This window comes from Bradyrhizobium embrapense (genome assembly GCF_001189235.2).
GTDB lineage: Bacteria > Pseudomonadota > Alphaproteobacteria > Rhizobiales > Xanthobacteraceae > Bradyrhizobium > Bradyrhizobium embrapense.
The window spans coordinates 114064-565560 of the sequence record NZ_LFIP02000004.1 but is presented as its reverse complement, the minus strand read 5'-3'; the positions used below and the strand labels follow the sequence as shown (position 1 = coordinate 565560).

432 protein-coding genes, 8 tRNA genes and 6 pseudogenes (2 of these 446 cut by a window edge) are annotated in these 451497 nt (G+C 64.8%); 278 read left to right on the top strand and 168 right to left on the bottom strand.

Going from position 1 to position 451497, the window contains the following annotated elements:
• The 3 genes from mgtE to AKN83_RS21510 all read left to right on the top strand — a co-directional run.
• On the top strand, positions 1–550 hold the end of the coding sequence (gene mgtE, locus AKN83_RS21520) for a magnesium transporter (protein WP_050399806.1). It extends 872 nt beyond the left edge of the window; 550 of the gene's 1422 nt are visible here — the last part of the coding sequence; its start codon lies off the left edge, out of view; its stop codon occupies positions 548–550.
• A gap of 96 nt (positions 551–646) precedes the next feature.
• Positions 647–967: a helix-turn-helix domain-containing protein gene (locus AKN83_RS21515; RefSeq protein WP_050399805.1), complete on the top strand. Its 321-nt coding sequence runs from the start codon at positions 647–649 to the stop codon at positions 965–967.
• A 238-nt stretch (positions 968–1205) separates the two neighbouring features.
• Positions 1206–1415 (top strand): hypothetical protein, encoded by a 210-nt coding sequence (locus AKN83_RS21510; RefSeq protein ID WP_050399827.1) that lies wholly within the window; start codon positions 1206–1208, stop codon positions 1413–1415.
• 56 nt (positions 1416–1471) lie between these two features.
• On the opposite strand, the gene AKN83_RS21505 is transcribed toward AKN83_RS21510, so the two are convergent.
• Positions 1472–1999 (bottom strand): DUF6428 family protein, encoded by a 528-nt coding sequence (locus AKN83_RS21505; RefSeq protein WP_050399804.1) that lies wholly within the window; start codon positions 1997–1999, stop codon positions 1472–1474.
• Between the two features lie 49 nt (positions 2000–2048).
• Here AKN83_RS21505 and AKN83_RS21500 point away from each other — a divergent pair, with 49 nt between their 5' ends.
• Genes AKN83_RS21500 through AKN83_RS21485 form a run of 4 tightly spaced genes read left to right on the top strand, consistent with a single transcriptional unit; the run spans position 2049 to position 4676 of the window.
• Positions 2049–2405 carry an ArsR/SmtB family transcription factor gene (locus AKN83_RS21500; protein ID WP_050399803.1) on the top strand — a complete coding sequence of 119 codons (357 nt, stop codon included), beginning with the start codon at positions 2049–2051 and terminating at the stop codon, positions 2403–2405.
• Positions 2405–3091, top strand: coding sequence for an aquaporin (locus AKN83_RS21495; protein ID WP_050399826.1), 687 nt, complete (start codon positions 2405–2407; stop codon positions 3089–3091). The genes AKN83_RS21500 and AKN83_RS21495 overlap by 1 nt, the downstream gene beginning before the upstream one ends.
• On the top strand, positions 3088–3513 hold the full coding sequence (gene arsC, locus AKN83_RS21490) for an arsenate reductase (glutaredoxin) (protein WP_050399802.1): 426 nt from the start codon (positions 3088–3090) through the stop codon (positions 3511–3513). The genes AKN83_RS21495 and arsC overlap by 4 nt, the downstream gene beginning before the upstream one ends.
• Positions 3510–4676: an MFS transporter gene (locus tag AKN83_RS21485; protein ID WP_050399801.1), complete on the top strand. Its 1167-nt coding sequence runs from the start codon at positions 3510–3512 to the stop codon at positions 4674–4676. Before arsC ends, AKN83_RS21485 begins: the two co-directional genes overlap by 4 nt.
• Here AKN83_RS21485 and AKN83_RS21480 read toward each other — a convergent pair.
• Positions 4645–5553 carry a LysR substrate-binding domain-containing protein gene (locus tag AKN83_RS21480; RefSeq protein ID WP_050399800.1) on the bottom strand — a complete coding sequence of 303 codons (909 nt, stop codon included), beginning with the start codon at positions 5551–5553 and terminating at the stop codon, positions 4645–4647. The genes AKN83_RS21485 and AKN83_RS21480 overlap by 32 nt on opposite strands.
• An 80-nt stretch (positions 5554–5633) precedes the next feature.
• Here AKN83_RS21480 and psrA point away from each other — a divergent pair, with 80 nt between their 5' ends.
• From psrA to AKN83_RS21415, 13 genes are all read left to right on the top strand, one after another.
• The gene (psrA, locus tag AKN83_RS21475; protein WP_050399825.1) at positions 5634–6764 is read left to right on the top strand and encodes an iron-containing alcohol dehydrogenase PsrA; all 1131 of its coding nucleotides are present in this window, start codon (positions 5634–5636) and stop codon (positions 6762–6764) included.
• 25 nt (positions 6765–6789) lie between these two features.
• Positions 6790–8037 carry a phosphonoacetate hydrolase gene (phnA, locus tag AKN83_RS21470; protein ID WP_206600807.1) on the top strand — a complete coding sequence of 416 codons (1248 nt, stop codon included), beginning with the start codon at positions 6790–6792 and terminating at the stop codon, positions 8035–8037.
• 23 nt (positions 8038–8060) lie between these two features.
• Positions 8061–9509 (top strand): phosphonoacetaldehyde dehydrogenase, encoded by a 1449-nt coding sequence (gene phnY, locus AKN83_RS21465; protein ID WP_050399798.1) that lies wholly within the window; start codon positions 8061–8063, stop codon positions 9507–9509.
• 95 nt (positions 9510–9604) lie between these two features.
• Complete coding sequence (locus AKN83_RS21460; RefSeq protein ID WP_050399797.1) at positions 9605–10921, top strand: MFS transporter; 1317 nt, start codon at positions 9605–9607, stop codon at positions 10919–10921.
• Between the two features lie 428 nt (positions 10922–11349).
• On the top strand, positions 11350–12654 hold the full coding sequence (locus tag AKN83_RS21455; protein ID WP_050399796.1) for an MFS transporter: 1305 nt from the start codon (positions 11350–11352) through the stop codon (positions 12652–12654).
• A 54-nt stretch (positions 12655–12708) separates the two neighbouring features.
• Entirely contained in the window at positions 12709–13485 is a 777-nt protein-coding gene (locus AKN83_RS21450; protein ID WP_050399795.1) for a maleate cis-trans isomerase family protein, read from the top strand.
• Positions 13482–14285 carry a GntR family transcriptional regulator gene (locus tag AKN83_RS21445; protein WP_050399794.1) on the top strand — a complete coding sequence of 268 codons (804 nt, stop codon included), beginning with the start codon at positions 13482–13484 and terminating at the stop codon, positions 14283–14285. The genes AKN83_RS21450 and AKN83_RS21445 overlap by 4 nt, the downstream gene beginning before the upstream one ends.
• Positions 14282–15046, top strand: coding sequence for an aspartate/glutamate racemase family protein (locus tag AKN83_RS21440; protein WP_050399793.1), 765 nt, complete (start codon positions 14282–14284; stop codon positions 15044–15046). Before AKN83_RS21445 ends, AKN83_RS21440 begins: the two co-directional genes overlap by 4 nt.
• Complete coding sequence (hydA, locus tag AKN83_RS21435) at positions 15046–16458, top strand: dihydropyrimidinase (protein ID WP_157113492.1); 1413 nt, start codon at positions 15046–15048, stop codon at positions 16456–16458. Before AKN83_RS21440 ends, hydA begins: the two co-directional genes overlap by 1 nt.
• Before the next feature lie 45 nt (positions 16459–16503).
• A complete protein-coding gene (locus tag AKN83_RS21430) occupies positions 16504–17388 on the top strand; it encodes an alpha/beta fold hydrolase (protein WP_050399792.1) in 885 nt (294 codons plus the stop codon).
• 475 nt (positions 17389–17863) lie between these two features.
• Positions 17864–18058 carry a hypothetical protein gene (locus AKN83_RS41275; RefSeq protein WP_050399791.1) on the top strand — a complete coding sequence of 65 codons (195 nt, stop codon included), beginning with the start codon at positions 17864–17866 and terminating at the stop codon, positions 18056–18058.
• A 72-nt stretch (positions 18059–18130) separates the two neighbouring features.
• The gene (locus tag AKN83_RS21420) at positions 18131–18913 is read left to right on the top strand and encodes an aldo/keto reductase (RefSeq protein ID WP_050399790.1); all 783 of its coding nucleotides are present in this window, start codon (positions 18131–18133) and stop codon (positions 18911–18913) included.
• Between the two features lie 205 nt (positions 18914–19118).
• Entirely contained in the window at positions 19119–20033 is a 915-nt protein-coding gene (locus AKN83_RS21415) for a hypothetical protein (protein WP_050399789.1), read from the top strand.
• A gap of 13 nt (positions 20034–20046) precedes the next feature.
• On the opposite strand, the gene AKN83_RS21410 is transcribed toward AKN83_RS21415, so the two are convergent.
• Positions 20047–20724 carry a DUF599 domain-containing protein gene (locus AKN83_RS21410; protein WP_050399788.1) on the bottom strand — a complete coding sequence of 226 codons (678 nt, stop codon included), beginning with the start codon at positions 20722–20724 and terminating at the stop codon, positions 20047–20049.
• Positions 20725–20840: 116 nt separating this feature from the next.
• On the opposite strand from AKN83_RS21410, the gene AKN83_RS21405 reads away from it, so the two are divergent.
• The 5 genes from AKN83_RS21405 to AKN83_RS21385 all read left to right on the top strand — a co-directional run bounded on the left by AKN83_RS21405 (position 20841) and on the right by AKN83_RS21385 (position 24128).
• Positions 20841–21494: a glutathione S-transferase family protein gene (locus AKN83_RS21405; protein WP_050399787.1), complete on the top strand. Its 654-nt coding sequence runs from the start codon at positions 20841–20843 to the stop codon at positions 21492–21494.
• A gap of 176 nt (positions 21495–21670) precedes the next feature.
• The gene (locus AKN83_RS21400) at positions 21671–22039 is read left to right on the top strand and encodes a YidB family protein (RefSeq protein ID WP_050399786.1); all 369 of its coding nucleotides are present in this window, start codon (positions 21671–21673) and stop codon (positions 22037–22039) included.
• Positions 22040–22255: 216 nt separating this feature from the next.
• Positions 22256–22459 (top strand): hypothetical protein, encoded by a 204-nt coding sequence (locus AKN83_RS21395; protein ID WP_092114848.1) that lies wholly within the window; start codon positions 22256–22258, stop codon positions 22457–22459.
• Positions 22460–22605: 146 nt separating this feature from the next.
• A complete protein-coding gene (locus AKN83_RS21390) occupies positions 22606–23556 on the top strand; it encodes a hypothetical protein (RefSeq protein ID WP_050399785.1) in 951 nt (316 codons plus the stop codon).
• Positions 23557–23687: 131 nt separating this feature from the next.
• Positions 23688–24128, top strand: a complete 441-nt coding sequence (locus AKN83_RS21385; RefSeq protein ID WP_050399784.1) for a DUF1489 family protein — start codon at positions 23688–23690, stop codon at positions 24126–24128.
• Between the two features lie 74 nt (positions 24129–24202).
• On the opposite strand, the gene panC is transcribed toward AKN83_RS21385, so the two are convergent.
• Complete coding sequence (gene panC / locus AKN83_RS21380; RefSeq protein ID WP_050399783.1) at positions 24203–25054, bottom strand: pantoate--beta-alanine ligase; 852 nt, start codon at positions 25052–25054, stop codon at positions 24203–24205.
• Positions 25055–25361: 307 nt separating this feature from the next.
• Between panC and AKN83_RS21375 the strand changes: the two genes are divergently transcribed.
• The 3 genes from AKN83_RS21375 to AKN83_RS21365 all read left to right on the top strand — a co-directional run bounded on the left by AKN83_RS21375 (position 25362) and on the right by AKN83_RS21365 (position 28689).
• Positions 25362–26285 carry a division plane positioning ATPase MipZ gene (locus tag AKN83_RS21375; protein ID WP_050399782.1) on the top strand — a complete coding sequence of 308 codons (924 nt, stop codon included), beginning with the start codon at positions 25362–25364 and terminating at the stop codon, positions 26283–26285.
• Positions 26286–26353: 68 nt separating this feature from the next.
• Positions 26354–27436: an AraC family transcriptional regulator gene (locus AKN83_RS21370; protein WP_063695452.1), complete on the top strand. Its 1083-nt coding sequence runs from the start codon at positions 26354–26356 to the stop codon at positions 27434–27436.
• A gap of 98 nt (positions 27437–27534) precedes the next feature.
• Entirely contained in the window at positions 27535–28689 is a 1155-nt protein-coding gene (locus AKN83_RS21365; RefSeq protein ID WP_050399781.1) for a serine hydrolase domain-containing protein, read from the top strand.
• Here the strand turns inward: AKN83_RS21365 and AKN83_RS38425 are convergent.
• A pseudogene (locus AKN83_RS38425) lies at positions 28686–28914 on the bottom strand (alcohol dehydrogenase); the annotation flags it as partial. The gene AKN83_RS21365 and the pseudogene AKN83_RS38425 overlap by 4 nt on opposite strands.
• A 5-nt stretch (positions 28915–28919) precedes the next feature.
• Here AKN83_RS38425 and AKN83_RS21360 point away from each other — a divergent pair.
• The 3 genes from AKN83_RS21360 (at position 28920) to AKN83_RS21350 (ending at position 31771) form a co-directional block, all read left to right on the top strand.
• Positions 28920–29660 (top strand): helix-turn-helix transcriptional regulator, encoded by a 741-nt coding sequence (locus tag AKN83_RS21360; protein WP_050399780.1) that lies wholly within the window; start codon positions 28920–28922, stop codon positions 29658–29660.
• A gap of 330 nt (positions 29661–29990) precedes the next feature.
• Positions 29991–30932 carry an alpha/beta hydrolase family protein gene (locus AKN83_RS21355; protein WP_050399779.1) on the top strand — a complete coding sequence of 314 codons (942 nt, stop codon included), beginning with the start codon at positions 29991–29993 and terminating at the stop codon, positions 30930–30932.
• 98 nt (positions 30933–31030) lie between these two features.
• Positions 31031–31771: a vWA domain-containing protein gene (locus AKN83_RS21350; RefSeq protein ID WP_050399778.1), complete on the top strand. Its 741-nt coding sequence runs from the start codon at positions 31031–31033 to the stop codon at positions 31769–31771.
• 12 nt (positions 31772–31783) lie between these two features.
• On the opposite strand, the gene AKN83_RS21345 is transcribed toward AKN83_RS21350, so the two are convergent.
• Entirely contained in the window at positions 31784–32191 is a 408-nt protein-coding gene (locus AKN83_RS21345; protein ID WP_050399777.1) for a DUF302 domain-containing protein, read from the bottom strand.
• A gap of 129 nt (positions 32192–32320) precedes the next feature.
• Between AKN83_RS21345 and AKN83_RS21340 the strand changes: the two genes are divergently transcribed.
• Complete coding sequence (locus AKN83_RS21340) at positions 32321–33040, top strand: DnaJ domain-containing protein (protein WP_050399776.1); 720 nt, start codon at positions 32321–32323, stop codon at positions 33038–33040.
• Between the two features lie 235 nt (positions 33041–33275).
• Here the strand turns inward: AKN83_RS21340 and AKN83_RS21335 are convergent, their stop codons facing one another.
• Positions 33276–35069 (bottom strand): D-alanyl-D-alanine carboxypeptidase, encoded by a 1794-nt coding sequence (locus AKN83_RS21335; protein ID WP_050399775.1) that lies wholly within the window; start codon positions 35067–35069, stop codon positions 33276–33278.
• A 423-nt stretch (positions 35070–35492) separates the two neighbouring features.
• On the opposite strand from AKN83_RS21335, the gene AKN83_RS21330 reads away from it, so the two are divergent.
• A complete protein-coding gene (locus AKN83_RS21330; protein ID WP_050399774.1) occupies positions 35493–35831 on the top strand; it encodes a phasin family protein in 339 nt (112 codons plus the stop codon).
• A 74-nt stretch (positions 35832–35905) separates the two neighbouring features.
• Here the strand turns inward: AKN83_RS21330 and AKN83_RS21325 are convergent, their stop codons facing one another.
• The gene (locus tag AKN83_RS21325) at positions 35906–37795 is read right to left on the bottom strand and encodes a TadE/TadG family type IV pilus assembly protein (RefSeq protein WP_050399773.1); all 1890 of its coding nucleotides are present in this window, start codon (positions 37793–37795) and stop codon (positions 35906–35908) included.
• 508 nt (positions 37796–38303) lie between these two features.
• On the opposite strand from AKN83_RS21325, the gene clpS reads away from it, so the two are divergent.
• Both clpS and clpA read left to right on the top strand, forming a co-directional pair.
• Entirely contained in the window at positions 38304–38636 is a 333-nt protein-coding gene (gene clpS, locus AKN83_RS21320) for an ATP-dependent Clp protease adapter ClpS (RefSeq protein ID WP_050399822.1), read from the top strand.
• Positions 38637–38895: 259 nt separating this feature from the next.
• A complete protein-coding gene (gene clpA / locus AKN83_RS21315; protein WP_050399772.1) occupies positions 38896–41304 on the top strand; it encodes an ATP-dependent Clp protease ATP-binding subunit ClpA in 2409 nt (802 codons plus the stop codon).
• A gap of 90 nt (positions 41305–41394) precedes the next feature.
• Here clpA and AKN83_RS21310 read toward each other — a convergent pair whose 3' ends face one another.
• The 3 genes from AKN83_RS21310 to AKN83_RS21300 all read right to left on the bottom strand — a co-directional run bounded on the left by AKN83_RS21310 (position 41395) and on the right by AKN83_RS21300 (position 44409).
• On the bottom strand, positions 41395–42816 hold the full coding sequence (locus AKN83_RS21310; RefSeq protein WP_063695450.1) for an MFS transporter: 1422 nt from the start codon (positions 42814–42816) through the stop codon (positions 41395–41397).
• Between the two features lie 131 nt (positions 42817–42947).
• Positions 42948–43301 carry a PilZ domain-containing protein gene (locus AKN83_RS21305; protein ID WP_050404823.1) on the bottom strand — a complete coding sequence of 118 codons (354 nt, stop codon included), beginning with the start codon at positions 43299–43301 and terminating at the stop codon, positions 42948–42950.
• Between the two features lie 151 nt (positions 43302–43452).
• Positions 43453–44409, bottom strand: a complete 957-nt coding sequence (locus tag AKN83_RS21300; RefSeq protein ID WP_050404824.1) for an AraC-like ligand-binding domain-containing protein — start codon at positions 44407–44409, stop codon at positions 43453–43455.
• 221 nt (positions 44410–44630) lie between these two features.
• On the opposite strand from AKN83_RS21300, the gene AKN83_RS21295 reads away from it, so the two are divergent.
• Entirely contained in the window at positions 44631–45638 is a 1008-nt protein-coding gene (locus AKN83_RS21295; RefSeq protein WP_050404825.1) for a carbon-nitrogen hydrolase family protein, read from the top strand.
• A gap of 35 nt (positions 45639–45673) precedes the next feature.
• Positions 45674–46726 carry a phenylacetaldoxime dehydratase family protein gene (locus AKN83_RS21290; RefSeq protein ID WP_050404826.1) on the top strand — a complete coding sequence of 351 codons (1053 nt, stop codon included), beginning with the start codon at positions 45674–45676 and terminating at the stop codon, positions 46724–46726.
• Positions 46727–46931: 205 nt separating this feature from the next.
• On the opposite strand, the gene AKN83_RS21285 is transcribed toward AKN83_RS21290, so the two are convergent.
• The gene (locus tag AKN83_RS21285) at positions 46932–47783 is read right to left on the bottom strand and encodes a LysR family transcriptional regulator (RefSeq protein ID WP_050404827.1); all 852 of its coding nucleotides are present in this window, start codon (positions 47781–47783) and stop codon (positions 46932–46934) included.
• Positions 47784–47903: 120 nt separating this feature from the next.
• Here AKN83_RS21285 and AKN83_RS21280 point away from each other — a divergent pair, with 120 nt between their 5' ends.
• Entirely contained in the window at positions 47904–48893 is a 990-nt protein-coding gene (locus tag AKN83_RS21280) for a bile acid:sodium symporter family protein (RefSeq protein WP_430641569.1), read from the top strand.
• Positions 48894–49032: 139 nt separating this feature from the next.
• On the opposite strand, the gene AKN83_RS21275 is transcribed toward AKN83_RS21280, so the two are convergent.
• Entirely contained in the window at positions 49033–49962 is a 930-nt protein-coding gene (locus AKN83_RS21275; protein ID WP_050404828.1) for a glycine/sarcosine/betaine reductase selenoprotein B family protein, read from the bottom strand.
• A gap of 121 nt (positions 49963–50083) precedes the next feature.
• Between AKN83_RS21275 and AKN83_RS21270 the strand changes: the two genes are divergently transcribed.
• The 5 genes from AKN83_RS21270 (at position 50084) to tsaA (ending at position 53992) form a co-directional block, all read left to right on the top strand.
• Positions 50084–51172, top strand: a complete 1089-nt coding sequence (locus AKN83_RS21270) for a lytic transglycosylase domain-containing protein (protein ID WP_050404829.1) — start codon at positions 50084–50086, stop codon at positions 51170–51172.
• Between the two features lie 188 nt (positions 51173–51360).
• Positions 51361–52113 carry an AzlC family ABC transporter permease gene (locus AKN83_RS21265; protein WP_050404830.1) on the top strand — a complete coding sequence of 251 codons (753 nt, stop codon included), beginning with the start codon at positions 51361–51363 and terminating at the stop codon, positions 52111–52113.
• Positions 52110–52454, top strand: a complete 345-nt coding sequence (locus AKN83_RS21260) for an AzlD domain-containing protein (protein WP_050404831.1) — start codon at positions 52110–52112, stop codon at positions 52452–52454. The genes AKN83_RS21265 and AKN83_RS21260 overlap by 4 nt, the downstream gene beginning before the upstream one ends.
• A gap of 62 nt (positions 52455–52516) precedes the next feature.
• Positions 52517–53497: a Bug family tripartite tricarboxylate transporter substrate binding protein gene (locus AKN83_RS21255; RefSeq protein WP_063695449.1), complete on the top strand. Its 981-nt coding sequence runs from the start codon at positions 52517–52519 to the stop codon at positions 53495–53497.
• Between the two features lie 3 nt (positions 53498–53500).
• Positions 53501–53992, top strand: a complete 492-nt coding sequence (gene tsaA, locus AKN83_RS21250; protein ID WP_050404832.1) for a tRNA (N6-threonylcarbamoyladenosine(37)-N6)-methyltransferase TrmO — start codon at positions 53501–53503, stop codon at positions 53990–53992.
• A 117-nt stretch (positions 53993–54109) separates the two neighbouring features.
• Here tsaA and AKN83_RS21245 read toward each other — a convergent pair whose 3' ends face one another.
• From AKN83_RS21245 to AKN83_RS21230, 4 genes are all read right to left on the bottom strand, one after another.
• Positions 54110–54535 (bottom strand): HIT domain-containing protein, encoded by a 426-nt coding sequence (locus AKN83_RS21245; protein ID WP_050404833.1) that lies wholly within the window; start codon positions 54533–54535, stop codon positions 54110–54112.
• Positions 54536–54588: 53 nt separating this feature from the next.
• Entirely contained in the window at positions 54589–55836 is a 1248-nt protein-coding gene (locus AKN83_RS21240) for a GNAT family N-acetyltransferase (protein WP_050404834.1), read from the bottom strand.
• A 155-nt stretch (positions 55837–55991) separates the two neighbouring features.
• Positions 55992–56744, bottom strand: a complete 753-nt coding sequence (locus tag AKN83_RS21235) for a glycerophosphodiester phosphodiesterase (RefSeq protein ID WP_050404835.1) — start codon at positions 56742–56744, stop codon at positions 55992–55994.
• Between the two features lie 3 nt (positions 56745–56747).
• A complete protein-coding gene (locus AKN83_RS21230) occupies positions 56748–57215 on the bottom strand; it encodes a RidA family protein (RefSeq protein ID WP_050404836.1) in 468 nt (155 codons plus the stop codon).
• 266 nt (positions 57216–57481) lie between these two features.
• Here AKN83_RS21230 and AKN83_RS21225 point away from each other — a divergent pair, with 266 nt between their 5' ends.
• Together AKN83_RS21225 and AKN83_RS21220 are read left to right on the top strand one after the other, a co-directional pair.
• Entirely contained in the window at positions 57482–58348 is an 867-nt protein-coding gene (locus AKN83_RS21225; protein ID WP_050404837.1) for a cell envelope integrity EipB family protein, read from the top strand.
• A 158-nt stretch (positions 58349–58506) separates the two neighbouring features.
• On the top strand, positions 58507–58908 hold the full coding sequence (locus AKN83_RS21220) for a RidA family protein (protein ID WP_050404838.1): 402 nt from the start codon (positions 58507–58509) through the stop codon (positions 58906–58908).
• A 115-nt stretch (positions 58909–59023) separates the two neighbouring features.
• On the opposite strand, the gene AKN83_RS21215 is transcribed toward AKN83_RS21220, so the two are convergent.
• Both AKN83_RS21215 and AKN83_RS21210 read right to left on the bottom strand, forming a co-directional pair.
• On the bottom strand, positions 59024–60340 hold the full coding sequence (locus tag AKN83_RS21215; protein WP_050404839.1) for a DNA polymerase IV: 1317 nt from the start codon (positions 60338–60340) through the stop codon (positions 59024–59026).
• On the bottom strand, positions 60319–60618 hold the full coding sequence (locus AKN83_RS21210; RefSeq protein WP_050404840.1) for a DUF3572 domain-containing protein: 300 nt from the start codon (positions 60616–60618) through the stop codon (positions 60319–60321). The genes AKN83_RS21215 and AKN83_RS21210 overlap by 22 nt, the downstream gene beginning before the upstream one ends.
• A gap of 228 nt (positions 60619–60846) precedes the next feature.
• Here AKN83_RS21210 and AKN83_RS21205 point away from each other — a divergent pair, with 228 nt between their 5' ends.
• Positions 60847–61212 carry a response regulator gene (locus tag AKN83_RS21205; RefSeq protein WP_016845968.1) on the top strand — a complete coding sequence of 122 codons (366 nt, stop codon included), beginning with the start codon at positions 60847–60849 and terminating at the stop codon, positions 61210–61212.
• 15 nt (positions 61213–61227) lie between these two features.
• Positions 61228–62601, top strand: a complete 1374-nt coding sequence (locus AKN83_RS21200; RefSeq protein WP_050404841.1) for a PleD family two-component system response regulator — start codon at positions 61228–61230, stop codon at positions 62599–62601.
• Positions 62602–62704: 103 nt separating this feature from the next.
• Here AKN83_RS21200 and AKN83_RS21195 read toward each other — a convergent pair whose 3' ends face one another.
• Positions 62705–63910 carry a serine hydrolase domain-containing protein gene (locus tag AKN83_RS21195; RefSeq protein WP_244522037.1) on the bottom strand — a complete coding sequence of 402 codons (1206 nt, stop codon included), beginning with the start codon at positions 63908–63910 and terminating at the stop codon, positions 62705–62707.
• 132 nt (positions 63911–64042) lie between these two features.
• Positions 64043–64645 (bottom strand): TetR/AcrR family transcriptional regulator, encoded by a 603-nt coding sequence (locus tag AKN83_RS21190; RefSeq protein ID WP_050404842.1) that lies wholly within the window; start codon positions 64643–64645, stop codon positions 64043–64045.
• Between the two features lie 132 nt (positions 64646–64777).
• Between AKN83_RS21190 and AKN83_RS21185 the strand changes: the two genes are divergently transcribed.
• The 3 genes from AKN83_RS21185 to AKN83_RS21175 all read left to right on the top strand — a co-directional run bounded on the left by AKN83_RS21185 (position 64778) and on the right by AKN83_RS21175 (position 68040).
• The gene (locus AKN83_RS21185) at positions 64778–66010 is read left to right on the top strand and encodes an MFS transporter (RefSeq protein WP_050404843.1); all 1233 of its coding nucleotides are present in this window, start codon (positions 64778–64780) and stop codon (positions 66008–66010) included.
• A gap of 432 nt (positions 66011–66442) precedes the next feature.
• Complete coding sequence (locus AKN83_RS21180) at positions 66443–67840, top strand: ammonium transporter (RefSeq protein WP_050404844.1); 1398 nt, start codon at positions 66443–66445, stop codon at positions 67838–67840.
• Positions 67841–67911: 71 nt separating this feature from the next.
• The gene (locus AKN83_RS21175) at positions 67912–68040 is read left to right on the top strand and encodes an inositol phosphorylceramide synthase regulatory subunit KEI1 (RefSeq protein ID WP_244522036.1); all 129 of its coding nucleotides are present in this window, start codon (positions 67912–67914) and stop codon (positions 68038–68040) included.
• On the opposite strand, the gene AKN83_RS21170 is transcribed toward AKN83_RS21175, so the two are convergent.
• The 7 genes from AKN83_RS21170 to topA form a co-directional block, all read right to left on the bottom strand.
• The gene (locus AKN83_RS21170) at positions 68037–68567 is read right to left on the bottom strand and encodes a hypothetical protein (protein ID WP_050404846.1); all 531 of its coding nucleotides are present in this window, start codon (positions 68565–68567) and stop codon (positions 68037–68039) included. The genes AKN83_RS21175 and AKN83_RS21170 overlap by 4 nt on opposite strands.
• Positions 68568–68679: 112 nt before the next feature.
• Complete coding sequence (gene rpmG / locus AKN83_RS21165) at positions 68680–68847, bottom strand: 50S ribosomal protein L33 (RefSeq protein WP_018271988.1); 168 nt, start codon at positions 68845–68847, stop codon at positions 68680–68682.
• Positions 68848–68975: 128 nt separating this feature from the next.
• Positions 68976–70301 (bottom strand): LLM class flavin-dependent oxidoreductase, encoded by a 1326-nt coding sequence (locus AKN83_RS21160; protein WP_050404847.1) that lies wholly within the window; start codon positions 70299–70301, stop codon positions 68976–68978.
• Positions 70302–70576: 275 nt separating this feature from the next.
• Positions 70577–71326, bottom strand: a complete 750-nt coding sequence (locus tag AKN83_RS21155) for an NUDIX hydrolase (protein ID WP_050404848.1) — start codon at positions 71324–71326, stop codon at positions 70577–70579.
• Between the two features lie 36 nt (positions 71327–71362).
• Positions 71363–71800, bottom strand: coding sequence for a DUF983 domain-containing protein (locus AKN83_RS21150; protein ID WP_050404849.1), 438 nt, complete (start codon positions 71798–71800; stop codon positions 71363–71365).
• The gene (rnr, locus tag AKN83_RS21145) at positions 71791–74154 is read right to left on the bottom strand and encodes a ribonuclease R (protein WP_050404850.1); all 2364 of its coding nucleotides are present in this window, start codon (positions 74152–74154) and stop codon (positions 71791–71793) included. The genes AKN83_RS21150 and rnr overlap by 10 nt, the downstream gene beginning before the upstream one ends.
• Positions 74155–76929: a type I DNA topoisomerase gene (topA, locus tag AKN83_RS21140; RefSeq protein WP_050404851.1), complete on the bottom strand. Its 2775-nt coding sequence runs from the start codon at positions 76927–76929 to the stop codon at positions 74155–74157. It abuts the gene before it with no gap.
• Positions 76930–77158: 229 nt separating this feature from the next.
• On the opposite strand from topA, the gene AKN83_RS38420 reads away from it, so the two are divergent.
• Complete coding sequence (locus AKN83_RS38420) at positions 77159–77398, top strand: hypothetical protein (protein WP_157113490.1); 240 nt, start codon at positions 77159–77161, stop codon at positions 77396–77398.
• 109 nt (positions 77399–77507) lie between these two features.
• Here the strand turns inward: AKN83_RS38420 and AKN83_RS21135 are convergent, their stop codons facing one another.
• Entirely contained in the window at positions 77508–77981 is a 474-nt protein-coding gene (locus tag AKN83_RS21135; RefSeq protein WP_050399760.1) for a winged helix-turn-helix transcriptional regulator, read from the bottom strand.
• A 109-nt stretch (positions 77982–78090) separates the two neighbouring features.
• On the opposite strand from AKN83_RS21135, the gene AKN83_RS21130 reads away from it, so the two are divergent.
• Together AKN83_RS21130 and AKN83_RS40625 are read left to right on the top strand one after the other, a co-directional pair.
• Complete coding sequence (locus AKN83_RS21130; protein WP_050399759.1) at positions 78091–78864, top strand: SDR family NAD(P)-dependent oxidoreductase; 774 nt, start codon at positions 78091–78093, stop codon at positions 78862–78864.
• A gap of 158 nt (positions 78865–79022) precedes the next feature.
• Positions 79023–79187: a hypothetical protein gene (locus AKN83_RS40625; protein ID WP_172803587.1), complete on the top strand. Its 165-nt coding sequence runs from the start codon at positions 79023–79025 to the stop codon at positions 79185–79187.
• 188 nt (positions 79188–79375) lie between these two features.
• Here the strand turns inward: AKN83_RS40625 and AKN83_RS21125 are convergent, their stop codons facing one another.
• Entirely contained in the window at positions 79376–79984 is a 609-nt protein-coding gene (locus AKN83_RS21125; RefSeq protein WP_050399758.1) for an FMN-dependent NADH-azoreductase, read from the bottom strand.
• A 99-nt stretch (positions 79985–80083) separates the two neighbouring features.
• Between AKN83_RS21125 and AKN83_RS21120 the strand changes: the two genes are divergently transcribed.
• Positions 80084–80491, top strand: coding sequence for a winged helix-turn-helix transcriptional regulator (locus tag AKN83_RS21120; RefSeq protein WP_050399757.1), 408 nt, complete (start codon positions 80084–80086; stop codon positions 80489–80491).
• Positions 80492–80656: 165 nt separating this feature from the next.
• Here the strand turns inward: AKN83_RS21120 and dprA are convergent, their stop codons facing one another.
• Complete coding sequence (gene dprA, locus AKN83_RS21115) at positions 80657–81772, bottom strand: DNA-processing protein DprA (RefSeq protein WP_050399756.1); 1116 nt, start codon at positions 81770–81772, stop codon at positions 80657–80659.
• Between the two features lie 101 nt (positions 81773–81873).
• Here dprA and AKN83_RS21110 point away from each other — a divergent pair, with 101 nt between their 5' ends.
• Positions 81874–83112 carry an amidase gene (locus tag AKN83_RS21110; RefSeq protein ID WP_050399755.1) on the top strand — a complete coding sequence of 413 codons (1239 nt, stop codon included), beginning with the start codon at positions 81874–81876 and terminating at the stop codon, positions 83110–83112.
• 7 nt (positions 83113–83119) lie between these two features.
• Here AKN83_RS21110 and plsY read toward each other — a convergent pair whose 3' ends face one another.
• From plsY to AKN83_RS21095, 3 genes are all read right to left on the bottom strand, one after another.
• Entirely contained in the window at positions 83120–83716 is a 597-nt protein-coding gene (gene plsY, locus AKN83_RS21105) for a glycerol-3-phosphate 1-O-acyltransferase PlsY (RefSeq protein ID WP_050399754.1), read from the bottom strand.
• Between the two features lie 226 nt (positions 83717–83942).
• The gene (locus AKN83_RS21100; RefSeq protein WP_050399753.1) at positions 83943–85244 is read right to left on the bottom strand and encodes a dihydroorotase; all 1302 of its coding nucleotides are present in this window, start codon (positions 85242–85244) and stop codon (positions 83943–83945) included.
• Positions 85245–85248: 4 nt separating this feature from the next.
• Positions 85249–86202: an aspartate carbamoyltransferase catalytic subunit gene (locus AKN83_RS21095; RefSeq protein WP_050399752.1), complete on the bottom strand. Its 954-nt coding sequence runs from the start codon at positions 86200–86202 to the stop codon at positions 85249–85251.
• A gap of 207 nt (positions 86203–86409) precedes the next feature.
• On the opposite strand from AKN83_RS21095, the gene AKN83_RS21090 reads away from it, so the two are divergent.
• The 3 genes from AKN83_RS21090 to AKN83_RS21080 all read left to right on the top strand — a co-directional run bounded on the left by AKN83_RS21090 (position 86410) and on the right by AKN83_RS21080 (position 88234).
• Positions 86410–87156 (top strand): M15 family metallopeptidase, encoded by a 747-nt coding sequence (locus AKN83_RS21090; protein WP_050399751.1) that lies wholly within the window; start codon positions 86410–86412, stop codon positions 87154–87156.
• A 131-nt stretch (positions 87157–87287) separates the two neighbouring features.
• The gene (locus AKN83_RS21085) at positions 87288–87698 is read left to right on the top strand and encodes a hypothetical protein (RefSeq protein ID WP_050399750.1); all 411 of its coding nucleotides are present in this window, start codon (positions 87288–87290) and stop codon (positions 87696–87698) included.
• 35 nt (positions 87699–87733) lie between these two features.
• Entirely contained in the window at positions 87734–88234 is a 501-nt protein-coding gene (locus AKN83_RS21080; protein WP_244522035.1) for a hypothetical protein, read from the top strand.
• Here the strand turns inward: AKN83_RS21080 and AKN83_RS21075 are convergent.
• The 3 genes from AKN83_RS21075 to AKN83_RS21065 are packed head-to-tail and all read right to left on the bottom strand — an operon-like array spanning position 88231 to position 93022.
• The gene (locus tag AKN83_RS21075; RefSeq protein WP_050399749.1) at positions 88231–90207 is read right to left on the bottom strand and encodes a glycosyltransferase family 2 protein; all 1977 of its coding nucleotides are present in this window, start codon (positions 90205–90207) and stop codon (positions 88231–88233) included. The two genes, AKN83_RS21080 and AKN83_RS21075, sit on opposite strands and share 4 nt — an antisense overlap.
• Complete coding sequence (locus AKN83_RS21070) at positions 90207–91427, bottom strand: hypothetical protein (protein ID WP_050399748.1); 1221 nt, start codon at positions 91425–91427, stop codon at positions 90207–90209. Before AKN83_RS21070 ends, AKN83_RS21075 begins: the two co-directional genes overlap by 1 nt.
• The gene (locus tag AKN83_RS21065) at positions 91424–93022 is read right to left on the bottom strand and encodes an HlyD family secretion protein (RefSeq protein WP_244522034.1); all 1599 of its coding nucleotides are present in this window, start codon (positions 93020–93022) and stop codon (positions 91424–91426) included. Before AKN83_RS21065 ends, AKN83_RS21070 begins: the two co-directional genes overlap by 4 nt.
• A gap of 316 nt (positions 93023–93338) precedes the next feature.
• Between AKN83_RS21065 and AKN83_RS21060 the strand changes: the two genes are divergently transcribed.
• Positions 93339–94982, top strand: a complete 1644-nt coding sequence (locus tag AKN83_RS21060) for an acyl-CoA dehydrogenase family protein (RefSeq protein WP_050399762.1) — start codon at positions 93339–93341, stop codon at positions 94980–94982.
• 10 nt (positions 94983–94992) lie between these two features.
• The gene (locus AKN83_RS21055) at positions 94993–95763 is read left to right on the top strand and encodes a CPBP family intramembrane glutamic endopeptidase (RefSeq protein ID WP_050399761.1); all 771 of its coding nucleotides are present in this window, start codon (positions 94993–94995) and stop codon (positions 95761–95763) included.
• A gap of 5 nt (positions 95764–95768) precedes the next feature.
• On the opposite strand, the gene AKN83_RS21050 is transcribed toward AKN83_RS21055, so the two are convergent.
• Positions 95769–96443: a hypothetical protein gene (locus AKN83_RS21050; RefSeq protein WP_157113489.1), complete on the bottom strand. Its 675-nt coding sequence runs from the start codon at positions 96441–96443 to the stop codon at positions 95769–95771.
• 313 nt (positions 96444–96756) lie between these two features.
• Here AKN83_RS21050 and AKN83_RS21045 point away from each other — a divergent pair, with 313 nt between their 5' ends.
• Complete coding sequence (locus AKN83_RS21045) at positions 96757–97968, top strand: ABC transporter substrate-binding protein (RefSeq protein WP_063695448.1); 1212 nt, start codon at positions 96757–96759, stop codon at positions 97966–97968.
• A 46-nt stretch (positions 97969–98014) separates the two neighbouring features.
• On the opposite strand, the gene AKN83_RS21040 is transcribed toward AKN83_RS21045, so the two are convergent.
• From AKN83_RS21040 to AKN83_RS21030, 3 genes are all read right to left on the bottom strand, one after another.
• On the bottom strand, positions 98015–98941 hold the full coding sequence (locus tag AKN83_RS21040; protein ID WP_050400991.1) for an AEC family transporter: 927 nt from the start codon (positions 98939–98941) through the stop codon (positions 98015–98017).
• A 2-nt stretch (positions 98942–98943) separates the two neighbouring features.
• Positions 98944–99426, bottom strand: coding sequence for a Holliday junction resolvase RuvX (gene ruvX / locus AKN83_RS21035; protein ID WP_050400990.1), 483 nt, complete (start codon positions 99424–99426; stop codon positions 98944–98946).
• Between the two features lie 185 nt (positions 99427–99611).
• Positions 99612–100505 carry a LysR family transcriptional regulator gene (locus AKN83_RS21030; RefSeq protein WP_050400989.1) on the bottom strand — a complete coding sequence of 298 codons (894 nt, stop codon included), beginning with the start codon at positions 100503–100505 and terminating at the stop codon, positions 99612–99614.
• 116 nt (positions 100506–100621) lie between these two features.
• Between AKN83_RS21030 and AKN83_RS21025 the strand changes: the two genes are divergently transcribed.
• Positions 100622–101602, top strand: coding sequence for an NAD(P)H-dependent flavin oxidoreductase (locus AKN83_RS21025; protein ID WP_050400988.1), 981 nt, complete (start codon positions 100622–100624; stop codon positions 101600–101602).
• Positions 101603–101620: 18 nt separating this feature from the next.
• Positions 101621–102700, top strand: coding sequence for an NAD(P)H-dependent flavin oxidoreductase (locus tag AKN83_RS21020; protein ID WP_050400987.1), 1080 nt, complete (start codon positions 101621–101623; stop codon positions 102698–102700).
• On the opposite strand, the gene AKN83_RS39810 is transcribed toward AKN83_RS21020, so the two are convergent.
• On the bottom strand, positions 102691–102861 hold the full coding sequence (locus AKN83_RS39810) for a hypothetical protein (RefSeq protein WP_157113488.1): 171 nt from the start codon (positions 102859–102861) through the stop codon (positions 102691–102693). The two genes, AKN83_RS21020 and AKN83_RS39810, sit on opposite strands and share 10 nt — an antisense overlap.
• Positions 102862–103240: 379 nt before the next feature.
• Here AKN83_RS39810 and gatC point away from each other — a divergent pair, with 379 nt between their 5' ends.
• The 8 genes from gatC (at position 103241) to AKN83_RS20985 (ending at position 110480) form a co-directional block, all read left to right on the top strand.
• A complete protein-coding gene (gatC, locus tag AKN83_RS21015; protein ID WP_050400986.1) occupies positions 103241–103528 on the top strand; it encodes an Asp-tRNA(Asn)/Glu-tRNA(Gln) amidotransferase subunit GatC in 288 nt (95 codons plus the stop codon).
• Between the two features lie 24 nt (positions 103529–103552).
• Positions 103553–103795 carry a hypothetical protein gene (locus AKN83_RS21010; protein WP_050400985.1) on the top strand — a complete coding sequence of 81 codons (243 nt, stop codon included), beginning with the start codon at positions 103553–103555 and terminating at the stop codon, positions 103793–103795.
• Positions 103792–105267 carry an Asp-tRNA(Asn)/Glu-tRNA(Gln) amidotransferase subunit GatA gene (gene gatA / locus AKN83_RS21005; protein WP_050400984.1) on the top strand — a complete coding sequence of 492 codons (1476 nt, stop codon included), beginning with the start codon at positions 103792–103794 and terminating at the stop codon, positions 105265–105267. Before AKN83_RS21010 ends, gatA begins: the two co-directional genes overlap by 4 nt.
• Before the next feature lie 3 nt (positions 105268–105270).
• A complete protein-coding gene (locus AKN83_RS21000) occupies positions 105271–105552 on the top strand; it encodes a hypothetical protein (protein WP_050400983.1) in 282 nt (93 codons plus the stop codon).
• A 166-nt stretch (positions 105553–105718) separates the two neighbouring features.
• Entirely contained in the window at positions 105719–107080 is a 1362-nt protein-coding gene (locus AKN83_RS20995; RefSeq protein ID WP_083992149.1) for a patatin-like phospholipase family protein, read from the top strand.
• 116 nt (positions 107081–107196) lie between these two features.
• The gene (gatB, locus tag AKN83_RS20990) at positions 107197–108684 is read left to right on the top strand and encodes an Asp-tRNA(Asn)/Glu-tRNA(Gln) amidotransferase subunit GatB (RefSeq protein WP_050400982.1); all 1488 of its coding nucleotides are present in this window, start codon (positions 107197–107199) and stop codon (positions 108682–108684) included.
• 185 nt (positions 108685–108869) lie between these two features.
• Positions 108870–109178 (top strand): hypothetical protein, encoded by a 309-nt coding sequence (locus AKN83_RS39805; RefSeq protein ID WP_157113487.1) that lies wholly within the window; start codon positions 108870–108872, stop codon positions 109176–109178.
• Between the two features lie 1035 nt (positions 109179–110213).
• Positions 110214–110480, top strand: a complete 267-nt coding sequence (locus AKN83_RS20985) for a hypothetical protein (protein WP_021078341.1) — start codon at positions 110214–110216, stop codon at positions 110478–110480.
• A gap of 49 nt (positions 110481–110529) precedes the next feature.
• Here AKN83_RS20985 and AKN83_RS20980 read toward each other — a convergent pair whose 3' ends face one another.
• The 4 genes from AKN83_RS20980 to AKN83_RS20965 form a co-directional block, all read right to left on the bottom strand.
• Positions 110530–111291 carry a sulfite exporter TauE/SafE family protein gene (locus AKN83_RS20980; protein ID WP_050401004.1) on the bottom strand — a complete coding sequence of 254 codons (762 nt, stop codon included), beginning with the start codon at positions 111289–111291 and terminating at the stop codon, positions 110530–110532.
• A gap of 72 nt (positions 111292–111363) precedes the next feature.
• A complete protein-coding gene (locus AKN83_RS20975; RefSeq protein ID WP_157113486.1) occupies positions 111364–112125 on the bottom strand; it encodes an AraC family transcriptional regulator in 762 nt (253 codons plus the stop codon).
• Positions 112126–112140: 15 nt separating this feature from the next.
• On the bottom strand, positions 112141–113388 hold the full coding sequence (locus AKN83_RS20970; protein WP_083992148.1) for an MFS transporter: 1248 nt from the start codon (positions 113386–113388) through the stop codon (positions 112141–112143).
• A gap of 11 nt (positions 113389–113399) precedes the next feature.
• Positions 113400–113906, bottom strand: a complete 507-nt coding sequence (locus AKN83_RS20965; protein WP_083992147.1) for a PaaI family thioesterase — start codon at positions 113904–113906, stop codon at positions 113400–113402.
• A 195-nt stretch (positions 113907–114101) separates the two neighbouring features.
• Between AKN83_RS20965 and gcvA the strand changes: the two genes are divergently transcribed.
• The gene (gene gcvA, locus AKN83_RS20960; protein WP_050400979.1) at positions 114102–115019 is read left to right on the top strand and encodes a transcriptional regulator GcvA; all 918 of its coding nucleotides are present in this window, start codon (positions 114102–114104) and stop codon (positions 115017–115019) included.
• Here the strand turns inward: gcvA and AKN83_RS20955 are convergent.
• Positions 115010–115798: an AraC family transcriptional regulator gene (locus tag AKN83_RS20955; protein WP_050400978.1), complete on the bottom strand. Its 789-nt coding sequence runs from the start codon at positions 115796–115798 to the stop codon at positions 115010–115012. The genes gcvA and AKN83_RS20955 overlap by 10 nt on opposite strands.
• Before the next feature lie 96 nt (positions 115799–115894).
• Here AKN83_RS20955 and AKN83_RS20950 point away from each other — a divergent pair, with 96 nt between their 5' ends.
• Positions 115895–116803 carry a DMT family transporter gene (locus AKN83_RS20950; RefSeq protein ID WP_050401002.1) on the top strand — a complete coding sequence of 303 codons (909 nt, stop codon included), beginning with the start codon at positions 115895–115897 and terminating at the stop codon, positions 116801–116803.
• A gap of 483 nt (positions 116804–117286) precedes the next feature.
• On the opposite strand, the gene AKN83_RS20945 is transcribed toward AKN83_RS20950, so the two are convergent.
• The 5 genes from AKN83_RS20945 to AKN83_RS20925 form a co-directional block, all read right to left on the bottom strand.
• A complete protein-coding gene (locus tag AKN83_RS20945; RefSeq protein ID WP_063695446.1) occupies positions 117287–117580 on the bottom strand; it encodes a hypothetical protein in 294 nt (97 codons plus the stop codon).
• 126 nt (positions 117581–117706) lie between these two features.
• Positions 117707–118408: a hypothetical protein gene (locus AKN83_RS20940; protein ID WP_050400977.1), complete on the bottom strand. Its 702-nt coding sequence runs from the start codon at positions 118406–118408 to the stop codon at positions 117707–117709.
• 195 nt (positions 118409–118603) lie between these two features.
• A complete protein-coding gene (locus tag AKN83_RS20935; protein ID WP_050400976.1) occupies positions 118604–118885 on the bottom strand; it encodes a hypothetical protein in 282 nt (93 codons plus the stop codon).
• 220 nt (positions 118886–119105) lie between these two features.
• Positions 119106–119198, bottom strand: a tRNA-Ser gene (locus AKN83_RS20930).
• A 216-nt stretch (positions 119199–119414) separates the two neighbouring features.
• On the bottom strand, positions 119415–121919 hold the full coding sequence (locus AKN83_RS20925; RefSeq protein ID WP_430641567.1) for a transglycosylase SLT domain-containing protein: 2505 nt from the start codon (positions 121917–121919) through the stop codon (positions 119415–119417).
• A 307-nt stretch (positions 121920–122226) separates the two neighbouring features.
• Between AKN83_RS20925 and dapA the strand changes: the two genes are divergently transcribed.
• Genes dapA through AKN83_RS20905 form a run of 4 tightly spaced genes read left to right on the top strand, consistent with a single transcriptional unit; the run spans position 122227 to position 124698 of the window.
• Positions 122227–123117 (top strand): 4-hydroxy-tetrahydrodipicolinate synthase, encoded by an 891-nt coding sequence (gene dapA / locus AKN83_RS20920; protein WP_050400975.1) that lies wholly within the window; start codon positions 122227–122229, stop codon positions 123115–123117.
• Between the two features lie 59 nt (positions 123118–123176).
• The gene (gene mscL, locus AKN83_RS20915) at positions 123177–123593 is read left to right on the top strand and encodes a large conductance mechanosensitive channel protein MscL (RefSeq protein WP_050401000.1); all 417 of its coding nucleotides are present in this window, start codon (positions 123177–123179) and stop codon (positions 123591–123593) included.
• A gap of 1 nt (position 123594) precedes the next feature.
• Positions 123595–124068, top strand: a complete 474-nt coding sequence (gene smpB / locus AKN83_RS20910) for an SsrA-binding protein SmpB (RefSeq protein ID WP_050400974.1) — start codon at positions 123595–123597, stop codon at positions 124066–124068.
• Positions 124069–124116: 48 nt separating this feature from the next.
• The gene (locus AKN83_RS20905) at positions 124117–124698 is read left to right on the top strand and encodes a peroxiredoxin (RefSeq protein WP_050400999.1); all 582 of its coding nucleotides are present in this window, start codon (positions 124117–124119) and stop codon (positions 124696–124698) included.
• Positions 124699–124869: 171 nt separating this feature from the next.
• On the opposite strand, the gene AKN83_RS20900 is transcribed toward AKN83_RS20905, so the two are convergent.
• Positions 124870–125529, bottom strand: coding sequence for a uracil-DNA glycosylase (locus AKN83_RS20900; protein WP_050400973.1), 660 nt, complete (start codon positions 125527–125529; stop codon positions 124870–124872).
• Entirely contained in the window at positions 125510–126142 is a 633-nt protein-coding gene (locus tag AKN83_RS20895) for a LabA-like NYN domain-containing protein (protein ID WP_050400972.1), read from the bottom strand. The genes AKN83_RS20900 and AKN83_RS20895 overlap by 20 nt, the downstream gene beginning before the upstream one ends.
• 360 nt (positions 126143–126502) lie before the next feature.
• On the opposite strand from AKN83_RS20895, the gene rpoZ reads away from it, so the two are divergent.
• From rpoZ to AKN83_RS20840, 11 genes are all read left to right on the top strand, one after another.
• Positions 126503–126895 carry a DNA-directed RNA polymerase subunit omega gene (gene rpoZ, locus AKN83_RS20890; protein WP_016844003.1) on the top strand — a complete coding sequence of 131 codons (393 nt, stop codon included), beginning with the start codon at positions 126503–126505 and terminating at the stop codon, positions 126893–126895.
• 215 nt (positions 126896–127110) lie between these two features.
• Positions 127111–129402: a RelA/SpoT family protein gene (locus tag AKN83_RS20885; RefSeq protein ID WP_050400971.1), complete on the top strand. Its 2292-nt coding sequence runs from the start codon at positions 127111–127113 to the stop codon at positions 129400–129402.
• 91 nt (positions 129403–129493) lie between these two features.
• Positions 129494–130255 (top strand): pyridoxine 5'-phosphate synthase, encoded by a 762-nt coding sequence (locus AKN83_RS20880; protein ID WP_050400970.1) that lies wholly within the window; start codon positions 129494–129496, stop codon positions 130253–130255.
• On the top strand, positions 130252–130668 hold the full coding sequence (gene acpS / locus AKN83_RS20875; protein WP_050400969.1) for a holo-ACP synthase: 417 nt from the start codon (positions 130252–130254) through the stop codon (positions 130666–130668). Before AKN83_RS20880 ends, acpS begins: the two co-directional genes overlap by 4 nt.
• A gap of 282 nt (positions 130669–130950) precedes the next feature.
• Positions 130951–131712, top strand: coding sequence for a signal peptidase I (lepB, locus tag AKN83_RS20870; RefSeq protein WP_050400968.1), 762 nt, complete (start codon positions 130951–130953; stop codon positions 131710–131712).
• Complete coding sequence (gene rnc / locus AKN83_RS20865) at positions 131709–132530, top strand: ribonuclease III (RefSeq protein WP_050400967.1); 822 nt, start codon at positions 131709–131711, stop codon at positions 132528–132530. Before lepB ends, rnc begins: the two co-directional genes overlap by 4 nt.
• Positions 132523–133446 carry a GTPase Era gene (era, locus tag AKN83_RS20860; RefSeq protein WP_050400966.1) on the top strand — a complete coding sequence of 308 codons (924 nt, stop codon included), beginning with the start codon at positions 132523–132525 and terminating at the stop codon, positions 133444–133446. The genes rnc and era overlap by 8 nt, the downstream gene beginning before the upstream one ends.
• A gap of 13 nt (positions 133447–133459) precedes the next feature.
• Positions 133460–133840, top strand: coding sequence for a hypothetical protein (locus AKN83_RS20855; protein WP_050400965.1), 381 nt, complete (start codon positions 133460–133462; stop codon positions 133838–133840).
• A gap of 105 nt (positions 133841–133945) precedes the next feature.
• Positions 133946–134695: a DNA repair protein RecO gene (gene recO / locus AKN83_RS20850; RefSeq protein ID WP_050400964.1), complete on the top strand. Its 750-nt coding sequence runs from the start codon at positions 133946–133948 to the stop codon at positions 134693–134695.
• Between the two features lie 73 nt (positions 134696–134768).
• Positions 134769–137024 (top strand): DNA topoisomerase IV subunit A, encoded by a 2256-nt coding sequence (gene parC / locus AKN83_RS20845; RefSeq protein WP_050400963.1) that lies wholly within the window; start codon positions 134769–134771, stop codon positions 137022–137024.
• 115 nt (positions 137025–137139) lie between these two features.
• Positions 137140–138132, top strand: coding sequence for a cation diffusion facilitator family transporter (locus tag AKN83_RS20840; protein ID WP_050400962.1), 993 nt, complete (start codon positions 137140–137142; stop codon positions 138130–138132).
• 100 nt (positions 138133–138232) lie between these two features.
• Here AKN83_RS20840 and AKN83_RS20835 read toward each other — a convergent pair whose 3' ends face one another.
• Positions 138233–138424 (bottom strand): hypothetical protein, encoded by a 192-nt coding sequence (locus AKN83_RS20835; protein ID WP_050400961.1) that lies wholly within the window; start codon positions 138422–138424, stop codon positions 138233–138235.
• A gap of 174 nt (positions 138425–138598) precedes the next feature.
• Between AKN83_RS20835 and AKN83_RS20830 the strand changes: the two genes are divergently transcribed.
• Positions 138599–139852: an adenylate/guanylate cyclase domain-containing protein gene (locus AKN83_RS20830; protein ID WP_050400998.1), complete on the top strand. Its 1254-nt coding sequence runs from the start codon at positions 138599–138601 to the stop codon at positions 139850–139852.
• 110 nt (positions 139853–139962) lie between these two features.
• Here the strand turns inward: AKN83_RS20830 and AKN83_RS20825 are convergent, their stop codons facing one another.
• The 4 genes from AKN83_RS20825 to AKN83_RS20810 form a co-directional block, all read right to left on the bottom strand.
• The gene (locus AKN83_RS20825) at positions 139963–141204 is read right to left on the bottom strand and encodes an MFS transporter (RefSeq protein ID WP_050400960.1); all 1242 of its coding nucleotides are present in this window, start codon (positions 141202–141204) and stop codon (positions 139963–139965) included.
• 138 nt (positions 141205–141342) lie between these two features.
• Positions 141343–143103: a flotillin family protein gene (locus AKN83_RS20820; protein WP_050400959.1), complete on the bottom strand. Its 1761-nt coding sequence runs from the start codon at positions 143101–143103 to the stop codon at positions 141343–141345.
• A gap of 3 nt (positions 143104–143106) precedes the next feature.
• A complete protein-coding gene (locus AKN83_RS20815) occupies positions 143107–143769 on the bottom strand; it encodes an OB-fold-containig protein (protein WP_050400958.1) in 663 nt (220 codons plus the stop codon).
• The gene (locus AKN83_RS20810; RefSeq protein ID WP_050400957.1) at positions 143766–144896 is read right to left on the bottom strand and encodes a PspA/IM30 family protein; all 1131 of its coding nucleotides are present in this window, start codon (positions 144894–144896) and stop codon (positions 143766–143768) included. Before AKN83_RS20810 ends, AKN83_RS20815 begins: the two co-directional genes overlap by 4 nt.
• Before the next feature lie 121 nt (positions 144897–145017).
• On the opposite strand from AKN83_RS20810, the gene AKN83_RS20805 reads away from it, so the two are divergent.
• Complete coding sequence (locus AKN83_RS20805) at positions 145018–146391, top strand: Nramp family divalent metal transporter (protein ID WP_050400956.1); 1374 nt, start codon at positions 145018–145020, stop codon at positions 146389–146391.
• Positions 146392–146410: 19 nt separating this feature from the next.
• Here the strand turns inward: AKN83_RS20805 and AKN83_RS20800 are convergent, their stop codons facing one another.
• From AKN83_RS20800 to hemB, 3 genes are all read right to left on the bottom strand, one after another.
• Positions 146411–147187 carry an arginyltransferase gene (locus tag AKN83_RS20800; protein ID WP_050400955.1) on the bottom strand — a complete coding sequence of 259 codons (777 nt, stop codon included), beginning with the start codon at positions 147185–147187 and terminating at the stop codon, positions 146411–146413.
• 86 nt (positions 147188–147273) lie between these two features.
• Positions 147274–147831 carry an RDD family protein gene (locus AKN83_RS20795; protein ID WP_050400954.1) on the bottom strand — a complete coding sequence of 186 codons (558 nt, stop codon included), beginning with the start codon at positions 147829–147831 and terminating at the stop codon, positions 147274–147276.
• Positions 147832–148017: 186 nt separating this feature from the next.
• Positions 148018–149082, bottom strand: coding sequence for a porphobilinogen synthase (gene hemB, locus AKN83_RS20790; RefSeq protein WP_050400953.1), 1065 nt, complete (start codon positions 149080–149082; stop codon positions 148018–148020).
• A gap of 197 nt (positions 149083–149279) precedes the next feature.
• On the opposite strand from hemB, the gene AKN83_RS20785 reads away from it, so the two are divergent.
• The 4 genes from AKN83_RS20785 to AKN83_RS20770 all read left to right on the top strand — a co-directional run bounded on the left by AKN83_RS20785 (position 149280) and on the right by AKN83_RS20770 (position 151610).
• Positions 149280–149741, top strand: coding sequence for a DUF6163 family protein (locus tag AKN83_RS20785; RefSeq protein ID WP_029081124.1), 462 nt, complete (start codon positions 149280–149282; stop codon positions 149739–149741).
• A gap of 659 nt (positions 149742–150400) precedes the next feature.
• Positions 150401–150919, top strand: a complete 519-nt coding sequence (ldtR, locus tag AKN83_RS20780; RefSeq protein ID WP_018271925.1) for a transcriptional regulator LdtR — start codon at positions 150401–150403, stop codon at positions 150917–150919.
• A 218-nt stretch (positions 150920–151137) separates the two neighbouring features.
• Positions 151138–151368 (top strand): hypothetical protein, encoded by a 231-nt coding sequence (locus tag AKN83_RS20775; RefSeq protein WP_050400952.1) that lies wholly within the window; start codon positions 151138–151140, stop codon positions 151366–151368.
• A 20-nt stretch (positions 151369–151388) separates the two neighbouring features.
• A complete protein-coding gene (locus tag AKN83_RS20770) occupies positions 151389–151610 on the top strand; it encodes a hypothetical protein (protein ID WP_050400951.1) in 222 nt (73 codons plus the stop codon).
• A 217-nt stretch (positions 151611–151827) separates the two neighbouring features.
• On the opposite strand, the gene AKN83_RS39800 is transcribed toward AKN83_RS20770, so the two are convergent.
• The 6 genes from AKN83_RS39800 to AKN83_RS20745 all read right to left on the bottom strand — a co-directional run bounded on the left by AKN83_RS39800 (position 151828) and on the right by AKN83_RS20745 (position 154281).
• A complete protein-coding gene (locus AKN83_RS39800) occupies positions 151828–151968 on the bottom strand; it encodes a hypothetical protein (protein WP_157113484.1) in 141 nt (46 codons plus the stop codon).
• 185 nt (positions 151969–152153) lie between these two features.
• A complete protein-coding gene (locus tag AKN83_RS20765; RefSeq protein WP_050400950.1) occupies positions 152154–152534 on the bottom strand; it encodes a hypothetical protein in 381 nt (126 codons plus the stop codon).
• 31 nt (positions 152535–152565) lie between these two features.
• On the bottom strand, positions 152566–152796 hold the full coding sequence (locus AKN83_RS20760; RefSeq protein ID WP_050400949.1) for a DUF6894 family protein: 231 nt from the start codon (positions 152794–152796) through the stop codon (positions 152566–152568).
• Between the two features lie 54 nt (positions 152797–152850).
• A complete protein-coding gene (locus AKN83_RS20755; protein ID WP_050400948.1) occupies positions 152851–153051 on the bottom strand; it encodes a hypothetical protein in 201 nt (66 codons plus the stop codon).
• 497 nt (positions 153052–153548) lie between these two features.
• On the bottom strand, positions 153549–153938 hold the full coding sequence (locus AKN83_RS20750; RefSeq protein ID WP_050400947.1) for a PRC-barrel domain-containing protein: 390 nt from the start codon (positions 153936–153938) through the stop codon (positions 153549–153551).
• Positions 153939–154047: 109 nt separating this feature from the next.
• Entirely contained in the window at positions 154048–154281 is a 234-nt protein-coding gene (locus AKN83_RS20745) for a hypothetical protein (protein ID WP_050400946.1), read from the bottom strand.
• Positions 154282–154684: 403 nt separating this feature from the next.
• On the opposite strand from AKN83_RS20745, the gene AKN83_RS20740 reads away from it, so the two are divergent.
• The 6 genes and pseudogenes from AKN83_RS20740 to AKN83_RS20715 all read left to right on the top strand — a co-directional run bounded on the left by AKN83_RS20740 (position 154685) and on the right by AKN83_RS20715 (position 160851).
• A complete protein-coding gene (locus tag AKN83_RS20740; protein ID WP_050400945.1) occupies positions 154685–155653 on the top strand; it encodes a Bug family tripartite tricarboxylate transporter substrate binding protein in 969 nt (322 codons plus the stop codon).
• A complete protein-coding gene (locus AKN83_RS20735) occupies positions 155650–156150 on the top strand; it encodes a tripartite tricarboxylate transporter TctB family protein (protein ID WP_050400944.1) in 501 nt (166 codons plus the stop codon). Before AKN83_RS20740 ends, AKN83_RS20735 begins: the two co-directional genes overlap by 4 nt.
• Positions 156150–157649 carry a tripartite tricarboxylate transporter permease gene (locus AKN83_RS20730; RefSeq protein ID WP_050400943.1) on the top strand — a complete coding sequence of 500 codons (1500 nt, stop codon included), beginning with the start codon at positions 156150–156152 and terminating at the stop codon, positions 157647–157649. The genes AKN83_RS20735 and AKN83_RS20730 overlap by 1 nt, the downstream gene beginning before the upstream one ends.
• A gap of 139 nt (positions 157650–157788) precedes the next feature.
• Positions 157789–158070: a hypothetical protein gene (locus tag AKN83_RS20725; RefSeq protein ID WP_050400942.1), complete on the top strand. Its 282-nt coding sequence runs from the start codon at positions 157789–157791 to the stop codon at positions 158068–158070.
• 131 nt (positions 158071–158201) lie between these two features.
• The gene (locus AKN83_RS20720) at positions 158202–158585 is read left to right on the top strand and encodes a DUF2946 domain-containing protein (RefSeq protein WP_063695444.1); all 384 of its coding nucleotides are present in this window, start codon (positions 158202–158204) and stop codon (positions 158583–158585) included.
• A gap of 53 nt (positions 158586–158638) precedes the next feature.
• Positions 158639–160851, top strand: a pseudogene (locus AKN83_RS20715) (TonB-dependent receptor family protein).
• 228 nt (positions 160852–161079) lie between these two features.
• Here AKN83_RS20715 and AKN83_RS20710 read toward each other — a convergent pair.
• Positions 161080–163359, bottom strand: coding sequence for a TonB-dependent siderophore receptor (locus AKN83_RS20710; RefSeq protein WP_050400940.1), 2280 nt, complete (start codon positions 163357–163359; stop codon positions 161080–161082).
• A gap of 627 nt (positions 163360–163986) precedes the next feature.
• On the opposite strand from AKN83_RS20710, the gene glyA reads away from it, so the two are divergent.
• From glyA to AKN83_RS40620, 9 genes are all read left to right on the top strand, one after another.
• A complete protein-coding gene (gene glyA / locus AKN83_RS20705; protein ID WP_050400939.1) occupies positions 163987–165288 on the top strand; it encodes a serine hydroxymethyltransferase in 1302 nt (433 codons plus the stop codon).
• A gap of 21 nt (positions 165289–165309) precedes the next feature.
• Positions 165310–165792, top strand: coding sequence for a transcriptional regulator NrdR (gene nrdR / locus AKN83_RS20700; protein WP_050400938.1), 483 nt, complete (start codon positions 165310–165312; stop codon positions 165790–165792).
• Complete coding sequence (gene ribD, locus AKN83_RS20695; protein WP_050400937.1) at positions 165789–166961, top strand: bifunctional diaminohydroxyphosphoribosylaminopyrimidine deaminase/5-amino-6-(5-phosphoribosylamino)uracil reductase RibD; 1173 nt, start codon at positions 165789–165791, stop codon at positions 166959–166961. Before nrdR ends, ribD begins: the two co-directional genes overlap by 4 nt.
• A complete protein-coding gene (locus tag AKN83_RS20690; RefSeq protein ID WP_050400936.1) occupies positions 166961–167569 on the top strand; it encodes a riboflavin synthase in 609 nt (202 codons plus the stop codon). The genes ribD and AKN83_RS20690 overlap by 1 nt, the downstream gene beginning before the upstream one ends.
• A gap of 213 nt (positions 167570–167782) precedes the next feature.
• The gene (gene ribH / locus AKN83_RS20685; RefSeq protein ID WP_050400935.1) at positions 167783–168274 is read left to right on the top strand and encodes a 6,7-dimethyl-8-ribityllumazine synthase; all 492 of its coding nucleotides are present in this window, start codon (positions 167783–167785) and stop codon (positions 168272–168274) included.
• Between the two features lie 2 nt (positions 168275–168276).
• Positions 168277–168771, top strand: coding sequence for a transcription antitermination factor NusB (nusB, locus tag AKN83_RS20680; RefSeq protein ID WP_050400934.1), 495 nt, complete (start codon positions 168277–168279; stop codon positions 168769–168771).
• A 138-nt stretch (positions 168772–168909) separates the two neighbouring features.
• Positions 168910–169911 (top strand): thiamine-phosphate kinase, encoded by a 1002-nt coding sequence (gene thiL, locus AKN83_RS20675; protein WP_050400933.1) that lies wholly within the window; start codon positions 168910–168912, stop codon positions 169909–169911.
• A gap of 222 nt (positions 169912–170133) precedes the next feature.
• Complete coding sequence (locus AKN83_RS20670; RefSeq protein ID WP_050400932.1) at positions 170134–172254, top strand: sodium-translocating pyrophosphatase; 2121 nt, start codon at positions 170134–170136, stop codon at positions 172252–172254.
• A gap of 136 nt (positions 172255–172390) precedes the next feature.
• Positions 172391–172546, top strand: a complete 156-nt coding sequence (locus AKN83_RS40620; RefSeq protein ID WP_172803586.1) for a hypothetical protein — start codon at positions 172391–172393, stop codon at positions 172544–172546.
• Positions 172547–172566: 20 nt separating this feature from the next.
• On the opposite strand, the gene AKN83_RS20665 is transcribed toward AKN83_RS40620, so the two are convergent.
• Positions 172567–173574, bottom strand: coding sequence for a Bug family tripartite tricarboxylate transporter substrate binding protein (locus AKN83_RS20665; RefSeq protein WP_050400931.1), 1008 nt, complete (start codon positions 173572–173574; stop codon positions 172567–172569).
• Positions 173575–173730: 156 nt separating this feature from the next.
• Positions 173731–174210 carry an outer membrane protein assembly factor BamE gene (locus AKN83_RS20660; protein WP_050400997.1) on the bottom strand — a complete coding sequence of 160 codons (480 nt, stop codon included), beginning with the start codon at positions 174208–174210 and terminating at the stop codon, positions 173731–173733.
• A 136-nt stretch (positions 174211–174346) separates the two neighbouring features.
• Between AKN83_RS20660 and AKN83_RS20655 the strand changes: the two genes are divergently transcribed.
• The 7 genes from AKN83_RS20655 (at position 174347) to AKN83_RS20625 (ending at position 179113) form a co-directional block, all read left to right on the top strand.
• A complete protein-coding gene (locus AKN83_RS20655; RefSeq protein ID WP_050400930.1) occupies positions 174347–174898 on the top strand; it encodes a ubiquinol-cytochrome C chaperone family protein in 552 nt (183 codons plus the stop codon).
• Positions 174895–175488: a YceD family protein gene (locus AKN83_RS20650; protein WP_050400996.1), complete on the top strand. Its 594-nt coding sequence runs from the start codon at positions 174895–174897 to the stop codon at positions 175486–175488. Before AKN83_RS20655 ends, AKN83_RS20650 begins: the two co-directional genes overlap by 4 nt.
• Before the next feature lie 311 nt (positions 175489–175799).
• Complete coding sequence (plsX, locus tag AKN83_RS20645; RefSeq protein WP_050400929.1) at positions 175800–176861, top strand: phosphate acyltransferase PlsX; 1062 nt, start codon at positions 175800–175802, stop codon at positions 176859–176861.
• Positions 176858–177835 carry a beta-ketoacyl-ACP synthase III gene (locus AKN83_RS20640; RefSeq protein ID WP_050400928.1) on the top strand — a complete coding sequence of 326 codons (978 nt, stop codon included), beginning with the start codon at positions 176858–176860 and terminating at the stop codon, positions 177833–177835. Before plsX ends, AKN83_RS20640 begins: the two co-directional genes overlap by 4 nt.
• 130 nt (positions 177836–177965) lie before the next feature.
• Positions 177966–178301: an integration host factor subunit alpha gene (locus AKN83_RS20635; RefSeq protein ID WP_021079083.1), complete on the top strand. Its 336-nt coding sequence runs from the start codon at positions 177966–177968 to the stop codon at positions 178299–178301.
• A gap of 28 nt (positions 178302–178329) precedes the next feature.
• Positions 178330–178926, top strand: coding sequence for a MerR family transcriptional regulator (locus AKN83_RS20630; RefSeq protein WP_050400927.1), 597 nt, complete (start codon positions 178330–178332; stop codon positions 178924–178926).
• Positions 178927–179035: 109 nt separating this feature from the next.
• A tRNA-Pro gene (locus AKN83_RS20625) sits at positions 179036–179113 on the top strand.
• Positions 179114–179177: 64 nt separating this feature from the next.
• On the opposite strand, the gene AKN83_RS20620 is transcribed toward AKN83_RS20625, so the two are convergent.
• Positions 179178–179690, bottom strand: coding sequence for a MarR family winged helix-turn-helix transcriptional regulator (locus AKN83_RS20620; RefSeq protein ID WP_050400926.1), 513 nt, complete (start codon positions 179688–179690; stop codon positions 179178–179180).
• Between the two features lie 452 nt (positions 179691–180142).
• On the opposite strand from AKN83_RS20620, the gene AKN83_RS20615 reads away from it, so the two are divergent.
• The 3 genes from AKN83_RS20615 to AKN83_RS20605 all read left to right on the top strand — a co-directional run bounded on the left by AKN83_RS20615 (position 180143) and on the right by AKN83_RS20605 (position 183593).
• Complete coding sequence (locus tag AKN83_RS20615; RefSeq protein ID WP_050400925.1) at positions 180143–181681, top strand: porin; 1539 nt, start codon at positions 180143–180145, stop codon at positions 181679–181681.
• A 409-nt stretch (positions 181682–182090) separates the two neighbouring features.
• Positions 182091–182303: a hypothetical protein gene (locus AKN83_RS20610; protein WP_050400924.1), complete on the top strand. Its 213-nt coding sequence runs from the start codon at positions 182091–182093 to the stop codon at positions 182301–182303.
• Between the two features lie 327 nt (positions 182304–182630).
• A complete protein-coding gene (locus AKN83_RS20605; RefSeq protein WP_050400923.1) occupies positions 182631–183593 on the top strand; it encodes an SDR family oxidoreductase in 963 nt (320 codons plus the stop codon).
• A 74-nt stretch (positions 183594–183667) separates the two neighbouring features.
• Here the strand turns inward: AKN83_RS20605 and AKN83_RS20600 are convergent, their stop codons facing one another.
• The 4 genes from AKN83_RS20600 to AKN83_RS20585 form a co-directional block, all read right to left on the bottom strand.
• Positions 183668–184135, bottom strand: a complete 468-nt coding sequence (locus AKN83_RS20600; protein WP_050400922.1) for a GcrA family cell cycle regulator — start codon at positions 184133–184135, stop codon at positions 183668–183670.
• A 104-nt stretch (positions 184136–184239) separates the two neighbouring features.
• Positions 184240–184440, bottom strand: coding sequence for a hypothetical protein (locus AKN83_RS20595; RefSeq protein ID WP_016844973.1), 201 nt, complete (start codon positions 184438–184440; stop codon positions 184240–184242).
• Between the two features lie 173 nt (positions 184441–184613).
• On the bottom strand, positions 184614–186440 hold the full coding sequence (locus tag AKN83_RS20590; protein ID WP_050400921.1) for an AMP-binding protein: 1827 nt from the start codon (positions 186438–186440) through the stop codon (positions 184614–184616).
• Positions 186441–186526: 86 nt separating this feature from the next.
• Complete coding sequence (locus AKN83_RS20585; protein ID WP_050400920.1) at positions 186527–187468, bottom strand: acetamidase/formamidase family protein; 942 nt, start codon at positions 187466–187468, stop codon at positions 186527–186529.
• A 66-nt stretch (positions 187469–187534) separates the two neighbouring features.
• Between AKN83_RS20585 and AKN83_RS20580 the strand changes: the two genes are divergently transcribed.
• The 3 genes from AKN83_RS20580 (at position 187535) to AKN83_RS20570 (ending at position 190476) form a co-directional block, all read left to right on the top strand.
• Positions 187535–188329, top strand: a complete 795-nt coding sequence (locus AKN83_RS20580) for a YdcF family protein (RefSeq protein ID WP_083992145.1) — start codon at positions 187535–187537, stop codon at positions 188327–188329.
• Positions 188330–188421: 92 nt separating this feature from the next.
• Positions 188422–189207 (top strand): DUF169 domain-containing protein, encoded by a 786-nt coding sequence (locus AKN83_RS20575; protein WP_050400994.1) that lies wholly within the window; start codon positions 188422–188424, stop codon positions 189205–189207.
• 93 nt (positions 189208–189300) lie between these two features.
• Positions 189301–190476, top strand: coding sequence for a saccharopine dehydrogenase family protein (locus AKN83_RS20570; protein ID WP_050400919.1), 1176 nt, complete (start codon positions 189301–189303; stop codon positions 190474–190476).
• Positions 190477–190605: 129 nt separating this feature from the next.
• Here AKN83_RS20570 and AKN83_RS20565 read toward each other — a convergent pair whose 3' ends face one another.
• The gene (locus AKN83_RS20565) at positions 190606–191805 is read right to left on the bottom strand and encodes an FAD-dependent monooxygenase (protein WP_050400993.1); all 1200 of its coding nucleotides are present in this window, start codon (positions 191803–191805) and stop codon (positions 190606–190608) included.
• Positions 191806–191928: 123 nt separating this feature from the next.
• Here AKN83_RS20565 and AKN83_RS20560 point away from each other — a divergent pair, with 123 nt between their 5' ends.
• Entirely contained in the window at positions 191929–192423 is a 495-nt protein-coding gene (locus tag AKN83_RS20560; protein ID WP_172803595.1) for a MarR family winged helix-turn-helix transcriptional regulator, read from the top strand.
• On the opposite strand, the gene AKN83_RS20555 is transcribed toward AKN83_RS20560, so the two are convergent.
• From AKN83_RS20555 to AKN83_RS20540, 4 genes are all read right to left on the bottom strand, one after another.
• Complete coding sequence (locus AKN83_RS20555; RefSeq protein ID WP_050400918.1) at positions 192395–193663, bottom strand: O-antigen ligase family protein; 1269 nt, start codon at positions 193661–193663, stop codon at positions 192395–192397. The genes AKN83_RS20560 and AKN83_RS20555 overlap by 29 nt on opposite strands.
• A 131-nt stretch (positions 193664–193794) precedes the next feature.
• Positions 193795–195336, bottom strand: coding sequence for an undecaprenyl-phosphate glucose phosphotransferase (locus tag AKN83_RS20550; protein WP_050400917.1), 1542 nt, complete (start codon positions 195334–195336; stop codon positions 193795–193797).
• A gap of 115 nt (positions 195337–195451) precedes the next feature.
• A complete protein-coding gene (locus AKN83_RS20545; protein ID WP_050400916.1) occupies positions 195452–196591 on the bottom strand; it encodes a glycosyltransferase family 4 protein in 1140 nt (379 codons plus the stop codon).
• Positions 196592–196594: 3 nt separating this feature from the next.
• Complete coding sequence (locus AKN83_RS20540; RefSeq protein WP_050400915.1) at positions 196595–197233, bottom strand: polysaccharide biosynthesis/export family protein; 639 nt, start codon at positions 197231–197233, stop codon at positions 196595–196597.
• Positions 197234–197410: 177 nt separating this feature from the next.
• Here AKN83_RS20540 and AKN83_RS20535 point away from each other — a divergent pair, with 177 nt between their 5' ends.
• Positions 197411–199744, top strand: coding sequence for a GumC family protein (locus AKN83_RS20535; protein WP_050400914.1), 2334 nt, complete (start codon positions 197411–197413; stop codon positions 199742–199744).
• An 85-nt stretch (positions 199745–199829) separates the two neighbouring features.
• Here the strand turns inward: AKN83_RS20535 and AKN83_RS20530 are convergent, their stop codons facing one another.
• Positions 199830–201167 (bottom strand): MFS transporter, encoded by a 1338-nt coding sequence (locus AKN83_RS20530; protein WP_050400913.1) that lies wholly within the window; start codon positions 201165–201167, stop codon positions 199830–199832.
• Positions 201168–201499: 332 nt separating this feature from the next.
• Here AKN83_RS20530 and AKN83_RS20525 point away from each other — a divergent pair, with 332 nt between their 5' ends.
• The gene (locus AKN83_RS20525) at positions 201500–202438 is read left to right on the top strand and encodes a LysR family transcriptional regulator (RefSeq protein WP_050400912.1); all 939 of its coding nucleotides are present in this window, start codon (positions 201500–201502) and stop codon (positions 202436–202438) included.
• Positions 202439–202457: 19 nt separating this feature from the next.
• Here the strand turns inward: AKN83_RS20525 and AKN83_RS20520 are convergent, their stop codons facing one another.
• Positions 202458–203651, bottom strand: coding sequence for a GNAT family N-acetyltransferase (locus AKN83_RS20520; RefSeq protein WP_050400911.1), 1194 nt, complete (start codon positions 203649–203651; stop codon positions 202458–202460).
• Between the two features lie 145 nt (positions 203652–203796).
• Here AKN83_RS20520 and AKN83_RS20515 point away from each other — a divergent pair, with 145 nt between their 5' ends.
• Positions 203797–204861, top strand: a complete 1065-nt coding sequence (locus AKN83_RS20515) for a polysaccharide deacetylase family protein (protein ID WP_172803594.1) — start codon at positions 203797–203799, stop codon at positions 204859–204861.
• Here AKN83_RS20515 and AKN83_RS20510 read toward each other — a convergent pair.
• The gene (locus AKN83_RS20510; protein WP_050400909.1) at positions 204858–205067 is read right to left on the bottom strand and encodes a DUF2842 domain-containing protein; all 210 of its coding nucleotides are present in this window, start codon (positions 205065–205067) and stop codon (positions 204858–204860) included. The two genes, AKN83_RS20515 and AKN83_RS20510, sit on opposite strands and share 4 nt — an antisense overlap.
• A 97-nt stretch (positions 205068–205164) precedes the next feature.
• On the opposite strand from AKN83_RS20510, the gene AKN83_RS20505 reads away from it, so the two are divergent.
• Positions 205165–206250, top strand: coding sequence for a COX15/CtaA family protein (locus tag AKN83_RS20505; RefSeq protein ID WP_050400908.1), 1086 nt, complete (start codon positions 205165–205167; stop codon positions 206248–206250).
• A gap of 9 nt (positions 206251–206259) precedes the next feature.
• Here the strand turns inward: AKN83_RS20505 and nadC are convergent, their stop codons facing one another.
• The 8 genes from nadC to AKN83_RS20465 form a co-directional block, all read right to left on the bottom strand.
• Entirely contained in the window at positions 206260–207111 is an 852-nt protein-coding gene (gene nadC, locus AKN83_RS20500) for a carboxylating nicotinate-nucleotide diphosphorylase (RefSeq protein WP_050400907.1), read from the bottom strand.
• Positions 207108–208658, bottom strand: a complete 1551-nt coding sequence (locus AKN83_RS20495) for an L-aspartate oxidase (RefSeq protein WP_050400906.1) — start codon at positions 208656–208658, stop codon at positions 207108–207110. The genes nadC and AKN83_RS20495 overlap by 4 nt, the downstream gene beginning before the upstream one ends.
• Positions 208655–209641, bottom strand: a complete 987-nt coding sequence (nadA, locus tag AKN83_RS20490; RefSeq protein WP_050400905.1) for a quinolinate synthase NadA — start codon at positions 209639–209641, stop codon at positions 208655–208657. The genes AKN83_RS20495 and nadA overlap by 4 nt, the downstream gene beginning before the upstream one ends.
• A 54-nt stretch (positions 209642–209695) precedes the next feature.
• On the bottom strand, positions 209696–210655 hold the full coding sequence (locus AKN83_RS20485) for an NUDIX hydrolase (RefSeq protein ID WP_050400904.1): 960 nt from the start codon (positions 210653–210655) through the stop codon (positions 209696–209698).
• Between the two features lie 15 nt (positions 210656–210670).
• A complete protein-coding gene (locus tag AKN83_RS20480) occupies positions 210671–211075 on the bottom strand; it encodes a hypothetical protein (RefSeq protein ID WP_063695443.1) in 405 nt (134 codons plus the stop codon).
• Between the two features lie 156 nt (positions 211076–211231).
• Positions 211232–212512: an O-acetylhomoserine aminocarboxypropyltransferase gene (locus AKN83_RS20475; protein WP_063695442.1), complete on the bottom strand. Its 1281-nt coding sequence runs from the start codon at positions 212510–212512 to the stop codon at positions 211232–211234.
• A 148-nt stretch (positions 212513–212660) separates the two neighbouring features.
• Positions 212661–213245 carry a CoA-binding protein gene (locus AKN83_RS20470; RefSeq protein ID WP_050405660.1) on the bottom strand — a complete coding sequence of 195 codons (585 nt, stop codon included), beginning with the start codon at positions 213243–213245 and terminating at the stop codon, positions 212661–212663.
• 111 nt (positions 213246–213356) lie between these two features.
• A complete protein-coding gene (locus AKN83_RS20465) occupies positions 213357–214184 on the bottom strand; it encodes an enoyl-CoA hydratase (protein WP_050405659.1) in 828 nt (275 codons plus the stop codon).
• Positions 214185–214253: 69 nt separating this feature from the next.
• Between AKN83_RS20465 and AKN83_RS20460 the strand changes: the two genes are divergently transcribed.
• From AKN83_RS20460 to AKN83_RS20440, 5 genes are all read left to right on the top strand, one after another.
• A complete protein-coding gene (locus tag AKN83_RS20460) occupies positions 214254–214682 on the top strand; it encodes a PaaI family thioesterase (protein WP_050405658.1) in 429 nt (142 codons plus the stop codon).
• Between the two features lie 152 nt (positions 214683–214834).
• The gene (gene rplM / locus AKN83_RS20455) at positions 214835–215299 is read left to right on the top strand and encodes a 50S ribosomal protein L13 (protein WP_050405657.1); all 465 of its coding nucleotides are present in this window, start codon (positions 214835–214837) and stop codon (positions 215297–215299) included.
• Positions 215299–215775, top strand: a complete 477-nt coding sequence (rpsI, locus tag AKN83_RS20450; protein WP_050405656.1) for a 30S ribosomal protein S9 — start codon at positions 215299–215301, stop codon at positions 215773–215775. The genes rplM and rpsI overlap by 1 nt, the downstream gene beginning before the upstream one ends.
• A gap of 238 nt (positions 215776–216013) precedes the next feature.
• Positions 216014–217231, top strand: a complete 1218-nt coding sequence (locus AKN83_RS20445) for a GGDEF domain-containing protein (protein WP_050405655.1) — start codon at positions 216014–216016, stop codon at positions 217229–217231.
• Between the two features lie 44 nt (positions 217232–217275).
• Positions 217276–217512 (top strand): hypothetical protein, encoded by a 237-nt coding sequence (locus AKN83_RS20440; RefSeq protein ID WP_050405665.1) that lies wholly within the window; start codon positions 217276–217278, stop codon positions 217510–217512.
• On the opposite strand, the gene AKN83_RS20435 is transcribed toward AKN83_RS20440, so the two are convergent.
• The gene (locus tag AKN83_RS20435; RefSeq protein ID WP_050405654.1) at positions 217505–218671 is read right to left on the bottom strand and encodes an AI-2E family transporter; all 1167 of its coding nucleotides are present in this window, start codon (positions 218669–218671) and stop codon (positions 217505–217507) included. The genes AKN83_RS20440 and AKN83_RS20435 overlap by 8 nt on opposite strands.
• Before the next feature lie 277 nt (positions 218672–218948).
• On the opposite strand from AKN83_RS20435, the gene AKN83_RS20430 reads away from it, so the two are divergent.
• Positions 218949–219719: a gamma-glutamyl-gamma-aminobutyrate hydrolase family protein gene (locus AKN83_RS20430; RefSeq protein WP_050405653.1), complete on the top strand. Its 771-nt coding sequence runs from the start codon at positions 218949–218951 to the stop codon at positions 219717–219719.
• 803 nt (positions 219720–220522) lie between these two features.
• On the opposite strand, the gene AKN83_RS20425 is transcribed toward AKN83_RS20430, so the two are convergent.
• The gene (locus AKN83_RS20425) at positions 220523–221557 is read right to left on the bottom strand and encodes an aldo/keto reductase (protein ID WP_083992173.1); all 1035 of its coding nucleotides are present in this window, start codon (positions 221555–221557) and stop codon (positions 220523–220525) included.
• Positions 221558–221835: 278 nt separating this feature from the next.
• On the opposite strand from AKN83_RS20425, the gene AKN83_RS20420 reads away from it, so the two are divergent.
• The 8 genes from AKN83_RS20420 (at position 221836) to AKN83_RS20385 (ending at position 231661) form a co-directional block, all read left to right on the top strand.
• A complete protein-coding gene (locus AKN83_RS20420) occupies positions 221836–222558 on the top strand; it encodes an ABC transporter permease (protein WP_206600798.1) in 723 nt (240 codons plus the stop codon).
• Between the two features lie 50 nt (positions 222559–222608).
• Entirely contained in the window at positions 222609–223607 is a 999-nt protein-coding gene (locus AKN83_RS20415; protein WP_083992143.1) for an ABC transporter substrate-binding protein, read from the top strand.
• The gene (locus AKN83_RS20410) at positions 223604–224407 is read left to right on the top strand and encodes an ABC transporter ATP-binding protein (protein WP_206600797.1); all 804 of its coding nucleotides are present in this window, start codon (positions 223604–223606) and stop codon (positions 224405–224407) included. Before AKN83_RS20415 ends, AKN83_RS20410 begins: the two co-directional genes overlap by 4 nt.
• A 16-nt stretch (positions 224408–224423) precedes the next feature.
• The gene (locus AKN83_RS20405; protein ID WP_063695440.1) at positions 224424–225515 is read left to right on the top strand and encodes an LLM class flavin-dependent oxidoreductase; all 1092 of its coding nucleotides are present in this window, start codon (positions 224424–224426) and stop codon (positions 225513–225515) included.
• Positions 225516–225537: 22 nt separating this feature from the next.
• Positions 225538–226893, top strand: coding sequence for an LLM class flavin-dependent oxidoreductase (locus AKN83_RS20400; protein WP_050405650.1), 1356 nt, complete (start codon positions 225538–225540; stop codon positions 226891–226893).
• Between the two features lie 363 nt (positions 226894–227256).
• Positions 227257–229530, top strand: coding sequence for a hybrid sensor histidine kinase/response regulator (locus AKN83_RS20395; protein ID WP_172803585.1), 2274 nt, complete (start codon positions 227257–227259; stop codon positions 229528–229530).
• A gap of 112 nt (positions 229531–229642) precedes the next feature.
• Entirely contained in the window at positions 229643–230710 is a 1068-nt protein-coding gene (locus AKN83_RS20390) for an ABC transporter substrate-binding protein (RefSeq protein WP_050405648.1), read from the top strand.
• A gap of 54 nt (positions 230711–230764) precedes the next feature.
• Entirely contained in the window at positions 230765–231661 is an 897-nt protein-coding gene (locus AKN83_RS20385; RefSeq protein ID WP_050405647.1) for a haloalkane dehalogenase, read from the top strand.
• Between the two features lie 92 nt (positions 231662–231753).
• Here the strand turns inward: AKN83_RS20385 and AKN83_RS38410 are convergent.
• The 3 genes and pseudogenes from AKN83_RS38410 to AKN83_RS20375 all read right to left on the bottom strand — a co-directional run.
• A pseudogene (locus AKN83_RS38410) lies at positions 231754–231915 on the bottom strand (helix-turn-helix domain-containing protein); the annotation flags it as partial.
• Positions 231916–232032: 117 nt separating this feature from the next.
• Positions 232033–233442 carry a type I glutamate--ammonia ligase gene (gene glnA / locus AKN83_RS20380; RefSeq protein WP_050405646.1) on the bottom strand — a complete coding sequence of 470 codons (1410 nt, stop codon included), beginning with the start codon at positions 233440–233442 and terminating at the stop codon, positions 232033–232035.
• A gap of 151 nt (positions 233443–233593) precedes the next feature.
• Positions 233594–233932 carry a P-II family nitrogen regulator gene (locus tag AKN83_RS20375; protein ID WP_011441447.1) on the bottom strand — a complete coding sequence of 113 codons (339 nt, stop codon included), beginning with the start codon at positions 233930–233932 and terminating at the stop codon, positions 233594–233596.
• 354 nt (positions 233933–234286) lie between these two features.
• Between AKN83_RS20375 and AKN83_RS20370 the strand changes: the two genes are divergently transcribed.
• A complete protein-coding gene (locus AKN83_RS20370; protein ID WP_050405645.1) occupies positions 234287–235786 on the top strand; it encodes a bifunctional ADP-dependent NAD(P)H-hydrate dehydratase/NAD(P)H-hydrate epimerase in 1500 nt (499 codons plus the stop codon).
• Positions 235761–236228, top strand: a pseudogene (locus tag AKN83_RS20365) (GNAT family N-acetyltransferase). Before AKN83_RS20370 ends, AKN83_RS20365 begins: the two are co-directional and overlap by 26 nt.
• 57 nt (positions 236229–236285) lie before the next feature.
• Here the strand turns inward: AKN83_RS20365 and AKN83_RS20360 are convergent.
• On the bottom strand, positions 236286–237113 hold the full coding sequence (locus tag AKN83_RS20360) for an oxidoreductase (RefSeq protein ID WP_050405644.1): 828 nt from the start codon (positions 237111–237113) through the stop codon (positions 236286–236288).
• A 102-nt stretch (positions 237114–237215) separates the two neighbouring features.
• Between AKN83_RS20360 and AKN83_RS20355 the strand changes: the two genes are divergently transcribed.
• Entirely contained in the window at positions 237216–238181 is a 966-nt protein-coding gene (locus AKN83_RS20355) for a LysR family transcriptional regulator (RefSeq protein ID WP_050405643.1), read from the top strand.
• Positions 238182–238385: 204 nt separating this feature from the next.
• On the opposite strand, the gene AKN83_RS20350 is transcribed toward AKN83_RS20355, so the two are convergent.
• A complete protein-coding gene (locus AKN83_RS20350; RefSeq protein ID WP_050405642.1) occupies positions 238386–239717 on the bottom strand; it encodes a multicopper oxidase family protein in 1332 nt (443 codons plus the stop codon).
• Positions 239718–239852: 135 nt separating this feature from the next.
• Here AKN83_RS20350 and AKN83_RS20345 point away from each other — a divergent pair.
• The 5 genes from AKN83_RS20345 (at position 239853) to lon (ending at position 246813) form a co-directional block, all read left to right on the top strand.
• Positions 239853–239937: transfer RNA gene (locus AKN83_RS20345), tRNA-Leu, on the top strand.
• 164 nt (positions 239938–240101) lie between these two features.
• Positions 240102–241460 (top strand): trigger factor, encoded by a 1359-nt coding sequence (gene tig, locus AKN83_RS20340; protein ID WP_050405641.1) that lies wholly within the window; start codon positions 240102–240104, stop codon positions 241458–241460.
• A gap of 225 nt (positions 241461–241685) precedes the next feature.
• Positions 241686–242321 carry an ATP-dependent Clp protease proteolytic subunit gene (locus tag AKN83_RS20335; RefSeq protein WP_021079148.1) on the top strand — a complete coding sequence of 212 codons (636 nt, stop codon included), beginning with the start codon at positions 241686–241688 and terminating at the stop codon, positions 242319–242321.
• A 466-nt stretch (positions 242322–242787) separates the two neighbouring features.
• The gene (gene clpX / locus AKN83_RS20330) at positions 242788–244062 is read left to right on the top strand and encodes an ATP-dependent Clp protease ATP-binding subunit ClpX (protein ID WP_018271869.1); all 1275 of its coding nucleotides are present in this window, start codon (positions 242788–242790) and stop codon (positions 244060–244062) included.
• A gap of 321 nt (positions 244063–244383) precedes the next feature.
• Positions 244384–246813 carry an endopeptidase La gene (lon, locus tag AKN83_RS20325; RefSeq protein WP_050405640.1) on the top strand — a complete coding sequence of 810 codons (2430 nt, stop codon included), beginning with the start codon at positions 244384–244386 and terminating at the stop codon, positions 246811–246813.
• Between the two features lie 84 nt (positions 246814–246897).
• Here the strand turns inward: lon and AKN83_RS20320 are convergent, their stop codons facing one another.
• Positions 246898–248109: an MFS transporter gene (locus AKN83_RS20320; RefSeq protein ID WP_050405639.1), complete on the bottom strand. Its 1212-nt coding sequence runs from the start codon at positions 248107–248109 to the stop codon at positions 246898–246900.
• 1 nt (position 248110) lies between these two features.
• Positions 248111–248779 (bottom strand): GntR family transcriptional regulator, encoded by a 669-nt coding sequence (locus AKN83_RS20315; RefSeq protein ID WP_050405638.1) that lies wholly within the window; start codon positions 248777–248779, stop codon positions 248111–248113.
• 201 nt (positions 248780–248980) lie between these two features.
• On the opposite strand from AKN83_RS20315, the gene AKN83_RS20310 reads away from it, so the two are divergent.
• Both AKN83_RS20310 and AKN83_RS20305 read left to right on the top strand, forming a co-directional pair.
• On the top strand, positions 248981–249385 hold the full coding sequence (locus tag AKN83_RS20310) for a GFA family protein (protein ID WP_050405637.1): 405 nt from the start codon (positions 248981–248983) through the stop codon (positions 249383–249385).
• 120 nt (positions 249386–249505) lie between these two features.
• A tRNA-Val gene (locus tag AKN83_RS20305) sits at positions 249506–249580 on the top strand.
• 88 nt (positions 249581–249668) lie between these two features.
• Here AKN83_RS20305 and AKN83_RS20300 read toward each other — a convergent pair.
• Positions 249669–249917, bottom strand: a complete 249-nt coding sequence (locus tag AKN83_RS20300; RefSeq protein WP_050405636.1) for a hypothetical protein — start codon at positions 249915–249917, stop codon at positions 249669–249671.
• A 248-nt stretch (positions 249918–250165) separates the two neighbouring features.
• On the opposite strand from AKN83_RS20300, the gene AKN83_RS20295 reads away from it, so the two are divergent.
• The 3 genes from AKN83_RS20295 to AKN83_RS20285 are packed head-to-tail and all read left to right on the top strand — an operon-like array spanning position 250166 to position 251664.
• Entirely contained in the window at positions 250166–250459 is a 294-nt protein-coding gene (locus AKN83_RS20295; protein WP_063695439.1) for a hypothetical protein, read from the top strand.
• Positions 250460–250481: 22 nt separating this feature from the next.
• Complete coding sequence (locus AKN83_RS20290; RefSeq protein ID WP_050405635.1) at positions 250482–250787, top strand: YciI family protein; 306 nt, start codon at positions 250482–250484, stop codon at positions 250785–250787.
• A 25-nt stretch (positions 250788–250812) separates the two neighbouring features.
• Positions 250813–251664, top strand: a complete 852-nt coding sequence (locus AKN83_RS20285) for a class I SAM-dependent methyltransferase (RefSeq protein ID WP_050405634.1) — start codon at positions 250813–250815, stop codon at positions 251662–251664.
• On the opposite strand, the gene pepT is transcribed toward AKN83_RS20285, so the two are convergent.
• Together pepT and AKN83_RS20275 are read right to left on the bottom strand one after the other, a co-directional pair.
• Positions 251665–252921, bottom strand: a complete 1257-nt coding sequence (gene pepT, locus AKN83_RS20280) for a peptidase T (RefSeq protein ID WP_050405633.1) — start codon at positions 252919–252921, stop codon at positions 251665–251667. It lies immediately after the preceding gene.
• A gap of 157 nt (positions 252922–253078) precedes the next feature.
• Positions 253079–253402 (bottom strand): HU family DNA-binding protein, encoded by a 324-nt coding sequence (locus tag AKN83_RS20275; protein ID WP_224924859.1) that lies wholly within the window; start codon positions 253400–253402, stop codon positions 253079–253081.
• A 307-nt stretch (positions 253403–253709) separates the two neighbouring features.
• On the opposite strand from AKN83_RS20275, the gene AKN83_RS20270 reads away from it, so the two are divergent.
• Positions 253710–253786, top strand: a tRNA-Asp gene (locus tag AKN83_RS20270).
• A gap of 131 nt (positions 253787–253917) precedes the next feature.
• Here the strand turns inward: AKN83_RS20270 and AKN83_RS20265 are convergent.
• On the bottom strand, positions 253918–254103 hold the full coding sequence (locus AKN83_RS20265; RefSeq protein WP_050405632.1) for a hypothetical protein: 186 nt from the start codon (positions 254101–254103) through the stop codon (positions 253918–253920).
• A gap of 360 nt (positions 254104–254463) precedes the next feature.
• Here AKN83_RS20265 and AKN83_RS20260 point away from each other — a divergent pair, with 360 nt between their 5' ends.
• The gene (locus AKN83_RS20260; RefSeq protein ID WP_063695438.1) at positions 254464–255342 is read left to right on the top strand and encodes a class I SAM-dependent methyltransferase; all 879 of its coding nucleotides are present in this window, start codon (positions 254464–254466) and stop codon (positions 255340–255342) included.
• 118 nt (positions 255343–255460) lie between these two features.
• Here the strand turns inward: AKN83_RS20260 and AKN83_RS20255 are convergent, their stop codons facing one another.
• From AKN83_RS20255 to AKN83_RS20245, 3 genes are all read right to left on the bottom strand, one after another.
• Entirely contained in the window at positions 255461–255652 is a 192-nt protein-coding gene (locus tag AKN83_RS20255; protein WP_050405630.1) for a hypothetical protein, read from the bottom strand.
• Between the two features lie 14 nt (positions 255653–255666).
• Complete coding sequence (locus AKN83_RS20250) at positions 255667–255867, bottom strand: hypothetical protein (RefSeq protein ID WP_050405629.1); 201 nt, start codon at positions 255865–255867, stop codon at positions 255667–255669.
• Between the two features lie 199 nt (positions 255868–256066).
• Entirely contained in the window at positions 256067–256270 is a 204-nt protein-coding gene (locus tag AKN83_RS20245) for a hypothetical protein (protein WP_021079164.1), read from the bottom strand.
• Positions 256271–256525: 255 nt separating this feature from the next.
• Between AKN83_RS20245 and AKN83_RS20240 the strand changes: the two genes are divergently transcribed.
• The 23 genes from AKN83_RS20240 (at position 256526) to mtnK (ending at position 282935) form a co-directional block, all read left to right on the top strand.
• Entirely contained in the window at positions 256526–257482 is a 957-nt protein-coding gene (locus AKN83_RS20240) for a TRAP transporter substrate-binding protein (RefSeq protein WP_083992171.1), read from the top strand.
• A 205-nt stretch (positions 257483–257687) separates the two neighbouring features.
• Positions 257688–262088 (top strand): autotransporter domain-containing protein, encoded by a 4401-nt coding sequence (locus tag AKN83_RS20235; RefSeq protein WP_283807389.1) that lies wholly within the window; start codon positions 257688–257690, stop codon positions 262086–262088.
• 139 nt (positions 262089–262227) lie between these two features.
• Positions 262228–263046: an alpha/beta fold hydrolase gene (locus AKN83_RS20230; protein WP_050402389.1), complete on the top strand. Its 819-nt coding sequence runs from the start codon at positions 262228–262230 to the stop codon at positions 263044–263046.
• Between the two features lie 581 nt (positions 263047–263627).
• Positions 263628–263993 carry an NADH-quinone oxidoreductase subunit A gene (locus tag AKN83_RS20225; protein WP_018271860.1) on the top strand — a complete coding sequence of 122 codons (366 nt, stop codon included), beginning with the start codon at positions 263628–263630 and terminating at the stop codon, positions 263991–263993.
• Positions 263984–264574 carry a NuoB/complex I 20 kDa subunit family protein gene (locus AKN83_RS20220; protein ID WP_050402390.1) on the top strand — a complete coding sequence of 197 codons (591 nt, stop codon included), beginning with the start codon at positions 263984–263986 and terminating at the stop codon, positions 264572–264574. Before AKN83_RS20225 ends, AKN83_RS20220 begins: the two co-directional genes overlap by 10 nt.
• Before the next feature lie 10 nt (positions 264575–264584).
• The gene (locus AKN83_RS20215) at positions 264585–265202 is read left to right on the top strand and encodes an NADH-quinone oxidoreductase subunit C (RefSeq protein WP_050402391.1); all 618 of its coding nucleotides are present in this window, start codon (positions 264585–264587) and stop codon (positions 265200–265202) included.
• A complete protein-coding gene (locus AKN83_RS20210; protein ID WP_050402392.1) occupies positions 265199–266395 on the top strand; it encodes an NADH-quinone oxidoreductase subunit D in 1197 nt (398 codons plus the stop codon). Before AKN83_RS20215 ends, AKN83_RS20210 begins: the two co-directional genes overlap by 4 nt.
• A gap of 41 nt (positions 266396–266436) precedes the next feature.
• Positions 266437–267048 (top strand): NADH-quinone oxidoreductase subunit NuoE, encoded by a 612-nt coding sequence (gene nuoE / locus AKN83_RS20205; RefSeq protein WP_016847752.1) that lies wholly within the window; start codon positions 266437–266439, stop codon positions 267046–267048.
• Between the two features lie 45 nt (positions 267049–267093).
• Complete coding sequence (locus AKN83_RS40615; protein WP_172803584.1) at positions 267094–267258, top strand: hypothetical protein; 165 nt, start codon at positions 267094–267096, stop codon at positions 267256–267258.
• Positions 267259–267277: 19 nt separating this feature from the next.
• Complete coding sequence (gene nuoF / locus AKN83_RS20200) at positions 267278–268603, top strand: NADH-quinone oxidoreductase subunit NuoF (protein ID WP_050402393.1); 1326 nt, start codon at positions 267278–267280, stop codon at positions 268601–268603.
• A 9-nt stretch (positions 268604–268612) separates the two neighbouring features.
• On the top strand, positions 268613–270688 hold the full coding sequence (nuoG, locus tag AKN83_RS20195; RefSeq protein WP_050402394.1) for an NADH-quinone oxidoreductase subunit NuoG: 2076 nt from the start codon (positions 268613–268615) through the stop codon (positions 270686–270688).
• Between the two features lie 10 nt (positions 270689–270698).
• Positions 270699–271769, top strand: a complete 1071-nt coding sequence (gene nuoH, locus AKN83_RS20190; RefSeq protein WP_050402395.1) for an NADH-quinone oxidoreductase subunit NuoH — start codon at positions 270699–270701, stop codon at positions 271767–271769.
• A 7-nt stretch (positions 271770–271776) separates the two neighbouring features.
• A complete protein-coding gene (gene nuoI, locus AKN83_RS20185; RefSeq protein WP_050402396.1) occupies positions 271777–272271 on the top strand; it encodes an NADH-quinone oxidoreductase subunit NuoI in 495 nt (164 codons plus the stop codon).
• 9 nt (positions 272272–272280) lie between these two features.
• Positions 272281–272919 carry an NADH-quinone oxidoreductase subunit J gene (locus AKN83_RS20180; RefSeq protein ID WP_050402397.1) on the top strand — a complete coding sequence of 213 codons (639 nt, stop codon included), beginning with the start codon at positions 272281–272283 and terminating at the stop codon, positions 272917–272919.
• On the top strand, positions 272916–273224 hold the full coding sequence (gene nuoK / locus AKN83_RS20175) for an NADH-quinone oxidoreductase subunit NuoK (RefSeq protein ID WP_016841823.1): 309 nt from the start codon (positions 272916–272918) through the stop codon (positions 273222–273224). The genes AKN83_RS20180 and nuoK overlap by 4 nt, the downstream gene beginning before the upstream one ends.
• Positions 273225–273232: 8 nt before the next feature.
• Entirely contained in the window at positions 273233–275320 is a 2088-nt protein-coding gene (gene nuoL, locus AKN83_RS20170) for an NADH-quinone oxidoreductase subunit L (protein WP_050402398.1), read from the top strand.
• On the top strand, positions 275321–276835 hold the full coding sequence (locus tag AKN83_RS20165; protein WP_050402399.1) for an NADH-quinone oxidoreductase subunit M: 1515 nt from the start codon (positions 275321–275323) through the stop codon (positions 276833–276835).
• Between the two features lie 10 nt (positions 276836–276845).
• Positions 276846–278282, top strand: a complete 1437-nt coding sequence (gene nuoN / locus AKN83_RS20160; RefSeq protein ID WP_050402400.1) for an NADH-quinone oxidoreductase subunit NuoN — start codon at positions 276846–276848, stop codon at positions 278280–278282.
• Positions 278283–278340: 58 nt separating this feature from the next.
• Positions 278341–279147 carry a biotin--[acetyl-CoA-carboxylase] ligase gene (locus tag AKN83_RS20155; protein WP_050402401.1) on the top strand — a complete coding sequence of 269 codons (807 nt, stop codon included), beginning with the start codon at positions 278341–278343 and terminating at the stop codon, positions 279145–279147.
• Positions 279147–280817 carry a ribonuclease J gene (locus AKN83_RS20150; RefSeq protein WP_050402402.1) on the top strand — a complete coding sequence of 557 codons (1671 nt, stop codon included), beginning with the start codon at positions 279147–279149 and terminating at the stop codon, positions 280815–280817. Before AKN83_RS20155 ends, AKN83_RS20150 begins: the two co-directional genes overlap by 1 nt.
• A gap of 42 nt (positions 280818–280859) precedes the next feature.
• Positions 280860–281264 carry a methylmalonyl-CoA epimerase gene (gene mce / locus AKN83_RS20145; RefSeq protein ID WP_050402403.1) on the top strand — a complete coding sequence of 135 codons (405 nt, stop codon included), beginning with the start codon at positions 280860–280862 and terminating at the stop codon, positions 281262–281264.
• 4 nt (positions 281265–281268) lie between these two features.
• Positions 281269–281553: a DUF1467 family protein gene (locus tag AKN83_RS20140; RefSeq protein ID WP_050402404.1), complete on the top strand. Its 285-nt coding sequence runs from the start codon at positions 281269–281271 to the stop codon at positions 281551–281553.
• A gap of 77 nt (positions 281554–281630) precedes the next feature.
• A complete protein-coding gene (gene mtnK / locus AKN83_RS20135) occupies positions 281631–282935 on the top strand; it encodes an S-methyl-5-thioribose kinase (RefSeq protein WP_050402405.1) in 1305 nt (434 codons plus the stop codon).
• 148 nt (positions 282936–283083) lie between these two features.
• On the opposite strand, the gene AKN83_RS20130 is transcribed toward mtnK, so the two are convergent.
• From AKN83_RS20130 to AKN83_RS20115, 4 genes are all read right to left on the bottom strand, one after another.
• Complete coding sequence (locus AKN83_RS20130) at positions 283084–284121, bottom strand: ABC transporter permease (RefSeq protein ID WP_050402497.1); 1038 nt, start codon at positions 284119–284121, stop codon at positions 283084–283086.
• 102 nt (positions 284122–284223) lie between these two features.
• Positions 284224–285726 carry a sugar ABC transporter ATP-binding protein gene (locus AKN83_RS20125; RefSeq protein WP_050402406.1) on the bottom strand — a complete coding sequence of 501 codons (1503 nt, stop codon included), beginning with the start codon at positions 285724–285726 and terminating at the stop codon, positions 284224–284226.
• Between the two features lie 9 nt (positions 285727–285735).
• Positions 285736–286770, bottom strand: a complete 1035-nt coding sequence (locus AKN83_RS20120; RefSeq protein ID WP_050402407.1) for a sugar ABC transporter substrate-binding protein — start codon at positions 286768–286770, stop codon at positions 285736–285738.
• An 88-nt stretch (positions 286771–286858) separates the two neighbouring features.
• A complete protein-coding gene (locus AKN83_RS20115) occupies positions 286859–287284 on the bottom strand; it encodes a globin (RefSeq protein ID WP_050402408.1) in 426 nt (141 codons plus the stop codon).
• A 446-nt stretch (positions 287285–287730) separates the two neighbouring features.
• Between AKN83_RS20115 and AKN83_RS20110 the strand changes: the two genes are divergently transcribed.
• The 10 genes from AKN83_RS20110 (at position 287731) to AKN83_RS20065 (ending at position 298533) form a co-directional block, all read left to right on the top strand.
• Positions 287731–288111 carry a DUF2946 family protein gene (locus AKN83_RS20110; RefSeq protein WP_063695436.1) on the top strand — a complete coding sequence of 127 codons (381 nt, stop codon included), beginning with the start codon at positions 287731–287733 and terminating at the stop codon, positions 288109–288111.
• An 84-nt stretch (positions 288112–288195) separates the two neighbouring features.
• Positions 288196–290583 carry a TonB-dependent receptor family protein gene (locus tag AKN83_RS20105; protein WP_050402409.1) on the top strand — a complete coding sequence of 796 codons (2388 nt, stop codon included), beginning with the start codon at positions 288196–288198 and terminating at the stop codon, positions 290581–290583.
• Positions 290580–291821 carry a sialidase family protein gene (locus tag AKN83_RS20100; RefSeq protein WP_430641566.1) on the top strand — a complete coding sequence of 414 codons (1242 nt, stop codon included), beginning with the start codon at positions 290580–290582 and terminating at the stop codon, positions 291819–291821. The genes AKN83_RS20105 and AKN83_RS20100 overlap by 4 nt, the downstream gene beginning before the upstream one ends.
• Complete coding sequence (locus AKN83_RS20095) at positions 291818–292315, top strand: TlpA family protein disulfide reductase (RefSeq protein ID WP_050402410.1); 498 nt, start codon at positions 291818–291820, stop codon at positions 292313–292315. Before AKN83_RS20100 ends, AKN83_RS20095 begins: the two co-directional genes overlap by 4 nt.
• A gap of 34 nt (positions 292316–292349) precedes the next feature.
• Positions 292350–292877 carry a copper chaperone PCu(A)C gene (locus AKN83_RS20090; protein WP_050402411.1) on the top strand — a complete coding sequence of 176 codons (528 nt, stop codon included), beginning with the start codon at positions 292350–292352 and terminating at the stop codon, positions 292875–292877.
• Between the two features lie 7 nt (positions 292878–292884).
• On the top strand, positions 292885–293412 hold the full coding sequence (locus tag AKN83_RS20085; RefSeq protein ID WP_050402412.1) for a YcnI family copper-binding membrane protein: 528 nt from the start codon (positions 292885–292887) through the stop codon (positions 293410–293412).
• 3 nt (positions 293413–293415) lie between these two features.
• Positions 293416–294993 carry a copper resistance CopC/CopD family protein gene (locus AKN83_RS20080; RefSeq protein ID WP_050402413.1) on the top strand — a complete coding sequence of 526 codons (1578 nt, stop codon included), beginning with the start codon at positions 293416–293418 and terminating at the stop codon, positions 294991–294993.
• Between the two features lie 161 nt (positions 294994–295154).
• Positions 295155–296474: a proline--tRNA ligase gene (gene proS / locus AKN83_RS20075; RefSeq protein ID WP_050402414.1), complete on the top strand. Its 1320-nt coding sequence runs from the start codon at positions 295155–295157 to the stop codon at positions 296472–296474.
• A 71-nt stretch (positions 296475–296545) separates the two neighbouring features.
• The gene (locus AKN83_RS20070) at positions 296546–297826 is read left to right on the top strand and encodes a lipoprotein-releasing ABC transporter permease subunit (protein WP_050402415.1); all 1281 of its coding nucleotides are present in this window, start codon (positions 296546–296548) and stop codon (positions 297824–297826) included.
• Positions 297827–297834: 8 nt separating this feature from the next.
• The gene (locus AKN83_RS20065; RefSeq protein ID WP_050402416.1) at positions 297835–298533 is read left to right on the top strand and encodes an ABC transporter ATP-binding protein; all 699 of its coding nucleotides are present in this window, start codon (positions 297835–297837) and stop codon (positions 298531–298533) included.
• Positions 298534–298643: 110 nt separating this feature from the next.
• Here AKN83_RS20065 and AKN83_RS20060 read toward each other — a convergent pair whose 3' ends face one another.
• Positions 298644–298925 carry a DUF3551 domain-containing protein gene (locus AKN83_RS20060; protein WP_050402417.1) on the bottom strand — a complete coding sequence of 94 codons (282 nt, stop codon included), beginning with the start codon at positions 298923–298925 and terminating at the stop codon, positions 298644–298646.
• 117 nt (positions 298926–299042) lie between these two features.
• Positions 299043–299339 carry a DUF3551 domain-containing protein gene (locus AKN83_RS20055; RefSeq protein WP_244522032.1) on the bottom strand — a complete coding sequence of 99 codons (297 nt, stop codon included), beginning with the start codon at positions 299337–299339 and terminating at the stop codon, positions 299043–299045.
• Positions 299340–299635: 296 nt separating this feature from the next.
• Here AKN83_RS20055 and AKN83_RS20050 point away from each other — a divergent pair, with 296 nt between their 5' ends.
• Entirely contained in the window at positions 299636–300370 is a 735-nt protein-coding gene (locus AKN83_RS20050) for an outer membrane protein (RefSeq protein WP_050402419.1), read from the top strand.
• A 179-nt stretch (positions 300371–300549) separates the two neighbouring features.
• Here AKN83_RS20050 and AKN83_RS39795 read toward each other — a convergent pair whose 3' ends face one another.
• Positions 300550–300720, bottom strand: coding sequence for a hypothetical protein (locus tag AKN83_RS39795; RefSeq protein ID WP_157113479.1), 171 nt, complete (start codon positions 300718–300720; stop codon positions 300550–300552).
• 559 nt (positions 300721–301279) lie between these two features.
• Between AKN83_RS39795 and dnaE the strand changes: the two genes are divergently transcribed.
• The 13 genes from dnaE (at position 301280) to fabZ (ending at position 317468) form a co-directional block, all read left to right on the top strand.
• On the top strand, positions 301280–304804 hold the full coding sequence (gene dnaE, locus AKN83_RS20045; RefSeq protein ID WP_050402421.1) for a DNA polymerase III subunit alpha: 3525 nt from the start codon (positions 301280–301282) through the stop codon (positions 304802–304804).
• Positions 304805–304933: 129 nt separating this feature from the next.
• Positions 304934–305446 carry a DUF2846 domain-containing protein gene (locus AKN83_RS20040; RefSeq protein ID WP_244522031.1) on the top strand — a complete coding sequence of 171 codons (513 nt, stop codon included), beginning with the start codon at positions 304934–304936 and terminating at the stop codon, positions 305444–305446.
• Positions 305447–305640: 194 nt separating this feature from the next.
• Positions 305641–306633 (top strand): 30S ribosomal protein S2, encoded by a 993-nt coding sequence (locus AKN83_RS20035; protein WP_050402422.1) that lies wholly within the window; start codon positions 305641–305643, stop codon positions 306631–306633.
• Between the two features lie 127 nt (positions 306634–306760).
• Complete coding sequence (tsf, locus tag AKN83_RS20030) at positions 306761–307684, top strand: translation elongation factor Ts (protein WP_050402423.1); 924 nt, start codon at positions 306761–306763, stop codon at positions 307682–307684.
• Between the two features lie 70 nt (positions 307685–307754).
• Positions 307755–308471 carry a UMP kinase gene (gene pyrH, locus AKN83_RS20025; RefSeq protein WP_050402424.1) on the top strand — a complete coding sequence of 239 codons (717 nt, stop codon included), beginning with the start codon at positions 307755–307757 and terminating at the stop codon, positions 308469–308471.
• Positions 308472–308544: 73 nt separating this feature from the next.
• Positions 308545–309108, top strand: coding sequence for a ribosome recycling factor (frr, locus tag AKN83_RS20020; RefSeq protein ID WP_050402425.1), 564 nt, complete (start codon positions 308545–308547; stop codon positions 309106–309108).
• 20 nt (positions 309109–309128) lie between these two features.
• Positions 309129–309887 (top strand): isoprenyl transferase, encoded by a 759-nt coding sequence (locus AKN83_RS20015; protein WP_050402426.1) that lies wholly within the window; start codon positions 309129–309131, stop codon positions 309885–309887.
• A complete protein-coding gene (locus AKN83_RS20010; protein WP_050402427.1) occupies positions 309884–310768 on the top strand; it encodes a phosphatidate cytidylyltransferase in 885 nt (294 codons plus the stop codon). Before AKN83_RS20015 ends, AKN83_RS20010 begins: the two co-directional genes overlap by 4 nt.
• Before the next feature lie 4 nt (positions 310769–310772).
• Entirely contained in the window at positions 310773–311999 is a 1227-nt protein-coding gene (gene dxr / locus AKN83_RS20005; RefSeq protein WP_050402428.1) for a 1-deoxy-D-xylulose-5-phosphate reductoisomerase, read from the top strand.
• Between the two features lie 44 nt (positions 312000–312043).
• Entirely contained in the window at positions 312044–313195 is a 1152-nt protein-coding gene (gene rseP / locus AKN83_RS20000; RefSeq protein ID WP_050402429.1) for an RIP metalloprotease RseP, read from the top strand.
• A gap of 177 nt (positions 313196–313372) precedes the next feature.
• A complete protein-coding gene (gene bamA, locus AKN83_RS19995) occupies positions 313373–315916 on the top strand; it encodes an outer membrane protein assembly factor BamA (RefSeq protein ID WP_050402430.1) in 2544 nt (847 codons plus the stop codon).
• A gap of 32 nt (positions 315917–315948) precedes the next feature.
• Positions 315949–317010, top strand: coding sequence for a UDP-3-O-(3-hydroxymyristoyl)glucosamine N-acyltransferase (gene lpxD / locus AKN83_RS19990; RefSeq protein WP_050402431.1), 1062 nt, complete (start codon positions 315949–315951; stop codon positions 317008–317010).
• Complete coding sequence (gene fabZ, locus AKN83_RS19985; protein WP_050402432.1) at positions 317010–317468, top strand: 3-hydroxyacyl-ACP dehydratase FabZ; 459 nt, start codon at positions 317010–317012, stop codon at positions 317466–317468. The genes lpxD and fabZ overlap by 1 nt, the downstream gene beginning before the upstream one ends.
• A gap of 17 nt (positions 317469–317485) precedes the next feature.
• Here fabZ and AKN83_RS19980 read toward each other — a convergent pair whose 3' ends face one another.
• A complete protein-coding gene (locus AKN83_RS19980) occupies positions 317486–317809 on the bottom strand; it encodes a KTSC domain-containing protein (protein WP_050402433.1) in 324 nt (107 codons plus the stop codon).
• A 138-nt stretch (positions 317810–317947) separates the two neighbouring features.
• On the opposite strand from AKN83_RS19980, the gene lpxA reads away from it, so the two are divergent.
• From lpxA to AKN83_RS19960, 4 genes are all read left to right on the top strand, one after another.
• Entirely contained in the window at positions 317948–318742 is a 795-nt protein-coding gene (gene lpxA, locus AKN83_RS19975; RefSeq protein WP_050402434.1) for an acyl-ACP--UDP-N-acetylglucosamine O-acyltransferase, read from the top strand.
• Between the two features lie 19 nt (positions 318743–318761).
• Positions 318762–319619 (top strand): LpxI family protein, encoded by an 858-nt coding sequence (locus AKN83_RS19970; protein ID WP_050402501.1) that lies wholly within the window; start codon positions 318762–318764, stop codon positions 319617–319619.
• Positions 319619–320797, top strand: coding sequence for a lipid-A-disaccharide synthase (gene lpxB, locus AKN83_RS19965; protein ID WP_050402435.1), 1179 nt, complete (start codon positions 319619–319621; stop codon positions 320795–320797). Before AKN83_RS19970 ends, lpxB begins: the two co-directional genes overlap by 1 nt.
• A 170-nt stretch (positions 320798–320967) precedes the next feature.
• On the top strand, positions 320968–321174 hold the full coding sequence (locus AKN83_RS19960; protein WP_206600796.1) for a hypothetical protein: 207 nt from the start codon (positions 320968–320970) through the stop codon (positions 321172–321174).
• A 33-nt stretch (positions 321175–321207) separates the two neighbouring features.
• Here the strand turns inward: AKN83_RS19960 and gltA are convergent, their stop codons facing one another.
• The gene (gltA, locus tag AKN83_RS19955) at positions 321208–322509 is read right to left on the bottom strand and encodes a citrate synthase (protein WP_050402436.1); all 1302 of its coding nucleotides are present in this window, start codon (positions 322507–322509) and stop codon (positions 321208–321210) included.
• Positions 322510–322669: 160 nt separating this feature from the next.
• Positions 322670–324091 (bottom strand): glutamate--tRNA ligase, encoded by a 1422-nt coding sequence (gene gltX / locus AKN83_RS19950; RefSeq protein ID WP_050402437.1) that lies wholly within the window; start codon positions 324089–324091, stop codon positions 322670–322672.
• Positions 324092–324271: 180 nt separating this feature from the next.
• Here gltX and AKN83_RS19945 point away from each other — a divergent pair, with 180 nt between their 5' ends.
• From AKN83_RS19945 to AKN83_RS19935, 3 genes are all read left to right on the top strand, one after another.
• On the top strand, positions 324272–325948 hold the full coding sequence (locus tag AKN83_RS19945; RefSeq protein WP_050402438.1) for a glutamine--tRNA ligase/YqeY domain fusion protein: 1677 nt from the start codon (positions 324272–324274) through the stop codon (positions 325946–325948).
• 35 nt (positions 325949–325983) lie between these two features.
• A complete protein-coding gene (locus tag AKN83_RS19940; protein WP_050402439.1) occupies positions 325984–326370 on the top strand; it encodes a YybH family protein in 387 nt (128 codons plus the stop codon).
• A gap of 288 nt (positions 326371–326658) precedes the next feature.
• Positions 326659–328944 carry a ComEC/Rec2 family competence protein gene (locus AKN83_RS19935; RefSeq protein ID WP_050402440.1) on the top strand — a complete coding sequence of 762 codons (2286 nt, stop codon included), beginning with the start codon at positions 326659–326661 and terminating at the stop codon, positions 328942–328944.
• Here AKN83_RS19935 and AKN83_RS19930 read toward each other — a convergent pair.
• From AKN83_RS19930 to AKN83_RS19910, 5 genes are all read right to left on the bottom strand, one after another.
• A complete protein-coding gene (locus AKN83_RS19930) occupies positions 328941–329168 on the bottom strand; it encodes a hypothetical protein (protein WP_050402441.1) in 228 nt (75 codons plus the stop codon). The two genes, AKN83_RS19935 and AKN83_RS19930, sit on opposite strands and share 4 nt — an antisense overlap.
• 145 nt (positions 329169–329313) lie before the next feature.
• Entirely contained in the window at positions 329314–329742 is a 429-nt protein-coding gene (locus AKN83_RS19925; RefSeq protein ID WP_050402442.1) for a hypothetical protein, read from the bottom strand.
• Between the two features lie 256 nt (positions 329743–329998).
• Positions 329999–330703 carry a transcriptional repressor LexA gene (gene lexA / locus AKN83_RS19920; protein ID WP_050402443.1) on the bottom strand — a complete coding sequence of 235 codons (705 nt, stop codon included), beginning with the start codon at positions 330701–330703 and terminating at the stop codon, positions 329999–330001.
• Positions 330704–330947: 244 nt separating this feature from the next.
• Positions 330948–332159, bottom strand: a complete 1212-nt coding sequence (locus AKN83_RS19915) for a molybdopterin molybdotransferase MoeA (RefSeq protein ID WP_050402444.1) — start codon at positions 332157–332159, stop codon at positions 330948–330950.
• 23 nt (positions 332160–332182) lie between these two features.
• Entirely contained in the window at positions 332183–332809 is a 627-nt protein-coding gene (locus tag AKN83_RS19910; protein ID WP_050402445.1) for an HAD family hydrolase, read from the bottom strand.
• Between the two features lie 998 nt (positions 332810–333807).
• Here AKN83_RS19910 and AKN83_RS19905 point away from each other — a divergent pair.
• From AKN83_RS19905 to AKN83_RS39785, 3 genes are all read left to right on the top strand, one after another.
• Positions 333808–334719 (top strand): amino acid ABC transporter substrate-binding protein, encoded by a 912-nt coding sequence (locus AKN83_RS19905; protein ID WP_050402502.1) that lies wholly within the window; start codon positions 333808–333810, stop codon positions 334717–334719.
• Positions 334720–334880: 161 nt separating this feature from the next.
• Positions 334881–335894 carry an ABC transporter substrate-binding protein gene (locus AKN83_RS19900; protein WP_050402446.1) on the top strand — a complete coding sequence of 338 codons (1014 nt, stop codon included), beginning with the start codon at positions 334881–334883 and terminating at the stop codon, positions 335892–335894.
• A 409-nt stretch (positions 335895–336303) separates the two neighbouring features.
• On the top strand, positions 336304–336453 hold the full coding sequence (locus tag AKN83_RS39785; protein ID WP_157113477.1) for a hypothetical protein: 150 nt from the start codon (positions 336304–336306) through the stop codon (positions 336451–336453).
• Positions 336454–336544: 91 nt separating this feature from the next.
• Here AKN83_RS39785 and AKN83_RS41270 read toward each other — a convergent pair.
• Positions 336545–336730, bottom strand: a pseudogene (locus AKN83_RS41270) (hypothetical protein); the annotation flags it as partial.
• A 257-nt stretch (positions 336731–336987) separates the two neighbouring features.
• On the opposite strand from AKN83_RS41270, the gene AKN83_RS39780 reads away from it, so the two are divergent.
• The 3 genes from AKN83_RS39780 (at position 336988) to AKN83_RS19885 (ending at position 339882) form a co-directional block, all read left to right on the top strand.
• Positions 336988–337149, top strand: coding sequence for a hypothetical protein (locus tag AKN83_RS39780; protein WP_157113476.1), 162 nt, complete (start codon positions 336988–336990; stop codon positions 337147–337149).
• 12 nt (positions 337150–337161) lie between these two features.
• On the top strand, positions 337162–338349 hold the full coding sequence (locus AKN83_RS19890; protein WP_050402449.1) for an NADH:flavin oxidoreductase/NADH oxidase: 1188 nt from the start codon (positions 337162–337164) through the stop codon (positions 338347–338349).
• Positions 338350–338532: 183 nt separating this feature from the next.
• Positions 338533–339882 (top strand): S41 family peptidase, encoded by a 1350-nt coding sequence (locus AKN83_RS19885; RefSeq protein ID WP_050402450.1) that lies wholly within the window; start codon positions 338533–338535, stop codon positions 339880–339882.
• A gap of 105 nt (positions 339883–339987) precedes the next feature.
• On the opposite strand, the gene AKN83_RS19880 is transcribed toward AKN83_RS19885, so the two are convergent.
• On the bottom strand, positions 339988–342720 hold the full coding sequence (locus AKN83_RS19880) for a bifunctional diguanylate cyclase/phosphodiesterase (protein ID WP_050402451.1): 2733 nt from the start codon (positions 342718–342720) through the stop codon (positions 339988–339990).
• Between the two features lie 435 nt (positions 342721–343155).
• Here AKN83_RS19880 and AKN83_RS19875 point away from each other — a divergent pair, with 435 nt between their 5' ends.
• Positions 343156–343320 carry a Flp family type IVb pilin gene (locus AKN83_RS19875; protein ID WP_050402452.1) on the top strand — a complete coding sequence of 55 codons (165 nt, stop codon included), beginning with the start codon at positions 343156–343158 and terminating at the stop codon, positions 343318–343320.
• Between the two features lie 16 nt (positions 343321–343336).
• On the opposite strand, the gene moaC is transcribed toward AKN83_RS19875, so the two are convergent.
• From moaC to AKN83_RS19855, 4 genes are all read right to left on the bottom strand, one after another.
• On the bottom strand, positions 343337–343852 hold the full coding sequence (gene moaC / locus AKN83_RS19870) for a cyclic pyranopterin monophosphate synthase MoaC (RefSeq protein ID WP_050402453.1): 516 nt from the start codon (positions 343850–343852) through the stop codon (positions 343337–343339).
• Between the two features lie 4 nt (positions 343853–343856).
• Positions 343857–344678, bottom strand: a complete 822-nt coding sequence (trpC, locus tag AKN83_RS19865; RefSeq protein WP_050402454.1) for an indole-3-glycerol phosphate synthase TrpC — start codon at positions 344676–344678, stop codon at positions 343857–343859.
• 11 nt (positions 344679–344689) lie between these two features.
• On the bottom strand, positions 344690–345703 hold the full coding sequence (trpD, locus tag AKN83_RS19860; RefSeq protein WP_050402455.1) for an anthranilate phosphoribosyltransferase: 1014 nt from the start codon (positions 345701–345703) through the stop codon (positions 344690–344692).
• A 70-nt stretch (positions 345704–345773) separates the two neighbouring features.
• On the bottom strand, positions 345774–347675 hold the full coding sequence (locus AKN83_RS19855) for a peptidylprolyl isomerase (protein WP_050402456.1): 1902 nt from the start codon (positions 347673–347675) through the stop codon (positions 345774–345776).
• Positions 347676–347915: 240 nt separating this feature from the next.
• On the opposite strand from AKN83_RS19855, the gene tpiA reads away from it, so the two are divergent.
• Positions 347916–348668 carry a triose-phosphate isomerase gene (tpiA, locus tag AKN83_RS19850; RefSeq protein WP_050402457.1) on the top strand — a complete coding sequence of 251 codons (753 nt, stop codon included), beginning with the start codon at positions 347916–347918 and terminating at the stop codon, positions 348666–348668.
• 114 nt (positions 348669–348782) lie between these two features.
• Here the strand turns inward: tpiA and AKN83_RS19845 are convergent, their stop codons facing one another.
• Together AKN83_RS19845 and AKN83_RS19840 are read right to left on the bottom strand one after the other, a co-directional pair.
• Entirely contained in the window at positions 348783–349313 is a 531-nt protein-coding gene (locus AKN83_RS19845) for a GNAT family N-acetyltransferase (protein WP_050402458.1), read from the bottom strand.
• A gap of 3 nt (positions 349314–349316) precedes the next feature.
• Positions 349317–349883 carry a helix-turn-helix domain-containing protein gene (locus AKN83_RS19840; protein WP_050402459.1) on the bottom strand — a complete coding sequence of 189 codons (567 nt, stop codon included), beginning with the start codon at positions 349881–349883 and terminating at the stop codon, positions 349317–349319.
• A gap of 204 nt (positions 349884–350087) precedes the next feature.
• Between AKN83_RS19840 and secG the strand changes: the two genes are divergently transcribed.
• Together secG and pyrG are read left to right on the top strand one after the other, a co-directional pair.
• The gene (gene secG / locus AKN83_RS19835) at positions 350088–350468 is read left to right on the top strand and encodes a preprotein translocase subunit SecG (RefSeq protein ID WP_050402460.1); all 381 of its coding nucleotides are present in this window, start codon (positions 350088–350090) and stop codon (positions 350466–350468) included.
• A gap of 168 nt (positions 350469–350636) precedes the next feature.
• Positions 350637–352268, top strand: a complete 1632-nt coding sequence (gene pyrG / locus AKN83_RS19830; protein WP_050402461.1) for a CTP synthase — start codon at positions 350637–350639, stop codon at positions 352266–352268.
• 19 nt (positions 352269–352287) lie between these two features.
• On the opposite strand, the gene AKN83_RS19825 is transcribed toward pyrG, so the two are convergent.
• The 4 genes from AKN83_RS19825 to AKN83_RS19810 all read right to left on the bottom strand — a co-directional run bounded on the left by AKN83_RS19825 (position 352288) and on the right by AKN83_RS19810 (position 357994).
• Positions 352288–352950: a class I SAM-dependent methyltransferase gene (locus tag AKN83_RS19825; RefSeq protein WP_050402462.1), complete on the bottom strand. Its 663-nt coding sequence runs from the start codon at positions 352948–352950 to the stop codon at positions 352288–352290.
• A 103-nt stretch (positions 352951–353053) separates the two neighbouring features.
• Positions 353054–354433, bottom strand: a complete 1380-nt coding sequence (locus AKN83_RS19820; RefSeq protein ID WP_050402463.1) for a sensor histidine kinase — start codon at positions 354431–354433, stop codon at positions 353054–353056.
• Positions 354430–355104: a response regulator transcription factor gene (locus AKN83_RS19815; protein ID WP_050402464.1), complete on the bottom strand. Its 675-nt coding sequence runs from the start codon at positions 355102–355104 to the stop codon at positions 354430–354432. The genes AKN83_RS19820 and AKN83_RS19815 overlap by 4 nt, the downstream gene beginning before the upstream one ends.
• Before the next feature lie 130 nt (positions 355105–355234).
• Complete coding sequence (locus tag AKN83_RS19810) at positions 355235–357994, bottom strand: DUF3857 domain-containing protein (RefSeq protein WP_244522030.1); 2760 nt, start codon at positions 357992–357994, stop codon at positions 355235–355237.
• 314 nt (positions 357995–358308) lie between these two features.
• Between AKN83_RS19810 and AKN83_RS19805 the strand changes: the two genes are divergently transcribed.
• Entirely contained in the window at positions 358309–358635 is a 327-nt protein-coding gene (locus tag AKN83_RS19805) for an NIPSNAP family protein (protein ID WP_050402466.1), read from the top strand.
• A 49-nt stretch (positions 358636–358684) separates the two neighbouring features.
• Here the strand turns inward: AKN83_RS19805 and AKN83_RS19800 are convergent, their stop codons facing one another.
• The gene (locus tag AKN83_RS19800; RefSeq protein ID WP_050402503.1) at positions 358685–359020 is read right to left on the bottom strand and encodes a PAAR domain-containing protein; all 336 of its coding nucleotides are present in this window, start codon (positions 359018–359020) and stop codon (positions 358685–358687) included.
• A gap of 156 nt (positions 359021–359176) precedes the next feature.
• Here AKN83_RS19800 and kdsA point away from each other — a divergent pair, with 156 nt between their 5' ends.
• Entirely contained in the window at positions 359177–360040 is an 864-nt protein-coding gene (gene kdsA / locus AKN83_RS19795) for a 3-deoxy-8-phosphooctulonate synthase (protein WP_050402504.1), read from the top strand.
• A 15-nt stretch (positions 360041–360055) separates the two neighbouring features.
• Positions 360056–361264, top strand: a complete 1209-nt coding sequence (locus AKN83_RS19790; protein WP_050402467.1) for an MFS transporter — start codon at positions 360056–360058, stop codon at positions 361262–361264.
• Between the two features lies 1 nt (position 361265).
• Here the strand turns inward: AKN83_RS19790 and AKN83_RS19785 are convergent, their stop codons facing one another.
• Together AKN83_RS19785 and queF are read right to left on the bottom strand one after the other, a co-directional pair.
• Positions 361266–361934, bottom strand: coding sequence for a hypothetical protein (locus tag AKN83_RS19785; RefSeq protein WP_157113474.1), 669 nt, complete (start codon positions 361932–361934; stop codon positions 361266–361268).
• A 103-nt stretch (positions 361935–362037) separates the two neighbouring features.
• Positions 362038–362514 carry a preQ(1) synthase gene (gene queF / locus AKN83_RS19780; protein ID WP_050402469.1) on the bottom strand — a complete coding sequence of 159 codons (477 nt, stop codon included), beginning with the start codon at positions 362512–362514 and terminating at the stop codon, positions 362038–362040.
• A 122-nt stretch (positions 362515–362636) separates the two neighbouring features.
• Between queF and eno the strand changes: the two genes are divergently transcribed.
• Together eno and AKN83_RS19770 are read left to right on the top strand one after the other, a co-directional pair.
• Positions 362637–363920: a phosphopyruvate hydratase gene (gene eno / locus AKN83_RS19775; protein ID WP_050402471.1), complete on the top strand. Its 1284-nt coding sequence runs from the start codon at positions 362637–362639 to the stop codon at positions 363918–363920.
• A gap of 49 nt (positions 363921–363969) precedes the next feature.
• Positions 363970–365109: a zinc-binding dehydrogenase gene (locus AKN83_RS19770; protein ID WP_050402472.1), complete on the top strand. Its 1140-nt coding sequence runs from the start codon at positions 363970–363972 to the stop codon at positions 365107–365109.
• Between the two features lie 10 nt (positions 365110–365119).
• Here AKN83_RS19770 and AKN83_RS19765 read toward each other — a convergent pair whose 3' ends face one another.
• Positions 365120–366235 carry a D-alanine--D-alanine ligase family protein gene (locus tag AKN83_RS19765; RefSeq protein WP_050402473.1) on the bottom strand — a complete coding sequence of 372 codons (1116 nt, stop codon included), beginning with the start codon at positions 366233–366235 and terminating at the stop codon, positions 365120–365122.
• 283 nt (positions 366236–366518) lie between these two features.
• Between AKN83_RS19765 and AKN83_RS19760 the strand changes: the two genes are divergently transcribed.
• From AKN83_RS19760 to AKN83_RS19715, 11 genes are all read left to right on the top strand, one after another.
• Entirely contained in the window at positions 366519–367070 is a 552-nt protein-coding gene (locus AKN83_RS19760; protein ID WP_050402474.1) for an NADPH-dependent FMN reductase, read from the top strand.
• 45 nt (positions 367071–367115) lie between these two features.
• Entirely contained in the window at positions 367116–367433 is a 318-nt protein-coding gene (locus tag AKN83_RS19755) for an FtsB family cell division protein (protein WP_021079258.1), read from the top strand.
• 159 nt (positions 367434–367592) lie between these two features.
• Entirely contained in the window at positions 367593–368612 is a 1020-nt protein-coding gene (pdhA, locus tag AKN83_RS19750) for a pyruvate dehydrogenase (acetyl-transferring) E1 component subunit alpha (protein ID WP_050402475.1), read from the top strand.
• A gap of 44 nt (positions 368613–368656) precedes the next feature.
• Positions 368657–370051: a pyruvate dehydrogenase complex E1 component subunit beta gene (locus AKN83_RS19745; protein WP_050402476.1), complete on the top strand. Its 1395-nt coding sequence runs from the start codon at positions 368657–368659 to the stop codon at positions 370049–370051.
• A 5-nt stretch (positions 370052–370056) separates the two neighbouring features.
• Complete coding sequence (locus AKN83_RS19740; protein WP_050402477.1) at positions 370057–370362, top strand: DUF5076 domain-containing protein; 306 nt, start codon at positions 370057–370059, stop codon at positions 370360–370362.
• A gap of 2 nt (positions 370363–370364) precedes the next feature.
• Positions 370365–371747 carry a pyruvate dehydrogenase complex dihydrolipoamide acetyltransferase gene (locus AKN83_RS19735; protein ID WP_050402478.1) on the top strand — a complete coding sequence of 461 codons (1383 nt, stop codon included), beginning with the start codon at positions 370365–370367 and terminating at the stop codon, positions 371745–371747.
• Between the two features lie 12 nt (positions 371748–371759).
• Positions 371760–371936 (top strand): hypothetical protein, encoded by a 177-nt coding sequence (locus AKN83_RS40610; RefSeq protein WP_172803583.1) that lies wholly within the window; start codon positions 371760–371762, stop codon positions 371934–371936.
• On the top strand, positions 371937–372179 hold the full coding sequence (locus AKN83_RS19730) for a hypothetical protein (protein WP_050402479.1): 243 nt from the start codon (positions 371937–371939) through the stop codon (positions 372177–372179). It begins immediately after the preceding gene.
• 17 nt (positions 372180–372196) lie between these two features.
• The gene (lpdA, locus tag AKN83_RS19725; protein WP_050402480.1) at positions 372197–373618 is read left to right on the top strand and encodes a dihydrolipoyl dehydrogenase; all 1422 of its coding nucleotides are present in this window, start codon (positions 372197–372199) and stop codon (positions 373616–373618) included.
• 192 nt (positions 373619–373810) lie between these two features.
• Positions 373811–375052 (top strand): threonine synthase, encoded by a 1242-nt coding sequence (locus tag AKN83_RS19720; RefSeq protein WP_050402481.1) that lies wholly within the window; start codon positions 373811–373813, stop codon positions 375050–375052.
• 79 nt (positions 375053–375131) lie between these two features.
• Positions 375132–376100: a tripartite tricarboxylate transporter substrate binding protein BugD gene (locus tag AKN83_RS19715; RefSeq protein ID WP_050402482.1), complete on the top strand. Its 969-nt coding sequence runs from the start codon at positions 375132–375134 to the stop codon at positions 376098–376100.
• Positions 376101–376298: 198 nt separating this feature from the next.
• Here the strand turns inward: AKN83_RS19715 and AKN83_RS19710 are convergent, their stop codons facing one another.
• A complete protein-coding gene (locus AKN83_RS19710) occupies positions 376299–378527 on the bottom strand; it encodes a lytic transglycosylase domain-containing protein (protein WP_050402483.1) in 2229 nt (742 codons plus the stop codon).
• A gap of 265 nt (positions 378528–378792) precedes the next feature.
• On the opposite strand from AKN83_RS19710, the gene AKN83_RS19705 reads away from it, so the two are divergent.
• Positions 378793–379641 carry an SMP-30/gluconolactonase/LRE family protein gene (locus AKN83_RS19705; RefSeq protein ID WP_050402484.1) on the top strand — a complete coding sequence of 283 codons (849 nt, stop codon included), beginning with the start codon at positions 378793–378795 and terminating at the stop codon, positions 379639–379641.
• On the opposite strand, the gene AKN83_RS19700 is transcribed toward AKN83_RS19705, so the two are convergent.
• Positions 379638–379928 carry a hypothetical protein gene (locus tag AKN83_RS19700; RefSeq protein ID WP_063695435.1) on the bottom strand — a complete coding sequence of 97 codons (291 nt, stop codon included), beginning with the start codon at positions 379926–379928 and terminating at the stop codon, positions 379638–379640. The two genes, AKN83_RS19705 and AKN83_RS19700, sit on opposite strands and share 4 nt — an antisense overlap.
• Between AKN83_RS19700 and AKN83_RS39775 the strand changes: the two genes are divergently transcribed.
• Positions 379927–380064, top strand: a complete 138-nt coding sequence (locus AKN83_RS39775; RefSeq protein ID WP_157113473.1) for a hypothetical protein — start codon at positions 379927–379929, stop codon at positions 380062–380064. The two genes, AKN83_RS19700 and AKN83_RS39775, sit on opposite strands and share 2 nt — an antisense overlap.
• A 28-nt stretch (positions 380065–380092) precedes the next feature.
• Here the strand turns inward: AKN83_RS39775 and AKN83_RS19695 are convergent, their stop codons facing one another.
• From AKN83_RS19695 to AKN83_RS19685, 3 genes are read right to left on the bottom strand one after another with little or no spacing between them, the layout of a single operon-like run.
• Positions 380093–381451: a TRAP transporter large permease gene (locus tag AKN83_RS19695; RefSeq protein ID WP_050402485.1), complete on the bottom strand. Its 1359-nt coding sequence runs from the start codon at positions 381449–381451 to the stop codon at positions 380093–380095.
• On the bottom strand, positions 381448–382002 hold the full coding sequence (locus tag AKN83_RS19690) for a TRAP transporter small permease (protein ID WP_172803582.1): 555 nt from the start codon (positions 382000–382002) through the stop codon (positions 381448–381450). The genes AKN83_RS19695 and AKN83_RS19690 overlap by 4 nt, the downstream gene beginning before the upstream one ends.
• Positions 381999–383021, bottom strand: a complete 1023-nt coding sequence (locus tag AKN83_RS19685) for a TRAP transporter substrate-binding protein (RefSeq protein WP_050402486.1) — start codon at positions 383019–383021, stop codon at positions 381999–382001. The genes AKN83_RS19690 and AKN83_RS19685 overlap by 4 nt, the downstream gene beginning before the upstream one ends.
• Before the next feature lie 338 nt (positions 383022–383359).
• Between AKN83_RS19685 and AKN83_RS19680 the strand changes: the two genes are divergently transcribed.
• Positions 383360–383593, top strand: a complete 234-nt coding sequence (locus AKN83_RS19680) for a pentapeptide MXKDX repeat protein (protein WP_050402487.1) — start codon at positions 383360–383362, stop codon at positions 383591–383593.
• 56 nt (positions 383594–383649) lie between these two features.
• On the opposite strand, the gene AKN83_RS19675 is transcribed toward AKN83_RS19680, so the two are convergent.
• Positions 383650–384006 (bottom strand): DUF6481 family protein, encoded by a 357-nt coding sequence (locus AKN83_RS19675; RefSeq protein WP_050402488.1) that lies wholly within the window; start codon positions 384004–384006, stop codon positions 383650–383652.
• A 207-nt stretch (positions 384007–384213) separates the two neighbouring features.
• Positions 384214–384450, bottom strand: coding sequence for a hypothetical protein (locus AKN83_RS19670; protein WP_050402489.1), 237 nt, complete (start codon positions 384448–384450; stop codon positions 384214–384216).
• 122 nt (positions 384451–384572) lie between these two features.
• Between AKN83_RS19670 and AKN83_RS40605 the strand changes: the two are divergent.
• Together AKN83_RS40605 and AKN83_RS19665 are read left to right on the top strand one after the other, a co-directional pair.
• A pseudogene (locus tag AKN83_RS40605) lies at positions 384573–384814 on the top strand (hypothetical protein).
• 140 nt (positions 384815–384954) lie between these two features.
• Positions 384955–385242: a hypothetical protein gene (locus AKN83_RS19665; RefSeq protein WP_050402490.1), complete on the top strand. Its 288-nt coding sequence runs from the start codon at positions 384955–384957 to the stop codon at positions 385240–385242.
• Positions 385243–385323: 81 nt separating this feature from the next.
• On the opposite strand, the gene AKN83_RS40600 is transcribed toward AKN83_RS19665, so the two are convergent.
• Entirely contained in the window at positions 385324–385500 is a 177-nt protein-coding gene (locus tag AKN83_RS40600) for a hypothetical protein (RefSeq protein ID WP_172803581.1), read from the bottom strand.
• A gap of 206 nt (positions 385501–385706) precedes the next feature.
• On the opposite strand from AKN83_RS40600, the gene AKN83_RS38405 reads away from it, so the two are divergent.
• The 3 genes from AKN83_RS38405 (at position 385707) to AKN83_RS19650 (ending at position 387645) form a co-directional block, all read left to right on the top strand.
• Entirely contained in the window at positions 385707–385922 is a 216-nt protein-coding gene (locus AKN83_RS38405) for a hypothetical protein (protein WP_050402491.1), read from the top strand.
• 161 nt (positions 385923–386083) lie between these two features.
• Positions 386084–386998: a 2-dehydro-3-deoxygalactonokinase gene (locus tag AKN83_RS19655; protein ID WP_050402492.1), complete on the top strand. Its 915-nt coding sequence runs from the start codon at positions 386084–386086 to the stop codon at positions 386996–386998.
• Positions 386999–387009: 11 nt separating this feature from the next.
• Positions 387010–387645: a 2-dehydro-3-deoxy-6-phosphogalactonate aldolase gene (locus tag AKN83_RS19650; RefSeq protein WP_050402493.1), complete on the top strand. Its 636-nt coding sequence runs from the start codon at positions 387010–387012 to the stop codon at positions 387643–387645.
• Positions 387646–387671: 26 nt separating this feature from the next.
• Here AKN83_RS19650 and AKN83_RS19645 read toward each other — a convergent pair whose 3' ends face one another.
• The 4 genes from AKN83_RS19645 to AKN83_RS19630 all read right to left on the bottom strand — a co-directional run bounded on the left by AKN83_RS19645 (position 387672) and on the right by AKN83_RS19630 (position 390283).
• Positions 387672–387977: a hypothetical protein gene (locus AKN83_RS19645; protein ID WP_050402494.1), complete on the bottom strand. Its 306-nt coding sequence runs from the start codon at positions 387975–387977 to the stop codon at positions 387672–387674.
• A gap of 401 nt (positions 387978–388378) precedes the next feature.
• Positions 388379–388795, bottom strand: coding sequence for a hypothetical protein (locus AKN83_RS19640; RefSeq protein ID WP_347336834.1), 417 nt, complete (start codon positions 388793–388795; stop codon positions 388379–388381).
• Between the two features lie 396 nt (positions 388796–389191).
• Complete coding sequence (locus AKN83_RS19635; RefSeq protein ID WP_050402495.1) at positions 389192–389647, bottom strand: DUF992 domain-containing protein; 456 nt, start codon at positions 389645–389647, stop codon at positions 389192–389194.
• 559 nt (positions 389648–390206) lie between these two features.
• A tRNA-Arg gene (locus tag AKN83_RS19630) sits at positions 390207–390283 on the bottom strand.
• A gap of 290 nt (positions 390284–390573) precedes the next feature.
• Between AKN83_RS19630 and AKN83_RS19625 the strand changes: the two genes are divergently transcribed.
• The 7 genes from AKN83_RS19625 to AKN83_RS40870 all read left to right on the top strand — a co-directional run bounded on the left by AKN83_RS19625 (position 390574) and on the right by AKN83_RS40870 (position 403758).
• A complete protein-coding gene (locus AKN83_RS19625; protein ID WP_050402496.1) occupies positions 390574–395793 on the top strand; it encodes an alpha-2-macroglobulin family protein in 5220 nt (1739 codons plus the stop codon).
• Entirely contained in the window at positions 395790–397904 is a 2115-nt protein-coding gene (gene pbpC, locus AKN83_RS19620) for a penicillin-binding protein 1C (protein ID WP_063695433.1), read from the top strand. The genes AKN83_RS19625 and pbpC overlap by 4 nt, the downstream gene beginning before the upstream one ends.
• An 82-nt stretch (positions 397905–397986) precedes the next feature.
• Positions 397987–399732 (top strand): ArnT family glycosyltransferase, encoded by a 1746-nt coding sequence (locus tag AKN83_RS19615; RefSeq protein WP_050405695.1) that lies wholly within the window; start codon positions 397987–397989, stop codon positions 399730–399732.
• Position 399733: 1 nt separating this feature from the next.
• Entirely contained in the window at positions 399734–400579 is an 846-nt protein-coding gene (locus AKN83_RS19610) for a phosphatase PAP2 family protein (protein WP_050405696.1), read from the top strand.
• 70 nt (positions 400580–400649) lie between these two features.
• Complete coding sequence (locus AKN83_RS19605; protein WP_050405697.1) at positions 400650–401426, top strand: glycosyltransferase family 2 protein; 777 nt, start codon at positions 400650–400652, stop codon at positions 401424–401426.
• Positions 401426–401773, top strand: coding sequence for a lipid-A-disaccharide synthase N-terminal domain-containing protein (locus AKN83_RS19600; RefSeq protein WP_050405698.1), 348 nt, complete (start codon positions 401426–401428; stop codon positions 401771–401773). The genes AKN83_RS19605 and AKN83_RS19600 overlap by 1 nt, the downstream gene beginning before the upstream one ends.
• A 56-nt stretch (positions 401774–401829) precedes the next feature.
• Positions 401830–403758, top strand: a complete 1929-nt coding sequence (locus tag AKN83_RS40870; RefSeq protein ID WP_157113471.1) for a M23 family metallopeptidase — start codon at positions 401830–401832, stop codon at positions 403756–403758.
• A gap of 18 nt (positions 403759–403776) precedes the next feature.
• Here AKN83_RS40870 and AKN83_RS19590 read toward each other — a convergent pair whose 3' ends face one another.
• On the bottom strand, positions 403777–405459 hold the full coding sequence (locus AKN83_RS19590) for a Na/Pi cotransporter family protein (RefSeq protein ID WP_050405700.1): 1683 nt from the start codon (positions 405457–405459) through the stop codon (positions 403777–403779).
• 332 nt (positions 405460–405791) lie between these two features.
• Between AKN83_RS19590 and AKN83_RS19585 the strand changes: the two genes are divergently transcribed.
• Together AKN83_RS19585 and AKN83_RS19580 are read left to right on the top strand one after the other, a co-directional pair.
• Complete coding sequence (locus tag AKN83_RS19585) at positions 405792–406037, top strand: PilZ domain-containing protein (protein WP_050405701.1); 246 nt, start codon at positions 405792–405794, stop codon at positions 406035–406037.
• Positions 406038–406176: 139 nt separating this feature from the next.
• Complete coding sequence (locus tag AKN83_RS19580) at positions 406177–407001, top strand: tetratricopeptide repeat protein (protein ID WP_083992140.1); 825 nt, start codon at positions 406177–406179, stop codon at positions 406999–407001.
• A gap of 27 nt (positions 407002–407028) precedes the next feature.
• Here AKN83_RS19580 and AKN83_RS19575 read toward each other — a convergent pair whose 3' ends face one another.
• From AKN83_RS19575 to metC, 5 genes are all read right to left on the bottom strand, one after another.
• Positions 407029–408297 carry a CpaE/TadZ family protein gene (locus AKN83_RS19575; RefSeq protein WP_050405703.1) on the bottom strand — a complete coding sequence of 423 codons (1269 nt, stop codon included), beginning with the start codon at positions 408295–408297 and terminating at the stop codon, positions 407029–407031.
• Positions 408294–409034: a CpaD family pilus assembly protein gene (locus tag AKN83_RS19570; protein WP_050405717.1), complete on the bottom strand. Its 741-nt coding sequence runs from the start codon at positions 409032–409034 to the stop codon at positions 408294–408296. Before AKN83_RS19570 ends, AKN83_RS19575 begins: the two co-directional genes overlap by 4 nt.
• Positions 409035–409062: 28 nt before the next feature.
• Positions 409063–410532 carry a type II and III secretion system protein family protein gene (locus tag AKN83_RS19565; protein WP_063695432.1) on the bottom strand — a complete coding sequence of 490 codons (1470 nt, stop codon included), beginning with the start codon at positions 410530–410532 and terminating at the stop codon, positions 409063–409065.
• A 13-nt stretch (positions 410533–410545) separates the two neighbouring features.
• Positions 410546–411349, bottom strand: coding sequence for a Flp pilus assembly protein CpaB (gene cpaB / locus AKN83_RS19560; RefSeq protein ID WP_050405704.1), 804 nt, complete (start codon positions 411347–411349; stop codon positions 410546–410548).
• 294 nt (positions 411350–411643) lie between these two features.
• Positions 411644–412840: a cystathionine beta-lyase gene (gene metC, locus AKN83_RS19555; protein WP_050405705.1), complete on the bottom strand. Its 1197-nt coding sequence runs from the start codon at positions 412838–412840 to the stop codon at positions 411644–411646.
• Between the two features lie 328 nt (positions 412841–413168).
• Between metC and AKN83_RS19550 the strand changes: the two genes are divergently transcribed.
• The 4 genes from AKN83_RS19550 to AKN83_RS19535 are packed head-to-tail and all read left to right on the top strand — an operon-like array spanning position 413169 to position 417677.
• Positions 413169–414185 carry an amino acid ABC transporter substrate-binding protein gene (locus AKN83_RS19550; protein WP_050405706.1) on the top strand — a complete coding sequence of 339 codons (1017 nt, stop codon included), beginning with the start codon at positions 413169–413171 and terminating at the stop codon, positions 414183–414185.
• Between the two features lie 17 nt (positions 414186–414202).
• Positions 414203–415408 carry an amino acid ABC transporter permease gene (locus AKN83_RS19545; protein WP_050405707.1) on the top strand — a complete coding sequence of 402 codons (1206 nt, stop codon included), beginning with the start codon at positions 414203–414205 and terminating at the stop codon, positions 415406–415408.
• A complete protein-coding gene (locus AKN83_RS19540; RefSeq protein ID WP_050405708.1) occupies positions 415405–416925 on the top strand; it encodes an amino acid ABC transporter permease in 1521 nt (506 codons plus the stop codon). Before AKN83_RS19545 ends, AKN83_RS19540 begins: the two co-directional genes overlap by 4 nt.
• An 11-nt stretch (positions 416926–416936) precedes the next feature.
• Positions 416937–417677, top strand: a complete 741-nt coding sequence (locus AKN83_RS19535) for an amino acid ABC transporter ATP-binding protein (protein WP_050405709.1) — start codon at positions 416937–416939, stop codon at positions 417675–417677.
• Between the two features lie 110 nt (positions 417678–417787).
• On the opposite strand, the gene AKN83_RS19530 is transcribed toward AKN83_RS19535, so the two are convergent.
• The 4 genes from AKN83_RS19530 to AKN83_RS19515 all read right to left on the bottom strand — a co-directional run bounded on the left by AKN83_RS19530 (position 417788) and on the right by AKN83_RS19515 (position 422416).
• Positions 417788–418822 (bottom strand): cysteine synthase A, encoded by a 1035-nt coding sequence (locus AKN83_RS19530; protein ID WP_050405710.1) that lies wholly within the window; start codon positions 418820–418822, stop codon positions 417788–417790.
• Between the two features lie 207 nt (positions 418823–419029).
• Complete coding sequence (locus AKN83_RS19525) at positions 419030–420292, bottom strand: SAM-dependent methyltransferase (protein WP_083992139.1); 1263 nt, start codon at positions 420290–420292, stop codon at positions 419030–419032.
• Entirely contained in the window at positions 420282–421085 is an 804-nt protein-coding gene (locus AKN83_RS19520) for a DUF1365 domain-containing protein (RefSeq protein ID WP_050405711.1), read from the bottom strand. The genes AKN83_RS19525 and AKN83_RS19520 overlap by 11 nt, the downstream gene beginning before the upstream one ends.
• Positions 421082–422416, bottom strand: coding sequence for an NAD(P)/FAD-dependent oxidoreductase (locus AKN83_RS19515; RefSeq protein WP_206600795.1), 1335 nt, complete (start codon positions 422414–422416; stop codon positions 421082–421084). The genes AKN83_RS19520 and AKN83_RS19515 overlap by 4 nt, the downstream gene beginning before the upstream one ends.
• Positions 422417–422560: 144 nt before the next feature.
• On the opposite strand from AKN83_RS19515, the gene AKN83_RS19510 reads away from it, so the two are divergent.
• From AKN83_RS19510 to AKN83_RS19500, 3 genes are read left to right on the top strand one after another with little or no spacing between them, the layout of a single operon-like run.
• Entirely contained in the window at positions 422561–423256 is a 696-nt protein-coding gene (locus tag AKN83_RS19510) for a sigma-70 family RNA polymerase sigma factor (RefSeq protein WP_244522028.1), read from the top strand.
• Entirely contained in the window at positions 423253–423903 is a 651-nt protein-coding gene (locus AKN83_RS19505; protein WP_050405713.1) for a ChrR family anti-sigma-E factor, read from the top strand. Before AKN83_RS19510 ends, AKN83_RS19505 begins: the two co-directional genes overlap by 4 nt.
• 23 nt (positions 423904–423926) lie before the next feature.
• Positions 423927–424742, top strand: a complete 816-nt coding sequence (locus AKN83_RS19500; protein WP_050405714.1) for a DUF1295 domain-containing protein — start codon at positions 423927–423929, stop codon at positions 424740–424742.
• Here AKN83_RS19500 and AKN83_RS19495 read toward each other — a convergent pair.
• Entirely contained in the window at positions 424731–425132 is a 402-nt protein-coding gene (locus AKN83_RS19495) for a DUF2177 family protein (protein WP_050405715.1), read from the bottom strand. The genes AKN83_RS19500 and AKN83_RS19495 overlap by 12 nt on opposite strands.
• Positions 425133–425569: 437 nt before the next feature.
• On the opposite strand from AKN83_RS19495, the gene AKN83_RS19490 reads away from it, so the two are divergent.
• The 6 genes from AKN83_RS19490 (at position 425570) to AKN83_RS19465 (ending at position 435667) form a co-directional block, all read left to right on the top strand.
• Complete coding sequence (locus AKN83_RS19490; protein WP_063695431.1) at positions 425570–427039, top strand: efflux transporter outer membrane subunit; 1470 nt, start codon at positions 425570–425572, stop codon at positions 427037–427039.
• Positions 427029–428498 (top strand): efflux RND transporter periplasmic adaptor subunit, encoded by a 1470-nt coding sequence (locus AKN83_RS19485; protein ID WP_050405716.1) that lies wholly within the window; start codon positions 427029–427031, stop codon positions 428496–428498. Before AKN83_RS19490 ends, AKN83_RS19485 begins: the two co-directional genes overlap by 11 nt.
• 48 nt (positions 428499–428546) lie before the next feature.
• Positions 428547–431675, top strand: coding sequence for an efflux RND transporter permease subunit (locus AKN83_RS19480; protein ID WP_063695430.1), 3129 nt, complete (start codon positions 428547–428549; stop codon positions 431673–431675).
• Entirely contained in the window at positions 431672–434776 is a 3105-nt protein-coding gene (locus AKN83_RS19475; RefSeq protein WP_050404543.1) for an efflux RND transporter permease subunit, read from the top strand. The genes AKN83_RS19480 and AKN83_RS19475 overlap by 4 nt, the downstream gene beginning before the upstream one ends.
• Positions 434777–434813: 37 nt before the next feature.
• On the top strand, positions 434814–435539 hold the full coding sequence (locus tag AKN83_RS19470; protein WP_050404542.1) for a tRNA-uridine aminocarboxypropyltransferase: 726 nt from the start codon (positions 434814–434816) through the stop codon (positions 435537–435539).
• Positions 435540–435593: 54 nt separating this feature from the next.
• Positions 435594–435667 (top strand) — tRNA-Cys (locus tag AKN83_RS19465).
• Positions 435668–435710: 43 nt separating this feature from the next.
• On the opposite strand, the gene AKN83_RS19460 is transcribed toward AKN83_RS19465, so the two are convergent.
• Positions 435711–435893: a hypothetical protein gene (locus AKN83_RS19460; RefSeq protein WP_024584196.1), complete on the bottom strand. Its 183-nt coding sequence runs from the start codon at positions 435891–435893 to the stop codon at positions 435711–435713.
• A 282-nt stretch (positions 435894–436175) separates the two neighbouring features.
• A complete protein-coding gene (locus tag AKN83_RS19455) occupies positions 436176–436871 on the bottom strand; it encodes a TetR/AcrR family transcriptional regulator (protein WP_063695429.1) in 696 nt (231 codons plus the stop codon).
• 92 nt (positions 436872–436963) lie between these two features.
• Between AKN83_RS19455 and AKN83_RS19450 the strand changes: the two genes are divergently transcribed.
• The 7 genes from AKN83_RS19450 to AKN83_RS19420 all read left to right on the top strand — a co-directional run bounded on the left by AKN83_RS19450 (position 436964) and on the right by AKN83_RS19420 (position 444812).
• Positions 436964–437458: an anthrone oxygenase family protein gene (locus AKN83_RS19450; RefSeq protein ID WP_050404541.1), complete on the top strand. Its 495-nt coding sequence runs from the start codon at positions 436964–436966 to the stop codon at positions 437456–437458.
• A 436-nt stretch (positions 437459–437894) separates the two neighbouring features.
• Positions 437895–437969: transfer RNA gene (locus AKN83_RS19445), tRNA-Asn, on the top strand.
• A gap of 122 nt (positions 437970–438091) precedes the next feature.
• Complete coding sequence (locus AKN83_RS19440) at positions 438092–438271, top strand: hypothetical protein (RefSeq protein WP_050404540.1); 180 nt, start codon at positions 438092–438094, stop codon at positions 438269–438271.
• Positions 438272–438392: 121 nt separating this feature from the next.
• Positions 438393–439058 (top strand): protein-L-isoaspartate O-methyltransferase family protein, encoded by a 666-nt coding sequence (locus AKN83_RS19435; protein WP_050404539.1) that lies wholly within the window; start codon positions 438393–438395, stop codon positions 439056–439058.
• 215 nt (positions 439059–439273) lie between these two features.
• Positions 439274–440656 carry a TolC family outer membrane protein gene (locus tag AKN83_RS19430; RefSeq protein WP_050404538.1) on the top strand — a complete coding sequence of 461 codons (1383 nt, stop codon included), beginning with the start codon at positions 439274–439276 and terminating at the stop codon, positions 440654–440656.
• A gap of 334 nt (positions 440657–440990) precedes the next feature.
• Positions 440991–441725, top strand: a complete 735-nt coding sequence (locus tag AKN83_RS19425) for a PopZ family protein (protein ID WP_050404537.1) — start codon at positions 440991–440993, stop codon at positions 441723–441725.
• 219 nt (positions 441726–441944) lie between these two features.
• Positions 441945–444812 carry a valine--tRNA ligase gene (locus AKN83_RS19420; RefSeq protein WP_050404536.1) on the top strand — a complete coding sequence of 956 codons (2868 nt, stop codon included), beginning with the start codon at positions 441945–441947 and terminating at the stop codon, positions 444810–444812.
• 19 nt (positions 444813–444831) lie between these two features.
• Here the strand turns inward: AKN83_RS19420 and AKN83_RS19415 are convergent, their stop codons facing one another.
• Positions 444832–445437: a DNA-3-methyladenine glycosylase gene (locus AKN83_RS19415; protein WP_050404535.1), complete on the bottom strand. Its 606-nt coding sequence runs from the start codon at positions 445435–445437 to the stop codon at positions 444832–444834.
• A 134-nt stretch (positions 445438–445571) separates the two neighbouring features.
• Here AKN83_RS19415 and lipA point away from each other — a divergent pair, with 134 nt between their 5' ends.
• The 3 genes from lipA to AKN83_RS19400 all read left to right on the top strand — a co-directional run bounded on the left by lipA (position 445572) and on the right by AKN83_RS19400 (position 447613).
• Entirely contained in the window at positions 445572–446531 is a 960-nt protein-coding gene (gene lipA, locus AKN83_RS19410) for a lipoyl synthase (RefSeq protein ID WP_050404534.1), read from the top strand.
• Between the two features lie 75 nt (positions 446532–446606).
• Entirely contained in the window at positions 446607–447146 is a 540-nt protein-coding gene (locus AKN83_RS19405; protein ID WP_050404533.1) for a P-loop NTPase family protein, read from the top strand.
• Positions 447146–447613 (top strand): type II toxin-antitoxin system RatA family toxin, encoded by a 468-nt coding sequence (locus tag AKN83_RS19400; protein WP_050404532.1) that lies wholly within the window; start codon positions 447146–447148, stop codon positions 447611–447613. Before AKN83_RS19405 ends, AKN83_RS19400 begins: the two co-directional genes overlap by 1 nt.
• A gap of 85 nt (positions 447614–447698) precedes the next feature.
• On the opposite strand, the gene AKN83_RS19395 is transcribed toward AKN83_RS19400, so the two are convergent.
• The 3 genes from AKN83_RS19395 to AKN83_RS19385 form a co-directional block, all read right to left on the bottom strand.
• Positions 447699–448088 carry a BA14K family protein gene (locus AKN83_RS19395; protein WP_050404531.1) on the bottom strand — a complete coding sequence of 130 codons (390 nt, stop codon included), beginning with the start codon at positions 448086–448088 and terminating at the stop codon, positions 447699–447701.
• A 168-nt stretch (positions 448089–448256) separates the two neighbouring features.
• Positions 448257–448859 carry a CinA family protein gene (locus tag AKN83_RS19390; protein ID WP_050404530.1) on the bottom strand — a complete coding sequence of 201 codons (603 nt, stop codon included), beginning with the start codon at positions 448857–448859 and terminating at the stop codon, positions 448257–448259.
• 1 nt (position 448860) lies between these two features.
• Positions 448861–450057, bottom strand: a complete 1197-nt coding sequence (locus AKN83_RS19385; protein ID WP_050404529.1) for a bifunctional 2-C-methyl-D-erythritol 4-phosphate cytidylyltransferase/2-C-methyl-D-erythritol 2,4-cyclodiphosphate synthase — start codon at positions 450055–450057, stop codon at positions 448861–448863.
• Between the two features lie 286 nt (positions 450058–450343).
• Between AKN83_RS19385 and dusB the strand changes: the two genes are divergently transcribed.
• Positions 450344–451345: a tRNA dihydrouridine synthase DusB gene (gene dusB, locus AKN83_RS19380; protein WP_083992138.1), complete on the top strand. Its 1002-nt coding sequence runs from the start codon at positions 450344–450346 to the stop codon at positions 451343–451345.
• Positions 451342–451497, top strand: partial view of a two-component system sensor histidine kinase NtrB gene (locus AKN83_RS19375; protein WP_050404527.1) — the beginning only. It continues 1020 nt past the right edge of the window; the window shows 156 of its 1176 coding nt (coding positions 1–156); the start codon lies at positions 451342–451344; its stop codon lies beyond the right edge, outside the window. The genes dusB and AKN83_RS19375 overlap by 4 nt, the downstream gene beginning before the upstream one ends.

Sequence of the window (451497 nt, the reverse complement as noted above, 5' to 3'; positions counted from 1 at the left end):
CCATCCCGAAGAGCTGTCCGACACGGTCTGGACCATTGCCCGCGGGCGCTTCAACTGGCTCTTGGTCAATCTCGCCACCGCGTTCCTGGCTTCCTCGGTGCTCGGCCTGTTCGAGGGCCAGCTCGAGAAGATGGTGGCGCTCGCGGTGCTGGCGCCGATCGTGGCCAGCCAGGGCGGCAATGCCGCGACCCAGACCATGACGGTCGCGGTGCGCGCGCTCGCGACCCGCGAACTCGGTGCATTCAACGCGATGCGGGTGGTGCTGCGCGAGACCATGGTCGGGCTGGTTAACGGCATCGCCTTTGCGGTCATCACCGGCGTTGCCGCGGTGGCCTGGTTCAAGATCCCCGGTCTCGGCCTCGTGATCGGGCTCGCCATTATCTGCAACCTGGTCGCCGGCGCGCTCGGCGGCATCCTGATCCCGATGGTGCTGGAACGGGTGCGGGCCGACCCGGCGGTGGCCTCCGGCACCTTCGTCACGACCGTCACCGACGTGGTCGGCTTCTTCTCGTTCCTCGGCATCGCCACGCTGTGGTTCGGCTTGAAGTAAGCCGGCGCCCGCGGGCTCGCTTATCGTTAATCGCGCCTTAACGCGGTTGGCGGATGATGCTCCTATCTCCAAAAGGGGCCATCACGGGGGCTCATCATGCAGCGGTTGCGGCTCAAGGCGGACGGACGGATCGTCGAATTGCGCGACGGGCAGGAAATTCCGCTCGCGGTCGCACATCCGGCCGGGGTGGCGGTGCAGCCTTCGGCTGCGCAACCGGCTGTGCGCGATCTGCGCCGCCGCGCCCAGCTCACCCAGCTCGAATTCGCCGCCAAGCTCGGCGTGCCGGTGGAGACGATCCGCAACTGGGAGCAGGGCAAGCGTGCGCCGCGCGGACCGGCCCGCGCGCTGCTCGCGGTGATCGCCCATTCGCCGGAGACGGTGTTCGCCGCGCTGTCGAGCGAGCCGACCGCGGCGTGAGCGGAGGCGGTGTGCTCCGCCATCAGTGTCAGCCAGTTGATCGGGTTCACGCGCCACATTCGAAACCATCGTCCCGGCTTTCGCCCTAGGGTACGACACTGAGTGTGTCTGAGCGCGCGGCGTGGTCTTGCGGGAGCAGCGCTAACCTCCCGCCCAATCTTGTGGGACTTGCCAGCGAGGCGGTTTGGCCGTCTTAATCGAAGGATTGCAGTTTTTTATTTCGAAGCATGGATTTCCCATGAAGGCCATCGAGCAGATCATTGCCGGCTACGTGTCGCTGAAGAATCGTCAAGCGCTTGAACAGCTCCGAGACCATCGCCAGCAATTGCTGGACGATGTTCGAACCCACAGCGTTCCGGGTTTCAGGCCGTCGGTCGTGAGTGACACCCTCTCCGAGGAGATCGAGCTCATCGAGGGAGCATTGGCTCGCCTCGACGAGGGCGGATAGCGCGCGACCGGAACCTCCGGGCCGGCGGGGCATTTGCCGGCTGCGCTCATACACTATCACCCGCAGCATGGCTGCTTGGCTTTCGGCGCGCAGCACGATTGCTGTTCCTGCAGCCATCGGTCCCGTGGTTTGCAGCTCGACGGGCGCGCCGAGAGATAGACGCGGATCGCGGCGTCGCCCGTATCGATGCGTTCCGCGCGATAGATTTGCATCGGTCGGACGCCATCGCTGACTTCAAAGGTCAGCTTGGCTTGCGGATCGAAACCGACGGCCTCGTCGACCGTGCGAATGATCGCGAGAAACTTGCCGGCCGGCATATGGTCCCGGTTTTCCTCCTCGATGTCCCAGAGCTGAATGAAGGTCTCGCTCCAGCTCTCGGGGTTCGCGCCGCAATCGAGACCTCTGAATGAGGCGGTCTTGACCTCCGTCACGTGGTAGCTGGGGCGGACATCGCGGCCGTCGTAACTGAAGATGAGCGGCTTCTCCTTGTGCGCTTCGAGGCTGGAAAGCAGCGTCGCGGACGAGAGCTCTTCCACCGCGAGCAGGGCGCCGACGGTCGATCGGGTATTGGCAAGCGTGGTCATGGCTGCTATCCTAATTTCAATGATTATTGAATTGTAGGATTGTCGAAAGATGGAGGAGCGTCAAGCCCGAACCGCCTTCGCCGCGCTGTCGCAGGAAACGCGGCTGCGGATCGTGCGGCTGCTGGTGCAGGCCGGTCCCGATGGCATGGCGGCAGGGGCGATAGCCGAGGCGGTCGCAGTGTCGCCATCCAACGTATCGTTCCATCTGAAGGACCTCGAGCATGCCGGCATGATCGTGCCGCGCCGCGAGGCGCGTTCGATCATCTACTCCGCGGATTTCACTGGGCTGCGCGATCTCATCGCCTTCCTGATGAAGGATTGCTGCGCGGGTCACCCCGAAATCTGCGCGCCGGCGCTCGCCGATGTTCAGTGCCGGCCTTCGACGGCCAAGAAGGCGCGTGCCTGATGCGCGCTTTCGACCTGCCACGGCGCCTTGTTGCCGAGGGCCTCGGCACCTTGCTTCTGGTCGCAACCGTCGTCGGCTCCGGCATCATGGCTGAGACGCTAACCAAGGACGTGGCGTTGGCGCTGCTCGGCAACACCCTTCCGACCGGCGCCATTCTGGTGGTGCTGATCACAATTCTTGGACCAATATCCGGCGCGCATTTCAATCCGGCGGTCACGCTGGTCTTCATGCTCAAGGGCGAACTCCGCCCGCCGCATGCCGCGCAGTACATCGCGGCGCAGGTGCTCGGGGGAATCCTCGGTGCAATGGTGGCGCACGCCATGTTCGGCCTGCCGCTCCTGGAGTTCTCGGCCAAGGCAAGGACAGGATTTCCGCAGTGGTTTGCGGAATTTATTGCGGCGTTCGGACTGGTCGCAACGATCATCGGTGGCCTCCGGTTTCGCGAGGCCGCAATTCCATGGCTGGTCGGGCTTTACATCACGGCCGCATACTGGTTCACCGCATCCACGTCGTTCGCCAATCCGGCCGTTGCGATCGCCCGATCGTTCACCGATACGTTTTCCGGAATCCGCGCGCAGGATCTGCCGGGGTTCATCATCGCCGAGGTTTTTGGGGCCGTGGTCGCGGCGGCATTCATGACCTGGCTCGCAGGGGGCGCCGAAGCCACCAAGGAAGCAGTCCGATGACGATCACGATCTACCACAATCCCGATTGCGGGACGTCGCGCAACACCCTGGCCATGATCCGCCAGAGCGGGGAGGAGCCCGAGATCGTCGAATATCTCAAGACGCCTCCCTCGCGCGACAAGCTGATCGCGCTGATCGCCGCGATGGGCATGACACCGCGCGCGCTGCTCCGCGAGAAAGGCACGCCCTATGCCGCGCTCGATCTCGCCAATCCGATACGGAGCGACGACGAATTGATCGATTTCATGATGGCGCATCCGATCCTGATCAATCGGCCGATCGTCGTCTCGCCGAAAGGCGTAAAGCTGTGCCGACCTTCCGAGGCCGTCCTCGATCTCCTCGCCGTTGCCGACATCGGCCGGTTCGTCAAGGAAGACGGCGAAGTGGTATTGCCCAGAACGCCGGGTGCGCGCGCTGGATGAGCCGCCGTGCAGATAATCTGCTGATCATCGCGCTCGGTACCACGCAAACCCTGGCCTGGGCGTCGAGCTACTATCTGCCCGCCATTCTCGCGGACCCGATTGCGCGCGACCTCGGCATATCGACGAACTGGCTGTTCGCCGCGTTCTCGATGGCGCTCGTGATCTCAGGACTGCTCGGCCCGCGCGTCGGCCGCCAGATCGACCGCATGGGCGGGCGCGAAGTTCTCTGCGCGTCCAACCTGATCCTGGCGTCCGGCCTGATCCTGCTTGGGCTCTCGCAGGGTACGTTTCTGATGGCCGCAAGCTGGTTGTTGCTCGGCGTCGGCATGGGTCTTGGCCTCTACGATGCGGCCTTCGCGGCGCTCGGCCGCATCTATGGCAATTCCGCCCGCCGCTCCATCACCGGCATCACCCTGATCGCCGGATTTGCCAGCACGATCGGCTGGCCGCTCACCGCGTGGGGCCTCGCAACCATCGGCTGGCGCTGGACCTGCTTCGGCTGGGCGGCGACGCACATCCTGATTTGCCTGCCGCTCAACGCCTTCCTGGTCCCCAAGCTAAAGAGCGAGCATCGGATCGCGGCCGACACGCCAAAGCCGCATATTCCGATCGACCGCGCGATGCTGCTGCTCGCCTTTGCTTTCGCGGCCGCCTGGAGCGTCACGTCGGCGATGGCGGTGCATTTGCCGCGAATTCTGGAGGCGTTGGGCGCGACGCAAACTCAGGCGATCGCGGCAGGCGCATTGATCGGCCCGGCGCAGGTGGCGGCACGGATTGTCGAAGCGAGCCTGCTGAAGCGCTTCCATCCGCTATGGTCGGCGCGACTGGCCTGCATCACGCACCCTTTGGGCGCCTGCGTCATCGGCCTGTTCGGCGGGAGCTTCGCCGGCATCTTCGCGCTGCTGCACGGTGCCGGAAACGGGATCCTGACCATTGCGCGCGGCACGTTGCCGTTGGCGATCTTCGGTCCGAAGGATTACGGCTACCGGTTGGGGCTGCTCGGTGCGCCGTCGCGACTGTCGCAAGCGATTGCGCCGCTGGTGTTCGGCTTCCTGATCTCACCGCTGGGCGGCTATACGCTCGCAGTCACATCGGCGCTTAGTCTTGCCGCGCTGCTGGCGTTGTTCGCTCTCAAGGCCGAACCGAAGACCCCTTCGCAGTAACCTCACGCCCCTTCATCCGCCGAACCGTATCGATGAAGGCCTTGATGATCGGGGAGTGACCGCGGCCGCTGTGATGGGCGATGCTGTATTGCGTCTTGATGGTGCGGTCGCTGATCTCGAGCGCGCGCAGGTTCGGATGCGGCACGAATTCGAAGTCGGCGACCACGCTGATGCCGAGCCCGCGCTCGACCGCCTTCCACACGCCCTCGCGGCTCTCGATCTCGAACACCGGCTCGATCCGGATGCCCTCGGCCTGCATCGTCGCCTCGAAGGCGCGCCGCGTGGTCGAGCCGCGTTCGCGCAGCACGATGGGCTGGTCGGCGAGCTCGCGCAGCTTGACCGATTTCCGCTTGAACCAGGGATGATCGCGGTTGACGAACACGATCACGCGGTGGGTGCGGTAGGGGATCATGGTGACGCGCGGGTCTTCCGGCACCTCCGCCAGGATCGCGACGTCGGCCTCAAAATTGACGATGTGGCGGAGGGTGCGTTCGGAATTGCCGAGCAGGGTCGAGATCTGCACCTCGGGGTGATCGCGCTTGAACGCGGCGATGATCTCGGTGGCATGAAACGGCCCGACGGTCGCAACTCTTAGATGCCCTTTGGTCGCCTTGCCGTGTGCGGCCAGCAACTCGTGCGCCTCGTCGCAGAACGTCATGATGCCGCGCGTGATCTCGAACAGCGCGCTGCCGGCTTCGGTGAGCTCGGTGTGCCGCGGCTTGCGGATCAAAAGCTCGACGCCGTACGTCTCCTCCAGCTCCTTGACCTGGATGGTCAGCGTCGGCTGCCCGACATTGAGCACGCGCGAGGCCGCGGTGAAGCCGCCATGGGCGGCCACCGCATGGAAAGCGCGAAGCTGGCTGAACACTATTGGCATAATCAATAGAACGCATCCGAAGAATGAATTTGTCAATAGCAGCCGGCGCCGTACCTTCGCGCCAAATGGAGGACGCGTGGATGGACTGGACTTATTCCAACCCGGTGAGGATCGAATTCGGCGCCGACAGCTTCGACAGACTGCCGGCGCTGATCGGCAAGCGCGCCTATGCGCTCGTGACCTATGGCGAGCCGGTCTTCGAGGGGCTCGAGCGGCGGTTGCGCGCCGCGGCGGGCCCATCCGTGCTGACGATCCGCGACGTCGCGCCCAATCCGGACTACCGCCTGCTTACCGAACAGACTGCGCGCTTTATCGGGCTCGCCAGGCAGCCCGAGGTGATCGTCGCGCTCGGCGGCGGCTCGGTGATCGATTCCGCAAAGGTGTTCGCTGCCGCCGGCGGCGACTTCGCGACCGTTAAAACCTATCTGGAGACGCAGCAGGGCGCCGAGCGCCTCGCGGCGATCCCGATCATCGCGGTGCCGACCACCGCGGGCACCGGCAGCGAGGTGACGTGCTGGGGCACGGTGTGGGACGAGGCCAACGGCAAGAAATACTCGCTGGCACGGCCGTCGCTCTATCCGACCCATGCGGTGATCGATCCGCGGCTGATGCTCGGCAAGCCGCAGCTCCTCACCATCAGCACCGGCCTCGATGCGCTGTCGCATGCGCTGGAGAGCATCTGGAATGTCAACAACAATCCGGTGTCGGCCAATCATGCGGTGGCGGCGGCGCGCGGCGTGCTCGACGTGCTGCCGAAGCTCGCCCATGATCTCGGCAATCTCGAACTGCGCAGCCGCATGGCGCAGGCGGCGCTGTTCGCTGGCCTGGCGTTCTCCAACACCAAGACCGCGATCGCGCATTCGCTGTCCTATCCGATCACCCTGCGGCACGGGGTGCAGCACGGCATCGCCTGCTCGTTCTCGCTGCCGATGGTGTTGCGCAGCGTGCGCGGGGCCGGCGGGCTCTGCGAGGACAGCCTCCGGCAAATCTTCGGTACGGATCTCGCGCGCGCCGCCGACGATCTCGAGGACTTCATGGCGCGGCTCGGCATCTCCTGCAATCCGGCGGCCTACAGGATCGAGCGCGCCGAATGGCACGCGCTGATCGCGGATTCGCTCGAGGGCGAGCGCGGCCGCAATTTCTTGGGGTCCAAGGAACGGCTGATCGAGGCATCGCAGACGCTGCGGATGCCGAGCGCGGCGAGCGCGTGACGACGGCGCGGTGACAAGGAGACACATTATGCAAGACAACAAAAAGATTATCACCGTCAACGGGCGCCACTACGACGCGCCGACGCGACCAACGGTCGTGATCTGCCTCGACGGTTCAGAGCCCGGCTACATCGAGCAGGCGATCGCGGCCGGTGTGGCGCCGACCTTCGCACGCTTCATGAAGGAAGGGGCGCACGTTCATGCCACCAGCGTGATTCCGAGCTTCACCAATCCGAACAACCTCTCGATCATCACCGGACGGCCGCCTGCAGTGCACGGCATCGCCGGCAATTATTTCTATGACACGGCGAGCAACGCCGAAGTCATGATGAACGATCCGAAATTCCTGCGCGCGCCGACCATCCTGGCCGGTGTTCATGACGCCGGCTACAAGGTCGCCGCGGTCACTGCCAAGGACAAGCTGCGCACCTTGCTCGCCTATGGGCTCGACTATGCGAGCGGCCGCGCCATCGCCTTCTCATCGGAGAAGGCCGATCAAGCCACCTTGGCCAATAACGGCATCGACAACGTGCTCGATTTCGTCGGCCTACCGCTGCCCGAGGTCTATTCGGCCGATCTGTCGCGCTTCGTGTTCGCGGCGGGCGTCAAACTGGTCGAGCGACATCGTCCCGATTTGATGTATCTGTCGACCACCGACTACATCCAGCACAAGGTCGGGCTCGGCACCAGGATCGCCAACGACTTCTACGCGATGATCGACGGCTATCTTGCCAAGCTCGATGCACTCGGCTGCAACATCGTCGCGACCGCCGACCACGGCATGAACGACAAGTTCCTGCCCGACGGCAAGCCCGACGTGATCTACCTCCAGGACGTCATGGACGACTGGACGGGGAAGGGCGCCGCAAGGGTGATCCTGCCGATCACCGATCCCTACGTCGCCCATCACGGCTCGCTCGGCTCGTTCGCGACGATCTACACGCCCGACGGGGCCGACGTCGACGCGCTGCTGATGCGGCTGCGCGACATCAAGGGCATCGAGGTGGCGTTGAAGCGCAACGACGCCTGCGCCCGGTTCGAGCTGCCGCCGGACCGTATCGGCGACATCGTCGTGATCTCGACCAGGCACAAGGTGCTCGGCACCAGCGAAGCCCGCCACGATCTGTCCGGCCTGACCGAGCCACTGCGCTCGCACGGCGGGCTGACCGAGGAGCGGGTGCCGCTGATCGTCAACCGCAGGATCGCGCTGCCGGCCGGTCACGCCTTGCGCAATTTCGACGCCTTCGACGTCGCGCTCAACCGCATCCAGTGACATCCGGACTTGAGGACACCATCATGAACATCCAGATCCCGGCCGTTCGCCACGAGCAGATGCGGATCGCAGGCAGCCTCATCGACACCGACGAGCATGTCGAGGTCTTCAATCCCTACACCAACAAGGTTGTCGGCACGGTGCCGGCGGCACGCCCGGAGCATGTTCGCAGCGCCTTTGCCAAGGCGGCGGCATTCAAGCCGAAGCTGACGCGGTACGAGCGCCAGCGCATCTTGCTGCGCACCGCCGAGATCCTGGCCGGCCGCAAGGAGGATTTCGCTCGGCTGATCACGGCCGAGTCCGGCCTGTGCTGGAAGGACTCGCTCTACGAAGCCGGCCGCGCCTACGACGTCTACTCGTTCGCGGGGCAGCTCGCGATCAAGGACGACGGCGAGACCTTCTCCTGCGACATCAGCCCGCAAGGCAAGGCGCGCAAGATCTTCACGACGCGGACGCCGCTGCTCGGAGCGATTTCGGCGATCACGCCGTTCAACCATCCGCTCAACATGGTGAGCCACAAGATCGCACCGGCGATCGCGACCAACAACCGCGTGGTGCTGAAGCCGACCGAGCTGACGCCGCTGACCGCGCTGGCGCTCGCCGACGTGCTGTATGAAGCGGGGCTGCCGCCCGAGATGCTGTCGGTGGTGACCGGCAATCCGCACTCGATGGGGGATGCGATGATCACCGATCCCGACGCCGATCTCGTCACTTTCACCGGCTCCGTCAGGGTCGGCAAGCACATTGCCGACAGAGCCGGCTACAAGCGCTTGGTGCTGGAGCTTGGCGGCAACGATCCCTTGATCGTGATGGAGGACGCCGACCTCGAGAAGGCGGCCGAGCTTGCCGTCACCGGCGCCACCAAGAATTCCGGCCAGCGCTGCACGGCGGTGAAGCGCATTCTCTGCGTCGAGGCGGTCGCCGACGATTTTGCCGCGCTGGTGCTGAAGAAGGCACGCACCCTGAAGTGCGGCGATCCGATGGACCCGACCGTCGATGTCGGCACCGTCATACACGAGGGCGCGGCGAAGGAATTCGAGCGCCGGGTCAATGCGGCCGTCACCGACGGCGCCGAGCTCCTGCACGGCAACGACCGCAAGGGCGCGCTGTACCCGCCGACGGTGGTCGACCGGATTCCCTACACTAGCGAGCTGGTGATGCAGGAGACTTTTGGCCCGGTGATCCCGATCGTCCGTGTGCCCAACGACATCGACAGCGTGGTTCGGATTTCGAATGCGACCGCGTTCGGGCTGTCGTCCGGCGTCTGCACCAACCGGCTCGACTACATCACGCGGTTCGTCAACGAGCTCGACGTCGGCACCGTCAACGTCTGGGAAGTGCCGGGCTACCGGATCGAGATGTCGCCGTTCGGCGGAATCAAGGACTCCGGCCTTGGCTACAAGGAAGGCGTGCAGGAGGCGATCAAGAGCTTCACCAACGTCAAGACCTATTCGCTGCCCTGGCCGGTCTAGGAAGCGCGTCGATCCGAAGCAAGGCCGCACGCGCACAACAAGAACGGCGCGGCGGCCGTGGGTGAACAACAAGACAATCATCAGGGGAGGCTGCAATGTCGATCACGTTCAGTCCGTCGAGCGTCGGCTCGGTCGGGGTCCAGAATCCGGAGCTTGCGACATCGTTCCGCCGCGCGCAGTGGCGGATGCTGTTCGCGGCGATGTTCTGCTATCTGTTCTTCTATACGGGGCGGCAAACCTTCGGCTTCGCCATTCCCGGCATCCAGGCCGAATTCGGCGTCACCAAGGAGGCATTGGGCTGGGCCAGCGCGGCGCTGCTCTGGTGCTACGCGGTCGGGCAGGCCATCAACGGCAATCTCGGCGACAAGTTCGGCGGCCGTCGCGTGATGAGCGCCGGCGCGATCCTCTCCTTCATCATGAACTGGGCCACCAGCCTGTCGACCGGCATCGTCAGCCTCACCGCGTTCTGGGGCATCAACGGCTATTTCCAGTCGATGGGATGGGCGCCCGGCAGCCGGCTGCTGTCGAACTGGTGGGGGCGCCACGAGCGCGGCACGGTCTACGGGCTCTACACTTTCGCGGCCGGTCTCGCCTCGGTGCTGTCGTTCGTCACGTCGCTGGTGGTGGTCGGCTATTTCCAGCTCGACTGGCGCTGGATCTTCCGCATTCCGGTGGTGCTGCTGCTGCTCGGCGGCATCGCGTTCTATCTGATCGCGCGCGAGAAGCCCGAGGACATGGGCTTTGCCTCGCCGCATGACGAGGCCGACGACGTTGTGGCAACGGAGGCCGCGGTCGACGCCAATGAGGGCTCGCTCGCGCGCTACAAGGCGGTGCTGTCGAACTGGCGCCTCCTGGTCGCTGGCGTCTCGATCGGCTTCCAGAACGCGGCGCGCTACGGCCTTTTGGTGTGGGTCCCCGTGCATTTCCTCGGCAGCAACTGGGCCAATGCCGGCGCTACCTCGGTGATCGATCCGCGCTGGATCAGCATCGCGCTGCCGGTCGGCATGGCGGTCGGCGCGTTCAGCAACGGCTGGGTGTCGGACAAGGTGTTCGGCTCGCGCCGCTACCTCGCCATCGTGCTCTACATGGTGCTCGCCGCGGTCACCGCGCTGTGCATGTACGCGATCCCGACCACCGAGATCTATCTCGGCATGACGGTGCTGTTCCTGTGCGGCTTCTTCACTTACGGTCCGCAATCCTCGTTCTGGGCGCTGTGCCCGGATCTGGTCGGCCACAAGCGGGCAGGGACCGCGACCGGGGTAATGAATTCCTTCGCCTACCTGTTCGCAGGTCTCGGCGAGCCGATCATCGGCCACTTCATGGACAAGCATAACCAGACGTCGCTGGTGTTCCTCGTCGTCGCGGTCTGCGCAACCTCCAGCGCGGTGGTGGCCGCCTTCATCCGCCGCTGACGGGCGATCCGCATCACTGACTCACGACAGGTCCGCGCTTCCACGGGAGGCGCGGACTGCTCTTTTTTGAAGAACATAACGCCGTGTTCGCGGTCGCGTGCGCCGCAACGCCGGGCCAATTCGCTGAAATCGTCCGGCGCAGGCAGGTGAGCTGGCGCCCAATTCCTCGCCACAGGTTGATCAAAAATCAGACTGATATGGTAAAATATCACGTGATATCATTATATTATGAAGAGTTGCATGCAGAATGCAAAATGTGCTTGTCGCGCCAATCTCCTTGAAGCAGACTTCTCGCGGGGCAGGAGAGGCCAATGACCTTCGATGACGAGGGTCGCGCCAGTACGGGCGAGCGCCCCTTCGGCGCTCGCCCGCCCGATACGCACAGCGCGAACCGGGCAAACAACAATCTGCCGGCAGAGGAGCGAGCAATGAGCGATCAGGTGTCCACCATCGCAATGGCAGATGCGGCGAAGCCTTCCGGCGTGCGCTGGAAGATCTTCCTGCTGATGCTGTTCCTGATCTCGATCAACTACATCGATCGCGCCTCGCTGTCGGTGGCGATGCCGGTCATCGCCAAGGAGTTCGACATCGATCCGGCGATGCAGGGCCTGATCCTGAGCTCGTTCTTCTGGACCTATGCGCTGATGCAGGTGCCGGGCGGCATGCTCGCCGACCGCTTCAAGCCGCGCATCGTGATCGCGCTCGCGACATTGTTCTGGGGCTTCTTCCAGGCGCTGGCGGCGCTGTCCACCAGCTGGATGCTGCTGCTCATGACCCGGCTCGGGCTCGGCGCGTCGGAAGCGCCGATCTATCCGGCCGGCGGCAAGCTCAACGCGATCTGGATGACGCAGACCGAACGTGGCCGCGGCGCCACCCTGCTGGACGGCGGCGCGCCGCTCGGGGCTGCGCTCGGCTCGATCGTGATCGCCTGGCTGATGGCGGCGTTCAGCTCCTGGCGGGTGGCGTTCGTCGTCGCCGGCGTCGGAACCATGCTGTGCGGGCTGTGGGCCTGGTACTACATCCGCAACATGCCGCGCGAGCATCCCTCGGTCAATGAAGCCGAGGCGCGCTATCTCGAGGAGGCGCATGCGATCGAGGACGCGGCGACGCCGCCGTCGTCGGGCGCAAGCGGAATGGCCTATTTCCGCTTCCGCTCGGTGTGGTGTATGTGCCTCGGCTGGATGTTCTTCAACACAACCTTCTATGGTCTACTGACCTGGATGCCGACCTATCTGTTCAAGGTGCATGGCTTCGACATCAAGGCGCTCGGCGGCGCGTCCTTCATCATCTTCTTCGCAGGCTTCGTCGGCGAACTGGTCGGCGGCTGGATCGGCGACGGCTGGCGTGCGCGGGGCGGGGCGCCCAACACCGTGTTCCGCACCCTGTTCGGCATCGCGGCGATCATGGCGACGGTGTCGATCTTCCTCGTCGCCTACGTCACCAACGCGGTTGTCGTCGTGGTGCTGCTGTCGACGACGCTGTTCTTCCTGCGCTGGTGCGGCATGTACTGGGCGATCCCGTCGGCGCTGGCGGGCCGCGGCAAGTCCGGCTTCCTCGGCGGCTGCATGAATCTCGGCGGCAACATCGCCGGCATCACGACGCCGCTGATTGTCGGCTTCATCGTGCAGGCCACCGGTTCCTACTTCCTGGCCCTGATGTATTTCGCCGCCGCAGGCATTGCTCTGTTGATCTGCTCGACCTTGATCGACTACAGCCGCAAGCTCCCGGTCTAGAACGAAGACGGCCGAGTCCTGCGCAGGGTTCGGCCGGTTGATGAGGCCTTACGAATGACACGTCCTGTCCGGCTCGGCATGCTGACGCCGTCGTCGAATACCGCCCTCGAGCCGATCACCTATGCGATGCTCGGTGGGGTCGATGACGTCACCGCGCATTTCGCGCGCTTCAAGGTGACGGAGATCGCGCTGTCGGAGCAGGCGCTGCGCCAGTTCGATGCCACCGAGATTTTGCGCGCAGCCGAGTTGCTTGCCCACGCCAAGGTCGACGTCATCGCCTGGAACGGCACCTCGGCAAGCTGGCTCGGCTTCGATCGCGATGAGAGCCTGTGCGAGCAGATCACCGCAGCAACCGGGATCAAGGCCTGCACCACGGTGCTGGCCTATCGCGACCTGCTGCGGCGGATCGGCGCCGAACGCATCGGGCTGGTGACGCCGTATCGCAAGGATGTGCAGGAGCGGATTATCGCCAACTGGAATGCGGCGGGGCTGCACTGCTTCGCCGAACGGCATTTGTCGCTGCAGGACAATTTTTCCTTTGCCGAGGTCAGCGAGGTCGAAGTCGCGGGCCTGATCGAGGAAGTCGTGCGCGAGGGCTGCGATGCCGCCGTCGTGCTCTGCACCAACATGCGCGGCGCCGGCGCCGCCGAGCGACTGGAGCGCGGTTTTGGCGTGCCGGTGCTGGATTCGATCGCCGTGACGCTGTGGGCATGCCTCGCAGCTGTCGGCAGCGACCCCTCGCGCGTGCAAGGCTGGGGCAGCTTGTTTACGAATCCCAATCTGCGCGCAGCGACCGCGATCTCCCATCAAGACAATGAAGGCATGCGGTGACTGACGCCAAGACCGAAGCAAAGCCGACCAGACGGAGCAAGGAACCCAAGCGCGCGATCACGGCGCTGCAACGGCGCCGCCTGCGCGTACCGCGGGTCGGGCTGCACGAGCAGGCGGCTGCGCGGCTGCGCACCATGATCGTGCGCGGCGAGCTCGCGCCGGGACAGTCGCTCGGCGAGGCGGACCTGTCGGATGCGCTCGGCATTTCGCGGACCCCGCTGCGCGAGGCGCTGAAGCAGTTGGCGAACGAGGGCCTGGTCGAGCTCAGGCTCAACCACAGCGCGGTGGTCGCGCCATTCCGCCGCGCCGAGCTGACCGAATTGTTCGAGGCGGTCAGCGGCATCGAGCGCTGCGCTGCCGAACTCGCCGCGCTGCGCATGGAGGATGCCGACTTCGAACGGCTCGATGCGCTGCAGGACAAGATCGAGTGGCATCACGGCCGCGGCGAGCTGCGCGACTATTTCCAGGCCAACCAGCAGATCCATTCGGCGATCGTCGGCTTCGCGCGCAACGCCGTGCTGAAGTCGACGCACGAGGCGCTGCTGGCGCGGGCCGAGCGGGCACGCTTCTTCGCACTCTCGGTGCTCGGGCGCTGGGATGAATCGGTGCGCGAGCACCAGGACATCCTGGCCGCGCTCAGGCGCCGCGATGCGGCACGGGCGGGGCAGATCCTGGCGCACCACGTGCGCCGCACCGGCGAGATCGTCGCCGAGACGCTGGATGGCAAGGGAGATGAGGCCGCGGTCGCGGACACTTCCGCGAAGCCGCGTGGCCGCAAGACGAGGAATGCTGCATCATGAAGATCCTGCTGCTCAATCCCAACACGACGGCGGCGGTAACGGATCTGCTCCATGTCGCCGGCAGCAAGGCCGCGTCAGCCGGGACCGAGCTTGTTCCTGCCACTGCAACGCGTGGCGTGCCCTATATTGCGACCCGCGCCGAGGCGCAGATCGGCGGCGCGATCGCGCTGGCGATGCTGGCCGAGGCAGGCCCCGGCATCGACGCCGCGATCATCGCCGCGTTCGGCGATCCCGGCCTGTTCGGCGCGCGCGAGCTGTTCGCGTTTCCGGTCGTCGGCCTTGCGGAAGCGGCAATGCTCACCGCCTGCATGCTCGGCCGTCGGTTCTCGATCGTGACCTTCGCCGGCGCGCTGGCGCCATGGTACGAGGAGTGCGTCGCCATGCATGGCTTGAGCGCGCGCTGCGCGGGCATCCGCACGCTCGACGGCAGCTTCCAGTCGATCTCCGACGTGCAGTCCGAGAAGGAAGAGCTCTTGGTCGCGCTCGCCAACCAGGCCGTCGCGCAGGACGGCGCCGACGTCGTCATCCTGTCGGGCGCGCCGCTCGCAGGGCTCGCCGCAAAGGTCCGCGACCGCATTCCGGTGCCCGTGATCGATCCGGTCGCGGCCGCCGTGCGCCAGGCGGAGACGCTTGCCGTGCTCGAGCCGCGCAAGGCCGTCGCCGGCACCTTCCGCCGGCCCGATCCGAAGCCGACGATCGGCCTCGCCGAGCCGCTTGCCGCCATCATCGAACATCGCTCACCGAAAGAGGGGACAAACTGATGTCCTTCGATACCATCATCCGCGGCGGCACCGTCGTGACCGCTGCCGACACCTTCGCCTGCGACGTCGGAATCCGCGACGGCAAGATCACGGCGCTAGGTCATGATCTCGGCGATGCAACCAGGATCATCGACGCCACCGACCGGCTGGTGCTGCCCGGCGGCATCGACAGCCACGTCCATTTCGCCCAGCCGTCGGGCGACGGCATCGTGATGGCCGACGGCTTTGCCAGCGGCACCCGCTCGGCGGCGTTCGGCGGCAACACCACCGTGCTGCCGTTCTGCCTGCAGGAGAAGGGGCAGACGCTGCGCGAGGCGCTGAAGCATTACCATTCGCTGGCCGAGGGCGAATGCCATGTCGACGTCGCGTTCCATCTGATCGTCACCGATCCGACCGAGCACGTGCTGGGCCAGGAGCTGCCGGCACTGGTCGAGGACGGCTACACCTCGCTGAAAGTGTTCATGACCTATGAGGGGCTGGCGCTGTCGGATCGCGAGCTGCTCGAGACCATGTCGGTGGCGCGCGAGACCGGCGCGATGCTGATGGTGCATGCGGAGAACTTCGACGCCATCCGCTTTCTCACCGACCGGCTGGAACGCGCCGGCAATACTGCGCCGCGCTTCCACGCGACCTCGCGACCGATCCCGGTCGAGCGCGAGGCCACCCATCGCGCGATTTCGCTGTCCGAGCTCGTCGACGTGCCGATCATGATCGTGCATGTCTCGAACCGCGAGGCGATGGAGGAAATCCGCCGCGCCCAGCAGCGGGGCCTCAGGGTGATGGGCGAAACCTGCCCGCAATATCTCATGCTGACCGAGAAGGATCTCGATCAGCTCAACATGGAAGGCGCGAAGTACGTCTGCTCGCCGCCGCCGCGCGACGTCGCCAGCCAGCAGGCGTGCTGGGAGGGCCTGCAGCAGAAAGTGTTCTCGGTGTTCTCGTCGGACCATTGTCCGTTCCGCTACGACGACCCGCAAGGAAAGCTCGCGCCCAAGGGACGCACCAGCTTCCGCTGGGTGCCGAACGGCATCCCCGGCGTGGCGACGCGGCTGCCGATCCTGTTCTCTGAGGGCGTGGTGAAGGGGCGCATCGACCTCAACAGCTTCGTTGCCTTCAGCGCCACCAATCACGCCAAGATCTACGGGCTCTATCCGCGCAAGGGCACCATTGCGGTCGGCTCCGATGCCGACATCGCGCTGTGGGACCCCAAGCGCAAGGTGACGATCCGCCATGAGCTGATCCACGACGGCTCGGACTACACGCCCTATGAAGGGCTCGAGGTCACCGGCTGGCCGGTGCTCACCATGGTGCGCGGCAAGGTGGTCGTCGACGACGGGCTCCTTGTCGGCAGCAAGGCGCACGGCACATACTTGCCGCGCGCCAAACCTCCGGCGGGGGCGACCATCCCGTAACGCGCGAAGGAAGCAACCCGCGAAACAAGAAGGCAGGAGACCACCATGCCCTTTGCTATAACAGATGACGGCGTGCGGCTCTATTTCGAGGAGACCGGATCCGGCCATCCGGTGATCCTGGTCCATGAATTCGCCGGCGATTTGCGCAGTTACGAGCCGCAGATGCGCCATTTCGGCAAGCGCTTCCGTACCATCGCCTATAATGCGCGCGGCTTTCCGCCGTCTGACGTGCCGGAACAGGTCTCGTCCTACTCGCAGGCGCGCGCAGCCGACGACATCCTGGCGGTGCTCGATCATATCGGTGCGCCCAAGGCCCATATCATTGGCCTCTCGATGGGTGGTTTTGCAACGCTGCATTTCGGATTGCGTCATCCGACGCGAGCGCTGTCGCTGTGCATCGGCGGGTGCGGCTACGGCGCCGAGCTCGATAAGCGCGAGACGTTTCGCGCCGAGGCCGACGTGATCGCCACCATGATCCGCAAGGAGGGGATGCCGGCGTTCGCCGAGCGCTATGCCTACGGGCCGACCCGCGTGCAGTACGAGAACAAGGACCCCCGCGGCCACGCCGAATTCAAGGCCATGCTGGCCGAGCACTCGGCGGTGGGATCGGCCAACACCCAGCAGGGCGTGCAGAAGGAGCGTCCCTCGCTCTACACGCTGGTCGATGAGATGAAGCGCATCACGGTGCCGACGCTGGTCATCACCGGCGACGAGGATTGGCCGTGCCTGTTGCCGGGCATCCTGATGAAGCAGAGCATCCCGTCCGCCGCGCTTGCGGTGATGCCGAACTGCGGCCACGCCATCAACATCGAGGAGCCCGACGAATACAACCGGATCGTCGGCGATTTCCTGGCGCAGGTCGAAGGCGGCCGCTGGCCGCAGCGCGATCCGCGTGCGGTCAGTGCCTCTATCACGGGAATGAAGGGCTAGAACAACGTGAAATGACGGGGTCGTCGCAGGGCCGCCGCCAAAATATCGAAAACAACCCCATGCAAAGTAGCGGGCGGCGGCCGGCATTCAACTTGACACGTCGGGCAACTCAGGGATACTCTTCTAATATTCCGAAATTGTGCGGCATCCCTTTCTCTCGGTTTACCTCTCCGAAGGGAGAAGTGATGCCGCTCCGATGCAAACTGATCGCATCATGCGTTGGTCCGGCCAGAACGCGTCGGCTATGGCTCCGCAAGCGCGTTCAGCGTTGCGTTCACCCGCCGTTCGCGCGCGCTGCAATTGCCGCGTGAGTTTCCGTATCGCACCAACGTTGCCGAGCAGGCGCAGCGTTGCGGAATGTTTCTGACGCCGACCCTGCGCAACTCCGCAACCCGCCGTGTGTTCTTCCACAATGGCGTCTTCACCAGCCTCGAGCAGGTGCTCGATTTCTATCCGCGATACCAATCCGGAGAAGGTGTATCCGCATGCCGCCGACGGTACGGCGCAGAAATACGACGAGCTGCCGGTGAAGCATCACGGCAATGTCGACGTCAGCGATCCGCCGTTCGAGCGCCATCTCGGCGACACGCCGGCGATGACGGCGCAGGATGAAGCCGGCATCATCGCGTTCCTGAAGACGTTGACCGACGGTTACCAGCCGGAGCGGTGAGCGGTCGCGACGGCTCACCGCGGAACTCATACGTGAGTTGGCAGGTCTTCGTCGTGCGCGCATAATGGCCGCATGAATGTGGTCGAAGGCAACGGTGCCAGAATCCCCGCGATCGGGCTCGGCACATGGGAGCTGCGCGGGCGGACCTGCGCCCGCATCGTCGAGCAGGCGCTGCGACTGGGTTACCGGCATATCGACACCGCCCAGATCTATGACAATGAGCGTGAGGTCGGCGAGGGGCTGCGCGCCTCCGGCATCAAGCGCGATGATGTGTTCGTCACCACCAAGGTCTGGACCACGCACTTCATGGCCAAGGATCTCGAACGGTCCGCCAAGGAGAGTCTGGCGCGGCTGCGGATGACCGAGGTCGATCTGTTGCTGCTGCACTGGCCCAATCCGCAGGTGCCGCTTGCCGAGACGCTCGGCGCGCTGGCGCGGGTCAGGCAGGCGGGACTGGCGAGGCATATCGGGATCTCGAATTTCAATGTGGCGCTGATCGAGGAGGCGGTGGCGGCGTGCCCCGAGCCGCTCGCCTGCGATCAGGTCGAGTACCATCCTTATCTGGGCAAGGCCGATGTGATCGAGGCCTGTGCACGCCATGGCATGGCATTCGTCGCTTACAGCCCGATCGCGAAAGGGCGAGTCAAGGGCGACCGCGCGCTGACGCGGATCGGTGACCGTTATCGCAAGTCGGCTGCCCAGGTCAGTCTGCGCTGGCTGGTGCAGCAGAATGTCGCCGCGATCCCGCGCACCTCGAAGCTCGAGCGGCTCCAGGAGAATTTGGACATCTTCGACTTCGAATTGTCGGATGAGGACATGCGCGAAATTTCGGCGATGGGGAGCGCCACGCGCTGACGGCCGATCCGGCTCTCATCTGACGACCTATGGCCCATCGGGTCCCTGCCTGTGAATCGCGACGCGGAAAATGGCTGGGCACGGGTCCGGATCATGCTATTGCCCGATGGCCGATTGCGGTTCTCGACCGAATGGGGATTGAGGCCGGCGGGTTCCGGCCGGTATTGTGACCGTCGGGGAGACGGCACTGATGTGATCGAGTGGGATGAAGTTTCGGCCAAACGCGGATCTGATGGCATCGGTGTTCGTGCACCTGATGCTGCTCGGGCTGATTTTCCTGTATTCGGAGGTGCATCAGTTCGATCCCGTCGCAGCTGACACGGTGCCGGTCGAGATCGTGACGCCGCAGGAGGTCGCCAGGAGCGAGGTCCAGGCCGAGATCAAGCCCGATCCGGTGCCGAGCCCGTCGCCGACGCCCGAACTGCAATTGCCTTCGCTCGACAAGCCGGTCGACACCGCGAAGTCTGAACCAAAAACGCAAGCGCCCGCACAGCAACCACAGCAGACCCAGCAGCAACCGCCGCAGAAGCAGGCGACGCCACCGGAGCCCAAACCCAGCCCGGCTCCGCAGCATGCCGCGCTCGAGCAGCCGGCCGCGCCCCCGGCACCTCAGACGCCACCGATGCCCCGGCCGATGGCGCAGCAAGCAACGCCGCCGTCGCAACCTGCCTATGCGCAGCCCGAGCCGGACCTGTCCGTCAAATACAATGTCATGCTCGGCCTGCCGCCCGACATCCCCGTCAAGCTGCCGGAAGCGCCGCACGGCCCCGGTCCCGGCAAGGACAATTTCGACGCCGCGGCCACCGAGCAGGCCGACGTCGGCTCCAGCGTGGTCGCCGAATTCCGCCGTCATCTGAAGAGCTGCATGAAGCTCCCGGCGACGCTGAGCACCGGCGACGACGTCAGGATCAAGCTCAGGGTGTTCATGAAGCCCGACGGCAAGCTCGGCGCGGCGCCCTTGCTGATCGAAGCCACCGCATCGGAAAAAGGGCCACTGCTGCTCAAGAGCGCGACCGAGGCGCTGCAGGCCTGCCAGCCCTACGCGATGCTGCCGCGGGATCGCTACGGCGAATGGAAGGTGCTCGACCTCGACTTCACGCCGCGCGATTTCGCGTCGTGAGCCGGGACAAATCTCAACTCCCCATCGCCTGCCACGCATTCGAGGCGAATTGCCGGCGCCAGATCACGATGACGACCGCGGCTGTCGTGGCGAACAGCACCCACGGGCTGACGAACCAGCCGAGATAGCCGAGCGCGAAGAAGAACGCGCGCTGGCCGCGGTTGAAGTGCCGGCCCGCGGTCTCGAACAGCCGCGTGGTGCGGATCACGTGGGCCTCGGCCTCCGGCGTGTCGCGCTGGCCGGCCGGCGGCATCGCGCCGAACAGGATCGCAACATAGTTGAACAGGCGATAGGCCCAGGCGAATTTGAAGAACGTGTAGATGAAGATCAGGATCAGCCCGATGCACTTGATCTCCCACAGCGCGGGCGAGGGCGTCAGGTTGACCGGCAGCGCGCCGAGCACGGTGAGCGCGTCATTGGTGGCGCGCAGCAGCGCCAGCGCGCCGCCGATCGCGATCAGGCTGGTGGAGGCAAAGAACGCGGTGCCGTTCTGCAGGCTGGCCATGATCTGCATGTCGACCATCCGCGCGTCGCGGTTGAGCAGGTTCCTGACCCAGATCTCGCGATAGACATGCATGCGCGCCGACAGGCTGTCGCGGCCATAGGCGGTGTGCTCCAGCGTGATGGCATAGACCAGCCATTCCAGCGCAAAGAAGCCGACGGCCAGGATGTCGACCCAATAGCCGGTCATTGCTGTCTTCCTTCGTCAACGTGCGGCCGGTCCGCCGCGCTGCATCCCGCGTCATGTACAGGTTGAACGCGTGCAATGCACTATGGCAAACTGGCGTGCCAACAGGATTCCCGGACATGCTCAAGCTCGTCATCGGCAACAAGAACTATTCGTCATGGTCGATGCGGCCCTGGCTGGCGCTGCGCGCCAACGACATCCCGTTCGAGGAAATCTTCATTCCGCTCTACACCGACCAGGCCGACAAGGACCGTATCCTCAGCTTCAGCAAGGCCGGCAAGGTGCCGACGCTGATCGACGGCGACGTCACGGTGTGGGATTCGCTGGCGATCATCGAGTATCTTGCCGAGAAGTTTCCCGAGGCGAAGCTGTGGCCTTCGGATCGCGCCGCGCGCGCGCATGCCCGCGCGATCTCGGCCGAGATGCACTCCGGCTTCGTGCCGCTGCGCAGCGAATGCGGCATGAACCTGCACCGGCCGATCCGCGCCGTGGCGCTGTCGGACGATGCGCGGGCCAATGTGGCGCGGATCGAGGAGATTTGGGCCGACTGCCACGCGCGCTACGGCAAACAGGGTCCGTTCCTGTTCGGGGCATTCTCCGGCGCGGACGCGATGTACGCGCCCGTGGTGCATCGCTTCCGCACCTACGCAATCCCGGTGAAGCCCGAGGCGCAGCATTATGTCGATGCCATGATGCAGCTGCCGGCGTTCCAGCAATGGACAAGCGACGGCCTCGCCGAGACGCTGCGGATCGACCGATTCGAGGACGCCTGAGCTAGATCCTTGTTTTGCCGCGTTTTCTTCACGCGAGCCGGCATCCACCTCGCTCGAAAACGCTTCTTGCGCTGCCGAATTGTGACAGCGCCGACAAAGATCGCGGCTTGACGCCGCGGGGCCGAAGGCGTCGAATCCGGAACAGCGGTTTTGCAAGTCGCGAAAGGACTTAGACCATGGGCATTCTCGATTCCCTGGAGAACTCGCCGGAGCTGAAGGGCATGATTGGCCAGCTCGGGGCGGCCGTGATCCCGGTCGTGCTCGGCCAGGTGATGGGCAATGGCGGGCAGGGCGGCCTGTCGGCGATCGTCGCCAAGCTCGAGCAGGCCGGCCTCGGCGAACAGGTCAAATCCTGGATCGGCACCGGCCAGAACCTGCCGATCACTGCCGAGCAGCTCCAGGAGGTGCTGGGCAGCGACACCGTCAAGCAGCTCGCCGCCAAGTTCAACATCCCGGTCGACCAGCTGTCCAAGGTGCTGGCCCAGCAACTTCCGGCAGCCGTCGACGGCGCGAGCCCCAACGGTAAGTTGCCGCATACCGCCTGAGCCGCTGGAACCGGGTTCCGGCCGAGGTCGGCGGGCAATTTTCGGCCGGCGCGCAAATTGCTGCCTATCGCTCTGAAAAATCTGCAAAATCGCACCTCCGCCACGCCCCAATCTTGCTGGATTTGGGGCAGGGCGATGTGCTAGCTTGCCGCAGGGTTCTCAAAATGCCGGCTTGAGCTATCGGGACTGTCAGCTCAGCCAGCAATCTCTAAGAAAATGGAGAGGGCGTTGAAGCATAAGTACTCGATTGGCGAGATCGTCTATTTCACGGCCAGCAACGTGGCGCGCCCCGCTGCGAGCGGCACCTATGAGGTGATCCGCCTCCTGCCGACCGATGGGGACGATTGCCAGTATCGCATCAAGAGCTCGACTGAAGCTTTCGAACGAGTGGCCAAGGAGAGTCAGCTGGCGCTGTCCTGAACGCGTTGTGCGGTGGCTGGAGCGGGATCCGCGCCGTCGCCGTCAAAAGGCCCTGTTCGCAGACCCATTGTGCTGAAGGTTGGACGTCGGGGTGGCGGCGTTCGCCGTCGCCGGTTGTGCTTACGCTGCGTTGAGGGACATCGCGCATGAATTGGGCTTCCTCGCTGGATCAGATCTGGCGCTCACCGACCTTCCCGATGTGGCTGACGCTGGCCGCGGCGGGCTTCTTTGGGATCGTCGTCCTGGTCACGCTGCTGCGCGCGGAAAAGTCCGTCGCCAACGGCGCGCTGACCGTCATCACGCTGCTGTCGATCGCGGTTGCGGTCGCCGCGACGATCCGCGGCTTCGGGCCGGGCGGGCAGGCGGCTCCCGCCGACACGCGCACGGCGCAATTCACCAGCCAGACCGCGCCGGCGCTGGCCTGCATCGACGACCTCGCCGGAGACGCCGTCCTCAATGCCTGCGAGAAGGTGTTGTTCGGCTCGTCCGACACGGCTGCAGCCGCGGTCAGCTATGCGGCGGCGCAGATTTCGCGCCTGACCGCGCTCGGCGACCTCGCAACCGCGGAGCGCAATACGACCACCGAATTGCAGGCGTTGCGCCGCGCCGTCGAGCACGACCGCTACGGTCTGGTGGCCTATGCGCTGATGGCGCGGGACCACTGCACCCCGACTGCGTGTCCCGCGTTCCGCTCGCTTGGCGACAACCATCAGATCATCAACAACATGAACGAGCGGACGTACGAGAACCTGGTCACGCGCTACGCGGCGTCCTGGAACGCGCCGGCCGGCGCGCAGGCGTCGGCCACCGCCGGCCTGGTCGCGGCGCTGCCGCCGTCGATGCCCACCGGCAAGCCGACCAATGCGGAGTTTCCGAGCGCGTCGTCGACGCCGCCGGTCAGCATCATGACGTCCGAACCGGCGAAGCCGGCCGCCGCGGCCCCGCCGCCGGCCGCACGCGCTGCTGCCGCGCCTGCCGCCGCCCCGAAGCGGCCGCCTGCAGCAAAGCGCCCGGTCCAGATCGCGCCGGCTGCTGCGCCGGCGGCACCGCCGCCACCTGCCGCGGCGAGTGCGCCGGCGGCCGCGAGCCAGGACTGAGCGTGATACCGTGCGTGACGACGGCGGCCTGAGCCGTCGTCGTTGCATCATTCCTTGCAGGAAATCCCGATATCCACTGCCGCCGATTTCGCTCCCTTTCCAAAGCGGCCGCCGGCAGCTACATCCCGCGGATGCCGCTTCATCTCATCAAGCTCGCCGTCGGTTGCGACTCGGTCAAGGAACTCAAGGGCTGGGTCGCCGAGCGGATGGCGACCGCGAAGAAAAAGGGCCTGCCGCTCCGTCACGTCCACATCACGCGGATGACGCCGAAACGCGAGGAGGAGATCCTCGCCGGCGGTTCGCTGTATTGGGTGATCCGGGGCGAGATCGCCGCGCGTGAGAAGATCATCGCGATCGAGCCGTTCCGCGACAAGGACGGCATCGGACGCTGCCGCATCGTGATGCAGCCCAAGGTGATCGCGGTCTCGCCGCGGCCGATGCGGCCGTTCCAGGGCTGGCGCTACCTGACTGCCGACTCCGCGCCCGCGGATCTGACCAAGTCGAGTGCAGCCAGCGTGGCGTCGATGCCGGAGCCGATGCGCCGCGAATTGCGCGACCTCGGATTGCTTTGAACGATCGGACGGCTCGGAGCAATCGGAAGAAGGCTGGCGCGGGTCGCTGCGTCACGAAATGCCGCCGGCCCCATTCAGACCGCGATGTTATCGATCAGGCGCGTGCTGCCGATCCTTGCCGCCACCAACATCCGCATCGGGCCGTCCTTCAGCGACCCGATCGGCGCCAGCGAGGCAGCGTGGCGGACCTCGAGATAATCCAGCACGAAGCCGGCCCTGGTGATCTCAGCGGCGCCGGCGGCCATGGTGGTCGCGGGGTCCTCGCCGGCGCGCAGGCGGCCCGCCGCTTGCTTCATCACCCGGTTGAGCGCGGGGGCCGCGCGCCGTTCCTCCGCCGAGAGGTAGACGTTGCGCGACGACATCGCGAGGCCGTCGCGTTCGCGCACCGTCTTCGACCCGATCACCTTGACGCCGAGGTCGAGATCCGCGGCCATCTGGGTCACCACCCGAAGCTGCTGAAAGTCCTTCTCGCCGAAGATCGCGACATCGGGCCGGACTTGCGTGAACAGCTTGCCGACCACGGTGGCGACGCCGCCGAAGAAGTGCGGCCGGAAGCGATCCTCCAAACCGGCGGTGGCCGGTCCCTCCGGCACGATCCTTGTGGCGAAGCCGTCGGGGTACATCGCCTTCACCTCGGGGTGCCAGATCAGGTCGACGCCCTCGGCGGCGAGCTTGGCGACGTCCTCCTTCCAGGTGCGCGGATACGAACCGAAGTCTTCGGTGGGGGCAAATTGCGTCGGGTTGACGAAGATCGAGACCACGACCCGCTTGGCGCGGCGCTTGGCGAGCCGCACCAGCGACACATGGCCGTCATGGAGCGCACCCATGGTCGGGACCAGCGCGACGGTCGCCTTCCTGGCGCGCAGGGTGTCGACGGCGCGACGAAGGGCGGGGACGGTACGGACGACGGTGGGATTTCTCGGCATCTGGTCTCGACTCGCGGGGCAAGCTGGGTGGGGGAATCCGGGTAGAACGTCTGGCATTCGGCAGGTAGCGGAGCTTACCAAGTTCGAACCGTCATCGGCAAACCGCCGCGCAAGCATTACCCGATCTCGCACGCGCATGGATCGCTGGCCGCGCGCCGCCGATCGACGCAGCCGGCTGCGATCGACGCAGCGAGCTTGCGCGTTCGATTCATCATTAAGGGCGGCTGCAATTGATTTCGTTGCGCAGTGATGCATTTCACTTGACCGCAGCCGTGCGCGATTTGAAGATCATTGCGGGGATTGAATCATGTTGGTGCAGGCTAGTCAGGGTCAATCCGGCTCCGCACATGTCGTGGTGCTCGGCAACGAGAAGGGTGGTTCGGGCAAGTCGACCACCGCCCTGCATATCGCCGTTGCGCTCCTGAAGGCCGGACAGCGCGTCGCCAGCATCGATCTCGACTGCCGCCAGCAGAGTTTTACCCGCTACATCGGCAATCGCCAGGCCTGGGCTCGCCGCTCCGGGCTCGATCTCGAGCTCCCCGCGCATTATTGCATCAAGTACGGCGAGACGATGCAGATCGAGGAGAACGAGAACGCCGAGTTCCAGCAGTTCATGGCCGCGGTGAGCGCGGTGGAACGTGCCTATGATTTCATCGTCATCGATACCCCGGGCTCCGACAGTTACCTGATGCGGCTCGCGCATTCGATGGCCGACACGCTGGTGACGCCGATCAACGACAGCTTCCTCGATTTCGACGTGCTCGGCACCGTCGATCCCGCGACCTATGCGGTGATCGGCGAGAGCCACTATGCGGAGATGGTGCGCGACGCCAGGCGCAAGCGTCGCCATCTCGACGGGGCCTCGACCGACTGGATCGTGGTGCGCAACCGGCTGTCGATGCTCGGCTCGCGCAACAAGCAGCTGGTCGCCGACGGCTTGAAGCAGCTGTCGCTGCGGCTCGGGTTCCGTGCGGTCGACGGCTTTGCCGAGCGGGTGGTCTATCGCGAATTCTTCCCGCGCGGGCTGACCGCGCTCGACGACATCGACGAAGCGACGCTCGGCACCCGCCCGAGCCTCGGGCACGTCACCGCCCGTGAGGAGGTGATGGGGCTGTTGCGCCAGCTCAAGCTGCCGCTCGACGAGCGCGGCCGCCGCCGCGCCGCCAACCGGGCCGAATGGTTCAGCCAGGTCGACAAGCCGCTCGAAGTCGACGACATCATCGGCAGCTAGCGATCGTGAGCAGCAGCGCGTTGGCGGCGATCGATCTGGGTTGTCGGGGTGCCGTCGTCGGATTGTCGTTGCTGATCGCAGCCGTGTTGCTGCGCGACCGCCGTGACACGGCGGCACGCCTGGCCGCCGCGCTGGTGGTTGCAGTCGCCGCTTCCGCCATTTCCGGGGCGCCGGGATTTCCGCGGCCATGGCCATATTGGGCGCTGATCCTGCTGGCCTTGTCCTGCAGCGGATCGGTGCTGTTCTGGCTCTGGGCGCGCGCGACCTTCGATGACGATTTCGTGCTCCGGCCGTGGCACGGCGCCTTGCTGGTCGCGGTCGTCGGCGCGCAATTGTTCGATGCCTGGCCCGCTCGAGGCGTGCTCCGGGGTGGGCTCGATGATTCACTATCGTTCGTCTATCTCGGCTTCGCCGTGCTGGCCGCGGCACAGACGGTTGCGACATGGCAGGCGGACCTGATGGCGGGACGGCGGCGGTTGCGCGCGATCGTCCTGCTCGGTGCGGTGGCCTGGAGCGCCGCCGTTTTCTTTCACAATGTTTGGCCGACCCTGGTCGCCAGTTCATCGGTCTGGAGCGCAGCCAACGCGTCCGTGCTGGGGGCGCTGCTCGGTATCACGGCATGGAGCCGGTTTCAGGTGGCACCAACACAGCGGCCGTCCGTCCTTCTGCCCGCCGCGGCTCAAGTTCCCGGCGGTATCGGCGGGGCTCCGCCTGGACGGGAGGACAAGCCGTCGGCGGTCGATGCCGAGCTGTTGCGCAGGTTGCAGCGCCTGATGACGGTCGACTGCGCCTATCGGCGGGAACTGACCATCGCTTCGCTGTCGGCCGAGCTCGGCGTTCAGGAATACCGGCTGCGGCAGCTGATCAACGAAGGGCTCGGGTATCGCAACTTCAATGCATTCCTCAATCACTACCGAATTGAGGATGCCAGTGCGGCTCTCGCGGATCCCACACAGAAGCAAGTGCCGGTGCTGACGATCGCGATGGACGCCGGCTTTCAGTCGATCGGTCCGTTCAACCGGGCGTTCAAGGCCGCCACCGACCTGACACCGACCGAATTCCGGCGGCTGGCGCTGGCGAAGCACGCGTTCGGTGACGGCGCGAGCAGCCCAGGAAGCGCAGGAAAGCCAGGAATCGGCCAGTCGGACTGAGGAATCGGCCAGCCGAATTCTGAACCCGGCAAGCGCGGACCGAAGACATTGGGCAGACTCCTCCAAGCGGTCGCAAGGGCTGCGAAGTGGAGGATCGAATGGATCGGCGCCAGTTTGTTTCACTGCTCGGGGGCGCTGCGTTGACACCGCTCGCCCGATTGCCAGCTGTCGCGGACCCCTCCAATAGCTGCAGCGCTCCGGTTCGCCGCGACGACGGTTGGCCCGTCGCCCCCGTGACTGAGGACGGGCTCGTCGATCGCGGTGCGTTGTGCAGGATGGCCGATCGCCTCGCGAAGACTACCAACGTGCACTCCGTCCTCGTCGCGCGCGGAGGCGGCCTGGTGTTCGAGCGGTACTTCAGCGGTCCCGACGAGGTGGACAACCGCAAGGTGAGGAACGTCGTCTTCGATGCCGACACGCTGCACGACATGAAGTCGGTCTCGAAGAGCGTCGCGTCGCTCGCAACAGGTATCGCGATCGATCGCGGCCTGATCGCCAGCGTCGACGAACCGATCCTGAATTTCTTCCCCGAACTGTCCGATCTGCATTCTCCTGAGCGGGACCGTTTCAAATTGGTCCACGCACTCACAATGTCGATGGGTCAGAAGTGGATGGAGGCGACGCCGGAGACGGGAGACGAGGACAACGACGAGGCGCGTATGAACAGGTCGCCCGATTCCTGCCGGTACGTCCTCGGTCTTCCGGTGACGGCCCCGCCGGGACAGGAGTTCTTCTACAACACCGGCGCGCTCGCGCTCGTATCGGCCATCGTGCGCAAGGCGACCGGACGCCCGCTAGACGAATTTGCTCGGAAGGTGTTGTTTGAGCCTCTTGGCATCACTGCCGTGGAGTGGAAGCGCCGCAAGGGTGACACCGACGCCGGTGGCGGCTTGCGGCTGCGACCGCGCGACATGGCCAAGATCGGCCAGCTCGTCCTCGCGGGTGGCCGCTGGAACGGTCGCCAGATCGTCCCAAAGGCATGGATCGAGAGCTCGACGGCACCGAAACTCAAGGCCTCGGAGCATCAGCAATATGGATACCTGTGGTGGCTCGGCCGCTCCCAGTCCAATGGGCGCGCAGTCCAATGGGTCGGCGCGTTGGGGCGTGGCGGGCAGTCGATCCGCATCGTGCCGGAGCTCGATCTCGTTGTCGTGGTGACCGGAGGCTACTATCAGGACTACAGCCCGGAGGCCTTTCGCGCGCAGTACGCCGTCTTCAAAGACGTCCTGGGTGCGATTTCGTCGCCGACCTAGTTCGGCTCCAGCACCGTCATCTTGAACGGGCCGCTATTGGCGGCGGCGTGTGCCACGGCGTGGTTGGCGTGGTCGAGATCGAAGGTGGTGACCTCGAACTGATCGAGCCGCAACAGCCCGGCGCGGGCGAGGTTGACGAGGCCGAAGGTGGCCTCCGGCGGATACATCCACACCGTGAATGCTGATGCATTCGCGCATGATCCAGGGGTAGGGCAGGTCGACCCCCGGTCCTGCGCTCGCGGCGGCAGAAGCTGACGCCCAAGCTCACGGGCGCCCAGGCCGGGCGGCGGCGCCGCACGCCCGGTTTGCGCCGCGATGAGGTGGCCGAACTCGCCGGTATCGGGGTCGATTGGTACATCCGCCTCGAGCAGGGACGTTCGGTCAGGCCGTCCGCCACCACGATCGACGCGCTGGCGCGGGCGCTGCGCCTCAGCAAGGCCGAGCACACGCACCTGCGGGCGCTTGCGAAGGACGGCGACCGCCGGCCGTTCGCCCTGGAGGCCGTGCCGCCCGCGATCCGGCGGGTCGTCGAAAGCCTCAACCAGCCGGCCTATGTCACGGGACGGCGATGGAACGTGCTGGCCTGGAACAAGGCCGCGGAGGAGGTCTTCGCCTTCGGCCGCTTGCCGGAGAACGAGCGGAACACGTTGATCTGTGTGCTGACCAACTCCAGGAGCCGACGGCTGTTCGGCGCCAGTTGGGCCGAGGAAGCGCGGCGTATCGCGACCCAGTTCCGCCGGACCCACGACCTCTGGGCCGGCGACCCCGCCTTTCTCGATCTGCAGGCGCGGCTTCGGCGGGGCTGCCCGGAGTTCGACGGCTGGTGGGGGACCCACGACGTCAGCGTCAGCGTCGCCGGCCGAAAGGAGTTCAACCACCCCAAGCGTGGCCGGCTGACATTTGAATACGCCACCTTCCAGGCCAACGACGATCCCGGCCTGAAGCTGATTATCTACACGGAAATTGGCTGAATTCCGTGGTTTCCCGGTGATTTTGGCCACACCACGGCCAAAAAGCCGGAACAAAGCAGCCGAAATCCAGTTTCTCCCCAGCGTCGATCCAAGGGCGATTCAACGCTCGAACGCAACCTTGGGAACTCGCGTCAAAGGGGAGAGGAGAGCACGAGCCCTCACGGCAAGGCGTGTGCAACTGCACAAAGTATAGGTGCGACGCACAACGTTATGCCACCGAAGCCACAATATTTGGACTTCCTGTCACGGCGCTGTGACATATATTCTCAAAAGGAGGCCGAAGAGCCTCCGCCAAAATCGCCCTGTAAAGGCTGGCACCTCGAGGACGTCATGAAGCGTGGAATTCTCGTTCTGCTTTCGCTCTCCGTTGTGATTACGGGTGCGTATTTCACCGCGAGCAAGTGGGCGATCCGTCACGAAACTCTCATGTTCAAGGATCCGACCCGCGATGAGCGGCCGGTCGCGGTCGACGTTGCCGTGCGCTTCGACAAGGAGATGCAGGCCGACGCCGGCATGATCAAGCTCCCGGTTGCGATCCTCAATCATGGCAATACCGTCAAATTTACCGAATATTCCTTCCTCGCGAATGTGTTCGCGGCGCGCGGCTATCTGACCATCAGCATTCAGAACGACCTGCCGTCGGACGGACCGATGGTGACCAAGGTCGGCGAGCTCTATGTCGGGCGCCTGCCGCAGTATCAGCGCGGCATCACCAACATCAAATTTGCGATCGAGGAGATGAAGAAGCGTCAGCCGAACGCGGACTACAGCAAGCTGACAATGGTCGGCCATTCCAATGGCGGCGACATCGCGATGTATTTCGCCAAGCAGTATCCTGACGAGATCAAGAAGGTCGTCACGCTGGACAATCTGCGCGTTCCGTTCATGACCGACGGCAAGTTCAAGATCCTCTCGTTCCGATCGCACGATCAGCAGTTCAAACCCGATCCCGGCGTCGTGCCGGACGAGGAGCAGTGCGAGAAGGCCGGCATCACTGTCGTGAACACCAACTTCCAGCACAACGACATGCGCGACACCGGACCCGAGAAGGCCAAGGACTCGATCCAGGCGATGCTCGATAAATTCCTGGCCGACACCGACAGCGATGTCGCGGCGGTCGACACCAGGAATGCGCCGCCGAAGATTCTGGAGCCGGGTCCCGTCTCGCTCTACGTGCCGGTCGAGAAGCCCCAGACCTTTGGCGAGAAGGTCAAGAAGTCGCTCTCGCTGACCAAGACCGAGACCAAGAAGGATCCGTCGGTCACCAACTGAAGGGGCTGCCCGGGATCCGAACCGGCTCGGCGGGCGCGCCACGTTGACCAATCCGATACCGCGGCCCACATAGTGTTTGCTGTACGAGGCAAGCGCTGATGGCTGGCAAGACGATCAGACCGACATCGGGAAGCGAGGTGCGCCCGGCCGATGCGCCTGGCGCACCGGCATCGAGCGCCAATGACATCGCCGCGTTCGTGGCCAAGGCGCGCGCGATGTCGCCGCATCGCGCCGGCGCACGCGGCCGGCTGGTGTTCGCGCTCGATGCCACCATGAGCCGGCAGCCGACATGGGACATGGCGTGCACGTTGCAAGCGGACATGTTCCGCGAGGCTGGCGCGCTCGGCAGCCTCGATATCCGCCTCGTCTATTATCGTGGCTTCAACGAGTGCCGTGCGTCGGGCTGGATCTCCGACAGCGCGCAGCTCGCGCGGTTGATGAGCAAGATCGATTGCCGGGGCGGCAATACCCAGATCGGCAAGGTGTTGTCGGAGACCCGCCGCGAGGCGGTTGCGGCAGGCGTGCGCGCGCTGGTGTTCGTGGGCGACGCGATGGAGGAGAACGCGGATGCGCTGTGCGCAAGCGCCGGTGAGCTCGGCCTGCTCAAGGTGCCGGTCTTCATGTTCCAGGAGGGCGCGGACGCAACCGCAGAGCGGACGTTTCGCGAGATCGCGCGGCTGACCGGCGGCGCATGGTGCAGGTTCGATCCCGGCGCGGCGGCACAACTCCGCGAACTGCTGCGCGCCGCGGCGGCCTATGCTGCCGGCGGCCGCGAGGCGCTGCTGCAGCTGGCGAAGACGGCGAGCGGCGCGGCGAGGCTGATCGGCCAGATGAAATAGGCCCCCGCCGGGTCAGGTTGCGCCCGACGTCACGGCTTTGGCGATTGCGCCGAGCAGCGCCGACATGCCGGCCGTGACCTGTTGGGTCGGCTCCGCGACGCCGTGCCGTTCCGTCAGCCAGGCCGGATCATTGTAGGAGAACCAGCAGGCGCCGGCTTCGTCCTGCCAGACCAGCGCCTTGAGCGGCAGATCGATCCCGATGCTCTGCGCAGCCTGCATCAAGGGCGTGCCGCCCTTGGCGTTGCCAAACACGAACAGTTCGGTCGGACGGAGTGCAAGACTGGCGCCAGCTGCGCCCGCCGCATGATCGATCTGCGCGAACAAGGTCAGACCGCGCGCCTGCAGCTCGGCCTTGAGCCGGTCGGCCGTTTGCTTCGGCCCGGCATCGCTGCGAAGGCTGATCAGTCCGTCGATCGCCATTAAGCTTGCTCCAGCGCGATTGCCGCAGGCTACTCAATCGCAGGGGGCGGCGCCACGCAATGCGCCTTCACGCTCCAGTGAGACGAAGCTTCGCATGCTTTTTGCCGCCGGGCCGCTTATATTCCGCGCATGCCAACCCTGATCGCCGGCGTCGTCGCCGTTGTCGTCCTCTATTCCGCGCTGCAGATGTTTCGTGCGGCCAATCCTGCCGTGCTCGCGCGTGCGATCAAGATCGGGGGCGGGGTGCTTGCGCTTGCCGTTGCGGCCTTTACCGGGGTGCGGGGCGAACTGGCGGTGGCAATCCCGCTCGGCATCTTCGGCGCCGGACTGCTCGGCTGGTCGCCGTTCGGGAGCGCCGGTCTTCCCAATTTCGGCGGCATGTTCGGCGGCTCGCGCAATCAGGGACAAAGCTCGCGGGTGCGCTCGCAATACCTCGACATGAGCCTCGATCACGACAGCGGCGTGCTCAAGGGCCAGATCGTGGCGGGACCGCAGGCCGGCCGCATGCTCGACGAGTTCGACCTGTCGCAGCTGCTGGCGATGGTGCCGAGCTTCGACGCCGAAAGCGTAGCGCTACTTGAAAGCTATCTGGACCGCCGCTTTCCCGCCTGGCGTCAGGACGCGCAGGGCGATCGGACAGGGGGGCAGGGCCGCGCGGCGGCGAGTGGCAAAATGACGAACGAGGAGGCCTATCAGATCCTTGGCCTGCAGCCGGGAGCGTCGCGTGACGACATTGGCCGGGCTCACCGCACCCTGATGAAGAAACTGCATCCCGACCAGGGGGGCTCGACGTATCTCGCTGCCCGTGTGAACGAGGCCAAGGATACTCTGCTTCGCACGCATCTCTAACTCCGGCTACGCTACTGACGCCACAGCCGAGAGCTGCCTTCCGTTTCTGATTGATGCCCCGCGTGGCCCGCCGCTGTCCGGCGTGGCCGATCGTTCTTTCGGGAAAACTTAACCGTAAAATCTTGACGAGAAGTTTCATGGTTGCGCCGCGCGCGGAAAGGTCGGTCGGCGGCCTGCCAAGCAAAAGGGCCGGCGCTTGCGGCGCCGGCCCTTTGCAATGAAGAGATCGCGTCGATCAGTTGCGAACGGTGATGCAGGAGATCTCGGCGCGCTTCAGCGTCTTGCATGCAGCTTCCGCCTGATCGCGCTCGAGGCCGGCAAATCGGGCGCGGTAGAGCTTGCGATTGTCCTTGGCCACCACCTCGGTGAACGGGTCAGCCTTGCTGAGCAGGCCGCGGGCCGAGCTGCGCGCAAGGTCGATACGCTTGTTGGCCTCGCCTTCAGACTCGAGCGCGCCAACTTGGATGATCCAGCCGGAATGCGGGGCACCTGGCTTGACGACGCTGGTTTGCGGGGAGGCCTGCAGGCTGCGGGTCGGTTCGATCGAGGCCACGGCCTGCGGTGCCGGAGCGGCGGCCGGTGCATGGACGGCCGAGGCCGGCAGCACGCCGAGGATGCCGTTGCCGGTGCCGAAATTGGCCGGCTGCGCCGGCATCTCGGGCCGCGAGGTCTCGGCAGCCCGTGCCATCATCGCATTGGAGGTCTCGGGAACTTCGCCGCGCGACGGGATGGTGCTGGTGATCGGGGGCGCGGACTGTGCCGGGCCTGCGGCGGCAAGCCTGACCTGGCCGGCCTTCACCTGGACGGTCTTCACCTTGACCGGTTTCATCGGTTCGGCCGAGCCCGGGATCGCGGTGATCGGCTGGGTCTGGATCACGCCTGAGGTCAACGGGGCCGGCTCGGGCTTGGCCTGCGGCTCAGGCTTCGCCGGGGGCGGTGGCAGAGCGGCGGCGACTGCCGCCATCAGCGAAGGCTTGCTCGCCGGGCGCGGCGACTGCACCGCGACGGCTGCCGCAGCGGGCTCGGAGGCCGCGACCGGCGCGGTGTCCGCGCTGCGGCCGTTGTCGGCATCGGCAACCTCGACATTGGCGTCGGCCGGGTTGCGCTCGGTAATCGCGGCGGCAGTGCGGGTGGTCGCGCCCTTGCCGATGTTTTCGGCCAGCAGGTTGCGCATGATGGCATCGCGCGAGCCGCCGCTGCGGCCGCCGAGCACCACGCCGACCAGGAAGCGGTTGCCGCGGTGGATCGAGGTGACGAGGTTGAAGCCGGAGGCGCGGGTGTAGCCGGTCTTGATGCCGTCGACGCCCTCGACGCTGCCGAGCAGGCGATTGTGGCCGGTGATGGTGTGGCCGCGGAAATTGAACGCCGTGGTCGAGAAGTAGCGATAGTAACGCGGGAAGCGATCCTGGATGGCGCGGCCGAGCGTCGCCTGATCGCGCGCGGTGGTGATCTGCTCGTCGTTGGGCAGGCCGGAGGCGTTGCGGTAGGTGGTCCGGCTCATGCCGAGCGCGCGGGCCTTGCGGGTCATCATCCGGGCGAAGTCGTCTTCGCTGCCGCCGATCGCCTCGGCGATCACGACCGCGGCGTCATTGGCGGAGCGGGTGACGAGGCCCTTGATGGCGTCTTCGACCCTGATGGTCTGGCCGGGCCGCAGGCCGAGCTTGGTCGGGTCCTGCTCGGAGGCGTGCTCGGAGACCGGCATCTCGGTGTCGAGCTTCATCTTTCCGGAATCGAGGCGCTCGAACAGCAGATAGAGCGTCATGATCTTGGTGAGCGAGGCGGGGTGCCGCAGGCCGTCGGGACTGTTCGACGTCAGCACCGAGCCGCTGTTGCCGTCGACGACGATCGACGCGAATTGCGGGCTGTAGCTTTCGCGCGCGGACTCGCTGTGGTGGTGACGTGCGGTGTGACGCCGGTGACGGCGCGCCTCCGCGCTATCACTGGTGATCAGGATCGCCGTCGTGACGGTAACGAGCCCAAGAACGCCAACTCGCAGCGCCCGCGAGGAGGCCAAGGTTGTTCGAAGCATCTACTTCCCCGTCCCAATTTCTATCTAGATCACCGGCTCGTGAGGCGAAATTGTGCCCGGCGGCCGTCGATCCTTGCCTGCGCAACAGACCACTTCGGGCAGAACCATCGGCCCTCATGGCGGCTCAGGTCGCTCTTCTAGCTAAGGTGTTGTTCACAAACAGCTTTCAAGGCTGTCCGTCGGAAGGCGAACAAAGTCCGGGAATCAGGTTAGGCGGCCCGAGTTTCCAAAAGATTAAGCAACCGTTGCGTAGCTCCCCAAGGTTTATGGCAAATGCTCAGGATTCGGGCAAATGTCATTGTGCGACGCACAATATTTGTTGACTTTATTGTGCGATGCGATATTCCAATCGTTGTCTGGGGGCCGGGAGCTTCCCGGCAATGGGAATTTGCGCCTTCAAGTCTGGGAAAAGGAATTCCATCCATGGTCAAGATCGAAGACATTCAGAACTACGGCAAAGAGCATTTCGAGTCCGTCACTGCGTCTGCGAACAACCTGCAGAGCGGCGTTCAGGCGATCGCCACCGCCTATGGCGACTACGCCAAGAAGTCGTTTGAGGACACCAAGTCGTTCGTCGAGAAGCTGTCGGGCGTGAAGTCGTTGGACAAGGCGCTCGAGGCCCAGACCGAGTTCTTGCGCTCGTCCTACGAGACCTTCGTCGCGGAATCGCAGAAGATCGCCGGCCTCTACAGCGACTGCGCCAAGCAGACCTTCAAGCCCTATGAGGGCCTGGTCTCCAAGTTCGCGCCCGCCGCTCAGTAAGCGTCGCCGATCCAAGATAAACCAAAAGCCCGGCCGTTTTGGCCGGGCTTTTTTGTTGCGCGTGAAGCGGGCGGTTATTTCGCCAGCCGCAGCTTGCTGAGAGCGGTTCCGATCGTGTTGAACGTGGTCACGATCTGGGTTGAACTGGTCAGCATGAAGAACTTGTCGGGGCTGCTGGCGCAGTTCTTCAACACGGTCGAGGTCGGATCGCCGCTCGTGTTCACCTGGATCGCGTAGATCGTGTACATCGGCGCGCCGTTGGCATCCTTTGCGGCTTGCAGATTTTGGCACTGCAGGGCCTGCCTGGCGTCAATCGGATTGCCTGAGGCTTGTGAACTGCCGTCGCCGTAATCGGGCCAGCGGTCCTCGGTGTTCAGACCGTCGGAAAGTATGATGATGACCCGGTTGTAGGTGGTGTTGGCGTCCTCGGCAGGCGCGTTTAGCGGACCGCCCACCAGAAGGGACTGCCACGCCCAGGCGAGGCCGACCGACTGGTCGGTGCCGCCCGTCGGTTGCATTGCGTTGACCGCCGTCTTGAGCGCGCTCCAATTGTAGCTCAGGGGGATGATCGGCCCGAGCGTCGTCGAGGCGCTGCTGCTGCAATAGGCCGTGCTGTTTTCATAGTACTCGTTGGCCGGGAACATCGTGGTGACGTCGGATGTGTTCGGCAGTACGCCGGTCGCATCGTTTGGCTGCGTGCGGTCAGTGATGCAGCCTGTCCATGTGCTGATGGGATTGGTGGAGGGCTGCTGCCAGTTGTTCACCACGGTCGGCGTCTGGTTGGTCGCAGTCCATTGGTTGTTGGTCCAGCCGACGACGGCGGTGACCCGGGGCTGGTTCTTGTTGTCGACCGTGTCGTTGGGGCCCGGCTGTGTCCAGTCATGGGTATACAGCGTGCCGGTGCACTGATAGACGCCGTTCTTGGTGCCGCAGCTGCAGCCGCTGACGGGGTTGCCCGTCGAGTCCGTGGGACAGGAGCACGAGTTCGAGCCGGAGCAGAATACGCCCGTGCCGACTTGCGTGCTGACCCAGCAGCCATTGTATTTCGTGTGCGAATTGTAATCGACGCTCGGGCAGATGTAGCCCGAATAGGTCCCGCTCGACGGGATGTAGGTCGTGCTGGATGAATTGGTCGGCCCCTTCGTGCAGGTGAAGCCGCCGTTCCCGTTGGTCCAGGGGCATCGTGCACCCGGTCCCACCGCATGCCAGTTCATGGGAAGGGTTGCCTGGGTGCTGCCGTTGTTGGGCTGCGTGGTCGGAGGATTGAGCCAGTCGGTCCAGTCGATGTAGTTCTGGGTATAGTTGCTGGAGCCGACATTGACGACCTTGGCGAACGGGATGACGGAGATGTAGACGTCGCCGTTGTTCTTGCTCAGCGCGCTGAGCTGGTCGATCAGGCCGCCGGATCCTGCCACCGCGTTGCGCAGCGCGGTAATCTTGCCGTTGTCCGCCATCGACCCCGTGTTATCGAGGGCGAGGGCGACGCGCATCTTGACGTTGCCCCAGGTGGTGGTGGTCGAGGTACCGAAGTTCATTTTCTGGAAATTGCCGCCGGACAGATCAGCAAATTTCATGAAATAGGTGTTGATGTAGCCGGACCCGCTCAGGAGAATGGTCGCCGCCGTGTTCGCGGTCGGGGTCGTATAGGTGGCCGAGATGGCAATGCCTTGGCCGTCCTTGTTGGTGAAGAGACTGTTGAAATAGGTCTGCGCCTTGCTCGGGATCTGCGCGGCCGTGATGGTGCCCATGGTCAGATCCTTGGACAGCATCAGCGCGGTGGAATCGAGGGCCGCCTGCATCGCGGTGCGGGCGTTGTTGGCGCGGGTATAGTCGATTGCAGCGCCCACGAAGGCGAGGATCGGCAGGATGGCGAGGGTGAAGATCACCGCGACATTGCCGTCGGTTGCCCTGGAAAACCGGCGGACGGCCGCGCGGATGCGATTGGAAACGGCTGAGCCAAGCATGGCGCCCTCGTCAAAATGGATTGCGCGGCCATCTCGACCAGCGTGGCTAAACAGATGGTGAATCGGCCTAGGGAAACCTGATGGAGCGGCCCCCGCAGATGGTCAAAAGCAGGGCAAAAGCACGCGCCATCCTGAATGCCGTCTAAACCGGATGCCCTGCTCCTTTGTCAAATCGGGCAGAAAAGATTAACCTTGCGGGGTTGCCGCGCCGGGAGACGAACCGGTGGGCTGCGGCGGGTCTGCGCTTGCGGCGGGGCGTCGTGAGGCCCATATTCGGGAGGTCAATCCGGCCGCCGGATCGGACCGGGAGCGGCAATCGGAAAGTACTTGCTGGGGTTCCGCGATCAGTCTTGCGGCAATCGCGTCCACCTTCCAATTGCCAACCGGTTTCCCGCCGGTCTCCTTGGGGAATTCGAACGCCTGAGCCATGCTGCGATACACGTTGACAGTCCCGATCTCCGAGCCGGTTTCGGCCAAGCCCGCGGTGTCCGCCGCGCCGGCGCCGAAAATGAGCAATGACGATAACCGCAATGGAGCGGGCGGCGGCCCGTCGACCTCGGTCATCACCAAGGTCAAGCCGAAGACCAAACGCCCGAACCTGTATCGCGTCCTGATCCTGAACGACGACTACACGCCGATGGAGTTCGTGGTTCACGTGCTGGAGCGATTCTTCAACAAGGACGCCGAGGCGGCGACCAAGATCATGCTGCACGTCCACCATCACGGGATCGGTGAGTGCGGCGTGTTTACCTATGAGATCGCCGAGACCAAGGTGACGCAAGTCATGGACTTCGCGCGGAAGCATCAGCATCCGCTGCAATGTGTGATGGAAAAGAAATAGTTCGCGGCAACGATTGACCTGCCGCGGGAAGCGGAACGGGTCTTGCATCGCGTTTTTGACGGCAGCGGACGGTGTTCCCGTATGATCACGGGGCGCGGCCGGACCACGTCCCGGCGCCTGAATTTTAGAAGAAAACCATCACCTCGGGACCGGTCTTTCGCCACGATCCGTCGTAACTATATCAATGGCGATCACGAAGGTTGTTATTGCCTGACCCGGTAATGGCGATCATGATGGCCGGGGGCCATAGAGGACGCGAATGCCTACTTTTTCCCAAAGCCTAGAACAATCCTTGCATCGTGCATTGGCGATCGCGAACGAGCGTCACCATCAATACGCGACGCTCGAACACCTTCTGCTGTCGCTGATCGATGACTCGGATGCGGCGGCGGTAATGCGGGCCTGCAGCGTCGATCTCGACAAGCTGAGGACCAGCCTCGTCAATTATCTCGAGACCGAATTCGAAAACCTGGTGACTGACGGCGCCGACGACGCGAAGCCGACCGCCGGGTTCCAGCGCGTGATCCAGCGCGCGGTGATTCACGTCCAGTCGTCCGGTCGCGAGGAGGTGACCGGCGCGAACGTGCTGATCGCGATCTTCGCCGAGCGCGAGAGCCACGCCGCGTATTTCCTGCAGGAGCAGGACATGACGCGCTACGACGCCGTCAACTATATCAGTCACGGCATCGCCAAGCGGCCCGGCGTTTCCGAGGCGCGTCCGGTGCGCGGCGTCGACGAGGAGACCGAGACCAAGGGCAACGAGGACGCCAAGAAGAAGGGTGAGGCGCTCGAGACCTATTGCGTCAACCTGAACAAGAAGGCGCGCGACGGCAAGATCGATCCGGTGATCGGCCGCAATGCCGAGATCAACCGTGCGATCCAGGTGCTGTGCCGCCGCCAGAAGAACAATCCGCTGTTCGTCGGCGAAGCCGGCGTCGGCAAGACCGCGATCGCCGAAGGCCTCGCCAAGCGCATCGTCGACAGCGACGTGCCTGAGGTGCTGGCGGCCGCGACCGTGTTCTCGCTCGACATGGGCACGCTGCTGGCGGGCACCCGCTACCGCGGTGATTTCGAGGAGCGGCTCAAGCAGGTCCTGAAGGAGCTGGAGGCGCATCCGAACGCCATCCTGTTCATCGACGAGATCCATACCGTGATCGGCGCCGGCGCCACCTCGGGCGGCGCGATGGATGCGTCCAACCTGCTGAAGCCTGCGCTGGCTTCGGGCACGATCCGCTGCATGGGCTCGACGACCTACAAGGAATATCGTCAGCACTTCGAGAAGGACCGCGCGCTGGTGCGGCGCTTCCAGAAGATCGACGTCAACGAGCCGACGGTGGAAGACGCGATCGCGATCCTCAAGGGCCTCAAGCCCTATTTCGAGGATTACCATCGGCTGAAATACACCAATGAGGCGATCGAGGCGGCGGTGCAGCTGTCCTCGCGCTACATCCACGACCGCAAGTTGCCCGACAAGGCGATCGACGTGATCGACGAGTCCGGCGCGGCGCAGATGCTGGTCGCCGAGAGCAAGCGCAAGAAGACGATCGGCATCAAGGAGATCGAGACAACGATCGCCACCATGGCGCGGATCCCGCCGAAGAGCGTGTCGAAGGACGATGCAGAGGTGCTGAAGCATCTCGAGCAGACCCTGAAGCGCACGGTGTTCGGTCAGGATAAGGCGATCGAGTCGCTGGCGGCATCGATCAAGCTGGCGCGAGCCGGCTTGCGCGAGCCGGAGAAGCCGATCGGCAGCTACCTGTTCTCGGGGCCGACCGGCGTCGGCAAGACCGAAGTGGCCAAGCAGCTCGCGGCGTCGCTGGGCGTCGAGCTGCTGCGCTTCGACATGTCCGAATACATGGAGCGGCACACCGTGTCGCGGCTGATCGGCGCACCTCCCGGCTATGTCGGCTTCGACCAGGGCGGCCTGCTCACCGATGGCGTGGACCAGCATCCACATTGCGTGGTGCTGCTCGACGAGATCGAGAAGGCGCATCCGGATCTCTACAACGTGCTGCTGCAGATCATGGACCATGGCCGGCTCACCGACCATAACGGCAAGCAGGTCAACTTCCGCAACGTGATCCTGATCATGACCACCAATGCGGGCGCGGCTGACCTCGCGCGGCAGGCCTTCGGCTTCACCCGCTCGAAGCGAGAAGGCGACGATCACGAGGCGATCAACCGGCAGTTCGCGCCGGAGTTCCGCAACCGGCTGGATGCGATCGTCTCCTTCGCACACCTCAATGCCGAGGTGATCGGCATGGTGGTCGAGAAGTTCGTGCTGCAGCTCGAGGCCCAACTCGCCGACCGCGACGTCACGATCGAGTTGTCGGAGCCCGCCAAGGCCTGGCTGATCGAGCACGGCTATGACGAGCAGATGGGCGCGCGTCCGATGGCGCGGATCATCCAGGAGCACATCAAGAAGCCGCTCGCGGATGAAGTTCTGTTCGGCCACCTCAAGGGCGGCGGACACGTTCGCGTCGTCCTCGTCAAGGACGAGGCGGCCGCCAAGGACAAGATCGGCTTCGAATATGTCGAGGGCCCGGTCACGCCGAAACCCGAGAGCCTGCCGCCGCGCAAGCGCAAGCCGCCGAAGGGTGGCCCCAACAATGGCGGCGGAGGCGGCACCAAGGGGCCGGCCTCGAAGGGGCCGATGGTCAAGGCCTGAGGCGCGAGCGAACAACCAAATGAAAAGGCCGGCTGAACAGCCGGCCTTTTTGTTTGTGCCGCTGGAGTCGCAAGTCGCGTGCGCGCCGCCTCACTCGCCCTTCAGCCGCTGGCCCTCATGGACCCGCACCTGGTCGGCGCCGCGGCTGCCGGCCGAGGACAGCCGCAGCGTGCTGAGCACGGCAGCCACCATGGCAAAGCCGACGCCGACCATCAGCGAGATCCTCGTGCCGTCGGCAGGATAGCGCGCCAGCAGCATCGCGACCAGCGCGGCGCCGATGGTCTGTCCGAGCAGGCGCGCGGTGCCCAGCATGCCGCTGGCGCCGCCGGAACGTTCGCGCGGGGCGGCGGCGATCATGGTGCGGTTGTTCGGGGTCTGGAACAGGCCGAAGCCGGCGCCGGCGAGCGCCATCCGCCAGATCACGTCGATCGGCGTCGCATTGGCAGGCATGAACGCCAGCGTGCCCAGCCCCAATGCGAACAGCAGCAGGCCGATGCCGCCGAGCAGGCCGGCCGGGTAGCGCTCGACCAGCCAGCCCGCGATCGGCGCGGCGAAGGCGACCGCGATCGGCCACGGCGTGATCAACAGGCCGATCTGCACCGCCGAATATCCGAAATGGTTCTCGAGATAGAACGGCATCGCGACGAAGGCCAGCATCTGGCCGCAGAACGAGGCGATCGAGGTGCCGATCGACAGCGCGAAGATCGGAATCCGTAACAGGTCGACCGGCAGCAGCGGCGAGGGCAGATGCTGCTGCCGCCGGTACAAGAGATGCGAGGCGACTGCGGCAATCGCGAACTCCAAGGCGCAGAGATAGAGCGCTTCGCCGTGGCCGGCGCTGTCGATCGCGCTGATGCCGAACCCGAACGCGATGGCGCTCATCGCTGCGCTCTGCCAGTCGAAGGCGTGAACCGCGGGCCTGGTGTGCGGCAGGAAGCGCCAGCCCAGCGCCAGCGTGACGATGCCGAGCGGGACGTTGATGGCGAACAGATATGGCCAGGTCCCGACCGCCAGGATGAACGAGGCGATCGTGGGGCCAACCGCGGCCGAGATCGCGACCACCAGCGCGTTGATGCCGATGCCGCGGCCAAGCTGCGAATGCGGATAGATGAAGCGGACCAGCGCCGTATTGACGCTGAGGATTCCGGCGGCGCCGAACCCCTGCAGGATGCGGGCGACCGTCAGCAGCGGCAGCGTGTGCGACAGCGCGCAGAACAGCGAGGCCAGCGTGAAAAGCAACAGCCCCGCCAGATAGACGCGGCGATAGCCGATGATCTCGCCGAGCGAGGCGAGCGGCAAGAGCGAGATCGTGATCGCCAGCTGATAGCCGTTGACGATCCAGATCGAAAACGCGGGGCTGGCGTTGAGATCCCGCGCGATGGTCGGCAGCGCGACGTTCGCGATCGAGCCATCGACGACGGCCATCACGAGGCCGAGCGCGATGGTGAGAATGGCCCAATTGCGCTGCGGCTGCGGCAGCCCGTCGGGATGCTCTGATATCGCGGACGACATGTCGTGAAATAGCCTTCGGTTCCAGCAATGGCGGGCTTACCCGGATGCTGGATTAACCTGGCCTTTGCAACCCCCGAAATGACAGATGTCGCCCGCGATCCAAACGCCGCCGGGAAGCTGCGAGAGGACGCTCAGCCCTGGCCGAGCAGTTCCTTGATCCGCCGCTGCAGCTGCCGCTTCTTCATCTCGCTGCGGCGGACCCGCTCGTCGAGATCGCTGACCGGGGTGTCCGAGGTCATGATCCGGAACGCGAGGCCGACCTTGTTGGCCTGGCGCCAGATCATGCGCGCCAGGAACGTGCGTCCCTTGCGCGCGACGCTGAGATTGATCTCTTCGGGCAAGCGTGCGGCGTCGCCGAATTCGACGCAGGCACCGCCCTCGCTGATGTTGCGGACCACGCAATCCATCGTCGAGCCGCGCGCATTGATCTCCGCAACCGCACCGTAAAACACCTTGTCACGTGGGCTCTGGCGCCGGTCCTGCATGGGAAATCCTCCTAAATCAACGGCACGACTGTACCGGTCCGGACCCGCGAAAAGAAGGGTACCAACGGAACCCGTTGCAGTTAGTGTAAATTGTTTGCATCTGTGAAGGTCCGGATTCCCGGCTATTTTGCGCCGCAAACCACCCGAGAAGTCAGTTCGGAACCCGGCTTTGCCGCCAATCGCGCGGCGACAGGCCGTAATGCTCGCGGAACACGCGGCCGAAATGCGAGAGATCGTTAAAGCCCCAGGCGAACGCAATCTCGCCGATGTGGCGATGCGCGTGGGCCGGCGAGGCGAGATCGCGCTTGCAGCGCTCCAGCCGCTCTGCGAGCACGAAGCGCTGGAACGAAGTGTCCTCGTCGGCCAAAAGGCTGTTGACGTAGCGCGGCGAGATGCCGAGCGCCGCGGCGGTATCGGTGAGGTTGAGCTCGGGGTTCGGCAGATGCGCGAGCACATGCGCTTTCAGCCGGTAGAGCAGAGCGGAGCGATGCGTCGAGGCCGGTAGCGCAGCGCCACCGAGCCGCTCGCTGATCGCCATCGCCAGCAGGTCGGCGGCCTGATCGGCGAGGCGGATCGCATTGTCGGGATCGAGCCTGTCGGCGATCTCGGAGAGTCCTGAGATGAACTGCCAGGCGAGCCGCTGCACCGGGCGATCCGATGTGAACGTTGTCGCGGTCAGGCCCTGGGTGCCGGCAAAGCGCCGGTGCAGCATCGCGCGCGGCACTTGGAAGATGGTTTGCGTGAAATCGTCGTTGAAACGCAGCTCATACGGGCGCGTGGTGTCATAGAACGCAAACTCGCCCGGCCGGATGACGGTCTCGCGGCCGTCCTGCACCACGCCGCCCGTGCCGCTTTGGCCGAGCGCGAACAGCACGAAATCCTCGCTGGTGCGCGCGATCCGCGACGGGGTGCGCAGCACGCGCTGCCGGCCCGACGAGACGACGGAGCATTTCACCGCGCCGAGCTGCGCGCTGGTGATGGCGCCGTGGAAGGCGGTGCCGAGATCGGACTTGCAGTCGAGTTGCACGAACACGTCGCAGACGATGTCGCGCCAGAGCGCGAGGCGCCGATGCGTGGGCGCGGCTTCCGTGGTGAACAGGGCCGGCATGATTTCCTCCCTTCACGAGTGCAAACGCTGGCCACGCAAACAAAGCAAGCTTCGTACCGGGGACGGCTGGGGGAATCTCCTCCGCAGTCGAATTTTCCTTCCGTTCTGGTCGAACGGCGTTCCCGGTCCCGGGGCAGCATGATGTCAGAGGCCGCCAGGACTTATCAATAGGCCCGATCAAGCACGAACCGGCCCGAGCGGCTGCCTGCGAGGAGGACATCATGGGCATCGAACATCCGAAATATCGCGTTGCGGTGGTGCAGGCGGCGCCTGCGTGGCTCGACCTCGACGCCTCCATCGCCAAGAGCATTGCGTTGATCGAGGAGGCCGCCGCCAAGGGTGCCAAACTGATCGCGTTCCCCGAGGCGTTCATCCCCGGCTATCCCTGGTACATCTGGCTGGACTCGCCGGCCTGGGCGATCGGACGCGGCTTCGTGCAGCGCTATTTCGACAACTCGCTGAGCTACGACAGCCCGCAGGCGGAGAAGCTGCGGCTCGCCGTGAAGAAGGCCGGCATGACCGCAGTGCTCGGCCTGTCCGAGCGCGACGGCGGCAGCCTCTATCTCGCGCAATGGCTGATCGGCCCTGACGGCGAGACGATTGCAAAACGGCGCAAGCTGCGGCCGACCCATGCCGAGCGTACCGTCTATGGCGAGGGCGACGGCAGCGACCTTGCGGTGCACGACCGCCCCGGCATCGGCCGGCTTGGCGCGCTGTGCTGCTGGGAGCATCTGCAGCCGCTGTCGAAATACGCGATGTACGCCCAGAACGAGCAGGTCCACGTCGCGGCCTGGCCGAGCTTCTCGCTGTACGATCCGTTTGCGCCGGCGCTCGGCTGGGAGGTCAACAACGCGGCCTCGCGGGTCTATGCCGTCGAGGGCTCCTGCTTCGTGCTGGCGCCGTGCGCGACGGTCTCGCAGGCGATGATCGACGAGATGTGCGATCGCGACGACAAGCACGCGCTGCTGCACGTCGGCGGCGGCCACGCCGCGATCTATGGGCCGGACGGCAGCATGATCGCCGAGAAGCTGCCGCCCGACCAGGAGGGCCTGCTGCTCGCCGATATCGATCTCGGCGCGATCGGGGTCGCCAAGAACGCCGCCGACCCGGCCGGGCACTACTCGCGGCCCGACGTCACGCGGCTGCTGCTGAACAAGAAGCCCTCGAAGCGGGTCGAGCATTTCGCGCTGCCGCTCGACATCGAAGAGATCGACGCGGCCGCGAGCTGACGCATCAGGGCAACATCCAACCGGAGGCGACTGCCATGGAATCCGCTATTCCATCTCATCTGCAGACTGCCCGCTCGCGTCATCGTCGCGTCCCGGACGATTACGCGCCGCCGTATCCGTCCTTCGTCGCGCGCCACAAGCCCGCGGTCGCACGCGTCATCATGGCCTATTTCGGCGTGCAATATCGTGGCGAGCCGACCGCCGCGGTGACTGAGGCGCTGGCGTCGATCGCAAAGCGCTTTGCCGGCGACAACGGCCCGACGCATTGGGACCGCGCGCAATATGTCGACCAGGCCGGCTACACCAACGTGGTCTCGGTCGCCTATTGGGACGATGCCGGGAGGTTCGACGCCTGGTTCGAAGGTGCGCGCGAGGCCTGGACCGGCAGCGGTGCCGGCGATGGCGTCGGCCGCTTCATCGAGGTGCTGCGGCCGCATGTTGCGCGCTACGAGACGCTGTTCTCGTCGCTCGGCCGCCCCGAGGGCGTCGCGGTCCTTGCCGACGGCATGAGCGGCGAGGTGCAGGAGCATGCTTACTGGGGTGGCATGCGCGACCGCATCCCGCTGTCGCAGACCGACGCGATGACGCCCGGCGGCGAACCACGCGCGATCCGCGACGGTGCGCGCATCCGCGTGGTCGCGCATGACAATCTCTGCCTGATCCGCTCCGGCCAGGACTGGAGCGACACCGAGGCGTCGGAGCGCAAGATGTATCTCGACGATGTCGAGCCGGTGCTGCGCGAGGGCATGGACTTTCTGCGCGACGACGGCGTGCCGATCGGCTGCTACGCCAACCGCTACATGCGCGTGGTCGATGCGGAGGGACGGTCGACCGAGAAGTCCTACGGCCAGAGCTGGTGGAAGAGCCTCGCTGCGCTGGAGCGCTGGGCGGAGTCGCATCCGACCCATGTCCGGATCTTCGGCGCGGCGATGAAGTATCTGTCGACCTTGGGGCCAGCGGCGAAGCTCAGGCTGTATCACGAGGTCACGGTCGCAGCTGCCGACGAGCAGTTCTTCGAATATCTCGGCTGCCACGAGCGGACCGGCATGCTGGGCGCGGTGCAACTCGCGGGGGCGCCATCCGCCTGACGCGGGCAGCTTGGTCCGAGCAGGGGCGCTGCCAAAATATCGAAAACAACCCCATGCAAAGTAGCCGGCGGCTGCCGGCGGCTGCCGGCGGACACGGCGGCTTGACTCGTCGGGCAACTCAGGGGTAGAGTTCTATTAATCCGAAATTATGCGTGCGGCTCGACGACGGCGTGGACGAGGATGTAGCTTCACTTCCTCTGTATTTCTATGGCCGCAGCCGGCCGCCGCGTTCCGTGATCGCTTGCGCCAGTTCGACGGCCGGGCCGCGTTTGGTCCGGCGCGCGGTGCGGACCACGAATTCGACGTTGCCCAGCGGAGGCAGGCCCGCTCCGGGCAAAGCCTCCAGTCCGTCCGGGATCAGGCCCTGCGCCTGCGGGGTGATGCCGAGACCGGCCAGCGCCGCAGCGCGCAGGCCGCTGAGGCTGCCGCTGGAGCAGACGATGCGCCAGGGTCGTCCGAACCGCTCCATCGCCTCCAGCACCACGCTGCGGCTGACGCTCGGCGGCGCGTAGAGGATCAGCGGCAAGGGCTGCTCGGGATCGAACCGCATGCCGGGCGCGCCGGTCCATACCAGCCTATCCTGCCACACCAGCTGCCCCAGCGCGTCGCCGGGCCGGCGCTTGCCGAGCACGAGGTCGAGCTCGCCGGCGTCGAGCTGCTGGTACAGCACGGCACTGAGGCCGACCGTGAGCTCGAGATCGACCTGCGGGTGGCGGCGGACGAAGTCGCGCAGCAGATCGGGCAGCCGGGAGCTGGCAAAATCCTCCGCGGCGCCGAACCGGACTTTGCCGCGCACCTGCGACCCCGCGAAGTAATCGCGGGCGCGCGCATTGGCCTCGAGGATCGGCCGCGCAAAGCCCGTCATCGCCTCGCCGTCGGCGGTCAGTACCACCGAATGGGTGTCGCGCACGAACAGGCGGCGCCCGGCGGCGGCCTCGAGTTTGCGGATGTGCTGGCTGACCGTCGACTGCTTCAGGCCGAGCCGGCGGCCGGCCTCGGTGAAGTTCTGGGTCTGCACCACGGTCAGGAAGGTTTCGAGCTGGGTCGGGTCGAGCATGGCGGCCAAACAGTCATTACATAGCGTAATGACAATAACATCGGTAAGCGCGGTTCACAATCGGCGCGGGGAGAGCCATTTTCCGCTCAAGGAAAGGAAGCCGCCATGACCATCAGCCGCTTGCGTTCGCTCGTGCCCGTCGACCCCTACATCGCCGCCATCGTCGGCATGGTTGGTCTCGCCACGCTGCTGCCGCTGCACGGGCAGGGCACGGTGATCGGCGGCTATGCCACCGAGGTGGCGATCGCGCTGCTTTTCTTCCTGCACGGCGCCCGGCTGTCGACGACGGAGGCACTGGTCGGCGCCCGGCACTGGCGGCTGCACCTCGTGATCTTCCTCTCGACCTTCGCCCTGTTCCCGCTGCTCGGGCTCGCCGCGCATGCGTTGGCGCCGCATCTGCTGACCCCGGCGCTGTGGGCGGGCGTGATCCTAATCTGCATCCTGCCGTCGACGGTGCAGTCCTCGGTCGCCTTCACCTCGATCGCGCACGGCAATGTGTCGGCGGCGCTGTGTTCGGCGACCGCCTCCAATCTGCTCGGCATCGTCGCGACGCCGCTGCTGGCGGGCGTGCTGCTCTCCAGCCATGGCGGGTTCTCGGGCAATGCTGCGCTCGACATCGTCGTGCAACTGCTGCTGCCGTTCGTGGCCGGGCAATTGTCGCGGCCGCTGATCGGCGGCTTTGTCGCCAGGCACCATGCGATGCTCGGCGTCGTCGACCGCGGCTCGATCCTGTTGATCGTCTATACCGCGTTCAGCGACGGCGTCAGCCACGGCATCTGGCACCAGGTCAACGCAACGCAGATGGCGATCGTGATCGGCCTCGATGCGCTGCTGCTGGCAACCGTGCTGCTGGTCACCAATTTCGGCAGTAAGCTGCTCGGCTTCTCGCGCGCCGATCGCATCGCCATCATGTTCTGCGGCTCGAAGAAGAGCCTTGCCAGCGGATTGCCGATGGCGAGCGTGCTTCTCGCCGGACAGTCAGTCGGCCTGATCGTGCTGCCGCTCATGCTGTTTCACCAGATCCAGCTGATGACCTGCGCCGCGCTGGCGCGCCACTATGCGGGCAGCGAGGACACGGCGTCACATAGTGCCGCCCCGGCGCATGCGTAGGCAGTTCGCCTCCGCTCGTCGTCCCCCGGCTTGTCCGGGGGACCCAGTACGCCGCGGCTTCTCCGTGATTCATTGACGTCTCTGGAATACTGGATCGCCCGGTCGAGGCCGGGCGATGAGAGCTCGAGTGGGGTAGGCTTTACGCGACGCGCAAGCCCTTCGCGATTTCCTTCTGCGCGTCGAACTCGCGGCGGAGGCGCGCCAGCTCTTCGGTGCTCAGCGCATCGGCGTTGCTGTAGTCGCGCTTCCAGGACGCGTCCTCGCTCCAGCGGAGCGGCGATTGCACCGTGGTCTGCGGACCGGGGGCAGACTCCAGCACGCGCAGCGCCAGCTCCAGCGTGAAGGCCTGCGAGGCCACGTCATGCGGTTTGCCGGCGGAGTTGCCGAGCGGGAAGTCGGAGAACAGGAAGCGCGGCACCGCGGCGTGCTCGACGATATCCTTGGCGCAGCCCATCACGACGGTCGGGATCCCGCTGGCTTCGAGATGCCGCGCCACGAGGCTGACGGTCTGGTGGCAGACCGGGCAGTTCGGCACCAGCACCGCGGCGTCGACCTTGTCGTCCCGGCAGCGCCTGAGGATATCAGGCGCATCGGTCTCGATGGTGACGCGGTGGCTGCGGTTGGTGGGGGCGCCGAAGAAGCGCGGTGCGACTTCGCCGATCGTGCCGGCCGCGGCGAGGCGCTTGAGCTGCGCCAGCGGGAACCAGGTGCCGCTGTCGGTGGCCGCGGTGTGGGTGCGGTCATAGGCGATGTGCGAGATCCGCAAGTCCTGTGGCTGCGACGTGTCGCCGTCGTAGACCGAATAGAATTTCGCTCCGCCATTGTATTTCGCGCCGGGGCCCTGGTCGCCCTTGGCGGGATCGAACGGTGCCGCCGTCGTGATGATGGCGACGCGGGACTGGCTCACCGGCTTCTGCAGCGGCTGGAACGGGGCGGCGGTGTAGTGCGCCCAGCGGTAGGGGGTGGTGTAGCCGATTGCCGCGTAATAATCGCGGGTCCGCTTCATGTAGCCGATCGGGGCGTCGTCGTCGGGGGCAAAGCCGGATTGATCGTCGGGGCTTGCTGCCATTTTGCGCTCCCTTTTGTGCGCCATCATTTCAGTCCATAGCTAGACCACGAGCTTGCGGTGTCAAGCCGCGTTGCGCGGGAACAGATTTGCGATGCGAACAGGTCTTTGCGCCGCATGGGTCATGCTTGTGTTGCTGGTGCCGCCGGCCGGTGTCGGCGCGGAGGACGCGCCTGCCTCCGCTCCGGCGCCGCCAGCAAGCGCCGAGCAGCCCGCAACGCCGCCTGCGGACAAGCCCGCAGCGCCCGCCGAGAAACCCGCGGCTGCGCCGGTAGACCAGCATGCGCCAGCGCCGGGTGAGCAGGCTGCGCCATCGGCTGAAAAACCTGCACCCCCCGCGGACATGCCGGCGACGCCTGCCGAGAAACCTGCGGCAACGACCGAGAAACCCGCAGACGACGCGCGCGAGAGCGACACCCGCGAGGCGATGTGCCTGATGATCGAGTCGGCGGCGCGGGCCAACGACCTGCCGCTGGAGTTCTTCGCGCGGGTGATCTGGCAGGAGAGCCGCTTCCAGGCCGACGCGGTCGGTCCCGTGACGCGGAGCGGCCAGCGGGCGCAGGGCATCGCGCAGTTCATGCCGGGCACCGCCAACGAGCGCGGGCTGCTCGATCCCTTCAATCCCGTCCAGGCGCTGCCGAAGTCGGCCGAATTCCTCAGCGAGCTGCGCAACCAGTTCGGCAATCTCGGCCTCGCTGCCGCGGCCTATAACGCCGGCCCGCGCCGGATCCAGGACTGGCTCGCCGGCACCGGCTACATGCCGCAGGAGACGCGCAATTACGTCTCGGCGATCACCGGCTCCAGCGTCGAGGACTGGGCCGCTGCGGCCCGCAACAACGGCAAGATGCCGGAGCGTCCGCCGGCCAAGAGCTGCCGCGAGCTGATGGCATTGCTGAAGCGCGCGCCCAATCCGTTCGTCGCGGGTCTCGAGCAGCACATCACGCTGTCGGCGGCGAAGGTCTGGGGCGTGCAGCTCGCCGCCGGGTTCAGCCGCGACAAGGCGCTCGCGATGTATGCCCGCGCCATCAAGCGGCTGTCGAGCGTGATCGGCGATCAGGATCCGAGCCTTTTGAGCTCGCGGCTGCGCACCCGCGGCAGCGCGACCTTCTACCAGGTACGCATCGGCGCCGACACGCGCCCCGAGGCCGACGGCCTGTGCAACCGCATCCGCAAGGCTGGCGGCGCGTGCTTCGTGCTGAAGAACCGGGCGTGATGACGTAGCTCCCGTAGCTCGGATGAAGCGCCAGCGAAATCCGGGGCCGCTCTTGCTGTGGGGCAGAGCTGTCCCGGATTGCGCTTCGCTCCATCCGGGCTACTGCATACCCGCCCTGTGCCGCCGCTTGCTTGACCCATTGAGCATCGCGCCCTAAGCCGCCGACATTGCAAACCATCCGGCTTCCCGTGGCGCTTCCTCCGCTCGATTCTCCGCAATGGCAGACCTCGTTCCGCGCCTTCCTGTGGGGTGCGCGGTCGATTGGTGCGACGGTGCTGACCCTGGTGCTGTTTGCGACCTATCTCGGCATCGGTGCGCTGGCGCATGATAGCGGCTTCTCGCTGGGCTGGACGCTGGCGAGCACGGCGTTCGTCTGGGCCGGCCCCGCGCAGATCATCGTGATCACCACGCTCGGCTCCGGCGCTACCGTGCTGCAATCGGCGATCGCGGTCACGGTCAGCGCGATCAGGCTGTTTCCGATGGTGGTGTCGGTGTTGCCGTTGATGCGCACCGAACAAACCAAGCGGCGGCAACTGATCCTGGTGGCGCATCTCACAGCGGTAACGCTGTGGGTCGAATGCTACCGCTTCCTGCCGCAGGTGCCGCGCAACCGGCGGATCGCCTTCATCCACGGGCTCGGCCTCGGGCTCGTCTCGGTCTGCCTGCTCGCCAACACCATCGGCTACACGCTCGCCGCCAACCTGACGCCGCTATTGGCCGCGGGCATGCTGATGCTGACGCCGCTCGCCTTCCTGTTCTCCACCGCGCGCAACTGCCGCGAGCTCGCAGATGTCATTGCGCTGGTGCTCGGACTGTTGCTGTTCCCACTGGCGGCGATGCTGAACAGCGGCGTCGATATCCTGGTCAGCGGCGTCTTCGCGGGAACCGTCGCCTATGGCGTGCACCGGGCGAGGGCGGGCATGGTGAAGGCGGGCGCATGAGCACCTTCATCGGCGACTGGCACGCGCTGGCGATCCTGTTCGTGGCAGGCGTCATCCCCAACCAGATCTGGCGCATGCTCGGCCTGTGGTTCGGCGGCGGCATCGACGAGAATTCCGAGCTGCTGGTCTGGGTGAGGGCGGTCGCTACCGCAATCCTCGCCGGCATCATCGCGCAGATCGTGGTGCAGCCGCCGGGCGCGCTCGCCAGCGTGCCGGACTGGCTGCGTTACGGCGCCGTCGCCGCAGGCTTCGTCGCGTTCATGCTGGCGCGGAAGTCGATCTTCGCCGGCGTGCTCGTGGGCGAGATCGTCCTGATCGCGGGCAAATACTGGCTCGGCTGATTGCGGCGCCCGCATTATCCGCTACTCTCGTTCTTCAAGAAAACAAGAACAGGGGAAACGCCATGCCGCGGCGCGCATCATCGGCCTTCATCGTGGCTCTGACTGCCTTGCTGACAGCAGCGCTGCCGGCGCGTGCCGCCGACTATCCGACGCGTCCGATCAAGCTCGTGGTGCCCTATGCCGCGGGCGGGCCGACCGACGTGCTCGGCCGCCTCGTCGGCGAATATCTCGGGCGCGATCTCAAGCAGGTGGTCGTGGTCGAGAACAAGGCCGGCGCGCAGGGCGCGATCGGCGCCGAGGCGGTGGCGCGCTCCGACCCTGATGGCTACACGTTGTTCGTGACGGCCGCCTCGATCTTCGTGCTCAATCCGCTGCTCTACAAGAAGCTGCCCTACGATCCCGCGAGGGATTTTCGCCTGCTGTCTGTGATCACGGATGCACCGATGATCATGGAGGTGAATCCGTCCGTGCCCGCGACGACGATCGCTGAGTTCGTTGCCTACGCCAGGAAGAATCCCGGCAAGCTCAATTTCGGGTCGGCCGGCACCGGCGGCACGGTTCACCTCGCCGGCGAGATGTTCAAGCAGATGGCCGGCGTCGAGATGACCCACGTGCCCTACAAGGGCGCGGGACCCGCGTTGCAGGATTTGCTGTCAGGCAACATCCAGCTGATGTTCGACACGCTCGGCACCGCGCTGCCGCCGATCAAGTCAGGCCTGCTGCGCGCGCTCGGCGTCAGCTCGACCGAGCGCATCCCCGATCTGCCGGATCTGCCGACGATCGCCGAGAGCGGCTATCCCGATTATGCGGTCAGCGTCTGGTATGGTATTGCAGCGCCGTCGAAGGTGCCGGACGAGATCGCGGCCAAGATCAAGGCGAGCCTCGACCGGGCCTTGAACGACGAGGCGTTTCGCGCTTCGCTGGTCAGGATCGGCTTTCCGCCGCTGCGCGTAAAGAGCCAGGCCGAGATCGACAGATTTGTGGACACCGATCGCGCGCGGTGGGCGGGCGTGGTCAAGGCGCTGAACATATCGCTGGACTGACACATGGTACGTGAAATGGAATTGCGCCAGGGCGAGGTCGCCGTCGACATGCCGGTGGCACGCGACGCCGCGCTGGTCTTCATCGGCCGCATCCGCACGCCCTGGACCTCGCGGCTGGCGACGCCGCGGCAGGGGCGGCATGACGGCCCGGTATGCCGGCTCGAGATCTTCGAGCCCTGGGTCGCCGCGATCAAGGGCGTCGATTTCTATTCGAACCTCGAAGTGCTGTACTGGCTGCACCAGTCGCGCCGCGACATCGTGCTGCAATCTCCGAAGAACAACGGCAACACCCGCGGCACCTTCTCGCTGCGCTCGCCGGTGCGGCCGAACCCGATCGGGACCTCGATCGTCAAGCTGGTCGGCGTCGAGGGCAACGTCATCCTGGTGCGCGGCCTCGACTGCCTCGACGAGACGCCATTGATCGACGTCAAACCGGACCGCTGCGAGTTCACCCCGCTGGCCCCGCCGCAGCCGGGGGATTTCGAGACGGAGTAGCTCGTCATTCCGGGGCGTCGCGTAGCGACGAGCCCGGAATCCATCTGGCCGCGCGTCTCCTGGTGAAATGGATTCCGGGCTCGCGCTACGCGTGCCCCGGAATGACAGCGGTGGGCGTCACTTCAACGCCGCGATCAGCTTCGCCGCGTGCGCCTCCAGCACCTTGCCGTCTTCCTTGTGGCTGGCGGGCGGCAGCAGCGCGACGCCGTCCTTGCGCGGCATCACATGCATGTGCAGGTGGAACACGACCTGGCCGCCGGCGGGCTCGTTGAACTGCTGCACGGTGATGCCGTCGGCCTCGAACGCTTTCATCGCGGCGGCGGCGATCTTGTGGGCGGCGCGCGCGACGTGGGCGTAGTCTTCGGGCGTGATGTCGAGGATGTTGCGGGCAGGGGCCTTCGGGATGACCAGCGTATGCCCGGGCGAGCGCGGCATGATGTCGAGGAAGGCGAGCACGTGCTCGTTCTCGTAGACCTTGTAGCTGGGAAACTCGCCGCGCAGGATTTTTGCGAAGGGGTTGTTGTTGTCATAGGCGGCGGGCATGGCGGCGGCTCCCTGGATTTTGTGGATCTAATGTCTCGGTCGCGAGGCAAACGTCAAGCGTCGTCGACTGTCTTGCGGAACGGACCGGCCTCGGTGAGCTCGCGGCCGACCTCGGCGACATAATCGCGCTCGCGCTTGAGGTAATCGGCGATGGCGCGGCGCAAGCCGGGATCGGCAATGAAATGCGCCGAATAGGTGGTCTGCGGCAGGTAGCCGCGCGCCAGCTTGTGCTCGCCCTGCGCGCCGGCCTCGACGACCTTGAGCCCGCGCTGAACCGCGAAATCGATCGCCTGATAGTAGCAGACCTCGAAATGCAGGAACGGGTGGTGCTCGATTGCGCCCCAGTTGCGGCCGAACAGCGTGTCCGAGCCGATGAAGTTGATGGCGCCGGCGATCCAGCGGCCGTTGCGCTTGGCCATGACCAGCAGCACGTCGCGGGCCATGCTCTCGCCGATCAGCGAGAAGAATTTTCGGGTCAGATACGGTCGGCCCCATTTGCGCGAGCCGGTCTCCATGTAGAACTCGAAGAACGCGTCCCAGGCGTCCTCGGTGATGTCGGAGCCGGTCAGCCAGTGGATGGTGATCCCGGCAGCGAGCGCCTCACGGCGTTCGCGCTTGATGCCCTTGCGATGCCGCGAGTTCAGCGATCCCAGGAAATCGTCGAAGGTCTTGTAGCCCTGATTGTGCCAGTGGAACTGCTGGTCGGTGCGTTGCAGGAAGCCGTGGGTGCCGAGGAATTTTGCCTCGTCCTCGCGGGCAAAGGTGACGTGCACGGAGGAGGCCTCGGTGGCGTTGCAGAGCGCCCGCAGGCCGCGCGCCAGCGCCGAGCCGATCACTTCGCGGTCGACCCCCTCGCGGATCAACAGCCGGGGCCCGGTGGCGGGCGTGAAGGGGACGGAGACCTGTAGCTTCGGATAATAGCTGCCGCCTGCGCGGTGATAGGCCTCGGCCCAGCCGCGGTCGAACACGTATTCGCCCTGCGAGTGCGATTTCAGATAGCAGGGCACGATTCCGACGATCCGGCCATCGAGCTTGGCGATCAGATGCCGCGGGCCCCAGCCGGTCCGCGGGCAGGCCGAGTTGGAGGCTTCGGCTGCGGCGAAAAAGGCGTGGGAAACGAAGGGGTTGTAGCTCGAACTTGCGATCGTTTGGCAATCGCCTGCGGAAGCGGGCGAGGCCAGCGTGTCGAGCTTGTGGATGCTGTCCACGTCGGCCTTGGGATTGGCGCAGGCGTCCCACTCGGCCGCCGGAATGCCGCCGATGTCAGCTACAGCCTCTAGGGTGATTTCAGACGACGCCATCGAGAGTGAAGACCGGTGCCTCTTTCGAGCATGATCTTTCCGGAATAGCTGGCTCCACTTCCGGATCATGCTCCGCATTCCGCCATCGCCGATGACGACCAACTCCTGACAACATCGTGCGTCGCAGCGAGGAGTTCAAGACTGCGGACGTCATGTCAGGTTCCCGGCACAAACCCCTCGAAGATCATCTGGTCGGCGTAGCGTGCCGCGCGTTCACGCTGTTCCACTGTCCGCACGGTCCAGGCCAGCAGCGGGCAGCCGAACACGTTGCGGGCGATCCAGGGCGCCGGCGCCGGCAGCTGGTTGACCCAGAAGGCAACGAAATGCGGCTCGGTCCTGAAGCCGTGGCGCAAGTACAGCATGCCGTCGCGCTGCGCCGGCGTCAGCTTGATCCAGGAACTGTCGTCATAGGTGCGCTGGGCGGTGATGCCGCGCGGCAGGTTCGGCATGATCTCGCGCAGTGCCAGCACCTGGTCGGGATCGAACGACATGCCGACGACAGGGCCGGAATAGGATGACAGCACCTCGGCCATACGTCGAACCAGTCTGCGGTCGCCGTCGAAATGGCTCTTCACCTCGACCACCAATGGCACGCGGCCGGCGACCAGCGCGCAGAGATCGCCGAGCGTCATCATGTGCTCGGAGGTATTCTTGAACTTCACCGCCTTCAGCTCGGCGGCGGTCTTGGTCGCGAGCAGGCCCGAACCTTCGGTGAGGCGGCCGAGCGCATCGTCGTGATGCACCATCGCCTCGCCGTCAGCGGTGAGCTGGATATCGCACTCGATGGCGAAATTGCCTGCGACCGCAGCGTTGGCCGCGGCCGGCATGTTCTCGACGACGCCGCGTGCGGCATCGTGCAGGCCGCGATGGGCGACCGGCCGTTTGGTCAGCCACTCAGGGGCGCGCATCGATCAGGCGACTTCGAACACGCCCTCGACCTCGACCGCGGCGTCGGCGGGCAGCGAGGCGACGCCGACGGTGGTGCGGGCATGGCGGCCCTTGTCGCCGAACGCTGCGACCATCAGGTCGGAGGCGCCGTTCAGCACCTTGGGCCCGTCAAAGAAATCCGGCGCCGAGTTGATGAAGCCGCCGAGCCGCACCACGCGTACGACCTTGTCGAGATCGCCGAGCGCGGCCTTGACCTGGGCCAGGAGGTTGATCGCGCAGCCCTGCGCCGCGGCGACGCCTTGCTCGAGCGTGACGCCGGCCCCGAGCTTGCCCTTGGCGATCAGCTTGCCTTCGGCGTTGAAACAGACCTGGCCCGACACGAACAACAGGTTTCCGCTGCGGACGAAGGGGACGTAATTCGCGACCGGGGAGGTCGGCTGCGGAAGTGTGATGCCCTGTGACGCCAGTTTCTGTTCGACGGTACCCGCCATCTTTTTGTCCCCAGATTGGATTTGCACGAAGCCTGAAACGCGGTCAGGGCCAAGTTTGTTTCGATTGTTTCGCGCATCGTGCCGCCGGTTGCAAGCGGCGGTCAGGTGAAGGGCCGCGCGCCCCGACGTTGAGGAATCGCACGGAAAACGGTCAAGAATCACGGCATTTTCGCCGCATACATTGCGATTTTGTCAGATTTGCCCCAGTTGCGGCGCAATACCACCGTTACTATTGTGACGAATCCCCGCCTCATCGAGGAAAAACCATGACCCTGCCGTTTCGCAATCCGTCGCGTGCCCTGGTGCTCACGATCGCCGTTGCCGCAGGATCCGGTCTGGCGCAGGGGTCGTCGGCTGCCGCGGCGAGCGGGCCGTTTCTGGCGCATCAGGCGCTGTACGATCTGAGCCTCGTGAAATCGCGCGGCTCCAATTCGGTCAGTGATGCGCGCGGACGCATCCTCTACAATTTCTCCGGCAGCTCCTGCGAAGGCTACACCTCCGAATTCCGCCAGGTGTCCGAGCTCGACAGCGGCGAAGGCAAGGTGACGCTGTCCGATCTGCGCTCCTCGTCCTGGGAGGACGCCTCGGGCAAGAGCTACCGCTTCAAGATCGACACGCGGATGAACGACAGCGACTCCTCGCCGGTCGACGGGATCGCCGAGCGCGTCGGCGATCATATCACCGTAAAGCTGACCCAGCCGGTGAAGAAGACCTTCAATCTCGACGGCAAGATCGTGTTCCCGACCGAGCAGATCCAGCACATCATCGCCGCCGCCCGCGACGGCAAATCGGTGCTCGAGCAGACCGTCTATGACGGCTCCGACAATGGCGAGAAGGTCTACAACACGTTGACCGTGATCGGCCGGCCGATCGCCGGCGACCGCGCGCCGTCGTCGCCCGATCCGTCGACCGCGAGCGATGCGATGAAGACCATGACGCGCTGGCCGGTGACGGTGAGCTATTACGACAGCGACGCACGCGCCAAGGACGGCGAGCAGACGCCGGTCTATGCGATGTCGTTCGAGCTCTACGAGAACGGCGTCTCCCGCGCGCTGGTGCTCGACTACAACGATTTCGTGATCTCGGGCGCGCTCGACAAGTTCGACGTCAGGGATTCCAAGCCCTGCAAGTGACAACGTAGTTGTCATTCCGGGGCGATGCGAAGCATCGAACCCGGAATCTCGAGATTCCGGGTCTGGTCCTTGACCATCCCGGAATGACGTCCTCTCTAGTCGAGCGCGCTGCGGCCGGATAGGCTTCCCCAAACACGCGTGTGTCAGGGAGGCACCTCATGACCAAGCTCGACCATCTGCGCCCCAGCGGCCTGCATCACAATCCGGCTTACTCCCACGTCGTCGTCGCCTCGGGCGCGCGCACGATCTACATTTCGGGACAGGTCTCTGTCGACGAGGAGGGGCGCGTGGTCGGCGCCGGCGACCTCGCAGCGCAGACGACGCAGGTGATGCAGAACCTCGGCATGGCGCTGAAGGCGGCCGGGGCGAGCTACGCCAACATCGTCAAGATCACGACCTTCGTCGTCGGCTACAGACCGGAGCTGCGGCCGATCATCGGCAAGGCGCGCTCGGCGTTCTTCGAGGGCATGGAGCCGCCGGCCTCGACGCTCGTCGGCGTCACCGCGCTCGCGGCGCCGGAATGGCTGATCGAGATCGAGGCGGTGGCGGTGGCGGATTGAGGACAGTGCCTCCCCGTCATTGCGAGGAGCGAAGCGACGAAGCAATCCATCGTTCCCCGTATGCTGAAGCATGGATTGCTTCGCTTCGCTCGCAATGACGGGGCTGGAATAGCTGCTAGTCCTCCGCGCTCTTCGGCGGCCCCTCATAGGCAATGCCCCGGATCACGGCGGCGTTGCCGAACTTCTTGCGCAGATTGTCGATCGCGCGTTCGGCGTGCGCCGAGCGGCGGTCGAGCATGTCGGAATCATTGGCCTGCGAGCCCGGGCGCAGCGCGCTGACGCCGGCGCCCATCAGGCGGAAGGCGGTGCCGTCGATCTCCTTGGCCAGCATCTCGCGCGTCACCGCAAAGATCTTTGCGGCCAATTGGGTCGGCGTCTGGATCGATTGCGAACGGGTGCGCTGGCGGAAATCAGCGGTCTTCAGCTTCAGCGTGATGGTGCAGCCCGAAAGCTCGCTGCTCTTCAGCCGCGCCGAGGTCTTCTCCGACAGTTTCCAGAGCAGCCTTTCCAGCGTTGCGAAGTCGCGGATGTCGGTCTCGAAGGTGGTCTCGCTCGAGATCGTCTTGGCGCCGCGATCCGGCACCACAGAGCGGTCGTCGATGCCGCGCGCCAGCCGCCACAGCCTGCGGCCTTCGCTCGCGAACTGTTTCATCAACTCGTTCTCGTCGGCGCGCTGCAAATCGGCGATGACGCGGAAGCCGCGCTGCACGAGCTTCTCTTGCGTCGCAGGGCCGACGCCGTAGATGAATCCGACCGGCTTGCTGGCCAGCATCTCGCGCGCCTCGTCCTGGTCGAGCGCGGCAAAGCCCCGCGGCTTGTCGAGGTCGGAGGCGATCTTGGCGAGGAACTTGTTGCAGGACAGCCCGACCGACACCGTGATGCCGATGTCGCGCTCGACGTCGCGGGCGAATTTCGCCAGCACCTTGGCCGGGATCATGCCGTGGACGCGCTGCGTGCCGGAGAGATCGAGGAAGGCCTCGTCGATCGACAGCGGCTCGACCAGCGGCGTCAGCGCCTGCATCGCCTGACGCACCTCGCGCCCGACCCGGACATATTTCGCCATGTCGGGCGGGATCACGGTGGCGTCGGGACAGAGTTCCAGCGCCTTGAACATCGGCATCGCCGAACGGACGCCGTAGGTGCGGGCGATGTAGCAGGCGGCCGACACCACGCCGCGCTTGCCGCCGCCGATGATGACAGGGCGGTCGGCAATCTCAGGGTTGTCGCGCTTCTCGACCGTGGCATAGAAGGCGTCGCAATCGATATGCGCCAGCGCCAGCGCGGGCAGGGTGCGATGGCGCACCAGCCGCGGCGAGCCGCAATGGCTGCAGCGCTTCACCTTGATGTCGAGATCGCCGAGGCAGTCTCGGCAGAAGCTGAGCGGACCGTCGGACGCTGCCGCTGCCGTGGTCACGGCACGTCGCGCTCCCATTTCGGGTCGCCCAGCACCTGATGGGCGGCGGCGATGTTGGTCGGGTGCAGTTCCGAGGCCTTGGCGAACGCCGTCACCGTGGCATCGTCGCGCATCACGAATTCGAGCACGCTCGCAAGAAATTGAGGATCGGACGCCGCGTTCCGCAGCGTCTCCGGACCGATTCCGGACTCGGCCAGGAACAGGCCCAGCCGTTCAGGATCGCCGGCAATGAAGCCCAGCGCCTGAATCGCAACGATTTCAGCAACTTCCCGGGGGTTGTGAACAGGCTTTTTCAACGCGCCGGTTTGCCTTTCCGTTAACTTATGGTCTCTATTGAGAGGCCCATCATGCCCGAGTCTTCCGCGTGTGTTCAAGCAACGGAAACCACGCTGCGGAAGTTGGATGTCGGGTTAACGGGTTAGAGCGATTCTGGCGCTAGTTTGAATTCACATTTTCGACGCGTCCCGAGCGCGGCGCGTGAGGTGCCGCAGCAGGGCCCGTCTCCTGGGTTTGGGAGGGACGGGATGGCCAAAACCGTCCTGATCGTGGAGGACAACGAGCTCAATATGAAGCTCTTTCGCGATCTGTTGGAAGCGCATGGCTATCAGACTTCGGGCACCAGCAATGGTTTCGAAGCGCTCGATCTCGTCCGCAAGCTGCGCCCCGATCTCATCCTGATGGATATTCAACTGCCGCAGGTTTCCGGCCTCGAGGTCACGCGCTGGATCAAGGACGATCCCGATCTGCGCACGATTCCGGTGGTCGCGGTTACCGCCTTCGCCATGAAGGGCGACGAAGAACGCATCCGCGAGGGCGGTTGCGAAGCCTATTTGTCCAAGCCGATCTCGGTCGGCAAATTTATTGAGACTGTCCGACGATTTATCGGATAGGGGAGTTGTGGTGCCATGTCCGCGCGTATCCTCGTCGTCGATGACGTTCCGGCGAACGTCAAGCTGTTGGAAGCCCGTCTGTCAGCCGAATATTTCGATGTGCTGACCGCGTCCAACGGGACCGAGGCGCTGGATATCTGCACGCGCGCCGAATGCGATATCATCCTGCTCGACGTCATGATGCCTGACATGGACGGCTTCGAGGTCTGCCGCCGCCTGAAGTCGAATCCGGCGACCCATTTCATTCCCGTCGTCATCGTCACCGCGCTCGACAGTCCGGCCGATCGCGTGCGCGGCCTCGAAGCCGGCGCCGATGATTTCCTGACCAAGCCGGTGTCCGACGTCGTGTTGATCGCGCGCGTACGTTCGCTGACGCGGCTGAAGATGATGACCGATGAGCTGCGCATGCGCGCCATCACCTCGCTCGAGATCGGCATGCAGGCGCCCGAGCGCAGCGCGATCGCCGACCGGGGAACGGGCGGCCGCATCCTGCTGGTCGACGACCGGCCGTCGTCCTACGAGAAGCTGGCGCCGATCCTTTCCGCCGAGCACACCGTCGACGTCGAGGTCAATCCGGCGGAAGCCTTGTTCCACGCGGCCGAAGGCAATTACGACCTCCTGATCGTGTCGCTCAGCCTCGACAATTTCGACGGCCTGCGGCTGTGCAGCCAGGCCCGCTCGTTGGAGCGCACGCGCCAGGTGCCGATCCTCGCGGTTTCGGATGCCGACAACAACGCGCGGCTGATGCGCGGGCTCGAGATCGGCGTCAACGACTACCTGCTGCGTCCGGTCGACAAGAACGAGTTGCTGGCGCGGGCGCGCACCCAGATCCGCCGCCGCCGCTACACCGATCATCTGCGCGACAACGTGCAGAACTCGATCGAGATGGCGATCACGGATGCGCTGACCGGCCTCAACAACCGGCGCTACATGGAGAGCCACCTCGCGACGCTGGCGGAGCAGGCTTCGATCCGCGGCAAGCCGCTGGCGCTGATGATCCTCGACATCGACTACTTCAAGGCGATCAACGACACCTACGGCCACGACGCCGGCGACGACGTGCTGCGCGAATTCGCCGTTCGCATCCGCAAGTCGATCCGCGGCATCGATCTCGCCTGCCGCTATGGCGGCGAGGAGTTCGTGATCGTGATGCCGGAGACCGACCTGCACGTCGCAAGCATGGTCGCTGAGCGGCTGCGGCGCTCGATCGCGGGCGAGCCGTTTGCCGTCGACAAGGGCGGCAAGCGGATCACGGTCACGATCTCGATCGGGCTGACCACGCTGGAGCGCAAAGGCGAGCAGGTCACCGATGTGCTCAAGCGCGCCGACACCGCGCTCTATCGCGCCAAGCACGACGGCCGCAACCGCGTGGTGTCTGCCGCGGCGTAACGCGATCTCGTAGCCCGGATGAAGCGCAGCGTAATCCGGGACGCCTGTGCATCTGGCGCGATACCCGGATTTCGCTGCGCTTCATCCGAGCTACGAAGCGCCGTTATCTTCCGCGCTTCACCGCGTCGTAGGCCATCCGTTTGAACTCGAACGAGAACGGATGGACGAACGCCATCTGGCGCTGCGCCATCATCACGCCGGCGATGCCCTTTTTGGGCGAAATCCACCACTGCGTGCCCGCGACGCCGCCCCAATAGAACTCGCCGGCTGCGTCCGGATGATCGATCGGCGAGGGATTGAGGATCAGGCCACCGGCAAGTCCGTGCGCCTTGCCGGGTTGCTCGCCCATCATCGCGAACCGGATCCACTGTCCGTTGGGCAACTGGTTGGACATCATCATTGCGATCGTGTCCGGCTTCAGCAATGTCGGTCCGCCCGGCAGCAGGCTGCGGATCAGCGCGACCATGTCGGGCAGCGTGGACACCAGGCCGCCGCCGCCGTTGAGCCTTGCGACCGGGCGCAGATAGGCACCGGGGAAGGGCGCATTGTCGGTGCGGGTGAGGCCGGGCTTCATCGGCTCCATCAGGTCGGCGCCGGCGTAATAGGCGACGAGCCGGCTGTGATCCCTTTCCGGAACGACGAAGCCGGTATCGGCCATGCCGAGCGGATCGAGGATGCGCGCCTTGATGAACGTGTCGAAGCTCTGGCCGCTGACGACTTCGACCAGGCGTGCCACCACGTCGATCGCAAGCGAATATTCCCATGACGTACCCGGCTGATAGATCAGCGGCAGATCGGCCAGCACATCGACCATTTCAGCCAGGGTCGTGTTGGGATTGTGCACGCCGCGCTCGTTCAGCGCTTTGAAAATGACGGTGCCGGGATCGAAGAACCCATAGCTCAAACCGGCGCTGTGGCTCAGCAATTGGCGGATCGTGATCGAGCTCTGCGCCGGCTCGGTGTCATCGATCGACGTCGCGCCCGGTCGCAGCACCTTGCGGTTGCCGAGCTGCGGGATGAAGGTCTCGATCGGGTCGTCGAGCCGGAAGCGGCCGTCCTCGAACAGCAGCAGCGCCGCGCAGGAAGTGATCAACTTGGTGTTGGAGAACACCCGGAAGATGTGGTCGGCGCGCAGCGGGATCTGCGCTTCCTTGTCGGCCCATCCGACGCAGCCGGTGTCAGCGACGTCGCGCCCGGTCAGAACCGTCCAGGAGATGCCGGACAGCAGATTGTTGTCGACATAGCGCTGCATGGCGGCGCGAGCCGGCGCGAAATCGTAGCCGGTGGCCGTCACCTTCAAATCTTCCATGGTCGTTCCCCAGTTGTGCCGCAAGTTGTTACGCGGTCGCCGCCAATCTCGCCGGACGGAATATCCAATCGGGAATGCCGTCGCGTGCGGTCGATGCTAACAACCAAACCGGACTTGGGGACGCAACCGGATTTATCCAGTGCGCTTGTTGTCAGCAGGTGCGGACCCGCCGACCTTGACGCCCGCATTCGCCAGCAGCACGCGGGCGGCTTCCTTCGCCGCGCGCGCCATGGTCGGATCGTCGCGCACGAGGTCCTGCGCGATCGAGCCGTCGACCAAGAGCGTCAACTGGGTCGCAAGCCCCTCGGCGTCGGCAACGCCAAGCTGCCGCAGCAGCTCGCGAAACCAGACCCGGCGGCTTTCCTTGAAGGCGACGGCGATGTTGCGGACGGTACGGTCCTCGTCGTCCGGCCCGAGCTCGGCGACCGCGTTCACGAACGGACAGCCGCGAAAATCCTTCGCGGAGAACCGCCGCTGCAGCGAATCGAAGGTTGCGAGAATCTGCTCGGCCGGCGGCTTGTCGGAGGAGCGGGGCTGCACGAAGCGGCGCTGCAGATAGGCCTCGATCAGCGCGTCCTTCGACGGGAAGTGGTTGTAGAGCGTGCGCTTGCTGATGCCGATCTCGGCCGCGATGGTGTCGACGCCGATGGCGCGAATGCCTTGCAGGTAGAACAGTTTGTCGGCGGTCTCGAGGATCCGCTCTTTCATGGTCTGTTTGGGAGGCGGGGAAGCCATGCGCCGGCCGTGATCCTCTTCGCTTGACAGTTGGCCCTCTCTATAGCCTAAGTACACAGGTCTGTGTAACCAAACATGCGTGAATTGCAGGCCGTGGCGCGCGTGCCGCCCCGTGTTGGGAGAATAAGAACAATGCCCCTGTTGCAGGTCCTGCGTCCCACGCTTCCCATTCTGATCGGTGCCTCCATCATGCTCACGCTGAGCATGGGGCTGCGGCAGAGCCTCGGCATCTTCATGCAGCCGTTGACGCATGACATCGGCATCTCGGTGTCGTACTTCACGCTGGCGCTGGCAGTGCAGAACCTCGCCTGGGGCTTTCTGCAGCCTCTCGCGGGCGCAATGACGGTGCGTTACGGCTTCCGCCCGATCATGGTGGTTGGCGCGCTGGCCTACACCGCGGGCCTCCTGCTGATGACGACGGCGCATGGGCTCGTCAGCATCATGATCGGCGCCGGTGTGCTGATCGGCCTTTCGCTCGCCTGCACTGCGAATGCGATCGCGATGTCGGTCGCGGCGCGCGCGGTGTCGGAGACGGTGCGCTCGACGGTGCTCGGCATGGTCTCCGCCGCGGGCTCGCTCGGCGCGCTGCTGTCGGCGCCGATCGGCCAGATGCTCAATGAAGGGTTCGGTTGGCGTGTTGGGCTTGCCGGATTCGTGATCCTGTCGATCGGGATGATTCCAGCCGCGCTGTACGCCGGTCGGGTCGACAAGATCCCGCTGCCGAAGCCGGCGGCCGACGACATCGGCAACGCCACTGCGGCGACCGCGGCCAAGACCGCGTTCGGCAACGCGTCCTTCGTGGTGATGACCTGCGCCTACATGGTTTGCGGCATGCAGCTCGTCTTCCTCACCACGCATCTGCCGTCGTATCTGGCGATCTGCGGGCTCGATCCGATGCTGAGCGCGCAGACGCTCGGCATGATCGGCGGCTTCAACGTGCTGGGCTCGCTGTTCTTCGGCTGGGCCGGCCAGCGCTGGAACAAGCTCGCGCTGCTCGGCGGCATCTACATCCTGCGCTCGCTGGCGCTCGCCTGGTACTTCATGCTGCCGGCGACGCCGGGCTCGACCTTGCTGTTCGGCGCCATCATGGGCTTCCTCTGGATGGGTGTCGGTCCGCTGGTCGCGGGCGCGGTGGCCGAGATGTTCGGTCTGCGCTGGCAAGCGATGATCCAGGGCCTTGCCTTCATGAGCCACCAGGTCGGCAGCTTCCTCGGCGCCTATGGCGGCGGGGTGATCTATGACTCGCTCGGCTCGTACACCATGGCCTGGCGCATTGGCGTCGCGCTCGGCCTTGCCGGCGGCATCATCCAGCTCGCCTTCGCGCTGATCCGCCCGGCACAGCCGCCGCTGCTGAAGGCCGTCTAGGCTCCGACCTCGGGCAAGATGGCGACTGCCCGTCCGCGGGCAGTCGCGAATTGCTGCTTATTTTTCCATCAATCGCTTGCTGTGGGAACGTGCAATGGCGCGCGAGGCCGTTCCGTGCGCCGATTGAAGTCACAGCGTCTTCAATGTGTTACCGCACACGCATCGCTGGCACGAATCTTGATTGAATTTGGCTAGAAATCGTGCCGGCAACTCATCGCTGAGTTCCGGCCTGGGGATCCATGGGAAGGGCTGGCCGCGATGGGGCTAGTCGCCGTCATTCTCCAGCCATCCGCGCACCACGGCTTTCGCCGCGCCGCCGAGCGGGAGGCCATTGTGCCCCGCGTCCGGCCTGATGCCGCGACGACTTCGGCGCTCACGCGCAGAACGCGCTGCGCCATTCCGAACACCAGCATTTCTTGTGATGGGAGGACGATGATGGAGTCTGCGACATACATGCGCCCGAAGCTCTTGAGAATTCTGGTTGCTCTGCTTGGCGTGGCGGTTCTTTGCCTGCTGTTCAGCGACCTTGCTCTGGCTGAAGATGCGGCGGCCCCGCCGGCCTGCGGTGGCAAGATCCTCGAGAAGTGCACGCCGAATTCCGGCGACACCGCCTGGATGCTCACATCAGTCGCGCTCGTCCTGATGATGACGGTGCCGGGGCTCGGCCTGTTTTACGGCGGCATGGTGCGCAAGAAGAATGTCGGCGACACCGTGATGACCAGCTTCGCCGTGACCTGCCTGGTGACGATCCTGTTCGCCGTCATCACTTACAGCCTGGCGTTTCGTGCCGGCACGCCGTTCATCGGCGGTCTGGATCGCATGTTCCTCAAGGACATCCTGAGCGACATCGGCAAGGGTGGCATAGGCAATCCCAACCCGCTCGCCGCGACCATCCCTGAGTCCGTCTACATCTGCTTCCAGATGACCTTCGCGATCATCACGCCGGCGCTGATCGCTGGCGCGTTCGCCGAGCGGATGAAATTCTCCGCGATGCTCTGGTTCATCGGGCTGTGGGCGATCTTCGTCTACGCGCCGATCGCGCATTGGGTCTGGGGACCCGACGGCATCTTCTCGGCGGGCAACGACGCTGCGTACGTCAAGGTTCTCGACTTCGCCGGCGGCACCGTGGTGCACATCAATGCCGGCGTGGCCGGACTGATGTGCGCCATCATGCTCGGCAAGCGCGTCGAGACCGGGCCGGCGCACAACATGGTGCTGACCTTCATCGGCGCCTCGCTGCTGTGGGTCGGCTGGTTCGGCTTCAACGCCGGCTCCGCCGTTACGGCCGGAATGCAGGCCGGCATGGCCATGCTGGTGACCCAGATCGCGACCGCAGTCGCGGGCTTCACCTGGATGCTGGTGGAGTGGGCATTGAAGGGCAAGCCGACCGTCGTCGGCATCTGCTCGGGTGCCGTTGCGGGCCTCGTCGCGATCACGCCGGCCTCCGGTTTCGTCGGGCCGGTCGGCGCCTTCGCCATCGGCATCGCCGCCGGCGTCTGCTGCTACTGGGGGTGCACCGGCTTGAAGCGCATGTTCAGCTACGATGACGCGCTGGACTGCTTCGGCGTCCATGCCCTCGGCGGCATCGTCGGGGCCCTGCTGACCGGGGTGTTCGCGGTCGAGCAGTATGGTGGAACGGCAGGCGTTCTGGAGGGAAATCCCGGGCAGTTCATCAATCAATGCATCGGCGTCGCGACGGTTTTCGTGTATGATGCCGTCGTGAGCCTGATCATCCTGTTCGTGATCAATCTCTTCGTCGGGCTTCGCGTGACGCGCGACATCGAGCGCGAAGGGTTGGATCTGGCACTGCACGGCGAGGTCGTGCAGTAGACTTGGCGGCATCCTGCACAGCCGGCGATATCAGCCGGCTGTCGCGGGACAAAGCTGTTCGAGGTGATCCGATGAACTGGTTCTATTGGAACACAGCGTGGTCGCTGTTCTTCAGCCTCATTTGGTTCATGACCATCACAAACAATCCGGATGCGCGCATCGCCGACGGGCATTTGCGCGACGAGGCGTTCAAGCGCTAGCTCCGGTAGTAGCGCCACATCCTGAGAAACGTCCGGTGAATCTCATCGGGCGTCCGGTCGAATGGCTCGAGATCGACGCGCACCACGCCGCGATGATCCATGCGCCACGGCAGGCGCATCATTAGCCGATAGGCAGGCCGCTTGCGCCAATCCGCCACCAGCGCGCTGCCCAGCGGTCCGTTGAGCGCGATCTGCAACTCATGAACGGTCATCGCGCGCTCGGCGATCTCGACGAGGTCGATGCGCGTGATGGCCCGCCAGCGGATCAGCCCGAAGGCCTGGATGAAGATTCCGTACTGGTTGGCCCCGATGGTCGGACGACCGGCCTCCAACAGCGGGATGTTGTAGTAGGTGAAGGCGGCCGCGGCCGCCGCCGGCGCCAGCCAATAGAGCGCGCCGGTGATCCAGCTCGCGGTCAGGAAGATCGCGGCCAAGGCGGCCGTGACATAGACCGGAAAGTAGGTGTCCTCGCGGCCGTAGGCGACCGAATAGCCGCCGACGTTTCCCTCGTCCAAGCTTGCGATCATGTGAACCCCGCGCCCGGGACTGGTCCGGGAATCGTGAGGGATGACGCTAGGCTAGAAAGCAAAAACGGGGCCGCGAGGGCCCCGTTTGAACGTCAGAAGCAGGCGATCTTGCTTACTTGATCTTGGCTTCCTTGAACTCGACGTGCTTGCGAGCGACCGGGTCGTACTTCTTCTTGACCAGCTTGTCGGTCATGGTGCGCGAATTCTTCTTGGCGACGTAATAGAAGCCGGTATCGGCCGTCGACACGAGCTTGACCTTGATGGTGACCGCTTTGGCCATATGCAAAACCTCGAAAATGAAGGGGTATCGGGAGCCGGCCAAATCGGCCCGCGTTTCGCCCGGAAACTAGCCAGAAACCGCCCAGAGTCAAGGATTTCCGAGCCAAGACCGTCCCGAATCCGGGTCGACTACCCCCCGAAGAACTGATTTTTTGGCCGCGGCAGGCCCAAATTCTCGCGCAGGGTCCGCCCTTCGTACTGGTTACGGAAAATCCCGCGCTTTTGCAGTTCCGGCACCACCTTGTCGACGAACTCGAACAGGCCCTGCGGCAGGTACGGGAACATGATGTTGAAGCCGTCGCTGCCGCGCCCTTCCAGCCATTCCTGCATCTGGTCGGCGATGGTCTGCGGCGTGCCGACGAAGGCGAGCCCGCCATAGCCGCCGACGCGCTGCGCGAGCTGGCGCACGGTGAGCTTGTCGCGCGCGGCGACGTCGACGAGGCGCTGCCGGCCGCTCTTGCTGGCGTTGGTTTCCGGGATCGGCGGCAATTGTCCGTCGGGATCGAAGGTGGAGGCATCGGTGCCGAGGATCACCGAGAGCGAGGCGATCGCGCTGTCGTAATGCACGCGGCTGTCGAGCAGCGCGCGCTTCTCTTTTGCTTCCTCGACGCTGTCGCCGACCACGACGAAGGCGCCGGGCAGGATCTTCAGATGCTCGGGATCGCGGCCGATCTTCTCCATGCGGCCCTTGATATCGGCGTAGAGCTTCTGGCCGTCGGCAAGGCTGCCGCCGCCGGTGAACACGGCCTCCGCCGTCTCGGCCGCAAGCTGCCGGCCGTCGTCGGAGGCGCCGGCCTGCACGATGACCGGCCAGCCCTGCACCGGGCGGGCGATGTTCAGCGGGCCGCGGACCGAGAGGTATTTGCCCTTATGGTTGAGCACATGCATCTTGTCGGGATCGACGAACAGCCCGGACTCGACGTCGCGCACGAATGCATCGTCGGCGAAGGAGTCCCACAGGCCAGTGACGACGTCGTAGAACTCGCGGGCGCGCTTGTAGCGCTCGGCGTGCTCCATGTGATCGTCGAGGCCGAAATTCAGCGCGGCGTCCGGATTGGACGTGGTGACGATATTCCAGCCGGCGCGGCCGCCGGAGATGTGATCGAGCGAGGCGAAGCGCCGGGCGACGTGATAGGGCTCGTCGAAGGTGGTCGAGCCGGTCGCGATCAGGCCGATATTCTCGGTCACGGCGGACAGCGCCGACAGCAGCGTGAACGGCTCGAACGAGGTCACGGTGTGGCTACGCTTCAGCGCGTTGATCGGCATGTTCAACACGGCCAGATGATCGGCCATGAAGAAGGCGTCGAACTTGCCGGCCTCGAGCTTGCGGATCAGCGTCTTGATGTGATCGAAGTTGAAATTGGCGTCGGGCCAGGCCCCGGGATAGCGCCAGGCACCGGTGTGAATGCTGATCGGCCGCATGAACGCGCCGAGCTTGAGTTGACGCTTCGCCATTGCCCGTTCCGTCGTTGTTGTCGTTAGCGGAACAGATAGGGAGGCGCTTTGCGGCGCGCCATCGGGAAGATTATTTTGTTTTTGGCGGCTCCCTCAACATCGTCATTCCGGGGCGCGCCGACCGAACTCGGGTCTACCCGAGTTCGGCGTTTGCCATTTGTCCAAGTCGGCAACAGCCGACTTGGATGCGCGAGCCCGGAATCCATCAGGCCGCATGGTTGGTGGAGGAGTGGATTCCGGGCTCGCCGCTTCGCGTCGTCCCGGAATGACGAGCCTCACGCCCCCAGCACGTCCTTCTGCATCTTGCCGCCGTAGAAATGGAAGAACGGCACCGGCGCGTCGTGACGGAGTGGGCCCGTGGCGAGACGGCGGTCGAGCTCGGCGAGCACGTTCTTGGTCATGGCATGCGCGTCGGCGAGCGGCTCGGAGCCGATCTCGACCCAGACCAGCTCCACCAGTTCGGCGTCGGCATGCACCACGCCCTCGACCCGATGCGCGATCGTCGAGGCATCGGCGGTGAAGAAGCGGGTGTCGAAGCGGCGCACGCGGCCGGGCGGGGTGATCGCGCGCGCGATCAGGAACAGGCCGGACGGATCGGGCAAGAGACCCGCGTCGGCGAACGGCGCCCAGGGGCCGTCGAGCTTTATTGTCTTCTCGACCTTGCGGCCGAGGCAGAGCCCGGTCTCCTCGCAGGCCTCGCGGATCGCCGCGTTGGCGAGTGCGCGGGCGCGGCCGGGCGTGATCTTCGGGCTGCCCTTCAACAGATTGGCTTCGAGCTCCGGCGTGATTGGAGCCGCGACCGGCACGCGGTTGTCGGCCTTGTCGACCCGGCCGCCGGGGAAGACGAACTTGCCCGGCATGAACACGACCTTGTCGTGGCGCTTGCCGACCAAGACCTTCGGCTTGGCGCCGGAGCGATCGATCAGGATCAGCGTCGCCGCATCCTTCGGCCGGAAATACGCGTGATGATCGGCTTCCTTCTCGCCCTGATGGACGACGGCGGCAGGGGCGGCAGCGTCAGTCATTTCATCCCTTTCATTTCTTCTTGGCGTCCGGTTTAGCTAGACCGGCGGGATGTCGCTAGGGGGATTCTCGTCAAAGCCATGCATGCGCAGGGCCCATTGCAAGCCGATCACGGCTCCCTTCACCGGCTGCAACAATGCCAGCGATGCGAACAGCGTGAGCGGCAGATAGATCGCAAGTTGCAGCCACACCGGCGGCGAATAGTCGGTCTCGATCCACAGCGCGGTCGGTACCACGATATGGCCGACGATGACGATGACGAGATAGGCGGGCAGATCGTCGGCGCGATGCGGCGTGAAATCGAGATCGCAAACCGGGCAATGGCCGTCGCATTTGAGAAACTTGCGGAACAACCTGCCTTTTCCGCAGCGCGGACATCGCCCAAGGAACCCGCGCTTCATCGCGGTCCATACGTCGCGCTTCTCGGGCTCGGCGGCGTCGCGAGTCCAGACCACTGTTGGCGGTGTCACGTCCATGACTTGCCTCGCTTCGATTTGCCGGACTTTTGCTTCGCCGGCTTGCGATCCTTCTTGTTGCGCGCCTTTCGTTCCTTTTGCGCCTGCTTGCCCGATCCTTTTTTTGGCCCCTTGGCAAATCCTGCGGCGCGGCGCCCGGACCCTGCGCTGTCGCGTTTTCTGTCGCGCGGAATTGCCTGACCCTCGGACAATAGCTCAAAGCGCAGCGCGCCCGCCACCGGCGCGGCCTCGACCAGCCGTACGTCGACGACGTCGCCGAGCCGATACATGGTTCCGCTGCGCGTGCCGATCAGCGCGTGGCGGGTTTCGTCGTAATTGAAATACTCGCTGCCGATGGTGCGGATCGGGATCAGGCCGTCGGCGCCGGTGTCGTCGAGCTTCACGAACAGGCCGGCGCGCGTCACGCCGGAGATGCGGCCCTGGAACGAGGCGCCGACCTTGTCGGCAAGGAAATGCGCGATCAGACGGTCGGTGGTCTCGCGCTCCGCCTTCATCGCGCGGCGCTCGGTGACGGAGATCTGCGCGGCGATCTCGGCCAGCGTCTCCACGCTCTCGTCGGCCGGCAAGGCGCCTTCGCCGAGGCCGAGCGCGCGGATCAGCGCGCGATGCACGATCAGGTCGGCGTAGCGGCGGATCGGCGAGGTGAAGTGCGCGTAGCGGCGCAGGTTCAAGCCGAAATGGCCGTAATTCTCGGCGGAGTATTCGGCCTGCGCCTGCGAGCGCAGCACGACCTCATTGACCAGCGGCTCGTAATCCTCGCCGGCGACCTGCGCCAGCACGCGGTTGAATTGCGAGGGACGCAGCGCGCCCTGCTTGGTGAAGGGCAGGTCGAGCGTCTTCAGGAATTCCTGCAGGTTGTGCACCTTCTCCTGGCTCGGCTCGTCATGCACGCGATAGATCAGCGGCAGCGCCTTCTTCTCCAGCATCTCCGCGGCGGCGACGTTGGCCAGGATCATGAACTCCTCGATCAGCCGGTGCGCATCGAGCCGCTGCGGCACGATCACCCGATCGACGGTGCCATCCGGTTTCAGCAGGATCTTGCGTTCGGGCAGATCGAGATCGAGCGGGTCGCGCTCGTTGCGTGCGAGCTTGACCAGCTCATAGGCCGACCACAGCGGCTTGAGGATCGGATCGAGCAGGGGGCCGGTGACGTCATCGGGCCTGCCGTCGATCGCCGCCTGCGCCTGCGCGTAAGCGAGCTTCGCGGCCGAGCGCATCAGCACGCGATGGAAGGTGTGCGAGCGCTTGCGGCCGTCGGCGCCGATCACCATCCGTACCGCGAGCGCGCCGCGCGGCTCGCCCGGCACCAGCGAGCAGAGATCGTTGGAGATGCGCTCGGGCAGCATCGGCACCACGCGATCGGGGAAATACACCGAATTGCCGCGCTGGAGCGCGTCGCGGTCGAGAGCCGAGCCGGGCCGCACGTAGTAGGCGACGTCGGCGATCGCGACGTGGACGATGAAGCCGCCTCTGTTGTTCGGATCCGGGTCGACCTCGGCATGCACGGCGTCGTCGTGATCCTTGGCGTCAGGCGGGTCGATGGTGACGAGCGGCACTTCGCGCCAGTCCTCGCGGCCCTGCAAGGTCGCGGGTTTTGCCTCTTCCGCCTCGCGTAGCGCAGACGACGAAAACACCTGCGGGATGTCGTGGGTGTTGATCGCGATCAGGCTGATCGCCTTCTCGCTGGCGATCGAGCCGAGCCGCTCCTTGACGCGGGCGGAGGCGAGCCCAAAGCCGCGGGTGCGGACCAGGTCGACACTGATCAGGTCGCCGTCCTCGGCGCCGCCGCTGTCGGCCTTGGCGATGTTGAGCTCGCGGCCCGCCTGCTTCTTGTCGACCGGGATCAGGCGTCCGCCGCCATCGGGGTTGCGGCGGAAGATGCCGAGGATGCGTGTGCGCCCGTGATCGATCACCTTGATGACGCGGCCGCGATAGGGCGTGCCGTCGCCCTCGTCGGTCACCACCTCGACACGCAGCAGCGCGCGGTCGCCGACGCCGGCGGTGGTGCCGGGCTTCGGCCGCCGCGGCATCTCGATGCGGATTTTCGGGGCGGTGCCGTCCTCGGAGTCCCACTCGGCGGGCGTGGCGATCAACTCGCCGTCGCTGTCGCGGCCGGTGATGTCGGCGAGCACGGTCGGCGGCAGCGCCGCCGGCTCATGAATCTTGCGACCGCGTTTTGCAATTGTGCCGTCGTCGGCGAGTTCGCGGAGGATCCGCTTCAGCTCGATGCGGTCGGCGTTCTTCAGGCCGAACTCGCGCGCGATCTCGCGGGTGCCGACCTTGCCAGGATTGGCGCGAATGAAGGCGACGATGGCGTCCCGGCCCGGAAAGCCATGGTCGGGTTTTCGTTTCACTTATCCTCGTGCCTTGCCGGCGCTCTTCTTCGCGGGCGCTTTCGCTGATGCCGATGACTTTGCAGGCGAGGTCTTGGCACCGGAAGCAACCGGCGCGCGCGCCTTGCTGGTCGCATCCGTTTTCGGCTTTGCCGCGGCCTTCTTGGACGCAGCCTTCTTGGCGGGCTTGGCCTCGGCGTCGCCGTCGGCCTCTTCGGCCTTTGCCGCCTTGGCTTTTGGGGCCTTGGCGGGCTTTGCCGCCTTCGCCTTCTTGGCCTTCTTGCCGCCGCCCTTGGCCGCGCGCTCGTCGATCAATGCGATCGCTTCCGCAAGCGTGACCTCGTCGGGCGTCTTGTCGCTCGGGATCGTCGCGTTGACGCCGCCGGCCGCGACATAGGCGCCGTAGCGGCCATTCTTCAGCGCGACGGCGCCGAGCGTCGGGTGGTCGCCGAGCGGCTTGCCCGGATCGGCGCCGAAGCGGCGGCCGCTCGGGCCCTTCGCGATCTTCTCCGCGATCAGCGTGACAGCACGGTTCAACCCGATGTCGAAGACCTCGTCGCCGGCTTCGAGGCTGGCATAGGTCTTCTCATGCTTCACGAACGGCCCGAACCGGCCGAGACCGGCGGTGATCGGCTGTCCGGTCTCCGGATGCTTGCCGATCTCGCGCGGCAGCGACAGCAGCTTCAGCGCCAGCTGAAGATCGACATCGCCAGGCGAGGTGCCCTTCGGAATGCCGGCGCGCTTCGGCTTCTCGCCTTCGGCGTAATCCTTCTGCTCGCCGAGCTGGATGTAGGGCCCGAAGCGGCCAGCCTTCACCGTGACGTCGAACCCGGTGTCGGGGTCGGTGCCGAGCACGCGATCGGCGCTCTCGGCGCTGTCGGCTGCGAGCGGGCGGGTGTAACGGCATTCCGGATAGTTCGAGCAGCCGACGAAGGCGCCGAACTTGCCGGCTTTGAGGTTGAGCCGGCCGGTGCCGCAGGTCGGACACTGCCTGACATCGCCGCCATCCGCGCGCGGCGGATAGATATGCGGGCCGAGCATCTCGTCGAGCGCATCGAGCACCTCGGAGACGCGCAGGTCCTTGATGTCGTTCACCGCGCCGGTGAAGCCGCGCCAGAAATCCTTCAGCACCTGCTGCCAGGAGATCTCGTTGTTGGAGACGCGATCGAGCTGTTCCTCGAGGTCGGCGGTGAAGTCGTATTCGACGTAGCGCGAGAAGAAGTTCTCCAGGAATGCGACCACGACGCGGCCCTTGTCCTCGCCGTGCAGCCGCTTCTTCTCGAGCTTGACGTAGCCGCGGTCCTTCAGCACCTGCAGGATCGAGGCGTAGGTCGAGGGTCGGCCGATGCCGAGCTCTTCCATCCGCTTCACCAACGATGCTTCGGAGAAGCGCGGCGGCGGCTCGGTGAAATGCTGGGTGACGGCGAGGCTCTGGCGCTTTACGGCCTCGCCTTCGCTCATCGCGGGCAGGCGGCGCGAATCCTCGTCTTCCTCGTCGTCGCGGCTTTCCTGATAGAGCGCGAGGAAGCCGTCGAACTTGATGACCTGGCCGGAGGCGCGCAGCTCCAGCACGCGGGCGCCGGCCTTGGCCTCGATGTCGACGGTGGTGCGCTCGAGCTCGGCGGATTCCATCTGGCTCGCGATGGTGCGCTTCCAGATCAGCTCGTAGAGCTTGGCCTGGTCGGCATCGAGCCTGCGGCCGATGGCGGCCGGGCGACGCGACAGATCAGTCGGGCGGATCGCTTCGTGGGCTTCCTGGGCGTTCTTGGCCTTGGCCTGGTACTGGCGCGGTGCGTCCGGCACATACGCGTTGCCGTAATCCTCGCCGATCACCTTGCGCGCCTGGGTGATCGCGGACGGATCGATCTGCACGCCGTCGGTTCGCATATAGGTGATCAGACCGGTGGTCTCGCCGCCGATGTCGATGCCTTCATACAGCCGCTGCGCGATGCGCATGGTATGCGCCGGCGCGAAGCCGAGCTTGCGGCTTGCTTCCTGCTGCAGGGTCGAGGTGGTGAAGGGCGCCTGCGGATTGCGTCGCGCCGGCTTGGCCTCGACGGTCGCGACCTTGAACAGCGCGGCCTCGATGGCTTTCTTGAAGTCCTCGGCTTCCGCGCCGGAGCCGATGTCGAGCCGTGCGATCTTCTTGCCGTCGGCGCCGACCAGCCGGGCCTCGAAGGCTTCGCCGCGCGGCGTCAGCAGCGTCGCGACCAGCGACCAGTACTCCCTCGGCACGAACTTCTCGATCTCGAGCTCGCGGTCGCAGACCAGCCGCAACGCGACCGACTGCACGCGGCCGGCGGAGCGGGCGCCGGGCAGCTTGCGCCACAGCACCGGCGAGAGGGTGAAGCCGACCAGATAGTCCAGCGCGCGGCGCGCCATATAGGCGTCGACCAGCGCGCCGTCGATCTGTCGCGGCGCCTTCATGGCGTCGGTGACCGCCTGCTTGGTTATGGCGTTGAACACCACGCGCTCGACCTTCTGGTCCTTCAGCGCGCGCTTCTCCTTCATCACCTCCAGCACGTGCCAGGAGATTGCCTCGCCCTCGCGATCAGGGTCGGTTGCCAGAATCAGGCGGTCGGCCCCCTTGAGCGCCTTGGCGATGTCGTTCAACCGGCCGGCAGCCTTGGCATCGACCTCCCAGATCATCTGGAAATTGGCGTCCGGATCGACCGAACCGTTCTTGGCCGGGAGGTCGCGAACATGGCCGAACGACGCCAGGACCTCGTAGGAGGACCCCAGATATTTGTTGATCGTCTTGGCCTTGGCCGGCGACTCCACAATGACGATATTCATGTCATTCCAATAGCTTACGGGAAAACTTGAAGGTGGGTTCCGCTAGACTCGCGGCCCGCCATGTCGGGGCGAACATGGGTGCTGGGGCGGTCGGTGTCAAATCGCCAGATATTGAAGGGAGTGCTCAAGCTGTGGAGTTTCTATCCCAAAGGTTGAAAAATGCGTCCTAGAGTTGCGGTCGGAAAGGGCGTATCTCTTTATATATGGGATGGGAATCGGATTAGGCCTTTTGAGCAGCACAGGGGGCGGGCGCAAGCCCAAGCCGTCCGGCCGACGGCGACCGGCGGGCGACGAGTCAGGTGGGGAGGGCGGCCCGGATGACGCCCTGGTCCTGATCGCCGCGGCAGCGACCGAACTCGCCAAACTCGCCCAGCGCCACAAATTCGACGTCCTCGACCACCTGCTTGCGATGACGCGCCTGGAGGCCGATGAGCAATTGCGCGCGCGCAGCCGCAGGAAGCTGTCGTGAGGGTATGTCTTGCGGGATGACGGGGCCGGCAGCGTGATCGCGGCCCCAGCGTTGTGCAACAATTGAGATTTGGAGTAATGCGTCTTTTGCCAGGACCACGATGACGTGGTCACGCTGATGCGCGTCGTGCCGGCTTCCGCGCAGGCCGCGGCTTCAGTGTCGTGTCGCCCGCTCCCAGCACCCGCCCGTCCTGCGACAACAGTGCGAGCTTCTTCACCGGTTTGCCCCTGTCGCGATCGACCATGATGGTCGCGATTTCGTCCGGATGCTCGTCGAACTCCTCGGTCCATTGCCGGAGCGCGACCAGGATCGGAAAGATGCCGTGGCCCTTCGGCGTCAGGACATATTCCTGATAGGCGCTGCCGTCGGAGGCGGGGACCGTCTTCAGGATGCCGCGCTCAAGCAGCGTGCGCAGCCGGGTGGCGAGGATGTTCTTCGCCAGCCCGAGGCTGGCCTGGAATTCGCCGAAGCGGCGCCGGCCGAGGCTGGCATCTCGGATGATCAGCAGCGACCACCAGTCGCCGAACACGTCGAGAGCGCGCGCCACCGGGCAGCTGTCGCCTGCAAGGCTGGTTCGTTTCACGACGCGCGCTCCAAAAGTTCGGCCATCACGGGCTTGTGTGGTTGCAATATTAAACCGTATGCCGTAGGTAGGCAACGAAGTTTAATAATGCAACCAATTGGAGGCGGACATGAGACTGGCGAACAAGACGGCGTTGATCACCGGCGGCAACAGCGGCATCGGTCTCGCGACAGCAAGGCTGTTCGTCGCCGAAGGCGCCAGGGTCGTCATCACCGGGCGCAACAAGGAAACGCTCGCGGCGGCGGCGAGGGAGCTTGGGCCGAATGCGTTCGCTGTCGTGGCCGATGCCACCGATGTGGCGGCGCTGGAAGCCGCGGTGAAGCAGGGCGCGGAGAAGTTCGGCAAGTACGACGTGCTGTTCGCCAACGCCGGCATTCCCGGCCAGACGCCGGTCGGCGGCACCACGCTCGCCGCATTCGAGAACGTCATCCGCACCAATCTGACCGGAGTCTTCTTCACCGTGCAGGCGGTCGCGCCCTATCTGAACGACGGCGCGTCCATCATCCTCAACGGTTCGGTGATTTCGGTGCTCGGCAATCCCGGCTATTCGGCCTATGCGGCGAGCAAGGCCGGCGTCCGTGCGATGGCCCGGGTGATGGCCTCAGAACTGTCGCCGCGCAACATCCGCGTCAACGTGGTGGCGCCGGGCGCCGTGCGCACGCCGATCTGGGGCGCGGCAATCGCAACGCCCGAGGCCGAGAAGGCGTTCGAACAGCGGATTGGCAAGAGCACGCCGCTCGGACGGATCGGCGAACCCGATCACATCTCGAAGACTGTGTTGTTCCTCGCGTCCGACGACGCGGCGCATGTGCAGGGGCAGGAACTGTTCATCGACGGCGGTTCAACCGCATCGCCCGCCGGCGCGCCGATCTATCGCGGCTAGATTTTGTTTCTCATTGTAGCGAACGGCCGGTGTGAAGCAGTTCACACCGGACTATTTCGTGCGTGGCTATCTTATCTCGTATTGAACCTTTGACGAACTCGCCGGACTCCTGAATGGGCGGGGATTTTTTCACCACGGAATCATTTTGGAGTTCCTTCATGCCGAAAGCAGCCCGCATTTCGACGCCGGTCCCGGTTTCGTCTACGTCCGAAAATGAAAATTCAGACGCAGCACAATTCGTGACGGTCGCGCTGTTTTCCGGCATCGGTTTGTTGATCTCGCTCGTTGCCGTCATCCTCGGCATTCAAGGCGTCTGGTTCTGAGGTATCGCGCGGGGCAAGTCCATGCATGACGCGTGGCGTTTGGACGAGACCTTGCCTCACCCACAACTGTCATACCCCGCGTATGCGGGGTATCCAGTACGCCGAGGCCTCTCGGTTCAATAAACGGCGTCTCTGGAATACTGGGCCACCCGCTTTCGCTTTCGCGGGTGACGACAGCGGTTCCGGAACTAGGCGGCGTTCAGGCTGCCGGCGGCCTGCAGCGCGCCCGCGACCGCCTTCTCCCGATGCTCGGGACCGACCTGGATCCCGTCGGCGGAGATCAGCTCGAGATTCGTGACGCCGATGAAGCCGAACACCCCGCGCAGATAAGTCTCAAGGTGCTCGAGCGCGGCCATCGGCGTGTCGGCACCGTAATAGCCGCCGCGCGAGATCGCGATGATGACGCGCTTGTTGCCGGCCAACCCCTCGACGCCGCCGGCGCCGTACTTGAAGGTCTTGCCCGCGACCACGATGCGGTCGATCCAGGCCTTGAGCTGGGAGGGAATGGTGAAATTGTACATCGGTGCGCCGATCACCACGATGTCGGCGGCGAGAAACTCGTCCAGCACGGCCTGGCCGGTTGCGATGTCGTCGCGCACCGACGGATCCGGGGCCGCGCCCTGGCTGGCGGCGAGGTGCAGGCCGGAGAGGTGGGCGAGCGGGGTCTGAGTCAGGTCGCGGTAGCTCACGACGAGGCCGGCGTTGGCCTGGCGCAGCCGCTCGACGGCGGCGGCGGAGACCTGACGGCTGACGGAGTGGGAGCCGAGGACCGAGGAGTCGATGTGCAGGAGCTTCATGGCTGGGGTCACCTTTGGTATAGGTTTGTAACTGGCGCTATATGAGTGACCGCCCTAAATGTTCGCAAGAACGCACATTTTTGAAACCCGAGCACACCAATGGAACCCGAGCACATCGATGTAACCGCTGAGACCGGCCTGCCGCGTCAACCCGGGACGCACCAGGACTGCCGCGGCGTGGCCTCTGTGCTGTCGCGGGTCGGCGACAAATGGAGCGTGCTGGTCATCATGCTGCTGCGCGACGGACCGCGTCGCTTCAATGAGCTGAAACGCATGATCAACGGCATTTCGCAGCGCATGCTGACGCTGACCCTGCGCGGGCTGGAGCGCGACGGCCTGGTGACGCGCACGGTGTTTCCGACCATCCCGCCGCGGGTCGACTACGAGCTGACCGATCTCGGGCGCGGGCTCGCCGTGCCTGTCATGGCGCTCGGCGAATGGGCGTTTGCCCATCTGCCTGAGATCGAGGGCGCGCGAAATGATTTCGACGCGCGGAACGCGGAGTGAATTCTGTCACCCTGAGGAGCACGTAGCGCGTCTCGAAGGGGCGACGGCCACCAGCGGGGCCGTGCACCCTTCGAGACTCGCTCCGCGTGCACCTCCAGCGACAAAGGCGAAGCCTTTGCGCGGGGATGACGGTGATAGACATTCGCAAGACGCCCGTTCGTGGCCCTAAATCATCGACACCAGCCCGCCGCCGTGACGCTCGAGCCTGCCGGCGAGCTCGAGCTCCAGCAGCACCGCGCGAACGATGGCGGGCGAGGCGTCGGCCATCCGGATCAGATCGTCGAGGCTGATCGGGCTCGGGCCGAGCAGATTGATGATGCGGGCGCGATCTCCGCTATCGGTGGCGAAATCCAGCGGTTCGTCGTCCTCGCGCGCGGACAGCATGATCGGCCGCTCCATGATCGGCGTGACTGCGCTGATGATGTCGGCGGCTTCGGTGACCAGCGTGGCGCCTTGCTTGATCAAATCGTTGGCGCCGGCGGCGCGCGGATCGATCGGCGAGCCCGGTACCGCGAACACCTCCCGGCCCTGTTCGGCAGCCATCCGCGCCGTGATCAGCGAGCCCGAGCGATGCGCGGCCTCCACCACGACGACGCCGAGCGACGCGCCCGAAATCAGCCGGTTGCGGCGAGGGAAGTCGCGCGCCCGCGGCACGTGGCCGAGCGGCATCTCCGAGATCGCCGCGCCGCGCGCGAGGAGCGCAGCCAGCAAGTCTTCAACCTCCGGCGGGTAGATCTTGTCGTGGCCGCCGGCCAGCACGGCGACCGTGCCGCTTGCTACGGTGGCGCGATGTGCCGCCTGGTCGATGCCGCGGGCGAGGCCGGAGATCACGACGAAGCCTGCGTCGCCCAGATCGCGTGCCAGGGTGCCAGCAAATTTCAACCCGGCGCCGGACGCATTGCGGGAGCCGACGATCGCGATCATCGGGCGCGTCAAGGTGTCACGCGCGCCGCGTACGCCGAGCAGCGGCGGCGCGTCGTCGATGCTGGCAAGCCGCGCCGGATAGTGGGCTTCCTCCCGCGCGACGAGATCGACGCCGAATTTGCGACAAGCCGCGAGCTCGGCTACGGCGTCGGCCTCGCTGCAAATGCGCCCGGGCCCCGATGCGCCGCCGCGGCGCGCGAGATCCGGCAGGCGCTCCAGCGCGTGCGCCGCATCGCCAAAATGGCGGAGCAGCGATGCAAAGGTGCGCGGGCCGACATTGTCGGAGCGGATCAACCGCAGCCGGTTGAGCCGTTCGGCGTCGGTGAGTTCAGTGGTGTTGGGGGATCGGTCATGCATGCGGGGTGCAGCTTCGCCCAACCTTGGATTGTGATCAACCGCGAGATTGGCGGAGCAGGCGTGACGCGCTACAAGCGGTCGCCCATTCGAGGAAGCTGCCGATGATCTCACTTGCCGACCTTCAAGCGCGTATCGAACACGGCGCGCTGTCGCCTGAGGCGGCCATCGGCCAATCGTTGGAGGCGATCGATGCGCAGGACAGGGCGATCGGTGCCTTCGTCCGCCACGACCCGACAGCGCGTGCGCACGACGCCGGGCCGCTGCGCGGCATTGCGGTCGGCATCAAGGATATCATCGATACCGCCGGCTTCCCGACCGAGATGGGGGCTGCGATCTATCGCGGCCATCAGCCGCGCGCCGATGCGCCGGTCGTGATGGCGTTGAAGCAGGCCGGCGCCACCATCATCGGCAAGACCACGACGACCGCGTTCGCGGCAAACGATCCGGCCGCAACGCTCAATCCGCACAATCACGCGCACACGCCGGGCGGATCGTCGTCGGGCTCGGCGGCCGCGGTCGCGGCCGGGATGATCCCGCTGGCGCTGGGCACGCAGACCGGCGGCTCGGTGATCCGGCCGGCCTCGTTCTGCGGCGTCGCCGCGATCAAGCCGAGCTACCGGCTGCTGCCGACCGTCGGCGTGAAGTGCTTTTCGTGGACGCTCGATACGGTCGGGCTGTTCGGCGCCGGCGTGCGCGACGTCGCGTTGGGCCTGGCAGCGATGACCAGGCGGCCTGAGCTTGTCGCGTCGTCTGCCCTCGCGGCGCCGCGCATCGGCGTGGTGACGCAGGCCTTCGCCGGCGCGCCCGAACCATCCGGCGCGGAGGCGCTGCAAAAGGCCGCGCAGGCCGCGGAGCAGGCGGGCGCAACCGTGCGCGAGCTTGCGATATCCGAGATCATCGCCGAGGCGTGGCGGATCCATCCTGTGGTGCAGGAGTTCGAGGCGCACCAGTCGTTCGCCTGGGAATACGGGCAGAACTACGAGGCGATGCCGCCGTTGCTGCGCGGCCGGCTCGACGAGAGCAAGGGCGGCACACCCGCGGAGTACGACGCGGCGATGGAGGTCACGTTGCGTGCGCGGCAGGCGCTGGCAGCGATTTTTGCCGAGATCGATGTGCTGCTGACGCTGTCGGCGCCGGGCGCCGCGCCGAACGGTTTGGCCTCGACCGGCGATCCCCGCTACAACCGGCTCTGGACCTTGATGGGCGTGCCCTGCGTCAACGTGCCGACGCTGATCGCCGAGGGCGGATTGCCGGTCGGCGTGACCGTGATCGCGGGTTTTGGAGATGACGCGAAGGCGCTGGCGGCGGCGAGCTTTGTCGAGGACGCGCTGAGGCGGTAGCTGCGCGCTATTTCTTCTCGCCGATCTTGCCTTCGGTGCCGGCCTGCAGGCGCTGGATGTTCTCGCGGTGCATGTAGAACAGCAGCAGCGTCAGCACGGCAAAGAGCGAGGCGAGCGCGTTGTGGCCGAACCACCACAGGAACAGCGGCGTTACGAACGCGGCGACGAGTGCCGACAGCGACGAATAGCGCGTGGTGGTCGCGGTGCCGATCCAGATCACGGCAAAGATCAGCGCCGCCGGCCAGAACAGGCCGAGCAGCACACCGATATAGGTCGCGACGCCTTTGCCCCCGCGGAATTTGAGCCAGACCGGGAAGAGGTGGCCGAGGAATGCGCCGAGCGCCGCCAGCATCGCGGCGTTCGGGCCGTCGATCGAGCCCGCGATGATGACGGCGACCGTGCCCTTGAGCATGTCGCCGAGCAGCGTCGCCGCGGCGAGACCCTTGTGGCCGGTGCGCAGCACGTTGGTGGCGCCGATATTGCCCGAGCCGATGGTGCGCAGATCCTGTGTGCCGGCGAGCCTGGTGAGGATCATGCCGAATGGGATCGAGCCCAGGAGATAGCCGATCACAAAGGCGGCCAGCAGGAACGCGTCAGCGGACATCAAAGTGGCTCCCCGGACGGTCGGTTCGGTCCATTTTGAAGGATCCCATCAATGAAATATTAACCATCGATCCGCACCATGGCCTTGGAAATGAGGGACCTTATCATGGCTTCTGTTCGCAGGCGGCTGGAGCAGGTTTTCTTTGTCGTTTACGTCGCGGCCATCGTCGTCGGAACGACGATGGAGGCAATGTCGCAACTCGCGGCGCGCTGAGTTCCATCCCAGTTTAGACGTGTTCGTACACCGTCCGTCCGCCGACGATCGTCCGGGTCACGCGGCCGGAGAAGCGGGCGTCGTCGAACGGCGTATTCTTGCAGAGCGATTTGAGGTCGTCGCGGTCGAGCACCCAGGGGGTATCGGCGTCGATCACGATCACGTCGGCGGGGGCGCCGGCGCGCAGCGTGCCGCCGGGCAGGCCGAGCAGCTCCGCCGGCCGCGTCGACATTGCCCGGATCAGCGTCTTGAAGTCCATCTCGCCATTGTGGATCAGCCGCAGCGCCGCCGGCAGCATGGTCTGCAGGCCGACCGCGCCGCTCGCCGCTTCCGCGAACGGCAGCCGCTTGACCTCGACGTCTTGCGGATTGTGGTCGCTCATCACGACATCGATCAGCCCGGACGCGAGCGCTGCGACCAGCGCCTTGCGATCCTCCTCGGTACGCAGCGGCGGCGCCAGCTTGAGGAAGGTGCGGTAGGGGCCGATGTCGTTCTCGTTCAGCGTCACGTGGTTGATCGAGACCGAGGCCGAGACGTTGTGGCCGCTATCGCGGGCGCGCTTGAGGATCTCCAGCGACTCGGTCGAGGTCAGCGAGGCCGCGTGATAGCGTCCGCCGGTCAGCCCCGCGAGCCGCATGTCGCGCTCGAGCATGATCGACTCGGCGGCGGTGGGGATTCCCGCGAGACCGAGCCTTGTGGCGAACTCGCCCTCGTTCATTACGCCTTCGCCGACCAGATGCGGGTCCTCGGTGTGATGCACGATCAGCGCGTCGAAATCGCGGGCATAGGTCAGCGCGCGCCGCATCACCTGGGCGTTGGTGACGCTGCGGTCGCCATCGGTAAAGGCGACGGCACCGGCGGCCTTGAGCAGGCCGATCTCGGTCATCTCCTGGCCCTGCATGCCCTTGGTCAGGGCTGCCATCGGGTGGATGTTGACGATCGCGGTGTCGCGGGCGCGGCGCAGCACGAAGTCGACGGTCGCCGAATTGTCGATGACAGGCGAGGTGTCGGGCTGGCAGATGATGGTGGTGATGCCGCCGGCGGCGGCGGCCTGGCTGGCGGAGGCAAAGGTCTCGCGGTGGCTGGCACCGGGTTCACCGACGAAGGCGCGCATGTCGATCAGGCCGGGGGCCACGATCTTGCCGGCGCAATTGACGATGTCGGTGCCTTCGGGGACGCCGGCGGCGCCGATGCCGCGCTTGGCGTCACGGATCACGCCATCGGCGATCAGGACATCGCCCGGACCGTCGAAGTCGCGGGACGGATCGATGACGCGGGCGTTGGCGAGCAGAATGGGGCGGCGGTCAGTCAGCATGGCGTCACGCGTTCGGCAGGTTGCGGGCGAGCGCTTCGAGCACCGCCATGCGAACCGCCACACCCATTTCGACTTGTTCACGGATCAGCGATTGCGCGCCGTCGGCGACGAAAGTGTCGATCTCGACACCGCGGTTCATCGGGCCCGGATGCATCACCAGCGCGTCCGGCTTGGCGTAGCCGAGCTTCTTCTGGTCGAGGCCGAAATAGTGGAAATACTCGCCCGACGACGGCACGAAGGAGCCGTTCATCCGCTCGCGCTGCAACCGCAGCATCATCACGATGTCGGCGCCGTTCAGTCCCTCGCGCATGTCGCGCGCGACCTCGACGCCCATCCGCTCGATGCCGCGCGGCAGCAGCGTTGAGGGGCCCACCACGCGGACGCGGGCGCCCATCGTGTTGAGCAGGAAGATGTTGGAACGTGCCACGCGCGAATGCAGCACGTCGCCGCAGATCGCGATCGTCAGCCCCTCGATCCGGCCCTTGTTGCGCCGGATCGTCAGCGCATCGAGCAGCGCCTGGGTCGGGTGCTCATGGGCGCCATCGCCGGCATTGATCACGGAACCGTCAACCTTGCGCGCCAGCAACTCGACCGCGCCTGAGGCGTGGTGGCGCACCACCAGGATGTCGGGGTGCATCGCGTTGAGCGTCACCGCGGTGTCCATCAAGGTCTCGCCCTTGCGGGTCGACATCGATGACACCGACATGTTCATGACGTCGGCGCCCAGGCGCTTTCCGGCGATCTCGAACGAGGATTGGGTCCGGGTCGAGGCCTCGAAGAACAGATTGACCTGGGTGCGGCCGCGCAAGGAGGCGCGCTTCTTGTCGACCTGGCGGTTGAGCTCGACATACTCCTCGGAGAGGTCGAGCAGGCCCGTGATGTCGTCAGCGGAAAGGCCCTCGATGCCCAGCAGATGCCGGTGACCGAGGACAAAAGTCGATTTTAATGATGGGGTCATTAAAGCGAGAGCTATAGGCGCGGATGGCCGGTGGGGCAAGCGCGAAGAGGGCCTGCAGGAGTTTTCCCCGAGTAAGATGGGGCTGGGTTTCTCGGCGGACATGCCTGGGCTTGTGGCGGGTCACCGCTGGCTTGCTTTTGCTGGTCTTTCCGGAACAAGACGTGGACGGCCGGGACCAACCCGGCGGCTGCGCCGGAGCTTGAGCTCATGAAAATTGTCGTGATCCTCGTTGCCGTTGCGGGCTTGGTCTCCCCGGTCCTTGCCCAGGGGCTTCCGGGCGGCTTCGCGTTCCTGCGCGAGATCGACCCGACCATCATCCAGGACATCCGCTACGCGACCTCCAACAATTTCATGGGGCGGCCGATCGCGGGCTATGGCGCTGCGGAATGCGTGGTGAAGCGGGAGGTCGGGCTGCGGCTCAAGGCCGTGCAGCTGGAGCTGGCGCGGCAAAGCCTGTCGCTGAAAATGTTCGATTGCTACCGGCCGGCCCGCGCGGTCGCCGACATGGTGGCGTGGTCGAAGAACGGCAAGGAGACCGCCGCCGAGCGCCGCTACAACCCGGCCTTCTCGAAGGCGGATCTGTTCCGCCTCGGCTACATCGCGACGCATTCGGGGCATTCGACCGGCGCCGCGGTCGATCTCACGCTGGTCGATCTTCGCGCCGACAATTCGGGCAAGTTCGATCCGGCAAAGGACTATGCCGACTGCACTGCGCCCGTCGCCGCGCGCGCCCCCGAGGGCAGCGTCGACATGGGCACCGGCTATGATTGTTCTGATGCAAAGGGCCACACCGCTTCCGGCTCGATCACGCCGGCGCAGCGACGCTGGCGCAACCTTCTGGTCGCGGCGATGGCCCGCCAGGGATTTGCCAACTATTCCAAGGAATGGTGGCACTTCTCGCTGCCGGGGGCGGGCGGCGCGGCCTACGATTTCCCGATCACGCGGCCGCGCTGACGCGGCGGAATTTCCTCAAATCGGAGGTAATTCTGCAAGAGAGTGGTTGCCATCGCGCAAGCGGCGGAGCGCGCATTCAACACTCCTTAATTGCGGCCGTATCAAGTGCCCGCATTGCGGGAGCACGAAACATGCGTTGGGCTGTTGTCATTGTTGCCGTCGGTGCGTTCGGCATCGCGATCTACGACCAGTACGACAAGGGCGCGAACTACCAGCGCGTCGACGCGCGCATCAGCAGCGTCAACGACCAGTGCTATCTGGAAAAGGTCGAGCGCGGCGTCATCACCAAGACGACCTTCACGTCGGACCTTACTCGCTGCGAAACCGCCGAGCTGCTGCGGAAGGAGCATCCGAAGTGGCAGGGCTATCACGTGATGCACAAGATCGAGGTGCGCGTCGTCTATGTCTCGCCGGTCGATGGCGTCTCGCACCAGTCGAGCCTGGAGATGTCGTACTTCCCCAGCGGCAAGCCGCTGCGCGCCGGCGAGGTTTTTCCGGTACTGGCCTCCAAGACCAAGGCAGACAAGACGCGCATGATCTGATCGTCGCGTCGGTTCGGGAGGATTGGAGTTCAACCATGCGCCTGGGCCTCTACGGAATGATCGCCATCGGCGTCGCGGGCCTCTATGCCTATATCGAGCTCGACAAGCGGGTGAACTTCCGTCCGATCGACGCGCGCGTCAGCAGCGTCAAGGAGCAATGCTACATGGAGAGGACCGAGGGCAATCGGAGCTCGACCTCCGATCTGTTGCCCTGCGAGCTCGTCGAGCTGCTGGCGCGCCATCATCCGAAATGGCAGGGCGCCGACATCAAGCACAAGATCGAGATCCGGTTTGCCTACATCTCTCCGGCGGACGGGGCCGCGCATGAATCGAACCTGCAACTGGCGGCCTATCCGTATGACCGGCCGCTGCACGCCGGCGACATCTTTCCGGTGCAGGCGTCCCTGAAAGAGGCCAATAGAACCCGCGCCAACGATTGGCTGGACCGGCGGCTCGGTCGCGACCGCGCCGAGCCACGGAAGCATCTAGCGCAGGGATTGATCAATCCGACGACGGCCCGGCGCACGCTCAACTAAACGCCAATGAACCCGCGGCGCAGCAGCCCGGCCAGAGTGCCGCGAAGACTGGCGACACTGGCAACGTTATTTTGGGACGCGCTGAAAAGCCGCACCACCAGACGCTGATACTGTTCGGCACTCGGCTCAAGGCGCGCCAGCACCGTGCGGCCGGATCGCGAGACCATGGACATGTCGGTCCATCCCAAGCCCTCCAGGTGAATTCTATAGTGCCAGCCGGCAAGCTCGAGCGTCTCGCCAGCAGCGCCCGCGAGCCGCACCGAGGACGGCGATATTGCGAGCAGCCGGCACGAAAGGATTTTTCCTTCGCCGGCGAGCCAGACGAACTCGTCCGTCTCGAACATAGGACCGGAACGCGGCACTTCGAAGCAGACCAGAAACGCGATGAAGGCGATCAACATCGCGATGGCCGCCCACAACAGGTTGAAGAAATCGAGAGAGGAGATTTCGTCGGCGGCGTAGGGGGAGATGAACTCCCATATGATGCTGGCGGCGGAGCTCGCCGCGATCAGCCCAAAGATGGCGGCAAGCTTCCAGTGAACCCGCGGCGCCGATCGATCGCCTCCCTTGTCGGTGATTTTGAAGGGGCGTCCGAATGGCTTGACCATGGCGGTGAACAGGGTTGCGGTCACCGCAAAGCAGGTGACGGCATGCGTCGCCTCCATGAACAAGGGCAGCGTCCGCGCGCGCGATATCCAGCTCATGTAGACGATTTGCCCGAGCAGGGCCGGCATGCCGTAGCGCAGGAAGGACTGATAGTCGGCCTCGAACGCGGGTAGCCCGCCGAACCAATAGATGGTCGGCGCGATCAACAGCAGTACCATGAACGGCTTGGAGAGCCAGTTCAGCACGCCGTGCAGATAGTGCCAGCGCTCGGTGAAGCGGAAGCCGCGGCCAAATAGCGGTCCGTTGCGCAGCAATGCGACCTGGATGGTGCCGAGGCACCAGCGAGCTCGCTGAGTGACATATTCCGGAATGCCTTCGGCTGAAAGTCCGAAACTGAGCGGCTCGTTGAGCCAGGCCGTGCGATAGCCGTGCGCCAGCATGGTGTAGGTGAGATTGATATCCTCCGAGACGGCCTGGTCGGGAAAGCCGCCGATCTCATCCAGACGGTCACGGCGAACGATAAAGGAGGTGCCGACGCAGAATGCGCAGCCCCACGCATCCTTGGCCGGTTGAAAGATGTCGAAAAATAACCGTTGATCGTCGACCCAGCTCTTTTCCGCCAGCAGATTGTGTTGGATCGGATCAGCGTTGTAGTAGAATTGCGGGGTCTGCACGATCGCAACCCCCGGATCGGACAGCAGCACGCCGATCGTGCGCTTCAGGAAATCCCGCCGTGGCGCGAAATCCGCATCGAGCACCAGAATGACAGGCGCATTTGTCGCTCGAGCGGTTGCGATCAATCCGTTATTGAGATTGCCGGCCTTGGCGCCCTTGTTATCGGGCCGCGTCAGGTAACGCGCGCCGACCCGGTCGCAATAGTCCCGCAGCCAGTCGCGTCTCGTATCATCGAGCACCCAGACCGTCGCATGGGCATAGTCGAGCGCCAGTGCGCTCAGGATCGATCGCTCGAGGATTTCGAGTGGTTCGTCATAGGTACAGATGAAGACGTCGACGGCCGGATTGCGATCTTCCGAAGCCAAAAGCTGTTGTGAAGCGTCGGCCTGCGCGGTGCGGTCGGTGCTGCGGAACAGGATGACGATCGATATCAGCGTGTAGAGGATCGCAAGCAACTCGAATGCAATGAAGAGTCGCGGCCAGAGACTTTGCGCCGACCACTCAAATGGCGGCAGCGTGTCGTTCCACCGCCACAGCGCGTAAACGGTCAGAAGGGCCGCCGTCGTCGCCCCGAACAGGATACGGTGGCCGGCGCGCAGCGGCTCCAGCAGTCGCGCCATGACCAGAAGCCCGAGCAAAATTCCGATGTCGATGGCCAGGATCGATGAATTATCAGCGGCAGTCGGAAACATCAGCGTATCCTCTTCCCCGTGAACGGATTCCAGCCTGTTTCAGCCAGCGCGGCCCACGCCGTCGCGCCGAGATGCGGGCGGCGATAATAGAAAAAGTCCGGAACGCCGCCGGTTGGATCGATCGACAATCCCGTCGTCAGTCGCGCCGGACGCGCGGCGTTGAGCAGGCCGGACGACGTCTGGTCCGCCTTCAGGTTGCCCAGCAGCCGATCGCTTTCGCGGGTGTCGCCGACGATCCGGTAGGCCAGGGCGGCCTGCGCCGTGCCCTCTACCCAGAGGCCGTCGCGATCGCCGTTGAAGTCAAAGCCGCCATCGACCCCGAGGTGAGCTTTCGCGAAACCGAGCGTGCTCTTCCATGCCGGGAGCGATTCAGGAATTGCCATCCAGGGCCAAAGCTGGGCGTCGAGCGCGAGCAGACCTTCGTCCGCAAGGCTGCCGTCAGGCTTGGTCCCGAGCAGGAAATGATCGCCGCGAAAGGCGCGATCGAGCAGACGCTTGGCCTGTCCAGCAGCGCCGTCGTATTTCGGGTCGCCGGTCAGGCGAAACAGCCAGCGCGCGGCGGCGTGAACATCGGCGTTGTGCTCGGTCGACATCCAGGTGAGCTTGACCTGCTTCGGATCATAGCCGTGAAAGCCGCCGTAAAAGCCGTCCTGGGAAGCGGTCGTGTCGATCACCCAGTCGATCAAGCGCCTTGCGTCGGCGAGGTATTGAGGATCCCCGGTTGCCTGATGCAGCGTCAGCAATGCCAATGCGGCCCAGGCAACGTTTCCGGTCGAGGTGCCGTCCTGTGCCGCGTCCTCCGCCCAGATATTGGCATGTCCATCCCACCAGCCCGGCAGATCGGGAGCGACCTTGTTCACCGCGCCGGCACGATAGGCATTGCGCACGCGGCCATCGTCGAAGCTGCGGTCCTTGCCAACGGCGCGGCTCAGCGCGTTGCCGATCGGTCTTGCATCCGACACGTTGCCGCACGCGATCAGCGCAATGGCGACGAGTGCGTTATCGTAGACGAACGCCGTCGTTGCGAGACCCGCCGGAAGCGCCGCTTCATCCGTGCCGGGGTCATAACTGCGGATGAAAACCGCGTCGGCCGCGCTTGCGCGCGGGGCGACCGCCCTTTTCAACCCAGCGCAGAAGGCGTTTGCGGTTGGGGTTGTGTGGCCGGCTCCGGGCGCGCCGAGGACGACCGCGCATAGCGTCATCACGATGGCAGACTTCATCGCGATACGAGGGTACGAGTTCCGGGCGACCCATTCTCATCGGCCGTTGGCTGCTGCTGCGGTTGCGAGGCCCGGAATGCATCGTTCAGACGAGCGATGCCAGTACGCCGAGCCTCCGCGTCCGATGACGTGCTCTGCGCGGCGTTGACGGTGCCTGCGTCGTCCCGGATCCACGAAGCGACGAAATGGCCGAGCCGTCGCCACGTGACCGACATCGAGGGGACGACACCATTCTCGCGCGTCACCGTCACCCATTGGCCGACCGGACAGGCTGACGCCTCCGCCGTGGCTGCTTGCTGCGCCGGTCCGTCGTCGTTCGCCGCGTCCGGGGTGATGATGGCATAGAGTTCGCGCCGCTCGGTTTGCGGGAACGGAACGGCAAAGCGTTCATCGGTCTTGTCGCTGGTCTTCGGCACAACCGCAGTGACGAGGCCGGATCGCAACGAACTCCCGTCGATGCGGACGCGCGTGCCGGGCGTCATGCTCTGGCCCTGCCGGTAGGAGAAGATGGCGACAACAAAGCGCTTGTCACAGTTGATGACGGAGCTGATCGTATCACCGGCGCTCACGTGTCGTCCCACCGCGGCGCCGACGGTCAATACCTTGCCCTGGCCGCGCGCAAGGACTTTGGCGTCGGCCAAAGTTGCCAGCCGTTTTTGTTCGGCGTCGATCAGGTGCTCCAGGTCGGCAAGCACCGCGATTTGCTGCCTTTCCTCGATTTTCATCCGCTTGGCGTCCAGATCGATGTCCCTGCGCTTCTGAGCCAGATTGTTGAGCGCAACCAACTCGTCGCCGATATAGATGCCCTTGCTCAGGGCGTTGAGCTGTGCCGTTTTTTGGTTGAGCTTGGCTATTTCTGCGTCCGCGCCATGCATCGCCGCAGCATATTGCTGGGTCGTCGGCCTGAGCATGTCCATGCTCGCGGCATTGCGTGTCACCATATTGCTCTGTCGGTCGACCAAGGCTTTCTTTTCACTTGTCGCGGCGTTGGATTGAGCTACGCGGGCGCGGAGTTCCTCGATCTGCGACTGGAATTGGCCCTTGAGCTGGTTTGTCTGGTCAGCGAGCTCGCCGTCGAGCGACGAAACATAGTTGACGTCCGAGTCGTATTTTGAGCGCGTCGCATCGAGCTTCCGCCGTGCGTCGGACGCCTTTTCCTGCAACGAGATGAGGGTCCAGCGATCAAGTCTTGGATTGCTGATTTGCGCCAGCGTGTCGCCATCGCGGACGTCGTGGCCCGGAAGCGCCGTCAACGAATCGATTTCGCCACTGATTGGCGCCGTCAGAAGCGTAACGGGTGCGTTGACTACGGCGCGATCGGACTGGTCTGCAATGATCGGCGGCGCTACCGCTGTCAGCATCAGGACAGACAGCAATCCCGCCACGGCGACCGCGGATATTCTCAGTATTCCCTGATGTTTCCGCACGGTGCCGCGGGTTTCGGATCTGTCAATCATCAATTCTCTCTCGGTCGGGAGGGCCCTGGAAGCGCACTTCTTGTTGGCGGACTGTTTTTCGCGGCGCCGGTTAGCGACTGCAACAATGCTGACCGCATTTGGTTGCTGCCAAAAATGCGGCGATGAAAAATGCAGCAAGAACGATGCACCACGAGAGAGGTGGTCTCCAAGCCGGAGAGCTGGTTCCAACTGCAGGGGCGGGCGGTCAGTCGAGGTCAAATGCGCTCGCGGCTTTCCGGGCCATGGCGACGCCGATATTGCACCGGCATTGCCCGGGCATCGTGGGGCAAATCAGCCCAATTCAGGAACTGGCAGCCCGGCAGAAGCCGCATTTTTCGCTGCCCGGCGCCTCCTTGCGGGCTATGATCGCCCGATTCCAATGCGCGACGAATAGCCCGTGGTCGCGACCGTCCGCTTGACCAAGCGCGCAGCGAGACCCATTGCCGAGGCGACCATGACGAAGGCTCCGTTTGCCACCCACGACGTGCTCAACCAGTCGCCGCCGTTTTGGGATATCGACCTGTTCACGACGGATGCGCCGCTGGTCGCGGCTGTTGCCGCCAATGGCGCCGCCGCGGCCACCGCCGAGCTGTCGGATTTCGGCAAGCATTGGGGTTCCGCCGCCATGGCGGAGCGCGGCCGCATTGCCAACGAGAACCAGCCGAAACTGCGCACCTTCGATGCCAGAGGCAATCGCCGCGACGAGGTCGAGTTTCATCCGGCCTATCACGAGTTGATGGCGCACTCGGCGCATGCCGGCGTGCACAATTCGACCTGGACCATGGACGGCAAGCCGGCTGGCGGCGCGGCCGAGGTGGTGCGCGCGGCAAGGTTCTATATCGCCTCGCAAGTCGAGACCGGTCATCTCTGCCCGATCACGATGACCCGCGCCTCGGTCGCGGCGCTGGCCTCGCAGCCGGACATCCTGGCGAAGACGATGCCGGTGATCGGAACGCGCGCCTACGACCCGGGTTTTGCGCCGTGGTGGACCAAGCGCGGCATGACGCTCGGCATGGGCATGACCGAGAAGCAGGGCGGCACCGATGTGCGCGCCAACATGACGCGCGCCGAGCGCGACGGCGATGGCTATCGCATCACCGGGCACAAATGGTTCATGTCGGCGCCGATGTGCGACGCGTTCCTGGTGCTGGCGCAGACCAAGGATGGCTTGAGCTGTTTCTTCATGCCGCGCTTTGCGCCCGACGGCACCGTCAATGCGATCCACTTCCAGCGCCTGAAGGACAAGCTCGGCAACCGCTCCAATGCCTCCTCGGAAGTCGAATTCCATGGCGCTCATGCCGAACTGATCGGCGAGCAGGGCAAGGGCATCCGCACCATCATCCAGATGGTGCAGCTGACGCGGCAGGATTGCGCGATCGCATCCGCCGGCCTGATGCGCTCGGGGCTCGCGCATGCGCTCAATCACGCGCGGCATCGCAGCGTGTTCCAGAAGCATCTCGTCGACCAGCCGCTGATGCAGGCGGTGCTGTCCGACATGGCGCTGCATGTCGAGGCGTCGATCGCGCTGGTGATGCGGCTGTGCCGCGCCTTCGATCGCGCGCCCACTGACGCGGGCGAGGCGGCCTATGTGCGGCTGCTGACGCCGGCGATCAAATACTGGACCTGCAAGAGCGCTCCCGGCCTCCTCTACGAGGCGATGGAGTGCCTCGGCGGCAACGGCTATGTCGAGGAGGGCATTCTGGCGCGGCATTACCGGGAGTCGCCGGTCAATGCGATCTGGGAGGGCTCCGGCAATGTGATGTGCCTCGACGTGCTCCGCGCGCTCGGCCGCGAAGCCGATGCCGCGCTCGCCGTGCTGCGTGCGCTCGCCGACGAGACCAGGGGCCTGCCCGGCGCCGCTGAGGCGGTCGCCTCGATCGGACAATCGTTCCGCCGGCCGGACAGCGAGCGCATCGCGCGGCTTGCGGTCGAGAAGCTGGCGCTATTGGCCGCTACCGCTGCGCTCAACCAGGTCGCGCCGAAAAACGCCGAGTTGTTTGCTGTGACCCGGCTTGCCGAACGCCACGCCGGCATGTACGGCGCGGTGGATCTCTCCGATGCCGATCAGCGCGCGCTGCTGGCGCGGGCGCTGCCTTGAAGGTTTGCTGATGGACGCACTCAATCCCGATACTTCGCCGTCGGCTCTCGAACCGCCGCCGCGCCGGCCGCGGGTCTGGAAGTTTTGGGGCACCGCGCTGTGGGGTCTCTTGATCTTCGTCGCAATGTTCGTCGGCCAGGTCGCGGTCGTCATCTACCGCATCATCGCGCAGGGCGGTGAACTGTCGGCGGGAGGCATCACCCACGTGGTCGCCGACGGTCTGACGATCTCGCTCTCGGTCCTTGCAGGTCTGCCGATGGTGCTGCTGGCGCTGTGGTTCGCGATCAGACGGACCGGGATCCCGTTTGCCGATTACCTCGGGCTGCGCGGGACATCGTGGAAGAACGTGATCATCGGCGTCGTCGCGCTGATCGTGCTGGTCGGCGCCTGGGACATGGTGTCCCGCGCCGCAGGCCGCGAGGTGGCGCCGGGCTTCATGGGAGACGTGCTGAAATCGGCGCAGGAACACAGCGCGCTGTGGCTTCTGGTGATCGCCTTCGCCGTGGCCGCACCGCTCTGGGAGGAACTGTTCGCGCGCGGCTGGCTCTATCGCGGCTGGTCGGAATCAAGGCTCGGCCCCTATGGCGCGATCCTGCTGTCGTCGGTCGTCTGGACCATGATGCACTTGCAATACGACTGGTTCTTCCTGTGCGAGGTGCTGTCGATCGGGCTGCTGTTCGGTTATCTGCGGTTCCGCACCGGCTCGACCTGGCTGACCATTCTGCTGCACGGTCTGAACAATCTTGCTGCGACGATCCAGACCTGGTGGCTGGCGGGGTGATCGGCTCAGGACAGCAGTGAAGGCTTGCCGGGGCGTTCAGCATACATCTCGGCCGTCCATTCCATCAGGCACTGCTCCGCATAGCGCAGGCCTTTGGTGGTCCGCTCGAGGCAGTCCTGCCCGATATCGCTGTCGGGACCACGCGAAATGGCCTCGGCTATGTACAGCCCGGCCATTGAAACACCCTTGCGGATCTCTTCCAGTGCCAGGATGCAGTCACGCTGCCGAGCCTGGGCTTCACTCGTCCTCGGCTTCGCTTCCTGCGCAAGCGTTAACAGGGAAATTGCTCTCAGGCCCAGCCAACTGAAGACGCCGCACAGCTGCCTCACGCGTTCGGGCGCACTGCCGTCGAAGCCCTTGACGTTCCTCATGAGCTGCACTTTTCGGCTGATAAGCTCCGCAATTGCCGTCTTTACGGCGCGCGCGCCCGTCTCAGTGAAGGTGTAACTGCTTGCCAGGTGCGCCATGGGCACGTCGTCGACCGCGATCCGTTGTGTCCAGTCTGCGCGTTCCATCTGTGACCACAGCACATCATTGTGGCTGCCCACCGATGTGATCATCGCGCTACCGGGCCGTGCCGCCGCGCCTTCATTTACCGAGAGATCACCGGGCGAAAGAGTCGCGAGCCAGAGGCAAAGCTGACGGTCGTCGAAGGCAGACGAACTCGGATTGTCGTTCATGCGTGCGGTCCACTGGTTGCATGAGAAGGCGCGTATGAACTTAGCAAGCCTGGGTTGAAGCGACGGTAAAGGCAAAAAGTAGATTTGCGCTTTTTTCGCGAACAGTCGCCTCAATCACAATCAGCATGGTAATGGCCGCTGTGATCGTCTGCGCGATGGTCCGGAACCCGTAGCGGCGCGTCGGCGTCTGTTCAGGAGGATAACAAAGAAGGATACAAGCGCCCCCGCCACAGTGCTATGATCTAGATCAACGAACGAGCGCGGGCCGGATCGAAACTAGGCAGCAGCGGCTGCCGTCGTGTGAGCTCTTCCCATGGCTACGTTGTTCCGAATTCTTTTGGCCAGCGTCGTCGCGCTGGCGTCTCTCGGCGCCATCACGCAGCAGGTGCGCGATGGGGGCGTGACCGATACCGAAATCCGGATCGGCAATCTGATGCCGTATAGCGGCGCGCTGGAGATTTTCGGCCAGATCGGCAAGGCCGAAGCCGCCTATTTCGAGATGATCAACGAACGCGGCGGCATCAACGGCCACAAGATCCGCTTTATGTCCTACGACGATCTGTCGGACGCGGCCAACGCGATGGACCTCACGCGCATTCTCGTCGAGACCGACAATGTGCTTCTGATGTTCGGTTCGTTTGGAACGCCGGGCAATCTGGCGGTGCGGAAATATCTCAACGAGCGCCAGGTCCCCCAACTTTTTGTCGCCTCCGGCGATCAGGACCTCAGCGAGCCGTCGCTCTATCCGTGGACCATGGGTTGGCAGCCCTCATACCGCGAGGAGGGACGCATCTACGCCAATTACATCCAGGCATTCTATCCGGGAAAGAAGATCGTGGCGCTCTGGGAGAACGATCAGTTCGGGCGGGAACTGTTCAAGGGACTGGTGCAGGGGCTCGGTGACGTCGCCCACAATATCAGGGTCGACATCGCCTATGAGGTCGACGATCAGCATCTGGACGGCCACGTCTCGATCCTGAAGCAATCGGGGGCCGAGGTCTTCGTGTTCGCCGGCGTGCCGGAAAACGCCGCCAAGGTGATCCGAGCTGCCGCCGACCATCGCTGGCGGCCGGTGTTCGTCGTGAACCAGATGGCGTCATCGATCGAGACGGTGCTCAGGCCGGCCGGCACGGAGAATGCGACCGGTGTCATCACAGCCGCCTTCCTGAAGGATGCGAGCGATCCGGCCTGGAGGGAAGATCAGGGCGCCTGGCACAGCTTCATGGACAGATATACCAAAGCCGGCGGCAAGGATGATGCGGCCGCGGTCTATGGCTATGCTGCGGCCGAGACGCTGGTCCAGGTGCTCAGGCAATGCGGCAACGATCTATCGCGCGAAAACGTCATGAAGCAGGCCGCGGCGCTGAGGGATTATCAGGCGTCCGCCTTGCTGCCGGGCATCAAGATCAACAGCGGTGGCTTCCGGCCTGTCGAGCAATTGCGGTTACTTCAGTTCGATGGCAGCAGCTGGCAGCCGATCGGTGACGTGCTCGACACGGCGTTCACCGGATCGAGCGGGAAATAGCGACGACTGGCGGAACGAGCCTTACTGCGCAAGCGCAGGCCGCATGCTAGGGCCCGACCGCGGCGATCACGATCGGCATCGTGATCGCGGCCAATATCGTCTGCAGCGTGATGATCTGGGCGAGCAGGGGGGCGTCGCCGCCCATCTGGCGCGCCAGCACATAGGCCGAGGGCGAGGTCGGCACCGCGGCGCAGGCCGCGACGATGGCGAGGTTGGCGCCGGTGACGCCGAACCACATCGCCAGCGCGACGGTCAGGACGGGCATCGCAACCAGCTTCAGGAGCAGCGCGACGCTTGCGGCGAGGCTGGGGCGGAACATGCCTTCCAGATGCAGCCCGGCGCCGGTGACGAGCAGGCCGATCGCCAGCGACGAGCCGCCGAGCGCGTCGGCGACGTCGTGCCATATCTTCGGCAGCGGAACATGGATGACATTGATGGCGAGCCCGATGACGCAGGCCCAGATCAGGGGGTTCTTCACCACAGTCATCACGATGGCGCCCGCGGATCGCTTCCCGGATGAGGCATATTTCGCCAGCACGGCGACGCTGAAGACGTTGACCAGCGGAATGATCGCGACCATCGCGACCGAGGCCAGCGCAAGTCCGACCTTGCCATAGAGATTGCCCGACACCGACAGCGCGACATAGGTCTGCCAGCGCGTCGCGCCCTGGAAGATCGAGGAGAAGGCGGGGCCGTCAACCCCGGCGCGGGCGAGCGGGCCGCGCAGCGCAAGGCACAGCAGGCACATCACCAGCGCCGCCAGCAGCAGCGCGCCGCCGACGCCGGCGACCGGCACGGTCGTCAGGTCGGCCTTCACCAGCGTCTGCACCAGCAGCACCGGGAACAGCACGTAGTAAGTGAGCTGCTCCAGCCCATGCCACTGGGTATCGAGCCGCATCAGCGTGCGCCTGAGGACGACGCCGAGCACGATCAGCAGAAACACCGGCAGCAGCGCCGCGATCACCACGGCCATCGTCAGCGGTCTCCGCGCAGCTTCGCCAGCCGGTCGAGCGCGCCCTGCAGGATGAAGATCGCAGCGTGCTCGTCGATCACCTCGGCGCGGCGGGCGCGGCTGACGTCCATGCCGATCAGCTCGCGCTCGACGGCGGCGGTCGACAGCCGCTCGTCCCACAGACCTATCGCCAGCGTGGTGAGGCCTGCGAGATTGCGGGCGAAGGCCCGGGTCGATTGCGCGCGCGGGCCCTCGCTGCCGTCCATGTTGATCGGCAGGCCCAGCACGAAGCCGACGGCGCTGCGCTCGGCCGCGATCGCGAGCAGCCGCGCCGCGTCGGCCTTGAACTGCTTGCGCTGGATGGTCTCGACGCCGGTCGCGAGCCGCCGGTCCGGATCGGAGACGGCAACGCCGATGGTCTTGGTGCCGAGGTCGAGGCCGACCAGCGCGCCGCGCGCGGGCCAATGCGGCGCGGCTTCGATCAGGGGAAGGATGGGGGCGGGCATGCGCTAGCGCTTAGCACGCACCCGCTCGCCGAGGCAAAGCACTTGCTTCACCTCTCCCCATTGGGGAGAGGTCGAATTGCGAAGCAATTCGGGTGAGGGGACAGCGTTCCATCGAGGGATCGTAACGCCTCACCCGGCGCGAGGCGCCGACCTCTCCCGATGGGAGAGGTGAGATTGCAGTCGCCTCAGGCAGCGATCACCCGATCGTCGCCGGAAAGGCACGCGACCAGTCCCTGCAACGCGCTGTACTGGTGCGCGGTGCGGCGCTGGATGAACAGCGTCTCGACATGCGCATGCTGCGGATTGAGCCTGTGGATCTTGATGTCGCGCTGGACGTGGTTGTCGCGCTCGACCACCGCGCGCGGCAGCAGCGTCACGCCCATGTCGACGGCGACGCAGCCGACCATGCCGTCGAGCGTGCCGAGTTCGAAGCGGGCGGCGGACGGCCAGCCGAACTCGGTGAACACCTGTTCGAGACGCTGCCGGTAGGTGCAGCCGGTGCGGAACACCAGCGCAGTCGGGCCCGACTCCGGCGTGCCGGCGCGCAAGGCGGCGAGCGATGTCCAGCGCGGCGCGGTGACGAGCACCAATTCCTCCGTGAAGGCCGGCGTCGCGGTGAGTTCGGCGTGCTCGATCGGACCGGCGACAAAGGCGCCGTCGAGCGTGCCGTCGAGTACGGCGGCGACGAGATCGGCGGTCGGCGCCGTGCGCAGTGTAAGGCGCACCGCCGGATAGCGGCGATGAAACTCGGCAAGCAGCGTCGGCAGCCGCACCGCGGCGGTGGTCTCCATCGAGCCGATCGACAGCGGCCCCTTCGGCTCGCCATCGTCGCGCGCGGCGAGCACCGCTTCGCGCGATAACGCAGCCATGCGTTGCGCATAGGGCAACAGCCGGCGGCCGGCGCCGGTCAGCGACATGCCACGGCTGTGGCGCTCGAACAGCGCGGTGCCGATCTCGGCCTCCAGCGCCTTGATGCGCTGGGTGACGTTGGACTGCACGGTGTTCAGCTCGTCGGCGGCCCGGGTAATGCCGCCGAGCCGGGCGACCGTGGAAAAGGTGAGCAGGTCGGTCAATTCCATCAGGGACCACCGTTTCATTTTAGAGATAGTAGCATTCTCTAGTATTCATTTTCACAGAATGTTAGGCCCGCTTAGGCTGCAAGTCCAGAACAGCAAATCCGGAACAGGGAGCAACCATGCCGATCGGCACCGAATTGACGGCACGTCTCGGCATCGCGCATCCGATCCTGGCGGCGCCGATGGCGATGATCACGGCAAGCCGGCTGGTCATGGCGGTGAGCGACGCCGGCGGCTTCGGCATTCTCGGCGGCGGCTACGGAGACAAAGCCTGGCTCGCGGCGGAGACAGCGGTGCTCAGGCGATATCACCGCCCGTTCGGGATCGGCTTCATCACCTGGAGCCTCGCAAAACAGCCGGAGCTGATGGAGATCGCACTGGAGGCGCGACCGCGCGCGGTGATGCTGTCGTTCGGCGATCCCGCGCCGTTCGCGCCCAAGATCAAGGCCGCGGGCGCGCTGCTGATCTGCCAGGTGCAGAGCGAGGAGATGGCGCAACAAGCGCTCGATTGCGGCGCCGACATCCTGATAGCGCAGGGCACGGAGGCGGGCGGTCACGGTGCCTCGCGCACCACGCTCGAGATTGTGCCAGCGATCATCGATTTCGCGGCGGGGCGCGTCCCCGTCGTCGCAGCCGGCGGCATCGCTGATGGCCGTGGCCTGGCTGCGATGATGATGCTCGGCGCATCCGGCGTGCTGATGGGAACGCGGTTCTATGCCAGCGCCGAGGCCGACGCGCCCGAGCGGGCGAAGCAACTGATCTGTGCGGCGAAGAGCGGCGAGACGGTGCGCGGCGTGGTGATGGACTGGTCGCGCAAGCTGATGTGGCCGGCGCCCTTCACCGCGCGCTCGCTTGCCAACGATCATCTGCGGCGCTGGTCTGGCCGCGAGATCGAGCTGATGCAGCGCGCCGACGAGATCGCGGTGGAATACGCTGCGGCGAGGGAAGCGGGCAATTTCGACATCGCTGCGGTGTTTGCCGGCGAGTCTGCCGGGCTGATCCATGATATCGTTCCCGCGGCCGAGATCGTCGGCCGCATCGTCGCCGAGGCCGAGCAGACGTTGCAGGGCCGGCGTAACTCTCTTTCCTCTTTGTTCTGAACAAGCGCGAGACAGACCATGTGGCCGGACCGTCGATTGATCGATCGTTTCAAGACCGAATTCCCGATCGTGCTGGCGCCGATGGCCGGCGTAATGGATGCGGAGCTCGTGATTGCGGTGGCGCAGGGCGGCGGGCTCGGCTCGCTGCCATGCGCGATGCTCTCGGCCGAGAAGGCGCGTGAGCAGGTCAACATCATCCGCCAGCGCGTGTCCGCGCCGGTCAACCTCAACTTCTTCTGCCACAAGGCGGTCGACGCCGATCCGGCACGCGAGGCGCAATGGCAGCAGCGGCTCGGGCCTTACTACCGCGAGCACGGCCTCGATCCGGATGCGCCGATCAACGCGGCGAACCGCGCGCCGTTCGACGCGGCGTTCTGCGCCGTGGTCGAGGAGCTGAAGCCCGAGGTCGTCAGCTTCCATTTCGGCCTGCCGGAGCCAAAACTGTTGCAGCGGGTGAAGGCGACGGGCGCCATCGTGATGTCGTCGGCGACGACAGTGAAGGAGGCGATCTGGCTCGAGGAGAACGGCGCCGATGTCGTCATCGCGCAAGGCGCCGACGCCGGCGGCCATCGCGCCATGTTCCTGACCGATGATATCGCCGAGCAACCCGGCACGTTCTCGCTGCTGCCGCAGGTGGTCGATGCGGTGAAGGTGCCGGTCGTCGCGGCCGGCGGCATCGCGGACGGACGCGGGATCGCGGCGGCCTTTGCGCTGGGCGCATCCGCGGTGCAGATCGGCACCGCGTTCCTGCGCTGTCCGGAATCCAAGGTCACTGCGCAGGGCCGGATCGCGCTGGCGCAGGCGAGCGATGAATCGACCGTCATCACCAATGTGATGACCGGCCGCCCGGCGCGTGGGGTCGCCAACCGCGTGATGCGCGAGGTCGGTCCGATCTCGCCGGACGCACCGGCGTTCCCGCATGCGGCGACCGCCCTCGGGCCGCTGAAGGCGGCTGCCGAAAAACAGGGCAAGGTCGATTTCACCAATCTCTGGGCCGGGCAGGCGGTGCGGATGGGGAAGGAGATGCCGGCCGCCGAGCTGACCCGCGCGCTGGCGGGCGCCGCACTCGCACGCATGGGCGCGCTGTCTCAGGCCTGACGCGCGGGCTCGCTCCGGCTGATCTCAAGATGCTCGGCCACGAGCCTGCGATAATGCGCGGCCATTTCCTTGTAATGCTGCCGGGAGATCGTATCGGTGGCGCTCTCGGCGCGACGCTCGAACATCTCGGCCTTTTCCTGCAGAGCTGTTGCCTGGGACATGGCCATGGCTCCTCGTTCAGACCAGGCAGGCGACGTAAAGGATCGCGATCCCCAGCACCGTGCCGATCGACCACAAAGCGGGGTCCCAGCTCTCCGGCCGGGGGCGGCTTTCCAGCGTTTGCATGACGCACTCCGAACTTTTCTATTTGGGGGAAGTAGGCGCCGCGAATGTTTCGGCACCACTTCGTGGCAGCCGCAAAGTGGTTTCGTCGCAGGCTTTTTGCGTCCCGAATGCGCGCGGAAGGCCTCGCCGGGGCGCCGGGCAGGGGGCCCAAGCCCCCGGGGCCGAGGGATTCGCGCGGTTGCGGCGCAAAACCGGCCTCTGCTATACGGCGGGCTGACCTTTCAGCCTGACCTTTGGGACCCGAGGCCCTATATAATGTCCGTCGACGCCACAACCGTCCGCCGCATCGCGCATCTGGCGCGGATCGCGGTCAGCGACGCCGAAGTTCCCCACCTCCAGGGCGAGCTGAACGCGATGCTGGCCTTTGTCGAGCAGCTGTCGGAGGTGAATATCGACGGCGTCGAGCCGATGACCTCGGTGACGCCGATGGAGATGAAGAAGCGCGCTGACGTGGTCAATGACGGCGAGATCGCCGACGACATCGTTCGCAACGCGCCCGATACGACCGATCACTTCTTCCTCGTGCCGAAGGTGGTCGAGTAGTTTCTCTGTTCTGGGACGATGGCGATGTGTCTGCTCTGCGACGATGAAAAGGCCTACAAGGCCTATATGGACTTCCTCGATGCGATGGAGCGCAAGGGGAAGGTCGCCGATCCCAATGCGGCGATGGATGCGGTCCTCGACCATCTCGAAGCGCTCGATGCCGAGCGTGCCAGGGAAAACGTCCAGAGAAATATCAGCCCCCGGCAGGACGACCCCGCCAACGACAAGACCCTGTCTCCGTTCTTCTGCAGCCCGATCAATAAATGACCGATTTGACATCGCTGACGATCGCCGAGGCCCGCGAGGGCCTGGCGAGCAAGTCTTTCACCGCCGTCGAGCTGACTGACGCGCATCTCGCCGCCATCGAAGCCGCGCGCGTGCTCAATGCCTATGTGCTGGAGACGCCCGACCGTGCCCGCGAGATGGCCAAGGCCGCCGACGAGAAAATTGTAAAGGGCGAGGGCGGGCCGCTGGCCGGCATCCCGCTCGGCATCAAGGACCTGTTCGCGACCCGCGATATCCGCACCACCGCGTGCTCGAAGATCCTCGGCAATTTCATCCCGCCCTACGAATCCACGGTAACCTCGCAGCTGTGGCGCGACGGCGCGGTGCTGCTCGGCAAGCTCAATAATGACGAGTTCGCAATGGGCTCGTCGAACGAGACCTCGTGCTTCGGCCCGGTCACCAACCCGTGGCGTCGCGAGGGTTCCAACACCACGCTGGTGCCAGGCGGCTCGTCCGGCGGCTCGGCCTCGGCGGTGGCGGCCCTGCTGTGCATGGGCGCAACCGCAACCGACACCGGCGGCTCGATCCGCCAGCCCGCCGCGTTCACCGCGACCGTCGGCATCAAGCCGACCTACGGCCGCTGCTCGCGCTGGGGCATCGTGGCGTTCGCATCCTCGCTCGACCAGGCCGGCCCGATCGCACGCACGACACGCGATGCTGCGATCCTGATGCGCTCGATGGCAGGTCACGATCCCAAGGACACCACATCGGTCGACATCGCGGTGCCGGACTACGAAGCCGCGATCGGCAAGTCCGTGAAGGGCATGAAGATCGGCATTCCCAGGGAGTACCGCCTCGACGGCATGCCGGCCGAGATCGAAAAACTCTGGAGCGAGGGCGCGCAGTGGCTGAAGGCCGCCGGCGCCGAACTCGTCGAAGTGTCGCTGCCGCACACCAAATATGCGCTGCCGGCCTACTACATCGTGGCGCCGGCGGAGGCCTCCTCGAATCTCGCGCGCTACGACGGCGTGCGCTACGGGCTGCGCGAGCCGGCCAGGAACATCATCGAGATGTACGAGAACAGCCGTGCCGATGGCTTTGGCGACGAGGTGCGCCGCCGCGTGCTGATCGGCACCTATGTGCTCTCGGCGGGTTACTACGACGCCTATTATCTGCGCGCGCAGAAGGTGCGGACGCTGATCAAGAAGGATTTCGAGGACTGCTTCGCCAAGGGCGTGAACGCGATCCTGACGCCGGCGACGCCATCGGCGGCATTCGGCATCGGCGAGAAGGGCGGCGCCGATCCTGTCGAGATGTACCTCAACGACATCTTCACGGTGACCGTGAACATGGCGGGCCTGCCGGGCATCGCCGTGCCCGCGGGCAAGGACACGCAAGGCCTGCCGCTCGGCCTGCAACTGATCGGCCGTCCGTTCGACGAGGAGACGCTGTTCTCGCTCGGCGAAGTGATCGAGCAGGCGGCCGGCCGGTTCGCGGCGCCCAGATGGTGGTGAGCGATGGCGGATTTCCGCGCCAGTCTCGCTGACGCTGCGCCGGATAGCGCGTTGTCGCCGCCGCTCGCCGCATTGTGGTGGGCCAGGAAGGGTGACTGGGATCAGGCGCACCGCATCGTGCAGGACGAGAGCGACGCCAATTCGGCCTGGGTGCATGCCCATCTGCATCGGGTCGAGGGCGATCTCGGCAATGCCGGGTACTGGTATCGCCGAGCCGGCCAGCCGGTCGCAAAGGACACGGTGGAGGCCGAGTGGGAGCGGATCGTCTCCGCGCTTTTGGCCTGAACTATCGGTGCCAGATGCCGGTGCCGTGGCACCGCGAGTATTAACCGTATTTCGGCCGCCATGCCGCCGCCCAGATTGGCCGTGATAGGCTTACGGAACGTGGCGGGGGCCAGCGGCAAAGAGAGTATTCGTGCGTGGGTCGGGCATAGGGGGATGGCTGTCAGCATTGCTGGTGGCAGCGGTGGCAGCGGGCCTTGCCGGTTGCGCGTCCGTCTATAATCTCCCCGGCAACGTGCCGCTCGGTGCTGCGCTCGCCGACAACAGCAGCGCCCGCGATTATCCGACCTATGAAGATGACCTGCTGCTCGCGCTGTCGTTCTCCGGCGGCGGCACCCGCGCGGCGGCGTTTTCGTTCGGCGTGCTGGAAGAACTCGACCGGGCGCGCTCCAGCGCTGCCGGCAGCAAGACGCTGCTCGACCGCGTCGACTTCGTCTCGGGTGTCTCCGGCGGATCGGTTACCGCCGCCTATTTCGGCTTGAAGCGGCGTGCGGCGCTCGCTGATTTCCGCGAACGCTTCCTGCTGCGCAATGCCGAAGAAGGACTGAAGACGCGGATCTCGCTCGGCAATATCGGGCGCGCGCTCGGCGGCGGTGTCAACGACAGTCAGTTCACCGACTGGCTCGATCAAAATCTGTTCGACGGCGCACGGTTCGAGGCGTTGCCCGACGACCGCCGGCCGCGGGTGTGGATCAACGCGTCAGACATCTACAACCGCACGCCGTTCGTGTTCGGCAAGACATCGTTCGACGCTCTGTGCAGCGACATCCGCTCCTATCGTGTCGCCGAAGCGGTGGCGGCATCGGCCGCGGTGCCGCTCGCGTTTGCGCCGATCGTGCTGCAGACCTATCCCGGCGGCTGCGCCGCGCCGCTGCCGCCCTGGTATGATCGGGTGCGCAACGATCCGAACGCGCAGCCGTTGCTGCGGTCCTACGCCGAGGCCCAGGCGCGCTACCGCGACGGCTCGATGCGCTACGTCAAGCTGCTCGATGGCGGGCTGGTCGACAATTACGGGCTGTCGGGGCTCAGCATCGGCTTGCTCGCCGCGCAACGTCCCTACCAGCCGCTCGACGAGCGGCAGGCGGCCAAGCTGAAGCGCATCCTGTTCCTGGTGGTCGATGCCGGCCGCGGCATCTCCGGCGATTTCGTGCAGACGCTCGAAGGGCCGAACGGTGTCGAACTCGTGTCGGCGGCCGCAGACACCGCGATCGATGCCAGCGTGCGCTCCAGCTACGCCGCGTTCACGGCGCTCGCCAGCGACTGGTCCGGCAAGCTGAAGCGGTGGCGCTGCGGCCTGTCGGCGGCGGATCGCGCCAGGCTCGGCGTCGGTACGGGGTGGAAATGCGGAGATGTCGCGATCTATGTCGAGCGGCTCGGCTTCGACCGGCTCGGACCGGATCGCGCCGGCATCCTGAACGCCATCCCGACGCGGCTTTCACTGCCGGCCGAGCAGGTCGACCAACTGATCACGGGCGGCGCGGACGCGTTGCGCTCGAGCAAGGCCTATCAGCAGTTCCGGCGCGGGCTCTGATCAGCGCCTCCGGCGACGGGCGGGCCGCAACCGGATTGCAAGGCGGCTTGACTGGCGCTGTCGGTTGCGCGAAGCCCAATCCATCCCAGATAATACCTGTCCGGAAACCGAGATCCATGACCGCATCTGCTGCCCCTCACAAACTGATCAAGAGCGCCACGGGCGATTGGGAGGTCGTGATCGGCATGGAGGTCCATGCCCAGGTCACCTCGAACGCGAAGCTGTTCTCGGGCGCATCGACCGCATTCGGCGGCGAGCCCAACTCCCATGTCTCGCTGGTCGATGCCGCGATGCCGGGCATGCTGCCGGTGATCAACGAGGAGTGCGTCCGCCAGGCGGTGCGCACCGGTCTCGGGCTGAATGCGAAGATCAATCTGCGCTCGGTGTTCGACCGCAAGAACTATTTCTATCCCGACCTGCCGCAGGGCTACCAGATCAGCCAGTACAAGTCGCCGATCGTGGGCGAGGGCGAGGTGTTGCTCGAGCTCGACGGCGGCCGCAGCGCCACGGTCGGGATCGAGCGGCTGCATCTGGAGCAGGACGCCGGCAAGCTGCTGCACGATCAGTCGCCGACAATGACCTATGTCGACCTCAACCGTTCCGGCGTCGCGCTGATGGAGATCGTCTCCAAGCCCGACATCCGCGACGCTGAGCAGGCCAAGGCCTACGTCACCAAGCTGCGTTCGATCCTGCGCTACCTCGGCACCTGCGACGGCGACATGGAGAAGGGCAGCCTGCGCGCCGATGTCAACGTCTCGGTGCGGCGCTACGGCGAGACAGCGTTCGGCACCCGCTGCGAAATCAAGAACATGAACTCGATCAACTTCATCGGCCAGGCGATCGAGTACGAGGCGCGGCGTCAGATCGAGATCATCGAGGACGGCGGCTCGATCGACCAGGAAACCCGGCTGTTCGACCCGAACAAGGGCGAGACGCGCTCGATGCGCTCGAAGGAAGAGGCGCACGACTACCGTTACTTCCCAGATCCCGATCTCTTGCCGCTCGAATTTAGCCAGGCCTTCGTCGACGACCTCAAGGCGCAGCTGCCGGAACTGCCGGACCAGAAGAAGTCCCGTTTTATTACGGGCTTCGGCCTGTCGCCCTATGATGCGAGCGTGCTCGTCGCCGAGCGCGAGAGTGCGGAGTTCTACGAGACGGTGCTCGCTCGTCTCGCCGACAAGGCGCGCGACGGCAAGCTTGCTGCCAACTGGGTGATCAACGAGCTGTTCGGCCGTCTCAACAAGGAAGGTGTGGCGATCGCAGGCTCGCCGGTGTCGGCGGAGCAACTCGCCGCGATCGTCGATTTGATCGGCGAGGGAACGATTTCCGGCAAGATCGCCAAGGACTTGTTCGAGATCGTCTGGCAGGAGGGCGGCGATCCGCGCGCGCTCGTCGAGACGCGCGGTATGAAGCAGGTGACCGACCTCGGCGCGATCGAGAAGGTGGTCGACGACATCATCGCGGCCAATCCCGACAAGGTCGAGCAGGCGAAGGCGAAGCCGCAACTGGTCGGCTGGTTCGTCGGTCAGGTGATGAAGTCGTCGGGCGGCAAGGCGAACCCGCAGGCGGTCAACGACCTCTTGAAGTCGAAGCTCGGCATCTGAACGAACAGGACAATGATGTTGTCCTTGGCGCATGATCCAGTCGGATCATGCTCCCGCGCCGTCACCGTCGGCGTCGTCGCGCGCGCGTGAACGCGGCGTGATCCTGCCTCACACCCTCGCTCGACGGCCGCGCTGACGCCTTCGGCGCCGAATCGACGAAGCTGCGATTCGTTCGCGAATCCGCCTTGGACGACCTCAAACGAGGCAAAAGCCGTCTTTCCCACGAAAATTTTTTCGTTGCCAAAAATTACGACTCGGCGTCGGCGACGCGCCGCTTTTCGTCTTCGCTCGCGACTCAGCGCAACGACGATCTCGCGTCGATCGGTTCAATGCGAATTCAAGAAAAGCCTACAACAGAAGGCGTTTCCTGCAACGTTGACAAATGGCGATGTCGGCGGCTGTTGCGTTTCTTGCATCGTCGCGCGAATGCATCGTCGATTTTATCGGCGGCGCGCGGTGTGCGCGCTGCCACCGCTGCGTCAACACTTCCTTAAGCGGGACACTGTTTTTTTTGGTCTGTTGGTGTATTCGGGAAGTAGTGCATATCGATTCCCGAGTGCACGCAGCGAAGTAAGAGCCATCTCACATACTGGAGGGCAACATGGCTAAGAAGGCAAAGAAGGCGAAGAAGGCGAAGAAGGCGAAGAGCGCAGTGAAGAAGACTGCGAAGAAGACCCGCAAGGTCGCCAAGAAGAAGTAAGCCTCTCGCCTTGAGAGGATTGCCGGCGGCTTGACGCCGGCACGTCGCAAGAGCCAGCGGACGGACTGCTGAGAAGCATATCCCACCCCAAGGCTCTGGCTGACGAAAGAGGGTGTCGGCGAGACATCAGGTCAAACGGCTGGATCGTATTTCGGGGAGGGCAACCTTCCCAATACCGGTCCGGCAGAAGAAACAGAGATTTCTTCGTTCGGTGCGGGGCCGGATCGGTTCCGCAATTTCACCGGCGAGAATGCCGAGCTGAAATCTGGTCCTGACGTGTTCGCCGACCCCCTCGTTCCGGCGGCCCGCGCAGTCCGCGCCCGGCAGCCACTTTCCACATCCCATTTTCTGGATCGACGTCGGGCCTAACGGGCTCACGTTTCTTTGCGTGCGCGACCGTACCGCGGCTTCGCGGACCGTCCGGCTGCCGTAGCAGCCCACCGTCAATTCATTGACTGATCGGATGCGACGGCGGCCGCGACCGGACGGCGCCGCGGCCATTGTCGGCGATGGTTATCGATGTCCGAAGCACCAAGGTAAACCGGCATTCACGAATCCACGGAAATGCCTGCGGCACAGGCACTTCTGCGATTCCGGGGAATGCACCCGGCCGGCCCGATTTACATCCCGTTCATCGCGATACTTAAACCGCTCTTCAAATTTGATGGGCCATGATCATCCCAACAAACCGGCAAACGGCGAGCGCATGATCCAGGATCAGCGCGGCGCATGATCCCAGGATCAGCGCGGGGATAACAAGGCGTTTCATCAGTGGACGGGGGCCGCGCTCGGGGGAGGGCGGCCAACAACAAAAAGGGGAATGACGACAATGTTTCAGGGGGTCATCGATCAGGAAAGCGCTGTCCCGGTTGCTGCGACTGCAATCCAGGACGTGCTGTTCGAGCGCGGCATGTATTGGGCGAGCGGCCGCTCCGGCGTGGTCAACCTCGTCGCGGCGCACAAATGGTTCAACCTGGCGGCGCTCAAGGGACGTACCGACGCGATCGCGCACCGCCGCGAAGTCGCCGAGCAGATGTCCGACGTCGAGATCGCTGCCGCCCAGCGCGAAGCCCGCGCCTGGATGACGACGCACTAGGCAAGTCACCGATATCATCGAGCTGGGAGCCTCGGCTCCCGTGCTCCACCTAGAACCAGTATCGTCCTGCGTAGACCGCGGTCATCAGCGCGCCACTGGCGATGACGAACTGCCGGACGATCCGAGCCGGCAGGATCCGGATCAGGTAGCCTCCGGCATAGCCGCCGACCATGGCGCCGAGCAGCATCACCAAGGTCTCCGGCCACCGGACCGCTCCCTGCGCGATGAAGATCAACGTGGCGGCGAGCGAGACGCAGGTCGCGAGCAGGTTCTTCAGTGCCTTGATCGCCCTGATGTCGCTCGGTTCCGTGATCGACAGCACCGCGGTCAGGATGACGCCGAGTCCGGCACCGAAGAACCCTCCATAGACGCACGCCAATCCCAGGACAGCACTGCTCGCGCCCGTCGATGGCAAGGCCGCGGTCTGGTGCCCGACGGTCCACGCCTGGATCTGCGGCGCGAAGGCAAACAGCAGCGTTGCGAATGCGATCAGGGCCGGCACCGGCAGGACGAACAGTCGCTCGGGAAGCAACAAGAGGCCACCGGCACCGATGGCGCCTGCAACCGTGGAGACGGCGACGAAGCTGACGGTACGCCGCGTCGGTGGCGGCAGCTTGCCGCGATCGGCGAGCGCCGCGATCAAATGCCCTGGCGAGATCGCCACCGCATTCGACGCATTGGCGATGACCGCCGGCAGGCCTGCGGCGAGCATCGCCGGAAAGGTGATGAGTGTCGCACCGCCTGCCAATGCGTTGATGACGCCTCCCGCGCCACCGGCCGCGAGCAGCAGAAGACTTGTCCCGGTATCCATCATTCACCCCTTGCAGGGTGAGCAGGCTAGCGGGCCGAGCAGCGGCCGGTCTGGAACGTCTGTGACGCCGCCTCAATCGCGCCAGTAGACGCCCGGCGTCGTGCCGAAGGTGCGGCGGAACAGGCGGGTCAGGTGGCTCTGGTCCGAGAAGCCGGCATCCGCCGCAACGGCTGCGATCGGCTCGCCGGCGCGCAGCAGCCGCCGGGCAACATTGAGCCGGGCGAGCAGACGGAAGGCATGCGGCGCGACGCCGAGCTCGCGCCTCACCATGCGGCTGAATCCTTCGCGGCTTCGCCCGAAGCTGGCGGCGATCTCGCCGATCGGCTCTAGGCTCTCGGTCAGGGCAGTGCCGAGCCTGGCTCTGCCGGTCCGCTCGGTCGAGCCGGGCGGCTCGCGCGACAGTATCTCGTTGGCGATCTCGCCGATGTGCTCGGGCGATATTTCCTCGATACTCCGCCAGCGGTCCCCGACATTGACGATCCGGAGCGACGAGCAGGCGCGATTCGCCGGAACATAGGCGTTCAAGCAAACCGTCTCCGCGCCCGGTGTCGCCATCGGTGCATGCAGCATTCCCGCCGGGATGAGCGCGGCGTGGCCGGCAGGCACGGTGACGGTCGCGTCGTCGATGCGAAAGGCGCGCGACCCCGATAGCACCAGCACGATCTGGCTCTCGTCATGGAAGTGCGGCCTGAGGCCGAGCGAGCCGGCACCGCGCCACGACGCCAGTTCGACGATATCGTCACTGTCGGCGCGCCGGTAGTTCCAGGTTTTGGTCATGGCGAACCGGGTGATCACAGTCTCGAGCCGATGGTGGGTGATCCCCGAGCGTAGCACGGGGGTCACCGACCGTCACGGCCGGGCGATTGAAGCCATCGGCGAGGCCGTTCGCATGGTCGCGAGAGCGATGAGGGCGGCGACGAGGTTGGCGGCGGCGCTGATCGCCACCGGGATGAAGTAGCTGTGGTTGATGTCGAACGCAAAGCCGGCAGCGCTGGGTCCCAGCAGCGTGCCAAAAGCGACGCTGGTGTAGAGGATGCCGATGATGCCGCTAACATTACGGCCGCCGAAATGGTCGGTGACCACAGCGGGCAGGATCGCGACCCAGCCGCCATAGAACACGCCGAACAGCAATGCGAAGACAGTCAGCGACCAGAATGTGCCGGCAAGCGCCCAGATCGCCAGCGAGGCGGCCATGCCGAGATACATCGCGATCAGGAACGCATCGCGGCCGACGCGGTCGGCGATGCCGCCGAGGAAGAAGCGGCCGGCGGTGCTGCCGACGCCGATCATCCCGAGCAGCAGCACGGCGAGCGTCGGTGCCACCTGATGGTCGACGGCGAACGGCACCAGATGCACGAAGGGTACGAACACCCCGAACGCGCTGACCAGGCAGGCCGCATAGAGCCCGGCAAAGCGGGCGGTGCGCATCGCATGGCGGATCGAAACACCCTGACGCAGCGGCGTGCCTGACGCCGTGTCAAGCGGATCGCCATCCGGTCCGGTGCCGTAGCGGCGCGGATCGTCGGCGATCAGGAGCGACGCCCCGATCCCGGCAACGACGGCCACGACCCCCAGCACGACGTAGGCATCGCGCCAGCCAACGCTCGTGATCAACCAGGTTGCGAGTGGCGGCATCACCAGTGTCCCGACGCCGATCCCGCTGACGGCGAGGCCCGACGCAAAACCGCGCCGCCTGACGAACCAGCGCTGCACGGCGCCCAAGGTCGGAACGTATGCGCAACCGACGCCCACGCCGATGCCAATGCTGTAGGCGGCATAGACCTGAAGAATGGTCTGCGCTTGCCCCGCCAGCACCATGCCGAGACCGACCAGCGCCATCCCAATTGCAGCCAGCCTGCGCGCGCCCCAGCGATCGGCGAGCGGACCTGAGACGATGCCGAGGCCGAAATACAGGAAGCCCGCGAACGAGAACACCAGCGACACCGAGCCGCGCGAGGCGCCGAACTCGCGCTGCAACGAGTCCACGAAGGATGAGAACGTGTAGGCGCTGCCGAAGCCGATGAATGTCACGACAAAGGCGGCCGCGACGACGATCCAGCCGTAGAACGGCCTTGCGCGTTGGTGTCCGGCGTGCATGGCGGCGCTCCTCATGATCGTTCTCCCTGCGGTGCGTGGTCGCTCGCCTTGGCCGGCGGATAGCGCAGCATCTGCGTGCAACGGAACAGCGCGATGGCCTTGCCGGTTGCCTCGCTGCGGATCTCGGCGTCCCACACCTGGGTGGTGCGCCCGGGATGAACGAGGCGCGCCTCGCAGCGGACGCCGCCTTCGCGCGCGGCGCCGATGAAGTTCGTCTTCAGTTCGCCGGTGGCGAAACCCGTCGCACCGTCCGGCAGAGACGCGAGACAGCCGAAGCCGCACGCGGTATCCGCCAGCGCGACCAGGCTTGCGCCGTGCAACAGCCCGTGCGGCGAGAAGTGCTTCGCTGCGATCTCGAAGCGGCCGCGGACGAGGCCGCGCTCGACTTCGAGCCATTGAAAGTCCAACAGGCCGGGCAGGGCGCCGGCTTGCGAGGCGTTGATGCGGTCGACGAGTCCGCTGGCGAGGCTACCTGCGCTGATGTCGCGTAGGCCGAGTCTATCGGGGACGTTAGTCATGCCTTGTCCTTGGTTTCACGAGTGCGCCGAAAGCCTCGCGGGGGAGGCGTCATAAAGATTAGAAAATCTAACTTTTCAGCTTGGATTTCTCTGCGTTGACGAAGCTTCCTGCACTGGGATAGGCTGATTGAGCGCGCAGATGACCAAGTTGGCAAACCAGATTTGCTGCGTATCTTGGATTAGAAAATCTAAATCATGGAGAGCCGGCTTCCCCCCCTGAACGCACTCAAGGCGTTCGAGTCCGCCGCCCGCCATCTCTCGGTGAAGCTCGCGGCCGAGGAGCTGTGCGTCACGCCGGGCGCGGTCAGCCAGATGCTCAAGACGCTCGAGGCCCATCTCGGCGTCAAGCTGTTCGAGCGGGTGCCGCGTGGCATCTATCTCACCGACGCCGGGCGCGACTATCTGCCGTCGATCCGCAATGCGTTTCGCCAGATCGCGGAGGCCTCGCGCCGCGTCGCCGCTTCAGTCGACGTCGGCACGCTGACGGTGAGCGTGACGCCATTCTTCGCATCGGCCTGGCTGGTGCCGCGCATGGCGTCGTTTCAGGGGACGCATCCCGAGATCGATCTGCAGATCGTCACCAGCAACACGGTGGTCGATTTCTCGCGCAGCGGCGTCGACCTCGCGGTGCGCCACGGCCTCGGCCGCTATCCGGGGCTGCGCAGCGACCGCGTCGTCACCGTCGAGATGGTTGCGGTGGCCGCGCCGTCGCTGGTTGCGCGGCTCGGGCGGCCGGCGTCTCCCGCAGATCTCGCGGGCTGGCCGCAGGTACACGATGCCGATCGCAAGGGATGGAGCCTGTGGTTTCAGGCCAATGGCATTGCTGAAGTTCGTCCGCCGCGCGGCCCGTCGTTCGACGACAGCGGCCTGCTCTTGAAAGCCGTGTTGACCGGGCAGGGCGCGGGGCTTTTGCCGGCGGCGATGGTCGCAAATGAGATCGAGGCCGGCGAGCTGATCCAGTTGCTCGAGACCGCGCATCTGGAGGAGTTTGCCTACTATCTCGTCTGCCCCGACAACCGGCAGGGGCTTCCGAAGATCGCGGCATTCAGGGAATGGATACTCGGGCCGCTGGCCCAGTCGGCGCCTGCCGAACGCGAGACGGCCTACCGATAGAAGCCGTTCGGTGGCACCCCAAAATGCCTGCGGAACATCGCGCTGAAGGCGCTCTGGCTGGCATAGCCAGCATCGAGCGCGACATCGACCACCCGTGCGCCGCGCGCGAGGCGCTCCAGCGCGAACAACAGGCGGGCCTGCTGGCGCCACTCGCCGAACGTCATGCCGGTCTCCCTGACGAACAGACGATGGATCGTCTTCGACGTCAGCTTCAGCCGGCGCGCCCACTGCTCGGCAGTGGAAGCGTCGTCCGGACGGTTCACCAGCGCCGCGCAGATCCGCGCCAGCCTTTGGTCGCGCGGCATCGGCAAATGCAGCGGCAGCACATCGATTTCGCGGAGCTGGTCGAGCAGCACACGCATCAGGCGCTCGTCAGGGGTCGCGGGCGCATAGTCCAGTGGCACACCCATCGCGGCGACGAACAATTCACGCAACAGCGGCGAGACCGTGAACACGCAACTGGTCTGCGGCAGGTTAGGGACGGCAGTGGCGTCGACGAACACGGTGCGGATCTTGACCGCACCGCACATCCGGACCTCGTGCGCGAGATCGGCCACCAGCCACACCGCGCGATTGGGCGGCACCACCCAGGTGCCCTCGGCGCAGCGCACGATCATCACGCCTTCGATCGCGTAGAGCAGCTGGCCGCGCGGATGGGCATGCAGGCCGGTCGACGCGCCGCTCGGATAATCGATCTCCATCGCCGCCATCGGCCGCGCCGTGGCGTGGTAGTCGAGGTGCCGTGTGATCAGGTCGTCCAACACGTCTTCATCTCGCATGTCCCAATCTCGCTAGGTCTGGTCATTCTAGCGTGAGACGGACCTCAGTGCGACAGGTAGTTGCTGGTGCCTCCTTCACCAATGCGCTGCCAGGTCATGTTCAGGAAGAATGCTGCACTTCTCTATCCCTTCGTTGCCATTGTGCTGTGGGCCGGCAATGTCATCGTCTCGCGACTGTCGGCCCACACGATCGGTCCGCAGGCGATTACCTTCTATCGCCTGCTGATCGCGGTGCTGCTGATGTCGCCGTTCGTGGCGCGCGCCGCCTGGCGCAATCGCCGCGTGATCTGGCCGCATCTCGGGCCGCTCGCGATCCTCGGCTTCCTGGCGATGTGCCTGTTCCAGAGCCTTTCTTATCTCGCGGCGGAGACCACGACTGCCACCAACATGGCCGTGTTCACCGCGCTGACGCCGCTGCTCACGGTCGGGCTCAGCGCCGGGCTACTCGGCGAGCAGCCGACGCTCGGCATGGTCTGCGGTGCGCCGCTGTCGTTTGCGGGCCTCGTCTATCTCGTCAGCGGCGGCGAATTGTCGTCGCTGCTGCAGAACGGCGTGCATGCGGGCGACGCCTTGATGCTGCTGGCCGCGATCGTCTACGCGCTGTATGGCGTGCTGCTGAAGCGCTGGAATTTGCCGATCACCGGGTGGCAGTCGACCTACATGCAGGCGCTGTGCGCGCTGGCCGTGATGTTCCCCGCGTTCCTCGCGACGCCGGCGCCGCTCCGTCAGGTCAACGCGGCGACCTGGCCGCTGATCGTCTATGCCGGCGCGCTGGCTTCGGTGGTGCTGCCGTTCCTCTGGATCCGCGGTGTCGCGCAGCTCGGCCCGAACCGCTGCGCGATCTTCATGAACCTGTTGCCGGTGCTGACGGCTGCGGCCGCGATCGTGATGCTGGGCGAGCCGGTCAGGCCCTTCCACGTCATCGGCGGCGGCCTCGCGCTGCTCGGCGTTGCCTGCGCGCAGGCCTTGCCGCGGCCCCTGAAGACCGCACACGATCCGCGATGACGTGCGAGCTACGGATCGGCGATCTCGCGGTTTTGATCACAGGTGAATGGCCGGGGCAGAATAGAGCGTCGCGGTCGGCGGTCACTTGTTCGGTGAAACGGAGTGATCGCGATGCGCGTTGCCCTGGTCTTGACGTTGCCTCTTGTGATCCTGTGGAGTGCGGTTGCCGACGCGGCGACGGCGCATCACCGGCGTATGCGACAACACCTCATCATCCGTCCGAGCGAGGAGGTGATCGTGCCTGGCGGGTACAGATATCCCGGCTTCGGGCCGATCCCGCCTGGCGAGAACCGAAATCTCGATCCATCCACGCGTGGAAGCGGCTGACGTCGGTCAGCGCCGCGCCTCCATCGCTCGATCACGCTGCCTGCCTGAACGATGGCAAGCAGCAGTGCTTCGGGGGACGGTGAGGAGGCTGGGCCTTCTTCTCGCGGGCTCCTTTGCCTGGCGGACGGCGGATGCCTCTTCCGTCGCCCAGGTTGGTCAAAGGATCGCGCCATGCTGCGTCGGCGACCAACTTGTGCTGTGATCGCTGGTGACGCGCTTTTCGAGCGTGGCGATGGTTCCCTTGAGATTGTCGTGCCGTTCATGGAGCGACCTTGCCAGGATCGGATACCTTGTGTCCGATCGGTCGTGAATTCCCGCGCGCGCTTCTTCGGTGGCAATGTCGGCTTCGATCTGCTGGCAGGCCAGCACAAGATCGGACAGCATCCTCCTGACCGTCGACTCTCGTCCGGTGCTTGCGCGAACTGTCTCAAAACGATGATGCATGTTCATGGGCGTGCTCCGAATGTCCGAGTTCGGTACGCCGGGAACGGCCGGCGACGAACGTTCACGGATACATCGCAAGTTGCCTGCCAGTAGGGGGGCCGTAAGACTACGGCAGCGGCTCACGCGGGAAGGTCACCGAGTAGCCGACGTCGCTGGCCATTCTCGGCGCCAAGCCGGGATGCATGCGTCGAGCGTGACGCGCTTGTAGTCTCGAGCCGTATTCTCGTCTCCGGCTTCTTCAGCAAATCTGACCGCTGCCTCCATATCGAGAGCCGCAGACGCGCTATCGCAGAACAAGCTGTGAATTTCAGCGCGGTATCGATATGCCCTGTAGTTCATCGGGTTGTACTGGAGCGCCAGGTTGTAGTTGCCTTGCTCCTCAGCGGCGCTTCGGCGCGCTTCGTCGGACTGACTGTTGAAGTTGGTCAGGCGATTGAGCGCCTGGAGCGTCCCGAGTTCCATGTAACGCAGGGACATCGCGCCGAAACTTGCAGGGAGTGCGTCGGCCGCAGAAGGTTGCTTCACCGCGGCTTGCGCGCGTTCAATCTCGATCTTCTTGTATTTGATCGCATTGTCGTAGTCCCGCAGGCTTTGGAACGCGCTCGATATTTCGCTGTTGATCGGCGCAAGATAGGCGGTCGAGAGCCGCCGATCGCTGAGCAAATTGAGGCACGCCCTTATCTTTGCCTGCGCAGGCAAGACGTCGCGGCATTCCTTGTCGACCACACGACGCACGTCCCGCGCATGTACCGTCGGCGGCGTCTGAGCAGCAGGCAGGACAATAGCCAGTCCGAGGTAGATCACTAACCTGAGACCGCGGCTCGGCCCATTCATGTTTCTTCGCCTTCAGCGACGACACGATTCATCGATGGGCGCAGGAGCGAGGCCGTTCGTGACTGGGAAAGACCGAACGGCCTCTGCCGGCCCGTAGCACCAAAATGGAAGAACAGGAGGCCGGCCGTCCAGCTACGTTGTCGCCGGATAAAGGTTTCGCCGGCCGATTGGCGGCGCGACCATTCGAGGCCGTTGCTACGAGCGCGCAGGGTCGGTTTGACGACAGGTCGTCAGGACGAACGCTGCCTTGCTGCATTGCCAATCGCTGCCAAGCGCAGCGCTCGAGACCGGCCTTGGGGCAGCAACGATCGCCAGCACGACAATCACGCAGGCCAGTGAAGTTGCGATCACGATCCTGCCTGCGTTGGATTTGAAGCCATGCCGTAACAAGGGACCCAGATCGGTGGATCGGCGAAGCTGGGCGTTACGCAAAACCTGGTCGATGTCCTGGAATTGAATGCCATTATCGTGGTGCATGGCTTTGCTCCGGAAATATTCAGGTGATGAAAAACGCAGGAGATGCTGGGCGCGGTTTGTTTCGCGCTCGTTTCGAGGCGCCGGGAATGATGTTTCGTTCACGCGGAGGTGACTATCGGTTCAAGCCCAGCGGGCCTCGGACGGCTCGCGAACCATGGAATCGAAGCTGGGTCGGATATCGGCGGCGCCGGGTTCTCTGCCCAAGACCGAAAAGGTTGGCTGGCGGAGAGGGAGGGATTCGAACCCTCGATACAGCTTGAGACCGTATGACGCTTTAGCAAAGCGTTGCCTTCAGCCACTCGGCCACCTCTCCGGTGCGAGCCTTATGCATCGATTTTGTCAGCTGGGTCAATTTGGAAGGGCATGTTTCCGCTCGATTATTCGCAATGCCCCCATCGTGATGAGGGCGGTCGGAATGGCTCGTCCTTGTCGCGATACTGGACTACGCGAGAACGAAGGCAGAACTTATCGCGTAAAGTATTGAAGAAGTTTTAGAAAACGCGTTGGAGCCCAGCTGCGGCCGAGGCGGCTATTCGACACTGGCGCCGCGGCGCAGGTCAGCGTCGATCTGCAATCTGGTGCCGCCGCCGAAACGGGCGCGGTAGACCTGCAGATTCTCCATGATGCGCTGGACGTAGTTTCGCGTCTCCGAGAACGGAATCAGCTCGACCCAGTCGACCGCATCGACCTTGGGATCGCGCGGGTCGCCGTAGCGCTCGATCCACTTCTTCACGCTGCCGCGGCCGGCATTGTAGGCGGCGAAGGTCAGGATGTAGGAGCCGCGATAGTCCTCGAGCAGGCCGCCGAGTTCGGCCGCGCCGAGCATTGCGTTGTAGACCGGGTCGGTCTTCATTCGGTTGAGATCGAAGCCGATGCCGGCGCGCTTGCAGACGTAGCGTCCGGCGTCCGGCGTCACCTGCATCAGGCCGTAGGCTTGGGCCGGCGACACCACCGCCGGATTGAACGCACTCTCCTGGCGCGCGATCGCATAGACGACGCTCTGCTCGACCTCCGGTCCGACCTGGCGGAACGATGGAATGCCGTTCACCGGGTAGGCGTAGTGGTCGAACGGCAGTCCGCGATTGAGCGCGGCCTTGCCCATCAGCAGCATGCCGCGGGCATCGCCATGGCGCGCGGTGAGCTCGCCGAGGCCGGCCAGCGCTTCCGGATCGCCATTGTCGCCCATGTCGCCGAAGATCGGGATCGCAAGCTCGCGCGCGTCGATTTCGTAGAGCAGCCCGACCGCGCGCACGATCTCCAGCCGGTCGGCGCCGCGGCCGCGCGGCGCGCTGTTCAATTCGATCTGCGGCAGGCCGAGCTTGGCGCGCGCGAGCTGGCCGTAATAGCTGGTCGACTGCTCGGCTGCGCGCGCGTAGGCGGCGCGCGCCTCCTGGCCGCGGCCGGCGGCTTCCGCGGCGCGGCCCTGCCAATAGCCCGCACGCGCCAGCGCGGTCGGGTTGGCGCTGCCGACGCCGATCCGCGCGAAATGCTGGGCGGCGAGGGCGGGGTCGTTGAGAAAGCGCAGCGCGATCCAGCCCGAGGTGAATTCCTGCTCGGTCTTGTAGATGTCGCGGGCGGGCAGCGCCGCGTCGCGCGCGATCAGATAGGCGGTGCGAAACTCTTCGACGTCGATCATCTTGCGCGCCAGCAGGCGGCGCTCGACCCACCATTCGTCGACGTTGTAGAGCCGCGCCGGGTCCTTCGGCGCGCTCAACATCAGGCGGGCGGCTTCGGCGAATTTCTCCTCGCGGCGGAGCAGCTGGATTTTTGCGAACAGGTAACCGGTGTCGCCGGAGAGCTCGCTCGGCACCGCCTCGAGCAGCGCGCGAAGGTTCGATCCCTTGCGGTTGGCCGCGATGCGCGCCTTGGCGAGCGCCAGATAGCCGGAGCCGAGCCGCTTGGCCTCGCGAATTCCGGCAGCTTCGTTGTCGGTGCCGTAGAGCATCGTGTCCATGCGCGCCTTGTGGTCGGCGGCGGTCAGGAACGAGCCGAAAAGGTCGAGCGCGGTGCTCTCGGTGTCCTCGCTCATCGGATCGTTGCGCCAGGCTTCGCGCACCAGGCGCTCGGCATTGCCGCGGTCGCCGCGTCCGATCATCACCTTGGCAAGCGCGAGCCGGCCCTTGGCCGAGACCGGCGATTCATTCTGGAACCAGGCCCAGACCGCGGAATCGTCGCGATGGTCGTCCCATAGCGATGCCTCGATGCGGCGGCGCAGGAAGGTCTGCGATGGCCAGCTCGGATTGGCGTCGAGGAAGGCGCGGTAGCGCTCGACCGAGGCGCCATTGTCCTCGCTGCGCAGGATCAGCCATTCGGCAAGCTTGCGCGCAACCGGATCGGAGATCGAGGCCTCGGCCTCGGTGGCGTCCGCCGGCTTGCGCTTGCGCAGCAGCTCGACGACGCTTGCCAGCGCTTCCTTGTCGGACTGCGACGTCGACGATGTCGCGGCCACCGCCGCAGGCAACACCGGCTTGCGCGCGATCGGCGCGGCATGCTGGCGGGTCGCCGGAACCAGCGCAGGGGCGGCGGCACGGACGGGCGCCGGCTTGTTCGGCAGACTTCCCGTCGCTGCCGGAGAGGTGGGCTTCGACGCAGTGGTCTTTGCCTCAGTGGACTTGGACGCGGCGCTCTTGGACGTGCTGCTCTTTGACGCGGCGTTCTTCGAAGCGTCGGTTTTGGAAGAAGCGGCCTTGGCACCGTCGGCCTTTGCGGCGCCGGACTTCGAAGAAGTCGTCTTGGCCGCGCCCGTCTTGGCCGCGCTGGTCTTGGTTTCGTCGTTCTTGGTCGCGGCCGGCTTCGAAGCATGCGGCTTCGAGGTGCCGCCCTTGGAAGCTTCGGTCTTGGAGGCGGCACCCTTGGCAGTCGCATCCTTCGAGGCGGCCGTCTTTGAAGCGGTGTCTTGGGCGGCCGGCTTTGCGGCTGAAACATCCTCGGCGGCCCATGCATCGGCCGTGATGGCGGCCAAGCCGACCACGAGCGCCAGGCTCGTCGCCAGCGCCGTCGATCGCAATGTGCCTGCGCGAACGGAACGAATCACAGAAGTCCTCTGCGGCCCCGAATCATCTGGTCGTTTGGGCCCTGGGTTCTTATTTGATTGAAAACGTAGACAAAATACTAAGAAGCCTGCCGGTGCGGCTGTTTGCGCCAGCACAACGGCAAAATCGCGGCTGGAACCGGCTGGGAATAGGTTCGGTACGGCCCTTTCGCCTGTCAACCAGACCCGATATGAATTGCCTTTCATGGCGTTTCGCATCAACCGAGTGCCGGTTGCACGGACGCGAAGCACGACAATAACAAAGGGTCCGTCGACCTAGCCTTTAGCCTGAAGCGTTTGGAGGAAGTCCATGGCAGCCAAGACAAAATTCCGGGGATCATTCACTGCCTTGGTGACGCCCTTCAAAAACGGCTCGGTCGATGAGGCGGCGTTCCGCGGCCTCGTGAACTGGCAGATCGCCGAGGGCACGCACGGCCTGGTGCCGGTCGGCACCACGGGCGAGAGCCCGACGCTGAGCCACGACGAGCACAAGCGCGTGGTCGAGTGGTGCATCCAGGAGGCCAAGGGCCGGGTGCCGGTGATCGCCGGTGCCGGCTCGAATTCGACCAAGGAGGCGATCGAACTCGCCGAGCACGCGGAGAAGGCCGGAGCCAACGCGGTGCTGGTGGTGACGCCGTACTACAACAAGCCGACCCAGGAAGGCATGTACCAGCACTTCAAGGCGATCAACGATGCGATCGGTATTCCGATCATCATCTACAACATCCCGCCGCGCTCGGTGATCGACATGTCGGTCGACACCATGACGCGGCTGTTCGAGCTGAAGAACATCGCCGGCGTCAAGGACGCGACCGCGAGCATGGTGCGTGTCTCGCAGCAGCGCGCCGCGATGGGCGAGGACTTCAATCAGCTGTCGGGTGAGGACGCCACCATCATCGGCTACATGGCGCATGGCGGCCATGGCTGCATCTCGGTGACCTCGAACGTCGCGCCGCGTTTGTGCTCGGAATTCCAGACCGCCTGGCAGAAGGGCGACGTCACGACGGCGCTGAAGATCCACGACAAGCTGATGCCGCTGCACACCAACCTGTTCATCGAGAGCAATCCGGCGCCGGTGAAGTATGCGATGTCGCTGCTCGGCAAGCTCGACGAGAAGCTGCGCCTGCCGATGGTGCCGGTTTCTGAATCGACCCGTCAGGCCGTCCGCAGCGCCATGGTCCATGCCGGCCTGATCAACTGAACCGGACTGCTACTGCCGTGAACACCGCCGTGCGCAATGTCGAACAGAAGGGGATGGGGATGCTGAAGGAATTCCGCGAATTCGCCATGAAGGGCAATGTCGTCGACCTCGCCGTCGGTGTCATCATCGGTGCGGCCTTCGGGGCGATCGTCACCTCGCTGGTCGGCGACATCATCATGCCGATCATCGGCGCGATCACGGGCGGACTCGATTTCTCCAATTATTTCACTCCGCTTTCAGCGAAGGTGACGGCCAGCAACCTCGCCGACGCCAAGAAGCAGGGCGCGGTGCTGGCCTGGGGCAACTTCCTGACGCTGACGCTGAACTTCCTGATCATAGCCTTCGTGCTGTTCATGGTCATTCGCGCCATGAACCAATTCAAGCGCAAGGATGAGGCCAAGCCCGCCGAGCCGCCGAAGCCGTCCGACGAGGTCGTGCTGCTGACGGAAATCCGCGACCTCCTCAAGAAGAGCTAACGTGGCCGACAAGAACGAACGTCCGATCAAGGTTGTCGCCGAAAACCGAAAGGCACGCTTCAACTACGCCATCGAGGACACGGTCGAGGCCGGCATTTCGCTGACCGGCACCGAGGTGAAGTCGATCCGCAGCGGCAAGAGCACGATCGCGGAGTCCTATGCGGATTCCAAGAACGGCGAGATCTGGCTGATCAACGCCAATATCCCGGAATATCTGCAGGCAAACCGCTTCAACCATGAGCCGAAGCGGCCGCGAAAACTCCTGCTGCACCGCAAGCAGATCAACAAGCTGCTTGGCGCAGTCGACCGCGAGGGCATGACGCTCATTCCGCTGAAGCTGTACTTCAACGAGCGCGGCCGTGCCAAACTGCTGCTCGCGGTCGCCAAGGGCAAGAAGCTGCACGACAAGCGCGAGTCCGAGAAGAAGCGCGACTGGGGCCGCGAAAAGGGCCGCCTGATGCGGGCGCGGGGCTAGGGCGCTCGGAGCCCGACACTGCGACGACGGCGGATGGAGATTGGTCTGATGAGCCAGAGCAGCCTGACCGACGTCGACTGGAGCAAGATCCCGGCACCCACGGACGATGGCGGCGGCGCGCATCTGACCGGCATGACGATCCCGTCGGTCAGGCTGCGCGCCACCGACGACACCTCGGTGGCGCTGTCGGCGCTCGAGGGCCGCACCGTGGTGTTCGCCTATCCGCGAACCGGCGAGCCCGGCAAGATCGGGCTGGTCGACGATTGGGACATGATCCCGGGGGCCCGCGGCTGTACGCCGCAGACCTGCGCCTTCCGCGACCTGTTCGCCGAACTGAAGGCGGCCGGTGCCGCTCAGGTGTTCGGGCTGTCGACGCAAAGCAACGCGTACCAGACCGAAATGGCCTCGCGCCTGCATCTGCCGTTCCCGGTGCTGTCGGACGAAGCGCTGGAACTGACGCGCGCGCTGCGATTGCCGACGATGTCGGTAGCGGGCCTGACGCTGATCAAGCGGCTTGCGCTCATCATCGACGATGCGCGCATCACCCGCGTGTTCTATCCGGTGTTCCCGCCCGACCGGAACGCCGGCGACGTGCTGGAATGGCTGAGGGACAACCCGCGCAAGGGCTAGCGTCACGGGGCCGACGCAGGGGGCTGTTCCAAAATATCGAAAACAACCCCATGCAAAGGAGCCGGCTACGGCCGGCGTTCGACCGAGCAACTCGACACGTCGGGCAATTCAGGGGTATTTTCTAATATTCCGAAATTGCGCGACTGCTCCGCCCCAAGGCTGTCGCTTGTGCTAGCCCAGGTCCTTGCGCACGGTCGCGAAGACCTTGCGGAACATATCGGTCGTCAACACGCCCGTATTCGTATTGTAGCGCGAGCAGTGGTAGCTGTCGTAGAGCTTGAATGTGCCCGCGTTATGCACGGCGCCGTGCACAAAGGGCGCGGCAGCCAGACGCATATCCAGCGCCTTCAATGTTGATTCGTGCGCGATCCGCCCGAGCAGCACGATCGCGCGCAGCTTCGGCATGGTTGCGATGGTGGCGCGGAGGAATTGCCGACAGGTGTTAATCTCGGCCGGCAGCGGCTTGTTTTGCGGCGGCACGCAGCGCACCGCGTTGCTGATCCGGGCGTCCACCAGCTTCAAGCCGTCGTCCGGCCGCGCCTGATAGACGCCGCTGGCAAAGCCATATTCGAGCAAGGTCGCATAGAGCAGATCGCCGGCGTAATCGCCGGTGAAGGGACGGCCTGTGCGGTTGGCGCCCTGCATGCCGGGCGCGAGACCGACGATCAACAGCCGCGCATTCGGATCGCCGAACGATTCCACCGGCGAGTTGAACCAATCCGGGTGGAGCGCGCGGGCCTGTGTGCGGAAGTCGGCCAGCCTGACGCAGAGCTGACAGTTGCTGTCGGGGCGCGTAGGTGCGGCGACGAGACTACTCGTCGAAATCGTCATCGGCTCCCCGGGGGGCCATCGTGGTCGCGCGCTGCAGGAATTGCGGGGAGTGATGACGCGGTTCGCGCGGGGCCGGACGTTCGGACGGATCGCGGCCAAGCTTGGATTGCAGTTCGACGAGGTCGGTGAAGACGTCGGCCTGGCGGCGCAGCTCGTCGGCGATCATCGGCGGCTGGCTCGCAATGGTGGAGATGACGGTGACGCGAACGCCGCGACGCTGCACGGCCTCGACCAGCGAGCGGAAATCGCCGTCGCCGGAAAACAGAATCATCTGGTCGATGTGCTCGGCTAGTTCCATGGCATCGACCGCGAGCTCGATGTCCATATTGCCCTTCACCTTGCGGCGGCCGCTGGCGTCGATGAATTCCTTGGTCGCCTTGGTGACCACGGTGTAGCCGTTGTAGTCGAGCCAATCGATCAGCGGACGGATCGACGAATATTCCTGATCCTCGATGATCGCCGTGTAGTAGAACGCACGAAGCAGCGTGCCGCGACCCTGGAATTCCTTGAGGAGGCGCTTGTAGTCGATGTCGAAGCCGAGCGTCTTTGCGGTTGCGTAAAGATTGGCTCCGTCGATGAAGAGCGCGATCTTGTTGGAAACAGGTGACGACATCAAAGTGTTCTCGCGTGGTTGTTCGTGTTCTTAGCGCGGCGGTGATCGACCGCGCGTAAATTCCGGCGTTGCTGCCTAAAGTTCTGTGAATCTTTCCCCGCGACAGTCACCACCGCAATTATGGTGAGGCGAGGGCAAAAAGCCTAGACCTTTGACATTGCAATGAAGAGATTTACTTGTCTGGGACAGCAACCTAGCCATGTCGTCAGACGCTCCGGCCATTCTGGCCCCGGCAGAGGGGGTTATCAGAGCCTGTCGGGAAGGCAAATCACAAATTTTACCTTGCGAAACGGGGGCTAGCCCTATAACTAACCCTCATAACCTACATGTTCGGTCCCTTTTACCACGGAGCGCCTCGAGATGGCTCGCGTCACCGTCGAAGATTGCATTGATAAGGTCGACAATCGCTTCGACCTCGTCCTGTTGGCTGCGCATCGCGCCCGGATGATCTCGTCGGGATCGCAACTCACGGTTGATCGCGACAACGACAAGAATCCCGTCGTTTCGCTGCGGGAGATCGCCGATTCGACGATCTCGCCCGAGGACCTGAAAGAGGAACTGGTGCACTCGCTGCAGAAGTTCGTCGAGGTCGACGAGCCCGAGCCGGACACCGTGCCGCTGATCGGTTCCGCCGGTGCCAGCGTCGATGCCGACGACACCGAGGTCGCAGTCGAGCGCATGACGGAAGAAGAGCTGCTGAAGGGCCTCGAGGGCCTGGCGCCCCCGGAAGAGCAGCCCGAGGAAGACGAGTAATCTCGCCGTTCAGCTCTTCATTTTCGAGTAGATTTGCCAAAGGCCCGGACATCGCTCCGGGCCTTTGCTTTTGTTGACAATTTCGCTGTTACGGTGCGTCCTATGCGGGCGCGGGAAATTGAATGGTTCCAGGGCCCGCGCGGGGTGCAGCTTCGTTCGAAAGCGCACTAGATTGAGAAGGGACGTTCCGGTCCCGCGCGAGAGGCAGCGAGTTCATGGCGTATCGACGCCGCAGTTCCATCCAGATGCAGGCTGCAACCGAAACGGTCGCGGTCGCGCCGGCGTCGTCCGCGGCGGAGCGGCCGGCCAAGCCGCGGACCCGCATGATGCGACAATATGACCTTGTCGAGCGCGTCCGGTCCTACAACCCCGACACCAACGAAGACCTGCTCAACCGCGCCTACGTCTACGCCATGAAGGCGCACGGCACCCAGACGCGTGCCTCCGGCGATCCCTATTTCTCGCATCCGCTCGAGGTCGCCGCGATCCTCACCAACCTCAAGCTCGACGATGCCACGATCGTGGCGGCGCTGCTGCACGACACGATCGAGGACACCGAGGCGACGCGGGCCGAGATCGACCACGTGTTCGGCCATGAGATCGGCGCGCTGGTCGAGGGCCTGACCAAGCTGAAGCGGCTGGAGCTGGTGTCGCGCGAGGCCAAGCAGGCCGAGAATTTGCGCAAGCTGCTGCTGGCGATCGCCGACGACGTCCGCGTGCTGCTGATCAAGCTCGCCGACCGCCTGCACAACATGCGGACGCTGGAATTCGTGCCGCCGGCCTCGCGCCGCCGCATCGCCGAGGAGACGCTGGATATCTATGCGCCGCTGGCCGGCCGCATGGGTATGCAGGAGATGCGCGGGGAACTGGAGGACCTATCGTTCTTCGTCCTCGACCCCGAGGCCTATGCGGTGGTCAAGCAGCGGCTCGATTCACTGGCCGAGCGCAACCGCAACCTGATCGGCGAGATCGAAACCCAGCTCTCCAAGAACCTGCAGAAGAACGGCATCACCGCCCGGGTGTTCGGCCGCCGCAAGCAGCCGTTTTCGATCTGGACCAAGATGGAGCGCAAGTCGGTCGGCTTCGAGCAGCTGTCCGACATCTACGGCTTCCGCGTCATCCTCGACGATGTCGGCGCCTGCTATCGCGCGCTCGGCATCGTTCACACCACCTGGCCGGTCGTGCCGGGCCGCTTCAAGGACTACATCTCGACGCCGAAGCAGAACGACTACCGGTCGATCCACACCACCGTGATCGGGCCGGGCAAGCAGCGCGTCGAGTTGCAGATCCGTACCGAGGAAATGAACGAGATCGCCGAGTTCGGTATCGCCGCGCATGCCTTCTACAAGGAGGGGGTTGGCTCGCCGCATGAGCGGCTGAAGCACGAGTCCAACGCCTTCGCCTGGCTGCGTCACACCATCGGCATCCTCTCGGAGAGCTCTAATCCGGAGGAATTCCTCGAGCACACCAAGCTCGAGCTGTTCCACGACCAGGTGTTCTGCTTCACGCCGAAGGGCAAGCTGATCGCGCTGCCGCGCAACGCCAACGTGATCGACTTCGCCTACGCCGTGCACACCGGGGTCGGCAACAGCGCGGTCGGCTGCAAGATCAACGGCAAGTTCGCGCCGCTGTCCTCCGAGCTGCAGAACGGCGACGAGGTCGAGGTGCTGACCTCGAAGGCGCAGTCGGCGCCGCCATCCGCCTGGGAAGCGCTGGCCCGGACCGGCAAGGCGCGCGCTGCGATCCGGCGCGCGACCCGCGATGCGGTGCGCGATCAGTATGCCGGCCTCGGCCGCCGCATCGTCGACCGCTTGTTTGCCCGCGCCAAGATCGAATATGCCGACGACAAGCTGAAGGGCGCCTTACCGCGGCTCGCGCGCACCTCGATCGAGGACGTGATGGCCTCGGTCGGACGCGGCGAGATCAAGGCCTCCGACGTCGCGCGCGCGATGTATCCCGACTACAAGGAAGAGCGGCTGGTGCGCTACGGCGCCAAGAAGGGGCTCGCCGCCAAGCTGAAGACGCAGACCCCGCCGCATCCGGCGCGCGCCACATCGGTGATCCCGGTGCGCGGCATCAATTCCGACCTGCCGGTGAAATTCGCGCCGAACGGCGGCGCCGTGCCGGGCGATCGGATCGTCGGCATCGTCACGGCGGGCGAGGGGATCACGATCTATCCGATCCAGTCGCCGGCGCTGAAGGATTTCGAGGAGGAGCCGGAGCGCTGGCTCGACGTGCGCTGGGACATCGACGAGACCATGCCGCAGCGCTTCCCCGCGCGCATCCTGGTGCACAATGTCAACGAGCCGGGCAGCCTCGCCCAGATTGCGACCGTGATCGCCGAGCATGACGGCAATATCGACAACATCCACATGTCGCGCCAATCGCCTGACTTCACGGAGCTGACCATCGATCTAGAGGTCTATGACCTCAAACATCTCAGCGCTATCATCGCGCAATTGCGCGCCAAGGCGGTCGTTGCACGGGTCGAGCGCGTCAACGGCTGAAGATGGTGCGCGGGCGACGCCGTTCTCCGCATCGCTGTGCGCGCATGGGTCAGGTTTGGTGACAGGTTAGGTTTGGTTGCAGGTTAAAGACATGTCAAAGGCTCCTCCGCTCCGTCTCGGTATCAATGTTGATCACGTCGCGACCTTGCGTAACGCGCGAGGCGGGGCGCGACCCGATCCGGTGCGGCTGGCGCTCGCCGCGATCGCGGCCGGCGCCGACGGCATCACGGCGCATTTGCGCGAGGATCGCCGCCATATCCGCGACGAGGACATGGCGCGGCTCAAAGCCGAGATATCCAAGCCGTTGAATTTCGAGATGGCGGCGACCGACGACATGCTGCGGATCTCGCTCGCCACCAGGCCGCACGCCGTTTGCCTGGTGCCGGAACGGCGCCAGGAGCTCACCACCGAAGGCGGCCTCGACGTGGTCGGCCAGCACAATGCGCTGGCGCCGTTCATCGCGAAGCTTAGCGACGCCGGCATCCGGGTCTCGCTGTTCATCGCCGCCGATCCCAGGCAAATCGAGATGGCTGCGAAACTGAAGGCGCCCGTGATCGAGATCCATACCGGAGGCTGGTGCGACGCCGTGGTCGACGGCCACAAGGACAAGGCGGAGGCCGAGTGGGCGCGCATCGTCGCCGGCGCCAGGCTCGCGCAGGCGGCCGGGCTCGAGGTCCATGCCGGCCACGGGCTCGACTATGAGACTGCGGAGACGATCTCCGCGCTGCCCGAGATCCGCGAGCTCAACATCGGCTATTTCATGATGGGCGAGGCGCTGTTCGTCGGCATCGCCGCCACGGTGCGCGAGATGCGTGCGGCAATGGACCGCGGCCGCGCCAAGGTCAGCGCATGATCATCGGCATTGGCTCCGACCTGATCGACATCACCCGGGTTGCGAAGGTGATCGAGCGCCACGGCGAGCGCTTCCTCGACCGCATCTTCACCGACGCCGAGCGCGCCAAGGCGATGCGCCGCGCCAACAATGAGAAGATGGTGGTCGCAACTTACGCCAAGCGGTTCGCCGCAAAGGAAGCCTGCTCCAAGGCGCTCGGCACCGGTATCCGGCGCGGGGTGTGGTGGAAGGACATGGGGGTGGTGAACCTGCCGGGCGGGCGGCCGTCGATGCGGCTGACCGGCGGGGCGCTGGCTCGGCTCCAGGAGCTGACGCCCACGGGCATGCAGGCGCAGATCGACCTTTCGATCACGGACGATTGGCCGCTGGCGCAGGCCTTCGTCATAATTTCGGCGGTTGCTCCCGCCACATGAGCGGGTGGCGCCGGAATTTGCCAGAAAACTTCAGAAAACTAAAAAATCGCTGATATTTCAATGAATTGCGAAGTTTTGAGGCGGCGATTGATTGCGCCCTTGCGAACAACCGTCTAAAACGCCGCAGGGTATCGAGCGAGACGCGGATTCCAGGTTCAGGCCGGAATTTGCCCTCAAGATCAGAATCAAGGCCATTTTCCTCACGCGGGGGGCGAACGCTTCGCGTGGAGAGAACGTTCTGCCACCGCGTGGGCATCAGGGCCTGCGGGAATTGGGAAAGCAATGAGCGCGACCACCGGGACCAAATCTGAGAGCGGCTTGGGCGAGACCATCCGCGTCGTCATTCATGCCCTTCTGATAGCGCTCGTCATCCGCACCTTCCTGTTCCAGCCGTTCAACATCCCCTCGGGTTCGATGAAGGCGACGCTGCTGGTCGGCGACTACCTGTTCGTTTCGAAATATTCCTATGGCTACAGCCACTATTCGATCCCGTTCTCGCCGAACATCTTCTCGGGACGCATCTTCGGCTCGGAGCCGAACCGCGGCGACATCGTCGTGTTCCGCCTGCCGCGGGATGACTCCACCGACTACATCAAGCGCGTCATCGGCCTGCCGGGCGACCGCATCGAGGTCCGGAGCGGGCTGCTCTACATCAACGATGAGCCGATCAAGCGCGAGCGGCTGAGCGATTTCGTCGGCGAGGACCCCTGCGGCTCGGCGGATGCCACCGCCAAGGTCAAGCGCTGGAAGGAAACGCTGCCGAACGGCGTCAGCTATGAGTCGCTCGACTGCACCGACAACAGCTATATGGACAACACCATCGTCTACACCGTTCCGCCCGGGCATTTCTTCATGATGGGCGACAACCGCGACAACTCCACCGACAGCCGCTTCCTGTCGCAGGTCGGCTACGTGCCGTTCGAGAACATCATCGGGCGGGCCCAGATGATCTTCTTCTCGATCGCCGAGGGCGAGCAGGCCTGGATGATCTGGCGCTGGCCGTTCGCCGTGCGGTGGAATCGCCTATTCACCATCGTGCGATGAACGACGATACCGCAGCCATCAACGATCAAGCGCCGATCGGCGAGCCGAGCCAGACGCCTGCCGCCGAGAGCACGGCCGCGCCGAAGAAGCGGCGCAGCAAGGCCGCCAAGGCGGCCGAAGAGAAGGCCGCGATCGCCGGCACCGAGGCGCGTATCGGGTATACGTTCTCGGATGCCGCGCTGCTGACCACCGCGTTCACTCACGTCTCGGCGCTGAAGCCCGCCACCCGCAACCGCGCCGACAGCTATCAGCGGCTGGAATTCCTCGGCGACCACGTGCTCGGGCTGATCGTGTCCGATATGCTGTTCCGGGCGTTCCCGAAGGCCGATGAGGGCGAATTGTCGAAGCGGCTCGCCGATCTCGTGCGCAAGGAAAGCTGCGCCGACGTCGCCAAGGCGCTCGGGCTGCTCGAGGACATCAAGCTCGGCATGGTCAAGGCGGTCGAGGGCGCGCGGCTGCGCAAATCCGTGCTCGGCGATATCTGCGAAGCGGTGATCGGGGCGATCTTCCTCGACGGCGGCTACGAGGCCGCGCGCCAGTTCGTCGAGCGCAACTGGACCGAGCGGATGCACAAGCTGCGCCGGCCGCTGCGCGATCCCAAGACCGTGTTGCAGGAATGGGCGCAGGGCAAGGGATTGCCGACGCCGGTCTACCGCGAGGTCGAACGCACCGGCCCGCACCACGATCCACAATTCCGCGTTGCGGTTGACCTGCCGGGCCTCGCCTCCGCCGAGGGCCTCGGCGGCAACAAGCGCGCGGCCGAGAAAGCAGCGGCATCCGCGATGATCGAGCGTGAAGGCGTCGGCACCAATGACTGACGAACCCAAAGGGCAGGGGGATGCGACGCGCTGTGGCTTCGTCGCGCTGATCGGTGCGCCCAATGTCGGCAAGTCGACGCTGGTCAACGCGCTGGTGGGCTCCAAGGTCACCATCGTCTCGCGCAAGGTGCAGACCACCCGCGCGTTGATCCGCGGCATCGTGATCGAGGGCAACGCGCAGATCATCCTGGTCGACACGCCTGGCATCTTCGCGCCGCGGCGCCGGCTCGACCGCGCCATGGTGTCGACCGCCTGGAGCGGCGCCCACGATGCCGATCTCGTCTGCGTGCTGCTCGACGCGAAGTCGGGCATCGACGAGGAGGCCAATGCGATCCTGGCCAAGCTCGAAACCGTCGCGCATCCGAAGATCCTGGTGCTGAACAAGGTCGACCTCGTGCAGCGCGAGAAACTGCTGGCGCTGGCGCAGGCCGCCAACGAGCGGATGCGCTTCGAGCACACCTTCATGATCTCGGCGCTGTCGGGCGACGGCGTTGACGATCTGCGCAAGGCGCTGGCGAAGATGGTGCCGGCGGGCCCATTCCTCTATCCCGAGGACCAGATGTCGGATGCGCCGATGCGGCACCTGGCGGCCGAGATCACCCGCGAGAAGATCTACAGCCATCTGCATCAGGAATTGCCGTACCAGTCGACGGTCGAGACCGACAGCTGGACCGACCGCAAGGACAAGTCGATCCGCATCGAGCAGACGATCTTTGTCGAGCGCGAGAGCCAGCGCAAGATCGTGCTCGGCAAGGGCGGCGCCACCATCAAGTCGATCGGCGCGCAGGCGCGTGCCGAGATCGCCGAGATCATGGGCGTTCCCGTGCATCTGTTCCTGTTCGTCAAGGTGCGCGAGAACTGGGGCGACGATCCCGACCGCTACAAGGAAATGGGACTGGATTTCCCGAAGGAATAGAGCCGGCGTCGCAATGAACGTGCCCAGAAACGTGCTGTGGTTTGAGGTGCTGCTCTATCTGTCGCTGACGCTCGACGCGCTGTCGGTGGCGTTCCAGGACCGCACGCCGACCGACGTCAGGACCGAACAGATGATCACCGGCGAGACGCTGACCGCCGGCTGCATGATCCTGCTGCTGGTGTATTTCGTCCGGCTCGCCGCGCAGCACCGCAAGAACTGGCCGCGCTGGGCGCTGGGCGCGATGCTGGTGCTGTCGGTGATCTCGTTGGTGCAGGTGATCGGCGAAAAGGGCCTCGAGCTCGACAGCGCCATCGAGGTGGTGTCCTGCATCCTGACCACGGCGGGGCTGTATTATTCCTTCACCGGCGACGCGCAGGGCTGGTTCAACGCATAGCGGACCACGTCGGCGGTCATTTCCGAGCCTGCGCCAAGAGGCGCATCCCGGAAATGACGAGGCAAATGGCTGTGTTACCCGACTGAATCCTGTAGTCTCTCTTTCATGGAATGGACCGACGAAGGCATCGTGCTGGGCGTGCGGAGGCATGGCGAATCCTCCGCCATCGTCGAGCTGTTGACGCGCGAGCACGGCCGCCATCTCGGCCTGGTGCGCGGCGGTGCCAGCTCGCGGATGCGGCCGCTGCTGCAGCCCGGCAACAGCGTCACCGCGGTGTGGCGGGCCCGGCTCGACGAGCATCTCGGCATGTACGCGCTGGAAGGCACGCGGCTGCGCGCGGCGACGCTGCTGGCCTCGTCGCACGCCGTCTACGGCGTGACGCATCTGGCGGCGCTGGCGCGGCTGCTGCCGGAGCGCGATCCGCATGAAGACATCTACGAGATGCTGCAGGGGACACTGGACGATTTCGACGATGCCGGTATCGCCGCGGTGCACCTGATCCGGTTCGAGCTCGCCATGCTGACCGAGCTCGGCTTCGGGCTCGATCTGGAGAACTGCGCGGCGACAGGTGAGACCACCGACCTGATCTACGTGTCGCCGAAATCCGGCGGTGCCGTGTCCCGCGCAGCCGGCGAGCCGTGGCGCGACCGGCTGTTGCCGTTGCCGGCATTCCTGCGCGAAGGCGAGGGGGGCGCCAACGGCTGGTCGGAGCAGGATCTGCGTGATGGTTTCCAGATCACCGGGCTGTTCCTGCTGCGCCATGTGCTGGAGCCCCGCGGCCAGGGCCATTCCGACGCCCGGGACGGATTTATCAACGCCGTGACCCGGCCGCGGGGCCGGTCGGCGGTTCCGTAAGGCCGATTCGGGCCCTAAATTCCCGGTGATTCGCGGCTTGCCCGATTCACCGCCAAGGTTTAACGCCTCCCCCATGGGAAAACGACAGATACCGCCGGAAAAGCCGGCCGAAATTCACGAGGTGCCGCTGCGTGACGCGCTCGAGGAGCGCTATCTCGCCTATGCGCTCTCGACCATCATGCATCGCGCGCTGCCGGACGCCCGCGACGGGCTGAAGCCGGTGCATCGGCGCATCCTCTACGGCATGGACCTGCTCGGGCTCGACCCGCGCGCGGCATTCAAGAAATCCGCCAAGATCGTCGGCGACGTGATGGGCTCGTTCCATCCGCATGGCGACCAGGCGATCTACGACGCCATGGTGCGCCTGGCGCAGGATTTCTCCTCGCGCTACCCGCTGGTCGACGGCCAGGGCAATTTCGGCAATATCGACGGCGATAATCCGGCCGCCTACCGCTATACCGAAGCGCGCATGACCGAGGTCGCGCGACTGCTGCTCGACGGCATCGACGAGGACGGCGTTGAATTCCGCCTCAACTATGACGGCCAGTCGAAAGAGCCGGTGGTGCTGCCGGGTGGCTTCCCGAACCTGCTCGCCAACGGTGCGCAGGGGATTGCGGTCGGCATGGCGACCTCGATCCCGCCGCACAACGCGGCCGAGCTCTGCGACGCCGCGCTGCATCTGATCGAGAAGCCCGACGCCAAGTCGAAGGCGCTGCTGAAATGGGTCAAGGGCCCGGACTTCCCGACCGGCGGCATCGTCGTCGATTCCAAGGAATCGATCATCGAGGCCTACACCACGGGCCGCGGCTCGTTCCGCACCCGTTCGCGCTGGAGCGTGGAAGAGGGGGCCCGCGGCAGCTGGGTGGTCGTCGTTACCGAGATCCCGTGGCTGGTGCAGAAGTCGCGGATCGTCGAGAAGGTCGCCGAACTCATCAACGAGAAGAAGCTGCCGCTGGTCGCCGACATCCGCGACGAGTCGGCCGAAGACGTCCGGGTCGTGCTTGAGCCGAAATCGCGCACCGTCGATCCAGCGCTGATGATGGAGTCGCTGTTCCGGCTGACCGAGCTGGAAAGCAAGATATCGCTGAACCTGAACGTGCTCATCAAGGGCCGCATCCCGAAGGTGGTCGGCCTCGCCGAGTGCCTGCGCGAATGGCTCGACCATCTGCGCGACGTGCTGGTCCGCCGTTCGAACTTCCGCAAGACGCAGATCGAGCATCGGCTGGAAGTGCTGGGCGGCCACCTCGTCGCCTATCTGAACCTCGACAAGGTGATCAAGATCATCCGCACCGAGGACGAGCCGAAGCCGGTCTTGATGAAGACCTTCAAGCTCACGGAGATCCAGGCAGACGCCATCCTCAACATGCGCCTGCGCAATTTGCGCCGCCTGGAGGAGATGGAGATCCGCAATGAGGACAAGGAATTGCGGAAGGAGCTGAAGGGCCTCGAGGGCCTGCTCGGCTCCGAGACCGAGCAATGGGCCAAGGTCGGCGATCAGGTCCGCAAGGTCCGCGATATCTTCGGGCCGAAGACGCCGCTCGGCAAGCGCCGCACCACCTTCGCCGATGCGCCCGAGCATGATCTCGCGGCGATCGAGGAAGCCTTGGTCGAGCGCGAGCCCTGCACGGTCGTGATCTCCGAGAAGGGCTGGGTGCGGACGCTGAAGGGCCACGTCGAGGACCTCTCGGGGCTCGCCTTCAAGACCGACGACAAGCTCGAGCACTCGTTCTTTGCCGAGACGACCTCGAAGCTGCTGCTGTTCGCCACCAACGGCAAGTTCTACTCGCTCGACGTGGCCAAACTGCCGGGCGGCCGCGGCCATGGCGAGCCGATCCGCATGTTCATCGACCTCGAGCAGGACGCTGCGATCATCGCGCTGTTCGTCAACAAGGGCGAGCGCAAGTTCCTGATCGCGAGCAGCGAAGGACAGGGCTTCATCGTCAAGGAAGAGGACTGCGTCGGCAACACCCGCAAGGGCAAGCAGGTGCTCAATGTCGAGATGCCGAACGAGGCCCGCGCGATCACCACCGTGAACGGCGACACCGTCGCGGTGATCGGCACCAACCACAAGATGGTGCTGTTCGGTCTCGACCAGGTGCCGGAGATGGCGCGCGGCCGCGGCGTGCGGCTGCAGAAATACACCAGCTCGGAGCTGTCCGATGTCGCAGTGTTCGACTCCAAGGCCGGCCTGACCTGGAAGGATTCCGCGGGCCGCGAGCACAGCATGACCATGAAGGAACTGGCCGACTGGCGCGGCAACCGCGCCGACGCCGGCCGGCTCGCCCACGGCCTGCCGAAGTCGAACAAGTTCAATCGCGGCGTGGAGTGATAGCGTCGGGCGGGTTAGGCGCAAGTCGTAACCCGCCGTTCAACAGCCGCGGTGTGATAGTATCCACATTTCACAGCGCTATAACCGTCGCCGACGAACTCGGGCGACGGTTGCCATGGCGCACAATCACGACCACGACCATGACCACAGCGGTCATTCTCACGGCCATTCCCATGCCGGGTACGCGCACGCCGGCCACTCGCATGCCGGGCATTCCCATCCCGGGCACAGCCACGCGCCGGACAGTTTTGGCACCGCGTTTGCGGTCGGCGCGTCGCTCAACACTGCCTTCGTCATCGCCGAGCTGATCTTCGGCTATTCCGCCAACTCGCTGGCGCTGGTCTCCGACGCCGTTCACAATTTCTCCGACGTCATCGCGCTGCTGCTGGCCTGGGGCGGGGCCTGGCTCGCCGGCAGGCGTCCGACCGATACCCACACCTATGGCTACCGCCGCGCCTCGATCCTCGCGGCGTTGTTCAATGCCGGGCTGCTGCTTATTGCGGTCGGCGGCATCGCGGTCGAGGCGATCAACCGCTTCCGTGAGCCCGCGGAGGTCGCAAGCTGGACCGTGGTCTGGGTCGCGGCGCTCGGCATCCTGATCAATGGCGGCACGGCGCTGCTGTTCATGCGCGGCCGCGACAGCGACCTCAATGTGCGCGGCGCCTATCTGCACATGGCGGCGGATGCCGGCGTCTCGCTCGGCGTCGTGATCGCCGCGCTGCTGATCATGGCAACCGGCTGGCAGTGGCTCGATCCGGCGATCAGCCTGGTCATCGCCGTGGTGGTGCTGCTGAGCGGCTGGGAGCTTGCCCGCGACAGCGTCAACCTCGCGCTCGACGCGGTGCCGAAGGGCATCGATCTCAAGCGGGTGAGGGATTATCTCGGCGCGCTCGAGGGCGTCACCGAGGTGCACGACCTGCACATCTGGGCAATGAGCACCAGCGAGACCGCGTTGACCGCGCATCTGGTGCGGCCCGGCGGACATGACGACGTCTTCCTGCATCGCGTCTGCGCCGAGCTGTCGGAGCGGTTCAGCATCCACCACGCGACCCTGCAGGTCGAGATCAGCAGCGAGACCTGCCGGCTGGCGCCGGCGGAAATGGTCTAGCAGGTCGCCAAGCGCACCGCGACGGGCTGAAGCTCTCGCCGGAGTTCTATGACTGAGCTGCTTTGACGGCGGGCGCTTTCGCCCAGTTTCGGTCCGCTGATCAGTTGCGCGGCGCAGATGGTGCAGCAACCGGCGGAGCCGGCGCGTGCTTCGGCTTCATCGTCCCGGCGTAGAACGACAGGGTGAACATCAGGGCGAGGGCGGCCAGGTAGACGCCATAGGATTGTGGCGGGGTGATCGCCCATTGCACGAGGCGTCGGATCGGATTCGGCTGGCCGGTGTCGTTATCCATGCGCTCTTGTGCGCGAAGGCTGGGGCAAAGGGAAGCGGAATCGCCAGCCCAGGTGGTGGTGTTCCGCGTGAAATGATGAGGTCGGGCGGCCTTGCAATGCTGGACCAGCATCCGCATCTGTCACGCGACGACCAGCCCTTCCTCCCGCACCAATTGCCCGGCATAATTCACCGTATGGAACTGACGCCCCGTTTGCGCCTCATGAACTGGCTGGTCCGCCAGGGTTTGACCGGCCTGCCGGAAAACGACCTGCTGCGCGGCTTCTGCGAGCGCTGCCGGGCCGCCGGCATGCCGCTGTCGCGGGCGATCGTCTTCATCGACACTTTGCATCCGATCTTCGAGGGCCGCGGCTTCCGCTGGAACGACGGCGAGAGCAACGAGGCCGACATTTTCGAATACGGCTCGACCAGCAGCGGCGAGGCCAGCCAGAACTGGCGGCGGTCGGCGTTCCATCACATGCTCGAAAACGGCCATGACGAGATGGTGATCGACCTCACCGGTCCGCACGAATTTTCGATGATCGGCGACCTCGCCGAGAAGGGCCACAAGCACTTCGCCGCCTTCGTGCATCGCTTCGGCGAGGCCGGGACGATCGGCGAGATGGACTGCTTCTACTCCTACTACACCACCCGCCATTCGGACGGCTTCGACGAGACCCATATGGCGGCGCTGCGCGATCTCGTGCCGGTGCTCGGACTGGCGATCAAATCGGCCGCCCAGGTCGAGATCGCCCGAACCCTCGGGCGGGTCTATCTCGGCCGCGAGACGGCCGAGCAGGTGCTGCGCGGGCGCATGCAGCGCGGCATCACCGAGAAGATCAAGGCCGTGCTGTGGTACTCCGACGTGCGCGGCTCGACCGCGATCAGCGAGCGCATCGGCCCGGACGAGATCATCCCGTTCCTCAACGACTATGCGCAGGCCTCGATCGACGCGATCCATGATGCCGGCGGCGAGGTGCTGAAACTGATCGGCGACGGCGTGCTGGCGATGTTCACCGGCGAGAACATGGCAAGCGCCAGGCGTGCGGCGCTGCGTGCCGAGCACAGATTCCGCCATAACATCCGGGTGCTGAACGATCGCCGCGAGAACGAGAACCGGCCGACCACCACTGCCTATGTCGGCCTCCATGTCGGCGAGGTCTTCTACGGCAACATCGGCAGCGAGGACCGGCTCGACTTTACGGTGGTCGGGCCCGCCGTGAATGAAGTCAGCCGGATCGCCTCGATGTGCGCCTCGGTCGACCGCGAACTGCTGACCTCGACCGATTTTCGCACCGGGCTCGACGCCGTCGGCCGCAACTATCTGGTCTCCACCGGCCGCTTCGTCCTGCGCGGCATCAGCCATGCCCAGGATCTCTTTACGCTCGATCCGGCCGTGACCGCGGACGAGGTCGTCGGCGGCAAGTATGAGCGGTACCTGGCGAGCTGATTTCTTCCCTCGTCATTGCGAGCGAAGCGAAGCAATCCATTCACCGCTTGCGGAGAGATGGATTGCTTCGTCGCTTCGCTCCTCGCAATGACGGCGAGCGCAGGAGCCGTTCAGCAGCGCGCGGGTTCGCCGACCATGTCAGGCTGCCGCCTGAGCGACACCGCCGGAGACATCAGGATCACCAGCGCCTGGGCGGCGAAGATCGCGGCCGCGAGGTAGAGACAGGCTTCGGCGCCATAGAAGCCGCCGACGACGGCGCCGAGTGCGGAGCCGAGCGGGCGGGCACCGTAGCTCATGATGTTGATCGCCGAGACGCGGCCGAGCAGCGAGGGGGGCGTCACCGATTGCCTGAGCGTCGTTGTCGAGATCACCCACAGGATCGGGCCGACGCCGAGCAGGAAGAAGCCGAGGCCGGCGAGCAGCGGCGTCGCAATCCAGGTGGTCAGCGCCATCACGATCGAGGCGACGAGACCGGTGACCGGGCCGAGCCCGATCACGGTGCCGAACGCCAGCCGCTTCATCACGCGGGTTGCGAACAGCGCGCCAACCACCATGCCGACGCCGTACATCGCAAGCGTCGTGCCGACGCCGGTGGCGCTGAGCCCGAGATGGCGCACCGCATAGGGCACGAACACGGCGAGCAGCAGGAAGGAGGCGGTGTTGAAGATGAACTGGGTGATGAACACCGGCCGCAGCAAGGCGTGATGCATGACGAAGGCGGCGCCTTCCTTGATGTCCTGCATCGGATGGCGTCGCGGGGCGGGCGCGCGGGCCGGCTCATAGAGGCCGGCAAGCAGCACGACCGCGATCGCCGACAGCGCCGCGGCGAAGCCGAATGCGGGTGCGGCGCCGACCCAGCCGACCAGCACGCCTCCGAGGGCGGGTCCGCTGGCGAAAGCGACGGTGCGGGCGAGCTCGATGCGGGCATTCGCGGCCTGCAATTGCTGCGACGTCACCAGCGACGGGACCAGCGCGGGCGCTGCGACGCTGTAGGCAACCGTGCCGCAGACCGCGATGAAACCGAGCAGGGCGAGCAGCGGCAGGGTCATCGCACCGAGCCATAGCAGCAGCAGGATCGCAGCCAATGCCGCGGCGCGCAGGGCCTCGGCGCCCGCCATCACCCAGCGCCGCGACACGCGATCGGCCAAGAGGCCTGCGGGTATCGCAAACAGGATGAAGGGCAGCGTCAGCGCGGTTTGCAACAGGCCAGTCTGGCCTTCACCGACGCCGAGCACCAGCACGGCGACGATGGGCGCGGCCGCAAGCGCAATCTGCTCGGCCGATTGTGCGGCGAGGTTGGACCAGGCCAGGCGATTGAAGGTGCTTGGCAGGCGAGGCGTATCGGCGGGCATGGCAGAGTCCTTGAGGAAAATTCGTCTGGCCATAGTGTGTGGTTGGAAGACGCCCGATCCCACCCGTTTCCCGACAACCCAAAACAAAAGGCCCGCCGGGAGAGGCGGGCCTGTCGTTGAGATCAGAGTGCTGTCACGTCACTGCGGCGCGGGCGCGAGCTGGCCGGTGATGGTGCCGACCAATGTGGCTGGCCGGTTGTCGTCGCTGACCGCAGACGCGGGCGCGGCCTCGGCCTTGCGCTGCGCCAGCGCGCTGGTCAGGCTGGTGAGCGCGTCGGGGCCCGCCGGGAAGCCCGCCTCCGAGAGGATCTTGTCGATCATCGGCTTGAACGCCGAGACCGACAGCAATTGCGCGGCGAGGCCGTCGCCAAGCCCAAGACCGCCATTGCCGCCGCCATTGCCGTTGACATGGCCGTCGGCGCCGCCCCGGCCGAGCATGCTGCCGGTGTCGAAGATCCGGATGTCGGAGATCTTCTCGATCGGTTTTACGGCTTCGGCGAGCGCGCTCGGGATCACGTTGATCCGCGCGAGATTGAGATCGTAAGCGATCATGTCGGCGCTCAGCTTGTTGCGCGCCTCCGCCTTCATCGTCGCGACTTCCGCCTCGGCCTGGCCGAGCGCCTTGACGCCGGCCGCGCGGGTGGTGGCGGCCGCCGCGTCGGCCTTGGCGAGCACGTTGGTGGCTTCCGCCTTGTTGGCTGCGGCCTGGCGTTCCGCCTCGGCCATGACCGTGATCGGCATCGCGTCGGTCTCGGCCGCCTTGCGCGCGGCGATCACGTTGATGATCTTGTCGCGTTCGGCGATCTCGGTGGCGCGAGCGGTGGTGACCTTTTCCTCGGCGGCGATCGCAACCGCTCGCGCGGTCTCGGCGATGGTCTGTGCCTCCGACTGCTCCTTGCTCTTGGCCGCGACCGCGATCGCGCTCTCCTGTGCGACGATCTGGAGATCGCGCTCCATCTCGGTGTTGCGGCGCTTGACCGCGAGATCGGCCTCGATCTTGCGGGTGTCGCGAGCCTGGTTGGCCTCGGTCTGCTTGTTGGCGACCGCGAGCTCCTGCTGGATGCGGTATTCGGCCTCGTTCTGCAACGCGGTCTGTTCGACCTGCGCAGTCTGCGCGCGCATCGCGGCGGTCTTGTTGGCGATGTCGCGCTGCTGGGCCAGCTCGGCCTCGCGCTTGGTGCTCTCGATCGTCAGCGTGGTCTGCCGTGCCACCAGGTCCTGCTGGGCGATATTGACCTCGGTGGTGCGGACGATCTGGTTGCGCTCCTGTTCGCGCTCCTTGGTGATCTTGGTCAGCGTCGTCAGGCCGTGCGCGTCGAAGAAATTGCTCGGGTTGAAATGCTTGATGTCGCTCTGGTCGAGCCTGGTCAGCGACACCGATTCGAGCTCGAGGCCGTTGTTCTGGATGTCGGCACCGACCGCGTCCTGCACCGCCTTGACGAAGGTGGCGCGTTGCTCCTGCAATTCCTCGAGATTCATGGTGGCGGCGACCGAGCGCAGGCCGTCGACGAATTTGGCCTCGACCAGCTCGCGCAGCTCGGCGGCGTCATTGGTGCGGTTGCCGAGCGTCTGTGCGGCCAGCGCGATCGACGACGAGTCGGGTTTGACGCGCAGATAGAACTCGGCGCCGATGTCGACCCGCATGCGGTCCTTGGTGATCAGCGAGTCCGGGCCGCCGCGCGCGACCTCGAGCCGCAACGTCTTCAGGTTCACCGCGGCGGTGGAATGGAAGATCGGCAGCACCAGCGAACCGCCGTCGAGCACCACCTTCTGGCCGCCGAGGCCGGTGCGGACATAGGCCTCATCGCGCGTCGAGCGCTTGTAGAGTTTTGCGAAAAGCAGACCAATGACAAGGATGGCGAGGACGCCAATGGCGACGGGTACAGCAAGTTCCCACATATGTTATGCCCTGTTGGAAGATTGTCGTTGTTCGATGAGGTCGGCGGGAGCGGCAATCGCGATGAAGGCTTTGGCGTCGCGGTCGACCAGCAGCACGCTGGCGCCAACCGGCAACGCCTCGGAATCAGGGCCGGCACGCGCCGACACAGTGTGCCAGTTGCCGAAGACATCCTTGAGACGAACCCTACCGGGCAGGCCCTGATCGAGCGGGCCGACCGACACGGTTGCGACCTTGCCGACAAAGTCGCTGTCGTTGACCGCATAGCTCTCGTCGCGCGGAATGATGCGGGCGAGGCCGCGGCTCGCACTTCTGATCACCGGGATGCTGCCTGCGGCAGCAACCACCGCGGCAATCAAGACCGGGATGGCGGTGCCTGCGGCATGCGCCAGTCCCTGAAGCAGGAAGCCTCCGATCGAGAATATGCCGAGTATCAGGATGATCAGGATCAGGAGGGGAAGCCGCCCGGCGTTGATCCAGAGAAACAGGCCACTGAGAGCATTGTGGCTCTCGGCCTCGACCGCGAAATCCTTGCCGACGAGTTCGCTGATCGAAAGTCCGACCATGGTGGTCAGCAGCTCGATACCGCCAAGTGCCACCATGATCGCAGCCGCGACCGCAAAGGGCCGCACGTCCGGGGCGAGCAGAATGTCGCCAACTGCACTCATTTTTCTGACTTGATCCTTTCAAGCCGCGCCGCGATTTCCTTTTCGCGGTGCAGGCGATCGAGTTCGTCAAGCTCCTTGTCGCCAAGCACGCTTGCAGCGGGAACACCGGTGACCCGGGCGATCGCCGCCATCGCGCGTTCAGCGCTCAATGTATTTGTCGTCGATGGGGCCCGGCTGGTTTCGTCGTTGGCCTCGCGGATCAGACTTTGTTCGAGATCGGCCAATCGTGTTTCCGCCTCGCGGCGCGCGCCGAGCATGGCTTGCAGCGCCTTGGTCTGCTCGTCGATCTCGAGCTCGATGAAATCCATCGCGCGTTCGAGCGCGATCACCTGCGACTCCAGGTCGATTTGCCGTGCGACGCCGGCGCGCGCGAGATCCTCGCGATTTTCCGCAAGTGCGAGACGGATCTTCTCATTCAGGCTGGCCGTTTCGGCATCCAGTTCTTCGCGGCGCCGCTTCAGGCGGAATTCCTCGGCGCGCGACTTGCCGAGCGCATAACGTGCTTCGTCGGCGCCGGCGTCGATCTCGCGGATGGCCTGCTTGACCAGCGCGACCTTGTTGTTGCTCTCGACGTTGTCGATGGTCCGGCTCGCGATGGCGGCAAGAAGCCGGCCCATGCGCGCAAGGATGCCTTCGTGAAGCATGGTCTTCTCCTCCGGTTGGGCTGATTTCGATTTGACGGCGATGTGGATTTCGTAGCCGCGTCCATCCGAGATCAAATGCGCCGGGAAGGGGCTTTCCCAGCCCGAGACATATCCCGGCACGTCGAACGGCACCAAGACGCGTCCGCTGACAGTGCTAATGGTCAGTGAAGTTGGACCTTTGATCGCAAACAACTTGTCGTCGAGCGGTATCCGGCGGACGGCGGCGCCCGCGATGTAGTTGGCGCGGTCGCGCAGGCCGAGCGTCACCAGCCGCGCGGGCAGCCCGGTCTCCTTGCGGATCTTCTCGTAGGCCTGGGCGTGCAGCGAAACGAGGTTGGCGCCGACAGGGGCGACCTCGGCGAGGATTGCCATCATCCGATCATAGGCCGCAAGGGTCGCCTCGATCGCCTCGATGCCTGACGGGTCGGGGGCGAGAGCGTAGCGCAGCGTTGCGGTTGGTGTCTCGGCCGGCAGCTTGATCATGTGGCAAATTTAAAGCACTTCCTCAGTGCTTTACAAGATCGAGGGCCGGTATCATTTCCGTGAGCCCAGATGCATTTGCAAATGAGTTGCAATAACGAAAGAGTTGGGCCATCCTTTGAGGATGGACGCTCGTACCCCTGAAATGTCTCCCGTTTCCGTTGCCGACGCCGCGCGAGGTGGCTGGCGGGGCGATGCCGGCCATGCGCGCAGCCTGCCTGAGGTGAACGCGACCGTTGCGGTGCCGAGCACAGGCGTGTGGTGGCGACGGCTGCTGGCCTTTGCCGGGCCAGGCTACCTGGTCTCGGTCGGCTACATGGACCCGGGTAACTGGGCCACCGATCTCGCGGGTGGATCGAAGTTCGGCTACACGCTGCTGTCGGTCATCCTGCTTTCCAACCTGATGGCGATCCTGCTGCAGGCGCTGTCGGCCCGGCTTGGCATCGCCACCGACCGCGACCTGGCGCAGGCCTGCCGCGCGACCTATTCGCGGCCGGTGAATTTGCTGCTGTGGCTCGCCTGCGAGGCCGCGATCATCGCCTGCGACCTTGCCGAGGTGATCGGCACCGCGATCGCGCTGAAGCTGTTGTTCGGCATTCCCCTGATCGGCGGCGCGCTGCTGGCGGCGCTCGATGCGTTCCTGCTGCTGCTCCTGATGAACCGCGGCTTCCGCTTTCTCGAAGCCTTCGTGGTCGCGCTTCTGATCGTGATCGCGGTCTGCTTCGTGGTCCAGATCGCGGCCGCTGCGCCGCCGATCGCCGGCGTGATCGGCGGCTTCATGCCGTCGCGCGAGATCGTCACCAATCCGGAGATGCTCTACATCGCGATCGGCATCATCGGCGCCACCGTGATGCCGCATAACCTCTATCTGCACTCATCGATCGTGCAGACCCGCGCCTATCCGCGGACCGAGGAGGGCCGGCGCGACGCGATCAAATGGGCGACCACCGACTCCTCCATCGCGCTGATGCTGGCGCTGTTCGTCAACGCGGCGATCCTGGTGCTGGCGGCCGCAACCTTCCACAAAAGCGGCCATTCCGACGTCGCCGAGATCGATCAGGCCTTCGAGCTGCTGTCGCCGCTGCTCGGGCTCGGCATCGCCTCGACGCTGTTTGCCGTGGCGCTGCTCGCGTCCGGCCTCAACTCGACCGTGACCGCGACGCTGGCCGGCCAGATCGTGATGCAGGGCTTTCTCGACCTCAAGCTGCCCGACTGGCTGCAGCGCCTGGTGACCCGCGGCATCGCGATCGTCCCGGTCATCGTGGTCGCCGCGCTCTATGGCGAAAGCGGCACCGCGCAGCTTCTCGTGTTCAGCCAGGTCGTGCTGTCGATGCAGCTGCCGTTCGCGGTGATCCCGCTGGTGCGCTTCGTGTCCGACAAGCGCAAGATGGGCAAGCTTGCGATCTCGCTCCCGGTCGCGGTGGCGGCGTGGATCGTCGCCGGCCTGATCGTGATCCTGAACGTGAAGCTGCTGATCGATACGTTGCTCGGTACCTAGAGCGTCCAATCGAAACGCGTTAGTCCTGCGGCTCGGTCAATCCCTCGCCTGACGCGTCGACGCGCAGCCAGCCCGATGGCGCGAGCCGCTGCTGCGGCAGGAAGCGGCCCTTGTAGTCCATCTTCTTGGAGCCCTCGATCCAGTAGCCGAGATAGACGTAAGGCAGGCCCTGCCGGCGGGCGCGGGCGATATGATCGAGGATCATGAAGGTGCCGAGCGAGCGGGCCTCGAGCCCCGGCTCGAAGAAGGAATAGACCATCGACAGTCCGTCGCTGAGCACGTCGGTCAGTGCCACCGCCATCAGCTCGTCGCCGCGGCCGGTGATGGCGCTGTCGGCATTGCGCTTGCGGTACTCTATGATCCGGGTCTCGACATGGCTGTCCTCGACCATCATCGCGTAGTCCAGCACGGTCATGTCGGCCATGCCGCCGTTGCGGTGGCGGCGGTCGAGATAGGCGCGGAAGACCGAATATTGCTCCGAGGTCGGCACCGCGGTGCGCTGCTCGCCGATGATGTCGGCGTTGCGGGCCAGCACCTTGCGGAAGTTGCGGGAGGGGCGGAATTCGTTGGCAACCACCCGGACCGAGACGCAGGCCCGGCACTGGTCGCAGGCCGGGCGGTAGGCGATCGACTGGCTGCGGCGGAAGCCGCCATGGGTCAGCAAGTCGTTGAGATCGCCCGCTTTGTCGCCGACCAGGTGCGTGAAAACCTTCCGCTCGTGCCGGCCCGGCAGATAGGGGCAGGGTGAGGGCGCCGTCAGGTAGAACTGGGGGGTATCACGCGAGTGCTGGGTCACGTCTGATCGTCGGGCTCCACATACAATACAGGCAGCCGAGTTAGCATCGCCCTCCGGAGGCTAACGGTCAATTGGTTTAGGCGGGCCTAATAAGAGGCCCGCGCGGCCGAGGTGACCTGGGTCCGGACCGAGCTGTTGATGACGACGGTTCCGAGGATGATGTCGTGCAGCAGCCGGCGGCGGCCGTTGAGCAGGCCGACCAGCAGCACCAGCGGCGACAGGAACGACACCGTCACCCAGAACAGCACCGCATGGGTGGCGCCGAGCACGAAATAGCCACGCGCGCCGTACCAGGTGCGCAGTTCCAGATCCATCATGCGCATGCCGATGGTCGCCGAGTGCTGCCCGCCGATCGAGGCCCCGTAATAGACGATGGCCCAGACGATCGAAGCCGGCGAGACCAGCCAGAACAGCGCCCAGCCGAGACCGAGCGTGACGATACCGAAGATCGCGATGAAGATCACCGCCAGGATCACCGGCACCGACAGCACGAAGAGGTCGATCAGGAACGCAAAGACGCGCCGCGTCAGCACGCCGCGGAACAGTTCCGGCTGCATCAACGGATCGAACGCATGCGGGGGAACGCCGCCGTCGTTGCGCCAGGCTGCCCCGCGCCAAGCGCCACCGTCATTGCCGTAGGACATGACCAACCTCCGATGAAACTCCCGCGCCGGACATGGGAACAGGAGGCCGGCCTGCCAAGTCCGCGCGAACATTAACTAGCCGAAATATTCCGGCGATTCGGCGGCTGGTCTGTGCCGTGTTTGCGGACAGCGCGGCGGCCAGCAAAGCAATGTTGCTGTACCGGGGAGGGCGGCCTTGGCCGCGCCTCAGCTCTCCGCCTTGATCTTCTCGGCGGCTTTCGGCGCGAAATAGGTCAGGATGCCGTCGGCGCCGGCGCGCTTGAAGCCGACCAGGCTCTCCATCATCGCGCGCTCGCCGTCGATCCAGCCATTGGCGGCGGCGCCCGCGATCATCGCGTATTCGCCCGACACCTGGTACACGAAGGTCGGCATCGCGAAATGGTCCTTCACGCGGCGGACGATGTCGAGATAGGGCATGCCCGGCTTCACCATCACCATGTCGGCACCCTCGGCGATGTCGAGCTCGACCTCGCGCAGGGCCTCGTCGGAATTGGCGCTGTCCATCTGATAGGTGCGCTTGTCGCCGGTCAGCGTCTTGGCCGAGCCGATCGCGTCGCGGAACGGGCCGTAGAAGGCGGACGCGTATTTCGCCGCATAGGACATGATCTGGACGTCGCCGAACCCGTTGTCGTCGAGCGCCTCACGGATCGCGCCGATGCGGCCGTCCATCATGTCCGACGGCGCGATCACGTCGCAGCCGGCCTCAGCCTGGGTCAGCGCCTGCTGGACCAGCACCGCGACCGTCTCGTCGTTGAGGATCTTGCCGCCCTCGATCAGCCCGTCATGGCCGTGGCTGGTGAAGGGATCGAGCGCGACGTCGCAGAGCACGCCGATGTCGGGAAACTCCTTCTTGATTGCGCGCACCGCCTGGCAGACCAGATTGTCGGGGTTGAGCGCTTCCGAGCCCTGCTCGTCGCGCAGCGCAGGCTCGGTGAAAGGAAACAGCGCGATGCAGGGGATGTTGAGTTTTGCGGCACGCTCGGCGTCGCGGACGATCTGGTCGACGGTGAGGCGGTCGACGCCGGGCATCGAGGCCACCGGCGTGCGGGTGTTATGGCCATCGACCACGAACATCGGCCAGATCAGGTCGTCCGTGGTCAGCACGTTCTCGCGTACCAGACGGCGGGCCCATTCCGACTTGCGGTTGCGGCGCATCCGGATCGTGAGGTCGAGCGAGGGGGAGGCGAGGGCATCCTTCTGGCGCCGCGGCGCATCGCGCAATTCGATCGGGCGCCCGAATTTGATCGCCATATTGTCTTCTCCTCGAGGGACGGCTGGTCTGGACCGGATATAAGGGTAATTCTAGCACCTCGCAGGGGCGCCGTCATTGCGCCAACCGTTGCGCCTTGGGCGCCCTCGATTTGCCGCAACGGCAATTGATTTTGCGGTCCCGGCGGGCCAAGACTGCGCCATGAACCCCATTTTGCAGCCGCCACGCGGCGATTCTGATGTCTGACACCTCTGCACGCGATCAGGCGCGGGACAACGCCATCTCGGTGAGCGCGATCTCGTCCGACCGGATCGAGCCGGACGACAATGCGTGGACGCGGCGCCTCGTCATTTTCCTGCGCATCATGGCCGTCGTCTCGGTCGCCAAGGGCCTCTATCATTGGGCCCAGGTGACCGGCTTCGTCGGCGGCGAGGAGGAGGCCTTCGAGAACCAGTCGATGGCCTGGCAGACCGCCACGATCTATTTCGCCGTCATCGAACTCGTCGCCGCCGTCGGGCTCTGGCTCGCGACGCCGTGGGGCGCCGTGGTCTGGTTGACCACGGTGGTGTCGATGGCCGTCATCGAGCTGATGTTTCCGGGTATCTATGGCGGCAGCCTCACCGTGGTCGGGCTCGAGGCCGTCATGCTCGCGGCCTATCTGGCGTTGGCCTGGATGGCGGCGCGCGAACGCCCGCCATAGCTCACCGCCTGCGCGATACGCTGTTGCCTTGTTGCGACAGCACGGCGAATAGCTGACGGCGGCTGGCAATATTCGGCACTCGTGCGCGCAACGAGAAGACAACCGCACTGGTTCTGCTAGTGGATGCCCGACAGATCGTACCCCTTTCGAGATGCCCGATTTCCCCCGGAGCGTCTCCGCGGGACCTGCCGTCGGGAGCCATTTCTTCGGATCTCGGTGCGTGACCGGCCGGCTTTGCGCAGGCCGACGGCGGAACTGATCTGGCCGCGGCAGCGGATGGGGCCCGCCTGCGCGCATCACGCGCATCCCGCCGCGATGCACTCCAATGAAATTTTCGAAGAATTTTCGGGTAACCGATCGGTCACCGTAAAGGGTTCCCTCACACACCTTACGCCGTCGTTTCGAATTCGGACGCCGCTGTTTCCGAATGCGACAGGGCAGGCAGACGAAGCGTGAACAGGGGCCAGCCACCGTCAATGAAAAGTTGCGAAAAGCCCTTGATCCATGGGCTTAATCCACGATTCACTGTCTTAAATTCATGATCTCTTTATTCTCTTATTTAAGCGGATATTCAAACGGCCCCCTTACGTTGGACCTATCAGGCGGGACACAAGTTTCGTCGAATAAAGTCGATAAAAACGACAAACAGGGGAAGTGTCATGATGAAAGCCGTTGCGACAACGGCGGCGGATGCCGCTGATCGCGCTACCGGTCAAGCTCCGGTGCAGCCGCTCTATCTCGAAGCCCTGACTTTGGTGGAGCGGCTGCATCGCCGGCTCCTCGACGTCATCAAGGACGAATTCGATCGTCGTGGCCGCGCCGACATCAACTCGGTGCAGGCGCTGCTCCTGTACAATATCGGTGACAAGGAGCTGACCGCCGGCGAACTGCGCACCCGCGGCTACTATCTCGGCTCCAACGTCTCCTACAATCTGAAGAAGCTCGTCGAGCTCGGCTTCCTCGATCATCAGCGCTCGCGCGTCGATCGCCGCTCGGTCCGCATCCGCCTGACCCCGCAGGGCCAGGAAGTCCGCAAGATCGTCGATGCGCTGTATCAGAAGCACGTTAAGACGGTCGAGCAGGTCGGCGGCATCTCGAACGAGGAGTTCGCGAGCCTCAACAAGTCGCTGCATCGCCTCGAGCGGTTCTGGACCGACCAGATTCTGTATCGCCTCTGAGTCTTCCCGTTTTCGCCTGATGGCCAAGCCGGCCACTTGAAAAGACCGGCAGCCTCCCTCCAGTCCAACCTTGCTTCAACCAACGCATCGGTCATGCCCGGCCGATGCGTTTTTCATGCTGCACGTTTCATGCTGCACCTGCGAAAATAAATCGGCCCGGGCAAGGAACCATGGCGTTCCCAGCGCTTTATCCCGTCTCCCAACGGAGAGTAAGGGATATGCTGGTCGAGCGCGGAATTGAGGTGCTGAACGTCGAGGTCGTCAGTGACGCCTACGCGATCGCCTCGAACTATCTGCGCAAATCAGGCACCATTCCCGACACTTTCGCCACTAATGAGCGCCTGCTCGGCATCATCGTGAAGCTGTTCCAGCGCGGTGAGATCAATCGCCTCCGCCTCGCCAACAAGGCGATCGCGAAATTCGAGGCCGAGACGCTGGTGGTCGCCTGAGCGTCAACCCGGAGACTTCAATGGAAGCTGCGATCGATCGGATCATGCAGACGTATGATCTGCTGCTCAACCGCACGTCCGCTGCAAGCGACGAAGCGCGGGCGAAGGTGACAGAGTACGTGCAGACGCTGTTCGATGCGGGCGAGCGCGACACGCATCGGTTGACGGTGTGCGGGTTGACCTATCTGCGCCAGCTCGACGGCAGCACCGACCATGTGAAAGCCGGGTTTACCGGGCTGTAGGGCGTACTTTTTCCGCCGTTGCTGTGAGATTCAATTATCAAAGAATATCAAAAAGCCATCGGTGGCATCACCCGCGCATGCGAGAGATCCAAGCCGGCCGACGACAGCGCCGGTGCCTCACACGATCGTCGTCCTGGCGAAACCCATAACCACCCCGCTTGATGATCGATGGGATCGCGGCGGGGATGGTTCTCGATTCATGATACGATTCGATTGCTCATCGCAGCAGGAGCCACGCCACGCTGGCGATCAGGGCCAAAAGCGACACCGCCGCAGCGCAGACAAAAGCAACCTCCACGCCGTTGATATGATGGTGGTTCGCCTGCATCGTCGCACTCCACTCCGGACGGGCAGCCATTGGCGTGCTCCCACGACGAGCGCGGTCGGCATGCACTACCGCATCCTTCGCGATGCGAGCGCGAATGAATGGAGCGGCCCGGCTTTTCGAACTGGAATTTGCAGGGCCCGGAATTTTCTCCGGGCTCCCCGGCTATGACGGATAACTCTGTGTTCGCCGTTCCGGTTCCCGGCAAAGCGACCAAATCAAAACTGAAACGGCGCAACTGAAACCGACAACTTTCCGTCGGCGGACTTTTGCACGGTGAACTCCACCTCTTTCGACGCCTTGACGTCGCCGATGGCGACCGAAATCCCGCCACTGCATTGCAGGGTCCGCTTGTCCGCGCTCGTCGAAGTCGTGACGATCTTTTCACCGAGCAGGTATTGCGGCTTTGAGTTTTCCGGATCAGGCTTCGCCGTTGCCTCCCTGGCGGCATAGTTGATCAGCGGATTGCGGTGGTCGTCGGCAATGCTCTGGAGCACGGCTTTTCGCGTCTCGATTGAATCGCACTCGAGCTGATTGCCGCAACCGCTCAGGGCGACCAGAAACGAGAGGCTCAGAGACGACAGCAATCGTGATGGCATGCGAACATCTGACATCGGCAAGCCGGGCGCCTTATTGTTTCGGTCCATGGAGGATAAAGGCGGCATGAAATTGCAGTCCATCGTCGGTCCGGACTTCAATCGCAACATCATGGTCCCCGCCAGAATGGCCGGTGTCTCTGGCGATGCCGGCCAGGGTGTTCGCGGCTTCAACCTTGGCGGCTCTCAGGTCCGCCAGATCCAGTCCCTCTTCGTCGGGGTAGAGATCGCCGTCGTGCCTGATATCGAAGAAATAGCGGGGCATTGCCATTGCTCCTCGAGCAACAGGAAGGAAACGGCCGTTCGATGGATTCTGTTCCTATTCGGGCGGCATCAACCCGGGCGACGATAGCCATTGGTCCAACTGGGCGGCCGTGTCGGCCTGCCGGGCTTTCTGCAAGAGCCTTTCTTTCTCGGCTCCGATCGGAAGAGCCGTTGCCTTCTGACGTAGGCCTTTGGCCTGCGCCAGAAGGCGTTCTACAAGCGAGCCCTTTTGCCTGAAACGACGACGCTTGAACATGCGCTGTCCTTTCCTGCTGGAGAAGGCGGGAGCGCAATTGGCGTTCTCATCACCGATGGATACCGAAGGCCGCGCGGTGATGTCGGGTTAACTTCCGGACGATGGCAGGCGTTCCCATGGTTCCGTTGGAACGAACTGGAACCACGGGAGTCGACTTTCAGCTCCCGGTCTCCGCCCCCAAGCCCACCGGGAGTAGCGATCCCCGGTGCTGTGAGACCTCCGGTGCCGGGGATCGTTGGTTGGCGGATCAGGCCAGAAATCTTGAAGCAGGCAAACGACCAAGGGGTGGCTGGTAGTTGTCGCATGTTCGTTGTCTTCCGCTGGCGGCATCGGATCATCATCGCGAGAATCCGGCTTCATTGCCTTGCTTGCCGGGCTGAGGCGAAGTTCGAGCGGAAGCAAGAGCCCCAGCGCGGGAAGGCGCCGGGGCGAGTGTTCCGCTTTGCTCGTCAAGCTGCGTGATCGGCATGCACCGCCGAGCGGGCGGACTTTCGGTGCTACTTGTTCTCAGGAATCCAGGTCGTGCTGGCCCGATCGTACTTGAAGCCCGGTGCAGCCTTCAGGCTGTCCTTGGTCTCGTCGAGGGTGAGCCACCACTTGTCGTCCTTCTTTTGCGATTTGACGGCCGTGTACGGCACGATCACGTCCTTCTCGCCGGCGCCGAGAAAGCCGCCGACGCCGACGACGAGGCCGGTCACCTTGCCAGCCTTGTCGACGAGCACGTCGTCGATCGTCCCGATCTTGGATTCCTTCGGATCATAGACATTCTGCTTGTAGTAGTTGGTGATGGTCCAGCTGTCCGTCGGGGCGGCGGGCATCGTGGTCGCTGCATGCGCGGCGGTCGCGAACGCCGAAGCCACGATGCAGCCGATAACAAACTTCTTCATAAGAGGAACTCCTCGCCTTCAGTGGGGATGACCGATCCGGCACATGTCATCACCGGGATGACGAATGCCGGCACGGCTCAAATAACGATGACTGCGTGCTCGGCGCCGATCAGTCGGACGTGCAGACCTTGACAGTCTTCATGCCGGCCTCGGCTTCGGCGCGTGTCTTGTAGATCGTGCCCGACGGGCTGACGACGGTGGTCGTCGTATCGACCGGCTTCTGATCGACGATCGTGCACTTCTTCGTCTTCACGTCCTGCACGACGTAGAATTCGTCCGCTGCAAATGCCGGCGTGACAAAAGCGGCAAGCAGCGCTGCCGCGACAATCGTTTTAACGTTCATCTTCTCTCCTCCAATGCCGTATCTATCGGCCGAGGTGGAACGGGAAAAAGCCACGATGGTTCCTATAGTTTGACCAGCCGGCGGCTTGTGTTGCGGCGGTATGCCGTCGCGACGCGATTTTGATCTGCGGCATCTGCTGAGCCGACTTCGAGCGAGCCGGCCGACCCTCGCTCAAATCATGGCAAGCGAAAAGCGATCAGCGAGGTGCGGCGATTTGCAGCACGGCGTAGTTGCGCCGCGGGCTTGCCGAAGGCTGTGGCGAATGGTCGCTAAGGACGCGCAGACGCGAGCTCCGCGCGCGATTCCATAACCCGAACTCGCGCGTTTCGATTGGCGATGCGACCACGCGACTGGACGTGCCTGCGATCGGCGGGGCGCGTCAGAAAATCCAGGAGGAAGCCCCATGATCTCGTCCCACATGCGCCTGTTCGGCGCCGTCGTCGCGCTGTTGCTTGGGGCGAGCGGGCCGGCGCCGGCGCAGCAGCTCGAGCTCAAGCTGATGGCGCCGGCAGCGCCTGGCGGTGGCTGGGATCAGACCGCGCGCTCGATGCAGCAGGTGCTGGTCGCCGCCGGTGTCGCGCGCAGCGTCCAGGTCACCAACGTGCCCGGCGCCGGCGGCAGCGTCGGCATCGCGCAGTTCGTCAACGGCGCCAAGGGCGACGGCAACCAGATGATGGTGAACGGCTTCGTCATGGTGGGTGCGCTCGCCATGAACAAGTCGCCGGTGACGCTGGATCAGGTGACGCCGATCGCGCGCCTGACCGAGGAGACCCAGGTGATCGTGGTGCCGGCGAGTTCGCCGATCAAGACGGCGCAGGACCTCGCCGTTGCGCTGAAGGCCGATATCGCCAAGGTGACCTTTGCCGGCGGCTCGGCCGGCGGCGTTGACCACGTGATGGCGGCGCTGTTCGCGGGCACGGTCGGCGCCGACGCCAAGAAGATCAACTACATTCCGTTCTCGGGCGGTGGCGAGTCGCTCGCCGCCATTCTCGGCGGCAAGGTCACGGCCGGCATTTCCGGCCTTAGCGAGTACGAAGGCCAGATCAAGGCCGGCAAGCTGCGCGCGCTCGGCGTGACCTCGGCGCAGCGGCTGCCCGGTGTCGACATCCCGACCTTCAAGGAGCAGGGGATTGACCTCGTGCTGGCCAACTGGCGCTCGGTGGTGGCGCCGCCCGGCATCACGCCGGAGCAGCGCAAGGCGCTTGGCGATGCCGTCGAGAAGATGGTGAAGTCCGACGCCTGGAAGGGCATCCTGAAGCAGAAGGGCTGGGATGACGCCTATCTCGGCGGCGATGCGTTCGCCGATTTCCTGAACAAGGAGATCGCGCGCGTCACCGAGGTGTTGAAGTCCGTCGGCCTCGTGAAGTCATGACGCCGGACACGGCTTCCGACAATCTCCCGCGCGAGCCGCCGCGGCGGATCGATCGCGCGGGTCTCGCCATTGCGGCCGCGCTCGTTGTCCTCGCCGCGGTGCTGGTGTGGGACGCGAGCAAGCTGCCGGCGACCACGATGTACGGGATGGGGCCGGAGGCGATGCCGATCGTGATCGCGGTCGGCCTCGTCATCCTGGCGGCTGGCAATCTGATCGACGCGCTGCGCGGCAGGCTGCCGCCGCGCGAGAGCATGGATCCGAAACCGGTGTGGCTGATCATCGGCGGCCTTGCGCTGCTGATCGGCATCATCGGCTTCGGAGGCGGCTTCATCCTCGCCACCTCGGCGCTGTTCGTCACCACGTCGGCTGCCTTCGGCCGGCGCGCTGTCGCGGCCGACACCGTCATCGCGCTCGCGATCACGACCCTCATCTACCTGGCGTTCGACAAGCTGTTGACGCTCAGCCTTCCCGCCGGCCCGCTGGAGCGACTGCTGTGATGGAGACATTCGCCGCGCTGGCGCACGGCATGGCGGTCGCCATGCAGCCGATGAACCTGCTCTACGCCCTGATCGGCGTGTTCCTCGGCACCGCGGTCGGCGTGCTGCCGGGCATCGGCCCGGCGCTGACGGTCGCGCTGCTGCTGCCGGTGACCTACAAGCTCGATCCCGGCGGCTCGCTGATCATGTTCGCCGGGATCTACTATGGCGGCATGTACGGCGGCTCGACCACCGCGATCCTGATCAACACGCCGGGCGAAAGCGCGTCGATGGCGACCGCGCTCGAGGGCAACAAGATGGCCAAGGCCGGCCGCGGCGGCCCGGCGCTGGCGACCTCGGCGATCGGCTCGTTCGTGGCCGGCACCATCGCCACCATCGGCCTCGCGTTCCTCGCGCCATGGCTGGTCGACTTCGCGGTCCGGTTCGGGCCGGAGGATTACTTCGCGCTGATGTGCGTCGCCTTCGTCACGGTGTCTGCGACCTTCGGTGACTCGCCGGTCCGGGGCCTCACCAGCCTGTTCATCGGCCTCACGCTCGGGCTGGTCGGCATCGACAAGCTCACCGGCCAGGCGCGGCTTGCATTTGGTATTCCGGAGTTGCTCGACGGCGTCGAGGTGACGACGCTTGCAGTCGGCCTGTTCGCGGTGGGCGAGGCGCTCTATGTCGCCTCGCGCCGCCACCATGCCGAGGAGAAGCTCGAGCCGGTGCGAGGCTCGCTGTGGATGACGCGGGAGGACTGGCGACGCTCGTGGAAGCCGTGGCTGCGCGGCACGCTGTTCGGCTTTCCGATCGGGGCGCTGCCGGCCGGCGGCGCCGAGATCCCGACCTTCCTGTCCTATTCAACCGAGCGGCGCCTGACCAAATATCCGAAGGAATTCGGCAAGGGCGCGATCGAAGGCGTCGCCGGACCGGAGGCCGCCAACAACGCCTCCGCCGCCGGCACGCTAGTGCCGCTGCTGACGCTCGGGCTGCCGACCTCGGCCACCGCGGCGATGATGCTGGCGGGCTTCCAGCAATACGGCCTCAACCCCGGGCCGCTGCTGTTCGCGGAACGGCCCGATCTGGTGTGGGGCCTGATCGCGAGCCTGTTCATTGCCAACGGCATGCTGCTGGTGCTCAACCTGCCGCTGGTGGGCTTGTGGGTGCGGCTGCTCGCGATCCCGCAAGCGTGGCTCTATGCCGGCATTTTGGTGTTCGCGACCATGGGCACGATCGCGGCAAAGCCGTCGGTCGTCGAACTGTCGATGCTGGCAGCGTTCGGCGTGATGGGTTTCCTGATGCGGCGGTTCGATTTTCCGATCGCGCCTGTCGTGATCGGGTTGATCCTCGGGCCGATCGCCGAAAGCCAACTGCGCCGCGCGCTGGCGATCAGCCTCGGCGATCCCATGGTGCTGCTGCAAAGCCCGATGTCGGCCACGCTGCTCGGCATCGCGCTGATCGCGCTGTTGGCGCCGTTCGTGCTGAGGGGACTCGGGCGGTTCAAGGCGAATGAAGATTAGGCCTTGAATCCATCGAGCTGCCAGCGGGCCGCGCCGCCAACATTTGCGTGACCGGGAAATATCCAAGCTCCGATCCCGGTCTTCCTTTCAACAACGCACACACCTCGCTTGCGCGAGGCACAATCAAGGCGGCTGAACGATGAAGGCGATCGACTTTCTGGCGGCGCTCATGCTGGCTCTATCTCTCGCGACCCAGGACAATGCCGATGCGCGAACCGGCAAAGGCAGCGACCGCGCGCATGTCGGCACGGGGCCTGCAATCGGCGGCGGACCGCAGGGATACCGGATCGTCGGGCGCCAGATCGCGGCTCCACCCTGGAGTGCTGCCTGCATGAACGATGTAGGCCCGCAGCCATGCGACGAGCCGATGTGGGTCTATGGCAGCCCCGACTATGTCGCGCAGTTCAAGGGTGCATTCTGACCTCGGCTCGTAGCCCGCAGGACAGTTCGTCACATGGCCCGCCCGCAACACCGCCGCGCGATCGGTCGAATCGGCGGCCGATGCGTTTTGACTCGCTCTTGCGCTGTGATAGGCGTGAGGCGGGGTATGAGATGAGGCGGTTCGTTTTCAGGCAGCGTGTGGGCAGCGCGGCGGCGTTTGTCGCAGCCTACGCGCTTGTCCTCAACGTCATCCTGTCAAGCCTCCTCGTCGCCGGCATATCGCCTGTGGCCGGGGCGGCCGACCAGATCCTCTGCATCAACAGCACTGACGCCGATCCGGCGCACGACGATGCGGGCAAGAGCGGGCGAAGCGGCGCGATCCACTGTCCGCTGTGCGTCGGTCATCACGTCACCGGCGCGCTGCCGCCCCCGGCATTTGCATTCAGCGCACGGCTGCCGGTTGCGGTCACGACGATCCGTGCGTTCGAGGCGCGGTTCGTTGCGCGTTTCCGGTCCTACGACCATCAGTCCCGCGGACCTCCGGCACTGACCTGACCGCGCCCCGCTTCGGCGCATCCCGCTCGTCAGTTCAAATCCGGAGTCCAGCCATGTCATTCGCCATCGCGCGGCTGCGAGCCTGTGCGCTCGCCGGCACCGCCGCAGCATTCATCTCGCCTGCAAGCGCTCAGTCCACATCGCAATCGACACTCCCATCAGTCACGGTCGACGCACCGCAGCCGCGGCGGGACGCATCGGTGCGTCCGCAGCGGCGCGCCGTGCGCAGCGCCCCGGCGCGGACCGCGCGCCTTCCTGCCGCGCCCGTGCAAGCGGCCAATGGTGAGGGCGGCGGCGCCCGCGCCGCGCTCGCCGTGCTGTCGGCACAACAGGCGCTGAAGGAAATCAACAACACCCCGGGCGGCGTCGCGCTGGTGCCGGCCGCGGCCTACCGCAACTCGACTGTGGCCAACACGATCAAGGACATCCTCGACTATGTTCCCGGCGTGTTCGCGCAGCCGAAATGGGGCGACGATACGCGGCTGTCGATCCGCGGCTCCGGCCTGTCGCGCAATTTCCATCTGCGCGGCATCGAGCTCACTATGGACGGCATTCCGATCAACACCTCCGACGGCTACGGTGATTTTCAGGAGATCGACCCGACCGCGTACAAATATGTCGATGTCTACAAGGGCGGCAACGCGCTGCAGTTCGGCGCCAATTCGCTCGGCGGGGCAATCAATTTCGTCACGCCGACCGGACGCGATCCGAACCCGAATGGCGCCTCGTTCGACTTCGGCGCGTTCGACACGAGGCGGCTGCAGGTCAATGCCGGTGGCGCAAACGGACCGTGGGACGGCTTCGTCACCGCGTCCACGCAGGCCTCCGACGGCTTCCGCGATCACAGTTTCGGCTCGAGCAACAAGCTCAGCGCCAATGTCGGCTACCAGATCTCGCCCGACGTCGAGACCCGGTTCTACCTGAATGCCAACGAGGTGCGTCAGCGCATCCCCGGCAGCGTCGACCGGACTACGGCGCTGACGTCGCCGACCACGGCTGCACCTCTCAATGTCGCCAATGACTGGCAGCGCAACATCGACACTGTGCGGGTCGCCAACAAGACGACCATCCGCGTCGACGACGTCAAGCTCGAATTCGGCGCGTTCGGCGTCGACCGGCATCTGATGCATCCGATCTTCCAGTGGCTGGACTATCGCTACCAGGACTATGGCGGCTTTGCGAAAGTCACCGACGACCGCGTCATCGGCGGCTTCCGCAACCGCTTCGTCGCCGGCGTCAACGTCGTCAACGGCACGATCGATGCCCAGCAATTCGTCAATGTCGGCGGCTTCAAAGGCGCGCAGACGTCGTCGTTGTGGCAGACCCCGGAGAACTATTCGGCGTTCGCGGAGAATTCGTTCTACTTCCTGCCCAAGGTCGCCTTCATCGCCGGCACGCAATATCTGTTCGCGGTGCGCGACCAGCACGTCAACTTCTCGACCAATGGCGATCTCAACGGCCGCAGCAGCTTCAGCCTGTGGAGCCCCAAGACCGGCCTGCTCTGGCAGGTCGATCCGAGCTGGCAAGTGTTCGGCAACGTCTCGCGCAGCGCCGAAGTGCCGAGCTTCGGCGAGAGCGTCAGCCCGAACTTCCTCAATCCGACCTTGCCCAACATTCCGTTCTTTTCGATCAAGCCGCAGACCGCGACGACCTACGAGGTCGGCACCCGCATGAAGCGGCCGGACTATGCCTGGGAGGTCACGCTCTTCGGTCCGAAATCGACAACGAACTGCTGTGCCTCTACAGCGCGTTCGGCAATTGCAACATCACCAACGCCAACAAGACGGTCCATCAGGGGATCGAGGCCGGGGCGGGCGCGGCGATCTTCCGCGACCTCTTCGTCGGCGGCCAGGCGCCGGACAAGGTCTGGCTGAACATCGCCTACACCCTGAACGATTTCCGCTTCGACAACGATCCGGTGTTCGGCAACAATCAGTTGCCGGGGGCACCGCGCCACTTCGTGCGGGCGGAGCTGCTCTACAAGCATCCGACCGGGCTCTACGTCGGCCCGAATCTGGAATGGGTGCCGCAGGCCTATTTCGTCGACAGCGCCAACACGCTGATGACGTCGGCCTACGCGATCTGGGGGCTCAAGGCAGGCTTCGACAATGGCGGCCCGGTGTCCGGCTATATCGAGGCGCGCAACATCGCCAACAAGGCCTATATCGCGAGCGCCAGCATCATCGACCGCGCCAATGCGGCATCACCGTTGTTCGAGCCCGGAACGGGCAGGGCAATCTATGCGGGGCTGCGCTATCGATGGTGAGCGGGATGCGAACTTGCGGTCGCGTGAAGTCCTGACATGCTCCCGGCATGTAAAAGGCCCGCTCCGGGGCTCGCAATTCGGAGCGGGCCAGTCTGGGCGCGGCAAGCGTTGCCGCGGCGAAAACCTAGCGCGGCTTGCTGACACCACCCTGACGAGGATCAAAAAAGAGAGGTGGCTGAACGTCGCCCCTCGATCATCGTTTTGTGAACAGAATGTTTCGCGGCATGCTCACCATTTGTAGGCGAGGCTTGCCGTGATGCGCCGGCGATCGCCGTAGTAACACGAACTGATGGTCGCGCAGCTCGCGACGTAGATCTTGTCTGTGACGTTCACCACATTGAGCGCCGCGCGCCAGTTGTTGTCCCACTCGTAATGCAAGGCGAGGTCGCCGAGCACGACCCCGGGGACGCGCGCGGTGTTCGCGGTATCGGCAAAGGACGAGCCGACATAGCGCACGCCGCCGCCGAAACCGAAGCCGTTCAGCGGCCCGTCGCGGAACGTATAGTCGGTCCACACCGAGGCGAGCTGCCGCGGCGTGTTGGTCGGCACGGTGCCGATCAGGGCGGGATTGAGGTCCTTGCTGACGAACAGCTCGTAATTGGTGTAGCTCGCCACCAGCTTGAAATCCCGCGTGATGTTCGCGACCGCCTCGAGCTCGACGCCGCGAGAGGTGACCTCGCCGTTCTGGGTCTGGAACAGCGTGTTGTTCGGATCCGTCGTCAGCGCGTTCTTGCGCTTGAGATCGAAATACGCGACGCCGAACCGCGCGTTGAGCCCGACCGGCTCGTATTTGACGCCGACCTCGGTCTGCTCGGAGGTCTCCGGCAGCAGCAATTGGCCGGCGGCATTGGTGCCGATGACCGGATTGTAGCCGGTCATGTAGGAGACGTAGGGCGCAACGCCGAAGTCGAAATTGTAGATCGCGCCGACCCGGCCGGAGAACTTGCTGTCGTCGCGCCCCTGATCGGCGCCGATCCGGTTGTTGTTGGTGAGATCGACCCAGTCCTGGCGCCCCGACAGCACGACCGTCAGGCGATCGAGCTTGACCTGGTCCTGCAGATAGAGCCCGGCCATGCCCTGGGTGAGATAGGCGTTCTGATACAGCGGGCCGCCATACGGCAGATTGTTGCCGTAGACCGGATTGAACACGTTGAGATTCGTGCCCATGCCGAAACCCTGGCGGTCGTCGATGCCGTAATATTTCAGGTCGACGCCGACCAGCGCGGTGTGCTGCAGCGCGCCGGTCGAGAAGCGGTATTCGACCTGATTGTCGAGGTTGAGCTGGGTGGCGATGCCGCGGGTGTAGAAATTGCCGCGGGTGATATCGCCGGCCGCCAGCGTCGTTGCGTAGCCCAATCCGTAGAGGCCGGCGTAGTAGACGTCGGTATGCGCCATGCGCGCGTTCTGGCGGAAGTCGACGTTGTCGCTCACGCTCTTCTGGAACTGGTAGCCGACCATCTCCTGGTCGCGGCGGAACTGGTCGACGCTAGGGTCGCCGGCGAACAGGCCGGTCGGAATCCGGCCGAACGGCGCGTTGGTGACGGTGCCGACATAGGGCAGGAAGTTCAGCGCGCGCGTGTTGCTGTGCGAGGCGAGGCCGAACACGGTGAGGCTGGTGTCGGCATCCGGCCGCCAGGTCACTGACGGGGCGAAGAAGAAATTGTTGTCGTAAACATAGTCGGTCTGGGTGCCGCCGCTCTGGGCCTGGCCGACCAGGCGATACTGCAGCTGGCCGCCGCCGGGCTGCGCCGTCGCGCCGCCGATGTCGAACTGGGTATAGGCATTGCCGAAATTGCTGACGCCGGTCTCGATGTAGCGAATGGGCTCGGCCTGCGGCAGCTTGCTCACCGCGTTGACGAGGCCGCCCGGTGCCGAGCCGCCATACAGGATGCCGGACGGACCGCGCAGCACCTCGACGCGCTCGAGATTGAACGGCTGCAGTTTCCAGCTCGCATACGAGGTGTAGAACAGTTGCAGGCCGTCGAGGAACAGCGACTCGTTCTGCGCGGGGAAGCCGCGGATCATGAACCAGTCGTTGCGGAAATCGGCGCCGTAGGTGCCGCCGATGACGCCCGGCGTATAGCGCAGCACCTCGTCGAACTTGCTGACGATCTTCTGGTCGCGGATCTGCTCGGCGCTGATCACCGTCACCGATTGCGGCGTCTGGATGATCGGCGTGCTGGTCTTGGTGCCGCTCGCACTCTGCCGCGCCAGATAGCCGGTAACCGGGCCGTTGGCGCGCTCCTGTCCGCCGCCTGCGCCCGAGGCCTGCTGTGCGGCCGGTTGCTGCGCGCCCACTGGCGCGGCTGTTGCGCGGCGCGCGGCGCTGCGTGCGTGCGTGGTCCGTTGCGATGGCTGCTGCGATCGCGCGGCTTGCCGGTGCGAGGGCGCATCGACTGTCACGGAGGGCAATTGCGTTTGCGCAACGGCGTTGTCCGCAGCAACAACCGAAACCATCACCAAGGCCGAAGCAGCAAACCGCTGCGGCCGAATCCATCCGTCCGTCATTCAACGCCCCCAAAGAGAAGTTTTCTTCGGCGTCGTTATCACGGTGATTTTCGCGAACGGCCCGCGCGCGGTTAGAAGCTATCGAAGCTGTACGCAAAGCCGATAGGTGTGACTGAGGGACAACGGAGTACGGCGCACAATTGCACGCATCGCGTGAGACGCTTGAATCGATCCAGTGTTGAACGATTCAAAAATCGAATGATTCAAAATCATCTCGTGACTCGATGTATCATGTTCGCGCGCGTGATGATCCAGAGTGTCGGTCGTCGCGTCATTGAGTAGAGCATGATTGAGGGACCGGCACTGGCGAAGCCAGAGGGCGCTGCCCGCGCCGTGAGGCGTCGGCCCCGATGGGGGGGCCGCTCGGGAAAGCGGGCGTCCGTTCGCTCCGCAGGCCGCCGTGGCCATGCCGTCTAGGGGGACCGGTACCGGGCCCGCGGACGGGCTCGGTCCCGCCGGCTGGCAATCCCGGCCATCCCCACCATATCTGGCATAATTGACCGCCGGGGACCGCAACCGCTTGGCCATTTTGGGGTGATGTGATAACCCTCTGAAACCAGCTTCGACCGCCACTCGTGACCGTCCGCATCCCGTGTAAAGGCTTGCGGCGGTGGAGATATTTCGCCGATGACCTCATCCTCCAAGACCGCTTCCGCGCCCGACTCCTTCTTCACGGCGACCCTTGCCGAGGCCGATCCCGAGATCGCCGCCGCGATCAAGGGCGAACTCGGCCGGCAACGCCACGAGATCGAGCTGATCGCCTCCGAGAACATCGTCAGCCGCGCCGTGCTGGAGGCGCAGGGCTCGGTGATGACCAACAAATATGCGGAGGGTTATCCGGGCGCGCGCTACTACGGCGGTTGCGAGTGGGTCGACGTCGCCGAGAACCTGGCGATCGAGCGCGCCAAGAAGCTGTTCGGCGCAGGCTTCGCCAACGTCCAGCCGAACTCCGGCAGCCAGATGAACCAGGCGGTGTTCCTGGCGCTGCTGCAGCCCGGCGACACCTTCATGGGCCTCGACCTCGCCGCCGGTGGCCATCTCACCCACGGCTCGCCGGTCAACATGTCCGGCAAGTGGTTCAAGGCCGCGCACTACACCGTGCGCCGCGAGGACCAGATCATCGACATGGATGAGGTCGCGAGGCAGGCCGAGCAGGTCAAGCCGAAGCTGATCATCGCCGGCGGTTCGGCCTATTCGCGCGCCTGGGACTTCAAGCGCTTCCGCGAGATCGCGGACTCCGTCGGCGCGTATCTGCTGGTCGACATGGCGCATTTCGCCGGCCTCGTCGCCGGCGGCGTGCACGCCTCGCCGGTGCCGCACGCCCACGTCACCACCACCACGACGCACAAGTCGCTGCGCGGTCCGCGCGGCGGCCTGATCCTGACCAACGACGAGACGCTCGCCAAGAAGCTGAACTCGGCGATCTTCCCCGGCCTGCAGGGCGGTCCGCTGATGCACGTTATCGCGGCCAAGGCAGTCGCGTTCGCCGAAGCGCTGCGGCCGGACTTCAAGGTCTACGCCAAGAACGTGGTCGAGAACGCCAAGGCGCTGGCGGAGACGCTGCGCGGCCACGGCCTCGATATCGTGTCCGGCGGCACCGACAACCATCTGATGCTGGTCGACCTCCGGCCGAAGGGTCTGAAGGGCAACATCTCGGAGAAGGCGCTGGTGCGCGCTGCGATCACCTGCAACAAGAACGGCATCCCGTTCGATCCCGAGAAGCCGTTCGTCACCTCGGGCCTGCGTCTCGGCACACCGGCTGCGACCACGCGCGGCTTCGGCGTCGCCGAGTTCAAGCAGGTCGGTGGCATGATCGCGGAAGTCTTGAATGCGCTGGCGCAGTCGCCGGACGGCAAGGCGCCGCTGGTCGAGGCCGCGATCAAGGAGCGCGTCAAGGCGCTGACCGATCGCTTCCCGATCTATCAGTAAAGGTCCTAGAGGTCCCGTCGGATGCGTTGTCCGAGCTGCAATTCTCTCGATACGCAGGTCAAGGACTCGCGTCCGACCGAGGACTCCGCCGTCATCCGCAGGCGGCGCGTCTGCATGGCCTGCAACTTCCGCTTCACGACCTTCGAGCGGGTGCAGCTGCGTGAGCTCACCGTGATCAAGCGTAACGGGCGACGTGTGCCGTTCGATCGCGACAAGCTGGTGCGCTCGCTGCAAATCAGCTTGCGCAAGCGTCCGGTGGAGTCGGAGCGGGTGGAGAAGATGGTGTCCACCATCGTCCGCGAGCTCGAAAGCGGCGGCGAGGCGGAGGTCTCCTCGGAGGCGATCGGCGAGATCGTGATGGAGCATCTGCGCCAGCTCGACGACGTCGCCTATGTGCGCTTCGCCTCGGTCTATCGTAATTTCCGCGAGGCCAAGGACTTCGAGGCCGTGCTCGACGAGCTGACCGGCGAAGAGGACCCGCGGATCGCGACGTTGCGAAAATGATCTTCCGTATTCTGGAAGAGCAGCTCGGGCAGAAAGCCAAAGAGGCCAAGGAAGCTGCCAAGGAAGCGGCAAAGGCCGCCGATCTGCGCTTCATGCAGCTTGCGCTTGCGCTCGGTCGCCGCGGGCTCGGGCGCACCTGGCCCAATCCGGCGGTCGGCGCCGTCATCGTCAATGACGGTGTCATCGTCGGCCGCGGCTGGACGCAAGCAGGCGGCCGCCCGCATGCCGAGGTCGAGGCGCTGCGGCGGGCGGGTAGCGCGGCGCGGGGCGCGACGCTCTACGTCACGCTCGAACCCTGCTCGCATTTCGGCCGCTCGCCGCCTTGCGCGGATGCCGTGGTCGCGGCCGGCCTTGCCCGCGTGGTCTCGGCGATCGAGGATCCCAATCCGGAGGTCGGAGGGAAGGGGCACGCCAAGCTGCGCGCTGCCGGGATCGCGGTCGAGGTCGGGCTGTGTGCGGCGGAGGCCGCGCGCGACCATGCCGGACACTTCCGCCGCATCACGGACAAGCGTCCGCATGTGATCCTCAAGCTCGCGGTGTCCGCCGACGACAAGATCGCAGCCGCCAATCATAAGCCCGTTGCAATCACCGGCGAGGCCGCGCGAACTCGTGTGCATCTGTTGCGCGCGCAGAGCGATGCGATCCTGGTCGGGATCGGCACGGTCAGGGCCGACGATCCAATGCTGACCTGCCGGTTGCCCGGCATGGCTGATCGTTCGCCGGTGCGGGTGGTGCTCGATCGCGCGCTGCGGGTCCCGGGCGACAGCCGCCTCGTGCATTCCGCGCGCGAGACGCCGCTCTGGGTGGTGACATCAGATCTCGCCGAGGCGCCGGCCGCGATGAAGCTTGGTGCCGCCGGCGCAGAGGTGATCCGCGTTGCGTCCAGCCCGCAGCCCGGGCTCGATCTGCCGGCCGTGTTGCATGTGCTGGCGGAGAAGGGGATCACGCGGCTATTGGTCGAAGGCGGTTCGCGCGTGGCAAATTCTTTCGTGGCGGCCGGCCTCGTCGATGAGATCTGGCTGTTGCGCGGACCAGATGCGATCGGTGCCGACGGCGTTCCCGCGCTGGACGCAATGCCGCTCGCCGCAATCACGCAGTCGCCGGCCTTCCGCCTTCGTGCTAGCGAAATCCTCGATAACGACAGTCTCACAATCTACGAGCGTGCGTAATGTTTACCGGAATTGTCACCGATATTGGCGAGATCGTAAGCCTGAAGCCCGTGGCGCAGGGGCAGCTGCACCGGATGCGGATTGCCTGCGACTACGACCAGACCACGATCGCCGACGGCGCCTCGATCGCCTGCAACGGTGTTTGCCTCACCGTGGTCGCCTCCGGCACCGCTGACGGCAAGACCTGGTTCGACGTCGATGCCGCGGCCGAGACGCTCGGCATGACCACCGCCAGGCACTGGGCGCAGGGCGGCCGGCTCAACCTCGAGCGCGCGCTCAAGATCGGCGACGAGCTCGGCGGCCACATCGTGGCCGGCCATGCCGATGGGATCGCGACCATCGTCAAGCGCGACGATCTGCCCGACATGGCGCGCTTCGAGCTCAAAACCACCCGCGAGCTGGCGCGTTTCATCGCGGCGAAGGGATCGATCACGCTGGACGGCGTGTCGCTGACCGTGAATACGGTCGACGATGTCACCTTTTCGGTGCTGATCATCCCGCATACGCTGTCCGTCACCACCCTGAGCGGCTGGAAGGCCGGCAGCGAGGTCAATATCGAGGTCGACCTGATGGCCCGCTACGCAGCACGGCTGTCGGAGATGAAATAGCTTCGGCCTCGGCATTGCGGCCGAGGCAGACGTCCTTATCTGCCTGTTCACCGCGGGCGGCCTTGGGCCGCATGGCCCATGCATTACGGGCGAAGCCGACCCGAAAAATCAGGCCGATCGTGGTGACATCCGGGCCAGTATGGCCCTTGGCTTTAGCGCCTGCTGCGCCTAAAACGCAGCACAACTCCTCCCCAAGTTCCGATTGGTATTGCAATGGCTGACGCGCGGCGCGCACCCCTGAAGGACCAGACCGACATCACAGGCGCACGCGTGCTGATCGTCGAGGCCAGGTTTTATGACGACATCCAGGATGCGCTGCTGGAAGGCGCGCTCGCCGAGATCAAGGCGGCCGGCGCCAGCCATGACGTGATCACGGTGCCGGGCGCGCTGGAGATTCCGGCCGCGATTGCGATTGCGATCGATGCCGCAGCGGCGAACGGCAAGCCCTATGACGCGGCGATCGCGCTCGGCTGCGTGGTGCGCGGCGACACCATCCATTTCGAGATCGTCTCGCAGGAATCCTCGCGCGGATTGATGGATCTGGCCGTAAGCCGGAAATTCCCGCTCGGCAACGGCATCCTCACCGTCAACACCGAGGCGCAGGCCTGGGCGCGGGCGCGCGCCAGCGAGCTCAACAAGGGCGGCGACGCGGCGCGCGCGGCGATCGCGATGCTGCGGATCAAACGCCGCCTGGCAAAGGCCTGACCATGGCTGACAACAAGAAGCCCGCGAAAGCCCCCGACAGGAAAGCCAACCGGCGCGGCGCAGCACGCCTCGCTGCCGTGCAGGCGCTGTACCAGATGGACATCGGCGGCGCGGGCATCAACGACATCTTCGCCGAGTTCGAGAGCCACTGGCTCGGCAACGAGGTCGAAGGCGAGAAATACCTGCCGGCGGAAGCGGCCTTCTTCCGCGACGTCGTCTCCGGCGTGGTGCGCGACCAGGCCAAGCTCGATCCCTTGATCGACGAGGCGCTGTCGAAGGGCTGGCCGCTGAAGCGGATCGATGCGATCCTGCGCGCGGTGCTGCGGGCAGGGTCCTACGAGCTCGAGCACCGCCGGGACGTGCCGGGCCGCGTGGTGGTTTCCGAATATGTCGACGTCGCGCACGCCTTCGTCGAGAAGGACGAGACCGGCATGGTCAACGCCGTGCTCGACCAGATCGCACGCCAGTTCCGCGGCGACGAATTTGTGCGGAACTGAACCACGTATTCTGCCGTCATCACCCGCGCATGCGGGTGATCCAGTACGCCGCGGCGGTTATTGGCAACAACAGCTGCCGCGGCGTCCTGGATCGCCCGGCCAAGCCGGGCGATGACAGCTGAGGGGAAAGCGCGCGACATGACGGAGCGTCACGGCAATCCCTCCGGCGAAGACTCCCTGATCGCGCGCTATTTCAAGCCGCTGGCGAGCGATCCGGGTGCGTTCGGGCTCGACGACGACGCCGCGGCGCTGCGCGCGGCCGGCGAGGATATCGTGGTCACCACGGACGCGATCGTCGAGGGCGTGCACTTCCTTCCCGACGATCCGCCCGACACGCTGGCGCGCAAGGCGCTGCGGGTGAACTTGTCCGACATCGCTGCCAAGGGGGCCATGCCGGCCGGTTTCGTGCTGACGCTGGCGCTGCGCGGCGCCGAGGAGGCCTGGCTCAAGCCGTTTGCCCGAGCGCTCGGCGAGGACGCTGCCCATTTCGGCTGCCCGCTGCTCGGCGGCGACACGGTCTCGACGCCGGGTCCGCTGATGATCTCGATCACCGCGTTCGGGCGGCTGCCTCAGGGCAAGATGGTGCACCGCGCAGGCGCAAGGGCCGGCGACCGCGTGTTCGTGACCGGCACGATCGGCGATGCCGCGCTCGGCCTCGATGTGCTGCGGGGCGGTCCGGTTGAGGCGGCACTTGCGGACGATCCCGCCGGCCGCGATTTTCTTGCCGCTCGCTACCGCGTTCCGCAGCCGCGCAACGCACTTGCCAACGCGGTCCGCAGCCACGCCGGCGCGGCGATGGACGTGTCCGACGGTCTCGCCGGCGACCTGGCCAAGCTTTGTGCAGCCAGCGGTGTGACAGCCGTGATCAACGTGCCGAGCATCCCGTTATCGCCCGCAGCCGCAGGGCTGGTCGCGCGCAAGGCGATCGGGGTCGAGACCCTGATTGCCGGCGGCGATGATTACGAACTGTTGTGCGCGGTCCCGGGCGATCGCGCAGACGCCTTTGTGCGGGAGGCACGGCGGGCCAAGGTCGCCGTGACTGCGATCGGTGGCTTCATTGCAGGCTTGTCGCCGCCGAGCTTTCTCGACGGACAGGGCAGGGAACTGGCGCTGAAGCGCCTGTCCTACAGCCATTTCTAGAACGTCCGACCGAAACGCGCCGATTTTCCCTCTAAATAGCTGCCAATATCGGCGCTTTCGGCCACAGGTGGCGTTGCGCAGCGGTAACGATTTTGGCAAGGTCGCGCCCGATTTGAGGCAATCCGTTTTTGGGGAGGGTTGTCCTCGCAAAATAAGCGCCTGCCGCCCCCTAGCGGCACAAGAAGGCGCGGGGGTTACATCAAGGATCTGAGGCAACATTCAATGACAGCTTTGTGGTTGATAGTGCTCTGCGGGGCGCTTTCCATCGTCTACGCGATCTGGGCGACCCAGTCGGTCCTGAACGCGGATGCGGGCAATGCCCGCATGCAGGAAATCGCAGGCGCGGTGCGCGAGGGCGCACAAGCCTATCTGCGGCGGCAGTACACGACGATCGGCATGGTCGGTATCGTGATCTTTGTGGTGCTGGCCTACTTCCTTGGCCTTCCGGTGGCGATTGGCTTTGCGATCGGCGCCATCCTGTCGGGCGCGGCCGGCTTCATTGGCATGAACGTCTCGGTGCGCGCCAACGTGCGCACCGCGCAGGCGGCGACCACCTCGCTCGCCGGCGGCCTCGAACTCGCCTTCAAGGCGGGCGCGATCACCGGCCTGCTGGTTGCCGGTCTCGCGCTGCTCGGCGTCACCATCTACTTCATGGTGCTGGTCAAGTTCATGGGTCTGGAGGCGGGGAGCCGCACCGTGGTCGACGCCATGGTGGCGCTCGGCTTCGGCGCCTCGCTGATCTCGATCTTCGCCCGTCTCGGCGGCGGCATCTTCACCAAGGGTGCAGACGTCGGCGGCGACCTCGTCGGCAAGGTCGAGGCCGGCATCCCCGAGGACGATCCGCGCAACCCTGCTACCATCGCCGACAATGTCGGCGACAATGTCGGCGACTGCGCCGGCATGGCGGCGGACCTGTTCGAGACCTATGCGGTGACCGCGGTCGCCACCATGGTGCTCGCGGCGATCTTCTTCGCCAAGACTCCGATCCTGCTGAACATGATGACGCTGCCGCTCGCGATCGGCGGCATCTGCATCATCACCTCGATCATCGGCACCTTCTTCGTCAAGCTCGGCGCCAGCCAGTCGATCATGGGCGCCCTTTACAAGGGCCTGATCGCCACCGGCATCCTGTCGCTGATCGGTGTCGCGGCCGTCATCAACTGGCTGATCGGCTTCGGCAAGCTGGACGGCGTCGACTACACCGGCATGTCGCTGTTCTGGTGCGGCGTGGTCGGTCTTGCCGTCACCGGCCTGATCATCTGGATCACCGAATACTACACCGGCACCGACTATCGCCCGGTGAAGTCGATCGCGGCGGCCTCGGTCACCGGTCACGGCACCAACGTGATCCAGGGCCTCGCGGTCTCGATGGAGGCGACCGCGCTGCCCGCGATCGTCATCATCGCCGGCATCCTCGTCACCTACAGCCTGGCCGGCCTGTTCGGCATCGCGATCGCGACCGCCACCATGCTGGCGCTGGCCGGCATGATCGTTGCGCTCGACGCCTTCGGCCCGGTCACCGACAACGCCGGCGGCATCGCCGAAATGGCGGGGCTGCCCAAGGAAGTGCGCAAGTCGACCGACGCGCTCGATGCGGTCGGCAACACCACCAAGGCGGTGACCAAGGGCTACGCGATCGGCTCCGCCGGTCTCGGCGCGCTGGTGCTGTTTGCGGCCTACAACCAGGACCTCAAGTTCTTCATCAGCGACGCCAACGCCCACGCCTACTTCAAGGGCGTCAACCCGGACTTCTCGCTCAACAACCCCTATGTGGTGGTGGGCCTGCTGTTCGGCGGCCTGCTGCCGTATTTGTTCGGTGCGATGGGCATGACCGCGGTCGGACGTGCGGCCGGTGCGATCGTCGAGGAAGTGCGCCGTCAGTTCCGCGAGAAGCCCGGCATCATGCAGGGCACCGACAAGCCGGACTACGGCAAGGCGGTCGACCTTTTGACCCGGGCCGCGATCAAGGAGATGATCATCCCCTCGCTGCTGCCGGTGCTGTCGCCGATCGTCGTCTATTTCGTGATCTACGCGATCGCGGGCGGCGGCGCGGCCGGCAAATCGGCGGCGTTCTCCGCGGTCGGCGCCATGCTGCTCGGCGTCATCGTCACCGGCCTGTTCGTCGCGATCTCGATGACCTCGGGCGGCGGCGCCTGGGACAACGCCAAGAAGTACATCGAGGACGGCCATTACGGCGGCAAGGGCTCTGACGCCCACAAGTCCGCGGTGACCGGCGACACCGTCGGCGATCCCTACAAGGACACGGCGGGCCCGGCGGTCAACCCGATGATCAAGATCACCAACATCGTGGCGCTGCTGCTGCTGGCGATCCTGGCGCATTGAGCGCCGCGACAAGACTGAATGCAAAACCCCGCGGCGCAAGCCGCGGGGTTTTTGTTTTGCATGGACCTGGTTCGGTGTACTGCCGGATTGATCGGCTATCCGCCGAGCCAGGCGCCAACCAAACGGAGATCAATCGATGTCGCTCTCATCCGCCCGAAACTTTGCGCTCCGCGCCTCCAAGTCGCAGGATCAGAAGGAGGCCATCGAGCTGCTGTCGCAGGCGATCATGGAGCTGGCGATGTCGATGGAAGCGACCGATGCCAAGATCAAGAAGATCAACAAGTCATCGTAGGAAGACTGTGACCGCGGCTGTCACTTGACCTCCATCTGCAAGCCTTCCTTCTCGATGATGGCGGCAAACTTCTTCGTCTCGGCGTCGACAAAATCCGAAAATTGTTGCGGCGTGCCGTAGTCGGCGCGCGCGCCCATGCCCGCGATGTTCTTCTTGACGTCGTCGCGCTCGAGCATCGCCTTGACCTGGCGGTTCAGTTCGTCGAGCACCGGGGCAGGTGCGGTCTTCGGCAGGAACACGCCAAACCAGGACGCGACGTCGAATTTGGCGAGCTCCGGCGCGCCCTCGCGCATTGCAGGCAGGTTGGGTGCGGACTCGCTGCGTTCGGGCGTGGTGACGCAGAGCCCGTTGAGCTTGCCGTCCAGCACCTGCGGCAGCGACGGATAGAGATTGTCGAACAGGATCTGGATGTCGCCGGCGAGCCCGGCCTGCAGCGCGGGGCCGGCGCCGCGGAACGGCACATGCGTCATCTTCAGCCCGGTCAGTTGCAGGAACCAGGCGCCGGTGAGGTGAGGGCTCTGCCCGGTGCCGGACGAGCCGTAGGTGAGCTTGTCGGGATTCTTCTTCAGATAGGCGATCAGCTCGGGGATCGACTTGATGCCGGTCGATGGATGCGCCGAGACGATGTTCGGGATCCGGATCATGTTGGAGACCGCCTGCAGCTGGTCGGCCTTGTAGGTCAGGTTCCGGAAGATGCTGAACGCGATCGCGTTGGGGCCGGGATTGCCGATCAGGATGGTGTGGCCGTCGCCCTTGCTGCGCGCGACCTCCGCGGCGCCGATGGTGCCGCCGGCGCCGGAGCGATTCTCCACCACCACCGACTGGCCCCAGAGCGGCTGCAGATGCGCCGCCAGCAGCCGGCCCATCACGTCGGTCGAGCCGCCTGCTGCGGCCGGCACGATGATCCGAACCGTCTCGGTCGGCCGCCAGTCGCCGGCACCGAGGCTGGCACGCGGCAGGATCGACGCGGCTGCCAATGCGGCCGTGCCCGACAATACCGTACGACGGGAAAATCTGTTCGCTCTCACGCGCTTACCCCCTGCTCAGGCTTCTTGTTTGCGAGCAAGCGTAGGGGAGCGCTTGCCCGGGGGGCAAGCGACAAACTGGCGCAGTGCCTAAGCCCTGGACTCTGGTTTGACGCGTTTTCTTCACGCGAACCGAAGTCCACTTCGCACGAAAACGCTCTAGTTGAAGCTCAGCAGCTTGAAGAGCGGTGTCAGGTAGGACATTTCCTGGCCCGATGTCGGCGTGGTGCGGCTGACGAAGTCGAAGATCTTGCCGTCCTTCAGGCCGTAATTGGCGAGCCGGCGCACCTGACGGTTCTTGTCGAAATAGACCGCGATGACGCGCTGGTCGACCACGCGCTGGTTCATGAAGGCGACCGGGCGCGAGGTCCGCTGCGAGATGTAGTAGAACACCTCGCCGTCGAGCGTTGCGACCGTGGAGGGCGTGCCGAGCACGATCAGCACCTGATCCTGGCTCGCGCCGATCGGAATCTGCTCGAGCGCTCCGTCGGGCAGGATGTAGCCCTTCTGGAATTGCTCGCCGGCGCAGCCGCCGAGCGCGGCGGCGCAGAACAGACCAACGACCGCGATGGCGCGGAAGCGCGTGAGGAACCCGCGCGCGGAAGCCGCGCGAGACTGTCGGGAAAGCGTGTGGTTCATCGGCGGATCTGATCCGTCCTCTTGCATCGGCCGGGGCATTGACGTACCGGGCAGCTCAATGGATTGCAATCATGCCGGCGCCCTGCGGGCGCCCCGTCAACAGGCGTCCCTCGGGGACCGGCAGCCGGAACCCACTATGCTTTGGCCGTTCAATCACTTCAGAAGACCCCGGGTGCCCGCGCGCAGCACCATTGAGACCATCTATGGCATGATCGTGACGCAGGCGCGAGAACCGTTATTTTACCGTGACTTGGGCGTTCCGGACACGGTTAATGGCCGTTTTGACCTGCTTCTGATGCATCTGTGGCTGGTGCTGCGGCGATTGAAATCCGCAGAAGGGGGCGTGGAGCTCTCGCAGGCCCTGTTCGATCATTTCTGTATCGACATGGATGACAATCTCAGGGAAATGGGCGTCGGCGACCTGACGGTGCCCAAGCGCATGCAGGCGTTCGGCGAGGCCTTCTACGGCCGCACCGCGGCCTATGACCTGGCGCTGGCCGACGGCGACGAGGCGCTGGCCGCCTCGTTCTGCAAGAACATCCTCAACGGCCAGAACATCGACAAGGCCCGCGAGCTCGCAGCCTACGCAAGGGAGGCGATGACGCAGCTGGCATGCGCCGATCTCGCGACGCTGACCGAGGGCGCATGGCGCTTCCCGGCACCGCAGGCTGCGAGGACCACGGCATGAGCGGCAGCACCACCGGGCGCACCGATGCAACGCGCGACCGCGATCCCTGGCGGGTTCTGGTCAATGTGGCGCAGATTCCCGAGACCGGCCTGCGTCGCGAGATCACCGCCGACGAGGCGACCCGCAAGGCGATGGCCGAGGTCGCGGAATTGCGCGAAGTCATCTCCGCGCAGGCCGAGTTCGACCTGCAGCCCAAGAGCGACGGCAGCTACCACGTCACCGGCCGGGTTCGGGCGCGGATCGGGCAGACCTGCGTGGTAACGCTCGATCCGATCGAGAACGAGATCGTCGAGCCGATCGACGTGGTATTCGCGCCGCCCGAGCAGATCCCGGAGATGGCCGACCTCGTCGACGACGCCGAGGAAAGCGACGAGGAGACCCCGGACCCGCCGGAGCCGATCGCAGGCGGCTTCATCGACATCGGCCGGCTTGCCACCGATGCGCTGTTTCTCGGCATCGATCCCTATCCGCGCAAGCCGGACGCGGTCTTTGAACAAGAGGTTGAAGCGCCTGATCCGGAAAATCATCCCTTCGCCGCGCTGAAGGCGCTGAAGGACAAGGCCGACGGCAAGAAGCCAAAGGGGAGTTGAGGGCAGCCAGCGCCAACATTTGAGGGGATGACTTGCCTGCAGGCCTGCGCGAGGGGTATTTCCGATTACTTCAAGTATGTTTCATAATAGTTTGAAATATCATGTATTTCAGGTATGTCTTGATGTCTTGCGTGACGGTTCGGCAGCTCGGTTGTTTGTGGTCAAGAGGTTGTGTCGGACCGCGGACACGCTATTGTCGCGGCCCGGCCGGGACGCGAGTTGGTGTTTCGCCGCGCGCCGTTGACGGCGGTGACTTCAAGCTCGCGGCCTTCGTCTGAAGGGCTGTGGGAGAGCAGGCTTCCGGGACGTTCATGCCTCATAAGGTTCGAATCGCGCTTGACGCCATGGGGGGCGACGTCGGCGCATCGGTGGTCATTCCCGGCGCCGCGATCTCGTTGAGCCGTCATCCCGACAGCGAATTCCTGCTGGTCGGAGACCGAGCCCAGATCGAGCCGGAGCTTGCGAAACATCCTGCGCTGAAGGCGGTATCGAAGGTGATCCATACCGACGTCGCGGTGAAGAATGACGAGAAGCCGAGCCAAGCGCTGAGGCGGACCCGCAGGGCCTCGTCGATGTGGCTGGCGATCGATGCGGTGAAGCATGGCGAGGCCGATGTTGCGGTCTCCGCCGGCAACTCGGGCGCGCTGATGGCGATGGGCAGTATCAATCTGCGGACGTTACCGGGCGTCGACCGCCCGGCGCTCGCTGCGGCGTGGCCGACGCTGCGCGGCAATTCGGTGGTACTCGATCTCGGGGCCTCGATCGGCGGCGATGCCCGCCATCTGGCGACGCTCGCGGTGATGGGCAGCGCCATGGCGAGCGTGCTGTTCAACCTCGAACGGCCGACCGTCGGCCTGCTCAATATCGGGTCCGAGGAGATCAAGGGGCACGGGGAAATCCGCGAGGCCGCCGAGATGCTGCGCGCGATGAACGCGCCCCAGTTCAACTATATCGGCTTCGTCGAGGGGGATGCGATCGGCAAGGGGCTCGCCGACGTGATCGTGTCGGAAGGTTTCAGCGGCAATATCGCGCTCAAGGCCGCCGAGGGAACCGCGCGCCAGATGTTCACGCTCTTGCGCGAGGCGATGTCGTCGAGCTGGCTGGCGCGGATCGGTTATCTGTTTGCCCGCGGCGCGTTCCAGAAGCTGCGCGACAAGCTGGATCCCAACAAGTCGAATGGCGGCCTGCTGCTCGGCCTGAACGGCGTGGTGGTCAAGAGCCATGGCGGCATCAACGCGGAAGGCTTTGCCTATGCGGTGGATGTTGGCTATGAGATGGCCCACTACGATCTCCTCACCAAGATCAATCAGATGCTCAATCGCGACGGCGGCGCCCTGGTAAAGGCGCAGACCGCGCAGGAGGCTGTCTCGTGACTGCGATACGTTCGGTAGTGCTCGGTTGCGGCTCATATCTGCCGGAGCGGGTTTTGACCAACGCCGAACTGGCTCAGCGAATCGACACGTCGGATGACTGGATCGTGCAGCGCACCGGCATCAGCGAGCGGCACATCGCCGCCGATGACGAGTTCACCTCGCATCTGGCCATCAATGCCGCGCGCGCTGCGCTCGCCGATGCCAAGATCGACGCCCAGTCGATCGACCTGATCGTGCTGGCGACCTCGACGCCCGACAATACGTTTCCGGCGACCGCGGTCGCGGTCCAGCACGGGCTCGGCATCAACCACGGCGTCGCGTTTGACCTGCAGGCGGTGTGCTCCGGCTTCGTCTTCGCGCTGACCACCGCGGACAATTTCCTGCGCGCCGGCGCCCACAAGCGGGCGCTGGTGATCGGCGCCGAAACCTTCTCGCGTATCCTGGACTGGAACGATCGCGGTACCTGCGTGCTGTTCGGCGACGGTGCCGGCGCGGTCGTGCTGGAAGCCCAGCAGCATTCCGGCACGACGGACGATCCCGGCGTGCTGACGACGCATCTGCGCTCGGACGGTCGCCACAAGTCGAAGCTGTTCGTCGACGGCGGTCCCGGCTCGACCAAGACTGTCGGCCATCTCCGGATGGAAGGCCGCGAGGTATTCAAGCACGCCGTCGGCATGATCACCGATGTGATCGTCGATGCGTTCAACGCCACCGGCTTCACCGCCGACGACATCAACTGGTTCATTCCGCACCAGGCCAACAAGCGAATCATCGATGCTTCGGCCCACAAGCTGCATATTGCGCCGCAGAAAGTGGTCCTGACGGTCGACAAGCACGGCAACACCTCGGCGGCCTCGATCCCGCTGGCGCTGTCGGTCGCCGTGAGGGACGGACGGGTCAAGAAGGGCGATCTGGTGCTGTTCGAGGCGATGGGCGGCGGCTTCACCTGGGGGTCGGCGCTCGTGCGCTGGTAGCGCATCGCCAAAGAGTATCGGCAGGTTGCCGGCATCTTTCCAGCGACCGGATGCTGGTCGCTGTTGACCATTGCGCGCTAAGCTTTTAATTTCAGTCAAGAAATTGTTCGCCGAGAGTGCGGGGCAGGCGATGACCACGGGAACCGGAAAAACAGTGACGCGCGTTGATTTGTGTGAGGCGGTCTACCAAAAGGTAGGTCTGTCGCGCACGGAATCGTCGGCATTTGTCGAGTTGGTGCTGAAGGAGATCACCGATTGCCTGGAAAAGGGCGAGACGGTGAAGCTGTCCTCATTCGGCTCCTTCATGGTGCGCAAGAAGGGCCAGCGCATCGGGCGTAATCCAAAGACCGGCACCGAGGTGCCGATCTCGCCGCGGCGTGTGATGGTGTTCAAGCCGTCGGCGATCCTGAAGCAGCGGATCAATGGCCATGCCGTCACAAATGGCGACGGCAGCAAGGCCGATTAATAGGCATTGAAGCCAGAGGAGCGGGCATTTGGACAAGGCGCCGGATGCGTTCCGTACCATCAGCGAGGTCGCTGACGAACTCGATATCCCTCAGCATGTGCTGAGGTTCTGGGAAACCCGCTTCGCGCAGATCAAGCCGATGAAGCGCAGCGGCGGACGCCGCTATTATCGCCCCGACGACGTCGACCTGCTCAAGGGTATCCGCCGGCTGCTCTACGGCGAGGGCTACACCATCCGCGGCGTGCAGCGGATCCTGAAAGAGCACGGCATCAAGTCGGTGCAGGGCATCGCCGACCAGACCGCCGCCGTGTCGTTCGGCGCGGTCGAGGAGGCGGTCGGCAACAGCATGGCCGAGCCCGACGACCTCGAGAGCAATGACGGCCTCGATTTCGACGGCGAGGAGGGCGACGGCGACGAAGGGGGGATCGACTACCGATTCGTCGATCCCGACGAGGACCCGATCCTGTCGACCTATAAGAAGGCGCACGCCCACACGGGCAAGGCGTCCGCTGCGCCGGCGGTCAGGCCCTCCGTTCCGCCAATGGACCGGGAGCGGCTCGAGCGCGCGCTGCAGGAGCTGGTCGCCTGCCGGCAGATGATCGACGCGGCGATGAAGGACGGCTGAGCCGAGGAAGCCGCCAAGCAAGCTGGCATGGGAACCGGGGTCCCAATTGCAGGCTTAAAGGCCCGCGCCGCCTTGCGCGAACGCAGGATCGCAGCTAATGGAACGGCATCGGAGCGTGGCGCAGCCCGGTTAGCGCACTAGTCTGGGAGACTAGGGGTCGGAGGTTCAAATCCTCTCGCTCCGACCATTTTTCAAAGCATTATGATTTTTGAGAGCATTCGGGCCTCCCTTGCGACCCGATGCGGCAATCGTCAGCTCTCGAAATCCATCGCGGCAATCAGGCAGGCCTTTTCCAGGCGATTGTTGAGCATCGCAAGCTTGGCCGTGAACTCGGCCAGTTCAGGCTCGCTGAATTCCTCGAACACGGTCTTCTTGAACGCCTTGTGCTGATCAGCGAGGCCGGCCAAATGCTTTCGGGTCTTGTCGGTCAGCGACAGGCGGACCACGCGCGCATCGGCCGGAGAGGGCGCGCGACGCAGCAGCTGCTTCTGCTCGAGCAGCTTGGACTGCGTGGTCACGAACGACGGATCGACATGCAAGAGCTTCGACACCACGTTGATCGGCACGCCGTCAGCCTTGTCGAGGTCCGAGATCGCGATCAGGATCATCCATTGCGGACCGCTGACGCCAAGCGCCTTGCCCCAGAGCTGGCGGACCCGTTCGAGATGCGAGTTGATGGATGAGATCTCGAGCGTAAAGCGCTTGATGATGTCGAGATGCTCGATGGCGCGCAGGTGCGCCGAATCCTTCCTGGTCACTGACACAGCTTCCCCTTCCCTAGGCGCCGACTCAGCTTTGTGCTGATTTATTTCTTGTTTCCCACGTCGGCGGGAGGTTTTTTCTCGTAAGTCGCTCAGGAAGGCAAGTGAACGTAAAGCAATTATGATGCGTCTGTGACGGTTGGATTTTTTGGGGTGCGACAAATTTGCCCATTCAGGTAAGGGGCTTAGGGCGAGCGTTGCTGGCGGGACACAGTGTGGCCGCATTCGCATTCCTGACTTTATAAACTATTTTGATTGGCGAACTCGCCCATGCATATTGAACCCGGCGGTAGGGGAATCTCGATCGTCCCGTTGCGGTGATCGTTCAAGTCCGACGCACTCACAGATTGATCTGCGGGTGCGAGGTTTGGGGAAAACGGTCTTGGACAATGCGGGAGGATCACGGGGCGCTCGCGGCCCGGACTCTACGCATATGAGCAACTTGGAGGTTTAATATGAAATTGGCGAAGAGCCTTATTCTGGGCTCGGCCGCCGCGCTGGTCGCGGTCGGCGGGGCGCAGGCAGCCGATCTTCCCGTTAAGGCCAAAGCGGTCGAATACGTGAAGGTGTGCTCGCTTTATGGTCCGGGCTTCTACTACATCCCCGGCACCGACACCTGCATCAAGCTCGGCGGCTACGTGCGCGCTGACTTGGTCATCAACGGCAACAGCGTCTACGGCCCGAACTACAACGGTGCCAACGGTGCCAACAACCGCTTCACGAACGGCTACACCTGGCGTTCGCGTGAAGACCTGAACATCGATACGCGCACCGCGACCGAGTACGGCGTGGTCCGCACCTACTTCGATGCGGTGTTCACCTGGACCTCGGACAGCTACGGTGCGGGCGCTGCCGCCGGTTCGACGGTCTATTCGCCGATCGGCACGTCGTCTGCGCCAAACAACGCTGGTTCCGGCAACGTTGCGGCCGGTACGGTCGGCGTCTACTACGCCTTCATCCAGTTCGCCGGCTTCACCATGGGTAAGGCGGTCTCGCAGTTCGCTGCTCCCTGGACCGGTTATCCGGGCAACAACTACGACGGCCTCGTCGGTGGCGTGAACACCACCAACGGCGTGAACCAGTTCACCTACACTGCGCAGTTCGGCAACGGCGTCTCGCTGGCTTTGTCGGCACAGGATCAGGTGCAGTACTCGCAGGCTGGCGTGTTCAACCTCGGCGCTGGTGGTGCCTATGGCTCGAACGACACCGCTGGCACGATCGCGCCGGACTTCATCGCCTCGCTGAAGGTCGATCAGGCTTGGGGCGTGTTCCAGGCGTCGGTCGCGGCGCATGACAACCACGCAGCCTACTACGGCGGCACCGAGTTGACCGGTCATCCCGACGACAAGTGGGGCTGGGCTGGTGCGCTGGCCCTGTCGATCAAGAACATTCCGACCGGCCCCGGCGACACCATCAACATCCAGGGCGTCTACACGGACGGTGCGACCCGCTACAACATCCAGGATCTGGCCAGCCAGGCCGGCTCGATCGCGATCTACAGCGGCTCGAACCTCCCGGGTGCGTATGGCAGCGTCGGTTTCGGCACTGCGCCTGACACGGTGTTCGGCCCCGGCGGTCAGCAGCAAAGCATCAAGACCTGGGGTATGCGCGGTGCGTACACCCACAACTGGGATCCCTATTGGAACACCAGCATCTACGGTGCTTACGCTGCGATCTCGTACAACGACACGTCCAAGGCTCTCATCTGCGGCGTTGGCGGCGTGGGTGGTACCTTCCGTGCTGCGTTCGCCGGTGGCGCTGGCGTAACCAACTGCAACCCCGACTACAACATCGCGCAGATCGGTGTGATCACGCGATGGACCCCGGTCAAGAACCTGACCTTCTCGGCCGACGTGACCTACTCGCATCTTGATCAGAAGTATTCGGGCGTTATCGCCACGTCCGCTGCCTCGGTCGGCAAGCCTGCGGCGATTTACGAGCTGAAGGATCAGGACACCGTCCAGATGCTGCTCCGCGCTCAGCGCAACTGGTAATACCGGTTGATCTGATCACGATCCTAAAGAACCCCGGCAGGCAACTGCCGGGGTTTTTCTTTTGGCGAGAGATCAGCAGACGAAGGTGGGCTGCGTCATTTCGGTCCAGGCGAACAACGAAGACGTGCCATGCGATTCATTCGCGGCAAATTTATTTACTTACCTGATCTACTAAACTATATACGTGTTGGCCAACACATTGAATGATGGCTCTTAGCTCATGCTAAGCCTCCCAAACCTCCGGCAATGCCCTGCCGGAGGTTTTTGATTCAAGGCGCAGGCTGCCGCCGACGATCACGATGCGCGCTGGTGTCGCAAACAGTTGGTCGCAAGCCGGGCTCACACCGTCTCGCCGATTCGACGCCGTCAAGATTTGACGGAATCGATCCGCAGTGCATTCTCGTCATTCATGGGACGCTTCAAGAACAGCCGCCTGGCTCGGATGAGCAGCGGCCATTACTGCTTGATCCGGGATCTCGGGCTGGTGAAGGGCGGCAAGGGTTTGCGGCACCATGAGGTGGTCATCGACTTCTCGTGGCGCGGTCTGCTCAAGCTTGTCTTGAGCGTTGCCAGCGGCGTTCTGCGGCGGCGCGCGCCGGTGCGGATCGAGACTGCCGAATAGCGCGAAGCGGTCCCGCGCTTGGACATGTCGCTCACGGAATTCGCGGACAGGTGTTTGCGATCGAGCGGCGTCGTCGCGACATCCGAGAGCGCGCGTGCGACGACGATGTACCGCGCACCGCTGCTTCTGCGCTTGTCGAAATCGGATTGTTCGCTTCGCGGAATGAATTTGATCTGCTGGCGGCGGCACCCTCGCGCGTGATGGGTGGGCGCCGTTGCTGCGCGACAATTCGGTGATGTAGAGTGCCGCAGCCAAGCGGCCGGGACTGCGATCCGCGCTCCAGCCGAAACCAACAACAACAGGCAAGAAGGAAGGAACGGATCTCACATGAAGGATTTTGCCGGAAAGATTGCCGTTATCACCGGTGGCGGCACGGGCATGGGGCGCGAGCTGGCGCGGCAGCTCGTTGCCGAAGGATGCAACGTTGCGATGTGCGACGTCTCGATGGAAGCGATGGCCGAGACCAAGCGGCTGTGCGAGGTCGAGAAGCTGCCGCAGGGCCTGCGCATCACCACCCATGTTGCCGACGTCTCGATCGAGGATCACTACAAGCGCTTTCGCGATGAGCTGGTCGAGCAGCAGGCGACCGACAAGATCCATTTGCTGTTCAACAACGCCGGGATCGGCGGTGGCGGCAGCCTGTTCACCAACACGCGCGAGCAGTGGGAGCGCACCTTCAACATCTGCTGGGGCGGCGTCTATCTCGGCGTCCGCACCTTCCTGCCGCTGCTGGTGAAGGCCGACGAGGCCCACATCGTCAACACCTCGAGCGTCAACGGATTCTGGGCGTCGGTCGGCATGGGCGTGTCACACACCGCTTACAGCGCGGCGAAGTTCGCCGTGAAGGGATTCACCGAGGCGATGATCAACGATCTCCGGCTCAACGCGCCGCACGTCAAATGCTCGGTCGTGATGCCCGGCCACATCGGCACCTCGATCGTGTCGAACTCGCGCAAGGTGCAGAATGGCGCCGACCAACTCAATCCCGACGAGCTCAAGCAGGTCCGGCAGCGTCTGCAAGGGCAGGGCATCGACGTCGCCAAGATGTCGGATGCCGACATCCAGCAACTGGCGCTCGACCGCGCCCGCATCTTCCACGACGAGGCACCGACCACAGCAGCCGCCGCTGCCAAGATCATTCTCGACGGCGTGAAGGCCGACCGCTGGCGCATCCTGGTCGGCGACGATGCCCATCTGCTCGACGAGCGCGTGCGCGCGACCCCGGAGCAGGCCTACACGCCGGAGTTCTACCAGGGCATCGTGGCGGCGACCGGCTGGAAGGTCGGGTGATCATTACTCCGGTTCTGACATGATCAGAACCGAAGTTGATTCCGCATTCGGGCGGCGTCCGTCGCCTGATAATCCTAGCCGCGCATCGCGCGACAGCGCGACCCTGCCTGATAGGCGAGGCGGTAATGTCCGGAGCAATAGGGCAAGCCGCCGAGCGGCGTGTTGCCACAAAAACAGAAATCATCGGCGCCCGGTGTGCTGATCGGCCAGCGGCAGCGTTGTTCGCTCAGCTCGAACAGCGAGCAGTTGTTGGCGCTGACGATCGGCGCATCGTCGGGCACTTGTTCGTAGACCGCCTGAAGCAATCGGAGCTGCTGTTTCGCGGTCGCCCGCTGGGCGGCGTGGGCGGTGGATTTCTTCCGCCTGGCGCGGCGTTCGTCCGGCGTCGTGCGCGTCAGGTTCAACCGCGACAGCTTGCCAATCACCGCGTTGCGGCTGACGCCGATGTTGGCGGCGATGTCGCGGCAGGAGAGGCCGGCTTCGAAGTAGATCTTGAGTTGGTCGACGCGCTCCGGCGTCCAGGTCGGCTCAATGGTAATCATGTTGACGGTTCCACGTTCTGTTGAACCGCCGCGCCGGCACGCTCCCTTAGTTCTTGAGCATGATCTTCTCGGAAAACCGGTTTCCACTTTTCCTGATCATGCTCTCAAGGCGTGCGGCCGTTGTCGCGGATTGCAAGCAACCCGTCCTTGATGGCGAGCCGAATGCCTTCCTCGATCAATGTCCGTGCGACGCCCGGGACGCTCGTGCCGTGGGTGCCCTGTCTCACCAGCTTCTCGAGGTAACCAATGGTCGAGAGCGCCAACGTGACCGGGACGCGGTCGGTTTCGGCCTTTTCTGTAGCCATGAGAAAACGCTTAACCTTGAACTCCTGTACTGAAAAGTATCTATTTAGAGTCTATTTAGGAATGAGGCAGTCCGTCAAGCCGTGAACTGCGAAGCTGGACGCGCGACTTCGCGCGCGCCGGAAGCTGGTTCCGGCGCAGCGCAATTGTCAAATTAACTAGACAAATGAGTGTGTTAGGATCGCAACTCGACCTTGACCGGGAACTTCTTGAGAAGCCGCTCAGCTGTTTCGGCCTTGTCCGCGGGCGCGCTCACGCTGAGGTACAGCCCGCGGGACGGGTCGGTGATGGCCTCGACACTGACCTCGCCGGACAGGCCCTCTCGCGCCAACAGCTCGCGCGCGGCCTCGCCGGCCGCGATCTCGCGCAGCTTCGGCTTGAATATCTTGCCGACCGGCGTGACCGGCATCTCCGGAAGCACCGAGACCACCCGCGGCCGCGCCGGCGGCTCCAGGATGTTCTCCTGCACGAAGGCGGCGAGCGCGTTCGGATCGATCTGGGCGCCGGGCTGCGCCGAGACGAACAGCATCGGCACTTCGCCGGCATAGCTGTCGGGACGCCCGACGGCCGCGGCCAGCGCTACGCCCGGAAACGCCAAGGCGGCATCCTCGATCGCGCGCGGATCGATGTTGTGGCCGCCGCGGATGATCACGTCCTTGGCGCGGCCCAGGATGTAGACGAAGCCATCGGCGTCGATCCGGCAGATGTCGCCAGTGCGCAGCCAACCGTCGCGGAACGCCTCTTCGGTCTGCTTCTTGTCGACGTAACCGGCGAACACCTGCGGGCCCCTGGTCAGCAGCTCGCCGACCGGCGAGGGCCACGGCCCGGTGTGAAGCTTGCCGCCGTCGAGGATCGCGAGCTCGACCAGCGGATTGCGGGTGCCGACGCTCTCGGCGCGCGGCTTGACGCCATGCACGTCGTGGGTGATGGCGCCGGCGAGCTCGGTCATGCCGTAGAGTTGCTGGATGCAAGGGCCGCCCCAGGTCGCAAGATACCGCCGTTCGATCTCCGGCGGGCAGATCGAGGCGCCGGTGGCGGTGACGCGCAGGGTCGAGATGTCGCTGTCTGCGACCGGGATGTCGGCCAGCGCGCCGAGCGTGGTCGGCACGTTGCCGGAGATGTTGACGCGGTATTTCTCGACGATCTTCCAGAAGTGCGTGATCAGCGCCGGATCGCGGGCGCCGGCCGGGCCGGGGATGAAAATCGTCGTTCCGGCGGAAAGGCAATTGGCCGTCGTGCAGAACAGGCCTCCGACATGGAATAGCGGCAGCGTGATCATTGCGCGCTCGCCGCGATGGAAGTCGAGTGCCATGCGCGAGGACACGGTGGAGGCGACCATCGCGCGGTTGGTCAGCCGCGCCACCTTGGGATGGCCTGTGGTGCCGCCCGTCGGCAGCATCACTGCGACACGGTCGGCCTCACTCATGTCCTTCGACTTGCCATAGTCGTCGCGCCACGCAGGATCAGGCTGCAGCACCTCGCCGTCGAACGCGATGCTGCCGTCGAGCGGCACAATCACGATGCCTTGCAGCGATGGCACCTCGCGCTGCAAGCCTTCGACCCGCTCATAGAGCCCGCCTGGCATGCCGGGCGGTGGCACCAGCAACAGCTTTGCCTTGATGGCGTTGAGTTGCGCGACAATCGCCTCGCGCGTGAACAGCAGATTGAGCGGCTCGGCGACGCCGCAGGCAGCTGCGCCGAAGATCGCAACCACGGTTGCCGGGCACGCCGGCAGCAGGACGGCGACCGCGTCGTCCTTGCCGATGCCGTGCCTGCGGAAATAGTTCTCGGCCGCCTTGATGCAGCCCATCAGATGATCGTTCGAGATCACGACCGGATTGGGATCGAGCGGCGAACGCAGATAGATCGCGGCTTCGGCGTCCGGCGCGCCCTGCGGGCCGCGGGCAATGAGATCGAGGATGCGCGGGCAGGCGGCGAGCGTCTCCAGCATCTCCTTGTCGCGCGCGGCCTCGTCGGCCGGCGAAAGCCTGTCCTTGAGCATATCCGTCCCCGTCCATTTTTGTTCGTTGGGACAGGGATTGTATCGAGCCGCACTTGCGGAACACAAGTGCGGCTTATCGACCGGCGTCAGCCGTGAACCACCGATTTGGCGATCATGCAGTGGATGCCCTTGGAGCCGTTGACGGTCTGCGTGACGCGCAGGTCGGCGGCTAGGCTGCACAGCGTATAGGCGTCCTCGCGCGACAGATTGCGCTTCTCGCCGAGCAGCACGATCATGTCGCGCAGTGCCCGCACCACGCATTGGTCGAGATCGGGATCCATCGCCATCGTCATGTAATGGTCGGCGGTCTCGGCGCGCGGATAGGCGAGCTTGAGGTCCTTGCGCAGGGTCAGGCGGAAGCGGCCGGTGAGGGCGGTCTCGATCGCGGTGACGCAAACCTCGCCGTCGCCCTGCACGCCATGGCCATCGCCGCAGGAGAACAGCGCGCCCGGCACGAACACCGGCAGATACAGCTTGGCGCCGGCGCCGAGCTCCTTATTGTCGAGATTGCCGCCCATCGCGCGCGGGATCAGCGAGGAGATTCGGCCCCAGGCCGGCGGCGGCGAAACGCCCATCACGCCGAAGAACGGCTTCAGCGGCAGGTCGAGCCCCCATGGCATGCGGCCGACCATGCGCGCGCGATCGAGCGGGATGTTGAGGATGCGGGACTCGTGGAAATCGTCGGGCAGGGTGCCGGACAACGGCTTGATCAGATTGTAACCCCAGTCCTGCCGGAGCTGGACGTCGAGAATATCGACCTCGAGCACGTCGCCGGGCTCGGCGCCGCTGACGGCGATCGGGCCGGTCAGGATGTGTCCGGGCACCATCCGTTCGCACTTCGCATGAATGTCGTCGAGCTCCGGAGGCACGACGAACTTGTCGCGGTCGGGCACCACGTCGGGGCCGCCGCTGACGGTCTCGATCGTGACCTCGTCGCCGCTCGCGATGGTCAGCACCGGTTTCAGCTTTGCTTCGAAGAAGCCCCAATGGCAGGTTTCGGGACTGGACTTCAGGTGATGATGGGTCATGTGACGGCTTTTGATTGCGCTTCGGGCAGCGTATGACGCTGTAGCAGAACTTCGCAGAGGCTTCCCTTGTTTTTTGTGCTCTCCAAGACGCTCGGCATCATCCTGCTGCCGATCAATTTCCTGATCGGTGTCGGCGTGATCGGCGCCGCTCTGCTGCTGACGCGGTTTGCCCGGCTCGGTCGCAAGTTGATGGTTGGCTCGCTGCTGCTGCTCGCGATCTGCGGTTTCTCGCCGCTCGGCAATGTCCTCGTCTCCGCCCTGGAGCAGCGCTTCCCGCCATGGGACGCTTCGCGCGGCGCGCCCGACGGCATCATCGTGCTGGGCGGCTCGATCGATGCCGATCTGTCGGTTGCGCATGGCACGCCGGTGGTGCGCACTGCGGCGGATCGCGTCATCGCGGCGGCGGCGCTTGCGCGCAGATATCCGAACGCGCGCCTCGTGTTTACCGGCGGCAGCGCGAACCTGATCTCGAACGACGCGCGCGAAGCCGACTACGCCGCCGAGATGTTCGAGAGCCTAGGCATCGCCAAATCGCGATTGATCATCGAGCGTCGCTCGCGCAACACGGCGGAGAACGCCGAATTCTCCAAGACGCTGGTCGATCCCAAGCCGGGTGAGCGCTGGCTGCTCGTGACGTCGGCCTACCACATGCCGAGGTCGGTCGGGCTTTTCCGCAAGGCGGGATTCAACGTCGAGGCCTATCCGGTCGACTGGCGCGTCGGCGATGTGATGAGTTTCGCGGCCCTCGCGATCGAGGGCCTGTCGCGCACCGATCTCGGCGCACGGGAGTGGATCGGGCTGGTGGCCTATCATCTGGCGGGCAAGACCGACGATTTGCTGCCGGGACCAGCCGTACGTTGAGGTCAAGCACGAGCTTGTCGCATCGCTCAGCCAATCCGGCTAACATCAAGTCAACGGGCGACGCCAAGCCGCCGATCACGGGAGTTTTCGCCATGCAACAGCAGACACCGCCGGAACAGTTCGACCTCTCCGCAATCGTGGCCGACCTGAACAACCTGCTGCGGCTGAAGACCACGGTCATCGGCATCAAGATGTTCGCGCGCGTCGAGGCGATGGAGGCGATCCCGAAGATCCGCCGCCCGTCGGCGGTCCACACCACGGATCAGATCGTCAGCATGGCCTCACGGCTCGGCTGGACCGTCGGCATCACCGGCGACGATCTGGTCGGCGCGCAATGCCGCGCGGTGATCGGGCTCGCGCCGCAGGACGAGAAGTGGCTCGCCGGCGAGAACTATGTCGGCGTCTGGCACGGCACGGCCGAAGACGCGCGCAAGCGCCAGGAGGCGCTCGACGTGGTGCCTTACGGCCAGTACCAGGCGATGGCGGTGAGCCCGCTGACCAGCGGACGTCTCAATCCTCCCGATATCTGCCTCGTCTACGCGACGCCAGGGCAGATGATCATCCTGATCAACGGGCTGCAGTACACCGGCTACAAGAAGTTCGAGTGGGGCGTGGTTGGCGAAACCGCGTGCGCGGACTCGTGGGGCCGGGCGCTGAAGACCGGCGAGCCAAGCCTGTCGCTGCCGTGCTTCGCCGAACGCCGTTATGGCGGCGTGCCCGACGAGGAGATGCTGATGGCGCTACCGCCGGCCTATCTGGTGAAGGCAATTGCCGGGATGAAGCAGCTCGCCAAGAATGGCCTGCGTTACCCGATCGCACCCTATGGCATCCAGGCCGACGTCCGCGCCGGCATGGGCGTGTCCTATGCCAAGAAATAGGTGCGAGAAATAGCGGCAAGAAATAGCTGATTGCGTCGCCGCGCCCGCGATGACAAAAGGGGCGCCCATTTTGCCGCGCAGGGAGCCCGATCCATGTCCTCGTCGAAACTCGACATCGTCGTCTATGGCGCAACCGGCTTCACCGGCCAGCTCGTCGCTGAATATCTCGCGGCGCATTATCGCAACGGCAGCCTGAAATGGGCGATGGCCGGGCGCAGCAAGGATAAGCTCGTCTCGGTTCGCGACGCGATCGGCGCGCCCGCCGACACGCCCCTTATCGTCGCCGATGCCAGCGATGTCGCGTCGCTGAAGGCGATGCTGGCGCAGACCAGGTCGGTGATCTCGACCGTCGGTCCGTATCAGCTCTATGGCAACGAGCTGATCGCGGCGTGCGTGGACAGCGGTACCGACTATTTCGACCTCTGCGGCGAGCCGGTCTGGATGCGGCAGATGATCGACAAGCACGAGGCCGCGGCAAGGGCCAGCGGCGCGCGGATCGTGTTCTCCTGCGGCTTCGATTCCGTGCCGTTCGAACTCGGCGCCTTCTTTGTCCAGGAGGAAGCCAGGCGCGTGTTCGGTGCGCCGGCGCCGCGCGTCAAGGGCCGGGTGCGCGACATGCGCGGCACGCTGTCCGGCGGCACCGCAGCGAGCGCGAAGGCAACGTTCGATGCGGTCGCCAAGGATCTGAGCCTGGTTGCGATCCTCAACAACCCGTTCGCGCTGACGCCGGGCTTCGAGGGCCCGAAGCAGCCGCGCGGCAGCAAGCCGGCCTATGAGGAGGACCTGCACTCATGGACCGCGCCGTTCATGATGGCGCTGATCAACACGCGCAACGTGCATCGTTCCAACATGCTGATGGGTTTTCCCTACGGACGGGACTTCGTCTACGACGAGATGGTCCTGACCGGTCCCGGCGAGAAGGGCGAGGCCAACGCCAAGAAGGTGATGGCGCTAAATGCCGAGAAGACCGGGCCGAGCGCGCCGAAACCGGGCGAGGGGCCGTCAAAGGAAGAGCGTGAGAACGGCCGCTACGATCTGCTCTATCTCGCGGTCGCGCCCGACGGCCGCGTGGTCCGCGCCGGCATCAAGGGCGATCGCGATCCCGGCTACGGCTCGACCTCGAAGATGATTGCGGAATGTGCGATCTGCCTGCTGCGCGACACGCCAGAGGTCACCGCTGGCTTCTGGACGCCGGGAGCGGCGATGCAGCACAAGCTGATCAAGCGCCTGGTCGATCACGCCGGGCTGACGTTCGAGGTCGAGAAGTAAGCCGCGCTACGTCGTCGGCGTCATCGCCCGGCTCGACCGGGCGATCCAGTACGCTGCGGCTTCTCGGCTCAAGCACTGGCGTATCTGGAATACTGATGCCCCGCTTTCGCGGGGCATGACAGCTCGTTGCTACGCCGCCGCGCGCGGATCATACGCGTACATGAAGTCCATGCCCTTGGACGACACCGGCAGCAGCAGCTTCAGCAAGTGATCGCGCAGCCAGGCGCCGGTCGGGCCGAACTCGCGCTTGCTGTTGCCGTTGCGGCGGGCGATCGCCACGATCTTCTCGGCGCGCGGACGCCGCTCGTGTTCGAACGCCTGGAACGTCATGCCGAGCTCCTGGCCGTCGCGCATCAGCATGCCGAGCCGCATGGCGTCTTCGAGCGCGAGCGAGGCGCCCTGGCCGGCATGCGGGCTGGTGGCGTGCGCAGCATCGCCGATCAGGAGCGTGCGCTTGCGCGACCAGGTCGGCAGCGTCGCGACGTCGAGCGTGTCGGTCACCACGATGTTCTCCGCGGCCTCGATGATCTCGGGGATCGGCGCGTGCCAGCCGGCATGGAATTCGCGCAGATGCTGCCTGATCGCGTCCTGGCTCTGCAACCGGTAGGCCGCCGCGGTCATGCCGTGCGAGGGTTGCGTGCTCCACCACATCGCGCCCGTGTCCGGATCGGGACTGCACAGGCCATAGCCGAAGAAGCCGCTCTGCCCGAACGTCGTCTCCACCTTCTGACCGATCGGCAGGCGCTCGAACATGGCCCGCGGCACGAAGCCGCCGAAGCCGATCAGCCCGGTGTCGAACGGCGTCGGACCGCCCGGGATCACGTGCCGCCGCACCGCCGAATGCACGCCGTCGGCGCCGATCACGAAGTCGCCCTCGGCGGTGGTGCCGTCGTTGAAATAGGCGATGACCGGCTGGTCGCCGCGATCCTCGATCTTCACCAGCTTCTTCTCGAAGAACACCGAGACGTTGGAGGCCCAGGCCTTGTCGATCAGCGTCTCGTTCAGCGTCGCGCGGCACATGTTCACCGCCGGCTGGCCGAAGCGCTGCTGCATGTTCTGGTTGAGCGAGCCGAGCTTCTTGCCGCCCTGCGAATAGAAGTCGAAGGATTCGGCGATCGAGCCGCTGCGGATCAGTTCATCGGCGAGGCCGAGCTCCGCCAGCACATGCATGCCGTTCGGTGCAATCTGCAAGCCGCCGCCGATCCCGGTGGAGTAGGGCCAGGCTTCATAGAGCTCGGCTTCGATGCCGGCGCGGGTCAGAAACATCGCGGTCGCAGGACCTGCGATGCCGGCGCCGATGATCAGAGCTTTACGGGGACGTTTGGTCATGCCTTGCTCCATGCATCCGGGTGAGGTACGAAAGATCAGTTTCTAATTATCTTAGTAAATGAGATATAAGGCGAATAAGATATAGGAGCAGCTTTGTCAAGCACGACGTCGCGCGAAGCGCTGATGCAGGAACTCGAGGAGGCGATGCGCCGGTCGTCCGCGCAGGGCGTGATGTACGGCCAAGCCGTTGCAAACATGGCCGGAATCTCCAATTCCGACATGGAATGCATGGACATCCTTCATCTTGAAGGGCGGGTGACCGCGGGGCGTCTCGCCGAAGTGACCGGGCTGACCACCGGCGCGATCACCGGCGTGGTCGATCGTTTGGAGAAGGCGGGCTACGTGCGCCGCGAGCGCGACGCGAGCGACCGACGCAAGGTCTTCATCTCGGTGGTGGAGGAAAAGGCGGCCGAGATCGGCAAGTTCTACGTGCCGATGCAGGACGCGATGCTCAAGCTGTGGAGCGGCTACAGCGACGACGAACTGCGGCTGCTGCTGCGCTTCGCCAATGACGGCTACAAGGGCGTGCTGGAGGCGACCGAAGCATTGAAGGCGGTGATCGACATGCCTCCCGAGCAGCGCGCCGAGCTCAAGATGCCGCCGAAGTCTCGCCGCTAACATCAGGCGTCGTCGCGCGATAGCGCTCGGCCGCCGCGTACATGCCCCACATCGTGCCCAGCATCATCCAGAAATGCCGCCAATGGTCGGTATCGATGATGAAGCTCTCGCCGGCGATGCCGAGGAACGCCGAGAAAATCGCCAGATAGTCGCGTTGCCACGGCACCCGCTTGTAGATGTAGCGGAAACCGATGATCGCGCTGACGAACACCAGCGCCGGATAGCAGATCCCCGAGATCCAGCCGCCCGACATGAAGGCGTTGAGGAACGAGTTGTGGGTGTCCTCGGGGAAGTAGGTGTGGAATTGCAGCGGCCCGATGCCAAACGGCAGTTCGAGCGCCATCTGGGCGCCGAGGATGTGGCGGCCGAACCGGCCGAAGCGGCCTTCGTCGTAGCTCTGATCGAAGCTCGCGCGCTGCTTGAACATGTCGGCGACCGAACCGATCGAGAGCAGCACCGCGACCAGCGCGACGGCCAAGGTCGCTGCGATCACGGTCATCACGATGATGCGCGAGCGCTGCGCCTGCGAGCGGCTGGTGAACACCATCAGCGCCAGCATGAAGGCCGCGGTGACGATCAGGCCGCCCCAGGCGGCGCGTGAGAACGACAGCAGGATCGCAAGCGAGATGATGCCGAACGCGATGGCGTTGCGGAACGCCTTGCCGAAGGGATCGGAGACCACGCTCTGCAGCGTGAACAGCGCCGGCAGGATCAGGAACGCGCCCAGCACGTTGGGGTCCTTGAAGGTGCCGCGGGCGCGATCATACAGCGTCAGCAGGTCGTAGCCGCCGGGCACCAGATGGAAGTAGCCGGCGATGCCCGCCAGCGAGGCGATCATCGCGCCGACGATCAGACCACGGCGCAGCATGTCGAGCCGCGCTTCGGTATCCTCCGACATCACCATCGCGAAGAAGATGACGGTGACGGCCATGTACCAGGAGGTGAGCACCCAGTTCCCCACCTCCGGCTTGTCGAGGAACGGCACCGCGCCGATGCAGTAGCCGACATTGAGCACGATCAGCGCGAACAACAACGGCATGAACACGAGCTGCATGCGCAGGCCCGTCGCAAAGAACAGTACGCACGCGGTCAGCGTGACGAGTTCATACGGGCTCGGTTCGATGAACACGATGGCAACCGACGCGCCGGCGAGCCACACCAGAGCACGCTGCAGCGCCAGCACGCCGGACGATGCCGATGTCGGCGAATGGGACGTCCCGGCTGTCGCCGCATAGGCCATCGGATACTCACGCAACTCGATACAAAATCTTGGTTCCGTCATTGCGAGCGGAGCGAAGCAATCCACCTATCCCCGAATTGCGGCATGGATTGCTTCGTCGCTTCGCTCCCTCGCAATGACGACAGTCGTTCTCAGTATGCGTTCTCGCTCTTGGTCAGCAGCGAGAACGGGGTCTTCAGCAGGATGTAGAGGTCGAACAGCACCGACCAGTTCTCGATGTAGTAGAGGTCGAATTCGACGCGCTTCTGGATCTTCTCGTCGGTGTCGACCTCACCGCGCCAGCCGTTGATCTGCGCCCAGCCGGTGATCCCGGGCTTGACGCGGTGGCGGGCGAAGTAGCCGTCGACGGCCTCGTCGAACAGGCGGTTTTCCAGCTTGCTCTGCACCGCGTGCGGACGCGGTCCGACCAGCGAGAGATTGCCCTTCAGCACGACGTTGAACAGCTGCGGCAATTCGTCGAGCGAGCTCTTGCGGATGAAGCGACCGACGCGGGTGACGCGCGGATCGTTCTTGGTCACGACCTTGGAGGCGGTTGGATCGGCCTGGTGATGGTAGAGCGAGCGAAACTTGTAGACGTCGATCCGCTCGTTGTTGAAGCCGAAGCGTTTCTGGCGGAACAGCACCGGGCCGGGGCTGTCGAGCTTCACCGCAAGCGCCACCAGCCCCAGCACCGGCAGTGCCGCAAGCAGGGCCAGGCCGCCGACCACGCGGTCGAACAGCCATTTCAGCACCAGATCCCAGTCGGTGATCGGCGCCTCGAACACGTCGAGCGTCGGCACGTTGCCGACATAGGAATAGGAGCGGGGGCGGAAGCGCAGCTTGTTGGTGTGGGCCGACAGGCGGATGTCGACCGGCAGCACCCAGAGCTTCTTCAGCATCTCCAGGATGCGGGTCTCCGCCGAGATCGGCAGCGCGAACAGGACGAGGTCGACGCGGGTGCGGCGGGCGAATTCGACGATGTCGTCGACCTTGCCGAGCTTCGGCGAGCCGGCGCAGGTTTCCATGGCGCGGGAGTCGCTGCGGTCGTCGAACACGCCGAGCACGTGGATGTCGGAATCGTCGTCGGCATTGAGCGCCTCGATCAGCTTCTCGCCGTTCTGGTCGGCGCCGACGATGATGGTGCGGCGGTCGAGCCGGCCGTCATGCGCCCAGGCGCGTACCATCGAGCGCAGCACCAGCCGTTCGACGATCAGCACCGCGAGGCCGACGCAGAAGAACGACGACAGCCAGACCCGCGAGACCTCGCCGCCGAGCTTGACCAGGAAGGAGACCCCGATGAACAGCAGGAACACGAACGCCCATGACGAGATCATCAGCGTCATCTGGCGGAGCTGACCGCGGAATATCTGCACCTGGTAGATGTCTGCGGCCTGGAAGCAGACCACCGCCGCAGCCGACATGCCGAGGATCGACGCGATGTACCCCCAATGGACGTCGCCGGCGAGCGGCCTGACATAGGCAAAATAGAGCCCGACGCCGACCAGGCTGAGCAGCACGAAGTCGGCGAGGCGAACCACGCCGGCGATCACCACCGGCGAGTAAGCGCTGCGAACTTTCTGATTGGTAACGGCGAGCGCGGCCGGCGACAGGCGGCGACGGCGTTCGATCTGCGGCTGAGCGGCCGTCGCGGACGCAGCGGCATCCAGCATCGAGCGTGCGTTAAACGGTTCCACGAGTCCACGTCCATTCCTGCGCCTGCAGATGAGCATCCGCACGCAGCACCGAAATTCCCCTGGACGTGAGTTAAGGGGACAAATCGGAAGAAACGGTTACGTGTGTAAGAAATGGTTAACGTTTAGCAAATGCGTCGCGGTAGCCGGCGAGCACGCCCTCGACCATTGCGCTCTGCGAGAAATGCTCGGAAATCCGTTCGCGGAGTTTCCGCGCGCGGGCAGCGGTCGCCGTGGGATTTTCGAGTGCGGCCTTGATTGCGTCGGCCATCGCGCCGGCATTGCTGGGCGCAAATAACGCGTCGGTGTGGGTATCGAAGATTTCCGGGATGCCGCCGACATTGGCCGCGATCATCGGAACGCCGGCGGCGCCGGCCTCGATCACCACATAAGGCATCGAATCGCCACGCGAGGGAACCACCAGTATGCTGCCCTTCGAGAAGCCGTAGCGCGCCTTGACGTGGCCGATGAAGCGAACGGCATCGCCGAGCGACAGCCGTTTCACCTGCTCCTTGAGGCGCTCGAATTCCTCGCCGTCGCCGCCGAGCGTCAGCGTCACCGGTTTGCCCTCGGCGCGCAGTTTCGCCACCGCCTCGATCAGGAGGTCGGCGCCCTTGATGCGGCGGAACTCGCCGACATAGGCAACGTCCGAGGCATCATCGGCCTTGGCGACCGGTTCGAATTCCTCCGACGTGACGCCGTTGAAGACGCAGCGGACGAGGCCTGTCGGCTTGCCGACGGTGCGCTGATAGGTATCGCGGGCAAACGCGCTCTCGAACAGGAACAGGTCGGTGCTGTTCATCAGCGTACGCTCGAGCTGGCTGTAGAAGCGGCCCTTCCAGGTATCGAGCGGATAGTGCAGCGAGCCACCGTGCGGCGTGTAGACCCGGATCACCTTGTCCGATCGCCGCCGCAGCCGGACATAGGCGCCGGCCTTGGCGCCGTGACCATGCACGACATCGGGTTTCAGCTTCCGGATCAGGCCGGCGATATGTGCCCAGACGATGAAGTCGGCGAAGCGCGGCTCGCGCCGGATCGCGACGCGATGGACACCGAGCTTGAGGCGCGGTTCGATCTCGGCGAGGACCGCGTCAGCACGCGTGCCTCCGGTCAGGCTGTCGGCGACGATGCCGACATGGTGGCCGCGTTCGATCTGGCCGTTGGCGACATCGAGGATGTGACGGATGATGCCGCCGACCGGGGCACGGACGACATGCAGGATGCGGAGCGGCCGTTCCTGATCTTGATCCTGTGCCATCGATCAGAACCAGCGTTCGCCGACGAAGACGGTGTCGCCGGGCCCGATCGGCGTGCCCAGGGGAACGACGAAGCGGCCGGCGCCCGATGCATCGGTATGGGTGAGGGTGACCTCGTCGCGCCGGGCGCGCGGCGAGAAGCCGCCGGCGATCGCCACCGCGCTCTCGACCGTCATGTTGGGCACGTAGGGATACTGGCCGGGGGCCTGAACTTCGCCCAGGATGAAGAATGGCCGGTAGGATTCGATCTCGACCGCCACCGAAGGTTCGCGGATGAAGCCGTTGCGCAGCCGTGCGGTGATCTCGGCGGCAAGCCCGGCAGGCGTCCGGCCGCGTGCCGGCACCGGGCCGATCAGCGGCATCGTGATCGCGCCGGCTGCATCGATCGCATAGGAATTGGTCAACCCTTCCTGGCCATAGACGACGACGCGAAGCTTGTCGCCGGGGCCGAGATTGTAGGCCCCGCGCGTCGGCATGGGGTCGGCATAGGCCACGGCCATCGGTGTGGGCGCAGCCAGGGCCGGCTGTCCATACGCCATCGAATCGAGGGCCGGGTCTCCGGCAACCGGCGACGTCCGGCCCATGCAGCCCGCCAGCGCGAGCGCAGCAATCAGACAAACGAGGGGAGCGCGCAGATCGCGCATGCGAGGAATCCCACGGGACAATACCGGCGTCGATTAACGGCACTCATGGTTAACAAACGATGATGGGGCGGTGGTGGCCGGCGCATCCGTCAACCGTGCCGATTAACCCAGCAGCAACCTTAATGGACTGTAATCGCCGCCATTGAGATGGAATCGCGGTGTCCGCGGGAGTTCGTTATGCGTTTTGCATTCTGGCGTAGAGGCAAGGAAAAGGCCGCGGTGCAACGGGCGTTGCCGAAGTCCGCGCCCGTTGCCGACGAAGCCGTCGCGAAGCCTGTTTCGCCGATATCAGCCCAGGACGAGCCGGCGCGTCCGGTGGCGACGGATCTCGATCTGCATGTGCTCGGACGCGCGCTCGCGCGCAAGCGAAGCTGGATCGTCGTGCCGACCGTGCTCGTGTTCGCGGTGTCGCTTGCCGCCGTCAACGTCGTGACGCCGCGCTACAAGTCGGAAGCGCGCATCCTGATCGACAATCGCGAGAACGCCTTCCTGCGTCCGAACGGCGAGCGCGACCTGGAGCGCACCTCGCTCGACGCCGAAGCCGTGACGAGCCAGGTCCAGCTGCTGCTGTCGCGCGATCTCGCCCGCGACATCATCAAGAAGAACAAGCTCGCCGAGCGTCCGGAGTTCGATCCGGTGCTGCGGGGCTTCTCCCCGCTGAAGTCGTTGCTGGCGCTGTTCGGCATCGGCCGCGATCCGTTCAGCCTGACGCCGGAAGAGCGCGTGCTGGATTCCTATTACGAGCGCTTTCAGGCCTATGCGGTCGACAAGTCGCGCGTCATGGTGATCGAATTCCAGTCGGAGGATCCCGAGCTTGCGGAGCGCGTCGCCAACTCGATTGCCGACGGTTATCTGGTGTTGCAGCAGGCCGCGCGGCAGGACCAGGCCAAGTCCGCCAGCACCTGGCTGCTGGGCGAGATCGACAAGCTGCGCAGCAAGGTCGCGGATGCGGATTCGCGGGTCGAGGAATTCCGCTCCAAGTCGAGCCTGTTCGTCGGCACCAACAACATCCCGCTGTCGAACCAGCAGATGGGCGAGCTGAACACGCAGCTCAACAATGCCCGCGCGCTGAAGGCGGATGCCGAGACCAAAGCGCGGCTGATCCGCGAGATGCTTCAGGGCGGCAAGCCGATCGAGGCTTCCGAAGTGCTCAATTCCGAGCTGATCCGCCGGCTCGCCGAGCAGCGTGGCACGTTACGCGCGCAGCTCGCCGAGCAGTCCTCGACGCTGCTCGACAACCATCCGCGCATCAAGGAATTGAAGGCGCAGATCGCCGACCTCGACCGCCAACTGCGCGAGGAGGCCGGCAAGATATCGCGCTCGCTCGACAACGATGCCCGCGTCGCCGAAGGCCGCGTCCAGGCGCTGCAGGCAAGCCTCGACCAGTCGAAGAAGCAGGCCTCGTCGAGCAACAGCCAGGACGTGCAGCTGCGCGGGCTCGAGCGTGAAGCCAAGGCACAGCGCGATCTGCTGGAAGCCTATCTTGCGAAGTATCGCGAGGCGACGGCACGCGAGAACATCGAGGCGGCGCCGACCGACGGCCGCATCATCTCGCGCGCCACGGTCTCGAACACGCCGGCCTATCCGAAGAAGTTGCCGATCGTGCTGATCGCGACACTGGCGACGCTGTTGCTGTCGTCCGGGATCATCATCACCGGCGAGCTGCTGCGCATCTCCGCGCCCGGCGCGGTGGGCCGTGCCTTCGCGCCGGCCGCCGCAGTGATCCGGCGCCGCGAACCGGTCATGGAGGCCGTGGCCGAAGACGAGCCGGCACCGATGCTGGCGCCAGAGCCCGCAGGCGCGGCGCCAGTTGCGTCGAGGACGCCGCCGGAGCCCGAACTGCCGCCGGCGTCCGGAACCGCCTACGAGCCCGTCATCAGCGAGCCGCAGCCTGCGCCGGCCCATGCGGTCGACGAGATCGATCAACTTGCCGAGCGTCTCGTCGCGGCCGGTCCCGCCGCCCACAAGGTCACGGTCCTCGGTCCGGCTGCCGGGGAGAGCGTGACGGCGACGGCGTTGACGCTGGCCCGTCTGATGGCGCGCCAGGCCAAGGTCGTGGTTGTCGATCTCGTCGGTTCCTCGCCTGCGCTGACGGCGGCCACGGTCGATCCCGGCGCGCCCGGCCTTGCCGAACTGATGCAAGGCGAGGCGCCGTTCGCGCAGATCATCACCAAGGATAGGCAATCGCGGGTTCAGATCGTCAGCGCCGGTCGGCCGGGCTTCGATCGTTCGCATCTGCAGTCGCCCCGATTGGCGCTCGCGATCGATGCGCTGCTCCGGGTCTACGACCATGTGTTGCTCGAGGCCGGCTCGGCCGTCGACCTGCCGGCCGAGCTGCTGACCGCGAAGGCGCAAGCGGTCGTCGTGCCCGACGCCAGCATGGCACAGGATGCCCGCCGCTCGATAGTCGATCAGCTCAGGGCCGTCGGCTTCTCCGAGGTGACGATGCTGAGCAAGCCCTGCGCGCCGTCGGAAACGGTCGCGACGGGGCCGCGCGTGGTGGCGGCCTGAACAGGCCGCCGAAGCGCGATGAGATCAGGTTGATCGTCACTGCGCCTTCCGTTTGAAAAGCCGCTTTGCGTTTGCCGGTAACGCTTCAGTGCGCGAGCACGGGCTCGCGCGCGGCGCGCTCCAGCACTGGATCAATCCGCAGCCTGATCGTGACGAGCGCGCCGATCAGACCGACGACCGCGAGCAGCAGCAGGCCCGCGGTGAATCCGCCGGTCAGGTCCTTCAGGTAGCCCATCGCGAACGGGCCCGCGAAGCCCGACAGATTGCCGAGCGAATTGATCGCGGCAATGCCCGCCGCGGCCGAGGCGCCGTTCAGGATGCTGGCCGGCATCGGCCAGAACATCGGCGGCACCGCCGACACGCCGATCTGCGCGAGGCAGAGCAGGCCGACGATCAGTACGGGACTAGAGGCCAGGCCGGCTAGTCCGATGCCGACGGCGGCCAGCGTCAATGCCCCGGCAACATGGTAGCGCCGCTCGCCGGTCTTGTCGGAATGACGGCCGAGCAGCACCATGCCGACCGCGCCGAACACGAAGGGCAGGGCGGCGATGAAGCCGGTCTGGGTGTCGGTCACGCCAAACGCCTTGATGATGGTCGGCAGGAAGAACGCGACGCCATAGCTCGCCGCATTGAGGCAGAAGTACACGAGCGCGCAGGCGAGCACCCGCGAATCGGTGAGCGATTGCAGCACCGAGATGTGCTCCACGGCTTCCTTCTTCTGCCGCTCGATCTCAAGGGTGTTCTGCACCCATTTGATCTCGTCGGGCTGCAGCCAGCTCGCCTGACGCGGGAAGTCCGGCAACATCGCCAGGACGGCGAAGCCGACCAGCACCGACGGCAGCGCTTCGCAGATGAACAGCCACTGCCACCCGGTCAGGCCGGCTCCCGACAGGTTGAGCAGCAGGCCCGAGATCGGCGCCCCGATGATGCTGGAGATCGGGATCGCGAGCATGAACAGGCTGATCACGCGGGCCCGATAGATCGTCGGGAACCAGAGCGTCAGGTAGAAGATGATTCCGGGGAAGAAGCCGGCCTCGCAGGCGCCGAGCAGCAGGCGAAGGAAGTAGAAGATCCATTCGCTCGAGAGGCCGCTCGCCGCGGACATCTGCGGGATGAAGGCGAATGCCGCCGAGACGATGCCCCAGCTGATCATGATGCGTGCGATCCAGCGCCGCGCGCCGAACCGTTCCAGGAGGATGTTGGAGGGCACCTCGAAGAAGAAATAGCCGACAAAGAAGAGGCCCGCGCCGAGCCCGTAGGCAGCCTCGCTGATGCCGAGCGCCGCATTCATGTGCAGCTTGGCGAAGCCGACATTGACGCGATCGAGATAGGCCACGAAGTAACACAGGATGAGGAACGGAATCAGCCGCCGCATCATCTTTCCGATCGCGCGCTTCTCGACATCGTCGCTCATCGTTCCCATCCCTTCTGGTTTTTCGATTCGGAGCACGGTCACCGCGCTGTCCGGGGCGGTACATTGTACACCCGCAGCGGTCCGTCGCTCTTCCAAGTCGCCTTGCAAGCTGCATTCATTGTTGTGTAATCGGCGGCCGCGTGACTAATGGCATTTGGGAATGGAGCCACGGCGAAACCGTCATGATGCACCGCGGTATGGCCGCGGGAACCCCGGTGTTTCCCAGCGAAGTGGACACCGGTTCGCGTTTAGAAAGCGCGCCGAGACTAGAATCTGGCGTTCGGTTCGTTCCGCCTCGATCGGATCGGACGGGCTTCAGCCGGGCAGGATGGTGACAGGCCGTGATCAATAATCTGAAATTGCGCCAGTTGCGCCTGCTGGTCGCGCTGGACAGCGAGCGCAAGCTACAGTTGGCTGCCGAGCGTCTCAACATCACTCAATCGGCGGCGTCCAAGATGCTGGCCGAGATCGAGGCGGTGGCGCGGGTTCCGTTGTTCGAGCGCACGGCGCGCGGCGTCGAGCCCACGGCCTACGGCTCCATCTTGATCCGCGGCGGCAGGAGTGTCCTTGCCGACCTTGACCGGGTCACCGATGAATTCGCCGGTTACCGGTCCGGCGAACTCGGCACCGTATCGGTCGGAACGGTCGCCAAGCCCAGCATCGACCTCGTCGTCGATGTGATGCAGTATCTCGGCGAGAAGCTGCACCGGGTAAGCATTTCACTCGATGTCAGCACCAGCCCGCCGCTGGTCGCGCGGCTGCTCGCGCTGGAGCTGGATTTCATCGTTGCGCGGATACCCGCCGGCGTCGATCCCGGACAGTTCGACTATCACGAGATCGGGGCCGAGCAGGCCGGCCTGCTGGTCCGCGTCGAGCATCCGCTGGCCGCGCTCGACAGCGTCAATCTGGAAGACACGGTCGACCTGCAATGGATTTCCCAGCCGCGGGAATCCTTCATGCGCCAGGCGCTCGAGCGGCTGTTTTACAGCCGGGGTATTGCGCCGCCCCAGCGCATGATCAACACCGAATCCTTCTCCGCATCGATCGGAATTGCGGCAGGGATCGATGCGATCGTGCCGGTGCCCCTCTTGATCTTCGATCTGCTCGATCCGCAGCGCTTCAAGATGCTGCGCATCCGCGACCAGTTGATGCTCGAGAGTTACGGGCTGATCAAGCTGCGCAGACGCGCGCTGTCGCCGGCCGCAACGCTGGTGTTCGATGCGATGATGCGGCTCGGTGTTACGAGCGGACGGCAGGGATCGGAAGGCTCGTCTGCCTAAACGTCGCTTGCAGGCGTTTTCAGCGGAACATGCTGCGCAGGTTCTGCGCGATCTCGAACAGCGCCGGATTGTGCTTCACGGCGCGCTTGGCACGGCTGAGCGCCGACAGCGCGCTCGCCGCCGGCTTGCCGCGCAGGGTGAGCGGAATGAAGCTGTCGACGATCGCCTCGTCGTCCTTGCAGAACAACCGCTTGTACTCGTCGGAGCCGATGCCGAGGTCGAAGGCGCGGTAGTTCAGGCCGGCATGGCGGTCGATGATGTCGCGCATCAGGATCAGGCCGGGGCTGAACTTGGAATTGGCCGACATCGTGTAGGTGTTGAACATCATCGAGAAGCGATGGCCGTCGGACACGCCCGCGAAGATCGCGATCACTTCCTCATCGCACTCCAGCGCGTGGATCTCGATCGCGTAGCCCTGGCCGCCGGCGCGCGGCGCCAGGCAGGCGCTGCGGATGAACTGCTCGACGCCGGGCTCGGCGAACACGTTGGGCAGTTTCTGCTCGGCCATGCGGTGCGGCTTGACGCGGAAGAACCAGTCGAGCAGGCGGCAGACGTCGGCGCTGTCGGCTGCGACATGATAGCGGTAGCCGGGCAGCGCCTGCAGCTTGCGCTCCTTGCCCTTGAGGCGGCGGCGGAACGAATTGCTGATCAGTGCCGCGGGCGCGGCGCCGGGCTCGATCATCAGCAACGGACAGTCGTTCACTGAAGCCTGGTGGGGCACCAACGCCAGCGGATTGGGCTGGTCCTTCCAGCGCAGTGGCTGCTGGCAGAGTATGAGCGCATCGACGCGGGACCGCTCGGCAATCGAGCTCGTCAGCGCCGTGATGTCGGTTTCGGTTGCGTTGGCGGCAAAATCCTTGTCGTACAGCGCCATGTTGAAGGTCGCATGCTTGCCGCCCATGAAGCTCGCACAGTTCGCGCCCAGGCGCTGCTCGGCGGCGAGCGGCAACAGCAGCAGCGGACGGCGTTCGCTGTCATGAGCTACGACGATGAAGGGCCGCAGGCCTTCGCGCTCGCCGACCTGGCGTTGCCAGTTGGCGAGGAAATCGAAGCGCTGATAGGGCGTGTAGTTGTGTTGCGGTGTTTCGAGACTGCGCCAGGTCGCTTCGGCCGCGGTGAGGTCATGAAAGATGTCGACGCCGGCGACGCGAATTGCGCTCGGCCATGGCCGCGTCTCCGCCGTCTGGCCTTCAACTGTCGCCGCCATGATCATCTCGGAACCAAACTTTTTTAAGGTATTAATTTACAGTTCTCGACTGGGGCCGACCTTCGCAGGGAAATGTCAACAAAGAGTAATAAGAATGGCTCGGCAGGGGGCTTGGCGGCGTGGGGGAACCCGCCGCACAGGGGCGGGGATTTTGGCGCCGGACAACGGAATTTTGCGGCGGGCCCGGATGGAGCTCGCCTATTTCAGCGGTGCCTTCCGTCTGCGGGAACGCGAGGCCGGGGGCGCCGGGGCGATCCTGCGCTTCAAGCGCGTCCGCCCAGCCCAGCGAGTGCGGTTTCGTCCGCTGAAGTCGCAGGAGATCACGCCGGCATTTCTCGATCGCACGATCCGCGCGCTGAAGCGCTGGCAGTACGACATCGTCGGGATCGACGAGGCCTGCCGCCGCGCCGTGACCTTGCCCGAGCGCCGGCGCTTTGCCTGCCTCAGCTTCGACGGTGCCAGCAAAGATATCGTCACCCATGCCTACCCCGTGCTCGCCAGACACGGCGTCCCCTTCACCCTCTATCTGCCGACAGCCTTCCCAGACGGCGTAGGCGTCGCGTGGTGGCTGGTGCTCGAGGACATCATCGCCCGCGAGAGCCGGATCAGCCTGGTGATGGACGGCCGGGAGCGACACTTCGTGATCTCGAGCCTGTCGGACAAATACGAGCTGTTCGATTTCCTGTCCGGCTGGCTGCGCAAGCTGTCGCCGGCTGATCTGTCCTATGCGGTGAACGATCTCGGCCGGCGCTATTCGGCCAATGCGGCGCAGTTGTCACGCAGTGCCTCGCTCGACTGGACGGATCTGGCGAAGCTCGCGGCCGATCCGCACGTGACGTTCGGCAGCGCCACGGTGAACTATTCCGTCCTGTCGAGTCTCAGGGATGCCGATGCGCAGCGCGAAATCGCGATGGGAAAGGCGGTTGCCGAAAGCGCATTGCGGCGGCCGATCAGACATTTCGCATTCCCCTTCGGGGACCGCGAAGCGTTCCGGCGTCCGCATGTCGTAATGGCCGAGGAGGCCGGCTTCGCCAGCGCGGTGTCGACCATATCAGGGGTGGTCGAGGCGCAGGGACGCACTAATCTCCATGCACTGCCGCGCATCGCATGGGACGGCCGCGTCCGCTCACTGCGGATGATGCGCGTGCTGCTCTCGGGCGTGATGTTCGCACCGGTTCGGCCGACGCGGCATGCGCGCGACGAGGGCGCGGTCTAGGCGCGATCCGGCCGCGACATCCAGGACACGATCGGCATCGCCGGCAGCACCCAGCCGAGGCCGGCGACCACGTAGAAGATCGCCTGCAGCAGCCCCGAATTGGCGAGCCACGGGGTCTGGGCCACCGTCATGCCGAGCAGCGACCACACCACGACCAGGATCAGCAGGGCGATGGTTCCGAGCAGTTTGCGGGTGCGTATGGCCATGGCGGATATGTATGGATGACTCGTGATCTCGGCGGCGCTTGCGCCGCGGGCGCGGCGGACTATAAGGGGCCCGAAAATCCAATCAAGTCAGGGCGAAATGGCCGGTATTTCCGCACAACCATCGCAGCTCCGCGCCGTCAGGGTCTGGCTGATCGCAGTCGCTGCCCTGATCGCGCTGATGGTGCTGGTCGGCGGCGCCACACGGCTCACCGAGTCCGGCCTGTCGATCGTCGAATGGAAGCCGGTGACCGGCGCGCTGCCGCCGCTGACCGAGGCGCAGTGGACCAAGGCCTTCGAGGGCTACAAGACCATCCCGCAATACCGTGAGCTCAACGCCGGGATGACGCTCGCGCAATTCAAGACGATCTTCTGGTGGGAGTGGAGCCACCGGCTGCTCGGCCGGGTGATCGGTGCCGCCTATCTGCTGCCGTTTCTTTATTTCCTGTGGCGCGGCGCAGTGAGCGGCGAGCTCGGCCGGCGGCTGTGGGCGATCTTCGGCCTCGGCGCGCTGCAGGGTGGAGTCGGCTGGTGGATGGTGGCGTCCGGCCTCTCGGAACGCGTCGAGGTGTCGCAGTATCGGCTCGCGACCCATCTGGTGCTGGCGCTCCTGATCTTCGCGGCGATCGTGTGGACGCTGCGGCGCTTGACGGACCGCCCAAGCGTGATCGCGCCGCTCAGGCTGAAGATCACGAGTGCGGTGCTGCTCGTGCTCACCTTCGTGCAGCTCTATTTCGGCGCGCTGGTCGCGGGCCTGCGCGCGGGCAGGGTTTACAACACCTGGCCCGACATCGACGGCGGCTTGATTCCAGCGGCTGATCGGCTCTGGTTCGAGACGCCGTGGTGGCGCAATCTGTTCGACAACACGCTGACCGTGCAGTTCGAACACCGCATGACGGCCTATCTGCTGTTCGCGCTGGCGTTGGCACATGCGGTCGACGTCGTGCGCTCGCGCGCCGGAGGTGCCGTGATCGCGGGCGCCTGGTGGCTGGTCGCGGCGATCACGCTACAGGCGACGCTCGGCATCCTGACGCTGTTGCATCAGGTGCCGATCGATCTGGCGCTGACGCACCAGGCGGTCGCGATCGTTGTGCTGACGCTCGCGATTCTGCAGGCCGAGCGGTTCGCGGCGCGCCGGACCGAGCGGGACCAGCCGACGCTCGTTCCGGTCGGCCAGTCCCTCTGATTTGATCCATCAGGGCAGATAGTCGAGCCCGATATCGAGCGCAGCCGAGCTGTGGGTCACCCAGCCGACCGAGATCAGATCGACGCCGGTGGCGGCAATCGCCGCGGCGGTCGCTGCGGTGATACGGCCGGAGGCTTCGGTGATCGCCTTGCCGCGCGCCATCGCCACCGCCTGGCTGAGCTGCTCCGTCGTCATGTTGTCGAGCAGGACCGCATCGACGCCGAACGCCAGCGCCTCCTCGAGCTGCGACAGCGTGTCGACCTCGACCTCGATCTTGACGAGATGACCGGTATTGGCCTTGGCGCGTTCGACCGCGGTGCGGATGCCGCCGGCGAGCGCGATGTGGTTGTCCTTGATCAGCACGGCGTCGTCGAGCCCGAAACGGTGATTGCCGCCGCCGCCGGCACGGACCGCGTATTTCTCCAGCGCACGCAGCCCTGGCGTGGTCTTGCGGGTGCAGACGATCTGCGCGCGCGTGCCGGCGACGGCCTTGACCAGCGTAGCGGTCGCGCTCGCGACGCCGCTCAGATGGCAGAGGAAGTTGAGCGCGGTGCGCTCCGCCGTGAGCAGGCTGCGGGCCGGGCCGTCGATGATCGCGATGACCTGGTCGGGTTCGACCGCGCTGCCGTCGGGCCGCTCGGCGCGTAGCGTGATGGCCGGCGACACCGTCTGGAAGGCGGTGCGCGCCACATCGAGGCCTGCGATCACGCCGGGCTGCCGTGCCCGCATCACGAGGCGCGCCTGCTGACTGGCCGGCACGATGGCGTCTGCCGTGATATCGCCGGCCCGGCCGAGATCCTCACGCAACGCGGTTTGCACGATCGGCTCATACAGCAGCGGCAACAGGGGATTGAGGGTCATGAGTGGGCACTCCTGGCTGAGAGGTTGGATTCAACGATGTCGTGCGCGGCGGCGAGCGCCTCGGCACGGGTGAGAGAAGACGGGCTCGCCGATAGAGCCGTGTGCGGGAAATCGGTGCGGAAATGACCGCCGCGGCTCTCCTCACGCCGGATTGCGGCCACCGCGATCATCAATCCGACCAGCGCTGCGTCGGATGCCGCGCTCTGGCCGCGCGCGAGCGGAAGGAGGCCGCGGATCGCGCGTGCGATGCCGTCGCGGTCGCGCAGCACACCCAGCCCCTGGGTGAGGATCGGACGCACGGCAGAAGGATCGGAGGCGGGCGGCATGGCGTCGTCGCTCAGCATCACGCGTGGACCTGCGCTGACGCCTTCGATGCTCTCGGCAACCCAGCGCGCGCAGACGATCGCTTCCATCAGCGAGTTGCTGGCGAGCCGGTTGGCGCCGTGCAAGCCGGTGCGCGCGGCCTCGCCACAGGCCCACAGGCCTTGCACCGTGCTGCGGCCATGGCCGTCAACCGCGATGCCGCCCATGTGGTAATGGACCGCGGGCCGGATCGGGATCGGATCACGGGCGGGATCGATGCCGGCCATCTTGCAGAACGCGCTGATCACGGGATAGCGCTGCGCAAACTCCGCGCCTGGATGCTGGCGTGCATCGAGGAAAGTGCGGTGTCCCGCGGCGCGGTGGCGCCAGACCGCGCGCGCGACGATGTCGCGCGGCGCGAGCTCGGCGCCGGGCTGATCGGCCATGAAGCGCTGCCCGGTCTCGTCGATCAGGGTCGCGCCGTCGCCGCGGATCGCCTCGGTGAGCAGCGGCATCGGGCGCGACGGCCCGTCGAAGGCGGTCGGATGAAACTGGACGAATTCGATGTCCGACAGTCTTGCGCCGGCATGTGTCGCGAGCGCGAGGCCCTGGCCGAAGCATCCGCCCGGATTGGTGCTGTCCGAAAACAGCCCGCCAATGCCGCCGGTCGCTATTACCACCCGATTGGTCGCGATCGTCAGCGCGCCGCGGGCGCCGGCTGCAAGTACGCCCTTGACCGCATTATCCTCGACCAGCAGCCGGCGTGCCTCGACGCCTTCCAGCAGGGTGATCGATGGCGTCCGGCGGACCGCCGCGATCAGCGCGCGCATGATCTCGCGGCCGGTGCCATCACCGGTGGCGTGCACGATGCGGTTGCGGCCGTGTGCTGCCTCGAGCCCGAGCCGCCAGCTGCCGTCGGCGCGCCGGTCGAAGGCGACGCCGAGCTCGGCCAGATGCGCCACGGCAGCAGGCGCGGCGAGGACGATCCGGGATGCCGCGGCCGCGTCGCAGAGGCCGGCGCCGGCCGCAAGCGTATCGGCGAGATGGAGGTCTGGCGTGTCATCCGCGCCGACCGGCGCGGCGAGACCACCCTGCGCCCACATGCTGGACGCTTCGGCGCCGAGCGGCGACTTCGACAGCAGTACGACCGGCTCGGGCGCGAGCTGAAGTGCGGTCATCAGCCCCGCGGCGCCACCGCCGATGATGACCGGGCGGCCGTTCAGATCGGAAAGATCAGTACTCATATTGCCAGCATCCTTTCGACGCTCTTGCGCGCGCGATCGGCGATCTCAGGGTCGATCGTGACCTCGTGCTGATTGGTCTCCAGCGCGTGGCGGATGTTCTTCAGCGTGATCCGCTTCATGTGCGGGCATAGATTGCAGGGCCGGACGAAGTCGACATCGGGATTGCGGGCCGCGATGTTGTCGCTCATCGAACATTCCGTCAGCAGCACGACGCGCGGCGGACGCTTGGTCTCGACGAAGGACTGCATCGCGGCCGTCGAACCCGCAAAGTCCGCTTCGGCGACCACCTCGGGCGGGCATTCCGGATGCGCCAAGACGGTGACATCAGGGTAATTCTCACGCAGCTGGCGCACGTCATCGGCGGTGAACAGCTCGTGCACCTCGCAATGGCCCTTCCAGGCGATGATCTTCTTGCTCGTCTGCTTGGCGATGTTCTGCGCCAGATATTCATCCGGCAGCATGATGACGCGCTCGGCGTCGAGCGACTCCACCACCTTGAGGGCGTTGCCTGAGGTGCAGCAGATGTCGGACTCCGCCTTCACTGCAGTCGACGTGTTGACATAGGCGACGACGGGCGCGTCCGGATAGCGCGCACGCATCAGCTGCACGTCGGCTGCCGTGATGGAATCCGCCAGCGAGCAGCCGGCCTCCAGGTCGGGGATCAGCACAGTCTTCGCCGGATTGAGCAGCTTCGCCGTCTCGGCCATGAAGTGCACACCCGCGAGCACGATGACATCAGCGTCGACCTTGGTCGCTTCACGCGCGAGCAACAGACTGTCGCCGACGATGTCGGCGACGCCGTGGAAAATCTCCGGCGTCTGGTAGTTATGCGCCAGCACCACCGCGTTGCGGCGGCGCTTCAGCGCGAGGATCGCGTCGACATCCTCGGCGAAAGTCGCCCATTCGAATGGTGGGATGACGCGCTTGACGCGCTCATAGAGCGGGGCGGTGCGCTCGAGTAGTGCGGTATCGAGGGAAGCCATTTATACTCTCCTTGAGCATAAGATGTCTTATACTTATCCTGAGCATAAGGCGTGTCAAGTGCGCGAGAGCGGAAGCTTGGTGCCAGCGACGGCCCGTTCGGCCAGCACGGCGTGCCGGAAGCGGAACAGCTTGGCCGGCCGTCCGACGGTATCGGCGGCCATTGCGCCAGTCTCTTCAACGAGTTCCTGCTGCTCGATCAGCCGGCGGAAGTTCTGCTTGTGGACCAACCGGCCTGCGAGCGCCTCAACACTGCGTTGCAGTTGCAGCAGGGTGAACTCGGCGGGCATCAATTCGAATACCACCGGACGGTATTTGATCTTGGCGCGCAGTCGCGCGATCCCGGTGGCGAGGATGCGGCGATGATCTGCCGTCATCGGCTTGCCCGGCGCGGCCGGCGCCTCGCGGTCATGCGCGCGTCCGGCTTCCGGGATCAGCGACGCCTCCCAGAGCAGCTCGTAACGCTGCAGTACCAGTTCTTCATTCCAGCCGCGATCGTCGAGCCCGAAGGTGATCGCGCAGCGCTGCCAGCGCTCGCGCTGCAAGGTCGGTGACGGCGCGGCTTTCGCCCATGTCTTCAGTTTCGGCGCGATCGACCTCGCAATGAAAGCCGGCGCGCCGGCGCGCTGATCTTCCCAGGGGAAATAATCGTACCAGCCCGACCAATGCGCCTCGAAGCCTTCGCCGACCCGGTCCTCGCGGGTCAGCCCGAGATAGCTGATCGAGACGCTGTGCGGGCCCTTGGCGTCGCCGGATCGGCCGCGGTCGGCAAAGGTGTAGAGCTGCTCGACATAGCCGAGCGGGTGGCCGGTCTGCGCCTCGACCCAGGCCCGCAGCGCGGTCTGCAGCGAACGGTGGGTGAACTCGAACGGGCCGCTCGGCAGCGCGGAACCGCCGGCGATGGTCATGATCTTGGGCGTGCCGTCGGTGACGGCGACCAGCACCGCGACGAGGTCGGCGGTGACGGCATTTCCCGAAACCGGTGCGCTGGTTTTCTTCTGCGGCGATCTGGCCACCCGATCGTTCCGCCCTTAGCAGTAGCCGTAGACGCCGCAGGCGTAGGGCAGGCGGTCCCAATAGGTCACATAGGCGCCGCCGTAGTAGGGGCCGAAATAGTTGTAGGAATGCCAGTTGCCGTAATAGCCGGGCAGCGACGATGATCCCGGCAGCAGCGGTTCACCCGGCACGTACGGGATGTACGGCTCTGAATTGAGCGGGATCACCGTGGGCTCGACGACCACGAGTTGACGTCCGCGCCGCACATAGGTCGGCCCTGTGATGGTGGTGCGGTAGGCATAGTGCCGGCGCGGCAGGCCAGCCGGCAATTGGCGCGCGGCCTTGACGGTTGTGCTCTTGGCGACGACCGGGCCGTCGGCGGCGTCAGCAGGCGAAGTCGCAAACAGTGCGATCGCGAGCGGCAATATCCAGCGCAGCATCAATGGTCTCCCGAATCATCCGGAGCCTATCACTGCCACTTTATGCCGGATTGAGCGTTAACGAGAGACCCGTCGCAATTAAGCGTTAACGCGAGACACATCGTTCGGGCAATTGGCCGGAGCGATGCGGGGCACCGCTCCGGAACAATGGCGGGATCAGGCGCGCAGGGCCTGGTCGAGATCAGCGATCAGGTCTTCCTTGTCCTCGATGCCGATTGAGAGCCGCACCACCTCGGGCGCCGCGCCGGACTTCACCTTGGCGGCATCGTCGAGCTGGCTGTGGGTGGTGGAGGCCGGGTGGATCACCAGCGAGCGGGTGTCGCCGACATTGGCCAGATGCGAAAACAGCTTCAGGTTCGACACCAGGTTGACGCCGGCGTCATAGCCACCCTTGAGACTGAAGGTGAACACCGCGCCGGCGCCTTTCGGTGCGTATTTGCGCTGCAGGGCGTTGTATTTGTCGCCGGGCAGGCCGGCGTAGTTCACCGCCGACACGGCCGGGTGGGTCGAGAGGAATTCCGCCACCGCCTTGGCATTGTCGCAGTGCTTCTGCATGCGCAGCGGCAGTGTCTCGATGCCGGTCAGGATCATGAAGGCGTTGAACGGCGACAGCGCCGGGCCGAGGTCGCGCAGGCCCAGCACGCGGCAGGCGATCGCGAAGGCGAAATTGCCAAAGGTCTCCTGAATCCGGATGCCGTGATATTCGGGGCGCGGCTCGCTCAGCATCGGATATTTGTTGTCCTTCGACCAGTCGAAGGTGCCGGCGTCGACGATGATGCCGCCGAGCGAATTGCCATGACCGCCGAGGAACTTGGTCAGGGAGTGCACGACGATGTCGGCACCATGGTCGATCGGCTTGATCAGATAGGGCGAGGCCAGCGTGTTGTCGACGATCAGCGGCACGCCGGCCTTGCGCGCGACGGCGGCGATCGCCTCGATATCGGTGATGCTGCCGGCGGGGTTGGCGATCGACTCGATGAAGATCGCCTTGGTGTGCGGCGTCACCGCGCGCTCGAAGCTTTCGATCTCGTCAGGATCGGCCCAGGCCACGTTCCAGCCGAACGCCTTGAAGGCGTGGGTGAACTGGTTGATCGATCCGCCGTAGAGTTTTCGGGCGGCGATGATTTCGTCGCCGGGTTTCAACAGCTGCTGCAGCACGACGAGCTGCGCGGCGTGGCCGGAGGCGACCGCAAGCGCCGCGGTGCCGCCCTCGAGCGCTGCGACGCGTTCCTCGAGCACGGCGTTGGTCGGGTTGCCGATCCGGGTATAGATGTTGCCGAAGGCCTGCAGGCCGAACAGCGAAGCCGCATGGTCGGCGTCATTGAAGACGAATGACGTGGTCTGGTAGATCGGCGTCGCCCGCGCGCCGGTGGTGGGATCAGGCTGCGCGCCGGCGTGCACGGCGAGGGTGGAAAATCCCGGAAGGCGATCGGTCATTCTTTGTGTCCTGTTGTGGCCTGGTCGAAACGCGCGGCATGCTGATAGCGGCGGCGCTCGCCGTCAAGCGAGACGGCTATGCCGGCATTTTTTGGAATGGGCATCCAGCGCCATACCGGACGAGTGGAGCGATTATTCCGCCGCGATGTCAGGTCGTCTCGGTCTTGTTCTTTGCCGCGCGGTCGGATGCCGCAGTCTGGCCGCCGCCAAAGCTGGTGCGGTTGAGCGACAGCCGCATGCCCTGCGTCGGAATCGGCGCGCGCTTGGAACTCAGCGTGCGCGAGTTGACACCCATCCAGGAGATCTCCGACGACAGCCGGCCATACTCGATTTTCGGGCAGCGGTTCATCACCACCTTGAGTCCCGCGGCCTCCGCCTTCTCGGCGGCGGCATCGTCGCGTGCGCCAAGCTGCATCCAGATCACCTTCGGCAGCGGCGACAATTTCAGCGCTTCCTCGACGACCGGCATAATGTGGCTCGAATTGCGGAAGATGTCGATCATGTCGATCGGGCGATCGATATCCGCGAGCGATGCGACGAACGGCTTGCCCATCAGCGCCTTGCCGACATGGCCAGGGTTTACCGGGATCATGTCGTAGCCGCGTTGCGCCAGATATTTGAACGCGAAATAGCTCGGCCGCACATTGACCGGCGAGGCACCGACCATCGCGATCGATTTCACGTTGTTCAGGATGCTGCGGATGTAGTTGTCGTCGTAGGCGTCGTGATTCATCGGTCTTCCGGGTTTGTCATTCCGGGGCTCGCGAAGCGAGAACCGGGAACCTCGAGATTCCGGGTTCAATGCTGCGCATCGCCCCGGAATGACGACGCGAGAATTGCGTCGTCACTTGTCCTGCCACTTCGGATCGCGCTTCTCGATGAAGGCGCCGATGCCTTCCTCGGCGTCGCGCGCCATCATGTTTTCGGTCATCACCTCGGCGGCGAAGCGATAGGCGTCCGCAAGGCTCATCTCAGCCTGGCGATAGAACGCCTCCTTGCCGAGCTTGACGGTGTAGGCCGATTTCAGCGCGACCTTTTGCGCCAGCGCGATCGCGGCGTCGCGTTCTGCGCCAGCGGATACCACGCGGTTGATGAGGCCGATGCTCTGTGCGGTCGCCGCGGAGACCGGTTCACCGGTCAGCAGCATCTCCATCGCCTGCTTGCGCGGCACGTTGCGCGACAGGGCCACCATCGGCGTCGAGCAGAACAGCCCAATATCGACACCCGGCGTCGCGAACGCCGCAGCGTCGGAGGCGACGGCGAGGTCGCAGCTTGCGACGAGCTGGCAGCCGGCCGCGGTGGCGATGCCCTGGACACAGGCGACCATCGGCTTCGGCAGATGCACGATCGCCTGCATCATCGCGCTGCAGGCGTTCATGATCTCAGCGAAATAGGCGCGGCCGCGATCGGCGTCGGTGCGGCGCGCGGTGAGCTCCTTGAGGTCATGGCCGGCGCAGAATGCCGGGCCGTTGGCGGCGAGCACGACGGCGCGGACGCTCCTGTCGCCGGCGACATCGTTCAGCGCAGCGTGCAACTCGCCGATCAGGCCCTCGGAGAGGCTGTTGCGGGCCGCGGGTCGATTGAGCGTCAGTAGCGCGATACTGCCAATGGTCTCGCGCAGCAGGATCGGCTGATGTTGCGGCGCTTTCGCGCGGACGGCCTGGGCGGACATGACGAAATTCCTCTATCGTGTCTGTGACAATTTAATGTAACAGGCAGGCTGAAGCGAGGGCAGGACCACATGGCGATTGCGAAAATGAGCGTGGCTGATCTGGAGGAATTCCTGCGTAAGGAATTTCCGCAGGCATTCGCCTACGACGACATCCGGATCGAAAGCGCCGACGGCGAGACGGCCTTGCTTCGCCAGCGCTTCAGCGAGCGCATGCTGCGGCCCGGCGGTACGGTCTCCGGGCCGACCCTGATGGGGCTGGCGGATTTTGCGATGTATGTGGTGCTGCTGTCGGCGATCGGGCCGATCGGCCTTGCCGTCACCACCAACCTCAACATCAATTTCCTGCGCAAGGGCCAGCCGGGCCAGGACGTCCTTGCCGTCGCCAAGCTGCTCAAGCTCGGCAAGCGGCTTGCGGTCGGTGAGGTGAACCTGCTGTCCGGCACCTCTCCGGACCCGATCGCCCATGTTACGGCGACCTATTCCATTCCAAATCAATAGTCTTTCTTGAGGTATTATTGCACCATATTTTCAAGTCGCTGTTTTTATTGAGATAATCATGGCGCGTCGATGTTGACGCGCGCCTGCGGCTTCTCTAGAAAGCCGCCAGTTCGGCGCATTCGGCGCCGATTTCCTTTTCACGGATTTCACACATGAGCACGTTCTCGGCCAAGCCCGCCGAAGTGACGAAGAAGTGGGTCGTGATCGACGCCAAGGGTCTGGTCGTCGGTCGTCTCGCCACGCTCGTCGCGATGCGTCTGCGCGGCAAACACCTGCCCACCTACACCCCGCATGTCGACTGCGGCGACAATGTCATCATCGTCAACGCCGCGCATGTGGTGCTGACCGGTCGCAAGCGCGACCAGAAGGTCTACTACAAGCACACCGGCTTCATCGGTGGCATCAAGGAGCGCACCGCGAAGCAGATCCTCGAGGGTCGCTTCCCCGAGCGCGTCGTCGAGAAGGCGATCGAGCGCATGATCCCGCGCGGTCCGCTCGGCCGCATGCAGATGGGCAATCTGCGCGTCTATCCGGGTGCCGAGCATCCGCATGAGGCCCAGAGCCCCGAGAAGGTCGATATCGCTTCCCTGAATCGCAAGAACACGAGGGCCGCATAATGTCCGATACGTTGCAGTCCCTCGACCAGCTCTCGCAGGTCAAGCCGGCAGCTCCCGACGCGCCGAAGTACGTCAAGAAGGTCGACAAGTTCAACCGCGCCTACGCCACCGGCAAGCGCAAGGACGCGGTCGCGCGCGTCTGGATCAAGCCAGGCGCCGGCAAGATCTCGGTCAACACCCGCGACATCGAGATCTACTTCGCCCGCCCGGTGCTGCGCATGATGATCCAGCAGCCGCTGGTCGCTGCCGCCCGTAACGGCCAGTACGACGTGATCTGCACCGTCGCCGGCGGCGGTCTCTCCGGCCAGGCCGGAGCTGTCAGACACGGCATCTCGAAGGCGCTCACCAACTTCGAGCCCGAGCTGCGCGGCGTCCTCAAGAAGGGCGGCTTCCTGACCCGCGACTCGCGTTCGGTCGAGCGCAAGAAGTACGGCAAGGCCAAGGCCCGCAAGTCCTTCCAGTTCTCGAAGCGCTAATTTAAAATTCGCGGCAATTGCCGCGTGCATCACGTTGCAGAGGGCGCCGCGAGGCGCCCTCTTGCTTGCGCCCAACCACGCCTGCTTCGACGCGAATTAGCGCAGTTTTTCAAGAAAACTTGCGTGTGCGTGCAAACGAAATTGGAACTCGGGCCTTCTAGCCTGCGATCTCGCACTGGCGCTGCATCACCGTATTAATTGCGCCTGCGAACGTTGCATCACCGGGCTGGGGTGACTTATGTCGTTCGATCCATCGACGCTTTATCTGTTCGCCACCATGGTCGCGGGCATGCTCGGCGCCATGCTCTGGTTGTTCGGCAGGCAGGAGAACATTGCCGCGCTGAAGTGGTGGGGCACCGCCTATCTGCTCGGCGCGGCCTCGGTCGCGCTGTGGACGGTCGGCAGCTCGACGCTCGATCCGATGATTCTGCTGGGCCTCAATGCGATCGGCTTCGCCGCCTGCGGCATGGTCTGGAATGCCGCGCGCATCTTCCACGGTCGCAAGGCCAACCTGCCGGGTCTCGTGCTCGGCCCGATCGCGTGGATCGGTGCGGTGACGACAATCGCGGATCCGGCGATGCGTCTGACGATCGGCGCCGGGATCGTTGCGATCTATGCCGCGCTGACCGCTTCCGAGCTCTGGAGCGAGCGCCGCCGCGCGATGCAACGTCGCTGGATTGCGATCGCGATCCCGGTCGCACATGGCTGCGTCCTGATGCTGCCGATCCTGGTTGGCGACCTGCTGCGGCTGAACGGCCAGAACTTCGTCAGCAGCTTCTGGGTCACGCTGTTCTCGATCGAGCTCGTGCTGTATGCGATCGGCACGGTGTTCGTGATCTTCATGATGGTGTCGGACCGCGCGGTGGCCGTGCACAAGACCGCCGCTTCGATCGATCCCTTGAGCGGCATGCTCAACCGCCGCGGCTTCACCGAGGCCTGCACACGGGTCATCGAGCGGGAAGCCGTTGCCGGCCGGCCGGTCACCGTGATGATCTTCGACATCGATCATTTCAAGTCGATCAACGACCGCTTCGGTCATCCGGCGGGCGACGAGATCCTGAAACTGTTCTCCGCCGTGGTGGTCAACAGTCTCAGGATCAGCGATCTGTCGGGCCGGATCGGCGGCGAGGAATTCGCGGCGCTGCTGCCGTGCTCGCTGGAGGAGGGCGTGCTCGTCGCCGAGCGCGTGCGCGAGGCGTTCGAGAACAGCAACATCACCTGCGAGGACGGCGCGGTCGACACCACGGTCAGCATCGGCGTGGCCGGTGGACCCGCTGGAACCGAGCTTGAGGTGCTGCTGGCCTCGGCCGACACCGCGCTCTATCAGGCCAAGCGCAGCGGCCGCAATCGCGTCGAGGCGGCGGAGGAATTGCCGCTGTCGCTGGAGAATTGGCGGCGCAAGACCGCGGGCCTGCCGGCATCGGCACGGCAAAAGCCGGCGCCCGCCCGTGCGTGAGCGCAGTAACGACTGGTTAACCATTCGATCCCATGCTTTCGGCCATGGAGTCGATCCGCACCCGCAATCTGCAGTCTGCCTTGATGTCGCTCGAAGCCGACGCGGCCTCGGCACGCGGCGGCTTCGCCTGCCTGTTCTCGGACTCCGGTGAATACGAGACCGCGCTGATCGCCGAACGCCGCGCGCAGGGACGATACCAACCGCCGAGGGCCCGCTGGCCGATCGTGATGCTGCTCGGCGTCATGCTGATGGTCGTCGGTACTGTGCTGCTGTTCAACTGAGCTGCGGTACGTTGCCCTGAGCAGGCGCCGGCGCCTGATCCTCCGCCTTGAAGTGGTCGATCATCACCTTGGCGATCGCCATCAGCGGCAGCGCCAGCGCCAGCCCCCAGATGCCGAACACGACGCCGAGCAGGATCTGGAACGCGAACAGCGTGGCCGGCGGGATGTCGAGCGCCTGGCGCTGGATGATCGGCGTCAGCACGTAGCTTTCCAGTGCGTGAACGCCGAGGAACAGGATGAAGGCCGACAGCGCCGCGATCCACCCGGTCGCAAGGCTAGCCAGCACCACGATCAGCCCGCCGAGGATCGCGCCGACCGTCGGGATGAAGGCGAGCAAGCCGGCCTGGATGCCGAGGATGAACGAGCTCGGAATGCCGATGATGGCGAGGCCGATCCAGGTCACGAGGAACACCGCGGTCATGGTGATGATCTGCGCGATCAGCCAGCGTTCCAGTGTCTCGCCGATGCGGTCGACGATGACGGTCGCCTGCGCGCGGTATTTGGCCGGCGCGATGAACAGCAATCCGGCGCGGTAGATGCTCGGCTGCGCTGCGAAGGCGAGACCGAGGAACAGCACGATGAAGAAGTTGCCGACCACGCTGACGGTGCCGAGCAGCACCTTTAGCGTCTGACTGATGATGGCGCCGCCGCTGGAAGCCAGCGCGCCCGCGCCGGGGATGCCATGCGACTGCGACGACGTTGCGGGCGTCGATGTCGTCGTCGTCACGGCGGTGCCTTCAGCTTTCGCCTCGCCGGCGGCGTTGGTGAAATCGAGATAGCTGGTATCGACACCGTGCTGCTCGAGGAACTCCTTGACGCTGCCGAGCTGCGATTTGATCGTGTTGCTCAGCACCGTGGCCTGCTGTGCGATGGTGGTGCCGCCGAGGAACACGATGCCGGATAGCAGCCCGGCCATCGCCAGGCAGACGATCGCAAGCCGCAGCGCGTGGGGCAGCCCGGTCAGCCGGCCGAGCAGGGTGGTCATGGCATTGAGGGCGACCCCGAGCAGCATGCCCGCGAACAGCAGGAACAGGGTCGCGGCGAACTGCCAAGCGAAGGTCAACAGGGCTGCGAACAGCACGATGCCGATGCCGCCGACGGCGATCGCCCACGCCATGTCGTTACGGGCTTGCAGGCGATTGTCAGCCGGGTCTGTCACGGGTGATTCCCCCTTCGCGACGGTGTCCGGAGCAGTCATTGGCGAAAATCCCGCCGGGATCAAGCCGCCGGGACCGTGCCGGTTTACCGCTGAGGTGCTGTGATCCTGGCGCGACCGTTGGGCGACAGGCCGGATTTCGGCCCCGGGGGCTGCGAATCTGTGCATGATCGCAAGGCCCCCTGTGCAGATATAGGCAGTTGATCCGGGGGGAACTCGAAGGCATGATCGTCTCCGCAACGTCGCAAATTTAGAAGAATCATTGCGCGAGACTTCAATAATGAGACGGCCCGTGGTCGGCGTGATCGGAAACGCCCATCGCATCGAAAATCGTTTCACAGTCCAGATGGTCGGGGAGCGCAACCTTCGCGCGGTTGCCGAGGTGTCGGGCGCGGTGCCCCTGATGTTTGCGGGGAGCCCCGAAATCACCGATGTCGGCGCCTTGCTCGACGTGGTCGATGGCGTGGTGCTGACCGGTGCACGCGCCAATGTTCATCCGACCCGCTTCAACACCGAACCCTGTGCCGCCCACGAGCCCTACGACATCCACCGCGACGATGTCGCGCTGGCGCTGTCGGAGGCCTGTGTCGCGCGCGGCGTGCCGATCTTCGGCATCTGCCGCGGCCTGCAGGAGATGAACGTCGCGTTCGGCGGCTCGCTGCATCCGGAGATCCGCGAGATCCCGGGCCGCATGAACCACCGGATGCCGCGGCTCGAGAACGGCGAGATCCATCCCGATCCGACTGTCGTGTTCGCCGACCGTCACGACGTGGCGCTGACGCCGGGTGGCGCCTTCGCCAAGATCCTTGGCCGCGAGATTATTCGAGTCAACTCGCTGCATGGCCAGGGCATCCTCGAGCCGGGCAAGCGCGTCGTGATCGAGGGCATCGCCGAGGACGGCACCATCGAGGCGATTCGCATCGCCGATGCGCCCGGCTTTGCGCTCGGCGTGCAGTGGCACGCCGAATACGATCCGCAGCGCAACCCGATCAACCGCGCGCTGTTCGAGGCCTTCGGCGACGCCCTGCGCGAGCGCCGGCGGGCGGCGTAGCGATCGTCGCCCATCCCACCCGCTGCTGCCGTCCCGGAGCATTTCAAGCGATAACCGTGTCGGCGCCTTGCACACCATTGTCGCCCCGGCGAAGGCCGGGGCCCATGCTCCGCGGCAGGTGTTGTCAGCCAAACTCGTGGTTCCAGCATCGCTCAACAATAGCCATTCGTGGCTATGGGGCCGGGCCGTCGCCGAGACGACACTGAGCGCGTGGTGCCGATTGCGAGTCACACATCTACGTTCTCGCGGCATCATTTGCCCGAGCTTTGCTCTTCGTCTCGCCACTCTGAGCAGAGGGCGCAGGGAAAGCCGGGTGCCGATCGCACCCATGGGCCCCGTGCAATAGGTAGAAAGCACGGGGGGTAGGACCACAGGTGTAACCGGAGCAATCCGGCTTTCCCTGCGCGATGGGTTACGGCTTACTTCGTGCTCTCCCCGGCGAGACTGGGCTTGCTTGTCACCGTCTTCGCAACGCGCGACCTGCGCAATCGGAAAAGACACCTGCCACCAGGGCGTCAGGACCACACGACTTCACCGTCCGCTTCGTGCGCACTCGTCAGCCGCGCAATCCGCGTCCACCGCATCTCGACCCGCGTTCGTGACGACCGCGAAGCGCCCCTCGATCGGGCGAGACGGGCGGACCATATACCGTGTCGCGCTTCGGATAAAGCGAAATATTTTTCACGACGGGGCTTGCGCCGTCGGGCAACTCAGTGGCACGCGCGCTCAAAGGGGCGCTGCCCGCCGGTGGACGGGCGGCAACCGAAAATGAGGCTCCTGGTTGGTCTCCCGATCTATGGCCGTCAGCGCAGGCCGGCGGAACGGCGAAACAGCCGCTTGAGGTCGGTGGCTGCGGTTTGCCCGGGTTGCAATGTTTCATTGCGATCGTGTTGAACCTGTTGCGGGCGATAAGGCTCTTCCAGCGCATCGAGCTCCTGGTCCGTGAGCTGGATGTCGAGCGCGGCGACGGCATCGTCGATGTGGTGAAGCTTGGTCGCGCCCAGAATCGGGGCGGTTACGGCAGGGTTGTGCAGCAACCAGGCAAGCGCGACCTGGGCGGGTTTGCATCCCCGCGCCTGTGCCACGGCGAGAACGCGATCGATCACGGCGTCGTCTTCCGGACGCGAAAAGTCCTTCACGACGCGGGACCGCTCGGTATTGTCGCGACGGCTGCCGGCCAGCAATCCCCTCGCAAGAGGACTGTAGGGAATGACTCCGACGCCCTGATCGAGACAGAGGGGAATCATCTCTCGTTCTTCCTCGCGATAAAGAAGATTATACTTGTTCTGCATGGTGACGAATTTCGTCAGGCCGTTCGCCTGCGCAAGCGCCTGGAGCTTGGCGAACTGGAACGCGTGCATGCTGGAAGCGCCGATGTGGAGGGCCTTGCCGGCGCGCACCACGGCATCAAGCCCCTCGAGGATCTCCTCGTAAGGCGTCAAGGGATCGAGGCGGTGGATCTGGTACAGGTCGACATAGTCGGTGCCGAGGCGACGCAAACTGTCATCGATGGCGTGTCGAAGATGCTTGCGCGACAATCCCCGCTGGTTGGCGTCGGCGCCCGTCGCAAAAAACACCTTGGTGGCGATGACGACCTGATCCCGTCCTGCGGCGTAGCGCTTTACCGCACGTCCCAGGATCTCTTCACTCAGGCCGGACGAGTACGAGTCGGCGGTATCGAAGAAGGTAAAGCCGGCCTCAAAGGCGCGACGATAGTGATCTTGCGCCTGCTCCTCGCTCAGCGCCCACGGCATCCAATCCTTCGAGCCATAGCTTGAACATCCGAAGGCAATTCGCGACACCTGGATTCCGGTGTTCGCGAGCGTTCCATACTTCATCTGCATATTCCTTCACTGTCGCGCGGGCCTTTGCGAGATGTGTCATCACGCTTGGCTCCAAACTATGGAATATCTTGTCTGCCGAAATGGTCTAGCTTGCTCGCACTGCAAGAGCGCGGTCGCAAGCTTGATCTTCGACCGTAGCGTAATAAGGCGTGGCTATGTCAGTCGAGTCGATCGAAACCGTCGTTGATGTTCAGACCGCTGAGAAGGATCAAGGCACAACGCTGCGCTCGCTTGCTGCCAAGCTTCCGTGGATCGTCATCGTTCAGATATTGGTGGTCGCCGCGATCCTGCTCGCCGTGCAACTGGCTGTTGACAGCGGCGCAGTGAAACGAATCTATCTGGCCTCGCCGACGCAGATTCTTGGTGCTTTCCCCCAGCTCTTTACCAGGGAGAATTTGCTCTTTCATCTTTCGGTGACGCTCGCCGAAGCTGGCGTCGGCGTGACGCTCAGCGCGGTCCTCGGCATTGCGACCGGCATCGCCATGGGCCTGTTCCCGAAGGTGCATCGGTTTCTGAACCCGTTCCTGATCTGGTTCATGGCGATTCCGAAGGTCACCATCATTCCGCTTCTCACCCTCTATTTGGGTCTCGGCTTCGAACACAAGGTGTTCATCATCTTTCTGTTCTGTTACTTCCTGTTCGTCTTCAATACGATCGCCGGCATCAAGCAGGTTCAGGACAATCACATCAAGGTCGCGCGGGCGCTCGGGGCGACGCAGCGTCAGATCATCTGGAAAGTGGTGCTGCCGTCAGCCACGCCGTCGATCGTGGCCGCGGTCCGCATCGAGGCCGCCACCTGTCTGCTTGCAACGCTGTTCGCCGAAATCGTTGCCTCCAAGGCCGGCGTCGGCAACCTCCTCAACAAATTGTCGGGCATCTACGACACCGCCGGTGTGTTTGCCCTCGTCATTCTCGTCACGTCGATCGCATTGCTGATCATCTATCTGGTGGATCTGCTCGAAAGGCGTGTTTTGCTCAAGTGGAAATACGTCTGACCGATCCCGGCTTCGCGTCTTCCCGTCACCGCTCGTTCGAAGGATCGATCATGCGCTCACCTGGCCTTTCGGCTCGTCTTCTTGTCTTGGCTTCGCTCGCTCTCGGCTTCTCCGTGCCGGCCGGCGCACAGGAGAAGAAAACCCTCAAGCTTCAGGATACGACAAGCTATACGCAGCAACCCATCGTGTTCGGGGTAGAGAAAGGGTTCTTCGCCGAGGAGGGGCTGACCGTCGAGTTTGTCGGGACGCAAGATCCGGTCACGGCCACCTCGCGCGGCGATGTGACGTTCGCCTTCGGGCCGACCAGCGTCTATCTGCGTGCTGCGGCCCTCGGGGCGCCGATCAAGATCGTCTCCGCCGCCTTCCGCTCGAAGGGGCCGTATTTTCTGATCGCCCGGAAAGGCATCAAGTCGTTCGCAGATCTGAAGGGCAAGACGATCGGGGTCGGACCGGACACCAGCGGCAATCTCGCGTCGGTCGCGCGCTATCTGCTGAAGGCCGAAGGGATCAATCCCGACCGCGATTTGACGCTGTTTGCTGCCGGCGCGACCGAAAAGGCGTACGGCGCACTGGAAACCGGCCAGGTCGACGCCACCATTATCCACCAGCCCTTTGCGGCGCTCGGTGAGATCGAGGGCGTCTCGACCACATTGGCGCGTGCCTGGGACTACCTTCCGACCTATCACACCGGTGTTTTGATCGCGGGCGACGCGGTGATCGCCCAGGATCCGGATCTGCTGCGGCGCGGTCTGCGAGCCTACTTCAAATCCTACACTTATGCCAAGGCGCATTACGACGAATATCTGCCCTGGTTGCAGGCGCGCCTGAAGATCAATCCGGAGGCGGTGAAGCGCGCCATCTATCAGGAGGACGATGTCTGGGACGCCAATCCGGCGATCGATCCGCAGGCGATCCACGACACCCAGCAGTTGGAGATCGATGTCGGCAATCAGAAGGAGTTCTACGACGCCGCCAAATACATCGATGTCCGCTTCATCCCACAGGAATATGTGAAGCCGTTCGTCTATCCCGCGCGCAAGACGCAGTGAGCGAGAGCAAGCAGGGGCGCGAGGGGCACATGCCGGCCTTCACCATCAGATCTCTCGACAAAGTCTATCCGGGAGCGCCGCCGGTGCGTGCGCTGAGCAACATCAGCTTCTCGGTGGAGGAGGGCGAGTTCATCGTCCTGCTCGGCCCGAGCGGGTGCGGCAAAAGCACGCTGCTGGAAATTCTCGCCGGGCTGCAGCTGCCCAGCGGCGGCTCGGTACTGTTTCGCAACAAGCCGATCGACGGTCCGGGCGGAGAACTCGGCGTCGTGTTCCAGGATGCCTCGCTCTACCCGTGGCGAACGGTTGCGGCCAATGTCGGTCTGGGGCTCGAATTGCGCGGGGTGGACAAGGTTGAAGCCCGACGATTGGTCGAGGAGCAGCTGTCCCTGGTCGGGCTCGCCGGCTTTGGCGGCAAGTTTCCACACCAGATTTCCGGCGGCATGAAGCAGCGCGCCGGTATTGCGCGTGCGCTGGTCGGCGACCCCGATGTCATCCTGATGGACGAGCCTTTCGGAGCTGTCGATTACGTCACGCGCAACAAGTTGCAGGAGGACCTGATCCGCATTTGGCAGCAGCGCCGCAAGACCATCGTCTTTGTGACGCACGACGTTGGCGAGGCCGTGTTTCTTGCCGATCGCATCGTCCTGCTGTCGCCGCGGCCCGGACGGATCGCCGAAATCGTCACCCTCGACCTGCCGCGTCCGCGTCAGCGCGGCGACATCGAACTTCTGCAACGCGAAGCCCGGATCTACGAGGCGCTCCGCGCACTGGAGCCAGCCGCGACGGCAATCATGGCCTGACCGAACGGAGATCAAAATGGCCAAACCGCTCCACCTCGGCTTTCTCTATGCGCCGCAATCCGGGCATCAGACGCACGACGAGAGTTTCGATCCCCTGAACCCCATTCACCTGACGTCGCTTGCGCGTGACCTGGAGGGGGCCGGCTTTGCCTTCCTCCTGGTCGACGACAGTGTCGGTCATGCGGCGCCTGCGCGCAGCGAAGCGTTCACGACGGCGTCCTTCCTCGCGACCAGGACGAGACACATTGGTCTGATCGCCGCGGCCAACACCAGCTATGTGGAGCCTTACAACGTGACGCGGCTCGCCGCTTCGCTCGACCATGTCACGCATGGGCGTGCCGGCTGGCTCGTCGCGACCGGCGTGGCCGATCCGGCCGGCGCCAATTACGGGCAGGCCGCCTTTGCGCCAGATCTCCACTATCAGCGTGCCGAAGAAATTCTCGATATTGCACGCCGGCTCTGGGATAGCTGGGAAGATGACGCCTTCGTTCGCGACAAGCGGAGCGGCGTGTTCGTCGATGGCGCAAAAATCCATCCGATCGATTACATCGGCGCTTCCTTCACGGTGAAGGGGCCGCTGAACGTCGCACGGCCGCCGCAGGGACAGGTCATCGTTGCTCATCGCGTCGTGGACAGGCGGTCGGCGGAGTTTGCAGGACGGCACGCCGATATCGCAATCCTGGGGGCTGCGACGGCGGGCGATATCGCAGCCTTGCGTGCCAATGTGATTGCTGCGGCGAGCGGAGCCCGTCGTGAGGAGCAACATGTGCGTCTGTTTGCGGAGATCGTCCCCGTCATCGGCCCGGACCACGCGGCGGGTGCGCCGGGAGCCACCTCCGCCAGCTTCCTGTCTGGTACTGCGACGAAGATCGTGGACGAGATCGAGGCACTGACGAATGCCGTGACGCTGGACGGCCTGTTGGTGGCGCCTCGGGTCCTGCGCAGCGGCCTCGATGCCTTTTCCCGGGATGTCGTCCCGGAGCTGGTGCGACGGCAGCGACTGCTATCCGCCAACGGATCGATCACCTTGCGCGAACGGCTCAACCTGAGCCGGCCGCGCAACATCTTCGAACACAAGGCACCTCAGCACGCCAGCACGGCAGGCTGAATCACTCTGCGAGCGTTTCATCATGTCCAAGCGAGAACTCCATTTCGGCCTGATGTTCTGGGCCGGCGGCACGCACCCCAGCGGTTGGCGCTATCCTTCCTCGCATGCAGGTGCCGCATTCGACATCGAGTTCCTGCAGCGGGTCACCCAGCTTGTGGAAGCTGCCAAGTTCGATTTCCTGTTTCTTGGCGACCGGCTGGCGAGCGATCCAAGCCTGCAGACCACCAATCCCTCCCAGATGTCGCGCCTTGAACCCTTCGTGTCCGGTGCGAGTCTCGCGGCAGCGACCAGCCATATCGGCATCGTCGTAACCGCCAATCCGACCTACTACGACCCCTATAATCTCGCGCGCATGTTCGCTTCGCTGGATCACCTCAGCCAGGGCCGCGCGTCGTGGAATCTGGTGACCGGGGCGGACGAGATCGCAGCGGGAAATTTCTCCCGGCAGGCCCATTGGGATACCGAGCGACGCTATGATTGGGCCGATGAATTCGTCGCCGTGGTGCGGGGACTCTGGGACAGCGATGCGATCACTCCGCTGCACCACAAGGGGCGCTATTTCGAGGTCGCCGGGCCGCTCAACGTGAAGCGCCCGCCGCAAGGCCACCCGGTGATCCTGCATGCCGGCACATCGGACCGTTCGCGCGAACTCGGCGCACGCGATGCCGATGTCATCTTCGCCGGTCAGGCGACGATCGAGAGTGCGAAGGCCTACTACGCCGATGTCAAATCCAGGGCCGGCAAATACGGCAGGGCGGATAGCGAGATCGCCATTCTGCCCGGGCTCACCCCGGTCGTAGCGGAAACCACCCAGCAGGCGGTCGCGATCTATGACCATCTCAATTCATTCATCGCGCTGGAGCCCGACGGCGATGGCGGTGAGGCCAGCCGCTACGGCTCTCTCGGCAGAATGGGCAAACGCCGCAACCTCACGGCGGTGTCGGCTGCGATCGGCGTCGACGTGTCGGGTCAGAACCGCGATGCGCCCGTCGATCCAATCGTGCTGGCAGAGGCCAACGAAGACGGCCGGCGGCTGTTTGCCGACGTCACGCGCCTCACTCGCCGCGACGTGAAAGGCCCCGACCGTCTGACCTATCGTGATCTCATCATCGGGCACATCAGCACCGGCGCCATCGTGGTCGGCGATGCGAAGGAAGTCGCCGACCACATCCAGCACTGGTTCGACGAACGGGCGGCTGACGGCTTCAATATCTTCCCGCCCTATGTGCCGGAATCGGTCGAGGCCTTTACCGGCCTTGTCGTGCCCGAGCTGCAGCGGCGCGGCCTCTACCGGACCGATTATTCCGGTTCGACCTTTCGCGATCATCTGGGCCTGGCAAAGCCGGGGCCGATCCTCTCCAATGCCACCAGCCTTTGAGGCTGGCCTCGCTGCGTGGGGGGCCGCGCGTTTCGTCCGTGGCGATCGGGACGGCTCTGCACCGCGCCGAGCATAGGCCGATTGCGGCCCGCGGCGCCGCCCGGCGCCCACGCGAAGATCTCCCCGGCGTTGGAGGAGGTTCAGCCGCCATGGGCGTGTGCCGGCCATCAATCTCCGTACTTATACGGATATGAAAGTGGCGGATTGCGAGGCCGGACTCGGCTAAGCAAGAAGGGGCAAGCTACCCGATATTGCCCCGGCGCCGACGATCCTTTCCGATATTGTTTTGCTTTTCCATTTTCCGGTGCAACTGCTCACGATGAGTTGGTCGGGATGAATTTGTCGGGCCGACTGGCGGCCGGGATGATGCTTCCCGTCGTCACACTCCTGCTCGCGCTGGGCTTCATCCATGGCGTCACCTGGCCGGGCATTCTGCTCGCTTGTGGCGTGATTTCGGTGGTGTTGATGACGGCTGAGATGATTGCGAGGTCGCTGTCCAGAACGCCCGCCCAGTTGGTGCGGGCGGCGGAGGCGCTGTCGCGCGGCGAGCCGGTCTCGATACGCCCGGGCGGCGACGAGGAGGCGGCCCAGCTCGCCGCGACGCTCGCCGAACTGTCGGCGCAATTGGGCAGCCGGCAGCATTTGCTGGAGAAGACCGTCGAGAGCATCCGCGATCCGGTGGTGGTCGCCGACGAGCATCGGGTGATCGTGATCGTCAACGCCGCGGCGCGGCGGCTGTACCGGGTCGAACCCGGCTTTGACATCCTGACCGGTGTTCGCACCTTCCAGAATTACTACGCCGATGGCACGACGGTGATGCCGATCGCCGAGACGCCGATGGCGCGTGCGCTGCGCGGCGAGGATATCGACGATTGCGAGCTGATCGTCAAACCGCTGCGGCCGGAACCGGCTGTCTGTCTCGTCGCCAACGCGAGGCCGCTGCGCGACGATGCCGGCAATTTGCGCGGCGCGGTCATCGTGCTGCGCGATGTCACCGCGGAGCGTCAGGCGCATCGGGCGCTGGTGGAGAGCGAGCAGATGGCGCAGGTCATCGTCAGGACCGCGCTCGACGCCTTCGTGCAGACCGACCAGGACGGCATCATTCTCGAGTGGAGCCCGCAGTCCGAGACGCTGACCGGCTGGACGCGCTCGGAGGCGGTCGGCCGCCGCGTGGTCGAGCTGGTGTTCCCGGAAGAGCTGCGGGTTGCGCACCGGCAGCGCATCACCCGCTTCCTGCAGGAGACCGCGGCCGGCGGGATGGGCATGCGCTATGAAACCGCATCCGTGCACCGCGACGGCCACCGGTTCTACGTCGAGGTCTCGCTCAACGCGCTGCGCCGCGGCGATGGCTGGATCATCAACTCCTTCGTCAGGGACGTCACCCAGCGCCGGCGCGCCGAAGAACAACTGATCCAGGCGCAGAAGACGGAATCGCTCGGGCGGTTGACCGGCGGCATCGCGCATGACTTCAACAACATGCTGACCGTGATCACCGGCACGATCGAGATCCTCGCCGATGGAGTGAAGGACAACCCGCAGCTTGCCGCGATCGCCAAGCTGATCAGCGACGCCGCCGATCGCGGCGCTCAGCTCACCTCGAGCCTGCTGGCATTCGCGCGCAAGCAGTCGCTGCAGCCCGCCGAGACCGACGTCAACGACCTGATCGGCGAAGTGGTGCGGCTGCTGTCGCAGACGCTGGGATCGCAGACCGAGATCAGGACGGAGCTCGGCCGCGACGCCTGGCTCGCCTTCGTCGACCGCAGCCAGCTTGGCGCCGCGCTGGTCAATCTCGCCATCAATGCGCGCGATGCGATGCCCCAGGGTGGCACCCTGACCTTTGCGACCCGTAACATGCAGCTCGGGATTCCCGATGCCGTGGCGCACGGCGTCGAGCGCGCCGGCGATCATCTCGTAATCGAGGTGAGCGATACCGGTATCGGCATTTCGCCGTCGCATCTGGAGAAGATCTTCGATCCGTTCTTCTCCACCAAGGAGGTCGGGCAGGGCACCGGGCTCGGCCTCAGCATGGTGTTCGGTTTCGTCAAGCAGAGCGGCGGCGGGATCGAGGTCAAGAGCGAGCAGGGGCGCGGCACCATCTTCAGGATCTATCTGCCCAAGGCGGACGGCACCGCGCAGCGCGCGGTCGCGGAGGACGAGCTGCCGGTCAGGGGCGGCAACGAAACCATCCTGTGCGTCGAGGACGACCCCACGATCCGCGACTACGTCACGGGCCAGCTCGAAGGCCTCGGCTACAAGGTGCTGGTTGCGGCAAACGCAGATGCCGCGCTCGCGATCGTCAATAGCGGCACCGCGTTCGATCTCCTGTTCACCGACATCGTGATGCCGGGCAGCATGAACGGCCGGCAATTGGCGGAGACGCTGATGGCCGGGCGCCCGGCGCTGCGGGTGCTGTTCACCTCGGGCTACAGCGACGGCGCGTTGCCGGCGCAACAGGGCCGCGGCGGCCACGGCATTCCGCTGCTGACCAAGCCCTACCGGCGCAGCGAACTGGCGCGGATGCTGCGGCGCTGCCTCGACCTTCAGGTCGACTTTCAGGGCGATCCGGTTCCGCAGCCTTACTCCGTGCAGCCCGATCTCGAACGCTTCCTGCGCGAGAACCCGCCAGAGAAGATGTAAGGCACCCGAGACGCGGTTCGTAGGATGGGTTTCGCTTCGCTCTACCCATCCTACGCGCTATGCTCCCGCAACAAGGTGTGGCCGGTTAACGGCCCGATTCAGGGAGCATGGAATGCAGGACCGCAAATGGTCGAGACGCCACTGGCTCAAGGCGACGGCGGCGACGGCCGCGGGCATGGTGTTCGCCGAACCGTTGCGGGCGGCGGCGCCGCCGGCTGAGGCTGTGACGCCGGAGCTGATCGCAGCCGCCAAGAAGGAAGGCAAGATCTCGTTCTACAGCGCGCTGGAATTGAACACGGCCGAGCGCCTCGCGCGCGACTTCGAGCAGAAATATCCCGGCATCAGCGTCCGCGTCGAGCGTTCCGGCGCCGAGCGCATCTTCCAGCGCATCGCGCAGGAGCAGGGCAGCGGCATCCACGCCGTCGACGTCGCCAATTCGACCGATCCCGCGCACTACCTCGACTGGAAGAAGAACGATTGGCTCGCGGCCTATCTGCCGGAAGACGTCGCCAGGCATTTCCCGACCGATCAGATCGATCCCGACGGCACCTCGGCGACATCCTGCGCCTGGTTCGAGGTAATCGGCTACAACACCGAGCAGGTGAAGCGCGAGGAGGCGCCGAAGAGCTACGCCGACCTGCTCGACCCCAAATGGCGCGGCAAGATCGTCAAGGGGCACCCGGGCTATTCCGGCGCGATCATGACCGCGACCTTCGTGCTGGCGCGCGATCTCGGCTGGCCGTATCTGGAGAAGCTTTCGCAGCAACGGGTAATGCAGGTCCAATCGGCGGCCGATCCACCGAAGAAGATTCTGCTCGGCGAGCGCGCGGTCATGGCCGACGGCAATGACTACAACCTCGTCCTCGCCAAGGATCAGGGCAAGCCGGTCGAGGTGGTCTACCCGGCTGAGGGCGCACCGCTGATCATCGTGCCGAGCGGCATCTTCAAGAGCGCGCCGAACCCGAACGCGGCGCGGCTGTTCCAGAGCTACGTCTTCAGCGCCGAGACCCAGCAGATGCTGGCCGACGAATTCGCGCACCGCTCTTTCCACGCCAAGGTGAAGGAGAAGGCCGGGCACGTACCGCTCGACAAGCTGAAAATGCTGAAAGCCGATCCGGCGCAGGTGCAGGCGCAGAGCGAGGAGATCAAGGCGCGCTACGCGAAGCTGTTCCGGGTATGACGGCCGGTCCTCTCCCATCTTGCGAGCGACACCAACGACGAGGAGCATTGGACAATGGCGATCGGGGCTTTGCGGACCGCGGATGCACGCTTTGACGGCCTTCCCGGCTATGCGTTCGCGCCCAACTATCGTGACGATCTTCCCGGCTATGCCGGTCTGCGCATGCACTATCTCGACGAGGGACGGGGCAATGCCCGTGTTGCGCTGTGCCTTCATGGCCAGCCGACCTGGAGCTACCTTTACCGCAAGATGATTCCCGGCCTCGTCGCCTCCGGCTATCGGGTGGTCGCGCCGGATATGTTCGGGTTCGGTCGCTCCGACAAGCCTGTCGAAGAGGCCGTCTACACCTTCGAGTTCCATCGCGACAGCCTGATCGCCCTGATACGTGCGCTCGATCTCGGCCGCGTCACGCTGGTTTGCCAGGACTGGGGCGGCTTGCTCGGTCTTACCATCCCGATGGACATGGCCGATCGCTTTGAAGCGCTGCTGATCATGAATACGATGCTTGCGACCGGCGACCGGCCGCTGACGAAGGGCTTCATGGATTGGCGCGCGTGGAGCAACGCGAATCCCGACATGGCCATCGGCAAGCTGATGGCGCGCGCCTGCCCGCAGCTCTCGTCCGCGGAGGCAGCGGCCTATGACGCGCCTTTCCCGGATGCCAGCTACAAATCCGGTGTGCGCCGCTTCCCGAATCTCGTGCCGGACCAGCCCGATGCCGGCGGCGCGGCCCTCTCGCGCAGGGCGCGCGAATGGTGGCGAAGCGAATACGGCGGCAAGACCGCGATGGTGATCGGCATGACCGACCCGGTGCTCGGGCCGGCCGTGATGGCGGAGATGCGGCAGACGGTCCGCAATTGCCCCGAGCCGGTCACGCTCACCGCAGCCGGACACTTCGTGCAGGAATGGGGCGAGGATGTCTTGAAGGGCGCGCTGCCGCTGCTGTCCTGAACGCGGAGGATGGGCGCAGAACCGGGCAAGGCAGCACCCGCAGGATGGGTTTCGCTGCGCTCTACTCATCCTGCAGCTCTCATTCTACCGGCTCAGGCTGCACGCAACGTCTGCTGCGCACGATAGGCCTGCGGCGACAGCAGCGTGAGCTTGCGGAAGGCCTTGCGAAAGCTGCTCTCGTCCTCATAGCCGGTGGCGCGGGCGATGGCCTTGATCGGTTGCGCTGTCGTCTCCAGCAGCGTGCGGGCGTGCTCGACGCGGCGGCGTCATGGACTGACTCCGCGGCGCGCAGGATCGCGCGGGCTACATCGCCACAAAACAAAAGGCGCTTCCGGTGGAAGCGCCTTTCGCATTTCACGGTGCCGTAGAGTTTACAGCGAGTAGTACATTTCGAACTCGACCGGGTGCGGGGTCATTTCGAAACGGGCGACCTCGGTCATCTTCAGCTCGATATAGGCGTCGATGAAGTCGTCGTCGAACACGCCGCCGTTCTTGAGGAACGCCCGATCCTTGTCGAGGCTCTCGAGCGCCTCGCGCAGCGAGCCGCACACGGTCGGGATCTGCTTCAGCTCTTCCTTCGGCAGATCGTAGAGGTCCTTGTCCATCGCCGGGCCCGGATCGATCTTGTTCTTGATGCCGTCGAGGCCGGCCATCAGCATCGCGGCGAAGCCGAGATAGGGATTGGCCATCGGGTCGGGGAAGCGGACCTCGACGCGCTTGGCCTTCGGGTTCGCCGTGTAGGGGATGCGGCAGGAGGCCGAGCGGTTGCGCGCGGAGTAGGCGAGCAGCACGGGGGCTTCATAGCCCGGGACCAGACGCTTGTAGGAGTTGGTCGACGGGTTGGTGAAGGCGTTGATCGCCTTGGCGTGCTTGATGATGCCGCCGATGTAGTGCAGACAGGTCTCCGACAGGTCGGCATACTTGTTGCCGGCGAAGGTCGGCTTGCCTTCCTTCCAGATCGACTGGTGCACGTGCATGCCCGAGCCGTTGTCGCCATAGACCGGCTTCGGCATGAAGGTGGCGGTCTTGCCGTAGATGTGGGCGACCTGGTGAATGCAGTATTTGTAGATCTGCATCTGGTCGGCCATCAGCGTCAGCGTGTCGAACTTCATGCCGAGCTCGTGCTGGGCAGAGGCGACTTCGTGGTGGTGCTTCTCGACCTTGACGCCCATCTTGGCCATCGCGCCGAGCATCTCGGAGCGCATGTCCTGCACGGAGTCCTGCGGCGGCACCGGGAAGTAGCCGGCCTTGGTGCGGATACGATGGCCGAGGTTGCCTCCCTCATATTCGGTCGCCGAGTTGATGGGCAGCTCGGAGGAGTCGAGGCGGAAGCCTGTGTTGTAGGGGTCGGCCGAGTAGCGCACGTCGTCGAACACGAAGAACTCGGCCTCGGGGCCGACGAACACGGTGTCGCCCACGCCCATCGACTTCACCATCGCCTCGGCCTTCTTGGCGATGCCGCGGGGGTCGCGGTTGTAGGGCTCGCCGGTGGTCGGCTCGAGCACGTCGCAGGTGATGACCATGGTGGTCTCGGCGAAGAACGGGTCGATCGTCGCGGTGACCGGGTCGGGCATCAGGCACATGTCGGATTCGTTGATCGCCTTCCAGCCGGCGATCGACGATCCGTCGAACATCGTTCCCTCGGCGAAGATGTCATCGTCGATCATGCTGACGTCGAAGGTCACGTGCTGCCACTTGCCGCGCGGATCGGTGAAGCGCAGGTCGACGTATTTGACGTCGTTGTCCTTGATCGATTTCAGGACGTCTTTGGCGGTCTTCATGAATACCCCTTATGGATGTGCGGGTCGGTTTCCAGCGGAGAGCGACGTTATTCCCGCTTTTGGCGAGTTCGTGTGACTGCTGAAACGAAATCAGGCTGCCGAAGCAGCCTTTTTTCTCTTTTGCCGTCAGAAAATCCGGATAGCACCGCCCTTAAATAGCGTCCAGCCCGGATTCGCCGGTCCGGATGCGGATGGCTTCCTCGATGTTGGAGACGAAGATCTTGCCGTCGCCGATCCGTCCGGTCTGGGCCGCGCGGCGGATCGCGTCGATCGCCTTCTCGACGAGGTCGTCGCCGATCACGATCTCGATCTTCACCTTGGGCAGGAAGTCGACGATGTATTCCGCACCGCGATAGAGCTCGGCATGGCCCTTCTGGCGGCCAAATCCCTTGGCCTCGGTCACGGTGATGCCTTGCAGTCCTACTTCCTGGAGCGCTTCCTTCACCTCGTCGAGCTTGAAGGGCTTGATGATGGCTTCAATCTTCTTCACTGAGCGCCTCCCGGGCATTGCAGATTGCAGGGTCGAGTTCGATGCGCGTGGGGCGCAGTCTGGTTGGTCTTACGCCTTCCGGCGCCTGGCCGAAAACACGCGCAATGGTCGCATCGAGCGGCCTTGCGCGTGGCTTCCTCAAAAGCAGGGTCTATGCCAAGTTGTTAAGGTCCCCGATTTCGGAATGTTATCAGCCTTTTAACAGGCAATCGGCTGATATCGAACCACACGGGCTAAGATAGCCAAGCCCAACAAATAGGCAAATAGATCAATCCATATGCATTGGGCCAGTAGAAACTCCGCGAACGTCACAGGAATTGCCTCTCGAAAAGGCGAAGCGATTGAGGATTCGGCATGGACGTTCTGACCACCATCGAGATGGAGCGCGCCGACCGGCTGACCATCGCAGCCGGCACGCCGGGCTTCGCGCTGATGATGAGCGCCGGCCAGGCCGTCGCGGAAGCCGCGATGGACCTGGTCGAGGAGGGGCCGATCGTGGTGGTCGCCGGCCGCGGCAACAATGGCGGCGACGGCTTCGTCGCTGCCGCCGAGCTTGCCGCGCGCGGCCGCGAGGTGTCGGTGATCCTGCTCTGCGAGCGCGACAGTCTGCAGGGCGACGCGGCGCTGGCGGCGAAGGGCTGGAAATATCCGGTGCTGCCGTTCAACCCGCAGGCGCTCGGCAAGCCGGCGCTGATCATCGACGCGCTGTTCGGTGCTGGCCTCAATCGCCCGGTCAAGGGCGATCCGCTGGAGATGATCACGGCGATCAACGCTAACGGTACGCCGGTGCTGGCGGTCGATCTGCCAAGCGGCATCAACGGCACCACGGGCGCTGTCATGGGCGCGGCCGTGCAGGCCACCGAGACCGTCACCTTCTTCCGCAAGAAGCCGGCGCATCTGTTGCTGCCGGGCCGGATGTATTGCGGCCGGGTGCGCGTTGCCGAAATCGGTATCGATCCGCAGGTGCTCGACGAGATCAAGCCGCTGACCGCGGAGAACCTGCCGCAGGCCTGGCGCTGGTCGTTTCCAGTGCCGCGGATCGACGGCCACAAATACGCAAGGGGCCACGCCGTCGTGGTCTCGGGCGATCTCGCTTCGACCGGGGCGGCGCGGCTCGCCGCGCGCGCGGCGCTGCGCGCAGGGGCGGGCCTCGTCACGCTGGCCTCGCCGCGCGATGCGCTCGCCGTCAACGCGGCGGCGCTGACCGCGGTGATGGTGCGCGCGGTCGACAACCCGATCCAGTTCGCTGAGCTGCTCGACGACAAGCGTCTCAATGCCTGCGTGATCGGCCCCGGCGCCGGCGTCAGCGCGCGCACCCGTGACTTCGTCCACACCGCGCTGTCGGCGCAGCGACACCTGGTGCTCGACGCCGACGCGCTGACGAGTTTTGCAGGTTCGCCGGACCGGCTGTTCGAAGCAATCAAGGCCTCCGACGGCCAGCAGGTGGTGCTGACGCCGCATGAGGGCGAGTTCCCGCGGCTGTTCAGCGATATCTCCAACAAGCATCCCGGCCGCTCCAAGCTCGAGCGCGTGCGCGCGGCAGCCGAGCGCTCCGGCGCGGTGGTGCTGCTCAAGGGCGCCGACACCGTGATCGCATCTCCCGACGGCCGCGCCACCATCGCCGCGAACGCGCCGCCCTGGCTCGCGACTGCGGGCGCCGGCGACGTGCTGTCGGGCATCATCGCAGGTTTCCTGGCGCAGGGCGTCGCGGCCTTCGAGGCTGCCAGCATGGGCGTATGGATGCACGGCGAGGCGGCCGGCGAGGCGGGACCCGGCCTGATCGCGGAGGATCTCACCGAGGTGCTGCCGGCCGTGTTCCGCCGTCTCTATGACGAGTTCGGGATTGAGTACTAGGCGGCTCGCGCTTGCCGACATGGACGCCGCCGCGTGCGTGCATCGTGCGGCGTTCGACGATGCGCTGCCCTGGCTCGCCGGTCTGCACACGCCTGATGAATACCGCTGATTCTACCGCGAGCGGATGTTTACCGCCTGCACGCTATGGGGCGTGTTCGACGGCGAGGCGATGAATGCGATGATCGCGTTCCGCGACGATTGGATCGCGCAGCTCTATGCGCTGCCGGCCGCGCAGGGCCGCGGCATCGGCAGCGCGCTGCTCGAAATCCCGCAGTAGGGCGCGGACCGTATGCAGCTCTGGACCTTCCAGCGCAATGCGCGGGCGCGCCGGTTCTACGAAGCGCGCGGCTTTGTACCGGTTGAAGCGACCGACGGCAGCCGCAACGAGGAGAAGGAGCCGGACGTGCGCTATCTCTGGAGGCGCGGCCGCGAGCTAGTCTAGCCGGGATACCGGTCCGCCTTGCAATGACGGACCGGCGCTGGCGGCGGCCGATGAGACTCAGGCAACGTCGGTGGAAAGCGAGACGCTCTTCCACGCATCGAATTCGGCCTGCAGCAGTTTCATCTTGTCCTCGACCAGCCGCACGGCGTCACTGCCGAGCAGCAGATGCGTCGGCGGATCGGCCGACAGTGCGAGCTTCAACATCGCCTGCGCGGCCTTTTGGGGATCGCCAACCTGGCGGCCACTCATTTCCATGCGGCGTTTGCGGATCGGATCGATGAGCGCGTCATAGTCCGCGATCGACCGTTCCGCTCGGACCATCGATCGTCCGGCCCAATCGGTGCGGAAGCTGCCCGGCTCGACCGCAGTGACCTTGATGCCGAGATCCTTGACTTCCTTGCCAAGGGTTTCGGAGATTCCTTCCAGTGCGAACTTGCTGCCGTGGTAGTAACCGAGGCCGGGCATCGTGATGATCCCGCCCATCGATGTGATGTTGAGGATGTGTCCGGCGCGCCGCTTGCGCATGAAGGGCAGCACCGCCTGGATCATCGCCACCGCGCCGAAGACGTTAACCTCGAACTGGCGTCGGAGATCGTCGATCGATGATTCCTCCAGAATGCCCTCGTGGCCATAGCCGGCATTGTTCACCAGAATGTCGATCGCGCCGATCCTGCGCTCGATGTCGGCAACGGCGGGCGCGATGGCGTCGGTATTGGTGACGTCGAGGATCACGCCGTGCAGGTCTGCGCCGAGCGCTTCGAATTTCTGCTTGTCGCTCTCGTTGCGCACGGTGCCGACGACGGCGTGGCCGTCGCTCAATGCCGCCTCGGCCAGCGCGCGGCCGAAGCCCGACGAAACGCCCGTGATCAGGAAGGTCTTTGCCATAGGAGATGTCCTTTAGATCGAGATTGCGGGCTCGATATAGACGAGCTTGATTAGTGCAATAATCGGCATAAAGTTGGATGACCTGATGCAGGTAATCGAACAATGCAGCACGCCGGTCTTTTCGAACTGAACGCCGTCGTCGCGATCGCGACGCATCGCAGTTTTCGCGCGGCGGCGACCGAGCTCGGCATTTCACCGTCGGCGCTCAGTCATGCGATCGCCGCGCTGGAGAAGCGGCTGGGAGTGCGACTCATCAATCGGACGACGCGCAGCGTCGCGCTGTCGGAAGCGGGCGAGCGTTTCCTCGCCAGGGTCAGTCCCGCGCTGCGCGAGATTGCCGGCGCGATGGAGGACGTGAATGAGTTTCGCGACACGCCCGCAGGAACGCTGCGCATCAATCTGAAGGAGCGCGCCGCGCACCAGATCCTCCGCCCCGTCGTCGCAAGGTTTCTGCGGCGCTATCCCGACATGAATGTCGAACTGACTCTCGAAGGACGTCCCATCGATATCGTCGCGGAAGGTTTCGATGCCGGCATCCGGCTGGCCGAAGCCGTGCCACAGGACATGGTCGCGATTCCCTGCGGCCCGGACACGCGCTTCATCGTCGTCGGGGCGCCGGATTATTTCGCGCGCGCTTCGGTGCCGCGGTCGCCGGTTGATCTGCTCGCCCACGAATGCATTCGCAGGCGCATGCCGAGCGGCAAGCTCTATCACTGGGAGTTCGAGAAGCGCGGCGGCGAGCAGATGGTGATCGATGTCCCGGGCAGGCTGACCCTCGACAGTGATAGCCTGATGGTCGAAGCCGCCCTCGAAGGCGTCGGACTGGCGTTCGTGAGCGATTACTGGGTAACCGAGCATCTCGCCGCCGGAACGTTGCGCGCCGTGCTGGACGATTGGACGCCGCCATTTCCCGGCTTGCGCCTCTACTATCCGAGACACCGGCACATGACAGCCGGGCTTCGTGCGTTCGTCGATATGGTCCGGGAAGAGACGAGGTTGGCCGCCAGGGGCGGGGATGTCCGTCCACCCCCGGCCAAGCGATCGGACGGTCATCGCAAGCGCGCTTGAGCTACTCAGCTTGCTGTAGGCGAAGAGTAGGTACGGCCGGTAACATCTTGATCGGTCTCGACATCGATCAGCCCCCGCGGGCCGGATTCGATCAGGCCTTCACAGGACGCTTGAGGGACACCGCGACGCTTCGCGCCCTCACACCGCGAATCGCTGCAACTCTCTGGCTCATCGATGTTTTCCTCGGCGGCCTCCACTTTCTTGTTATTGCACATTGTACCATCGCAGCAGCCGCGGCGCGGCCCAATCCGTCGCGACCTGCTCGATCAGATAGCGGCCCGGATATTCGGCGAGGAAGGCGATGCGCTGGGTCTGGCCCGGTTCGACCGCGAGCGTGTCGAGCCAGAACGGCTTCCAGCCGTCGTCGAGCCGGTCGAGCAGACGGAAGTGATGGCCGTGCATATGAAAGACGTTTGCGATCGCGCCCTGGTTGGTCAACGCCAGCACGACGGTTCGGCCGGCCTTGGCCTGAAAGGCCGGGGCGGTTGACGGCTTGAAGTCCGCTGGGCGGAACCACTCCGTGGGCGTGCCGAGCGCCAGATCGAATCGCGCTGCGCCCTTGAGCTCAAACTGCGCGGGCATGTCGTTGCCCGGCAGCGGTGGGGCCGGCGGGAACGGCGCCGTTCGGATCGGCGGCTCGTTCGAGACGGCGAGCCTGCCGATCGGACGGGCTTGCTTGCCGTCGTGCAACAGGATCGGGAAGCTGGTTCCGGCCGGACCGGTCGCATCGACAAAGACATCCGTGCGGCTGCCGGGCGCCAGCACCAGCGCGCCGTTGCGAGCCGGGAACGGCTCTGCCGGCTGGCCGTCGATCGCCATCACCCGGACGTCGAGGTTCTCGAGCTTGACCGCCAGCACACTGCGTTGGCTGCCATTGATAAAGCGGAGTCTGAGGCGGGCATTGGCCGGGGCCAAGATGTCGTATGAGGTTTTGCCGTTAATTGTATGAATTTGCGTCGAATCTTTCGGGTCGCTTCCAGGTGGGATCGCGGTTCCATCGGGCTGCAGACGCCACTCCTCGATCAGCAAGACTTCGTCCCGGTCGACCGCGACCGGCGAGGTGCCGGTCACGATCAGCGGACGCGGCCGTGCCGGCGCCGTGCCATCCCCGAACAGCGGTTCGCACAGGAAGGTGCCGGCATGCCGAAGCGGCAGCTGAAAGGTATCCTTTGCCCCCGTGGCAAGCGGCGCCCGGGAGGCCAGCGGCTCCGCGGCCGGGACGCCATCGAGCCCGCGGCAATCGAGCGCGGCGGGAACCGGCAGCTCATTGCCGAACGCCACGTCGAGGACCTCGCCGCGCCTGAAGCGAAGATCGCCGCTACCGAGCGACCAGACCGGGGTGTCCGGGATGCCCGGACGAAGCGAGATGCGGTCGACCCTGGCCTGGAGCACGACCGCCGTCCGGCCCTCCGCCGAGCCGGTGCCCGGCCAAACGGGGCAAAGCGCCGCGGCACCGAGGCCGGCGATCAGGTCGCGCCGGGTGAGGGAAAATTCGGGACTTATTGGAGGGCTTGCCATTCGGACGATGCGGACCATTTTCAGATGTACCTGTCCAGTCGCGATCGGTCGCAGGGCGGGCTCTTCAGCGGCCATTTTTTTGCTGCGAACCGGTGGGCGCATGTTATAAGCCCGGCCGCCCGCGGCATCGCGGCCGGACTGGATGCTTTTCGCGCGGGCGTGGCGGAACTGGTAGACGCGCTGGATTTAGGTTCCAGTGACGAAAGTTGTGGGGGTTCGAGTCCCTCCGCCCGCACCAAGCGCTTACAGCGTTTGCATGACGAATTCTTGGAGAACCTTGGCCCCCGAAGGGGACGAGGGTTCGCCGAACCCACAGACGTCAGGCCGCAAGGCTCACCGTCGAACAGATTGACACTGCCACGGCCGCTCGGGCCGCGGCAAAAGCGGAAGAAGATTGATACCATGCAGGTCACCGAGACCCTCAACGAGGGACTGAAGCACGAATTCAAGATCAGCGTTCCGGCATCCGATCTCGATGCCAAGGCGGGCGCCAAGCTGGTCGACCTCAAGGACAAGGTCCGTCTCAACGGCTTCCGTCCCGGCAAGGTGCCGGTGGCGCACCTGAAGAAGATCTATGGCCGCTCGGTCATGGCCGAGACAATCGACCAGACCATCAGCGACACCAACCGGCAGATTTTCGAAGATCGCGGCTTCCGCCTCGCCGGCGAGCCGAAGATCACGATGCCGACCGAGAAGGACCAGGTCGAGGAATTGCTGTCGGGCAAGACCGACCTGACCTACACCGTTGCGATCGAGGTCGTGCCGCAGATCCAGCTCGCTGATTTCAAGTCGTTCTCGGTCGAGAAGCCGGTGGTCGAGGTCTCCGACGCCGACGTGGACGATGCCATCAAGCGCATCGCGGAAGGCAGCCGCCCGTACAGCGCCAAGACCGAGGGGACGGCGGAGAAGGGCGACCGCGTCACCATCAGCTTCAAGGGCACCATCAACGGCGAAGCCTTCGAGGGCGGCACCGGCGAGGGCATCCAGGTCGTGATCGGCGCCGGCCAGTTCATTCCGGGCTTCGAGGAGCAGCTGATCGGCATCGGCACCGGCGAGACCCGCACGCTGAAGGTCACGTTCCCGAAGAACTACCTGAACGACAAGCTCGCCGGCCAGCCGGCCGAGTTCGAGACCACCGCGACGCTGATCGAGGCGCCCGGTGAGACCGTGATCGACGACGAGTTCGCCAAGACGCTCGGCCTCGAGTCGCTCGACAAGCTCAAGGAAGCCGCGCGCGAGCGTCTGACCGCCGAGTTCGCCGGCGCGACCCGTCAGAAGGTCAAGCGCGCGCTGCTGGACCGGCTCGACGAGAGCCACAAATTCGAGGCCCCGCCGTCGCTTGTCGCCGAAGAGTTCAACCTGATGTGGAACTCGATCAAGGCCGAGATGGACTCGACCGGCAAGACCTTCGCCGACGAGAACACCACCGAGGACGCGGCCAAGGAAGAGTACCAGAAGATCGCCGACCGCCGCGTCCGCCTCGGTCTCGTGCTGTCGGAGATCGGCGAGAAGAACAAGATCACCGTGACCGACGACGAGGTCTCGCGCGCCGTGATCGAGCGCGCGCGCCAGATGCCGGGCCGCGAGAAGGAAGTCTGGGATTACTACCGCAGCAACGCCCAGGCGCTGGCCCAGCTCCGCGCTCCGATCTACGAGGACAAGGTCGTCGACTTCGTCCTGGAGCTCGCCACCGTGACCGAGAAGAAGGTCTCCAAGGATGAGCTGTTCAAGGATGAAGACGCCGAGCAAACTGCCGCTTGATTGCGGCATCTCGCGTTAATGATGAACCGCGAAAGCTGGCCTGGTGAGGGTCCCCCTCGCTAGGCGTGCCGACGCGAATCGGCTTGAACTTCTGCGGCCTGCCCAGGTGGCTAGTACGGCCAGTGCCGGTCTTGTCGGCCGGAAATTGGCCCATATCTGGGTTAAGCCTTGAGTCAGGTAGCCTTGAGTCAAGTTCTGCATCACCCCTAACCCTTGGGTTCTTTCATGCGCGATCCCGTTGAAACCTACATGAACCTTGTGCCGATGGTCGTCGAGCAGACCAATCGCGGCGAGCGCGCCTACGACATTTTCTCGCGCCTGCTGAAAGAGCGCATCATCTTCGTCACCGGCCCGGTTGAGGACGGCATGTCGACGCTGATCGTCGCGCAGCTGTTGTTCCTCGAGGCCGAGAATCCGAAGAAGGAAATCTCGATGTACATCAACTCGCCGGGTGGCGTGGTGACGTCGGGCCTTGCGATCTACGACACGATGCAGTTCATCCGTCCGCCGGTGTCGACGCTGTGCACGGGGCAGGCGGCCTCGATGGGCTCGCTGCTGCTGGCAGCCGGCGAGAAGGACATGCGCTTCACGCTGCCGAACTCCCGCATCATGGTGCACCAGCCGTCAGGCGGCTTCCAGGGCCAGGCCACCGACATCATGCTGCACGCGCAGGAGATCCTGAATCTCAAGAAGCGCCTCAACGAGATCTATGTGAAGCACACCGGCCAGACCTACAAGGCGATCGAGGACGCGCTCGAGCGCGACAAGTTCCTCACCGCCGAGGACGCCAAGGCGTTCGGTCTCGTCGACAAGGTCATCGACAAGCGGCCGGAAGACCCGTCGGCGGCCAAGGCGGCCTAACCAGGCTGCCTGACAGGGCTAGCTGATCTGGACAGCGACCCGAGGCGTCGATGTGATCTCCACATTGACGCCTCACATAGTCGGCAAAGCAGCACGGTGGAGTACCTCGCAAGCGCATGTGCTGGGGCAGAAAGTTCCGCTTTCGTGCTCATGGCTTGGCGTGGTAATCCCGCAACGTTCCGTGGATTTCGACGCGTGTTCCACGTGCGATCGTGGAAAATCACGGTATTGTCACGGTCTTGAGCCGGCCCTCCGATTAGCGAATTCTTGATAGTCGGGTGCCAGCATGGTTGGCTGTAATGCATCGGCTATGGTCGCGGAGATTCGAATAAACCGTGATCCCCACGGTCAGTATTGCGTAGGGTCTTTTTTGGTACGGAATTTGCTCTATCTACCCAAGGCCCCGGTTTTGTGCCGGATTGGGTCGATCTGGCAAACAAGATCGAACGGCGGACGGAGATAATGAATGAGTAAGGTCGGCACGAGCGACGCCAAGAACACGCTATACTGCTCGTTCTGCGGCAAGAGCCAGCATGAAGTTCGCAAGCTGATTGCCGGACCGACTGTCTTCATTTGCGACGAGTGTGTCGAACTGTGCATGGACATCATTCGCGAGGAGAACAAGTCCTCGCTGGTGAAGTCGCGCGACGGCATCCCGACGCCGAAGGAAATCTGCAAGGTCCTGGACGACTACGTGATCGGTCAGAGCCATGCCAAGAAGGTGCTCTCGGTCGCCGTCCACAACCACTACAAGCGGCTTAACCATCAGACCAAGCACAACGACGTCGAGCTGGCGAAGTCGAACATCCTGCTGATCGGTCCGACCGGTTCGGGCAAGACGCTGCTCGCGCAGACGCTGGCCCGCATTCTCGACGTTCCCTTCACCATGGCTGACGCTACGACGCTGACCGAAGCCGGCTATGTCGGTGAGGACGTCGAGAACATCATCCTCAAGCTGCTGCAGGCCGCCGACTACAACGTCGAGCGCGCGCAGCGCGGCATCGTCTATATCGACGAAATCGACAAGATCAGCCGCAAGTCGGACAATCCCTCGATCACCCGCGACGTGTCGGGCGAGGGCGTCCAGCAGGCGCTGCTGAAGATCATGGAAGGCACGGTGGCGTCGGTGCCGCCGCAGGGCGGCCGCAAGCATCCGCAGCAGGAGTTCCTGCAGGTGGATACCACCAACATCCTGTTCATCTGCGGCGGTGCGTTCTCGGGCCTCGAGAAGATCATTTCCGCGCGCGGCCGTTCGACCTCGATCGGCTTCGCGGCGCAGGTGCTCGCGCCGGAGGATCGCCGTACCGGCGAGATCTTCCGTCACGTCGAGCCGGAAGATCTGCTGAAGTACGGCCTGATCCCGGAATTCGTCGGCCGTCTGCCCGTCGTCGCGACGCTGGAAGACCTCGACGAGACCTCGCTGAAGAAGATCCTGACCGATCCGAAGAACGCGCTGGTGAAGCAGTACCAGCGGCTGTTCGAGATGGAGAACATCGAGCTGACCTTCGCCGACGAGGCGCTTGGCGCGGTCGCCCGCAAGGCAATCGAGCGCAAGACCGGTGCGCGCGGCCTGCGGTCGATCCTGGAGAGCATCCTGCTCGAGACCATGTTCGACCTCCCGGGCCTCGAAGGCGTCGAGGAAGTCGTGATCTCGCGCGAGGTCGTCGAAGGCACGGCGCGTCCGCTCTACATCTACGCGGATCGTTCCGATCGGGCCGTCGAGAGCAGCGCGAGCGCCTGAGGCGCAACTTTCTGTCGTCGCAAATCACGCGGCTGCCGGGCGATCCGGCGGCCGCTGCGGCGCACCAGCAGCACCGCTGCGGCATTGCAGTAAATGCCTGTTTAGCCTGAATTTCCGGGCACTTCTCAGACTTGACACCCCCCGGCCTGATAGCCACCTAATGCTATCGGTGAGGGATCTCGTGTGGTGAGATTCGTCGCTTTACGATGCGGAATAAGCGGCTGCTGACAGCAATCTTCTTCCGGGTCACCAAGGCACCTTGTGGCGGTCGCGCAAGCAGGCGGACTGCGGAGCAAGGGGGCAAAACAAAAGGATAAGGCCATGACGACCTCAAAACCCCGGCCAACGATCGTCCACGGCGAAAGCCACTCCTATCCGGTGCTGCCGCTTCGCGACATCGTCGTCTTCCCGCACATGATCGTGCCTCTCTTCGTCGGCCGCGAGAAATCGATCCGCGCGCTCGAAGAGGTGATGAAGAACGATGCGCTGATCATGCTCGCGACGCAGAAGAACGCGTCCGATGATGATCCAGCTCCCGATTCAATTTACGAGACCGGTACGCTCGCCAGCGTGCTGCAACTCCTGAAGCTGCCCGACGGTACCGTCAAGGTGCTGGTCGAGGGCCTCGAGCGCGCGCGTGTCGAGAAGTATTCCGACCGCAGCGAGTATTACGAGGCGACTGCGGTCGCGCTCGCTGACACTGACGCCAACTCGGTCGAAGCCGAGGCCTTGGCGCGTTCGGTCGTGTCCGACTTCGAAAGCTATGTGAAGCTGAACAAGAAGATCTCCGCCGAAGTCGTCGGCGTGGTTCAGGCGATCACCGATTTCGCCAAGCTCGGCGACACCGTTGCCTCGCATCTCGCGGTCAAGATTGCCGATCGGCAAGCGATCCTGGAGACGTTGTCCGTCACCCAGCGCCTGGAGAAGGTGCTCGGCCTGATGGAGAGCGAGATCTCGGTCTTGCAGGTCGAGAAGCGCATCCGCTCGCGCGTCAAGCGCCAGATGGAGAAGACCCAGCGCGAGTATTACCTGAACGAGCAGATGAAGGCGATCCAGAAGGAGCTCGGCGACGACGAAGGTCGCGACGAGCTGGCCGATCTGGAGGAGAAGATCTCCAGGACCAAGCTCTCCAAGGAAGCGCGCGAGAAGGCCCAGCACGAGCTGAAGAAGCTGCGCCAGATGTCGCCGATGTCCGCGGAAGCGACCGTCGTGCGCAACTATCTGGATTGGCTGCTGTCGATTCCGTGGGGCAAGAAGTCCAAGGTCAAGAAGGACCTCGAGGCCGCGCAGGCGGTGCTGGACAGCGATCACTACGGATTGGAGAAGGTCAAGGACCGCATCGTCGAGTATCTCGCGGTGCAGTCGCGCGCCAACAAGCTGACCGGACCGATCCTGTGCCTGGTCGGGCCTCCCGGCGTCGGCAAGACCTCGCTCGGCAAGTCGATCGCGAAGGCCACGGGCCGCGAGTTCGTGCGCGTGTCGCTCGGCGGCGTGCGTGACGAGGCCGAAATCCGCGGTCACCGCCGCACCTATATCGGCTCGATGCCCGGGAAGATCATCCAGTCGATGCGCAAGGCGAAGACCTCGAACCCGCTGTTCCTGCTGGACGAGATTGACAAGATGGGCGCCGATTTCCGCGGCGATCCGTCGTCGGCGCTGCTTGAGGTCCTCGACCCCGAGCAGAACTCGACCTTCAACGACCACTACCTGGAGGTCGACTACGACCTGTCCAACGTGATGTTCATCACGACCGCGAATACGCTGAATATTCCGGGCCCGCTGATGGACCGCATGGAGATCATCCGGATCGCCGGTTACACGGAGAACGAGAAGGTCGAGATCGCGCGCAAGCATCTGATCCCGAGCGCGCTCTCCAAGCACGGCCTGGACTCCAAGGAATGGTCGATCGACGACGCGGCCTTGCTGCTGATGATCCGCCGCTACACCCGCGAAGCGGGCGTGCGCAACCTGGAGCGTGAGCTCTCCACACTCGCCCGCAAGGCGGTGAAGGAGCTGATGATCTCCAAGAAGAAGTCGGTGAAGGTCACCGAAGCGAACATCGAGGAGTTCCTCGGCGTTCCGAAGTATCGCTTCGGCGAGATCGACGACGAGGATCAGGTCGGTATCGTCACCGGTCTGGCCTGGACCGATGTCGGCGGCGAGCTGCTCACCATCGAAGGCGTCATGATGCCCGGCAAGGGCAAGATGACCGTCACGGGCAACCTGCGCGACGTGATGAAGGAGTCGATCTCGGCGGCGGCGTCCTACGTGCGCTCGCGCGCGATCACCTACGGTATCGAACCGCCGATGTTCGACCGGCGCGACATCCACGTTCACGTGCCGGAGGGCGCAACCCCGAAGGATGGTCCGTCCGCCGGTGTCGCGATGGCCACCGCGATCATCTCGGTCATGACCGGCATTCCGGTCCGGCACGATGTCGCGATGACCGGCGAGATCACGCTGCGTGGTCGCGTGCTGCCGATCGGCGGTCTGAAGGAGAAGCTCTTGGCTGCCGCGCGCGGTGGCATCAAGACGGTACTGATCCCGGAGGACAACGCCAAGGATCTCACGGAGATTTCCGATGCGATCAAGGGCGGCATGGAGATCATTCCGGTCTCGCGGCTGGATGAGGTCGTTGCCAAGGCGCTGGTCCGCGTGCCTGCGCCGATCGTCTGGGAAGAGGAGACCAGCAAGGTCGACGTCAAGCCCGATGCGTCGGATGAGGCGTCCGGCGGCCTGACGGCGCACTAAAGCGAGCTTCCATCGAAACAGGAAAACGGCGCCTTCGGGCGCCGTTTTTGTTTGGGCGGTGATCGGCCATCAGGCGGGTCGCGACTACTCCTTCTTCTCGACGACGAAGTTGCCGATCGCGCCGAGTGCCATCAGCACGCTGGTGCCGAGGAACACCGCGCGCATACCGATATGGCCGCCGATGAAGCCGCCGGCGAGTGGGCCAATCACCTGGCCGGCATATTGCGCCGAGATCGAATAGCCGAGCATGCTGCCGGTGACCGCATCAGGCACGTTGTGCCGGATCACGCTGGTGATGCAGGGCAGCAGGCCGCCGAGCGCGAGCCCCATCAGGAAGCGCAGCAGGATCAGCTGCCAGCCGCTGACCACGAAGGCCTGCGGGATCAGCAGCAGCGCCGACGCGGCGAGGCAGATCGTGATGATCCGCCAGTGGCCGACGCGATCGGCGAGCTTGCCGAGATGCGACGACGACAGCAGGCTGCCGAACGCCGCGGCTGACATCACGAGGCCGGCGACGAACGTCACCTGCGGCGCCTCGACCAGCTGCGCGACATAGACCGTGATGATCGGCTCGATCGACATGTTGGCGATCATCAGCAGCAGGCCGGTGCCCCACATCGCGACGATCGGGCGCTTGTCCGGAACCAGCGCCCAGCCGCCGCGCGGTCTGCTGCCCTTCGCGGTCTTCGGACGCGCATCCTCGCGGATCAGGAAGGTGGTGCCAAGGAAGGTGATGAAGATGACGCCGCCGATCAGGAAGAAGGTCATGCGGATACCGATCAGGCCGGGCAGGACGCCGCCGATCAAGGGACCGACCAGGCTGCCGGCCATGATGCCGGCGGACAACACGCCGATCGCCCAGCCGGACCGCGCTTTCGGCGTCTGCGCCGCGACCAGCACGCTCGAGCCCGACGCGTAGCCGCCGAGTAGCCCGGTCAGCAGCCGCAAGCCGACCAGCTCATAGACATTGTGCGCCATGCCGATCAGCGACATCGCGATCGCCATGCCGAGGCTCGCGCGGATCAGCATCAGCTTGCGGCCGTAACGGTCGGCGAGCCGTCCCCACAACGGCGCCGTCAGCGCCGCGCTGAAGAAGGTTGCGCCGTAGGCGACGCCGGACCATTGCACGATGGCGGCATGGTCGGTCACGCCGAGCTGTTCGACATAGAGCGGCAGGAACGGCAGCAGCAGCGTCATCCCCACGATGGTCGTGAAGGAGCCGAACAGGCAGACGATCAAATTGCGCTGCCAGGGGCCTGCATCAAGCAGGGCTTCGCGATCGACTTCGATGTTCATGTCAGCGCAGACCGATCACGGCGAAGCCGCGCATGCGCAGGCCGCGGCGATCCTCCTTCAGCGAACGCAGCAGGCGATCGCGGGTGTCGGTGATGTGATCGGTGGCCTCGCGCGCGGCCGAATCCGGATCGTTGGCCTTGATGAAGCCGAGAATGCGTCGGTGCTCGCGCCAGGCCTGCTCGCGCGAGGGTTCGGTCCACACTTCGAGCCAGCGTGCGCGCGACAGCCGGGTCATCGCGCCGGCTATCGCCTTGACGATGAAGGGGTTGCCGGAGAGGCGCGCGATCTCGACATGGAAATCGGTGCCGACCCGGTGCCATTCCTCGCGCGGCGCGCCAGATTGGCAGGTGTCCAGCATCTCCTCGACGCCGCCGATGTCGGCCTCGCTCGCCCGCGCACAGGCGAGGCGGACGGCCGTCGTCTCCAACGGGATCCGGAATTCGGCCAGCGCCTCCAATTCACCGACGTCGATCGGCGCGACGATCCAGTTACGGCCGTCGCGGCGGACCAGCTCTTCGCTCTCCAGCCGCACCAGCGCGGCGCGGATCGGCGTGCGTGATCCCTCGAACTGGCTCTCCAGCCAGCGCTCCGACAGCCGCTCGCCGGGACCGAGGTCGAGCGAGAGGATCATCTCCCGGAGCTGGTCGTGGATCTGCAGCATCTGCGACATGGTGGTCTGCCGGTCTGGACGTAGAGTTTTAGTGTGCTGTCGAAGTATCCCAAATTGGTATCCCAAACAATCCCGCTTTGGGATACCAGCACTGTCCCAACGGAGGTGCCCGACCGTGTTCCGGATGCCTTGCGGGCCGCATCGCCGGGAACGACCTCTTAGCTACCGCCTTGTTGCACGACGCCGAATTGGGAGAACGCGATGCAGATCGACGGGCAATGCCACTGCGGGGCCGTGACCTATCAGGCGGAGATCGATCCCGAACGGGTGTCGATCTGCCATTGCACGGACTGCCAGTCGCTGACCGGCTCGCCCTATCGCGTCACCGTGATCTGCGCCGCCGAGCAGGTCCGGCTGACCGGACGTACGCCGAAGATCTACGATAAGCGGGGCGATAACGGTCGGATCCGCTTCCAGCACTTTTGTGGCGAGTGTGGCTCCCCGTTGTTCACCAGCGGCGAGGACGGTGGTCCGGATGATTGGGGAATCCGCTGGGGCAGCATTCGCCAGCGTGGCGAATTGACCCCGCGACGCCAGGTCTGGTGCCGCTCTGCGGCGCCGTGGATCAATGATCTCGAGGGAGTGCCGGCGCGGCTGAAGGATTGAAGCCCAAGGATTGAAGTCCAAGGATTGACGTCCAAGGATTGAAGTTCGTCGATTGAGGCTTTGCGGCCTTGGCGACCTTGCGCCCGAGGGGCGGGCGAGGCTAAAGAGACGCGCTGATACGGGCGGTTAGCTCAGCGGTAGAGCACTGGTTTTACACACCATTGGTCGGGAGTTCGATCCTCTCACCGCCCACCAGCCTTCGCCCCCCAACTGCGGCTGGGCAAGCCCGACTTTCATGCAGAACTCGCCGCGTGCTCGGTGTCGAAGGGCGCCGGCTCCAGTCCTATGGCTGAAGCATCCTGATGGTCGAGATCGGCCACTTCCCGATGTGCCCTTTGATCGAGATGCGCAATCCGTGAGACTCGTCGAGCGACACGCCTTCGACGGTCCCTGCAGTCCCATCCGTGAGGACCGCAGCCCGTCCGACGAGTTCGGCCTCCACTTGCACATGCTCGCGCAGGATGACCGTGGCACGGTGCTTCACGAGCTGCAAAGCGGCCGCCGGTTGGTTGGTCCGACGCAGTGAGGCCATGGCTCGGTTCTCCCTGAGCGCGCGGAAAGGGCGCGATCCCGGCCGTGGGGTAGTCTGTGGGGTGGCCGGGACCGCGCTTGCTCCGCGCTGGTCTGCCAAATGTCATTCGGCAGCCGACGATACGAAAGGTGCCGAAAGTCACGGACGCGTCGCGGGCCGGGCTCGGTTCCTGTTGGCGCGATGTCACTCGGGTTTGGCGCCGACGCGGCTGCGATGCTATTCTCTCCGCCTAACCGGGAACTTGATGCATGCGTAAACTCGCCGCGATTTTTCTTCTCGCCTTGATTGCCGAACCGGCATGGGCGCAGCAGGACCATGTTCAGCGCTATCGCGAAGAAATCGAGAAGTCGCCGGCGGATGTGGCCAACGAGGCGCGGCAGCAGCGCGCCTACCAGCGCGCACTTAGCGGGGTGCCGGACCAGAAACCGACCGATCCGTGGGGCATTGCACGCAGCAATGACGGGCAGGCCGCCCCGAAGGGGACTGCCGCGAAGACGCCTGCGCCGAAGCAGGCCAAGCCCACAAGCGCTGCCGCCAAATAATCAGAGAGTGCGGACCAGGTCGATGAAGTATTACGTCTGCAAATTGACCGGACCGCGCCCGACCTTCCCACAGGACATGACGCCGCAGGAAGTCGAGATCATGCAGGCGCACGTTGCCTATTGCGGCGAGTTGCTGCAAGCCGGGAAGGCGCTGATCTTCGGCCCGGTGGCCGATCCCGCCGGCGTTTGGGGAATGGGCGTGCTGCAATTGTCTGACGATGCCGATCCGCTAGAAATCGTCGCCAACGATCCCGTCAGCAAGGCCAATGCCGGATTCACCTACCAGGTGATGCCGATGCTGCGCGCGGCGACGCGCGAGACTTGCTAGAGTCTTCTCAACAAGGTTGGATCGCATGAACGCAGGTCATCCGCAGAACGCCGATCAGATTGCATATTGGAACGGGCCGGGCGGCCAGCGCTGGGCGTCCAGGCAGGCCGCGCAGGATATCGTGCTGCAGCCGGTGCTCGACCTCTTGATCGATCGCGCGGCGCCGAAGGCCGGCGAGCGCGTCGTCGATGTCGGCTGCGGCAGCGGTGCCTCGAGCTTCGCGCTGGCGTCGAAGGTCGCGCCCGACGGCCGCGTGCTTGGTGTCGACGTCTCGGAGCCGATGCTGATGCGGGCCCGTCAGAGCACGCCGCAGGGATTGCCGGTCGAGTTCGCGCTCGCCGATGCGACGGTCTATCCGTTCGCACCCGCGAGCTTTGACCTGTTGGCCTCGCGCTTCGGCGTGATGTTCTTTGCCGATCCCGCGGCGTCGTTCACCAATCTGCACAAGGCAATGAAGCCGACGGGCCGTCTTGCTTTCGCGTGCTGGCAGGAGCCGCGCGAAAATCCCTTCTTCATGACGCCGCTGCAGGCGGTCTACAGGCACGTGCCGAAGCTGCCGCCGCTCGGCCCCGAGGATCCCGGCCCGTTCGCGTTCGCATCCGAGGCCCGGGTGAAGCGGATCCTGGGTGAGGCCGGCTTTTCCGGCATTGCCATGGAGCCGTGCACGGTCGAGCTCGATGTCGCGACCGGGCGGGGCATCGATGCGGCGATCCAGGGGGCGCTCGAGATCGGGCCGGCCAGCCGGGCGCTGGAGGGCCACCCGGATGAGGTGCGCGCCGCCGCCACCGCGTCGATACGCGAGGCGCTGGCGCCGTTCGTCAAAGGCGATGCGGTGCCGCTGCCCGGCGCGATCTGGATCGTGACGGCGCGGGCCTGATCAGGCCTTCTCTTCCCAGATCATCGCCAGGTGCACGATGGTCTGCACGGCCTTCTCCATGTCCTGGCGGCTGACCCATTCGAGCCGCGAATGGAAGGCGTGCTCGCCCGCGAAGATGTTGGGGCAGGGCAGTCCCATGAAGGACAGCCGCGAGCCGTCGGTGCCGCCGCGGATCGAGGTCTTCACCGGCGATAACCCGGCGCGCTCGATCGCCTCGATCGCATAGGCGACGATCTGGGGATGGCGATCGATCACCTCTTTCATGTTGCGGTATTGCTGCTTGACCTCGATACGGTAGGTCGAGCGCGGATATCCCTTCATGACATCCTTCACGATCGCTTCAAGCAGTGCTTCCTTCTGCTTCAGGCCGGCTTCGGTGAAATCACGCACGATGAAATCGATCCGCGCGTTTTCCAGTGCGCCTGAGATCGCGACCGGATGCAGAAAACCCTCCTTGCCTTCGGTGGTCTCGGGCGAGCAAGTATCCTTCGGCAGGCGATCGACGATCGCGGCCGCGATCTTGATCGCGTGTTCCATCTTGCCCTTGGCAAATCCCGGATGGGTCGCGACGCCTTCGATGATGATGCTGGCACCATCGGCGGAGAAAGTCTCGTCCTCGATATGGCCGGCGGTCTCACCATCCATGGTGTAGCCGAAGTCGGCCCCGAGCTTCTTGATGTCGACCTTGTCGACGCCGCGGCCGATCTCCTCGTCCGGCGTGAACAGGATCTTGATGGTGCCGTGCTTGATTTGCGGATTGGTCACCAGGAAATGCGCAGCATCCATGATCTCCGCAAGGCCCGCCTTGTTGTCGGCGCCGAGCAGGGTGGTGCCGTCGGTCGTGATGATGTCGTTGCCCATCTGGTCGGCCAGCGCCTCGTGCTCGGCGGCGCGGATCACCTGCGAGGCATCGGCCGGGAGCACGATGTCGCCGCCGCGATAGTTCTTCACGACCTGCGGCTTGACGTTCTTGCCGGTGCAGTCGGGGGAGGTGTCCATGTGCGAGCAGAAGCAGATCACCGGCACCGTCTTGTCGGTGTTGGCCAAGATCGTGGCATAGACGTATCCGTGCGGATCGAGATGCGCATCCGATATGCCCATCGCCTGCAACTCGGCGACCAGCAGGCGGCCGAGATTCTTCTGCTTCTCGGTGGAGGGCGTGGTCGGTGAATCCGGGTCGGACTGGGTGTCGATCACGACATAGCGCAGGAAGCGCTCGGTGACGGTGTGCTTGAAGTCGAGAGCCGGTGCCAGCATGAAGACCGCGCAAGGGTAGGAGAACGGGAAAAGGCGCTCAGGCGAAGTTCGCGCAAGCAAGGCGCATCGAAAGATAACTCTACAACAGAAAAGCGCCACTCCGGGTCGCGTCGCGAGCCGAAATGGCGCTTGGTATCGAGCAAGAGAGTTAAGAACCCTAGACGGCTTCCTTCAGCTCCTTGGCGGCGCGGAAAGCGACCTTCTTGCTCGCCTTGATATGGATCTGCTCGCCGGTCGCCGGATTGCGGCCCATGCGGGCGGCGCGCTTGCGGACCTGGAGGATGCCGAGGCCGACGATGCGGATCCGCTCGCCCTTCTTGAGGTGCTTGGTGATGCGGGTGACCATGTCGGTCAGGATCGCCTCGGCCTGCTTCTTGGACAGCTCCTGCTCTTCGGCGATGGCCGCCGCCAGGTGCTTCAGCGTGATCGTCGCCGGGGTCGCTGCTTTCTTCGCCATGTGTGGCCCTCCTCGTTGCTGAATGGCTGGATTGCTGCTTCGACGCGAATGGCGCGCCGTTCGCGTCGGGAAAATGCGTCCGGAAAAGTCCCGAAACCGCCGGTTCTGGGAACGGGCAGCGCCAGGCCCGGCCACAGGAAACCCAGACCTATCAGGCCTTATTTGATTCGGGGCTTTGCTGACTACGCCGTTTCCCCTGAAAACAGGCGACAACGCGCGCCCACAGCACGAAAATGCCGGTGCTGTGCAGGGCTCCGCAACGCGCTTGACTATCGGGATGCGGGCCTTTATGCCCTCGATCCTGCGCGGATCAATCCGATGATCGGCATCCGCGGGAGTAGCTCAGTTGGTTAGAGCGCCGCCCTGTCACGGCGGAGGCCGCGGGTTCGAGTCCCGTCTCTCGCGCCAGCCTTATCAAGCACTTAGCTCCAAGTTCCAGTTCTAAGACGCGTTGCGCGCCGACCGTCCTGACGTGCTCGAACCTTCTTGGCCCGGGCTTCCGGCACGCAAAAGCAGCCGCGCTCCCAAACGTGCGGCATTTAGACGATCTCGATGGCCGGTTCGCTCCCGACGATCGCATGATCATCACTCACGGGCGCAATCCAACATTCCGAGACACCCGACACGATCAGCCAGGTTTCCGGCTTCGCTCCTTCTCCAATCACGACTGTTGCGTCCTGATCCGGGAGTGCCCGCAGCACCTGGACGAGTTCGCGGACTTTCATCGGCACGCTTCCCAAAGGTCGACCAATTGGTTCACCTCTCAAGCGAGCATCACATCGGCTGATGCGGTAGTGACTATCGCCATCAGAGCAGCGAGAAACGCACGAGCGGCAGGTCTCGGTCCCGCGCGCAGCGTATCGCGCCAGCCTGACGCCAGCCTTACTCTCATCGCATCGCGCTCGGTGACAGCGCTCGCAACCAGCGAACGGGAACGACATCAGCGGTTCCATCGGCTTCCGGAACTCAGACGTTTGCGGTGGGTCTTAAAGTTGCCGGAGTAAGCGAAGACAGTTTCAGGAAATTCAAATGACACGAGCGTGGGCGAGGGCTGACGAAGCGAACCTGGACACGGAGGCGTGCTGATGAATTGGAGTTCGTGGCTGAAAGAATACTACAACGACGAACTGGAAAGAGCGGACGCCGCCTGCCGAAGTGGAGAGTCCGTCTACGACGCACTGAAATGGATCGACGATCCGTATCTGTGGAATGTACTGCTCTGGAAGGAGTATGATGGCTTCAAGGCGATCAAGGCGGCCATTCCAGATCCGCCAGACGCCGGGACCCAGAAAAACTGGAGCGGTCGTTCCGGGATGGAGCTCGGCGCCGCCGTCATCGAAACCTATCGCCTGTTGCACGACAAGCTCAGGCGTCATCTGGACAAGCCATTCGATGAATGCCAGGTGCTGGACTATGGCTGCGGCTGGGGCAGCGTGCTCCGTTACTTCATGAAGGATGTGCCGCTCCGCAATCTGCATGGTTGCGATCCGCACAAGGGCATCATCCAGGTCGCGCAACGCTCCAACCCGCGCGCCGATATCGTGTTGTCGGAAAGCTTGCCGAGACGTCTGCCGTTCAATCAGAAATTCGATGTCGCCTACGCGCTATCGATCTGGACGCACCTCTCGCCTGCCGCGAGCGACACATGCCTGACCGCGGTCCACGACTCGCTGGAGCATCGTGGTCTCTTTCTCCTGACCGTTCGGCCGCCGGCATACGCATTCTATGAGCCGATTTCCAAATTGCCTGGCTGGGATCAGCAAAAAATCGCCGAGACCGTGGCGCGAGACGGATTCTACTTCTATCCGCAAAGCTATCCGGTCGATGGCGAAATGACCTACGGCGAGACGATCATCAGCAAGCGGTACATCGAGACGCAGTGGACCGACCGGTTCGATCTCGTTGACGTCGGCATGAACGGGATCTCGCCGTATCAGAGCATCATCGTTCTCCGAAAGAAGTAAGGCCGCCACGAGGTCGTATCGGCGTTGATCGGTCGCGGCAGGACATAAAAATCATGCCGCGTCAGCTCCGTCGCCGCGACGCCGCATTGAATTCACAAACGGCCACCCGCTGCCTTGATCAGGCAAAGAATGCGGCGACCGCGTTGAGGTCGGATTGTCCCGGGGCGTCGCCGCGCAAATTCGCGTCGATGATGCGGCGGCAAGCGTCGACCGTGTGGGCATCGCCCAATTCGTTGGCGGCCTCGAGGATCGACCAGACCGTATCCAGGGGAATGTCGCTCTGCATGGTCGCGTTCGGGTCTGACAGCATCGGCGCCGCCGGGGTTAGAATTCGAACAGGTCGCGGCCGCGCCGCGCCAGCGTGTGCAGGTCCGCCACCGTGCCACGCACGGCGTTGCAGCGGCGGCATTCGATGATGGTGTCGCCGGAGGCGTGTGCGGGATCGGCGACCTTTATCGCCAGGCTGCCGCAATCTGTGCAGATGATCTTGAAGCCGGTCGAAATTACTTGCTGCTGCAAATTCATTGTGGACCTGCGCCTCTGTTGACGCGCACCTTACGGAACAACTTTTAAGACAGCGGCCGCGGAGCGGATTGCAATCGAACGGCCGCGTTAGGAGGCGGTTAAGATTTCACCGCGGCTGCGCGGCCGCGCTCCAGACGATCGGGACCAACAAAAAGCCGCCCGAAGACGGCCGCTTTGTCTGCCGAAGCCAGAACCCGTCTTACCGGACCGTCGAGGTGCCCGAGGAGGTGATTGCGACAGGTTTGCCGGCCTTGATGACCTGGTTGGTCTGGGCGGTCTGGGTGAAATCTGCGTTGTTCCGGGCCGAAATGCCGAAAGCCGCAACCCCGATGGCCGCAACGAGCGCAACCACCACAATCTTGAGGTGGGTCGCGCGATCGGCTGAATGGATCGAGTGGTTCATGGTCGCCTCCGGGCGTCTATGCGCCGTCTATGGCACCTACTGGTAAGCCCCATCTGTTTCCGGATCGTTTCGTGAGTTCCGGAAATGGTTTCGTGCCACGGGCGGATCGGTTTCACCGTGCCTTGCGTCACAGAAAGAGAGGGCTGAAACTGGCCACGGGCGCGGGCTGCGCCTGGGAGAGAAACAACAATGAAAACAAAGAAGATGACCCGCCGACGGATGCTGGGAGCCGGCTCCATGGCGCTTGCCGCCGCGATGTTTGGTAAGCCGTCTCTTGCTGCTGCCGAGTTCGATCTCAAGCTCGGCGTCAACACTCCGGAAACCCATCCCCTAACAATCCGTTTGGCCGAGGCGGCCAAGCTGGCCGGCGCGCAATCGTCCGGCCGGCTCAACATCACGGTGTTCGCCAACAGCCAGCTCGGCGGCGATCCGGAGATGCTGTCGCAGGTCCGCGCCGGCGGGATCGAGCTGTTGGCCGCGCCCAGCATGACGTTGTCAACGCTGGTGCCGCTGTCGGGCCTGCCGAGCATCGGCTTCGCGTTCCAGTCTTACGACCAGGTCTGGGCCGCGATGGACGGCGGCGTCGGCGACATCGTGCGCGAGGCGATCGCCAGAACCGGCGTCATGCCGCTGAAGATGGTCTGGGACAACGGCTTCCGCCAGATCACCTCGTCGTCGAGCCGGCAGCTCAACAGCGTCGAGGATCTCAGGGGTTTTAAAATTCGCGTGCCGGTGACGGCACTGCTGACCTCGCTGTTCTCAGGGCTTGGCGCGCTGCCGTCGAGCATCTCCTACAGCGAGCTCTATTCGGCGCTGCAGACCCACATCGTCGAGGGCCAGGAGAATCCGCTGGCGCAGGTCTCGACCGGAAAACTGTACGAGGTGCAGAAATACTGCGCGCTGTCGAACCATTGCTGGAGCGGCTACTGGATCCTTGGCAACCGCCGTGCAATGGCGGGCCTGCCGCCCGATCTCGTCGAGCTCATCAATGCGGCATTCGACGCGGCCGCGGTCAAGGAGCGCGCCGATCTGGTCGAGATGGATCGCTCGTTGCAGGCCGAGCTGACCGGGAAGGGCATGACGTTCAACAAGCCGGATCCCGTGCAGTTCAGGGCCGCGCTGGTGAAGGCCGGCTTCTACACCCAGTGGCAGAAGACCTATGGCGCGGACGCCTGGGCGGTGCTGGAGAAATACACCGGCAAGCTGACGTGACGGCGCACAGGTCGCGAGCAGCACTACAGCGCTGTGGCAAAGAAGGCACATCGCTGCGCTTTCAGTCCCATCTTCGTTTTTTGTCATGCGGCAAGGTGTCCCAGGGAATACAACCTCACGCTGAGAATTTCAGTGGCCGCCTATGTGTGGCCCGAGTTGGAATGCCATGCGCGTGCACGTCGTGGAACGTTGTCGATCGCCCCGCTTGCGGCAGGTTGCGGTAGCGCTTGCTCTGCTCATCGCGTCCGGGACCGGCGCACACGCCCAGACGGTGCTGAACGTCGGCGATGGAGCGAGCCTCGTCACTGCGCTGACGACGATCGACAACAATCCCGGCACCAACTACACGCTCAACATCACGAACAACATCACGCTGACTGCCGGAACGACGCTGCCCATCATCAATTCGAGAAGCACCGTAACCATCAACGGCGGCAACTTCACACTCGACGGCGGCGGCGTGCAGCGAGGATTCTTCGTCTACGCCGGCGCCGTCGCAATCAACAATCTCACGATCCAGAACGCGGTCGCCAAGGGCGGCAATGGCGGAAGCGGTTTCGATGGCGGCGGCGGCGGCGGCATGGGCGCCGGCGGCGCGTTGTTCGTCGCCAGCGGTGCCAATGTCACCGTCAGCAATGTTTCGCTCGCGAGCAATCAGGCCAATGGCGGAAGCGGCGGCAGTTACGGCTCGACCGCCGCCGGTGGCGGCGGTGGCGGCGGGCTGGGTGGCAACGGCGGAAACGGTGGTAACGTCGGCGGTGGTGGCGGAGGCGGGATTGGCCTCGGCGCCAACGGCGGGGCCGGCCAGACTGGCTCGACGGGGGGCAACGGTGCTGCCGGCATCGTTATCGGCGCCGCCGGCGGGGGCGCTGGCGCCACCGACCCGGGGAGTGGTGCCTCACCAGGCACAGGGGGCGCCAATGGAGGCGGCGGGGGCGGCGGGGCCATGGGGTCTGGCATCCACGGTGCCGGTGGCGGCGGCGGGATTGGCGGCGGCGCTGCTACGGCTACCGGGGGCTTGAGCGGCGGCGGCGGTACTGGCGGCTTCGGTGGTGGCGGTGGCGGTAGCTTGAACAGCGCAGGCGGAAATGGCGGTTTCGGTGGCGGCGGCGGGAGCGTGCGCTGCTTTGCCAGTCCCGGGAAGGGCGGCTTTGGTGGCGGTGGCGGCGGCGCCAGCGGCGGCGGCACCGGTGTGACCTGCGGGAATACCGGCGGCTTCGGTGCAGGCAACGGCGGCGACAGCGTCAATGGCGGTGGCGGCGGCGGGCTCGGCGCAGGCGGCGCGGTGTTTGTCCAGGGTGGCGGAACGCTCAACGTTTCCGGTGCCTTTACCGTCAACGGCAGCAGCGTCGCCGGTGGAACGGGTGGTGTGGGTGCCGGCAATGGCTCGGCCTTCGGCTCGGGTCTGTTCCTGCAGGGCAACGGGACGCTGACCTTCAGTCCCGCGGCCGGCCAGAACCAGATCGTCTCCGATGTCATCGCCGACCAGACCGGCAGCGGCGGCACAGGTGCCGATGCCGGCAGCTGGAGTCTTGCCAAGACCGGTGCCGGCACGCTGACGCTCACCGCCGCAAACACCTATTCCGGCGGCACGACCGTGAGCGGCGGCCTGATCAACTTCAATGCAGCGAGCAATTTCGGCTCGGGCAACATCACCCTCAACGGCGGCGGGCTGCAATGGGCGAGCGGTAACACGGCCGACATCTCGAGCCGGCTGAACGCCATCGGCTCCGGCGGCGCGACGTTCGACTATAACGGCAATGCCGTGACGCTCGCGACGGCACTGACCGGTACAGGCGGCGTGATGGTCGCGAACTCCGGCAGCGGCGGTGCGCTGACCTTCACGGCCACGGAAAGCTATTCCGGCGCGACGACGATCAATTCCGGCGCGACGCTGGCGCTGTCGGGTGGCGGCAGCATCTCGAATTCGAGCGTCGTGACGGTCAATGGCACATTCGATATTTCAGGATCATCGTCCTTCCTCGACAGGATCACTAGGCTCGCGGGCGGTGGATCGGTTGCGCTCGGCAACAACGCTTTGGTGATTACCGCCGGTTCGACGGAGTTTTCCGGCGCGATCAACGGCTCGCGCACAGGGGGCCTCGAGATCGCCGGCGGAACGCAGACCCTGTCCGGCGCCAACGGCTATCTCGGCTTTACCCAGATCGATGCCGGCGCGACGCTCGCGCTCAACGGAAACGGCTCGATCGCCAATTCGGCCAATGTCGTGTTCGCTTCGGGTGCAGGAATCGGCACATTCGATATTTCGCAGACCAATAGCGGTACAAGCATCTCAGGCTTGGTTGATCAGGACGGCCACAGCGTCGTGTCCCTCGGCGCCAAGACGCTGACCATCACCAACCGTGTGGGCCCCTACGACGGTGTCATCCAGGATGGCGGCATTGGTGGCGGCACCGGCGGCAATGTGACGATCGCCCTTGGCGCCCTGGCGAGATTCGGCGGCGCCAACACCTATACCGGGCTGACCACGATCAACGCCGGCGGCGAGCTCGACCTGATCAACGGCGGCAGCATTGCGTCCTCAAAGGCCGTGATCAACGACGGCATGTTCGATATATCGCGCGCGGGTGGCGGCGTCGCGATCAACAGTCTTTCCGGGACCAGCATCGTCGGCACTGTGAACCTCGGTGCCAACACGCTGACCTTCACCAATGCCAACGGAACCTTTGCGGGCGACATCCGGGACGGTGGCGCGGGCGGCGGTGTGGCGATCACCGGCGGCAAAGAAATCCTTGCCGGTGTCAACAGCTACACTGGCGCCACCACCGTCAACGGCGGCACCCTTGAAGTGGACGGCACGATCGCCAACTCGCTGAAAGTGACGGTCAATTCCGGCGGCACGTTGAGCGGCACCGGCATCGTCGGCGCTCCGACCGTCGTCTTTTTCCACAACGGCGTCGTGTCAACATGGTTAGCCACCAGCTCCGGCGCCACCACTGCGGTTGATGGTACGATTGCGGCGAAGGAGCCGGTCACCGGCGCCCCCTTGAGGGGCGGCTTCGTCATTCCGACACCGACGACCATCATGAGCGGAGGCACGCTTGCACCCGGGAGTGCTGCAGATCCGACCGGCACACTGACGATCAACGGCGCTCTCGCCTTCCAATCCGGCGCGATCTATCAGGTGCAGGTGACGCCGACCGCTGCGGCATCGACCAATGTCAACGCGAACGCGACACTTGGAGGCGCGACCGTCAATGCAGTGTTCGCCAACGGCAGCTACATCTCCAAGCAGTATACGATTCTGAACGCCGCTGGAGGCATATCCGGCACATTTGCATCCAACATCGTCAATACCAACCTGCCGACGAATTTCACCGACACCCTGAGCTACGACGCCACCCACGCCTATCTCAATCTCGCGCTGAACTTTGCGCCACCATCCCCTCCCAGCTTCGGCGGTGGCCTCTCGATCAACCAGCAGAACGTCGCGAACACGTTGGTCAACTACTTCAACGCGACCGGCGGCATTCAGACGGTGTTCGGCACGCTCACCCCGGCGGGCCTGACGCAGGCCTCCGGCGAACTGGCGATCGGCACGCAGCAGACGACGTTCGATGCGATGAACCTGTTCATGGGGCTGCTCACCGATCCCTTCATGAACCGCACCGGCGCGACGGGTTCGATGCCGGGCGCAACGGGATATGCGGACGAGGGCGAAGCGAGCGCCTATGCCGCGGCCCGGAAGACCGATGCATTCGCGATGTTCACCAAGGCGCCGCCGGTGCCGTTCGTGCCCCGCTGGAACGTCTGGGCCGCGGGTTTCGGCGGTTCGCAATCGACCAGCGGCAACGCCATGGTCGGGTCGAACGACACCACTAGCAGCATCTATGGCACGGCGGTCGGCGCCGACTATCTGTTCTCGCCGAAAACGGTTGCGGGCTTCGCGCTCGCCGGTGGCGGCACCAGCTTCTCGGTGGTCAATAGCGGCAGCGGCCGCTCCGACCTGTTCCAGGCCGGCGCCTATGTCCGCCACACCGAAGGCCCGGCCTATGTCTCCGCTGCGCTTGCCTATGGCTGGCAGGACATCACCACCGACCGCACCGTGACGGCGGCAGGCATCGACCGGCTCCGCGCCGAGTTCAATGCCAACGCATATTCGGGGCGGCTAGAGGGTGGCTATCGTTTTGTTGCGCCGTGGATCGGCGGCGTCGGCATCACGCCTTACGCCGCGGGCCAGTTCACGACTTTCGAACTGCCCGGTTACGCCGAGCGGGTGATTTCGGGCCTGTCGACCTTTGGGCTGACCTATGCCGGCAAGAGCCTCACCGATACCCGCAGCGAGCTCGGCCTTCGTACCGACAAGTCGTTCGCGGTGCAGGACGGCATCCTGACGCTGCGCACGCGCTTTGCCTGGGCCCATAACTATGACCCGAACCGCTCGGCCGCCGCGACCTTCCAGGCGTTGCCGGGCACCAGCTTTGTCGTCAACGGCGCGGCGCAGGCGAGCGACTCTGCGCTGACCACGGCCTCGCTGGAGATGAATTGGCGAAACGGCTGGTCGGCGGCTGCGACGTTCGAGGGCGAGTTCTCCAACGTCACCTCGAGCTACGCCGGCAAAGGCGTGGTGCGGTATCAGTGGTGAGATGTGAGCCCTTTCCGCTTAGGCGAGCCTGACGTCACGCGCACGATTACCTGACGCGTAATCGCGCGTGCGATCTCCCTTTGCGATGGTCGCGCATCGGCGGCGATGTGGCCGGTCGATCTGCGAAGGGAAACATATCATGGTCAGCCAACCGCTTTGTGCGACCGCGAGCGACGGCACAAAACTGTTCGTGCAGGATTGGGGCTCGGGCAAGCCGGTGCTCCTGCTGTCCGCCTGGACGTTCAATTCCAGCGTCTGGGGCAGCCAGATCGTAGCGCTGAACGCGAAGGGTTATCGCTGCGTCGCGCCCGACCGGCGCGGCCACGGCCGGTCCGACCTGCCGATGACGGGATACGATCTCGATACGCTGACCGACGACGTCGCTGCCGTGATCGAGCAGCACGATCTGCACGACGTCACCATCTTGGCGCATTCGATGGGCTCGATCGAGGCGGTGAACTATCTGGCGCGCCGTGGCTCAGGCCGTGTCGCGCGGCTGGTCCTGGCGGCGCCGACCACGCCGTGTCTGGTCCAGACCGAGGATAATCCGGACGCGGTGCCGCGACCGATGATCGATGCCCAAAATGCCGCGATCGCGCAGGATTTCCCGAAATGGATCGGCGAGAACGAGGCGCCCTTCTTCACGCCCGGCACATCAGAGGTCACCCGGGCATGGATCAAGCAGATGATGCTGAGCGTGCCGTTGCCGGTGGCGCTGGCCTGCCGCCAAACCATTTCGTCTGCCGACCTGCGCGCCGCGGCCAAAGCTATCGATCGCCCGACGCTGATCGTGCACGGCGACCAGGATGCCAGCGCACCGCTCGCGCTGACCGGCGCGAAGACGGCAAGCCTGATCAGCGGAAGCAGGCTCGTGGTCTACGAAGGCGCGCCGCACGCTTTGCCGCTGACGCACAGCGCCCGCCTGCTGGCCGACCTCTCGGCCTTCATCGATGCCTAGCTGGCCCGTTAGCGGCGTCGGTCAAACCGGCGGACTTTTCTGGGGATATCGGCTGCGTTGCCGCTGAGGCTGATCGGCGGCCACAGCTTGGCAATTCACTCCCCGCGCCGCCTGTACCGGGGTGGGGTCCGGACCGCGACGATCCCATTGCCCAAGGCCGGCGATTTCCTATCTTCGGCCTACTGCGGTCCTCCGCACTCTGCGCGACGAACGCCGGGCAGACCTGCTTCCGGTCCCATGGCCACCCCAGGGGTCTTGCGCGGTGGAACAGGTACGTTCGGGGGATCCAAACCTGCTGCTCGGCCGCCTCGACCGCCTGACCGCAACGGCCGCGGGATGGCTCGCTGCCGAGCGGGAGCTGAGCTGATATGGGGAAAGCGCAGGGCACCAGACGCCGGCCGCGGCGTTTCCCGTTGAGGCAAGCGCTTCCGCCTGATGCGGCAAAGAGCCCGCGGGAGGGACGGTAAAAGCGTCAAAATTGCTTGTCTTGCGCCCCCTGTTGCGCTGCGCTAAAGCCTCAAGAACAATTCCAATCAACGAATCTGCGGCACGTCCGAAACCGCAGCAAGAAGGCCTCGCCGATGACCGGCATCCTGCAGAATTATCTCCCACTTGTGGTCTTTATCGGAGTCGCGAGCCTGATCGGGCTGGCGCTCCTGATCGCGCCGTTCCTGGTCGCGTTCCAGTCGCCGGACCCGGAAAAGCTGTCCGCCTATGAATGCGGATTCAACGCTTTTGACGACGCCCGCATGAAGTTCGACGTCCGCTTCTATCTGGTGGCGATCCTCTTCATCATCTTCGATCTCGAAGTGGCGTTCCTGTTCCCCTGGGCCGTGGCGTTCGGAAAACTGGGGGCGACCGGGTTCTGGTCGATGATGGTGTTCCTGGCCGTGCTGACGGTCGGGTTCGCGTATGAATGGAAGAAAGGCGCGCTCGAATGGGATTGAGCCCCACCGCCGCATCCTCGCAGCCGGCGATTGCGCAAGCTCCGAGAGGCATTCTCGATCCGTCGACCGGCAAGCCGGTCGGCGCCAATGATCCGTTTTTCCTCGAGGTCAATCACGAGCTGTCCGACAAGGGCTTCTTCGTTGCGGCGGCCGATGATCTGATCACCTGGGCGCGCACCGGCTCGCTGATGTGGATGACCTTCGGTCTCGCCTGCTGCGCGGTCGAGATGATGCAGGTCTCGATGCCGCGCTACGACGTCGAGCGCTTCGGCTTTGCGCCGCGTGCTTCGCCGCGGCAGTCCGACGTGATGATCGTCGCGGGCACGCTGACCAACAAGATGGCGCCGGCGCTGCGCAAGGTCTACGACCAGATGCCGGAGCCGCGCTACGTCATCTCGATGGGCTCCTGCGCCAATGGCGGCGGTTACTACCACTACTCGTACTCGGTGGTGCGTGGTTGCGACCGCATCGTGCCGATCGACATCTATGTCCCGGGCTGCCCGCCCACGGCGGAGGCACTGCTCTACGGCGTGCTGTTGCTGCAGAAGAAGATCCGCCGTATCGGCACCATCGAACGCTAAGGTTTCAGGCATGGACGACGGCAAGCTCGACGCCCTTGGGCAGACGATCGTGAGCGCGCTTCCGGGCGCCGCCACGGCGCACTCGGTCGCGTTCAATCAACTCACTATCGACGTCGAGATTGGCAGAATCGTGGACGTCGTCAGGTTTCTGCGTGACGATCCCAACTGCCGTTTCGTCAACATCACCGACGTGACTGCGGTCGACTATCCGAGCCGCGAGAAGCGTTTCGATGTCGTCTACCACCTGCTCTCGCCGACGCTGAACACGCGCATCCGCGTGCGCGGCCAGGCCGACGAGACCACGCAGGTGCCGTCGATCATCGGCGTCTTCCCCGGCGCCGACTGGTTCGAGCGCGAGACCTACGACCTTTACGGCGTGATCTTCACTGGGCATCCGGACATGCGCCGCCTGCTGACGGATTACGGCTTCGATGGCCATCCGCTGCGCAAGGATTTCCCGCTCACCGGCTTCGTCGAGGTTCGCTACGACGACCAAGAAAAGAGGGTGCTGTACGAGCCGGTCCGGCTCAACCAGGAATTCCGCAAGTTCGATTTCCTCTCGCCCTGGGAAGGCGCGGACTATCCGCTTCCCGGTGACGAGAAGGCCAAGGCGGAGCCGAAGCAATGAACGAGCAACCGCAAGATCTTCGTAACTTCACCATCAACTTTGGTCCGCAGCATCCGGCGGCGCACGGCGTGCTTCGCCTCGTGCTGGAGCTCGACGGCGAAGTCGTCGAGCGCGTCGATCCGCATATCGGCCTGCTTCACCGCGGCACCGAGAAGCTGATCGAGCACAAGACCTATCTGCAGGCGATTCCGTATTTCGACCGCCTCGACTACGTCGCGCCGATGAACCAGGAGCATGCGTTCTGCCTCGCGGCGGAAAAACTGCTCGGCATCACGGTGCCGCGCCGTGGCCAATTGATCCGCGTGCTGTATTGCGAGATTGGCCGCATCCTGTCGCATCTGCTCAACGTCACCACGCAGGCGATGGACGTCGGCGCGCTGACCCCGCCGCTGTGGGGCTTCGAAGAGCGCGAAAAGCTGATGGTGTTTTACGAGCGCGCCTCGGGTTCGCGCATGCACGCGGCGTTCTTCCGCGTCGGGGGCGTGCACCAGGACCTGCCGCCGAAGCTGATCGACGACATCGAGGCATGGTGCGATCCGTTCCTCAAGGTCGTCGACGATCTCGATCGGCTGCTGACCGGCAACCGCATCTTCAAGCAGCGCAACGTCGATATCGGCGTGGTGCCGCTCAAGGAAGCCTGGGAGTGGGGCTTCTCCGGCGTGATGGTGCGCGGCTCGGGCGCGGCCTGGGACCTGCGCAAGTCGCAGCCCTACGAGTGCTACGCCGAGATGGATTTCGACATTCCGATCGGCAAGAACGGCGACTGCTTCGACCGCTACCTGATCCGCATGGAGGAGATGCGCCAGTCGGTGCGCATCATGAAGCAGTGCGTGCAGAAGCTGAAGGCGCCGGACGGGCAGGGCCCGGTCGTGGTCGAGGACAACAAGATCGCGCCGCCGCGCCGTGGTGAGATGAAGCGCTCGATGGAAGCGCTGATCCATCACTTCAAGCTCTACACCGAAGGCGTCCACGTGCCGGCCGGTGAGGTCTACGCCGCGGTCGAGGCGCCGAAGGGCGAGTTCGGCGTCTATCTCGTCGCAGACGGGACCAACAAGCCATACAAGTGCAAGATCCGCGCGCCGGGTTTCGCCCATCTGCAGGCGATGGATCACATCTGCAAGGGCCATCTGTTGGCCGACGTTTCCGCCATCCTTGGCTCGCTGGACATCGTGTTCGGCGAGGTCGACCGGTGATGATGTCCGCATCCGCACCGCGCGCAATGAGAGTTTGATCGATGTCCGTCCGCCGCCTTGCCCCGAAGGAATTGCAGCCCGCGAGCTTCACGTTCACGGACGAGAACCTGGCCTGGGCCAAGAAGCAGATCGAGAAATATCCGCCGGGCCGTCAGGCCTCGGCGGCGATCGCGATTCTGTGGCGCGTGCAGGAGCAGCATGACGGTTGGGTCTCGGAAGCTGCGATCCGCGCCGTCGCCGACCTGCTCGAGATGCCGCATATCCGAATGCTGGAGATCGCGACCTTCTACACCATGTTCCAGCTCTCGCCGGTCGGCAAGAAGGCCCATGTCCAGGTTTGCGGCACCACGCCGTGCCGGTTGCGCGGCGCTGCCGACCTGATCGAGGTCTGCCAGCATCGTATCCATCACGATCCCTTCCAGCTGTCGAAGGACGGCAACTTCTCCTGGGAGGAGGTGGAGTGCCTTGGGGCCTGCGTGAACGCGCCGATGGTGCTGATCTGGAAGGACACCTATGAGGACCTGACCAAGGAAAGCTTCGGCAAGGTGCTCGACGGCTTTGCCGCCGGCAATCCGCCGAAGCCGGGCCCGCAGATCGACCGCCAGTTCTCGGCGCCCGCAGGCGGGCCGACGACGCTGAAGGAAACCACCTGATGCGGAGCGTTCAGGTGCAGGACAACGAGGCGGAGAGGGGCTGCGATGAAGGCCTGGCGCACGATCGCCCTGCATACCGCCGTCGCGGCCAGCTTCATGTTCCTGCTGCAACGTTACGGCCTGAGCGCGACGCTGGAATCCAGCCTGTTGTGGGCCATCGTGTTCGGCGGCTGTGCCGCCGGGCTCGCTTATTCCCAAGCCAATCGGTGATGTTCGGAAAGTTTTGAGCATGCTCGACGACAAGGACCGCATCTTCAAGAACCTCTACGGCCTCCATGATTGGGGCCTCGAGGGCGCGCGCAAGCGCGGCGCCTGGGACGGCACCAAGGGGATCATCGACAAGGGCCGCGACTGGATCATCAACGAGATGAAGGCGTCGGGCCTGCGCGGCCGCGGCGGCGCGGGCTTCCCGACCGGCATGAAGTGGTCCTTCATGCCGAAGGAATCCAAGGACGGCCGTCCGAGCTATCTCGTCGTCAACGCCGACGAGTCGGAGCCCGGAACCTGCAAGGACCGCGAGATCATGCGGCACGACCCGCATCTGCTGGTCGAAGGCTGCCTGCTCGCGAGCTTCGCGATGGGCGCACATTCCTGCTACGTCTATATCCGTGGCGAGTTCATCCGCGAGCGCGAGCGGCTGCAGGCGGCGATCGACCAGGCCTATGAGGCCAAGCTGGTCGGCAAGGACAATATCAACGGCTGGCCGTTCGACATCTATGTCGCGCACGGCGCCGGCGCCTATATCTGCGGCGAGGAAACCGCGCTGCTCGAGAGCCTCGAGGGCAAGAAGGGCCAGCCGCGGCTGAAGCCGCCGTTCCCGGCCAATGTCGGCCTCTATGGCTGCCCGACCACCGTGAACAACGTCGAGTCGATCGCGGTTGCGCCCGACATCCTGCGCCGCGGCGCCGCCTGGTTCGCCGCCATCGGCCGGCCGAACAATGTCGGCACCAAGCTGTTCTGCATTTCCGGCCACGTCGAGCGGCCCTGCAACGTCGAAGAGGCGATGGGGATTCCGTTCCGCGAGCTGATCGAGAAGCATTGCGGCGGCATTCGCGGCGGCTGGGACAATCTGAAGGCGGTGATCCCCGGCGGCTCGTCGGTGCGTATGGTGCCGGCCGATCAGATCATCGACACGCCGATGGATTTCGATAGCCTGAGCAAGCTGCGCTCGGGCCTCGGCACCGCGGCCGTGATCGTGATGGACAAGTCGACCGACCTGATCCGGGCGATCGCGCGCATCTCCTATTTCTACAAGCATGAGAGCTGCGGCCAGTGCACGCCGTGCCGCGAGGGCACGGGGTGGATGTGGCGCGTCCTGACTCGCATGGCCGAGGGCCGCGCCCACAAGCGCGAGATCGACATGCTGCTCGAGGTCACCAAGCAGGTCGAGGGCCACACCATCTGCGCACTCGGCGACGCCGCGGCGTGGCCGATCCAGGGTCTGATTGCGCATTTCCGTCACGAGATTGAAGAGCGCATCGATCAGTATTCGCACAAAGCCGATCTCGACGATCAGGGCGTTCGTGATCCCGTCCACATGGTCGCGGCGGAGTAGAGAAGAGACATGAGCAAGATCATCGTCGATGGCAAAGAGATCGATGTGCCGCCGGAGTACACGCTGCTGCAGGCGTGCGAGGCGGCAGGCGCCGAGATTCCGCGCTTCTGCTATCACGAGCGGTTGTCGATCGCCGGCAATTGCCGGATGTGCCTGGTCGAGGTGAAGGGCGGCCCGAAGCCGGTCGCGAGCTGCGCCTGGGCCGTGCGCGACTGCCGTCCCGGCCCGAAGGGCGAGCCGCCGGAGATCTCGACCCGTTCGCCGATGGTCAAGAAGGCGCGCGAAGGCGTGATGGAATTCCTGCTGATCAACCATCCGCTGGATTGCCCGATCTGCGACCAGGGCGGCGAGTGCGACCTGCAGGACCAGGCGATGGGCTACGGCGTCGACACCAGCCGTTTCGCCGAGAACAAGCGCGCGGTCGAGGACAAGTATCTCGGTGCGCTGGTCAAGACCTCGATGAACCGCTGCATCCAGTGCACGCGTTGCGTCCGCTTCTCCGCCGAAGTCTGCGGCGCGCCGGAAATGGGCGCGACCGGCCGCGGCGAGGACATGGAGATCACCACCTATCTCGAACAGGCACTGAGCTCGGAGCTGCAAGGCAATCTCGTCGATATCTGCCCGGTCGGTGCGCTGACCTCGAAGCCCTATGCCTTTGCGGCGCGGCCCTGGGAACTCGGCAAGACCCAGTCGGTCGACGTCATGGACGGCGTCGGATCCGCCATCCGGGTCGACACCCGCGGCCGCGAAGTGATGCGCATCCTGCCGCGCATCAACGAGGCGGTGAACGAGGAGTGGATTTCCGACAAGACCCGCCACGTCGTCGACGGCCTGCGCACGCAGCGCCTCGACCGGCCCTATGTGCGCGAGAACGGCCAGCTCAGGCCTGCGACCTGGCAGGAGGCCTTTGCTGCCATCGCCGCCAAGGCCGGCCGCACCGACGGCAAGCGGATCGGCGCGATCGCGGGCGATCTCGCCGCGGTCGATGAGATGTATGCGCTGAAGGAGCTGCTCGCTGCGTTCGGTTCGGTCAATCTGGCAGTGCAGGGCGGCGACGCGTTCGACGCCAAGGCCGGCCGCGGCTCCTACATCTTCAACCCGACCATTGCCGGCATCGACCAGGCCGACGCGATCCTGATCATCGGCTCGCATCCGCGCAAGGAAGCCGCGGTGCTGAACGCGCGGATCCGCAAGCGCTGGCGCACCGGCGGGCTCAAGGTCGGCATGATCGGCGCCAAGGCCGATTTCACCTATGAGCACGACTATCTCGGCGCGGGCACCGACACGCTCGCCGATCTCGTCGCGGGCAAGCACTCCTTTGCCGACGTGCTGAAGAATGCCAAGAACCCGATCATCCTGGTCGGCGCCGGTGTCTACACCAGGCATGACGGCGCGGCGGTGCTGGCGCAGGCAGCCAAGCTCGCCGTCGACGTCGGTGCGCTCAAGGACGGCTGGAACGGCTTTGCCGTGCTGCAGGATACGGCTTCGCGGGCCGGCGCGCTCGATATCGGCTTCTCGCCTGCGGCCGGCGGCCTGACCACGGCGCAGATGACGACTTTCGGCACGCTCGACGTGCTGTTCCTGCTCGGCGCCGACGAGATCAAGGCGCCGGACGGCACCTTCGTCGTCTATATCGGCACCCATGGCGACAAGGGCGCGCACCGCGCCGACGTGATCCTGCCGGGCGCCGCCTATACCGAGAAGTCCGGCATCTACGTCAACACCGAGGGCCGGGCGCAGATCGCCAACCGTGCCGCATTCCCGCCGGGCGAAGCCCGCGAGGACTGGGCGATCATCCGCGCGCTGTCCGACGTGCTCGGCAAGAAGCTGCCGTTCGACTCGTTGCAGGCGCTGCGCCAGGCGATGTTCAAGACCTATCCGCATCTGATGCGGCTCGACCAGATCGAGGCCGGCACGGCCGACGATGTCAAGGCGCTGGCCGGCAAGGGCGGCAGCGTCGACAAGGCGGCATTCAAGCCGACCGTCGAGGATTTCTATCTGACCAACCCGATCGCGCGGGCCTCTGCCGTGATGGCGGAATGCTCGCGGCTGGCGTCGGGCCGAATGCTGACGGCAGCGGAGTGAGCGTGACCTGATGGCTGAATTCTTCGCAAGCGCGTTCTGGACCGGCTTCCTCTGGCCGCTGATCGTCATGGTCGCGGAAAGCCTGTTGCTGCTCGTCGTGCTGCTGATCGCGATCGCCTATATCCTGCTCGCCGACCGCAAGATCTGGGCGGCGGTGCAGATCCGGCGCGGCCCCAACGTGGTCGGCCCGTTCGGATTGCTGCAATCCTTCGCCGACCTTCTCAAATTCGTGCTGAAGGAGCCGGTGATTCCGTCTGGCTCCAACAAGGGCGTGTTCCTGCTCGCGCCTTTGGTCTCGTGCATCCTGGCGCTGGCCGCCTGGGCCGTGATCCCGTTCGATCTCGGCTGGGTGATCTCCGACATCAATGTCGGCATTCTCTACATCTTCGCGATCTCGTCGCTGTCGATCTACGGCATCATCATGGCCGGCTGGTCGTCGAACTCGAAGTACCCGTTCCTGGCCGCGCTGCGCTCGGCGGCGCAGATGGTGTCCTATGAGGTCTCGATCGGCTTCGTCATCATCACCGTGCTGCTCTGCGTCGGCTCGCTGAACCTGTCGGCGGTGGTCGAGGCCCAGAACACCCGCGGGCTCGCGCACCTGATCGGCCTGCCGCAGCTCACCATCCTCAACTGGTATGTGTGGCCGCTGTTCCCGATGTTCGTGGTGTTCTACGTCTCGGCGCTGGCGGAAACCAACCGTCCGCCGTTCGACCTGGTCGAAGCGGAATCCGAACTGGTCGCCGGCTTCATGACCGAATATGGCTCGACTCCGTATCTGCTGTTCATGCTCGGCGAGTATGTCGCGATCACCACGATGTGCGCGCTGGCCTCGATCCTGTTCCTGGGCGGCTGGCTGCCGCCGGTCAATTTGCCGCCGTTCACCTGGATTCCGGGCATCGTCTGGTTCGCCCTCAAGGTGTTCTTCATGTTCTTCATGTTCGCGATGGCGAAGGCGATCGTGCCGCGCTACCGCTACGATCAACTGATGCGGCTCGGCTGGAAGGTGTTCCTGCCGCTGTCGCTGGCGATGGTCGTGATCGTGGCCGGCGTGCTGCAGTTCGCCGGCATCGCGCCGAAGTGAGGCCGTCATGAGTGTCAATGTCAACGCAACAGCCCGCTCGCTTCTGCTCTCGGAATTCGTCTCGGCGTTCTTCCTGGCGATGCGCTATTTCTTCCAGCCGAAGCCGACGCTGAACTATCCGTTCGAGAAGGGGCCGGTCTCGCCGCGCTTCCGCGGCGAGCACGCGCTGCGCCGCTATCCGAACGGCGAAGAGCGCTGCATCGCCTGCAAGCTGTGCGAGGCGATCTGCCCGGCGCAGGCGATCACGATCGAGGCCGGCCCGCGCCGCAACGACGGCACCCGCCGTACGGTGCGCTACGACATCGACATGGTGAAGTGCATCTATTGCGGGCTGTGCCAGGAGGCGTGCCCGGTTGACGCCATCGTCGAGGGACCGAATTTCGAATTCGCGACCGAGACCCGCGAGGAACTCTACTATGACAAGGCGAAGCTGCTCGCCAACGGCGACCGCTGGGAGCGCGAGATTGCGAAGTCGATCGCGCTCGACGCGCCGTACCGGTGAGGTGAGGGCATGATCCTTCCGGCGCTGTTCTTCTATCTGTTTGCCGCGGTCTGCGTGGCCTCGGCGGTCATGGTGATCGTCTCGCGCAATCCCGTGCACTCCGTGCTGTTCCTGATCCTGGCGTTCGTCAATGCCTCGGGGCTGTTCATCCTGATGGGCGCCGAGTTCCTCGGGATGATGCTGATCGTGGTCTATGTCGGCGCCGTCGCGGTGCTGTTCCTGTTCGTGATCATGATGCTCGACGTCGACTTCGTCGAACTGCGCGAGGGCTTCATGCAGTACCTGCCGATCGGCATCGTGATCGGCGGCATCTTCCTGTTCGAGCTGCTGCTGGTGGTCGGCGCCTGGGTGATCAACCCGCAGGTCACCAAGACGATCACGGCGGCGATCCCGACCAATGTCAGCAACACCGAGGCGCTCGGCCTCGTGCTCTATACGAAGTACATCCATTACTTCCAGCTCGCCGGCATGGTGCTGCTGGTCGCGATGATCGGCGCCATCGTGCTGACGCTGCGCCACAAGGCCAACGTCAAGCGGCAGAACATCAACGTGCAGAACGCGCGCACGCCCGAGATGGCGATGGCGATGCGCAAGGTGGCGTCAGGGCAGGGCCTGCAGGATGCCGATGCGGCGGAGTGGGTGAAATGACGATCGGGCTGGGGCACTATTTGGCGGTCGCCGCGATCCTGTTCACGCTCGGGATCCTCGGCATCTTTCTCAACCGCAAGAACATCATCGTCATCCTGATGTCGATCGAGCTGATCCTGCTCTCGGTCAACATCAACCTGGTGGCGTTCTCGACCTTCCTCGGCGACATCGTCGGCCAGGTGTTCGCGCTGCTGGTGCTGACGGTGGCCGCGGCCGAGGCCGCGATCGGCCTCGCTGTGCTGGTGGTGTATTTCCGCAACCGCGGTTCGATCGCGGTTGAAGACGTCAATCTGATGAAGGGCTAGTCCGGCAAATGATACAGGCAATCGTATTCCTGCCGCTGCTGGGCGCCATCCTTGCAGGCATCATCTCGCTGGTCGGTGCGCATGCGCGTTGCCCGAGCGGCGATACCGTCGACCACCACGACGACGCGCATGGCGACGCCCATGCTTTTGACGCTCATGCGTCGACGGCCCACGACGACCACGGCCACGATGATCACGGTCATGACGACCATCACGTCTCCGAGCCGGCGGCGGCCGGATCGCGGGTGGCCGAGCTGATCACCACGGGCCTGCTGTTCGTCTCGGCGGCACTGTCCTGGTTCACGCTGGTCGATGTCGGCTTCATGCACCATGACGCACGCATCGTGCTGCTGCCCTGGATCACCTCGGGCGACCTGCAGGTGGCCTGGACGCTGCGGGTCGACACCCTGACCGCGGTGATGCTGGTCGTGGTCAACACCGTGTCCGCGCTCGTCCACCTCTACTCCATCGGCTACATGGACGAGGACCCGAACCGACCGCGCTTCTTCGGCTATCTCTCGCTGTTCACCTTCGCGATGCTGATGCTGGTGACCTCGGACAACCTCGTGCAGCTGTTCTTCGGCTGGGAGGGCGTGGGTCTGGCGAGCTACCTGCTGATCGGCTTCTGGTACCAGAAGCCGTCGGCGAATGCGGCGGCGATCAAGGCGTTCGTGGTCAACCGCGTCGGCGACTTCGGCTTCGCGCTCGGCATCTTCGCGATCTTCGCGCTGGTCGGCTCGACCGATTTCGAGACCATCTTTCACGCCGCGCCCGGGCTGACCGGCAAGACCATCGACTTCTTCGGCTGGCACCCTGACGCGTTGACGCTGACCTGTCTGTTCCTGTTCATGGGCGCGATGGGGAAGTCGGCCCAGTTCCTGCTGCACACCTGGTTGCCGGACGCGATGGAAGGCCCGACCCCGGTGTCGGCGCTGATCCACGCGGCGACCATGGTCACCGCCGGCGTCTTCATGGTGGCGCGGCTGTCGCCGCTGTTCGAGCTGTCACCGACCGCGCAGGCGGTGGTGATGTTCTTCGGCGCGACCACGGCATTCTTCGCGGCGACGATCGGCCTGGTGCAGAACGACATCAAGCGCATCGTCGCCTATTCGACCTGTTCGCAGCTCGGCTACATGTTCGTGGCGATGGGAGCAGGGGCCTATTCGGTCGGCATGTTCCATCTGTTCACGCACGCCTTCTTCAAGGCGCTGCTGTTCCTGGGCTCCGGCTCGGTGATCTACGCGATGCACCACGAGCAGGACATCCGCAACATGGGCGGCCTGTGGCGCAAGATCCCGTACACCTTCGCGGTGATGTGTATCGGCACGATGGCGCTCACTGGTGTGCCAGGTTTTGCGGGCTTCTTCTCGAAAGATGCGATCATTGAAGCTGCCTACGCTTCGCACAATCCGATTGCGGTCTATGCGTATCTTCTGACGATCGCGGCCGCCGGCTTGACCTCGTTCTATTCCTGGCGACTGATCTTCAAGACGTTCTTTGGTGAGCCGCACGATCAGAAACACTACGACGCTGCGCACGAAAGTCCGGTCTGGATGCTGGTGCCGATCGGTGTGCTCGCCGCCGGCTCGATCCTCTCTGGTTTTCCGTTCAAGGAAGTGTTTGCCAGCCCGCACGGCGTTGAGGAGTTCTTCCGCGAGTCGGTGAAGATGAATCCTCATATCCTAGAGGATATGGAACATATGCCGTTCCTGCTGGGCCAGCTGCCGTTCGTCATGATGGTGCTAGGCTTCGCCGTCGCCTACATCTTCTACTATGCGCGGCCGTATCTTCCGGTCGAGCTCGCGAACCAGCAGCCGATGCTGTACCAGTTCCTGCTCAACAAATGGTACTTCGACGAGCTGTACGACTGGATCTTCGTGCGCCCGGCGAAGTGGCTCGGCTATACGCTGTGGAAGAAGGGCGACGGCTTCGTCATCGACGGCTTTGGTCCCGACGGCGTTTCCGCTCGCGTGCTCGACGTCACCCGCAACGTCGTGAAGCTACAGACCGGCTACCTCTATCACTACGCATTCGCGATGCTGATCGGAGCTGCCGGATTGATCACCTGGTTCATGTTCGGCTTGGGAGGCCAGTAAATGACAACCTGGCCCATCCTTTCGGTCACGACCTTCCTGCCGGCGGTCGGCGCGATCCTGGTCTACCTGCTGGCGCGGGGCGGCGACGACGCCGCCAACCGCACCGCGCGCTGGATCGCGCTGTGGACCACGCTGATCACCTTCGCGGTGTCGCTGATCCTGGTCGCGCGCTTCGATCCGGGCTCGACCGACTTCCAGTTCGTCGAGAAGACGTCCTGGCTCGCAACCGGCATCACTTATCACATGGGCGTCGACGGCATCTCGCTGCCGCTGCTCATCCTGACCACCGCGATCATGCCGCTCTGCATCATCGCGAGCTGGAGGTCGGTGACGCAGCGTGTCGGCGAATACATGATGGCGTTCCTGATCCTGGAAACGCTGATGATCGGCACCTTCTCGGCGCTCGACCTCGTGCTGTTCTACCTGTTCTTCGAGGGCGGCCTGATTCCGATGTTCCTGATCATCGGCGTTTGGGGCGGCCCGCGCCGGGTCTACGCGTCGTTCAAGTTCTTCCTCTATACGTTCCTCGGCTCGGTCTTGATGCTGCTCGCCATCATGGCGCTGTACTGGAATGCCGGCACCACCGATATCCCGACCCTGATGCACACCGCGGTGCCGCGCTCGATGCAGACCTGGGCGTGGCTCGCCTTCTTCGCCTCGTTCGCGGTGAAGATGCCGATGTGGCCGGTGCACACCTGGTTGCCGGACGCGCATGTCGAGGCGCCGACGGCGGGCTCGGTGATCCTGGCCGCGATCCTCTTGAAGATGGGCGGCTACGGTTTCCTGCGCTTCTCGCTGCCGATGTTCCCGCTGGCCTCGCACGATTTCGCGCCGTTCGTGTTCACGCTGTCCGTCGTCGCCATCATCTACACCTCGCTGGTGGCGATGATGCAGGAGGACATGAAGAAGCTGATCGCATACTCCTCGGTCGCGCATATGGGCTTCGTCACCATGGGCATCTTCGCGGTGACCACGCAGGGCGTCGCCGGGGGCATGTTCCAGATGGTCTCGCACGGCATCGTCTCCGGCGCGCTGTTCCTCTGCGTCGGCGTCGTCTACGACCGCATGCATACCCGCGAGATCGCCGCCTATGGCGGCCTCGTCAACCGGATGCCGCTCTACGCGATGACCTTCATGGTCTTCACCATGGCCAATGTCGGTCTGCCGGGCACCAGCGGCTTCGTCGGCGAGTTCATGACCTTGCTCGGCACCTTCAAGATCTCGCTGCCGACCGCGTTCTTCGCTACCACGGGCGTGATCCTTTCGGCCTGCTACGCGCTCTGGCTCTACCGCAAGGTGGTGTTTGGCGCGTTGGTCAAGCCGTCGCTGATGTCGATCAAGGATCTGACCTTCCGCGAATGCGTGACGCTGTTCCCGCTGATCGCGCTGACCATCCTGTTCGGCGTCTATCCGAAGCCGGTGCTCGACATGTCGGCGGCCTCGGTGCAGCAGCTCGTCAACAATTACCAAACCGCCGTGACTGCCGTGAAGGCAGCCGCGCTGGTTACGCAATAAGGCCGCCGCCATGAGCTTTTCCAGTGCAGGTTATCAGTTGCAGCCGGTGCTGCCCGAGCTGGTGCTCGCGGTCGGCGCCATGGTGCTGTTGATGATCGGAGCCTATCGCGGGCAGGGCACCACGCGCCTCGTGACTGGCCTTGCTGTGTGTCTGCTGGTCCTGACCGGTGTGCTGGAGCTCTGGCTGCCGGCCGGTAAGCTCGTGACCTTCGGCGGCAGCTTCATCGTCGACGACTTCGCCCGCTTCCTGAAGGTCCTCGCCTTGATCGCCTCCGTGGCGACGCTGATCCTGTCGACCGAGTATTTGTCGCAGCCGTCGACCCGCAACTTCGAGTTCTCGATCCTGGTGCTGCTGTCGACGCTCGGCATGATGGTCTTGATCTCGGCCGGCGACCTGATCTCGCTCTATCTCGGCCTCGAGCTGATGAGCCTTGCGCTCTACGTCGTCGCCGCCAGTGCGCGCGACAATGCCAAGTCGAGCGAAGCCGGCCTGAAGTATTTCGTGCTCGGCGCGCTGTCGTCGGGCATGCTGCTGTACGGCGCCTCGCTGATCTACGGCTTCACCGGCACCGTCAGCTTCGCCGGCATCGCGGCGGCGGCGACATCAGGCAGCATCGGCATCGTATTCGGCCTGGTGTTCCTGCTCGCCGGCCTCTGCTTCAAGGTCTCGGCGGTGCCGTTCCACATGTGGACGCCCGACGTCTATGAGGGCGCGCCGACCCCAGTGACCGCCTTCTTCGCCTCCGCTCCGAAGGTGGCGGCGCTCGCTGTGTTCACCCGTGCGACGCTGACCGCATTCCCGGGCATCGTCACCCAGTGGCAGCAGATCCTGGTGTTCGTGGCGATCGCCTCGATGGCGCTGGGCTCGTTCGCCGCGATCGGCCAGACCAACATCAAGCGCCTGATGGCCTATTCCTCGATCGGCCATATGGGCTTCGCGCTGGTCGGCCTTGCCGCCGGCACCGTCGAGGGCGCGCAGGGCGTCCTGATCTACATCGCGATCTATGTCGCGATGACGCTCGGGTCGTTCTCGATCATCCTCGCCATGAAGCGCAACGGCGTGGCGCTGGAGCAGATCAGCGATTTCGCCGGGCTGTCGCGCACCAACCCGCTGATCGCCTTCGTGTTCGCGATGCTGCTGTTCTCGCTGGCCGGCGTGCCGCCGCTCGCCGGCTTCTTCGGCAAGTGGTACGTGTTCGTGGCCGCGATCAAGGCCAATTTGTTCACGCTCGCCGTGATCGGCGTGCTGACCAGCGTGGTGGGCGCGTTCTACTATCTGTCGATCGTCAAGGTGATGTATTTCGACCAGCCGCTCGGCAAGCTCGATCCGGTCCGGGTCGAGCTGCGCACCGTGCTGGCGGTCGCCGGCATCTTCAACATCTTCTACTTCGCCTATCCGGGCCCGCTGGTCAGCGTGGCCACGGCGGCGGCGAAGTCGTTGTTCTAGCGCATGGTTCCGAAACACGAGGCTGGCTTTCGGAACCAATCATGCGCATAAGTTCGACATGACCTTCACGCTCGGACCCCGGGCCATTGCGGCGGGCTATCAGCTCGCCGCCTTCGACCAGATCGGCTCGACCAATGCCGAGGCGATGCTGCGCGCCCGCGACGGCGAGCAGGGACCGATGTGGTTCGTAACGTCGGAGCAGACCGCGGGCCGCGGCCGGCGGCAGCGGGTCTGGGTCGCGCCGCGCGGCAACCTCGCCAGCAGTATCCTCGAGGTGACGGATGTTCCGCCGGCGGTGGCGGCAACGCTCGGCTTTGCAGCCGGGCTGTCGCTCGAGGCCGCGCTGCAAAAGGTCAGCGTCGAGGCGGCGCTGCGGCTCGGGCCGGACAGTCCGAAATTCACCCTGAAATGGCCGAACGACGTGCTGGCCAACGGCAAGAAGCTCTCGGGCATCCTGCTGGAGGCCGAGGCGTTGGAGAACCGGCTGGCGGTCGTCGTCGGCATCGGCACCAATGTCGTCGCAGCCCCCGAGGGGACACCGACGCCGGCAGTATCGCTCGCCGGGCTCGGCATCCAGATCAGCGCGGAAGAGCTGTTTGCCGCGCTGTCGGACGCCTGGGTCGAGTTTCGCGGCATCTGGGACGACGGCCGCGGCTTCCCCGAGATCCGCAGGTTGTGGTTGGAGCGTGCCGCCGGGCTAGGCGACAAGGTCGCGGTCCAGACCGGTAGCGCGACCCTCGAAGGCACCTTCGATACCATCGATGACACCGGCTGCCTGATCGTCCGCACCGCGAGCGGCGAGCGCATGCCCGTGACGGCCGGTGAGGTCTATTTCGGTACCGCAGCCTCAGTGAGGGCGAACTGATGGCGCGACCTGACGAGCTCACCTTTGCACCGCTCGGCGGCGTCGGCGAGATCGGCATGAACCTGTCGATCTACGGCCTCGGCAACCGCCACCAGCGTTCGTTCCTCGCGGTCGATCTCGGCGTCTCCTTTGGCGACGAAGAGCATCTGCCGGGCATCGACCTGATCATGCCGGATGTCCGCTTCCTTGAGAAAGAGCGCAACAATCTGATGGGCCTGGTGCTGACGCACGCCCATGAGGACCATTTCGGCGCCATCATTGATCTCTGGCCGAAGCTCGGCTGCAAGATCTACGCGACCCAGTTCAGCGCGGCGCTGTTCGAGGCCAAATGCGCCGCCGAGCGCAATCCGCCGAAAATCCCGGTCACGGTGATCCCATCGGGCGGACGGGTCGATATCGGCCCGTTCAATGTCGAGTTCATTCCGGTCGCGCATTCGATTCCGGAATCGCATGCGCTCGCGATCAAGACCGACGTCGGCACCGTGCTGCATACCGGCGACTGGAAGATCGATCCGACCCCGATCATCGGCCTGCCGACCGACGAGCGGCGGCTGCGCGAGCTTGGCGACGAAGGCGTGCTGGCGCTGGTCGGCGATTCCACCAACGCAGTGCGCGACGGGCGATCGCCCTCCGAGACCGAGGTTGCCGCCACCATCAAGAAGCTGGTCAAGGCGGCCAAGGGCCGGGTCGCGGTCACCACCTTCGCCTCCAATGTCGCCCGCGTGAGGGCGGTGGCGGATGCCGCCAATGCCGCCGATCGCGAGGTGGTCGTGGTCGGCCGCGCCATGGAGCGGGTGGTGCAGGTCGCGCGCGAATGCGGCTATCTCGACGGCTCGCACAAGTTCCGCAGTACCGACTATTACGGCCATTTCCCGCCCGACAAGGTGCTGGCGCTGTGCACCGGCAGCCAGGGCGAGCCCCGCGCCGCGCTGGCAAGGATCGCCAATAACGATCACCCGCAGGTCACCCTGAACAAGGGCGACACCGTGATCTTCTCGTCCCGCACCATTCCCGGCAACGAGAAGGGGGTCGGCGGCATCATCAACGGGTTGGTGACGCAGGGCGTCGAAATCATCACCGACCGCGAGCATCTGGTGCATGTCTCCGGCCATCCACGCCGCGACGAGCTGCGCGACATGATCTCCTGGGTGCGGCCGCAGCTCCTGATCCCCGTGCACGGCGAGGCGCTGCATCTTTCCGAGCATGCCAAGCTGGCGCGCGCCGCGGGTGTCCCGAAAGTCCTGACCTGCCGCAACGGCGACCTGGTCAAGCTCGGGCCCGGCGATCCTGGTATCGTCGGCGAAGTGCCGTCGGGCCGGCTCTACAAGGACGGAACCATCCTTGAGGACTCCAAGTCGCGCGCCGTGGTCGAGCGACGGCGGATGGGTTTTGCCGGCTGTGCCTTCGTCGCCATCGCCATGACCGCGCAGGGCGACCTGGTCGACGATCCCGAGGTTGATCTGGTCGGCATGCCGGAGAACAATGCCGCGGGCGAATTGCTCGACGACATCGTGTTCGATGTCGTGGTATCGACGATCGAGGGCCTGCCGAAGCCGCGGCGTCGCGATCCGGATGCACTGGGGGAATCGGTGCGCCGCGCAGTGCGGGCCACGCTGAACGAACAGTGGGGCAAGAAGCCGATCTGTGTCGTGCACGTACTGACGGTCTGATACACGCCTTCAAGGCGTGCGCGACGACAAAGGGAGAGAGATATGCTGGGCCGGCTCAATCACGTCGCGATCGCGGTCAAGGACGCCAAGAAGGCCGCCAAGATCTACGGCACCGCCTTCAACGCCGAGATTTCCGAAGCCGTACCGCTGCCGGAACACGGCGTTATCACCGTGTTCGTGACGCTGCCCAACACCAAGATCGAGTTCATCGAGCCGCTCGGCGAAGCCTCGCCGATCGCAAAATTCGTCGAGCGCAACGCCGACGGTGGCATCCACCATGTCTGCTACGATGTGCCCGACATCATCGCCGCCCGCGACCGCATGATCGCCGAGGGGGCGCGCGTGCTCGGCGACGGCCAGCCGAAGATCGGCGCGCATGGCAAGCCGGTGCTGTTCTTCCACCCCAAGGACTTTTCCGGCGCGTTGGTCGAAATCGAACAGGCCTGAGGCCATGGCGTACCAAATCTCCACAGGGCTTGCGATCTACTTCGTCCTTTGGTGGCTCGTGCTGTTCCTGACACTGCCGTTCGGCATACGCAGCCAGCACGAGGACGGCGTCAGTGCGCCCGGCACCGACCCCGGCGCCCCGATCCTGGCGCGGATGGGCCGCAAGCTGTTGTGGACCACGCTGATCTCGGCCGTGATCTTCGCAATTGCGATGTGGGCCTATTACGCCGGCTATCTCTCGATCGAGCGGCTGTCGAAGCTGATGGGGATGCCGGAGTTTCACAACTGACGGGAGAAGGCGCCCGGACCGGTGCAGAGCGGGAGTGAGGATCAACCTCACCTCACAAACAAGTGGAGGAGACAAGGATGAACCTGCAGGCGCAGCCAGCCTTCGGGCCGAGCGCATATCGGATTTTGCGTGAGGCCGATCTGCGGGACTATCTCGTAGGACTTCCGGCCATCGTCTCGCAACTCGGTGGCGCTCCTGCCGACTGGTCGATCAGCGAGGTCGGTGATGGCAATCTCAACCTCGTCTTCATCGTCAAGGGCAGCAGCGGCGGCATCGCGGTCAAGCAGGCGCTGCCCTATGTGCGGCTGGTCGGCGAGAGCTGGCCGCTGCCGTTGTCGCGGGCTCACTACGAGCATCTGGCGCTGGTGCATCAGGCGCGGCTGGCGCCGAAACTCGTACCGGCGGTGCTGCATCACGACGCGCCGCTCGCGCTCACCGCGATGGAGTTGCTCGAGCCGCACATCATCATGCGCAAGGGCCTGATCGGCGCCACGCGTTACCCACGCTTTGTCGAGGATATCTCGACCTTCCTGGCGCAGACGCTGTTCTTCACGTCCGATCTCGCGTGCTCGGCTGCGGAGAAGAAGCAGGGAATCGCCGATTTCGCCGGTAACCACGCGCTGTGCAAGATCACCGAGGATCTGATCTTCACCGATCCTTACCGTATCGCCGAGCAGAACCGCTGGACCGCGCCGTATCTCGACGCAACGGCGGCGGCGTTCCGCGAGGATATCGACCTCCATGTCGCTATCTCCAGGCTCAAGCTGAAATTCATGGCGAGTCCCGAGGCGCTGCTGCACGGCGACCTGCACACCGGCTCGATCATGGTCACCGAGCGCCAGACCAAGGTGATCGATCCCGAATTCGCCTTCTACGGCCCGATGGGGTTCGACATCGGTGCCGTCATCGGTAACCTCCTGATGGCCTATCTGGCCTCCGCCGGCCATGAGCGCACGCTGGGCGAGCGCGCGTCATTCGAGGCCTGGCTGCTGGAAACCATCGAGGGCGTCTGGAGCGAATTTTCGCGCAAGTTTGTCGCGCTGTGGCGCAACGAGGCGAAGGGTGACGGCTATCCGGTGTCGCTGTTCGCGGGCGAGGCGGGCGCGGCGCGGCTGGAAGCTGAACGGCAGGCCTACATGGCGCGGCTGTTCGAGGACACCGTCGGTTTCGCCGCGGCCAAGACCATCCGGCGCATCCTTGGTCTCGCGCACAATATCGACTTCGAGTGGATTGCGGACGAGAAGCAGCGCGCGATCTGCGAGGCGCGGGCCCTTAAGCTCGCGCGCAACATGATGCTGGAGGCGGCGTCCTACACCACGATCGGCACAGTCACCTACGCCGCGCGCGAACTGCGCCACTGGCAGCCGGATTTCGCCAGGTAGGTTGAGGCAGGCCGCGCCACCGCCCGTGGTCATTTCCCGGTCCGCAATTGCGTACCTGAAGGCGCCGGACGTATGACAGACGGCGCAACACACTCGCCGTCGTCCTTCGCCGGGGCGACGAGAGCAGAGAGCGTGCTCGGCTCAATCATCACTCCGCCGCCTGCTCGCGCAGCCGCTGCGCGTAGACGTTGATGATCAGCGCCGCGAGCAGGATCAGGCCGCGGATCAGGATTTTCAGGAAGCTGTCGATGTTGACGTGGTCGAGACCGTTGTTGAGCACGCCGAGCACGAACAGGCCGACGATGGTGTTGCCGATGCCGCCGCGGCCGCCGAACAGACTGGTGCCGCCGACCACCACGGCCGCGATGGAATCGAGCAGATAGGTGTCGAACTCGTTCTGCTGCGCGCTGCCGAAATGGGCGACGCCGAGCATGCCGCCGATCCCGGAGCAGACCGCCGAGATCACCATCACACTGCCGAAGATCAGCTTGACGTTGAGGCCGGCAAATTCAGCGGCCTCGCGGTTGCCGCCGACCATGTAGACGTAGCGGCCGAAACGCGTGTAGGTCAGCACCAGATGGCCGCCGAGCAGCATCAGCGCGGCGACGATCACGATCCAGGGGATGCCGCCGATCGAGCCGGAGCCGAGCGTCGTGATCAGGTCCGGCACCTTGTAGGCGATCTGGCCGCGCACCAGGAGCGCCGAGACGCCGGCGGCGATCTGCATCATGGCGAGTGTCATGATGAAGGAGGGGATGCCGATCATGGTCAGCCCCAGCGCGTTGACCAGGCCGAGCAGCGCACAGAGCGCCAGCGCCAGCAGAATCGCGACGATGCCCGGCATCGGGACGTTGGCGATGTTGACGTAGGATTCCTGCAGCGTGAAATAGGCCACCGCAATGCCTGTCACGTTGGCGATGCTGGCGATCGACAGGTCGATCTCGGCACACAGGATCACGAAAGTGAGGCCGACGGCGATGATGCCGGTGACCGACACCTGCGTCAGGATGTTGCCGACATTGTCGATGGTCGCAAACGACGGGCTCGCGATCGCGAAGAACGCGCTGAGGAAGATCAGCGTCAGGAACGGCGCGATGTTGCGCATCTGCGAGCGCAGGAACGGTGCTAGCCCGCGCGGCCGCTTGTGATCGGCTGCTGGGCTCGTCGCGCTGTCACTGCTTGCCATCATTCCACTCCATCAAGCGCGATGAGCCGGTCATCGCGCTTTCTCCATTTGTTTGCGCATGATCTTCTCGGAAAACCGCTTCGCACTTTTCCGGATCATGCTCTAGGCCGCTTCCAGCAGCCGATCCTTGCTGACCGCTTCGGCCGCGAATTCGCGCACCACCGCGCCCCGCTTGAGCACCAGGATCCGGTCGGCCAGCGACAGCACCGTTTCCGGCTCGGTCGACAGCACGATGATCGCCAGTCCCTTGGCGCGGAGATCGCGCACGATGTTGATCACGTCGTTCTTGGCGCCGACATCCATGCCGCGGGTCGGCTCGCACAATACCAGCAGGCGCGGCGGGTAGGTCAGCCATTTCGCCAATGCCACTTTCTGCTGGTTGCCGCCGGAGAGCATGCCAAGATCGAGGCCGACCACCGGCGGCCGGATCTGCAACTGCTCGACCTGGCGCTGGGCGATGGCGCGCTCGCGCACCGGCTTGAGCAGCAGCGCCGAGATCCGCTCGAGGATGCTGATCGAGATGTTCTTGTATACCGGCTCCTGGTGGAACAGCATGGCGCGGCGGCTCTCCGGCACCAGCGCGACGCCGGCCCGCCGGGCCGCCGCGGTGCTGCGGAAGGTCTTCGCGGCGCCATCGACCGCAAGCGTGCCGCGATCCTGCCGCAGCTTGCCGAACAGGATGCGCGACAGCTCCAGCTGGCCGCAGCCCATGAAGCCGTAGATGCCGAGCACCTCGCCGGAGCGGGCCTCGAACGAGACGTCCTGCAGGGTGCGGCCGAGCGAGAGCTGATCGACCTTCAGGACCGTCGAGCCGCCACCCGGTTGCGGAAGCATCAGGTCATCGGTGTAGCTGTGCTCCAGCGTCTCGCCGCCGCGGCCGATCATGGCCTCGATCAGCGCGCCTTTGCTGGTATCAGCGGATGCGGTCTCGGCGATCTTCCGCCCGTTGCGGAACACCGTCACCACGTCGGAGACCCGCAGGATGTCCTCGATGAAATGCGAGATGAAGACGATGCTGGTGCCTTCGTCACGGAGCTTGTGCAGCGTCGTGAACAGGCGTTCGACCTCGGGTGGGGAGAGGGCGGAGGTCGGCTCGTCGAGGATGATGATGCGCGCGCCGGAGAACAGCACGCGGGCGATCTCGATCAGCTGCTGCAGGCCGATCGGCAGGTCGCCGAGCCGTGTCATCGGATCGACGTCGATGCCGAACCGGGCGAGCTGCTCGCCGGCCTCGCGCGCCATCCGCCGCCATTGCACGAAGCCGAGGCGGTTGGTCGGCTGGTTGCCGAGAAATACGTTCTCCGCGACAGTGAGATCGGGCGCGACGCTGAGCTCCTGATGCACCATGCCGATGCCGGCGGCGTGGGCATCGCGGGTGGAGCGGAACCGGGTTTCCCTGCCGTCGAGCACGAAGCGGCCGGAGAACTCCGGATGCACGCCGGCGATGATCTTCATCAGCGTGCTCTTGCCGGCGCCGTTTTCGCCGACGAGACCATGGATCTCGCCGGCGTGCAGCGCAAAGTCGACCCCACGAAGGGCTTCGACACCGCCGAAGGCCTTCGTGATCTGGTTCAACTCGAGGATCGGCGAGCGTCCCTGCGACATGAGGGGTGCTCAGATCAGGAAGTGATCCTCCATCCATTGCATGCCGGCGGCGTTGGCCTTGGTCACGACGGGACCGTCGGTCACGACGTTCTTCGGAATGCCCTGGCCGCTCTTCTCGCCGCCGACCACGGCGGCGACGCCCGCCACGATCGCGCCGCCATGGATGCGGCAGGACGGATTGCGGACCGTTGCGAACATGCGGCCTTCGCTGACCGCCTGGATCGCCGGCGGCATGGCGTCGACGCCGCCGATCAGGATGTTGGTGCGGTTGCGCGCCTTCATGATGTTGTAGGCGGCGAGCGCCATGTCGTCATTGTGGAAGAACGCCGCGTCGATCTGCGGATATTTCGTCAGGTAGGTTTCCCAGAGCCGGGCGGTCTTGGAGACGTCCCAGTCGGCGGGCTGGGTATCCAGCACCTCGATGTTCGGGAACTGCTTCACGACCGAGTTGAAGCCCTTGGCGCGGCCCTGTGCGCCGGTGTGGCCGAGCGCGCCCTGGGTCATGATGACCTTGCCCTTGCCGCCGATCGCGTTGCACAGCGCCTGCGTCACCGAGGCGCCCATGAACTCGTTGTCGGGCGCCAGGAACGAATGGACGTTGATTTGATCGAGAGGAGCAATAAGCGTGTCCATGTCGATCACGGGGGTGCCGGCATCGATCATCTTCTGCACCGGCTGGGTCAGCGTGCCGATGCCGAAGGCCTGGATCGCGACGAAGTCCCACTTTTGCGAGGCCATGTTGTCGATCGCGGCGCGCTGCTTGACGGCGTCGAGTTGGCCGTCGAACCAGGTCACCTCGACGTTGAACAGCTTGCCCCAGAACTCGGCTGCCTGTTTGCCCTGCGCGCACCATGTCGCCTGCAGTCCGGCGTTGGAGAATGCGGCTTTCAGCGGCTTTTCCGAACGTCCCGTTTCGGCTGCGAGCGCGGACGTCACGCCCATTCCGCCGAACAGGCCGGCTGCAGCGCCGCCTGCCGCCGCCATCTGCAGAAGGTCGCGCCGCGTCGTCGACGCCTTGTCCATCCCCTTGTCCGTGTCTGCCATTGTTTGCTCCCTCTTCGTTTTTCTGACCGTCGGCGTCAGTTGCACGCGCCGCGGATAAAGGGAGTGTGTCACAATCGGAACGGTGGCGCTACGCCCTCGCGTCTACGAGATGTTTCTGCTGCAGCACGATGGCTTCGATGTCGCCAAGCAGCTTGTGCCACGCAGCATCGATCTCGTCAGACCATTGCTCGCCGACAATGTCGCGCAAGCAGTCGGCGATCACGGCGAAGAATGCGACGAACAATTCGCGCGGCGTCCCGTAGGCATCATGCGAGAACACTTCGGATTCGATCAGGCGAAAATGTCCGCGCCGCTCGCCCGCGAAATCGAGGATGGCTTCGATCGCGAGCGACAGCATCGAGCCTTTCACCGGCTCGCTGCCTTCGGTGCGAAACATCGCCTGCGCCTCGGGATGTTCGCGAAACAGGCGCTGGTACACGTGCGGTGTCAGATCAACGCAGCGCGCAGCGGCAAGTTCGAAACTACGTTCGATTGGATTCGATGATGGAGTCATAGCGCTTTGCGATCATCACATAAAAAAAGAGCAGGGCGCCAAGCCCTGCTCCAAAAATTGTGTCGACCCTATTTGCCCCAAAAATTCGATTTGATCTTGATTGATGGGGTGACGCTGCTTGTGCGCGTCGGGCTCCTCCCGAGACTTGGACCACCAGGACACACCTCGCGGCTGGCCTGAGCCCGAATTGGTAGACTATCTTTCCAGCCTTGTCATCATTTTCGGCAACGATTGTTCAAATTTCGAGCAATTTGCGAAATGATTGGGATGGTGCCACCGGCAGTTGCGAAAGCGAGCTGAAAACACGTGAAGGGGTAAGGGGATACGAAGGCCGGCGGAGCGGCCGTGACGCAAGTGTCACGCCCGGCAATTTCCGTCAGCCGGAAGAAACGCGCCATGTCGATGATCTCGACTTCCGAGGCCTGTAGTGGTTAGTTCCGTTCCGGATGGGTTTTGCGATGCGCCGGCGGCTGAAGATTTTTCTGCCCATAGTCCTGGTTGCCCTGCTGGTGCAGATTTTTGCACCGATCGGGGCCTGCTGGGCGGCGAGCCTTGCCGCGTCCGATCCGCTCGCGGCCGCCACCATCTGCCACGGCAATGCCGGCCCTGGAGCCGGGCAGGGTGACCAAGGTCATGATGCCCATGACGGCTGTTGTTCCGCATGCAGCCTGCTGCAGACCGGCGCGCCCATTGATAACCCCGAGATCACGGCTCACACCGTCGAGCGGCCTTCGACACGCATCGCCTGGCTTGATTTCGCGTCCAAACTCGATCGCTCGCAGGCGCGCCTCGCCGCGCAAGCCCGCGCGCCGCCGCTTTCTTCCTGACGACGTTCTCGCTGCCGGTGCACCTTGCGCGCCGGCGAGTGTCATAGAGCCATCCGGCCGACGAGCCGGTGTCAGGATTCATCCATGTTTTGGCTTCATCTGCGGGCCGGGGCCAGCGCACTCACGCTGGGCTTTGCGCTTACCACGCCTACAAGTTGGGCAGAGGCCCAGACGACATTGCCATCCGTCACGGTCGATGCGCCGCAGGCCGCGCGAGCCAAATCGGCAAGGTCCAAGCCGAAGGTCCGCGCGGTTGCCGCCCGACGGCCCGTCAGGCCGTTGGCGCCGCTGGCCGTGGCGGCGGCCGGCCGCACGCAGCGCATCACGCCCAGCGCGGCGCGGGACAGCTTGAACCAGGGGCCCGCCGGTCAGACGCAAACGACGATCGACCGCAGCCAGTTCGACAACCGGCCGTCCTTCTCGGGGGCGGACGTGTTGCGGGACAGTCCCGGCATCTCGATCAAACAGGGCAACGGTCCGCGTGATTTCGGCATCTCGATTCGCGGGTCGAATGCGCGCAATGGCTTCGGCATCCGTAACCTCGTGATCTTCGAAGACGGCTTTCCAGTCACCCAGCCGGACGGCCTGTCGCGCAGCGACCTGATCGATCCGCACGCTTATGGCGCCATCGACGTGGTCCGCGGGCCGTCATCGGCGCTCTACGGAAATTATGCGACCGGCGGCGCGTTGAATTTCCGGACCCGGCCGGGCGGCACCATCGACGGCGTCGAGTACGGCGTCGAAGGCGGCAGCTTCGGCTATCTCAACAACTATCTGGCCGCCGGCAAGAAGGTCGGCAGTTTCGAGGGCTCGCTGTTCGCGAGTGATGCCCGCGGCGACGGTTACATCGGCAACAGCTGGTTCAATACCCAGACGGTCAATTTCCTCGGCACCCTGCAGGTCACGCCGGACGACCGTCTCACGGTGAAGCTGATCAACAACGATCTGACGACGCGCCTGCCGATCCGCTCGTCGCTCAATCAGTTCAACACGAATCCGTTCCAGCAGGGCTGCACCACCGGCGCCACGGCAGCACCCGGATGTGGGACCGTGACCTTGTTCAACAACGGTTTCAATTCGGCGGCGGGGACCGACAAGGAAACCGCGGTCCAGGCAGGCCTCGGTCGCGACGACCGCCGCACCATCGTCGGCGGTCGCTGGGAGCACGATTTCGACAACCAGACCACCTGGCGCAACCAGTTCGCGTTCGACGATCGCAATATCAGCCAGCCGACGGGATCGACGAGCGCGATCGGCGACTTCCCGTCCTACAACTACATGAGCGACGTCGTCAGGCGGGGCGACATCTTCGGGATGGAGTCGACGGCCTATTTCGGCGGCTTCTACAACACGCTGACAGCTTCGAGCGACACCCGCAACGTGATGCCGGGCGGCAATGCGACGCTCGGCAGCCTGTCCAGCAACCTGTTCAGCACGACGACGAATTACGGCCTTCGCGCGCGCGAGGAGTTGAGACTCACGTCGGCGTTGACGGCCATTGCCGGCATTGGCTGGGAGACCACCAATCTCACCGGGCGAAATACTGCCTATACTTACACCGGTGCGGCCGGGGCTACGTCCACCGCAATCACGACGGCGGACCGGCAATTCCAGAACACCGCGCCGGAGCTCGCGTTGCTTTACCGCCTGAACAACGAGTGGCAACTGCGTGGCCGGGTGGCAACCGGATATGGCACGCCGCAGGTCAGCAATCTGTTCATTCTGCCGGACGGCTCGTCGGGCAATAACACCCAGCTGCGCACGCAGAAGAATCTTGGCTACGACCTCGGCGCCGACTGGACGCCGAACAACGCGGTCAAGGTCAGCGTCACCGGCTTCTACGAGTTCTTCAAGGACGAGCTTGTCTCGCAGGCGACCCAGAAATCGGGCATCTCCTACACGTTCAATGCGCCACGATCGGAACATCGCGGTGTCGAACTCGCTGCCGACTGGAAATTCCTGCCGGGCTGGCGGTTCTCGGCGGCCTATACCTATCTCGACGAGGTCTACACGGAATACATCGAGAACATCAGCAACGGCGCGGTGTTCAGCTTCAATCGCGCCGGCAACAAGATCCCCGGCGTTTCGCCGAACGAGCTGACGACACGGCTGGGCTACGACCAGTTGTCGGGTCCGTTGCAGGGGCTCGGCGGGTTCGTCGAAGTCCAGTGGAAGGACAGCTTCTACATGGACAATGCCAACGTCTTGAGGGCGCCCGGCTACGAACTCGTCAACCTCAATTTGCACTACAAGACCGATCTCGTTTCCGATTCCTTCAAGTCGCTGAATCTGTACGTTGAGGTCAGGAACGTGTTCGACCGGACCTATGTGGCTTCGGCGAACAACATCGCGAATTCGGTGACGGCGGGAGGCATTCAAAATCCCGCGAGCGTACTGGCGAACTCGACCAACTCGATCTATGCCGGATCGCCGCGCGCCTTCGTGGCGGGCATGAGGATTGCGTTCAAATGACCAGCGCATCGATGACGTATCGCAAACCTGCGGCTCGGTCGGTGCTGGCGGCGGTGATGCTCGCAGCATTGCCGAGCCTTGCCGTCGCGCAGATGAGCCATCAGCACGCCTCTGAAGCGGCCTGCGAGGAGACCGTGCTGCGCTGCGCGACGAAAGTCACTCCGGCCTTCGGGCCGGATGGGACGTTGTGGTTGACCTGGATGGCCGGAGGCCAGATCTCCGTCGCGAGTTCGAAGGATCAGGGCAAGAGCTTCTCCGCTCCGGTCCAGGTCACCCGGGAGCGGCTCAACCTGGACTGGGGCCCGGACGCGCGGCCGAAGCTTGCGATCGATGCCAAGGGCGACATCGCCGTGGCCTTCTCGATCTTTCGCGATCAGGCCTTCAACGGCCAGGTACTGACCGCGCGGTCGAGCGATGGCGGGCGCAGCTTCGATCTGCCGAAGCCGATCACATCGAACAATCAAAGCCAGCGCTTCGAGGCAATTGGCTTCGATCCCGCCGGCGCCGTGTTTGCGGTGTGGCTCGACAAGCGCAACCGTGTCCCGGCGCAGCAGCGCGGCGAGAAATATGACGGGGCCGGATTGTTCTTCGCGTCATCGAAGGACGGCGGCGCGACCTATTCCGATCCCCAGCTTGCGGCCGATAACACCTGCGAGTGCTGCCGTCTCGCGCTGGCGTTCGATGGCGCAGGCCATCCGGTGGTGGTGTTTCGCAACATCTTTGAGGGCGGCGTGCGTGACCATGCGATCGTGACGTTCACCGGTCTGGCCACGCCTGGCGAGATACATCGCGTGAGCCGTGACGACTGGCAGATCGCGGCATGTCCGCACCATGGTCCCAGCCTGACCATTTCGGCACAGGGAACCTATCATGTGACGTGGTACACCAACGGCAAGGCGCGCAAGGGCTTGTTCTATGCGCGGTCGCGCGACGGCGGCAAAACCTTCTCCGATCCGCTTCCGATTGGTCGGCCGAATCGGAGCCCGTCACGACCGCAAATCATCGCAGGGCCGCTGGGGCTCGCAATGGTCTGGAAGGAGTTCGACGGGCAGAAGACATCGATCAATCTGATGACGTCACATGACGACGGAGCGACATGGTCGAAGCCTATTGATATCGCCGACACCGCCGACAGCTCCGACCATCCGCTGCTGGTCTCGGACAGGCGGCGGACTTACCTGTCGTGGATGACGAAGGCCGACGGCTACCATTTTCAAGCGGTCGAGGGCGAACCATGAAATGTCATTTGCCCGCGGCTCTTGTCTTGCTGGCAACGCTGCCATCCGCACTGGCGGCGGCCGACGGCGCCCCGAAGCCGTTCGAACGCGGCAGCTGGCAGAAATTGCTGCATGCACACGCCGGTCATCCGACCCTGGTGCACTTCTGGGGCGTGACCTGCGGACCCTGCAAGGTCGAACTGCCGCAGCTTGGCCAGTTCATGAAGGATCATCCTGGTATCGACGTCGTCACGATCAGCGCGGATTTGGTTCCGAACCTTCCGGAGGCAACGCGATCGATGCTGGATCACGCCGGGCTCGCTTCCGCCGAAAACTGGATTTTTGGCGACGGCTTTGCCGAGCGATTGAGATTTGAGATCGATCCGGCGTGGCAAGGCGATATCCCGCGAACCATGCTGATTGCTCGTGACGGAACGATCACAACGATCGAGGGATCGGCCGAAATCGCTGATCTGAGCAAATGGTCTGACGCCCAGGCCACAGCAATCCGATGACACACCAACTTCAACCTGAAAGGAAATTCGTCCAATGAAGATGCTCTCTCGCATCCTTGCTCTCGCAGCGCTGTCCGCCGTACTCGCTTCTTCTTCTGCACGTGCCGAGGACATCAAGGCCGGCGACCTCGTGATCACGCAGGCGTGGACGCGCGCGACCCCGAACGGTGCCAAGATTGGCGGCGGCTATTTGACAATCGAGAACAAGGGCGCGACGCCCGACCGGTTGATTTCAGGCTCTGCCGATGTCGCCGGCAAGGTCGAGGTCCACGAAATGTCGATGGACAACGGCGTCATGAAGATGCGGGCGCTCGACAACGGCGTGACCATCGAACCCGGCAAGACCGTGAAGCTCGCGCCCGGCGGCTATCATCTGATGATGTTCGACCTCAAGAATCCGCTGAAGCAGGGCGACAAGGTGCCGGTCACGCTCGAATTCGAGAAGGCCGGCAAGGTCTCGGTGTCGCTCGATGTGCAGGCCGTCGGCGCGCAGGCGCCGGGCGGCGGCGATCATTCCGGCCATGGCGACCATTCCGGTCATATGGACATGAAGAAGATGTGAGGGGGCCATGCGATCAACCACGCTCCTCATTGCCACGGCGACGCTGCTCGCAGCGTCGCCGGCCATCGCCCATGTCACGCTTGAGGGAAAGCAGGCGGCAATCGGTTCGTACTACAAGGCGGTCTTCGCCGTGCCGCATGGCTGCGCGGGATCGGCGACGATCAAGATCCGCGTGCAGATTCCGGAAGGCGTGATCGGAGTGAAGCCGATGCCGAAGCCCGGCTGGACGCTCGACATGGTCACCGGCAAATACGCCGCCCAGTACGACTTTCACGGTGCCAATCTCACCGAGGGCGTGAAGGAAGTCGCCTGGAGCGGTGGCAAGCTCTCCGACCAGAACTACGACGAGTTCGTGATGCAGACGTTTCTCACCGACACGCTGAAGCCGAACACCACGTTGTATTTTCCCGTCGTGCAGGAATGCGAGCAGGGCGTCAGCCGCTGGATCGATCTTCCGGCCGAAGGGCAGGGCGGCGGGCACGACCACGGCAGCAAGACGCCGGCGCCGGGCGTCAAGCTGCTGCCGAAGCCGTAAGCCGTGCGGGCGGTCGCAAGTCTTGTCGTTGGAAGTCTTGCCGCGTTGTTCGTGACGCTGTGTCTTGCGACCTCGGCCGATGCGCATGCCGTCCTGATCGCCGCCGAGCCGGCGGACGGCAGCGTGGTGACCGTGGCGCCGAAGACGGCGGTGCTCCGCTTCAACGAAGCGGTAGCGCCGACCGCGGTCAGCCTGCTCGACGCTACGGGCAAGCCGCGCGACGTCACGATCCGCGCCGTCGATGAATCGCTGGTGGTGACCCTGCCGGCGGACTTGCCGCAGGGCACGCAGGTGGTCAGCTATCGCGTGGTCTCCCAGGATGGCCATCCGGTTGCGGGTTCGCTGTTGTTCTCGGTCGGCGTCGTCACGGGCTCGGCGGCGCCGGCTGGCGACGGCGTGTTGCATGCGCTGATCTGGCTGGCGCGGCTCGGGCTCTATCTCGGGCTGTTTGCCGGCGTCGGCGGTGTGTTCTTTGCCGCCTGGATCGGGCAGGGGGCAGCGGGTGGACGGCTGATCATGTGGTCGCTGGCGATCGGCCTTGTCGGCGCGATCGCCTCGCTCGGCTTGCAGGGCGTCGACCTGCTGAACCTGCCGATCACGGGCGTCCTGACTTGGGCGGCCTGGGCCAGCGCCGCCGGCACCAGCCTGTTTACCGCGCTGCTGCTGGCGATTGCCGCGATGTCGATCGCGGCGATCGCCTGGCGCAGTGCGTCGTTCGGCGTGGCGTGGATCAGCACCGCAGTCGCAATGATCTGCGTTGGGCTGTCGCTTGCGGTCAGCGGCCATGCCGCCACCGCTTCTCCGCAATGGTTGACGCGGACCGCGCTGTTCATCCATGGCGCTGGCCTCGCTTTCTGGATGGGTGCGCTTGGGCCGCTCGCCGTGCTGGCCTGGCAGCGCAAGGATTCGCTGTTGCGGGTAGTCCGGCGGTTTTCGACCCTCGCCGTGCCGGTCGTCGCGTTGATCGCCCTGTCCGGCCTCGCGCTTGCCGTCGTTCAGCTGGAAAGCTTTGGCGCGCTGATCGATACTGGATACGGCAACGTCCTCGTGGCGAAACTTGTGCTGGTGTCGCTGTTGCTCACGCTCGCTGCGCTGAACCGTTTGGTGTTTACGCCGGCGATTGCGCGCGAATTTCACCGTACGCGGCCGCTGCAGCGCTCGATCGCGCTCGAGTTCGTGCTGATGATCGCCATCCTCGGCCTCGTCGCACTATGGCGCTTCACGCCGCCGCCCCGCGTGCTGGCGATGTCAGACGACGTTCCGCTCGCGGTCCACATCCACACCGATACCGCGATGTTCCAGGTTCTGATCGCGCCGGGCAAGGTCGGGCAGAACGATTTCGTGCTGCAGCTGATGAACGGCGATGCCAGCCCGTTCGCGGCCAAGGAGGCGACACTGACGCTGAGCCTGCCGGATCGCGGCATCGAGCCGTTGGAACGGAGCGCCGCGCCGGGTCCCGATGGCTATTGGCACGTCAAGAAGGTGCCGTTGCCGGTCCCCGGCCGCTGGCACATGCAGATTGACGCCCTGGTGACCGATTTCAAGAAAGTGACGCTGGAAGACGATTTCGAGGTCAGGTAGACGGACGGCCGCGCCGGGCAGTCCAGCGGGACGCAAATCGCTCAAATGGCCGAAAATCGCCTGATTTGAAGGGCTTTTGTTATTTGGCGGCCTTGTGTTTTCACGGCCGATCCGGTTTCACTGCTGCGCTTCCCACGCTTTCCTGATTCCCGAGTAACACCATGCGATTGTCGCGGTTTTTCCTGCCTATCCTGAAAGAAAACCCGAAAGAGGCGGAGATCGTCTCGCATCGGCTGATGCTGCGCGCGGGCATGATGCGGCAGGAGGCGGCCGGCATCTATGCCTGGCTGCCGCTCGGCTTCCGGGTGCTGAAGAAGATCGAGCAGATCGTTCGCGAGGAGCAGGACCGCGCCGGCGCGCTCGAGCTCTTGATGCCGACGCTGCAGCTTGCCGATCTCTGGCGGGAAAGCGGCCGCTACGACGCCTATGGCCCGGAGATGTTGCGCATCCTCGATCGTCACAAGCGCGAGCTGTTGTACGGACCGACCAACGAGGAGATGATCACCGAGATCTTCCGCTCCTATGTCAAGTCCTACAAGAACCTGCCGCTCAACCTCTACCACATCCAGTGGAAGTTCCGCGACGAGCAGCGTCCGCGCTTCGGCGTGATGCGCGGCCGCGAATTCCTGATGAAGGACGCCTATACGTTCGACCTCGACGAGGCCGGCGCGCGGCGCTCCTACAACAAGATGTTCGTGGCGTACTTGCGCACCTTCGCGCGGATGGGCCTGAAGGCGATCCCGATGCGGGCCGAGACCGGCCCGATCGGCGGCGACCTCAGCCATGAGTTCATCGTGCTGGCGGAGACTGGAGAGTCGGGCGTCTTCATCAATCGCGATGTGCTGGACCTGCCGGTACCGGGCGAGGACGTCGACTATGACGGCGATCTCACGCCGATCATCAAGCAGTGGACCTCGGTCTATGCTGCGACCGAGGACGTCCACGAGGCTGCGCGCTTCGAGCAGGAAGTGCCGGAAGCAAAGCGGCTCAATACCCGCGGCATCGAGGTCGGCCAGATCTTCTATTTCGGCACCAAATATTCCGACACCATGAAGGCCATGGTGGCGGGACCCGACGGTGTCGACGTGCCGATCCATGGCGGCTCCTACGGTGTCGGCGTGTCGCGTCTGGTCGGCGCCATCATCGAGGCCTGTCACGATGACGCGGGCATCAAGTGGCCCGAAGCGGTCGCGCCGTTCCGCGCCGCGATCCTCAACCTCAAGCAGGGCGATGCCGCTGTCGACGGAGCCTGCGAGCAGCTCTATCGCGAACTCTCGGCGAAGGGCGTCGACGTGCTCTACGACGACACCGATCAGCGCGCCGGCGCCAAGTTCGCCGCGGCCGATCTGATCGGTATCCCCTGGCAGATTCTCGTCGGACCGAAGGGACTCGCTGAGGGCAAGGTCGAGGTCAAGCGCCGCAGCGATGGCTCGCGCGACAACATGAGCCCCGCCGACGTGGTCGCGAAGCTCGCGGGTTAAAGTTTATTCACGCCGCGCGATCGGCGGGGTAATCCGGCCACATTTGGCCCGAATCATGGGATTATCGAGAGATGGATGAGACCATGAACGAGCCAGTCCGTACCCCGCCGTTTGCGCCATTCGAATGGCTGCTGTCCGGACGCTATCTGCGCGCGCGCCGCAAGGAAGGGTTCATCTCGGTCATCGCCGGCTTTTCGTTCCTCGGCATCATGCTCGGCGTTGCCACGCTGATCGTGGTGATGGCCGTCATGAACGGCTTCCGCAAGGAGCTGCTCGACAAGATCCTCGGCCTCAACGGCCACCTCCTGGTGCAGCCCCTGGAATCGCCGCTGACCGACTGGAAGGATGTCGCCGACCGCATCAGCCAGGTGCAGGGCATTCGTCTCGCCGCGCCTGTCGTAGACGGGCAAGGACTAGGATCATCGCCGTTCAACGCGGCCGGCGTCTTCATCCGCGGTATTCGCGCCGACGATCTCAACAACCTCACTTCGATCGCCAAGAACATCAAGCAGGGCACGCTCGAGGGTTTTGACGAGGGGCAGGGGGTTGCGATCGGCCGCCGGCTTGCCGATCAGCTCTCGCTGCATGCCGGCGACATGATCACGCTGGTTTCGCCGAAGGGCGCGGTGACGCCGATGGGCACGACGCCGCGCATCAAGCCTTACAAGATCACGGCGGTGTTCGAGATCGGCATGTCGGAATACGATTCGACCTTCGTCTTCATGCCGCTGACCGAGGCGCAGGCCTATTTCAACCGCAACAACGACGTGTCCTCGATCGAGGTGTTCACCACCAATCCGGACAAGATCGAAACCTATCGCAAGCTGGTGACGGAGGCGGCCGGCCGGCCGGTCTTCCTGGTCGACTGGCGGCAGCGCAATTCGACATTCTTCAACGCGCTGCAGGTCGAACGCAACGTGATGTTCCTGATCCTGACCATGATCGTGCTGGTCGCGGCGCTCAACATCGTCTCGGGGCTGATCATGCTCGTGAAGGACAAGGGCCAGGACATTGCGATCCTGCGCACGATGGGGGCCTCGCAGGGCTCGATCATGCGAATCTTCCTGATCACCGGCGCCTCGATCGGCGTGGTCGGAACGCTGACCGGCTTTGCGGTCGGCATGCTGATCTGCCTGAACATCGAATCGATCAGGCAATTCCTGTCATGGCTCACCAACACCGAACTGTTTTCGCCGGAGCTGTATTTCCTCTCCAAGCTGCCGGCCGAGGTCGATTTCGGCGAGACGCTCGCCGTCGTGATCATGGCGCTGACGCTTTCCTTCCTGGCGACGCTCTACCCGTCGTGGCGCGCCGCGCGCCTCGATCCGGTCGAAGCGCTCCGGTACGAATAGGAGCGCACATGGCGGAGGGGGCGGAAGACGTACCGGTTGTCTATCTTCACGATATCAAGCGGGAATACCGGCAGGGCGAGGCGACGCTGACGATCCTGAACGGTGCCAAGCTGGCGCTGTGGCCCGGTCAATCGGTGGCGCTTGTGGCGCCGTCGGGATCCGGCAAGTCGACGCTGCTGCACATCGCGGGCCTGCTGGAGAGCCCCGATGAGGGTGAGGTCTATGTCGCGGGCACGCCGACCTCGCAGATGTCCGACATCGACCGCACGCAGATTCGTCGCTCCGATATCGGCTTCGTCTATCAGTCGCACCGGCTGCTGCCGGAGTTTTCGGCGCTCGAGAACGTCATGCTGCCGCAGATGATTCGTGGCCTCAAGCGCTCCGAAACCGTGAAACGTGCGACCGAGATCCTCGCCTATCTCGGGCTTGGCGATCGCATCACCCATCGTCCCGCAGAACTCTCGGGTGGTGAACAGCAGCGCGTGGCGATCGCGCGCGCGGTTGCGAACGCACCGCGGGTGCTGTTTGCGGACGAGCCCACCGGAAATCTGGATCCGGGAACGGCCGATCACGTGTTCAACGCGCTGATGCAGCTCGTGAAGGCGACCCGCGTCGCGATGCTGATCGCGACCCACAATTTGGATCTCGCCGCGCGGATGGATCGCCGGGTGTCGCTGTCGAACGGACAGGTCGTCGAACTCGAATAGCGCTTCGCGTGAAGTGGGTCGCGATTCGTGTGAAGAATGCTCGCTAAGCGCGCGAAATCTAAAGACTTTTCCGGTATGATTGAATCGAAGTGGAAGGCGCGCTTGGGCCTTCAATAGGCGGGGCGAGGCCGTTTGCCAGACTGGCTCGGCCGGCGATCGATCGGCGGCCCGGCATAATAGGGATTGTTGATGCAAATCGCGGCGAGGCCGGACGCTGAGGCCCGGCACTGCTCCAGTGACGTGTAACCGCAGTCGGTATCCTCACCGCCCCATCGGTAGTTCGTCTTGCAGACCGGCGAGGTCGAATCGTATTTCTGGGCATTGGCTGGCGTGCTTGCGATGGCACCCAGCGCTAGGAGCGCCGGAAACAGTACCAGAATCAGGTTTCGCATCAGAAGCTCCAGTCGATCTGGCGCCGGCAACGCTCCCGCCGAACGTCGGTGCGAATAGGCACCGGCGGGCCGGAGCGATCAACTCACATTCCCGCGGCGGCGCCACCCGGCCAGATGTCAGTGAATGAACAGGTCGAAAAAATTGCCCTCACGGCGATCACGCGGAGAGGCATGCAGATAGGAGCGCGGGTCGTTGTCGCCGGCATAATAGGGATTGGCGATGCAGTTCTGTCCGATGCCCGAGGCGGTGGCGAGGCACGCCTCATAAGACGGATAGGAGCAGTTGCTGAGGCCGGGATAGCGATCGCCCTGGATGCAGAACGGGTAGCGCACGCCGACGGCATGCGAGGGCGCCGTACCAAGGGTAGCGAGCGCAAGCACAGACGCCGCAGCAGCAAGAATCATCGTCCGCATGTGCATTCCTTAATCGCTGCGAAGATTCGATCTCGGCGACGATCCAAATCGGACAAGCCGGTTCCGGTCAACACGATCTTGCGGGCAGCTTGCCCAAGCAGTTTTGAATTGTGAAAATTGTGCGGCAGCTATGTGGCAAAAGTTCCAAAAAGTGCTTGTAACGCAGTATTAACTTCAAATTTGAGCGAAGTCGTTTGGGCCTGCCTGTTGCAGCGAAGTTACAGCAATTCCGACGGGGGCTGCTATGACGGTGTCTCGCGGCCTTGGGGGCCTGTAGAAAAAGTTGGAACGGGAAAATGAAAAAGATTTTGCTTGTCACCGCCAGCCTGCTCGCGCTCAGCGCGACTGCTGCCTCTGCGGCTGACCTCGCGGCTCGCCCTTACACGAAGGCTCCGCCGCCCATGGTTGCCGCTGTGTATGATTGGACCGGCTTCTACATCGGTATCAACGGTGGTTGGGGCCAGAGCCACGACAACCGTTCGGTCGACGGCATCGGCCAGGCCGGCAGCTACGACGCCAACGGCGGCACCGTCGGTGGCCAGATCGGCTACCGCTGGCAGACCGGCGGCTGGGTCTGGGGCCTGGAAGCTCAGGGCAACTGGGCTGACTTCTCCGGCAGCACGGGCAACCTGCTCGTCCCGGGCGGCACCGTTCGCTCGAAGACCGATGCGTTCGGCCTGTTCACCGGCCAGATCGGCTATGCCTGGAACAACGTCCTGCTGTACGCCAAGGGCGGTGCTGCGGTCACCGATCGCAACTACCAGTTCCTGGCACCCGGCGGCGCGCTGGCGTCCCAGACCGGCTACGACACCCGTTGGAGCCCGACGGTCGGCGTTGGCCTCGAATTCGCCTTCGCTCAGGGCTGGTCGCTCGGCGTCGAATACAACCACATCTTCGAAGACACGCACGGTGCGACCTTCGTCACCCCGGCTGGCGTCGGTGTGACCGGCTTCCACACCGGTGGCGACACCGACATGGTCCTCGGCCGTCTGAACTACAAGTTCGGTGGCCCGATCGTCGCACGTTACTGATCGCTCGCTTAATCCAAGCGGCATCGAAAACCCCGGGCTTCGGCCCGGGGTTTTTTGTTGGCCTGGTGGATTAACCATCGGCCGTGAACGCAGCGGGTTTTTGTCTTGCTCCGATTGAGCTCGTAGGGAGCTCTGTCGTGCCCGCCAATACAAGCGGCCGGTAACCAGCCACGTGCTCCTTAGTCGAAATCAGCGAAGTCGAGCCCGGCGTTGGCCTTGGATGCATCGTTAATGCAGTCCGAATACGCGCGCCACCTTTCGACGAAGCCGTAACCCTTGGCCTGTTGCGCCGCCTTCGCCTTGCATTCGGCCTTGATGTGCTTGACGATGGCCTGCTGTCTCTTGGACACCTTTTCTGCGCTGGCCGGCGTCAGCGTTAGAACCAAAATCGCGAGTGCTCCTGCGTTTTCCTCTGCTCACGGGGAGTACTGGAATCAAACGGGCTTGGTGCCGTCAGCTTCCGGCCGTCGCCTCGCGCGCGTTTTCATCAGAACAGCACCCAAAACCCCCGCGGTTAACTATCAAGATCACTTTCCCGATCGGTCCATCGCTGTAGCTTGACTCCGAGAACAAAAAAGGAACAATGTTCTGCATACGTTCCAGTTCAGGGAGAGCGGCCATGTTGAAGATTTTCGTGCAGGAAGCTGCAGCGCTGGCGTCGATCACGCTGTTCGTCGGGATGATCGCGGTTTGGGCCCAGCTGATCACCCAGTTCTGAAATGTGCCCGCGGAACAGGGGGCCCAGGTTGCATCTGGGGAAAAGCAGGACGACCTGCCGCCACGCCGCCTTCGACGTGGACTTGGCAGGACCCAGGCCCCACGATGGGGATGCGAGTCGGGTCTGATGCTTTCGAGTTCCGGCTTTGGTACTCGCGCCATCCCTGCCTCCAAGAGATCCCGTAAGCAGCCATGCCGAACGCCGGATTCGTTCATCTACACGTCCATTCCGCCTATTCGCTGCTGAAGGGCTCGATCAAGATCGCCAAGCTCGGCGAACTCGCCAAGGCCGACCGCCAGCCGGCGCTGGCGCTCACCGATACCGACAACATGTTCGGGGCGCTGGAATTCTCCGACAAGATGGCCGGCTACGGCATCCAGCCGATCGTCGGCTGCGAGTTGGCGGTGGATTTCGGCGACGTCGACCCCAATACGCGGAGCATCCTGGCGACGACGGGTCCGGCGCGAATCGTGCTGCTGGCGGCACGCGAGCGCGGGTACCAGAACCTGATGCGGCTGAACTCGCGGGCGTTCCTGGAGACGCCGGTGAACCAGACGCCGCACATCAAGCTCGACTGGCTCACCGACGCCGCCGAGGATCTGATCGCCCTGACCGGCGGGCCCGATGGGCCGATCGCGCTGGCGCTGCGTGCCGAGCAGGCGGCGCTGGCGGCGACCCGCTGCGAACGCCTGGCGAGCCTGTTCGGCGATCGTCTCTACGTCGAATTGCAGCGCCACGGCATCGACAAGGAGCGCCGCACCGAGGGCGGCCTGATCGACCTTGCCTACAGCAAGGGCCTGCCGCTGGTTGCGACCAACGAGCCGTATTTCGCCAGCAGTGACGACTACGAATCGCATGATGCGTTGCTGTGCATCGCCGGCGGCCATTTGATCGCCGAGACCAACCGCGAGCAACTGACCCCGGATCACCGCTTCAAGACCCGCGCGGAAATGGCGGTGCTGTTCGCCGACATTCCGGAGGCGCTGGCCTCGACGGTGGAGATCGCCGAGCGCTGCTCGTTCCGCCCGAAGACCCGCAAGCCGATCCTGCCGTTCTTCACGGTCGGTGCCGCCGCGAGCTCCGACGCCGCCGCCGACGAAGCCGCCGAGCTGAAACGCCAGGCGGAGGAGGGGCTCGCCAACCGCCTGCGGGTGCACGGTCTGTCGCCGGGCATGACGGAGGAGGACTACGCCAAGCGGCTTGCCTTCGAGCTCGACGTCATTACCCGCATGAAATACGCGGGCTACTTCCTGATCGTCTCGGACTTCATCAAATGGGCGAAGGCGCAGGGCATTCCGGTAGGACCGGGCCGCGGCTCCGGCGCCGGCTCGCTGGTCGCCTGGGTGCTGACGATCACCGACCTCGATCCGATGCGCTTCGCGCTGCTGTTCGAGCGCTTCCTCAATCCCGAACGCGTCTCGATGCCGGACTTCGACATCGACTTCTGCCAGGACCGCCGCGGCGAGGTGATCCAGTACGTGCAGGAGCGCTACGGCCGCGACCAGGTAGCGCAGATCATCACCTTCGGTACGCTGCAGGCGCGCGGAGTGCTGCGCGACGTCGGTCGCGTGCTGCAGATGCCGTACGGGCAGGTCGACAAGCTGACCAAGCTGGTGCCGCAGAATCCCGCCGCGCCGGTGACGCTGGCGCAGGCGATCGAGGGCGAGCCCAAGCTGCAGGCGTTCCGCGACGAGGATCCGGTGGTGGCGCGCGCCTTCGACATCGCGCAGCGCCTCGAAGGCCTGACGCGCCACGCCTCGACCCACGCCGCAGGCATCGTGATCGGCGACCGGCCGCTGAGCGAGCTGGTGCCGATGTATCGCGATCCGAAATCCGACATGCCGGTCACCCAGTTCAACATGAAATGGGTCGAGCCGGCGGGGCTCGTGAAGTTCGACTTCCTCGGCCTCAAGACGCTGACGGTGCTCGACGTCGCGGTCAAGCTGCTCAAGCAGCGCGACGTTCATGTCGACCTTGCGACGCTGCCGATCGACGATGCGGCGAGTTACCAGATGCTGGCGCGGGGCGACGTGGTCGGCGTGTTCCAGGTGGAAAGCCAGGGCATGCGGCGCGCACTGATCGACATGCGGCCGGACCGCTTCGAGGACATCATCGCGCTGGTGGCGCTGTATCGCCCGGGCCCGATGGCGAACATCCCGACCTATTGCGCGCGCAAGCACGGCGACGAGGAGCCGGAATATCTGCATCCGATCCTGGAGCCGATCCTCAAGGAGACCTTCGGCGTCATCATCTACCAGGAGCAGGTGATGCAGATCGCGCAGCAGATGGCGGGCTACTCGCTCGGCCAGGCCGACCTGCTGCGCCGCGCGATGGGCAAGAAGATCCGCGCCGAGATGGACAAGCAGCGCGACATCTTCGTCGCCGGCGCGATGAAGAACGGCGTGTCGAAGGGCCAGGCGGAGACGATCTTCGAGCTGCTCGCCAAGTTCGCCGACTACGGCTTCAACAAGAGCCACGCGGCGGCCTATGCGCTGGTGTCGTACCACACCGCCTACATGAAGGCGCACTACCCGGTCGAGTTCCTCGCGGCGTCGATGACGCTCGAACTCAACAACACCGACAAGCTCTCCGAATTCCGCTCCGAGGCGCAGCGGCTCGGCATCAAGGTCGAAGCGCCCAACATCAATCGCTCCGGCCCGACCTTCGAAGTCAGCGGCAACACGATCTACTACGCGCTCGCCGCGCTGAAGGGCGTCGGCATCCAGGCGGTCGAGCAGATCATCGAGGAGCGCAACAAGAAGGGCGCCTTCACCTCGCTGGCGGATTTCGCCGCGCGAGTGAGTCCGCGCGCCGTCAACAAGCGGATCATCGAAAGCCTCGCGGCGGCCGGCGCGTTCGACACGCTGGATCCGAACCGGGCCCGCGTCTTCGCCGGCGCCGATGCGATCCTCGCCGCTTGCCAGCGCAGCCACGAGGCGGCGACCTCGGGCCAGAACGACATGTTCGGCAGCGCGCCGGATGCGCCCAGCATCACGCTGCCGCAGGTCGAGCCATGGCTGCCCGCGGACCGGCTGCGGCGCGAATATGACGCGATCGGCTTCTTCCTGTCGGGCCATCCGCTCGACGACTACGCGACCGCGCTGAAGCGGCTGCGCGTGCAATCCTGGGCGGAATTCTCGCGCGCGGTGAAGACCGGCGCGACGGCAGGCAAGGTCGCGGCAACCGTGGTGTCGCGGATGGAACGGCGCACCAAGACCGGCAACAAGATGGGCATCATGGGCCTGTCGGATCCGACCGGCCATTTCGAGGCGGTGCTGTTTTCCGAAGGCCTCGCGCAGTACCGGGACGTGCTGGAGCCGGGGGCTGCCGTGCTGTTGCAACTCGGCGCCGAACTGCAGGGCGAGGACGTGCGGGCGCGGGTGCTGCACGCCGAGCCGCTGGATCACGCCGCGGCCAAGACGCAAAAGGGCCTGCGGATTTTCGTGCGCGACACCAAGCCGCTGGATTCGATCGCGCGCCGGCTCAACATGCCGGACGCCACGCCCGCCCCGGGTGCTCCCGCAAAGGCGCCAGTGGTAAAGCCGGCCGCCGCGCCGCCACCCGCGGCCGGCGCGGATGGTGACGTCTCGCTGGTGATGATGCTGGACCTCGAGACCGAGGTCGAGATGAAGCTGCCCGGCCGCTACAAGGTCTCGCCGCAGATCGCCGGCGCGATCAAGGCGGTCGCGGGAGTGGTCGACGTCCAGACGCTGTAGACTCGACCACGCCCCGTGCCCTTGATCGGTTGTTTCACCGCTGGCAGCCATTGCGACGTTGCAACCCAACCGTGTATCAGCTTAGTGGGGTACCGGGCTGGTTTGAGGGGCGCAATGTTCTGGCGGGGAATGGTGCTGTTGGTCGCGGCCGTGCTGTTGTGCGGTTGTGAAACGACGCAGAGGAATGGGCTCGACTATGCGGCAATGACGCAGAAGGTAGGCCCGCCAAAGGCGGGACACGGGCGCGTCGTGATGCTCCGGGAGAAGGACTTCGCCAACATCGCCGACAGGGCCTTTGAGTTCCAGCTTGACGGCGTGCCTGTCCAGGGCCTCAAAACCGGGACCTACGTCTATGTCGATCGTCCGGCCGGCCAGCATCAGCTGACGGCGAACGAGGCCGGCTTTCCAGGCGTGACGGAACGGGCCTTCGCGATCCAGGCGGGCCAGACCCAATTCTACCTGGTTCGGATGAGCGAGCGAAAGAGCGCCATCCTGGCTTCGTCGGCGAATACGGGATTGTTGGGCTTGGCCCTAAGCACCGCCATCACCTCCGGCTACAAGAATCCCGGGCCGCTCGATTTCTTGCCCTTGGAGGATTCCGCGGCCCGGACCACGATCGCGGAGCTGCGGCTGGCCGAATAGGGGCCGTTTCGGCGCGATTTAGACCCATCTGGCCGGCCCAACCGGCCGTATTTTCTTGCTTCTGGCGCAAATCGCGCTATATAGCGCGCCATCTCACACGGAAACATGGCTCTCAAAGGCCGTCCGGTGGCAACCGGGCCATTCAGGCGCGTTGCTCACACGTTTCCGGAGGAACCAACCGGAGAATTAGATCTATGTCGCTGCCCGAATTCAACATGCGTCAGCTTTTGGAAGCTGGCGTTCACTTTGGCCACCAGGCCCACCGCTGGAACCCGAAGATGCAGGATTACATCTTCGGCGCCCGCAACAACATCCACATCATCGACCTCGCGCAGACCGTGCCGATGCTGCATCGCGCCCTGCAGGCGGTCAGCGATACCGTCGCCAAGGGCGGCCGCATCCTGTTCGTCGGCACCAAGCGCTCGGCCCAGGACGGCGTTGCCGATGCGGCCAAGCGTTCGGCGCAGTACTTCGTCAATTCGCGCTGGCTCGGCGGCACGCTGACCAACTGGAAGACGATCTCGGCCTCGATCAAGCGCCTGCGTCATCTCGACGACGTGCTGTCGTCGGGCGAAGCCAACTCCTACACCAAGAAGGAGCGGCTGACGCTGCAGCGCGAGCGCGACAAGCTCGACCGGTCGCTCGGCGGCATCAAGGACATGGGCGGTCTTCCCGACATGATCTTCGTGATCGACACCAACAAGGAAGACATCGCGATCCAGGAAGCCCAGCGGCTCAACATCCCGGTCGCTGCGATCGTCGACACCAATTCGGACCCCAAGGGCATCACCTATGTGGTGCCGGGCAATGACGACGCTGGCCGCGCGATCTCGCTGTACTGCGACCTCGTGGCGCGCGCCGCCATTGACGGCATCTCGCGCGCGCAGGGCGATTCCGGAATCGATATCGGTGCGTCGGCTGCGCCCGTGCAGGAGGAGCTCCCGGCGGCTGCGCCGTCCGGCTTCCAGGGCCTCGCTGGTCCGCGCGGCACCGCCGACAACCTCAAGAAGCTCACCGGCGTGTCCGGTGCGATCGAGAAGAAGCTCAACGATCTCGGCATCTTCCACTACTGGCAGCTCGCCGAGCTCGACCACGACACCGCGCACAAGATCGGCGAAGAAGTCGGTCTGCCGAGCCGTGCGGACGCCTGGGTCGCCCAGGCCAAGACGCTCGCCGAAGCGGAATAAAAGTTACGCGGCGTGGCCGGGTCTCGCCCGGCCGCCGCTTCTATTCCACGAACAACGATTTCCCTGTTGCAGACGGCGGCGCCATCGGGCGCCGCGGTTTCTGTACAGGCAAGAAGGACATTGAACGATGGCAACGATCACAGCAGCGATGGTCAAGGAGCTCCGCGAGTCGACCGGCGCGGGCATGATGGATTGCAAGGCGGCGCTGACCGAGAACAACGGCGACATGCAGGAGGCGCAGGATTGGCTGCGCAAGAAGGGTCTCTCCAAGGCCGCCAAGAAGGCCGGCCGCGTGGCGGCCGAGGGCCTGATCGGCGCGCTGACTTCCGGCACCAAGGGTGTGCTGGTCGAGGTCAACTCCGAGACCGACTTCGTCGCGCGCAACGAGCAGTTCCAGGGTCTGGTCAAGATGATCGCCCAGGTCGCGCTCAAGCACGGCGCCGATGTCGAGACCATCAAGGCGTCCAAGGTCGGCGACGCTACCGTCGAGACTGCGATCTCCGACGCGATCGCGACCATTGGCGAGAACATGACGCTGCGCCGCGCCGCCTCGCTCGAGGTGAGCAAGGGTGTGGTGTCGAGCTACGTCCATAACGCCGTCGTCGAAGGCGCCGGCAAGATCGGCGTCATCGTGGCGCTGGAGTCTGCCGGCAAGACCGACGAGCTCGCCGTGCTCGGCCGTCAGCTCGCCATGCACGTCGCGGCGGCAAAGCCGCTGGCGCTCGATCCGGCCGGGCTCGATCCGGAGACGGTCAAGCGCGAGAAGGACGTGCTGGCCGACAAGTACCGCCAGCAGGGCAAGCCGGAGAACGTCATCGAGAAGATCGTCGATTCCGGCCTGAAGACCTACTACAAGGAAGTCTGCCTGCTCGATCAGGCCTTCATCCACGATAGCGGCAAGTCGGTTGCCCAGGCGGTGAAGGAAGCTGAGGGTAAGGTCGGCGGGCCGATCAAAGTCGCTGGCTTTGTGAACTATGCTCTCGGTGAGGGAATCGAGAAGCAGGAAAGCGACTTCGCCGCCGAAGTCGCGGCCGCCAGCGGCAAGAAGTAACCGCTGACACCAAGGCGTCCGGTGCACGCGCCGGAGGCCTGCCTGCGCGGGATGAGAAAGCGATCGCATCATGGCTGAGCCGATCTATCGTCGCGTGGTGATCAAGCTGTCCGGCGAATATCTGGCCGGCTCCCACGGGTTCGGTATCGACCAACCGACCGTCGACCGCGTCGCCGACGACCTGATCGCGGCTCGCAAGCTCGGCGTCGAGGTCGCGGTCGTGATCGGCGGCGGCAACATCGTTCGCGGCGTCGAGGTATCCTCGCGCGGCGTGTCCCGGCCGACCGGCGACACCATGGGCATGCTGGCCACCATGATGAACTGCCTTGCGCTCGAGGCAGCGATCGAGCGCAAGGGGACGGCGGCACGGACCTTGTCGGCGTTCGTGATGCCGGAGATCTCCGAGCTGTTCACGCGTAGTGCAGCGCACAAATATCTCGCCGAGGGACGCGTCGTCCTGCTCGGCGGTGGAACCGGCAACCCGTTCTTCACCACCGATACCACCGCCGTGCTGCGCGCGGCCGAGATCGGCGCAGAGGCGGTGCTGAAAGCCACCAATGTCGACGGCGTCTACAGCGCCGATCCGAAGAAGGACCCCAAAGCCAAGCGCTTTGACCGCCTGACCCATTCGCAGGCGATCGAGGGCGGCTACAAGGTCATGGACGCGACCGCTTTCGCACTTGCCCGCGAGACGTCGCTGCCTATCATCGTGTTCTCAATCGCGGAGCCCGGTTCGATCGGTGCGATTCTGCGTGGATCCGGACACGGCACGGTCGTCGCCGGCTGATTGCCGCGCCTCCGGGTCCAGACTTTGGACCCGAGGGCGTCGACAGCCGGTTTCTAGTGAAGGGAGAAGCGTCATGGCCGCAGCTGGTTTTGACATCAACGACGTGAAGCGCCGCATGCAGGGCGCCACACAAGCGCTCAAGCACGAGCTCGGCGGTCTGCGTACCGGCCGTGCTGCGGCCTCCATGCTGGAGCCGGTCCAGGTCGAGGCTTACGGCTCGCATATGCCGCTCAACCAGGTTGCGACCATCAGCGTGCCCGAGCCGCGCCTGCTCTCGGTGCAGGTCTGGGACAAGACGATGGTGAAGGCCGTGGAGAAGGCGATCGTCGACTCCAACCTCGGCCTTTCGCCGGCAACCGAGGGGCAGGTGCTGCGCTTGCGGATTCCCGAACTCAACGAGGAGCGTCGCAAGGAGCTGGTCAAGGTCGCGCACAAATACGCGGAAGCGGCCAAGGTCGCGGTACGCCACGTGCGCCGCGACGGCCTCGACGTGATCAAGAAGCTCGAGAAGAATCACGAGATTTCCGAGGACGATCAGGAGCGCCTGTCGAACGAGGTGCAGAAGGCGACCGACGGCGTGATCGCCGAAGTCGATCAGCTGCTTGCCGCCAAGGAAAAGGAAATCCTGACGGTCTGAAGGCCTACGGGAACGAGCCGATGTCGAATGCCGCCGCTGCAGCAACTGACGGACCGGATCGCTCCGGCACTCCGTTGCACGTGGCTGTTATCATGGACGGCAACGGGCGCTGGGCCGCCTCGCGCGGCCTGCCGCGCGTCGAGGGCCATCGCCGCGGTGTCGAGGCGCTGCGCCGCGTGGTGCGTGCGGCCCATGAACTCGGCATCGTCTATCTCACGATCTTTTCGTTCAGCTCGGAAAACTGGTCGCGGCCGGCCAGCGAGATCGGCGATCTGTTCGGCCTGCTGCGCCGCTTCATCCGCAACGATCTGGCGACGCTGCACCGTGACGGCGTGCGGGTGCGCGTGATCGGCGAGCGCGCCGGGCTCGACCCCGATATCTGCGCGCTGCTGAACGAGGCCGAGGAGCTGACGCGGAATAACGTCAAGCTCAACCTTGTGGTCGCCTTCAATTACGGCTCTCGGGCGGAGATCGCTGCCGCCGCGCGGCGCCTTGCGCGCGAGGTCGCCGAGGGCAAGCGCGACGCCAATTCCATTGATGCCGATACGCTCGGGCAATATCTCGATGCGCCCGACATTCCGGATCCGGATTTGATCATCCGCACCAGCGGCGAGCAGCGGCTGTCGAACTTCCTGATGTGGCAGGCCGCCTATAGCGAGCTCGTGTTCGTGCCGATCCACTGGCCGGATTTCGACAAGGCGGCGCTCGAAGACGCGATCGCGGAATACGGCAAGCGTGAGCGCCGGTTCGGCGGCCTCGCCGCGAAAACCGGCTCGTGAGCGAGCGCGAAGCCGCATCGGCGGCAGCAAGCGAGCAGCCGCCGGCTTCAAGCGAGCAGGGATCGCGCAACCTCGCGATGCGCGTTGCGGCCGCGCTGGTGCTGGCGCCGATCGCGATCGCACTGGCCTTTATTGGGGGCATCGCCTGGTCAGCATTGGTGACGCTGGCGGCGGTCGGATTGTTCGTGGAATGGCTCATGGTCACCGGGCTCGGGCGCCAATCTAGCGTCGCCGGGCTTGGTGTGACCGCATTGCTGATCTCCGGATATTACCTGATGTCCGGCCATCTCGATGCGGCCCTGCGTGTCCTTGTCGTCGGCGTGTTTGTCGTGGCGTTGGCCGCGGGTCTGCAGCGCAACTGGGCTTCTGCGGGATGGGCGATTGCGGGATTGCTCTATGCTGCGGCCGCCGAGATCGCATCGGTGCTGCTGCGTCTCGATACGGCGAAGGGCTTTGCCGCGCTGATGTTCGTGTTGCTGATCGTGTGGGTCACCGATATCGGCGGCTATTTCGCGGGCCGCAGCATCGGCGGGCCGAAGCTTTGGGTGCGGGTCAGCCCGAAGAAGACATGGGCCGGCGCGGCCGGCGGTTTCGTCGCGAGCTTGTTGGTTGCTGCCTGCTTTGCCGCCTTCGAGATCGGCATGACGGGCCCGCTGCTGATGCTCGGAGCCGTGTTGTCGGTGGTCTCGCAACTCGGCGATCTCTTCGAATCCGCTGTGAAGCGGCGGTTCGGGGTGAAGGATTCGAGCCACATCATTCCCGGCCATGGCGGCCTCTTGGATCGCCTGGACGGATTTGTCGCGGCCGTCATTGTGGCGGCGATTTTCGGCTTTCTCCGTGGTGGCGCCGATGGCGTCGGACGCGGTCTTATGGTTTGGTGATGAGATGAGCGCAGTTCCGTTGCGTAACAACAAGGCCGTGGCGGCATCGGCCGTACGGACCGTGACCGTCCTCGGTGCCACCGGCTCGATCGGCGACAGCACGATGGATCTGTTGCGTGGTGCGCGCGACCGCTACCGGGTCGAGGCGCTGACCGCGAACAGCAATGTCGAGGGCCTCGCCAAGCTCGCCAAGGAGTTCGGCGCGCGGTTCGCCGCCATCGCCGATCCGGCGAAGCTTTCCGAACTGAAGGACGCGCTGGCTGGAACCCGGATCGAATGCGGGGCCGGGGAGAGCGCCATCATCGAGGCCGCCGCGCGGCCGGCGGACTGGGTGATGGCGGCGGTCAGCGGCGCGGCCGGATTGAAGCCGGCACTTGCCGCTGTCGACCGCGGCGCGACCGTCGCACTCGCCAACAAGGAATGCCTGGTCTGTGCCGGTGACATCTTCATGGAACGGGCCAAGAAGGCCGGCGCCTGCATCCTGCCGGCCGATTCCGAACATAATGCGCTGTTCCAGGCGCTGGCATCAGGCAATCGCGAGGAGCTGACGCGGGTGATCATCACTGCGTCCGGCGGGCCGTTCCGCACCTGGGCTCCCGCCGACATCGAGCAGGCGACGCTGGAACAGGCGCTGAAGCATCCCAACTGGAGCATGGGGCAGAAGATCACGATCGATTCCGCCTCGATGATGAACAAGGGCCTCGAGGTGATCGAGGCATCCTACCTGTTCGCCCTGGCGCCCGACGAGATCGACGTGCTGGTGCATCCGCAGTCGATCATCCATGGCATGGTCGAGTTCTCCGACCGCTCGGTGGTCGCCCAGCTCGGCACGCCCGACATGCGGATTCCGATCGCGCACTGCCTCGGCTGGCCCGACCGCGTCGTCGGCCCGTCAGCCAAGCTCGATCTCGCAAAAATCGGACAGCTCACCTTCGAGGCGCCGGACTTCCAGCGCTTCCCGGGACTGCGGCTCGCCTATGAGGCGCTGCGGCGCGGCCACGGCGCGACGACGGTCTACAACGCAGCGAACGAGATCGCGGTCGCCGCGTTTATTGCCGGCAAGATTAAGTTCGGCGCGATCGCCCGGCTGGTCGAGGCGACGATGAACGATTGGATCAGGTCGGGGAATCAGCCACCACTGCGCTCGGCGGATGATGCGATTTCCGTTGACCATATCGCGCGAAATAAAGCCGCCGCCCTATTGCCTCAAATTGCCTTAAAGGCAACCTAGAGGGTTGGGGACGGAGCTTGATCGCTCTTGTCGAGGGGAGTTCTATGCCCGAGTATTTTCTTCATAGTGTCAATGCGTTGAGCCATGGGCTCCTCGGCTATATCGTTCCCTTTCTCTTCGTCCTGACCATCGTCGTTTTCTTTCACGAGCTCGGCCATTTCCTGGTCGCGCGCTGGGCCGGCGTGAAGGTGCTGACGTTCTCGCTGGGATTTGGGCCGGAGCTTGCCGGCTTCAACGACCGGCTCGGCACACGCTGGAAGATCTCGGCGATTCCACTCGGCGGTTATGTCAAGTTCTTCGGCGACGACAGCGAGGCGTCGACGCCGTCGACGGAGACGCTCGCCGCCATGACGGCGGAGGAGCGCGAAGGCAGCTTCCATCACAAGTCGGTCGGCAAGCGCACCGCCATCGTCGCGGCCGGTCCGGTAGCGAACTTCATTCTCGGCGCCCTGATCTTCGCCGGGATGGCGCTCTATTACGGCAAGCCCAGCACCATCGCCCGGGTCGACGGCCTGGTTGCCGAGAGCGCCGCTGCGAGCGCGGGCTTTAAGGTCGGTGATGTCGTGGTTGATATCGACGGCAGCGCGATCCAGAGCTTCGCCGACATGCAGCGGATCGTAGCTTCGAATGCTGGTTCAGAGCTTGGTTTCCAAGTGAAACGAGACGGCGCGATCGTCGCGCTGAAGGCGACGCCGGCGCTGAAGGAGGTCAAGGACCCCTTCGGCAATGCCCACCGAATCGGCGTGCTCGGAATCGAGCACAAGGCTCAGGTCGGCGAAGCATCCAGCGCCCCGGTCGGCGTCTTTGAAGCCATGAAGATCGGTGTCGAGCAGGTTTGGTATATTATTTCGAGCACGTTCAAGTTCCTGGGCTCGCTGTTCGTCGGAACCGGCAATCCGGCCGAGGTGAGCGGGGTGATCGGAATCGCGAAGCTGTCGGGCCAGGCCGCGAGCGCCGGGTTCCAGTTCGTCGTCAACCTCTGCGCCATCCTTTCGGTCTCGATCGGGCTGTTGAATTTGTTCCCGATCCCGCTTCTGGATGGTGGACACCTGCTGTTCTACGGCGCGGAGGCGCTTCGTGGACGCCCGCTTTCAGAGCGGACGCAGGAGGTGGGTTTCCGAATCGGGCTTGGTTTGGTTCTGATGCTGATGGTGTTTGCGACGTATAACGACATCCTCAGAATCGCAGGGTCCTGAAACGGGGCTTTTCTGTGGCGTTGCCAATGGGCAACGTCTTGGAACGAAAATGGAAATGTTCAGCTCTAGCAAGTTTGCCCCCTCGGCAAAGTTGGCTACAAGCTGAGCGGCAGGTTGGGAATCTGTCGGGTCGTTGGGGAACGGTCCGGCATTGCTAAAGATAAGGGCGCGTTGCGCATGATGTTTGGAATGCGAGTGAGGGGGGGGCTGTTCGCCGCCTTGGTCATGTTCGCCGCGCCGGTGGCGGCCACTTTGGCGGCCGTTGCTGTCTCTGCGCCTGCGCAAGCGCAGACCGTCGATTCGATCACGGTGGAGGGGAATCGCCGCGTCGAGCTTGAAACCATCCGCTCCTATTTCCATCCCGGACCGGGCGGTCGGCTGGGCCAGGCCCAGATCGATGACGGTCTGAAGGCGCTGATCGAGACGGGCCTGTTCCAGGACGTGCATATCGATCAGCGGGGCGGGCGCCTCGTCGTGGTCGTGGTCGAGAACCCGGTGATTGGCCGCGTTGCCTTCGAAGGCAACAAGAAGGTCAAGGACGAGCAGCTCACTGCCGAAGTCCAGTCCAAGCCTCGCGGCACCTTCTCGCGTCCGATGGTGCAGTCGGATGCCCTGCGCATCGCCGAGATCTACCGCCGTTCGGGCCGCTACGACGTGCGGGTGAATCCGCAGATCATCGAGCAGCCGAACAACCGCGTCGACCTGATCTTCGAGATCAATGAAGGCGTGAAGACCGGTGTCCGGTCGATCGAGTTCATCGGCAACAATGCCTATTCGGCGTCCCGCCTGCGCGACGTCATCAAGACTCGCGAATCGAACCTGCTGAGCTTCCTCGGCGGCAACGACGTCTACGATCCCGACCGGGTCGAGGCCGACCGTGACCTGCTGCGCCGCTTCTACCTCAAGAACGGCTATGCCGACGTTCAGGTCGTGGCCGCGCTGACCGAATACGATCCCGACAAGAAGGGCTTCCTGGTTACCTTCAAGATCGAGGAGGGCCAGCAGTACCGCGTTGCGTCCGTCAACTTCACCTCGTCGATCAACACGCTCGATCCGAACGCGCTGCGCTCCTATTCGCGCGTCAATGTCGGCTCGCTCTACAACGCCGAGGCGCTGGAGAAGTCGGTCGAGGAAATGCAGATCGAGGCGTCCCGCCGCGGCTACGCGTTCGCGGTGGTCCGGCCGCGCGGTGATCGCAATTTCGACAATCACACGGTGTCGATCACCTTCGCGATCGATGAAGGTCCGCGCACCTATATCGAGCGCATCAACATCCGCGGCAACAGCCGCACGCGGGATTACGTGATCCGCCGCGAATTCGATATCTCGGAAGGCGATGCCTACAACCGTGCGCTGGTCGACCGTGCCGAGCGCCGGTTGAAGAACCTCGATTTCTTCAAGACCGTGAAGATCACCACCGAGCCCGGATCCTCCAGCGATCGCGTCATCCTGATCGTCGATCTCGAAGAGAAGTCGACCGGCGACTTCTCGGTGTCGGGCGGCTATTCGACCACCGACGGCGCGTTGGCTGAAGTCAGCGTCTCCGAGCGCAACCTGCTCGGCCGCGGCCTGTTCGCGAAGGCGTCGGTGACTTACGGCCAGTATGCCCGCGGCTACTCGCTGTCGTTCGTCGAGCCGTATCTGCTCGACTACCGCGTGGCGCTCGGCCTCGATTTGTACCAGCGCCAGCAGCTGTCCAACAGCTACATCGCCTACGGCACCAAGACGCTCGGCTTCAGCCCGCGTCTCGGCTTCAGCCTGCGGGAAGATCTGTCGCTGCAGTTGCGCTACTCGATCTATCAGCAGGAAATCACCCTGCCGTCGACGCTCAACAACTGTAACAACAATCCCTTCCTGGCTGACGGTGTAACGCCCAATCCCGCGTTCAATCCGAGCCCGGCTTATGCGAACCTGAACGGCATCAGCCTGGTGTCGACCAATGGTCTCGGCTGCTACAGCGACGGCGAAGCCTCGCTGCCGGTCCGCAAGGAGTTGGCGGGCGGCAAGACCCTGACCTCGGCGCTGGGCTACACGCTCAACTACAACACGCTCGACAACAACAAGAACCCGACCGACGGTCTGATCATCGACTTCAAGCAGGACTTCGCCGGCGTCGGCGGCGACGTCAGCTACATCAAGAGCGCGATCGACGCGAAGTACTACACCCCGCTGGTTTCGGACATCGTCGGCGTGATCCACGCCCAGGGCGGCATCCTGAACAAGCTCGGCAGCCAGGATCTGCGCATGCTGGATCACTTCCAGATGGGCCCGAACCTGGTCCGCGGCTTCGCGCCGAACGGCATCGGTCCGCGTGACATCAACCCGTACGGCACCATGGACGCCATCGGTGGCACCAAGTACTGGGGCGTGTCGGCGGAACTGCAGATGCCGTTCTGGTTCCTGCCGAAGGAAGTCGGGCTCAAGGGCGCGGTCTATGCCGACGCCGGCGGCTTGTACGACTACCAGGGACCGACGTCGTGGGCGGCGACAGGCGAAGTCAACCAGCCCGGCTGTATCAGGCCGACGAACAACCCGCCGTCTCCGGGTACCTGCCTGGGTCTGAGCTATGACGACAGCAAGGTTGTCCGTACCTCGGTCGGTGTTGGTCTGATCTGGCAGTCGCCGTTTGGTCCGCTGCGCTTCGACTACGCCGTGCCGCTGACCAAGGGTGCGTATGACCGCGTGCAAGAATTCCGGTTCGGTGGCGGTACGACTTTCTAAGTCCGCTGCTCGACCGGACTGCGACGGATGGAATGGCGCAGCCGATCTTCTTCAAGAGTCCTCCTTCGTCATCGCTGGCTGAAATCGCCGCGCTGACGAAGGCGCAACTGGTCGACCCCGAGAGGGGGGCGCTTCAGATCAGGGGGCTGGCCTCGCTCGACGAGGCCGGCCCGATGCATCTCGCCTTTTTCGACAATCTCAAATACGCCGACCAGCTGGCCGCGACCAAGGCCGGCGCCTGCCTGGTCAGCCCGCGTTTCGAGGCGGAGGTGCCGAAGGGCACCGCCGTGCTGCGCGCTGCAAAGCCGTTCCAGGTGTTCGTCGAGCTCGCCCGCGAGTGGCACGCCGATGCACTGCGGCCGCAATCATGGTTCGGGACCGAGGGTATCGCCCCGTCGGCGATCATCGATCCCACCGCGCGCCTCGAGGACGGCGTCATCGTCGATCCGCTGGTCGTGATCGGCCCGCGGGTCGAGATCGGCGCCGGCACCATCATTGGCGCCGGCGCGGTGATCGGCGCCGACGTCAAGATCGGTCGCGACTGCAATGTCGGTGCCAAGACCACCATTCAGTTCGCGTTGATCGGCAACAACGTGCTGATCCACCCTGGCTGCAATATCGGCCAGGACGGCTACGGCTTCATCTTCTTCGGGCCAAAGGGCCATGTGAAAGTGCCGCAGACCGGCCGCGTGGTGATCCAGAACAATGTCGAGGTCGGCGCCGCTTCGACCATCGACCGCGGTTCCCTGCGCGACACCGTGATCGGCGAGGGCACCAAAATCGACAACCAGGTCCAGATCGGCCACAATGTGATCATCGGCCGGCACTGCCTGCTTGCGGCCCAGATCGGGCTCGCCGGCAGTCTGACGATCGGCGACAACGTCGCGCTCGGCGCCAAGGTGGGCATCAATAACCACCTCAAGATCGGCGACGGCGCCCAGGTGACGGCGATGAGCGCGGTCAAGGACGACATTCCGGCCAATGGTCGCTGGGGCGGGCATTTCGCCAAACCGACCAAGCAGTGGTTCAGGGAAATTATCGCGGTGGAGCGCCTGGTGCGCGACAACGAAGCCAAAGGCAAGGAACAGGAGTGATGGAGGAGGCACCGGTCAAATTCGAGCTCGTGGATATCAACGATATCCTGAAGACGCTCCCGCATCGCTTTCCGATGTTGCTGATCGACCGCGTGATCAAGATCCGCACCGACTACAGCGGCATCGGCATCAAGAACGTCACCTTCAACGAGCCGCCGTTTCAGGGACACTTCCCGGATCGTCCGGTGTACCCCGGCGTGATGATGATCGAAGCGATGGCGCAGACCGCCGGCGTGATCGGCATCAAGTCGGTCGAGGGCACCCAGAAGCCGCGCGCCGTGTATTTTCTCACCATCGACAAGTGCAAGTTCAGGAAGCCGGTGATGCCCGGCGACACCATCGAGTATCACATGCGCTCGCTCGGTCGCCGCAAGACGATGTGGTGGTTTCACGGTGACGCCAAGGTCAACGGTCAGGTGGTCGCCGAGGCCGATGTCGGCGCGATGCTGACGGACTAAGCTTCCGGTCGCCGTCGTCACGACGTCCTGCAAGCATACCGGCCGTTCGCGCCGGCGATTCGCAGGACGCGGTTGAGGAAGACGCCCATCGACGGCGCGATCATCAGCGCGTCGTAGGTTTCAGCAGGCACGCCGCAATAGTGCTGATAGTTGCCCCTGACCGCGACCAGCAGTGTCCGCTCGCCGGCGCTGTAGCAGACCCGCTGGACGATCGTGCTGCGATTGATGTCGCGGCAGTCGAAGCGCGAGAGATCGATGGTCGTGCTGTTGCCGAGGTCGGCGGTCTCCGGGCCGATCGGCGCAGAGAACAGGCTGAGGATCAGCGCGGCGGCCCGGACCATGGCTCGGTTGCGACCTTCTCGTTTGCAACAGGCGGTCATGATACGTCACTGGACAGGGCGGTCAAAGTCGCGCTAACGACCGCCCAAATCGACAGCATAGCGCTTTGGCGCCATTAACGAATTCCGGATCGAAACTTCATGAGCATGATCGACCCCACTGCGCGGATTGCGGATGGCGCTGTGATCGGGGCCGGCACCGAGATCGGTCCGTACTGCATCATCGGCCCGAACGTCGTGCTCGGCGAGAACTGCAAGCTGATCGCGCATGTTACCGTCAGCGGGCATACGAAAATCGGCGCCGGCTGCGTCATCTCGCCGTTTGCCGCACTCGGCGGGCCGCCGCAGGATCTCAGCTATCGCGGAGAGCCGACCCGTCTCGAAGTCGGCGAAGCCTGTACGATCCGCGAAGGCGTGACGATGAATGTCGGCACGATCAAGGGCGGCGGGCTCACCCGCGTCGGCGATCGCGGTTTCTTCATGAACAACAGCCATGTCGGCCATGACTGCGTGGTCGGCAACGGCGTGATTTTCGCGACATCGGCGACGCTCGGCGGCCACTGCGAGATCGGCGACTCCGTCTATATCGGCGGCCTGTCGGCCGTGCACCAGTTCACCCGCGTCGGCTCGCAAGTGATGATCGGTGGCGTCTGCGGCGTGCGCGGCGACATCATCCCTTTCGGACTGGCCAACGGTCAATACGCAGTGCTCGAAGGGCTCAACATCATCGGCATGCGGCGGCGCCAGTTCACCAAGGCGCGGCTGGCGACGGTGCGGGCGTTCTATCAAAAATTGTTCCACGGCCCCGGCATCTTTGCCGAGCGGCTGGCTTCGGTGCAGTCGCTGGCGGGTGAGGATCCTGCGATCGCGGAAATCCTCGCCTTCATCGATGGCGGCAAGCTGCGGCCGCTCTGTCTTCCCGCCGATAGCAACTGAGCATGGGATGGCCGCCAGCATGACGTCAGCGGCTTCCTCGCTTTCCTCGCCGGTCGGCGTGATCGCCGGCGGCGGCGCCATGCCGTTCGCGGTCGCCGATCAGCTCACCGCGCGCGGCATCACGCCGGTGCTGTTTGCGCTGCGCGGTGCCTGCGATCCAGCGCGCGCGCAGCGGTTTCGTCATCGCTGGATCTCGGTCGGCCAGCTCGGCCGCGCCACCCGGCTGTTCCGCGACGAAGGCTGCCGCGACCTGATCTTCATTGGCACCCTGGTGCGTCCTGCGTTGTCGGAGATCCGGCTCGACTGGGGCACGCTGCGTTTGCTCGGCCATGTCGTGCGCGCGTTTCGTGGTGGCGACGATCATCTGCTCTCGAGCGTCGGCCACATCCTCGAGCAGCAGGGATTTCGCATGGTCGGTATCAAGGACGTCGCGCCCGACCTCCTGATGCCTGAGGGCACCGTGACGCGTGCGACGCCGGACAGCGCCGCGCTCGCCGACATCGCGCGCGGACGCGGCGTGCTCGATGCGCTTGGACCATTCGACATTGGCCAAGCGGCGGTGGTGATCGACGGTCATGTGGTTGCGGTCGAAGACATCGAAGGCACCGATGGGCTGCTCGCGCGGGTGGCGCGGCTGCGCGCCGAGGGCCGCATCCGCGCCAAGGCCGGCCGCGGCGTGCTGGTGAAGGCGCCGAAGAGCAAGCAGGATCTGCGCTTCGATCTGCCGACCGTCGGTCCACGCACGGTCGAGGGCGCGGCTGCGGCGGGCATCGCCGGGATCGCCGTGATCGCCGGCAACACGCTCGCCGCCGAGCCGCAGGCCCTGATCGAGGCCGCCGATGCCAAGGGGCTGTTTGTCATCGGACTGGCCGGCTGATGCAGGCGCCTAGTCCCAGCACCGATCGCAAGGTCTTCCTCATCGCGACCGAGGAATCCGGCGACCGTCTCGGCGCCGCGCTGATGAAGGTGCTGCGCCAGCGCCTCGGCGATAGCGTGCAGTTTTCCGGTGTCGGTGGCCGACAGATGACGGGCGAGGGCATCGCTCCGCTATTTCCGATCGAAGAACTCTCGATCGTTGGCCTTTCCGCCGTCGTGAAGCAATTGCCGAAAATCCTGCGATTGATCAGCCGCACCGCCGACGCAGTGCTCGCCGAGGCGCCGGATATGCTGGTCATCATCGACAGCCCGGACTTCACCCATCGCGTCGCCCGCCGGGTCCGCGCGCGCAATCCCGACATCCCGATCGTCGACTACGTGTCGCCGTCGGTCTGGGCCTGGCGGCCGGGCCGGGCGCAGGCGATGCGCGGTTATGTCGATCACGTGCTTGCGCTGCTGCCGTTCGAACCGGAAGAGTATCGCAAGCTGCAGGGACCGCCCTGCAGTTATGTCGGTCATCCCCTGACCGAGCAGCTCGCTTCGCTGCGACCGAACGAGGAGGAGCAGAAGCGGCGCGACGCGCAGCCGCCGGTTCTGCTGGTCCTGCCCGGAAGCCGGCGCAGCGAGATCAGGCATCATCTGGCGCTGTTCGGTGCTGCGCTCGGCAAGCTCAACCAGCAAATCCCGTTCGAGCTCGTGCTTCCCACCATGCCGCATCTCGAGGCGATGGTGCGCGAAGGCGTCGCCTCGTGGCCGGTGGCGCCGCGGCTCGCGATCGGCGAGATCGAGAAGCGCGCCGCATTTCGCGTCGCCCGTGCGGCGCTCGCGAAGTCAGGCACGGTGACGCTGGAGCTCGCGCTATCAGGGATTCCGATGGTGACGGCCTATCGCGTCGGCGCGGCCGAGGCGTTCATCCTGCGCCGTGCGATCCGGGTGTCGTCGGTGATCCTCGCCAATCTCGTGATCGGCAGCGATATCATCCCTGAGTTCCTGCAGGAGAACTGCACGCCGGACAGGCTCGCGCGCGCACTGGGCGATGTACTCGCGGATTCACCCGACCGCCTCCGGCAGCTCGTGGCGTTCGCGACGATGGATGGGAAGATGTCGACCGGCGACCAGCCACCGAGCGTCCGCGCCGCTGACATTGTGCTTGCGGAAATGAGCCGGCGTTCAGCCTAGTCATTCGCTCCCTGGCGTTTGGCGGCGGGGTCAGTTGGGTGACCGTGACGCTGGCAGCCGACGCCTCCAGCGGAACTCGCCTCGAACTTGAGCACCTATAGATCGTCGAAGGTGACTTCTGGGATCGCTACGGGCCTGGCGCGGTCGGCGTCGGCAGGGACCTCGCTTTGATGGGTCTCGCTCTGTACTTCGCCACGCCGCCGGGACAGCCATTCGATGCCGCCGGCGGCACCCGCCGCATCTATGCCGTGGAGCCGCGGCGGCTGCGCGAGGTCGACGACTGGCTCGACCGGTTCAGGGCGTTCTGGTTGCCGCGCCTCGACGCGCTCGCAACCGAAGTCGCTCGGGGCAAACGAAAACGGCGCCATCGGGAATGATGGCGCCGTCTCGATTTCGCTTAGGGACGAAGCTTACGTGCGCTTGTCGATCGCCACATAGTCGCGGCGCGCGACTCCGGTGTAGAGCTGGCGCGGACGGCCGATCTTCTGCTGCGGATCCTCGATCATCTCGCTCCACTGGCTGATCCAGCCGACGGTGCGAGCGACCGCGAACAGCACGGTGAACATCGAGACCGGAAAGCCCATCGCCTTCAGCGTGATGCCCGAATAGAAGTCGACGTTCGGGTAGAGTTTGCGATCGATGAAATAGGGATCGCTGAGCGCGATCTTCTCGAGCTCCATCGCGACCTTGAGCATCGGATCGTCGCCGTGGCCGGTCTCCTTCAGCACCGCGTGACACATCTTCTGCATGATCTTGGCGCGCGGGTCGTAGTTCTTGTAGACCCGGTGGCCGAAGCCCATCAGGCGCACTTCGCTGTTTTTGTCCTTCACCTTGGCGATGAAGTCCGGAATGTTTTCGACCTTGCCGATGCCGTAGAGCATGTTGAGCGCGGCCTCGTTGGCGCCACCATGCGCCGGGCCCCACAGGCAGGCGATGCCGGCAGCGATGCAGGCGAACGGGTTGGCACCCGAGGAGCCGGCGATGCGGACCGTCGAGGTCGAGGCGTTCTGCTCGTGGTCGGCGTGCAGGATGAAGATCTTGTCGAGTGCGTCGGCGAGCACCGGATTGATCTTGTACTCCTCGCAGGGGACCGCGAAGCACATGTTGAGGAAGTTCTCGGCGAACGAGAGCGAGTTCTTCGGATAGATGAAGGGCTGGCCGATCGTGTACTTGTAGGCCATCGCCGCCAGCGTCGGGACCTTGGCGATCATCCGCATCGAAGCGATCATGCGCTGGCGCGGATCGTTGATGTCGGTCGAGTCGTGGTAGAACGCGGCGAGCGCGCCGACGGCGGCGACCATGATGGCCATCGGATGGGCGTCGCGGCGGAAGCCCTGGAAGAAGCGCGCCATCTGCTCGTGCACCATCGTGTGGTGGATCACGCGATGGTCGAAATCCTTCTTCTGCGCCGGGGTCGGAAGTTCCCCGTAGAGCAGTAGGTAGCAGGTCTCGAGGAAGTCGCCGTGCTCGGCGAGCTGCTCGATCGGGTAGCCGCGGTATTCCAGAACACCGGCGTCGCCGTCGATATAGGTGATCTTCGACTGGCAGCTGCCGGTCGAGGTGAAGCCGGGGTCGTAGGTGAACACCCCGGCCTGGCCGTAGAGCTTGCCGATGTCGATGACATCAGGCCCAACCGTGCCGCTCAGGATCGGGAAATCGTAGTTCTTGTTGCCAATGGTGAGTGTGGCTGTCTTGCTGGATTTTGCGTCCATCGTGAGATCCCCGATGAAATCGTTGCGAAAACCGACCTTGCCCAGTCGCTAATTTGCGGCCCATGGCGGGGCGGAACGGCTTATTGAGAAGGCGTCCGGGGATGGGTAGCTCATTGCAATGTGCGCTGCAAGATGGACCCTGGAGGGGGTCCATGCAGGATCACACCGCCTGATCGGCGAGGCGGGCGAGACACTCCTGGCGTCCTAGCACGGCCAGCACGTCGAATATGCCCGGCGACGTTGTCCGTCCGGTCAGTGCCACCCGCAGCGGCTGGGCAACGGCGCCGAGTTTCAGATTGTTCTGCTCGGCGAAATTCCGCATGGCGGTCTCGGTGGTTTCCGCCGTCCAGTCGTTGACGGCTTCCAGCGCGGTGCGCAGCCGGCCGATCAACGCGCGCGTTTCCGGCGTAAGGAGCGCGGCCGCCTTCGGATCGAGCTCGAGCGGCCGATCGGCAAAAATGAAGTAGGCGCCGGCGATCAGCTCGATCAGCGTCTTGGCGCGCTCCTTCAGGCTCGGCATCGCCCGCAGCAATTGCGCGCGGGTGGTGTCGTTGAGCTTGGCCTTCAGCGCAGCGCCTTCAGGAACATAATCCAGCACGCTCTCGAACCGGGTCACGAGGGATTGATCGTCGCTCTGCCGGATGTAGTGGCCGTTGAGGTTCTCCAGCTTGGCGAAATCGAACCGCGCCGCCGAGCGGCCGATGCCGGAGAGATCGAACGCATCGATCATCTCCTGGGTCGAGAAGATCTCCTGGTCGCCATGGCTCCAGCCGAGCCGGACGAGATAGTTGCGCAAGGCGGCCGGCAGATAGCCGAGCGCACGATAGGCATCGACGCCGAGCGCGCCGTGGCGCTTCGACAGTTTCGAGCCGTCGGGCCCATGGATCAGCGGGATGTGGGACATGCTCGGCAACTCCCACTCCAGCGCGTCGTAGATCTGCTTCTGGCGCGCCGCGTTGATCAAATGGTCGTCGCCGCGGATGATGTGGGTGACGCCCATATCGTGATCGTCGACCACGACCGCGAGCATGTAGGTCGGGGTGCCGTCGCCGCGGAGCAGGACGAGGTCGTCGAGGTTCTCGTTCTGCCAGACCACGCGGCCCTGGACCTGATCCTCGATCACGGTCTCGCCGGTCTGCGGCGCCTTGAGGCGGATGGTCGGCTTGACGTCGGAAGGCGCGGTGGCCGGATCGCGGTCGCGCCACATGCCGTCATAGAGCCGGGTGCGGCCCTCGGCGCGCGCCTTCTCGCGCATCGCGGCCAGCTCCTCCGGCGTGGCGTAGCAGTAGTAGGCGCGGCCAGCGGCGAGCAGGCCCTCGGCGACCTCGCGATGGCGGGCGGCGCGGCTGAACTGGTAGATGACGTCGCCGTCCCAATCGAGCTCGAGCCATTTCAGGCCGTCCAGGATGGCGTCGATCGCCGCCTTGGTCGAGCGTTCGCGGTCGGTGTCCTCGATCCGGAGCAGCATCTTGCCGCCGAGCTTCCTAGCATAGAGCCAGTTGAACAGCGCGGTGCGGGCGCCTCCGATATGGAGGAAGCCGGTCGGTGAGGGGGCGAAGCGGGTAACGACGGAATTGGTCATGATCGAGCGAGACGTATGCTGGAATGGGCGGTGGTGTATATCAGGAACCGGACATAACTAAAGCCCCGGCCGACCTTTTGCCCACCAAACCAGGCTCTGAAACGGGACTCTGAAACCAGACTTGGCCGGACGGCGCGAATTTGGCAGAAGGTTGAGCTTAATCCTCCAGGGAACCCTTTGATGACGACTGACACGACGGCAGAGGCAGGGCGCGACTTCATCCGCGACATCGTCCAGGCTGATCTCTCCTCCCATAAGCACAACCGGATCGTGACCCGCTTCCCGCCGGAGCCGAACGGCTACCTGCATATCGGCCACGCCAAGTCGATCGCCCTGAATTTTGGTATCGCCCAGGAGTTCGGCGGGCAGTGCAACCTGCGTTTCGACGACACCAATCCGACCAAGGAGGAGCAGGAGTACATCGACTCGATCCAGGCCGACGTGCATTGGCTCGGCTACGATTGGGGCAACAACCTTTTCTATGCGTCGGACTATTTCGAGCGCCTGTACGATTGGGCGGAGGGCCTGATCAAGGCCGGTTACGCCTATGTCGACGATCAGTCGCAGGAGGAGATCCGCATGTCCCGCGGCACGTTGACCGAGCCCGGCAAGAACTCGCCGTTCCGCGATCGTTCGGTCGAGGAGAACCTCGACCTGTTCCGCCGCATGAAGGCCGGTGAGTTCTCGAATGGCGCCCGGGTGCTGCGCGCCAAGATCGACATGGCGGCCGGCAACATCAACCTGCGCGATCCCGTGCTGTATCGCATCCTGCACGCCCACCATCCGCGCACCGGCGACAAATGGTCGATCTATCCGAGCTACGACTACGCGCACGGCCAGTCGGACGCCATCGAGGGCATCACCCATTCGATCTGCACGCTGGAGTTCGAGGATCACCGCCCGCTCTATGAGTGGCTGCTCGACAAGCTGCCGGTGCCCTCGAAGCCGCGCCAGTACGAAATGGCGCGGCTGAACCTGACCTACACGCTGCTGTCCAAGCGCGTGCTGACGCAGCTCGTCCGCGACGGGCACGTCTCGGGCTGGGACGACCCGCGGATGCCGACCATCGCCGGCCTGAAGCGGCGCGGTGTGCCGCCGGCGGCGGTGCGCGAGTTCATCAAGCGCATCGGCGTTGCCAAGGCCAACAGTGTGGTCGATGTCGGCATGCTCGAGTTCTGCATCCGCGAGGAGCTGAACCGCACGTCGCTGCGCCGCATGGCGGTGCTGCGGCCGCTCAAGGTGGTGATCGAGAACTATCCGGAAGGGCAGGTCGAAGAGATCGAGGCGATCAACCATCCCGACAATCCGGAAGCAGGTACCCGCAAGATCGCCTTCGGCCGCGAGCTCTATATCGAGCGCGACGACTTCATGGAGAACCCGCCGAAGAAGTTCTTCCGTCTCTCGCCCGGCAACGAGGTGCGCCTGCGCTATGCCTACTTCATCAAGTGCACCGGCGTCGTAAAGAACGACGCCGGCGAGATCGTTGAGCTGCGCGCGACGTACGACCCCTTGACCAAGGGCGGCAACGCGCCCGATGGCCGCAAGGTCAAGGCGACGATGCACTGGTTGCCGGCGGCGCAGTCGAAGCCGGCGGAGGTCCGCATCTACAATCAGCTGTTCGCCAACCCGAGCCCGAATGCGGCCGATTTCGCCGCCGACCTCAATCCGCAGTCGCTGGAAGTGCTGAGCGATGCGCGGGTCGAGCCCGCGATCGCCGAGAGCAACTCGCCTGAGGCGATGCAGTTCGAGCGGCAGGGCTATTTCGTGCGCGATGCGGATTCGACGCCGGACCGGCTGGTGTTCAACCGCACCATCGGCCTGCGCGACACCTTCGCCAAGGAAGTCGGCAAGGGTTAGCGCAATCCGGCGCGAACAAAGGAGGGAGGCGATCGATGCTAGATGAAGCCAACGAGATCGCCTCCGCCATCATCGCGCGATGGTCCGCCGGTTTCGGCAAGCTCGATGCGGATGCGCTGGCTGCGCTCTACTCGCAGCACGCCTTCTTCTTCGGCTCGAACCCGACGCTGTATCGCGGCCGGAACGGTGTGAAAGCCTATTTCAACGGCCTGCCGCGCTGGCAGGCCCCGCGCGTGGAGTTCAGCGATCTCAAGACCGACCGGGTCAATCCCGATCTCGTCAACATGGCTGCGATCGCCTCGTTCTTCGTCGACGGTGACGCGCCCTCGCTGGCCGTCAAGATCACCTGGGTGATCGCGCGCGAGGACGGCGACTGGAAGATCGCCTGCCATCACGTCTCGTCGCAGACGCCGCTGATCTAGCGCCTGCCAAAATATCGAAAACAACCCCATGCACAGTAGCCGGCCGCCGGCGTTCGACAAGGCGGCGTTAGACAAGACTGCTTGACACGCCGGGCAACTCAGGGATAAACTTCTAATATTCCGAAATTGTGCAGCGCGCCGCCGCAAGCGCGAGCTGCGGCCCGCTTTCACGGACCCGGGGCAGCCGCAGCTCGTGTTGCCGGATAGCTTCGTGTTCCGGTTGCGTTCCGCTAGGCGGCCGGCAGGGGCTTCCGCTAGCCTTGTGGCCCGGCAGGGATCGCAAGCGGAATGGCGGAGCAGGGCACGACGCCGGGCGGCAGACGCGGCTACGCGGGGACTTGGCCGCCGCGCGCGGCTGCGCCAGTCGGTGGCTACATCCCGGTGCGCGCCGGCACCTGGCGGCCGCTCGTCGAGACATTGCGGCAATGGGCGCGTGCGGAGGCGGGCGCCGGACGGCTGTTTCCTTGGGTGCCGGTGGCATTCGGCACCGGGATTGCGTTCTATTTCGCTGCTGAGCACGAGCCGGTGTTGTCCGTCGCGGCCACGGTCGCGATCGCGCTCTGCCTGCTGGCGTTGCTGCTGCGGCGGCACCGGGGGTTTGCCGCCGTGGTGATGCTGGCCGCGGTCGCGGCGGGCTTTGCGACGGCGACATGGAAGACCGCGCGGATCGCCCATGGCGTGCTGGCGCGGCCGATATATTCCGTCGCGCTGACCGGTTTCGTCGAGACGCGCGATGTCAGGGAAAAGACTGATCGCTTCGTGCTGCGCGTCGTGTCGATGGAAAGCCAGCGCGAGGTGCCGAAACTCGAGCGCGTCAGGCTCTCGGTGAAAAAGGGCACCGCGCCGGATGTCGGCAGCTTCGTCGAATTGAAGGCCCGGCTGATGCCGCCGCTCGGACCGCAGCGTCCGGGCTCCTATGATTTCGGCCGCGACCTCTATTTCCAGGGTATCGGCGCGTCCGGCTTCGCGATGGGCGCGGTCAAGACCAGTGAGCCGCCGGCGAGCGGCGGCCTCATGCTGCGCTATGCCGCCTTCATGCAGTGGCTGCGCGATGCCATCGACGCGCGGATCCGCACCACGCTTGACGGCGATCAGCGTGCGATTGCAACGGCGCTGCTGACCGGCCGGCGCGATGCGATCACGACGCCGGTCAACGACGCGATGTTCATCTCGGGGCTCGGCCACGTGCTGTCGATCTCCGGATACCATATGGCCGTGGTCGCCGGCGTCGTGTTCTTCACGATCCGCGCGCTGCTTGCGCTGTTTCCGGCGCTGACGGCGGGGCACCCGATCAAGAAATGGGCGGCGGCGGCCGCGCTGGTCGCGGCGGCGTTCTACCTGCTGCTGTCGGGCGCGGAGGTCGCGACCCAGCGATCGTTCTTCATGACCGCGGTGGTGCTGATCGCCGTGATCGTCGATCGCCGCGCGATCACCTTCCGCACGCTGGCGGTGGCGGCGCTGATCGTGCTCGCGATCGCCCCGGAGGCGCTGGTGCATCCGAGCTTCCAGATGTCGTTTGCGGCGACGCTCGGGCTCGTGGCGCTGGTGCAGATCGGGCTGCCGAACCTGCTGGCGTCGCCCGATCACTCGGCAACTGCGCGCCTTGCGCTGTGGGGCGGCCGTGAGCTCACGATGCTGATGCTGGCCTCGCTGGTGGCGGGGCTCGCGACCACGCCCTATGCCGCGTTCCATTTCCATCGCGTGACGCCCTATGGGCTGCTCGCGAACCTCGCGGCGATGCCGGTGGTGTCGGCCGTCGTGATGCCGGCCGGCCTGCTCGGGCTGCTCACCATGCCGTTCGGCTTCGACGGCGTGTTCTGGGCGATCATGGGGTTCGGCATCGACTGGATGATCCTGGTGACGCAATGGGTCGCCGCGCTCCCCGGCGCGGTCGGGCGGATGGCGGCTTTCGGGGTCGGGCCGATGATCCTGGCAAGCGCCGGCCTCGTTCTGCTCGGGCTGTTGCGCACGCCGCTGCGCTGGTCGGGCGCCGCGCTGCTGGTCGTGGCCTCGGTCTGGGCCGTGTCGGTGCCGCAGCCGGACGTGCTGGTCTCCGCCGACGGCCGCAACGTCGCGGTGCGGGGCGGCGACGGCCGGCTGCATCTGATGCGCAGCGCCAAGGACGCCTTCCTGGTCAAGGAGTGGCTGGCAGCGGACGCCGATGCGCGGACCGCGACGGACGCCTCACTCGGTGAGGGTGTCTCCTGCGATCCGAGCGGCTGCGTGACCCAAGGTCCCGGCGGCGCCTTCGTCACCCTGGCGACCCGGTCCGAGGCGCTGACTGATGATTGCGAGCGCGCGGCGCTGATCGTGACCGCGCGGCCGGCACCGAAGGACTGCGCGGCCTCGGTGATCGATGCCGAGCGGTTGCGGCGTCACGGCGCGCTGGTGCTGCGGCGCATCAGGGACGGCTACGCCATTGATGCCGTCAAGCCCGGGGGGATCGACCGGCCATGGTCGCCGGCGGTTCCCGGCGATGGCGAGAGCGAGACCACGCTGCGTGCGACCGCGACCGCGCCACGGCCCGCCGTCGATGCGACGCCGGCCGAGAGCGATTTTCAGGGCGAGGATTAGCCGTTGCCAGGCGAGGGTCCGGCCGGCAGCTCGAACAGGCCAAGATGATACTCGTCAGAGTCGGGGCCGGCATCGGGCTTCTTGACGAGGGTGAAGGAAGCCTCGGGAAACTGCTCCCAGACCTTCAGATCGTCAGCCGTTACCGTCAGCCAGCCGAACCGGAACATGTAGCGGCCCGGTTCCGTGACCCGTCCAGCCTTTTGCCAAGTGACCTTATCGACCACCGCGCACGTCCTCCGTGTACGATGATGCGCCAAGGTGGCCGCTGACGCAAATCTCCTTCTGCGCCCCGGAACCTGACGTCCGGGGTCGCTCCAAATCGCTTAGGTCACTCGCCGCCGGATGGTTCATCCCGCGGTGACGATGCGTTCAACCCAAAAACAGCGACGCGAATGCAGAGGGCCGCCGCTCCACAACCTTCGGCTTCTGCTCGACCGGCGGATGCAGTGCCGGCAATTGCAGCACGCTGACGCGTTGTCCCTCGACGAGCTGGGTCACCAGCACATGGCTGCCGTCGGGGAATTCGACCGCGTCATGATGGCGGTCGGGAACGTCGGGCTCGACTTCGTTGAACACGCCGACGCGGAAATTCATCGTCTTGGTCCAGATCCAGCGGCTGTCGTAGCGAACGTTCTCGGCGAAAGCGAGCTCGGTGCCCGGCAGCATGCAGACCGCGACGTTGGGATCGTTCTCCGAAGCAAAGCCGCGGGTCGACGTGCCGCGGAAAGTCGTGGTGATCAGCGTCTCTCCAACAATGGCGGGGCGCGACGCCACGGCGTGCAGACTATAGTCACACATCGGATGGCTCCTCTAATCGAGGTAGCGACCCGTGCCTCTCCTTGAGGCATAGGGCCTCTACCAGAGTGGACGATAGCGAACGAGTGTCTCCTCGTTTCTGGGCGATTGTACGACTGCTCGACCAACGCCCCCGATCACAAACACGCGACGCTGCGCGAGAGGTATCGGAGCGCATCGGGCAACCAGCACGTTACGCTATCATGCAAGGAACGATCCGATGTGTCGCTCGTTCCCTGCCGCCGCAAGTATTTGAAAATCAGTACTTGCGATAGAGACCGATCAGCTTGCCCTGGATGCGGACCCGGTTCGGCGGCAGAATGCGCACTTCATAGGCGGTGTTGGCCGGCTCCAGCGCAATCGATGCGCCGCGGCGGCGGAAGCGCTTTAGGGTAGCCTCCTCCTCGTCGATCAGCGCCACCACGATGTCGCCGGTGTTGGCGACGTCGTTGCGCTGGATCAGCGCCATGTCGCCGTCGAGGATGCCGGCATCGACCATCGAATCGCCGCGCACTTCCAGCGCATAGTGCTCACCGGCGCCGAGCATGTCGGGCGGCACGCTGATGGTGTGGCTGCGGGTCTGCAGCGCCTCGATCGGCGTACCGGCGGCAATCCGGCCCATCACGGGGACCGCGACCGGACGGTTGCCGTCGTCCTCGGCGATCGGCGGGGTGCTGGCGCGCTTGCCGAGGGTGCCTTCGATGACGCTCGGCGTGAAGCCGCGGCGGCCGTTGCCGCCTCCGGCCGACAGCTCAGGGAGCTTGATGACCTCGATGGCGCGGGCGCGGTTGGGCAGGCGGCGAATGAAGCCGCGCTCCTCCAGCGCAGTGATCAGGCGGTGGATTCCGGACTTCGAGCGCAGGTCGAGCGCATCCTTCATCTCGTCGAACGAGGGCGGTACGCCGGCCTCCTTCAGACGTTCATTGATGAAACGCAGTAGTTCGTACTGTTTGCGCGTGAGCATCTCGAGTATTCCCCCGGTTGGTAGCGTCGTTCGATTCCGAGACTCTACAGGTGCGCCTGCAGGCGGGACCTGACCTCAGGAGCGCGGTGCTCAGTACAAGCGCTTCCTGGGTGGTCTCCCGTTTGTAGACACCAGCACTCGAAACAAATCATGAACGGACACTATATGTTCGATATGTGTTCCGCAACCACTTAATTTCAGGTGAACGCGTTCTGCAACGCGTAATCGGCGGGCCGCGAAAGCCTCACTCCGGCAGCATCAGGATCTCGCATTCGTTGCCTGTGAGGGCGGCGGGCGCAAACGGCGGACGCACGAGAAGTGCGCGTGCCGCAGCGAGATTCCCGAGCAGCGAGGAGTCCTGCTGCATCACGGGCGTTGCGATCAGCGTGCCGTCTTCGCGCTCGTCGAGGCGCGCGCGCAGATAGTCCTCGCGCTGGTCGTTGGCAGCGAGGTCGCGGCCGAGCAGGGCGTTCGCGCGGGCATGATGGACAGTCTTTCGGCCGCTCAGCGCCCGAATCAAGGGCACCAGGAACAGGAAGGCGCAGACATAGGAGGACACCGGATTGCCGGGCAGGCCGATCACCCGCATCGGCCCCAACCGGCCATGCATCATCGGCTTGCCGGGCCGCATCGCGATCCGCCAGAACGCCATCTCGACGCCCTCGGCCTCCAGCGACTTCTTGACCAGGTCGTGGTCGCCGACCGAGGCGCCGCCGGTCGTGATCAGGATGTCCGCGCCGGTGTCGCGGGCCCGGCGGACGCCGGCGGTGGTCGCCTCCACCGTATCGGCGGCAATCCCGAGATCGACGGTCTCGGCGCCTTCGGCGCGCGCCAGCGCCCGCAGCGCATAGCCGTTGGAATAGACGATCTGGCCGGGGCCAGGCTCCGAGCCCGGCATCACCAGCTCGTCGCCGGTCGCCAGCACCGCGACCTTCGGACGGCGGTGCACCGCAAGGTCCGGATAGTTCATGGCCGCCGCGAGCGACAGCGCGCGGTCCGAGAGGCGGCTGCCGGCTTCGAGCAGCACGTCGCCCTCACGGAAGTCGACGCCGGCGGGGCGGATGTGCCGTCCGGCGGCAGCCGGCTCGGTGATCGTGATGTGGTCGCCGTCGACGGTGGTGTCTTCCTGGATGATGACGGCGTCGGCGCCATGGGGGATCACGCCGCCGGTGAAGATCCGCACCGCTTCGCCCGGGCCAACCGTGCGCTCGAACGGCCGGCCGGCAGCGACTTCGCCGATCACCTTGAGCCGGGCCTTCAGATCACCGGCGTCCGCCGCGCGCACGGCATAGCCGTCCATCGCCGACATCGGCTGCGGCGGCTGGGTGCGGCGTGCGGCGAGGTCGCGCGCCAAGGTGCGATGGTAGGCGGCATCGAGCGCGACCATCTCCTCCGGCAGCGGGTTGGCGCCGGAAAGCACCGCGGACAGGGCATCGGCAACCGGCATCAGCGCCACGCTCAGAACTCCTCACGTCCTAATCACAGACCAAGTGCGGCCAGAGCCCTCGCCACGTCATCCGTCGATGTCACGTGGATGGCATGAAGGCCGCGCGCCCGCGCCCCTTCGATATTGGCGGCCAAATCGTCGAAAAACAGGATCCGCGACGCCGGCACGCCGATGGCTTTTACCACATGATCGTAGGCCTCGGCGTGGGGTTTCCGGTGCCCGATCGTCGAGGACAGGAAGACGGTGCGGAAATGGCTGAGCACCTCGGAATGGATCACGGAGAAATGCGCGACATGGGCCGGATTGGTGTTGGAGAAGGCGTAGAGCGGCATCCGCTGAGCGGCGGTCGCGAGCAGGGGGGCGATGCCCGGCATCTCGCCGGTGAAGATCGCGTTCCAGCCTTCGAGGAACTGCGCATCGGTGAGGTCGATGCCGAGCGTCCGGCGCAGGTTCGCGAAGAACGCTGCGTCGTCGATCCGGCCGATCTCGTGATGCTTGAAGCTGTCGTCGACGACGAAGCGCGTGGCAAGGTCGGCCGGCGCGCAGCCGGCATGCTGCGCCCAGTGCGCCATCACCTTCTCGAAGTCGATGTCGAGCACGACGCGGCCGATATCGAACAGCAGCACGTCGACGGAATCGGGAGAGAGTTGCGAGGTCATTGCGTGAAACCGTGTACGAGAATTGCCGGCGGGCGGCAATGTCCCCGATTTGTGCGGCAGGCATGCGACCACAGGGCAGGGTGTCGACCCTGCGGCCCGGGGTCGTGCAACAGTTGAGGCTTGGGGCAATCGGTCCTGGCCTTCGCCGGGACGACACTAAATGTGTGGCGCCGCCTGCATCCCGATCGTCGTCCCTGGCGAATGCCGGCAACCCAAAACCAAGGGCGCGTGTTGTCAATGAGGGCTGTGGCCCCGGCGTCGCGCAACAATCACCTTCAAGCGACTTGTTGCTTACCTCTCATATCCTGGAGAGCGCGAGGCCGAGGTAAGCGATCAGCGCGCCGGTGCTGAGAATGATGACGACGAGCGCCTGCTCCGAACGTGCTTGCAGGGTTTTTCGGCTCACGGCGATGACGCTCCATCCTTTAAAAAATCAATGGCCCAACTCACGTCGGCTGTTATCCGTTCCGGTTCCTGCCCGGGAACTTTGATGTCAGCTGAGCGGGCGCGTTGTAGTCGCTTCTCGTTGCAGGCCAGAAACGCGCAACGCCGCCCGCATTGAAATACGACGGGCGGCGTTGGTTCGAGCCCCAGGAGGAATGGCAAAATCCTGACGTCAGGGATACGGGCGGGAGCGGAGTAAGGTTCAGTCATCGGCTCCGTATGAGTCCGGTACTCCGAAGGAGCGGAGGAAATTGTCGGGGCGGGGTCTAGGATGGCGTGACCAGGTTGCCCTGGCCTCAGCGTGTAACCCCCTCGCTGGGGCCCTTCTTTGCGCCGCGGACGTCCCGGTGCCGCGCGGCAATGTGCGGCGAGCTCAATCGGCGACCTCGCCCGGACCAGAATGCGGCGCGTCCGGATGTCTCGCCGTTGCGGTTGCAAGCGCGGCAGGCGGCAGACCATAGCAAAGCGTGATAGCTGATAGACACAACATCTTCTATCGCCGGGCTTCTGCGTTGGGCTATCACCGCCGCCTGATCCCCGCACAGGAGCCGCCGATGCGTTTGCCCGCCATCCTCTTCGCTCTCATACTCGTCGCGAGCCCCGCGGCGGCCGAGGAGCTGTCGGGCACGCTGCAGAAGATCAAGGAAACAAAAAAGGTCACGCTGGGCTTCCAGGAGGCTTCCGTTCCCTTCAGCTATCTCGACGACAGCCAGCGGCCGATCGGCTTCGCGCTCGATATCTGCCTCAAGATCGTCGATGCCGTGAAGCAGGAGCTCGGCATGCCCGACATCGCGGTCGACTATCTCCCGGTGACCTCGTCGAACCGCATCCCGCTGATGGTCAACGGCACCATCGATCTGCACTGCTCGGCGACCACCAACAGCGCCGAGCGCCAGAAGCAGGTGACCTTCACAAACGCGCACTTCCTGAGCGCCACGCGATTCGCCGCCAAGAAATCGTCCGGCATCAACACCATCGACGACCTCAAGGGCAAGTCGGTCACCGCCGTAGCAGGCTCGGTGAACCTGACGCAGCTCATCAAGGTCAACATGGAACGCAAGCTCGGCATCAACGTGCTGCCAGCCAAGGACCAGGCTGAGGCGTTCTTGATGCTGGAGACCGACCGCGCCCAGGCCTACGCGCTCGACGACGTCCAGCTTGCGGTCGCGATCGCACGATCGAAAGAGCCCGCACTCTACATGATCAGCGCGGAGGCGTTCTCGAAGGCCGAGCCGTTCGGAATCATGCTGCGCCGGGAGGACGCGCCGTTCAGGGCGCTCGCCGACCGCGCGACGGCCGAGCTCTACCAGAGCCCGGAGATCGAGGTCATGTACAGGAAGTGGCTGGAGCAGCCGACCCCGCCGAACGGCATCAACTACAACGTCCCGATCTCGCCGGCGCTGCGCAACGCGTTCGCCCATCCGAGCTCGAGCTTCGATCCTGACGTCTACGAGGTTGCGAAGTAGCGCGGCTGTCGTCGTCCGATATGGATTTCCGCGCCGAACCGCCAATCCTTGGAACGGCTTTTCGCGCGCGGGGCGAAAAACGAAATAGCGTCTCATATACATCGGCGGTTTTTCTCCTAAGCTTGCGGCAGTTGTGACTGCTGATCAGGAGCCTAACGCCGGTGACTACGCCATCTCTCTCTCGACGTTCTGCGCTCGGCGTTCTCGCCGGAAGTCTGGTTGCGCACGGTGTGCGGGCGGAGACGGGGGCGGGCGCAGGCCCTGACCTCGGCGGCGTCACGTTGCGGGTGGCGTATTACAAGGGTGGCTGGCGCCCGCTGCTGCAGGCCGCCGGCGAGGACAAGACGCCCTACAGGATCGAATGGAAGGAGCTCAACAATGGCGTGCTCCATATCGAGGCCCTGAACGGCGATGCGCTCGACATCGGTTCGGGCAGCGAGATTCCGGCAATGTTCGCCGCGCGCCAGAACGCCAAGGTGCGCTTCATCGCCGTCACGCATGAGGATCTCAACATCCAGGTCACGGTGGCGGCAAAGGATGCGCCGATCCATTCGATCGCCGATCTGAAGGGAAAGCGCGTCGGCTATGTGCGTGCGACCACGGCGCACTACTTCCTCGCCAAGCAGCTCGAGGAAGCGGGCCTTGCGTTCGGCGACATCGAGGCCATCAATCTGACGCCGTCGGACGGCTACTCGGCGTTCGCCTCCGGCAAGCTCGATGCCTGGGCGATCTATGGCTACAATGGGCAGCTTGCGATCGCGAAGCAGGGCGCGCGCCTGCTCAAGACCGGGGTCGGCTATCTCTCGGGCAATTTCCCGATCTACGCCAATCCGAAGGCGGTCGACGATCCGCAGCGCCACGCGGCCGTGACCGATTTTCTGCTGCGCATCCAGCGCGCCTACGCGTTCGCCAACAAGAATTTTCCCCTCTATGCGGCGGCGCAGGTGGCCGAGACGCATTTGCCGCTGCAGGACATCCTCGACCAGTTCGCCCGCCGCAGCGACGACTTCTCGCTCGCAGGTGTTACGCCTGACGTGCCGCAGACCCACCAGAAGGTCGCCGATACCTTCCTCAAGCTCGGTGTGCTCGACGCGCGCGCCGAGGTTGGAAAGTTCTGGGACACGAGCTTCAACGACGCGATCGCCGCGGGTGCAGCGCGGCTCGCGCGGAGCTGACCCGGTGTCGCGAGGATGTAGCCCATATGGGCTACATGATGGACGGCAGGTTCCCGCTGATCGCGGCGTTTTTCGTTATCAAATTCCGGGCCATTTGGAGTTGCAGATATTTGCGGCCCAACGCGACGGCTGGGGCCCCAGGAGGTGTTGTGCGCCTCTGGGGCAATGATCAGGGCACAGACGCCGAGCAGGACACAGACGAGAAATGTCCAGCGCGATCGCGGCCGGCTTGTGCTGTGCTGCCATGCAGACCGGAAAGCTTGCAGGCCACGTCAGCTCCGTACCATGATGGTGACCAGATCGAATGCGGGTCTGGTAGACGGACCGGGCACGGCCGCCGAGGGGGCCGGACCACTCTTGTTTGCAGCTGATGATTGCCACCTGTGCGGATTGTTGCTCGGAGCTGAAATTGAATCACGACACGTTGGCCAAGCTCACCGTCACCATCATCGTCCTGGTCGCGCTGCTGGTCTGGCGTGTTGCCGACCAGAAGAGAGCGATCGCATGCGGGCTAAATTGCCCGACCGACCTGTCGGCGAACCGCAAGCCCGCTCAATAAAGTCAGAACTGCTCAGATCAGCAGCGCAATTCAAGCCGGCGCCGATCGGTGCCATTGACCGGCGTCGCGTCTGTTGAGGACGCGCAATGCGCTAACGCTTGGCAGGCTCACCGCTCTTGTTGCCGGGCAATCCCTTGACGTTGGAGGGGTCCTGTTGCCGGACGTGCTGGTTCTGCGAGCTTGAGCCCACCGTGCTTTGTCCTTTGGCCGGCGGCCCGTTCTTGTTTCCCGGAGCGCCGCTGATTCCGGTCCCGGAATTCTGCGCGCTCGGAGACGTCGCGGCATCCGTGGAACCGGTGGCAGCATTGGGGCGTCCAGGAGGCGTCGAGGCCGCGCCGGGGCGGTCCTGATCTCCGACATAACCGGATTCACCGGAATTGCGTGTCTTGGCGCCCTTGTCGGCGTCATTTTGCAGGCTTTGCGCGGCCGCGTGTCCAGCGATGATCGGGCCGGTTGCCATGACACCGGCGATGAACAACGCGATTGTGCTGATCCTCATGAGCTTCCTCCTTGCGGTTGCCAGAGACAACACGCGTGGCGATCATGATTTCCTCCGCGCGCAAAAATTCGATGCGGTGGAACCTGCAATTTCGACGAGCGCGCGCGGCCGCGGCGTGCCTCTATCGGCCGTTGCGCGGTGCGTATATCGTCGGCGACAAATACAAGATCGGTCCGGCGTGCCGGGTAACGATGTGAAGCGAGGAAGCGATGTCCGACAAGCTGCTGTTTTCGCCGATGACCATTCGCGGCGTCACGTTGAAGAACCGCATCGTGGTGCCGCCGATGCATCAGTATTCGGCCGAAAAGGGCTTTCCGACCGACTGGCATTTGATGAATGCCGGCAAGTTCGCCGCCGGCGGCGCCGGTCTGGTGATTGTCGAATCGACCAAGGTCGAGCGTCGCGGTTGCGGAACGATCGGCGATCTCGGCATCTGGGACGACAAGTTCATCGCACCGCTCAGCCGGATCGTCAGCTTCATCAAACAGCAGAACGCCGTCGCCGGCATCCAGCTTGGCCATTCCGGCCGCAAAGCGCGCGCAAGCCGCCCCTGGGAGGGCGACCGTCCGCTGGAGCGCAGCGCTGCGATCGAGGATTGGGACGCCTGGACCCCGGTGGCGCCGAGCGCGATCGCCCATAGCGAGCGTTGGCCGGTGCCGCGCGCGCTGGAAACGCATGAGGTGAAGGATCTCGTTGCGGCCTGGGGGCAGGCGGCGCGGCGCGCGCATGAGGCCGGGTTCGAGGTGCTAGAGCTGCACGGCGCCCATGGCTATCTCGTGCACGAATTCCTCTCCGCGCGCGCCAACCAGCGCAGCGACGAATATGGCGGCTCGGACGCCAACCGGATGCGCTTCCTGATCGAGGTGACCGAGGCCGTGCGCGGCTACTGGCCGGATCACAAGCCGTTGTTCGTGCGGCTGTCGGTCGAGGACAATGCCGGGTGGGGCCCGGAGCAGAGCGCGCACCTGGCGAAGATCCTGAAGACGAAGGGCGTCGACGTGATCGACTGCTCGTCGGGCGGAATCAGCGAGATGGCGCCGATCCTCGGCAAGGAGATCAAATACAACTATCAGGTGCCGCTGGCGGAATATGTCCGCCGGCACGCCGATATCATGACCATGGCGGTCGGCCTGATCATCCATGGTGACCAGGCCGAGCAGGTACTGCGTGACAAACAAGCAGATTTGATCGCGGTCGGCCGGGAAATCCTCAATAACCCGAACTGGCCGATGGATGCCGCGCTAAAACTCGGGGTTGAAGGGCCATTTCGCCATGTTCCTGCGCAGTTTGGCTATTGGCTGGGCACCCGGGCCAAGCGCGGATTCGGGACTAGGCCATCGACCTGGCAGAACGGGTTGCGCGAGCCTGGGCCGGAGGCCGACCGGGAGCTGACTTGAGCCTGACTTGGTGTTGACTAAATGCTGATTTGGGGCTGACCAGGGCATCGTGACAGGACCGTAATGGTCCGGTGACGAGGCGGCCTTGATCCGACCAAAAAGCCGTTGTGTGGTGCCCCCGTCGGGGTGGGGCAGGCGAACGTTGCGGAACGTTGCCGGCCGATAGCGAAGGGATCACGGATAATGCGCAGACATGTTGGCTTCTTCCTCGGGACGGTTGCGGGAGCGTGTCTCACCCTGCTCGTGGCCTCGCCGCAGGGGGCGCATCTGTTCGCCGTCGCCAATGCCGCCGCGCATGCCGACAACACCTATTCGCAGCTCAATTTGTTCGGCGAGGTGTTCGAGAAGATCAAGACCGACTACGTCGAGAAGCCCGAGGACTCCAAGCTCGTCGAAGGGGCGATCAACGGCATGATCTCCTCGCTCGATCCGCACTCCCGCTACATGAACGAGAAGGGCTGGGCGGAGATGCAGGAGACCACGCATGGCGAGTTCGGCGGACTCGGCATCGAGGTCACGATGGAGGACGGCTTCGTCAAGGTGGTGGCGCCGATCGACGACACGCCGGCCTCGCGCGCCGGCATCATGTCGGGCGACGTGATTACCTCGATCGACGATGAGCAGATTCAGGGCCTGACGCTCGATCAGGCCGTCAACAAGATGAAGGGTGCGCCCAACAGCTCGATCCGGCTGAAGATCATCCGCAAGGACGCCGACAAGCCAATCGAGGTCTCGATTACCCGCGAGATCATCCGTGTCCGCCCGGTGAAGTACCACGTCGAGGGCGGCGACATCGGCTATGTCAGGATCACCTCGTTCAACGAGCAGACCACCGAGGGCCTGCGCAAGGCGATCGGCGAGATCCAGAAGCAGGTCCCGCAGGACAAGCTCGCCGGCTACGTCGTCGACCTGCGCAACAATCCGGGCGGCCTGCTCGATCAGGCGGTCTCGGTGACCTCGACGTTGATGCAGCGCGGCGAGGTGGTCTCGACCCGCGGCCGCAATCCGGAAGAGACCCAGCGCTTCACCGCCCATGGCGGCGACATGACCAAGGGCAAGCCGCTCGTGGTGCTGATCAACGGCGGCTCGGCCTCGGCCTCCGAGATCGTCGCGGGCGCGCTGCACGACCACAAGCGTGCGACGCTGATCGGCACCCGCTCGTTCGGCAAAGGCTCGGTGCAGACAATCATTCCGCTCGGTGCCGGCAATGGTGCGCTGGCGCTGACCACGGCGCGCTATTTCACCCCGTCGGGCCATTCGATCCAGGCGCTTGGCATCAAGCCCGACATCGAGGTGCTGCAGGACGTGCCGGACGAGTTCAAGACCCGCTCCGAGATCAAGGGCGAGGCCTCGATGCGCGGCCACCTCTCCGCCGAGGGCGCCGAGCAGACCGGCTCGCAGTCCTACGTGCCGCCGGACGAGAAGAACGACAAGGCGCTGGCTGCGGCGTTCAACCAGCTGCGCGGCGTCACCGTGAACGCCGACGCCAAGAACGCCGACAAGGCCGCGCAGAAGCGGCCGGTGCCGAACTAGAGGCTATCCCGTTCCGATTGAATCGGAACGGGGCTCGCCCTTCTTGTCTTGACGCGTTTTCTTCACGCGAACCGGTATCCACTTCGCTCGAAACGCTGCAGGCGGTCAGGCCGCGCCGGCGACCGGTTTGCGCCGGCGCGCGGCGGTCGGACCTGCTGCGGGGCCACGGTGATGCCCGGCCAACAGCTCGCGGATCTGGGCGGCCGGTTTTGGCGGGCTGAACAGATAGCCCTGCATTTCCGAGCAGCCGAGCTCGCGCAGCAACTGGCGCTGCTGCGCGGTCTCGACGCCTTCTGCGGTGGTCGTCATGCTGCGCTCGGCAGCGATGTTGACGACCGCCTCGACGATGCCGGCTGAACCCTGCGGATCGGCGATGTCGGTGACGAAGCAGCGGTCGATCTTGATCTTGTCGAACGGGAAGCGCTTCAAATAGCTCAGCGATGAATAGCCGGTGCCGAAATCGTCGAGCGCGATCCGGATGCCGATGGCGCGGAGCTGGTGCAGCGCGGCCAGCGCCGTCTCGTCGTCGCGGATCAGCACCGCCTCGGTGATCTCGAGCTCGAGCCGGCCCGCCGACAGGCCCGATGCCGCGAGCGCCGCGATCACCTTGAGCGCCAGCGTGCCGGTCCGGAACTGCACCGGCGAGACGTTGACCGCGAGCCTGATGTGATCGGGCCAGTTCACGGCTTCCTTGCAGGCCGTCATCAGCACCCATTCGCCGAGCTGGTTGATCAGGCCGGTCTCCTCGGCGATCGGCACGAAGTCGGCCGGCGAGATCATGCCGCGCACCGGATGGCGCCAGCGCACCAGCGCCTCGCAGCCGGTGATCTCGTTGCTGCGCAGATCGACGCAGGGCTGGTAATACACTTCGAGCCCGCTGCCAGCAGCGATGGTCTGCCGCAGCTCCATCTCGAGCTCGCGGCGGGCGCGGGCGTCGGCGTCCATCGCCGGCTCGAAGAAGCGCGCGACGCGCCGGCCGGCCGACTTCGCCGCATACATTGCAAGGTCGGCGTTCTTCATGATCTGGTCGAGATCGGTGCCGTCCCTCGGCGCCAGCGCGATGCCGATGCTGGCGTCGGTGGTGACCTGGTGGCCGAGGCATTGATAGGGCGAGCGGATCACCTCGTAGATGCGCGCGACGAGGTCGGTGACCTCGACCTCGCTCTTCACGCCGGTCTGCACGATCGCGAATTCGTCGCCGCCGAGCCGGGCGACGAAATCGCCGTCGCCGATCACGCCGCTCAGCGTCCGTGCCACCGACTTGAGCAACTCGTCGCCGACCATGTGGCCGAGCGAGTCGTTGACGCCCTTGAATTCGTCGATGTCGATATAGAGCACCGCGAGCTGGCTGCCGGGCGCGACATCGGTCAGCTCGCGCTTGATCTTCTCATGGAACAGCGCGCGGTTCGGCAGGTCGGTGAGTGCATCGTAGTGGGCAAGATGCGTGATGCGCTCCTCGGCGCGGCGGCGTTCGGTGACGTCCTCGTGGGTCGCAAGCCAGCCGCCGTCGGCCAGCGGCTCGTTGACCACCTGGATCGAGCGCCCGTCGGGCGTTGCGATCACCATGGTGTTGCGGATGCCGACGTCGCGCAGCACGAGGTTGACGTAGCGTTCGACGTCACCCTGGAACGAGCCGGTCAGGTGGCGATGCGCGACGACGTCGCGGAAGCTGCAGCCGGGCCGGATGACGTCGGCGGATAATCCGTACATCTCGATATAGCGCTTGTTGCAGATCACGAGACGCTGCGCGGCATCGAACAGCAACAGGCCCTGGGTCATGTTGTTGACGGCGGTGTCGAGCCGGAGCTTCTCCAGCGTCAAACGCTGCTGCTGGGTGCGGTGCTGCTGCAACAGCTTGCGCACAACGAGCGTCAGCAGGATCGCGATCGCCAGCACCGATGCTGCGGTCACCGCGATCAGCATGCCGATCTGCTCGCGCCAGTTGGCGAGCGCCGCCTCCGTGGTGGTCGTGGCGACGACGACGATCGGGAATTTGGACAGCGCCCGCGACGACACCAGGCGGTCCTTGCCGTCGACCGGGCTGGTCAACCGCGAGGTGCTCTGCGATAGCTCGAACACCTGCTGCTGATTGGCCGGGCCGGTGCGGAAGTTCTTCCCGATCATCTCCTCGACGTGGGGATAGCGCGCCAGCAGCGTGCCGTCGCGATGGTGCATCGAGATCGCGGCGCCGTCGCCGAGCGCAACGGTCGAGAAGAATTTCTCGAAGGTCGCCGGCTCGATGCCGCGCCCGACCACGCCGAGGAACTCGCCTTGCGGTCCCGTGACCTTGCGGACGATCGCGGTGGTCCAGTTCCCGCTGACGCGGCTGACCACCGGCGCGACCATCATGTCGGGCGAGTAGGGGCCGGATCTGAAGATCTTGAAGTAGTCGCGATCGGCGATCGAGGCCTGCGGCAATGGCCAGGCGCTCGAGCTGTTGATCAGCGCGCCGTCGGCGTCGAACACGTTGAGGCTGCCGACATTGGACAGCGCGTCCATCTTGGACTTGAGCATCGCATGGATGTCGGCGGCGGACATCCGGCGCCTGTAGTTCTCCGGCGTCGCGATCCCGTTGTCGCGCATGAACGCGATCAGGTCACGCTGGACCACTTCGAGGTCGTCGAGCTGCTGGTCGAAATGCCGCGCCAGCAGCAGTACGGTGTTCTCGAGCTCGCGCTCGCTGTTATGCAGGGCGCGCTCGCGGAAATTCTCCGCCATCAAGGTGGCGCCGATCGCGATCGCGGCCATCAGCACGGCGCCGCCGAGGATCAGCCAGCGGATCGGACCGCTGCCGATCACAGAGGTGACGTTGAACAAGGCGCTGCCGTTTTGCTTCATCTGACGCTATCGCTTCCAGGCGTTTCACCCGAAAGTAGCTTTCACGCACCTCCGGCCCGCGAAAGTCGTATCCAAACGAAATGGAGCGCCGGTTAGCGAGATTGGTTAACGAGTGGTTGCGGATAGGGGGCCTACACCGTTCCGGGTTGACGCTACAAACTCCCCTCCGGCTGGGGCGAAATGAGGCAATTGCCGCTGATGCAGTTTGACGAGGCCGCGACATCGTTGCAGCGCTGATCGATATCAGGACAACAGGTTCCCAAAGCGAAAACTGCAGATTCTGCCGGTCGAGAAGTGCGACGCGGAATTCCTTGCCGGGCGCAAGGCCGATGCAATCATCTGTTTACGATCTAACTCGATGAACCTGCTCGATGTTGGCCTCGGCACGTTGTTTGCGTGTGGTTGCGCGAAATTCAAGGGTGCGAGGGTATCATCATGAAGAGGCTTGTGCAGAGCTTTTGGGCCGACGAAACCGGTGCTACCGCGATCGAATACGGGCTGATCGCAACCGGCATCGCCATCGCGATCATTGCAGCGGTGAAAGGCGTCGGCACCAGGCTCTCGGGCACCTTCAATACGATCAGCGGTTCACTGAAGTGATCGAGCGAACCGGCGTTCACGCGCCGGCACGATAGTGCCCGGATTTGCCGCCGATCTTCTCGACCAGGTGAATGCCTTCGATCCGGATGCCGCGGTCGACCGCCTTGACCATGTCATAGATCGTCAGGCAGGCGACCGAAACCGCGGTCAGCGCCTCCATCTCGACGCCGGTCGGTCCCGTCACCTTGACGCTGGCGCGGACGATGCAGCCGGGCAGCTTATCGTCGGTTGCGATGTCGATCGTGACCTTGCTCAGCGCCAGCGGATGGCAGAGCGGGATCAATTCCGAGGTCCGCTTCGCCGCCATGATGCCTGATATCCGCGCGGTCGCGAGCACGTCGCCTTTCTTGGCCTGCCCGGTTTCGATCAGCGCCAGCGTTGCCTTGCTCATCAGGACGCGGCCTTCGGCGACGGCGGTCCGTTCGGTCGCGGGCTTGGCCGAGACGTCGACCATCCGCGCCTCGCCCTTGGCGTCGATATGGGTGAGGGCGGCGCCAGATCCCTTCGATCCGGCTTTGGTCTTGCGCGCCATCGCGTCAGCGTGTGCCGGTAGCGCGCGGTGCCGTCTGCCGCGTCAGCAAGGCGCGGGTGGCCGCGGTGACGTCCTGTTGGCGCATCAGGCTCTCGCCGACCAGGAAGGTCGACATCCCGACGCGCTCGAGGCGGGCGAGATCATCTGATGTGAAGATGCCGCTCTCGCCGACCATCAGGCGATCGCGCGGGATCAGCGGCGCCAGCGCCTCGCTGGTCGCAAGCGTGGTCTCGAAGGTGCGCAGATTGCGGTTGTTGACGCCGATCATCGGCGAGCGAAGTTTCAAGGCGCGGTCGAGTTCGGCGCGGTCGTGGATCTCGATCAGCACGTCCATGCCATAGCCGAGCGCGGCGTCCTCGAGCTCCCTTGCCGCCGTATCGCCAAGCGCGGCCATGATGATCAGGATGCAGTCGGCGCCGTGGGCGCGCGCCTCCGCCACCTGATAGGTGTCGAACATGAAATCCTTGCGCAGCACCGGCAGATTGGTCGCCGCGCGCGCCGCGACCATGAAATCGAGATGGCCCTGGAACGAGGGCGCATCCGTCAGCACCGACAGGCACGCCGCGCCGCCCGCCTCGTAGGCTTTCGCGAGCACGGGTGGATCGAAGTCGGCCCGGATCAGCCCCTTCGAGGGCGAGGCCTTCTTCACCTCCGCGATCAGCGCGTAGTCGCCGCGTGCGTGCTTATCCCTGAGCGCACGGACGAAGCCGCGCGGCGCCGAGGCCGCATTCGCCTGCGCCTCGACCTCGGCGAGCGGACGCGCGCGCTTCGCGGCGGCGATCTCCTCGCGCTTGTAAGCCTCGATCTTGGTCAGGATGTCGGACATGTCTCGCGCTCTCAACCGTTGGAAACCGCGACCAGATGCTTCAGCCGCGCGGCGGCCGCGCCGCTGTCGAGCGACTGCGCGCCGATCGCCACGCCTTCCTTCAAATCCTTGGCGCGGCCGGCCACGATCAGCGCGGCGGCCGCGTTGAGCAGGGCGACGTCGCGATAGGCGCTCGGCTTGCCGGCCAACACGCCGGACAGCGCGATCGCATTGGCATCGGCATCGCCGCCCTTCAGCGCCTCACCGTCGACGCGGCCGAGGCCGGCATCTTCCGGCGTCACTTCCGACGTCCTGATCTCGCCGTTCTCGAGAGTCGCAACGAAGGTAGGGCCGGTGAGGGTGATCTCGTCGAGGCCGTCGGAGCCGTGCACGACCCAGACCTTGTCCGAGCCGAGGTTCTTCAACACCTGCGCCAGCGGCTGCACCCATTGCCGCGAGAACACGCCGACCATCTGCCGCTTGACGCCGGCCGGGTTCGACAGCGGCCCGAGCAGGTTGAAGATGGTGCGGGTGGCGAGCTCGACCCGGGTCGGGCCGACATTCTTCATCGCCGGGTGATGCGCGGGCGCGAACATGAAGCCGATGCCGGCTTCCCTGACGCAGCGCCCGACCTGTGCCGGCGTCAGGTCGAGCTTGACCCCGAGCGAGGCCAGCACATCGGCGGCGCCCGAGCGCGACGACAGCGCGCGGTTGCCATGCTTGGCAACGGGCACGCCGGCGCCGGCCACGATGAAGGCCGCGCAGGTCGAGACGTTGACCGAGCCGGAGCCGTCGCCGCCGGTGCCGACGATGTCGACGGCCTCCGCCGGTGCGCTGACCGGCAGCATCTTGCCGCGCATCGCGGTCACGGCGCCGGTGATTTCCTCGACGGTCTCGCCGCGCACCCGCAGCGCCATCAGCAGGCCGCCCATCTGGGAGGGCGTGGCTTCGCCCGACATCATGCTGTCGAAGGCGGACGCCGCCTCTTCACGCGTCAGCGTGGCGCCGGTGGCGACTTTTCCGATGATCGATTTCAGGTCGTCCATTCGCTGGCTCAGGGTCTGTTGTTGGAGCTCGATCGCCGCGCAGCGCGTCGTCGCGCTGTCCCGATCATGCTCAATTATTCGCGCCTGTCACCTGTGCGAAGGCTGCCTGGTTGACGGTCACACCGATGTCGGTCTCGATCTTCGCGACATATTGCGCGACCTGCTCGTCGCTCAGCGAGCGCCGCAGCGCCTCGGTGAGCTGCTTGACCTCGTTGGAGGCGAAGTCGACCGGGGGCACCGTCACATCGGTGACGCGGAACACCACCCACTGGCTGCCACCGGCGGCCGAGGTCTGCCCGTCGCCGTCCTTGGCGGTGCGGAATGCGGCGGCGATCACGCCGGCCGGCACGTTGGGCAGCGTGGCCTCGCGGCGGAAGTTCGCGGCCGTCTCGACCTTGACGCCGGCCGCGGCGGCCTCGTCGGCGAGCTTGGCGCCGCCGTCGAGCTTCTGGACGATCTCGGTCGCCTTGGCGCGCAGCTTGGCGGAGATCTGGTCCTCACGCCACTTGGCCTCGACCTGGTCGCGGACCTCGTCGAGGGTGCGCTCGCGCGACGGCGTGATGCCGAGCACGTCGTACCAGACATAGCCGTTGTTGAACTGGATCGGGTCGTTGTCGACGCCGACGTCGCTGTTGAAGGCCTGCGACACCACGTCGAGGCCGCGCGGGATGTTCGAGGCGACCTGGCCGTTCGGCAGACGCCCCGAACGATCGACGGCGTCGATGGTAACGGCGGTCAGCTTCAATTTTTGCGCGGCGTCGAGGACGCTCGAGCCGCCGCCGCGCTCGTCTTCCATCTTGTCGCGGAGCTCGGCGACCTTGGCGCGGGCGCGCTCGGTCGCGATCTCGTTCTTGACCTGCTGCGCCAGGCTCTCGTAGGTCGGGGTCACGCCCGGTTCGATCTTGCCGACCTTGACCAGCGCCACGCCGAAGCGGCCCTGCACCGGCTGGCTGACTTCGCCCGCGGGCAGGGAGAAGGCGGCGTCGCCGACGGCCGGATCGAGGATCGCAGACTTCGCGACCAGGCCGAGATTGACGTCGGCGGGATTGAGCTTGCGCTCCTTGGCGATGTCGTCGAACGAGGTGCCCGAGGTGATGCGGGCGCGGGCAGCCTGTGCCTCACCGGCGTCCGGAAACACGATCTGCGAGACCTCGCGCTTCTCCGGCGTGCTGAGCCGGTCCTTGCGCTCCTCGAAGATCTTCCTGGCATCCTCGTCGGACACGGTCTCCCACTTGCCGATTTCTTCCGGCGTGATCGCGACGAAAGCGATCTTGCGGTACTCGGGCGCGCGGAACTGGACCTTGTGGTCCTCGAAATAGGCGGCGAGCGCCTCGGGCGAGGGGGGATCGATGGTGCCGGCCTGCGCGGCGCCGAGCGTGACGAAGTCGATCGAGCGCTGCTCGTTCTGGAAACGGGTCAGCGCCTCGACCATCGATTTGGTCGGCTCGATCCCGGACGAGATGGTGCCGGCGATCTGCCGCCGCAGGCCGACGCGGCGCTGCTCGGCAATGTAGCGACCCTCGGTGTAGCCGAAGTTGCGGATCACGGACTGGAAGCGCTGCGGATCGAACTGGCCGTTGAGGCCCTTGAAGTTCGGATCGTTGTAGATCGTGCGCAGCACCTCGGCATCGGACTGGTTGAGGCCCATGCGGCGCGCTTCCTCGTCGAGCGCGGCTTCCGCCAGCGTCTGCTGCAGCACCTGGCGGTCAATCCCGAAGGCGCGCGCCTGCTCCGGGGTCAGCGGACGGCCGAACTGGCGACCGAGCTGCTGCAGACGGTCGGTATAGATCTGGCGGAACTGCTCAGCCGAAATCTCGGTGCCGCCCACCTTGGCGAAGGTCGACTGGCCAAATCCCCTGAAAATGTCGGCAATGCCCCAAATTCCGAAACTGATGATCAAAACGCCCATCACGACGGCCATAATCGTCTTGCCGAGCCAGTTTGATGAGGCTTTCCGCATTCCTCGAAGCATGGGTCCAACTTGTTTTGCAGGTGGGGAACCGGTTCGTGCCCAAGAGGGAGCAAAGGTCGGGACCTTTTGTCCAGCAACAGGGCGTCACCAAATTGAAAACGCTTATAAAGTGGCTCGTCTCCCCCCGCAACCTCGGGCGCGCGGGCGGAAGCGTCGCACGGCAGGCGCGAAGCCGCGCTCTGGAAGTCGCCGCCCGGCTCTGGTAGCGCAAGACGACGCTTGAATGATGGGAAATCCGACATGACCGACGCCATCCGGCCGCTGATCGCCGGCAACTGGAAAATGAACGGCCTGAAATCCTCTTTCGCCGAGTTCGACGCGATGCTGACCGGCGCCGGCGACGTCGCGGGCAAGGCCGATCTCCTGGTCTGCCCGCCGGCGACACTGGTCGCGGCCTTTGCCGACAAGGCGCGCGGCTCGAAGGTCGCCGTCGGTGCTCAGGATTGTCACCCGAAGGCGTCGGGCGCCCACACCGGCGACCTCTCGGCCGAAATGTTCAAGGACCTCGGCGCGGTCGCCATCATCGTCGGCCATTCCGAACGGCGCGCCGATCACGGCGAGACCGATGCCTTGATTCGGCAGAAGGCGGAGGCGGTCTGGCGCGCCGGCCTGACCGCGATCGTCTGCATCGGCGAGACACGCGAGCAGCGCGACGTCGGCAAGACGCTCGATGTCTGCGGCACCCAGCTCAAATGCTCGTTGCCCGACGGCGCGACCGCGGCCAATCTGGTGGTGGCCTATGAGCCGGTCTGGGCGATCGGCACCGGCCTGACCCCGACCGCCAGGGATGTCGAGGAAGTTCACAGGTTTATCCGTGGTCAGCTCACCGATCGCTTCAAGAGCGAGGGAAGCCGGATCAGGATCCTCTATGGCGGCTCCGTGAAGCCGTCGAACGCCGCCGAGCTGATGGCCGTCGCCAATGTCAACGGCGCACTGGTCGGCGGCGCCAGTCTCAAGGCGGCAGACTTTCTAGCGATCGCGGCGTGCTGTTAGGTGGGGGACGGCGCTCCGCCAAGTCATTACGAGCGAAGCGAAGCAATCCATTTCACCGCATATGCGGATCGATGGATTGCTTCGTCGCTTCGCTCCTCGCAATGACGCCTCGGGCTACGCCGCCGCCGCGCCTATCCGCTTCCAGTAGATCAGCGTCCCGGTGAGGCCGCCATGCGGCTTCAGCGCGTATTCCGGGATGATGCCGCTGAGTTGAAAACCCTGTTTCTCGTAAAGCGGCGCGGCGCCGTCGTCGACGGCCGTGTCGAGCACCAGCAGCGTGCGTCCGTGCGCGATCGCCAGCTGCTCGGCTGCGCGCAGCAACGCCGTCGCGACGCCGCGGTTGCGATGGCTCAGGCGCGTCATCATCTTGGCGATCTCGGCGCGGTGCGGCTGGTTCGGCGGCAGCTTCAGCAGCAGCGTCACGGTGCCGATCAGGTTTTCGCCGTCGAACGCACCGAGCACGACCCGCTCGCCGCGCGCGGCGGCGCCGAGCGAGTCCTGCCAGAATGCATCGGCGTCCTCCGGCGACAGTGGATGCATGAAGCTGACGGAGCCGCCGCTGGCGACGGTCTCGATCAACAGATCGCCGAGCGCGCTGCGGATCTGAGGTTCGTCAGTGAGCGGCTTGATGGCGAATTGCGACATGCATCAGCTCCGGGCCAGAGCGACCACGTAGGTGCAGCCGGCGTTGGTTTCGTTGGCGAATGTAGTCTCAGCGGGCGGGCCGAAGCCGAGGCAATCGCCGCTCGCCAGCTCATGGCGCGCGCCGCCCTCGGTGATGACGAGGCTGCCGCTCAGCACCCAGACCAGTTGGCGGATATGGGCGTAGGACGAGGCGGGCAGCGTCACGGATTGCTTCGGCGGCATGTCCACCCGCACCAGCTCGACCGGATGATCGGGACGGCTGAACACCTGGCGGCGCAGATAGTCGGTTTCCGGATCGCGCCAGACCGGCTGGGTCGCGGCGCGCGACAGCCGTTCGCCCTGGCCTTCGGCGCGCAACATCAGCCCGGCCAACGTGAGATCGAAAGCCGAGGCGAGGCGCACCAGCACGACTGCGGTCGGGCTGGCCTCGGCGCGCTCGATCTTGCTGATGGTTGCCTTGGAGACGCCGGAACGCTCGGCGAGCTCGGCCAGCGACCAGCCCCGGTCATCGCGCTCGAGCCGGATCCGCTGTGCCAGGCGCTGGCTGAAATCGTCTACCAAAGTATCCATTTGTCTACTATAATGGAACGTCTCTATTCCAATCAAGGCTCGGCCTGATGCAATCGGCACGGCTTGTGATGTCGGCCATTGCGACTATCTCGGGGGTGACAATGCCCGGTCCGATCGTGTAACAGGGCGCGACTTCACGAAAACCCGCAAAGCCGATAGCGCCGTTTGTCTGGCTGCTTGGCGGCTTGTGACGGAAGGCTTGCGATGCAGACTGTCGTTATCATTGTTCATCTCATGATCGTCTCCGTCATGATCGGCGCCGTGCTGTTGCAGAAATCCGAAGGCGGCGGCCTCGGCATGGGCGGCGGCGCCGGCTTCATGTCGAGCCGCGGCACCGCGAACCTGCTGACGCGGACCACCGCGATCCTCGCGGTCGGCTTCTTCGTGACCAGCCTGTTCCTGTCCTGGTACGCGGGCTACGACCGCAAGCCGAGTTCGATCATCGGCACCGGCGCACCGGCACAGACCCAGCCGGCCGGTGGCGCGCCGCTGACGCCTCCGACCTCCGGCGGCATCCTCGATTCGCTGAAGAAGACCGACGAGCAGCAGGCTCCGAGCGGCCCGCAGGCACCACGGTCGCAATAAAAGCAGGGTGGCCATGCAGCATGCTGCGCTGGCATCCTGCATCCAAAACCCCCATTAATGCTCTGAAATCGCTATCAGTTTAACGTAACCCACAGCCCGATGATTTGTTTGCCGGGAACAGCCGATTCGTTTTGCGAATCGCAGGAAGCGGCTTAAAGGTAAAGTCCCATGGCGCGGTACATATTCATCACCGGCGGCGTGGTCTCCTCGCTCGGCAAGGGTCTGGCTTCAGCGGCGCTCGGCGCTTTGCTGCAGGCTAGGGGCTACAAGGTCCGTCTTCGCAAGCTCGATCCCTATCTCAACCTCGATCCCGGAACGATGTCGCCGTATCAGCACGGCGAAGTGTTCGTGACCGATGACGGCGCCGAGACCGATCTCGATCTCGGCCATTACGAGCGTTTCACCGGTCGTCCGGCCACCAAGGCCGACAACATCACGACCGGGCGCATCTACCAGGACATCATCACCAAGGAGCGCCGCGGCGACTATCTCGGCGCCACCATCCAGGTGGTCCCGCACGTCACCAACGCGATCAAGGAATTCGTGCTTGATGGCAACGACGAGTACGATTTCGTGCTGGTCGAGATCGGCGGCACGGTCGGCGACATCGAGGGCCTGCCGTTCTTCGAGGCGATCCGCCAGCTCAAGAACGAGCTGCCGCGCGATCACGCCGTCTACATTCACCTGACGCTTCTGCCGTACATTCCAAGTGCCGGCGAACTCAAGACAAAGCCGACGCAGCACTCGGTGAAGGAGCTGCGCTCGATCGGCATTCAGCCGGACATCCTGCTGTGCCGCACCGACCGTGAAATCCCCAAGGAAGAGCGGCGCAAGCTCGGCCTGTTCTGTAACGTGCGCGAGAGCGCTGTGATCGAGGCACGCGACGTCGACAACATCTACGCCGTGCCGGAGGCCTATCATGCCGCCGGCCTCGACGACGAGGTGCTGGCCGCGTTCGGCATCACGGCGAAGATTCCGCCGGCGCTGCAGAGCTGGAACGTCATCAACGAGCGCGTCCGCAATCCGGAAGGCGCGGTGACGATCGCGATCGTCGGCAAGTACACCGGCATGAAGGACGCCTACAAATCGCTGATCGAGGCGCTCTCGCATGGCGGCATCGCCAACAAGGTGAAGGTCAATCTCGACTGGATCGAGAGCGAGGTGTTCGAGAACGAGGACCCGGCGCCGTTCCTCGAGCACGTCAACGGCATCCTGGTGCCCGGCGGCTTCGGCCAGCGCGGCGCCGAGGGCAAGATCCGCGCGGCGCAGTTCGCGCGCGAGCGCGACGTGCCGTATTTCGGCATCTGCTTCGGCATGCAGATGGCGGTGATCGAGGCGGCGCGCAATCTGGTCGGCATCGAGGAGGCCAACTCGACCGAGTTCGGCCCGACCAAGGAGCCGCTGGTCGGCCTGATGACCGAATGGCTGCGCGGCAACGAGCTCGAGAAGCGCTCGCAGAGCGGCGACCTCGGCGGCACCATGCGGCTCGGGGCCTATCCCGCGGCACTGAACCGCGGCAGCCGCGTCTCGCAGGTCTATGGCGGTGCGACCGAGATCTCCGAGCGGCATCGTCACCGCTACGAGGTCAACACCGCCTACAAGGACCGCCTCGAGCAGCACGGCCTGCGCTTCTCCGGCATGTCGCCGGACGGCGTGCTGCCCGAGATCGTCGAGTACGAGGACCATCCCTGGTTCATCGGCGTCCAGTTCCACCCCGAGCTTAAGTCGCGGCCCTTCGAGCCGCATCCGCTGTTTGCGTCCTTCATCGAGGCCGCGGCGAAGCAGAGCAGGCTGGTGTAAGCGGCCTAAAGCTGCGCCATCACACGGCGCAGTCCTCGCTGGCCCTGCGGTCCTTTTTGATTGGCGAGACACCTGCATCGGCCGCTGGGGTGACGTCGCGCGTGATCAGCTTGTATTGCGGGCGTCGCGTCAGCCGGTAGACCGCGGCCGGCGGTACGTTAAGCAGCGCGCGATCGACCAGCGTGGCGCGCAGGCCGAGCCGGTCGAGGATCGGCCGCGGCACCGGGCAGCGCATGCCGTAGGTGAATTGATAGAACGCGCCGCCGGGACGCATGTAGCTGAAGGCGCCGCTGACGATCGAGATCACCTTGCGCGGCGACATGTTGAGCAACGGCAGTCCGCTCACCACGGCGCCGACCGGCGCGCCCTCATACAGCCGTTCCGAGGCGAGCCGCGCGGCGTCCATCCACAGCACGCGCGCGCCGGGGAAGCGGAGCTGCAGCAGCCGCATGAAATCGGAGCCGTATTCGATCAGCGTGAGATCCTGCTGGCGCACGCCGCGTTTCAGCAGCTGATAGGTGAAGGCCCCCGTGCCAGGACCGAGCTCGAGCACCGGACCGGTGCTGGCGCTGATGTCGCGCGTGATCAGTTCGGCGAGCGCTGCGCCCGAGGGCGCGATGGCGCCGACGCGGCCGGGAGCTGCCATCCACGCCGTGAAGAAAGACAGGAGATCATGTGACATTGGGATTCCCAGCAAAGTGTCGACGCGCCCCGACTCGATTGCGAAGCGTGACGCCTTGTTTGCGGGAGCTGCATTGCGACAACATTGCGCAACATTGCGCGCATCACGATACGAGCGGCGCCGGCGATAACGTGAGACGGAAGCTCGCGCCGCCCTTCGGTCCGTCAAGCACGGAGACATGACCGCCGTGCAGTCTTGCAATCTCGCGTACCATGTTGAGTCCGAGGCCGGCGCCGCGATCGAGCGGCGCAAGCCGATAGAACGGATCGAAGATCCGCGTGCGCTCATCCTTCGGGATGCCGTCGCCTTCATCTGACACGTCGACTGTCGCGGCGCTGCCGACATGGATGGTGATGGTGCCGCGGCGGCCGCCATGCTGGATGGCGTTCTGCACGAGATTGGTCAGCGCGCGCTCGAGCGCAGCGCGGTCGCCCAGCGTTTCGACCCGGTCGGTTGCGGTATCGAGCGACAATTCGTAACCGGCTGCGATCGCGAGCGGCGCGAGATCGGCCGCAACCGTACGCGCGACCGCCACGAGATCGACGCGGCCGAACGGATTGCGGCAATGATCGAAGCGCTGGATGTCGAGCAGCTGCTCGGCGAGCGTCGCAAGCCGCGCTGAATCCTCGAGCAGCCGGGTTTTCTCAGGTCCCGGCGGCAGCGACTCCAGCCGCGTGTTGAGGATCGCGATCGGCGTGCGCAATTCGTGCGCAGCATCGGCGACGAAGCGTTGATGGCGCGAATAGCCGTCGTCGAGCCGCTTCAGCGCATCGTTGACGGCGGTCACGAGTGGAGCGACTTCGAGCGGCAGATGGTCCGACGACAGCCGACTGCCGCGCTGACGGAAATCGATCCGGCGGGCTTCGTCGGCCGCGGTGTCGAGGCCGGCGAGGGCGCGCTTCACCACCATCGGCGTTGCGATGAACGTGGCGCACGCCATCAGGAAAAGGCCGGGCAGGGCTATGGCAAGGAATGCCAGCGTCGTGGCGAGTGCCGTCCTGACGCTCGACGTCGGCCCTTGCGTGGCTGTGAGCACCTGTACGGGGCCAGCGTCGGAATTGACGCGCTTCATTCGCGCAGGCGGTTTGCGCGGATCGTCCTCGAACATCTGCCAGCCGAGCCTGGCCTGGCTGATCTGGTCGAGTGCATCACCGATCCTGGCAAATTCGGGCGGCACGACGCCTTCCGACAGCGAATGGCCTTGCCGGTCGCGCACCAGGAACCAGAGGTCGGGCGTGTTCTCGCGAAGCTGCTTGAGTTCGGCCGTCGCGCGCAATGCGAGGTTGCCCTCGCCATCGCGTCCGATCGCACCCTGCACGATGGATATGACGTGATCCTCATCACGCGGAACGATCAGGAAACCGGTGGCACACAGCGCGCCGATCAGGCAAACGATCAGCATCGCCAGCAGGGCGGCCTGCATCGTCACCAGCCACCAGCTCAGCTTCGAGCGCAGGCAGTAGTGATCGGCCGCTTCGCTCATGACACCTGCTTCAGCAGGTAGCCGACGCCGCGGATGCTGTGGATCTCGACGCCGGCATCCGAGTCTGCAAGCTTGCGCCTGAGACGCGAGACGTGGGCATCGAGCGCATTGGACTGGATCTCATCCTCGAAATTGTAGACGGCCTCCTCGAGCGTCGCGCGCAGCACGGTGCGGCCCATGCGGCGCAGCAGCGTCTCCAGCACCAGCAGCTCGCGCCGTGGCAGGTCGAGCGGGCGGCCATTGACGCTGGCCTCGCGATGGCTGCAATCGAACGCCATCCGGCCGGCCTTGATGATCTCAAGCTGCAGGCCGGCGGGACGGCGCAGCACGGCGCGCAGCCGCGCCAACAGCTCCTCGACCGCGAACGGCTTGGCCAGATAGTCGTCGGCGCCGCTGTCGAGGCCGGTGATGCGGTCGGCAAGATCGCCTCGTGCGGTCAGCACGATGATCGGAACTCCGTCGGCCTTGGCGCGCAGCTTCGGGATCAGCGTGAGGCCGTCGCCGTCGGGCAGCTGACGGTCGAGCAGGACAGCGCCGTGCACGTCGGCGGAAATCGCTTCCTCGGCCTCGGCAAGGTTCGGCACGTGGTCGACGACCATGTCGTAGCCCTTCAGCGCCTGTGACAGCGCCGCCGCCATTTCGGCCTCGTCTTCGACCAGCAATATCCGCATGTCGCCAAATCCCGGTTTCAAGCCGTTGGTTCTAGGGGCAGCAACATTGCAGCAACATTGCGGGTGCCGCGCCACAGCTTGCAGTATCGGGGTGTGGTGCGCCGCCCGGGAACGCTACTCGGCCTCGAAATCAGTGGGCGACCGCTCCGGGCTTGGCCGAGGTTGTCGCGCCCAGCTTCTTCAAACGGTCGAGCTCGAACGCCGCGCAGTCGTTCTCGACGTAGTCGATCACACCGATATCGCGTGTCTTCTGAAAGAACGCCTGCGCCTGAATGGTGTCGCCGAGCGCGAGGTTGCGCAGGCCGATATAGAAATATGCTTCGGCCAGTGCCATCTGGCGCTCGTCGCCGGCCTTCTTCTCGAGCGATTTGAGCATGTCGTCCGGCGACATCAGGCCCGCCAGCATGGCGAGGCCGGCACGCGGCCATTCACCTTGCGCCTCAGTCGCGGCGCGCTTGACCATGTCGTCGGGGATCGGCCTGCCAAGGCGGCCGTAGGTCCCGATCAGCCACATGTCGCTGTAGAGTCGGGCTTCGCGGTCGCCGAGTTCGCTCGCCTTGGCGAAGTCCTCGATGGCCTCCTGCATCCGGCCGGCATAGACCCGCGAGACGCCGCGCCAGCGGAATGCGATGCCGTCGGCGCCGCCGCCCAGCGCGATCGCATTGGAGTAGTCGGTCACGCTCTTGTCGAACTGTCCCAACCGGAAATAGACGCTGGCGCGGCACGTCAGGATGTTCGGGGCGGTCGGCGCGAGGCGCACGGCAGTGTTGGTGTCCTGCAGGGCCTCGTCGACGCGGTCGAGGTCGGCCTTGGCATGGCCGCGCAGGCAATAGCTATTGGCCAGATCGCCGCCGGTCAGCTTGCCGCCATCGATGCTCTCGGTCGTCTTCTTGATGATCTCCTCGTGCTGCTCGTGGAGGCGGTGCGCGATATCCGCCTTGGCTGCATTGTTGTTGAGCATCGCCTTGTTGACCGCAAAGGCGCCGCCGATCGCCTTGTTGAGCGAACGGAGGTCCTCGGCATAGCCGGGGTAGTCCGCCGGATCGACCGACGGCTGCAGCGTCTTCAGCTCGACGGTCTTCCTGGCGTTGCTGCCGCGAAAATATTCGGTGACCGTGGCGTTGAAATACTTGTTGGAGATGGCGTGTTCGCGCGGGTCGATGCTGGCGCTGACCTGCTCGGGAAAGCTCATTTCGAAACTGTATTTGCCGTGAAACGGGAAGCCTGGAATCCGCAGCGGCGTGGTGCGGTTTGCCGATTGCGAGGCGATCAGAACATTCTGCATGTTGTCCAGCGCGTAGCTGACGACCCAACTCGCTTCCACCTCCGTGGCGAGCTTCGGAATCCGGTAATGCGCCGAGATCGAAAGCTCGTTCTTCACGGTGTCGTTCTGCACCACCGGCTCGCCCACCAGCGTCGCGCCGGGATAACGGCGTTCCAGGGCATCTCTGACGAACCTGGAGGTCTGCTCGCGCGATGCCCGTTCAAGCACGACACGGAGTTGCTCGGCGCCCAGCCCGCGCCAGACGCGCCGGACGTCGAGCTGGCCCTCTTCACCGAACTTGGCCAGCGTCGCGCGCTCGGTGATTTCATTGCCGACGACATCGCCGGTATCGGCAGGAACGCGCGAGACGGCATCGGTCCCGCGTGCGGCGACGAGGACTTGGACGCCGGCATGCGCCTGGCCCGCGCGGTCGAGCTCGCCATGCTGTCCGAGCCGCGTCGGGTCGAGGAAATAGGACTTGCCGCCGACCGTGGCCTCGACGATGGCATGATCGAAGAACTGCGGGCTGGGCAGCATTTTCTCCAGTCCGCCGTGGCGCCCGATCTGCAGCAGCACGGGCCGGCTCTTGATGCCGAGCTCGTGCAGCAGGGTAACCAGCAACAGCGACTTGTCCTTGCAGTCGCCGTAGCGGCGCCGCAAAACCTCGTCGGGCAGGGTTGGCCGGTGCGAGCTCTCGCCGAGCGCGACCGAGAAATAGCGGATCTGGGATTGCACGAACTCGAGCGCCGCCATGGCGCGGGCCGGCTCGGACGGCAGCGCCTTGATCCGCTTCACGACGTCCTGAAACTCACCGTCCTTTGGCGCGGTCGCCTCGAACAGGTTGCTTGCCCAGGCAGCGACATCACTCCAGCTCGCAAACTCGGTGAATTGCACGAAGCGAAGCCCGAAGAAATCGGGCGGCGCCATCGTCTCTGCAGCAAATCCCGGCAATGGCTGCTGGTCGAAGCTGACGCGCCGAAATCCGTCGCGTACGGTCTCGGTGGGGGTGAGGGGCGGCAGCGGCCGGTCGCCGACCACGCGCCAGGCGATCGATCGGTCGGTTGGATAATTCAGAACGACTCGCCGTCGCAGCGTCGGCACGCTCTGGTCCCACGGCGCCGCGCCGAAAGCCTTGCCGCCGAACACCGGATTCTGACCGGAGCTCGTATAGGCGATCTCGAGTGTGTCGCCGACGCGCAGATCGTCGATCAGGATGGAGGCAGTCACCCGGCCGCTATAGACGCCCCGCTCGAGATCCTGCTCGCGCTGCAGGAAGCGGATGTTGGACGTCAGCGTCCGATCGAACTGTTCCTGCCCGCGATAGATGCGGATCGTGTGAAGCCGGACATGCTCATATTCGGGGGCGAATGCGATCGAAAGGCGCCCGGCCGCTGTCAGTGCTGCGGCATCGTTGATCTGCATCGAACGTCGGAAGTAGAGCTCGGAAGTTTTTCCAAGCCGGTACTGACTGTCGGCGAGACGGATGACCACCGGCAATGATGCCGTCTTGGGGACTTCCGGGATCGGCAGTTGCTCGACCCAGTCCGGCACCGGATCGCCCAGGGTAAACGCATCCTTGCCGAGTTGGACTTCCTTGAGCCCGTTACCGGTCGCCTGTTGGGCCACGGCGCCGTGACATCCCAAATGACATCCGAGTGCAGCCGCCAGCAACAAGCCAGCGCGCAACCATCGCATGAGATACATTCGCCACCTCGTTCACTTAGGAGTTGTATAGATGATGGCGGACGGGCCGGCAATTATTGCAGGCGGCCAAGTTTGTCGACGAGGTGAAGCTGGTGTGAAGGTGTGCAGCGCCGGCGGATGGGCCATGCTGGCGCGGAGGGGCTGAACCACGTCAATTTGACTTGGCGATTTTGACTTGACCCGGATTTGTTGTCAGAACCTGCACCTTTCGCGAACACGATCTGGGAGTATCGCCGATGATCTACGAGACCCGCGTCTATCGCTGCCTGCCGGGCCGGCTGCCGGCACTGCTCAAGCGCTTCGAGACCATCACGCTCAAGCTCTGGGACAAGCACGGCATCAGGCAGGCCGGCTTCTTCACGACGCTGGTCGGCGAATCCAATCAGGACCTGACCTATCTGCTCGCCTGGGAGTCACTCGCCGAGCGGGAAAAGAAATGGACCGCGTTCACGACCGATCCGGAATGGATCACCGCGCGCGCCAAGACCGAGGAGGACGGCCAGATCGTCCTCACCATCGAAAACCAGTTGTTGGTGCCGACGTCGTTCTCAGCGGTCAAGTGATGCGGGTGTGATCGGGGCGCGGCGGCGAGATCTCGCCGCGCCCGGGCGCCTATTGCGCGCAGCCCGAGGTCTGGTCGCCTTCGCGGACCATCGGCTTGCCGTTGATGAAGACGCCGTGGCTGCCCGAGGTCGTTTTGCCGCCGCAATGGGTGCGATCGCCCATCACCACCGCCGGCTTGCCGTTGATCAGGACATTGGGCACGCCTTCGACCAATGGGCCGCCATTGCTGGTGGTGTCGCCGCTGCGCGCTGCCGGCTTGCCGTTGATGGTGACACCGGTGGCTCCGCTGGTGACGACGCCGGGCTGGCTGCTGGTCTGGCCGTATGCCAGACCTGACATCACCGACAGTCCGGCCATGACTCCGATCATCAGCGAGATGCGCATTTCGTCCTCATTGGGAATCTGTTCCACGCCAATCTATAGGAGCGGTTGGGGCGGGATTGTGATAGCACGGCGCACCCACGGCGTCAGCGCAACCCCCTCATCGTGCGGGATGGCTTGATCCCTCCCGCGTCGGACTGCATGGTCGCCGGAAAAAGGATGCACATTTTGACCAATCAGGTTTCCGCGCAAGCCGCGCCGATCGTTACGGTCGGACCGGCCAAATTCGGCAACGCCTTGCCCATCTCGATCATCGCAGGTCCCTGCCAGCTCGAAAGCCGCGCGCACGCGCTTGAGGTGGCCTCCGCGCTGAAGGAGATCGCGGGGAGGCTCAAGATCGGTCTGGTGTACAAGACCTCGTTCGACAAGGCGAACCGCACCAGCGCGTCGGCCGCGCGCGGCATCGGGCTGAAGCAGGCACTCCCGATCTTCGCCGAGATCCGCTCGTCGCTCGGGCTGCCGGTGCTGACCGACGTCCATGAACCGGACCAGTGCGCGGAAGCGGCACAGGCGGTCGACGTGCTGCAGATCCCGGCCTTCCTGTGCCGGCAGACCGATCTCCTGCTGGCGGCGGCGGCGACCGGCAAGGTCGTCAACGTCAAGAAGGGCCAGTTCCTGGCACCGTGGGACATGGCCAATGTAGTCAGCAAGATCACCGGCGCCGGCAACGCCAATGTGCTGGTCACCGAGCGCGGCGCATCGTTCGGCTACAACACGCTGGTGTCGGACATGCGCGCGCTGCCGATCCTGGCGCGCACGACAGGCGCGCCCGTGATCTTCGACGCCACCCATTCGGTACAGCAGCCGGGCGGCAAGGGGACTTCGTCCGGCGGCGAGCGCGAATTCGTGCCGGTGCTGGCGCGCGCCGCGGTCGCGGTCGGCGTCGCCGGCGTGTTCATCGAAACTCATCCCGATCCGGACCACGCGCCGTCGGACGGTCCGAACATGGTGCCGCTCCGCGACTTCGAAGCCCTCGTCAAGCGCCTGATGCAGTTCGACGCGCTCGCCAAGACCGCAGCCTGACAGGGTGACGACGACATGACCGCAAAGAGCGGCATGCCGCCGGTTCTCAACGTCATCACGCTGGCGACATTCGCGGCGAGCCTGTCGGTGCGCGCGCTCGATCCGGTACTGCCGCATGTCGCCGAGGATTTCGGTGTCAGCATCGCGACCGCGGCGAGCTTTGCCGCGGTATTCGCCTTCACCTTCGCAATCATCCAGCCGGCGATCGGCGCCGCCGCCGATCTGTTCGGCAAGGCGCGTCTGATGACGATCTGCCTCGGACTGCTCGGGGTCGCCAGCATCCTCGGCGCGCTCTCGACCTCGTTTCCGATGCTGTTCGTGACCCGCATCCTCGCCGGCATCGGCTCCGGCGGCGTGTTTCCGGTTGCGCTCTCGCTGACCAGCGATCTCGTCGGCCCCGACAAGCGGCAGCTCGCGATCGGACGGACGCTGGCCGGCTCGATGACCGGCAATCTGCTCGGAGCCACGGCCTCCGGCCTGATCGGCGATTTCCTCGGCTGGCGCGGCGTGCTCGCGGTGCTCGGCGGCCTCGTGATCGTCGTCGCACTTGCGGTTGCCGCCGGCTTCCGCGGCGCCGCGCTGAACCGTCCGCCGCGCACCAGCCTGAAGGCGCTGCGCCACGGCTATCGCACCATCTTCACCAATCCGAACGCGCGCATCTGCTATTCGGCGGTCTTCATCGAAGGCTGCTGCGTGCTCGGGCTGTTTCCCTTCATCGCCTCGTTCCTGTTCGAACTCGGCGAGACCTCGCTGTCGATCGCCGGCATCGTGATCGCGGGCTTTGCAATCGGCGGATTGCTCTACACGCTGACGGTCTCGCGGCTGCTGCCGTGGATCGGCGTCAAGGGCATGATGATCATCGGCGCAACGCTGGTCGGCATGCAACTCGCCGGCGCCGCCTTCGGGCTGCACTGGAAGCTGCAGATGGCGAGCCTTCTGGTGATGGGCCTCGGCTTCTACATGATCCACGGCTGCCTGCAGGTGTTCGCCAGCGAGCTGTCGGTCGAAGCGCGTGCCACCGCGTTGTCGCTGCACTCGTTCTTCTTCTTCATGGGCCAGACCGTCGGCCCGATCGCCTATGGTTTTGGGCTGCAACACGCCGGCAAGACCACGACGCTCGTCTCAGCCGCCGCCGTGATGGTGGTGCTCGGATTTATCTGCGCGAGATTTTTGAAGCAGACGCGGCCCGCGGATGCTGCCGCGCGGCCGGACGTCGAGGCGTAGCTCAGGAGGGCGGCAAGGAACGGCCGGACTGCACAGCAAGGACCTCGGTCGCCCTTTCCGTCAGACATTGCTCAGCATAGTGCAGGGCCGCGGCGGAGCGCTCCAAGCGGACCCGGCCAACGTCGATGTCGGGACCAAGCGCAAGGGCCTCGATGATGTACTGTCCCGCCATACGAACGCCCTTACTGATCTCGTCCAGAGCGAGGATGCAGTCGCGCTGCCGAGCTAGACCGTCCTCGGTTGCGGGCGTCGATTTTTGCGCGATGGCGAGTTGCGCCGCCGTTCGAAGGGTCAACCGGCTGAAGACGCCGCAGAGCTGCTGCACGTGCTCCGACGAGTCGAAGCCGTTGAATAGCGCCATGATCTGCGCATTCCAGGAGACGAGTTCAGCGAGAGCCTTCGTCACGGCGCGCGCGCCCGCCTCGGTGAAAGCGAAGGTGCTTGCCACGTTAGCCATGGACGGATCATCGACCGTGATCCGGTTTGCCCAACCTGCACCTTCCATCTGCGACCACAACGCGTCATTGGGACTTCCGACTCCGGTGATCATGACGCTTCCGGGGCGCGCCGCCGCCCCTTCATTGACGGACAGATCGCCCGGCGAAAGGGTCGCTAGCCAAAAGCGAAGTTGACGGGCGTTGAAGTTAGCCGAGTTGGAACTGTCATTCACGTGTGGCCTGCGGGTTGTATGAGAAGGTGCACACGACCCTAGCAAAGCAGGCTTGAAGCGAGGGTAAAGGTCAGATTTTGATTTGTGTGCTTACCGCGAACGTCTAACCCCGCCCGCGATACGACGCGACACCTTGGTCCGGAACCCAGATGCCCTTCGGCAGCCGGCCGGTCTGGAAGAACACGTCGATCGGGATGCCGCCGCGCGGATACCAGTAGCCGCCGATGCGGAGCCATTTCGGCTTGATCTCGTCTGAGATCCGCCGGCCGATCATGACCGTGCAATCCTCATGGAAAGCGCCGTGGTTGCGGAAGCTCGCAGCGAACAGTTTCAGCGATTTGGATTCCAGGAGCCAGCGGCCCGGCACATAGTCGATCACCAGATGCGCGAAATCCGGTTGGCCCGTCACCGGGCAGATCGAGGTGAATTCCGGCACCGTGAAACGGACCAGATAATCGGTACCAGCCTGCGGGTTGGGCACGCGGTCGAGCTTCGCCTTCTCGGGCGCATCGGGCCATTCCACCGCACGGCCGAGTTGCAGGCCGGGGGAGGTCGTTGATTTGCTGGATTTCTTCGCCATTGGGGGTCTCCGTGGCGCTCTCATAGCCAATGCCGGGGGGCTCGTCACCCGGCCTTTTCCCCCTCGATGCATTGCGCTAGAAGCACCGCCATCCGACCCCCTCACTGCCATAAGAGGCTCTCATGACTGACATCGTCGACATCATCGGCCGCGAAATCCTTGATAGCCGCGGCAATCCCACCGTCGAGGTCGATGTGGTGCTGGAGGATGGGTCAATCGGTCGCGCGGCGGTGCCGTCGGGCGCCTCCACCGGCGCGCATGAGGCGGTCGAACTGCGCGATGGCGACAAGTCGCGTTATCTCGGCAAGGGCGTGCAGAAGGCGGTCGCCGCCATCAACGGCGAGATCTTCGAGGCGCTCAGCGACCAGGCCGTCGAGGAGCAGGTCGCGATCGACCAGATCATGATCGATCTCGACGGCACGCCGAACAAGAGCCGGCTCGGGGCCAACGCCATCCTCGGCGTCTCGCTGGCCTGCGCCAAGGCCGCCGCCGAATCCTTCGACATGCCGCTGTATCGTTATGTCGGCGGCACCTCGGCGCGGACGCTGCCGGTGCCGATGATGAACATCATCAATGGCGGCGTGCATGCCGACAATCCGATCGACTTCCAGGAATTCATGATCCTGCCGGTCGGCGCCACCTCGTTCGCCGAAGCGCTGCGCTGCGGTTCGGAAATCTTCCACACGCTGCGCGGCGAGCTGAAGAAGGCCGGCCACAACACCAATGTCGGCGACGAGGGCGGCTTCGCGCCGAACCTGCCGTCCGCCGATGCGGCGCTCGAATTCGTCATGAACGCGATCGGCAAGGCCGGCTACAAGGCGGGCGACGACGTCGTGCTCGGCCTCGACTGTGCCTCCACCGAATTCTTCAAGGACGGCGCCTACGTCTATGGCGGCGAGAACAAGACCCGCTCGCGTTCGGAGCAGGTGAAGTATCTCGCCGATCTCGTCGGCCGCTATCCGATCGTCACCATCGAGGACGGCATGTCGGAAGACGACATGGACGGCTGGAAGGAATTGACGGATGCGATCGGCAACAAGTGCCAGCTGGTCGGCGACGATCTGTTCGTCACCAACGTCACGCGGCTTGCCGACGGCATCAAGAACGGCCGCGGCAATTCGATCCTGGTCAAGGTCAACCAGATCGGCACGCTGACCGAGACGCTTGCGGCGATCGAGATGGCCTACAAGGCCGGCTATACCGCCGTGATGTCGCATCGCTCCGGCGAAACCGAGGATTCCACGATCGCCGATCTCGCGGTCGCCACCAATTGCGGGCAGATCAAGACCGGCTCGCTGGCGCGCTCCGACCGCACCGCCAAGTACAACCAGCTGCTGCGCATCGAGCAGCAGCTCGGCACGCAGGCGAAATACGCGGGCAGGGCGGCCTTGAAGGCGCTGGGCTAGCGCCCCAACTGATCGGGAACTGAACAAGACGCAAAAAAGGGAGGTCGGGATGAGTGACGGCAAGAGCGGTCTGCAGCTGCGTTCGCTGCTCAAGAAGGATGGCGAACTGGAGATATCGCTGGTCAATGTCCCGACCCCCGAGCCCGGTCCCGACGAGGTCGTGGTCCGGGTCGAGGCGACCCCGATCAATCCATCCGACCTCGGGCTCCTGATCGGCCCGGCCAACATGGCGGCGGCAAAGGTCTCCGGCAGCAAGGAATTGCCTGTAGTGACCGCGCGCGTGCCGGAGGCGGCATTGCCTGGCCTTGCCGCGCGGCTCGACGAGTCGATGCCGGTCGGCAATGAAGGCGCCGGCGTCGTGATCAGGACCGGCTCGTCGGACGCGGCGAAGGCGCTGATGGGCAAGACGGTCGCGATGATCGGCGGTGCGATGTATGCGCAGTATCGCACCCTGCGCGTCAACGAATGCCTGCCGCTGCCCGACGGCACCACGCCGGCGGAAGGCGCATCCTGCTTCGTCAACCCGCTGACCGCGCTCGGCATGACCGAGACGATGCGGCGCGAGGGGCACAAGGCACTGGTGCACACGGCGGCGGCGTCCAATCTCGGCCAGATGCTCAACAGGATCTGCCTCAAGGACGGCATCGGCCTCGTCAACATCGTGCGCAACAAGGAGCAGGCCGAGATCCTACACAAGATCGGCGCCACGCATGTCGTCGATTCCAGCGCGCCGGATTTCATGGACAAGCTCACCAGCGCGCTGGTCGAAACCGGCGCGACCATCGCTTTCGATGCGATCGGCGGCGGCAAGCTCGCGGGCCAGATTCTGGTCGCCATGGAGACCGCGATCAACAAGTCCGCCAAGGTCTACAGCCGCTACGGCTCGAACGTGCACAAGCAGGTCTACGTCTATGGCAGCCTCGATACCCGCGAGATCGAGCTCCCGCGCGGCTTCGGCATGGCCTGGGGCATCGGCGGCTGGCTGCTGTTTCCGTTCCTGATGAAGATCGGTCCGGAGGCTGGCAACAAGCTGCGCCAGCGCGTGGTCGCCGAGTTGAAGACGACGTTCGCCAGCCACTACACCAAGGTGGTGTCGCTGCAGGAGGCCCTGCAGCTCGACAACATCGCGGTCTACGGCAAGCGCGCCACCGGGGAGAAATTCCTGATCAATCCGAACAAGGGCGCGTAACGCGCCCTCGTTACTCGCGCTCGAATGCCAGCTTCCTGGAGCGCTTGTGGCGCTCCAGGGCGTGGCCGATCAAGACATCCATCAATTCGGACTGCGGCAGGCCGCTGGCTTCCCACAGCCGCGGATACATGCTGATGTTGGTGAAACCGGGCAGGGTGTTCGCCTCGTTCACGAACGCCTGCTCGCCGTGCAGGAAGAAGTCGATCCGCGCCATGCCTTCGCAGCCGAGCACGGCGAACGTCTTGATCGCTAGCTCCCTGATGGTTTCGGCGACGGCAGCCGGCACGTTGGCCGGCACCTGTAGCAGCGCGCCATCCGCATCGAGATACTTGGCGTCGTAAGAATAGAAGCCGTGCCTGTCGGACGGAACGATCTCGCCAAGCTGGGAGGCGCGAATGCTGCCCGCGGCATCCTCGAGCACGGAGCACTCGACCTCGCGGATCGGCGCGACACCGCGCTCGATCAGGATCTTGCTGTCGAAGCGGAATGCCAGTCTGCAGCCGGCCTCGAACTCCTCCGCGGTGCGCGCTTTCGAGACGCCGACCGACGATCCCATGTTGGCAGGCTTGACGAAGACCTCCTGCGACCCGAGGGCGCTGACCGCGTCGTCATAGCCGATGGGCGCCGCGGCCGACATCGCGACAAAGGGGACGATCGGCAATCCCGCCTCCCGCATCAGACGCTTGGCGACGTCCTTGTCCATGCCCGCCGCCGAGCCCATCACGCGCGAGCCGACATAGGCGACGTCGGACAATTCCAGCGCACCCTGCACCGTGCCGTCCTCACCATTCGGTCCATGCAGCACCGGGAAGACGACGTCGAACGCCGGCAATTCCGCAGGCCCCGCCGCCGGTCCCTGGAGCACCACGACGCGGCCCTGTCCGCCCGGCAGCAAAGCGAGTTGCGGCGCCTGGTCCGGAATGGTTAGTACGCCGCTCCGGGTGCCGGCGCCGTTTCCCGCGTCGGTGACGACCCAGCGGCCGTCGCGGGTGATGCCGATCGCCGTGGCGTCATAGCGATCCGGGTCGAGTGAACGAAGCACGTTGGCCGCCGACGCCCGCGAGACGTCATGTTCGGCCGATCGCCCGCCGAACAGAATTGCAACCCGGATCTTGCGCTCTGCCATCAGCTGCTCTCCGGTCGGCTAGACGCTGCGTGGAATCGGTACATTATGTTTCGAGGAACGTGTCGACAATTTGCCGCCGGTTGCTCCGGACGCAGCTTGCCGGCGGAATGACGTTGTCCGGCGGCGAAATGCCGGCGCTTGCGCGGCGCAGCCTCAGGGCCGTTCGTCCAAGACTCGCGAACGCTGCGTTTCCGGAATTGAGTGATCCATGCACTTGCATCTTTCTTGGCATGCCGGTAGTGGAGTGCACCAGTGTTACGCGCAACCCGAGGGGATTTTTGCAATGGCCTATAACATCGTCGCCATCGTCGGCAGCATCCGCAAGCAGAGCTTCTCGCTCAAGATCGCCAATGCGCTGGCCAAGCTCGCACCGGCCTCGCTGAAGCTCGATGTGACGACCCTCGAGGGCATTTCCTTCTTCAACCAGGACCTCGAGGCGGCGCCGCCGGCGGACTGGCTCGCCTTCCGCGAGAAGCTGCAGAAGTCGAACGGCGTGCTGTTCGTCACCCCCGAATACAACCGCTCGATCCCGGGCGTGCTGAAGAATGCGATCGACGTCGCCTCGCGGCCGTACGGCAAGAGCTCGTTCATCGGCAAGCCGGTCGGCATCATCTCCAACTCGCCGGGCCCGCTGGGCGGTGTCAGCGCGGCGAAGCACCTGCAGAACATCCTGCCGGGTATTTCCGGCCCGATCCTCGGTCAGCCGGAAACCTATCTCAATGGCATCGGCGATGCCTTCGACGAAAAGGGCGAACTGACCAAGGAGTCGCTCAGGACCGTGTTGCAGCAGTACCTCGATGCCTTCGCGGCCTTCGTCGCGAAGCAGAACGGCTGATCCAAATTTAGCGTTCCTTAACCCCATGGCCGCATCTTCGCGGCCATGGTTTCCCGCACGCGCCTCAAATCGATTCTGACCGGGCTCGCCCTCTACACGCTGGCAGCGCTGATGGTCGGCTATTTCGGCGTCAACGCCTACACCGGCAAATATGGTCTGAACGCGCGGCAGGAGCTCGATCAGGAAATTATCGCGCTGACCTCGGAGTTGGCGCGGCTGAAGAAGGAGCGGGCCGAGGGCGAGCAGCGGGTGTCGCTGCTGCGGTCGGATCGGGTCGATCCCGACATGCTGGACGAGCGTGCGCGCTTCCAGCTCGACTACGCCAACCCGCGCGATCTGGTTCGGATCAACAAGTCGAACTGAGGCGTTCGCAAATTTCAAAAACGTTCGCGCACTATCACAAAAGTGTCGCGCCGCGCTGCAGTGCGGCATAGCAAAATTCCACCGGGCGAACGCAATCCTTCCAAGGCGATTTGAGTTGGGTTAGAGAGGGTTCTCCGACTTCTCTCACCCGGAATTGCCATGGCCACACCCAAGAAAACCGCCGCAAAGGAATCAGGGCAGGAGAAGGCTGGCTCTCCCGCCGAATTCAGCAAGGAGCAGGAGCTCAAGGCACTGCGCGACATGCTCCTGATCCGGCGCTTCGAGGAGAAGGCCGGTCAGCTCTACGGCATGGGTGCGATCGGCGGCTTCTGCCATCTCTATATCGGCCAGGAAGCGGTCGTGGTCGGCATGCAGATGGCGTTGAAGCCGGGCGACGAAGTCATAACGGGCTACCGTGACCACGGCCACATGCTGGCGTGCGACATGGAAGCCAAGGGCGTGATGGCGGAACTGACCGGACGCCGCGGCGGCTATTCCCGCGGCAAGGGCGGCTCCATGCACATGTTCAGCAAGGAGAAGCACTTCTACGGCGGTCACGGAATCGTGGGCGCGCAGGTGTCGCTCGGCACCGGCCTTGCGTTCGCCAATCGCTATCGGGGCAACGACAACGTCAGCGTGACCTATTTCGGCGACGGCGCGGCCAACCAGGGTCAGGTCTACGAAAGCTTCAACATGGCGGAGCTGTGGAAGCTGCCGGTGATCTACGTCATCGAGAACAATCGCTATGCGATGGGCACCGCGGTGTCGCGCGCCTCGGCGCAGCAGGACTTCTCCAAGCGCGGCGTGTCCTTCAACATTCCCGGCAAGCAGGTCGACGGGATGGACGTGCGCGCAGTCAAGGCCGCGGCCGATGAGGCCACGGCATGGTGCCGCGGCGGCAACGGTCCGATCATCCTGGAGATGCAGACCTACCGCTATCGCGGCCACTCGATGTCGGATCCGGCGAAGTATCGGACGCGCGAGGAGGTCGAGAAGGTCCGCCACGACCAGGACCCGATCGAGCAGGTGCGCAACCGTCTGTTGGCGACGGGCGTGAGCGAGCAGGACCTGAAGGCGATCGACGCCGAGGTGCGCGAGATCGTCAACGAAGCCGCCGATTTCGCGCAGCACGATCCCGAGCCGGATCCGTCCGAGCTCTACACCGACGTCTACCGCTGACCCACCCGCGCAGAAGAATCTCAAGACCGATTTCGGGAGCTGATATGCCCATTCAAGTGCTGATGCCTGCGCTGTCGCCCACCATGGAGAAGGGCAACCTCGCCAAATGGCTGAAAAAGGAAGGCGAGACCATCAAGTCCGGTGACGTCATCGCCGAGATCGAGACCGACAAGGCGACGATGGAGGTCGAGGCGACCGACGAGGGCACGCTCGGCAAGATCCTGATTCCGGAAGGCACCGCCGACGTCGCGGTGAACACGCCGATCGCCACCATCCTGGCCGACGGCGAAAGCGCCGCCGACCTCGCCGAGGCGCCGGCCGCACCGGCGCCGCAGCCGAAGGCCGCGGATGCTCCTGCTGAGGAAGCCAAAGCGGAAGCGCCACAGCCCGCGGCGAAGACGCCGGCCGCGCCGGTCAGCGAAGCATTGCCCGATCCGGAAATTCCGGCGGGGACCGAGATGGTCACGCAGACCATTCGCGAGGCCCTGCGCGATGCGATGGCCGAGGAAATGCGGCGCGACGGCGACGTCTTCATCATGGGCGAAGAGGTCGCCGAGTATCAGGGCGCCTACAAGGTGACGCAGGGCCTGTTGCAGGAGTTTGGCGCCCGGCGCGTGATCGACACTCCGATCACCGAGCACGGCTTTGCCGGCGTCGGCGTCGGCGCGGCGATGGCCGGGCTGAAGCCGATCGTCGAGTTCATGACCTGGAACTTCGCGATGCAGGCGATCGACCAGATCATCAACTCCGCCGCCAAGACGCTGTACATGTCCGGCGGCCAGATGGGCTGCTCGATCGTGTTCCGCGGCCCGAACGGCGCCGCCGCGCGCGTCGCCGCCCAGCACAGCCAGGACTACGCGGCCTGGTACTCGCAGATCCCGGGCCTCAAGGTGATCGCGCCGTACTCGGCCGCCGACTACAAGGGCCTGCTCAAGGCCGCGATCCGCGATCCTAATCCTGTGGTCTTCCTCGAGAACGAGATGCTGTACGGCCACACCGGCGAGGTGCCGAAGCTGCCCGATTTCGTAATTCCGATCGGCAAGGCCCGCATTGCCCGCGCCGGCAAGGACGTCACCATCGTGTCCTGGGCGATGGGCATGTCCTATGCGCTGAAGGCCGCCGATGAACTCGCCAAGGAAGGCATCGAGGCCGAAGTGATTGATCTGCGCACCATCCGTCCGATGGACACCGAGACGATCATCAACTCGGTAAAGAAGACCGGCCGTGCAGTCACGGTGGAGGAGGGATGGCAGCAGAGCGGCGTCGGCTCCGAGGTCGCCGCGCGCATCATGGAGCACGCTTTCGATTATCTCGACGCGCCGGTCGCGCGCGTCTCAGGCAAGGACGTGCCGATGCCTTACGCGGCCAATCTCGAAAAGCTCGCTCTGCCCTCCGTCGCCGAGGTGGTCGCGGCCGCCAAGGCCGTGTCCTACCGGTAACGCCGATGGCCGGTCCCAAGGAGCAGCCACTGCCGCCTGACGTGATGGGCCGCGACGACGCCATCGAGGTGCTGCGCGCCTTCGTCGTCGACGGCGGCCTGTCGATCGCGTTCCAGCGCGCCTTCGAGGAGCCGGACATGTGGGGGCTGATGCTCGTCGACATCGCCCGCCACGCTGCGCGCGCCTATTCGCGCGAAAGCGAGTTCACTGAAGACGAGGCGCTCGCGCGCATCGTCGAGATGTTCGAAGCCGAAATCGCCCGGCCGACCGACATGGGCCAAACCAAACCGCGGTCGCAACAAGGTCACTGACAATGCCGATCAATATTCTCATGCCCGCGCTGTCGCCGACGATGGAAAAGGGCAATCTCGCCAAGTGGCTCAAGAAAGAGGGCGACAAGGTCAAGTCCGGCGACGTGATCGCGGAGATCGAGACCGACAAGGCAACGATGGAAGTCGAGGCGGTCGACGAAGGCACGATCGCCAGGATCCTGGTGCCCGAAGGCACCCAGGACGTGCCGGTCAACGACGTCATCGCCGTGATGGCCGGCGACGGCGAGGATGTGAAGGCGGCGGCCAGCGCCGGAGCCGGCGCTGCACCCGCGGCCAAGCCCGCCGAGGCCCCGAAGCCCGCTGCCGCCACCCCCGCTGCGGCTCCAGCACCGGCGGCTGCGCCGGCGCCCAAGCCGGCTATTGCCCCCGCAGCGGCGCAGCAGGCCGCGGCACCGGCCGCGCAGGCCAATGGCCACGCCCGTGTGTTCTCTTCACCGTTGGCACGGCGCCTCGCAAAGGAAGCCGGCATCGATCTCGGACGCATCACCGGCACCGGTCCGCACGGCCGCGTCATCGCCCGCGACGTCGACGACGCCAAGTCCGGCAAGGGCCTGAAGGCGCCGGCGGCTGCGCCGGCTGCCGCGGGGCCGAGCATCGCACCCCAGGGCGCGGTTGCGCCCGGGATGTCCGACAAGCAGATCCTGGCGCTGTTCGAGCCGGGCTCCTATGAAGTCGTGCCGCATGACGGCATGCGCCGCACCATCGCACAGCGTCTCACCGCCTCGGTGCAGAACGTTCCGCACTTCTATCTGACGATCGACTGCGACATCGGCAAGCTGCTCGCCGCGCGCGAGGAGATCAACGCGGCCGCGCCGAAGGACAAGGAGAAGAAGCCGCTCTACAAGATCTCGGTCAACGACTTCGTCATCAAGGCGATGGCGGTCGCGCTGCAGAAGATCCCGAACTGCAACGTCAGCTGGACCGAAGGCGGCATGCTCAAGCACAAGCATTCCGACGTCGGCGTCGCCGTGGCGATGCCGGGCGGCCTGATCACGCCGATCATCCGCAAGGCCGAGACCAAGACGCTCTCGACCATCTCCAACGAGATGAAGGATTTTGCCGCGCGCGCCCGTGCCCGCAAGCTGAAGCCGGAAGAATACCAGGGCGGCACCACCGCGGTGTCGAACCTCGGCATGTACGGCATCAACCACTTCACCGCGGTGATCAACCCGCCGCATGCTTCGATCCTCGCGGTCGGTACCTCGGAGGAGCGTCCTGTGGTGCGTGGCGGCAAGATCGAGATCGCCAACATGATGAGTGTCACCCTGTCGTGCGATCATCGCGCGATCGACGGCGCGCTCGGCGCCGAGCTGATCGGCGCCTTCAGGCAGCTGATCGAAAACCCCGTGATGATGATGGTGTGACGGGCATCCGCCATGTACGCGATGTCAGGTCCGTACGTTCTGCTCGCAGCTATCGCCCTCGCGTTGCTCGTCGCGGTCAACCGCGACCTGATATCGACGTTCCAGTTCCGCTTGATGATGATCGGCGCAGGCGTGCTGGCGCTGGCGTGGACCGTGTTCCTCGGTGCGGTATGGCAGGAGTACCGATGAATGGTCGGCTCGGCTCGCACGCGCTGGCCCTGGGTCTCGCTGCTGCTGTCGGCCGTACTGCTGTTCAATCCGGTCGGGTTGGATCTCCTGCACTCCGCGTTCTTCGCCGGCGAACAGCTGGCGCGGAACATCGCCCAGCCGATCGTGCCGACCGCCCTGGCCATCATGGTCCTGGCGTTCGGGCTCGAATGGCTGGTCAGGTCGTTGATCGCAAGAAGCCGCGGGCGCGGCGCCACACATTGAGTTGAACGGGAGCCGCCATGGCCGACACATCCTTTGACGTCATCATCATCGGCTCCGGCCCCGGCGGGTACGTGACCGCGATCCGCGCCGCGCAGCTCGGCTTCAAGACCGCGATCGTCGAAAAATCCTATCTTGGCGGCATCTGCCTGAATTGGGGCTGCATCCCGACCAAGGCGCTGCTGCGCTCCGCCGAAATCTATCACTACATGCAGCACGCCAAGGATTACGGGCTGTCGGCCGACAACGTCTCGTTCGATCCGAAGGCGGTGGTGCAGCGCTCGCGCGGGGTCTCGAAGCGGCTCAACGACGGCGTCGGCTTCCTGATGAAGAAGAACAAGGTCACCGTGATCTGGGGCGATGCCACGATCGACGCGCCCGGCAAGGTCACGGTGAAGAAGTCGGCGGTCGAGGCGCCGAAGGGCGCGAGCGGCGAGGGCACCTACCAAGCCAAGCATATCATCATCGCGACCGGCGCGCGGCCGCGTGTGCTGCCCGGGCTCGAGCCCGACAAGAAGCTGATCTGGACCTATTTCGAGGCGATGGTGCCGGAGCGGATGCCGAAATCGCTGCTGGTGGTCGGCTCTGGAGCGATCGGCATCGAGTTCGCCTCGTTCTTCCACACCATGGGCTCCGAGGTCACCGTGGTCGAGGTGCTGCCGCAGATCCTGCCCGTCGAGGACGCCGAGATAGCCGGTCTCGCGCGAAAACGGTTCGAGAAGATGGGCATCAAGATCATGTCCTCGACCAAGGTGACCAAGCTGGAGAAGAAGGCCGACAGCGTGGTCGCGACCATCGACGACGGCAAGGGCCAGCCGCAGGCCAAGGAGTTCGAGCGCGTGATCTCGGCGGTCGGCGTGGTCGGCAATATCGAGAATCTCGGGCTGGAGAAGCTCGGCGTCAAAACCGACCGCGGCTGCATCGTGATCGACGGTCTCGGCAAGACCAACGTCCCCGGCATCTACGCCATCGGCGACGTCGCGGGACCGCCGATGCTTGCGCACAAGGCCGAGCATGAAGGCGTGATCTGCATCGAGGCGATCAAGGGCCTCCATCCGCATCCGATGGACAAGCTGCTGATCCCGGGCTGCACCTACTGCAACCCGCAGGTCGCCTCCGTCGGCCTCACCGAAGCCAAGGCCAAGGAAGGCGGCCGCGAGATCCGCGTCGGCCGCTTCCCGTTCGTCGGCAACGGCAAGGCGATCGCGCTCGGCGAGGACCAGGGCCTCGTGAAGGTGGTGTTCGACAAGAAAACCGGCCAGCTGCTCGGCGCGCACATGATCGGCGCCGAGGTCACCGAGCTGATCCAGGGATACGTGGTGGCGATGAATCTAGAAACAACGGAAGAGGAGCTGATGCACACCGTGTTCCCGCATCCGACCCTGTCGGAGATGATGAAGGAAGCGGTGCTCGACGCCTACGGGCGGGTGCTGAATATCTGACGTTTGGAGCGCAGAAGGCCGCGTGCCCGTAGCAGTCCTGTCATCCTGAGGTGCGAGCGGAGCGAGCCTCGAAGGATGCACGGCCGAGATAAGCAGCAGGGCTCGTCGCCCTTCGAGGGCCGCTAGGAAGCGACCACCTCAGGGTGACAGGCCTGATATGAGTGAATCCAAGAACAAGAAAGAGCGAATCTCGTGAAAGACAACGACAACCTCACCATCGAACGCCCGACCTTCGTGACCCATCTCGAATGCGCGATGGAGGGCGATCATTATGCGGCCGATCAGGTGCACAACCTCTCGAAGGCCGGCAAGCCGCTGTTGGTGCGCTACGATCTCGCCGGGGTGAAGAAGGCGCTGACCAGGGACGCGCTGGCCGAGCGCCCGGCCGATTTGTGGCGCTACCGCGAGCTGTTGCCGGTGCGCAAGTGCAAGGACATCGTCAGTCTCGGCGAGGTCACGACGCCGCTGATCCGGCTGCCGAAGCTCGGCGCCAAGCTTGGCGGCGGCGAGATCATCGTCAAGGACGAGGGGCGGTTGCCGACCGGCTCGTTCAAGGCGCGCGGCCTCGTGATGGCGGTGTCGATGGGCAAGGCGCTCGGCATCAAGCACATGGCGATGCCGACCAACGGCAATGCCGGCGCGGCGCTCGCGGCCTACGCGACCTCCTGCGGCATCAAGACCACGATCTTCTGCCCTGCGGATACGCCGGAAGTGAATGTCAGCGAAATCGAACTGCAGGGCGCGACCGTCTATCGCGTCAACGGCTACATCGACGACTGCGGCAAGATCGTCGGCGAGGGAAAAGCAAAAGTCGGCTGGTTCGATACCTCGACCCTGAAGGAGCCGTACCGGATCGAGGGCAAGAAGACGATGGGCCTCGAACTCGCCGAGCAGCTCGGCTGGGACGTGCCCGATGTGATCTTCTATCCGACCGGCGGCGGCACCGGCCTGATCGGCATGTGGAAGGCGTTCGACGAGCTGGAGAAGATCGGCTTCATCGGTTCGAAGCGGCCGCGGATGGTCGCGGTGCAGGCCTCCGGCTGTGCGCCGATGGTGCGCGCCTATGAGGCCGGCACCGAGCATGCCGCGCGCTGGGAGGATGCTCACACCATCGCCTCCGGCATCCGCGTGCCGCAGGCGGTCGGCGACTTTCTCATCTTGCGCGCGGTGCGCGAGAGCAGGGGATTTGCGATCGCGGTCGATGACGACAAGATTACCTCAGCCCTCAACGAGGTCGCGCGCGAGGAGGGGCTGCTGTTGTGCCCCGAGGGGGCTGCGACCTATGCGGCCTACAAGCAGAGCCTGGCCGACGGCCGTGTCACCAAGGCCGACCGCGTGATGCTGTTCAATTGCGCCAGCGGTCTGAAATACCCGCTTCCGCCGGTGACCCGCGCGCTCGACAGGCACAAGCCGATCGACTTCTCGCAGTTTTGACGCCTCATCCGAAGGGCCATCTTGTCGAAAGGTGGCCCTTCAAAAATGATACGACAAGGAAGATTGAGGGGAGCGCGTGATGCGGAAGCTCGTTCTGGCCGTGCTGGCGATGTTGGCGTTCACGGGGAGCGTTTCGGCTGAAACGTGGCCCGCGCACCCGATCACCATCGTCGTGCCGTTCGCCGCCGGCGGTCCGTCGGATGCGATGGCGCGCATCCTCGCCGAGCGCATGAAGCAGTCGCTCGGCGAAGTGGTTCTGATCGAGAACGTGACCGGCGCGGGCGGCTCGCTCGGCGTCGGCCGTGCGGTTCGCGCGGCCCCTGACGGCTATACCGTCTCGTTCGGTCATCTCGGCACCCATGTCGCGAACGGCGCGATCTACAAGCTCGGCTACGATCTCGTCGATGATCTCGAGCCGGTGGTGCTGCTGCCGAGCAATCCAATGATCATCGTCAGCAAGAACGCCGTGCCGGCGAAGTCGCTGAAGGAGCTGCTCGAGTGGCTGAAGTCGCGGCCGGCGCCGCCGACCGCGGGCACCGCCGGCGCCGGCAGCGGCAGCCACATCGCCGGGCTGTATTTCGAGAACGTCTCCGGCATCAAGCTGCAATACGTGCCCTATCGGGGCACCGGGCCGGCGCTGAACGACCTGGTCGCCGGCCAGATCGATATCATCGTCGACCAGACCTCGAACTCGATCAATCAGGTCCGCGCCGGCAACATTCGCGCTTATGCGGTCACCGATTCCAGGCGGGTCGCGAACGCGCCTGAGGTTCCGACTGTCGACGAGGCCGGCCTGCCCGGCTTCCACATGACGCTGTGGTCGGGCCTATGGGTGCCGAAGGGCACGCCGAAGGAGATCGTGGACAAGCTCAACATCGCGGCGATCCAGGCGATGAACGATCCGGCCGTGAAGAAGCAGCTTGAAAATCTCGGCTTGCAGATGCCGCCAAAGGACCAGCTCAAGCCGGACGCACTCGGCGCCTGGCAGAAGGCGGAGATCGCAAAATGGTGGCCGATGATCAAGGCCGCGAATGTGAAGGTGGAGTGAACGCTAGAGCGTGATCCGGAAAAGTGTGAAGCGGTTTTCCGAAAAGATCATGCTTAGGCAAGGGGCTAAAGCGCGATGACGATTCAACTCAATCTCATCGCGCTTTAGTGCTGCAGGGCGGGCTGGCGAAGCGCAACCCGCCATTTGGGCCGCACACGCAAACGGCGGGTTACGCCTGCGGCTAACCCGCCCGACGATCTACTGTGAGGTCGCCGGAGCCGCATTGCTCTCCTGGGTCACGACGCGCTCACCGTTCTTGGCCGCCAGCGCCGTGCCGGCGTCCTCGAACCGCGCCTGATAGACGGCGAAATTCTCCATCACGCGCTGCACGTAGTTGCGCGTCTCCGAGATCGGAATCCGCTCCACCCAGTCGACCGGATCGACCTTGGGATCGCGCGGGTCGCCATAGGCCTTGATCCAGTCGCGGACGCGGCCGCGGCCGGCGTTGTAGCCGGCAAACGTCATGATGTGGCAGCCGCGATATTCCGCCAGCAGCGCGCTCAGTTCGGCAGCCCCCATCTGGGTGTTGTAGACCGGATCGGAAACCATCCGGCTCCAGTCATAGCCGACGCCGAAACGCTTGGCGGTATCGCGGCCGGCCTCGGGCGTCACCTGCATCAGGCCGACGGCATTGGCCGCCGACTTGTCGCGCTGGTCGAACGCGCTTTCGGTGCGCGCGATCGAGTAGGTCATGCTGCGCCCGATATCGGGGGCGATCGGGGTGTGCTTGGGAATCCCGATGACGGGGAAGGCGTAATGGTCGAACGCAAAGCCCCGCGCGAGCGCAATCTTGCCGATCTGCAGCATGGCGCGGGCATCGTTATGGCGGCCGGTGAGCTCGCCGAGCGCCTCGAGCATCCCGACATCTGCGCTTTCCTCGGCGAGGTCGGCAGCGAAATAAAGCACGATGTCGGGCTCGCCGATCGCATAGAGCATGTCGGCGGCACGCACGCGCTCGTCGGCCGCCATGCTGCCGGCGCTGGCCGCCGGCGTGGGGGCGCGCAGCTCGATCCCGTCACGGCCGAGCCTGGCGAGCGCGAGCTGCCCGTAATAGGCGGTCGGGTAGCGCGCGGCGGCCTGGTAGTCGGCCCGCATCGCGACAGTGTTGCCGAGTGCCTCGGCGGCGCGGCCGCGCCAATAGCCGGCGCGCGCCAGCACGGTCGGGTTGGTCTGGCCTTCGTCGATGTGGGCGAAATGCGCCGCCGCGGTCCTGGCATCGTCGAGATAGCGCAGTGCGATCCAGCCGCGCATGAAGTGCATGTCGGAGCGGTAATAGGGATTGTCCGGCGGCACTGCGCCGCGGATGACGTCATAGGCCGCCTGATACTCCCCCTGGTCGAGCAGCTTGCGGGAGAGGATGCGGCGCTCGCGCCACCATTGATCAGTGTCCTGCTGCGCCATCGTCTCGGGCGCCGCCACAATCGTCACGCGCGCCGCATCGTCGATCCGGTTTTTCGCGAGCAGCCACTGGATGCGGCACAGCGTGTAGCCGAGGTCGCTGCGGGCATCCGCCGGCACGTCGTTGAGCGCATCTTCCGCCTTGCTGGATTGCCCGCGGACCGCGCCACAAGCCTTCACGATGGCCAGCTCGTCGCTGCCGAGGTGCTGTGCCGCGCGCCTGGCGCCGGCGAGATCCTTGGCGCCGATCCGCTTGTCCATGCGCGCGCGATGATCGTCGCGCGTCAACAGATCCTTGAATGCGTCGTAGGCGTCACTCTCGGTTCGGTCCAGCAATTCTTCCGAGCGCCAGGCTTCGCGCACCAGCCGCGCCGCGCCATCGCGATCGCCTTCAGCGAGTAGCGTGCGGGCGAGGGCGAACTTGCCTTTGGCGCTGATCGGCTGATCGAGCGTGAAGCCGTGCACCGTGGCCGGGTCGCTGCGCTCCTGCCAGATCCGCGCTTCCGCCCGCTTGCGGAGCAGGGTGACACTTGGCCAATCCGGGTTGGCCGTGACGAATGCCGCATAGCGGCTGAATGGCGCATTCGACTCGGAATGGCGCAGCAGATACCACTCGACGAGCTTCCTCCCGACGGGATCAGAGATCTTTGCTTGAATATCGGTGGCGTCGTTGGTCTTGCCCCGGCGCGCCGCGGCGATCGCGTCCCTGACCGCGGCGAGATCGCCCGACAATTGCGGCCCGGCGGGTTTCTCCGGAGTGGGCGCCTTCGCGGCCTCAGCGGATTTGGACGGAGCGGATTTGGCTTTCGCGGATTTGCGCTTGTCGGCGCCGTGTCGGGCATGCCGGCGCTTGCCGGAGGCGTTTTCGCGCGCAGACTTCGTGCCGGCCTTGGTGCCATGCGCCTTCTTGTCGCCGTCGCCGCTTTTGGCCTGGTGCTGGTGATGTGGTTTAGCAACTGCCTGAACGGGAAGCAGCGCAAGCGCGGCGGCGGTGGCGAAACACGCCAGCGGACGTAGGCACCGGTTCATTCCCTGGTCCCCCCTGAGAAACCACGAGGCACAAACAGAACGCGTCATACGGCGGCACAACCGCCGCAGGTTATCACTACCCTCGATTCTCGAGTGTTAATGCTGGCGCAACTCAACAGGGAAAACGCGGCGAAATATGGAATACGGCCGGTGGAACCCGCGGGAACCGAGGATTTTGCGGGCATTTTGGGCGGGCTGAGGCTCCCGTTTGACCGGTCCCGGCGGCGATATATATCCTCGTTGAAACGTGCGGCGGGGCGCCCTCATGTCCGATCAACTCAAAACCATCCTGGATGGCGGCCGCTATTTCGAGGGCCCGCGCTGGCATCGCGGGCGGCTCTGGTTCGTCGACTGCATGGCGCGGACGCTGCTCAGCATCAGCCCGTCAGGTGAACGCCACGAGCATGCGGCGGTGAGCGACGACACGCCGTGCGGTCTCGGCGTGCTGCCCGATGGCGACATCGTCGTGCTGACGATGTTCAGAAAGCGGTTGCTGCGATTTTCCGGCGGCACGCTGTCGCTGTATTCCGATCTCTCCGCGGTTGCGACCGGCACGATCGACGACATGATCGTCGACGGGCAGGGGCGCGCCTATGTAGGCGATCTCGGCTTCAATCTGCCCCCGCCGGAAGGCCGCGGCGCGGTTGGCCGCATCATCCTCGTGATGCCCGACGGCAGCGCCCGCGTCGTCGCCGACGGCTTGCGCTTCCCGAACGGCATTGCCGTTTCCTCCGATCACCGCCGGCTCGTCGTGGCGGAAATGGATGGTGCGGGTCTTGCCGATTACGACATCGCGCCGGACGGCGGCCTCAGCCTTCGCCGGCGGTTCGGGCGCGTCAATGAACCCGACGGCATCTGCCTCGATGCCGATGGTGCAGTCTGGGTCGCGTCGTTCACCGAAGACGCGTTTGTCCGGATCGATCGCAATGGTGTGGAGCGTGCGCGGATCGCGGTCCCCGGCCGCCGCGCGCTCGCCTGTGCACTCGGCGGCGCGGACCGCAGGACGCTGTTCTGCCTGAGCGCGGAGACGTCGTACGAGGAGCTGCGGAAGGGCCAATCGGCGTCGCGGATCGACGGGGTCGAGGTCGCTACGCCGGGCGACGGCTATCCCTAGCCGGAGCGGGACTTTTTCTTCTTTTTCTTCTCTTTCTTCTTCAGGATCTCGGCCTGGCTCCTGAAGGCGTGCGCGAGGGAGCGCATCTGGTTGGCGACAAATGCGTCGGCCGTCGCCGATGCGACCCGCTCCGCGGTCTGGGCCTGTTTGCGAATTGCCTTGGCCATCTTCATGAAAGGGGCAAGCGCGCCACGCCGATCTGGTTCCCGCGGCAGCGTCCGCATCGTGGGGTCTTGAATTTTGTTCTTGTTTCGTTCATATTCGGTGCTCCTGGAGAATGCCGCCATGGACGCCGAGCGAGACCGCGAAATTATCAGGCTCTGGAATGAGCTCCGCCGGTTGCAGCGCGAGGGACGGCCGACCGCGTCGCTGATCCGCCGGATCGAGAAGGCATTGGCGGAACGGGAGCAGGAGGCCGCCTGACCCTAAGCTGCTTCCCCGCGAGGCAGGTTTAGCGACCGCCGTCCGGCCCCATCACCAGGTTCGGCAGCCAGGTCGAGATCTCCGGGAAGAAGCACAGCATCAGTACGGCGAACATCATCAGCAGCACGAAGGGCAGCGTGCCCCAGATCACCTCGCTCAAGGGGATGTCGGGCGCGACGTTGCGGATGACGAAGATGTTGAGGCCGACCGGCGGGTGGATCAGGCCCATCTCCATCACGATGGTCATGACGACGCCGAACCAGATGATGTCGAACTCGGCTGCGCGCAACGGCGGCAGGATGATCGGCGCGGTCATCAGTATGATCGAGACCGGCGGCAAGAAGAAGCCGAGCACGATCACCATCACCAGGATCGCAAACAGCAACTCCCAGCGCGGCAGGTGCATCGCGACGATCGCCTCCGCCGCCGACTGCGAGATGTGCAGATAGCTCATCACGTAGGAATAGAGCAGCGACATGCCGATGATCAGCATCAGCATGGTCGACTCGCGGATGGTCGATTTCAGGATCGGCGACAGATCGCTAGGCTTCCACACGCTGTAGATCACGGCGATCAGCCCGAGCGCCAGCAGGCCGCCGAGGCCTGCGGTTTCCGACGGCGTGGCGTAGCCGCCGTAGAGCGCGATCATCACGCCGGTCAAGAGCAGCACGAACGGGATCACGCGCGGCAGCGCGCTGAAGCGCTCGGCCATCGTGAACTCGTCGCGCTGCAGGATCGCGGCGTCCTTGCCGGTCGCCTCATAGGCGGCCTTGGCCATCGCGTATTCCTTGCGGAAGCGGAACACGGCGTAGAGGCCGAACAGCGACACCAGCAGCAGCCCGGGACCGATGCCGGCGAGGAACAGCCGGCCGAGCGATTTCTCGGCTGCGACCGCGAACAGAATCATCGTGATCGAGGGCGGCAGCAGGATGCCGAGCGTGCCGCCGGCGGCGATGATCCCCGCGGCGAAGCCGCCGGAATAACCGCGCTTGCGCATCTCCGGGATGCCGGCCGAACCGATCGCCGAGCAGGTCGCGGGCGAGGAGCCGGCCATCGCCGCGAACAGCGCGCAGGCGAACACGTTGGCGACGCCGAGGCCGCCGGGCACGCGGTGCAGCCAGGCATGCAGCGCCGAGTAGAGATCTTGGCCGGCGCGCGATTTGCCGATCGCCGCCCCCTTCAGGATGAACAGCGGGATCGACAGCAGCGTAATCGAGGCCATCTCCTCGTAGACGTTCTGCGTCACCGTATCGAGCGAGGCCGCCGGCATGTAGATCGCCATGAAGACGACCGCGACCGCACCCAGCGCGAATGCGATCGGCATGCCGGAGAACATCGCAAACAGGGTGGCAAGCCCATAGGAGATGCCAATACCAAACACGGTCATCGGCGCGGGCCACCGGTCAGCGGAATGAGGATCTGCAAAAGGAGCTGGATGCAGAGCAGCGTCATGCCGAGCGCCATCAGCCCATAAGGAATCGCGAGCGGCGGCGACCACATCGAATTGGACACCTGGCCGTCGACATAGGCCTCGTGCGCCAGGGTCCACGACTTCCAGGCGAAGAAGGTGCAGAACGCGAAGCTCGCGACATCGACCAGCCACAGCCTGATGCCGTTGACGCGGGTCGAGAGCAGGCCGACGAACGCCTCGATGCTGACGTGGCCGCGCTGGCTCTGCACATAGGCCGAGGTCATGAAGGTGGCGCCGACCAGCAGGAACACGGCCGCCTCGTCCTGCCAGTAGTTGGGGCTGTGGAACAGGGCGCGGCCAAGCACGCTGTAACTCAGGATCACGCAGGCCGCGATCAAGGCGAGCGCGGCGAACACCACAATGACCTTGTTGCAGACGGACAGCGCGCGCCCGAGCAGCGCCACGGGTGTATTGCCCGCGGCGATGCCTGGGGTTTCGGCCTGATCCGCGACCGGACCATGCATCATGCTGCGACGTCGCTTGCGAGCTTCAACAGATTGGCCGCGGTCGCAGTCTTGGCGCCGTAGTCCTTCCAGGCGGTGTCGCGCGCGATGTCGCGCCACTTGCCGACAACGGCGGCATCGAGCGCGCTGACCTTGGCGCCGGCCTTCTCATAGACCTTGGCGACTTCGGCATCGTCGTCCTGCGCGCCCTTGCGGCCGAACGCCTCGAGCTCGGCGCCGACAGCGAGGATGATGTCCTGCTGGTTCTTCGGCAGCTTGTCGAAAATCGCCTTCGACATCATCAGCGGCTCCAGCATGAACCAGTAGGAGGCGCCGGCACCCGAGGTCAGCGACTTCGCGACTTCCTCGAGACGGAACGAGATCAGGCTGGTGGAGGAGGTGATGCCGGCATCGCAGGCACCGGTCTGCATCGCGGCGTAGATCTCGTTTGAAGGCACCGACAGCACGGCGGCGCCGGCAGTCTGCAGCACCATGTCCATCTCGCGCGAGCCGCCGCGCACCTTGAGGCCCTTGGCGTCTTCGGGCGCCACGATCGCCTTGGAGCGGCTGGCGACGCCGCCGGCCTGCCAAACCCAGGAGATCAAGAGAATGCCCTTGTCGGCCAGGAAGTCGCTGAGCGCCTTGCCGACCGGCTCCTTCTTCCAGCGCAGGCCCTGGTCGTAGGTTGTGACCAGGCCGGGCATCAGGCCGATGTTGGTCTCCGGCAACTCGCCGCCGGCATAGGGCATCGGATAGAGGCTGAGATCGAGCGCGCCCTTGCGCATCGCCGAGAACTGCGCGTTGGTCTTGATCAGCGAGGAGTTCGGATAGACCTCGGCGGTGAGGTCGCCGCCCGAGCGCTTGGCGACCTCGGCCGCGAACATCCGGCACAGCCTGTCGCGGAAGTCGCCCTTGTCGATCGTACCGCCGGGGAACTGATGCGAGATCTTCAGCGTGGTCGCGGCATGCGCGGTCCCGATGCCCATCCGTAAGGCTGCGGGCGCGGCGAGGGCGGAAGCGAGGACGTGGCGGCGTGTGAGCATGGTTCTTCCCCTGAAGAGCTTCTTGAGTGGCTATTAGGCCGGCGCAATGCTTTAGCTTAGCCGGTCTTCGCGTGAAACTTCTCTAGTCTGATAGTTCGAGGCGCCCTGTTAGTGCGGGCCCTGGCGGTCGCAAGTCTTGTCATTTAGGCCCTGCCGTTGCTGCGGCGCACACTGCGCCGACGCAGCGTCGTGGTTCGGAGCTCAGGCTATGAGCGACGGGCGTACGCGCCGGCATGCTTCAAGAATTTGTTATTGAAGGTAACAACCGGCGGCGCAAGTGCGTCGAGGAGAGAGCGGCAAGTCGTCGCGCTCACATTTGACCACAAGGGATCATCATCATGACCATCAAGACCCGCCTCGGCGTTTCCGCCGCGCTGCTCTCGTTCAGCCTCGCGCTGGCGCCCGCCGCCTTCGCTCAGGACAAGATGGGCAAGGACGACGCGATGAAGAAGCAAGACACGATGTCGAAGGATGCCATGAAGAAGGACGATGGCATGATGAAGAAGGACGACGCCATGAAGAAGGACGGCGGCGCGATGATGAAGAAAGACGACGGCATGAAGAAGAACTGACCGCCGCCACCGCTCATCCTTCACAGGCCCGCCGTCGCGGCGGGCCTGATTGCGCCTTAGCGCTTCTTCTTGCCGCGCTCCTTGCGCGCCGCGTAGCGCGCGTCGCGCTTGGCCTTCTGCTCGGCCTCCAGCGCAATCAGTCTTGCGGCTTCCTCTTCCTTCTCCCGTGCGATCCGGGCGGCCTCGGCTGCGGCGGCCTCTTCCTCGCGGCGCTTCTGCTCGGCCTTCTCCGTCTCACGGGCTTCCTTGGCCTTGGCACGGCGCTCGGCGATCGCCGCGCGCTCTTCGGCACGGGCCTTCACAGCGGGATCGTCAGCTCCCGGCTGAGCGCGAAACTTGTTGAGGAGGTTTTGCCGCGCCTGCAGGGCCGCCTTTTGGCGGTCGGCAAAACCCGGTTCCTTGAAGCCACTCATAGAGGAAGCCTTGCTGCTTTCTGTTCGGTGATGGATGGGGTTCGGTTCGGCGCTTCAATAAGTGAACGGCGCGGAAATTGCCAGTGGCGAACGGAGTGTTGTGGAGCAAGGGAGATATGAGCGCACAGCAAATGGCGGACGGCGGTGATCGTGCCCGCCTGGCCGCCGGCGTGGTGAGTGGTTGGTCACCGGGCCTGTGGACAAGGCCTAGCCGCGCTGGAATTGCTCGTGCCGGCCGTTGCCCAAGACCTTTGTGCCGAGCACCTTGGCGACCGTCTCGGCGGTCATTGCACTCCGGTCCGAGGCGCGCTGGGCCTCCAGCCTGTCGCGCGCCTTTTCGGCAATCAGCAGGCTGATCAGCTGCAGCCGGCTGGTCTCGTCGACAGCCTCCGAGAGTAGCTGCCTGTAACGCTGGTAATCGTAGCTCGCTTCGTGTTCGCTCACTGGCACGCCCCGCACACGCGCTCCACTTCAGCGAGCAGTTTTTCGCGAGTCGCGGGAGCCTGCAACGGATTTGCAGGGCGGATGGCTGCCGGCGCGCATTTCGTTGTGCGACTGTTGCAGAATTGATCGCACGCAACCGTGCAAACGGTCATGATGCGGGCGATGGCAAAAGGGAACCGAAGCGGCCATGAGCGAATCCGAAGACGGAGGCAATCGCCGCGGAGCGCTGATCGGACTGCTGGTCGCAGTGGTCATGCTCGCCGTCGGCCTTTGGCTTGCGCATGACCTGACGGCGGCGAGCAAGATGCAGGACTGTCTGATGTCGGGCCGGACCAACTGTAATGTGATCGAGCCGGCGCGCTGACCCTGCCTTGCGGCAGTGCAATATCGTTCCCACATCGATCCGAAAGACTCGGGCTGAACTGTTTGGTCCCGGTTGTGATTCCGGTCACACGCGGACAGGCGGGCTGCCTCAACTCCCAGAGATCGGCGGGAACCAAGGCCATGATGTCCAAGCTGTGGTCCGGAACGGGCGCAGCGCTGGCTGCCGCAGGCGCGGCAGGTGGCGTTTTGGTAGCGTATCTATCCCTGACGCTGGCCTCGCCAGAGCCGGTGTCGAGCGCGGCGCTCGGGCCGGCGTGGCAATGCAGCCGGGTGGCTTTCGTGTTGACCACCTGCACGCGGGCGGGCGACGATGAACAGGAGGCCAAGGCCGAGCGCGAGGTCAAGAGCGGGGGCGAGGTCAAGGCGATCTCGGTGCGTGCCAAGGACGATTGTCCGCCGGAACCCTAAGTTTCTTGTTTCTGGGGTATCGTCTTCACGTCGCCGGCTCGCTTCGCGCGAGAGCACTCCGGCCGGCGGCTTTATTTCAAACTATTTCTTGGTGACGCCACGGGGCTTGATGGAGAGGCCAAGGCGCATCGCCATCTTCTTGATTCGCTCCGGCGAACGACCGGTCGCCTTCACAACCTCCTCCAGTGACTTGGAGGACCGTGCCAATTCCATCAGTCGTCGGTCCTCCTTGAACGACCACCGCGGCTTTCGGGCCATCTTGTTGATATCCTTGCGCTGCTGGGCAACAAAGCCGCCAGGCGGGGTCGCCTGACGGCCTTGCCGGTGTGGGCCCGGACCTTGGGGAAATGTCCGGTGGATAAGCAATACTGCTTCCGGAGAGGGTCGCAATTGAAACCGAAATTTAACCTAACCTATCAAGGTTACCTGCAATGTTAGTTGGATAGAGCGTGGCAGGAGGCCTTATGCGCAAGGTCGCCATTTTGAGTGCCGCAGCATTTTTACTGTCAGGTTGCTGGTCCGACCCGGAGGTCACGGGATCGACCAACAGCTGCGCGGCCAATCTTTACAGTCAGTACAATCCCAAGGTCATGGATCAGTGCGTCAACGCCTGCATCAAATGTGACCACGGCAACGTCACGACCTGCACGACCTCCTGTACGTTGAAGGGCGCGCGGTAATCGATCCGCGCCCCACCGACGCGAATAGGGCCTGGCGGTCGCATGCGTTCGCGTAGCCTCGCGATATTGGGGCGTCTTGCGCCGCGTGATGAACGCCGTTATCGCGTCTGGTCAGCGGCGCTATCGCCGAGCCGGAAACCAGGTGCGTGGAACAGAGCGCGATGAGCGGGCCTTCCTATGTCGCGGTCGATTGGGGCACCAGCAGCTTCCGGCTCTGGCTGATGGGCGCCGGCGGAGAGGTGTTCGGCGAACGCCGCAGTGACGAGGGCATGACCGCGGCTGCCAGGGCCGGCTTTGCGTCCGTGCTGCAATCGCATCTCGACGCGCTGGGCGCTGCGGCCGATCTGCCGGTCGTGATCTGCGGCATGGCCGGCGCGCGGCAGGGCTGGGTCGAGGCCGGCTATGTCGACACGCCGGCGCATCTCGCCGATATCCTAAAAAGCGCGGTCGTGGTCGGCGGACAGCCGCGCGATATCCGCATCCTGCCCGGGATTGCGCAGCGCGATGCTGCGGCCCCCGATGTGATGCGTGGCGAGGAAACCCAGTTGCTAGGCGCGCTCGGCCTGAATGCGCCGGGTGAGGCCCTCGTTTGCATGCCGGGAACCCATTCCAAATGGGTGCGCCTGCGCGGTGGAACGGTCGAGCGCTTTGCGACCTTCATGACAGGCGAGTTGTTCAGCGTGGTTGCGCGCGACACCATTCTGTCGCACGCCATCGCCGGAGCGGACGAGGCCGTTGACGCCGATGCGTTCCGCTCGGCCGTCGTCGCGGCGTTCGCGGCGCCGGCGCTGTCGGCCAATTTGCTGTTTCGGGTGCGATCCCGGCAGTTGCTGTTCGGCGGCAGCACGCAGGCGGCGCGTGAGACGATCTCGGGCACGTTGATCGGTGGCGAGTTGGCGGCCGGCCTTGCGGAGCGGGAGCGCGCAACACCGGTGACGCTGATTGCATCGGGGCGCCTGCAACGGCTCTATCAGATCGCGCTCGAAGGCCTTTCGATTCCGCTCAACCTAATGGATGCGGAGGAGGCGGTTCGCCGCGGCCTCGCCGGCGCCGCGGCGGCGATCTGGAACAATTGAGGGATCAACGCATGAGCATTCCGTTTCCTCCGATGAAGCGTCCGCTGGTCGCGATCCTGCGCGGCGTCAAACCGGATGAGGCCCTGGGCATCGTGAGCGCGCTGCTCGAGGCTGATATGACCGCGATCGAGATTCCGCTGAACTCGCCCGAGCCGTTCCGTTCGATCGAGATCGCGGCGAAGCGGGCGCCTGCTGACGTCCTGATCGGCGCCGGTACGGTGCTGACCCCGGGAGATGTCGACCGTCTCCATGATGTCGGCGGGCGCCTGGTGGTGTCGCCGAACGTCGATGTCGACGTGCTGGCCCGCGCCCGGCACCACGCGATGATCACGATGCCCGGCGTGTTCTCGCCGACGGAAGCGCTGCTCGCCGCACGCGCGGGCGCCTCGAGCCTGAAATTCTTTCCGGCAAGCGTGCTCGGCGCTTCCGGCATCTCGGCGATCCGCGCCGTGCTGCCGCCGGATGTGACGCTCGCGGCCGTCGGCGGCGTCTCGGACCAGAACTTCGCGGAGTATGTGAAGGTGGGCATTCGCGCCTTCGGTCTCGGCAGCAGCCTCTACAAGCCGGGCATGACGGCCGCGGATGTCGCCATCCGGGCAAAGGTGACAATCGAGGCGTATGACAGGGCCGTGCAAAGCGCGAGCTAGGCCCGGTCGGAATTCTTGACCGCGGTCTAATCGTCGCGCTTGCCGCCGTCGATCACCCTGAACAGCGGCGCCGCCTCCCGAGGATTCTCGAGCAGCTCTTCGACCATGGCGATCGCGGCCGCAACGTATTTCCCGGTCGCGGCGTCCAGTGGCCGTTCGGCTTCGTCCGCCAGCGCGAGCTTGGCGCCTTCGAGCAGTTTGCGGGTGCGGACCGCGGACTCGTCGCCGGAGGTCAGGGCGGCGCGCGCGATCGATCGCAGCACGAACATCTCACCTTCCAGCCGCAGCAGGCGGTCGTTCAGCTTGCTCAGCACAGTATTCAGATTCCGCATGTCGTCTCTCTCCGGGCGTCGGACGTGTCTTCCATACATGGTCATTCCTGACGAAATTCTTGACCCGGCCGCACACCATGTGGTCCGTTGCACGGCGTCGCCGAACAAACAGGCGAGGTGATCGTTCTCTCGGCGCGGTCGCGATAATGGTCAGGAGCAAATGCGATGCGTTGTGTCTTGGCACTTGGCCTGTTGCTCACCCTGTGCGTATCTGCGAGCGCCGCAACGCGGCGTCATTTCCACACAACCCGACCCGCAACTGTTCGCTCGCCCGCGGCTGCAACGCCGGCGCCGCGCTTCGCCGTTCCTGGCTGGAGTGACGAGTCGACGCGCCAGTGGCTCGACCGTGCCTCGTCCTATGTCGGCCTGGGCGGTTAGTCGAGCGGCCGGCGACGCCAAACTCAATCGTCGTCCGCTTCTTCATTGCCCCGCGCGTTCGAAGCCGAGCGGCCGCCGTACTGCCGGGGAGCGCCCGCGGCCCTTCTCGTGATCACGCCTTCGCTGTCACGCAGTTCGTTCCTTACGCGCCGCGCGGTTCGCATCGCGCGCTTGATGTTTGAGTCATGCGAGTCCTCGTCGAAGAAGAGGACGATCTCGCAGCTCGGGCACTGGCGCGAGTAACCGTTCTGCAGCCGCTTGGCGCGATCACGAAAGACGTTCTTGCAGCGTGTGCAACGGATCTGGACGGAATCTTCCATAGCGATCCCACAATACCGACGAACAATGAAAGCGCTGGCGATCGCTTTGAGGAACCAGTTCCAGATTAAGAAATCACGAAGCTCGCCACCGACGATCGCTGCGAGAATCGGAACCTGCAACGTGACGAACAGAATCCGTTCGGCATCTCAATCCCCGTCGGAACTTTGTTCACGCACGGAGAACTACGGAAGCGTTGCGTGCGCTGAGTGATAAAGAACAAGACGCGATTTCAGAGCAGACCGTGAACATCTAAAAGAATGACCTCAGCGCGTGGGCCACGCTGAGGCCAAGTTGACACTTTGGTCGTGAGGCACCGTCACCAGTGCCTCGGTGCTTAGCCTACCTTCGTTTCTCTGCAGGCAAATAGCCCATATGGGCCATGATCGTTGGCACACAACGTGCAGACTTGGAGCGTCAGGATTTTGCATCACCTTCCTGGGGCTAGAAGCAGCGCCGTCCGCGTATATTTCAAGCGGGCGGCGTTGTGCGTTTTGGCAGCCGGCGTGCGGTGTCGATCAGCGATCCATCGACCGAATTTCCAGGCTCTCGATCTTGACCCGCGGAATCGGGAAAGCATCCTCGTTCAGCGGATGCAGCGTGATCGGGGTATTCATGCCGCCGGCGAGGACATTGTCGGCCGTGCCGCTTTCGTGGGTGTAACTGCCGGCGAGCTGGTCGAGCCCGAGCCACGGCACCGGCGCCATCACCTTCCAGGTCAGCGCGACCTCCTCCTCGCCGATGAAAATGCCGAGGTTGGGAATCGCTGCGACGTAGCGACTGTCCGGTGCGCCGTCGGCATGCAGCACGCAATCGAGATTGGTCACCGGGCCCAGGATGAATCCGGTATCGGGGCCGCCACGACACGCGAGCGTTCCGGCCTGCACCAGTTGTGCCTCGGCGGTTGCGATGGGCGTGGCGAGAACGGCCGCGCCACACACCGCAACGATGAACCAATGACCCGCTGTACGCATGGCGCAGTACAACGCGAAGCAAGTGCAATCGGTCCACGCTTTCGCGTACGGCCTTCGCTGGTGGTTAAGGGATTCTTAGAATTGGGGTGGCCAACGAAATTATGCCACCGGGCTCGAAATGGATTGTCCCGGCGGCGACCTGTTTCAATCTGGGCCCGCAATCCCAGTCATGTTCTGTCTGCGGGACCGGCGCCAAGGTTCGAGTAACCCGTATTCATACGGGTGTCAGCGTCTCGCGACGGTCTGGTGTTGGCTGCTGACCTTCTTGCGCCCCCGGCGGAGGTCCGATCGTCACCCAGACCACTGCGGCGATCACCGCCGCTGTCAGGACGGCTCCGGCCAAGGGCCTGTCGTTGTCCATGCTCCGCGCCCGGTCAGAGATGATGCTCCAGCTTCCGCATCTCCTGCAGGCGAGCCAGGCAGAAATCCCGATACAATTCGTTGATGAAATCCCACATGACCGAATCCCCTTTTGGTGCAATGAGGGGACACTAACCCGGCTTTGTTTCCGGCCGGCTTCGCGGCTTGCGGAAAATGGCTTCATCGAAGGGGAGTGGCGTGGCGATCCCGGCAGGATTCGAACCTGCAACCCGCGGAGTAGAAATCCGCTACTCTATCCAGTTGAGCTACGGGACCGTGGCCGCCTTGTAGCATCCGCAATATGAAAAATCCGCCTTTCCGCCAAGTCCGTCCGAACCGATTTTTGTGGTCGGACGACAAAGGCGAGCAGGGGTCCCGCCCTGCGTTGGCCAGACCAGCCCACCGAGCCGGCAGATGGTGCCGCCGCCGGGGCCGGTCGAAGGAATGTCGGCAATGCCATCTGCGACGTTTTCGTCCGTTCATGTCGGCGCCTTCACTCCGTCACCTTTCGCGCATTTTTTAATTCCAACGCGGCGATCGACCGCGGGGCGTTCAGGAGCTCCATCATGATCGGATTGGTTCGTGCGGCCGCATTTTGCGCCACGCTGGCGCTCGGCCTGGTGAGCGCCCAAATGAGCGCCCAAGCCGCGGACAAGGCCTTCAGGCGCGACGATCTCGCCGATTCCGCGATCAAGCTGGAGACCCAGATCAAGAGCGAGGCGGGCGCCGTCAACAAGTCGGCTGCGACCTTGCGCACCGACGCGGAGGCCGCCTTCAGGCGCAATGATTTCCGCGGCGGGCTCACGATCCTCGGCCAGATCGCGGCAACCGCGCCCGAGGACGGCGCCAACTGGCTGCGGCTTGCCAAAACCGTGTTCCAGATCCGCTCCGCCAGCTCCAGCGAACAGACCTTCCTGATGGAACGCGCCTCCACCGCCGCCTACATCGCCTATCAGCGCGCGGGCAATGCGGGCGAGGAGGCCGACTCGTTGGCCGTGCTCGGCAAGGCACTCGCGGAGCGCAAGCTGTGGCGTCCGGCGCTCGACGCGCTGCGGCTGTCGCTCGACCAGCGCGAGGTCGCCGATGTGCGGGGCCAGTATGAGAAGATGCGCGACGAGCACGGCTTCCGGCTGCTCGATTATACCGTCGATTCCGACGCGGCCTCGCCGCGGGCTTGCTTCCAGTTCTCCGAGGAGCTCGCCAAGCGGGTCGACTTTGCGCCGTATCTCGCACTGGCCGGCACCGACAAGCCGGCCTTGTCGGCGGAAGGCCAGCAGCTCTGCGTCGACGGGCTGAAGCACGGCGAGCGCTACAACATCAATCTGCGCGCCGGCCTGCCGTCGACCGTCAAGGAGACCCTGCCGAAGTCCGCCGAGTTCAACATCTATGTCCGCGACCGCAAGCCGTTCGTGCGGTTCACCGGGCGCGCTTATGTGCTGCCGCGGACCGGCCAGCGCGGTATCCCGGTGGTCAGCGTCAACACGCCGGCGGTCACGGTCAACGTATTCCGGATCGGCGACCGCAACCTGATCAACACCGTGATCGACAGCGACTTTCAGAGTACGCTGAGCCGATATCAGCTCTCCGATCTCGGCGATCAGCGCGGCGTCAAGGTGTGGTCCGGCGAGCTCGCCACCGCCACCACGCTGAACCAGGACGTCGTCACCGCATTTCCGGTCGACCAGGCGCTCGGCGACCTGCAGCCGGGTGTCTATGTGATGACAGCCGCGGCCAAGGGGCCGGGCAGCGATGACGACGGCACGCTGGCGACGCAATGGTTCATCGTCTCCGACATGGGCCTCTCGGCATTCTCGGGCAATGACGGTATCCACGTCTTCGTCAATTCGCTCGCCTCGACCGAAGCGGTCGCCAATGCCGAAGTGAAGCTGGTCGCCCGCAACAACGAGATCCTGGCCACCCGCAAGACCGATGCCGCCGGCCATGTGCTGTTCGAGCAGGGGCTGGCGCGCGGCGAGGGCGGACTGTCGCCGGCACTGCTGACGGTGACGGGCGAGAAGGCGGACTATGCCTTCCTGAGCCTGAAGACCAACGCCTTCGACCTCACCGACCGCGGCGTCGCGGGGCGCGCGATCCCGGCCGGCGCGGACGCTTTTGTGTATGCCGAGCGCGGCGTCTACCGCTCCAACGAGACCGTCTATTTGACCGCGCTGCTGCGCGACGGACAGGGCAACGCCCTGACCGGGACGCCGCTCACCATGGTGATCGAGCGGCCCGACGGCGTCGAATTCCGCCGCGCCGTGCTGCCCGACCAGGGCGCCGGCGGCCGGATGCTTGCGGTGGCGCTGAACTCCGCGGTGCCGACCGGCACCTGGCGCGCGCGTGTCTTCACCGACCCCAAGGGCTCGTCGGTTGGCGAGACCACCTTCATGGTCGAGGATTACATCCCCGAGCGGATTGAATTCGACCTGACTAGCAACGAGAAGGTGATCAAAGCTGAAGTTCCAGTGGAACTTCAGGTTTCCGGCCATTTCCTTTATGGCGCACCAGCCTCGGGCCTGCAGCTGGAGGGCGACATGCTGGTCGCGCCCGCGGCGGGCGGCCGGCCCGGCTACGCCGGCTACCAGTTCGGCGTCGACGACGAGCAGACCGCGAGCAACGAGCGGACAGCGATCGAGGACCTGCCGGAGGCCGACGCCAATGGCGCGGCGACCTTCCCGGTGAAGCTCGACAAGGTCCCGGCCTCGACCCGGCCGCAGGAAGCCCAGATCTTCATCCGCATGGCGGAGACCGGCGGCCGTTCGGTCGAGCGCAAGATCGTGCTGCCGGTGGCCCCTGGCGCCTCGCTGATCGGCGTCAAGCCGCTGTTCGGCGACAAGAGCGTAGCCGAGGGCGACAAGGCCGAGTTCGACGTCGTGTTCGTCGCCCGCGACGGCAAGCAGCTGTCGCGCAACGGGCTGCGCTACGAGCTGTTGAAACTGGAGTCGCGTTATCAATGGTATCGCCAAAATTCGTCCTGGCAGTATGAGCCGGTCAAGTCGACCCGCCGCGTCGCCGACGGCGACGTCAATCTCGCGGCCGACAAGGCGATGCGACTGACCTTCCAGCCGCAGCCCGGCCGCTACCGGCTCGATGTGAAATCGACCGATGCCGACGGTCCGGTGACCTCGGTGCAGTTCGATGTCGGCTGGTATTCCGACGGCAGCGCCGACACGCCCGATCTGCTCGAAACCTCGATCGACAAGCCGGAATACCAATCCGGCGATACCATGACGGTGTCGGTCAATGCGCGCACCGCGGGCAAGCTGACCGTCTATGTGCTCGGCGACCGCCTGCTGACGACCCAAAGCGTCGACGTCAAGGAGGGCACCCAGCAGGTCAAGCTCCCGGTGGGCAAGGACTGGGGCACCGGAGCCTACGTGATGACCACGCTGCGCCGTCCGCTCGATGCCGCCGCCGGGCGCATGCCGGGCCGCGCGATCGGGCTGAAATGGTTCGGCATCGACAAGAAGACGCGCACGCTGGCCGTCGAGCTGTCGCCGCCCGCCTTGGTGCGGCCCGGCGCGGCGCTGAAGATCCCGGTCAAGCTCGGCGGGCTCAACCCCGGCGAGGACGCCAAGGTGGTGCTGGCCGCGGTCGATGTCGGCATCCTCAATTTGACCAACTATAAGCCGCCGGCGCCGGATGACTATTATCTCGGCCAGCGCCGTCTGACCGCCGAGATCCGCGACCTCTACGGCCAGCTGATCGACGGCATGCAGGGCACGCGCGGCCAGATCCGCAGCGGCGGTGACGCCGCCGGCGCCGAGCTGCAGGGCTCGCCGCCCACGCAGAAGCCGCTGGCCCTGTATTCCGGTATCGTCACGGTCGGCCCTGACGGCACCGCCGAGGTGAGTTTCGACATCCCCGAATTCGCCGGCACAGCGCGGGTGATGGCGGTGGCGTGGAGCGCCACCAAGCTCGGCCGCGCCAATGTTGACGTGATCGTGCGCGATCCCGTGGTGTTAACGGCAACATTGCCGCGTTTCCTGCTGACCGGTGACAAGGGCACCATCAGCATGGAGATCGACAATGTCGAAGGCGCCGCCGGCGATTACGTCGTCAGCGTGAAGGCGAGCGGCCCGATCAAGGCTTCGGGCAATCCGACCACGACCACAAAGCTTGCCGCCAAGCAGCGCACGTCGCTGTCGCTTGGCCTCGAGGCCGGCGGCGCGGGTCGCGCCGAATTCGACGTCGACATTTCGGGGCCGAACGGCATGACGCTGGCGCGGCATTACACGCTCGACGTCAAGCCGGCGACCCAAGTGCTGGCGCGCCGCTCGATCCGCACCCTGGCGAAGGGCGAGAGCCTGACGCTGACCTCGGACATGTTCTCCGATCTGGTGCCGGGCACCGGCAGCGTCTCGATCTCGGCGAGCCTGTCGACCGCGCTCGATGCCGCCAGCATCCTGAAGGCACTCGACCGCTATCCCTACGGCTGCTCCGAGCAGATCACGAGCCGCGCGCTGCCGCTGCTCTATGTCAACGATCTCGCCGCCGGCGCCCATCTCGCGATGGACACTGCGGTCGACCAGCGCATCCGCGACGCGATTGAACGGCTCCTCGCGCGGCAAGGCTCCAATGGTTCGTTCGGCCTGTGGTCGGCGGGCGGCGACGACGCCTGGCTCGATGCCTACGTCACTGACTTCCTGACCCGGGCCCGTGAAAAGGGCTTCGCGGTGCCGGACGTGCTGTTCAAGAGCGCGCTCGATCGCGTCAGGAACTCGGTGGTCAATGCCAACGAGCCGGAGAAGGACGGCGGCCGCGATCTGGCCTACGGCCTCTACGTGCTCGCACGCAACGGCGCCGCGCCGATCGGCGATCTGCGCTATCTCGCCGATACCAAGCTGAACAATCTGGCGACGCCGATCTCCAAGGCGCAGCTCGCCGCGGCGCTGGCGCTGGTCGGCGACAGAGCGAGGGCGGAGCGGGTCTATGGTGCCGCGCTCGACGCGCTGAACCCGAAACCGGTGCTCGAGTTCGGCCGGGTCGATTACGGCTCGGCGCTGCGTGATGCGGCGGCGCTGGTCTCGCTCGCAGGCGAGGGCAATGCGCCGCGCACGACGCTGACGCAGGCCGTGCTGCGGGTCGAAGCGGCGCGCGGGCTGTCGCCCTACACCTCGACGCAGGAGAATGCGTGGATGGTGCTGGCGGCGCGCGCGCTCGCCAGCGAGACGATGGCGCTCGACATCAACGGCCAGTCGGTCAAGACCGCGGTCTATCGCAGCTACAAGGCCGACGAGATGACGGGGCAGCCGCTGAAGATCACCAATACCGGCGATGCGCCGGTGCAGGCGGTGATCTCGGTGTCGGGCTCGCCGGCGACGCCGGAACCCGCTGCCTCCAACAGCTTCAAGATCGAGCGCAGCTACTTCACGCTCGATGGCAAGCCGGCCGATGTCACCAAGGCGAAACAGAACGACCGCTTCGCGGTTGTCCTGAAGGTGACGGAAGCCAAACCGGAGTTCGGTCACATCATGGTGGCCGACTATCTGCCGGCCGGGCTCGAGATCGACAACCCCCACCTGGTGTCGTCAGGCGATTCCGGCACGCTCGAGTGGATCGAGGATGGTGTCGAGCCGAAAAACGCCGAGTTCCGCGATGACCGCTTCACCGCGGCGATCGACCGGGGCGCCAATGACAAGTCGGTGTTCACCGTCGCCTATGTCGTGCGCGCGGTGTCGCCGGGCAAATACGTGCTGCCGCAGGCCTATGTCGAGGACATGTACAACCCCTCGCGCTACGGCCGCAGCGGTACCGGTGCTGTCGAGGTGAAGCCGGCGAAATGAGTGCAACGTTGAGGACAGCACCGGGACGACCATCGCGCTGGCGGCGGATCAGGACGGTCTTGACAATCTGCACGGCCGCGACGCTGGTCGCAGCCGCCGCGTTCGCTGGATGGGTCGTGTCCCTCGGGCCGCTGCCGCTCGATAGCGCGCAGCAGGTCTCGACCACGGTCATCGACCGCAACGGAAAGCTGTTGCGTGCCTATGCGATGGCGGATGGGCGCTGGCGACTGCCGGTTGACGCCAAGACATCGGTCGACCCTGGCTACCTGAAGCTGCTGTTCGCCTATGAGGACAAGCGCTTCTACGAGCACCACGGCATCGATCCGCTGGCGCTGTCGCGCGCCGGCTTCCAACTGCTCACAAGCGGGCACATCGTCTCCGGCGGCTCTACGATCACGATGCAGTTGGCGCGGCTGATCGAGCCGCGGCACCAGCGCTCGGTGTATGCAAAGCTACGGCAGATGGTGCGCGCTGTTGAACTGGAGCGGCAGTTCTCCAAGGACCAGATCCTCGATCTCTATCTCGCACTGGCCCCGTTCGGCGGCAACCTCGAAGGCGTGCGCGCCGCCTCGATCGCCTATTTCGGCAAGGAGCCGAAGCGGCTCTCGCTCGCGGAAGCCGCACTGCTGGTGGCGCTGCCGCAATCGCCGGAACGCCGGCGGCTCGATCGTTATCCGGAAGCCGCCCATGCCGCGCGCGACCGCGTGCTCGACCGCATGGTCGAGGAGGGCGTGGTGTCGAAGGACGATGCCGCGCAGGCGAGGGCTGCGGCGGTGCCGAAGCTGCGAAAGCAGATCCCGATCCTGGCGCCGCATTCGTCCGATCAGGCAATCGCGACGATGAAGGACGCGCCTGTCATCAAGCTGACGCTCGATGCCTCGCTGCAACAGAACCTGGAGGCGCTGGCGCGCGACCGCGCCATCGCGCAGGGGCCCGACGTCTCGGTCGCGATCGTGGTGGTCGACAACGAGACGAGCGACGTGCTCGCACGCGTCGGCTCGGCGGATTATTTCGACGATCGGCGGGCCGGGCAGGTCGACATGACGCGCGCGGTGCGCTCGCCGGGCTCGACCTTGAAGCCGTTCATCTACGGCCTCGCCTTCGAAGACGGCTTTGTTCATCCCGACAGTTTGATCGAGGATCGGCCGATCCGGTTCGGCTCCTATGCGCCGGAAAACTTCGACATGACGTTCCAGGGCACGGTGCCGATCCGCAAGGCGCTGCAATTGTCGCTGAACGTGCCGGCGATCGCGCTGCTGGACCGGGTCGGCGCGAGCCGGCTGTCGTCGCGGCTGAAGCAGGCCGGCACCAGCCTGGTGCTGCCGAAGGACGAGGCGCCGGGACTCGCAATGGGCCTCGGCGGCGTCGGCGTCACGCTGCAGGATCTTGCCCAGCTCTATTCCGGTTTGGCGCGCCTCGGCGCGACCAAGCCGCTGCGCGAGATCATGCAGGACAATGACAGCCGCGACACGATGCGGCTGATGGATCAGGCTGCCGCCTGGCAGGTCGGCAATGTCTTGCTCGGCACTCCGCCGCCGGAGAACGGCGTGCACAACCGGATCGCGTTCAAGACCGGCACCAGCTATGGCTATCGCGATGCCTGGTCGGTCGGCTTCGACGGCCGCATCACCATCGGCGTTTGGGTCGGCCGCCCCGATGGCGCACCGGTGCCGGGCCTGGTTGGGCGCACGGCGGCGGCGCCGATCCTGTTCGATGCCTTTGCGCGCACCGGAAAAATCCCGGCGGCGTTGCCGAGGCCGCCGCGCGGCGTGCTGGTCGCCACCAATGCGAAACTGCCGCCGCCGTTGCGTCGGTTCCGGCCGCTCGGCGAACTGGTCCGCAGCGGCAACGACCAAGCGCCGCACATCCAGTTTCCGTTGAACGGCTCACGCATCGATGTCGATCAGTCCGAGGGCGGCCGTCTTGCGGCAATGCCGGTCAAGGTCGCCGGCGGGGTGCTGCCGTTGACGGTACTCGTGAACGGTGTCTCAGCCGGGGACATCGACGGCCGTCGGCAGCGCCTGATCGACCCACCTGGGCCGGGTTTCGCGCGGCTCACCGTGATCGACGCCACGGGGGCAGCGGATACCGTTGTGATCCGCGTGCAATGATCGCGCGGGAAAGCGGAACAGCAGGGTTGGAAAGCGGAACAGCACGGTTGTTTGCGCTACGGTTTCATCGTATGCGAAACCCATGGTGGATAGCCTCCAACCCCGGCGCTTCGGAGCAGGGCAACAGTCTGTAAAACCTGCGCATTCAAGCCGCAGGCTGTTCATGGCGTTCGAGTTCGCGACGGCCAGCCAATGGCGTTCGATCCTGTTCCTGACGCTGACCTGCCTGGTGCTGCTCCTGCCGGGCTTCTTTACCATCCCGCCGATCGACCGCGACGAGGTTCGCTTTGCCCAGGCGACCAAGCAGATGGTCGAGAGCGGCGACTTCGTCGACATCCGCTTCCAGGACGACGTTCGCTACAAGAAGCCGGTCGGAATCTACTGGATGCAGGCGGCGGCGCTGAAGACGATCTCCGCGCTCGGGGTGCCGCGCGCCCAGGTCCGCATCTGGGTCTACCGCCTGCCGTCCCTGATCGGCGCCATCGGCGCCGTTTTGCTGACCTATTGGACGGCGCTTGCCTTCGTGACGCGACAGGGGGCGGTGCTGGCTGCCTTGATGATGGCAAGCTGTGTGCTGCTTGGCGTCGAAGCACGGCTCGCCAAGACCGACGCCATGCTGCTGCTGACGGTCACCGCGGCGATGGGCGCGATGGCGCGGGTGTATCTGTCCTGGCAACGTGGCGAGGATCCGGCGCATCCATCATGGGCCCCGCCTGCGATCTTCTGGACGGCGCTCGCGGTCGGCATCCTGATCAAGGGCCCGCTGATTCTGATGTTCGTCGGCCTTGCGATGGCCGGGCTTGCGATCCTCGATCGCTCGGCGGCCTGGTTCTGGCGCATGCGTCCGGTCTGGGGCCTGATGTGGACCTTGGTGCTGGTGCTGCCGTGGTTCGTGCTGATCTTCCTGCGCGCCGGCGAAACCTTCTTTGCCGACTCGGTCGGCGGCGACATGCTGAGCAAACTCGGCGCACAGGAGTCGCACGGCGCGCCGCCCGGGCTCTATCTGCTGTTGTTCTGGATCACCTTCTGGCCCGGCGCACCGCTCGCAGGCCTTGCGGCGCCGGCAGTCTGGCGCGCGCGGCGCGAGCCCGGCGCGCAGTTCCTGCTGGCCTGGCTGATCCCGTCCTGGATCGTGTTCGAGGCGGTGCTGACCAAGCTGCCGCATTACGTGCTGCCGCTCTATCCGGCGGTCGCGATCCTGACCGTCGGCGCGCTGGAGCGGCGTGTGCTGTCGCGCTCCCCCTGGCTGTTGCGCGGCGCCGCATGGTGGTTCGCTATCCCCGCGTTCGGCGCCGTGCTCGTGATCGTCGGCGCCATCAAGGCGATCCATCAACCGGTGTTTCCGGCCTGGCCCTTGTTCGCCGTGGCGATGGTGTTCGGCCTGATCGCGTGGTGGATGTTCGAGGATAGCCGCGCCGAGCGCTCGCTGCTCAATGCGGTGATCGCCGCGGCGTTGATGGCAGGCGCCACCTACGGCGTGGTGCTGCCGCGGCTCACCACCGTGTTTCCGAGCCAGGAGGTCGCGCGCGCCTTGCGCAACGTGACCTGCGTCGGCCCGAAGGCGGCGGCGGCCGGCTTCCATGAACCGAGCCTCGTGTTCATGACCGATACGTCGACGCTGCTTACCGACGGATCCGGGGCTGCGGATTTCCTGGGGCAGGGCTCCTGCCGCTTCGCGCTGGTCGAACAGCGCTCCGAGCGCGCCTTCGTGCAGCGCGCCGAGGCGATCGGCCTGCGCTACAACGCGCCGGTGCGGATCGAGGGCTACAACATCTCGCAGGGCAAGGCGGTTTCGATCGCGATCTTCCGTTCCGAAGGGACGGAGTGACATGCCGGCGCCGCCAGCCACCGCGGAATCCGCCAACTATTTCGGACGATTGCTGACGCTGGTCTGGCTGTCCTTTGCCCAGCTCGTGCGTGCCCCATCGCATTCGCGCCGGGCCGAGGCAGCGCGACGCTCCGCGCGCCACGCACTCCTGCTCGTCGTCGCCGTTGGCGCCGTAATCATCACCCTGATGTATGCGGTCGATGTCGCCGAGATCAGCCTGATGCCGCCACGCGGCACGCCGGGTCTCTGGTGGGTGAAGATACTCACCGATTTCGGCAAGGACGAGTATGTGCTGAGCGCGCTTGGCCTGCTGCTCGTTGCGGTCGCATTGGCGGCGCCCGCGCTGCGTGGTGTACCGCGTGCGATTTTGCTCGGCTTTGGGACGCGGCTGCAATACCTGTTCCTGTCGGTCGCGCTGTCGGTGGCGGTCGGTGAACTGATCAAGTGGATCGTCGGCCGCGGGCGGCCTTTTGTCGGCGGCAAGGCCAATGCGTTCAACTTCCAGCATTTCGCCGGCACGGAGGCCTATTCGAGCTTTCCGTCAGGACACTCGATCACGGCATTCGCGCTGGCCTTCGCAGTGTCGGCGGTCTGGCCACGCGCACGGGGCGCGATGCTGGTCTATGCGCTGATCATCATCGCGACGCGGCTCGTGCTGCTGGCTCATCATCCGAGCGACGTGGTGGCTGGCGCGCTGGTCGGCGTGATCGGCGCAATGGCCGTGCGTTACTGGTTCGCGGCCCGCCGCCTTGGTTTCGCCATTGATCGCGATGGCACCGTGTTGGCGCTGTCAGGACCGTCGGAAGGCCGCCTCAAAAGGGTTGCGGGGAGCGCTTTCGCCCCATAAAAGCGATCGCCCGGCGGCCGGATCGGGCGGGTTCCAGCCGCCGAACCCCACATCAACCACGAGTGCCGAATTGCCTGTTTCCGACCAGACGCCGGTCGCCGTTTCCATCGTCGTGCCCGTGCGCAACGAGGCGGACAATATCGCGCCGCTGATCGCCGAGATCGCAGCCGCCCTCGACGGACGCTGGGCCTACGAGATCGTCTATGTCAATGACGGCTCGACGGACGCAACCGGCGAACGGCTGAGCGCGATCATGGCGCAGCGGCCCAATCTCCGGCAGCTCCGCCACGCGGTCTCATCGGGCCAGTCGGCCGCCGTGCGCAGCGGCGTGCGCGCCGCGCGCGGGGCGATCGTGGCTACGCTCGATGGTGACGGCCAGAACGATCCGGCCTTCCTGCCGAACCTGATCGCGGCGATCGAGAGCGGCCATGGCCGGGTAGGCCTCGCTGCGGGCCAGCGCGTCGGACGCAAGGACACCGGCTTCAAGAGGCTGCAATCGCGGATCGCCAACGCCGTGCGCGGCATCATCCTGCGCGACGGCACCCGCGACACCGGGTGCGGCCTGAAAGCGTTTCCGCGCGAGGTGTTTCTGGCGATGCCTTATTTCGACGGGCTGCATCGTTTCCTTCCGGCGCTGGTCCGCCGCGAGGGGCTCGCAATCGCCTATGTTGATGTCGTCGACCGCCCGCGCCATTCCGGCGTGTCGAACTATGGTTTCTTCGACCGGCTCTGGATCGGGATCATGGATCTCGCCGGCGTGTGGTGGCTGATCCGCCGCAAAAAGCCGACTCCGGTCGTCACTGAAGTGACAGGCACCGAAGTGCCGGTCGTGACCGAGGTGAAGTGATGCTGATTCAGTTCGGCCAGGCACTCAGCGCCTATTTCTACGAAGTGTTCGTCGCCAAGTTCGACTTCTGGCTGGCGTTCGGCCTCATCGCGCAATTGCTCTTCACCGCGCGCTTTCTTGTGCAGTGGATTTCCAGCGAGCGCGCCGGCCAGAGCGTGGTGCCGATGGCGTTCTGGTTCTTCTCGATGGGCGGCGGCTTGATGACGCTGATCTACGGGCTCGCCAAGCGCGAGCCGGTCATCATTATCGGGCAGGGGCTCGCGACGCTGATCTACATCCGCAACATCATGCTGATCATGAAGAACCGCGGACGGGCGTCGAAGACGATCGACAACCGAGCGTCGTGATCGTCGTGCGGCGAGCGGTATGATCGGCCTCCGCGCGATCTAGACCGATTCCAGCATTGGGCTCGGCCCAGCATCAATCGCGACCGAATCCGGGCCAAGGTCAAACAATCGCCCCAAGGCATATGGCATCTACGGTCCGCCGTGGGCGTGGCGGCATTCCGAGTCCGTGCCACAAGGGGATGAGGGGCGTCGATGAACGGCGGTGGCGAAGCGACGAAGGGTGGTTATCGATCGAGCGTCCGCGACGTCCCGCTGTTCGACCAGCCGCCGCTGACCGGCAAGCACGAACTGCCGGACCGGCGCGCAATCAGTATCCGCTGGATGGCGGGGACGATTCTGATCGGGGCCGCCGCCATCGCCTTGCTTGCTGGCGCACTTCGCGGGGCATTTGGCGATCACGCCCAATCGCTGTCTCGCCGGTCGTCTCACTGCCACGTTTCACGGGGCAGGTGGTCGACGAAGCGCGGCGCGGCGACCGCTTGGATCGGAGGCTTGGCGCGCAAGGCAATGCAACCGCTGTCAAGATCGAGCAGCTCAGCGATGCCGGCTCGGTCCGTCGATTCACCCGCGTGTCTGCGCGGCTTGCGGAGATCGATCCCGGGCCGCAACAGGACCGTCGTGCCGAAGCTCAGGGAGACGGTAAGGACGATCAGCGCGCGAGTTCGCCGCTGGAGTTGCCAGCCATCATACGGGCGGGTCCATTGCGCCCCGAGCTGCCCGGCGGCACCAGCGCCTATGCTGCGGATGAGGACGTGCCGCACCAGCCTTCTCCGATCGGTGAGGCGGTCAACGTTACCCGCCTTCCGAAGTCTCCTTCGACGTCGCATCGCCATCGGCACGTCATCATCGCCAGAGCCGGTGACACGCTGTTGGCCATTCTGCGGGCACTCACCGCGGCTGCGGAAGATGCACCGGCGATCCTTGCCGCTTTCCCGTCGCCTCGCGGTCAGGAAACGCTGTCCGGCGGCGAGAAGATCACGATCATCGAACAGGGCGAAGAGGCCGGGTCGCCGCGCGGCCGGGTCGCCAGAGTGTCAATCGAAAGAGCGGATTCCAGCGTGTCCGCCGTCGGTCGCACTGATGGCGGCCAGTACCAGGCGATCGTGCCGGAACAGCCGGATGTCGCCTCCTCGAACGGGTTGTTGCGTCAGTCGATCAACACCCAAGCCGCTCCAGGCGAGACGCTGCGTGATGGCCTTAGCGCGCTTGCACGCTCCAACCACGTCGACGAGGGTATCGTTGCTGAGCTGATGCGGCTTTGCGGCCGCGATTTCGATCTCGACGAGCCGCTCGGCGAGGCCGACGTCGCCAACCTCATCTATGCTCCCAACGACATTGGCCAGCCGGAGCTGGTCTTCATCGACTTGACGGCCGGCGGGCAGGCGCGCCGCTACTATCGCTTCACGGCGCCGGACGACGGCAGTTCGGATTTCTATGACGAGGACGGCCAATCCGTCACCAAATTCCTGCTGCGCAAGCCGGTCGTCAGCGGGCGCCTCGGCGACGGGTTTGGCTGGCGCATCCATCCGATTCTCGGCGACCGCCGCTTCCATGAGGGCGTGGATTATGCGGCGCCATATGGCTCGCCGATCGCGGCCGCGGGCGCCGGCGTCGTCGAGACCGAAGGCTACGAACGCGGCTACGGGAGATATATCCGCGTGCGTCACGATCGCGGCTACGAGACCACCTATGCCCACATCGCGAACATCCCACCGGGGCTCAAGATCGGAGACCGGGTTCGTCAGGGCGAGACGATTGCCTATGTCGGATCGACGGGGCTCTCGACCGGACCGCATCTCTATTACGAGGTGCGGATCAACGGCCGCAACGTCGATCCGCTGCGGATGAAATTGTCAGGCGGCCGGCTGCTGCAAGGCGATCTGCTCGGGGCTTTCGACCGCCAGCGCGACAGCATCAACCAGCTTGCCGCTGTCTCGGCCCTTCCGCATCCGCAGCCTGGCTCCGACCACCGGCCGCCGACGTAGTCTCGAACGCAAGTTTGATCACGGCCGCCCGGGCGCCGGAAGTTCCGCTGCGTCGACCGCATTCTCACGATCGGCGACAGTCTCGCCCGCGGCGTCGAGCACGGGATAAGCGACCGAGCAGATGTGCGAATGGATGCGGCGAAGGTCGCGCAGCACGTCGAGATGCAGCGAGGTGGTCTCGATGGTCTCCGGCCGGCCTTCGCGCAAGCGCTCCAGATGGCGCTCGACGGCGGCAAGTTCGGCCGCGCGCAGCGCCGCCTTCTCGGTCAGCAATTTACGCGCCTCGGCGGCGTCGCCCGACATGAACACGCCGAACGCGATCCGCAGCGAGTCGATCGTTCGCTTGTGGAATGCCGACAGCTCTTCGCCGCCTTCGGCCGAGAATTGCACGCGGTGCTTGATCTTCTTGGTCGCGAGCTCGCTCAGATTCTTGTCGACGATGTCGCCGATATGCTCGAGATTGATCGCGAACGCGACGATCTCCATGGCGCGCTGCCCCTCGCGCTCGTCCAGGCTGCCCCGGGTGAGCTTCGTGACGTAAAGCTTGATCGCCTCGTTCAGCCGGTCGACGGTGTTGTCCATCTTCGACACCTGGTCGACCAGCGCGCGATCGTTGGTCAGCATCGCTGCCATCACCTTGCGCAACATGGCCTCGGCGTGGTCGCCCATGTGCAGCACCTCGCGCGCGGCATCGGCGAGCGCGAGCGAAGGCGTCTCCAGCGCGCTCTCGTCGAGATAGCGTGGCCGCGACGGATCGGTCTCCTGCGCACGCTTGGGCAACAGGCGCTCGAGCAGACGCGCCATGTGGTCGAGCGCGCCGATGAACAGCAGCGCGGTCGCAACGTTGAAGGTGATGTGGAACAGCGCGGTCGCCTTGGCGAGGTCGGGCTGCCAGGCGTAAATCTGCTCGGTGATCGGGCGCAGGAACGGCACCACCAGCAGGATGCCGACGACACGGTTGACGAGGTTGCCGACCGGCAGGCGGTAGCTCGCCGGATTGTCGCGTCGCGCACCCTCCATCAGCGGATTGATGGCGCTGCCGAGATTGGCGCCGAGTACGAGCGCGAACGCGGCATAGGGCGAGACGAACTGCGAATAGGCGAGCGACATCACCAGCAGCACGCTGGCGACGCTGGAATGGACCAGCCAGGTCACGACTGCGCCGATCACGATGCAGAGCACGGGATCGCCGGTGATCGCGTTCAGGAATACCCGCACGCCTGGGGCATTCTCGGCCGGCACCATGGTGTCGAGCAGGATATGCAGCGCGAGCAGCATCAGGCCGAGGCCGATCGAGACGCGGCCGAGATCCTTGATCCGAGAGCGCGGCCCGCTGCGGAATGCGACGAGGCCTGTGATGAACAGCACCGGCGCCACGGCTGCGACGTTGAACGACAGCACCTGCACGATCAGTGTGGTGCCGATATTGGCGCCGAGCATGATCGCAAGCGCCGGCACCAGGCTGACGATCTCCTCGGCGGCGAAGGAACTGGTGATCAGGGCGGTCGCGGTCGAGCTCTGCAGCAGGGCAGTCAGGCCGAGGCCGGCGCCAAGGGCGGTGAAGCGGTTGTTCAGCGCCCTCGCCAGCAACAGGCGCAAATCGGGCCCGAAGGCCCGCAGAATCCCGCTGTGGACCATGTGTAGGCCCCATAGCAGGAGTGCGACGCCCCCCATCAGATCAAGCAGAACAAGACTTCCCATACTTCTCTGATATCCCGGCAAATTCGAGTCGAAGGGGTCACGCTATCGCCAAATGACCTGGGATCAACCCCTTTTTGTTCACGTTTGGAACTGGCTGGTGGAGAGGCCGGTAACGAAGGAGGTCCCCGATTGAGGCACCGGGGTCAGTGGCAACCTGGGCCCGGCTTCATGGTTCGACGACGACGAGGCGCGCCCGGTAAATGAATCTCGAACATGACCGATCAATTGCGATTGGTTCCGCTAGGCAGTTTCCAATCTTTCCTCGTTATGACGGTAGGAACGAGAGAGCTGTCCAGCCGAGAAGCTATCCAGAAAAGGGCTTGGGGATCAGGATGTTTGTCAATCGCCGCAAGAGCGAACGCCGTGAGTGCCGGAGCGTCGCCAAAATTCAATTGGGCGCAGGGTCGTTGCCGCGCGACTGCATGATCACCGATATCTCGGCCGGCGGCGTCAAGGTGATCGCTGAATATCTGGAGATTCCGCCGGAATTCACCATCATCCTGTCGAGCGGCAGTCCGCGCCAGTGCCGCCTGGCCTGGCGGATCGGGCACGAATTCGGCGCCCAGTTCGTCGACTGATCCAGCCGCCAGGTTGGCGGTTCGCGCCGCATCCGGCACCGCTTCTGGGCCGGATGACGGCGAGATGATGGCATCCTTAACCGGAACTTAGGGTTAAGCTGTGAGCATCCCGGAACCTTCGCTGTTCCGAGTCTCGTTGATGTCCGACAAATTACCCCGACCTTCAGGCCGCATGCACCGTCTCGCCAGCTCGGTATCTGCCGCGCTCCTGCTGATCGGGCTGTCCGCCTGTCAGACGTCGGGGCCATCAGATATCACTGGGTCATTGGGCGATACGGCGGAGTCTACGCCGGCGCCGGCCGATCCGCGGCGTGATATTGCGACCTACCACGAGCGCGTTCGCGCCAATCCGAAAGACACCGACGCCGCGCTGAAATACGCGCGGGCGCTGCGCGCCACCGGCCAGCGGGCGCAGGCGGTTGCCGTCATGGAGCAGGCGGTGCTGGCGCAACCCAGCAACAAGGCGCTGCTCGCCGGCTACGGACGGGCGCTCGCCGACAACGGCAATTTCCAGCAGGCATTCGACGTGCTCGGGCGCGCGCACACCCCGGAGGACCCGGACTGGCGCATCCTGTCGGCGCAGGGCGCCGTGCTCGATCAGCTCGAGCGCCACGACGAGGCCCGCCAGTATTACGCGAGCGCCTTGAAGATCGTGCCCGATGATGCGTCGGTGCTCTCGAATCTAGGCCTGTCCTATCTGCTGTCGAAAGACCTGCCGAAGGCCGAGGAAACGCTGCGCCGAGCCCGGGATCGCGCGACCGGCGACATGCGGGTGCGCACCAATCTCGCCGTCGTGGTCGGCCTGCAGGGCCGCCAGGCCGAAGCTGAAACCATCATGAAGGCCGATTTGCCGCCCGATCAGGGCTCAGCCAATGTCGCCGCGTTGAAGCGGCTGTTGGCGCGCAGGGATGCGAGCCGCACTGATACCGACAAGATCCCGGTCGCGGCCAGCGGCCGCGACTAGATCCATCAGGCCCCCAAATCACGGCCGCTAGCCGGCGACGCGGCGTCCATCGTTCCGGCTCGACCGCAGCTTCCGGAGGATCGGCGACAGGAACGACCCGCGCGATTCGGCGAGATCGGGGCGGCCGGTCAGGCGTTGCGCGATCTGCAGGAAGGTCCTGGTGGTGCGATGACGCGCGGAGACTTCCGCGATCATCTGGCCGTTGTTGGCGGCTTCACCGAACAGCCTGCAATCGAACGGGATGGTCGCGATCGGCTGGCTCTCGATCGTCTTGGCAAATTCCTTGACCTCGATCTCGGGGCGCTTCGACATGCCGACCTGGTTCAGGCAGTAGAGCGGCGGGCGGTCGTTCGGACGCGCGGCCTTCAACAGGTTCATCATGTTCTTGGTGTTGCGCATGTTGGCGAGGTCGGGCTCGGCGACGATCAGGATATCGTCGGCGCCGACCAGCACGCGTTTGGTCCAGGCGGTCCATTGATGGGGAACGTCGAGCACGATGCAGGACGTGGTCATGCGCATCGTATCGAAGATGGCATCGAAGGCTTCGGCGCCGAAATCGTAGACCTGATCGAGCGTGGCCGGTGCGGCGAGCAGGCTCAGGTGATCGCCGCATTTTGCCAGCAGGCGCTCCATGAAGGCGCTGTCCGGGCGCTCGGGCGAGAACACCGCGTTGGCAATGCCCTGCGTCGGATCCTGATTGTAGTCGAGGCCGGCGGTGCCGAAGGCGAGATCGAGATCGACAACGACCGAATCCAGCCCCAGGTCGCGCGCGATGGTCCAGGCGACATTGTGAGCAATGGTCGAGGCGCCAACGCCGCCCTTGGCACCCGCGACCGCGATCAGGCGACCCACGGAGACTGCTTCCGAGGACGAGAACAGGCCGCAGATCGAGCGCACGATGTCGAGCACCTTGACCGGTCCGATGACGTAGTCGTTGACGCCGCGCCGGACCAATTCGCGATATGGTGCGGTTTCGCCGGGCGCGCCGAGCACGACGACGCGGGTGCCGGGATCGCAGACCGTGGCAAGTTCGTCGAGACCGGCGAGCAAATCAATATCCGGCTCGCTCTCCAGCATGATGACGTTGGGCGTCGGCGCCTTGTGATAGGCGTCGACAGCGGCGGCGATGCCGCCCATATGAACTGAGAGGTGAGCCTTGGCGAGCCGGCGGTCCTCGGCGGCGGCACGCGCCGTCGTGGCGGTCGCGACGCTGGCGCAGAAGGCCTGCACGGAAATCCGTGGCGCCGGCGCGATGTGGTCGTTGGCGTGCTGTGGCTCGTCTCGTTGTTCAGTCATTTCCCGGCGTCGCTCAGCTTGGCTCTATCGGCTTCAGGGTAGGTGGTCGCGGTCGACTCGCCCTTGCCGTATTTCTGGAATGCGACCGACCGGCGCGGCGTGTAGGCTGCGGTTTCGGTCCGCGGCTGCTCGAGGTCGGACGGATTGGCGACCATCGCGGCAAGGTTGTGCTGCGTGGCACAGCCGAAATTGTCCCACTGCTTGTTCTCGTTGTAGCTGGGATTGTAGATCGAGGGACCAAGGTCGCTCGGCCACAGGCCGCAGGGCCCGGCGACCGCGGCCATCTTCGGATAGCTGAGGCGAATCGTCGGCAGCGCGCGCGGATCGTCGACGCGATAGGAGCGCCTGACGATGGCGTGGGCAGGCACGCCCATCGAGGCCAGCGCGCCCCGGATCTCCTGATACACCGCCTGCGCCGAGCGTGCGTTCGAAGTGTCGGCCGGCACGTCGATCGCGATCGCGCCGGTGCCCTCGCGGCGCCAGGTGCGGGCCAGTCCCATCACGTCGTCGCGCTGCGCTTCGGTGAGATTGCCGCGGGCGCGGCCCACGAACACGACGATCGACTGCTCACCCTCGGTGACCGCGATCGGATGCCGTTGCCGGTAGTCGTCGGGTACCGTGCCGGTGGCAATATTGTCGCCGGTCAGGTTGCAGCCGCCAACCGCGATCGCGGTGGCGAGGAGGGCGCCGGACAGCGACAGCGTCCTCGCATGACCGGCTCGTGTGTTGCGTGTCATCATGGTATCCCCCAAACCCTTCAGCGCCTCAGTCGATGATGAAGCCGAAATTAACCGGCGTGGCGCCGATCGGCTCGGCACGGGCGGCAACGCCGTAGATTCGGTTGACTCGGGCCAGCAGCGCCGACTGCGCGTCGGAGGCCGGGGCGAACCCGTCATCGGGACGGGACAGTTCCTTCTGTGCAACCGCGCGCACCACATAGGGCGTCACGATGACCATGAGCTCGGTCTCGTTGTTGACGAAGTCCTGGCTCCTGAACAGCTGTCCGAGAACCGGGATCTGATCGACGCCAGGCATTCCGTTGATGGCCTGCTTGGTCTGCTCCTGGATCAATCCGGCCATCGCGATCGAGCCGCCGGAGGGTACTTCCAGCGTGGTGTCGGCGCGGCGGGTCTTGATCGAGGGAATGGTCGTGCCGCCCTGGCCGCCGGTCAGCGCGTTGTCCATAGAGACTTCGGAGACCTCGGTCATCACCTTCAGGCTGATGCGCCCCTCGGACAGTACCACCGGAGTGAAGTTGAGCGAGATGCCGAACTTCTTGAAGCTGACGGTCTGGACGCAATTGCCGATCGTGCCCGACGTCGTCGTCTGACAGGTGACTCCGGTCGGAATTGGAAACTCGCCGCCTGACACGAAGGTCGCGGACTCGCCGGAGATCGCCGTGAGATTGGGCTCAGCCAGCGTCTTCACGACGCCCGCGCTTTCCATCGCGCGCAGCGTCGCGGTGACGGTCGGCATGCCGAGCTTGTTCAAGGCCGCACCGGTCAGCCCGTTGTTGCTGGCGAGCGGTCCGTTGTTGGCGGTGAAGGCGTTGGCGTTGTTGAAGACCACTGCGGCGGTGCCGTAATTCATGTTGGCGCTGAGATCGACGCCGAGCTGCTTCACGACGTCGCGCCGCACTTCGGCGACGGTGACCTTCAGCATCACCTGGTCGCGGCCGCGCACCACGATGGAGTTGACGACCTTGTCGGGGCTGCCGACGAGCTTGGCGGCGATGTCGCCGGCCTGCTGGGCCTCGACCGGGCTTGCCACCGTGCCGGTCAGCACCACGCTCTCGCCGACGCCCTCGATCTGGACGCCGGGCAGCATCTGCTTCAGTGCGGCACGCATGCCGTTGAGATCGCGCTTGATCGCGATGTCGTAGGAAGCGACCTGGTTGCCGTCGGCGTCGAAGAACACCACGTTGGTCTGGCCGACCGCCGCGCCGATGATATAGGCGCGCTGCGCCGAGCGGATCACGGCGTTGGCGATCTTGGGATCGGCGACTAGGACGTCCTTGGCCTCGCGCGGCAGGTCGACCACCACCGACTTGCCGACGCCGAGCGAGACGAAGCGCGTCTTGGCGGCGATGCTGCTGGTCACCGCGACGTCCGCGTTCTTGTCGGGATCGGTCGCGCTGGCGAGGGCAGGGATCAGCATCAGGGCGGTGACCGCCGAGAATGACAGCGAGCGGACCAGTGTGGACCGCCTCGCCAGTTGTTGCGCGCCAATTGTCATATCGAAGCCCCCATCACTTCTGTGTCGTCTGAGAACTCGGGATGCCGAAGCGCACCACCTTTATGCTCTCGCCCCGCTTCGGGGCCTGGTCTCTGGTCTCGTCGGTTTTCTCGTTGACGTCCGCGATGCTGCGCAGCGCCAGCGCCAGCGTGCCGCTCTGCCGGGCCCGCGCCAGCGTCTCGGCCTGTTCGGGCTTGAGTTCGAGGGTCACGGTCTTGCCGATGAGGGAGTTGTTGCCGTCCTTCTCCTTCGGCGCCTGGTCGATCGCCAGCACGCGGACGTTGGACAGCAGGATTTCGGTGGTGATGATGTCGCGGCTGCCCTGCTGCTGATCGGGATTCTTATCGCGTCGTGACAGGATCACGTCGACGCGGTCGTTCGGCAGGATGAAGCCGCCGGCGCCGGTTTCCGGCGAGATTTCGGTGGAGATCGCGCGCATGCCGGAGGGCAGGATCGCGGCCATGAAGCCGCTGCCATTGGCCTTGACCAGCTTTTGCTCGCGGATCGGCTCGCCGACGATAAAGGGAGCGCGTGCGATCGAACCGATGACGTCGTTCATGGCGTCGGCATTGGTGTCGTGGCGGATGAACGCGCTGCTCGCGGTCTCGGCCGGCCAGCGCTGCCACTGCACGTCTTCAGGCTTGACCGACTGACCGAGCCCGATGTCGGACTTCGCCACCAGCACCTCGACTGTCGGCAGCTCTACCACTGGCGGCGCGACCGGCGCCGGTTTGCGATCGCCAACGCTCGCCAGATACATGGCCGCGAGGCCTGCGACGCCGGCGATGCCGAGGACCACGATGCGTGCCGTCTTCATGCTGCTGTCTGAATGCCCTTAACGCAGGGCAGTCACGTCCTTGCGGCACTGACAGCCCTTCCCGGGAGCATCACTACGGCCGCAAAAGTATAAGGGAACTTGATGGAAGGTCCGGACAATTAAGGGATTGGTGGGGATGGTGAACGGCGGGTTATCATCGCCACCGCATCTCCGCAGAATCCCGGAGATCGTGCGTGCGCAGCGCGTGCGACATTGGTCGCAGCGCGGCGGCGTAGCGTCTTGCCCGGTCGGTCGTGGTTAATGTTGCCTAATGCACAGGGCCGCGGGGAGGGATCAGAGCGCGGCCTTCAACGCGGCAAAACCGCGATCGAGATCGGCCTTGAGGTCGTCGACATTCTCGAGCCCGATATGGAGCCGCAGTGTCGGCCCGCCCGGCGACCATTTGGTCGCGCTGCGATAGTCGCTGCAGTCGAACGGGATGGCGAGGCTTTCGAAGCCGCCCCAGGAAAACCCCATGCCGAACAGACGGAGCGCGTTGAGCATCGCATCGACCGCAGTCTGCGGCACCGGCTTCAGCACAATGCTGAACAGGCCGGAGGCGCCGGTGAAGTCGCGCTTCCAGATCGCATGCCCGGGATCGGCCTCCAGGCCAGGGTGCAGGACGCGAGCGACCTCGGGCCGCGCGCCAAGCCAGCGTGCGATCTCGAGCCCGGAACGGTGGTGCTGCGCCAGCCGCACCGACAGCGTGCGGACCCCGCGCAGCGCGAGATAGACGTCGTCCGGGCCGGCGCAGACGCCGAGCAGGCGGATCGCCTCCTGAATCAGCGGCCAGGCCTTGGCATTGGCCGCGATGGTGCCGAACATGATGTCGGAGTGGCCGCCGATATACTTGGTGCCCGCCTGCATGCTGATGTCGACGCCCTGGTCGAGCGAGCGGTGATAGAGCGCGGTCGCCCAGGTGTTGTCGTCGATCACCAGCGCGCCGCGGGCGTGCGCCACGGCCGATATCGCGCGGATGTCGGGCATCTCAAAGGATTGCGAACCGGGCGCCTCGACCAGCACCGCGCGGGTGTTCGACTTGAACAGCGTCTCGATGCCGGCGCCGATCAGCGGATCGAAATAGCTGGTCTCGATGCCGTAGCGCTTCAGCATGTTGTCGCAGAAATTGCGGGTCGGCCGATAGGCGTTGTCGCACACCAGCAGGTGATCGCCGGCCTTCAGCACGGCGAGCAGCGTGGTGCTGATCGCAGCCAGCCCCGACGGGGCGAGACCGACGCCGGCGCATTGCGGGCCTTCCAGCGCCATCAGCGCGTCCTGGAGCGCCCGCGTGGTCGGGCTGCCATGGCGGCCATAGGTAAATTCGGCGCGATGGGCGTGGAGGTCCTCGGCGGTCGGATAGAGCACGGTCGAGCCGTGAAACACCGGCGGATTGACGAAGCCCTTCTGGGCCTTGGTGTCGCGGCCGGCCGTGACCAGGCGGGTTGCGGCATCTTGCGGGTGGGAGGACGTGGAGCCGTCGGAGGAGGTCATGGTTTGCTGCCGTTGGACTTTAGACTTTTTGCCGCAGTCATAGCGCGTCGGGAAGCAGGGCTAGGCCGGGAGGTGTTACTAACAAGAGGTAGAAGACATGCGTCAACCCCTTGACCCGGCTCGTCAGTCACTATGTGATGCGCCGCAACTACCAGTCGCCGCACGTTGAGGGGCCTGCCGCGACCTAAGATCCGTTGCCTGGCCGGTTTGCACGTCGAACTGACGGTCAGATCAGCATTTTTTGCTGCAGGGGATCATTGGGATGGCCCGTGAATGCGAGGCGATCACAAAGCAAACGTCCAACGGACGACCCTGAAAGGCCTGCCCCATGAAACGCGTATCCCTGGCTGTCATCCTTGCCGCTGCCGCTGCCTTGTCGGTCCAGTCGGCCTCGGCGCAAACCCTCAAGACGGTCAAGGACCGCGGCCAGCTGTCCTGCGGCGTCAGCCAGGGCCTGCCTGGCTTTTCATCGCCGGACGACAAGGGGAACTGGACCGGGATCGACGTCGACGTGTGCCGAGCCATTGCCGCGGTGGTGCTCGACGACCCGACCAAGGTCAAGTTCGTGCCGCTGTCGGCCAAGGATCGCTTCACGGCGCTGCAGTCCGGCGAGATCGACGTGCTGTCGCGCAACACCACCTGGACGGTATCACGCGACACCTCGCTCGGCGCCAACTTCACCGGCGTGACCTATTATGACGGGCAGGGCTTCATGGTGAAGAAGTCGCTCAAGGTCAATTCGGCGCTCGAATTGAACAGCGCGTCGGTCTGCGTGCAGACCGGCACCACGACGGAGCAGAACCTCGCCGACTTCTTCAAGGGCAACAACATGAAGTACGAGGTGATCGCATTCGGCAGCATCGACGAAGCTGTCAAAGCCTATGAATCCGGGCGCTGTGACGTCTTCACCGACGATGCCTCCGGGCTCTATGCCAGCCGCCTGAAGCTCGCGAACCCCGCCGACCATATCGTGCTCCCGGAAATCATTTCCAAGGAGCCGCTGGGGCCGATGGTGCGCCACGGCGACGACCAGTGGTTCGACATCGTGAAGTGGACGCTGTTTGCGATGATCAATGCCGAGGAACTCGGCATCACCCAGAAGAATGTCGACACGATGCTCAAATCCGACAAGCCGGAGATGAAGCGGGTGCTCGGCACCGACGGCAATCTGGGCGAACAGCTCGGCCTGACCAAGGACTGGGTCGTTCGCATCGTCAAGGCGGTCGGCAATTACGGCGAGGCTTTCGAGCGCAATGTCGGCACCGGCTCGCCGCTCGGCATCGCCCGCGGCGTCAACAATCTCTGGAACAAGGGTGGAATCCAGTACGCGCCGCCGATCCGCTGATCGGTCCGGCTGCCGCGATGAGCATCGCGCCCCGCAAACCACCGCTGCAATTTGCCCTCAGGCTGAAGCGTGCGCTTGGCGGCAAGACCGGCTGGAACGGGTTGGCCGCCCAGATTGCTTTCGCCGCGATCCTGGCCTGGATCGCCTACGAGATCGTGGCGAATGCGCGGACCAACCTGGAGACCCAGCACATTGCGTCGGGCTTCGGCTTCCTCAACTACAATGCGGGCTTTGACGTCAATCTGAGCCTGATCGCCTACAACAATTCCGACACCTACTGGCGGGTGTTCTTCGTCGGCTTGTTGAACACGATTCTGGTCTCGGTGATCGGCATCGTGTTCGCCACCGTGATCGGCTTCGTCGTGGCGCTGTGCCGGCTGTCGCCGAACTGGCTGCTGTCGCGGATCGGCGGCATCTATGTCGAGATCATCAGGAACTTGCCGGTCTTGTTCCAGATCCTGTTCTGGTACCTCGCAGTGCTCGCGGCGCTGCCGGCGCCGCGGCAGAGCATCTCGATCTTCGGTATGTTCTTCCTCAACAATCGCGGCCTGATCGTGCCGCAACCCGTCAGCGAGCCCGGCCTCTACCCGTTCCTGGCCGCGCTCGCGGTCGGCATCGTCGCGGCGCTGGGCTTGCGGCACTACGCGCGGCGGGCCTTGTTCCAACGCGGGCAGATGATCCGGATCTGGCCCTATGTGCTGGTTGGCCTGGTCGGTCTGCCGCTGGTCTCGGTGCTGATCTTCGGCGGGCCGTTGAAGTTCGAGTTGCCGCAGCTGAAAGGCTTCAACTTCGCCGGCGGTGCGCGGATCATCCCCGAATTCGTTGCGCTGACGGTTGCGTTGTCGACCTACACGGCGGCCTTCATCGCCGAAATCGTCCGCGCCGGCGTCATGTCGGTCCACAAGGGACAGATGGAGGCGGGCTCCTCGCTCGGCCTCAGCCGCGCCGCGACGCTGCGGCTGATCGTGGTGCCGCAAGCGATGCGGGTCATCGTCCCGCCGCTGACCAGCCAGTACCTCAATCTCACCAAGAATTCGTCGCTGGCGGTGGCGATCGGCTATCCGGACCTGGTCTCGGTGTTCGCCGGCACCGCGGTGAGTCAGACCGGGCAGGCGATCGAGATCATCGCCATGACGATGGGCGTCTATTTGCTGCTCTCGCTGACGACGAGCGCGCTGATGAGCGTCTATGGCTGGCGCATCAACCGGAGCATGGCGGCATGACCGATCTGTCCGCCTCGTCCTTTGTCCGGCAGGATCTGGTCGCCGAGCGTGCAGCGCCGGCCAAGACCGCCGGCCTCATCGGCTTCCTGCGAACGCGGCTGCTGAATTCGCCCGGCAACATCCTGCTCACGGTGCTCGGGCTGTTGCTGGCCTGGTACATCGTTGTCCCGACGTTCAAGTTCCTGCTGGTCGACGCGGTCTGGTCCGGCAAGGATCGCACCGCTTGCCTCACCGAAAAGGCGGGGCACGAGGTCGGCGCCTGCTGGCCCTATATTCAGGCCAAGCTGACGCAGCTGATCTATGGCTTCTATCCGGAAGCCCAGCGCTGGCGGGTCAATCTGACCTATGGGCTTGGCGCCGCGTTGTTGCTGCCGCTGCTGATGCCACGCCTGCCGGCCAAGGGCATCAACTCCGGCCTGTTCTTCTTCGCCTTTCCGGTGGTGGCGTTCTTCCTGCTGCATGGCGGCGGCATCGCCGGCTTCGGCGTGAGCTGGACCGCCGGCGTGTTGCAGCTGTTCGAGCAGAGCATCGGCGGCGCCGGCGATCTCCTGGTCAATCTCAGCAAGAGTTCGGCGATCGCGCCGCTGCCGTGGGTGCTGGGCAAGCTGCTCGTCCTGGTCGGCCTTCTGATCCATTGGCTGATCTTTCCGCTGGCCTGGCTGCGCGACCAGTTGCAGCTCTCGTCGCTGCCGGTCTGGGGCGATTTCCTGGTCACCGCCGTGATCGTCTCCGCCGTGCTGTTCGTGCTCGGAGGCGGTGTGCAGACCGGCCGCAGGGCATTGATCGGCAGCCTGCTGAGCTTTGCCGGGATCGCCGTCGGCATCAAGCTGATGGGGCTCGACCGCGGCGGCTTTCCCATCGTCGATACGCGACTGTGGGGCGGCCTGCTGGTGACGCTGGTGATCGCGATCACCGGCATCGTCGCCTCGATGCCGATCGGGATTGCGCTCGCGCTCGGCCGCCGCTCCAGCATCCCGCTGATCCGGATCTTCTCGATCGCCTTCATCGAATTCTGGCGCGGCGTGCCGCTGATCACGGTGCTGTTCTTCGCGACCTACATGCTGCCGCTGTTCGTGCCGGGCAATTTCGCCGTCGACGGCCTGTTGCGTGCCCTGATCGGCGTCGCGATCTTTACCGGCGCCTATATGGCTGAGGTGATCAGGGGCGGGCTGGCGGCGGTAGCGCGCGGCCAGGCGGAGGCCGCATCGGCGCTCGGCCTGTCCTGGTGGAAGACGACGTCGCTGATCGTACTGCCGCAGGCGCTGCGCTACGTTATTCCCGGCATCGTCAACAGCTTCATCTCGCTGTTCAAGGATACCTCGCTGGTGTCGATCGTGGCGCTGTTCGATCTGTTGGGTTCCCTGAGGGCATCGTTCTCCGATCCGAACTGGTCGACGCCGACCACGGCCTTTACCGGCTTTGCCTTTGCAGGAATGATCTATTTCGTGTTCTGCTTTGGAATGTCGCGCTACTCGCTGTTCGTCGAAAACCGGCTCAACGCTCACCGCCGCCACTGAACAAGGTCACCATGTCCACAACCCCGATCGTCAACATTTCCACGCTCAACAAATGGTACGGCGACTTCCACGTGTTGCGCGACATCAACCTTGAGGTCGGCAAGGGTGAGCGCATCGTGATCTGCGGCCCGTCGGGCTCCGGCAAGTCGACGCTGATCCGCTGCATCAACGCGCTGGAGGAATTCCAGGAAGGCGAGATCGTGGTCGACGGCATCGAGCTCGGCCCGAATTTGCGCCGGGTCGACGAGGTCCGCCGCGAAGTCGGCATGGTGTTCCAGAGCTTCAACCTGTTCCCGCATCTCACCGTGCTCGACAATTGCACGCTGGCGCCGATCTGGGTGCGCAACATCCCGAAGAAGGATGCCGAGGCGACCGCGATGAAGTTCCTCGAGCGGGTCAAGATCCCGCATCAGGCCAAAAAGTTTCCCGGCCAGATGTCGGGCGGTCAGCAGCAACGCGTCGCGATCGCCCGCGCACTGACCATGAACCCGAAGGTGATGCTGTTCGACGAGCCGACCTCGGCGCTCGACCCGGAGATGGTCAAGGAAGTGCTCGACACCATGGTCGATCTCGCGAGGGAGGGCATGACCATGCTGGTCGTGACCCACGAGATGGGCTTTGCCCGCGAGGTCGCCAACCGCGTCGTGTTCATGGACGCCGGTCAGATCATCGAGTCGAACACGCCGCAGGAATTCTTCGCCAACCCGCAGCATGCGCGGTCGAAGCTGTTCCTGAGCCAGATCTTGCGGTGATTTCCGCTGTCATTGCGAGCGGAGCGAAGCAATCCAATCGTCCGCATCGGAAGCATGGATTGCTTCGTCGCAATAGCTCCTCGCAATGACGTCTGCGGGGATTTCGTTCGTCAGACGAACGGCAGCTCGATCTTGCTGCGCTTTTCCAGCCATTCCGGGACCGGCAGATTCTTCGACCGCATGAAGGCCGGGTTGAACAGCTTGGACTGATAGCGGTTGCCGGAGTCGCAGAGAATGGTGACGATGGTCTTGCCGGGGCCGAGCTGCTTGGCGAGCTGGATCGCGCCCGCGATGTTGACGCCGGTCGAGCCGCCGAGGCACAGGCCTTCGTGCTCCAGCAGCTCGTAGATGATGGTCACGGCTTCCTCGTCGGAGACCAGGAACGCATCGTCGACGTTCGCGGTCTCGATCACCGGTGTCTTGCGTCCGAGGCCGATGCCTTCGGTGATCGAGTCGCCCGGCGTCGATTTGACCTGGCCGTTCTTGAACAGCTCGTACATCGCAAAACCGTGCGGATCGGCGCAAGCGGTGACGATGTCCTTGTTCTTTTCCTTCAAGTAGCGGCTGATGCCGGCGAGCGTGCCGCCGGTGCCGACCGAGCAGATGAAGGCATCCACCTTGCCGCTGGTCTGCTGCCAGATCTCCGGTCCGGTCGAGTCGTAATGCGCCTTGGGATTGTCGAGGTTGTTCCACTGGTCGGCGAACAGCACGCCGTTCGGCTCGGTCTTGCGCAGCTGCTCGGCGAGGCGCTTGCCGAGATGCTGATAGTTGTTCGGATTGGAGTAGGGCAGTGCCGGCGCTTCGACCAGCTCGGCCCCGCACAGCCGCAGCATGTCCTTCTTTTCCTGGCTCTGCGTCTCCGGAATGACGATCAGGGTGCGGTAGCCCCGCGCACTCGCCACGACCGCGAGCCCGATGCCGGTATTGCCCGCAGTCGATTCGACCACCAGCCCGCCGGGCTTCAGGTCGCCGCGCTTTTCGGCCTCCAGGATCATCCCCTTGCCGGCGCGATCCTTGACCGATTGGCCGGGATTCATGAATTCGGCCTTGCCGAGGATGGTGCACCCGGTCAGTTCGGACGCGCGTTTCAGCTTGATGAGGGGGGTGTTGCCAATCGCTTCAATGACGTCTTTGTTGAATGCCATGTCGGGGTAATCTTTTGCCGGTCCGTGTTTTGCTCTGGCCGGAAACTAGTGTGCCGATGGCAAAAGGGGAAGGCTTTTGCAGTGCGGCGAAATTCGCGTGGGGCTCTGCGTTAGCCAGTTGACCGTGCGGGGATGACACAGCCGGAAAGATCGTTTTGAAAATGCGCTGCGATCCGGCCAAATCCCACTGCAAATCGGCGCGCTGCGTCAGATTCGCCCGGCACGGTTCGGTCGAGACGGTCGTTCGATCTTGTACAGCCCCACATTGAGAGCGCCGATTTCAAAGCCGAGCCGGCAATAGGCCAGATAATACTCCCACATCCGCTTGAAACGGACATCGAAGCCGAGGGCTTCGATCGATGGCCAGGCGTTGACGAACCGGTCGCGCCAATCGGCCAGCGTGCGCGCATAGCTGGCAGCGAAGAACTCGGTCGAAACCAGCCGAAGTCCGGAACTGTCGACCAGTCGTTCGACGATCTCGACCGTCGGCAACATTCCGCCCGGAAATACGTATCGCTGGATGAATTCCGGCCGCCTGCGATAGTTCTCGAAGCGACGTTCGTCGATCGTGATCACCTGCAGCACCGCGATGCCGCCGATATCGAGCCGCTGTCGCAGATTGTCGAAAAACAGCGGCCAGTACGCCTCGCCGACCGCCTCCAGCATCTCGATCGAGACGACGCGATCATAGGTGCCCTTGGTGTCGCGATAGTCCTCGAGCCGCAGATTGGCCCTGTCGGCGAGACCCTGTTCGGCGAGCTGCTCGCATGCGTAGCCAAGCTGTTCGGTCGACAGTGTCAGGCCCGTGACGTGACAGACATTCCGTTCGACAAGACGCTGTGCCAGCGCGCCCCAGCCGCAACCGATCTCGAGAACCCTCTCGCCGCCGCTGAGATCGAGCAGCTCGGCGACCCGATCGAGCTTGTTCTGCTGGGCCTGCGCGAGCGTCTGGTGTGGCGAGGTGAAGATCGCCGATGAATAGGTCATGCTCGGGTCGAGCCAGAGGCGGTAGAAATCATTACCGAGATCGTAATGGGCGCGAATGTTGCGCCGGCTGCCGCGCCTGGTATTGCGATTGAGCAGGGCGTGACGAAGCCGATTCAGAGGCTGCGGCGGCTTCAGCCGTTCGAACGATGGGGCGTATGCCGAACGCGGTGCAGCTGCGCTCAGGAACGAGTATATGTCGGGCGTGGACCATTCACCGGCAAGGAAGCCTTCGGCAAAACCCAGATCGCCGCCGATCAGCAGCCGAAGCAAGCATTTCCAATCATGGATCCTGATATGCGCTTGCTCTTCGCTACGCATCCCGGAGATCGCGACGCCGCGTCCGCTCGGGGTCTGGATCAGGATTTCGCCGCAATCGATACGGCGAAACAGCCGCCGCAGCAGCGTCCCGACAGTCGCTCGCAGCACCGGCGGCCATTCGACGGGATGCGGGCAGGGGACGGTCTGCGGGTGGTCAGAGTGCATGCGAGTCAATCCGGTGCTGGGGCGATGGGGGCACAGTCGTGATCGCGTGAGGGGAGGATTGCGGGCGCCCGTGTAACCGCAAGCCCTTCAACCAGAGCCGCAACGCTTCCCAATGAATCGCAAGGATCACCTTGATCGTAACCAGGGGAATGGCGGCGAAACTGGACAACAGCGCTTGGTCGCTGAGCTCGTGGCGTGACGCCGTCAGGCATGCGCCGAGCACCGTCTCTCCGCCCGAGCTTGCGCTGATGCCGAGCCCAAAATGCTCGTCCGGTTGGTTCAGCCGAAAGTGATAGGACAGGTCCATGCTCATGAAGGGGGACACGTAGAAGGCCTTGCCGCAGTCATGCCGGATGGTGCCAGTATCGGCCGCGACCGAGGCCACATAGGCGTGGCGTTCGCCGAACGTGTTGTGAACCTCATAGATGACCGCGGCGAGCTGGCCGTCGTGCCGGTGGCAGAAATAGAGGCTGAGCGGATTGAAGTCGTAGCCGAGGGTTCGAGGCATGCAGAAGAGCTGGATCGGTCCTCCGGCGATATCGATCCCTGCCTGCATCAGGCAGCGTTCGGCCTGCAGGCGCAGTGGCGTCGCGCTGCCGTCGCCATGATCGGCATCGTGAAATGCAAAAAGGTTGAATCTGTTGCAGGAGAACAGCCGCAAACGGGAAGCGAGCAGGTGCATCTCGTCGAGATCGAGCAGCAGCCAGAATGCACGATAGCGGAAGCGGTGCGTGGTGGGCCGCAGCCGCCGATGCATGATGTTGCCACGATAGAGGCAGGAGCGAAGCGTCATGGCTGCAGCTCCGGTTCGGGCAACGACCTCGCGCTTGCGGCGAGCGCGATGCGTCCGGATTCGTCCGGCACGGTCCACGGCCGCCGCACGCCTCCAAGCTGCTCGGCTACGGCAAGCCCTGATTGCAGCCCGTCTTCGTGGAAGCCGGCACCAAAATGCGCGCCGCAGAACCAGGTGTTCTTCCGGCCTTGCAGCGACCAGAGCCCTTGCTGTGCGGCGATCGCGGCGGCATCGAAAATCGGATGCTCGTACACCTCCGTGTGATGCAGCGTGTCGCTGTGTGGCGGATGCGCCGGATTGAGCGTGACGAAGAGCGGCAGATGCTGGGGAATGCCCTGGAGCCGGTTCATCCAATAGGTGACGCCGACCGCCGTGGCGGCCTTATCGCGCGAGCCGACATAATTCCAGCTCGACCAGGCCGGTCTACGTCGGGGCATGAATCTGGGATCGGAGTGGAGCACCGCAAGATTGCGGCTATAGCGGAACGCGCCGAGCAATTCGGCCTCATCGGGCGTCGGGTCGTCGATCGCCGATAATGCCTGATTTGCGTGTGTTGCGAGCACGACGTGATCGTACGGCTGCGTTTCCCCGCGGACATCCGTGACCATGACGCGGCCGGACGATCGGCGTATCCCGACCACGCCGCAGTCGAGCCTGATCCGGTCCGCGAACGGTTGGACCAGCCCCTGTACGTAGACCCGGCTGCCGCCGATCACGGTTTCCCATGGCGGCCGTCCCGTCAATTGGAGCAGCCCGTGATTGTGGTGGAAGCGAATGAACGTTGCCGCCGGAAAGGCGAGAATTTCATCCGGAGGCGCCGACCAGATGGCGCTCGCCATCGGCAGCAGGTGGTCGTCGCGGAAAGCTGAGCCATAACCCCCTTGCATGAGATAATCGCCGAGGCTGATCCTCTCGTCGCTCAGCCGAGCGGCGTCGCGTGTCGCGCGATCATAGAATCGGACGAGGTCGCGCAGCATCGACCAGAAACGCGGGCGCAGGAGGTTGCCTGGCTGCGCCAGCAGACCCGAGAGGCCGGTCCCGGAATATTCGAGATTGCCGCGGTCGAGCGAGACCGATAGCGACATCTCCGACGCTTGCGTGGGGATGTCGAGATGCCGGAACAGCGCAGCGAGATTAGGGTAGGTCTTCCGGTTGAAAACGATGAAGCCGGTATCCACGGCAACGCGCTCGTGACCGACGGTCGCCATCACAGTGTTGGAGTGCCCGCCGATCCGATCGGACTTCTCGTAGACGGTCACATCGTGCCGCTGGCTGAGCAGCCAGGCAGCCGAAAGGCCGGAAATGCCGGTTCCGATCACGGCTATGTTCAATCTGCCGTCGCTGCTCAACAACAATCCCTCGGCGGTACGATGGGCCGGCCGATCGCGCAGTCGGCGTCATGGAACGAAACGACGAATGTTGCCGGTTGGATCACCGGCAGTGATCCAACCGCAGCCGGGTGACGTTCCTGATGCATGCAAGCCGCCGCTCGACATCTTTCCGGGGTCATCGGTCTGGTCAGGCCCGGCGCGATCCGGTACTGCGGTCGCAGAGCCGTCAGTGATGGGGAGTGCCCGCGGGGCATGCTGAGTGAAACTCCCGACAATGAGACGTCGGATGCCGCCAGATGGGCCCGGCTGATCGAAGCCGTTGCTGTCCGCAGGGATCGCGAAGCCTTCGCGGCGTTGTTTCGGCATTTTGCGCCGCGCATCAAGACGTTCATGAAGCGCTCCGGTGCAAGCGAGCAGCTTGCCGACGAACTGGCTCAGGAGGCCTTGTTCGCCGTGTGGTCGAAGGCAAGCCTGTTCGATCCTGGCAGCGCGGGTGCCGCAGCCTGGATATTCACGATCGCGCGAAACTTGCGCATCGACGCGCTCCGTCGTCAGAAACGTACCCCAACGAGCGATACGTCCGAGACGGAACTCGAGTTTCAGCGGGATGAGGGGCCGTTGCCCGACGCCGGGGTGGCGGCATCTGAAATCGAGGCGCGGGTCCGCGATGCGCTGTCTGCGCTGCCGGATGAGCAGATGCGGGTGATCGAGCTATCTTTCTTTCACGAAACCGCCCATGCGGAGATCGCAAAGATGCTCGATATTCCGCTCGGCACCGTCAAATCACGCTTGCGGCTGGCGATGGCCCGGCTGCGCAGCTTGCTGGATGACTTCTCATGACCGTCCATCATCATCCGCCGGACGAGCTGTTGGCGATGTTCGCAGCTGGCACGCTCGACCTCGGCCAGCATATTGGCGTTGCCACCCATCTGGTCGGCTGTCCGAAGTGCCGTGCAGTGGTACGCGCGATGGAGCATGTCGGCGGCGCGATGCTGACCGGATTGCCGCCGACCGCGATGTCGGACGGAGCGCTCGAGGCGATGGAGCGCAGGCTGGACGAGACCTCGCGGACCTCCATCCCGGAGCGGCGCCGGGGACCGGCATTCCGCGACGTACCGGGTTTGCCAGACTTTCTGAACAGCTATCCCGATAGTCCGTGGAGGTGGATCGCACCAAAGGTGCATTTGCGGCCGATCCGCTTGCCCGAGCCGAGTGCGACACGCGTCTTTCTCCTGAAATCCAGCCCGGGAACGAGGATGATCGAACATACCCACACCGGGCTTGAAATGACCTGCGTGCTGTCAGGGAGTTTCGTCCACGCCGGCGGCCATTTCGGGCCCGGAGACTTCGACTTTGGCGACGGGTCGGTGGATCATGACGTCAGGATCAACTCGACGGAAGACTGCATCTGCCTGGTCGCAATGCAGGGAGATTTGAAGCTCAACGGAATGATCGGCCGTTTGTTGCAGCCGTTGATCCGCATGTGACGGCCGCTCCTGGGAGATGCTCCATGAGCCTGCTCCAGCCGATGTCTCAACTCGCAATCATGGCCCTTGCGCTGTCTGCGATCATGGCGACCGCCTGGCAGATCCAGCGACGGACCGGCGCTACCGGATGGATCGATGTCTGCTGGACATTCGGCACCGGCTTGGTTGCTTGCATAGCCAGCCTAGTTCCGGTCCCGGAAGGCGGCGTGCCGAGCGCGCGGCAGTTCATGGTCGCGCTGCTGGCTGCGATCTGGTCGCTGCGGCTCGGCAGTCATCTTCTGTCGCGGACCTGGAAAGCCGGCGATGATCCGCGCTATCGCGACCTGATCGATCAATGGGGCGACACGGCCGAGCGGCGGATGTTCCTCCAACTCCAGGCTCAGGCGGCGGTTGGGCTCATCCTGGCGATCTGCGTTGCGCTCGCGGCGCATAACCCGCGACCCGCACTCGGAGTTGCGGACTTGCTCGGTGCGGCGCTGCTGCTGACTGGCCTGATCGGGGAAGCATTATCCGACGCGCAGCTCAGCAAGTTCCGCTCGGATCCTGCCAATCGACAGCGGATTTGCGAGGCTGGATTATGGAAGTGGTCGCGCCATCCGAACTATTTCTTCGAATGGCTCTGCTGGCTGGCGTATCCATTGATCGCGATCGACGCCTCGTATCCGCTCGGCTGGATCACGCTGCTGGCGCCGGCCTGCATGTATTGGGTCCTGGTCCATGTGTCCGGCGTGCCGCCGCTCGAACAGCACATGCTGCGCTCGCGCGGCCCGCAATTCCGTGACCTTCAGGCGCGGACCCGGCCGTTCTTTCCATTTCCGAAGCTGACTTCAGGCAGCTAGCCTTGCCGTAATGAGGCAAGCGGCGGTGGCGGACATGGCGCCAAGCAGCGTTCCCCAGGTCAAATCGAGCAGTGTGAGCTGGAAGGTCCAGTTCCGCACAGTCGCCTGGTTGGTCAAATCATACGTCATGTAGCTGAAGAAGCCGAAGAGCGCGCCGCTGAGCGCTGCCTGGACCAGGCTTTCGGACCTTATGGCCGGGAGCACCGCGAACACCACGAGCCCGATCGGGTAGATCAGATAGAAGGCGATCGCCGGAGGCAGGTTGATCTCCGTCGACAAGATGTCGCCGAGTGTCGGGCGATACAATCGGCTCGCCATCGTCCCAAGCCAGGCCATGTCGCAGAGCAAAAATACGATGAGTGTCGACAGGTAGGCGTAGAGATAGGTCATGTCGGGGCCCGAAGGTTGAACGCCACCGTGTCGCAAGGCGCAGCTCTCAATGAGGTAACGACAGATCGCGGCGCCTGGATCATCCAGGCGCCGGTCGGGGACAGCAAGCTGCGGATTCGGTGCAACAGGGCGAAGAAATCCCATGAAATCTTTGTTAGAATCCGAGCGCTCGGTACCTGCTTCCGGTGCGAGGAAACCCTGCAAAAATAGGGAAAAGTCGCCCGTCCGGGTGGTGGCGAATCGCAGTGGATGCGACGTCGGGCTGCCGTGACAGGGCTGTCCGCCCTATCGTCCCAAGGATAGGATGGGACAGTCAGGTTCCATTGGAAGATTCACCCCGTGCACGTCACCCAGACCACTGTTGATCGCGTCATTCGTACGCCACGGGCGAGGTCTGGCTTCGGCGGAGAACGGGTGTGACCCAGCCTGCGTCCGTGATGGTGCCCGGAGGCCGCTTCGGCCTCGCCGTCCGCATGCGACGGCTCGCAGGACGCTCACTCGTCGCGCTCGGCCTCGTCGTGGGTTCGGCCGGCTGCATCCTGACCCAGGACATCCCCGATCCCGCGCTTGACGTGCCGCAGGGCTACAAGGCGGCGCAGATTGGCCGGCCGGGCGACGCGGTTCCGACGCTCGATTGGTGGCGGGGCTTCCGCTCCAGGGAGCTGACGCAGCTGATGGAGGAGGCGCAGACCGTCAACCTCGACATCGCCGCGGCCGTGGCGCGCTTCCGCCAGGCCGACGCACTGGCGCGGCAGGCCGGCGCGGCGCTGCTGCCGACCCTCAATCTCAACGGCTCGGAGACCTATTCACGGACCTCGGGCTCCAGCGCCAGCGGCCTGACCAATGGCGGGCGCGAGGTGGTGAACTACAGTGCCTCGCTGAGCGCCAGCTACCAGCTCGATTTCTGGGGCCAGAACCGCGATGCCGCGCAGGCGGCGGAGGAGACCGCCGTCGCCAACCGGTTCGACCGCGAGGTGGTGGCGCTGACCACGCTGACCAGCGTCGCCAACGCCTATTTCACGGTGCTTGCCACCCAGGACCGGATCCGCACCGCACAGCGCAATATCGCGAGTGCCGAGCGCATCCTCAACGCGATCAAGGACCGCTTTAAGGCTGGCACCGGCTCCGATCTCGACGTCGCGCAGCAGGAAAGCGTGCTCGCCAACCAGCGCGCGCTGGTGCCGCCGCTGCGGCAAACGCTCGACCAGAACATCAACGCTCTCGCGGTGCTGGTGTCGCGTCCGCCCGAGAGCGTGCGTGTCGCCGGCGGTTCGCTGAATTCAGTTACGATCCCGCGTGTCACGCCGGGCCTGCCGTCCGAATTGCTGACCCAACGTCCCGATATCCGCCGGCAGGAGGCGCAGCTTGCATCCGCGACCGCCAATGTCGGCAGCGCGCGCGCGCAGTTCTTCCCGAGCATTCAGCTGACGGGGACGGGCGGCTACCAGAGCCAGGCGCTGGTCTCGCTGTTCCAGCCGCATGCGGCCTTCTTCAACCTGGTCGGCAGCATGACCCAGCCGATCTTCGACGGCGGACGGATTCTCGGCAATTTCGAGAACGCGAAGGCTAGGCAGGACGAGCTGCTGCAGACCTACCGAAAGACGGTCGTGCAGTCCTTCACCGATGTCGACAACGCGCTGGTCGCGATCCGTGAGACCACGCGGCGGCTGCAGCTGCAGCGCGACGTGCTGTCGTCGTCGCGGCGCGCCTTCGACCTGGCCGAGCAGCAGCTCAAGGCCGGCACCGCCGACATCGTAACTGTGCTAAACACGCAGCTGACCCTGTTCCAGGCGGAAGACGCTTATTCGCAGGCCCAGCTGGCCCGGCTATTGGCGATCGTGAGCCTGTATCAGGCCTTGGGGGGCGGCTGGGAACCGAAGATGGAAAGACCGGTCGATGCTCTTTAAGCCCGACTCGACGGACGACGAGAAAAGCACTGCACCGCGCAAGCGGAGCCTGATCTCGCGCCTGCTCGGACGCATGGTGTCGCTGCTGATCACGCTCGTGATCCTCGGTGGGCTCGGCTATCTCGGCTGGCTCGCTCTCCAGCCAAAGCAAAATGGCGGCGGCGGGCGCGGCGCGGGTGCGCGGCCCGACCTGCCGGTGCCGGTGCTTGCGGCCACGCCGCAGGTGCAGGACGTGCCGGTCTATCTCGACGGCGTCGGCTCCGTGAAGGCGCTCAACACCGTCACCGTGCGCTCGCAGGTGGATGGCAAGCTGCTCAAGGTGAACTTCGTCGAGGGCCAGGACGTCAAGAAGGACGACGTGCTGGGCGAGATCGATCCTGCGATCTATCAGGCGCAATATGATCAGGCGGTGGCCACGAAAGCCAAGGACGAGGCGCTGCTCGCCAATCAGAAGATCGACCTCGCTCGCTATGAGCAGCTGGCGGCCAGCAATGCCGGCTCCAAGCAGCAGGCCGACACGCAACGTGCGCTGGTCGCGCAGCAGGAGGCCATCATCAAGGCCGACCAGGCCCAGATCGACAATGCGCGCACCACGCTCGGCTACACCAAGATCGTCGCGCCGATCGCCGGACGGGCAGGCCTGCGCCAGGTCGACCAGGGCAACATCATCCACGCCTCCGACACCACCGGGCTCGTGATTCTGACCCAGTTGCAGCCGATCGCGGTGTGGTTCAGCCTGCCGCAACAGCAGATCATGCGGGTCAACGCCGCGGCAGCAAAGGGCCAGCTCGCGGTCGATGTGTTCGGCAATGACGGCGTCACCGTAATCGATACCGGCAAGCTGACCGGCATCGACAACCAGGTCGATCCGACCACTGGCACACTGAAGCTGAAGGCCGAACTGCCGAATGCCAACTACCAGCTCTGGCCTGGCCAGTTCGTCAATGTGCGCCTCAAGGTTGAGACCTTGCCGCAGGCGATCGTGGTGCCGACGTCGGCCGTGCAGCGCGGTCCGGCCGGGACCTTCAGCTATGTGATCGGCGCGGACAATACCGTCACCGCCAAGCCGGTCACGGTCACACAGCAGAACGAGCATGAAGCCGTCATCGCGAACGGCCTGACCACGTCGGATCGGGTCGTGACGACCGGCTTTGCCAATCTCGCCGACGGCTCCAAAGTCGTCGTCGGCAAGGACGACGGGCCGCCGGCGGCCGATCTGGCGCCGCGCAAGCGCAGCCGCGCTCCCGACGGCAAGCGCGGGGCGCAACGCGACGGTCAGAGCAAGGACCAGACCAAGGATCAGAGCAAGGAAGCCAAGCAAGACGGGCAGGGCGGCGAGCATCGCGGCCGGCACGAGCACAGCGATAGCGATCAGAAGGGGCGGACCGAACCGGCGCCTACGCCGGCGGCAGGGGCAGGGGGCGAAGCGTCGGGCGGCGCGCCGAAGGCGCGGCCATGACCGACATCCTGACCTCGTAATGTCCGACCCAACAGCGAGCACGCAACCATGAGCGTCTCAGAACCGTTCATCCGCCGGCCGATCGCTACCTCGCTGCTCGGCATCGCCCTGATGATCGGCGGCGCGCTGGGCTATTGGGCGTTGCCGGTCTCGGCACTGCCGCAGGTCGATTTCCCAACCGTGCAGGTGTCGACGCAACTGCCGGGCGCGAGCCCCGACGTGGTGGCCTCGCTGATCACGGCGCCGCTGGAGCGGCAACTCGGCCAGATCCCGTCGCTGTCGTCGATGAATTCGACTAGCTCCTTCGGCGTCAGCCAGATCTCGCTGCAGTTCGACCTCAACCGCGACATCGACGGCGCGACCCAGGATGTCCAGGCGGCGATCAATGCCGCGGCGGGCATTCTGCCGAAGACACTGCCGTACCCACCCCTCTACGCCAAGGTGAACCCGGCGGACGCGCCGGTCATGACCTTGGCGCTGACCTCGGACACGATCTCGCTGCGGGCGATGAGCGATCTCGCCGATACCATCCTCGGGCAACGCCTGAGCCAGATTTCCGGCGTCGGCCGGGTCTCGATCCTCGGCGGCTTGAAGCCCGCGGTGCGGGTGCAGGCCGACCTGGCGCGGCTTGCGGCCTATGGCATCGCGATGGAGGACCTGCGTAACGCGATTGCGGGTGCCAACGTGTCGGGGCCGAAGGGTTCGCTCGACGGCGCCCAGCAATCTTATACCATCGCTGCCAACGACCAGATTGCCGCCGCCGACGCGTACCGGCCGATCATCATCGCCTATCGCAACGGCTCGCCGGTCACGATCGGCGACGTTGCGCAGATCGTCGACGGGCTCGAGAACGACCGCACCGGCGGCTGGTACCAGGGCACGCCGGCCGTCATCATCGATATCCAGCGCCAGCCCGGCGCCAACGTCATCGATGTCGTCAAGCAGATCCGTGACGAAATCCCGCGGCTGCAGCGGGCAGTCCCGGCCGGCGTCAAACTGACCGTGGTCTCGGACCGCACCGTGACGATCCGCGCCTCGGTCCACGACGTGCAGTTCACGCTGATCCTGAGTGTGGTGCTGGTGACGCTGGTGGTGCTGTTGTTCCTGCGATCGCTGCGTGCGACCCTGATCGCCGGCGTTGCGTTGCCGCTGTCGCTGATCACGAGCTTCGGCATCATGTATTTCGCCGGCTTCAGCCTCGACAATCTGTCGCTGATGGCGCTGACTATCGGAACCGGCTTCGTGGTCGACGACGCCATCGTGATGATCGAGAACATCGTCCGCCACATGGAGGACGGCGAGACCGTCATGGAGGCCTCGCTGAAGGGCGCCAGTGAGATCGGCTTTACGGTGATCTCGCTGACGGTGTCGCTGATCGCGGTGTTCATTCCGCTGTTGTTCATGTCCGGCCTGGTCGGCCGCATGTTCCGCGAATTCGCGCTGACCTTGACGATTGCGGTCGTGACCTCAGCGGTCGTCTCGCTGACGCTGACGCCGATGATGTGCTCGCGGCTGCTGAAGAACATCCACGAGGAGATGGCGGTCCCGGGTCTTGCCGCGGTCAGCCGCTTCATCGACCGCATGGTCGAGTTCTACCATCGCACGCTGCTTTGGGTGCTGCAGCGCCAGCGCGCGACGCTGCTGGTGACGTTCGCGACCATCGCGCTGACGCTCATCATGTATGTGCTGGCGCCGAAGGGTTTTCTGCCGCTGCAGGACACGTCCTCGATCACGGCGGTGACCGAGGCCGGCCCCGACGTCTCGTTTGCCGAGATGCAGCGGCGGCAGAGCGCGGTCTCCGACATCATCAAGGCCGATCCGGATGTCGTCGGCGTGGTCTCGGTGATCGGCGCCGGCTCGGTCAATCCGACCACCAATGTCGGCCGCCTGGTGATGACGCTGAAGCCGCTCGACCAACGGCGCGACGGCGTCGCCAAGGTGATCGAGCGGCTCAAGCAGAAGATCGCGACGGTCCCCGGTATGACCGTCTACTTCCAGCCGGTGCAGGACGTGCAGATCTCGACCCAGTCGAGCCGCTCGCAATACCAATACACGCTGACCGCGACCGATGCCGCCGAGGTCTCGCAATGGTCGCAGAAGCTGGTCGCCGAGATGCGGCGCGAGCCCATCTTCCGCGATGTTTCCTCAGAAGCGCAGGCGGGAGGTTTGCGCGCGGCGCTCGACGTCAACCGGCAGCGTGCCGGCCAGCTCGGCGTCAGTCTGCAGGGCGTCACCGACACGTTGAACGACGCCTTCGCCCAGCGGCAGATCTCGACGATCTACGGCCAGGCCAACCAGTATCGCGTGGTGCTCGAGGCGATGCCGATGTATCAGCGCGACCCCTCGATCCTCGACAAGCTCTATCTGCCGGGCGCCAACGGCGCACAGGTGCCGCTGTCCGCGGTGGCGACGCTGGTCCGCACCACGGCGCCGCTCGCGATCTCGCACCAGGCGCAATTCCCGTCGGTTTCGCTCAGCTTCAACCTGGCGCCGGGCGAGGCGTTGGGCGACGCCGTCGAGGCGGTCAAGGCGATCGAAACGCGGATCGGAATGCCCGGCAGCATCGTCGGCATCTATTCCGGCGATGCTGCCGAATTCGCGCGCTCGCTGGCCGGACAGCCGTGGCTGATCCTGGCGGCGATCATCACGATCTACATCGTGCTCGGCGTGCTCTACGAGAGCTACATCCATCCGATCACCATTCTGTCGACGCTGCCCTCGGCCGGCGTCGGCGCCATCCTGGCCTTGATGCTGTGCGGGCAGGACCTCTCGGTGATCGGCCTGATCGGCATCATCCTGTTGATGGGCATCGTCAAGAAGAACGCGATCATGATGATCGACTTCGCGCTGGAGGCCGAGCGGCACCAGGGCATGTCGTCCTATGACGCCATCGTGCAGGCCTGCCTGCTGCGGTTCCGGCCGATCATGATGACGACGCTGGCGGCGCTGTTCGGCGCGCTGCCGCTCGCGATCGAAAGTGGCACCGGCGCCGAGCTGCGCTTCCCGCTCGGCATCTCGATCATCGGCGGCCTGCTGCTGAGTCAGCTGCTCACGCTCTACACCACGCCGGTGATCTATCTCGCGCTCGACCGGCTCAACCGCCGGATCGAGCGAGCCGTGCCGCAGGCGGGCCGCAGCGGCCCGCCGATCGCCGGCGCCACCGAGGGCATGCAGTGATCTCGATCTCCGAGCCCTTCATCCGCCGGCCGGTGGGCACCACCTTGCTGGCGATCGGGCTGTTCCTGGTCGGGATCGTCGCCTACGAGTTCTTGCCGGTGTCGTCGGTGCCGAATGTCGACTTCCCGACCATCCGGGTCTCGGCGTCACGGCCCGGTGCCGATCCCTCGGTGATGGCCGCGACCGTCGCCGCGCCGCTGGAGCGCAAGCTCGGCACCATTTCGGGCGTCGACCAGATCACCTCGACGAGCTCGCTCGGCACCACCAGCATCCAGGTGCAGTTCTCGATCGGCCGCGACATCGACCGCGCCGCGCGCGACGTGCAGGCCGCGATCAACGCCTCGCTCGCGGACTTGCCGAGCGACCTGCCGTCGCTACCCAAGTTCCGCAAGTCCAATCCGGCCGCGGCGCCGGTGTTCGTGCTGGCGTTGACCTCGAAGACGATCTCGACCAGCGCGATGTACGACGTTGCCGACACCGTGCTGGCGCAGCGGATCTCGCAGGTGCCGGGGGTCGGCGAGGTGACGGTCAGCGGCGCCGACCAGCCGGCGGTGCGGATCGCGCTCAATCCGGTGTCGCTGGCTAACGCCGGGATCGCAACCGACGACGTCCGTCTAGCGATTATCAATGCCAATCCGCTGGGCCCGGTCGGCATCTTCAACGGCGACCGGCTGAGCGAGACGCTTTCGATCAACAAGCAGATGCGCACCGCGGCCGAGTTCCGCGACATCATCATCAAGAGCTCGAACGGCAATTTCGTCCGCCTCTCGGACGTTGCGGAGGTCGAGGACTCGGTCCGCAACTCGCGCTCGATCGCCTGGTTCAACAAGCAGCCGGCGGTGCTGATCCAGATCACCAAGCAGGGCGACGCCAACGTCATCGATACCGTCGACGGCGTGCGCAGGATGCTGCCGGAACTGAAGCAGTGGATTCCGGCCGGCGTCGAGATCTCGACCCTGGTCGATCGTACCGGAACGATCCGCGCCAGCGTCCAGGACATGCAGTTCACGCTGCTGGCGACCGCCGGACTTGTGATGGTCGTGGTGTTCGTGTTCCTGCGCCGGATCGTGCCGACGATCGCCGCCGGCGTCTCGGTGCCGCTGGCGCTGGCCGGAACCTGCGCTGGGATGTGGCTCGCCGGCTTCTCGATTGACAATCTGTCGCTGATGGCGCTCGCGATCTCGGTCGGCTTCGTGGTCGACGACGCCATCGTGATGATCGAGAACATGTACCGCAATCTCGAGCAGGGCATGGCGCCGTATCCGGCCGCGGTCGAAGGCGCCAAGCAGATCGGCTTCACGGTGCTGTCGATCTCGCTGTCGCTGATCGCGGCCTTCACGCCGCTGATCTTCATGGACGGCATCGTCGGCCGCCTGCTGCGCGAGTTCTCGTTGACGCTGACGTTTGCGATCATCGTGTCGACCCTGGTGTCGGTGACGATCACCCCGATGATTTGCGCGCACTACATCAAGGAGGCGACCTCGGATCGCGCCACCTGGTACGATCGCGTCCTCGAGGGCACGCTATCGCGGGTCGTGGCGTTCTATGCGTCGACCCTGCGGATCGTGCTCGGCTATCCGTTCCTGACACTTGTGGTGTTCTTTGCCACCGTCGCGCTCACGGTGACGCTCTACATCAAGACGCCGAAGGGCTATTTCCCGACCGACGACAGCGGCTTCGTGATCGGCGCGACCCGGGCCTCGGCGGATATCTCGTTCCAGTCGATGCTCCAGCTTCAGCAGCGGCTCGCCGATATCGTGATGGCAGACCCCGCGGTCGCCGGCATCGGCTCCTCGGTCGGCTCCGGCGGCGGCCCGGGCGGCGCCACCTCCAACCGCGGCACCATGTTCATCAGCCTGAAGTCCCCGGAGGAGCGGGGAGGCCTGTCGACCGCGCAGGTGATCGACCGGTTGCGCCGCAACCTGTTCATGGTGCCGGGCATCCGCCTGTTCATGTTCGCTGCCCAGGACATCCGCACCGGCGGCCGGCAGAGCGATTCCGACTACCAGTACACGCTCGCCTCGACCGATCTCGACCTGTTGCAGAAATGGGCGCCGCTCGTCGCCAAGCGCATGGAGACGGTGGAGGGCATCACTGATGTCTCCGCCGACCGCGATCCCGGCGGCCTGCAGCTCAACCTCGTGATCGACCGCAAGATCGCCTCCAGCCTCGGCGTCCGGGTCCAGGACATCGACAACGCGCTCAACAACGCGTTCTCGCAGCGCCAGATCTCGTACATCTACACCCAGCGCAACCAGTACGTGGTGGTGCTCGAGATCGACCCGAAATTCCAGAGCGACCCGTCGAACCTCGAGCGCATCTACGTCGCGGGCGCCAACGACGTGCAGGTGCCGCTGTCGGCGCTCGTGCACTACCAGCGCGGTCTGTCGGCGCTGGCGGTGTTTCACTCCGGCGGCTTCCCCTCGACCACAGTGTCGTTCAACCTGCTGCCGGACGTACCGCTGGAGGTCGCCACCACGAACATCCAGCAGGCAGTGAACGAGCTGCACATGCCCGAGGGCATCCGCGGCAGCTTCGACGGCAACGCCGGCGACTTCAACAAGACCAGCGGGCGGCAGCCGCTGCTGATCCTCGGCGCGCTGATCGCGATGTATATCGTGCTGGGGGTGCTCTACGAGAGCCTGGCGCATCCGATCACGATCATCTCGACACTGCCGTCGGCCGGCCTCGGCGCCTTGCTGGCGCTGCAGGTGACCGACACGCCGCTGACGGTCATCGCCTTCGTCGGCATCATCCTCTTGATCGGCATCGTCAAGAAGAACGGCATCATGATGGTCGACTTCGCGCTCGAGGCCGAGCGGCATCAGGGGCTGTCGTCGCGCGATGCGATCTTCGAGGCCTGCCGGGCGCGTTTCCGCCCGATCCTGATGACGACCATGGCTGCGCTGTTCGCCGGCATTCCGCTGGTCATCGCGACCGGCCCGGGCACCGAGCTGCGCCGGCCGCTCGGCATCACCATCATCGGCGGCCTGTTCGTGTCGCAGATCCTGACGCTCTACACCACGCCGGTGATCTATCTGCTGATCGACCGGCTGCGCCGGCGCCGCGAGCCTTCAGGCGTGCACGCGCCGGCGGAATAGGTTGGATTGAACGGCTCCGCACGCGTATAGCGAAGCGATGGCCGAACCGACCGAAACAAAGACCGACCTCGTCAGCGAGATCCCAGAGTGCCCGCATTGCGGCAAGCCGATGCCGTTGTGCATCTGCGACAGCGTCACGCCGGTCAAAAGCCGGATCCAGCTGCTGATCCTGATCCATCCGCAGGAGCAGGACAGGGCGCTCGGCACCGCGCGGCTGCTGGCACGGCATTTCGAGAACGCCGTGGTGCGGATCGGGCTGTCCTGGCCGAGCCTTGCCAAGGCACTCGGCCGGCCGGTGCCAGATCCGTCGCGCTGGGCGGTGCTCTATCTCGGCTCGGCCAAGGTCGAGGATCTCGAAACCGACGCCGAGATCGTCGCGATCAACCGCAAGGGTGAGTTGGAGCCGCACCAGCGCGCCATCCTCTCCGACATCGAGGGCATCGTGCTGCTTGACGGCACCTGGAGCCAGGCCAAGGCGCTGTGGTGGCGCAATGCCTGGATGCTGAAGTGCCAGCGGGTGATTCTCGGACCGAAGCAGCCCTCGCGCTACGGCAAGCTGCGCCGGGAACCCCGGCGCGACGGCCTGTCCACCATCGAGGCGGCCGCGATCCTGCTGGCCGGGCTGGAAAAGCGGCCGGACATCGCCACAACGTTAACTGATAGTTTCGAGCGGATGCTGGCGAAATTCCGCGAAGTGCAGGCCAAAATGCTGGAATTGGCGCCAAAACCGAAGAAGCGGGACTTCCGGAGGCGCCGGCGTTAGCTGCGCGATTGGTTGCCTATCGAAGAGAGGGCGTATATGAAGTGCGCCGCAAGGGGCCACGTGGCGGAGTGGTTACGCAACGGTCTGCAAAACCGTGTACACCAGTTCAATTCTGGTCGTGGCCTCCACTCATCTCATCAATAGCTTGCAGCCAATACGTGAGAAACCGCATTAGCTCGCGGCGTACCAGCCTTCAGGAAACGGAATCAGCGGCCACGGCGCCTGGTTGTCATTGGCGGCGCGCGGCGGCGGCTGAATGCGGGGTGAGGGCTGGGCCACGAAATCCTCCTGAGCAATAGGCGCGATCGCCGTACGCACGGCGTCCAGCAACAGATCAAATTCGACTTCACTCATCGCGCTCTCCGAGGTTCGAGAGCGCCATGGTCGCAAAACTGTCTTCGGTCCGGATTGAGCGATTCGTTCGAATTTTATGAAAAGAACGATGGCGCCCGCTTTGGTTAATAGATCGCTATTCTCCTCGAGAACCTAGGTCGGCACGGCCGCACCTCGTGTGAGGCAAATCACAACGCGAAAAACTCTTTCCGGAATTCCGGGCAGTATTCATAGGGGGCAAATATCGCGGGAATTTTAGAGAGGCGTGACAGCGCAAGCGTCGGTCCGCCGGTGCCATCCTGGTCATGCCCATCCTGCGAGGTCGCCCGGCAGCATCGTCTTGAATTGCGTCAGCACCTGCCGCGCTTTCCGTGGCGGCAGCGTGATCGCGTGACGCACGGCGGCCGCGATCAGCGTCATCGTCAGCCCCGAGAAGGTGGCGAGGGTGGCGGACGGCATGTTGGGCGCAACCCGCCTGACCGCGTCGGACAACAGGCCGGAGAGCACGGCCATATCGTCTGCATCGAGCTTTTGCAGGGCGCGGTCGGCCTGCGTCGCCTGCCAGATATCGCGCATGACAGGCTCGCGCATGAACATCTCGTAGTAACTGTCGACGATCCGGCATAGCGCCGGGTGCAGGTCGCGCGCGGACGAGACCGCGGCCAGATCGCGCCTGACGCAATCGCGGCCGACGGCGTTATGTCGTTCAGCCAGCGTGCCGATGATCGCGGCCTTGTCGGGGAAGTATTGATAGAGCGAGCCGAATGCGACGCCGCTGCGCTCGACGATGTCGCTCATGCGGAAGGCCTCGCTGCCTTTCTCCGTCATGATCTCGGTCGCGCAGGTGAGGATGCGCTCGAACCGCTCGCGGCTGCGCTGTTGCGTCGGAGCAAGCCGCGCCAACCTGGGCAGGGGGGCTTTCACCCCGGGCGCGGCCCCAGCCGCCGCCTCGGGCGCGGCGCTTTCCGCTGCCCCGGGCCGGGCCTTTCGTCTCGCCATCGTTCTCCTCCGCAGCCGGGGTTGACGTTTCAAATATGAGAGTTTATCGCATTTTACAAATGCGAGTATCTCTCGCTTTTCGAGGAGGGGCGATGCGCAATATCCTGACCTCGGGGTTGCTGTGGTTCTCCGCGCTGGGCTGCGGCCTGCTTGCCGGCGTCTATTTCGCGTTCTCGGCGTTCGTCATGACCGCGCTCGGCCGCATCGATCAGGCGGCCGGCATCTCGGCGATGAACGCGATCGATGTCCACATCGTCCGCTCGCTGTTCATGCCGGTCTTCCTCGGCACCACGCTGTCTTGCGCCGGGCTGGTCGTGCTCGGCGGGCTGCGATGGCAGGAGCCGGGCGCGCTTGCGATGATCTGCGGCGGCATCGTCTATGTCGTCGGGATGTTCGTCGTCACGGCCGTCTTCAACGTGCCGCTGAACGATCAGCTTGCGGCCACAGATCCCGCGAGCACCGCGGCCGCCCGGGTCTGGGCGCGCTATCTGACGGACTGGACCTTCTGGAACCACGTGCGGACCATCGCCTCGCTTGCGGCGACGGCGCTGTTCATTGTCGCCATCGCCGCGCGATCGCGCTTCTGAACGAAAATGCTTCGCAGTTTGTGCACGATCTGTACTCGCGCAGCACGATCGCTAAGGAGGTGACGCCGCACGCCGATGTGCGGCTGACTGCCTGGAGATTTTCAATGAAGTCTATGCCGGCACTGCCTGTATTGCGTACGACCCCGGTACCAAGACCACCTCGTTCGTCCCGGAATTGACGTCAGAGGCTGGGCGGGGGCCGCGGAAGAATCGGCGGCGCGGCGAAATGGCGGCGTCGGCGGTGTTTCCGGACGCCCGCAGCGCCGGTAGCGGGACAGCCGGGACAGGCCTGCATCGCCTTGGAACGCCGGCAAAGCCTTGTACCGCAGGGGTTTACCGTCCCCCGCTAAAGTTTCGCCGGAGACCCATTTGGTTCTTTGCAAGGCCGAAAGGCTTTGTTATACGCTGCCCGCTCGCGAACGCTTTGTTCGCCTATTCCTCGGTAGCTCAGCGGTAGAGCATTCGACTGTTAATCGAATGGTCGCTGGTTCGAATCCAGCCCGGGGAGCCAGTTCTGGCTCCATCATCACCTATCACAAGCCTGTGGCCCGTAACGGGCAGACAAAAGTCGTCGTCAAATCGACTCAATAACCGCGGACACTTTGTTGCGCCGGGTCTTGAGAGGTGATTCTGATGGCCATTAACCTGATCGACCTGTCGATGCCACAGCCGACGCTTGTTCCGAGCGATGCTCCCGACATCAGCGACGATGAGTGTGTCCGCCGGCTCGCAAGGGCCGTCGAGGAGCACGATTCCGAGCATCTCGATGAAGTGGCCCGCCTGATCGGCCGGCTTGCAGTCACGATCGAATAGAACGCGTTGCGAGCGCATCTTGCACCCCAACGCCATGTTGCGTTTTGGCGGAGCTTGTTCCAAAAGATGGCCCTGTTCTAGCTTCTCCAGCGGCAATGCCGCGACTTGCAGGGTCCCGCCAATGACCGGTTTTTCGACTGCGCGCCAGTACATGGTGGATGGCCAAGTGCGTCCGAGCGACGTGACCGATGATCGTATTCTCGAAGCCATGCTGACGGTGCCGCGCGAGGTGTTCGTGCCGGCCAGCAAGCAGGCGCTGGCCTATCTGGACCTCGATCTCGACGTCACCGAGGGCGGCGCGGACAGGCGCTGCCTGATCAAGCCGGCGCTGCTCGCCAAGATGCTGCAAGCCGCCGAGATCAAGGCGACCGACCGCGTCCTGCTCGTCGGCTGCGCGACCGGCTACGCAGCCGCCATCGTGGCCCGCTTTGCCGCAGAGGTCAGCGCTACCGAGAGCGATCCGGCCCTTGCCGGCAAGGCCTCGGCCGTGTTCGTCCAGCTCGGCATCCAGAACGTGACCGTCAAGACCGCAGCCGCTGCCGACGGTGATGCCGCCGGCGCGCCATATGACGTCATCGTCCTCAACGGCGCGACCGAGATTATCCCGACCGGACTGTTCGGCCAGCTCCAGGAGGGGGGCCGGTTGGTCGGGGTATTCGGCCTGACGCCACCGCCGCGCGCGACCATCGTGACCCGCTCCCACGGGGATTTCGGACATCGCGAGCTGTTCGACGCCACCGCCCCCGTGCTGCCCGGGCTCGAGCGGGTTCCGGCCTTCGTCTTCTGACCGCCACCGCGCTGCACCGCCTGATAAAATCCCGTTCCGAATCAGAAGTGTGGCCCGTTTGCCCCATGTGAAGAGTTTCCGCCGTGTTCCGTTGCGGGGTAGTTCCGTTGCCCTTAGCTGCGGACTAAGGTGAGGCGGGACTCACTTCGTCTGAAGCGACCGCCGGAACTGACTTGCGTGTGGAGACGGCGACTACAATGATTGGATTACCGGGGATGCGTGGGGTGAAGGCTATCACCGCGGCTGCGACTGCCGTCCTTCTGTTGGCAGAGATGGGCCCCGTGCCCGCGCTCGCCGATACTATCGAGGCCGCGCTGGTGCGGTCCTACCAGAATAACCCCCAGCTCAATGCGCAGCGCGCGCTGGTGAGGGCGACCGACGAAAACGTTCCCCAGGCGCTCTCGGGCTATCGTCCGCGGGCCGCACTAACCGTAAGTGGCGGATATCAGTACTCCGACCAGCAGCCGACGGGCATCAAGGATTCGATCCACGGCACCCAAACTCCGGCCAGCGCGGGTCTGACGGTGAACCAGTCGCTGTACAATGCGCAGACCCCGCATAAGGTGCGCGCGGCCGAAAGCCAGGTGTCGTCGGCACGCGAAGGTCTGCGCGTGCTCGAACAGACCGTAATCCTGAACGCCGCCACGATCTATATGGACTATCTCCGCGATGCGGCGATCGTCGAGGTTCAGCGCAGCAACACGCGCGTACTGGAGCAGACGCTGAAGCAGACCCAGGACCGCTTCAATGTCGGTGAGGTCACCCGGACCGACGTCGCGCAATCCGAAGCGCAGCTTGCTGCCGGCCGCACCCAGCAGCTCACCGCGGAATCGAACCTGACGACGACGCGGTCGAATTTCCGCCGCATCATCGGCAACGAGCCGCAGAATCTCGCGCCCGGCTCGCCGGTCGATCGCTTCTTGCCGACGACGCTTGCGGCCGCGGTCGAGCTCAGCCTGACCCAGAATCCGAACGTCACGTCCGCGATGTACGGTGTCGACGTCAACTTCCTGCAGACCAAGGTTGCCGAAGGCGCGCTGCTGCCGACGGTCGGGTTGCAGGCGTCGGTGACCGAAGGCTACCAGCAACAATTGTCGGTGAACCGCCTGTTCAATGCGGGAGCCCAAGTTCAGGTGTCGGTGCCGATCTATCAGGGCGGCGCTGAGTATTCGCTGATCCGGCAGTCGAAGGAATCGCTGGCGCAGCAGCGTCTGGTGCTGGAACAGACCAGGGATCAGGCACGCGCCAATGTCGTCACCGCATGGGGCCAGCTGGTCGCCGGCAAGTCGCAGGTCGCGTCGGCGCAGGCGCAGGTGACCGCGTCCGAAATCGCGCTGAACGGCGTGCGCGAAGAGGCCAAGGCCGGTCAGCGCACCACGCTCGACGTGCTGAATGCGCAGCAGGCGCTCGTCAACGCGCGCAACGCGCTAGTGACCGCGCAGCACGACCGTGTTGTTGCGTCGTATAATGTGCTGGCAGCCGTTGGCCGGCTGTCACCGCAGGTGATGGGTCTTTCGACCAACGTCTATGATCCCACCGTGCATTATCAGCAGGTGCGCGACAACTGGGCCGGCGTACGCACGCCCGACGGTCGCTAAACACTTCACGTCATCGTCGCCTGTCGCGCCATGTTTGTGGTTCTGAGCTAATCAGGACCACAGACTGGCGCGTTTGCTTGCAATCGATAAATGGCCTGACATACCGTTTTATCGGGCAGCAAGGCGATTCGCGGCGAGCCGGCATGGCGTGATGACAGGTGCGAGGCCACCTGTAACCACGCTGCATTGGGCGACACGAAGCTTGCACAAGGCCTCGGGCGGGCTTGATCTGGGGACAAGTCGGGCGGGAGCAATGAAAATCTCCGCGCGCTTCTTCGGAACCGGCGAATCCTCTCGGGCTTGATGTAAAATAAGTTTCGATGTGGAGTCGGAGATGACGCAACCTGCGAAGGTCCAAGAGCCCTCGATGGAGGAGATTCTGGCGTCGATCCGTCGCATCATCGCCGATGACGAGGCGAAGCCAGCCGCGGCCGAGAAACCTGCTTCTGCCGCTGCACCGCCGCCGAAAGTCGAGCCGCCACCAGCAGCCAAGCCCGCAATGAAAAGCCCGCCGCCCGCAGCGCCCCCGGCCGCGAAGGCCGCAGCGTCAGCGCCAAAATCACCGCCGCCTGCGCCAGCGCCGGCCAGCAACAGTCAGGACGACATCGACTCACTGCTCGCCAGCCTCGACGAGGCGACGCCCGCGGCCGACATCCGGCCATCGCCGCAGCCCGAAGCCGACGTATTCGAGCTCACCGACGACATGGCGCTGCCGGAGCCGGCGGCCACACCGTCGTTCCGCAAGGTCGAGCCGCAGGACGATGTCGTGTTCACGGAAGCCCGCACGCGGGCGCCGGAGCCGATGCGAGAACCGGCTCGAGAGCGAGAACCGCCGGCCATCGAAACCGCGCCGATGCAGCAGATCATCTCGGGAACCACGATGCGGGCGGTCGAATCCGCCTTCAACTCGCTGGCCAACACCGTGCTGAGCAACAATGCTCGGACGCTGGAGGATCTGGTCAAGGAGATGCTGCGGCCGATGCTGAAGTCCTGGCTGGACGACAACCTGCCGGGGCTGGTCGAGCGGATCGTCAAGGCCGAGATCGAGCGGGTTTCGCGCGGGCGATAGCTCCGGCGCGGGCAGTAGCTCCTGCTGCAGGGGGCTTGGCAGCGCTCTATTCAGCCCCCAAATGCTCCAATGTGTCGGTTCCGATTGAATCAGAACCGAACCTCCAGCGTCCTTATTCGCCCGAAAACGCGCCAAACGCCGTTTTGACGTGCCGGTCCGGTTGACTTGGTGCGATCTGGCGGCTTTCTACCCTTTCCCCATGGTCCACAGCGCATTGTCATGATCGAGAAAAACTACCAGCCTGCCGATATCGAGCTCCGGATGGCCCAGCTCTGGGAGGAGAGCGGTGCGTTCAAGGCCGGCCGGCCCGAGCGCAAGGACGCCGCGCCCTTCACCATCGTGATCCCGCCGCCAAACGTGACCGGCTCGCTGCACATGGGCCATGCGCTCAACAACACGCTGCAGGACATCCTGTGCCGGTTCGAGCGGATGCGCGGCCGTGATGTGCTGTGGCAGCCCGGCACCGACCATGCCGGCATTGCCACCCAGATGGTGGTCGAGCGACAGTTGATGGAACGGCGGGAGCCGGGCCGGCGCGATATGGGCCGCGCCAAGTTCCTCGAGCGGGTCTGGCAGTGGAAGGCCGAGAGCGGCGGCACCATCGTCAACCAGCTCAAGCGTCTCGGCGCCTCCTGCGACTGGTCGCGCGAGCGCTTCACCATGGACGAGGGCCTGTCGCGCGCCGTCGTCAAGGTGTTCGTCGAGCTGCACCGAGAAGGGCTGATCTACAAGGACAAGCGGCTGGTCAACTGGGACCCGAAGCTGCTCACCGCGATCTCAGATCTCGAAGTGCAGCAGGTCGAGGTCAAGGGCCATCTCTGGTACCTTCGTTATCCGATCGAGGGCCGCAGCTTCAGTCCCGACGATCCCAAATCGTTCATCGTGGTCGCGACGACGCGTCCGGAGACCATGCTCGGCGACACCGCGGTCGCAGTTCATCCGGACGATGGGCGCTACACCGATCTGGTCGGCCAGCACGTGATCCTGCCGCTGGTCGGCCGCAAGATTCCGATCGTCGCCGACGACTATTCCGATCCCGAGAAGGGCTCGGGCGCCGTCAAGGTGACGCCGGCGCACGACTTCAACGACTTCGAGATCGGCAAGCGCCACGGCCTGCCGCAGATCAGCGTGCTCGACCAGGAAGGCTGCCTCAGCCTGATCGGCAACGAGGACTATCTGCGCGGCCTGCCTGTTGGCGCCGCCGAGTTCGCCGCCGAGTTCGACAAGATCGAACGCTTCGCCGCGCGCAAGAAGATCGTCGCAAGACTGGAGGAGTTCGGCTTCCTCGAGCGCATCGAGCCCAACACCCACATGGTGCCGCATGGCGACCGCTCCGGCGTCGTGATCGAGCCGTATCTCACCGACCAGTGGTATGTCGACGCCAAGACGCTGGCGCAGCCGGCGATCGCGGCGGTGCGCTCGGGCGAGACTACGTTCGTGCCGAAGAACTGGGAAAAGACCTATTTCGAGTGGATGGAGAACATCCAGCCCTGGTGCATCTCGCGCCAGCTCTGGTGGGGCCATCAGATTCCCGCGTGGTACGGGCCGGACGGCAAGGTGTTCGTCGCCGAGACCGAGGAAGAGGCGGTCGGCAACGCGCTCGGCTATTACGTCGAGCAGGAAGTCATCACGCCGGAGCAGGGCCACGATATGGCGGTCGATCCCGCCAAGCGCGAAGGCTTCATCACGCGCGACGAAGATGTGCTCGACACCTGGTTCTCGTCGGCGCTGTGGCCGTTCTCGACGCTGGGCTGGCCGGACGACACGCCGGAGGTCGCGCGCTACTACCCGACCAACACGCTGGTCACGGGCTTCGACATCATCTTCTTCTGGGTCGCCCGCATGATGATGATGGGCCTGCATTTCATGAAGCAGGCACCGTTCTCGACCGTCTACATCCACCGTCTCGTCCGTGACGAGAAGGGCGCGAAGATGTCGAAGTCGAAGGGCAACGTCATCGACCCGCTCGGCGTGATCGACGATTTCGGCGCCGACGCGCTGCGCTTCGCGCTGACCCGCGAGGCGGCGCAGGGCCACGACATCCGTCTGTCGCCGCATCTGGTCGAAACCAACCGCAACTTCGCGACCAAGTTCTGGAACGCGTGCCGCTTCGCCGAGATGAACGAGTGCGTGAAGCCGGACAGCTTCGATCCGAAGGGCGCCAAGGAGACGTTGAACCGCTGGATCGCGCACGAGACTTCGCGCGTCACCCGCGAGGTGACCGAGACGATCGAGGATCATCGCTTCAACGATGCGGCCGGTGCGATCTACCGTTTCGTCTGGAACGTGTTCTGCGACTGGTATCTCGAGCTAGCAAAGCCGGTTCTGATGGGCGAGGAGGGCGCCGCCAAGGCCGAGACCCGCGCCATGATCGCCTGGGCGCGCGACGAGATCCTCAAGCTGCTGCATCCGTTCATGCCCTTCATCACGGAGGAGCTGTGGGCCGTGACGGCAAAGCGCGACGGTCTGCTGGTGCTGGCGCCCTGGCCACGCAGGCCGGGCGTGACCGGCGAGCAGCTCGCCGCGATCGGGACCGCCGGTCCGGTCGTCGATCCGATCATTCCGCCGGTCATTGCCGCGCTCGACGCCGACGAGTTCAGCGATCCCGCGGCGGAAGCCGAGATCGGCTGGGTGGTCGATCTCGTCACGGCGATGCGGTCGGTGAAGGCCGAGATGAACATCCCGCCGTCGACGCTGACGCCGCTGGTGATCGTGACCTCATCTGAGGAGACGCGGGACCGCGCCCAGCGCTGGAACGACACCATCAAGCGCCTCGCGCGATTGTCGGACATTTCCTTCGCGGACGCCGCCCCGGAGGGCGCCATGCAGCTCTTGGTGCGCGGCGAAGTCGTCGCGCTGCCGCTGAAGGGCGTGATCGATCTTGCGGCCGAACGGGCGCGGCTGGAGAAGGAGCTCGGCAAGGCCGACGCCGACATCAAGCGGGTCGACGCCAAACTCTCCAACGAGAAGTTCGTCGCCAACGCGCCGGAAGAGCTCGTCGAGGAAGAGAAGGAAAAGCGCGCGGCGGCGCAGGAGCGTCGGGCCAAGATCCTCGAGGCGATCGAGCTGTTGAAGAAGGCGTCATAACGGGCAGCACGGGTAACGCTCAGAACCGCTTGCTGAGGAATTTCGATCCCTTCAGCCCATAGCGCCAGGGCAGCTCGACGGCCTTGGTGATGCCAATCCGCACACCGGTGACGATGTCGGGCGTCTCCGGCCGTGCGTGGAGCGCGATCGGGGGTCGATCGAGCGGCAGTTCGCTATGGGCGATGGTGATGCCCATCGCCTCGCACAGCTTGCCCGGCCCAGAGCACAGCGCGCGTTCGTCCTCGAGCCCGCGCCGCCGGCGCATCGCGGCGAGCCCATGGGTCGGCTCGATCGCGCGGATCAGCACGGCGCTGGCCGAGCCTGGCGCCTCGCAGACGAAATTGACGCACCAATGGATACCGTAGGAGCGGTAGACATAGGAGTAGCCAGGCGGGCCGAACATCACCTGATTGCGGGGGGTCGGTCCGTTGAACGAGTGAGCCGCCGGTTCGGTGTGATGGTAGGCCTCGACCTCGGTGATGATCCCGCCGACGCCGCCGACCAGGAAGGTTGCGCCGATCAGGTCGGGCGCGACCTCGTGGACGCTGCGGTCGAAGAAGGAGCGTTTCAGCGCCTTGCCGAGGTGCGGCGCGGGCGTCGTGGTCGATCGGGGTTTTTGAGCCATTTTGAGGTGGGAATCGGGCGGAACGGACCCTCGACACTGCCAATATATTGGCTGGTCTGCTAGGGTCGCATAGGCCGGGTTGCGAGCCGTGCCAACACGGATTAGCTATAGCCTCTCGCGACTTGCAGGCACAAATGGTCACCATCGTCGACACCATCTCCACCGCTCAGCTCCGCCCGCGTCACCCCGAAAAGGTGAACCGGCCGGATGCCGTGTCGCCGCCGAAGCCGGATTGGATCCGTGTTCGCGCGCCGAACACGCGCGGCTATGCGGATACGCGCCGCATCGTGAAGGAGAACGGCCTCGTCACGGTGTGCGAGGAGGCGGGCTGCCCCAACATTGGTGAGTGCTGGGACAAGAAGCACGCCACCTTCATGATCATGGGTGACACCTGCACGCGCGCCTGCGCGTTCTGCAACGTCAAGACCGGCATGCCTGGCGCGCTCGAGGCGAGCGAGCCGGACTATGTCGCCGAGGCGACCGCCAAGCTCGGGCTCACCCATGTCGTGGTGACCTCGGTCGACCGCGACGATCTCGCCGACGGCGGCGCCGAGCATTTTGCAGCGACCATCCGCGCCATCCGTGCCCGCTGCCCGACCACCACGATCGAGATTCTGACACCCGACTTCCTGCGCAAGGATGGTGCGCTCGAGCGCGTGGTCGCGGCCAAGCCCGACGTCTTCAACCACAATCTGGAAACCGTGCCGTCGCGCTATCTGACGGTCCGTCCCGGTGCCCGCTATTTCCATTCGATCCGGCTCTTGCAGCGGGTCAAGGAAATGGACCCGACCATCTTCACCAAGTCCGGCATCATGGTCGGCCTCGGCGAGGAGCGGCACGAGGTGTTGCAGGTGATGGACGATCTGCGCTCGGCCGAGGTCGATTTCCTGACCATCGGCCAGTATTTGCAGCCGACGCGCAAGCATCACGCCGTGATGCGCTACGTGACGCCGGACGAGTTCGCCGGCTACGAGCGCGTCGCCTATACCAAGGGTTTTCTGATGGTGTCGGCGAGCCCGCTGACACGCTCGTCGCACCATGCCGGCGAGGATTTTGCGAAGCTGCAGGCGGCTCGCTCGGCCCGCTGCCGCTAGTTTTTGAACGGCAGGAGGCCGGCGCCAACACGCGCCGCTGCCTGATCGAGCCTTGACCGAGTCTGGACGGGACCAATGCAACGCGTTCTGGTGATGGGATCGTCGGGGTCCGGCAAGTCGACCTTTGCGCGGCGGCTGTCCGCCATGACGGGCATTCCGACCGTGTCGATCGACGCGCTGTTCTGGAAGCCGGGCTGGGTCGAGTCCGACAAGGATGAATTCGAGCGCCGCATGAGCGAAGTCGCCCGCGCGCCGCGCTGGATCATGGATGGCAACTACACACGGCACGGTGCGGGTGAGCTGCGCCGCGAACTCTCCGATACGATCATCTGGTTCGACCTGCCGCGGTCGACCTGCATGCTCGGCATCTTCAGGCGGATTGCCGGCAGCTATGGCCAGGTTCGCCCCGAGATGGCGGAAGGCTGCCCGGAGAAGATCGATCTCGAATTCTTCCGTTACGTCTGGACCTATCGCCAGCAGCAGCGGCCGAAGCTGATCGAATATTTTTCAGGACTGCGCGCCGATCAATCGCTGGTGTGCTTCACCGCTCGGGCCCAGGCCGACGATTATCTGCAGCGTCTCGCACGCGAGCAAAACCGTGCGAGTATTCACTGATGCCACGATTCTCAAGCAAGCGGCGGGTCCGCCACACCGCACCTCAAATGTTCGATCTGGTCGCCGACGTCGAGCGCTATCCGGAATTCGTGCCGCTGTGCCAGGCGCTCAAGATCCGCCAGCGCACGCCAAAGGACGACGGCACCGAGATCGTGGTGGCCGACATGACGGTCTCGTTCAAGCTGGTGCGCGAAACCTTCACCAGCAGAGTGACGCTCGACCGGCCCAACCTGAAGATCCTGGTCGAATATCTGCGCGGCCCGTTCAGCAACCTGGAGAATCGCTGGAGCTTCGAGCCGAAGTCGGAGACCGAATGCGATGTCGGCTTCTTCCTGAACTACGAATTCAAGAGCCGAATGCTGGCGATGCTGATGGGCTCGATGTTCGACGCCGCGTTCTCGCGCTTTGCCGCCGCGTTCGAGAAGCGCGCCGACCAGGTTTACGGCAAGCCTCAGCTGTCGGCATAGCGAAGCCGTCTCGTTTGAATCTCCAGAACGCAAATGCCCGGCGCGGGGCCGGGCATGAACGATAATATGGGTGCGTTCGTCGCCATTACGGGCAGGAACGACGCACACCGCCCTTTGCGATGTAGGTGCCCGAAGCCGGGTCGTAGGAGCGGAAACGCTGCGAGCAATAGGCGTCGTTGTTGGCCTTGGCCTGACTTGCCGCGATGGCACCGCCGATGATCGCGCCCGCTGCTAGCCCACCGATGACTGCGCCGGCATTGCCGCCGCCGTGATAATGACGATGACCGTAGTAACCGCCGCGATAGCCGTATCGCGGGCCGCCATGCCAGTGACGGTACTGCACGTGCTCGACGGAGGTCGGCCGGTCCTGCAACCGCGCGGGCGCGAGCGGTGCGGCGAACGAGGGGGCAACAGTCGACAGCGTCATGGCGCCCGAGGCGATTGCGGCCACGACCAAAGTTCCCAACTTCATCATTTTCTCCTTGTTGTGAAATTTTGCTGCTTGGAAAAACAATTCAAACAGCAGAGTTGGAACAATAGAAAACGGCGAACCGACGTCGCAGTTCCGCCTGGGATTGGCGGCACTGGGTCGCAGTTGACACAGGGTAGTGTGAGGTTTGCCTTCGCGCGACTCGACTTGTGCCTATCCGCGCGGCGGCCGCCGGCGTTTCGCGGCGTGGCTTCGTGGCGATCGCGCCACCCGCGGCCGCAACCGGCTGGCGGCTTCGCGGCGGGGGGGCTTTGCCGCCTGCGGCGGGCGCGCGAGCTCCATCAGCATGCGTAGCGCCTCGACGACCGAGCGCTGCCGCACCGTGCTGCGGCCGATCGCGCCAAATCGCTGCTCACGATGAAGGATGCGGCCGTCGCGCGCGGCGACGGCAAAGTGCACCAGGCCGACCGGCTTGCCCGGCGTCGCACCGCCCGGGCCAGCGATCCCCGTGATCGAGACCGCCAGGTCGACGCCGGCCTTTTCCAGCGCGCCGATCGCCATCGCGGTTGCCGTTTCCTTGCTGACGGCGCCGAACGTCTCCAGCGTCGCCGCTTTGACGCCGAGCATCACCCGCTTGGCCTCGTTGGAATAGGTGACGAAGCCGCGGTCGATCACGTCGGACGATCCGGGAATGTCGGTGAGTGCGCCGGCGACCAGGCCGCCGGTACAGGATTCGGCGGTTGCGATCGTCAGCTTGCGCATCCGGCACAGGTCGAGCAGCGCGCGGGAGAGGGCACGAGCGTCGCTGCCGCCCATGTCAGGCACTCCAGCCTTTTTCATCCCAGGGCAAGCGAACCGTGGCGCTCGCGGTCGCCGCGATGCCTTCCTCACGGCCGGTGAAGCCGAGCCGCTCGCTGGTGGTCGCCTTGACCGCCACGCGCGAGATGTGGACGCCGGAGATCTCCGCGATCTTCGCCCGCATGGTGTCGCGCAGCGGTCCGATCTTTGGCCGCTCGCAAATCAGCGTCACCTCGAGATTGGCGATCCGTCCGCCGCGCGCAGTGACGCGCTCGACGGCGTATTTCAGGAATTGGTCGGAGGAGGCGCCCTTCCACTTGGCGTCGCTCGGCGGGAAATGCGAGCCGATGTCGCCGTCGGCCAGCGCGCCGAGGATCGCGTCGACCAGCGCATGCAGCCCGACATCGCCGTCGGAATGGGCCAGGAATCCCTTGGTGTGCGGCACGCGCACGCCGCAGATCATGACATGGTCGCCGTCGCCAAAGGCGTGCACGTCGTAGCCGGTGCCGGTCCTGATGTCGCCGAGCTGGCTTGCGAGCCGCGCTTCCTCGCGCACGAAATCTTCGGGGGTGGTGAGTTTCATGTTGGCAGCATCGCCTTCAAACGTCGCAACGGTCAATCCCGCCCATTCAGCAAGCGCGGCATCGTCGGTGAAATCGCTGCGGCCCTCGCGCGCCGCACGACGATGCGCCTCCAATATTACGTCGAAACGAAATGCCTGTGGCGTCTGCGCGATCCGCAGGCGGGCACGCTCCGGCGTCGCCTCGACATCGCCGGTATCGCCGGTGAGCTTGATCGTGTCGGTGACGGGAATGACAGGGATCGCGGCGCCGGTGCGGCCAGCCGCGGCGATCGCGCGGGAGATCACGGCTGCGGTGACGAAGGGGCGCGCGGCATCGTGGATCAGCACGATGTCAGGCTTCGCGCTGGCGAGCGCCTCGAGCCCGGCATGGACCGAGGCTTGCCGTGTCGCGCCGCCCGGTGTTGGCGGTTGATGGCGGAGGCCTGCGACCGCTTCATCGAACAGCGCGGCATCGTCAGGATTGACCACCGGCTGCACCGCGAACACGTCGCGATGTCCGGAGAACGCCTCCATGGCGCGGTAGATCACGGTCTGTCCGCCGATCATCCGGTACTGCTTTGGTCCGCCCGCGCCGGCGCGCAGTCCACGGCCGGCTGCGACAAGGATGGCTGCGGTACGCTCAGGCTTCGGCATGTTGAACCAGTGACAGACGAATCGGGATTGAGGGGGACGGCGGGAGACCACCGCGCACAGCCCTTAGCATGACCGCTGCGCAAAAACAGAGCGTTCGCCGATGACTGTGGGAAAAGCAGATTTTGTTGCAGTGCACTTGCAGTGGTGGTAGGAATGTCTAAACCGTAGGCATGAGCCTTGACTGCACAAGAATTGTGCGCAGAATAGGCGAGGTCGGCTGCAATGGCGTGGCTGACAGAACGACGAGACGGCTGTGACCGGCGTGCAAAGTACTCCTCGTAACCCATTGAAGATAGGTGATATTTCTGTCGGCAACCGGGTTCTCCTCGCGCCCATGTCCGGCATCACCGACGCGCCCTTCCGGCGACTCGCCGCCAATCTGGGGGCGGGCCTGGTGGTCTCCGAGATGACCGCCAGCGACGATCTGGTGAACGGCAAGCCGATGTCGAAGCTGCGTTGTGAGGCAGCCGGGATCGGGCCGCATGTGGTCCAGCTGGCCGGCTGCGAGACCCATTGGATGGCGGAGGGCGCGCGGATCGCCGAGGGCGCCGGCGCCGACATCATCGATATCAACATGGGTTGCCCGGCACGCCACGTGACCGGAGGCCAGTCCGGCTCGGCCTTGATGCGCGACGTCGACCACGCGGTCGCGTTGATCGAGGCGACCATCGTCGCAGTCAATGTGCCGGTGACGCTGAAGATGCGGCTCGGCTGGGACGATCGTTCGCTCAATGCGCCCGAACTGGCACGCCGCGCCGAGGCATCAGGCGTCCAGATGATCACCGTGCATGGCCGCACCCGCTGCCAGTTCTACAAGGGCGAGGCCGACTGGAACGCAGTACGCGCGGTCAAGGATGCCGTCACGATTCCGGTCGTGGTCAATGGCGATATCACCTCGTTCGACAAGGCTGTCGCCGCGCTGGAGATATCGGGCGCCGACGCCGTCATGATCGGGCGCGGCGCGCAGGGCCAGCCCTGGCTGCCCGGCCAGATCGGCCGCCGCCTCGAGACAGGGGTCGCCGAGGCTGCGCCGTCGCTCGCCGAGCAGCTCGAGCATGTTCGCGCGCTTTATGACGAGGTCTGCAGCCATTATGGCCTGCGCATCGGACTCAGGCATGCGCGCAAGCATCTGGGCTGGGCGCTGGAGACCGCTGCGACCTATAGCTGCGCGCCGGCGGCAACGCTGAAGACCTGGCGGCAGGCGATCCTGACCTCGGAGCAGCCGTCCAGTGTGCATCGCGCGCTCGAGGACGCCTACGACGATTTTGCCTGGAGTGCTGCCGCATGACGTCAGCCATGGAATTCCGCCGGCCCGTGCCTACTGATGGCGAGGCCATCCTCAACGCACTGCCCAATCCGGTGCTGCTGGTTGCACCCGACGGACGGATCGTCGACGCCAACATCGCCGCCGAATCCTTCTTCGAGATCTCGACGCAGTTC

Coding starts and splice junctions, on each gene's coding strand:
- lpxD (WP_050402431.1), top strand. CDS start 315,949: ATGGCGCAGCCGATCTTCTTCAAGAGTCCTCCTTCGTCATCGCTGGCT.
- AKN83_RS20370 (WP_050405645.1), top strand. CDS start 234,287: ATGGACGTTCTGACCACCATCGAGATGGAGCGCGCCGACCGGCTGACC.
- AKN83_RS19535 (WP_050405709.1), top strand. CDS start 416,937: ATGTCCACAACCCCGATCGTCAACATTTCCACGCTCAACAAATGGTAC.
- AKN83_RS20465 (WP_050405659.1), bottom strand. CDS start 214,184: ATGTCCGCCCAGGCCGTCCGCGCGAAAGCGCCGCAACATCAGCCGATC.
- gltX (WP_050402437.1), bottom strand. CDS start 324,091: ATGACCAATTCCGTCGTTACCCGCTTCGCCCCCTCACCGACCGGCTTC.
- AKN83_RS21155 (WP_050404848.1), bottom strand. CDS start 71,326: ATGACTGACGCTGCCGCCCCTGCCGCCGTCGTCCATCAGGGCGAGAAG.
- AKN83_RS19845 (WP_050402458.1), bottom strand. CDS start 349,313: ATGTCGCAATTCGCCATCAAGCCGCTCACTGACGAACCTCAGATCCGC.
- nrdR (WP_050400938.1), top strand. CDS start 165,310: ATGCGTTGTCCGAGCTGCAATTCTCTCGATACGCAGGTCAAGGACTCG.
- frr (WP_050402425.1), top strand. CDS start 308,545: ATGGCCGCAGCTGGTTTTGACATCAACGACGTGAAGCGCCGCATGCAG.
- AKN83_RS20690 (WP_050400936.1), top strand. CDS start 166,961: ATGTTTACCGGAATTGTCACCGATATTGGCGAGATCGTAAGCCTGAAG.
- gcvA (WP_050400979.1), top strand. CDS start 114,102: ATGGAGAGCCGGCTTCCCCCCCTGAACGCACTCAAGGCGTTCGAGTCC.
- AKN83_RS19385 (WP_050404529.1), bottom strand. CDS start 450,057: ATGCCGAAGCCTGAGCGTACCGCAGCCATCCTTGTCGCAGCCGGCCGT.
- AKN83_RS21000 (WP_050400983.1), top strand. CDS start 105,271: ATGGCGGATTTCCGCGCCAGTCTCGCTGACGCTGCGCCGGATAGCGCG.
- AKN83_RS19585 (WP_050405701.1), top strand. CDS start 405,792: ATGTTTGTCAATCGCCGCAAGAGCGAACGCCGTGAGTGCCGGAGCGTC.
- AKN83_RS19600 (WP_050405698.1), top strand. CDS start 401,426: ATGCTGATTCAGTTCGGCCAGGCACTCAGCGCCTATTTCTACGAAGTG.
- plsY (WP_050399754.1), bottom strand. CDS start 83,716: ATGTCCGCTGACGCGTTCCTGCTGGCCGCCTTTGTGATCGGCTATCTC.
- AKN83_RS21260 (WP_050404831.1), top strand. CDS start 52,110: ATGAGCACCTTCATCGGCGACTGGCACGCGCTGGCGATCCTGTTCGTG.
- AKN83_RS21405 (WP_050399787.1), top strand. CDS start 20,841: ATGCTCAAGCTCGTCATCGGCAACAAGAACTATTCGTCATGGTCGATG.
- AKN83_RS20350 (WP_050405642.1), bottom strand. CDS start 239,717: ATGGTCCGCATCGTCCGAATGGCAAGCCCTCCAATAAGTCCCGAATTT.
- clpS (WP_050399822.1), top strand. CDS start 38,304: ATGAGCAATGACGATAACCGCAATGGAGCGGGCGGCGGCCCGTCGACC.
- AKN83_RS20240 (WP_083992171.1), top strand. CDS start 256,526: ATGTTTGGTAAGCCGTCTCTTGCTGCTGCCGAGTTCGATCTCAAGCTC.
- gatB (WP_050400982.1), top strand. CDS start 107,197: ATGACCGCATCTGCTGCCCCTCACAAACTGATCAAGAGCGCCACGGGC.
- AKN83_RS20605 (WP_050400923.1), top strand. CDS start 182,631: ATGAAGGATTTTGCCGGAAAGATTGCCGTTATCACCGGTGGCGGCACG.
- AKN83_RS21450 (WP_050399795.1), top strand. CDS start 12,709: ATGACACGTCCTGTCCGGCTCGGCATGCTGACGCCGTCGTCGAATACC.
- AKN83_RS20295 (WP_063695439.1), top strand. CDS start 250,166: ATGCGTAAACTCGCCGCGATTTTTCTTCTCGCCTTGATTGCCGAACCG.
- AKN83_RS19500 (WP_050405714.1), top strand. CDS start 423,927: ATGAGCCTGCTCCAGCCGATGTCTCAACTCGCAATCATGGCCCTTGCG.
- AKN83_RS19470 (WP_050404542.1), top strand. CDS start 434,814: ATGGCCGAACCGACCGAAACAAAGACCGACCTCGTCAGCGAGATCCCA.
- AKN83_RS19745 (WP_050402476.1), top strand. CDS start 368,657: ATGCCCATTCAAGTGCTGATGCCTGCGCTGTCGCCCACCATGGAGAAG.
- AKN83_RS21215 (WP_050404839.1), bottom strand. CDS start 60,340: ATGGGAGCGCGACGTGCCGTGACCACGGCAGCGGCAGCGTCCGACGGT.
- tig (WP_050405641.1), top strand. CDS start 240,102: ATGCAGGTCACCGAGACCCTCAACGAGGGACTGAAGCACGAATTCAAG.
- pyrH (WP_050402424.1), top strand. CDS start 307,755: ATGGCTGAGCCGATCTATCGTCGCGTGGTGATCAAGCTGTCCGGCGAA.
- dprA (WP_050399756.1), bottom strand. CDS start 81,772: ATGCATGACCGATCCCCCAACACCACTGAACTCACCGACGCCGAACGG.
- AKN83_RS20230 (WP_050402389.1), top strand. CDS start 262,228: ATGGTCAGCCAACCGCTTTGTGCGACCGCGAGCGACGGCACAAAACTG.
- AKN83_RS21010 (WP_050400985.1), top strand. CDS start 103,553: ATGTGTCTGCTCTGCGACGATGAAAAGGCCTACAAGGCCTATATGGAC.
- rnc (WP_050400967.1), top strand. CDS start 131,709: ATGAACGACGATACCGCAGCCATCAACGATCAAGCGCCGATCGGCGAG.
- phnY (WP_050399798.1), top strand. CDS start 8,061: ATGAACATCCAGATCCCGGCCGTTCGCCACGAGCAGATGCGGATCGCA.
- AKN83_RS21270 (WP_050404829.1), top strand. CDS start 50,084: ATGCTTGTGTTGCTGGTGCCGCCGGCCGGTGTCGGCGCGGAGGACGCG.
- AKN83_RS20285 (WP_050405634.1), top strand. CDS start 250,813: ATGAACGCAGGTCATCCGCAGAACGCCGATCAGATTGCATATTGGAAC.
- AKN83_RS20670 (WP_050400932.1), top strand. CDS start 170,134: ATGACAGCTTTGTGGTTGATAGTGCTCTGCGGGGCGCTTTCCATCGTC.
- AKN83_RS20785 (WP_029081124.1), top strand. CDS start 149,280: ATGTCTGACACCTCTGCACGCGATCAGGCGCGGGACAACGCCATCTCG.
- dxr (WP_050402428.1), top strand. CDS start 310,773: ATGAGCGCAGTTCCGTTGCGTAACAACAAGGCCGTGGCGGCATCGGCC.
- AKN83_RS21195 (WP_244522037.1), bottom strand. CDS start 63,910: ATGGAAGATTTGAAGGTGACGGCCACCGGCTACGATTTCGCGCCGGCT.
- AKN83_RS21495 (WP_050399826.1), top strand. CDS start 2,405: ATGCGCGCTTTCGACCTGCCACGGCGCCTTGTTGCCGAGGGCCTCGGC.
- AKN83_RS20840 (WP_050400962.1), top strand. CDS start 137,140: ATGGCGCACAATCACGACCACGACCATGACCACAGCGGTCATTCTCAC.
- AKN83_RS20600 (WP_050400922.1), bottom strand. CDS start 184,135: ATGATTACCATTGAGCCGACCTGGACGCCGGAGCGCGTCGACCAACTC.
- AKN83_RS20760 (WP_050400949.1), bottom strand. CDS start 152,796: ATGCCCCGCTATTTCTTCGATATCAGGCACGACGGCGATCTCTACCCC.
- AKN83_RS19520 (WP_050405711.1), bottom strand. CDS start 421,085: ATGACGCTTCGCTCCTGCCTCTATCGTGGCAACATCATGCATCGGCGG.
- nuoL (WP_050402398.1), top strand. CDS start 273,233: ATGATACAGGCAATCGTATTCCTGCCGCTGCTGGGCGCCATCCTTGCA.
- dapA (WP_050400975.1), top strand. CDS start 122,227: ATGGCAGCCAAGACAAAATTCCGGGGATCATTCACTGCCTTGGTGACG.
- AKN83_RS20115 (WP_050402408.1), bottom strand. CDS start 287,284: ATGACTCCATCATCGAATCCAATCGAACGTAGTTTCGAACTTGCCGCT.
- AKN83_RS21340 (WP_050399776.1), top strand. CDS start 32,321: ATGCCAACCCTGATCGCCGGCGTCGTCGCCGTTGTCGTCCTCTATTCC.
- AKN83_RS21455 (WP_050399796.1), top strand. CDS start 11,350: ATGAGCGATCAGGTGTCCACCATCGCAATGGCAGATGCGGCGAAGCCT.
- AKN83_RS20575 (WP_050400994.1), top strand. CDS start 188,422: ATGCAACAGCAGACACCGCCGGAACAGTTCGACCTCTCCGCAATCGTG.
- nuoK (WP_016841823.1), top strand. CDS start 272,916: ATGACGATCGGGCTGGGGCACTATTTGGCGGTCGCCGCGATCCTGTTC.
- nuoH (WP_050402395.1), top strand. CDS start 270,699: ATGGCTGAATTCTTCGCAAGCGCGTTCTGGACCGGCTTCCTCTGGCCG.
- AKN83_RS20775 (WP_050400952.1), top strand. CDS start 151,138: ATGCTGGTCGAGCGCGGAATTGAGGTGCTGAACGTCGAGGTCGTCAGT.
- AKN83_RS20955 (WP_050400978.1), bottom strand. CDS start 115,798: ATGCGAGATGAAGACGTGTTGGACGACCTGATCACACGGCACCTCGAC.
- AKN83_RS21220 (WP_050404838.1), top strand. CDS start 58,507: ATGACCAAGCTCGACCATCTGCGCCCCAGCGGCCTGCATCACAATCCG.
- AKN83_RS21225 (WP_050404837.1), top strand. CDS start 57,482: ATGACCCTGCCGTTTCGCAATCCGTCGCGTGCCCTGGTGCTCACGATC.
- nusB (WP_050400934.1), top strand. CDS start 168,277: ATGGCTGACAACAAGAAGCCCGCGAAAGCCCCCGACAGGAAAGCCAAC.
- AKN83_RS20430 (WP_050405653.1), top strand. CDS start 218,949: ATGAGACGGCCCGTGGTCGGCGTGATCGGAAACGCCCATCGCATCGAA.
- AKN83_RS21040 (WP_050400991.1), bottom strand. CDS start 98,941: ATGGCCGTGGTGATCGCGGCGCTGCTGCCGGTGTTTCTGCTGATCGTG.
- AKN83_RS20980 (WP_050401004.1), bottom strand. CDS start 111,291: ATGGATACCGGGACAAGTCTTCTGCTGCTCGCGGCCGGTGGCGCGGGA.
- metC (WP_050405705.1), bottom strand. CDS start 412,840: ATGACCTCCTCCGACGGCTCCACGTCCTCCCACCCGCAAGATGCCGCA.
- AKN83_RS20105 (WP_050402409.1), top strand. CDS start 288,196: ATGTTTTGGCTTCATCTGCGGGCCGGGGCCAGCGCACTCACGCTGGGC.
- AKN83_RS21045 (WP_063695448.1), top strand. CDS start 96,757: ATGGCTACGTTGTTCCGAATTCTTTTGGCCAGCGTCGTCGCGCTGGCG.
- AKN83_RS21055 (WP_050399761.1), top strand. CDS start 94,993: ATGGACGCACTCAATCCCGATACTTCGCCGTCGGCTCTCGAACCGCCG.
- AKN83_RS20795 (WP_050400954.1), bottom strand. CDS start 147,831: ATGTCCTACGGCAATGACGGTGGCGCTTGGCGCGGGGCAGCCTGGCGC.
- gatA (WP_050400984.1), top strand. CDS start 103,792: ATGACCGATTTGACATCGCTGACGATCGCCGAGGCCCGCGAGGGCCTG.
- AKN83_RS19435 (WP_050404539.1), top strand. CDS start 438,393: ATGACCGGTTTTTCGACTGCGCGCCAGTACATGGTGGATGGCCAAGTG.
- nuoF (WP_050402393.1), top strand. CDS start 267,278: ATGCTCGACGACAAGGACCGCATCTTCAAGAACCTCTACGGCCTCCAT.
- AKN83_RS20300 (WP_050405636.1), bottom strand. CDS start 249,917: ATGGCCTCACTGCGTCGGACCAACCAACCGGCGGCCGCTTTGCAGCTC.
- AKN83_RS20050 (WP_050402419.1), top strand. CDS start 299,636: ATGAAAAAGATTTTGCTTGTCACCGCCAGCCTGCTCGCGCTCAGCGCG.
- AKN83_RS20720 (WP_063695444.1), top strand. CDS start 158,202: ATGAGGCGGTTCGTTTTCAGGCAGCGTGTGGGCAGCGCGGCGGCGTTT.
- AKN83_RS20130 (WP_050402497.1), bottom strand. CDS start 284,121: ATGGCAAGCAGTGACAGCGCGACGAGCCCAGCAGCCGATCACAAGCGG.
- AKN83_RS21200 (WP_050404841.1), top strand. CDS start 61,228: ATGTCCGCGCGTATCCTCGTCGTCGATGACGTTCCGGCGAACGTCAAG.
- AKN83_RS20635 (WP_021079083.1), top strand. CDS start 177,966: ATGACCACGGGAACCGGAAAAACAGTGACGCGCGTTGATTTGTGTGAG.
- AKN83_RS19715 (WP_050402482.1), top strand. CDS start 375,132: ATGCGGAAGCTCGTTCTGGCCGTGCTGGCGATGTTGGCGTTCACGGGG.
- kdsA (WP_050402504.1), top strand. CDS start 359,177: ATGCACATTTTGACCAATCAGGTTTCCGCGCAAGCCGCGCCGATCGTT.
- AKN83_RS21485 (WP_050399801.1), top strand. CDS start 3,510: ATGAGCCGCCGTGCAGATAATCTGCTGATCATCGCGCTCGGTACCACG.
- AKN83_RS20565 (WP_050400993.1), bottom strand. CDS start 191,805: ATGACCAAACGTCCCCGTAAAGCTCTGATCATCGGCGCCGGCATCGCA.
- lipA (WP_050404534.1), top strand. CDS start 445,572: ATGGTCACCATCGTCGACACCATCTCCACCGCTCAGCTCCGCCCGCGT.
- trpD (WP_050402455.1), bottom strand. CDS start 345,703: ATGGACGACCTGAAATCGATCATCGGAAAAGTCGCCACCGGCGCCACG.
- ribD (WP_050400937.1), top strand. CDS start 165,789: ATGATCTTCCGTATTCTGGAAGAGCAGCTCGGGCAGAAAGCCAAAGAG.
- AKN83_RS20905 (WP_050400999.1), top strand. CDS start 124,117: ATGAGCCAGAGCAGCCTGACCGACGTCGACTGGAGCAAGATCCCGGCA.
- AKN83_RS20820 (WP_050400959.1), bottom strand. CDS start 143,103: ATGTGGGAACTTGCTGTACCCGTCGCCATTGGCGTCCTCGCCATCCTT.
- AKN83_RS20290 (WP_050405635.1), top strand. CDS start 250,482: ATGAAGTATTACGTCTGCAAATTGACCGGACCGCGCCCGACCTTCCCA.
- AKN83_RS19430 (WP_050404538.1), top strand. CDS start 439,274: ATGCGTGGGGTGAAGGCTATCACCGCGGCTGCGACTGCCGTCCTTCTG.
- AKN83_RS20510 (WP_050400909.1), bottom strand. CDS start 205,067: ATGGCCATACGCACCCGCAAACTGCTCGGAACCATCGCCCTGCTGATC.
- AKN83_RS21460 (WP_050399797.1), top strand. CDS start 9,605: ATGTCGATCACGTTCAGTCCGTCGAGCGTCGGCTCGGTCGGGGTCCAG.
- AKN83_RS20260 (WP_063695438.1), top strand. CDS start 254,464: ATGAATTGGAGTTCGTGGCTGAAAGAATACTACAACGACGAACTGGAA.
- AKN83_RS19420 (WP_050404536.1), top strand. CDS start 441,945: ATGATCGAGAAAAACTACCAGCCTGCCGATATCGAGCTCCGGATGGCC.
- queF (WP_050402469.1), bottom strand. CDS start 362,514: ATGGCGAAGAAATCCAGCAAATCAACGACCTCCCCCGGCCTGCAACTC.
- AKN83_RS21325 (WP_050399773.1), bottom strand. CDS start 37,795: ATGCTTGGCTCAGCCGTTTCCAATCGCATCCGCGCGGCCGTCCGCCGG.
- AKN83_RS20895 (WP_050400972.1), bottom strand. CDS start 126,142: ATGTCGTCACCTGTTTCCAACAAGATCGCGCTCTTCATCGACGGAGCC.
- AKN83_RS21025 (WP_050400988.1), top strand. CDS start 100,622: ATGCCGATCGGCACCGAATTGACGGCACGTCTCGGCATCGCGCATCCG.
- AKN83_RS19980 (WP_050402433.1), bottom strand. CDS start 317,809: ATGGTCCGGGCCGCCGCGCTGATCCTCAGCCTGTTCTCTGCGCCGATC.
- AKN83_RS21175 (WP_244522036.1), top strand. CDS start 67,912: ATGAACTGGTTCTATTGGAACACAGCGTGGTCGCTGTTCTTCAGCCTC.
- AKN83_RS20415 (WP_083992143.1), top strand. CDS start 222,609: ATGCGCTCACCTGGCCTTTCGGCTCGTCTTCTTGTCTTGGCTTCGCTC.
- AKN83_RS20100 (WP_430641566.1), top strand. CDS start 290,580: ATGACCAGCGCATCGATGACGTATCGCAAACCTGCGGCTCGGTCGGTG.
- AKN83_RS20505 (WP_050400908.1), top strand. CDS start 205,165: ATGGCCGGTATTTCCGCACAACCATCGCAGCTCCGCGCCGTCAGGGTC.
- era (WP_050400966.1), top strand. CDS start 132,523: ATGACTGACGAACCCAAAGGGCAGGGGGATGCGACGCGCTGTGGCTTC.
- AKN83_RS20495 (WP_050400906.1), bottom strand. CDS start 208,658: ATGAGTACTGATCTTTCCGATCTGAACGGCCGCCCGGTCATCATCGGC.
- AKN83_RS20320 (WP_050405639.1), bottom strand. CDS start 248,109: ATGAACATCGAAGTCGATCGCGAAGCCCTGCTTGATGCAGGCCCCTGG.
- AKN83_RS20265 (WP_050405632.1), bottom strand. CDS start 254,103: ATGAAAGTCCGCGAACTCGTCCAGGTGCTGCGGGCACTCCCGGATCAG.
- AKN83_RS19925 (WP_050402442.1), bottom strand. CDS start 329,742: ATGTGTGACTATAGTCTGCACGCCGTGGCGTCGCGCCCCGCCATTGTT.
- AKN83_RS20830 (WP_050400998.1), top strand. CDS start 138,599: ATGGAACTGACGCCCCGTTTGCGCCTCATGAACTGGCTGGTCCGCCAG.
- AKN83_RS21130 (WP_050399759.1), top strand. CDS start 78,091: ATGAGACTGGCGAACAAGACGGCGTTGATCACCGGCGGCAACAGCGGC.
- AKN83_RS21505 (WP_050399804.1), bottom strand. CDS start 1,999: ATGACCACGCTTGCCAATACCCGATCGACCGTCGGCGCCCTGCTCGCG.
- AKN83_RS20125 (WP_050402406.1), bottom strand. CDS start 285,726: ATGTCGCAGGGACGCTCGCCGATCCTCGAGTTGAACCAGATCACGAAG.
- AKN83_RS19735 (WP_050402478.1), top strand. CDS start 370,365: ATGCCGATCAATATTCTCATGCCCGCGCTGTCGCCGACGATGGAAAAG.
- AKN83_RS19685 (WP_050402486.1), bottom strand. CDS start 383,021: ATGCTCACACGCCGCCACGTCCTCGCTTCCGCCCTCGCCGCGCCCGCA.
- AKN83_RS19910 (WP_050402445.1), bottom strand. CDS start 332,809: ATGACCTCGCAACTCTCTCCCGATTCCGTCGACGTGCTGCTGTTCGAT.
- AKN83_RS19400 (WP_050404532.1), top strand. CDS start 447,146: ATGCCACGATTCTCAAGCAAGCGGCGGGTCCGCCACACCGCACCTCAA.
- AKN83_RS20945 (WP_063695446.1), bottom strand. CDS start 117,580: ATGAACATGCATCATCGTTTTGAGACAGTTCGCGCAAGCACCGGACGA.
- gatC (WP_050400986.1), top strand. CDS start 103,241: ATGTCCGTCGACGCCACAACCGTCCGCCGCATCGCGCATCTGGCGCGG.
- AKN83_RS20985 (WP_021078341.1), top strand. CDS start 110,214: ATGTTTCAGGGGGTCATCGATCAGGAAAGCGCTGTCCCGGTTGCTGCG.
- AKN83_RS19405 (WP_050404533.1), top strand. CDS start 446,607: ATGCAACGCGTTCTGGTGATGGGATCGTCGGGGTCCGGCAAGTCGACC.
- AKN83_RS20460 (WP_050405658.1), top strand. CDS start 214,254: ATGGCGATTGCGAAAATGAGCGTGGCTGATCTGGAGGAATTCCTGCGT.
- AKN83_RS20060 (WP_050402417.1), bottom strand. CDS start 298,925: ATGCGAAACCTGATTCTGGTACTGTTTCCGGCGCTCCTAGCGCTGGGT.
- AKN83_RS19425 (WP_050404537.1), top strand. CDS start 440,991: ATGACGCAACCTGCGAAGGTCCAAGAGCCCTCGATGGAGGAGATTCTG.
- AKN83_RS20245 (WP_021079164.1), bottom strand. CDS start 256,270: ATGAACCACTCGATCCATTCAGCCGATCGCGCGACCCACCTCAAGATT.
- AKN83_RS20765 (WP_050400950.1), bottom strand. CDS start 152,534: ATGCCATCACGATTGCTGTCGTCTCTGAGCCTCTCGTTTCTGGTCGCC.
- AKN83_RS19740 (WP_050402477.1), top strand. CDS start 370,057: ATGGCCGGTCCCAAGGAGCAGCCACTGCCGCCTGACGTGATGGGCCGC.
- AKN83_RS20095 (WP_050402410.1), top strand. CDS start 291,818: ATGAAATGTCATTTGCCCGCGGCTCTTGTCTTGCTGGCAACGCTGCCA.
- AKN83_RS21160 (WP_050404847.1), bottom strand. CDS start 70,301: ATGGCGAAGCGTCAACTCAAGCTCGGCGCGTTCATGCGGCCGATCAGC.
- AKN83_RS19415 (WP_050404535.1), bottom strand. CDS start 445,437: ATGGCTCAAAAACCCCGATCGACCACGACGCCCGCGCCGCACCTCGGC.
- AKN83_RS20470 (WP_050405660.1), bottom strand. CDS start 213,245: ATGAATCACGACGCCTACGACGACAACTACATCCGCAGCATCCTGAAC.
- AKN83_RS21510 (WP_050399827.1), top strand. CDS start 1,206: ATGAAGGCCATCGAGCAGATCATTGCCGGCTACGTGTCGCTGAAGAAT.
- AKN83_RS19485 (WP_050405716.1), top strand. CDS start 427,029: ATGCTCTTTAAGCCCGACTCGACGGACGACGAGAAAAGCACTGCACCG.
- AKN83_RS21120 (WP_050399757.1), top strand. CDS start 80,084: ATGGAACCCGAGCACATCGATGTAACCGCTGAGACCGGCCTGCCGCGT.
- lepB (WP_050400968.1), top strand. CDS start 130,951: ATGAGCGCGACCACCGGGACCAAATCTGAGAGCGGCTTGGGCGAGACC.
- AKN83_RS20530 (WP_050400913.1), bottom strand. CDS start 201,167: ATGGGAACGATGAGCGACGATGTCGAGAAGCGCGCGATCGGAAAGATG.
- nadC (WP_050400907.1), bottom strand. CDS start 207,111: ATGACCCTCAATCCCCTGTTGCCGCTGCTGTATGAGCCGATCGTGCAA.
- AKN83_RS20730 (WP_050400943.1), top strand. CDS start 156,150: ATGGAGACATTCGCCGCGCTGGCGCACGGCATGGCGGTCGCCATGCAG.
- AKN83_RS19460 (WP_024584196.1), bottom strand. CDS start 435,893: ATGAGTGAAGTCGAATTTGATCTGTTGCTGGACGCCGTGCGTACGGCG.
- AKN83_RS19760 (WP_050402474.1), top strand. CDS start 366,519: ATGGCCTATAACATCGTCGCCATCGTCGGCAGCATCCGCAAGCAGAGC.
- AKN83_RS20900 (WP_050400973.1), bottom strand. CDS start 125,529: ATGACGATTTCGACGAGTAGTCTCGTCGCCGCACCTACGCGCCCCGAC.
- trpC (WP_050402454.1), bottom strand. CDS start 344,678: ATGTCCGACATCCTGACCAAGATCGAGGCTTACAAGCGCGAGGAGATC.
- AKN83_RS19565 (WP_063695432.1), bottom strand. CDS start 410,532: ATGACAATTGGCGCGCAACAACTGGCGAGGCGGTCCACACTGGTCCGC.
- AKN83_RS19700 (WP_063695435.1), bottom strand. CDS start 379,928: ATGGCGGCATTCTCCAGGAGCACCGAATATGAACGAAACAAGAACAAA.
- AKN83_RS20950 (WP_050401002.1), top strand. CDS start 115,895: ATGTTCAGGAAGAATGCTGCACTTCTCTATCCCTTCGTTGCCATTGTG.
- AKN83_RS19665 (WP_050402490.1), top strand. CDS start 384,955: ATGATGTCCAAGCTGTGGTCCGGAACGGGCGCAGCGCTGGCTGCCGCA.
- AKN83_RS21410 (WP_050399788.1), bottom strand. CDS start 20,724: ATGACCGGCTATTGGGTCGACATCCTGGCCGTCGGCTTCTTTGCGCTG.
- AKN83_RS20150 (WP_050402402.1), top strand. CDS start 279,147: ATGGCGCGACCTGACGAGCTCACCTTTGCACCGCTCGGCGGCGTCGGC.
- AKN83_RS21285 (WP_050404827.1), bottom strand. CDS start 47,783: ATGCTCGACCCGACCCAGCTCGAAACCTTCCTGACCGTGGTGCAGACC.
- AKN83_RS20210 (WP_050402392.1), top strand. CDS start 265,199: ATGAACGAGCAACCGCAAGATCTTCGTAACTTCACCATCAACTTTGGT.
- AKN83_RS21335 (WP_050399775.1), bottom strand. CDS start 35,069: ATGCTTCGAACAACCTTGGCCTCCTCGCGGGCGCTGCGAGTTGGCGTT.
- AKN83_RS21235 (WP_050404835.1), bottom strand. CDS start 56,744: ATGCGCGCCCCTGAGTGGCTGACCAAACGGCCGGTCGCCCATCGCGGC.
- AKN83_RS19575 (WP_050405703.1), bottom strand. CDS start 408,297: ATGACTGAACAACGAGACGAGCCACAGCACGCCAACGACCACATCGCG.
- AKN83_RS19625 (WP_050402496.1), top strand. CDS start 390,574: ATGATCGGATTGGTTCGTGCGGCCGCATTTTGCGCCACGCTGGCGCTC.
- AKN83_RS21400 (WP_050399786.1), top strand. CDS start 21,671: ATGGGCATTCTCGATTCCCTGGAGAACTCGCCGGAGCTGAAGGGCATG.
- nuoN (WP_050402400.1), top strand. CDS start 276,846: ATGAGCTTTTCCAGTGCAGGTTATCAGTTGCAGCCGGTGCTGCCCGAG.
- AKN83_RS20355 (WP_050405643.1), top strand. CDS start 237,216: ATGCAGCACGCCGGTCTTTTCGAACTGAACGCCGTCGTCGCGATCGCG.
- hydA (WP_157113492.1), top strand. CDS start 15,046: ATGTCCTTCGATACCATCATCCGCGGCGGCACCGTCGTGACCGCTGCC.
- AKN83_RS19800 (WP_050402503.1), bottom strand. CDS start 359,020: ATGCGCATCTCGCTGATGATCGGAGTCATGGCCGGACTGTCGGTGATG.
- AKN83_RS19730 (WP_050402479.1), top strand. CDS start 371,937: ATGGTCGGCTCGGCTCGCACGCGCTGGCCCTGGGTCTCGCTGCTGCTG.
- AKN83_RS20825 (WP_050400960.1), bottom strand. CDS start 141,204: ATGCCCGCCGATACGCCTCGCCTGCCAAGCACCTTCAATCGCCTGGCC.
- AKN83_RS19790 (WP_050402467.1), top strand. CDS start 360,056: ATGACCGCAAAGAGCGGCATGCCGCCGGTTCTCAACGTCATCACGCTG.
- AKN83_RS20480 (WP_063695443.1), bottom strand. CDS start 211,075: ATGCTGCGCTGGATATTGCCGCTCGCGATCGCACTGTTTGCGACTTCG.
- AKN83_RS19390 (WP_050404530.1), bottom strand. CDS start 448,859: ATGGGCGGCAGCGACGCTCGTGCCCTCTCCCGCGCGCTGCTCGACCTG.
- lpdA (WP_050402480.1), top strand. CDS start 372,197: ATGGCCGACACATCCTTTGACGTCATCATCATCGGCTCCGGCCCCGGC.
- AKN83_RS21310 (WP_063695450.1), bottom strand. CDS start 42,816: ATGTCGTCCGCGATATCAGAGCATCCCGACGGGCTGCCGCAGCCGCAG.
- AKN83_RS19710 (WP_050402483.1), bottom strand. CDS start 378,527: ATGAACCGGTGCCTACGTCCGCTGGCGTGTTTCGCCACCGCCGCCGCG.
- hemB (WP_050400953.1), bottom strand. CDS start 149,082: ATGGCGATCAAATTCGGGCGCCCGATCGAATTGCGCGATGCGCCGCGG.
- AKN83_RS20710 (WP_050400940.1), bottom strand. CDS start 163,359: ATGACGGACGGATGGATTCGGCCGCAGCGGTTTGCTGCTTCGGCCTTG.
- AKN83_RS19680 (WP_050402487.1), top strand. CDS start 383,360: ATGACCATCAAGACCCGCCTCGGCGTTTCCGCCGCGCTGCTCTCGTTC.
- AKN83_RS39775 (WP_157113473.1), top strand. CDS start 379,927: ATGGACGCCGAGCGAGACCGCGAAATTATCAGGCTCTGGAATGAGCTC.
- AKN83_RS19815 (WP_050402464.1), bottom strand. CDS start 355,104: ATGCGGATATTGCTGGTCGAAGACGAGGCCGAAATGGCGGCGGCGCTG.
- AKN83_RS20065 (WP_050402416.1), top strand. CDS start 297,835: ATGGCGGAGGGGGCGGAAGACGTACCGGTTGTCTATCTTCACGATATC.
- AKN83_RS19480 (WP_063695430.1), top strand. CDS start 428,547: ATGAGCGTCTCAGAACCGTTCATCCGCCGGCCGATCGCTACCTCGCTG.
- nuoE (WP_016847752.1), top strand. CDS start 266,437: ATGTCCGTCCGCCGCCTTGCCCCGAAGGAATTGCAGCCCGCGAGCTTC.
- AKN83_RS21480 (WP_050399800.1), bottom strand. CDS start 5,553: ATGCCAATAGTGTTCAGCCAGCTTCGCGCTTTCCATGCGGTGGCCGCC.
- AKN83_RS20805 (WP_050400956.1), top strand. CDS start 145,018: ATGGACGCTCGTACCCCTGAAATGTCTCCCGTTTCCGTTGCCGACGCC.
- AKN83_RS19805 (WP_050402466.1), top strand. CDS start 358,309: ATGATCTACGAGACCCGCGTCTATCGCTGCCTGCCGGGCCGGCTGCCG.
- AKN83_RS20255 (WP_050405630.1), bottom strand. CDS start 255,652: ATGCTGTCAGACCCGAACGCGACCATGCAGAGCGACATTCCCCTGGAT.
- AKN83_RS19940 (WP_050402439.1), top strand. CDS start 325,984: ATGCTAGATGAAGCCAACGAGATCGCCTCCGCCATCATCGCGCGATGG.
- AKN83_RS20400 (WP_050405650.1), top strand. CDS start 225,538: ATGTCCAAGCGAGAACTCCATTTCGGCCTGATGTTCTGGGCCGGCGGC.
- AKN83_RS38405 (WP_050402491.1), top strand. CDS start 385,707: ATGCGCAAGGTCGCCATTTTGAGTGCCGCAGCATTTTTACTGTCAGGT.
- glnA (WP_050405646.1), bottom strand. CDS start 233,442: ATGAAGACCGCCAAAGACGTCCTGAAATCGATCAAGGACAACGACGTC.
- pyrG (WP_050402461.1), top strand. CDS start 350,637: ATGGCGCGGTACATATTCATCACCGGCGGCGTGGTCTCCTCGCTCGGC.
- AKN83_RS19970 (WP_050402501.1), top strand. CDS start 318,762: ATGACGTCAGCGGCTTCCTCGCTTTCCTCGCCGGTCGGCGTGATCGCC.
- AKN83_RS20560 (WP_172803595.1), top strand. CDS start 191,929: ATGCAGGAACTCGAGGAGGCGATGCGCCGGTCGTCCGCGCAGGGCGTG.
- AKN83_RS19455 (WP_063695429.1), bottom strand. CDS start 436,871: ATGGCGAGACGAAAGGCCCGGCCCGGGGCAGCGGAAAGCGCCGCGCCC.
- pbpC (WP_063695433.1), top strand. CDS start 395,790: ATGAGTGCAACGTTGAGGACAGCACCGGGACGACCATCGCGCTGGCGG.
- rseP (WP_050402429.1), top strand. CDS start 312,044: ATGCCCGAGTATTTTCTTCATAGTGTCAATGCGTTGAGCCATGGGCTC.
- glyA (WP_050400939.1), top strand. CDS start 163,987: ATGACCTCATCCTCCAAGACCGCTTCCGCGCCCGACTCCTTCTTCACG.
- nadA (WP_050400905.1), bottom strand. CDS start 209,641: ATGGCTTCCCTCGATACCGCACTACTCGAGCGCACCGCCCCGCTCTAT.
- AKN83_RS20405 (WP_063695440.1), top strand. CDS start 224,424: ATGGCCAAACCGCTCCACCTCGGCTTTCTCTATGCGCCGCAATCCGGG.
- AKN83_RS20970 (WP_083992148.1), bottom strand. CDS start 113,388: ATGCACGCCGGACACCAACGCGCAAGGCCGTTCTACGGCTGGATCGTC.
- AKN83_RS19635 (WP_050402495.1), bottom strand. CDS start 389,647: ATGCGTACAGCGGGTCATTGGTTCATCGTTGCGGTGTGTGGCGCGGCC.
- tpiA (WP_050402457.1), top strand. CDS start 347,916: ATGACCGACGCCATCCGGCCGCTGATCGCCGGCAACTGGAAAATGAAC.
- mscL (WP_050401000.1), top strand. CDS start 123,177: ATGCTGAAGGAATTCCGCGAATTCGCCATGAAGGGCAATGTCGTCGAC.
- AKN83_RS19825 (WP_050402462.1), bottom strand. CDS start 352,950: ATGTCACATGATCTCCTGTCTTTCTTCACGGCGTGGATGGCAGCTCCC.
- AKN83_RS21415 (WP_050399789.1), top strand. CDS start 19,119: ATGAAGTTTCGGCCAAACGCGGATCTGATGGCATCGGTGTTCGTGCAC.
- AKN83_RS19695 (WP_050402485.1), bottom strand. CDS start 381,451: ATGACCGTGTTTGGTATTGGCATCTCCTATGGGCTTGCCACCCTGTTT.
- cpaB (WP_050405704.1), bottom strand. CDS start 411,349: ATGAAGACGGCACGCATCGTGGTCCTCGGCATCGCCGGCGTCGCAGGC.
- AKN83_RS21355 (WP_050399779.1), top strand. CDS start 29,991: ATGAAGCGTGGAATTCTCGTTCTGCTTTCGCTCTCCGTTGTGATTACG.
- AKN83_RS20155 (WP_050402401.1), top strand. CDS start 278,341: ATGACCTTCACGCTCGGACCCCGGGCCATTGCGGCGGGCTATCAGCTC.
- AKN83_RS19545 (WP_050405707.1), top strand. CDS start 414,203: ATGAGCATCGCGCCCCGCAAACCACCGCTGCAATTTGCCCTCAGGCTG.
- AKN83_RS20110 (WP_063695436.1), top strand. CDS start 287,731: ATGGGTTTTGCGATGCGCCGGCGGCTGAAGATTTTTCTGCCCATAGTC.
- AKN83_RS20520 (WP_050400911.1), bottom strand. CDS start 203,651: ATGATCATGGCGGCGACAGTTGAAGGCCAGACGGCGGAGACGCGGCCA.
- AKN83_RS21305 (WP_050404823.1), bottom strand. CDS start 43,301: ATGCAGGACCGGCGCCAGAGCCCACGTGACAAGGTGTTTTACGGTGCG.
- AKN83_RS19570 (WP_050405717.1), bottom strand. CDS start 409,034: ATGACACGCAACACACGAGCCGGTCATGCGAGGACGCTGTCGCTGTCC.
- AKN83_RS19690 (WP_172803582.1), bottom strand. CDS start 382,002: ATGATGCATGGTCCGGTCGCGGATCAGGCCGAAACCCCAGGCATCGCC.
- AKN83_RS21110 (WP_050399755.1), top strand. CDS start 81,874: ATGATCTCACTTGCCGACCTTCAAGCGCGTATCGAACACGGCGCGCTG.
- AKN83_RS20940 (WP_050400977.1), bottom strand. CDS start 118,408: ATGAATGGGCCGAGCCGCGGTCTCAGGTTAGTGATCTACCTCGGACTG.
- psrA (WP_050399825.1), top strand. CDS start 5,634: ATGGACTGGACTTATTCCAACCCGGTGAGGATCGAATTCGGCGCCGAC.
- AKN83_RS20810 (WP_050400957.1), bottom strand. CDS start 144,896: ATGATCAAGCTGCCGGCCGAGACACCAACCGCAACGCTGCGCTACGCT.
- AKN83_RS19395 (WP_050404531.1), bottom strand. CDS start 448,088: ATGATGAAGTTGGGAACTTTGGTCGTGGCCGCAATCGCCTCGGGCGCC.
- gltA (WP_050402436.1), bottom strand. CDS start 322,509: ATGGACGCAAAATCCAGCAAGACAGCCACACTCACCATTGGCAACAAG.
- AKN83_RS20310 (WP_050405637.1), top strand. CDS start 248,981: ATGCAGATCGACGGGCAATGCCACTGCGGGGCCGTGACCTATCAGGCG.
- AKN83_RS20750 (WP_050400947.1), bottom strand. CDS start 153,938: ATGAAGAAGTTTGTTATCGGCTGCATCGTGGCTTCGGCGTTCGCGACC.
- AKN83_RS40610 (WP_172803583.1), top strand. CDS start 371,760: ATGTACGCGATGTCAGGTCCGTACGTTCTGCTCGCAGCTATCGCCCTC.
- AKN83_RS20885 (WP_050400971.1), top strand. CDS start 127,111: ATGGCGTATCGACGCCGCAGTTCCATCCAGATGCAGGCTGCAACCGAA.
- AKN83_RS20385 (WP_050405647.1), top strand. CDS start 230,765: ATGGCGATCGGGGCTTTGCGGACCGCGGATGCACGCTTTGACGGCCTT.
- AKN83_RS39810 (WP_157113488.1), bottom strand. CDS start 102,861: ATGTCCCAGGCAACAGCTCTGCAGGAAAAGGCCGAGATGTTCGAGCGT.
- AKN83_RS19885 (WP_050402450.1), top strand. CDS start 338,533: ATGCGCAGACATGTTGGCTTCTTCCTCGGGACGGTTGCGGGAGCGTGT.
- AKN83_RS19580 (WP_083992140.1), top strand. CDS start 406,177: ATGTCCGACAAATTACCCCGACCTTCAGGCCGCATGCACCGTCTCGCC.
- AKN83_RS21170 (WP_050404846.1), bottom strand. CDS start 68,567: ATGATCGCAAGCTTGGACGAGGGAAACGTCGGCGGCTATTCGGTCGCC.
- AKN83_RS21075 (WP_050399749.1), bottom strand. CDS start 90,207: ATGTTTCCGACTGCCGCTGATAATTCATCGATCCTGGCCATCGACATC.
- AKN83_RS19765 (WP_050402473.1), bottom strand. CDS start 366,235: ATGGCAGAGCGCAAGATCCGGGTTGCAATTCTGTTCGGCGGGCGATCG.
- AKN83_RS21290 (WP_050404826.1), top strand. CDS start 45,674: ATGGAATCCGCTATTCCATCTCATCTGCAGACTGCCCGCTCGCGTCAT.
- topA (WP_050404851.1), bottom strand. CDS start 76,929: ATGAATATCGTCATTGTGGAGTCGCCGGCCAAGGCCAAGACGATCAAC.
- AKN83_RS21230 (WP_050404836.1), bottom strand. CDS start 57,215: ATGGCGGGTACCGTCGAACAGAAACTGGCGTCACAGGGCATCACACTT.
- AKN83_RS21150 (WP_050404849.1), bottom strand. CDS start 71,800: ATGGACGTGACACCGCCAACAGTGGTCTGGACTCGCGACGCCGCCGAG.
- AKN83_RS20570 (WP_050400919.1), top strand. CDS start 189,301: ATGTCCTCGTCGAAACTCGACATCGTCGTCTATGGCGCAACCGGCTTC.
- AKN83_RS20545 (WP_050400916.1), bottom strand. CDS start 196,591: ATGGCACAGGATCAAGATCAGGAACGGCCGCTCCGCATCCTGCATGTC.
- nuoG (WP_050402394.1), top strand. CDS start 268,613: ATGAGCAAGATCATCGTCGATGGCAAAGAGATCGATGTGCCGCCGGAG.
- AKN83_RS19650 (WP_050402493.1), top strand. CDS start 387,010: ATGAGCATTCCGTTTCCTCCGATGAAGCGTCCGCTGGTCGCGATCCTG.
- AKN83_RS19615 (WP_050405695.1), top strand. CDS start 397,987: ATGGTGGATAGCCTCCAACCCCGGCGCTTCGGAGCAGGGCAACAGTCT.
- AKN83_RS20585 (WP_050400920.1), bottom strand. CDS start 187,468: ATGACCCATCATCACCTGAAGTCCAGTCCCGAAACCTGCCATTGGGGC.
- ribH (WP_050400935.1), top strand. CDS start 167,783: ATGGCTGACGCGCGGCGCGCACCCCTGAAGGACCAGACCGACATCACA.
- AKN83_RS20590 (WP_050400921.1), bottom strand. CDS start 186,440: ATGCTCAAGGACAGGCTTTCGCCGGCCGACGAGGCCGCGCGCGACAAG.
- AKN83_RS39800 (WP_157113484.1), bottom strand. CDS start 151,968: ATGGCTGCCCGTCCGGAGTGGAGTGCGACGATGCAGGCGAACCACCAT.
- AKN83_RS21330 (WP_050399774.1), top strand. CDS start 35,493: ATGGTCAAGATCGAAGACATTCAGAACTACGGCAAAGAGCATTTCGAG.
- AKN83_RS19655 (WP_050402492.1), top strand. CDS start 386,084: ATGAGCGGGCCTTCCTATGTCGCGGTCGATTGGGGCACCAGCAGCTTC.
- AKN83_RS19675 (WP_050402488.1), bottom strand. CDS start 384,006: ATGAGTGGCTTCAAGGAACCGGGTTTTGCCGACCGCCAAAAGGCGGCC.
- AKN83_RS20815 (WP_050400958.1), bottom strand. CDS start 143,769: ATGAGTGCAGTTGGCGACATTCTGCTCGCCCCGGACGTGCGGCCCTTT.
- AKN83_RS20035 (WP_050402422.1), top strand. CDS start 305,641: ATGTCGCTGCCCGAATTCAACATGCGTCAGCTTTTGGAAGCTGGCGTT.
- dnaE (WP_050402421.1), top strand. CDS start 301,280: ATGCCGAACGCCGGATTCGTTCATCTACACGTCCATTCCGCCTATTCG.
- lexA (WP_050402443.1), bottom strand. CDS start 330,703: ATGCTCACGCGCAAACAGTACGAACTACTGCGTTTCATCAATGAACGT.
- AKN83_RS21345 (WP_050399777.1), bottom strand. CDS start 32,191: ATGGCGATCGACGGACTGATCAGCCTTCGCAGCGATGCCGGGCCGAAG.
- parC (WP_050400963.1), top strand. CDS start 134,769: ATGGGAAAACGACAGATACCGCCGGAAAAGCCGGCCGAAATTCACGAG.
- AKN83_RS19610 (WP_050405696.1), top strand. CDS start 399,734: ATGCCGGCGCCGCCAGCCACCGCGGAATCCGCCAACTATTTCGGACGA.
- AKN83_RS21295 (WP_050404825.1), top strand. CDS start 44,631: ATGGGCATCGAACATCCGAAATATCGCGTTGCGGTGGTGCAGGCGGCG.
- AKN83_RS21060 (WP_050399762.1), top strand. CDS start 93,339: ATGACGAAGGCTCCGTTTGCCACCCACGACGTGCTCAACCAGTCGCCG.
- AKN83_RS20475 (WP_063695442.1), bottom strand. CDS start 212,512: ATGACCGATCGCCTTCCGGGATTTTCCACCCTCGCCGTGCACGCCGGC.
- secG (WP_050402460.1), top strand. CDS start 350,088: ATGCAGACTGTCGTTATCATTGTTCATCTCATGATCGTCTCCGTCATG.
- AKN83_RS21350 (WP_050399778.1), top strand. CDS start 31,031: ATGGCTGGCAAGACGATCAGACCGACATCGGGAAGCGAGGTGCGCCCG.
- nuoI (WP_050402396.1), top strand. CDS start 271,777: ATGAGTGTCAATGTCAACGCAACAGCCCGCTCGCTTCTGCTCTCGGAA.
- AKN83_RS21090 (WP_050399751.1), top strand. CDS start 86,410: ATGAAAATTGTCGTGATCCTCGTTGCCGTTGCGGGCTTGGTCTCCCCG.
- AKN83_RS20880 (WP_050400970.1), top strand. CDS start 129,494: ATGTCAAAGGCTCCTCCGCTCCGTCTCGGTATCAATGTTGATCACGTC.
- AKN83_RS19890 (WP_050402449.1), top strand. CDS start 337,162: ATGTCCGACAAGCTGCTGTTTTCGCCGATGACCATTCGCGGCGTCACG.
- AKN83_RS19440 (WP_050404540.1), top strand. CDS start 438,092: ATGGCCATTAACCTGATCGACCTGTCGATGCCACAGCCGACGCTTGTT.
- AKN83_RS19495 (WP_050405715.1), bottom strand. CDS start 425,132: ATGACCTATCTCTACGCCTACCTGTCGACACTCATCGTATTTTTGCTC.
- AKN83_RS20180 (WP_050402397.1), top strand. CDS start 272,281: ATGATCCTTCCGGCGCTGTTCTTCTATCTGTTTGCCGCGGTCTGCGTG.
- AKN83_RS20655 (WP_050400930.1), top strand. CDS start 174,347: ATGCTTTGGCCGTTCAATCACTTCAGAAGACCCCGGGTGCCCGCGCGC.
- pepT (WP_050405633.1), bottom strand. CDS start 252,921: ATGCTGGCACCGGCTCTCGACTTCAAGCACACCGTCACCGAGCGCTTC.
- AKN83_RS19590 (WP_050405700.1), bottom strand. CDS start 405,459: ATGGGAAGTCTTGTTCTGCTTGATCTGATGGGGGGCGTCGCACTCCTG.
- acpS (WP_050400969.1), top strand. CDS start 130,252: ATGATCATCGGCATTGGCTCCGACCTGATCGACATCACCCGGGTTGCG.
- AKN83_RS20225 (WP_018271860.1), top strand. CDS start 263,628: ATGACCGGCATCCTGCAGAATTATCTCCCACTTGTGGTCTTTATCGGA.
- AKN83_RS21030 (WP_050400989.1), bottom strand. CDS start 100,505: ATGGAATTGACCGACCTGCTCACCTTTTCCACGGTCGCCCGGCTCGGC.
- AKN83_RS19510 (WP_244522028.1), top strand. CDS start 422,561: ATGCAAGCCGCCGCTCGACATCTTTCCGGGGTCATCGGTCTGGTCAGG.
- panC (WP_050399783.1), bottom strand. CDS start 25,054: ATGCCGAGAAATCCCACCGTCGTCCGTACCGTCCCCGCCCTTCGTCGC.
- AKN83_RS20220 (WP_050402390.1), top strand. CDS start 263,984: ATGGGATTGAGCCCCACCGCCGCATCCTCGCAGCCGGCGATTGCGCAA.
- AKN83_RS19875 (WP_050402452.1), top strand. CDS start 343,156: ATGAAGAGGCTTGTGCAGAGCTTTTGGGCCGACGAAACCGGTGCTACC.
- AKN83_RS19530 (WP_050405710.1), bottom strand. CDS start 418,822: ATGGCATTCAACAAAGACGTCATTGAAGCGATTGGCAACACCCCCCTC.
- clpX (WP_018271869.1), top strand. CDS start 242,788: ATGAGTAAGGTCGGCACGAGCGACGCCAAGAACACGCTATACTGCTCG.
- AKN83_RS20315 (WP_050405638.1), bottom strand. CDS start 248,779: ATGTCGCAGATGCTGCAGATCCACGACCAGCTCCGGGAGATGATCCTC.
- AKN83_RS20085 (WP_050402412.1), top strand. CDS start 292,885: ATGCGATCAACCACGCTCCTCATTGCCACGGCGACGCTGCTCGCAGCG.
- lpxA (WP_050402434.1), top strand. CDS start 317,948: ATGAGCATGATCGACCCCACTGCGCGGATTGCGGATGGCGCTGTGATC.
- AKN83_RS20445 (WP_050405655.1), top strand. CDS start 216,014: ATGTCGTTCGATCCATCGACGCTTTATCTGTTCGCCACCATGGTCGCG.
- AKN83_RS20535 (WP_050400914.1), top strand. CDS start 197,411: ATGCGTTTTGCATTCTGGCGTAGAGGCAAGGAAAAGGCCGCGGTGCAA.
- AKN83_RS19505 (WP_050405713.1), top strand. CDS start 423,253: ATGACCGTCCATCATCATCCGCCGGACGAGCTGTTGGCGATGTTCGCA.
- AKN83_RS21245 (WP_050404833.1), bottom strand. CDS start 54,535: ATGCCCGCCGCCTATGACAACAACAACCCCTTCGCAAAAATCCTGCGC.
- ldtR (WP_018271925.1), top strand. CDS start 150,401: ATGATGAAAGCCGTTGCGACAACGGCGGCGGATGCCGCTGATCGCGCT.
- clpA (WP_050399772.1), top strand. CDS start 38,896: ATGCCTACTTTTTCCCAAAGCCTAGAACAATCCTTGCATCGTGCATTG.
- AKN83_RS19550 (WP_050405706.1), top strand. CDS start 413,169: ATGAAACGCGTATCCCTGGCTGTCATCCTTGCCGCTGCCGCTGCCTTG.
- AKN83_RS21420 (WP_050399790.1), top strand. CDS start 18,131: ATGAATGTGGTCGAAGGCAACGGTGCCAGAATCCCCGCGATCGGGCTC.
- bamA (WP_050402430.1), top strand. CDS start 313,373: ATGATGTTTGGAATGCGAGTGAGGGGGGGGCTGTTCGCCGCCTTGGTC.
- AKN83_RS21085 (WP_050399750.1), top strand. CDS start 87,288: ATGCGTTGGGCTGTTGTCATTGTTGCCGTCGGTGCGTTCGGCATCGCG.
- AKN83_RS21050 (WP_157113489.1), bottom strand. CDS start 96,443: ATGAACGACAATCCGAGTTCGTCTGCCTTCGACGACCGTCAGCTTTGC.
- AKN83_RS19855 (WP_050402456.1), bottom strand. CDS start 347,675: ATGCTTCGAGGAATGCGGAAAGCCTCATCAAACTGGCTCGGCAAGACG.
- AKN83_RS20835 (WP_050400961.1), bottom strand. CDS start 138,424: ATGGATAACGACACCGGCCAGCCGAATCCGATCCGACGCCTCGTGCAA.
- AKN83_RS40620 (WP_172803586.1), top strand. CDS start 172,391: ATGTCGCTCTCATCCGCCCGAAACTTTGCGCTCCGCGCCTCCAAGTCG.
- AKN83_RS21390 (WP_050399785.1), top strand. CDS start 22,606: ATGAATTGGGCTTCCTCGCTGGATCAGATCTGGCGCTCACCGACCTTC.
- AKN83_RS20855 (WP_050400965.1), top strand. CDS start 133,460: ATGAACGTGCCCAGAAACGTGCTGTGGTTTGAGGTGCTGCTCTATCTG.
- rpsI (WP_050405656.1), top strand. CDS start 215,299: ATGTCCGATACGTTGCAGTCCCTCGACCAGCTCTCGCAGGTCAAGCCG.
- AKN83_RS20040 (WP_244522031.1), top strand. CDS start 304,934: ATGGTGCTGTTGGTCGCGGCCGTGCTGTTGTGCGGTTGTGAAACGACG.
- AKN83_RS20540 (WP_050400915.1), bottom strand. CDS start 197,233: ATGCGCGATCTGCGCGCTCCCCTCGTTTGTCTGATTGCTGCGCTCGCG.
- AKN83_RS19945 (WP_050402438.1), top strand. CDS start 324,272: ATGACGACTGACACGACGGCAGAGGCAGGGCGCGACTTCATCCGCGAC.
- AKN83_RS21385 (WP_050399784.1), top strand. CDS start 23,688: ATGCCGCTTCATCTCATCAAGCTCGCCGTCGGTTGCGACTCGGTCAAG.
- AKN83_RS20745 (WP_050400946.1), bottom strand. CDS start 154,281: ATGAACGTTAAAACGATTGTCGCGGCAGCGCTGCTTGCCGCTTTTGTC.
- AKN83_RS21275 (WP_050404828.1), bottom strand. CDS start 49,962: ATGGCAGCAAGCCCCGACGATCAATCCGGCTTTGCCCCCGACGACGAC.
- AKN83_RS21440 (WP_050399793.1), top strand. CDS start 14,282: ATGAAGATCCTGCTGCTCAATCCCAACACGACGGCGGCGGTAACGGAT.
- AKN83_RS20935 (WP_050400976.1), bottom strand. CDS start 118,885: ATGCACCACGATAATGGCATTCAATTCCAGGACATCGACCAGGTTTTG.
- AKN83_RS20555 (WP_050400918.1), bottom strand. CDS start 193,663: ATGGCCTATGCGGCGACAGCCGGGACGTCCCATTCGCCGACATCGGCA.
- AKN83_RS20615 (WP_050400925.1), top strand. CDS start 180,143: ATGAAATTGGCGAAGAGCCTTATTCTGGGCTCGGCCGCCGCGCTGGTC.
- lon (WP_050405640.1), top strand. CDS start 244,384: ATGACGACCTCAAAACCCCGGCCAACGATCGTCCACGGCGAAAGCCAC.
- AKN83_RS21255 (WP_063695449.1), top strand. CDS start 52,517: ATGCCGCGGCGCGCATCATCGGCCTTCATCGTGGCTCTGACTGCCTTG.
- AKN83_RS21125 (WP_050399758.1), bottom strand. CDS start 79,984: ATGAAGCTCCTGCACATCGACTCCTCGGTCCTCGGCTCCCACTCCGTC.
- AKN83_RS21205 (WP_016845968.1), top strand. CDS start 60,847: ATGGCCAAAACCGTCCTGATCGTGGAGGACAACGAGCTCAATATGAAG.
- AKN83_RS21240 (WP_050404834.1), bottom strand. CDS start 55,836: ATGGCGTCGTCTGAAATCACCCTAGAGGCTGTAGCTGACATCGGCGGC.
- AKN83_RS19755 (WP_021079258.1), top strand. CDS start 367,116: ATGGTTTCCCGCACGCGCCTCAAATCGATTCTGACCGGGCTCGCCCTC.
- AKN83_RS21515 (WP_050399805.1), top strand. CDS start 647: ATGCAGCGGTTGCGGCTCAAGGCGGACGGACGGATCGTCGAATTGCGC.
- ruvX (WP_050400990.1), bottom strand. CDS start 99,426: ATGCCCGCCCCCATCCTTCCCCTGATCGAAGCCGCGCCGCATTGGCCC.
- recO (WP_050400964.1), top strand. CDS start 133,946: ATGGAATGGACCGACGAAGGCATCGTGCTGGGCGTGCGGAGGCATGGC.
- AKN83_RS21500 (WP_050399803.1), top strand. CDS start 2,049: ATGGAGGAGCGTCAAGCCCGAACCGCCTTCGCCGCGCTGTCGCAGGAA.
- pdhA (WP_050402475.1), top strand. CDS start 367,593: ATGGCCACACCCAAGAAAACCGCCGCAAAGGAATCAGGGCAGGAGAAG.
- plsX (WP_050400929.1), top strand. CDS start 175,800: ATGCCTCATAAGGTTCGAATCGCGCTTGACGCCATGGGGGGCGACGTC.
- AKN83_RS20725 (WP_050400942.1), top strand. CDS start 157,789: ATGAAGGCGATCGACTTTCTGGCGGCGCTCATGCTGGCTCTATCTCTC.
- AKN83_RS20140 (WP_050402404.1), top strand. CDS start 281,269: ATGGCGTACCAAATCTCCACAGGGCTTGCGATCTACTTCGTCCTTTGG.
- AKN83_RS19820 (WP_050402463.1), bottom strand. CDS start 354,433: ATGAGCGAAGCGGCCGATCACTACTGCCTGCGCTCGAAGCTGAGCTGG.
- AKN83_RS19905 (WP_050402502.1), top strand. CDS start 333,808: ATGCGTTTGCCCGCCATCCTCTTCGCTCTCATACTCGTCGCGAGCCCC.
- AKN83_RS19540 (WP_050405708.1), top strand. CDS start 415,405: ATGACCGATCTGTCCGCCTCGTCCTTTGTCCGGCAGGATCTGGTCGCC.
- AKN83_RS20215 (WP_050402391.1), top strand. CDS start 264,585: ATGGACGACGGCAAGCTCGACGCCCTTGGGCAGACGATCGTGAGCGCG.
- AKN83_RS20740 (WP_050400945.1), top strand. CDS start 154,685: ATGATCTCGTCCCACATGCGCCTGTTCGGCGCCGTCGTCGCGCTGTTG.
- AKN83_RS21395 (WP_092114848.1), top strand. CDS start 22,256: ATGGAGAGGGCGTTGAAGCATAAGTACTCGATTGGCGAGATCGTCTAT.
- AKN83_RS20055 (WP_244522032.1), bottom strand. CDS start 299,339: ATGCGGACGATGATTCTTGCTGCTGCGGCGTCTGTGCTTGCGCTCGCT.
- AKN83_RS20120 (WP_050402407.1), bottom strand. CDS start 286,770: ATGGCAGACACGGACAAGGGGATGGACAAGGCGTCGACGACGCGGCGC.
- proS (WP_050402414.1), top strand. CDS start 295,155: ATGCGATTGTCGCGGTTTTTCCTGCCTATCCTGAAAGAAAACCCGAAA.
- AKN83_RS20610 (WP_050400924.1), top strand. CDS start 182,091: ATGGGACGCTTCAAGAACAGCCGCCTGGCTCGGATGAGCAGCGGCCAT.
- AKN83_RS21080 (WP_244522035.1), top strand. CDS start 87,734: ATGCGCCTGGGCCTCTACGGAATGATCGCCATCGGCGTCGCGGGCCTC.
- AKN83_RS21300 (WP_050404824.1), bottom strand. CDS start 44,409: ATGCCGGCCCTGTTCACCACGGAAGCCGCGCCCACGCATCGGCGCCTC.
- rpoZ (WP_016844003.1), top strand. CDS start 126,503: ATGGCTCGCGTCACCGTCGAAGATTGCATTGATAAGGTCGACAATCGC.
- AKN83_RS21185 (WP_050404843.1), top strand. CDS start 64,778: ATGCCCCTGTTGCAGGTCCTGCGTCCCACGCTTCCCATTCTGATCGGT.
- rplM (WP_050405657.1), top strand. CDS start 214,835: ATGAGCACGTTCTCGGCCAAGCCCGCCGAAGTGACGAAGAAGTGGGTC.
- AKN83_RS19645 (WP_050402494.1), bottom strand. CDS start 387,977: ATGCGGAATCTGAATACTGTGCTGAGCAAGCTGAACGACCGCCTGCTG.
- AKN83_RS20650 (WP_050400996.1), top strand. CDS start 174,895: ATGAGCGGCAGCACCACCGGGCGCACCGATGCAACGCGCGACCGCGAT.
- AKN83_RS21180 (WP_050404844.1), top strand. CDS start 66,443: ATGATGGAGTCTGCGACATACATGCGCCCGAAGCTCTTGAGAATTCTG.
- tsf (WP_050402423.1), top strand. CDS start 306,761: ATGGCAACGATCACAGCAGCGATGGTCAAGGAGCTCCGCGAGTCGACC.
- AKN83_RS21375 (WP_050399782.1), top strand. CDS start 25,362: ATGTTGGTGCAGGCTAGTCAGGGTCAATCCGGCTCCGCACATGTCGTG.
- AKN83_RS19770 (WP_050402472.1), top strand. CDS start 363,970: ATGAGTGACGGCAAGAGCGGTCTGCAGCTGCGTTCGCTGCTCAAGAAG.
- AKN83_RS20735 (WP_050400944.1), top strand. CDS start 155,650: ATGACGCCGGACACGGCTTCCGACAATCTCCCGCGCGAGCCGCCGCGG.
- lpxB (WP_050402435.1), top strand. CDS start 319,619: ATGCAGGCGCCTAGTCCCAGCACCGATCGCAAGGTCTTCCTCATCGCG.
- mtnK (WP_050402405.1), top strand. CDS start 281,631: ATGAACCTGCAGGCGCAGCCAGCCTTCGGGCCGAGCGCATATCGGATT.
- moaC (WP_050402453.1), bottom strand. CDS start 343,852: ATGGCGCGCAAGACCAAAGCCGGATCGAAGGGATCTGGCGCCGCCCTC.
- rpmG (WP_018271988.1), bottom strand. CDS start 68,847: ATGGCCAAAGCGGTCACCATCAAGGTCAAGCTCGTGTCGACGGCCGAT.
- AKN83_RS20015 (WP_050402426.1), top strand. CDS start 309,129: ATGTCGAATGCCGCCGCTGCAGCAACTGACGGACCGGATCGCTCCGGC.
- eno (WP_050402471.1), top strand. CDS start 362,637: ATGACTGACATCGTCGACATCATCGGCCGCGAAATCCTTGATAGCCGC.
- AKN83_RS21100 (WP_050399753.1), bottom strand. CDS start 85,244: ATGCTGACTGACCGCCGCCCCATTCTGCTCGCCAACGCCCGCGTCATC.
- AKN83_RS20335 (WP_021079148.1), top strand. CDS start 241,686: ATGCGCGATCCCGTTGAAACCTACATGAACCTTGTGCCGATGGTCGTC.
- AKN83_RS40600 (WP_172803581.1), bottom strand. CDS start 385,500: ATGGCCCGAAAGCCGCGGTGGTCGTTCAAGGAGGACCGACGACTGATG.
- AKN83_RS20755 (WP_050400948.1), bottom strand. CDS start 153,051: ATGTTCAAGCGTCGTCGTTTCAGGCAAAAGGGCTCGCTTGTAGAACGC.
- AKN83_RS19490 (WP_063695431.1), top strand. CDS start 425,570: ATGGTGCCCGGAGGCCGCTTCGGCCTCGCCGTCCGCATGCGACGGCTC.
- AKN83_RS20390 (WP_050405648.1), top strand. CDS start 229,643: ATGCAGGACCGCAAATGGTCGAGACGCCACTGGCTCAAGGCGACGGCG.
- AKN83_RS20770 (WP_050400951.1), top strand. CDS start 151,389: ATGGAAGCTGCGATCGATCGGATCATGCAGACGTATGATCTGCTGCTC.
- fabZ (WP_050402432.1), top strand. CDS start 317,010: ATGGAGGAGGCACCGGTCAAATTCGAGCTCGTGGATATCAACGATATC.
- AKN83_RS21365 (WP_050399781.1), top strand. CDS start 27,535: ATGGATCGGCGCCAGTTTGTTTCACTGCTCGGGGGCGCTGCGTTGACA.
- AKN83_RS19880 (WP_050402451.1), bottom strand. CDS start 342,720: ATGAAGCAAAACGGCAGCGCCTTGTTCAACGTCACCTCTGTGATCGGC.
- tsaA (WP_050404832.1), top strand. CDS start 53,501: ATGGTACGTGAAATGGAATTGCGCCAGGGCGAGGTCGCCGTCGACATG.
- AKN83_RS21070 (WP_050399748.1), bottom strand. CDS start 91,427: ATGAAGTCTGCCATCGTGATGACGCTATGCGCGGTCGTCCTCGGCGCG.
- AKN83_RS19840 (WP_050402459.1), bottom strand. CDS start 349,883: ATGGATACTTTGGTAGACGATTTCAGCCAGCGCCTGGCACAGCGGATC.
- AKN83_RS20395 (WP_172803585.1), top strand. CDS start 227,257: ATGATGCTTCCCGTCGTCACACTCCTGCTCGCGCTGGGCTTCATCCAT.
- arsC (WP_050399802.1), top strand. CDS start 3,088: ATGACGATCACGATCTACCACAATCCCGATTGCGGGACGTCGCGCAAC.
- AKN83_RS19705 (WP_050402484.1), top strand. CDS start 378,793: ATGTCCGATCAACTCAAAACCATCCTGGATGGCGGCCGCTATTTCGAG.
- AKN83_RS21095 (WP_050399752.1), bottom strand. CDS start 86,202: ATGACCCCATCATTAAAATCGACTTTTGTCCTCGGTCACCGGCATCTG.
- AKN83_RS21190 (WP_050404842.1), bottom strand. CDS start 64,645: ATGGCTTCCCCGCCTCCCAAACAGACCATGAAAGAGCGGATCCTCGAG.
- AKN83_RS21020 (WP_050400987.1), top strand. CDS start 101,621: ATGTGGCCGGACCGTCGATTGATCGATCGTTTCAAGACCGAATTCCCG.
- AKN83_RS21430 (WP_050399792.1), top strand. CDS start 16,504: ATGCCCTTTGCTATAACAGATGACGGCGTGCGGCTCTATTTCGAGGAG.
- AKN83_RS20425 (WP_083992173.1), bottom strand. CDS start 221,557: ATGAAGTATGGAACGCTCGCGAACACCGGAATCCAGGTGTCGCGAATT.
- AKN83_RS20660 (WP_050400997.1), bottom strand. CDS start 174,210: ATGAACCACACGCTTTCCCGACAGTCTCGCGCGGCTTCCGCGCGCGGG.
- AKN83_RS19935 (WP_050402440.1), top strand. CDS start 326,659: ATGGCGGAGCAGGGCACGACGCCGGGCGGCAGACGCGGCTACGCGGGG.
- AKN83_RS19525 (WP_083992139.1), bottom strand. CDS start 420,292: ATGCACTCTGACCACCCGCAGACCGTCCCCTGCCCGCATCCCGTCGAA.
- AKN83_RS20965 (WP_083992147.1), bottom strand. CDS start 113,906: ATGACTAACGTCCCCGATAGACTCGGCCTACGCGACATCAGCGCAGGT.
- AKN83_RS20250 (WP_050405629.1), bottom strand. CDS start 255,867: ATGAATTTGCAGCAGCAAGTAATTTCGACCGGCTTCAAGATCATCTGC.
- AKN83_RS20440 (WP_050405665.1), top strand. CDS start 217,276: ATGGAGTCGATCCGCACCCGCAATCTGCAGTCTGCCTTGATGTCGCTC.
- AKN83_RS40625 (WP_172803587.1), top strand. CDS start 79,023: ATGCCGAAAGCAGCCCGCATTTCGACGCCGGTCCCGGTTTCGTCTACG.
- AKN83_RS20165 (WP_050402399.1), top strand. CDS start 275,321: ATGACAACCTGGCCCATCCTTTCGGTCACGACCTTCCTGCCGGCGGTC.
- AKN83_RS20090 (WP_050402411.1), top strand. CDS start 292,350: ATGAAGATGCTCTCTCGCATCCTTGCTCTCGCAGCGCTGTCCGCCGTA.
- mce (WP_050402403.1), top strand. CDS start 280,860: ATGCTGGGCCGGCTCAATCACGTCGCGATCGCGGTCAAGGACGCCAAG.
- AKN83_RS40615 (WP_172803584.1), top strand. CDS start 267,094: ATGAAGGCCTGGCGCACGATCGCCCTGCATACCGCCGTCGCGGCCAGC.
- AKN83_RS20595 (WP_016844973.1), bottom strand. CDS start 184,440: ATGGCTACAGAAAAGGCCGAAACCGACCGCGTCCCGGTCACGTTGGCG.
- thiL (WP_050400933.1), top strand. CDS start 168,910: ATGACGGAGCGTCACGGCAATCCCTCCGGCGAAGACTCCCTGATCGCG.
- AKN83_RS20360 (WP_050405644.1), bottom strand. CDS start 237,113: ATGGCAAAGACCTTCCTGATCACGGGCGTTTCGTCGGGCTTCGGCCGC.
- AKN83_RS19450 (WP_050404541.1), top strand. CDS start 436,964: ATGCGCAATATCCTGACCTCGGGGTTGCTGTGGTTCTCCGCGCTGGGC.
- AKN83_RS20070 (WP_050402415.1), top strand. CDS start 296,546: ATGGATGAGACCATGAACGAGCCAGTCCGTACCCCGCCGTTTGCGCCA.
- AKN83_RS19960 (WP_206600796.1), top strand. CDS start 320,968: ATGGGTCTCGCTCTGTACTTCGCCACGCCGCCGGGACAGCCATTCGAT.